Origin of the sequence: Mycolicibacterium lutetiense (assembly GCF_017876775.1) — a bacterium.
GTDB classification, from domain to species: Bacteria; Actinomycetota; Actinomycetes; order Mycobacteriales; family Mycobacteriaceae; genus Mycobacterium; species Mycobacterium lutetiense.
The window spans coordinates 1,305,469-1,766,841 of the sequence record NZ_JAGIOP010000002.1; the positions used below are offsets into that span (position 1 = coordinate 1,305,469).

General features: G+C 66.1%; 426 protein-coding genes, 2 tRNA genes, 1 other RNA gene and 2 pseudogenes (2 of these 431 cut by a window edge). 205 read left to right on the forward strand and 226 right to left on the reverse strand.

Going from position 1 to position 461,373, the window contains the following annotated elements:
• Positions 1-464: the beginning of a YeiH family protein gene (locus JOF57_RS15590; RefSeq protein WP_307870029.1), read on the reverse strand. Its footprint begins 577 nt before the window's first position; the window shows 464 of its 1,041 coding nt (coding positions 1-464); its start codon is at positions 462-464; its stop codon lies beyond the left edge, outside the window.
• Between the two features lie 103 nt (positions 465-567).
• Here JOF57_RS15590 and JOF57_RS15595 point away from each other — a divergent pair, with 103 nt between their 5' ends.
• A complete protein-coding gene (locus JOF57_RS15595) occupies positions 568-1,482 on the forward strand; it encodes a LysR family transcriptional regulator (RefSeq protein ID WP_209917898.1) in 915 nt (304 codons plus the stop codon).
• Positions 1,483-1,504: 22 nt separating this feature from the next.
• Here JOF57_RS15595 and JOF57_RS15600 read toward each other — a convergent pair whose 3' ends face one another.
• Together JOF57_RS15600 and serA are read right to left on the reverse strand one after the other, a co-directional pair.
• Positions 1,505-2,515, reverse strand: a complete 1,011-nt coding sequence (locus JOF57_RS15600; RefSeq protein WP_209917900.1) for a 3-isopropylmalate dehydrogenase — start codon at positions 2,513-2,515, stop codon at positions 1,505-1,507.
• Complete coding sequence (gene serA, locus JOF57_RS15605; protein ID WP_209917902.1) at positions 2,512-4,098, reverse strand: phosphoglycerate dehydrogenase; 1,587 nt, start codon at positions 4,096-4,098, stop codon at positions 2,512-2,514. The genes JOF57_RS15600 and serA overlap by 4 nt, the downstream gene beginning before the upstream one ends.
• 60 nt (positions 4,099-4,158) lie before the next feature.
• Between serA and JOF57_RS15610 the strand changes: the two genes are divergently transcribed.
• The 4 genes from JOF57_RS15610 to JOF57_RS15625 all read left to right on the forward strand — a co-directional run bounded on the left by JOF57_RS15610 (position 4,159) and on the right by JOF57_RS15625 (position 6,965).
• On the forward strand, positions 4,159-5,589 hold the full coding sequence (locus JOF57_RS15610) for a phytoene desaturase family protein (RefSeq protein WP_209923393.1): 1,431 nt from the start codon (positions 4,159-4,161) through the stop codon (positions 5,587-5,589).
• Entirely contained in the window at positions 5,586-6,191 is a 606-nt protein-coding gene (wrbA, locus tag JOF57_RS15615) for an NAD(P)H:quinone oxidoreductase (protein ID WP_209917904.1), read from the forward strand. The genes JOF57_RS15610 and wrbA overlap by 4 nt, the downstream gene beginning before the upstream one ends.
• 108 nt (positions 6,192-6,299) lie before the next feature.
• Positions 6,300-6,569, forward strand: coding sequence for a hypothetical protein (locus JOF57_RS15620; RefSeq protein ID WP_209917906.1), 270 nt, complete (start codon positions 6,300-6,302; stop codon positions 6,567-6,569).
• 57 nt (positions 6,570-6,626) lie between these two features.
• Positions 6,627-6,965 (forward strand): hypothetical protein, encoded by a 339-nt coding sequence (locus JOF57_RS15625; RefSeq protein WP_209917908.1) that lies wholly within the window; start codon positions 6,627-6,629, stop codon positions 6,963-6,965.
• Between the two features lie 72 nt (positions 6,966-7,037).
• On the opposite strand, the gene ilvC is transcribed toward JOF57_RS15625, so the two are convergent.
• From ilvC to JOF57_RS15640, 3 genes are read right to left on the reverse strand one after another with little or no spacing between them, the layout of a single operon-like run.
• Positions 7,038-8,051: a ketol-acid reductoisomerase gene (ilvC, locus tag JOF57_RS15630; protein WP_044517447.1), complete on the reverse strand. Its 1,014-nt coding sequence runs from the start codon at positions 8,049-8,051 to the stop codon at positions 7,038-7,040.
• 56 nt (positions 8,052-8,107) lie between these two features.
• Positions 8,108-8,620, reverse strand: a complete 513-nt coding sequence (gene ilvN, locus JOF57_RS15635; RefSeq protein WP_209917910.1) for an acetolactate synthase small subunit — start codon at positions 8,618-8,620, stop codon at positions 8,108-8,110.
• On the reverse strand, positions 8,620-10,482 hold the full coding sequence (locus JOF57_RS15640) for an acetolactate synthase large subunit (protein ID WP_209917912.1): 1,863 nt from the start codon (positions 10,480-10,482) through the stop codon (positions 8,620-8,622). The genes ilvN and JOF57_RS15640 overlap by 1 nt, the downstream gene beginning before the upstream one ends.
• Before the next feature lie 276 nt (positions 10,483-10,758).
• Here JOF57_RS15640 and JOF57_RS15645 point away from each other — a divergent pair, with 276 nt between their 5' ends.
• Positions 10,759-11,190 carry a PH domain-containing protein gene (locus tag JOF57_RS15645; RefSeq protein WP_209917915.1) on the forward strand — a complete coding sequence of 144 codons (432 nt, stop codon included), beginning with the start codon at positions 10,759-10,761 and terminating at the stop codon, positions 11,188-11,190.
• 14 nt (positions 11,191-11,204) lie between these two features.
• On the opposite strand, the gene JOF57_RS15650 is transcribed toward JOF57_RS15645, so the two are convergent.
• Positions 11,205-12,047, reverse strand: a complete 843-nt coding sequence (locus tag JOF57_RS15650) for a DoxX family protein (RefSeq protein ID WP_209917917.1) — start codon at positions 12,045-12,047, stop codon at positions 11,205-11,207.
• 134 nt (positions 12,048-12,181) lie between these two features.
• Here JOF57_RS15650 and JOF57_RS15655 point away from each other — a divergent pair, with 134 nt between their 5' ends.
• Entirely contained in the window at positions 12,182-13,303 is a 1,122-nt protein-coding gene (locus tag JOF57_RS15655; protein ID WP_209917919.1) for a PQQ-dependent sugar dehydrogenase, read from the forward strand.
• 108 nt (positions 13,304-13,411) lie between these two features.
• A complete protein-coding gene (locus tag JOF57_RS15660) occupies positions 13,412-14,035 on the forward strand; it encodes a TetR/AcrR family transcriptional regulator (RefSeq protein ID WP_209917921.1) in 624 nt (207 codons plus the stop codon).
• 14 nt (positions 14,036-14,049) lie between these two features.
• On the opposite strand, the gene gatB is transcribed toward JOF57_RS15660, so the two are convergent.
• From gatB to gatC, 4 genes are read right to left on the reverse strand one after another with little or no spacing between them, the layout of a single operon-like run.
• On the reverse strand, positions 14,050-15,561 hold the full coding sequence (gene gatB / locus JOF57_RS15665) for an Asp-tRNA(Asn)/Glu-tRNA(Gln) amidotransferase subunit GatB (protein ID WP_209917923.1): 1,512 nt from the start codon (positions 15,559-15,561) through the stop codon (positions 14,050-14,052).
• 55 nt (positions 15,562-15,616) lie between these two features.
• Positions 15,617-16,648 carry an ATP-dependent 6-phosphofructokinase gene (locus tag JOF57_RS15670; protein ID WP_209917925.1) on the reverse strand — a complete coding sequence of 344 codons (1,032 nt, stop codon included), beginning with the start codon at positions 16,646-16,648 and terminating at the stop codon, positions 15,617-15,619.
• A gap of 54 nt (positions 16,649-16,702) precedes the next feature.
• Positions 16,703-18,184, reverse strand: coding sequence for an Asp-tRNA(Asn)/Glu-tRNA(Gln) amidotransferase subunit GatA (gatA, locus tag JOF57_RS15675; protein ID WP_209917928.1), 1,482 nt, complete (start codon positions 18,182-18,184; stop codon positions 16,703-16,705).
• Positions 18,185-18,189: 5 nt separating this feature from the next.
• A complete protein-coding gene (gene gatC, locus JOF57_RS15680) occupies positions 18,190-18,489 on the reverse strand; it encodes an Asp-tRNA(Asn)/Glu-tRNA(Gln) amidotransferase subunit GatC (protein ID WP_209917930.1) in 300 nt (99 codons plus the stop codon).
• A gap of 133 nt (positions 18,490-18,622) precedes the next feature.
• On the opposite strand from gatC, the gene JOF57_RS15685 reads away from it, so the two are divergent.
• Positions 18,623-19,288, forward strand: a complete 666-nt coding sequence (locus JOF57_RS15685; protein ID WP_209917931.1) for an ACT domain-containing protein — start codon at positions 18,623-18,625, stop codon at positions 19,286-19,288.
• Between the two features lie 16 nt (positions 19,289-19,304).
• Here the strand turns inward: JOF57_RS15685 and ligA are convergent, their stop codons facing one another.
• A complete protein-coding gene (ligA, locus tag JOF57_RS15690) occupies positions 19,305-21,398 on the reverse strand; it encodes an NAD-dependent DNA ligase LigA (RefSeq protein ID WP_209917934.1) in 2,094 nt (697 codons plus the stop codon).
• A 51-nt stretch (positions 21,399-21,449) separates the two neighbouring features.
• Here ligA and JOF57_RS15695 point away from each other — a divergent pair, with 51 nt between their 5' ends.
• Both JOF57_RS15695 and JOF57_RS15700 read left to right on the forward strand, forming a co-directional pair.
• On the forward strand, positions 21,450-21,851 hold the full coding sequence (locus JOF57_RS15695) for an MmcQ/YjbR family DNA-binding protein (RefSeq protein WP_209917936.1): 402 nt from the start codon (positions 21,450-21,452) through the stop codon (positions 21,849-21,851).
• Between the two features lie 12 nt (positions 21,852-21,863).
• Entirely contained in the window at positions 21,864-23,438 is a 1,575-nt protein-coding gene (locus JOF57_RS15700; protein WP_209917938.1) for a 4-coumarate--CoA ligase family protein, read from the forward strand.
• Between the two features lie 72 nt (positions 23,439-23,510).
• Here the strand turns inward: JOF57_RS15700 and JOF57_RS15705 are convergent, their stop codons facing one another.
• The 8 genes from JOF57_RS15705 to JOF57_RS15740 all read right to left on the reverse strand — a co-directional run bounded on the left by JOF57_RS15705 (position 23,511) and on the right by JOF57_RS15740 (position 30,478).
• A complete protein-coding gene (locus JOF57_RS15705; RefSeq protein ID WP_209917940.1) occupies positions 23,511-24,521 on the reverse strand; it encodes a uroporphyrinogen decarboxylase/cobalamine-independent methonine synthase family protein in 1,011 nt (336 codons plus the stop codon).
• 10 nt (positions 24,522-24,531) lie between these two features.
• Positions 24,532-25,602 carry a tRNA 2-thiouridine(34) synthase MnmA gene (mnmA, locus tag JOF57_RS15710; protein WP_209917942.1) on the reverse strand — a complete coding sequence of 357 codons (1,071 nt, stop codon included), beginning with the start codon at positions 25,600-25,602 and terminating at the stop codon, positions 24,532-24,534.
• The gene (locus tag JOF57_RS15715) at positions 25,599-26,813 is read right to left on the reverse strand and encodes a cysteine desulfurase family protein (protein ID WP_209917944.1); all 1,215 of its coding nucleotides are present in this window, start codon (positions 26,811-26,813) and stop codon (positions 25,599-25,601) included. The genes mnmA and JOF57_RS15715 overlap by 4 nt, the downstream gene beginning before the upstream one ends.
• Positions 26,814-26,860: 47 nt before the next feature.
• Positions 26,861-27,703, reverse strand: coding sequence for a lysophospholipid acyltransferase family protein (locus JOF57_RS15720; RefSeq protein WP_209917946.1), 843 nt, complete (start codon positions 27,701-27,703; stop codon positions 26,861-26,863).
• Positions 27,700-28,575 carry a GNAT family N-acetyltransferase gene (locus tag JOF57_RS15725; protein ID WP_209917948.1) on the reverse strand — a complete coding sequence of 292 codons (876 nt, stop codon included), beginning with the start codon at positions 28,573-28,575 and terminating at the stop codon, positions 27,700-27,702. The genes JOF57_RS15720 and JOF57_RS15725 overlap by 4 nt, the downstream gene beginning before the upstream one ends.
• Before the next feature lie 88 nt (positions 28,576-28,663).
• Entirely contained in the window at positions 28,664-29,323 is a 660-nt protein-coding gene (locus JOF57_RS15730; protein WP_209917950.1) for a nitroreductase, read from the reverse strand.
• Entirely contained in the window at positions 29,323-29,733 is a 411-nt protein-coding gene (locus JOF57_RS15735) for a cupin domain-containing protein (protein WP_209917952.1), read from the reverse strand. Before JOF57_RS15735 ends, JOF57_RS15730 begins: the two co-directional genes overlap by 1 nt.
• A gap of 1 nt (position 29,734) precedes the next feature.
• Positions 29,735-30,478, reverse strand: coding sequence for an SDR family oxidoreductase (locus tag JOF57_RS15740; RefSeq protein WP_209917954.1), 744 nt, complete (start codon positions 30,476-30,478; stop codon positions 29,735-29,737).
• Between the two features lie 252 nt (positions 30,479-30,730).
• Here JOF57_RS15740 and JOF57_RS15745 point away from each other — a divergent pair, with 252 nt between their 5' ends.
• Positions 30,731-31,873 carry an NDMA-dependent alcohol dehydrogenase gene (locus JOF57_RS15745; protein ID WP_209917956.1) on the forward strand — a complete coding sequence of 381 codons (1,143 nt, stop codon included), beginning with the start codon at positions 30,731-30,733 and terminating at the stop codon, positions 31,871-31,873.
• On the opposite strand, the gene JOF57_RS15750 is transcribed toward JOF57_RS15745, so the two are convergent.
• From JOF57_RS15750 to JOF57_RS15770, 5 genes are all read right to left on the reverse strand, one after another.
• Complete coding sequence (locus JOF57_RS15750) at positions 31,874-32,836, reverse strand: alpha/beta hydrolase (protein ID WP_307870030.1); 963 nt, start codon at positions 32,834-32,836, stop codon at positions 31,874-31,876. It lies immediately after the preceding gene.
• A complete protein-coding gene (locus JOF57_RS15755; RefSeq protein WP_209923399.1) occupies positions 32,833-34,287 on the reverse strand; it encodes an aldehyde dehydrogenase in 1,455 nt (484 codons plus the stop codon). The genes JOF57_RS15750 and JOF57_RS15755 overlap by 4 nt, the downstream gene beginning before the upstream one ends.
• Entirely contained in the window at positions 34,284-36,095 is a 1,812-nt protein-coding gene (locus JOF57_RS15760; protein WP_209917958.1) for a flavin-containing monooxygenase, read from the reverse strand. The genes JOF57_RS15755 and JOF57_RS15760 overlap by 4 nt, the downstream gene beginning before the upstream one ends.
• A gap of 150 nt (positions 36,096-36,245) precedes the next feature.
• Complete coding sequence (locus JOF57_RS15765) at positions 36,246-37,202, reverse strand: electron transfer flavoprotein subunit alpha/FixB family protein (protein ID WP_209917960.1); 957 nt, start codon at positions 37,200-37,202, stop codon at positions 36,246-36,248.
• Between the two features lie 37 nt (positions 37,203-37,239).
• Entirely contained in the window at positions 37,240-38,031 is a 792-nt protein-coding gene (locus JOF57_RS15770; protein ID WP_209917962.1) for an electron transfer flavoprotein subunit beta/FixA family protein, read from the reverse strand.
• 216 nt (positions 38,032-38,247) lie between these two features.
• Here JOF57_RS15770 and JOF57_RS15775 point away from each other — a divergent pair, with 216 nt between their 5' ends.
• The 4 genes from JOF57_RS15775 to JOF57_RS15790 all read left to right on the forward strand — a co-directional run bounded on the left by JOF57_RS15775 (position 38,248) and on the right by JOF57_RS15790 (position 42,579).
• Positions 38,248-39,033 carry a class I SAM-dependent methyltransferase gene (locus tag JOF57_RS15775; RefSeq protein WP_209917964.1) on the forward strand — a complete coding sequence of 262 codons (786 nt, stop codon included), beginning with the start codon at positions 38,248-38,250 and terminating at the stop codon, positions 39,031-39,033.
• Entirely contained in the window at positions 39,030-40,577 is a 1,548-nt protein-coding gene (locus tag JOF57_RS15780; RefSeq protein ID WP_209917966.1) for a 1,4-alpha-glucan branching protein domain-containing protein, read from the forward strand. The genes JOF57_RS15775 and JOF57_RS15780 overlap by 4 nt, the downstream gene beginning before the upstream one ends.
• A 91-nt stretch (positions 40,578-40,668) precedes the next feature.
• Entirely contained in the window at positions 40,669-41,910 is a 1,242-nt protein-coding gene (locus JOF57_RS15785; RefSeq protein ID WP_209917968.1) for a glycosyltransferase family 4 protein, read from the forward strand.
• Between the two features lie 63 nt (positions 41,911-41,973).
• On the forward strand, positions 41,974-42,579 hold the full coding sequence (locus JOF57_RS15790) for a hypothetical protein (RefSeq protein WP_209917970.1): 606 nt from the start codon (positions 41,974-41,976) through the stop codon (positions 42,577-42,579).
• Positions 42,580-42,588: 9 nt separating this feature from the next.
• Here JOF57_RS15790 and JOF57_RS15795 read toward each other — a convergent pair whose 3' ends face one another.
• Positions 42,589-43,332 carry an acyltransferase gene (locus tag JOF57_RS15795; protein ID WP_209917972.1) on the reverse strand — a complete coding sequence of 248 codons (744 nt, stop codon included), beginning with the start codon at positions 43,330-43,332 and terminating at the stop codon, positions 42,589-42,591.
• Positions 43,333-43,441: 109 nt separating this feature from the next.
• Between JOF57_RS15795 and JOF57_RS15800 the strand changes: the two genes are divergently transcribed.
• The gene (locus tag JOF57_RS15800) at positions 43,442-44,725 is read left to right on the forward strand and encodes a BamB-related PQQ repeat family beta-propellar protein (protein ID WP_209917974.1); all 1,284 of its coding nucleotides are present in this window, start codon (positions 43,442-43,444) and stop codon (positions 44,723-44,725) included.
• Between the two features lie 7 nt (positions 44,726-44,732).
• Here JOF57_RS15800 and JOF57_RS15805 read toward each other — a convergent pair whose 3' ends face one another.
• The 8 genes from JOF57_RS15805 to JOF57_RS15840 form a co-directional block, all read right to left on the reverse strand.
• The gene (locus JOF57_RS15805; protein ID WP_209917976.1) at positions 44,733-45,422 is read right to left on the reverse strand and encodes an esterase; all 690 of its coding nucleotides are present in this window, start codon (positions 45,420-45,422) and stop codon (positions 44,733-44,735) included.
• Positions 45,423-45,497: 75 nt separating this feature from the next.
• Positions 45,498-46,700: a THUMP-like domain-containing protein gene (locus tag JOF57_RS15810; RefSeq protein WP_407666634.1), complete on the reverse strand. Its 1,203-nt coding sequence runs from the start codon at positions 46,698-46,700 to the stop codon at positions 45,498-45,500.
• Positions 46,658-47,659, reverse strand: a complete 1,002-nt coding sequence (locus JOF57_RS15815; RefSeq protein ID WP_209917978.1) for a class I SAM-dependent methyltransferase — start codon at positions 47,657-47,659, stop codon at positions 46,658-46,660. Before JOF57_RS15815 ends, JOF57_RS15810 begins: the two co-directional genes overlap by 43 nt.
• Positions 47,660-47,693: 34 nt before the next feature.
• Positions 47,694-48,374 (reverse strand): enoyl-CoA hydratase, encoded by a 681-nt coding sequence (locus JOF57_RS15820; RefSeq protein ID WP_307870132.1) that lies wholly within the window; start codon positions 48,372-48,374, stop codon positions 47,694-47,696.
• Positions 48,362-49,198 carry an NUDIX hydrolase gene (locus JOF57_RS15825; protein ID WP_209917982.1) on the reverse strand — a complete coding sequence of 279 codons (837 nt, stop codon included), beginning with the start codon at positions 49,196-49,198 and terminating at the stop codon, positions 48,362-48,364. The genes JOF57_RS15820 and JOF57_RS15825 overlap by 13 nt, the downstream gene beginning before the upstream one ends.
• Entirely contained in the window at positions 49,195-50,064 is an 870-nt protein-coding gene (locus JOF57_RS15830; RefSeq protein WP_209917983.1) for an ABC transporter ATP-binding protein, read from the reverse strand. Before JOF57_RS15830 ends, JOF57_RS15825 begins: the two co-directional genes overlap by 4 nt.
• Complete coding sequence (gene yczE / locus JOF57_RS15835; RefSeq protein ID WP_209917984.1) at positions 49,995-50,711, reverse strand: membrane protein YczE; 717 nt, start codon at positions 50,709-50,711, stop codon at positions 49,995-49,997. The genes JOF57_RS15830 and yczE overlap by 70 nt, the downstream gene beginning before the upstream one ends.
• Complete coding sequence (locus JOF57_RS15840) at positions 50,708-50,851, reverse strand: hypothetical protein (protein WP_209917985.1); 144 nt, start codon at positions 50,849-50,851, stop codon at positions 50,708-50,710. Before JOF57_RS15840 ends, yczE begins: the two co-directional genes overlap by 4 nt.
• A 64-nt stretch (positions 50,852-50,915) precedes the next feature.
• On the opposite strand from JOF57_RS15840, the gene yczR reads away from it, so the two are divergent.
• Positions 50,916-52,355 (forward strand): MocR-like transcription factor YczR, encoded by a 1,440-nt coding sequence (gene yczR, locus JOF57_RS15845; RefSeq protein ID WP_209917986.1) that lies wholly within the window; start codon positions 50,916-50,918, stop codon positions 52,353-52,355.
• A 10-nt stretch (positions 52,356-52,365) separates the two neighbouring features.
• Here the strand turns inward: yczR and JOF57_RS15850 are convergent, their stop codons facing one another.
• Genes JOF57_RS15850 through ctaD form a run of 3 tightly spaced genes read right to left on the reverse strand, consistent with a single transcriptional unit; the run spans position 52,366 to position 55,731 of the window.
• Positions 52,366-52,674 (reverse strand): hypothetical protein, encoded by a 309-nt coding sequence (locus JOF57_RS15850; protein WP_209917987.1) that lies wholly within the window; start codon positions 52,672-52,674, stop codon positions 52,366-52,368.
• Positions 52,675-52,710: 36 nt separating this feature from the next.
• Positions 52,711-53,961, reverse strand: a complete 1,251-nt coding sequence (serB, locus tag JOF57_RS15855; protein WP_209917988.1) for a phosphoserine phosphatase SerB — start codon at positions 53,959-53,961, stop codon at positions 52,711-52,713.
• Positions 53,962-54,003: 42 nt separating this feature from the next.
• Positions 54,004-55,731: an aa3-type cytochrome oxidase subunit I gene (gene ctaD / locus JOF57_RS15860; RefSeq protein WP_209917990.1), complete on the reverse strand. Its 1,728-nt coding sequence runs from the start codon at positions 55,729-55,731 to the stop codon at positions 54,004-54,006.
• 176 nt (positions 55,732-55,907) lie between these two features.
• Between ctaD and JOF57_RS15865 the strand changes: the two genes are divergently transcribed.
• From JOF57_RS15865 to JOF57_RS15875, 3 genes are all read left to right on the forward strand, one after another.
• A complete protein-coding gene (locus tag JOF57_RS15865; RefSeq protein ID WP_407666575.1) occupies positions 55,908-56,981 on the forward strand; it encodes an iron-siderophore ABC transporter substrate-binding protein in 1,074 nt (357 codons plus the stop codon).
• A gap of 10 nt (positions 56,982-56,991) precedes the next feature.
• Entirely contained in the window at positions 56,992-57,267 is a 276-nt protein-coding gene (locus JOF57_RS15870; RefSeq protein WP_209917993.1) for a YciI family protein, read from the forward strand.
• Positions 57,268-57,427: 160 nt separating this feature from the next.
• Positions 57,428-58,477: an NAD(P)-dependent alcohol dehydrogenase gene (locus tag JOF57_RS15875; protein WP_209917995.1), complete on the forward strand. Its 1,050-nt coding sequence runs from the start codon at positions 57,428-57,430 to the stop codon at positions 58,475-58,477.
• A 62-nt stretch (positions 58,478-58,539) separates the two neighbouring features.
• Here the strand turns inward: JOF57_RS15875 and JOF57_RS15880 are convergent, their stop codons facing one another.
• Both JOF57_RS15880 and JOF57_RS15885 read right to left on the reverse strand, forming a co-directional pair.
• Positions 58,540-58,887: a DUF3349 domain-containing protein gene (locus JOF57_RS15880; RefSeq protein ID WP_209917997.1), complete on the reverse strand. Its 348-nt coding sequence runs from the start codon at positions 58,885-58,887 to the stop codon at positions 58,540-58,542.
• A 32-nt stretch (positions 58,888-58,919) separates the two neighbouring features.
• Positions 58,920-60,290: an alpha/beta hydrolase gene (locus JOF57_RS15885; RefSeq protein WP_209917999.1), complete on the reverse strand. Its 1,371-nt coding sequence runs from the start codon at positions 60,288-60,290 to the stop codon at positions 58,920-58,922.
• Positions 60,291-60,402: 112 nt separating this feature from the next.
• Between JOF57_RS15885 and JOF57_RS15890 the strand changes: the two genes are divergently transcribed.
• A complete protein-coding gene (locus JOF57_RS15890) occupies positions 60,403-60,939 on the forward strand; it encodes a hypothetical protein (RefSeq protein WP_234938146.1) in 537 nt (178 codons plus the stop codon).
• A gap of 65 nt (positions 60,940-61,004) precedes the next feature.
• On the opposite strand, the gene JOF57_RS15895 is transcribed toward JOF57_RS15890, so the two are convergent.
• The 4 genes from JOF57_RS15895 to JOF57_RS15910 are packed head-to-tail and all read right to left on the reverse strand — an operon-like array spanning position 61,005 to position 68,479.
• Positions 61,005-63,074 carry an FAD-dependent oxidoreductase gene (locus tag JOF57_RS15895; RefSeq protein ID WP_209918001.1) on the reverse strand — a complete coding sequence of 690 codons (2,070 nt, stop codon included), beginning with the start codon at positions 63,072-63,074 and terminating at the stop codon, positions 61,005-61,007.
• Complete coding sequence (locus tag JOF57_RS15900; RefSeq protein ID WP_209918003.1) at positions 63,071-66,283, reverse strand: ATP-binding protein; 3,213 nt, start codon at positions 66,281-66,283, stop codon at positions 63,071-63,073. The genes JOF57_RS15895 and JOF57_RS15900 overlap by 4 nt, the downstream gene beginning before the upstream one ends.
• Positions 66,280-67,002, reverse strand: a complete 723-nt coding sequence (locus JOF57_RS15905) for a hypothetical protein (protein WP_209918005.1) — start codon at positions 67,000-67,002, stop codon at positions 66,280-66,282. Before JOF57_RS15905 ends, JOF57_RS15900 begins: the two co-directional genes overlap by 4 nt.
• A complete protein-coding gene (locus JOF57_RS15910; RefSeq protein ID WP_209918006.1) occupies positions 66,995-68,479 on the reverse strand; it encodes a hypothetical protein in 1,485 nt (494 codons plus the stop codon). The genes JOF57_RS15905 and JOF57_RS15910 overlap by 8 nt, the downstream gene beginning before the upstream one ends.
• 111 nt (positions 68,480-68,590) lie before the next feature.
• On the opposite strand from JOF57_RS15910, the gene JOF57_RS15915 reads away from it, so the two are divergent.
• Complete coding sequence (locus JOF57_RS15915; RefSeq protein ID WP_209918007.1) at positions 68,591-69,277, forward strand: hypothetical protein; 687 nt, start codon at positions 68,591-68,593, stop codon at positions 69,275-69,277.
• Positions 69,274-70,326, forward strand: coding sequence for a polyprenyl synthetase family protein (locus JOF57_RS15920; RefSeq protein ID WP_209918008.1), 1,053 nt, complete (start codon positions 69,274-69,276; stop codon positions 70,324-70,326). The genes JOF57_RS15915 and JOF57_RS15920 overlap by 4 nt, the downstream gene beginning before the upstream one ends.
• 1 nt (position 70,327) lies before the next feature.
• Here the strand turns inward: JOF57_RS15920 and nrdF are convergent, their stop codons facing one another.
• The 3 genes from nrdF to JOF57_RS15935 form a co-directional block, all read right to left on the reverse strand.
• Entirely contained in the window at positions 70,328-71,290 is a 963-nt protein-coding gene (nrdF, locus tag JOF57_RS15925; protein ID WP_234938550.1) for a class 1b ribonucleoside-diphosphate reductase subunit beta, read from the reverse strand.
• Positions 71,291-71,365: 75 nt separating this feature from the next.
• Positions 71,366-72,907 (reverse strand): flavin-containing monooxygenase, encoded by a 1,542-nt coding sequence (locus tag JOF57_RS15930; RefSeq protein WP_209918010.1) that lies wholly within the window; start codon positions 72,905-72,907, stop codon positions 71,366-71,368.
• 80 nt (positions 72,908-72,987) lie between these two features.
• The gene (locus tag JOF57_RS15935; protein WP_209918012.1) at positions 72,988-73,728 is read right to left on the reverse strand and encodes a TetR/AcrR family transcriptional regulator; all 741 of its coding nucleotides are present in this window, start codon (positions 73,726-73,728) and stop codon (positions 72,988-72,990) included.
• Between the two features lie 150 nt (positions 73,729-73,878).
• Between JOF57_RS15935 and JOF57_RS15940 the strand changes: the two genes are divergently transcribed.
• Positions 73,879-75,057, forward strand: coding sequence for a geranylgeranyl reductase family protein (locus JOF57_RS15940; protein ID WP_209918014.1), 1,179 nt, complete (start codon positions 73,879-73,881; stop codon positions 75,055-75,057).
• Between the two features lie 87 nt (positions 75,058-75,144).
• Here JOF57_RS15940 and JOF57_RS15945 read toward each other — a convergent pair whose 3' ends face one another.
• The gene (locus tag JOF57_RS15945; protein ID WP_209918019.1) at positions 75,145-75,858 is read right to left on the reverse strand and encodes a LysR family transcriptional regulator substrate-binding protein; all 714 of its coding nucleotides are present in this window, start codon (positions 75,856-75,858) and stop codon (positions 75,145-75,147) included.
• A gap of 28 nt (positions 75,859-75,886) precedes the next feature.
• On the opposite strand from JOF57_RS15945, the gene JOF57_RS15950 reads away from it, so the two are divergent.
• Positions 75,887-76,273 (forward strand): DUF5997 family protein, encoded by a 387-nt coding sequence (locus tag JOF57_RS15950; RefSeq protein WP_209918021.1) that lies wholly within the window; start codon positions 75,887-75,889, stop codon positions 76,271-76,273.
• 30 nt (positions 76,274-76,303) lie between these two features.
• Here the strand turns inward: JOF57_RS15950 and JOF57_RS15955 are convergent, their stop codons facing one another.
• Positions 76,304-76,744, reverse strand: a complete 441-nt coding sequence (locus JOF57_RS15955; RefSeq protein WP_209918023.1) for a hypothetical protein — start codon at positions 76,742-76,744, stop codon at positions 76,304-76,306.
• Between the two features lie 103 nt (positions 76,745-76,847).
• Here JOF57_RS15955 and JOF57_RS15960 point away from each other — a divergent pair, with 103 nt between their 5' ends.
• Genes JOF57_RS15960 through JOF57_RS15975 form a run of 4 tightly spaced genes read left to right on the forward strand, consistent with a single transcriptional unit; the run spans position 76,848 to position 81,738 of the window.
• Entirely contained in the window at positions 76,848-77,729 is an 882-nt protein-coding gene (locus tag JOF57_RS15960; RefSeq protein WP_307870031.1) for an SDR family NAD(P)-dependent oxidoreductase, read from the forward strand.
• Positions 77,730-77,738: 9 nt separating this feature from the next.
• Positions 77,739-78,812 (forward strand): NAD(P)H-dependent amine dehydrogenase family protein, encoded by a 1,074-nt coding sequence (locus tag JOF57_RS15965; RefSeq protein ID WP_209918025.1) that lies wholly within the window; start codon positions 77,739-77,741, stop codon positions 78,810-78,812.
• Positions 78,813-78,820: 8 nt separating this feature from the next.
• Positions 78,821-79,468, forward strand: a complete 648-nt coding sequence (locus JOF57_RS15970; RefSeq protein WP_209918027.1) for a TetR/AcrR family transcriptional regulator — start codon at positions 78,821-78,823, stop codon at positions 79,466-79,468.
• Positions 79,469-79,491: 23 nt separating this feature from the next.
• The gene (locus JOF57_RS15975) at positions 79,492-81,738 is read left to right on the forward strand and encodes a molybdopterin-dependent oxidoreductase (RefSeq protein WP_209918029.1); all 2,247 of its coding nucleotides are present in this window, start codon (positions 79,492-79,494) and stop codon (positions 81,736-81,738) included.
• Positions 81,739-81,848: 110 nt separating this feature from the next.
• Here the strand turns inward: JOF57_RS15975 and JOF57_RS15980 are convergent, their stop codons facing one another.
• Both JOF57_RS15980 and JOF57_RS15985 read right to left on the reverse strand, forming a co-directional pair.
• Positions 81,849-82,166: a hypothetical protein gene (locus tag JOF57_RS15980; RefSeq protein ID WP_209918031.1), complete on the reverse strand. Its 318-nt coding sequence runs from the start codon at positions 82,164-82,166 to the stop codon at positions 81,849-81,851.
• A complete protein-coding gene (locus tag JOF57_RS15985; RefSeq protein ID WP_209923408.1) occupies positions 82,166-83,233 on the reverse strand; it encodes an AraC family transcriptional regulator in 1,068 nt (355 codons plus the stop codon). Before JOF57_RS15985 ends, JOF57_RS15980 begins: the two co-directional genes overlap by 1 nt.
• A gap of 96 nt (positions 83,234-83,329) precedes the next feature.
• On the opposite strand from JOF57_RS15985, the gene JOF57_RS15990 reads away from it, so the two are divergent.
• Together JOF57_RS15990 and JOF57_RS15995 are read left to right on the forward strand one after the other, a co-directional pair.
• Positions 83,330-84,781 carry a DUF1254 domain-containing protein gene (locus JOF57_RS15990; protein ID WP_209918033.1) on the forward strand — a complete coding sequence of 484 codons (1,452 nt, stop codon included), beginning with the start codon at positions 83,330-83,332 and terminating at the stop codon, positions 84,779-84,781.
• Positions 84,782-84,804: 23 nt separating this feature from the next.
• Positions 84,805-86,244: a DUF1254 domain-containing protein gene (locus tag JOF57_RS15995; RefSeq protein ID WP_209918035.1), complete on the forward strand. Its 1,440-nt coding sequence runs from the start codon at positions 84,805-84,807 to the stop codon at positions 86,242-86,244.
• Between the two features lie 96 nt (positions 86,245-86,340).
• On the opposite strand, the gene nrdE is transcribed toward JOF57_RS15995, so the two are convergent.
• The 4 genes from nrdE to JOF57_RS16015 form a co-directional block, all read right to left on the reverse strand.
• Complete coding sequence (nrdE, locus tag JOF57_RS16000) at positions 86,341-88,422, reverse strand: class 1b ribonucleoside-diphosphate reductase subunit alpha (protein ID WP_234938552.1); 2,082 nt, start codon at positions 88,420-88,422, stop codon at positions 86,341-86,343.
• Between the two features lie 53 nt (positions 88,423-88,475).
• Complete coding sequence (nrdI, locus tag JOF57_RS16005; RefSeq protein WP_209918038.1) at positions 88,476-88,928, reverse strand: class Ib ribonucleoside-diphosphate reductase assembly flavoprotein NrdI; 453 nt, start codon at positions 88,926-88,928, stop codon at positions 88,476-88,478.
• Positions 88,929-88,966: 38 nt separating this feature from the next.
• Positions 88,967-89,206 (reverse strand): redoxin NrdH, encoded by a 240-nt coding sequence (locus tag JOF57_RS16010; protein ID WP_209918039.1) that lies wholly within the window; start codon positions 89,204-89,206, stop codon positions 88,967-88,969.
• 503 nt (positions 89,207-89,709) lie between these two features.
• Positions 89,710-90,252, reverse strand: coding sequence for an NADPH-dependent FMN reductase (locus JOF57_RS16015; protein ID WP_209918040.1), 543 nt, complete (start codon positions 90,250-90,252; stop codon positions 89,710-89,712).
• Positions 90,253-90,341: 89 nt separating this feature from the next.
• Between JOF57_RS16015 and JOF57_RS16020 the strand changes: the two genes are divergently transcribed.
• Genes JOF57_RS16020 through JOF57_RS16030 form a run of 3 tightly spaced genes read left to right on the forward strand, consistent with a single transcriptional unit; the run spans position 90,342 to position 93,229 of the window.
• Positions 90,342-90,959: a TetR/AcrR family transcriptional regulator gene (locus tag JOF57_RS16020; protein ID WP_209918041.1), complete on the forward strand. Its 618-nt coding sequence runs from the start codon at positions 90,342-90,344 to the stop codon at positions 90,957-90,959.
• 4 nt (positions 90,960-90,963) lie between these two features.
• Complete coding sequence (locus tag JOF57_RS16025) at positions 90,964-92,040, forward strand: DNA polymerase IV (RefSeq protein WP_209918042.1); 1,077 nt, start codon at positions 90,964-90,966, stop codon at positions 92,038-92,040.
• Positions 92,041-92,050: 10 nt separating this feature from the next.
• A complete protein-coding gene (locus tag JOF57_RS16030) occupies positions 92,051-93,229 on the forward strand; it encodes an AAA family ATPase (RefSeq protein ID WP_209918043.1) in 1,179 nt (392 codons plus the stop codon).
• Here the strand turns inward: JOF57_RS16030 and JOF57_RS16035 are convergent.
• Complete coding sequence (locus JOF57_RS16035; protein WP_209918044.1) at positions 93,226-94,089, reverse strand: SDR family oxidoreductase; 864 nt, start codon at positions 94,087-94,089, stop codon at positions 93,226-93,228. The two genes, JOF57_RS16030 and JOF57_RS16035, sit on opposite strands and share 4 nt — an antisense overlap.
• Positions 94,090-94,098: 9 nt before the next feature.
• Positions 94,099-94,758 (reverse strand): TetR/AcrR family transcriptional regulator, encoded by a 660-nt coding sequence (locus JOF57_RS16040; protein ID WP_209918045.1) that lies wholly within the window; start codon positions 94,756-94,758, stop codon positions 94,099-94,101.
• A 127-nt stretch (positions 94,759-94,885) separates the two neighbouring features.
• On the opposite strand from JOF57_RS16040, the gene JOF57_RS16045 reads away from it, so the two are divergent.
• Positions 94,886-96,367, forward strand: coding sequence for a cytochrome P450 (locus JOF57_RS16045; RefSeq protein WP_209918046.1), 1,482 nt, complete (start codon positions 94,886-94,888; stop codon positions 96,365-96,367).
• 87 nt (positions 96,368-96,454) lie between these two features.
• Here the strand turns inward: JOF57_RS16045 and JOF57_RS16050 are convergent, their stop codons facing one another.
• Entirely contained in the window at positions 96,455-96,949 is a 495-nt protein-coding gene (locus tag JOF57_RS16050; protein ID WP_209918049.1) for a 2-isopropylmalate synthase, read from the reverse strand.
• A gap of 190 nt (positions 96,950-97,139) precedes the next feature.
• On the opposite strand from JOF57_RS16050, the gene JOF57_RS16055 reads away from it, so the two are divergent.
• Positions 97,140-97,901, forward strand: a complete 762-nt coding sequence (locus JOF57_RS16055) for a sulfite exporter TauE/SafE family protein (protein WP_209918051.1) — start codon at positions 97,140-97,142, stop codon at positions 97,899-97,901.
• Positions 97,902-97,921: 20 nt separating this feature from the next.
• Here the strand turns inward: JOF57_RS16055 and JOF57_RS16060 are convergent, their stop codons facing one another.
• Both JOF57_RS16060 and JOF57_RS16065 read right to left on the reverse strand, forming a co-directional pair.
• Positions 97,922-98,986 (reverse strand): phosphotransferase family protein, encoded by a 1,065-nt coding sequence (locus tag JOF57_RS16060; protein ID WP_209918053.1) that lies wholly within the window; start codon positions 98,984-98,986, stop codon positions 97,922-97,924.
• A gap of 30 nt (positions 98,987-99,016) precedes the next feature.
• Positions 99,017-99,832, reverse strand: a complete 816-nt coding sequence (locus JOF57_RS16065) for a class I SAM-dependent methyltransferase (RefSeq protein ID WP_209918056.1) — start codon at positions 99,830-99,832, stop codon at positions 99,017-99,019.
• 161 nt (positions 99,833-99,993) lie between these two features.
• Between JOF57_RS16065 and JOF57_RS16070 the strand changes: the two genes are divergently transcribed.
• Complete coding sequence (locus JOF57_RS16070) at positions 99,994-100,668, forward strand: winged helix-turn-helix transcriptional regulator (protein WP_209918058.1); 675 nt, start codon at positions 99,994-99,996, stop codon at positions 100,666-100,668.
• A 4-nt stretch (positions 100,669-100,672) separates the two neighbouring features.
• On the opposite strand, the gene poxB is transcribed toward JOF57_RS16070, so the two are convergent.
• On the reverse strand, positions 100,673-102,409 hold the full coding sequence (gene poxB, locus JOF57_RS16075; protein ID WP_209918060.1) for a ubiquinone-dependent pyruvate dehydrogenase: 1,737 nt from the start codon (positions 102,407-102,409) through the stop codon (positions 100,673-100,675).
• A gap of 69 nt (positions 102,410-102,478) precedes the next feature.
• Positions 102,479-103,246 carry an SDR family NAD(P)-dependent oxidoreductase gene (locus JOF57_RS16080; protein ID WP_209918062.1) on the reverse strand — a complete coding sequence of 256 codons (768 nt, stop codon included), beginning with the start codon at positions 103,244-103,246 and terminating at the stop codon, positions 102,479-102,481.
• Positions 103,247-103,412: 166 nt separating this feature from the next.
• Here JOF57_RS16080 and JOF57_RS16085 point away from each other — a divergent pair, with 166 nt between their 5' ends.
• The 4 genes from JOF57_RS16085 (at position 103,413) to JOF57_RS16100 (ending at position 107,895) form a co-directional block, all read left to right on the forward strand.
• A complete protein-coding gene (locus JOF57_RS16085) occupies positions 103,413-103,793 on the forward strand; it encodes a GatB/YqeY domain-containing protein (protein WP_209918064.1) in 381 nt (126 codons plus the stop codon).
• 21 nt (positions 103,794-103,814) lie between these two features.
• Positions 103,815-105,338: an ATP-dependent DNA ligase gene (locus tag JOF57_RS16090; protein WP_209918066.1), complete on the forward strand. Its 1,524-nt coding sequence runs from the start codon at positions 103,815-103,817 to the stop codon at positions 105,336-105,338.
• Between the two features lie 113 nt (positions 105,339-105,451).
• Positions 105,452-107,758 carry a carbon starvation CstA family protein gene (locus tag JOF57_RS16095; protein ID WP_209918067.1) on the forward strand — a complete coding sequence of 769 codons (2,307 nt, stop codon included), beginning with the start codon at positions 105,452-105,454 and terminating at the stop codon, positions 107,756-107,758.
• Complete coding sequence (locus JOF57_RS16100; RefSeq protein WP_216615863.1) at positions 107,758-107,895, forward strand: CstA-like transporter-associated (seleno)protein; 138 nt, start codon at positions 107,758-107,760, stop codon at positions 107,893-107,895. The genes JOF57_RS16095 and JOF57_RS16100 overlap by 1 nt, the downstream gene beginning before the upstream one ends.
• Positions 107,896-107,927: 32 nt before the next feature.
• On the opposite strand, the gene JOF57_RS16105 is transcribed toward JOF57_RS16100, so the two are convergent.
• The gene (locus tag JOF57_RS16105) at positions 107,928-108,902 is read right to left on the reverse strand and encodes an alpha/beta fold hydrolase (RefSeq protein ID WP_209918070.1); all 975 of its coding nucleotides are present in this window, start codon (positions 108,900-108,902) and stop codon (positions 107,928-107,930) included.
• A 192-nt stretch (positions 108,903-109,094) separates the two neighbouring features.
• Between JOF57_RS16105 and JOF57_RS16110 the strand changes: the two genes are divergently transcribed.
• The 4 genes and pseudogenes from JOF57_RS16110 to JOF57_RS16125 form a co-directional block, all read left to right on the forward strand.
• A complete protein-coding gene (locus JOF57_RS16110) occupies positions 109,095-110,378 on the forward strand; it encodes an amidohydrolase family protein (protein ID WP_209918071.1) in 1,284 nt (427 codons plus the stop codon).
• Positions 110,379-110,788: 410 nt separating this feature from the next.
• Positions 110,789-112,330, forward strand: coding sequence for an IS21 family transposase (gene istA, locus JOF57_RS16115; RefSeq protein WP_209915645.1), 1,542 nt, complete (start codon positions 110,789-110,791; stop codon positions 112,328-112,330).
• A 61-nt stretch (positions 112,331-112,391) separates the two neighbouring features.
• Entirely contained in the window at positions 112,392-113,174 is a 783-nt protein-coding gene (gene istB / locus JOF57_RS16120; protein WP_209912624.1) for an IS21-like element helper ATPase IstB, read from the forward strand.
• A 155-nt stretch (positions 113,175-113,329) separates the two neighbouring features.
• Positions 113,330-114,391: pseudogene (locus JOF57_RS16125) on the forward strand (IS110 family RNA-guided transposase); the annotation flags it as partial.
• A gap of 30 nt (positions 114,392-114,421) precedes the next feature.
• On the opposite strand, the gene JOF57_RS16130 reads toward JOF57_RS16125, so the two are convergent.
• Both JOF57_RS16130 and JOF57_RS16135 read right to left on the reverse strand, forming a co-directional pair.
• Positions 114,422-115,657, reverse strand: coding sequence for a cytochrome P450 (locus JOF57_RS16130; protein WP_209918073.1), 1,236 nt, complete (start codon positions 115,655-115,657; stop codon positions 114,422-114,424).
• Complete coding sequence (locus tag JOF57_RS16135) at positions 115,654-116,709, reverse strand: LLM class F420-dependent oxidoreductase (RefSeq protein ID WP_209918076.1); 1,056 nt, start codon at positions 116,707-116,709, stop codon at positions 115,654-115,656. Before JOF57_RS16135 ends, JOF57_RS16130 begins: the two co-directional genes overlap by 4 nt.
• 158 nt (positions 116,710-116,867) lie before the next feature.
• Here JOF57_RS16135 and JOF57_RS16140 point away from each other — a divergent pair, with 158 nt between their 5' ends.
• Entirely contained in the window at positions 116,868-118,364 is a 1,497-nt protein-coding gene (locus JOF57_RS16140; protein ID WP_209918078.1) for an acyl-CoA carboxylase subunit beta, read from the forward strand.
• Between the two features lie 72 nt (positions 118,365-118,436).
• Here the strand turns inward: JOF57_RS16140 and JOF57_RS16145 are convergent, their stop codons facing one another.
• Genes JOF57_RS16145 through JOF57_RS16155 form a run of 3 tightly spaced genes read right to left on the reverse strand, consistent with a single transcriptional unit; the run spans position 118,437 to position 120,894 of the window.
• Complete coding sequence (locus JOF57_RS16145) at positions 118,437-119,483, reverse strand: TIGR03857 family LLM class F420-dependent oxidoreductase (RefSeq protein ID WP_209918080.1); 1,047 nt, start codon at positions 119,481-119,483, stop codon at positions 118,437-118,439.
• Entirely contained in the window at positions 119,480-119,851 is a 372-nt protein-coding gene (locus JOF57_RS16150) for a nuclear transport factor 2 family protein (protein WP_209918082.1), read from the reverse strand. The genes JOF57_RS16145 and JOF57_RS16150 overlap by 4 nt, the downstream gene beginning before the upstream one ends.
• Positions 119,848-120,894, reverse strand: coding sequence for a phosphotransferase (locus JOF57_RS16155; RefSeq protein WP_209918084.1), 1,047 nt, complete (start codon positions 120,892-120,894; stop codon positions 119,848-119,850). The genes JOF57_RS16150 and JOF57_RS16155 overlap by 4 nt, the downstream gene beginning before the upstream one ends.
• A 68-nt stretch (positions 120,895-120,962) precedes the next feature.
• Between JOF57_RS16155 and JOF57_RS16160 the strand changes: the two genes are divergently transcribed.
• Positions 120,963-121,571 (forward strand): TetR/AcrR family transcriptional regulator, encoded by a 609-nt coding sequence (locus JOF57_RS16160; RefSeq protein ID WP_209918086.1) that lies wholly within the window; start codon positions 120,963-120,965, stop codon positions 121,569-121,571.
• Here JOF57_RS16160 and JOF57_RS16165 read toward each other — a convergent pair.
• From JOF57_RS16165 to JOF57_RS16175, 3 genes are read right to left on the reverse strand one after another with little or no spacing between them, the layout of a single operon-like run.
• Positions 121,554-122,678: an alpha/beta hydrolase gene (locus JOF57_RS16165; protein ID WP_407666577.1), complete on the reverse strand. Its 1,125-nt coding sequence runs from the start codon at positions 122,676-122,678 to the stop codon at positions 121,554-121,556. The two genes, JOF57_RS16160 and JOF57_RS16165, sit on opposite strands and share 18 nt — an antisense overlap.
• On the reverse strand, positions 122,632-124,248 hold the full coding sequence (locus JOF57_RS16170; protein ID WP_209918088.1) for a flavin-containing monooxygenase: 1,617 nt from the start codon (positions 124,246-124,248) through the stop codon (positions 122,632-122,634). Before JOF57_RS16170 ends, JOF57_RS16165 begins: the two co-directional genes overlap by 47 nt.
• A complete protein-coding gene (locus JOF57_RS16175; protein ID WP_209918090.1) occupies positions 124,245-125,264 on the reverse strand; it encodes an NAD-dependent epimerase/dehydratase family protein in 1,020 nt (339 codons plus the stop codon). Before JOF57_RS16175 ends, JOF57_RS16170 begins: the two co-directional genes overlap by 4 nt.
• A 90-nt stretch (positions 125,265-125,354) precedes the next feature.
• On the opposite strand from JOF57_RS16175, the gene JOF57_RS16180 reads away from it, so the two are divergent.
• Complete coding sequence (locus tag JOF57_RS16180; RefSeq protein WP_209918092.1) at positions 125,355-126,266, forward strand: LLM class F420-dependent oxidoreductase; 912 nt, start codon at positions 125,355-125,357, stop codon at positions 126,264-126,266.
• A 65-nt stretch (positions 126,267-126,331) separates the two neighbouring features.
• Here JOF57_RS16180 and JOF57_RS16185 read toward each other — a convergent pair whose 3' ends face one another.
• Positions 126,332-126,766: a nuclear transport factor 2 family protein gene (locus tag JOF57_RS16185; RefSeq protein ID WP_209918094.1), complete on the reverse strand. Its 435-nt coding sequence runs from the start codon at positions 126,764-126,766 to the stop codon at positions 126,332-126,334.
• A 155-nt stretch (positions 126,767-126,921) separates the two neighbouring features.
• Between JOF57_RS16185 and JOF57_RS16190 the strand changes: the two genes are divergently transcribed.
• From JOF57_RS16190 to JOF57_RS16200, 3 genes are read left to right on the forward strand one after another with little or no spacing between them, the layout of a single operon-like run.
• Positions 126,922-127,944, forward strand: coding sequence for a Rieske 2Fe-2S domain-containing protein (locus JOF57_RS16190; RefSeq protein ID WP_209923412.1), 1,023 nt, complete (start codon positions 126,922-126,924; stop codon positions 127,942-127,944).
• Positions 127,941-128,558 carry a cysteine hydrolase family protein gene (locus JOF57_RS16195; RefSeq protein ID WP_209918096.1) on the forward strand — a complete coding sequence of 206 codons (618 nt, stop codon included), beginning with the start codon at positions 127,941-127,943 and terminating at the stop codon, positions 128,556-128,558. Before JOF57_RS16190 ends, JOF57_RS16195 begins: the two co-directional genes overlap by 4 nt.
• A gap of 36 nt (positions 128,559-128,594) precedes the next feature.
• Positions 128,595-130,250, forward strand: a complete 1,656-nt coding sequence (locus JOF57_RS16200; protein ID WP_209918099.1) for a medium-chain acyl-CoA ligase Mig — start codon at positions 128,595-128,597, stop codon at positions 130,248-130,250.
• On the opposite strand, the gene JOF57_RS16205 is transcribed toward JOF57_RS16200, so the two are convergent.
• Positions 130,234-131,721, reverse strand: a complete 1,488-nt coding sequence (locus JOF57_RS16205; protein ID WP_209923413.1) for an aldehyde dehydrogenase family protein — start codon at positions 131,719-131,721, stop codon at positions 130,234-130,236. The two genes, JOF57_RS16200 and JOF57_RS16205, sit on opposite strands and share 17 nt — an antisense overlap.
• Positions 131,722-131,880: 159 nt before the next feature.
• Here JOF57_RS16205 and JOF57_RS16210 point away from each other — a divergent pair, with 159 nt between their 5' ends.
• The 3 genes from JOF57_RS16210 (at position 131,881) to JOF57_RS16220 (ending at position 134,689) form a co-directional block, all read left to right on the forward strand.
• Positions 131,881-132,666 (forward strand): SDR family oxidoreductase, encoded by a 786-nt coding sequence (locus JOF57_RS16210; protein ID WP_209918100.1) that lies wholly within the window; start codon positions 131,881-131,883, stop codon positions 132,664-132,666.
• A gap of 89 nt (positions 132,667-132,755) precedes the next feature.
• Positions 132,756-133,976: a cytochrome P450 gene (locus tag JOF57_RS16215; protein WP_209918103.1), complete on the forward strand. Its 1,221-nt coding sequence runs from the start codon at positions 132,756-132,758 to the stop codon at positions 133,974-133,976.
• A 14-nt stretch (positions 133,977-133,990) separates the two neighbouring features.
• On the forward strand, positions 133,991-134,689 hold the full coding sequence (locus tag JOF57_RS16220) for a TetR/AcrR family transcriptional regulator (RefSeq protein ID WP_209918104.1): 699 nt from the start codon (positions 133,991-133,993) through the stop codon (positions 134,687-134,689).
• Here JOF57_RS16220 and JOF57_RS16225 read toward each other — a convergent pair.
• Both JOF57_RS16225 and JOF57_RS16230 read right to left on the reverse strand, forming a co-directional pair.
• On the reverse strand, positions 134,686-136,221 hold the full coding sequence (locus tag JOF57_RS16225; RefSeq protein ID WP_209918106.1) for an aldehyde dehydrogenase family protein: 1,536 nt from the start codon (positions 136,219-136,221) through the stop codon (positions 134,686-134,688). The two genes, JOF57_RS16220 and JOF57_RS16225, sit on opposite strands and share 4 nt — an antisense overlap.
• 31 nt (positions 136,222-136,252) lie before the next feature.
• Positions 136,253-138,430 (reverse strand): molybdopterin-dependent oxidoreductase, encoded by a 2,178-nt coding sequence (locus JOF57_RS16230; RefSeq protein ID WP_209918108.1) that lies wholly within the window; start codon positions 138,428-138,430, stop codon positions 136,253-136,255.
• A gap of 95 nt (positions 138,431-138,525) precedes the next feature.
• Here JOF57_RS16230 and JOF57_RS16235 point away from each other — a divergent pair, with 95 nt between their 5' ends.
• The 4 genes from JOF57_RS16235 to JOF57_RS16250 are packed head-to-tail and all read left to right on the forward strand — an operon-like array spanning position 138,526 to position 141,820.
• Positions 138,526-138,963 (forward strand): Zn-ribbon domain-containing OB-fold protein, encoded by a 438-nt coding sequence (locus tag JOF57_RS16235; protein ID WP_209918110.1) that lies wholly within the window; start codon positions 138,526-138,528, stop codon positions 138,961-138,963.
• Between the two features lie 12 nt (positions 138,964-138,975).
• Entirely contained in the window at positions 138,976-140,124 is a 1,149-nt protein-coding gene (locus tag JOF57_RS16240) for a thiolase family protein (protein WP_209918112.1), read from the forward strand.
• A gap of 9 nt (positions 140,125-140,133) precedes the next feature.
• Entirely contained in the window at positions 140,134-141,366 is a 1,233-nt protein-coding gene (locus tag JOF57_RS16245) for an amidohydrolase family protein (RefSeq protein ID WP_209918114.1), read from the forward strand.
• 28 nt (positions 141,367-141,394) lie between these two features.
• Complete coding sequence (locus JOF57_RS16250; RefSeq protein WP_209918116.1) at positions 141,395-141,820, forward strand: limonene-1,2-epoxide hydrolase family protein; 426 nt, start codon at positions 141,395-141,397, stop codon at positions 141,818-141,820.
• A 109-nt stretch (positions 141,821-141,929) separates the two neighbouring features.
• Here JOF57_RS16250 and JOF57_RS16255 read toward each other — a convergent pair whose 3' ends face one another.
• The 9 genes from JOF57_RS16255 to JOF57_RS16295 form a co-directional block, all read right to left on the reverse strand.
• A complete protein-coding gene (locus JOF57_RS16255) occupies positions 141,930-143,111 on the reverse strand; it encodes an acyl-CoA dehydrogenase family protein (RefSeq protein ID WP_209918118.1) in 1,182 nt (393 codons plus the stop codon).
• A gap of 10 nt (positions 143,112-143,121) precedes the next feature.
• Positions 143,122-144,177, reverse strand: coding sequence for an acyl-CoA dehydrogenase family protein (locus tag JOF57_RS16260; protein WP_209918120.1), 1,056 nt, complete (start codon positions 144,175-144,177; stop codon positions 143,122-143,124).
• Positions 144,177-145,022, reverse strand: coding sequence for an amidohydrolase family protein (locus tag JOF57_RS16265; protein ID WP_209918122.1), 846 nt, complete (start codon positions 145,020-145,022; stop codon positions 144,177-144,179). The genes JOF57_RS16260 and JOF57_RS16265 overlap by 1 nt, the downstream gene beginning before the upstream one ends.
• Positions 145,019-146,641 carry an acyl-CoA synthetase gene (locus JOF57_RS16270; RefSeq protein ID WP_209918123.1) on the reverse strand — a complete coding sequence of 541 codons (1,623 nt, stop codon included), beginning with the start codon at positions 146,639-146,641 and terminating at the stop codon, positions 145,019-145,021. The genes JOF57_RS16265 and JOF57_RS16270 overlap by 4 nt, the downstream gene beginning before the upstream one ends.
• Positions 146,642-146,648: 7 nt before the next feature.
• A complete protein-coding gene (locus JOF57_RS16275; RefSeq protein ID WP_209918125.1) occupies positions 146,649-147,896 on the reverse strand; it encodes an amidohydrolase family protein in 1,248 nt (415 codons plus the stop codon).
• A 4-nt stretch (positions 147,897-147,900) separates the two neighbouring features.
• The gene (locus JOF57_RS16280) at positions 147,901-148,722 is read right to left on the reverse strand and encodes an enoyl-CoA hydratase (RefSeq protein WP_209918128.1); all 822 of its coding nucleotides are present in this window, start codon (positions 148,720-148,722) and stop codon (positions 147,901-147,903) included.
• 112 nt (positions 148,723-148,834) lie between these two features.
• Entirely contained in the window at positions 148,835-149,842 is a 1,008-nt protein-coding gene (locus tag JOF57_RS16285) for a dihydrodipicolinate synthase family protein (protein WP_209918130.1), read from the reverse strand.
• A 9-nt stretch (positions 149,843-149,851) separates the two neighbouring features.
• The gene (locus JOF57_RS16290; RefSeq protein ID WP_209918132.1) at positions 149,852-150,646 is read right to left on the reverse strand and encodes an SDR family NAD(P)-dependent oxidoreductase; all 795 of its coding nucleotides are present in this window, start codon (positions 150,644-150,646) and stop codon (positions 149,852-149,854) included.
• Between the two features lie 7 nt (positions 150,647-150,653).
• Positions 150,654-151,415: a crotonase/enoyl-CoA hydratase family protein gene (locus JOF57_RS16295; RefSeq protein ID WP_209918134.1), complete on the reverse strand. Its 762-nt coding sequence runs from the start codon at positions 151,413-151,415 to the stop codon at positions 150,654-150,656.
• Positions 151,416-151,679: 264 nt separating this feature from the next.
• Here JOF57_RS16295 and JOF57_RS16300 point away from each other — a divergent pair, with 264 nt between their 5' ends.
• The 6 genes from JOF57_RS16300 (at position 151,680) to JOF57_RS16325 (ending at position 157,815) form a co-directional block, all read left to right on the forward strand.
• Positions 151,680-152,420, forward strand: coding sequence for a TetR/AcrR family transcriptional regulator (locus JOF57_RS16300; RefSeq protein WP_209918136.1), 741 nt, complete (start codon positions 151,680-151,682; stop codon positions 152,418-152,420).
• A 159-nt stretch (positions 152,421-152,579) separates the two neighbouring features.
• Positions 152,580-153,572 carry an alpha/beta hydrolase gene (locus JOF57_RS16305; protein WP_307870032.1) on the forward strand — a complete coding sequence of 331 codons (993 nt, stop codon included), beginning with the start codon at positions 152,580-152,582 and terminating at the stop codon, positions 153,570-153,572.
• The gene (locus JOF57_RS16310; protein ID WP_209918138.1) at positions 153,572-154,429 is read left to right on the forward strand and encodes an SDR family NAD(P)-dependent oxidoreductase; all 858 of its coding nucleotides are present in this window, start codon (positions 153,572-153,574) and stop codon (positions 154,427-154,429) included. The genes JOF57_RS16305 and JOF57_RS16310 overlap by 1 nt, the downstream gene beginning before the upstream one ends.
• Positions 154,430-154,466: 37 nt before the next feature.
• Positions 154,467-155,387: a ferritin-like domain-containing protein gene (locus JOF57_RS16315; protein ID WP_209918140.1), complete on the forward strand. Its 921-nt coding sequence runs from the start codon at positions 154,467-154,469 to the stop codon at positions 155,385-155,387.
• 13 nt (positions 155,388-155,400) lie between these two features.
• A complete protein-coding gene (locus JOF57_RS16320; protein WP_234938148.1) occupies positions 155,401-156,966 on the forward strand; it encodes a flavin-containing monooxygenase in 1,566 nt (521 codons plus the stop codon).
• A gap of 9 nt (positions 156,967-156,975) precedes the next feature.
• Positions 156,976-157,815, forward strand: coding sequence for a MerR family transcriptional regulator (locus tag JOF57_RS16325; protein ID WP_209918142.1), 840 nt, complete (start codon positions 156,976-156,978; stop codon positions 157,813-157,815).
• On the opposite strand, the gene JOF57_RS16330 is transcribed toward JOF57_RS16325, so the two are convergent.
• Genes JOF57_RS16330 through JOF57_RS16340 form a run of 3 tightly spaced genes read right to left on the reverse strand, consistent with a single transcriptional unit; the run spans position 157,802 to position 160,659 of the window.
• Positions 157,802-158,983, reverse strand: coding sequence for a thiolase family protein (locus JOF57_RS16330; RefSeq protein ID WP_209918144.1), 1,182 nt, complete (start codon positions 158,981-158,983; stop codon positions 157,802-157,804). The genes JOF57_RS16325 and JOF57_RS16330 overlap by 14 nt on opposite strands.
• Positions 158,984-159,035: 52 nt before the next feature.
• Entirely contained in the window at positions 159,036-159,902 is an 867-nt protein-coding gene (locus JOF57_RS16335) for an enoyl-CoA hydratase/isomerase family protein (RefSeq protein ID WP_209918145.1), read from the reverse strand.
• Positions 159,892-160,659: a FadR/GntR family transcriptional regulator gene (locus JOF57_RS16340; protein WP_209918146.1), complete on the reverse strand. Its 768-nt coding sequence runs from the start codon at positions 160,657-160,659 to the stop codon at positions 159,892-159,894. Before JOF57_RS16340 ends, JOF57_RS16335 begins: the two co-directional genes overlap by 11 nt.
• Positions 160,660-160,767: 108 nt before the next feature.
• On the opposite strand from JOF57_RS16340, the gene JOF57_RS16345 reads away from it, so the two are divergent.
• Genes JOF57_RS16345 through JOF57_RS16370 form a run of 6 tightly spaced genes read left to right on the forward strand, consistent with a single transcriptional unit; the run spans position 160,768 to position 167,505 of the window.
• Positions 160,768-161,562, forward strand: a complete 795-nt coding sequence (locus JOF57_RS16345) for an enoyl-CoA hydratase/isomerase family protein (protein WP_209918149.1) — start codon at positions 160,768-160,770, stop codon at positions 161,560-161,562.
• A 9-nt stretch (positions 161,563-161,571) separates the two neighbouring features.
• Positions 161,572-162,378, forward strand: a complete 807-nt coding sequence (locus tag JOF57_RS16350) for an enoyl-CoA hydratase/isomerase family protein (RefSeq protein WP_209918150.1) — start codon at positions 161,572-161,574, stop codon at positions 162,376-162,378.
• A complete protein-coding gene (locus tag JOF57_RS16355) occupies positions 162,378-163,151 on the forward strand; it encodes an enoyl-CoA hydratase/isomerase family protein (RefSeq protein ID WP_209918153.1) in 774 nt (257 codons plus the stop codon). The genes JOF57_RS16350 and JOF57_RS16355 overlap by 1 nt, the downstream gene beginning before the upstream one ends.
• Positions 163,151-164,596 (forward strand): class I adenylate-forming enzyme family protein, encoded by a 1,446-nt coding sequence (locus tag JOF57_RS16360; protein ID WP_209918155.1) that lies wholly within the window; start codon positions 163,151-163,153, stop codon positions 164,594-164,596. Before JOF57_RS16355 ends, JOF57_RS16360 begins: the two co-directional genes overlap by 1 nt.
• Positions 164,574-166,034, forward strand: a complete 1,461-nt coding sequence (locus JOF57_RS16365; protein WP_307870033.1) for a class I adenylate-forming enzyme family protein — start codon at positions 164,574-164,576, stop codon at positions 166,032-166,034. The genes JOF57_RS16360 and JOF57_RS16365 overlap by 23 nt, the downstream gene beginning before the upstream one ends.
• A gap of 58 nt (positions 166,035-166,092) precedes the next feature.
• On the forward strand, positions 166,093-167,505 hold the full coding sequence (locus tag JOF57_RS16370) for a class I adenylate-forming enzyme family protein (RefSeq protein WP_209923417.1): 1,413 nt from the start codon (positions 166,093-166,095) through the stop codon (positions 167,503-167,505).
• Here JOF57_RS16370 and JOF57_RS16375 read toward each other — a convergent pair.
• A complete protein-coding gene (locus JOF57_RS16375; protein ID WP_209918159.1) occupies positions 167,502-168,098 on the reverse strand; it encodes a TetR/AcrR family transcriptional regulator in 597 nt (198 codons plus the stop codon). The genes JOF57_RS16370 and JOF57_RS16375 overlap by 4 nt on opposite strands.
• Before the next feature lie 69 nt (positions 168,099-168,167).
• On the opposite strand from JOF57_RS16375, the gene JOF57_RS16380 reads away from it, so the two are divergent.
• From JOF57_RS16380 to JOF57_RS16390, 3 genes are read left to right on the forward strand one after another with little or no spacing between them, the layout of a single operon-like run.
• Positions 168,168-169,010 (forward strand): SDR family NAD(P)-dependent oxidoreductase, encoded by an 843-nt coding sequence (locus tag JOF57_RS16380; protein ID WP_307870035.1) that lies wholly within the window; start codon positions 168,168-168,170, stop codon positions 169,008-169,010.
• Entirely contained in the window at positions 169,007-169,834 is an 828-nt protein-coding gene (locus tag JOF57_RS16385; protein ID WP_209918161.1) for a TIGR03619 family F420-dependent LLM class oxidoreductase, read from the forward strand. Before JOF57_RS16380 ends, JOF57_RS16385 begins: the two co-directional genes overlap by 4 nt.
• Entirely contained in the window at positions 169,831-170,313 is a 483-nt protein-coding gene (locus JOF57_RS16390) for a nuclear transport factor 2 family protein (RefSeq protein ID WP_307870036.1), read from the forward strand. Before JOF57_RS16385 ends, JOF57_RS16390 begins: the two co-directional genes overlap by 4 nt.
• Here the strand turns inward: JOF57_RS16390 and JOF57_RS16395 are convergent.
• Genes JOF57_RS16395 through fabG form a run of 5 tightly spaced genes read right to left on the reverse strand, consistent with a single transcriptional unit; the run spans position 170,310 to position 175,399 of the window.
• Complete coding sequence (locus tag JOF57_RS16395) at positions 170,310-171,497, reverse strand: CaiB/BaiF CoA transferase family protein (protein ID WP_209918163.1); 1,188 nt, start codon at positions 171,495-171,497, stop codon at positions 170,310-170,312. The genes JOF57_RS16390 and JOF57_RS16395 overlap by 4 nt on opposite strands.
• Before the next feature lie 34 nt (positions 171,498-171,531).
• Entirely contained in the window at positions 171,532-172,200 is a 669-nt protein-coding gene (locus JOF57_RS16400) for a GntR family transcriptional regulator (protein ID WP_209918166.1), read from the reverse strand.
• 3 nt (positions 172,201-172,203) lie between these two features.
• On the reverse strand, positions 172,204-173,397 hold the full coding sequence (locus JOF57_RS16405; protein WP_209918169.1) for an acyl-CoA dehydrogenase family protein: 1,194 nt from the start codon (positions 173,395-173,397) through the stop codon (positions 172,204-172,206).
• Positions 173,394-174,614: an acetyl-CoA C-acetyltransferase gene (locus JOF57_RS16410; RefSeq protein ID WP_209918170.1), complete on the reverse strand. Its 1,221-nt coding sequence runs from the start codon at positions 174,612-174,614 to the stop codon at positions 173,394-173,396. The genes JOF57_RS16405 and JOF57_RS16410 overlap by 4 nt, the downstream gene beginning before the upstream one ends.
• Positions 174,611-175,399, reverse strand: a complete 789-nt coding sequence (gene fabG, locus JOF57_RS16415; protein WP_209918173.1) for a 3-oxoacyl-ACP reductase FabG — start codon at positions 175,397-175,399, stop codon at positions 174,611-174,613. Before fabG ends, JOF57_RS16410 begins: the two co-directional genes overlap by 4 nt.
• Before the next feature lie 67 nt (positions 175,400-175,466).
• Here fabG and JOF57_RS16420 point away from each other — a divergent pair, with 67 nt between their 5' ends.
• From JOF57_RS16420 to JOF57_RS16430, 3 genes are read left to right on the forward strand one after another with little or no spacing between them, the layout of a single operon-like run.
• Positions 175,467-176,648 carry an acyl-CoA dehydrogenase family protein gene (locus JOF57_RS16420; RefSeq protein WP_209918176.1) on the forward strand — a complete coding sequence of 394 codons (1,182 nt, stop codon included), beginning with the start codon at positions 175,467-175,469 and terminating at the stop codon, positions 176,646-176,648.
• 25 nt (positions 176,649-176,673) lie between these two features.
• Positions 176,674-177,495 (forward strand): mycofactocin-coupled SDR family oxidoreductase, encoded by an 822-nt coding sequence (locus JOF57_RS16425; protein ID WP_209918178.1) that lies wholly within the window; start codon positions 176,674-176,676, stop codon positions 177,493-177,495.
• A 2-nt stretch (positions 177,496-177,497) separates the two neighbouring features.
• A complete protein-coding gene (locus tag JOF57_RS16430) occupies positions 177,498-179,015 on the forward strand; it encodes a class I adenylate-forming enzyme family protein (RefSeq protein ID WP_209918180.1) in 1,518 nt (505 codons plus the stop codon).
• Here the strand turns inward: JOF57_RS16430 and JOF57_RS16435 are convergent.
• The 4 genes from JOF57_RS16435 to purU all read right to left on the reverse strand — a co-directional run bounded on the left by JOF57_RS16435 (position 179,007) and on the right by purU (position 182,741).
• A complete protein-coding gene (locus JOF57_RS16435) occupies positions 179,007-179,915 on the reverse strand; it encodes an alpha/beta hydrolase (RefSeq protein ID WP_209918182.1) in 909 nt (302 codons plus the stop codon). The genes JOF57_RS16430 and JOF57_RS16435 overlap by 9 nt on opposite strands.
• On the reverse strand, positions 179,912-181,264 hold the full coding sequence (locus JOF57_RS16440) for a flavin-containing monooxygenase (RefSeq protein ID WP_209918183.1): 1,353 nt from the start codon (positions 181,262-181,264) through the stop codon (positions 179,912-179,914). The genes JOF57_RS16435 and JOF57_RS16440 overlap by 4 nt, the downstream gene beginning before the upstream one ends.
• Before the next feature lie 111 nt (positions 181,265-181,375).
• The gene (locus JOF57_RS16445; protein WP_209918185.1) at positions 181,376-181,828 is read right to left on the reverse strand and encodes a MaoC family dehydratase; all 453 of its coding nucleotides are present in this window, start codon (positions 181,826-181,828) and stop codon (positions 181,376-181,378) included.
• A 22-nt stretch (positions 181,829-181,850) separates the two neighbouring features.
• Positions 181,851-182,741: a formyltetrahydrofolate deformylase gene (gene purU, locus JOF57_RS16450; RefSeq protein WP_209918187.1), complete on the reverse strand. Its 891-nt coding sequence runs from the start codon at positions 182,739-182,741 to the stop codon at positions 181,851-181,853.
• A 414-nt stretch (positions 182,742-183,155) separates the two neighbouring features.
• Between purU and JOF57_RS16455 the strand changes: the two genes are divergently transcribed.
• From JOF57_RS16455 to JOF57_RS16465, 3 genes are all read left to right on the forward strand, one after another.
• Positions 183,156-183,911, forward strand: a complete 756-nt coding sequence (locus JOF57_RS16455) for a hypothetical protein (protein WP_209918189.1) — start codon at positions 183,156-183,158, stop codon at positions 183,909-183,911.
• Positions 183,908-186,058, forward strand: a complete 2,151-nt coding sequence (locus tag JOF57_RS16460; RefSeq protein WP_209918192.1) for an Rv1355c family protein — start codon at positions 183,908-183,910, stop codon at positions 186,056-186,058. The genes JOF57_RS16455 and JOF57_RS16460 overlap by 4 nt, the downstream gene beginning before the upstream one ends.
• An 80-nt stretch (positions 186,059-186,138) precedes the next feature.
• The gene (locus tag JOF57_RS16465; protein WP_234938572.1) at positions 186,139-187,938 is read left to right on the forward strand and encodes a putative bifunctional diguanylate cyclase/phosphodiesterase; all 1,800 of its coding nucleotides are present in this window, start codon (positions 186,139-186,141) and stop codon (positions 187,936-187,938) included.
• Here JOF57_RS16465 and JOF57_RS16470 read toward each other — a convergent pair.
• Positions 187,918-188,781, reverse strand: a complete 864-nt coding sequence (locus JOF57_RS16470) for an FAD-binding protein (protein WP_209918195.1) — start codon at positions 188,779-188,781, stop codon at positions 187,918-187,920. The genes JOF57_RS16465 and JOF57_RS16470 overlap by 21 nt on opposite strands.
• A 373-nt stretch (positions 188,782-189,154) precedes the next feature.
• Between JOF57_RS16470 and JOF57_RS16475 the strand changes: the two genes are divergently transcribed.
• Both JOF57_RS16475 and JOF57_RS16480 read left to right on the forward strand, forming a co-directional pair.
• Positions 189,155-189,832: a TetR family transcriptional regulator gene (locus tag JOF57_RS16475; RefSeq protein WP_307870037.1), complete on the forward strand. Its 678-nt coding sequence runs from the start codon at positions 189,155-189,157 to the stop codon at positions 189,830-189,832.
• Between the two features lie 13 nt (positions 189,833-189,845).
• Positions 189,846-190,499, forward strand: a complete 654-nt coding sequence (locus JOF57_RS16480; protein WP_209918199.1) for a ScbR family autoregulator-binding transcription factor — start codon at positions 189,846-189,848, stop codon at positions 190,497-190,499.
• A gap of 2 nt (positions 190,500-190,501) precedes the next feature.
• Here JOF57_RS16480 and JOF57_RS16485 read toward each other — a convergent pair whose 3' ends face one another.
• Complete coding sequence (locus JOF57_RS16485) at positions 190,502-190,864, reverse strand: PAS domain S-box protein (protein ID WP_209923423.1); 363 nt, start codon at positions 190,862-190,864, stop codon at positions 190,502-190,504.
• A gap of 202 nt (positions 190,865-191,066) precedes the next feature.
• On the opposite strand from JOF57_RS16485, the gene JOF57_RS16490 reads away from it, so the two are divergent.
• Both JOF57_RS16490 and JOF57_RS16495 read left to right on the forward strand, forming a co-directional pair.
• Positions 191,067-192,299 (forward strand): acyl-CoA dehydrogenase family protein, encoded by a 1,233-nt coding sequence (locus tag JOF57_RS16490; protein WP_209918201.1) that lies wholly within the window; start codon positions 191,067-191,069, stop codon positions 192,297-192,299.
• A complete protein-coding gene (locus tag JOF57_RS16495) occupies positions 192,300-193,442 on the forward strand; it encodes an acyl-CoA dehydrogenase family protein (protein WP_209918203.1) in 1,143 nt (380 codons plus the stop codon). It begins immediately after the preceding gene.
• 4 nt (positions 193,443-193,446) lie between these two features.
• Here JOF57_RS16495 and JOF57_RS16500 read toward each other — a convergent pair whose 3' ends face one another.
• Positions 193,447-194,478: an amidohydrolase family protein gene (locus JOF57_RS16500; protein ID WP_209918205.1), complete on the reverse strand. Its 1,032-nt coding sequence runs from the start codon at positions 194,476-194,478 to the stop codon at positions 193,447-193,449.
• A 96-nt stretch (positions 194,479-194,574) separates the two neighbouring features.
• On the opposite strand from JOF57_RS16500, the gene JOF57_RS16505 reads away from it, so the two are divergent.
• Positions 194,575-195,078 (forward strand): hypothetical protein, encoded by a 504-nt coding sequence (locus JOF57_RS16505; RefSeq protein WP_209918207.1) that lies wholly within the window; start codon positions 194,575-194,577, stop codon positions 195,076-195,078.
• On the opposite strand, the gene JOF57_RS16510 is transcribed toward JOF57_RS16505, so the two are convergent.
• Positions 195,056-196,657 (reverse strand): FAD-dependent oxidoreductase, encoded by a 1,602-nt coding sequence (locus JOF57_RS16510; RefSeq protein WP_209918210.1) that lies wholly within the window; start codon positions 196,655-196,657, stop codon positions 195,056-195,058. The genes JOF57_RS16505 and JOF57_RS16510 overlap by 23 nt on opposite strands.
• A 183-nt stretch (positions 196,658-196,840) precedes the next feature.
• Between JOF57_RS16510 and JOF57_RS16515 the strand changes: the two genes are divergently transcribed.
• Positions 196,841-197,419, forward strand: coding sequence for a TetR family transcriptional regulator (locus JOF57_RS16515; protein WP_234938150.1), 579 nt, complete (start codon positions 196,841-196,843; stop codon positions 197,417-197,419).
• A 6-nt stretch (positions 197,420-197,425) separates the two neighbouring features.
• Here the strand turns inward: JOF57_RS16515 and atzF are convergent, their stop codons facing one another.
• Genes atzF through JOF57_RS16540 form a run of 5 tightly spaced genes read right to left on the reverse strand, consistent with a single transcriptional unit; the run spans position 197,426 to position 204,060 of the window.
• A complete protein-coding gene (gene atzF / locus JOF57_RS16520; RefSeq protein WP_209918212.1) occupies positions 197,426-199,087 on the reverse strand; it encodes an allophanate hydrolase in 1,662 nt (553 codons plus the stop codon).
• Positions 199,084-201,078 (reverse strand): 5-oxoprolinase/urea amidolyase family protein, encoded by a 1,995-nt coding sequence (locus tag JOF57_RS16525; RefSeq protein ID WP_209918215.1) that lies wholly within the window; start codon positions 201,076-201,078, stop codon positions 199,084-199,086. Before JOF57_RS16525 ends, atzF begins: the two co-directional genes overlap by 4 nt.
• The gene (locus JOF57_RS16530) at positions 201,075-201,695 is read right to left on the reverse strand and encodes an urea amidolyase associated protein UAAP2 (protein ID WP_209918218.1); all 621 of its coding nucleotides are present in this window, start codon (positions 201,693-201,695) and stop codon (positions 201,075-201,077) included. Before JOF57_RS16530 ends, JOF57_RS16525 begins: the two co-directional genes overlap by 4 nt.
• Positions 201,692-202,519, reverse strand: coding sequence for an urea amidolyase associated protein UAAP1 (locus JOF57_RS16535; protein WP_209918220.1), 828 nt, complete (start codon positions 202,517-202,519; stop codon positions 201,692-201,694). Before JOF57_RS16535 ends, JOF57_RS16530 begins: the two co-directional genes overlap by 4 nt.
• Positions 202,519-204,060, reverse strand: a complete 1,542-nt coding sequence (locus JOF57_RS16540) for an amino acid permease (protein ID WP_209918223.1) — start codon at positions 204,058-204,060, stop codon at positions 202,519-202,521. Before JOF57_RS16540 ends, JOF57_RS16535 begins: the two co-directional genes overlap by 1 nt.
• 171 nt (positions 204,061-204,231) lie before the next feature.
• On the opposite strand from JOF57_RS16540, the gene JOF57_RS16545 reads away from it, so the two are divergent.
• Together JOF57_RS16545 and JOF57_RS16550 are read left to right on the forward strand one after the other, a co-directional pair.
• Positions 204,232-205,248, forward strand: coding sequence for a putative nucleotidyltransferase substrate binding domain-containing protein (locus JOF57_RS16545; protein WP_209918225.1), 1,017 nt, complete (start codon positions 204,232-204,234; stop codon positions 205,246-205,248).
• Positions 205,242-206,117 (forward strand): Fic/DOC family protein, encoded by an 876-nt coding sequence (locus tag JOF57_RS16550; protein WP_209918226.1) that lies wholly within the window; start codon positions 205,242-205,244, stop codon positions 206,115-206,117. Before JOF57_RS16545 ends, JOF57_RS16550 begins: the two co-directional genes overlap by 7 nt.
• On the opposite strand, the gene JOF57_RS16555 is transcribed toward JOF57_RS16550, so the two are convergent.
• Entirely contained in the window at positions 206,023-206,622 is a 600-nt protein-coding gene (locus JOF57_RS16555; RefSeq protein WP_209918227.1) for a TetR/AcrR family transcriptional regulator, read from the reverse strand. The genes JOF57_RS16550 and JOF57_RS16555 overlap by 95 nt on opposite strands.
• An 89-nt stretch (positions 206,623-206,711) precedes the next feature.
• Between JOF57_RS16555 and JOF57_RS16560 the strand changes: the two genes are divergently transcribed.
• A complete protein-coding gene (locus JOF57_RS16560) occupies positions 206,712-207,263 on the forward strand; it encodes a methyltransferase family protein (protein ID WP_209918228.1) in 552 nt (183 codons plus the stop codon).
• The gene (locus tag JOF57_RS16565; RefSeq protein ID WP_209918229.1) at positions 207,260-208,738 is read left to right on the forward strand and encodes an FAD-dependent monooxygenase; all 1,479 of its coding nucleotides are present in this window, start codon (positions 207,260-207,262) and stop codon (positions 208,736-208,738) included. The genes JOF57_RS16560 and JOF57_RS16565 overlap by 4 nt, the downstream gene beginning before the upstream one ends.
• A gap of 3 nt (positions 208,739-208,741) precedes the next feature.
• On the opposite strand, the gene JOF57_RS16570 is transcribed toward JOF57_RS16565, so the two are convergent.
• Both JOF57_RS16570 and JOF57_RS16575 read right to left on the reverse strand, forming a co-directional pair.
• Positions 208,742-209,032 carry a hypothetical protein gene (locus tag JOF57_RS16570; protein WP_209918230.1) on the reverse strand — a complete coding sequence of 97 codons (291 nt, stop codon included), beginning with the start codon at positions 209,030-209,032 and terminating at the stop codon, positions 208,742-208,744.
• Positions 209,033-209,076: 44 nt separating this feature from the next.
• Positions 209,077-209,769 (reverse strand): potassium channel family protein, encoded by a 693-nt coding sequence (locus JOF57_RS16575; protein WP_209923427.1) that lies wholly within the window; start codon positions 209,767-209,769, stop codon positions 209,077-209,079.
• Between the two features lie 79 nt (positions 209,770-209,848).
• On the opposite strand from JOF57_RS16575, the gene JOF57_RS16580 reads away from it, so the two are divergent.
• The 4 genes from JOF57_RS16580 to JOF57_RS16595 all read left to right on the forward strand — a co-directional run bounded on the left by JOF57_RS16580 (position 209,849) and on the right by JOF57_RS16595 (position 214,040).
• A complete protein-coding gene (locus JOF57_RS16580; RefSeq protein ID WP_209918231.1) occupies positions 209,849-211,345 on the forward strand; it encodes a potassium/proton antiporter in 1,497 nt (498 codons plus the stop codon).
• Positions 211,346-211,586: 241 nt separating this feature from the next.
• Positions 211,587-213,089 carry a SulP family inorganic anion transporter gene (locus JOF57_RS16585; protein ID WP_209918234.1) on the forward strand — a complete coding sequence of 501 codons (1,503 nt, stop codon included), beginning with the start codon at positions 211,587-211,589 and terminating at the stop codon, positions 213,087-213,089.
• 17 nt (positions 213,090-213,106) lie between these two features.
• Positions 213,107-213,493 (forward strand): MerR family transcriptional regulator, encoded by a 387-nt coding sequence (locus JOF57_RS16590; RefSeq protein WP_209918236.1) that lies wholly within the window; start codon positions 213,107-213,109, stop codon positions 213,491-213,493.
• A 124-nt stretch (positions 213,494-213,617) separates the two neighbouring features.
• Positions 213,618-214,040 carry a DUF6319 family protein gene (locus JOF57_RS16595; protein WP_209923429.1) on the forward strand — a complete coding sequence of 141 codons (423 nt, stop codon included), beginning with the start codon at positions 213,618-213,620 and terminating at the stop codon, positions 214,038-214,040.
• Positions 214,041-214,387: 347 nt separating this feature from the next.
• On the opposite strand, the gene JOF57_RS16600 is transcribed toward JOF57_RS16595, so the two are convergent.
• From JOF57_RS16600 to pgm, 4 genes are all read right to left on the reverse strand, one after another.
• Entirely contained in the window at positions 214,388-215,545 is a 1,158-nt protein-coding gene (locus JOF57_RS16600) for a Fic family protein (protein WP_234938151.1), read from the reverse strand.
• 520 nt (positions 215,546-216,065) lie between these two features.
• A tRNA-Ala gene (locus JOF57_RS16605) sits at positions 216,066-216,138 on the reverse strand.
• A 55-nt stretch (positions 216,139-216,193) separates the two neighbouring features.
• The gene (locus JOF57_RS16610) at positions 216,194-217,453 is read right to left on the reverse strand and encodes an MFS transporter (RefSeq protein ID WP_209918240.1); all 1,260 of its coding nucleotides are present in this window, start codon (positions 217,451-217,453) and stop codon (positions 216,194-216,196) included.
• On the reverse strand, positions 217,450-219,096 hold the full coding sequence (pgm, locus tag JOF57_RS16615) for a phosphoglucomutase (alpha-D-glucose-1,6-bisphosphate-dependent) (RefSeq protein ID WP_209918241.1): 1,647 nt from the start codon (positions 219,094-219,096) through the stop codon (positions 217,450-217,452). The genes JOF57_RS16610 and pgm overlap by 4 nt, the downstream gene beginning before the upstream one ends.
• Before the next feature lie 92 nt (positions 219,097-219,188).
• Between pgm and JOF57_RS16620 the strand changes: the two genes are divergently transcribed.
• Positions 219,189-219,887, forward strand: a complete 699-nt coding sequence (locus JOF57_RS16620) for a hemerythrin domain-containing protein (protein WP_307870039.1) — start codon at positions 219,189-219,191, stop codon at positions 219,885-219,887.
• Here JOF57_RS16620 and JOF57_RS16625 read toward each other — a convergent pair.
• Positions 219,835-223,203 carry an ATP-binding protein gene (locus JOF57_RS16625; protein ID WP_209918243.1) on the reverse strand — a complete coding sequence of 1,123 codons (3,369 nt, stop codon included), beginning with the start codon at positions 223,201-223,203 and terminating at the stop codon, positions 219,835-219,837. The genes JOF57_RS16620 and JOF57_RS16625 overlap by 53 nt on opposite strands.
• 48 nt (positions 223,204-223,251) lie before the next feature.
• Between JOF57_RS16625 and crcB (JOF57_RS16630) the strand changes: the two genes are divergently transcribed.
• The 4 genes from crcB (JOF57_RS16630) to mbtN all read left to right on the forward strand — a co-directional run bounded on the left by crcB (JOF57_RS16630) (position 223,252) and on the right by mbtN (position 226,362).
• Entirely contained in the window at positions 223,252-223,650 is a 399-nt protein-coding gene (crcB, locus tag JOF57_RS16630; RefSeq protein ID WP_209918245.1) for a fluoride efflux transporter CrcB, read from the forward strand.
• An 8-nt stretch (positions 223,651-223,658) separates the two neighbouring features.
• Entirely contained in the window at positions 223,659-224,024 is a 366-nt protein-coding gene (gene crcB, locus JOF57_RS16635; protein WP_209923433.1) for a fluoride efflux transporter CrcB, read from the forward strand.
• On the forward strand, positions 224,021-225,091 hold the full coding sequence (locus JOF57_RS16640; protein ID WP_307870040.1) for a putative PII-like signaling protein: 1,071 nt from the start codon (positions 224,021-224,023) through the stop codon (positions 225,089-225,091). Before crcB (JOF57_RS16635) ends, JOF57_RS16640 begins: the two co-directional genes overlap by 4 nt.
• Positions 225,092-225,186: 95 nt before the next feature.
• Positions 225,187-226,362: a mycobactin biosynthesis acyl-ACP dehydrogenase MbtN gene (gene mbtN / locus JOF57_RS16645; protein ID WP_209918249.1), complete on the forward strand. Its 1,176-nt coding sequence runs from the start codon at positions 225,187-225,189 to the stop codon at positions 226,360-226,362.
• 12 nt (positions 226,363-226,374) lie between these two features.
• Here mbtN and JOF57_RS16650 read toward each other — a convergent pair whose 3' ends face one another.
• Positions 226,375-227,022, reverse strand: a complete 648-nt coding sequence (locus tag JOF57_RS16650; RefSeq protein WP_209918252.1) for a GNAT family N-acetyltransferase — start codon at positions 227,020-227,022, stop codon at positions 226,375-226,377.
• Positions 227,023-227,095: 73 nt separating this feature from the next.
• Positions 227,096-227,455, reverse strand: coding sequence for a DUF488 domain-containing protein (locus JOF57_RS16655; protein ID WP_209918254.1), 360 nt, complete (start codon positions 227,453-227,455; stop codon positions 227,096-227,098).
• A 20-nt stretch (positions 227,456-227,475) separates the two neighbouring features.
• Between JOF57_RS16655 and JOF57_RS16660 the strand changes: the two genes are divergently transcribed.
• Positions 227,476-227,676, forward strand: a complete 201-nt coding sequence (locus JOF57_RS16660; RefSeq protein WP_209918255.1) for a hypothetical protein — start codon at positions 227,476-227,478, stop codon at positions 227,674-227,676.
• An 11-nt stretch (positions 227,677-227,687) separates the two neighbouring features.
• Here JOF57_RS16660 and JOF57_RS16665 read toward each other — a convergent pair whose 3' ends face one another.
• From JOF57_RS16665 to JOF57_RS16680, 4 genes are all read right to left on the reverse strand, one after another.
• Positions 227,688-230,387, reverse strand: coding sequence for a helix-turn-helix transcriptional regulator (locus tag JOF57_RS16665; protein ID WP_234938152.1), 2,700 nt, complete (start codon positions 230,385-230,387; stop codon positions 227,688-227,690).
• Between the two features lie 66 nt (positions 230,388-230,453).
• Entirely contained in the window at positions 230,454-231,599 is a 1,146-nt protein-coding gene (nagA, locus tag JOF57_RS16670) for an N-acetylglucosamine-6-phosphate deacetylase (RefSeq protein WP_209918257.1), read from the reverse strand.
• Complete coding sequence (gene nagB / locus JOF57_RS16675; RefSeq protein WP_209918259.1) at positions 231,600-232,385, reverse strand: glucosamine-6-phosphate deaminase; 786 nt, start codon at positions 232,383-232,385, stop codon at positions 231,600-231,602.
• Positions 232,386-232,862 (reverse strand): PTS sugar transporter subunit IIA, encoded by a 477-nt coding sequence (locus JOF57_RS16680; protein ID WP_209918261.1) that lies wholly within the window; start codon positions 232,860-232,862, stop codon positions 232,386-232,388.
• A 159-nt stretch (positions 232,863-233,021) separates the two neighbouring features.
• On the opposite strand from JOF57_RS16680, the gene JOF57_RS16685 reads away from it, so the two are divergent.
• On the forward strand, positions 233,022-234,593 hold the full coding sequence (locus JOF57_RS16685; protein ID WP_209918263.1) for a PTS transporter subunit EIIC: 1,572 nt from the start codon (positions 233,022-233,024) through the stop codon (positions 234,591-234,593).
• A gap of 9 nt (positions 234,594-234,602) precedes the next feature.
• Here the strand turns inward: JOF57_RS16685 and JOF57_RS16690 are convergent, their stop codons facing one another.
• The 6 genes from JOF57_RS16690 to JOF57_RS16715 all read right to left on the reverse strand — a co-directional run bounded on the left by JOF57_RS16690 (position 234,603) and on the right by JOF57_RS16715 (position 239,434).
• Positions 234,603-234,959, reverse strand: coding sequence for a hypothetical protein (locus tag JOF57_RS16690; RefSeq protein WP_209918265.1), 357 nt, complete (start codon positions 234,957-234,959; stop codon positions 234,603-234,605).
• Entirely contained in the window at positions 234,956-235,621 is a 666-nt protein-coding gene (locus JOF57_RS16695; RefSeq protein ID WP_209918267.1) for a hypothetical protein, read from the reverse strand. Before JOF57_RS16695 ends, JOF57_RS16690 begins: the two co-directional genes overlap by 4 nt.
• Before the next feature lie 73 nt (positions 235,622-235,694).
• The gene (locus JOF57_RS16700; RefSeq protein ID WP_209918269.1) at positions 235,695-236,252 is read right to left on the reverse strand and encodes a chorismate mutase; all 558 of its coding nucleotides are present in this window, start codon (positions 236,250-236,252) and stop codon (positions 235,695-235,697) included.
• Complete coding sequence (locus JOF57_RS16705; protein WP_209918271.1) at positions 236,252-237,262, reverse strand: LmeA family phospholipid-binding protein; 1,011 nt, start codon at positions 237,260-237,262, stop codon at positions 236,252-236,254. Before JOF57_RS16705 ends, JOF57_RS16700 begins: the two co-directional genes overlap by 1 nt.
• A 62-nt stretch (positions 237,263-237,324) precedes the next feature.
• Positions 237,325-238,491 (reverse strand): hypothetical protein, encoded by a 1,167-nt coding sequence (locus tag JOF57_RS16710; RefSeq protein ID WP_209918273.1) that lies wholly within the window; start codon positions 238,489-238,491, stop codon positions 237,325-237,327.
• On the reverse strand, positions 238,484-239,434 hold the full coding sequence (locus JOF57_RS16715; RefSeq protein ID WP_209918275.1) for a metal-dependent hydrolase: 951 nt from the start codon (positions 239,432-239,434) through the stop codon (positions 238,484-238,486). The genes JOF57_RS16710 and JOF57_RS16715 overlap by 8 nt, the downstream gene beginning before the upstream one ends.
• A 132-nt stretch (positions 239,435-239,566) precedes the next feature.
• On the opposite strand from JOF57_RS16715, the gene JOF57_RS16720 reads away from it, so the two are divergent.
• Positions 239,567-240,178: a TetR/AcrR family transcriptional regulator gene (locus tag JOF57_RS16720; protein WP_209918277.1), complete on the forward strand. Its 612-nt coding sequence runs from the start codon at positions 239,567-239,569 to the stop codon at positions 240,176-240,178.
• On the opposite strand, the gene JOF57_RS16725 is transcribed toward JOF57_RS16720, so the two are convergent.
• Positions 240,129-241,139 (reverse strand): alpha/beta fold hydrolase, encoded by a 1,011-nt coding sequence (locus JOF57_RS16725; RefSeq protein WP_209918278.1) that lies wholly within the window; start codon positions 241,137-241,139, stop codon positions 240,129-240,131. The two genes, JOF57_RS16720 and JOF57_RS16725, sit on opposite strands and share 50 nt — an antisense overlap.
• Before the next feature lie 3 nt (positions 241,140-241,142).
• Positions 241,143-242,903, reverse strand: coding sequence for an N-acyl-D-amino-acid deacylase family protein (locus JOF57_RS16730; protein WP_209918280.1), 1,761 nt, complete (start codon positions 242,901-242,903; stop codon positions 241,143-241,145).
• A gap of 99 nt (positions 242,904-243,002) precedes the next feature.
• Between JOF57_RS16730 and JOF57_RS16735 the strand changes: the two genes are divergently transcribed.
• Genes JOF57_RS16735 through JOF57_RS16745 form a run of 3 tightly spaced genes read left to right on the forward strand, consistent with a single transcriptional unit; the run spans position 243,003 to position 246,832 of the window.
• Positions 243,003-244,337, forward strand: a complete 1,335-nt coding sequence (locus tag JOF57_RS16735) for an aromatic ring-hydroxylating oxygenase subunit alpha (RefSeq protein WP_209918282.1) — start codon at positions 243,003-243,005, stop codon at positions 244,335-244,337.
• Positions 244,334-244,951, forward strand: a complete 618-nt coding sequence (locus JOF57_RS16740; protein ID WP_209918284.1) for a TetR/AcrR family transcriptional regulator — start codon at positions 244,334-244,336, stop codon at positions 244,949-244,951. Before JOF57_RS16735 ends, JOF57_RS16740 begins: the two co-directional genes overlap by 4 nt.
• A 48-nt stretch (positions 244,952-244,999) precedes the next feature.
• Entirely contained in the window at positions 245,000-246,832 is a 1,833-nt protein-coding gene (locus JOF57_RS16745) for a sulfatase-like hydrolase/transferase (protein ID WP_209918286.1), read from the forward strand.
• Here the strand turns inward: JOF57_RS16745 and JOF57_RS16750 are convergent.
• From JOF57_RS16750 to JOF57_RS16775, 6 genes are all read right to left on the reverse strand, one after another.
• Positions 246,804-248,243, reverse strand: coding sequence for a glycoside hydrolase family 183 protein (locus tag JOF57_RS16750; RefSeq protein ID WP_209918288.1), 1,440 nt, complete (start codon positions 248,241-248,243; stop codon positions 246,804-246,806). The two genes, JOF57_RS16745 and JOF57_RS16750, sit on opposite strands and share 29 nt — an antisense overlap.
• Before the next feature lie 371 nt (positions 248,244-248,614).
• The gene (locus JOF57_RS16755; protein WP_209918290.1) at positions 248,615-251,503 is read right to left on the reverse strand and encodes an MMPL/RND family transporter; all 2,889 of its coding nucleotides are present in this window, start codon (positions 251,501-251,503) and stop codon (positions 248,615-248,617) included.
• A gap of 110 nt (positions 251,504-251,613) precedes the next feature.
• The gene (locus tag JOF57_RS16760; protein WP_209923436.1) at positions 251,614-252,348 is read right to left on the reverse strand and encodes a YwaF family protein; all 735 of its coding nucleotides are present in this window, start codon (positions 252,346-252,348) and stop codon (positions 251,614-251,616) included.
• A 42-nt stretch (positions 252,349-252,390) separates the two neighbouring features.
• The gene (locus JOF57_RS16765; RefSeq protein WP_209918292.1) at positions 252,391-253,368 is read right to left on the reverse strand and encodes a cutinase family protein; all 978 of its coding nucleotides are present in this window, start codon (positions 253,366-253,368) and stop codon (positions 252,391-252,393) included.
• A gap of 175 nt (positions 253,369-253,543) precedes the next feature.
• Positions 253,544-254,992 (reverse strand): DUF1254 domain-containing protein, encoded by a 1,449-nt coding sequence (locus tag JOF57_RS16770; RefSeq protein WP_209918295.1) that lies wholly within the window; start codon positions 254,990-254,992, stop codon positions 253,544-253,546.
• A 4-nt stretch (positions 254,993-254,996) separates the two neighbouring features.
• Positions 254,997-256,448 carry a DUF1254 domain-containing protein gene (locus JOF57_RS16775; RefSeq protein WP_209918297.1) on the reverse strand — a complete coding sequence of 484 codons (1,452 nt, stop codon included), beginning with the start codon at positions 256,446-256,448 and terminating at the stop codon, positions 254,997-254,999.
• Positions 256,449-256,547: 99 nt separating this feature from the next.
• Here JOF57_RS16775 and JOF57_RS16780 point away from each other — a divergent pair, with 99 nt between their 5' ends.
• A complete protein-coding gene (locus JOF57_RS16780; RefSeq protein ID WP_209923438.1) occupies positions 256,548-257,540 on the forward strand; it encodes an AraC family transcriptional regulator in 993 nt (330 codons plus the stop codon).
• Positions 257,541-257,880: 340 nt separating this feature from the next.
• On the opposite strand, the gene JOF57_RS16785 is transcribed toward JOF57_RS16780, so the two are convergent.
• Genes JOF57_RS16785 through JOF57_RS16795 form a run of 3 tightly spaced genes read right to left on the reverse strand, consistent with a single transcriptional unit; the run spans position 257,881 to position 260,559 of the window.
• Positions 257,881-258,936: a hypothetical protein gene (locus JOF57_RS16785; protein WP_209918300.1), complete on the reverse strand. Its 1,056-nt coding sequence runs from the start codon at positions 258,934-258,936 to the stop codon at positions 257,881-257,883.
• Positions 258,937-258,994: 58 nt separating this feature from the next.
• Positions 258,995-260,284: a hypothetical protein gene (locus JOF57_RS16790; protein WP_209918302.1), complete on the reverse strand. Its 1,290-nt coding sequence runs from the start codon at positions 260,282-260,284 to the stop codon at positions 258,995-258,997.
• Positions 260,281-260,559 carry a hypothetical protein gene (locus tag JOF57_RS16795; RefSeq protein WP_209918305.1) on the reverse strand — a complete coding sequence of 93 codons (279 nt, stop codon included), beginning with the start codon at positions 260,557-260,559 and terminating at the stop codon, positions 260,281-260,283. Before JOF57_RS16795 ends, JOF57_RS16790 begins: the two co-directional genes overlap by 4 nt.
• A gap of 116 nt (positions 260,560-260,675) precedes the next feature.
• On the opposite strand from JOF57_RS16795, the gene JOF57_RS16800 reads away from it, so the two are divergent.
• Positions 260,676-260,903 carry a hypothetical protein gene (locus JOF57_RS16800; RefSeq protein WP_209918307.1) on the forward strand — a complete coding sequence of 76 codons (228 nt, stop codon included), beginning with the start codon at positions 260,676-260,678 and terminating at the stop codon, positions 260,901-260,903.
• Positions 260,904-261,189: 286 nt separating this feature from the next.
• Here the strand turns inward: JOF57_RS16800 and JOF57_RS16805 are convergent, their stop codons facing one another.
• On the reverse strand, positions 261,190-262,140 hold the full coding sequence (locus JOF57_RS16805) for a hypothetical protein (protein WP_209918309.1): 951 nt from the start codon (positions 262,138-262,140) through the stop codon (positions 261,190-261,192).
• 793 nt (positions 262,141-262,933) lie between these two features.
• Here JOF57_RS16805 and JOF57_RS16810 point away from each other — a divergent pair.
• The 3 genes and pseudogenes from JOF57_RS16810 to JOF57_RS16820 form a co-directional block, all read left to right on the forward strand.
• Positions 262,934-263,068, forward strand: a pseudogene (locus JOF57_RS16810) (AAA family ATPase); the annotation flags it as partial.
• A gap of 427 nt (positions 263,069-263,495) precedes the next feature.
• Complete coding sequence (locus tag JOF57_RS16815) at positions 263,496-264,110, forward strand: hypothetical protein (RefSeq protein ID WP_209918311.1); 615 nt, start codon at positions 263,496-263,498, stop codon at positions 264,108-264,110.
• Positions 264,103-265,242: an XRE family transcriptional regulator gene (locus JOF57_RS16820; protein ID WP_209918313.1), complete on the forward strand. Its 1,140-nt coding sequence runs from the start codon at positions 264,103-264,105 to the stop codon at positions 265,240-265,242. The genes JOF57_RS16815 and JOF57_RS16820 overlap by 8 nt, the downstream gene beginning before the upstream one ends.
• A 5-nt stretch (positions 265,243-265,247) precedes the next feature.
• Here JOF57_RS16820 and JOF57_RS16825 read toward each other — a convergent pair whose 3' ends face one another.
• The 11 genes from JOF57_RS16825 to prfB form a co-directional block, all read right to left on the reverse strand.
• Positions 265,248-265,673 (reverse strand): hypothetical protein, encoded by a 426-nt coding sequence (locus tag JOF57_RS16825; RefSeq protein ID WP_209918315.1) that lies wholly within the window; start codon positions 265,671-265,673, stop codon positions 265,248-265,250.
• Complete coding sequence (locus tag JOF57_RS16830; RefSeq protein ID WP_307870041.1) at positions 265,666-267,435, reverse strand: hypothetical protein; 1,770 nt, start codon at positions 267,433-267,435, stop codon at positions 265,666-265,668. The genes JOF57_RS16825 and JOF57_RS16830 overlap by 8 nt, the downstream gene beginning before the upstream one ends.
• A gap of 317 nt (positions 267,436-267,752) precedes the next feature.
• Positions 267,753-269,447: a hypothetical protein gene (locus tag JOF57_RS30970; protein WP_234938154.1), complete on the reverse strand. Its 1,695-nt coding sequence runs from the start codon at positions 269,445-269,447 to the stop codon at positions 267,753-267,755.
• Entirely contained in the window at positions 269,444-270,919 is a 1,476-nt protein-coding gene (locus JOF57_RS16845) for a tyrosine-type recombinase/integrase (protein WP_234938155.1), read from the reverse strand. The genes JOF57_RS30970 and JOF57_RS16845 overlap by 4 nt, the downstream gene beginning before the upstream one ends.
• A gap of 103 nt (positions 270,920-271,022) precedes the next feature.
• Positions 271,023-271,394, reverse strand: a transfer-messenger RNA (tmRNA) gene (gene ssrA / locus JOF57_RS16850).
• Positions 271,395-271,498: 104 nt separating this feature from the next.
• Entirely contained in the window at positions 271,499-271,990 is a 492-nt protein-coding gene (gene smpB / locus JOF57_RS16855; protein WP_209918319.1) for an SsrA-binding protein SmpB, read from the reverse strand.
• 10 nt (positions 271,991-272,000) lie between these two features.
• Positions 272,001-272,897, reverse strand: a complete 897-nt coding sequence (gene ftsX / locus JOF57_RS16860) for a permease-like cell division protein FtsX (protein ID WP_209918321.1) — start codon at positions 272,895-272,897, stop codon at positions 272,001-272,003.
• A complete protein-coding gene (gene ftsE / locus JOF57_RS16865) occupies positions 272,898-273,587 on the reverse strand; it encodes a cell division ATP-binding protein FtsE (protein ID WP_209923443.1) in 690 nt (229 codons plus the stop codon).
• A gap of 40 nt (positions 273,588-273,627) precedes the next feature.
• The gene (locus tag JOF57_RS16870; RefSeq protein WP_209918323.1) at positions 273,628-274,170 is read right to left on the reverse strand and encodes an Rv3103c family proline-rich protein; all 543 of its coding nucleotides are present in this window, start codon (positions 274,168-274,170) and stop codon (positions 273,628-273,630) included.
• Positions 274,167-275,114, reverse strand: a complete 948-nt coding sequence (locus JOF57_RS16875) for a mechanosensitive ion channel family protein (RefSeq protein ID WP_407666578.1) — start codon at positions 275,112-275,114, stop codon at positions 274,167-274,169. The genes JOF57_RS16870 and JOF57_RS16875 overlap by 4 nt, the downstream gene beginning before the upstream one ends.
• A 13-nt stretch (positions 275,115-275,127) precedes the next feature.
• Positions 275,128-276,237: a peptide chain release factor 2 gene (gene prfB, locus JOF57_RS16880; protein WP_209918327.1), complete on the reverse strand. Its 1,110-nt coding sequence runs from the start codon at positions 276,235-276,237 to the stop codon at positions 275,128-275,130.
• 150 nt (positions 276,238-276,387) lie between these two features.
• On the opposite strand from prfB, the gene JOF57_RS16885 reads away from it, so the two are divergent.
• Positions 276,388-277,758: an FAD-dependent oxidoreductase gene (locus JOF57_RS16885; RefSeq protein WP_209918329.1), complete on the forward strand. Its 1,371-nt coding sequence runs from the start codon at positions 276,388-276,390 to the stop codon at positions 277,756-277,758.
• Here the strand turns inward: JOF57_RS16885 and JOF57_RS16890 are convergent, their stop codons facing one another.
• Positions 277,759-278,091: a hypothetical protein gene (locus JOF57_RS16890; protein ID WP_209918331.1), complete on the reverse strand. Its 333-nt coding sequence runs from the start codon at positions 278,089-278,091 to the stop codon at positions 277,759-277,761.
• A gap of 23 nt (positions 278,092-278,114) precedes the next feature.
• Here JOF57_RS16890 and hisN point away from each other — a divergent pair, with 23 nt between their 5' ends.
• The 3 genes from hisN to JOF57_RS16905 all read left to right on the forward strand — a co-directional run bounded on the left by hisN (position 278,115) and on the right by JOF57_RS16905 (position 281,653).
• A complete protein-coding gene (hisN, locus tag JOF57_RS16895) occupies positions 278,115-278,897 on the forward strand; it encodes a histidinol-phosphatase (RefSeq protein WP_209918333.1) in 783 nt (260 codons plus the stop codon).
• A gap of 99 nt (positions 278,898-278,996) precedes the next feature.
• Positions 278,997-280,394 (forward strand): acyl-CoA dehydrogenase family protein, encoded by a 1,398-nt coding sequence (locus tag JOF57_RS16900; protein WP_209918335.1) that lies wholly within the window; start codon positions 278,997-278,999, stop codon positions 280,392-280,394.
• A gap of 38 nt (positions 280,395-280,432) precedes the next feature.
• Positions 280,433-281,653, forward strand: coding sequence for an acyl-CoA dehydrogenase family protein (locus JOF57_RS16905; protein WP_209918337.1), 1,221 nt, complete (start codon positions 280,433-280,435; stop codon positions 281,651-281,653).
• A gap of 97 nt (positions 281,654-281,750) precedes the next feature.
• Here the strand turns inward: JOF57_RS16905 and JOF57_RS16910 are convergent, their stop codons facing one another.
• Positions 281,751-282,728, reverse strand: a complete 978-nt coding sequence (locus JOF57_RS16910) for an esterase family protein (protein WP_209918339.1) — start codon at positions 282,726-282,728, stop codon at positions 281,751-281,753.
• Positions 282,729-283,203: 475 nt separating this feature from the next.
• Here JOF57_RS16910 and JOF57_RS16915 point away from each other — a divergent pair, with 475 nt between their 5' ends.
• Both JOF57_RS16915 and JOF57_RS16920 read left to right on the forward strand, forming a co-directional pair.
• Complete coding sequence (locus JOF57_RS16915; protein ID WP_209918342.1) at positions 283,204-284,370, forward strand: acyl-CoA dehydrogenase family protein; 1,167 nt, start codon at positions 283,204-283,206, stop codon at positions 284,368-284,370.
• Between the two features lie 27 nt (positions 284,371-284,397).
• Entirely contained in the window at positions 284,398-285,021 is a 624-nt protein-coding gene (locus JOF57_RS16920) for an NAD(P)H-dependent oxidoreductase (protein ID WP_209918344.1), read from the forward strand.
• 7 nt (positions 285,022-285,028) lie between these two features.
• On the opposite strand, the gene JOF57_RS16925 is transcribed toward JOF57_RS16920, so the two are convergent.
• Positions 285,029-285,586 carry a type 1 glutamine amidotransferase domain-containing protein gene (locus tag JOF57_RS16925; RefSeq protein ID WP_209918346.1) on the reverse strand — a complete coding sequence of 186 codons (558 nt, stop codon included), beginning with the start codon at positions 285,584-285,586 and terminating at the stop codon, positions 285,029-285,031.
• Between the two features lie 175 nt (positions 285,587-285,761).
• Here JOF57_RS16925 and JOF57_RS16930 point away from each other — a divergent pair, with 175 nt between their 5' ends.
• The 27 genes from JOF57_RS16930 (at position 285,762) to JOF57_RS17060 (ending at position 312,777) form a co-directional block, all read left to right on the forward strand.
• Entirely contained in the window at positions 285,762-286,853 is a 1,092-nt protein-coding gene (locus JOF57_RS16930; RefSeq protein ID WP_209918348.1) for a homogentisate 1,2-dioxygenase, read from the forward strand.
• Positions 286,854-288,080: an alpha/beta hydrolase family protein gene (locus JOF57_RS16935; RefSeq protein ID WP_209918351.1), complete on the forward strand. Its 1,227-nt coding sequence runs from the start codon at positions 286,854-286,856 to the stop codon at positions 288,078-288,080.
• On the forward strand, positions 288,077-289,279 hold the full coding sequence (locus JOF57_RS16940; RefSeq protein ID WP_209918353.1) for a CaiB/BaiF CoA transferase family protein: 1,203 nt from the start codon (positions 288,077-288,079) through the stop codon (positions 289,277-289,279). Before JOF57_RS16935 ends, JOF57_RS16940 begins: the two co-directional genes overlap by 4 nt.
• Before the next feature lies 1 nt (position 289,280).
• Complete coding sequence (locus JOF57_RS16945) at positions 289,281-290,183, forward strand: hydroxymethylglutaryl-CoA lyase (RefSeq protein WP_209918355.1); 903 nt, start codon at positions 289,281-289,283, stop codon at positions 290,181-290,183.
• Positions 290,184-290,190: 7 nt separating this feature from the next.
• Positions 290,191-290,802: a TetR/AcrR family transcriptional regulator gene (locus tag JOF57_RS16950; RefSeq protein WP_209918357.1), complete on the forward strand. Its 612-nt coding sequence runs from the start codon at positions 290,191-290,193 to the stop codon at positions 290,800-290,802.
• Positions 290,803-290,822: 20 nt separating this feature from the next.
• Entirely contained in the window at positions 290,823-292,067 is a 1,245-nt protein-coding gene (locus JOF57_RS16955) for an acyl-CoA dehydrogenase family protein (RefSeq protein WP_209918359.1), read from the forward strand.
• A complete protein-coding gene (locus JOF57_RS16960; protein ID WP_209918361.1) occupies positions 292,064-293,044 on the forward strand; it encodes a phosphotransferase family protein in 981 nt (326 codons plus the stop codon). Before JOF57_RS16955 ends, JOF57_RS16960 begins: the two co-directional genes overlap by 4 nt.
• Positions 293,005-293,403: a DUF6285 domain-containing protein gene (locus tag JOF57_RS16965; RefSeq protein ID WP_234938157.1), complete on the forward strand. Its 399-nt coding sequence runs from the start codon at positions 293,005-293,007 to the stop codon at positions 293,401-293,403. Before JOF57_RS16960 ends, JOF57_RS16965 begins: the two co-directional genes overlap by 40 nt.
• Positions 293,403-293,792 (forward strand): nuclear transport factor 2 family protein, encoded by a 390-nt coding sequence (locus JOF57_RS16970; RefSeq protein WP_209918364.1) that lies wholly within the window; start codon positions 293,403-293,405, stop codon positions 293,790-293,792. Before JOF57_RS16965 ends, JOF57_RS16970 begins: the two co-directional genes overlap by 1 nt.
• A gap of 27 nt (positions 293,793-293,819) precedes the next feature.
• Complete coding sequence (locus tag JOF57_RS16975; RefSeq protein ID WP_209918365.1) at positions 293,820-294,335, forward strand: YceI family protein; 516 nt, start codon at positions 293,820-293,822, stop codon at positions 294,333-294,335.
• A gap of 64 nt (positions 294,336-294,399) precedes the next feature.
• Entirely contained in the window at positions 294,400-294,798 is a 399-nt protein-coding gene (locus tag JOF57_RS16980) for an Rv3143 family two-component system response regulator (RefSeq protein ID WP_209918366.1), read from the forward strand.
• A 172-nt stretch (positions 294,799-294,970) separates the two neighbouring features.
• Positions 294,971-295,339, forward strand: coding sequence for an NADH-quinone oxidoreductase subunit A (locus JOF57_RS16985; protein ID WP_044516957.1), 369 nt, complete (start codon positions 294,971-294,973; stop codon positions 295,337-295,339).
• On the forward strand, positions 295,330-295,884 hold the full coding sequence (locus JOF57_RS16990; RefSeq protein ID WP_209918367.1) for a NuoB/complex I 20 kDa subunit family protein: 555 nt from the start codon (positions 295,330-295,332) through the stop codon (positions 295,882-295,884). The genes JOF57_RS16985 and JOF57_RS16990 overlap by 10 nt, the downstream gene beginning before the upstream one ends.
• Before the next feature lie 2 nt (positions 295,885-295,886).
• The gene (locus JOF57_RS16995) at positions 295,887-296,570 is read left to right on the forward strand and encodes an NADH-quinone oxidoreductase subunit C (RefSeq protein ID WP_209923444.1); all 684 of its coding nucleotides are present in this window, start codon (positions 295,887-295,889) and stop codon (positions 296,568-296,570) included.
• Positions 296,570-297,874, forward strand: a complete 1,305-nt coding sequence (nuoD, locus tag JOF57_RS17000; protein WP_209918368.1) for an NADH dehydrogenase (quinone) subunit D — start codon at positions 296,570-296,572, stop codon at positions 297,872-297,874. Before JOF57_RS16995 ends, nuoD begins: the two co-directional genes overlap by 1 nt.
• Positions 297,875-297,902: 28 nt before the next feature.
• Entirely contained in the window at positions 297,903-298,634 is a 732-nt protein-coding gene (gene nuoE / locus JOF57_RS17005) for an NADH-quinone oxidoreductase subunit NuoE (protein ID WP_209918369.1), read from the forward strand.
• Complete coding sequence (gene nuoF / locus JOF57_RS17010) at positions 298,631-299,947, forward strand: NADH-quinone oxidoreductase subunit NuoF (RefSeq protein ID WP_209918370.1); 1,317 nt, start codon at positions 298,631-298,633, stop codon at positions 299,945-299,947. Before nuoE ends, nuoF begins: the two co-directional genes overlap by 4 nt.
• A 32-nt stretch (positions 299,948-299,979) precedes the next feature.
• The gene (locus JOF57_RS17015) at positions 299,980-302,367 is read left to right on the forward strand and encodes an NADH-quinone oxidoreductase subunit G (RefSeq protein WP_209918372.1); all 2,388 of its coding nucleotides are present in this window, start codon (positions 299,980-299,982) and stop codon (positions 302,365-302,367) included.
• Positions 302,364-303,587, forward strand: a complete 1,224-nt coding sequence (gene nuoH, locus JOF57_RS17020; RefSeq protein ID WP_209918374.1) for an NADH-quinone oxidoreductase subunit NuoH — start codon at positions 302,364-302,366, stop codon at positions 303,585-303,587. Before JOF57_RS17015 ends, nuoH begins: the two co-directional genes overlap by 4 nt.
• The gene (nuoI, locus tag JOF57_RS17025; protein ID WP_209918376.1) at positions 303,580-304,113 is read left to right on the forward strand and encodes an NADH-quinone oxidoreductase subunit NuoI; all 534 of its coding nucleotides are present in this window, start codon (positions 303,580-303,582) and stop codon (positions 304,111-304,113) included. The genes nuoH and nuoI overlap by 8 nt, the downstream gene beginning before the upstream one ends.
• Positions 304,114-304,130: 17 nt before the next feature.
• Positions 304,131-304,892: an NADH-quinone oxidoreductase subunit J gene (locus JOF57_RS17030; protein WP_209923446.1), complete on the forward strand. Its 762-nt coding sequence runs from the start codon at positions 304,131-304,133 to the stop codon at positions 304,890-304,892.
• Between the two features lie 4 nt (positions 304,893-304,896).
• Positions 304,897-305,196 carry an NADH-quinone oxidoreductase subunit NuoK gene (gene nuoK / locus JOF57_RS17035; RefSeq protein ID WP_209918378.1) on the forward strand — a complete coding sequence of 100 codons (300 nt, stop codon included), beginning with the start codon at positions 304,897-304,899 and terminating at the stop codon, positions 305,194-305,196.
• 7 nt (positions 305,197-305,203) lie between these two features.
• Positions 305,204-307,084 (forward strand): NADH-quinone oxidoreductase subunit L, encoded by a 1,881-nt coding sequence (nuoL, locus tag JOF57_RS17040; RefSeq protein WP_209918381.1) that lies wholly within the window; start codon positions 305,204-305,206, stop codon positions 307,082-307,084.
• Positions 307,078-308,667: an NADH-quinone oxidoreductase subunit M gene (locus tag JOF57_RS17045; protein WP_209918383.1), complete on the forward strand. Its 1,590-nt coding sequence runs from the start codon at positions 307,078-307,080 to the stop codon at positions 308,665-308,667. The genes nuoL and JOF57_RS17045 overlap by 7 nt, the downstream gene beginning before the upstream one ends.
• A 1-nt stretch (position 308,668) precedes the next feature.
• On the forward strand, positions 308,669-310,234 hold the full coding sequence (gene nuoN, locus JOF57_RS17050) for an NADH-quinone oxidoreductase subunit NuoN (RefSeq protein WP_209918386.1): 1,566 nt from the start codon (positions 308,669-308,671) through the stop codon (positions 310,232-310,234).
• 97 nt (positions 310,235-310,331) lie between these two features.
• Positions 310,332-311,099 carry an enoyl-CoA hydratase gene (locus JOF57_RS17055; protein WP_209918387.1) on the forward strand — a complete coding sequence of 256 codons (768 nt, stop codon included), beginning with the start codon at positions 310,332-310,334 and terminating at the stop codon, positions 311,097-311,099.
• A 94-nt stretch (positions 311,100-311,193) separates the two neighbouring features.
• Positions 311,194-312,777 carry a PKD domain-containing protein gene (locus JOF57_RS17060; RefSeq protein ID WP_209918389.1) on the forward strand — a complete coding sequence of 528 codons (1,584 nt, stop codon included), beginning with the start codon at positions 311,194-311,196 and terminating at the stop codon, positions 312,775-312,777.
• A gap of 70 nt (positions 312,778-312,847) precedes the next feature.
• Here JOF57_RS17060 and JOF57_RS17065 read toward each other — a convergent pair whose 3' ends face one another.
• Together JOF57_RS17065 and JOF57_RS17070 are read right to left on the reverse strand one after the other, a co-directional pair.
• Positions 312,848-313,531 carry a PIG-L deacetylase family protein gene (locus tag JOF57_RS17065; RefSeq protein ID WP_209918392.1) on the reverse strand — a complete coding sequence of 228 codons (684 nt, stop codon included), beginning with the start codon at positions 313,529-313,531 and terminating at the stop codon, positions 312,848-312,850.
• A gap of 33 nt (positions 313,532-313,564) precedes the next feature.
• Positions 313,565-314,170 (reverse strand): TetR/AcrR family transcriptional regulator, encoded by a 606-nt coding sequence (locus tag JOF57_RS17070; RefSeq protein ID WP_209918394.1) that lies wholly within the window; start codon positions 314,168-314,170, stop codon positions 313,565-313,567.
• 45 nt (positions 314,171-314,215) lie between these two features.
• On the opposite strand from JOF57_RS17070, the gene JOF57_RS17075 reads away from it, so the two are divergent.
• On the forward strand, positions 314,216-315,361 hold the full coding sequence (locus JOF57_RS17075; protein WP_209918398.1) for a phosphotransferase family protein: 1,146 nt from the start codon (positions 314,216-314,218) through the stop codon (positions 315,359-315,361).
• Positions 315,361-316,476: an Rv3169 family protein gene (locus JOF57_RS17080; protein WP_209918400.1), complete on the forward strand. Its 1,116-nt coding sequence runs from the start codon at positions 315,361-315,363 to the stop codon at positions 316,474-316,476. Before JOF57_RS17075 ends, JOF57_RS17080 begins: the two co-directional genes overlap by 1 nt.
• Positions 316,477-316,554: 78 nt before the next feature.
• Here the strand turns inward: JOF57_RS17080 and JOF57_RS17085 are convergent, their stop codons facing one another.
• Positions 316,555-316,920 (reverse strand): DUF4345 domain-containing protein, encoded by a 366-nt coding sequence (locus tag JOF57_RS17085; RefSeq protein ID WP_209918402.1) that lies wholly within the window; start codon positions 316,918-316,920, stop codon positions 316,555-316,557.
• A 45-nt stretch (positions 316,921-316,965) separates the two neighbouring features.
• Between JOF57_RS17085 and JOF57_RS17090 the strand changes: the two genes are divergently transcribed.
• On the forward strand, positions 316,966-317,706 hold the full coding sequence (locus tag JOF57_RS17090) for a helix-turn-helix domain-containing protein (RefSeq protein WP_234938159.1): 741 nt from the start codon (positions 316,966-316,968) through the stop codon (positions 317,704-317,706).
• A gap of 46 nt (positions 317,707-317,752) precedes the next feature.
• On the opposite strand, the gene JOF57_RS17095 is transcribed toward JOF57_RS17090, so the two are convergent.
• Positions 317,753-319,255: a flavin-containing monooxygenase gene (locus JOF57_RS17095; RefSeq protein WP_209918406.1), complete on the reverse strand. Its 1,503-nt coding sequence runs from the start codon at positions 319,253-319,255 to the stop codon at positions 317,753-317,755.
• Positions 319,256-319,299: 44 nt separating this feature from the next.
• Entirely contained in the window at positions 319,300-320,271 is a 972-nt protein-coding gene (locus tag JOF57_RS17100) for a TIGR03617 family F420-dependent LLM class oxidoreductase (RefSeq protein WP_209923448.1), read from the reverse strand.
• Between the two features lie 27 nt (positions 320,272-320,298).
• On the opposite strand from JOF57_RS17100, the gene JOF57_RS17105 reads away from it, so the two are divergent.
• Positions 320,299-321,654 carry a flavin monoamine oxidase family protein gene (locus JOF57_RS17105; protein ID WP_209918408.1) on the forward strand — a complete coding sequence of 452 codons (1,356 nt, stop codon included), beginning with the start codon at positions 320,299-320,301 and terminating at the stop codon, positions 321,652-321,654.
• Positions 321,655-321,659: 5 nt separating this feature from the next.
• On the opposite strand, the gene JOF57_RS17110 is transcribed toward JOF57_RS17105, so the two are convergent.
• Complete coding sequence (locus JOF57_RS17110; RefSeq protein ID WP_209918411.1) at positions 321,660-322,586, reverse strand: alpha/beta fold hydrolase; 927 nt, start codon at positions 322,584-322,586, stop codon at positions 321,660-321,662.
• Positions 322,587-322,630: 44 nt separating this feature from the next.
• On the reverse strand, positions 322,631-323,725 hold the full coding sequence (locus JOF57_RS17115; protein ID WP_209918412.1) for an NAD(P)-dependent alcohol dehydrogenase: 1,095 nt from the start codon (positions 323,723-323,725) through the stop codon (positions 322,631-322,633).
• Between the two features lie 68 nt (positions 323,726-323,793).
• Here JOF57_RS17115 and JOF57_RS17120 point away from each other — a divergent pair, with 68 nt between their 5' ends.
• The gene (locus tag JOF57_RS17120) at positions 323,794-324,765 is read left to right on the forward strand and encodes an NADPH:quinone oxidoreductase family protein (RefSeq protein ID WP_209918413.1); all 972 of its coding nucleotides are present in this window, start codon (positions 323,794-323,796) and stop codon (positions 324,763-324,765) included.
• Positions 324,766-324,814: 49 nt separating this feature from the next.
• The gene (locus JOF57_RS17125; protein ID WP_209918414.1) at positions 324,815-325,237 is read left to right on the forward strand and encodes a nitroreductase family deazaflavin-dependent oxidoreductase; all 423 of its coding nucleotides are present in this window, start codon (positions 324,815-324,817) and stop codon (positions 325,235-325,237) included.
• 3 nt (positions 325,238-325,240) lie between these two features.
• Here JOF57_RS17125 and JOF57_RS17130 read toward each other — a convergent pair whose 3' ends face one another.
• The gene (locus JOF57_RS17130; protein WP_307870042.1) at positions 325,241-327,304 is read right to left on the reverse strand and encodes an acyltransferase family protein; all 2,064 of its coding nucleotides are present in this window, start codon (positions 327,302-327,304) and stop codon (positions 325,241-325,243) included.
• Positions 327,305-327,511: 207 nt separating this feature from the next.
• Between JOF57_RS17130 and JOF57_RS17135 the strand changes: the two genes are divergently transcribed.
• From JOF57_RS17135 to JOF57_RS17145, 3 genes are read left to right on the forward strand one after another with little or no spacing between them, the layout of a single operon-like run.
• Positions 327,512-328,729 (forward strand): acyl-CoA dehydrogenase family protein, encoded by a 1,218-nt coding sequence (locus tag JOF57_RS17135; RefSeq protein WP_209918416.1) that lies wholly within the window; start codon positions 327,512-327,514, stop codon positions 328,727-328,729.
• A complete protein-coding gene (locus tag JOF57_RS17140) occupies positions 328,729-330,189 on the forward strand; it encodes an aldehyde dehydrogenase family protein (RefSeq protein WP_407666579.1) in 1,461 nt (486 codons plus the stop codon). Before JOF57_RS17135 ends, JOF57_RS17140 begins: the two co-directional genes overlap by 1 nt.
• The gene (locus JOF57_RS17145; RefSeq protein ID WP_209918417.1) at positions 330,186-331,349 is read left to right on the forward strand and encodes a CaiB/BaiF CoA transferase family protein; all 1,164 of its coding nucleotides are present in this window, start codon (positions 330,186-330,188) and stop codon (positions 331,347-331,349) included. Before JOF57_RS17140 ends, JOF57_RS17145 begins: the two co-directional genes overlap by 4 nt.
• On the opposite strand, the gene JOF57_RS17150 is transcribed toward JOF57_RS17145, so the two are convergent.
• Positions 331,312-332,802: a PucR family transcriptional regulator gene (locus JOF57_RS17150; RefSeq protein WP_209918418.1), complete on the reverse strand. Its 1,491-nt coding sequence runs from the start codon at positions 332,800-332,802 to the stop codon at positions 331,312-331,314. The genes JOF57_RS17145 and JOF57_RS17150 overlap by 38 nt on opposite strands.
• A 337-nt stretch (positions 332,803-333,139) precedes the next feature.
• On the opposite strand from JOF57_RS17150, the gene JOF57_RS17155 reads away from it, so the two are divergent.
• Genes JOF57_RS17155 through JOF57_RS17170 form a run of 4 tightly spaced genes read left to right on the forward strand, consistent with a single transcriptional unit; the run spans position 333,140 to position 336,283 of the window.
• Positions 333,140-333,454 carry a WXG100 family type VII secretion target gene (locus JOF57_RS17155; RefSeq protein ID WP_209918419.1) on the forward strand — a complete coding sequence of 105 codons (315 nt, stop codon included), beginning with the start codon at positions 333,140-333,142 and terminating at the stop codon, positions 333,452-333,454.
• Between the two features lie 5 nt (positions 333,455-333,459).
• Positions 333,460-333,654: a hypothetical protein gene (locus JOF57_RS17160; protein ID WP_209918421.1), complete on the forward strand. Its 195-nt coding sequence runs from the start codon at positions 333,460-333,462 to the stop codon at positions 333,652-333,654.
• Positions 333,654-335,393 carry a TPR repeat domain-containing protein gene (locus tag JOF57_RS17165; RefSeq protein ID WP_209918423.1) on the forward strand — a complete coding sequence of 580 codons (1,740 nt, stop codon included), beginning with the start codon at positions 333,654-333,656 and terminating at the stop codon, positions 335,391-335,393. Before JOF57_RS17160 ends, JOF57_RS17165 begins: the two co-directional genes overlap by 1 nt.
• Positions 335,394-335,404: 11 nt before the next feature.
• A complete protein-coding gene (locus tag JOF57_RS17170; protein ID WP_209918425.1) occupies positions 335,405-336,283 on the forward strand; it encodes a hypothetical protein in 879 nt (292 codons plus the stop codon).
• Positions 336,284-336,589: 306 nt separating this feature from the next.
• Here JOF57_RS17170 and JOF57_RS17175 read toward each other — a convergent pair whose 3' ends face one another.
• Complete coding sequence (locus JOF57_RS17175) at positions 336,590-338,029, reverse strand: DHA2 family efflux MFS transporter permease subunit (RefSeq protein ID WP_209918426.1); 1,440 nt, start codon at positions 338,027-338,029, stop codon at positions 336,590-336,592.
• Positions 338,030-338,220: 191 nt separating this feature from the next.
• Here JOF57_RS17175 and JOF57_RS17180 point away from each other — a divergent pair, with 191 nt between their 5' ends.
• The 4 genes from JOF57_RS17180 (at position 338,221) to JOF57_RS17195 (ending at position 342,970) form a co-directional block, all read left to right on the forward strand.
• Positions 338,221-340,044, forward strand: coding sequence for a flavin-containing monooxygenase (locus JOF57_RS17180; RefSeq protein WP_163663306.1), 1,824 nt, complete (start codon positions 338,221-338,223; stop codon positions 340,042-340,044).
• Positions 340,041-340,652 (forward strand): TetR/AcrR family transcriptional regulator, encoded by a 612-nt coding sequence (locus JOF57_RS17185; protein ID WP_163663308.1) that lies wholly within the window; start codon positions 340,041-340,043, stop codon positions 340,650-340,652. Before JOF57_RS17180 ends, JOF57_RS17185 begins: the two co-directional genes overlap by 4 nt.
• Positions 340,653-340,799: 147 nt before the next feature.
• Entirely contained in the window at positions 340,800-342,170 is a 1,371-nt protein-coding gene (locus JOF57_RS17190) for a TIGR00366 family protein (RefSeq protein ID WP_372508190.1), read from the forward strand.
• A gap of 35 nt (positions 342,171-342,205) precedes the next feature.
• The gene (locus JOF57_RS17195; protein ID WP_163663310.1) at positions 342,206-342,970 is read left to right on the forward strand and encodes a hypothetical protein; all 765 of its coding nucleotides are present in this window, start codon (positions 342,206-342,208) and stop codon (positions 342,968-342,970) included.
• A 14-nt stretch (positions 342,971-342,984) separates the two neighbouring features.
• Here JOF57_RS17195 and JOF57_RS17200 read toward each other — a convergent pair whose 3' ends face one another.
• The 3 genes from JOF57_RS17200 to JOF57_RS17210 are packed head-to-tail and all read right to left on the reverse strand — an operon-like array spanning position 342,985 to position 347,335.
• Positions 342,985-345,552, reverse strand: a complete 2,568-nt coding sequence (locus tag JOF57_RS17200) for a multicopper oxidase domain-containing protein (protein ID WP_163663312.1) — start codon at positions 345,550-345,552, stop codon at positions 342,985-342,987.
• Positions 345,549-346,634 carry a DUF8744 domain-containing protein gene (locus JOF57_RS17205; protein ID WP_163663314.1) on the reverse strand — a complete coding sequence of 362 codons (1,086 nt, stop codon included), beginning with the start codon at positions 346,632-346,634 and terminating at the stop codon, positions 345,549-345,551. Before JOF57_RS17205 ends, JOF57_RS17200 begins: the two co-directional genes overlap by 4 nt.
• Positions 346,631-347,335, reverse strand: coding sequence for a helix-turn-helix transcriptional regulator (locus JOF57_RS17210; protein WP_163663316.1), 705 nt, complete (start codon positions 347,333-347,335; stop codon positions 346,631-346,633). The genes JOF57_RS17205 and JOF57_RS17210 overlap by 4 nt, the downstream gene beginning before the upstream one ends.
• Positions 347,336-347,416: 81 nt before the next feature.
• Here JOF57_RS17210 and JOF57_RS17215 point away from each other — a divergent pair, with 81 nt between their 5' ends.
• On the forward strand, positions 347,417-348,178 hold the full coding sequence (locus JOF57_RS17215; protein ID WP_163663318.1) for a DUF2249 domain-containing protein: 762 nt from the start codon (positions 347,417-347,419) through the stop codon (positions 348,176-348,178).
• Between the two features lie 68 nt (positions 348,179-348,246).
• On the opposite strand, the gene JOF57_RS17220 is transcribed toward JOF57_RS17215, so the two are convergent.
• The 6 genes from JOF57_RS17220 to JOF57_RS17245 form a co-directional block, all read right to left on the reverse strand.
• Positions 348,247-348,876, reverse strand: a complete 630-nt coding sequence (locus tag JOF57_RS17220) for a heme-binding beta-barrel domain-containing protein (RefSeq protein ID WP_163663320.1) — start codon at positions 348,874-348,876, stop codon at positions 348,247-348,249.
• 26 nt (positions 348,877-348,902) lie between these two features.
• Entirely contained in the window at positions 348,903-349,322 is a 420-nt protein-coding gene (locus JOF57_RS17225; RefSeq protein WP_163663322.1) for a Fur family transcriptional regulator, read from the reverse strand.
• Between the two features lie 184 nt (positions 349,323-349,506).
• A tRNA-Met gene (locus JOF57_RS17230) sits at positions 349,507-349,580 on the reverse strand.
• Positions 349,581-349,665: 85 nt separating this feature from the next.
• On the reverse strand, positions 349,666-351,060 hold the full coding sequence (locus JOF57_RS17235; RefSeq protein WP_163663324.1) for an FAD-binding oxidoreductase: 1,395 nt from the start codon (positions 351,058-351,060) through the stop codon (positions 349,666-349,668).
• Positions 351,061-351,220: 160 nt separating this feature from the next.
• Positions 351,221-354,229: a UPF0182 family protein gene (locus tag JOF57_RS17240; protein ID WP_209918429.1), complete on the reverse strand. Its 3,009-nt coding sequence runs from the start codon at positions 354,227-354,229 to the stop codon at positions 351,221-351,223.
• A 95-nt stretch (positions 354,230-354,324) separates the two neighbouring features.
• Complete coding sequence (locus tag JOF57_RS17245) at positions 354,325-355,365, reverse strand: YlbL family protein (protein WP_209918431.1); 1,041 nt, start codon at positions 355,363-355,365, stop codon at positions 354,325-354,327.
• 91 nt (positions 355,366-355,456) lie between these two features.
• Between JOF57_RS17245 and JOF57_RS17250 the strand changes: the two genes are divergently transcribed.
• The 3 genes from JOF57_RS17250 (at position 355,457) to JOF57_RS17260 (ending at position 359,156) form a co-directional block, all read left to right on the forward strand.
• The gene (locus JOF57_RS17250; RefSeq protein ID WP_209918433.1) at positions 355,457-356,872 is read left to right on the forward strand and encodes a zinc-dependent metalloprotease; all 1,416 of its coding nucleotides are present in this window, start codon (positions 355,457-355,459) and stop codon (positions 356,870-356,872) included.
• A 64-nt stretch (positions 356,873-356,936) separates the two neighbouring features.
• Positions 356,937-357,779 carry a bacteriocin biosynthesis cyclodehydratase domain-containing protein gene (locus tag JOF57_RS17255; RefSeq protein ID WP_209918435.1) on the forward strand — a complete coding sequence of 281 codons (843 nt, stop codon included), beginning with the start codon at positions 356,937-356,939 and terminating at the stop codon, positions 357,777-357,779.
• A gap of 42 nt (positions 357,780-357,821) precedes the next feature.
• Positions 357,822-359,156 (forward strand): macrolide-binding ATPase MABP-1, encoded by a 1,335-nt coding sequence (locus JOF57_RS17260; protein ID WP_209918437.1) that lies wholly within the window; start codon positions 357,822-357,824, stop codon positions 359,154-359,156.
• Between the two features lie 92 nt (positions 359,157-359,248).
• On the opposite strand, the gene JOF57_RS17265 is transcribed toward JOF57_RS17260, so the two are convergent.
• The 4 genes from JOF57_RS17265 to JOF57_RS17280 form a co-directional block, all read right to left on the reverse strand.
• Positions 359,249-359,560: a WhiB family transcriptional regulator gene (locus JOF57_RS17265; protein ID WP_209918439.1), complete on the reverse strand. Its 312-nt coding sequence runs from the start codon at positions 359,558-359,560 to the stop codon at positions 359,249-359,251.
• Between the two features lie 158 nt (positions 359,561-359,718).
• Positions 359,719-359,895: a hypothetical protein gene (locus tag JOF57_RS17270; RefSeq protein ID WP_209918441.1), complete on the reverse strand. Its 177-nt coding sequence runs from the start codon at positions 359,893-359,895 to the stop codon at positions 359,719-359,721.
• 105 nt (positions 359,896-360,000) lie between these two features.
• Positions 360,001-362,136, reverse strand: coding sequence for an ATP-dependent DNA helicase UvrD2 (locus tag JOF57_RS17275; RefSeq protein ID WP_273544695.1), 2,136 nt, complete (start codon positions 362,134-362,136; stop codon positions 360,001-360,003).
• Between the two features lie 45 nt (positions 362,137-362,181).
• Entirely contained in the window at positions 362,182-362,925 is a 744-nt protein-coding gene (locus tag JOF57_RS17280; RefSeq protein WP_209918445.1) for an SDR family oxidoreductase, read from the reverse strand.
• A gap of 72 nt (positions 362,926-362,997) precedes the next feature.
• Between JOF57_RS17280 and JOF57_RS17285 the strand changes: the two genes are divergently transcribed.
• On the forward strand, positions 362,998-363,471 hold the full coding sequence (locus tag JOF57_RS17285; RefSeq protein WP_209918448.1) for an RrF2 family transcriptional regulator: 474 nt from the start codon (positions 362,998-363,000) through the stop codon (positions 363,469-363,471).
• Positions 363,472-363,528: 57 nt separating this feature from the next.
• Here JOF57_RS17285 and JOF57_RS17290 read toward each other — a convergent pair whose 3' ends face one another.
• The 5 genes from JOF57_RS17290 to JOF57_RS17310 form a co-directional block, all read right to left on the reverse strand.
• Entirely contained in the window at positions 363,529-363,948 is a 420-nt protein-coding gene (locus JOF57_RS17290) for a hypothetical protein (RefSeq protein ID WP_209923451.1), read from the reverse strand.
• A gap of 36 nt (positions 363,949-363,984) precedes the next feature.
• On the reverse strand, positions 363,985-364,401 hold the full coding sequence (locus tag JOF57_RS17295) for a RidA family protein (protein WP_209918450.1): 417 nt from the start codon (positions 364,399-364,401) through the stop codon (positions 363,985-363,987).
• 25 nt (positions 364,402-364,426) lie between these two features.
• Positions 364,427-365,344 carry an MOSC N-terminal beta barrel domain-containing protein gene (locus JOF57_RS17300; protein WP_209918451.1) on the reverse strand — a complete coding sequence of 306 codons (918 nt, stop codon included), beginning with the start codon at positions 365,342-365,344 and terminating at the stop codon, positions 364,427-364,429.
• Positions 365,345-365,545: 201 nt separating this feature from the next.
• The gene (locus JOF57_RS17305) at positions 365,546-366,430 is read right to left on the reverse strand and encodes a dihydrodipicolinate synthase family protein (protein ID WP_209918453.1); all 885 of its coding nucleotides are present in this window, start codon (positions 366,428-366,430) and stop codon (positions 365,546-365,548) included.
• A 48-nt stretch (positions 366,431-366,478) separates the two neighbouring features.
• Positions 366,479-367,264, reverse strand: coding sequence for an aldolase (locus JOF57_RS17310; protein WP_209918455.1), 786 nt, complete (start codon positions 367,262-367,264; stop codon positions 366,479-366,481).
• 189 nt (positions 367,265-367,453) lie between these two features.
• Here JOF57_RS17310 and JOF57_RS17315 point away from each other — a divergent pair, with 189 nt between their 5' ends.
• Together JOF57_RS17315 and JOF57_RS17320 are read left to right on the forward strand one after the other, a co-directional pair.
• Positions 367,454-368,380 carry a carbon-nitrogen hydrolase family protein gene (locus JOF57_RS17315; RefSeq protein WP_209923453.1) on the forward strand — a complete coding sequence of 309 codons (927 nt, stop codon included), beginning with the start codon at positions 367,454-367,456 and terminating at the stop codon, positions 368,378-368,380.
• A 151-nt stretch (positions 368,381-368,531) separates the two neighbouring features.
• Positions 368,532-368,831 (forward strand): hypothetical protein, encoded by a 300-nt coding sequence (locus JOF57_RS17320; protein ID WP_209918457.1) that lies wholly within the window; start codon positions 368,532-368,534, stop codon positions 368,829-368,831.
• 24 nt (positions 368,832-368,855) lie between these two features.
• Here JOF57_RS17320 and JOF57_RS17325 read toward each other — a convergent pair whose 3' ends face one another.
• From JOF57_RS17325 to JOF57_RS17335, 3 genes are all read right to left on the reverse strand, one after another.
• Positions 368,856-369,383, reverse strand: a complete 528-nt coding sequence (locus JOF57_RS17325) for a helix-turn-helix domain-containing protein (protein WP_209918459.1) — start codon at positions 369,381-369,383, stop codon at positions 368,856-368,858.
• A 118-nt stretch (positions 369,384-369,501) separates the two neighbouring features.
• Positions 369,502-370,527, reverse strand: coding sequence for an acyl-CoA dehydrogenase family protein (locus JOF57_RS17330; RefSeq protein ID WP_407666580.1), 1,026 nt, complete (start codon positions 370,525-370,527; stop codon positions 369,502-369,504).
• 31 nt (positions 370,528-370,558) lie between these two features.
• Positions 370,559-371,701: an acyl-CoA dehydrogenase family protein gene (locus tag JOF57_RS17335; protein WP_209923454.1), complete on the reverse strand. Its 1,143-nt coding sequence runs from the start codon at positions 371,699-371,701 to the stop codon at positions 370,559-370,561.
• A gap of 95 nt (positions 371,702-371,796) precedes the next feature.
• On the opposite strand from JOF57_RS17335, the gene JOF57_RS17340 reads away from it, so the two are divergent.
• On the forward strand, positions 371,797-372,042 hold the full coding sequence (locus tag JOF57_RS17340; protein WP_209918462.1) for a mycoredoxin: 246 nt from the start codon (positions 371,797-371,799) through the stop codon (positions 372,040-372,042).
• 6 nt (positions 372,043-372,048) lie between these two features.
• Here the strand turns inward: JOF57_RS17340 and nudC are convergent, their stop codons facing one another.
• Both nudC and JOF57_RS17350 read right to left on the reverse strand, forming a co-directional pair.
• Positions 372,049-372,996: an NAD(+) diphosphatase gene (gene nudC / locus JOF57_RS17345; protein WP_209918464.1), complete on the reverse strand. Its 948-nt coding sequence runs from the start codon at positions 372,994-372,996 to the stop codon at positions 372,049-372,051.
• Positions 372,993-374,087, reverse strand: coding sequence for a potassium channel family protein (locus tag JOF57_RS17350; RefSeq protein WP_209918466.1), 1,095 nt, complete (start codon positions 374,085-374,087; stop codon positions 372,993-372,995). Before JOF57_RS17350 ends, nudC begins: the two co-directional genes overlap by 4 nt.
• A gap of 39 nt (positions 374,088-374,126) precedes the next feature.
• Here JOF57_RS17350 and JOF57_RS17355 point away from each other — a divergent pair, with 39 nt between their 5' ends.
• Positions 374,127-374,516, forward strand: a complete 390-nt coding sequence (locus JOF57_RS17355) for a DoxX family protein (protein WP_209918468.1) — start codon at positions 374,127-374,129, stop codon at positions 374,514-374,516.
• 129 nt (positions 374,517-374,645) lie between these two features.
• Positions 374,646-375,359, forward strand: coding sequence for a VIT1/CCC1 transporter family protein (locus tag JOF57_RS17360; RefSeq protein WP_209918470.1), 714 nt, complete (start codon positions 374,646-374,648; stop codon positions 375,357-375,359).
• A gap of 17 nt (positions 375,360-375,376) precedes the next feature.
• Here the strand turns inward: JOF57_RS17360 and JOF57_RS17365 are convergent, their stop codons facing one another.
• Positions 375,377-378,724, reverse strand: coding sequence for an ATP-dependent helicase (locus JOF57_RS17365; RefSeq protein ID WP_209918472.1), 3,348 nt, complete (start codon positions 378,722-378,724; stop codon positions 375,377-375,379).
• Complete coding sequence (locus JOF57_RS17370; RefSeq protein WP_209918474.1) at positions 378,664-381,804, reverse strand: ATP-dependent helicase; 3,141 nt, start codon at positions 381,802-381,804, stop codon at positions 378,664-378,666. Before JOF57_RS17370 ends, JOF57_RS17365 begins: the two co-directional genes overlap by 61 nt.
• A 212-nt stretch (positions 381,805-382,016) precedes the next feature.
• Between JOF57_RS17370 and JOF57_RS17375 the strand changes: the two genes are divergently transcribed.
• From JOF57_RS17375 to JOF57_RS17390, 4 genes are all read left to right on the forward strand, one after another.
• Complete coding sequence (locus JOF57_RS17375; protein ID WP_209918476.1) at positions 382,017-382,196, forward strand: hypothetical protein; 180 nt, start codon at positions 382,017-382,019, stop codon at positions 382,194-382,196.
• A gap of 8 nt (positions 382,197-382,204) precedes the next feature.
• Entirely contained in the window at positions 382,205-383,098 is an 894-nt protein-coding gene (locus tag JOF57_RS17380; protein WP_209918478.1) for a hypothetical protein, read from the forward strand.
• A 152-nt stretch (positions 383,099-383,250) separates the two neighbouring features.
• The gene (locus JOF57_RS17385) at positions 383,251-384,024 is read left to right on the forward strand and encodes an alpha/beta hydrolase (protein ID WP_209918480.1); all 774 of its coding nucleotides are present in this window, start codon (positions 383,251-383,253) and stop codon (positions 384,022-384,024) included.
• Between the two features lie 2 nt (positions 384,025-384,026).
• The gene (locus JOF57_RS17390; protein WP_209918482.1) at positions 384,027-384,323 is read left to right on the forward strand and encodes an MGMT family protein; all 297 of its coding nucleotides are present in this window, start codon (positions 384,027-384,029) and stop codon (positions 384,321-384,323) included.
• 8 nt (positions 384,324-384,331) lie between these two features.
• Here JOF57_RS17390 and JOF57_RS17395 read toward each other — a convergent pair whose 3' ends face one another.
• The 3 genes from JOF57_RS17395 to JOF57_RS17405 all read right to left on the reverse strand — a co-directional run bounded on the left by JOF57_RS17395 (position 384,332) and on the right by JOF57_RS17405 (position 387,596).
• Entirely contained in the window at positions 384,332-385,186 is an 855-nt protein-coding gene (locus tag JOF57_RS17395) for a TIGR02569 family protein (RefSeq protein ID WP_209918484.1), read from the reverse strand.
• Between the two features lie 36 nt (positions 385,187-385,222).
• Positions 385,223-386,401 (reverse strand): adenylyltransferase/sulfurtransferase MoeZ, encoded by a 1,179-nt coding sequence (gene moeZ / locus JOF57_RS17400; RefSeq protein ID WP_209923456.1) that lies wholly within the window; start codon positions 386,399-386,401, stop codon positions 385,223-385,225.
• 145 nt (positions 386,402-386,546) lie between these two features.
• A complete protein-coding gene (locus tag JOF57_RS17405; RefSeq protein ID WP_209918486.1) occupies positions 386,547-387,596 on the reverse strand; it encodes a DUF3152 domain-containing protein in 1,050 nt (349 codons plus the stop codon).
• A gap of 200 nt (positions 387,597-387,796) precedes the next feature.
• Here JOF57_RS17405 and JOF57_RS17410 point away from each other — a divergent pair, with 200 nt between their 5' ends.
• On the forward strand, positions 387,797-388,453 hold the full coding sequence (locus JOF57_RS17410; protein ID WP_209918488.1) for an HTH-type transcriptional activator FasR: 657 nt from the start codon (positions 387,797-387,799) through the stop codon (positions 388,451-388,453).
• Here the strand turns inward: JOF57_RS17410 and JOF57_RS17415 are convergent.
• Complete coding sequence (locus JOF57_RS17415; protein WP_209918489.1) at positions 388,450-388,710, reverse strand: DUF3107 domain-containing protein; 261 nt, start codon at positions 388,708-388,710, stop codon at positions 388,450-388,452. The genes JOF57_RS17410 and JOF57_RS17415 overlap by 4 nt on opposite strands.
• A 230-nt stretch (positions 388,711-388,940) precedes the next feature.
• Here JOF57_RS17415 and JOF57_RS17420 point away from each other — a divergent pair, with 230 nt between their 5' ends.
• A complete protein-coding gene (locus JOF57_RS17420) occupies positions 388,941-389,693 on the forward strand; it encodes an MmpS family transport accessory protein (protein ID WP_209918491.1) in 753 nt (250 codons plus the stop codon).
• A gap of 36 nt (positions 389,694-389,729) precedes the next feature.
• Here JOF57_RS17420 and JOF57_RS17425 read toward each other — a convergent pair whose 3' ends face one another.
• The gene (locus tag JOF57_RS17425) at positions 389,730-390,428 is read right to left on the reverse strand and encodes a ferritin-like fold-containing protein (RefSeq protein WP_209918493.1); all 699 of its coding nucleotides are present in this window, start codon (positions 390,426-390,428) and stop codon (positions 389,730-389,732) included.
• Positions 390,429-390,724: 296 nt separating this feature from the next.
• On the opposite strand from JOF57_RS17425, the gene JOF57_RS17430 reads away from it, so the two are divergent.
• Positions 390,725-392,245, forward strand: coding sequence for a DEAD/DEAH box helicase (locus JOF57_RS17430; RefSeq protein ID WP_209918495.1), 1,521 nt, complete (start codon positions 390,725-390,727; stop codon positions 392,243-392,245).
• A 27-nt stretch (positions 392,246-392,272) separates the two neighbouring features.
• Complete coding sequence (locus tag JOF57_RS17435) at positions 392,273-393,499, forward strand: Rv3212 family protein (protein ID WP_209918497.1); 1,227 nt, start codon at positions 392,273-392,275, stop codon at positions 393,497-393,499.
• A gap of 16 nt (positions 393,500-393,515) precedes the next feature.
• On the opposite strand, the gene JOF57_RS17440 is transcribed toward JOF57_RS17435, so the two are convergent.
• Together JOF57_RS17440 and JOF57_RS17445 are read right to left on the reverse strand one after the other, a co-directional pair.
• The gene (locus tag JOF57_RS17440; RefSeq protein WP_209918499.1) at positions 393,516-394,220 is read right to left on the reverse strand and encodes a PP2C family protein-serine/threonine phosphatase; all 705 of its coding nucleotides are present in this window, start codon (positions 394,218-394,220) and stop codon (positions 393,516-393,518) included.
• A gap of 6 nt (positions 394,221-394,226) precedes the next feature.
• A complete protein-coding gene (locus JOF57_RS17445; RefSeq protein WP_209918501.1) occupies positions 394,227-395,054 on the reverse strand; it encodes a ParA family protein in 828 nt (275 codons plus the stop codon).
• Positions 395,055-395,082: 28 nt separating this feature from the next.
• Here JOF57_RS17445 and JOF57_RS17450 point away from each other — a divergent pair, with 28 nt between their 5' ends.
• Genes JOF57_RS17450 through JOF57_RS17460 form a run of 3 tightly spaced genes read left to right on the forward strand, consistent with a single transcriptional unit; the run spans position 395,083 to position 397,261 of the window.
• A complete protein-coding gene (locus JOF57_RS17450) occupies positions 395,083-395,694 on the forward strand; it encodes an acid phosphatase (protein WP_209918503.1) in 612 nt (203 codons plus the stop codon).
• Complete coding sequence (locus tag JOF57_RS17455) at positions 395,679-396,776, forward strand: isochorismate synthase (protein WP_209918505.1); 1,098 nt, start codon at positions 395,679-395,681, stop codon at positions 396,774-396,776. Before JOF57_RS17450 ends, JOF57_RS17455 begins: the two co-directional genes overlap by 16 nt.
• Positions 396,773-397,261, forward strand: a complete 489-nt coding sequence (locus JOF57_RS17460) for a GNAT family N-acetyltransferase (RefSeq protein ID WP_209918507.1) — start codon at positions 396,773-396,775, stop codon at positions 397,259-397,261. Before JOF57_RS17455 ends, JOF57_RS17460 begins: the two co-directional genes overlap by 4 nt.
• Here the strand turns inward: JOF57_RS17460 and JOF57_RS17465 are convergent.
• Together JOF57_RS17465 and aroQ are read right to left on the reverse strand one after the other, a co-directional pair.
• Complete coding sequence (locus JOF57_RS17465; protein ID WP_209918509.1) at positions 397,258-397,635, reverse strand: hypothetical protein; 378 nt, start codon at positions 397,633-397,635, stop codon at positions 397,258-397,260. The genes JOF57_RS17460 and JOF57_RS17465 overlap by 4 nt on opposite strands.
• Entirely contained in the window at positions 397,632-398,072 is a 441-nt protein-coding gene (gene aroQ, locus JOF57_RS17470) for a type II 3-dehydroquinate dehydratase (RefSeq protein WP_209918510.1), read from the reverse strand. The genes JOF57_RS17465 and aroQ overlap by 4 nt, the downstream gene beginning before the upstream one ends.
• 162 nt (positions 398,073-398,234) lie before the next feature.
• Between aroQ and JOF57_RS17475 the strand changes: the two genes are divergently transcribed.
• From JOF57_RS17475 to whiB1, 7 genes are all read left to right on the forward strand, one after another.
• Positions 398,235-398,624 (forward strand): YchJ family protein, encoded by a 390-nt coding sequence (locus JOF57_RS17475; protein WP_209918511.1) that lies wholly within the window; start codon positions 398,235-398,237, stop codon positions 398,622-398,624.
• 278 nt (positions 398,625-398,902) lie between these two features.
• Positions 398,903-400,117, forward strand: coding sequence for a type I-G CRISPR-associated RAMP protein Csb1/Cas7g (gene cas7g / locus JOF57_RS17480; protein ID WP_209918512.1), 1,215 nt, complete (start codon positions 398,903-398,905; stop codon positions 400,115-400,117).
• A gap of 2 nt (positions 400,118-400,119) precedes the next feature.
• On the forward strand, positions 400,120-401,673 hold the full coding sequence (gene csb2, locus JOF57_RS17485) for a type I-G CRISPR-associated protein Csb2 (RefSeq protein ID WP_209918513.1): 1,554 nt from the start codon (positions 400,120-400,122) through the stop codon (positions 401,671-401,673).
• The gene (gene cas3g, locus JOF57_RS17490) at positions 401,670-404,345 is read left to right on the forward strand and encodes a type I-G CRISPR-associated helicase/endonuclease Cas3g (RefSeq protein WP_209918514.1); all 2,676 of its coding nucleotides are present in this window, start codon (positions 401,670-401,672) and stop codon (positions 404,343-404,345) included. Before csb2 ends, cas3g begins: the two co-directional genes overlap by 4 nt.
• Entirely contained in the window at positions 404,342-405,358 is a 1,017-nt protein-coding gene (locus JOF57_RS17495) for a hypothetical protein (protein WP_209918515.1), read from the forward strand. The genes cas3g and JOF57_RS17495 overlap by 4 nt, the downstream gene beginning before the upstream one ends.
• A 1,633-nt stretch (positions 405,359-406,991) precedes the next feature.
• On the forward strand, positions 406,992-407,954 hold the full coding sequence (locus JOF57_RS17500) for a diacylglycerol/lipid kinase family protein (protein ID WP_209918517.1): 963 nt from the start codon (positions 406,992-406,994) through the stop codon (positions 407,952-407,954).
• A gap of 258 nt (positions 407,955-408,212) precedes the next feature.
• The gene (whiB1, locus tag JOF57_RS17505) at positions 408,213-408,467 is read left to right on the forward strand and encodes a transcriptional regulator WhiB1 (RefSeq protein ID WP_163797573.1); all 255 of its coding nucleotides are present in this window, start codon (positions 408,213-408,215) and stop codon (positions 408,465-408,467) included.
• A gap of 182 nt (positions 408,468-408,649) precedes the next feature.
• Here the strand turns inward: whiB1 and JOF57_RS17510 are convergent, their stop codons facing one another.
• Positions 408,650-410,149 (reverse strand): two-component system sensor histidine kinase PdtaS, encoded by a 1,500-nt coding sequence (locus tag JOF57_RS17510; protein ID WP_209918519.1) that lies wholly within the window; start codon positions 410,147-410,149, stop codon positions 408,650-408,652.
• A gap of 37 nt (positions 410,150-410,186) precedes the next feature.
• Positions 410,187-410,402 (reverse strand): biotin/lipoyl-binding carrier protein, encoded by a 216-nt coding sequence (locus JOF57_RS17515; RefSeq protein ID WP_209918521.1) that lies wholly within the window; start codon positions 410,400-410,402, stop codon positions 410,187-410,189.
• Between the two features lie 135 nt (positions 410,403-410,537).
• Here JOF57_RS17515 and JOF57_RS31435 point away from each other — a divergent pair, with 135 nt between their 5' ends.
• The gene (locus tag JOF57_RS31435) at positions 410,538-410,630 is read left to right on the forward strand and encodes a 50S ribosomal protein bL37 (RefSeq protein WP_003882799.1); all 93 of its coding nucleotides are present in this window, start codon (positions 410,538-410,540) and stop codon (positions 410,628-410,630) included.
• Positions 410,631-410,712: 82 nt separating this feature from the next.
• On the opposite strand, the gene rsrA is transcribed toward JOF57_RS31435, so the two are convergent.
• The gene (gene rsrA / locus JOF57_RS17520; RefSeq protein WP_209918523.1) at positions 410,713-411,018 is read right to left on the reverse strand and encodes a mycothiol system anti-sigma-R factor; all 306 of its coding nucleotides are present in this window, start codon (positions 411,016-411,018) and stop codon (positions 410,713-410,715) included.
• Complete coding sequence (locus JOF57_RS17525; RefSeq protein WP_209918525.1) at positions 411,015-411,659, reverse strand: sigma-70 family RNA polymerase sigma factor; 645 nt, start codon at positions 411,657-411,659, stop codon at positions 411,015-411,017. The genes rsrA and JOF57_RS17525 overlap by 4 nt, the downstream gene beginning before the upstream one ends.
• Positions 411,660-411,872: 213 nt before the next feature.
• Here JOF57_RS17525 and JOF57_RS17530 point away from each other — a divergent pair, with 213 nt between their 5' ends.
• The 6 genes from JOF57_RS17530 to JOF57_RS17555 all read left to right on the forward strand — a co-directional run bounded on the left by JOF57_RS17530 (position 411,873) and on the right by JOF57_RS17555 (position 418,792).
• Positions 411,873-412,364 (forward strand): aminoacyl-tRNA deacylase, encoded by a 492-nt coding sequence (locus JOF57_RS17530; protein WP_209918527.1) that lies wholly within the window; start codon positions 411,873-411,875, stop codon positions 412,362-412,364.
• 121 nt (positions 412,365-412,485) lie between these two features.
• On the forward strand, positions 412,486-413,601 hold the full coding sequence (locus JOF57_RS17535) for an acyl-CoA dehydrogenase family protein (RefSeq protein ID WP_209918528.1): 1,116 nt from the start codon (positions 412,486-412,488) through the stop codon (positions 413,599-413,601).
• 2 nt (positions 413,602-413,603) lie between these two features.
• Positions 413,604-414,800 (forward strand): acyl-CoA dehydrogenase family protein, encoded by a 1,197-nt coding sequence (locus JOF57_RS17540; protein WP_209918531.1) that lies wholly within the window; start codon positions 413,604-413,606, stop codon positions 414,798-414,800.
• Positions 414,801-414,803: 3 nt separating this feature from the next.
• Complete coding sequence (locus JOF57_RS17545; protein WP_209918533.1) at positions 414,804-417,248, forward strand: CaiB/BaiF CoA-transferase family protein; 2,445 nt, start codon at positions 414,804-414,806, stop codon at positions 417,246-417,248.
• Positions 417,249-417,306: 58 nt separating this feature from the next.
• A complete protein-coding gene (locus JOF57_RS17550; protein ID WP_209918535.1) occupies positions 417,307-418,227 on the forward strand; it encodes a LysR family transcriptional regulator in 921 nt (306 codons plus the stop codon).
• A gap of 19 nt (positions 418,228-418,246) precedes the next feature.
• The gene (locus tag JOF57_RS17555) at positions 418,247-418,792 is read left to right on the forward strand and encodes a M15 family metallopeptidase (RefSeq protein WP_209923459.1); all 546 of its coding nucleotides are present in this window, start codon (positions 418,247-418,249) and stop codon (positions 418,790-418,792) included.
• Position 418,793: 1 nt separating this feature from the next.
• On the opposite strand, the gene mymT is transcribed toward JOF57_RS17555, so the two are convergent.
• Positions 418,794-418,943: a copper-binding metallothionein MymT gene (gene mymT / locus JOF57_RS30975; protein ID WP_234938165.1), complete on the reverse strand. Its 150-nt coding sequence runs from the start codon at positions 418,941-418,943 to the stop codon at positions 418,794-418,796.
• 109 nt (positions 418,944-419,052) lie between these two features.
• On the opposite strand from mymT, the gene JOF57_RS17560 reads away from it, so the two are divergent.
• Together JOF57_RS17560 and JOF57_RS17565 are read left to right on the forward strand one after the other, a co-directional pair.
• Positions 419,053-419,901 (forward strand): SDR family oxidoreductase, encoded by an 849-nt coding sequence (locus JOF57_RS17560; protein ID WP_209918537.1) that lies wholly within the window; start codon positions 419,053-419,055, stop codon positions 419,899-419,901.
• 80 nt (positions 419,902-419,981) lie between these two features.
• Positions 419,982-421,610, forward strand: a complete 1,629-nt coding sequence (locus tag JOF57_RS17565) for an HNH endonuclease signature motif containing protein (protein ID WP_209918539.1) — start codon at positions 419,982-419,984, stop codon at positions 421,608-421,610.
• Here the strand turns inward: JOF57_RS17565 and JOF57_RS17570 are convergent.
• Positions 421,607-422,770 (reverse strand): NDMA-dependent alcohol dehydrogenase, encoded by a 1,164-nt coding sequence (locus JOF57_RS17570; RefSeq protein ID WP_209923461.1) that lies wholly within the window; start codon positions 422,768-422,770, stop codon positions 421,607-421,609. The genes JOF57_RS17565 and JOF57_RS17570 overlap by 4 nt on opposite strands.
• A gap of 106 nt (positions 422,771-422,876) precedes the next feature.
• Here JOF57_RS17570 and JOF57_RS17575 point away from each other — a divergent pair, with 106 nt between their 5' ends.
• Positions 422,877-423,680, forward strand: coding sequence for a class I SAM-dependent methyltransferase (locus JOF57_RS17575; RefSeq protein WP_209918541.1), 804 nt, complete (start codon positions 422,877-422,879; stop codon positions 423,678-423,680).
• 1 nt (position 423,681) lies between these two features.
• On the opposite strand, the gene JOF57_RS17580 is transcribed toward JOF57_RS17575, so the two are convergent.
• On the reverse strand, positions 423,682-425,175 hold the full coding sequence (locus JOF57_RS17580) for a DUF7782 domain-containing protein (protein ID WP_209918542.1): 1,494 nt from the start codon (positions 425,173-425,175) through the stop codon (positions 423,682-423,684).
• Positions 425,172-425,963 (reverse strand): SOS response-associated peptidase, encoded by a 792-nt coding sequence (locus JOF57_RS17585; protein WP_209918543.1) that lies wholly within the window; start codon positions 425,961-425,963, stop codon positions 425,172-425,174. The genes JOF57_RS17580 and JOF57_RS17585 overlap by 4 nt, the downstream gene beginning before the upstream one ends.
• Positions 425,964-426,029: 66 nt before the next feature.
• On the opposite strand from JOF57_RS17585, the gene aroA reads away from it, so the two are divergent.
• The 3 genes from aroA to JOF57_RS17600 are packed head-to-tail and all read left to right on the forward strand — an operon-like array spanning position 426,030 to position 429,145.
• A complete protein-coding gene (gene aroA / locus JOF57_RS17590; RefSeq protein WP_209923463.1) occupies positions 426,030-427,316 on the forward strand; it encodes a 3-phosphoshikimate 1-carboxyvinyltransferase in 1,287 nt (428 codons plus the stop codon).
• Between the two features lie 5 nt (positions 427,317-427,321).
• Positions 427,322-428,302: a ribosome small subunit-dependent GTPase A gene (gene rsgA / locus JOF57_RS17595; protein WP_209918544.1), complete on the forward strand. Its 981-nt coding sequence runs from the start codon at positions 427,322-427,324 to the stop codon at positions 428,300-428,302.
• Between the two features lie 36 nt (positions 428,303-428,338).
• Positions 428,339-429,145, forward strand: a complete 807-nt coding sequence (locus tag JOF57_RS17600) for an SDR family oxidoreductase (RefSeq protein WP_209918545.1) — start codon at positions 428,339-428,341, stop codon at positions 429,143-429,145.
• Positions 429,146-429,166: 21 nt separating this feature from the next.
• On the opposite strand, the gene JOF57_RS17605 is transcribed toward JOF57_RS17600, so the two are convergent.
• From JOF57_RS17605 to JOF57_RS17640, 8 genes are all read right to left on the reverse strand, one after another.
• A complete protein-coding gene (locus JOF57_RS17605; RefSeq protein WP_307870043.1) occupies positions 429,167-429,580 on the reverse strand; it encodes a hypothetical protein in 414 nt (137 codons plus the stop codon).
• 84 nt (positions 429,581-429,664) lie between these two features.
• Positions 429,665-430,903, reverse strand: coding sequence for a fatty acid desaturase family protein (locus JOF57_RS17610; protein WP_209918546.1), 1,239 nt, complete (start codon positions 430,901-430,903; stop codon positions 429,665-429,667).
• A gap of 69 nt (positions 430,904-430,972) precedes the next feature.
• Entirely contained in the window at positions 430,973-432,121 is a 1,149-nt protein-coding gene (locus tag JOF57_RS17615; protein WP_209918547.1) for a ferredoxin reductase, read from the reverse strand.
• A 58-nt stretch (positions 432,122-432,179) separates the two neighbouring features.
• Positions 432,180-433,598, reverse strand: a complete 1,419-nt coding sequence (locus JOF57_RS17620) for a metal-dependent hydrolase family protein (RefSeq protein WP_209918549.1) — start codon at positions 433,596-433,598, stop codon at positions 432,180-432,182.
• Between the two features lie 22 nt (positions 433,599-433,620).
• Positions 433,621-434,130 carry a DUF6912 family protein gene (locus JOF57_RS17625; protein WP_209918551.1) on the reverse strand — a complete coding sequence of 170 codons (510 nt, stop codon included), beginning with the start codon at positions 434,128-434,130 and terminating at the stop codon, positions 433,621-433,623.
• Positions 434,131-434,139: 9 nt separating this feature from the next.
• Complete coding sequence (locus tag JOF57_RS17630) at positions 434,140-435,915, reverse strand: BCCT family transporter (RefSeq protein ID WP_209918553.1); 1,776 nt, start codon at positions 435,913-435,915, stop codon at positions 434,140-434,142.
• 61 nt (positions 435,916-435,976) lie between these two features.
• The gene (locus JOF57_RS17635) at positions 435,977-437,386 is read right to left on the reverse strand and encodes a WS/DGAT/MGAT family O-acyltransferase (RefSeq protein ID WP_209918555.1); all 1,410 of its coding nucleotides are present in this window, start codon (positions 437,384-437,386) and stop codon (positions 435,977-435,979) included.
• 88 nt (positions 437,387-437,474) lie between these two features.
• Positions 437,475-439,334 (reverse strand): ABC transporter ATP-binding protein/permease, encoded by a 1,860-nt coding sequence (locus tag JOF57_RS17640; RefSeq protein WP_209918557.1) that lies wholly within the window; start codon positions 439,332-439,334, stop codon positions 437,475-437,477.
• Positions 439,335-439,533: 199 nt separating this feature from the next.
• Between JOF57_RS17640 and JOF57_RS17645 the strand changes: the two genes are divergently transcribed.
• Complete coding sequence (locus tag JOF57_RS17645; RefSeq protein WP_209918559.1) at positions 439,534-440,028, forward strand: Rv3235 family protein; 495 nt, start codon at positions 439,534-439,536, stop codon at positions 440,026-440,028.
• On the opposite strand, the gene secA is transcribed toward JOF57_RS17645, so the two are convergent.
• From secA to JOF57_RS17680, 7 genes are all read right to left on the reverse strand, one after another.
• Positions 440,025-442,871 carry a preprotein translocase subunit SecA gene (gene secA, locus JOF57_RS17650; protein ID WP_209918562.1) on the reverse strand — a complete coding sequence of 949 codons (2,847 nt, stop codon included), beginning with the start codon at positions 442,869-442,871 and terminating at the stop codon, positions 440,025-440,027. The genes JOF57_RS17645 and secA overlap by 4 nt on opposite strands.
• Positions 442,872-443,032: 161 nt before the next feature.
• Positions 443,033-443,716, reverse strand: coding sequence for a ribosome hibernation-promoting factor, HPF/YfiA family (gene hpf / locus JOF57_RS17655; RefSeq protein WP_209918564.1), 684 nt, complete (start codon positions 443,714-443,716; stop codon positions 443,033-443,035).
• 296 nt (positions 443,717-444,012) lie between these two features.
• Positions 444,013-444,642, reverse strand: a complete 630-nt coding sequence (locus JOF57_RS17660) for a ComF family protein (RefSeq protein ID WP_209918566.1) — start codon at positions 444,640-444,642, stop codon at positions 444,013-444,015.
• A gap of 28 nt (positions 444,643-444,670) precedes the next feature.
• Positions 444,671-446,431 carry an MtrAB system accessory lipoprotein LpqB gene (lpqB, locus tag JOF57_RS17665; protein WP_209918568.1) on the reverse strand — a complete coding sequence of 587 codons (1,761 nt, stop codon included), beginning with the start codon at positions 446,429-446,431 and terminating at the stop codon, positions 444,671-444,673.
• The gene (gene mtrB, locus JOF57_RS17670) at positions 446,428-448,101 is read right to left on the reverse strand and encodes an MtrAB system histidine kinase MtrB (RefSeq protein ID WP_209918570.1); all 1,674 of its coding nucleotides are present in this window, start codon (positions 448,099-448,101) and stop codon (positions 446,428-446,430) included. Before mtrB ends, lpqB begins: the two co-directional genes overlap by 4 nt.
• Entirely contained in the window at positions 448,098-448,784 is a 687-nt protein-coding gene (mtrA, locus tag JOF57_RS17675; protein WP_163663441.1) for a two-component system response regulator MtrA, read from the reverse strand. The genes mtrB and mtrA overlap by 4 nt, the downstream gene beginning before the upstream one ends.
• 52 nt (positions 448,785-448,836) lie before the next feature.
• Positions 448,837-449,469, reverse strand: a complete 633-nt coding sequence (locus JOF57_RS17680) for a dTMP kinase (protein WP_209918572.1) — start codon at positions 449,467-449,469, stop codon at positions 448,837-448,839.
• A 510-nt stretch (positions 449,470-449,979) separates the two neighbouring features.
• Here JOF57_RS17680 and JOF57_RS17685 point away from each other — a divergent pair.
• On the forward strand, positions 449,980-450,846 hold the full coding sequence (locus JOF57_RS17685; protein ID WP_209918574.1) for a hypothetical protein: 867 nt from the start codon (positions 449,980-449,982) through the stop codon (positions 450,844-450,846).
• Positions 450,847-450,996: 150 nt separating this feature from the next.
• Here JOF57_RS17685 and ahcY read toward each other — a convergent pair whose 3' ends face one another.
• The 6 genes from ahcY to JOF57_RS17715 all read right to left on the reverse strand — a co-directional run bounded on the left by ahcY (position 450,997) and on the right by JOF57_RS17715 (position 456,478).
• Positions 450,997-452,457 (reverse strand): adenosylhomocysteinase, encoded by a 1,461-nt coding sequence (gene ahcY, locus JOF57_RS17690; protein ID WP_209918576.1) that lies wholly within the window; start codon positions 452,455-452,457, stop codon positions 450,997-450,999.
• 138 nt (positions 452,458-452,595) lie between these two features.
• Complete coding sequence (gene alkX / locus JOF57_RS17695; protein ID WP_209918578.1) at positions 452,596-453,219, reverse strand: TetR family transcriptional regulator AlkX; 624 nt, start codon at positions 453,217-453,219, stop codon at positions 452,596-452,598.
• A gap of 53 nt (positions 453,220-453,272) precedes the next feature.
• A complete protein-coding gene (locus tag JOF57_RS17700) occupies positions 453,273-453,461 on the reverse strand; it encodes a rubredoxin (protein ID WP_209918580.1) in 189 nt (62 codons plus the stop codon).
• Complete coding sequence (locus tag JOF57_RS17705) at positions 453,458-453,631, reverse strand: rubredoxin (protein ID WP_209918582.1); 174 nt, start codon at positions 453,629-453,631, stop codon at positions 453,458-453,460. Before JOF57_RS17705 ends, JOF57_RS17700 begins: the two co-directional genes overlap by 4 nt.
• A complete protein-coding gene (locus tag JOF57_RS17710) occupies positions 453,628-454,779 on the reverse strand; it encodes an alkane 1-monooxygenase (RefSeq protein ID WP_234938618.1) in 1,152 nt (383 codons plus the stop codon). The genes JOF57_RS17705 and JOF57_RS17710 overlap by 4 nt, the downstream gene beginning before the upstream one ends.
• A 217-nt stretch (positions 454,780-454,996) precedes the next feature.
• Positions 454,997-456,478, reverse strand: coding sequence for an amino acid permease (locus JOF57_RS17715; protein ID WP_209918586.1), 1,482 nt, complete (start codon positions 456,476-456,478; stop codon positions 454,997-454,999).
• A gap of 157 nt (positions 456,479-456,635) precedes the next feature.
• On the opposite strand from JOF57_RS17715, the gene JOF57_RS17720 reads away from it, so the two are divergent.
• Positions 456,636-457,469, forward strand: a complete 834-nt coding sequence (locus JOF57_RS17720; RefSeq protein WP_209918589.1) for a class I SAM-dependent methyltransferase — start codon at positions 456,636-456,638, stop codon at positions 457,467-457,469.
• Positions 457,470-457,608: 139 nt separating this feature from the next.
• Here JOF57_RS17720 and JOF57_RS17725 read toward each other — a convergent pair whose 3' ends face one another.
• Positions 457,609-458,922 (reverse strand): AurF N-oxygenase family protein, encoded by a 1,314-nt coding sequence (locus tag JOF57_RS17725; protein ID WP_209918591.1) that lies wholly within the window; start codon positions 458,920-458,922, stop codon positions 457,609-457,611.
• A gap of 661 nt (positions 458,923-459,583) precedes the next feature.
• On the opposite strand from JOF57_RS17725, the gene JOF57_RS17730 reads away from it, so the two are divergent.
• The gene (locus JOF57_RS17730; RefSeq protein WP_209918593.1) at positions 459,584-461,014 is read left to right on the forward strand and encodes an RNA-guided endonuclease InsQ/TnpB family protein; all 1,431 of its coding nucleotides are present in this window, start codon (positions 459,584-459,586) and stop codon (positions 461,012-461,014) included.
• Between the two features lie 57 nt (positions 461,015-461,071).
• Here the strand turns inward: JOF57_RS17730 and manA are convergent, their stop codons facing one another.
• A protein-coding gene (gene manA, locus JOF57_RS17735) for a mannose-6-phosphate isomerase, class I (RefSeq protein WP_209918596.1) crosses the window boundary here: on the reverse strand, positions 461,072-461,373 show its 3' end. 925 nt of this gene lie beyond the right edge of the window; only the last 302 of its 1,227 coding nucleotides appear in the window; its start codon lies beyond the right edge, outside the window; it ends in the stop codon at positions 461,072-461,074.

Sequence of the window (461,373 nt, forward strand, 5' to 3'; positions counted from 1 at the left end):
TCGACGGCCGCGGCCGCGGCGGCCCCGCAGATGGAAAAACCGCACGCGATCAGTAGCCGCTGAGTCCAGCTGAGACCGAGGAATCTGCCCATCAGCATCGTGCCGCCGATACCCAGCGCCACGATGGCGACGACCATGACGATCACTCCCCAGCCGAGTTTGAAAATGTCACCGATCATCAACTGCAGACCGAGCAGCGCCACGCCGACCCGCAACAGTCGCTTGGAAGAGAACTGCAGCCCGGGGGCCAGCTGCTGCGGCACGTTCACGATGTTCGCCAGGATGACGCCCAGAACGATGCCCACAAGGAGCGGACTGACCGCCGGTACGAGCTTGCTCACTGCCAGGGCGACCGCGGTACCGATCGCGCACACCGTGAGGCCAGGGGCAAGTCCCGCCACTGCGGCGGCCGGTGGGGCCGACAGCACATTCGGGCTCGGGTGACTTTCTTGTGCGCTCTTCACACGTCCAGCGTCCAGCACATGTGAACCCGCCGGTAGCACCCCATTTTACATAGCGGCCATATCAATCTGATCTATCTGTTCGGACATGGCATATCATCGACATATGTCCCGGCTCCCGGATCTGGATGTACTCGAGTTGCTGGTCTGTGTGGATGATTACGGCAGCCTCAGCGAGGCCAGTCGTAAAGTCGGTATGGCCCAACCTAATTCGAGCCGCGCCATCAAACGATTGGAGCGGAGATTCGGTGTACCGCTGCTACAGCGCAGCACCACCGGATCGACGCTGACCGCGGAGGGCACTGTGGTGGCGCACTGGGCGCGAGAAATCGTGCGTACCGCCCATCGGCTGCTCGACGTCGCAGAGGGTTTACGGGTGGAACGGTCTGCCGAACTGACTGTCGCGGCCAGCATGACGGTGGCCGAGCACCTGATGCCCCGATGGCTCGGGCAGTTCCGCGAAGAGAACCCGACCGTGAACATCCATCTGCAGGTCCACAATTCGACCGAGGTGCTCGCCCGGATCGCTGCCGGAACCTGTCATGTCGGGTTCATCGAATCTCCGCAGGTGCCGCGCGGCGTCCATTCACTCACCGTCGCGCGGGACCGCCTCGTACTCGTGGTCAACGCGGACCACCCGTGGGCACGCCGGCGACGCCCCCTGACGATTGCCGAACTCGCCGCGACGCCACTGCTGGTACGCGAACCCGGTTCAGGTACCCGTACCACGCTCGAGATCGCGCTGGAAGGTTACGAGCTCGCCCCGCCCCTGCTCGAACTGGGAAGTGGCGCGGCGATCCGTACCAGCGTCCTCAACGGCGTCGGGCCCGCCGTCCTGAGTTCACTCACCGTGGCAGACCAGGTCAAAGCAGGGGATTTGCGCCTGGTTGACGTGGCCGGGCTCGACCTCACCCGCTCGCTGCGCGCGGTGTGGCGACCTCCGCGCCAACTCGACGGCCCTGCCGGGCAACTCGTCCGGCTGGCCCGTCGGGACGGACACGACACCAGAGACGAGGACTGAGGCAGAGCCGCCGGTTCAGCGTTTACAGCAGGGACAGGATCCGCTCGCCGACCGCGGCGGTCGACAACGCAGCGTCGCCGCGGGTGGCCAGGTGCTCACTGACAGCCTTGTCGACCCGCCCCGCTGCATCGGTCTCGCCGAGGTGGGTCAGCAGCAGCGCCACGCTCATCACCGCGGCGGTCGGATCGGCGATCCCCTGCCCGGCGATGTCGGGCGCGCTGCCGTGCACCGGCTCGAACATCGACGGGTTGGTGCCCGTCGCATCGATGTTGCCCGAGGCGGCCAGGCCGATACCGCCGGAGACCGCGGCCGCCAGGTCGGTGATGATGTCGCCGAACAGGTTGTCGGTGACGATCACGTCGAAGCGGCCGGGATCGGTGACCATGTGGATGGTTGCGGCATCGATGTGCTGGTATGCGGTCTCGATGTCCGGGTATTCCGCACCGATCTCATCGACGGTGCGCTTCCACAGCGAGCCGGCGAACGCCAGCACATTGTTCTTGTGCACCAGCGTGAGGTGTTTGCGTCGCGCGCGGGCTTTCTCGAACGCAAAACGCACCACTCGCTCCACACCGAACCGGGTGTTGGTGGACACCTCGGTGGCAACCTCGTGCGGGGTGCCCACCCGGATCGCGCCGCCGGTTCCGGTGTAGGGACCTTCGGTGCCCTCGCGCACCACCACGAAGTCGATCTCCGGGTTGCCGGCCAGCGGGCTGGAAACCCCGGGGAACAACTTCGACGGCCGCAGGTTCACGTGATGGTCCAACGCAAATCGCATGTTGAGCAGCAAGCCGCGTTCGAGCACGCCACTCGGTACGGAGGGATCCCCAATGGCGCCCAACAGGATTGCGTCGTAACCCTTGAGCTCGTCGACGAACCCTTCGGGCAGGGTCTCCCCGGTCGCGTGATAGCGGCGCGCGCCCAGGTCGTACTCGGTCCGGTCCACACCGGGCAGAACGGCGTCGAGCACCTTCAGTGCCTCGGCGATGACCTCGGGACCGATGCCGTCGCCGGCGATTACAGCGAGTTTCATGACAGGTCGACCACTTCCAGCGTCGTGGCGGCGACCGCGGCGGTGATCGCGGCGCGCACATCCTCGGGCACATCGGTATCCAGGCGCAGCATCACGATGGCGTTGTCGCCGTCGACGTCCTGGCTCAGCTGCGCGGCCAGAATGTTGACGTCCGCCCCGCCCAGCAGGGTGCCGATCTTGCCGAGTGCGCCGGGCTGATCGCTGTAGTGGACGATGAGGTTGAATCCCTCGGCACGCAGATCGAAGCTGCGCCCGTTGATCTGGACGATCTTCTCGACCAGCTGCGGCCCGCTCAACGTGCCCGCCACGGTCTGCGCGCTGCCGTCGGCGTGCACGGCACGTACTTCGACCACGCTGCGGTGGTTGGGGCTCTCGGTGGCAGTGCTGATCTCGGCGGTCACCCCGCGGGTGGCGGCCAGGGTCGGGGCGTTGACGAACGTCACCTGCTCATCGACCACCGCGGAGAACAGCCCACGCAGCGCCGACAGCTTCAGGATCTCGACGTCCTCGGACGCCAGCTCGCCGCGCACCTGCACCGACAGCGACACCGGAGCCGCATCGGACAGGGCGCCGACCAGCAGGCCGAGCTTGCGCACCAGATCCAGCCACGGCGCCACCTCTTCGCCGACGGCCCCGCCGCCCACGTTGACGGCATCGGGCACGAACTCGCCGGCCAGCGCCAGCTTCACGCTCGCGGCCACATCGGTGCCGGCCCGGTCCTGCGCCTCGGCGGTCGAGGCACCCAGGTGGGGGGTCACGACAACCTGGGGCAGCTCGAACAGCGGGCTGTCGGTGCACGGTTCGGTGGAGAAGACGTCCAGGCCGGCGGCACGGACGTGGCCGCTGTTGATCGCATCGGCCAGGGCCTGCTCATCGATCAGGCCGCCGCGGGCGGCGTTGACGATGACGACGCCCGGCTTGGTCTTGGCCAGGTTCTCCTTGCCGAGCAGGCCGGCAGTCTCCTTGGTCTTGGGCAGGTGCACCGAGATGAAGTCGGCGCGGCCGAGCAGCTCGTCGAGCGGCAGCAACTCGATGCCGAGCTGGGCTGCACGGGCCTGCGAGACATAGGGGTCATACGCGACGATGTGGGCGCCGAAGGCGGCCAGGCGCTGGGCGACCAGCTGCCCGATGCGGCCCAGGCCGACGACACCGACCGTCTTGTCGAAGATCTCGACACCGGAGAACGACGAGCGCTTCCAGGTGTGATCGCGCAGCGTCGCATCGGCGGCAGGGATCTGCCGGGCCGCGGACAGCAGCAGGGCGAGGGCATGCTCGGCGGCGCTGTGGATGTTGGAGGTCGGCGCGTTGACCACGAGCACCCCGCGGGCGGTCGCGGCGTCGACGTCGACGTTGTCCAGGCCGACGCCCGCGCGGGCAACGATCTTGAGTTTGGGGGCCGCGGCGATGACCTCGGCGTCCACCGTGGTGGCGGAGCGCACCAGAAGCGCGTCGGCCTCGGGCACGGCAGCGAGCAGCTTCTCGCGGTCCGGACCGTCAACCCACCTGACCTCTACCTGGTCACCGAGGGCGGCAACGGTCGATTCAGCGAGCTTGTCGGCAATCAAAACAACGGGGAGACTCACGCGGACAGCCTAATGTGTGCGCCCTACCACAGCGGAACCGCGTGCGGTGTACTGATGGGCGTGGACGTCACCATCGTCGGCAGCGGACCCAACGGTCTGTCCGCGGCCGTCATCTGTGCCAGGGCCGGATTGTCGGTACGCGTCATCGAAGCGCAGCCCACCGCGGGCGGTGGCGCGCGCACCCTGGGAGACCCGGAATTCCCCGGGGTCAGCCACGACATCTGTTCCGCGGTCCACCCGCTGGCGCTGGCGTCGCCGTTCTTCGCCGCCTACGACCTGCAGGCCCGCGGGGTGAAACTCGCGGTCCCCGAGATCTCGTACGCCAGCCCGCTGACCGACCGGCCCGCCGCGATTGGTTACCGCGACATCGAGCGCACCTGTGCCGAACTGGACTCGGGAGATTCCTGGCGACGACTGCTCGGCCCGCTGGCGGCCGATTGCGATGGCGTGGTGGGCCTCATCCTGGGCGACAAGCGGTCGATCCCCCCGTCGCTGGGTGCGGCGGTGCGCGTCGCACCCCGACTCCTGGCCCAGGGCACCCCGTTGTGGCGGTCACTGGCGGGCGAGGACGCCCGCGCACTATTCAGTGGCGTTGCCGCACATACGATTTCCACTATGCCTTCGCTGGTTTCGGGAGGCGCCGGGTTGATGTTGGCGACACTGGGGCACGCGGTGGGATGGCCGATCCCGATCGGCGGATCCCAAGCCATCCCCGATGCGCTGATCACCGATCTCACCGCACACGGCGGTGAACTGGTTCTCGGACACGAGGTCACCGAACCACCGTCGGGCGTGGTGATCTACGACACCGCACCGACCGCACTGCTGTCGATCTACGGCAAGACCCTGCCGCCTCGCTACGCCCGGGCGTTGACCCGCTACTCCTACGGACCCGGGGTCGCGAAGGTCGATTTCGTGCTGAGCGGCGAGATTCCTTGGCGTGACCCGCGTCTGGCCCAGGCGCCGACGCTGCATCTGGGCGGTAGCCGAGCGCAGATGGCACTGGCCGAGTCCGAGATCGCCGCGGGCCGTCACGCCGAGTGGCCCATGGTGCTGGCCGCGCTCCCCCACATCGCCGACGTGTCCCGCGTCGACGACGCCGGTCGTCGCCCGATGTGGACCTACGTGCATGTACCCAACAATTCGACGCTCGACATGGCCGCGACCGTGACCGACATCATCGAACGGTTCGCCCCGGGCTTCAGAGATCTGGTGGTCGCGGTGCGCAGCGTGCCGGCTTCCCGGATGGATGAACACAACGCCAATCTTGTCGGCGGGGATATCGGTGTCGGCGGCAACAACATGGCCAGCGCCTTGCTGGGCCCCACCCCACGGCTCGACCCATGGACCACACCGATCCCCAAGGCCTACCTGTGCTCGTCGGCCGCGCCGCCCGGCGGTGGTGTGCACGGGATGGCCGGCTTCTACGCGGCCCGCACGGTGCTGAAACGCGAGTTCGGGATCGTGGACCTGCCTAAGCTGAAACCATGACTCAGCCCAAGGTCGCCGTCATCTACTACTCCGCTACCGGGCACGGCACCACCATGGCCAAGCGCGTCACCGCCGCCGCCGAGTCCGCGGGTGCCGAGGTGCGGTTGCGCCCCGTCGCCGAAACCCGGGATCCGGAGTCCTTCGCCCACAATCCGGCCTGGGCCGCCAATTACCAAGCCACCAAGGATCTACCCGCGGCCACCGGTGACGACATCGTGTGGGCGGATGCGGTGATCTTCGGCTCCCCCACCCGATTCGGTTCGGTCGCTTCGCAGTTGCGCAGTTTCCTCGACTCGCTGGGCGGGCTGTGGTCGGAGGGCAAGCTGGCCGACAAGGTCTACGCCGGATTCACCTCGACCAATACTGCCCACGGCGGTCAGGAGACCACGCTGCTGACGCTCTACGTCACGCTCATGCACTGGGGCGGGATCATCGTGCCGCCCGGGTACACCGACCCGCTCAAGTTCGTCGACGGCAACCCGTACGGCGCGAGCCTGATCGCCAATCACGACAACATCGGCGAATTCGACGACGCCACCTACGATGCGCTCGATCACCTGGCCCGTCGGGTCGTCAGCGTGGCGGCACGGCTGGGTTCGTAGCGACTCTCTGACGTGGTGGCCCAATGCGTGTAATCGGGCCAGGGCCGGGTGCCGGCGTCCTACAGTCGACTTGGACAAGCGGTGGATTCAAGCCGGGGAGGTGACGAGGTGACGACTCGATACCTGCAGCAAGTGGCGACCGTCTGCGGAGCGGTCGTCGTGTCGGCGGTGGTCGCGTCATGCGGCTCGGGGATACCTGTGCCGAATATTGAAGAAGACGTCACGATCCCGCAGATGACGATCGGCGAGACGATAACGGGTGAGCCGGAACGCCCCGCCGGTGACACTGAAACCCCGACGACGCCGCCGACGACGCCCGAGATCCCGAAGGCCACCCCGCCGTTCACCACCCCGCCGCAGGTCGCCGTCCCGCACTGACTGCGGACAGACGATTTGGTGCGCCGGCACCCAGTGGCCGGCCCTTAGATTTGAGCGGTGAACACTGGCATCGCGAGGTTGGTGGGATCCGTCCCGCACACGGACCGGATCATGAAGTTGTTCGCGGTGGGCGACATGGAGCTCTATCACGTGAGCCCACCGTTGCACGGCTACAACGTCGTCGCCGCGTCACGACAGTCGTGGGCCATGGGTGCGCAATACATCTACCCGGACGGCCGGATCGAGCCGCCCGAGCCCGACGATCCAGTGTCCACCGAGCTGTACGGCGTCGTCGGTGAAGGGCTGCAGATCGACAGCACCGAGAAACTCCCGGGCAGCGCGGACGGCAGAAGTGTGGCCCGCACGCTCGCCGCGCTCGGTTACACGATCATCTAGAACGCGAAAGGCCAGTTACTGCACGCTTTTTTGTGAATCGCGTGCAATAACTGGCCGGTCGGCGATAGAAAGTTAGGCCGTTTCGGTGATCGGCCGGTCGACCCAGCTCATCAGGTCGCGCAGCTGCTTGCCGGTGACCTCGATCGGGTGCTCGGCGTTGGCCTTGCGCAGCGCCTCGAGCTCCTTGTTGCCGCCCTCGACGTTGGCGACCAGGCGCTTGACGAAGGTGCCGTCCTGGATGTCGGTCAGGATGTCCCGCATCCGCTGCTTGGTGTCGGCATCGATGACACGCGGGCCCGACAGGTAGCCACCGAACTCCGCGGTGTCGGACACCGAGTAGTTCATCCGGGCAATACCGCCCTCGTACATCAGGTCGACGATGAGCTTGAGCTCGTGCAGCACCTCGAAGTAGGCCATCTCCGGGGCGTAGCCCGCCTCGACCATGACCTCGAAGCCGGCCTTGACCAGCTCTTCGGTGCCACCGCAGAGCACGGCCTGCTCACCGAACAGGTCGGTCTCGGTCTCTTCCTTGAAGGTGGTCTTGATGACGCCGGCGCGGGCACCACCGATGGCGGCGGCATACGACAGCGCCAGGGCCTGGCCCTCACCCTTCGGGTCCTGATCGACGGCGATCAGGCAGGGCACACCCTTGCCGTCGACGAACTGGCGACGGACCAGGTGGCCGGGGCCCTTGGGGGCAACCATGCCGACGGTGACGTTGGCCGGCGCCTTGATCAGGCCGAAGTGGATGTTGAGGCCGTGGCCGAAGAACAGCGCGTTGCCATCCTCCAGGTTGGGCTCGATGTCGTTCTTGAAGATCTCGGCCTGCGCGGTGTCGGGCGCCAGGACCATGATCACGTCGGCCCACTTGGCCACCTCGGCCGGGGTGTCGACCTCAAGGCCCTGCTCCTCGACCTTGACGCGGGACTTCGAGCCCTCTTTCAGACCGACCTTGACCTGCACGCCCGAGTCGCGCAGCGACAGCGAATGCGCGTGCCCCTGGCTGCCGTAGCCGATGACGGCGACCTTACGACCCTGGATGATCGACAGGTCCGCGTCGGCGTCGTAAAACATCTCAACTGCCATGCGAAATTTTTCCTTCTCTTTCTAGCTCTACAACCGACTAACGCTACTTGACGTGCTTACTTCACTGCGCTGATACCACGCGGTCCGCGCGAGACCGAGACCATGCCCGATTGTGCGATCTCACGGATACCGTAGGGCTCCAGGACCCGCAGCAGGGCCTCCAGCTTCTCCGCGGTGCCCGTCGCCTCCACCGTCAGGGACTCGGTCGAAACGTCAACGACCTTGGCGCGGAACAGGTTCACCGCTTCGATGACCTGGCCGCGGTTGGTCGCATCGGCCCGCACCTTGATCAGGGCGAGTTCACGGGAGACCGAGCTGTCGTCCTCCTGCTCGACGATCTTGATCACGTTGACCAGCTTGTTGAGCTGCTTGGTGATCTGCTCCAGCGGCGATTCCTCGACGCTGACGACGATCGTCATCCGCGACATGTGCTTCTGTTCGGTGGCACCCACCGCCAGGGACTGGATGTTGTAGCCACGACGGGAGAACAGCGTGGCCACCCGGGCGAGCACGCCGGGCTTGTCCTCGACCAGCACCGACAGGGTGTGGGTGGGGGTGGTGTTGCTCATCAGGCATGCCCCTCGTCGTCGTTCTCGTCGAACAGCGGCCGGATATCCCGGGCTGCCATGATCTCGTCGTTGCTGGTCCCGGCGGCGACCATCGGCCACACCTGCGCGTCAGCACCGACGATGAAGTCGATGACCACCGGGCGGTCGTTGATGGCGCGGGCCTGGTTGATGACGTCCTCGACGTCCTCGGCCCGCTCACAGCGGAGCCCGACGCAACCCAGCGCCTCGGCCAGCTTGACGAAGTCCGGAATCCGGCGTGAGTGCGTGGCCAGGTCGGTCTGGCTGTAACGCTGGCCGTAGAACAGCGTCTGCCACTGCCGCACCATGCCGAGGTTGCCGTTGTTGATCAACGCCACCTTGATCGGCGCACCCTCGATGGCGCACGTGGCCAGCTCCTGGTTGGTCATCTGGAAGCAGCCGTCGCCGTCGATGGCCCACACCTCGGCGTCGGGGCGAGCAAACTTGGCGCCCATGGCCGCCGGGACGGAGAAGCCCATGGTGCCGAGGCCACCGGAGTTCAGCCAGGTCTTCGGGTTCTCGTACTTGACGAACTGCGCGGCCCACATCTGGTGCTGGCCCACACCGGCGACGTAGATCGCCTCGGGTCCGGCGATCTGGCCCAACTTCTCGATGACGTACTCGGGGCTCAGGCTGCCATCGCTCTGCGGACCGTAGCTCAGCGGGTAGGTCGTCTTGAGGCCGGACAGGTACTCCCACCAGCCGTCCAGTTTCAGTGCGGCACTGGTGGTTCCGTCGCGGCGCAGCACCTCGATCAGGTCGGTGATGACGGCCTTCACGTCACCCACGATCGGCACGTCGGCGTGCCGGTTCTTGCCGATCTCGGCGGGGTCGATGTCGGCGTGGATCACCTTGGCGTCCGGCGCGAAGGAGTCGAGCTGGCCGGTCACGCGGTCATCGAAGCGCGTGCCCAGGGCGATCAGCAGATCGCTCTTCTGCAATGCACCCACGGCGGCCACGGTGCCGTGCATGCCCGGCATCCCCATGTGCTGGGGATGACTGTCGGGGAACGCACCACGGGCCATCAGCGTGGTGACGACCGGGATACCGGTCAGCTCGGCCAGCTCGAGCAGTTCGGCACTGGCCTCGCCACGGATGACACCACCACCGACGTAGAGGACCGGCTTGTGTGCCGCGGCGATCAGCTTGGCCGCCTCGCGCACCTGACGGCTGTGCGGTTTGGTGTTCGGCTTGTAGCCGGGCAGGTCCATCTGCGGCGGCCAGGAGAAGGTGCACTGGCCCTGCAGGATGTCCTTGGGGACGTCGACGAGCACCGCGCCCGGGCGCCCCGAGCTGGCGATGTAGAACGCCTCGGCCATCACCTGGGCGATGTCGTCACCGTTGCGCACCAGGAAGTTGTGCTTGGTGATCGGCATGGTCATGCCGGTGATATCGGCTTCCTGGAAGGCGTCGGTGCCGATCAGGGCGCGACCCACCTGCCCGGTGATGGCCACCACGGGGATGGAGTCCATCTGGGCGTCGGCCAGCGGGGTGATCAGGTTGGTCGCGCCGGGGCCCGACGTCGCCATCATCACGCCGACCTTCCCGGTGGCATGCGCATAGCCGCTGGCGGCGTGACCGGCGCCCTGCTCATGGCGGACCAGCACGTGCCGCACCTTCTGCGAGTCGAACAGCGGATCGTAGACCGGCAGCACGGCGCCACCGGGGATGCCGAAGACGACGTCGACGCCGAGCTCTTCCAGCGACCGGACGACCGCCTGGGCGCCGGTGAGCTGCTGCGGTGCAACCCGATTGGGCTGTCCCGAATCTGATGTCGCGTTGGCTGCGCCGTTGGCAGCCACGGTTCCCGACCGGCCTGGCGGTCGCGTTGTCGGTGCGCTCACGATGTCCTCTTCACGGTCTGCGTCACATTCCTCTTCAGGAACTTCAATTTTTCATTGATTCCGGCGCGCTTGTGGGCAAATAAAAAACCCCCGTCAGCCGGTAGCTGTACGAGGGTGGCGCGTCGATGCGGTGTGCTAAGCCCGGCAGGGGGCCAGCGCGACATCAACGCGCCAACCAATTACTACGAGCGATCCGGGGGTGTGCATAGCACCTGACGGTAGCTGCCGTACAGGTTAAAGGTCAAATTGGTTCGGGCTGGGGTGGGACGCCAGGTGATGCCGGCGAGGCGGCCGCGTGGGTGGTGCAAGGATGAACACGTGAGCGCTCGATCGGCAACCGCCCCTGTCGTCATCCGGATATCGCCCATGTCGCACCTGGCAGTCGGATTCCTGACGCTCGGCCTGCTGACGTTGGTCCTGAGCAATCCGATCTGGTTCTCGGTACTGCTGGTGATCCCGATTGCGTTGTCGACGGTCGTCATCCGGTACCGCACCACCGCCGATGCCGACAGCGTCACCGCGCGGTCACTGACCAGCAGCCGCACGGTGTCGTGGGCCGATATCAAGGGACTGCGATTCGGCCGGTCGTCGTGGGCGATTGCGGATGTGAACGACGGGACCGAACTGCGTCTGCCCGCCGTGACGTTTGCAACGCTGCCGTTGCTCACCGAGGTGAGTGGCGGCCGCGTACCGAATCCGTACGCCTGACGCGTTTCGCGCGATCAGCCGAGTGGGTTGCCGCCGTTGAGCAGCACCCAGATGGCGATGCCGCCGGCCACGCCGAGCACCAGGGCCACGAAGGATCCGACGAAGGGGCGCCGGGCCCAGCCGCGGCCGGCGTCGAATCCGTAGCGACCCGGCCCGGTCAGGATGATCGCGGCCGCGGCGGCGACGACGATCAACCGGTATTCGGTGCCGTCGGTGATCACTTCTGACAGGCGAGCCTGTTCGTGCGCCGCCATCGCCGTGGCCAGCACCCCGTTGATCAGGTAGGCCAGCGCACCGGCCGCCGCAATGGGGGTGAACAACCCCAGGACCAGCAGCACGCCGGCGGCAATCTGCCCCCCGGTGGCCGCGTAGGTCAGGATGTCGGCGTTCTTGAAGCCCATGTCGCTCAGCGATGAGTTGAATCCGTCGAGCCCTGGGCCGCCCCACCAGCCGAAGGCCTTCTGCAGGCCGTGGATGATCATCAGTCCGCCGAGCGCCACGCGCAGGATCAGCAGCCCGAGGTCCTGGGTGCCGCGTCGACCGGCCGCCCGGACGCGGTCATCACTGAACTCGTCGCGTTCGATCTCGGCCGGTTCGGCCGAGAAGGGGCCCATCGGCGGGGGCCCGCCGGCTTGCACGTACGGCAGTGGCTCCGGGTCGGAGACCAGGCTGAACGCCGACTGGTCGCCCGATTTCGCGTCGTAGCGAGGGATCGCGGTGGTCTCGAAGTCGCCGCCATAGGTTTCCGACGGCAGGTCGTCTTCCGGATCGACCAGGCTGGCCCCGGCCGGCCTAACGGAATCGTCCGAGTAACCCGGTCGTTGCCAGGCTTGGGGGTCCTGTGAGTGGCTGGTCACAGCTGCCAGGGTAAGTGCAAGTCCGGTCCGATCCGGGTATTTACCCCGGCGCTTCCCCCTGGTACCGGCCTGCTACGGGCCGACGCGCGGTCCCGACGTGGCGCGTACTGCCGGGCGATCCGTAATCTGGCGGCATGAAATCGCGCCGGCGGATGACGGGGGTGGCCGCCGTTCTGTGTGCCGCGATGCTTGTCGGGTCGGGCTGTGCCCGATTCGACGCGGCCCAGTCCGAACCTTTCACCACAGAGCCCAAGATGGCACCGGGGCCGACCACGACGCCGCCACCACCGCCACCGCTGCCGGCCAAACCGTTCCCCAAGGAATGCAAGGCAACGGGTGTGATGCAGGGCTGCCTGGACAGCACCAGCGGATTGATCATGCTGCCCGACAGCCAGTCCGCCCTGGTCGCCGAACGGCTCACGGGCGCGGTCAAGCAGGTGTCTGTGAAGGCCGAACCGAAGGTCAAAGTGATGATCCCGGTGGATCCGTCCGGCGACGGCGGCCTGATGGACATCGTGTTGTCGCCGACCTACGGTCAGGACCGGCTGATGTACGCCTACGTCAGCACACCGACCGACAACCGGGTGATCCGCATCGCCGACGGCGACGTACCGAAGCCGATCCTGACCGGCATTCCCAAGGGCGCTACCGGCAATACCGGGTCGCTGACGTTCACCAGCAAGACCACTTTGTTGGTACAGACGGGCGATGCGGGTGATCCGGCGCTGGCCGCCGATCCCGGCTCGCTGGCCGGCAAGGTACTGCGCATCGAGCAGCCGACCACGATCAACCAGGCCCCGGTCACCACGGCACTGAGTGGTCTGGGTGCCGGCGGAGGCATGTGCATCGATTCATCGGACGGCTCGCTCTACGTCACCGACCGCACTCCGAGCGCCGACCGGATGCAGCGGATCACCAAGGACTCGAAGGTCTCCACGGTGTGGACGTGGCCGGACCGGCCCGGCGTCGCCGGCTGCGCCGCACTGGAGGGCACGGTGTTGGTCAACCTGGTCAATTCCAAGAAGACCGTCGCAGTGCGACTGGCGCCCGATACGGGCGCGGTCACCGGAGACCCGGAGGTGGTCCGCGAGAACGTGCGCGGGCATGCGTGGGCGTTGCAGCTCTCCCCCGACGGCAACGTGTGGGGGGCGACGGTGAACCGGACGACCGGAGACGCCGAAATTTTCGACGACGTCGTCTTCCCGCTCTTCCCGCAGGGTGGCGGCTTCCCGCGTACCAACGCCGACAACACCTGAGGCACAACGTATTTCAATATGAATCTGTTCGCGCAGATCCTTTGGACTTGAATGCATCGCCTCTCGCGTGCCCTCAGGTCACCGCCGCGATGACGTAGCATCACCCGAGTGCCTGACCGCCAGCGCCGCAGATACGCACCGCGGCTACCGCGTCAAGAACGCCGCGAGCAACTGCTTGATGCAGCATTGACAGTGCTCCGCGACTGCCCCCTGCACGAGCTGACGGTGGAGGCCGTCGCCGAGGCCGCCGGAGTCGGCAAACCTGTCCTCTACACCGCGTTCCGGACCCGCACCGAACTGGTGACCGCGTTGCTCATCCGCGAGCATCAGAATGGAATGCACCAGGTCCTGACCGCACTGCCCAAGAATCACTCGGTAACCGGACCCGCAGACGCCTACACCGCAACCGTCACCGGTTTCCTGCGCTGCGTGCTGGAAAACCCGGCGCGCTGGCAACTCATCCTCACGGTGCCCGACGGTGCTCCGCGGGACATCCACGCGGCGGCCCACAACGCCCGCAGCGAGATCCTCACGCAGGTCGAGCACATGGCGAAAACAAGCATGGCGGCGGATCCCCGGCTTTCCGCACTGGATGCCGAGCTTCTCGGCCACACCTTGCTGTCGTTCGCCGAGATGCTCGGCCGCCTGGCCGTGCACGACCCGGCCAGCTACCCGCGCGACCGGCTCGAGCAATACGCCACTGCGGCGATGACGATATTCGCCGGGCCGTGAGCTGACCGGCGCGGTTACCCGCTCTGGCCGCAGGCGGCCAGCACCAACTCGCGAACCCGTGCCGCGTCAGCCGAGCCTTTGGTCGCCTTCATCACCGCACCGACGATCGCTCCGGCGGCCTGGATCTTGCCGCCGCGGATCTTGTCCGCGACATCGGGGTTGGCGGCCAGCGCCTCGTCCACAGCAGCCTGGATCACCGAGTCGTCGCGCACGAGCGCGAGACCGCGGTCGGTCATCACCTGCTCGGGCTCGCCCTCGCCGGCCAGCACTCCCTCGATGACCTGGCGAGCCAGCTTGTTGGACAGCTTGCCCTCGTCGACGAGCTTGACCACAGCGGCCACCTGGGCCGGGGTGATCGCCAATGCCTCGAGCTCGACCTCGGACTCATTCGCCTTCTGTACCAGGAAGTTGCCCCACCACGCGCGGGCAGCCTCGCTGGGGGCGCCGTGGGAGACGGTGGCGGCCACCAACTCCACTGCGCCGGCGTTGACCAGATCACGCATCACCTCGTCGGAGATGCCCCAATCCTGCTGAATCCGCTTGCGCGCCAACCATGGCAGCTCAGGGATCGTCTCGCGCAGCCGTTCGACCAACTCAGCACTGGGTGCAACCGGCTCAAGGTCGGGCTCGGGAAAGTACCGGTAGTCCTCCGCGGTCTCCTTGCTGCGGCCGGGTGACGTATAGCCGTCCTCGTGGAAATGCCGCGTCTCCTGGGTGACCGTGCCACCGGAATTGAGAACTGCTGCCTGACGGCGCATTTCGTATCGGACCGCCACCTCGACACTCTTGAGTGAGTTCACGTTCTTGGTCTCGGTGCGGGTGCCGAATTCGGTGGCCCCAACCGGCATGAGGGACAGGTTCGAGTCACACCGCATCGATCCCTGGTCCATCCGCACATCCGATACACCCAAGCCGCGCAGCAGGTCTCGCAGTGCGGTCACATACGCGCGGGCGATCTCCGGTGCGCGTGCCCCGGTCCCCTCGATGGGCCTGGTGACGATCTCGACGAGCGGAACGCCGGCACGGTTGAAATCAGCGAGCGAGGTCGTGGCACCCGCGATGCGACCGGTATCGCTGCCCAGGTGGGTCAGCTTGCCGGTGTCCTCCTCCATGTGCGCGCGCTCGATCTCCACGCGGAAGGTGGTGCCATCGTCGAGCGGCACGTCCAGGTAACCGTCGACCGCGATCGGCTCGTCGTACTGCGAGATCTGGTAGTTCTTCGGCTGATCGGGGTAGAAGTAGTTCTTCCGGGCGAACCGGCCCCACGGCGCGATGTCGCAGTTGAGCGCCAGGCCGATGCGGATCGCCGACTCGACCGCCGACTCATTGAGCACCGGCAGTGAACCGGGCAGCCCCAGACACACCGGACAGACGAGCGTGTTGGGCTCGGCTCCGAACTGGTTGGCGCAGCCGCAGAACATCTTGGTGGCCGTAGACAGCTCGACGTGCACCTCCATACCCATCACGGGCTCATAGGCGGCGATGACGTCGTCATAGTCAACGAGTTCAGCGGTAGCGACAGACATGCCGTCGATCCTAGTTGGGCCCCGGCTGCACCTTCCCGGCGAGCGGGGAAAGGGACTAGCCGAAGAACTCGGCGGCGTCGTCGTAGCGGGACTGCGGCACCAGTTTGAGCTGGCGCGTCGCATCGGCCAGCGACACCCGGCCGATGTCCTGCCCCTGCAACGACACCATCATCCCGAACTCCCCGGCATGCGCGGCATCGGCCGCATTCACCCCGAACCGGGTGGCCAGTACCCGGTCATACGCCGTCGGGGTACCGCCGCGCTGGACGTGGCCGAGGACCGTGACGCGCACATCCTTTTTGATCCGCTTCTCCACCTCGAGCGCCAACTGCTGTGCCACACCGGTGAATTTCTCGTGCCCGAACTCGTCCATGCCTCCCTGGCGCAGTTGCATGGTGCCCTCGGCCGGCTTCGCCCCCTCGGCCACCACGCAGATGAAGTGTGACGATCCGTGCTGGAACCGCTTCTTGACCAGCCGGCACACTTCCTCGACGTCAAAGGGCTGCTCGGGAATCAGCGTCATGTGCGCTCCCGAGGCCAGCCCGGCGTTCAGCGCGATCCAGCCGGCATGGCGGCCCATCACCTCGACCAGCATGACGCGTTGGTGCGATTCGGCGGTGCTGTGCAGCCGGTCGATGGCCTCGGTCGCCACCTGCAGCGCCGTGTCGTGGCCGAAAGTCACGTCCGTGCAGTCAATGTCGTTGTCGATGGTCTTGGGCACCCCGACCACCGGCACGTTCTCCTCGGACAACCAGTGCGCGGCGGTCAATGTCCCTTCACCGCCGATCGGGATCAACACGTCGATCCCGTTGTCTTCGAGGGTCTGCTTGATCTGGTCCAGCCCGGCCCGCAGCTTGTCGGGGTTGACCCGCGCGGTGCCCAACATGGTTCCGCCCTTGGCCAGCAGGCGGTCATTGCGATCGTCGTTGGCCAGTTGGATACGGCGATCCTCCAACAGGCCGCGCCAGCCGTCGAGAAATCCGACCACCGACGAGTCGTAACGCTGGTCGCAGGTACGCACCACCGCCCGGATCACCGCGTTCAGGCCAGGACAGTCACCGCCGCCGGTGAGAACTCCGATGCGCATGCGCACCATCTTGCCCCGCCCGACACAACCGCGCCGGGCATCAGGGCCTGCCGCCTACAACGCGCTGGGCAGCGGACCGCGGGCAGCCTCGTAGGCGGCGCCGACGCGATACAGCCGGTCGTCGGCCAGGGCCGGCGCCATGATCTGCAGACCGACCGGCAGGCCGTCATCGGGCGAGAGACCCGACGGCACCGACATACCGCAGTGTCCGGCCAGGTTCAACGGCAGCGTGCACAGATCGAACAGATACATGGCCAGCGGATCGTCGACCTTCTCCCCCAGGCGGAACGCCGTCGTCGGGGTCGCCGGGGACACCAGCACGTCCACGTTCTGGTAGGCCTGGTCCAGGTCGCGGGCGATCAGCGTCCGGACCTTCTGCGCCTGGTTGTAGTAGGCGTCGTAGTAGCCCGCCGACAACGCGTAGGTGCCGATCATGATCCGGCGCTTGACCTCCGGACCGAATCCGGCGGCCCGGGTCAACGCCATGACCTCCTCGGCGCTGTGCGTGCCGTCATCGCCGACCCGCAGCCCGAAGCGCATCGCATCGAATCGCGCCAGGTTGCTCGACACCTCCGACGGCAGGATCAGGTAGTAGGCGTCCATCGCGTGGTCGAAGTGCGGGCAGTCGACCTCGGTGACCTCAGCGCCGAGCGCGGTCAGCTGGGCGACTGCGGCATTGAACGACTCCAGCACTCCGGGCTGGTAACCCTCGCCGCGTAGCTGCTTGACGACGCCGACGCGCACGCCCTTGAGATCGCCTGTCGCACCGGTCCGGGCAGCACCGACCACATCGGGTACCGGGGCATCGACGGAGGTGGAGTCGCGCGGATCGTGGCCGGCGATCACCTGGTGCAGCAGCGCGGTGTCCAGCACGGTGCGGGCACACGGGCCGCCCTGGTCCAGCGAGGACGCACAGGCGATCAGGCCGTAGCGCGAGACGGTGCCGTAGGTCGGCTTGACGCCGACGGTCGCGGTGAGCGCGGCAGGCTGGCGGATCGACCCGCCGGTGTCGGTGCCGATGGCCAGCGGGGCCTGGTAGGCGGCAAGGGCCGCAGCGCTACCGCCGCCCGATCCGCCGGGCACCCGCTCGGTGTTCCACGGGTTGCGGGTCGGGCCGTATGCCGAATTCTCGGTCGACGATCCCATTGCGAATTCGTCCATGTTGGTCTTGCCGAGGATCGGGATTCCCGCGGCGCGCAGCCGCGCGGTCACCGCCGCGTCGTACGGCGCGCGCCACCCTTCCAGGATCTTGGATCCCGCGGTGGTCGGCATGTCGGTGGCGGTGAAGACGTCCTTGAGCGCCAGCGGCACCCCGGCCAGCGGCGACGGCAGCGTCTCTCCGGCAGCCACGGCGGCGTCGATCCGGGCCGCGGTCTCCAGCGCGGAATCCGCCGCCACGTGCAGGAACGCGTTGAAGCGCTCGTCGGTCCCGGCGATCTGGTCCAGGTGCGCCTGGGTCACCTCGGTCGAGGAGACCTCCTTCGCCGCAATCTGGGCACCCAGGGTCGCCGCATCGCGACGGATCAGCTCACTCATGCTCGTCATTCACCCTCTCCGAGAATCCGCGGCACGGCGAAGCGCCCGTCTTCGGCGCGCGGCGCGGCGGCCAGCGCTTCCGCCTGCGTCAGCGACGTCTTGACCACGTCAGGCCGGCTGACGTTGACGTCCTTGAGGGGGTTGTCCGTCGCCTCCACACCGGTGACGTCGACGGACTGGATCTGGCTGACGTGGCCGAGGATGGCATCCAGCTGGCCGGCGAAACTGTCCAGTTCGTCATCGGTCAGGGCCAGACGCGCCAGGCGCGCCAGATGGGCAACCTCGTCTCGGGAGATCTTCGACACGACAAAGCAGCCTAGTCAAGCGACCAAATCGGGTTTCGGCGGGCAGGAGCGCAGCGACTCGGGGATCGATCCAGCCGCGGCGGTGCCCGGGCCGGTTACCGACATGCTCCACTGCGCGCCCTGTGCAAAGGTTATGTACGTGCCTTCGTATCTGCTGCGGGTCCAGCTAGAGGACCGACCAGGCAGCCTCGGCTCGCTCGCCGTGGCTCTGGGCTCGGTCGGCGCCGACATCCTGTCGCTCGACGTCGTCGAGCGCGGAGCCGGCTATGCGATCGACGATCTGGTCGTCGACCTGCCGCTGGGCTCTATGCCGGACACCTTGATCACGGCCGCCGAGAACCTCTCGGGCGTCTACGTCGACAGCATCCGTCCCCACATCGGGTTGCTCGAGGCGCATCGCGAACTCGAATTGATCGACCATGTCGCGGCCGCCGGCTCCAGGGCCCGACGGTTGCAGGTGCTCGCCGAAGAAGCCCCACGGGTTCTGCGGGTCGGCTGGTGCGTCGTGGTGCGGTCGACCGCAACCGGCGTGGAACGCATCGCCGGGAGTCACGGCGCGCCCGAGACCCAGGCACAGTCGGCGCCGTGGTTGCCGTTGCAGCAGGCCACCGAGCTCGACGGGACCCAGGATTGGGTGCCGCAGGTGTGGCGCGACATGGACACCACGCTGGCCGCCGCGCCCTTGCGCGACCAGGACACCGCAGTCGTGCTGGGCCGTCCCGGCGGTCCCGGATTCCGGCCCTCGGAGGTGGCCCGGTTGGGTTACCTGGCCGGGATCGTCGCCACGATCCTGCGCTGAGGTACGGGCCCCGCGACTAGCCCTCGTCGGTTGTCGCCTCGTCGGGCGCCGATTGCGGGCCGTCAGCGAGCAACGTCCGGAACCCGTCCTCGTCAAGGATCGGCACCCCCAGTTCGACGGCTTTGTCGTACTTGGATCCGGGTGCGTCCCCGGCCACCACGTAGGCGGTCTTCTTCGACACCGAACTGGCGGCCTTGCCGCCGCGGCTGATGATGGCCTCCTTGGCCTGGTCGCGGGAGAACCCGGGCAGTGACCCGGTGACCACGATCGACAGCCCTTCCAGCGTGCGCTCGATGCTCGCGTCGCGCTCGTCGGCCATCCGGACCCCGGCGGCGCGCCACTTGTCCACGATGTCGCGGTGCCAATCGACGGTGAACCAGTCGATGACCGCAGCGGCGATCGTCGGGCCTACCCCCTCGACCGCGGCGAGCTGTTCCTCGGAGGCAGCGACGATGGCGTCCAGGCTCGCGAACTCGGTGGCCAGCGCCCGTGCCGCGGTGGGACCGACATGACGGATCGACAAGGCCACCAGCACCCGCCACAGCGGCTGGGCCTTGGCCTTGTCCAGGTTGGCCAGCAGAAGCTGCCCGTTCTTCGAGAGCTCACCCTTCTTGGTGGTGAAGAGGTCGGTGCGCAGCAACTGGTCGGCGGTCAAAGTGAATAGATCACCCTCGTCGGCGATCACCCCGGCCTGTAGCAGCGCGGTGGCCGCCTCATAGCCGAGCCCCTCGATGTCGAAGGCGCCGCGGCCGGCGACGTGAAACACCCTCTCCCGCAACTGCGCCGGGCAGCTGCGGGTATTCGGGCAGCGGATGTCGGCGTCGCCCTCTTTGGCCGGCGCCAACTTGGTGCCGCATTCAGGGCAGTTGGTTGGCATGACGAATGCACGCTCGGACCCGTCGCGCAGGTCGGCCACCGGGCCGAGCACCTCGGGGATCACGTCTCCGGCCTTGCGGATCACCACGGTGTCGCCGATCAGCACCCCCTTGCGCACTACTTCGGCGGCGTTGTGCAGGGTCGCCAGGCTGACGGTCGAGCCCGCCACCTTCACCGGCTCCATGTAGGCGAACGGGGTGACCCGACCGGTCCGCCCCACACTCACCCGGATATCGAGCAGCTTGGTGGTGGCCTCTTCCGGCGGGTATTTGTAGGCCACCGCCCAGCGCGGGGCGCGTGAGGTCGCGCCGAGCCGACGCTGCAACGCCACTTCGTCGACCTTGACCACCAGACCGTCGATCTCATGTTCGACGTCATGGCGGTGCTCGCCCCAGTACGCGATGCGTTCGGCGACTGCGGCCACGCCGGAAACCTTTGCGGTGTGCGCGGATACCGGCAGGCCCCACGCACCCAGCGCCCGGTAGGCGTCATGCAATGAGGCCGGGGTGAAGCCCTCCGAATAGCCGAGCCCATGGCAGATCATCCGCAACCGGCGGCGGGCAGTGACCGCCGGATTCTTCTGCCGCAGTGAGCCCGCCGCGCTGTTGCGCGGGTTGGCAAACGGCGGCTTGCCCTCGGCCACCAACCCGGCGTTGAGGTCCTCGAAATCGGCGAGCCGGAAGAACACCTCGCCGCGCACCTCCAGTACCGCGGGCACCGGAAACTCCTCCGACTCGGTGAGTCGGTCGGGGATGTCGGTGATGGTGCGGGCGTTGAGGGTGACATCTTCACCGCTGCGTCCGTCGCCGCGGGTGGCGCCGCGGACCAGCCGTCCGTTGCGGTACACGAGCGACAGCGCGACACCGTCGATCTTGAGCTCGCACAGATAGTGCGCGGCATCGCCGGTCTCCACGCTGATCCGGGCCGCCCAGGCGGACAGCTCCTCGGAATCGAACACGTTGTCCAGGGACAGCATCCGTTCCAGGTGCTCGGCGGGAGCGAATTCGGTGGCGAACCCGGCGCCGCCGACGAGTTGTGTCGGGGAATCGGGGGTCCGCAGCTCGGGATGCTCGTCCTCCAGCCCCTGCAACTGCCGCAGCAGCACGTCGAAATCGGCATCGGAGATGACCGGCGCGTCCTTGACGTAGTACCGGAACTGATGCCCCCGCACCTCTTCCGCGAGTTCCTGCCAACGTCGTCGCAGGTCAGCGTCTTCAGTGTCGTTCGAGGTCACCCTCGCAGGCTAGTCGAGGCCAGGGACACACCACCCCACTAACCTAGGGGCATGCCGCACCCGATCATGTTCAGCGATGACGATTTGGGCCTGGCCGAGCTCCGCACCGTTGCGTTGGGATTTCCCGAGGCCTTCGAGAAGGTCTCGTGGGGCCGGCCGGTGTTCTGCTCGCCGAAGATGTTCGCCATGTACGGCGGCAACGTCAAACCCGAGAGCCGCGGGGAGATGGTGCCGTATCCGCATTCTCTGCTGATCAAGGTCGACGAGAGCGACCGCCGGGCACTCGAACAGGACAGTCGCTTCTTCTTCCCGGCGTACATGGGCCCCTTCGGCTGGCTCGGTCTGGATTTCACTGCGGCGAAGGTGGATTGGGTCGAGGTCCGCGAACTTGTCGACGCCTCGTTCCGCCTGGTCGCAGCGCGCCGGCTCATCAAACAACTCGACGAAAACTGATCGGAAGCAGCCATGAGTTTTGCCAGCCCCTTTCCCGACGTCGACCTGCCGACCGTCAGCGTCTACGACTACCTGTTCGCCGACCTGTCGGCGGCCGATGCCGGCCGGATCGCCCTGGTGGACGCCAAGTCCGGTACCGAGACCACCTACGGCGACCTGGTGAGCCGGATCGACGCATTCGCCGGCGGGCTGGCGGCCCGCGGGATCGGTGTCGGTGACGTCGTGGCACTGCTGTCCCCCAACAGTTCGGGTTTCGCGATCGCGTTCCACGGGATCCTGCGCGCGGGCGCCACCGCCACCACGGTCAACGCACTGTTCACCGCACAAGACATCACCAAGCAGCTCAAGGATTCGAAAGCGCGCCTACTGGTCACGGTCAGCGCGCTGCTACCGCAGGCCCTGGAGGGAGCGGCAGCGGCCGGGCTCACCGAGGGCCAGGTGGTGGTGCTCGACGGTGCCGGTCTCGGCGCCGACGGCCCGGCACCCGAGGTGAGCTTCGATCCGATCACGCATCTGGCCGCGCTCCCGTACAGCTCGGGCACCACGGCCAACCCCAAGGGCGTCATGCTCACCCACGCCAACCTGACCGCCAACGTGGCTCAGATCCGCCCGCTGCAGGGCCTGACCTCCGATGACCGGCTATTGGCCGTGCTGCCGTTCTTCCACATCTACGGCATGACGGTGCTGCTCAACGCCGCCCTGCACGCCCGGGCCCGACTGGTCATCATGCCGTCGTTCGATCTCGGCGACTTCCTGGGCAACATCGCAAACCACCGGTGCACCTTCGTCTACATCGCGCCGCCGGTCGCTGTCGCCCTGGCCAAGCATCCACTGGTCGATTCCTACGACCTGTCCTCACTGCGCGCGGTGTTGTCCGGCGCGGCCTCGCTCGATGCCGACCTCGGTCGCGCTGTGGCAGATCGATTGAACTGCACGGTGTCTCAGGGCTACGGCATGAGCGAGCTGAGTCCCGTCAGCCACATCACCCCGCACGACGGCGGACTGGAATCCGTCGGCACAGTCGCACCGTTGGCCTCGTGCGGCTGGACCGTCCCCAACGGCGTGAGCAAGCTCGTCGACCCCGATACCGGCAATGAAATCGGGATCCCGGCAGAGGGTTTGAGCGAAACCGGGGAACTGTGGTTCAAGGGACCCAACGTGATGGCCGGCTACCTCAACAATGACGCGGCCACCCGGGAGACCATCGACGCCGACGGCTACCTGCACACCGGAGATCTGGCCCAGGTCGATTCCAACGGCTGCGTCTACGTCGTCGACCGGCTGAAGGAACTCATCAAATACAAGGGCTACCAGGTGCCGCCGGCCGAACTGGAGGCCGCGCTGCTGGGCCACCCCGCCATCGCCGATGCCGCGGTGATCGGGGTACAGGACAGCGAATCCGGCGAGGAAGTGCCGAAAGCCTTTGTGGTCAAACAGCCTTCAGCCGAGTTGAGCGCCGAGGAAGTGATGGCGTTCGTGGCCGGCCTGGTCGCTCCCTACAAGAAGGTGCGCCAGGTCGAATTCGTCGACGCGATCCCCAAGTCGTCGGCCGGCAAGATCCTGCGCCGAGAACTGCGCAATCCCTAGCCACTTCGTCACGCTGGAGTGACACCCGGCCCCGACCGCCACTCCAGCGTGACAATGGGCGGGCGAGACGGCCTAGATGGCGTCGGGATCTTCGACGAAGGCGTCGGCGGCCTTCTGCGTGAGTTCCACCGCGGTACGCGCCCACTGCGCGGTGGCTCCGGCCAGCCCACATGCCGGCGTGATGCCGATGCGGTCGCTCAGGACAGCCCGGGCGAACCCGAGACGGTCCGTCAGCGCCACCGCTGCCTTGGCGACCTCTTCTACCGACGGCTTGCCCTCTGGCGCCGTCGCGGGCACCACACCGAGCAATACGGTCCGTCCCGAATCGACGAACTCCCCGATTCCGTCCAGATCCGCAGGCGTCAAGGTCGAAACGTCAACCGAAATCGCATGGACAGCGCTGCGCAACAACGCCTTCCACGGCAGGTCGGACGCACAGCTGTGCAGCGCAACCTCGGAGCCTGCCGCCGCCACGCACGCGTCGAGCAGATTCATCGCCAACGGCTCGTCCACCGCATGCACCGGGGTGAAACTGGTGATTCCGGACAGTCGCCCCGCCAACGCAGCGGACAGCGACGGCTCGTCGAGTTGCACCACTACCGGGGTTTCCAGCCGGCGGGCCACCTCGGCCCGATGGATCGCCAAGCCCTCGGCAAGCGAGGCCGAAAGGTCGCGCAGCGCACCGTGATCGGTGATGGCGCGATGCCCGTTGGACAGTTCCAGATGGGCGGCCAGCGTGATCGGGCCGGGCGCCTGCACCTTGACGGCACGTCCGCTGCCCCGCAGCCCGGCGCGCTCCCAGGCTTCCTCCAGCGCGTCGATGTCCTCGCCGAGCAGGCTCACCGCCCGCCGCAGCGCAGCGCTGCGACCCGGGGCCATGCGGTACCCGCGCGGCACCGTGTCGATCCCGATGTCGACCAGTAGCGCCCCGGCCCGGCCGATGAGGTCGGCGCCGATCCCGCGGGCCGGCAGCTCCACGAGGTGCGACAGGGTGTGGAGTTCACCGACGACGACTTCCGCGGCCGCCCGCGGCTCGGTCCCCGGCCACGATCCGATCCCCGTGGCCGCCGCGAAAACACTCATCCGAAAACGCTCACGCGCGGGCGATGGTCGCGCTGGCGATGACCTCGTCGCCCTCGGCGTCGGGACGGTACAGCACCATGGTCTGGCCGGGTGCGACGCCGCGCAGCGGTGCCCGCAGGGACACCACCAGCCTGCCGTCGCGCAGCTCGGCCACCACGTCGGTGATGCCGCCGTGTGCGCGCACCTGGATCTGGCATTCCACCGGCCCGTCAAGCGCAACCCCGCTGGTGAACACCGGCTTTTCGCCTATCAGCGCAGACACCTCGAGGTCCTCGGCAGATCCGACCCGTACCGTGCCCGTATCGGCGTCGATCCCGGTGACATAGCGTGGCCGGCCATCGGCACCCGGTCCGGGAATGCCCAGACCCTTGCGCTGCCCGATCGTGAAACCGTGCACGCCTTCGTGTTCGGCGAGCACTGCGCCGTCGTTGTCGAGCACAGCTCCGGGCCGGATACCGATGCGGGCGCCCAGGAATGCCTGGGTGTCCCCCGACGGGATGAAGCAGATGTCATGGCTGTCAGGCTTTTTCGCGACGGCCAGGCCCCGCTCGGCGGCCTCGGCCCGAATCTGCGGCTTGGGCGTGTCACCGATCGGGAAGATCGCATGCGAGAGCTGTTCGGCAGTGAGCACCGCGAGCACGTACGACTGATCCTTGTCGGCATCGACCGCGCGACGCAGCCGACCGTCTTCCAGCCGCGCGTAGTGGCCGGTGGCCACCGCATCGAAACCGAGTGCGAGCGCCCGGGCGGCCAGCGCGGAGAACTTGATCCGCTCGTTGCACCGAACGCACGGGTTCGGGGTCTCGCCGCGGGCGTAGGACTCGACGAAGTCGTCGATCACATCTTCCTTGAAGCGGTCGGCGAAATCCCATACGTAGAACGGGATGTCGAGGATGTCGGCCACCCGGCGGGCATCGCCCGCGTCCTCCTTGGAGCAGCACCCCCGCGAACCGGTGCGCAACGTCCCCGGCGCCGATGACAGCGCCATGTGCACGCCGACGACGTCGTGACCGGCGTCGACCATCCGGGCGGCAGCCACCGAGGAATCCACGCCGCCGCTCATCGCGACCAGGACCCTCATGAGAATGTCCTACCCGCGCTGGCCAGCGCCGCCTGCCGGGCCCGCTCGACCGCGGCGGGCAGCACCTCCAGCACGGCATCGACGTCAGCGTCGGCGCTGGTGTGCCCCAACGAGAATCGCAGTGACCCCCGCGCGGTGACCGGGTCGGCCCCCATCGCGATCAGGACATGCGACGGCTGCGCCACACCGGCCGTACACGCCGAGCCGGTGGAGCATTCGACACCCTTGGCATCGAGCAGCATCAGAAGCGAATCACCTTCGCAGCCACGGAAAGTGAAGTGCGTGTTGGCCGGTAGCCGGCCGGTTCCCCGGGGCCCGTTGAGGGAGGTGTCTTCGATGGTCGACATCACACGGTCGATCAGCCTGTCCCGCAAAGCCTGTACTCGGCTGCTGTGCTCGGCGAGCCCCCCGATGGCCACGTCGGCCGCCGCGGCCATCGCCACGACGCCCGCCACATCCGGGGTTCCCGAACGCACATCGCGCTCCTGACCACCACCGTGCAGCAGAGGCACACAGGCGGTGTCACGACGCAGCACCAGCGCGCCGACGCCCATCGGACCGCCGAACTTGTGCGCGGCGACGCTCATCGCCGACAGCCCGGTCGCGGCGAAATCGACAGGGACCTGACCGACGGCCTGGATGGCGTCGCTGTGCATCGGAATGTCGAACTCGGCCGCGATCGAAGCCAGCTCGGCGATCGGCATGATCGAGCCGACCTCGTTGTTGGCCCACATGATGGTGATCAGCGCCACGTCGGCGGATCCGCCCTCATCCTCCAGCACCGAACGCAGGGACTCGGGTGCGACGACACCTTCTGCGTCGACCGGCAGCCAGGTCACCTCGGCGCCCTCGTGGTCGACCAACCACTGCACGGCGTCGAGAACCGCGTGATGCTCGACGGCAGTGGTGATGATCCGGCGTCTCTTCGGCTCGACATCCCGGCGGGCCCAGTAGATGCCCTTGACGGCGAGGTTGTCGCTCTCGGTGCCACCGGCGGTGAAGATCACTTCCGAGGGACGGCAGCCCAGCAGGCGGGCCAGGGTCTCGCGGGCCTCCTCCATCCGGCGACGGGCGAGGCGCCCCGAACCGTGCAGCGAGGAGGCATTGCCCACGTTGGCCAGCGCAGCCGTCATCGCCTCAATGGCGGCGGGGTGCATCGGGGTGGTGGCGGCGTGATCGAGATAGACCGGCCTGCCCGCGGAGGAGCTCATAACGTCTCCAGGATAGCCGCTGGCAGGCGACCCTCCTTCCAGCCGCCTCAGGCCGCCAGAATGTGCGCGGAAGCTTCAGGAAGCTCCTGGTGGCCCCGCACCACTGCTTCGCAGCGTCCGGCCAGTGCCCGGCGGTCGTCTCCGGGCAGCTGCAGCGACCCGACGTGGACATGGCACACGGTGCGACGTGCTGTGATGACCCGACGCACGGACCGCAACAGGGTGTCGTCCCCCACGAAGGCCGGAATCGTCGACGGTCGACCGTCGCGGTGGCGGTAGACCAGCCGCAGCGGCTGCACCGGCCGGCCCGCGTCGATCGCGGCCTGGAACATCGCCGGCCGGAACGGGCCGTAGGCCAGTCCGCACCAGGTGGTGCCCTCCGGGAATGCCACCACGGTGTGCCCGGCGCGCAGCCGTGCGGCCACGGTGTGCACCACGGCGGGCAACCGGCGCAGGCTGCCCCGGTCGATCGGGATCACCTTCATCACGCGGGCCAGTCGACCCAACGCGGGCCATTCCACCAGATCGGCACGGGCCACGAAGGAGCCTGGCAACACTGCCCCGATCGTGAAGATGTCCAGCCACGACACGTGACCGCTGACCACGAGTACGCCCTTCAGATTGCGGATGGGTCCACCCGACAAGGCGATTCGAACCCCGAAGCAGCGCAACATCAACCGGCAGTAGAACCGCTGCACGTGCGTGCGGCCCGGTATCGGCACCGCCAGCAGCGGCACTCCGGGCGCCAACAGCACAGCGATCACCACCCGAACCGTGGTGCGGATCCAGACCACGAAGCGGCGACCGGCGTCGGCGCTGCCGGCGTGAACGCAACTGCCGTCGCACGATGCCCTGGGCAGCCAGGAATGCTCCCGCGTGGCGGTGGTCATGACGCGTCTCCGGCTATCCCGTCGACCATGTCGGCGGCAGCCGAGACCGAACGCAGGCGCTTGAGGTAGCGGACGTCCGCGTTGCGTTTGTCCAGCAGGGCCGGGAAATCTCCCACCCCGAAGCCGGGGTCGTGGGCAGGTTCTCCGCACACCTGCGCACCGAGGCGCAGATAGCCGCGCATCAGTGGCGGCACCGTGGTCCGCGACGGTGGGTCGATGTCGTCGAGCGTTCGGCCATCCAGCACCACCGGCCGGTACGGGAACACCGTGTGCTCCGCGGGTGCCGCGTGGCGGCGCCGCACGAAGTCACGGACCCCGCGGATCTGGGTTCCCGGTGGGCCGTCCGCATTGCCTGCGACCGGCACCGATACGCAGCCCGTCACGTAGTCGTACCCGGCGCGCTCGAGGTAGGCCAGGATTCCCGCCCACATGAGGAGTACGACGGCGCCGTTGCGGTGATCGTTTCGCACCACCGCACGGCCCATCTCGACCAGCGAGGGCCTCAGCGCATCCAGACCGCGCACGTCGAACTCGGTGGCGGTGTACAGCCCGCCCGCAGCAATGGCGCCGGGCGGCGGCAGCATCCGGTAGCAACCCACCAGCTCACCGGTGCGGTCCTCCCGTACCAGCAGGTGGTCACAGTGCTCGTCGAACCTGTCGGCGTCACGTCCGTCGATCGCCTCGGGCAGGGTGAATCCGGGTTCCGAGGTGAACACGTCGTGCCGGAGCCGCTGGGCGGCTTCGATGAGTTCGTGGTCGGCGGCCCGCGCACGTGAGGCGCGAAACGGATGAAGCAGGAGGGTGTAGCGGGGCGCATCGGGCGCCGCGCTGTCGGTGTGATCAGCGGCGATGAGTACAGATGTAGTGCTCATGGTCAGAACGGTCGCCCAGTCGGGTCTCCAATCGGCATCGCCCGCATGACGTGTCCGTGAGCGCCAGGTGACGTTTTGTGCTGCCGGCTCACGCGCCGAGGAACACCACGTTCTCACTGATCGGATTGCGTGGTGTGTCCAGGTTGTTGGCGGGGAAATCCGGGTCGGCATAGCCGATGGACATCCCGCACAGGACCGTCAGATCGTCGGGGATGCCGAGTTGTTCACGCAAGACGTCCGGATAGAACGAGATCGACACCTGCACGCAACTGCCGATACCCCGTTCGTTCAACGCCAGCAGCAGGGTCTGCAGAAACATCCCGACCCCCATCGCATCGACGTTGGTGAAATCGCGATGCATGCAGACCACCCCGGCGACGGGCGCGTGGAAGAATTCCCAGTTGCGGAGCTGGGCCGCCCATCGTCCCTCGGCGTCGTCGCGGGCGATCCCCATGGCTCCGTAGACCAGGGCCCCGCTTTCCTTGCGCAGGTGGGCGAACTGCGGCGGCAGTCCCGCCGAGCCTATCGCCGGCGGTGCGGCCTCGACCGCGGCGAGCAGCGCGTCGACCAATCGGACGCGCCGCTCACCGGTGGCGAAGAACACGTGCCAGGGCTGGGTGTTGGAGTTCGACGGCGCCCGGATCGCCAGTGCGAGTGCCTCTTCGAGCAGTTCTTGCGGAACAGTTTTGTCCGGCAAGAACTTCCGCGACGACCGCCGCGACCGGACGACGTCTCCGAACTCGGCCATCAGCGCACTCGCCGGTCCTTACGGGCCTCCAGTTCGTCATCCTCGACGATGACAAGCATCGGTTGACCGGGCACGCACAGCATGTTGACGAGGAAACGCAGCGCAACATCGTCGCGGTTGTTGGCGTCCGAGTAGTGGATGATGTCGCCACCCGGCTCCCAGAAGGCCTCTCCGGCCTTGACCACCCGCGGAGCCTCGCCCTCCAACTCGAAGAGCATCTCGCCCTCGAGCACGTAGCCGAAGGCGGGTCCGGCGGGATGCCGGTGCGGAGGTGCCCCTGGTGAGCCGGCCGGCCACTCGATGATCGTCGTCATCACCTCGGCGTTCGGCGGGATGAACGGCGGCGTCACGCAATCGATCACGGTCATCGCATCATGAAGCGCCTGCTCGCGCTCAGCCGAAACAGGCATGTCAGCGAACCGCAATCCAGTCGGCCCAACGGGTTTCACCGAGGATCCCGTCATCGCCGGTCACCAGGCTGTCCTCGTCGACGGCAGTGCCGAAATAGGTTGCCTGTGGATCGACCACGACCGGCTTGTCGTCACCCTGCTTGGCGAGCACCGCGCGGGCCATGTCGGCGAACGAGAACTTGTCGGGCCCACCGATGTTGACGATCCCATTGAGCGGCGCGGCCTGCGCCACCTTGGCCACCTCGGCGGCGACGTCGTCGACCGAGATCAGCTGGATCCGCGCGTCGGGGACCCGGATCTCGTCGCCGACCACCAGTGACCCGGTGATGGCCTCGGCGAATTCCTGGAACTGCGTGGCCCGCACGATTGTGTACGGCAGCCCGGAATCGGTGATGTTCTTCTCCTGGGCCACCTTGGCCCGCATGTAGCCGCTGTCCGGCAGGCCGTCGGTGCCCACGATCGACAGGGCGACGTAGTGCCCGACACCGGTCTCCTTCGCAGCGGCCGCCAGATTCCGTGAGGACGTGGCGAAGAAGTCCATCACGGGACCGTCCTCGAACGAGGGCGAGTTGACCACGTCGACGAGCGCGTCGGCGCCGGTGAGCGCCTCAACCAGCCCCTCACCGGTGAGAACGTTGGCGCCTGATGACAGGGAGGCAGCTACCACGTCGTGACCGGCCTCGGTGAGCAACCTCACCACCCGCGAGCCGATCTGCCCGCTGGCACCTATGACTGTGATCTTCATTGTGCGAATCCCTTCCTCTGGCGTGCTGACAGGACCAACACTGGCACCGCGTGCCGAGATCCAAACCCTGGAAAGTCCGTAGTCGGACCGCCGCTTTCTCACGCGAGAGTGGCTCTCGGGGTCGAGCGTCCCTCCAGCGTGGCACTCGGCGAGCGTCGTGTGAACCCGTTCGCCCCACACAGTTGCCCCGCACCGCACAGAACCCCGTTCATGACCGGTTACGGAACGTTAGATTCGTCGGATGATGCCGCGATGAGGAGCCGGGCCGCGATCATCCGTGACGCCGGCGGGGACTGGTCGGTGGAAGAATTCGAGCTCGACCCACCGCGCGCCGGCGAGGTGCTGCTGCAGATGGCGGCCGCCGGCCTCTGCCACTCCGACGACCACATCCGCACCGGCTTTCTCTCTGCGCCGAAAGGGGCTGCGCTGCCGGTCATGCCGCCGACGATCGGCGGCCACGAAGGTTCGGCGGTGGTGCTCGACGTAGGGCCGGGTGTCACCCGGTTTACTCCCGGAGACCACGTGGTTACGTCCTTCCTGGCGGTCTGCGGGCAATGCCGATGGTGCACAAGCGGTACCGAGTACCTGTGCGACGTCGGCGCGGGCACCCTGATACCGGGGATGCCCACCGACGGGACCTTCCGCCATCACAGCCTGTCCGGTGAGCAATTGCGGCACACTTCGAAGATCGGCGCGTTCGCCGAACACACTGTGGTGGCAGCTGATTCGCTGGTGAAGATCGACCCGGACCTACCGCTGACATCCAGCGCCCTGTTGTCCTGCGCGGTGCCCACCGGCTACGGCTCAATGGTGCACCGGGCCGGTGTGCGGGCCGGGGACACCGTGGTGGTCGTCGGCGCCGGGGGTATCGGCACTCCGGCCATCCAGGGTGCACATCTATGCGGTGCGACCCGGGTGGTCGCCGTCGATCCGGTGGCGTTCAAGCGGGATTCCGCGGTCACTTTCGGCGCCACCCATACCGCTCCGAGCGTGTCCGACGCGCTCGAGCTGGTCCGGGACCTGACCCGCGGCGTGATGGCCGACGCGGTGGTGGTGGCACCGTCGACGATCGGTGACGGCGATGTCGCCGGTGCCCTGGCCCTGACCCGCAAGGGCGGCATCTGTGTGCTTACGGGCATGGCCGCGCCGTCGACCGGGGCCGTACCACTCGACCTGCAGGACCTCATCCTGATGAACAAAACCCTGTGCGGCACCCTGTTCGGGTCGTGCAATCCGCGCACCGAAATCGCCGCCCTGGCACAGCTCTATCGTGACGGCAAGCTCAAGCTCGATGAGATGATCACCAGGCGCTACCGGCTCGACGACATCAACGACGCCTTCGACGACCTGCTGGGCGGCCGGGTGATCCGGGCCGTCATCGACTTCTCGCTCTGACTACACCGACCGGAGTCGGCGGACCCGCTCGGCGACAATCCGTTTCGACACCGGGACGTCGGGCGCCAGTATTTCGAAGGCATGTGGGCATCCCGGCGTGACATGCAGCTCGGTCGGTACCCCGGCGGCGGTGAGTGCGGCGGCGTAGCGGTTGGTTTCGTCGTGGAACAGATCGAGGTCGCCGACGTCGAGATACGTCGGCGGTAAACCGGACAGGTCACCGGCGCGGGCCGGGGCGCCGTAGGCCACCAGCCCGTCGGTTCCGGCCGTCCCGCTGAGCAGGGCCTGCCAGCCGGTGATGTTGTCGTCGTAACTCCAGGTCAGCAGCGACGCCAGGGCCGAATCGGGCGCCGGGGTGCGGTCATCCAGCATCGGGTAGATCAGTAGTTGTCGTGCGATCGACGGACCGCCGCGGTCGCGGGCCAGCAGACACACCCCGGCTGCCAGTCCCCCGCCCGCGCTGTCCCCCATCACCGCGAGCCGCCCCGGGTCGACGCCGAGTTCGTCGGCGTGGTCGGCCAGCCAGACCAGCCCGGCGTAGCAGTCCTGCACGGGCGATGGGTGCGGATGCTCCGGGGCCACCCGGTAATCCGGCACCAGCATCGGTACCCCCGAGGCCGCGACATATCCGCGGACCACCGAATCGTAAAGGGCACCAACCTCATCCAGGCCATAGATCATGCCGCCGCCGTGCAGGTACAAGGCCGCACTGCCGGGTCCGCTGGTGTCGGCGAGCCGATACCAGTGCAACGTCATCTCGGTGCCGTCCTCGGCGACCGTCACGTATTCGGTCACCTCGACCTGCGGTACCGCCGCCCGCGCGGACGCCAGGTGCTCGAACATGGCCCGGGCATACCTCCGCCGAGTCAGGACATCGCCGACTTCGGGCTTGTCCATCTGCGCGCTCGCGGCCATGATCGGACCCAGTTCAGCCTGCAGACCGGGATCGAGTTCCGTAGTCACTGCACTCCTTTGGCGATCAGTTTGGTTTCCAGATATTCTTCGAAGCCCGCCAGGCCCATCTCCCGGCCGATCCCGGACTGCTTATAGCCGCCGAACGGCGCGTCCGGCGAATACCACACGCCGCCATTGACGTTGATCGTTCCGGTGCGCAGCCGCGACGCCACCCAGTCGACCCGGTCCTGGTCGGTGCCGACCACCGCGCCGGACAGGCCGTACGGCGAATCATTGGCGATGCGCACCGCGTCGGCGTCGCCGTCGTGGGCGATGACCGTGAGCACCGGTCCGAAAATCTCTTCGCGGGCCACCCGCGCATCGTTGCCGAGTCCGGCGATCACCGTCGGTTCGATGTAGAAGCCGGAACTTGGCTCCACCGGTCGTCCACCGCCGCAGCCGAACCGGCCACCCTCGGCGAGCGCGATCTTAAGGTAGCCCTCGACGCGGTCCCGCTGTCGCGCCGAGATCAACGGACCGCACAGGGTTGCCGGGTCGGTGGGATCGCCGAAACCGATGCCGGACATGGCCGTCGATGCCGCCTCAACCGCCTCGTCGTAGCGGGCCCGGGGCACCAGCAGCCTGGTGGTGAAGGCACAGCCCTGCCCGGCGTGCATCGCAACACCGGCGGCCGCGGACGCACAGGCCGCGGGCAGGTCGGCGTCGTCCAACACCACGTAGGCGGACTTGCCGCCGAGTTCCAGGAACACCCTCTTGATGGTGTGCGACGCCGCCACCATGACCGCCCGGCCCGTTGCCGTCGACCCGGTGAATGACACCAGATCCACCCGCGGATCCTCGGTCAGCTGAGCCCCGACCCGGTGATCCCCCGAGGTGACGATATTGATCACACCGGGCGGAAAGTCGGTGTGATCATGGATGATCCGGCCGACTTCGGCAGCGCACCACGGGGTGTCCGGAGCCGGTTTGAGCACCACGGCGTTGCCGGCGGCCAACGCCGGGCCGAGCTTCGCGAAGTTGATCTGATGCGGAAAGTTCCACGGCGTGACCGCCCCGACCACCCCGCACGGTTCCCGCACCACTGTGCGCCCGGTCGGCTTGCCGAACGGTGCCGCCGGGCCGAGATCGGTTGTCCATGCATAGGCCTCGGCGAGATCGGCGACATACCCCAGACCATCGACCGGCATCTGTAGTTGGCCGCCGTAGGTCAACGACACCGGTGCGCCGACCTCGGCCACCGTGATGCTGCGCAACTGCTCGATCTCGTCGTTGAGCGCATCCCGTAGCTGCCGCAGGCAATGCACCCGCAATGCGGTGTCCCGAGACCAATCGGTGTCGTCGAACGCAGCGCGGGCCGCACCGATGGCACGGTCCATATCGTCGGCGTCGGCGTCGGCGGCCCGCCCCAACACCGTCTCGGTGGCCGGGTTGATGGTGGCGAACGTGTTGCCGCCGGACGCCGGTACCAACGCGCCCTCGATCAGCAGCGCACTGTTCATCGGCACGTGATGTCCATTCCCTCAAGGGCTTCGGCGCCACCCGCTCCTTCACCGGATGCGGCGTCCCGCCAGGCGCAGAGGATGTCGGCGTATTCGGTGGGACTGCCGAAGAAGAAGCTGTCCTGGTTCAACCGGGCGCTGGCCTGCCCCTCACGGTTGTAATAACCGGGGGTACAGGATCCACGCCGGCCGGAGATGACACCCGACCGTGCCACCACGGTATCCACCCAGGCCGCCTCGGCATCCGCGGTCGCCTCGACCGCGGTGACGCCGTGTTTGAGGGCCCAGGCGATCACCCATGCGGTGTGTCGCGACTGGGTGTCGATCAGGTACGGGAAGTTCACCGTGAAGCCGGACTGCGCGATGCTGGCGATGAAACAGTTCGGAAACCCGTTGACGTGTAATCCATGCAGCGTGCGTACCCCGGAGGACCACTTGTCGGTCAATGTTCTTCCGTCGCGGCCGGTCACCTCGAACCCCGTGCGCCGGGTGTAGTCGGTGCCCACCTCGAATCCGGTGGCGAAAATCAGGCAGTCCAACGGGTATTCGACACCGTCGACGACAACCCCGGATGCATTGATCCGCTCGACTCCGCGGCCCTGGGTGTCGACCAGGCTGACGTTGCCCCGATTGAATGACTGCAGATACTCGTCGTGGAAGCAGGGCCGCTTGCAGTAGTAGCCGTACCACGGTTTGAGGGCCTCAGCGGTGACCGGGTCGGCCACCAGCGCATCGACCCGCGCCCGGATCTGTTCCATCTTGGCGAAGTCAGCCAGTTCCGCCGTCGAAGCCTGCGGATCGGTACCTTCCTTGGCGATCGGCATGGCTTTCGCCAGGCTGGTCCAGGCATCGGCGACCAGGTCCTCGTCGGCCTGGCCGCCGGCGGTCAGGATCTGGAAGTTCTCCATCCGCTGGTGCTGCCACCCGGGCACCAGCGAAGCGGCCCAGCCCGGATCGGTCGGTGCGTTGGCCCGTACGTCGACCGTGGACGGGGTGCGCTGGAACACGAACAGCTCCCCGACCGCAGGTGCCAGTCGCGGCACGCACTGGATCGCGGTCGCACCGGTACCGACGATGCCGACCCGCTTGTCGGCCAGGTTCTCCAAACTGGCGCCGGTGTACGTGTAATCCCATCGGCTGGTGTGGAAGGCGTGCCCGGCGAACTCGGCGATGCCGTCGATGCCCGGCAGTTTCGGCTTCTGCAGATAGCCGTTGGCCATCGAGACGAACCGCGCCCGGATGGCGTCGCCGTGGTTGGTGGAGATCAGCCAGCGAGAATCGGTGGAATCCCAACGGATGTGCTGCACCTCGGTCTGCAGGCAGGCATTGCGGTACAGGTCGAAGTGCTCGGCGATGGCCCGGCAGTGCGCGAAGATCTCGGCGCCCTTGGCGTATTTCTCGGTCGGCACATAGCCCAGCTCTTCCAGCAGCGGCATGTACACGTAGGACTCGACGTCGCAGGCGATCCCCGGGTACCGGTTCCAGTACCAGGTCCCGCCGACATCGGCGGCTTTGTCGATCAGCCGCAGATCCGTGACGCCCAGCTGCCGCAACCGGGCGCCGGTGAGGAGCCCGCCGAAACCGGCCCCGATGATCGCGACGTCGACCTCATCGGTCACCGGTTCGCGGGTGAAACCCGGCTGGGCCCAAGGATCTTCACCGAAGCCGGCAAACCGACCGGCAACCTCCAGATACTGCCCGATACCGTCGGCACGTAACCGCCGCTCACGTTCCCGGGCGTACCGGCTGCGCAACGCATCCGGGTCGAACGTGGTGCCGCCGTCGTCCGGGCTCCCGTCGTGGGCCATCAGTGCATATTGGAACACGTTTCAGTCTCTGGCAAGGATTCCCCGCAACCCGGACTGCCGAGCCGTCCCCCGCAAGCGGGAGGTGCCCCCAGCAAAAGTGCCCCAAAACCGAGGTTTTGGGGCACTTTTGTGTCTGCTCGTGCGGGAAAACTATCCCTTGCGGGCCTTGATCGCCTCGGTCAGCTGCGGGCTGACCTTGAACAGGTCACCGACGATGCCGAGGTCGGCGATCTCGAAGATCGGAGCTTCCTCGTCCTTGTTCACCGCGATGATCGTCTTCGACGTCTGCATGCCGGCGCGGTGCTGGATCGCTCCGGAGATGCCCAGCGCGATGTACAGCTGCGGCGACACGGTCTTACCCGTCTGGCCGACCTGGAACTGGCCCGGGTAGTAACCCGAGTCGACCGCGGCGCGGGAGGCGCCGACGGCGGCGCCCAGCGAATCGGCCAGCTCCTCGACGACCGAGAAGCTCTCGGCGCTGCCCACACCACGACCACCGGCGACCACAACGCTGGCCTCGGTGAGTTCGGGGCGGTCACCGGCGACGACGGGCTCGCGCTTGGTGATCTTGGTCGCGTTCTCGGCCTGGGCCGGGACCTCGACGTTGACGACCTCGCCGGCACCGTCGGCCGGGGCGGCCTCGATGGCACCCGGACGCACGGTGATCACCGGGGTGTCACTGGTGACCTGAGCCTCGACCGTGAAGGCGCCACCGAAGATGCTGTGGATGCCCACCGCACCTTCGCGGACCTCGACGACGTCGACCAGCAGGCCCGAGCCGATGCGCGCGGCCAGGCGAGCGGCGATTTCCTTGCCGTCTGCGGTGGCGGCAATGATCACGCCGGCGGGCGCGGCCGACTCGGCCAGCCCGGCCAGCACGTCGACGACGGGGGTGACCAGGTAGCTCTCTGCGTCGTCGGACTCGGCGACGTAGATCTTGGCCGCACCGGCGGCCTTCAGGCCGTCGATCAGCGGAGCAGCGGTGCCCGGCTTGCCCACCACGACGGCGGCGGGCTCACCCAGCACGCGGGCGGCGGTGATGAGCTCGGCGCTGACCTTTTTCAATGCACCTTCGGAGTGCTCAGCGAGCACAAGTACTTCAGCCATGAGTTTCGTTTGTCTTTCGTTCGAATCGAGTCAGCTGCTAGATCAATTTCTGAGCGACCAGGTACTCGGCGATCTTCGTGCCGCCGTCACCTTCGTCGGCCACCTTCTCACCGGCGGTCTTCGGCGGCTTCGGGGTCGAAGCGAGCACCTTGGAACCGGCATTGGCAACGCCGACCTCATCGGCTTCCACGCCGATCTCGGCGAGCGTGAGCACGGTGACTTCCTTCTTCTTCGCGGCCATGATGCCCTTGAAGGAGGGGAAGCGGGGCTCGTTGATCTTCTCGTTGACGCTGATCACGGCCGGCAGCGAGGCTTCGAGGCTGAACACGCCCTCGTCGGTCTCACGCTCGGCGGTGACCTTGCCGCCCTCGACGGTCAGCTTGCGCACGTGGGTGAGCTGCGGCAGGCCCAGGTATTCGGCGATCACGGCCGGGACCGCACCGCCGACGCCGTCGGTGGCCTCGTTACCGGCGATGACCAGCTCGGTGCCCTCGATGGTGCCCAGCGCGCGGGCCAGGGCCCACCCGGTCTGGATCACGTCGGAGCCGTGCAGGCCGTCGTCCTTGAGGTGTACAGCCTTGTCGGCACCCATGGACAGCGCCTTACGGATCGCCTCGGTGGCGCGCTCCGGGCCCGCGGTCAGCACGGTGACAGTGCTGTCTCCGCCCTCGCGCTCCTTGATCAACAGCGCCTCTTCCACGGCGCGCTCGTTGATCTCGTCGAGCACGGCGTCGGCAGCCTCGCGGTCGAGGGTGAAATCGCCGTCGGACAGCTTGCGCTCCGACCAAGTGTCTGGGACCTGTTTGATCAGGACCACGATGTTCGTCATGACTCTGGTTCGTCCTCCTCGATGAGACCGGTGGTCCGGCTCATATCACGTTCTAGGCAACTAGCACCATGTTACCGGTCGGTAACTTATAGTGGTTCGCAGGAACACCATAGCTGGTCGAACTTTGTATTCCGGCCTCCCCTACCACACGCCTGACGTCAGGGAACGGTTCGCGGATAGGCCACCACCGCTTCACCTGGGTTAGCCTGCCTTCCAATGAGCACTATCGTGGACGATCCGGACGGCACCGAACTTCGGGCCCTACCTCTGACCGGCGAACGGACCATCCCCGGCCTGGCCGAGGAGAACTACTGGTTCCGCCGTCATGAGGTGGTGTATCAGCGACTGGCCGACCGGTGCGTCGATCGCGAGGTCCTGGAGGCCGGCTGTGGTGAGGGCTACGGCGCCGATCTGATCGCGGACGTCGCGCGCAAGGTGATTGCACTGGACTACGACGAGGCCACGGTGGCACACGTGCGGGCCCGCTACCCCCGGGTGGACATCCAGCACGGTAACCTCGCCGAGCTGCCCCTGGCCGACCAATCGGTCGACGTCGTGGTCAACTTCCAGGTCATCGAACACCTTTGGGATCAGGGCCAATTCGTCTCCGAGTGCTTCCGGGTGCTGCGGCCGGGCGGCGTGTTCCTGGTCTCCACCCCCAACCGGATCACCTTCTCCCCCGGCCTGGACACTCCGCTCAACCCGTTCCACACCCGCGAGCTCAACGCCGCGGAGCTGACCGAACTGCTGCACGACGCCGGATTCACGGTCGAGTCGATGCTCGGGGTCTTTCACGGCGCCGGGCTTGCGGAGCTCGACGCCCGGCACGGCGGCTCGATCATCGAGGCGCAGGTGCAGCGCGCCGTGGCCGACGCACCGTGGCCCGAGCAGCTGCTCGCCGACGTCGCCGCGGTAGGCATCGCCGATTTCGACCTCACTTCCGCCGACGAGCGCAACATTGACGACAGCCTCGATCTGGTGGCGATCGCGGTGCGGCCGTGACCTCGCACCCCGAGCCCGAACCCGTTCCCGGGCTCTTCACGCTCGTCCTGCACACCCACCTCCCCTGGCTGGCCCATCACGGCCGCTGGCCGGTCGGCGAGGAATGGCTCTACCAGTCCTGGGCGGCCGCCTACCTGCCGTTGATGCGGGTGCTGCGCGGCCTCGCCGCCGAGGATCGCCGCCACCTGATCACCCTGGGCATGACGCCGGTGGTCACCGCCCAGCTCGATGACCCCTACTGCCTGACGGGGATGCACCACTGGCTGGCCAACTGGCAGCTGCGCGCTCAGGAGGCGACGACACTACGCGAACCAGAAGGATTGCGGCAGTTCGGAATTCGCGAGTATGCCGAAGCCAGTGCGGCCATCGAGGAGTTCGCCACCCACTGGCGCCACGGCGCCAGCGGGCTGCTGCGCGGGCTGATCGACGCCGAGACCATCGAACTGCTCGGCGGCCCGCTCGCGCACCCGTTCCAGCCGCTGCTCAATCCGCGCCTACGCGAGTTCGCGCTGCGCGAAGGCCTGGCCGACGCGCAGCAGCGGTTCGGGCACACCCCCGTCGGTATCTGGGCGCCCGAGTGTGCGTACGCGCCCGGCATGGAAACCGGTTACGCCGCGGCCGGTGTCGGCCATTTCATGGTGGACGGCCCGTCCTTGCACGGTGACACCGCGCTGGGCCGGCCCGTCGGCGGGTCCGATGTGGTGGCGTTCGGCCGCGACCTTCAGGTCAGCTACCGCGTGTGGTCGCCGAAGTCGGGTTATCCCGGTCACGCCGCCTACCGCGATTTCCACACCTACGACCACACAACCGGCCTCAAACCCTCCCGCGTGACCGGTCGCAACGTCCCGTCCGAGGAGAAGGCGCCCTACGATCCGCAGCGCGCCGACCGCGCAATCGACGAGCACGTCGCCGACTTCGTCGCGGTGGTCCGCCGCCGCCTGATCAGCGAGAGCGAACGACTCGGCCGGCCGGCACACGTGGTGGCCGCGTTCGACACCGAACTGTTCGGGCACTGGTGGTATGAGGGTCCGGAGTGGCTGGGCCGGGTGCTGCGGGCACTACCCGAGGCCGGCGTGCGGGTCGGCACCCTCTCGGACGCCAAGGCCCAGGGTTTCGTCGGCGCACCCGTCGAATTGCCGCCCAGCTCATGGGGTTCGGGCAAGAACTGGCAGGTCTGGAACGGTGAGAAGGTGACCGATCTGGTGCAGCTCAACAGCGAGGTCGTCGACGGGGCCCTGAGCACCGTGGACAAGGCGCTCGCCCAGCATGCCGCGGTCGGTGCGCCGACCCCGCGCGACCGGGTGGCCGATCAGATTCTGCGGGAGACCCTGTTGACGGTGTCCAGCGACTGGCCGTTCATGGTGAGCAAGGATTCGGCCGCCGAATACGCGCGCTACCGCGCTCACCTGCACGCTCACGCGACCCGCGAGATCTCCGACGCACTGGCGTCGGGCCACCGGGACCATGCCGAGCGCCTCGCCGACAGCTGGAACAAGGCCAACGGCCTGTTCGGCGCCCTCGACGCCCGGCGTCTGCCAAAATGACCACCAGCGCGAGCGTGCGTGTCTGCCGCTCGACACCCCGCCAATCCTCAGCATTGTGCGCACGCTCGCACCGGCACGAAAGCACGTAGGCATGAAGATCCTGATGGTGTCATGGGAATACCCGCCCGTCGTCGTGGGCGGTTTGGGCCGGCACGTGCACCACCTGGCCACCGCGCTGGCCGAGGCCGGGCACGAGGTCGTGGTGCTCAGCCGCAGGCCCACCGACACCGACCCGAGCACCCACCCGTCGACCGACGAGGTCAGCGAGGGCGTCCGGGTCGTGGCCGCCGCGCAGGACCCGCACGAGTTCGAGTTCGGCACGGACATGATGGCCTGGACGCTGGCCATGGGGCACGCGATGGTGCGTACCGGACTTGCCGTCAAAGACTATTCGGGTGACCGCTGGGTGCCCGACATCGTGCACGCCCACGACTGGCTGGTCGCCCACCCCGCCATCGCCCTGGCCGAATATTTCGATGTACCACTGGTTTCCACCATCCATGCCACCGAGGCCGGGCGGCATTCCGGCTGGGTCTCCGGGCCGATCAGCCGCCAGGTACACGCCGTGGAGTCCTGGCTGGTGCGCGAATCCGATTCACTGATCACCTGTTCGGCGTCGATGAACGATGAGATCACCGAGCTGTTCGGCCCCGAACTGTCGGAGATCCGGGTGATCCGCAACGGGATCGACGCCGACCTCTGGCCGTTTGCGCCCCGACGTCCCCGCCAGGGGCCGCCCGAGTTGCTCTACCTCGGTCGCCTGGAATACGAGAAGGGCGTGCACGACGCGATTGCGGCCCTGCCCCGGATCCGCCGCGCACATCCGGGCACCACACTGACCATCGCCGGTGACGGTACCCAACAGCAGTGGCTCGTCGAGCAGGCCCGAAAGCACAAGGTGCTCAAGGCGACCCGATTCGTCGGGCGGCTCGGTCACGAGGAATTGCTGCAGGCCCTGCAGGCCGCCGACGCCGCCGTACTGCCCAGCCACTACGAGCCGTTCGGCATCGTCGCGTTGGAGGCTGCGGCCACCGGTACCCCGCTGGTGACATCCAATGTCGGCGGCCTGGGTGAAGCGGTGATCAACGGACAGACCGGAATGTCCTTCGCACCACGGGATGTGGTGGGGCTGGCCGCGGCGGTCCGCGCCGTGCTCGATGACCCCGAGGCGGCCCAGCGCCGGGCGATCGCCGCGCGCGAGCGGCTCAGCGCCGACTTCGACTGGCACACCGTGGCCGCCGAGACCAGCCAGGTCTATCTGGCCGCCAAACGTGCCGAACGCGAACCACATCCGCGCCGCCCGATCGTCGAGCACGCGCTGCCCGAGCGTTGACGCACGCGTTCGAGAATCGCCGAATCGCTGTCGACCGCGGTGCCCAGCAAGCACAATCGAGCCGTGACCCGGACCCGCAGCAACTTAGGTAAGGCTTGCGCCGTGCTCGTCGGCGCGACAATCTCACTCGGCCTCGCCGCCCCGGCGACCGCCGAGCCCAACGGCACCGCGCCCACCATGCCCGAGTTCGTGCCCCACCCCTCGGACTGGGCGCCGAACTACACGGTGTTCCCCTACAACCTGTGGCAGGTACGCGTCACCCCCGAGCAACTAGACGCCCAGCGAGAGTCCTGCCAGTGGTTCAACGCCCAGTACGGCACCCTGATGAGTCAGATCGTGGGCTTCCAGAAATTCCTCGGCGATCAGCACGACTACTGGACCGCACCGGGCGTGCAGGCTGCCGGTGACACCGTGCGGGCCAACGTCGACCAGTCGGCCGCATTCCTGGATCCCCGCGCCCACACCCTGTACATCACCAACTACCCCGACCAGAGCCAGTATTCACCGCTGTACAACGGCGACTCGATCTATCACCTCTGGTATCAGCTGACCCAGATCAGCGACAAGATCGCCAAACAGCAGCCGGCCGGTGTCATCAACGCCAATGTCGCCACGGCCAATGTCTACGGCAACGTGATCCGCGACTCCGGGGTGTGCAACGGGGCTTGATCCGCCCGGTCAGTTGCTGTTGGTGGCCTTCTTGCGCTCGATGTCGGCCAGTGCCTCGGCAAGCTCGGCACGCTCGGCGGCCGACGTCTCCCAATCCAGCTTGCGGTTCTTGACCACCTTGGCCGGCGCCCCGACGGCGATCGAGTAATCGGGGATCTCGCCCTTGACCACGGCGTGGGCGCCCAGCACGCAACCTCGGCCGACCGAAGTGTTGCGCAGGATCGTGACCTTCGCGGCGACCCAGGTGTCCGGGCCGATGCGCACCGGGCCCTTGATGATGCCCTGGTCCTTGATGGGCATGTCGATGTTGTCCATCTTGTGGTCGAAGTCGCACACGTAGCACCAGTCGGCCATCAGCGCCGAGTCACCGAGCTCGATGTCGAGGTAGGTGTTGATCACGTTGTCGCGGCCCAGCACCACCTTGTCGCCGATGCGCAACGAGCCTTCGTGGCAGCGGATGGTGTTCTTGTCGCCGATGTGCACCCAGCGGCCGATCTCCATCTGGGCCAGTTCCGGGGTGCACTGGATCTCCACACCCTTGCCGAGGAAGACCATGCCGCGGGTGATGATGTGCGGGTTGGCCAGCTTGAACTTCAGCAGCCGGAAATACCGCACGAGGTACCAGGGGCTGTAGGCACGGTTGTCGATGACCCACTTCAGCGACGCCTTCGTCAGGAAGTCGGCCTGGCGCGGATCACGTAGCCGGGAGCCCCGCCAGCGTTTGTGAATTGGGGCGCCCCACATGGTCGTCATGGCCGGAAAGCCTACGCGAGGCCACCAACGGCCACCTCCACGAGTAACGGCTACCCTCACGTGAGTCACAAATACGAGCGCGCTGCGTTTTCGGCGACGAAAGGACACCGTGTTCCGGCGATACCTTGCACTGGCGGTCACGGTGCTGTTCACGGGCCTTCTTGCCGGTTGCGAGAACACCGACTCCTGGGTCGCCCCACAGGCCGCACCGGGCTGGTCAGCGCAATACGGCGATGCCGCCAACAGCAGCTACACCCGGTCCCACGGTCCCGAGGCGCTGCGCCTGGAGTGGAGCCGGTCGGTCAAGGGTGCGCTGGAGGCCCAGGTGGCGCTGAGCGGGGACAACCGCCTGGCGGCCAACGCGCAGACCGCCGGAGGCTGTTCGTTGATGGTGTGGGAAGCCGACAACAATGCCCGCCAACGCTGGTGTACGCGACTGATATTGGGTGGCGGCTGGTCCAGCCCCCTGTTCGACGGGTTCGACAACGTCTACGTGGGCCAGCCCGGCACCATCCTGTCCTTCCCGCCGACGCAGTGGATCCGTTGGCGCCAGCCGGTGATCGGCATGCCGACCACGCCACGGCTGCTCGATGACGGTCAGCTGCTGGTGGTCACCCATCTGGGTCAGGTGCTGGTGTTCAACGGGCATCGCGGCACGGTCGAGGGCACGCCGCTGGATCTGGTCTCCGGCGTGGACCCGACCGATTCACAGCGCGGTCTCGGCGACTGCCTGCCGGCCCGCTCCCGCTGCCCGGTGGCGGCCGCACCGGCGTTCTCGCATCAGGCCGGCCTTGTGGTGCTGAGCGTGTGGCAGCCCGGCGCCGAGGCGCCCGTGCTGATCGGACTGCGCTACCACCCCGGCCAGGCGACATTGCTGACGCAGGAATGGACGAGCACCGCCGTGGGCCGCGGGCCGCTCGCCAGCCCGGTGCTGTCGGCCGACGGGTCGACGGTCTACGTCAACGGCCGCGATCAGAAATTGTGGGCACTGAACTCCGCCGACGGCTCACCGAAATGGTCGGTGCCGCTGAACTATCTGGCCCAGACCCCGCCGTCGGTGTCACCGGACGGGCTGATCGTGGCCGGTGGTGGGCCGGACGCCACACTGACCGCGGTGCGCGACGCCGGCGACCACGGCGAGGTCGTCTGGACCCGTGAAGACGTCGTACCGCTGACCACGTCGAGCCGCGCTGACAGTGTGGGTTACACGGTCGCCCGGGAGGGCGGACACGGCCAGACGCTGTTGGTCTTCGACACCGGTGACGGGCACACCCTCAACAGTTATCCCGTACCCGAGGCCACCGGCTGGCCGGTCGGGGTGTCGATCGGGCACGACCGCCGGATCGTCACCGCCACCAGTGACGGTCAGGTGTACGGATTCGCGCCTGCGTGATCGGAGCTCAGGCCAGCAGGGCCGCCACGGCGGACCGCGGGACGTTGGCTTGGCTGGCTCCGGCGGCCTCGGGCAACAGTTCACCCTGGCCGAAGAAGAAGATCACCGAGTCGTCGGTGATCGCAAAGTTCTGATAGTGCGCGTGGTCCAGGCCGATGGCCGGTGCGATGGCCAGTTCGACGCCGGACTGCTTCTGCAGTTCACGCTGCACGATCGGGAAGATGACGTCGAGCGGTTTGGATCCCGGCTTGAACAGGGTGTCGAAGGTGATCGGTGCCCGGGTGGCCTCGTTGTAGTTGAACGTCTTGTACCAGGTCTGCGGGTGGGCGCCGCCGACGTTCTGATACACCTCGAACACCAGGCTCTGGGTGCGTTGCGGGGTCCCGGAACTGTAGGCCGTGCCCTTGGCGTCCAGAACGTACGGCTGGTCACGTGATCCGGGCATATCGGAGACGTTGACGAAGCCGTCGCGGGTCTGGATCAGGTATCCGGCCACCGCCTGCTGGTCGGGATAACCGACCGGGAACGTGTAATCCAGCGTGTAGGTGGCGTTGGCGGTGTGCACCTGGCAGATCTGGTCGCCGTCGACGCTGCCGCCGAGGTCGGCACAGGCCGACTGCGCAGCCACCACGGGCATGCCGAGCCAGCCGACCAGCGCACCGGCTGCCAGCAGGGCTGTCACAAGGGGAATTCGCATCGTCAGTCGTCCTCGCAGGCGATCAACTCACACCGATGGATCCACCGGCGTGTTTGGGTCCAGATTACTTGGCGGTTATCGGGACGGGCGACAAATGAATGCGCTTGCCCGGCTCGCCGCCCCGGAACCGAGGCGGACGATCACCACCGCCAGGCGTTCGGAGCCGCGCAGCCGCATCCGCGTCCGCAACACATCGGGGTCGACGTCCACGCCACGGATCAGGATTTCCAGTGCCCCTACCGACCGCGCGGCCAGCGCGGCTCGGAGTCGGCGTTCCTGAAACTGCAGCTGCTCCAGGACCTCGAAACCTCGCACTCCGGCCGGTAACTCGTCGCCGGACAGGTAGGCGATGTCAGGGTCGAGTTGCCACAGTCCGTGCCGGGCCGCGTAGTGGCGCACCAGTCCGGCGCGCACCACCGCACCGTCGGGGTCGACGATCCAGCGGCCCGCCTCGGCGACGGGGCAGTCGTCGGGCTCGGCGTCGGTGATCTGTTCGGCGGTTTCGAGCATGCTGGCCCGCCGTCGCACACCGGGTTCGGTCAGACCCGGTGACCACAGGCAGGCCTCCCGTACGCTGCCGCCCACCGAGGTCACCTCGATCTCCCCGGTGAAGCCCATCTTGGTGAGCTCGTCGAAATCGATTCCCGGCGCGCACTTCACCACCAGATCCCGGCCACCGTAGACGTCCAGGACCGCGTCGAGCGCCGGGGTGTAGGCCCGCGGGTCGAAGCGGCGCCGTCCGCCGGACCGGCGGGCCGGGTCGATGATCACCACCGTGTCCCGGGTTACCGGCACCAGGGCGTCGGCCCGGCACAGGTCCACCCCGTCGGCGTTGTTGGCTGCCATCGCCAACCGCACCGGATCGAGGTCGCTGCCGACCAGTTGAGCCGCGCAATCACGCAGCGCCACAAGCTCACCGCCGATCGAACAGGTGGCGTCGTGAACCCGGGCCCCGGCCAGCCTGCGCGCACGATGCGCCGCCACCGGTGCGGCCGTGGCCTGTTGCAGTGCCTCGTCGGTGAACAGCCAGCGGTCCGGGTCGTCGAACTTGGCCGCGGCCCGACGCCTCAGCTGTACGGTCTCCACCAGAACTCCGGCGCGGTCACCGAATTGTTTTCGAACAGCAGCGATGTCGCTGACCAATGCCGATCCGGTCAGCGACCTTCCGGCGACCTGAGTCAGTGCCTGCCGTCCCGCATCGGAGCGCAGATACGAGACGTGGGCCAGACCGAAATCTAGGACGGCTTGACCCCGGTGATCATCACGTTGTAGAACCAGCCCTTCGGCACGACGCGACGCCAGACGTTGGAGTCGACCCAGCTCAACGTGGTCCAGCTGTTGAACGCGAACTTGGCCCAGCCCCAGCCCAGGCGTCCCGGCGGCACCGCGGCTTCGAAGGTACGCACCGGCCAGCCGAGCATCGCCGCGGTGAATTCCTCGCTGGCGGTGCGCACTTCTACCGCACCGGCGTTAGCAGCCATCCGCTCCAGATCGGCCGGGTCGAAGGTGTGCAGGTCGACGACGGCTTCCAGGGCCGCGGCGCGGGACGACTCGTCGAGTTCGGCCTGGGGCCGGCGCCATTCGCTCAGCCAGGGCAGCTTGGTCAGGTTGGTGGTGGCGTGCCAGGTCAGGGTGGATAGCTCACGGGCATATTTGTTGCCCACCGTGGTCGGCTCGCCGGCGAAGACGAAACGACCGCCGGGCTTGAGCACCCGGACCACCTCGCGCAGCGAGAGCTCGACGTCGGGGATGTGGTGCAGCACGGCGTGCCCGACCACCAGGTCGAAGGTGTTGTCCTCGTACGGGATGCCCTCGGCGTCGGCGACCTTGCCGTCGATGTCGAGGCCGAGTGACTGACCGTTGCGGGTCGCGACCTTGACCATGCCCGGGGACAGGTCGGTGACCGAACCACGCCGCGCCACCCCGGACTGGACGAGGTTGAGCAGGAAGAATCCGGTACCGCACCCGAGCTCGAGGGCCCGGTCGTACGGCAGCTCACGCTGCTCGGCCTCGGGCACGATGGCGTCGAACCGGCCGCGGGCATAGTCGATGCACCGCTGGTCGTAGGAGATCGACCACTTCTCGTCGTAGGTTTCGGCTTCCCAGTCGTGGTAGAGCACCTGCGCAAGCTTGCTGTCGTGCATCGCGGCTTCGACCTGCTCGGCCGTGGCGTGCGGGTTAGGAGTCGGCATACCGGCAAAATCAGCGTCGGTGCCGGAATCCTTGATGTCAGTCATGCAGGGCAGCCTAACGGCCCGGGTGGGGTCGGCGTCAGGGCCGGTCCACCACTCCGTCGACGGCGGCCTTCGCCGCGGCCAACACGCCCACCGGATGGTCAACGAATCGCCGTGCCCAGGCCAGCGCCTCGTCGTAGACGTGGTCGGGTGCCACCATCTGGTCGATCAGACCGAGCTCAAGAGCTTCCTCTGCACCGACGAACCGTCCGCTGAACACCAGTTCCTTGGCCTTGCTGGCGCCGATGGTCTGGGCCAGCCGGGCCCCGCCGCCAGCTCGGGGCGCCAGGCCGGCCAGGATCTCGGTCGCTCCGAACTTGACGTTGTCACCGCTGACCCGCCAATCGGCGGCCATTGCCAAAGTCATCCCGCTGCCCAGTGCGTAGCCGGTGATCGCGGCAACGGTGGGTTTGGGGATGGCGGCCACGGCTTCGAGGCACTGGTGTAGCGCCGTGTCCGCGGCAGCGGCCTCGGCGGTGTTCAGCGTGCGCAGCTCGGGTACGTCGTCGCCGGCGCAGAAGATCTCGTGCCCACCGAACAGGATCACCACGGAGATGTCGGTGCGTTCACCGAGCTCATGGGCGGCCGCGATGATCTCGCGGTACATCTGCCGGGTCAGGGCATTGGTCGGTGGACGCGACAACCTCAGGGTGCCGACGCCGTCCTGTTCCGGCGTCACCCCGGTGACCACGCTGATGAACTCGCTCACTGAACCGATTCCCCCGACGCTCCCCTACCCAGCGGCGCCCGCTGGTTCCTGGCTGCGTTGTACCGGCCGCTGTCGAAGAACTCGATACCCCAGGCTCCTTCGCTGACCGAGAGGTTGGGTTCGATGGCCACGATCTTGCGCTCGGTCGCCAAAACGTCGGCCACCGAGCGACCGTTGAGGGAGTTGAGCTGGGTCCAGGTCGGCGGCAGCAGGAACGAATTTCCCTGTTCGAAGTCATCGAGGCCGGCCTGCGGGGTGCTCCAGAACGCACGGTCGGTTTCGGTGTTCTCGCCGTCGGCCCGCTGCCCCTCCGGTAGCGCACCCACAAAGAAGAAGGTGTCGTAGCGGCGGGTCCGTTCCTCTTTGGGGGTGATCCAGTTGTCCCACGGCCGCAGTAGGTCGGCGCGCAGCACGAGCTTCTCGTCGCGCAGGAAGTCCGCGAACGACAACGAGTGGTTGGCCAGGGCAGCGCGTTCTTCGCCGTAGACGGACGCGTCGGACACGATCCCGTCGGGATTATCGGCCGGCCCGGCGAACAGGACCCCGGATTCCTCGAAGGTCTCCCGCGCCGCAGCGCAGACGAGCGCTTCGGCCAGCCCGGTGTCCACCCCGAGGCGCTGTGCCCACCAGCCCGGTTCGGGTCCGAACCAGGCGATGTCGGCGTTGCGGTCGCGGTCGTCGACTCCGCCACCGGGGAACACCATCACCCCGGCGACGAACTCCATCGCCGCGTGTCTGCGCATCATGAAGACTTCGATCGCTTCGGCGGCGTCCCTGACCAGCATCACTGTGGCCGCAGGACGGGGCACCAGCGGATCGTCTGTACTTGTCATTCACGCCTCCTATGAGCCGCACGGCTCCTGGTTCGCCGGGCGAAGTAACGCCCGTCGATCACATCCAGGGCGATCGACTGACCGAACGCCTTGGACAGGTTCTCCGCAGTCAACACCTCGGTCAGCAGACCCGAGGCAACCGCATGGCCTTCCGACAGGATCAGCGCGTGGCTGAAACCCACCGGAATCTCTTCGACATGATGGGTGACCAGCACCATGGCCGGGGAGTCGGGGTCGGCAGCCAGATCGGTCAACCTCGCCACCAGATCTTCACGGCCGCCCAGGTCGAGCCCGGCCGCGGGTTCGTCGAGCAGCAGCAGTTCGGGGTCGGTCATCAGCGAGCGGGCGATCAGGACCCGCTTGCGTTCACCTTCGGACAGGGTCCCGTAGGTCCGTTCGGCGAGGTGTTCGGCGCCGACGCTTTCCAGCATGTCGATGGCCTGGGCGTAGTCGACATCCTCGTAATCCTCACGCCAGCGGCCCAGCACGGCGTAGCCGGCCGACACCACCAGGTCGCGCACCACCTCGTCGTCGGGGATCCGCTGTGACAGCGCCGAGCTGCTGAGCCCGACCCGGGCCCGCAGTTCGGACATGTCGGTGCGGCCCAGGCGTTCACCGAGCACGTAGGCGGTGCCGGACGAAGGATGTTCGGTGGCGGCCGCGATCCGCAGCAGCGAGGTCTTGCCTGCCCCGTTGGGACCGATGACCACCCAGCGTTCGTCGAGCTCGACGGTCCAGGTGATGGGCCCGACGAGGGTGTTGCCGCCTCGCCGCAGACTCACCCGTGCGAAGTCGATCAACAGATCGGGGTCTGTTCCGTTTCCGTCATCGCCGGTTGTCGAGTCGGTGAATTCCCCTGCGGCCACTCGCTCATCGTAGTGACCGGTTCCCGTACGGCCCGGGCACGTCCGTCGCTGAAATCGTGGAACAACACCGACCGTGGCGTGAGTCGCAGAAACAGCTGCACAAGCGGCCCGATCCCGAAGGCGTAGACGAGGGTGCCGATCCCGACAGTGCCGCCCATCAACCAGCCCACGGCCAGCACGGTCGCCTCAATTCCGGTACGCACCAGCCGCACCGACAATCCGGTGCGGGCCACCAACCCGGTCATCAGGCCGTCCCGCGGACCGGGGCCCAGGCCGGCGCCGATGTAGAGCACCGTGCTGATGGCGTTGAGCACCACGGCACCGATCAACATGGAAATGCGCACGGGCAGCGCCGACGGCGCAGGCAGGACCGCCAGCGTGGCATCCACGGTGACGGCGATGACGATGACGTTGGCGACGGTCCCGATTCCAGGCCGGTTCCGCAGCGGGATCCAGGCCAGCAGGACGACGAGGCCGACCACGGCCGAGGCCATCCCGAGGGTCAGCGGGGTGTGCCGGGTGATGCCCTGATGGAAAACGTCCCACGGATCGAGTCCGAGTCCGGCGCGCACCATCATCGCCATCGATACGCCGTAGCCGCACAGGCCGATCAGTAGCAGCGCGCCGCGGTGGGATGCGGTCCTCATGAATGGTCGGGGAATCGGACGCGGATCGCGTCGAGCTCGCTGCGCACCCGTCGGGCGTCCACGTCACGGTCGCCGAAGCTGTTGGTGTCATACGCGCGGCGGAGATTCTCCGCCAATCGGGAAATCCAGTTCCGGGCCATGCATCCATGATCACGACCATCTGGATTGCATATCAATATCCAGTTGACCCATACTGGCCTTATTATGTCGACGGATATGGCCACCAGAGCCCTCGATGTGGACCTATTGGCGCGCGAATTGGGCAACTGGCGTACCTCTAGCCAAAGTGGCCCCGCCTACCTCAGCCTGGCCGACGCCATCCGGCTGCTGATCGTGGACGGCCGCGTTCCGGTCGGGTCACGCATTCCCAGCGAACGCGCGCTGGCCGACTCGCTGCGGGTGTCACGCACCACGGTCACCGCGGCCTTCACCCAACTGCGCGACGACGGCTATCTACACGCCCGTCGCGGAGCGCGCAGCATCACCGCCCTACCCGCCGCCGGCCACCTCCAGCCCGACACCACCACACCGACGGTCAGCCTCGCCGCCGCGGCGCTGCCCGCGCCCGGCACTGCGGTGCTGGAAGCCTTTGCCGAGGCAGCACGCGATATCGCGCCCTATCTGCGCGAGCCGGGTCACGAACTGATGGGTGTCGGGCCCCTGCGTGCGGCTATCGCCGAAAGGTATTGCAGCAGAGGACTCCCCACCGATCCGAGCCAGATCATGGTGACCAGCGGTGCCCAGCACGCCATCGGACTCATCCTGGCCAGCCACACCCAGCCCGGCGACCGGGTACTGGTCGAGCAACCCACGTATCACGGTGCGCTGGCGGCGATCTCGACTGCCGGGGTGCGGCCCGTTCCGGTCTCGCTCACCGAGGACGGCTGGGAACTCGACGCGGTACAGGCCGCGCTGCGACAGCTCGCGCCGAGCCTGGCCTACCTGGTTCCCGACAGCCACAACCCGACCGGTTTCACCATGCCGACGGCAGAGCGAAAGCGGTTGGGGCAGATCATTTCCGACACCCGGACCCGCACCATCGTCGATGAATCGATCGCCGACATGTGGATCGACGAGGCGCCGCCCGAACCACTGGCCGCCGCGGTCCCCCGCAACGATCTCGTGCTGACCATCGGCTCGATGTCGAAATCGTTCTGGGGCGGTCTGCGGGTCGGCTGGATCCGCGCCGAGCGCGGCACGCTGGCCACCATCGCGGCGATCCGGCCTTCGGTGGACCTCGGTACCCCGATCCTCGAACAACTTGCCGCGGCGAAACTCCTCGCGATGCGTGCGGACGTGCTGCCGGACCGGCGTGAGATCCTGCGTGCCCGTCGGGAGTTCCTGGTGGCGTTGTTGGCCCGAGAGCTTCCGGACTGGCAGCCCGGGCACGGCCGCGGCGGAATGTCGTTGTGGGTGAAGTTGCCCGCGCCGATGAGCACCGCGTTGTCGGCCGCCGCGATGCGGCTGGGTCTGGATGTGCCCGCCGGGCCGCGGTTCGGGGTGGACGGCACGCTCGAGCGGTTCATCCGGCTGCCTTATGCGCTGCCGGAGCCGGAGCTCGAAGAGGCGGTGCAGCTGTTGGTGCGGGCCTGGCACAGCATCACCGGCACGCTCAGTGCGGCACCTCAGACGCTGGTGGTCTGAGCCGCAGGCCCTACGGCTGCTGTGACATCGCGTAGCAGGTGGAGTAATGCTCGATGGTGCACGGGATTCCGTTCACCGTCGGCAGCTGGCCCGGCCGGCTCTGGATGTTCGCGTCACCGGTGCCGGGCGCCATCACCGGCGGCGCCACCGCGCCCATCCCGCCGCCGGACGAACCGGCCACGCACACACCGTCGAACTTGGTCGACTTGGTGCCAGACGGGCACCGCTTGGCCTCGGCGGGCGTGGCGATCGCCAGCTGTCCCAGCACTGCGGCAACGGCGAACACACCGACCACGACCGTGTTCTTCAGGCTCGCCATGCCCCTACCCTACGTCAGGGGTGACCCGGCGCGGAGTCAGTCCTCGGGGATCTCGACGCGGCGCAACACGCCGTCCTGGGCATCGGCGGCCTCGATCTCCCCGCGGGTGACGCCGAGGATGAACAGCACGGTGTCCAGGTAGGGATGGCTCAACGACGCGTCGGCGACCTCGCGCAACGCGGGTTTGGCATTGAAGGCGACGCCGAGGCCGGCGGCCGCCAGCATGTCGATGTCGTTGGCCCCGTCTCCGACGGCCACGGTCTGTTCCATGGGGACGCCGACCTGCTGGGCGAAATCCCTCAGCGCCTTGGCTTTTCCTGGGCGGTCGACGACCGGGCCGATGACCCGCCCGGTCAGCTTGCCGTCGACGACCTCCAGTTCGTTGGCGGCCACGTAGTCCAGCATGAGTTCGTGGGCAAGCGGTTCGATGACCTGACGGAAACCGCCTGACACCACGCCGCAGTGGAAACCGAGTCGCCGCAACGTCCGGATGGTGGTCCGGGCGCCCGGTGTCAGCTCGACCTGCTCGGCGACATCGTCGAGAACCGAGGCAGGTAGGCCGGCCAGCGTCGCCACCCGTCGGTGCAGGGATTCGGCGAAATCAAGTTCGCCGCGCATCGCGGCTTCGGTGACGGCGGCCACCTGTGCTTCCATGCCGGCCCGGGCGGCCAGCATCTCGATGACCTCACCCTGGATCAGGGTGGAATCGACGTCGAAGACGATGAGACGCTTGGCCCGACGGGAAAGGCTGTAATCCTCGAGCGCGATGTCGACACCTTCGTCGACCGCCACCTGTGCCAACTCGGATTGGAGCTGGCTGTAGACCGTGCTGTTGGGGCCCGTCGGCACCGACACCCGCAACTCCAGGCCGGTCACCGGGTAGTCCGACACCCCGCGGATCGTGTCGATGTTGACACCCAAACCCGCGACTGCGCGGGCCACCACGCTGAAGGCCTCGGCGGTGATCGGACGGCCCAGCACCACGATCGTGTGGGTCGACGGCTCGCGCATGACGGGCATGTCGTCGCTGCGCTCGATCGTCACGTCCAGGCCGAGGCGGTGAATCGCCGTCTCGACGTCACTGCGCAGCGCGTCGGCAACCGTTTCGACCGGTGCCGCGACCAGCACACCGAGGGTGAGCCGGCCGCGGACCACGACCTGTTCGACGTTGCGCAGCTCCACCTGATGGCGGGCGAGCACCTCGAACAATGCCGAGGTGACGCCGGGCCGGTCGACTCCGGTGACGGTGATCAGTACCGACGAGCGCTCGCGTGGAGCACCGGTCATCGAATCACCGTCGACGTGCTCATCCCCGGATGCTGCCACCCGTCAGCTGGAGCTGTCCGCAGGCTCGAGCTCTGGGTGATGCGTGCGGCCCACGTGGGCCTCGGCACGCATCCGCTCGACCATGTGCGGGTAGTGCAGCTCGAACGCCGGGCGCTCCGAACGGATCCGGGGCAGCTCGGTGAAGTTGTGCCGCGGCGGCGGGCAAGAGGTCGCCCACTCCAGCGAGTTGCCGTAACCCCAGGGGTCATCGACCGTCACCGGCTCGCCGTAGCGCCAGCTCTTGAACACGTTCCACACGAACGGCAGCGTCGAGATGCCCAGGATGAAGGCACCGATCGTGGAGATCACGTTGAGCGTGGTGAAGCCGTCGGACGGCAGGTAGTCGGCGTAGCGACGCGGCATGCCCTCGTCACCGACCCAGTGCTGCACCAGGAAGGTGGTGTGGAAGCCGATGAAGGTCAGCCAGAAGTGCAGCTTGCCCAGGCGTTCGTCGAGCAGACGTCCGGTCATCTTCGGGAACCAGAAGTAGATGCCCGCGTAGGTGGCGAACACGATGGTGCCGAAGAGCACGTAGTGGAAGTGCGCGATGACGAAGTAGCTGTCGGTGACGTGGAAGTCGATCGGCGGGCTGGCCAGCAGCACACCGGACAGGCCACCGAGCAGGAAGGTGATCAGGAAGCCGACCGAGAACAGCATCGGCGTCTCGAATGTCAGCTGGCCCTTCCACATCGTGCCGATCCAGTTGAAGAACTTGATGCCGGTCGGGACCGCGATCAGGAACGTCATGAAGGAGAAGAACGGCAGCAGGACGGCGCCGGTGGCGTACATGTGGTGCGCCCACACCGCGATCGACAGGGCCGCGATGCTGATCGTCGCGTAGATCAGGGTGGTGTAACCGAAGATCGGCTTGCGGCTGAACACCGGGAAGATCTCGGACACGATGCCGAAGAACGGCAGCGCGATGATGTACACCTCGGGATGCCCGAAGAACCAGAACAGGTGCTGCCACAACAGGACACCGCCGTTGGCCGGGTCGTAGATGTGAGCACCCAGGTGGCGGTCGGCCGCCAGGCCGAACAGTGCGGCGGTCAGGATCGGGAATGCGATCAGCACCAGGATCGAGGTCACCAGGATGTTCCAGGTGAAGATCGGCATCCGGAACATCGTCATGCCCGGCGCACGCATGCACACGATCGTGGTGATCATGTTGACGCCACCGAGGATGGTGCCGAGACCACCGACGGCCAGACCCAGGATCCACAGGTCACCACCGGCACCCGGCGAGTGGATGGCGTCGGTCAGCGGCGAGTAGGCCGTCCAACCGAAGTCCGCGGCACCGCCGGGGGTGATGAAACCACCCATGGCGATCAGCGCACCGAACAGGAACAGCCAGAACGACAGCGCGTTCAACCGCGGGAACGCCACGTCGGGCGCGCCGATCTGCAGCGGGAGCACCAGGTTGGCGAACCCGAACACGATCGGGGTGGCATAGAACAGCAGCATCACTGTGCCGTGCATGGTGAACAGCTGGTTGAACTGCTCATTGCTCAGGAATTGCAACCCGGGCATCGCCAGTTCCGTACGCATGAACAGTGCCATCAGACCGCCGATGAAGAAGAAGGCGAAGCAGACGACGCAGTACATGATGCCGATCAGCTTGTGATCGGTCGTCGTGATGAGCTTGTAGATCAGGTTGCCCTTGGGGCCCATCCGTTCCGGAAAAGGACGACGTGCCTCGAGTTCTCCGATTGGGGGCGCTTCGGCTACCAAGAGATCCTCCAAAGATTCGTCGGGAAATCCCGCATATCGACATGAATCCTAACGCTCCCGAAGCCTCGTGTGCCCCTGGGTCCTACAAACTGTCGTACTAAGTCGCTGCGCGGAGTCAGAACTTTTGACGGCGAGGCCCTGACCAGCGGCGAAGCCGTGAATGTTACGGTCGCCCGGTGCTGATGAACCGACCCCGTGCCGCAGTCGTGGTGATCGCCGCGGCCGCGACACTCGCCAGTGGATGCGGTTCGACGGAGCAGACTCCGCAGTCGCAGACGTCGATCTCGACCAGCGTCACCAAGATCGCCGATTCCGGGGTGTTGGGCAATGAGCGCAAGCCCGACGAATCCTGCGCGGCGGAGCCGGCGGCCACCGATCAGTCGGCGCGCGAGGTCCGCAACGCACGCGCCGACGGTGCCGATATTCCGGAGTCCACCGAGGTGCGCGGCGACCCCCAGCGGATCGTCGCACTGTCCGGTGACCAACTGGACGCACTGTGCGCACTGGGCCTGCAGTCCCGGATCGTGGCGGCCGCACTTGCCGACGGCGCGTCCGAGCAACCCTCCTATCTGGGCGCCGTCGTGCACGGGGTCGCTCCGGCAGGCAGTCGGGGCGCGCCGGACCTGGAGGCCGTCAAGGCCGCCGACCCGGAGTTGATCCTGGGTTCGGCAGCGCTCACTCCGGCGTCCTTCGGAGCACTGTCGGCGATCGCCCCGACTGTGTTCACCGGTGCTCCCGGCGCCGCCTGGCGTGACACGTTGCGCGCGGTGGGTGCGGCGACCGGTCGCGCCGACGCCGCGGCCGACCTGATCGCGAAGTTCGACGACGATGCCCGCGACACCGGCGCGAAGAACGACGCCCCGCACTTCCAGGCTTCGGTGGTACAGCTGACCGAGGACAGCGTCCGGGTGTACGGGGCTGACACCTTCCCCGGCAATGTGCTCGCTGCGGTGGGATTGGATCGCCCTGCCGCACAACGGTTTACCGACAAGCCCTACGAGGAGCTCGGCACCACCGACGCCGACTACCGCAGTGCGGACGCCGACATCGTCTACGTCTCGTTCACGTCTGCCGCAGCCCGGGACAACGCACCCAAGATCCTCCAGAGCCCAGCGTGGCGGGCCCTGTCGGCAGCCAAGGACAACCGGGTTTTCGTGGTGAACAACGAGGTCTGGCAGACCGGGCAGAACATCGTGGCCGCCCGCGGCATTCTCGATGACCTGCGCTGGGTGAACGCCCCGATCAACTAACCTCACGATCGTGTTCCACGTCCTCACCACCACCTATCTGCAACCGATCGACGTCGTCGACCAGACCCGCCCCGCCCATGTGGCGTGGCTCAAGGAGGAAGTGGCCGCGGGCCGCATCCTGTTGGCCGGGCGTCTGGAAACGGCGACCGGTGCGGTGCTCATCACCGGAGACCTCAGCGAAGAAGAGGTCGAGGACGTGATCGCCCGCGATCCCTACACCGTGGCGGGCCTCGTCCGCTGCGAGCGGGTGTCCTTCAACGCGTCCTTGCGCGCACCCGGGTTGTGACCCCGTGCCGGCCTTGATCCGGGAGATATGTCACAGGCGGTAGCGGGATTACCACTGCCGCCTGCGTCGTTGCACGCTGAGGACTGCCGTCACAGGCGGTGATCAGTTAACCGGACTAACCTTTCCGGGATATGTAAGACGACGAGCAAAGAGGGCTTTGATGAGCACTGTTTACGCCTATGCCGCCAACTCGGCGACCGAGCCGCTGGCCAAGACCACCATCACCCGCCGCGAGGTAGGGCCGCACGACGTGGCCTTCGACATCCACTTCGCCGGCATCTGCCACTCCGACATCCACACCGTGAAGGCCGAGTGGGGTACCCCGAACTACCCCGTGGTGGCCGGCCATGAGATCGCCGGCGTCGTCACCGCGGTCGGTTCCGAGGTCACCAAATATCAGGTCGGTGACCATGTCGGCGTCGGCTGTTTCGTCGACTCCTGCCGCGAATGCGACAACTGCAAGGCCGGGCTGCAGCAGTACTGCACCGGCGGCGGCATGGTCGGCACCTACAACGCGACCGAGCGCGACGGCACCCCGACCTACGGCGGCTACAGCGGCGCGATCGTCGTCGACGAGAACTATGTCCTGCGCATCCCGGATTCGATCCCACTGGACAAGGCCGCTCCCCTGCTGTGCGCCGGCGTCACGCTGTTCTCGCCGTTGCGCCACTGGAACGCCGGACCGGGCAAGAAGGTGGCCGTCATCGGCCTCGGCGGTCTCGGCCACATGGGCGTCAAGCTGGCCCACGCGATGGGCGCGCACGTCACCGTGCTGTCGCAGTCGCTGAAGAAGATGGAAGACGGCCTGCGCCTGGGCGCCGACGAGTACTACGCGACCAGCGACCCGGAGACGTTCAGCACGTTGCGGGGCAGCTTCGACCTGATCCTCAACACCGTGTCCGCCAACCTCGACCTGGGCGCCTACCTCGGCCTCCTCAAGCTCGATGGCACGCTGGTGGAGCTGGGCGCGCCGGAAAAGCCGCTGGTCGTGCCGTTCTTCCCGCTGGGCGCCTATCGCCGCAGCCTGTCCGGTTCGATGATCGGCGGCATCCCGGAGACCCAGGAGATGCTCGATTTCTGCGCCGAGCACAACGTGACCCCCGAGATCGAGGTCATCCAGCCCGATTACATCAACGAGGCCTACGAGCGCGTGCTGGCCAGTGACGTGCGGTACCGCTTCGTGATCGACACCGCGTCACTGCGCGGCTGACACACCCCGTCAACACCGAGGATTGCTGCTCAATAGTGGCTTGAATCCTCGGTGTTGACGCGTTATTGGCCTTCTGATTCGGGGGCGTCGGCTTCCACGTCGACGCCGGCCAACGGCCAGCCCCCGGCAGCCAGTCTTGCGGCCACCCGCTGAACGTTCTCCGGGCCGGCGTCGTGTTCGGTGACTTCGGCGATGAATTCCGCGATGTCGTCGCGCTCGATCGGATCGTCAACGTCGGCAGGTGCTGAAGCCTCGGCGATATTGCGCACCACCTCGGCCACCTGCTCCTCGGTGAGTGGGGTGGACCGCAACAGAGCGAGCAGCGGCACCCGATCGGTGCCCGGAACCCCTTCCGGGTAGCCGGCCCGCAGCCAGTTCAGGACCGAGATCAGCAGCGACTTGGTTGACACCCCGTAAGTTTCCCGCCGAGCACCCGGAATCGCTAGCTCGGGGCGGCCTGGACATTCGTCGGCGGCTCCGGCGTCGGGACCGGCAACGCGGTCTTGTCCACGCCGGGGGTGTCGAGCTGACCGGCCAACCATGGCAGGGCGACGCCAAAGGCGTTGGCGGCGAATGCCCAGTCATGGCGGCCCGGCGCGGTCTGCACCGAGCACGTGATCGCTTCGGCGCGGGCTGCGTCGCACAGCGTGGTCGCGGCGACGTCCTGGGCCTCGGGGTTGGCCATCGGGTCGTGTGTGACACCGCCGTGGTGCGGCACCTCGAACCACGCCGTGACGTCGGAGTACGGTCCGTGCCGTCGCATGATGGTGACCGGATCGTATGCCGCCCAGGCATCGGCATCTCCACCGAACAGACGGCTGATCGTCTGCGTCTTGTCTCCCGCGTTCGGGCGCAGGTCACCGGCGATGTCGATGAACGACCGGAACATATCGGGATGCATCATCGTGAGGTCCACCGCGCAGGTGCCGCCCATCGACCAGCCCGCAATCCCCCAACCGTCGCGATCCGAACGCACTCCGAAGTTCGAGATCAGGTATGGGACAACGTCCTTGGTCAGGTGGTCGGCGGCGTTGCCCCGGATTCCGTTGACGCACTCGGTGTCGTTGGTGAATGAGCCGGTGGCATCGACGAATACGAACACCGGGGCATTGCCGCCATGCGCAGCCGCGAACCCGTCAAGGATGCCCAGCACGTTGCCTGCGCGCAGCCAGTCGGCCGGGGTATTCAGTTGCGAGCCGATCATCATGACCGCCGGAAGCCGCGGCGGTGGGGTGCTGGCGAACCACGCCGGCGGTAGGTAGACGAGTTCACCGCGGTGGCTGAACCCGGACGCCTGCGAATCGATGGTCACCGGGACCAGCACGCCACTCGGCGGCCTGAAGTGCGCCAGTTGCATCTTCGTGACGGTCAACCGGTCTGTCTGCCCCGGCAGTGGACTCGAGGTGAGCTGCTTCCACATGGCGTCCATGGTCGGGAAGTACCCGACCCACATGTTGAGCGTCAGTCCGCAGGCCAACGCGCAGACCCCGATCGCGGCGACCGACGTGGTGCGGCGCCACCATCGCGCACTCACCCACCCCACAATGGCGACGCCGCCCGCCAGGGCGGTCAACGCGATCCAGATCCACAACTCCGGCGGTCCGGCGTTTCCGGCCACCCCGATCGAGTCGATGTACCAGTACGTCACACCCGCCAACGCGGCCGCCGCGATCACCAGTTCCGGCAACAACCGGCTGCGCCAGCGCGGCGAACGCCAACCCACGGCGGCCCCGAGCAGCAGTGCCGCGATCAGCTGAACGACTACCGGAAACCAGCCGTGGATCAGCGAGATCTGCGAAATGAGCTGGCACATCGCTTCTTTTAATATCAGCGTCAGCTGTCAGCTCACTGAATGGTTACTGGGCGGGCCCCAGTGAACAAATGCCGCGGTCCAGGACGTGACGTCTTAAGCTGGGGTGATGCGGATGGGAATCCTGGTAGCCCTGGTGAGCGCCGTGGTCAGCGCGAGCGCCGGCGTCCCGGGTACGGCCGCGGGCGACCCGCCGCCACCTCCTCCCCCACCCCCGCTCGATCTCAACGCGCTGACGGCCGTGAAGCCCTCGGACTTCGCCATGCAGAACGGCGAGTTCTACGCATTCGCGGTGCCGGGCGATATTGCGTGCGCCATCAGCCGCGGGTCGGGCAAGTACGGCTGCAGCGGCCCGCTGCCCGCGGCACCGGACGGGGCCACCATGGTCATCGGCGCGCAGCAGGGGCTACCGACGTTTGCCAGCGACAGCCGGCCGTTGTTCGCCTATGACGGGTTGCCCAACCGATTGCTGCCCGGATCGCGTATCAGCTTCCGCAATGTGACCTGTGGGACCGACGGCACAGTGACGTTGTGCAGCAACTCCTTTGACGGGGCGGGCTTCGTCCTCAGCCCGGGTGGCAGTCATGTCGTCGATGTGAACAACCCGCTACTGCTCAATACCGGTGAGGGGCACAACCCGTACTTCAATTAAGAGGCCGAGATCCACACCATCAAGATCGCCACGCCGACGGGCCGTGTAGTGGATCCTGCACAAGGTCACGGCATGTAGAACCCGCGAATGCGGTGATAGCGTCCGTGACCGAGCAAGGCATTGGCTGCCTCGAGACCGGACATCACCGCAGCCTCGATACAGCCGGCGTTGATGCCACAGTCCGTCCAATCGCCGGCCAGGATCAGGTTGTCGTAGCCGCTCTCATCGGGCCGTAGCCGGTACTTGTCGCTACCCGGCACCGATTGCACGTAGCGGTCGGACGGGTCGATGTTCACGCTGACATGCTGGGTCGCCATGGCCGCGACGCCGCGCTGGCCATTGTTGCCGCACAACAGTTCCCACTTGAAACCCGTCTCGGATACGGCGTTCGGGAAGTAGAGCCCGAGATATCGGTCGACGTAATCGGCGGCGGCACGATGCACGAGGTCGCGGTACCGGTGGACGTAGCCGGGGTGATCCATGTCCACGGGCCACGGCGTGTCGAGGCTGCCGCAGAAGTAAGCAACGGAGCCAGGACGATCGGGGCCGAGCCAGTTCTCGGCCCACAGCGTCTGCGGCATCGACGCCCACGTTTCGAACGGCCGAGCATACGCGGTGATCGTCGCACCGGGGTTCGACGAACCCAGCGCGTGTTCGTCCGGGCGAAGCCACAACTGGAAGGCCTGCGTTGCAACGGTCTTCACCTTCGCTACCATCTCTCGCCATTCTGGACGGTCCGCGATGAGTTCTGCCGCGACGACCGGAATCATGCCTAGTGAGACGGCCAGCACGACGTGATCAAAGTCCTTGCCCCGCTGCAGAACTGTGGTCTCGATGTCGTCCCGGACGGCGAAATGCGATTCCAGGTCTTGCAGTCCTGGCCGCGCTTGGATCTGGTCACTGAGCGGCGCGCTGGGAAATACGGCGAGACCACCGACATCGACCAAGGGATCGTAGTGGTCGACCCCGTCGGCAAGTAGCACTTGGCGACCCAGGGTGATCGCTTCCACCGTCACGCCTCGGTCATCGACATGCAGTGAATCCACGCGGTGGAAGAACTCGAATTTCACGCCCCGTTTCCGCAGCGCCTGGTAGAGCGGCACCATGACGACTTCGCCCATTCCGGCCGTCATCTTCCAGAAGATCGCCCCTTTGTATTCGAACAGGACGAATCCGATCAGGAAGACCATCACACCGGCAGCCACCGCGGGCTGCTGCGGATCGCCGCGCTCATACCCGAACACCAGGTCGTAAAGACCCCGTACGAAGGCTGAATCGAGCACATCGGGGTGGCCGCCATGGCGCAGCACCCAGTCACCGAACTCCTCATCGTTGATGGCCCTGAATCCGTTCGGATGCGTGATGAGATTGTCGGCGATCACACCGCGGACCGCTGCGACGACAAGCGAGATCAGCAGCCAGCTGCGCCGGTGGTCGGGGCGATCCTCGTAGTCGATCGCCGTGCGGACCGCATCCACCGCATGTTCGAGGAGCTTGCCCGGCGGGCCCGTGCGTGCCTGCGGCTCTGCGACGGCCAGCAGGGCCGCAAGGATCCCACGCTGCACGGCGCTGACCGCCGGAGGCGCCGACGATGGTGGCTGTTCCGCCGAGGAAGTCAGTTCTAGACCCGCTGGAGCCGCACCGCGCAGCGAGTCGGTGAACGCAACGACCAACTGCACGGCCCGCTGCACGAACTCGACCGCCGTGATCTCTTGGCCTGCGCCCCCGGGTTCGCCCGGCAGGAGCTCGTTGCGAGGGTGCGTGCCCAGCCAGGTCAGCCAATCGGAGCCCCACTGCTCGGCCAAGCCAGGATTGTCCGCGGGAACAATAGCCTCATTCCAGGTCCGGATCGGGCACGAGGGATCCGTTGCGGCTCTGTCCAGTTCGGCGTAACACTCACGCAGCAAGGTGAAGGCGTTCTCGTACGATCCGAGCCAGACATGCAGTCCGTGTTCCTCGATCCGGTCGTTCTCGCCGCGGCTCGACGCCCCCTTGCCACCCAGCCGCCAGCCCCGCTGGTAGACGGTGATGGAATCGAACCGGTCGCGCCAACCCGGCTCGCTCAGCCGCCAGGCCGCACTCAGACCAGCCATGCCGCCGCCAAGGATGGCGACCTTCCCGCCGGGACGCCTCACCCGAGCATGGTCCTGGCGTGGACCACGTCGGGCCAGGCGCAGCCGACGGGGAACCGGTGCAGCACTTCGGTGAGCGTCTCCCGTGCCGGCTCACCGAGCAAGCTGAAATGGTCAGTGGCAGCCCGAAGTTCGAAGACCCGCGCATCCTGGCTACGGCCCAGCTCCATGGCCGCTATGAATGCGGCGTGACGAGAGTCCGGGTCCTCGGTGGTGAACGCACGGAGCCTGGTCAGCTCGGCATCGTAAAAGTGCATTCCCGTCTGGCGGGCCAGCTCCAGACCAGTCTGCAGTCTGGCCCGCGCCTCCTCGAATTGTCCTGCCGCGATCAGCAATCGGGCCAGCAGTGCGTCGTAGAACGTGATGAGGGCAATCACGCCGACCGCACGCCAGGTGTCGACGAATCCGGTCAGTAACGCGATGTGCGGGGCGAGTTCGGCAGCGTCCGCGGAGTTGTCGGACAGGGCGATGAGTGCAGCCACCGTCGCGTGCTGCGCTGCGCCGGCAAGCTCCCACGAGTCGAAGCCATGTTGCTCGCCGATCGCGCCGAGTTCGGCTGCCGCGTGGGCGGCCCGATCAAGGTCGCCGGCCTCGATACGTATCAGGACCTCGGCCTGGCGGGTATACGCCAAGCTGAACGCACCTTTAGGGAATGGCATTTCGGCACAGCGGCGTTCGGCATTCCGCAGCTGGGCATCGACACCCGCCATGTCGCCGTCCAGACAGCGGCTCAACGCGAGGTGGGTGTACAAGCCAGCGGTCGGATCGTTCGGCATGAACAGCATTGCATCGAGCGCCCGTGCGCCTTCCTCGGTCAGCGTCAGTGCAGCGTTATCCATCTTGACCCGTGCATAGCCGAACTCACCGCGAAACCAGGCCAGCATCCCGAAGGCGAAGTCGTTGACCGGCAGGAATATCTCTCGCGGTCCGGTGAGGCTGCCCCGGATGGATTCGACCAGTCGCAGTGCACGTTGGAGATCTGCCCGCATGGTGTAGTACGGATAGAGCGACATCACTGTCGACAGCAGTTCGTCGTCCTGAAGGTCGCTGCTGCACAGGTGAAGACAGCGCTCGAAGTCGGCTGCGGCGTTGGGGCTGAACACTCCCTCGGCTGCCTGGGCAAGGAAGGCGCGTCCCAGTCGCAGATGGACCTCGAGGCGGTCGCGGTCGGGTCCGGCCGGCGATTTCTCGACGTGCGTGACGGCATAGCTCAGGTAGGTCAAGGACTCCCGGAGTGCCCCGCGCTGACGGGCGTTGGCAGACGCCTGCGCATAGCTTGCCGCCGCCTCGGCGTAGCGCTCGGCCCGCTCATAGTGGCGCGCGATCAGTGGCCAGTCCGGATTGCCGACCTCTGCTGCGGCTGCCAACGTGTCCGCGGTACGGCTGTGAAGCTCGCGCCGAAGGCTCGGTGGCGACAGTTCTGCCGCCACCTCACGCAACAGTTCGTGGTGAAATCGCCAGCTGTCGTTGTCGAGCGGCTCAAGCACGCGGCCCTGCACCAGCTCTCGGACAACCTGTGCCACTTCCTGCTCGTCGAGATCCACCACCGCCGACAGCAGGCTGCGTTCCACGCGACTACCGATGATCGCCGCAGCCTCGACCACCCTGATCGCATTGTCGCTCGACCGGAGTCGCGCATACAACGCCTCGTAGAGGGTGTCCGGCACTCCGCCGTTGACAGTGGACGTGTCCGATGGTTGGGCTCTGAGCTTGGTCACCAGCTCTTCGATGTACAGCGGCACCCCGTCGCACCGCCGCCGCACGACGTTCCGTTGATCCCGCGTCGCATCGGGGTGTAGTGCGACGATCAGTTCGTCGGTTTCGCTGTCGCTCAGCGGCTTCAGGTCGAATACGTCCACGTGCGGGCCGGCCGGCACCGCTTGCTCCCGGCTTGTCATGACCACCAGCACATGGCCGTCGAGCTCGGTGCCGAGGAGAGACCGGACAACCTCGACGGTGTCTTCGTCGAACCAGTGCATGTCCTCGACAAGCACGAGTGCGGGGGTCTCGCGCACGCACGCCAGCAGGTAATCGCGCACGGTGCCACAGATCTGGCCGTAGAGCTTGCGGCCTTCGGCAGAAACGGGTTGATATCCGACCTGCGGGTCGATCCCGAGCAGAGGTGCCAACAGCGGCAGCACGGTGGTCGGGTCGAGTGAACGCTGCTCGATCTCGGACCGCAGAAGCTGCAGGCGTTCTGCCGGATCGGATGTCCGGTCGATGCCGCAACGGCGCTCGAGCAGGCGGCGGATCGGCCGCAACCCGACATCCGTGTGGAACGGCGATCCGCTCAACTGCAGGATAATTCCGTGCGACTGCGCGGCCAGGTCGACGGCTGACCAGGCCAACCGGCTCTTGCCGATGCCGGCCTCACCCTGAATCGCCACACCCGGAGTCCGCAGTGTCCCGGCTGCAGCTTCGGTCCAGCATCGTTCGAGATGCGCGTACTCGCGTTCCCGTCCGACCAACGGGCCTGGGTCCCGGTCCGCGCGGGTCATATCGCGTTCGACGATCACCCGGTAGTGGCGGACGGGATCGTCGACACCTTTGACGTGTCTCGGCAGCTGCGCATGCAGTTCGAATGACCCACGGACGAGCGGTTCTACGGACTCCGATATCGCCACGGAGCCGGGGTCGGCGAGGCTGCACATCCGGGCGGCGAGGTTCGCCGCGAATCCGTAGACATCGTCTTGTGCGGTATCGAGGTACACGATTCCTCGATGTATCCCGACTCTGACATTGATCTCGACGCCGAAGCGACGCCGGACGCGGGTGCTCAGCTCAGCAATGACTCGTGTGATGTCGAGCGCAGCCTGCACCGCCCGGTGGACGTCGTCCTCGTGGGCGCGGGGGTGGCCGAAGGAGGCCAATAGTCCGTCACCCTTGGTCGAACCGACATGGCCCTCGTACCGATCGACGATTCGCAGTACGTCGTCGCGGTAACGCCCGACGACAGTTCGGTAGGTCTCCGGATCGATCCTGGCGGACAAAGCGGTGGAGTCGACCAGATCGGCATAAAGGATTGTCAACCGGCGGATCTCACCGTATTCGGCCGGCGCCGCCAGGAGGTCCTCGGCGTCGATGTTGTTACGGTCGACGGCCAATACCTGGCCGGCGAGCAGACTGGCGGTCGCTCGGTCTCCCTCCGCAGCGGCGCGCAGCGCTTGATCAAGCAGTTCATCGACGCCGGTCGGCCCGTCAGGTTGGCTCACAGCGCGAACGAGACTTCTACCGTGTCGTCGAGCGTATTGGTGTCGAGCGTGTGGGCAGTGACCTGGCCGGTGTAGACGCCGCTGCACAGGCCCGCCGAGTTCGCGATCATTCTGAATGAATCCGCGTTTGCGGGCAGAACGCCGTTGGACAGGTCGAAGCTGATGTTTTTCCGGATGTCCTCGTTGGGCACGGCTTTCCGGGCCATGGCGGCGACCGCCAAGATTCGGTCGTATGCCTTGGGTGCGATCGCGATGTCGTCGGAGTACAGAACCGGGTCGCCGTAGGCCCCTGGGCCGGCAGCGATCGTCTGCGCGATCTCCGCGCTGCGAAGCATGCCGATCCGCACCACCTTCACCGCAGACTTGACCAGTTCCTCCCGTACGGACGGCGTCGGATTCTTGTCGACCAGATTCGCTGCCTCCGCGGCGACCTGCGTCGCTTCCAGGACGCCGCGCCGGAACACGGTGGTGACGTGATCGGCCAGTAGCAGGACCCGGGCATCCGGTGGTGACTGGAGTGGGATCCGCGCGATGTCAGCAGCGCCCTTGATCGCGATCCGAGTCATATCGAAGATGGACTTGATCGCGTCTTCGGTTCCGAAGGTCGAGGGTTGGGCGTTGATCTTCGCGTAGGCGTCGTTCGCCACCTGGGCCGCACCGTCAATGCTGGCGTTGACCTCTTTGGCGTACTTGGCGGCAATCACTTTGGGGTCATCCATTGCTGGGTTCCTCCTTCGGCGGCTTGACGTTTCGCTCAGCGGTGTCATACACATCGAGCGCCCACGTCCGGAGATCGCTGCCGACCTCTCGGGTGATGTCTTCCACGTCGCTCCTGGTCAGCCCGTCCAGCCACAAGCTGACGGCACTTCCGATGTTGCCGGTCACTTTGTCGACCAGGCTCTTGGCGAGATTCCTGGTGTCGTCGACGGTGTCGTCAAAGTTGATCGGCAACGTCGCCGGGACGTCCGGCGGAACCACGGGCGGTCCCTGGTCCACTGCACCGGCCATGGCCGCCTTGTTCGGCCAGCCTTTCAGTGTTCTGCCGGGAGGCAGCGGCAACGTGCCGTTCATCGCTTTGCTCGCAGCCCCGGCAAGCATCTCCTTGCCGTTGTCGGACCAGCCGAGAAGGCAGCCGAGCGCCGCGGTCGCCGTCGGGCTGAGTCCGTTGACCCGTTCTTCCTTACTGGTTCGGATCCGCACGCCTTTCCCGTCCGGCCCCTTGCGGGTCGGAGTCACCCACAGGTAGCCGTTGTCGATCTCCACGATGCCTGCGGACAAGCCCTCGCCGGTGCGGTTGGTGTCCAACTTGTAGTTGATGATGATGCCCTTGCCGTTTCCCTCGTCGTCTTCTCGTTCATCGAACGAGAAGACGAGAGCGGTCTGCAGCAGGTACTCCTCGGGCTCGGCGGAGATCGACTCGACGATGCGCAACCATCCGTCGGCTGTCAGTCGTCCTGGACTTTGCTCGGTCATCCCGTGAAAGAAGGTGGGGCAACAGAGGTCCCAGTTGAGCGGGTGGATGATCTTCTTGATGTCATCCACCGTCAAATCGGGGTCTTCGGAATCGGTGTAGAGCGTGCTGCAGTACTCCCCGCCGGAATCTTCCAGCGTGCCGAAGCACGGTTTGGAACGTTCGGCGAACTCTGGACCGATCACCTCGCTTCCGACCCGCATGAATGATTCTCGATCGACCATCTCGTCAAACCGCGCCGCGAATGCGTCGACTTTGTCGTCCGGCGTGAGGATTCGTCCTTCTTTTTCCACCGGCCAGGGGTCGAGGATTCCCGGCAGGATTTGTATCAACTGGTTGTCCCGCGGAATTGGTTGCGTAGAGAAAGAATTCTTGACTGCGCGAATCTTTTCGATGACAAGAACTGCATACGCGGCCCGCGCCAACGCCGGATGCCGGTCATCATCGAGGGGTTCGAAGGAGAGTGAAGATCGGGCCTCCATTGGTCGAATTCCACCCAGCGCCACGATCGCCTCGTCGTAGCGCGGGAAACGAAACGGCTGGCTGCGAGGGTCCTGCTGGACCCGGGAACTACCGAGAAAGCTTTCCAGCTCGAGAAACCAGCCGCGCTGGCCCAGCCCTGTGCTGTTCGGGAGAAAATTCTCAATCGTCGTAAGCACGGCGTCATTCATCGGGCCAGGATTCTTATCCGCGTCTATGGCTTCCTGGTCGATCTGACCGAACAAGGCCAAAGAATACCCACGTATATTCGGCATGATCAGCCGCCTTCCGCGATGCGCGGCCTTAGCATACCTTCGTGCAGGTCAATTACTTGAACAAATTGACGGGTGCCGCAGGTGACTGAGCGGATGCTGGGGGACGACAGCACGGTCAATGATCTCCCGTGGGCGGCGGTGTTCGATCCCGCCGCCAATATCCGTGCGCTCGGCGCGGTGCAGTCACAGGGGTTGCGCGCCGCCACCGAACTCGTCAACCGGTTTGTCACGATGGCCGGCGACAGCACGGATGGTCGTGACGATGACGGTGATCAGACACAGCCGGCGAATCGCCCCAACGATGCTCATCCGGCCGCGGCAGATACCGACCGCGTGGTGGCGACGTGGGAGTCGTTGATGCGGCGGCTGGCCGCCACGATGTCGACTGCGGGCCCGGTGTCCGATGGCGCCGGCACATGGGATCTCAACGGCTCGGGTGCGACTGCCGCTGTCCATATCGAAGCCCAGGGCACGGGTCCGGCCTGCGCAGAGGTCTGGCTGCACAACGGCGGACCGACCGGTCACGGTGATATCAGTCTCCGGTGCAGCGATCTGTTGTCCCACAACGGCGATGTGATCGCGGCCGGCGCCATCGAGTTCGACCCGGACCCGGTGTCAATGCCTGCGCGGTGCAGCCGCGGCATCCTCGCGACAGTGCAGCTCGGCGACGGTGTCAGGCCCGGAATCTATCGCGGCACCCTCCTCATCGACGGCCACCCGCACCTGTGGCTTCCACTGGTGCTCTCCTGGCAGCCCCTCGACCGATGACCGAACTCGCCGACCGCGCCGCCCTCGTCACCAATGTCGAAGACCGGTTGCGCGAGGTGGGGCGCGCGGTACGTCGCACGATGCTCGACGCGATGCCCGATGGTGAACCGGTGCAGTGGTTGTACGGGCCGATGCGCGAGTATCCGTCTCGTCCGGGAAAGGCGCTTCGTCCCGCCCTGTGCCTGTCGGCGGGGCGGGCGTTCGGGGCCAGTTCGGAAGAACTCCTCGGAATCGCAGTGGCAATTGAGCTGCTGCACAACGCTTTTCTCGTACACGATGACGTGGCAGACGGAAGTGAGATGCGCCGCGGCAGACCGACGCTCTCGGCAGCCTACGGGCTGGCGGCGGCACTGAACGCGGGCGACGGACTGGCTATCGTTGCCGGACAGGTACTGCGGAGGGCCACCCGACGCCTCGACCGGGATCTCGCGGACCTGGTGTGGAGCGAGTTCGACACGATGGCGATGCGCACCCTCGAGGGTCAAGCGACCGAAGTGGGGTGGCAGCTCGACAATGTCGAAGGCTTGGGCCCGGAGGACTACCTGCACCTGATCATGCATAAAACATGTTGGTACACAACGATTCACCCTCTGCGCGTGGGTGCAATCATCGGTTCTGGAGGAACCCTCGACCTCGGCCCACTGGTGCGTTTCGGATTTCATTTCGGCGCGGCATTTCAGATTCGAGACGATCTGCTGAATCTTGTCGGGGATGAACACACCTACGGGAAAGAGATCCTCGGCGACATCTACGAAGGCAAGCGGACCCTTCCGCTGATGCACCTCTTGAGCGTCGCGGACGACGCGGACAAGGCACTCGTTCACCGTTACCTGCGACTGACCCGGCCCGAACGGACGTCCGACCTGGTGCAGGCTGTGCGCAGGATGATGGATGACTACGGCAGCATCAATTTCACGATTGAGTACGCCGAGGGCATCCTGCTGGTTGCCGAGGACCATTTCGAGCAGGCGTTCGCCGCCGCACAGCCAGGTCCGGATCTGGACTTCCTACGGTCGCTGGTGCCCTACGTGTGGGCCAGGTGGCGATGACCTAGAAGTCCCAGTCCTCGTCTTCGGTGACGACGGCCTTGCCGATGACGTACGACGAGCCGGACCCCGAGAAGAAGTCATGATTCTCGTCGGCATTCGGTGAGAGCGCGGACAGGATCGCCGGGTTCACGTCAGTCTCGTCCTTGGGGAACAGCGCCTCGTAGCCGAGGTTCATCAGTGCCTTGTTGGCGTTGTAGCGCAGGAACTTCTTGACGTCCTCGGTGAGACCGACCTCGTCATACAGATCCTGGGTGTACTCGACCTCGTTGTCGTAGAGCTCGAACAGCAGCTCGTAGGTGTAATCCTTGAGCTCCGCACGCCGTTCCTCGTCGAGGAGCGCCAACCCGCGCTGGTACTTGTAGCCGATGTAGTAGCCGTGCACGGCCTCGTCGCGGATGATCAGCCGGATCATGTCGGCGGTGTTGGTCAGCTTGGCCCGGCTGGACCAGTACATCGGCAGGTAGAAGCCCGAGTAGAACAGGAAGCTCTCCAGCAGGGTGGAGGCCACCTTGCGCTTGAGCGGTTCGTCACCCTTGTAGTACCGCATGACGATCTCGGCCTTGCGCTGCAGGTTGGGGTTTTCCTCCGACCAGCGGAACGCGTCGTCGATCTCGGCCGTCGAGCACAGCGTGGAGAAGATATTGCTGTAGCTGCGCGCGTGCACCGACTCCATGAAGGCGATGTTGGTGTAGACGGCTTCCTCGTGCGGCGTGAGCGCATCGGGGATCAGGCTGACCGCACCGACCGTGCCCTGGATGGTGTCCAGCAGCGTCAGCCCGGTGAACACCCGCATGGTGAGCTGCTTCTCGTGCGCGGTGAGCGTGCCCCACGACGGGATGTCGTTGGACACCGGCACCTTCTCCGGCAACCAGAAATTACCGGTGAGTCGATCCCAGACCTCGGCGTCTTTCTCATCCTGGAGACGGTTCCAGTTGATCGCTGAGACACGGTCGATCAGCTTCATGCCATCGCTCACCAGAACCCCATTTCACCAGGTTGTTTTGTTTGCCGAACAGTCACCACGACACTACCCCTGGGGTTAGGCACCCGCGGGGACCCCAGCATCTTGTGCCTTCGTGTCGCGGTCAGCACGGATGAAATCGAACTCCGCGGGGTCCAGCTTGCGCGTTGCGAGCCAGTACTGCCAGGTCATGCCGCTCCACAGGGTCCGGTTGACTCCGTGTTCGTCCATGTACCAGCTCTGGCAACCTCCGGTGCTGAAGACCGTGTCGGCCAGATCGCGTTGCAACTCAGCGTTGTACTCCGCCTGGGCTTGCGGGCTGGGCGCCAGTGCAGCGGCCCCGGCGTGGTCGACGGCGGCGATCGCCTGACCGACGTAGCGGATCTGGGATTCGATCATGAACACCACCGAGTTGTGGCCCAGCGCGGTGTTCGGCCCCAGCAGGAAGAACAGGTTGGGCATGCCGGACACGGCGACGCCGCGGTGGGCTGTCATGCCCTCGCGGTTCCAGCGGTCCACCAGGTCCTCGCCGTCGGCACCCTTGATGTCGACGTAGGTGTAGGAGTCGGTGACGTGGAATCCGGTGGCCCATACGACGACGTCGACCGGATGCTCGACGCCGTCGGAGGTGACGATGCCGGTCGGCGTCATCCGGGTGATCGACTCGGTGATCACCTGAGTCTTGGGGTTGGCGATTCCGCGGTAATACTTGTCGGAGTTGAGGATTCGCTTGCACCCGGCGCGGTAGCTGGGCGTGAGTTTGCGGCGCAGCTCGGGATCCTTGATGCTGCGGTTGATGTTGTAGCGGCCCATCGCCTCGCCGATCTTGAGCAGCCGTGGCTGCTGTGTCATCGCGAAGCCGACTCCCTCATGGATCCAGTAGATGGCGGCGCGCATCGCCGCGCGGGTGCCGGGCACGTAACTGAACATGCGCCGAATCGATTGCGGGAACTTGGTGTTCACCCGTGGCATCACCCACGCCGGGGTGCGCTGGTACAGATGCAGCTCGGCGACATCGTCGACGATTGCGGGCACGATCTGGATGGCGCTGGCCCCGGTGCCGATCACCGCGACCCGCTTGCCGGTGAGGTCGACGCTGTGGTCCCACTGCGCGGAATGGAAAGCCGCACCGGTGAACTCGTCGGCCCCTTCGATCGCCGGGATCTGCGGGATGTGCAGGCCGCCGGCGCCGGACACCAGGAACTGGGAGATGAACTCCTGGCCGGTGTCACTGAACACGTGCCAGCGCAGTTCCTGTTCGTCCCAGTGAGCGCGGTCCACGTGGGTGTTGAACCGGGTATAGCGGCGCAGCCCGTACTTGGTCGCCACGCCGAGCAGGTAATCCTGGATCTCGGGCTGGAAGGACCACATGTGGCTCCAGTCCGATTTCGGCTCGAACGAGAACGAGTACATGTGCGACGGGATGTCGCAGGCGCAACCCGGATAGGTGTTGTCGCGCCACGTCCCACCGAACTCGTCGGCCTTCTCCAGGATGAGGAAATCAACGCCGCGGCGTTGCAGTTCGATCGCCATCCCCAGCCCCGAGAACCCGCTGCCGATGATCAAGGCGCGGGTGTGGATGGGTTGCTGACCCTGTGGTGAGGGTTGGGCAGCCGTCATAGGTCAAGTCCTTTTCTGGGAACGGCGGTACCGGATATTTCCCAGTCTCCGGACGCGGGAGTCAGCTGTCAACGAGACGGTCAGCTGGCGTGCTGGCGACGCTGGACACCTTCGTGCAGCGGCAGGTCCGGGTCGATCCAGACGCCGAGCAGTTCACAGGTGCCGTTGATGGAACCGACCATGATGGTGGTCAGGTGGTTGACGAACTCCTCGGCCGGCATCCGGCGCGGGCTGTCCTCCTCGGCGCCCAGCCACCAGTCCGTGGCCGACGCGCAGGCACCGAAGGTGGCGAATGCCGCCAATTCGATCGCGGCCCCGTCCAGTTCCATCTCACGTAGTTCGTTGGAGAACATGTCGGCCATGGCCAAGGTGATGCCGCGGCCCTCGTTGAGTGCGCGCATCGTCGATTCGCTCTGTTCGGCGAACCGGCCCTGGATCAGGAACCGCAACACGTTCGGGTGTTCGTCCACGAGCCGGACGTACTGCTCGACGCTGCGCCGGATGACTTCCCGGGCCGGGTCGGCACCGAGGTTGATCGCCGGGAAGATCGCCGACCACAGCATGTCGCGCAGTCGCTCACCGATGGCCTGGAACAGATCCGACTTGTCGGCGAAATGCCGATAGATCTTGGGCTTGGCGGTACCGGCCTCTTCGGCGATCTCGCGCAGGCTCACCTCAGGCCCCAGACGGTCGATCGCCCGGAACGAGGCGTCGACGATTTCCGAGCGCACCTTCTTGCGGTGCTCACGCCAACGCTCGCTACGGGCATCGACCTTGACGCCCGGGCTATCGCTGGAATGTGATCTCGACGTTCGCCGCACGCGATCACTGTACTCGCCCTGATGGCGCTGACCTGCTCAGACCGTCACGCAACACGCGGTTTTGCCGTTGACCCGCCCGTTCGACCACCAGTCTGCTGACATGTTGCTTCGGTAGGATTGCTGAGACGGCCAACCGATGAGACGAGGCTCATGACACAGCGATACGACCTGGTCATAGCTGGTGGCGGCCCTTCGGGGTCGGCCGCGGCGTGGCAGGCGGCGCAGACCGGCGCCAACGTGCTGGTCCTCGACAAGGCGGAGTTCCCGCGCGACAAGCCATGTGGTGACGGTCTCACTGCCCGCGCGGTGAGTTACCTGCAGAAGATGGGCCTGGCCGATGAGGTTGCCAAGTTCCATCGGGTCAACAAGGTGACCGTGTTCAGCCCCAGCGAGTGGGAGCTGTCCTTCCCGCGTCGCCCCGGTATGCCCGACCATGGCCATACCGTCAGCCGCACCGAACTCGACACGTTGCTGCTCAAGCATGCGGGGTCGGCAGGCGCCGAGGTTCGTCAGGGCGCCGAGGTCTCCGGACCCGAATTCGACGCCAAGGGCCGCGTGGTCGGCGTGGTGCTCAAGGGCGGTGAAAAGGTCTACGGAGACGCGGTGATCGCGGCCGACGGTGCCTACTCCCCCATCAAGCGGGCCCTGAAGATCAACTCTGAGTACAACGGCTACTCGGCCATCGCGATCCGGTCCGAGATGCAGGTGAACCGTCCCGACTCCGATACGTTCGAGATCTACCTGAAGCTGTTGTTCCAGGGCGATCAACTGCCCGGGTACGGGTGGGTGTTCCCGATGGGCGGCGGCCGATTCAACATCGGCTTGGGCTATGTGAACAGCTACAAGAACTGGCAGTCGATCAACGCCACCCAGTTCCTCGGCGATTTCCTGCGGACCCTGCCCGCCGAATGGGAGCTGCCGCCGATCGAGGAGCTCAAGAAGAACAAGAGCGTGCGGGCGTGGCGATTGCCGATGGGCTTCACGGCGTGGCCGCCGTGGCGTCCGGGGGTGCTGTTCGTCGGGGACTCGCTGGGCGCCGGCAAGCCGGTGTCCGGGGCCGGTATTTCCAAGGCGCTCGAATCCGGTTTGACCGCAGGCGAATGCGCAATTGCCGCGCTCACCAATGGTGGGCCCGACGACTTCACGAACTACGAGCAGCGGATACGCGCGACCTGGGGCCGAGAATACCGACGCGGTCGGTTCTTCAACAAGCTCGCCGGGATACCCGCCGTGGCGGGTGCGGGCCTGAAGGCACTGGACAACCACACGTTCCGCGACCTGCTGCTCAAGTCGTTGTACAAGAAGGCGCAGAGCCCGCAGCACACCTAACGCGTGCATTTTGTCGAGTGGCCAGTTATCGCACGCCATCTCGTGTTTCGTGTGCAATAGCTGGCCACTCGACACCCCGCAAGTCGGTCAGCGTCGACCGCGATCGGCCGGTCCCGGCTTGCGCGCGACCTTGCCCGCAGCCGCGCGGGCAGCTTGCTTGGCAAGGGTCTTCTCCCGCGCGGTGCGTTTCGGCACCGGCTGAGTTTGCCCCCGCGACGAACCGGCTTTGCGGCCCCGCACGATCCCGATGAACTCCTCAACCATCGCCGGCTGCGGGCCTTCCTGGAAAGCGAGTACCACCGGGCAGGTGGGTGCGTCGGTGATCGGGCGGTAAATGAGGTCCTTGCGGTGATGCAGTCGCGCCAGCGACTGCGGAACGATGAGCGCGCCCATCCCTGTGGCAACGAGTTCTATTGCATCCTGGGTGGTCTCGGGTCGGTGATCGACGGGGACACCTGGAGCGCCCGCCCAGGCGAGGACGTCGTCGAGTGGGATCAGCACAGGCTCGCCGTCGAGGTCGGCGGCGGTGATCTCGTCGACCGCACTGAGAAGGTGATCGGTGGGCACGACGGCCACCGTCGTCTCCTCGTAGAGAGGGATGACGGCCAGCCCAGACGTGTCGGCCGGCAGCCGGAGCAACGCCACCTCGACGGTGCCGTCCCGCACGCCGTCAGCCGCGTCCGCCGCGGCGACAGCGCACAACTGCAGCGGCACCTTGGGGTGGCGCTGCGCCCAGATCCGAGCCCATTTGGCGGGCGTCCCGCCGGGCACGTACCCGAGGGTGAGGGACTGTGGGGTCACCGCCTCAGGCTACCGATACGCTGAATCCATGAGCAGGCCAAACGCGCAGTCCATGAAACCCGCCACGGCGGCGAAGAAGCTGGATGTGTACTTGCCCGCGACGCCTGCGGAGTTCCAGGAGAATCCGATCACCCGAACCGAGCTCGCCGCCCTGCAGGCGGACCCGCCGCAGTGGCTCAAGGACCTCCGCAAGAACGGGCCGCACCCGAAGAACCTGGTGGCCGCCAAGCTGGGCGTCTCGATCGCCGGTCTCGCGCGTGGTGCCGTCGGGGATGCGCTCACCACCGAGCAGATCGATCAGCTGCTCGAGGAGAAGCCGGAGTGGCTGGTCGCCGAACGCGAGAGCTATCAGAGTGTGCTGCGCGAGGAACGGCGCCTGAAGTCGCTGCGTGCGGAACAGGCCCGCGAGAGCTGATTCTGAAACCGCTGGCGATCGTTCGATGGATCAGCGGGGTTCCGGCACGTCTGCCGGGAGCAGGTGTGCGTACGGATCTTCGTCCGGCCCAACATGTTCGGGCATCGGATAGTAGGTCTTGATCAGCAGATTGCCGGCCTGGTCCCAGGCAAAAGTCTCGATGCTGTAGGCCGACTGGACGTCGGGCTCAGTACCGAACGAGTTCTCGCAGACCCAGGCCATTTCGTCCCCATTCACCTGCACGGTGATCATCCTGATCTTCAGGATCGACTGGAACATGTCGAACGCGTCGGAAGTGGCGGCAGCGAATCCGTGCTTCTCCTCGGTACCGACCGGGTCGAACATCCGGACCTCGCCCGGGCAGATGGTGCGCCACGACGCTACCCACTCGTCCTTCTTACCCGCGTTCCACAGCTCAGCGTGCTGTGCCGCGTGCGCCAATCGCGCGCGCCGACTCGGAACGTTGCTCATCGTCGACTCCTCTCCAATGTGCGTCCGGCCGCGATGCCTGAGTTGCGGCCCCGATGTCGGGAATTTCGCGACGCAATAAAAATAACACCTGTAATCTTTTGGCGTGGCCATCTCCGATGCATCTCCCGAATTGGACGGAAAAGTCGCGATCGTCACGGGCACCAGCCGTGGCGTCGGAGTGGGTATCGCGCACGAACTCCTTCGCGCGGGCGCGACGGTGATCGGCTGCTCTCGCGCATCGTTGGACGCACTTCCCGGCACCGAGACCAACCCGGACTGGGCTGACCGTTCCGCTCAAATGGTGTGCGACCAAGCGGATTACCGAGCCATCGACGCCTTCGTCACACGGGTGGCGGACACCTATGGACGCGTCGACATCCTGGTCAACAACGCCGGCGGCACCGTCCCCTCTCCATCGGTGGATGCCGTCCCCAGCTTGGTCTCGCGCATCCAAGGGGCACCCGCCAGTGACGACGAGTACGAACGCAGCGTGCTGTTCCATGCCTTCGCCGTACAGATGAACCTGATCAGTCCACTGTGGTTCGCCATCCGCGCATTCCGGCAGATGAAAACGCAGGACGGCACCGGTTGCATCATCAACATCTCCAGCGGGGCGAGTCACCCCGCAGGCTCCCCCACGCTGGTGTCCTACGGCGCGGCCAAAGCCGGCCTCAATCACATGACGCGGTCGCTGGCCCAGGAATGGGGCCCGACGGTGCGGGTGAACTGTGTTGCGCTCGGTCCCACCGTGACCCAGAATTTCCAGTCCTTCGTCCTGCCCAAGGATGACCCGGACGGGGAGAAGTACTTCGCGCCGATTCCCCTCAAACGAGGCGGCGAACCCGCCGAAGTGGGGCGCACCTGTGTCTTCCTCGCCTCCGGTGCGGCCGACTACATCAACGGCACCACCATCGAGATCGACGGCGGCATGCTCCCCGGAGTCCTCTACGACGCCGGACTCAAGACCATCACCGACCTACTGTGAGGAAACACGTTGACCCGCCGAGTCATTCAATTCTCCACCGGCAACGTCGGTGTCCACGCGCTGCGGACCATCATCGGGCGCCCAGATCTCGAACTCGTCGGTGTCCACGCCGCATCGCCGGACAAAGTGGGGCGTGACGCCGCAGACCTGTGCGGTTTGTCCACTCCGACCGGAGTGATGACCACGTCGGACATCGAGGAACTCGTTGCGCTGCACGCGGATTGCGTCGTCTACACCTCCCAGGCCGAGACACGTCCGCATGAGGCGATGGCGGACCTGATCCGCTTTTTGAGTGCGGGGACGAATGTCGTCGGCACATCCTTTGTCTGGTTGGTCGCGCCCGAATTCACCGATGCATGGCTGCGGGAACCACTGCAGCAGGCCTGCCGAGACGGCAACTCGACGCTCTACGTCAACGGCATCGACCCCGGCTTCTCCGGCGACACGCTCGTCTATTCAGCGCTCAGCCTCGCCGGTCGGGCCACCGCGATCACCGTCCAGGAGATCTGCGAATACGGCAGTTACGATGACGCCGAGTTCACCGGTAGCAGTTTCGGTTTCGGCACCGATCCCGACCACCAGCCCATCCTCTTCGCGCCGGGTGTGCTCGCGTCGATGTGGGGAATACAGGTGCGCAGCCTGGCCCGCGACCTCGGCGTCACACTCGACGAAGTACGCGAGCGACACGAGAAATGGGTGACGCCGGAACCGATCTCCACCACCATGATGGACGTCGCGCCCGGCCAGGTGGCCGCAGTCCGGTTCGCGGTGGAAGGCGTCCGCGACGGCGAGGTCATCATCACCATGGAGCACATCAACAGACTGACTCCGGCTGACGCACCAGACTGGCCTCGTCCCCCAGACGGCAGGCCCGGCGTACACCGCGTCACCGTCGAAGGCGATCCCGGCATCCGAATCGACACCCACGTCGGTGGATCCGGGGTCGATCACAACATCGGCGGTGTCGTCGCCACCGCGGCGCGGGCGGTCAACGCCATCGACGCGGTATGCCGGGCCCCCGCCGGTATTCGCGCCGCTCACGACCTCCGGCCTCTGGACCACCTGGCCGGCACGATGTGGTGACATCAGGCATGGCAGGGTCCTCAGCACCCCGGCGGCCGCCCAGCGGCAACCAGGAACGCGCCGAACGCACACGTCGAACCGTGATCGACGAAACGGTGCGCTACATCCTCGACGAAGGCTTCGCAGCACCCAGCGTGCGGCGCATCACCGAGCGCGCCGGCCTGACCTGGGGCGTGGTGCAGTATCACTTCGGAGACCTCGGCGGACTGCTGATGGCAGTGGTCGACCAGGGAATCGCCGAACTCACCGAGGCACTCGAGAGACTTCGCCACGAGACCGCAAGCCTGCCCACCGATCGCCGCACCGAGGTGGTCGTGGACGCACTGTGGCAGGCGTTCTCAAGCCCCACCTCGATGGCCGCGCTGGAGATCCTCATCTCCACCCGCGCCGCGCGTGACAGCGAGGTCAACGCCCAATTGTCCGACACGATGCGGGAATTCACCGAACTAGGCAGACACCTCGGCGAAGATCTGGACGCACCACAGGCCACCGAGATCGGCAACCTCATCTGGGCGACGTTACGGGGAATCGTTCTCGCCCAGATGGTTTCGCCGCAGCCCCTGGACACCAGCAGAGATCGCAGGACCCTGGTCGGTGTGCTCAACACTTACATCCGGGCACAGCACACACGCTGCCAACCGCCGCGCCGCCCCTAACGCCCAATCGGTCAGGAGACGAGATGCCTTCTCACAAGGTGACGTGCCCGCTGTGCGAAGCGATGTGCGGTGTGCACGTCACGGTGAGTGACGGCCACGTCCAAGGCATTCGCGCCAACCCCGACGATGTGTGGTCCCGCGGACACATCTGTCCGAAAGGGGTGTCGCTAGGGCACCTTCACGAGGATCCCGACAGGCTGCGGCAGCCGATGGTGCGTCGCCCCGACGGCACTCACGTGGCGGTGTCCTGGGATGACGCGCTCGCCGAGACCGAACGCGTTCTGCGGCCCGTCCTTGATACCGACGGTGCCGGCGCGCTGAGTGTGTACGTCGGGAACCCCGTCGCGCACAACAGCCACCTGGCCACCTATATCGGGGCGCTGATCGGCTTCGCCGAGGCGGCCGGCATGAAGGGGTACTACTCGCCGGGCACCGTCGACCAGTGGCCACTGAACGTGGTGAGCACTCTGCTGTTCGGCGGCATGTGGAACGGGCCCATCCCCGACCTCTACCGCACGGACCATCTGGTGATCCTCGGCGCCAATCCGGCTGCCTCGCAGGGGTCGATGCTATCGGCGCCCGACATCATGGGCCTATTGACCGGTGTGGCACAGCGCGGCCGCGTGGTGGTTGTCGACCCGCGCCGAACTCCGACCGCGCAGCGCGCGAGTGAGTGGGTGCCGATCCAACCCGGCACCGACGCGCTTCTGCTGTTCGCCATTCTGCGCACGCTGGCCGAGAACGGCTGGGTGCGGCACCCCGAGCATCTGCGCGGAAAAGTCGCTGGGCTCGATGAGATCATCGCGATGGCCGAGCCTTTCGTGCCCGAAAAAGTCGCTGTCACAACGGGTATCGACGCACGCACGATCCGCCGGCTGGCCGCTGACCTCGCACAGGCCGAGAACCCGGTGCTCTACAGCAGAATCGGCACCTGCACACAGGAATTCGGCACCCTGGCTACCTGGCTGGTATTCGTGATCAATACCGCCCTCGGTGTGCTGGACCGCCCAGGTGGTTCGGTGTTCCCGAAACCGGCGGTCTGGGCGCCGATGTTCGCCAAGCCGCCTGACCAGGACGGGTCGGGATGGCAGTTCGGTCGGTATCGCAGCCGCGTCCGGCGAGCGCCCGAGGTGCTCAACAGCTTTCCGGTCGGCTGCCTGGCTGAGGAGATCGACACACCTGGCGAAGGTCGGCTTCGCGCGCTGATCACCGTTGCCGGTAACCCCGCTGTCTCGGCGCCGGGAGCCGGGCGGTTGTCGGCGGCCTTGGGTCGCCTCGACGCGTTGATCGCGGTGGACAACTGGCTCAACGAGACCACCCGGCATGCCCATGTGATCCTGCCCGGATCGTCCCCTCTGGAACTGCCCCACTTCGATGACCTCTACTGGATGTACTCCGTCGCCTCCTGCATCAAGTATTCGGAACCGGTCTTCGAACCCGAGCCCCAACGTCCGCCTGAGTGGGAGTTGCTACTGCGACTCGGTGGCGCGATGTTCGGCACACCGGTGCCCGAGGTGGACACCGCCGCACTCGACGACCTCTACGTCGGTGGGATGGTCGCGACCATGTCTGCAATTCCAGGCAACCCGCTGACGGGCCGCGACGCCGGGCAGGTCATGCCCGCGCTGGCCGGCAAGGGGCCAGAACGCCTGATGGATCTGGGCATTCGGGTGGGGCCGTGGGGTGATCAACTGGGCGACCGGCCCGGCGGGCTCACCCTGAGCGAGGTGCGTCAGCATCCCGATGGACTGCGGCTGGCCGAACTCGAAGGGGGACGGCTCGAGACGAGTGTGACGACGCCCTCGGGAAAGGTCGAACTGCTGCACGACCATCTGATCAGCGATATCCCCCGACTACTGTCGCGCATGGAGCGTGGGACTCCCGAGCTCGTGCTGATCAGCCGAAGGCATCTGCGGTCCAACAACTCCTGGCTGCACAACGTCCCTGCCCTCATGAAGGGACGCGACCGTTGCACCCTGCTCATCCACCCCGTCGACGCGGCGCGTGTCGGCCTCGAAAGCGGCGCGATGGCGAACGTCGCCACCTCCGAGGGCGCCGTTACGGTGGCTGCCGAAGTCACCGACGAGGTAAAGCCCGGCGTGGTGTCACTCCCCCACGGCTGGGGTCACGGCCTCGACGGAACGCAGTTGACCACCGCGAACCGTCATCCGGGAATCAACAACAACCTGCTCAACCCCACGGACGTCATCGATGTGCCGAGCAACACCCATGCGATCAACGGCATTCCTTGCCACGTGAGCCCGGCCTGACGCCACCGCGGCATGCCTGTCGTAGGTTGGGCGGACGCTCTCAGAACAGCCCTCGAACATGCAGTTGACGCAGCTCCACATTCGGTTACCAGACCTGCAGATCCTGTCGGTCAGATCACGCCGGCTACGTGGAGGGTCGCAACAAGGTCGAGGATGTGCAGGAGCCCGAGGATGAGCAGCACTGCACCGCCGGTGATGAACCAGGTTCCGCCGGAGCGCGGGGTCGGTGAGTGATGGTCGTCGGATGGCGCCGGTCCGTCCGGATGGAGCAGACGTTGGTCATCGTCACGAACCCAGCGAGCGCGGCCGATACGGCGGCGAACGCCGACGACGACCAGCACCGCACCCACGGCCGTGAACAGCGCTGCGCGGATCGCCGGGCCGATCCACGGCGTGCCACCGCCTTGGGCGAGCATGTACTCAACCATCAACTGTTCCCCCTGATCGGCCCGACCGTCGAGTGCATGCAAGCCTCGTCTGCGAGTAGAGACTGCCAACTTCTTCCGACGCTGCGATAGTCGCTGGGTGTCATGCCGAACCAGCGTTTGCATGCTCGCGTCAGCACGCTCTGCTCGGCGTAGCCGAGTTGGCGACACAGCTGCACGAGGGGCAGATCGGTGTCGAGCAGCAATCTGTTGGCGAGTTCGCGGCGGGTTTGATCAATCAACTTGCCGAAGGCGACTCCTTCGGCGACGAGGCGTCGTTGCAATGTCTTTGGGTGGATGCCGAACTGGCGGGCGACGAACTCGGCGGTCAGCTCTCCGGTGGGCAGGAGTCGTCGGATGATGCTGCGCACGGTGTCGGTGAAGCCGCTCGCATGCTCGGCACCGGTGCTCGACAGGTAGTGCAACGCGAGCTGATGGGCCAGCGGGTCATGGTTGAGCGGACGTTGCAAATCGGCGGCACGCAGGGTGAAGCCGGAGATCGGTTCGTTGAAGTGCGGTGGACAGCCGAAGTAGCGGCGGTAGTCGGCTCTGGTGGCCAATGCGGGGTGGGGCACGTGCACGGACACGGGCCGGTAGACGGTGCCCAGGAACAGGTGCAGCACCCGGAGGGTGACGCCGAGGGCCAGTTCGATGGCCTGGGCCTGTGGCGGCGTCGGGTGCAGCAGGAAGTCGAATTCGAACCGGCACAGCGTCTCGTCGGCGTGCGAATTGATGCGGACGCTGATGCCGGGACTGTAGGCGTTCATGTACGTGCCGAGGATCGTGAACGCCTCGGCCGCGGTGGCTGCGGTGCGGGCCGCGACACCCACCGGGCCGAGGATATCGATGCTCTGCCGCGTCGCCAGTTGGCGGCCGAAGTCCTCCACACCCAGCACCGCGGCTGCGCTTTCGACCGCGGCGATGGCGTTGCGCAACGAAATGTACCGGTCACGTTGACCGGCATCGGCGGGATCGATGCCGGCGAATTCCAGCAGCGCGGCCGGGTCGCCCCCATGGGCAGCGGCGAGCCCGCTGAACCCCACCAGAGACGATCCCTGGACCAACTGCATGTCCATGACAATCAAGAAGATGTCCAGCAAAGTCAAGACAAGACCTGTGGGCTCAGGCAACGATGATCGGGGCTCGGGTGACAGAGGGGGAAGATGATGGACAGCAACAGGTTTTGGCGCCGACGGTGGTTGAGCGTGGTGGCCGTCGCGGCGATCGGACTGACCGCGGTCGCCTGCGGCGGTGACAAGGGTTCGGACAAGACGTCGAGCGCGCCCACCGGTGAGGTGAGCGCGGAGCAGATCCGGGAGATCGCCAAGCAGGCCTACATTTACGGCTTCCCGATGGTGGACAACTATCGGATTCAGTACGCCTACTTCCAGAACAAGCAGGACCCGCAGTACAAGGCCCCGTGGAACACGCTGAAATCGAGTGCGCAGGTGTACACGCCGGCGGACACCGCGATCCAAACTCCCAATTCGGACACGCCATATTCATTCATCGGGGCCGACCTGCGGACCGAACCTCTGGTGCTGACGGTCCCCAAGATCGACGAGAAGCGCTACTACTCGCTCCAGTTCATGGACCAGTACATGTACAACTTCGACTACGTGGGTAGCCGGACCACCGGGAACAACGGTGGGAAGTACCTGCTGGCCGGACCGAACTGGAAGGGCGAGAAGCCCGCGGGCATCGACAAGGTGCTGCGCTCAGAGACCCAGTTCACGTTCGTGGCGTACCGGACCCAGCTGTTCGGTCCGGAAGACCTCGACAACGTGACGAAGATCCAGTCGGAGTACAAGGCGGAGCCGCTCTCGAAGTTCGAGGGCAAGCCGGCGCCGACCGCCGCGCCCGCGATCGACTTCGTGGTTCCGCAGAACCCGGAGGAGGAGCGGAAGTCTCCGAAGTTCTTCGAGACCATGAACTTCCTGCTGCAGTTCATGCCGGTGCTGGACACCGAGAAGGAACTGCGCGCGAAGTTCACCTCGATCGGTATCGGGTCGGACGAGAAGCTCGACATCAGCGCGCTGTCGGCAGACAAGCAGAAGGCGTTCCAGGACGGACTCGCCGATGCCTGGACGGAATACGATCCGATCCAGGCGAAGGTGGAGAGCGGGCAGATTCCAGTCGGTGACCTGTTCGGTAGCCGCCAGACGCTCGGCACCAACTACCCCTACCGGATGGCCGGTGCCATCAACGGCATCTTCGGCAACGACAAGGCCGAGGCGATGTACCCGAGCTTCTCCAACGACTCGACCGGCGCTCCGCTCGATGGCGCGAACAAGTACACCTACCGGTACGCCCCCGGGCAGCTGCCGCCGGTGAACGCCTTCTGGTCCGTGACGATGTACCGGATGCCGCAGAGCCTGCTGGTCGCGAACCCGATCAACCGCTATCTGATCAACTCGCCGATGCTGCCCACGCTCAAGCAGGATCCGGACGGTGGCTACACCCTGTACATACAGCGCGAATCTCCGGGCGCTGAGAAGGAATCGAACTGGCTGCCGGCGCCCGAGGGGCCGTTCCGGCTGACGCAACGGCTGTACTGGCCCAAGGAGGCCGCGCTCAACGGGACCTGGCAAGCGCCGGTACCCCAGAAGGTCGGATGAATCTGATGATCCGGAGGAAACCCATGCTGCGACGAAGTAAATCTTGGCGCGTCGGGACGGCCGTCATCGCCGCGGCGATGCTCGCGGTGACGCTGTCCGGTTGCGGTGGCGATGACAAGGAGTCGAGCGATCAGACTGAGGTGACCGCCGCACAGATTCGCGAGATCGCCAAGCAGGCCTACGTCTACGGGTATCCGATGGTCGACAACTATCGGATCCAGTACGCGTATTTCCAGGACAAGCAGAGCTCGCAGTTCCGAGCGCCGTGGAACACCCTGCACTCGGATGCCCACGTGGCCACTCCCGCCGACACCGCGGTGCAGACCCCGAATTCGGACACCCCGTACACCACCTTGGGTGCGGATCTACGCGCGGAGCCGTTGGTGCTGACAGTGCCCGAGGTGGAGAGCAACCGGTACTACTCGGTTCAGTTGATCGACGCCTACACCTACAACATGGGCTACCTCGGCAGCCGCACCACCGGAAACAACGCCGGGAAATACCTGCTCGCAGGTCCGAACTGGAAGGGCGAGAAGCCCGCCGGCGTCGATGAAATACTGCACGCCGAAACCGATTTCGTCCTCGCGTTGTACCGAACCCAGCTGTTCGGCCCGAACGACATCGACAACGTGAAAGCGATCCAGGCCGGCTACAAGGTAGAACCGCTGTCGACCTTCCTCGGCACCGCCGCGCCCGCGACGCCACCCGCGATCGACTTCCTGGTTCCCCAGACCCCCGACGAGCAACGCAAGTCGACGAAGTTTTTCGAGACGCTGAACTTCGTGCTGCAATATGTGCCGGTGCTCGACTCCGAGAAGGAAATCCGCGCGAAGTTCGATTCGATCGGCCTCGGAATCGGCAAGAAGTTCGACATCAGTGCGCTCCCCGCGGACCAGCAGCAGGCCTTCCAGGACGGAATCACTGACGCCTGGACCGAGTACAACCAGCTGCAGGCGAAGATCGACAAGGGTGAGGTGACGACCGCGCAGATGTTCGGTGACCGCCAGAGGATGGGTACCAATTACCTGTACCGCATGGCCGGCGCGATCAACGGCATCTACGGCAACGACACCGCCGAGGCGATGTATCCGATCTTCCGCCTGGATTCGGCGGGTGCCACGCTGGACGGCGCGAACAAGTACACCTACCGATTCGCTCCCGGGCAACTGCCGCCGGTCAAGGGCTTCTGGTCGATCACCATGTACCGGATGCCGCAGAGCCTGCTGGTGGCCAATCCGATCAACCGGTACCTGATCAACTCACCGATGCTGCCCGACCTGAAGAAGGACGCCGACGGCGGCTACACCTTCTACGTGCAGAACGAATCCCCGGGCGCGGACAAGGAGTCGAACTGGTTGCCGGCCCCCGACGGTCCGTTCGTGTTGATCGAGCGGCTGTACTGGCCCGACCAGACGGCGATCGACGGAACCTGGAAGGCACCCCTGCCACAGAAAGTCGCATAGCTTCGTTCGGCATTAGCCGTCCGAACGGTGAATGGCCAGTTATGGCACGCCTTTTCGCAATTGGCGTGCCATAACTGGCCATTCAGCGTTGCGCCGCTACAACATGCAGCTGACGCAGTTTTCCACTTCGGTGCCCTCCAAAGCCATCTGACGCAGTCGGATGTAGTACAGCGTCTTGATTCCCTTGCGCCAGGCGTAGATCTGCGCCTTGTTGACCTCACGGGTGTCGGCGGTGTCCTTGAAGAACAGCGTCAGGCTCAGCCCCTGGTCCACATGCTGGGTGGCCGCGGCGTAGGTGTCGATGATCTTCTCGTAGCCGATCTCATACGCATCCTGGTAGTACTCCAGGTTGTCGTTGGTCAGATACGGCGCCGGGTAGTAAGCGCGGCCGATCTTGCCTTCCTTGCGGATCTCGATCCTGCTTGCCACCGGGTGGATCGAGGACGTCGAGTGGTTGATGTAGGAGATCGACCCGGTCGGCGGGACGGCCTGCAGGTTCTGGTTGTAGATGCCGTGCTTCTGCACCGAATCCTTCAACTGCTTCCAGTCGTCCTGCGTCGGGATGTGGATCTCCGCGTCGGCGAAGATCTGCCGAACCTTGTCGGTGGCCGGCTCCCACACCTGCTCGGTGTACTTGTCGAAGAACTCACCCGAGGCGTACTTGGAGTCCTCGAATCCGCCGAAGCGCGTACCACGTTCGATCGCAATGAGATTCGACGCCCGCAGGGCGTGGAACAGCACGGTGTAGAAGTAGATGTTGGTGAAGTCGATGCCCTCTTCGGAGCCGTAATGGATCCGCTCGCGGGCCAGATACCCGTGCAGGTTCATCTGCCCCAGGCCGATCGCATGCGAGCTGTTGTTGCCCTGTTCGATGGACGGCACCGACCAGATGTGGGTCTGATCGCTCACCGCGGTCAGCGCCCGGATCGACGTCTCGATGGTCTGCGCGAAATCCGGCGAGTCCATCGCCTTGGCGATGTTCAGCGAACCGAGGTTGCACGAGATGTCCTTGCCCACTTTGGCGTAGGACAGGTCCTCGTTGAACAGCGACGGCGTGGAGACCTGCAGGATCTCCGAGCACAGGTTGGAGTGGGTGATCTTGCCGGCAATAGGATTGGCCCGGTTCACCGTGTCCTCGTACATGATGTACGGGTAGCCCGACTCGAACTGCAGCTCGGCCAGTGTCTGGAAGAACTCGCGCGCCTTGATCTTGGTCTTGCGGATCCGGCCGTCGTTGACCATCTCGTGGTACTTCTCGGTCACCGAGATGTCGGCGAACGGGACGCCGTAGACCTTCTCGACGTCGTACGGCGAGAAGAGGTACATGTCCTCGTTCTTCTTGGCCAGCTCGAAGGTGATGTCCGGGATCACCACGCCGAGGCTGAGCGTCTTGATCCGGATCTTCTCGTCGGCGTTCTCACGCTTGGTGTCGAGGAACCGGTAGATGTCGGGGTGGTGCGCGTGCAGGTATACCGCGCCGGCACCCTGGCGCGCGCCGAGCTGGTTGGCGTAGGAGAACGAGTCCTCCAGCAGCTTCATGATCGGGATGACGCCCGAGCTCTGGTTCTCGATGTTCTTGATCGGCGCGCCGTGCTCACGAATATTGGTCAGCAGCAAGGCAACTCCGCCACCGCGTTTGGACAGCTGCAGGGCCGAGTTGATCGAGCGGCCGATCGACTCCATGTTGTCCTCGATGCGCAGCAGGAAGCAGGACACCGGCTCGCCGCGCTGCTTCTTGCCCGAGTTGAGGAACGTGGGAGTGGCCGGCTGGAAGCGGCCGTCGATGATCTCGTCGACGAGCTTCTCGGCCAGCACGGTGTCGCCGGCGGCCAGGGTCAGCGCCACCATCACGACACGGTCCTCGAAACGCTCCAGGTAGCGCTTCCCGTCAAAAGTCTTGAGGGTGTAGGAGGTGTAGTACTTGAACGCGCCCAGGAAGGTCGGGAACCGGAACTTCTTGGCGAAGGCCCGATCCAGCAGGGTCTTGACGAAGTTACGGCTGTACTGGTCGAGCACCTCGCGCTCGTAGTACTCCTTCTCGATCAGGTAATCGAGCTTCTCGTCCTGACTGTGGAAGAACACCGTGTTCTGGTTGACGTGCTGCAGGAAGTACTCACGCGCGGCGAGCACATCCTTGTCGAACTGAATCTTGCCGTCGGCGTCGTACAGATTCAGCATCGCGTTGAGCGCGTGATAATCCGTTTCGCCCGGAAGTGCGTGGCCGGCAGTGGTTACAGGCTCTGCAGCTGTGACGGTTGGTGGCACGTCTGGTCCTTCCAAAAGTCTTTCAACCCCGCGCGGACGGCTTCGACATCGTCCGGGGTTCCCATGAGTTCGAAGCGATAGAGGTACGGCACAGCGCATTTGCGGGAGATCACGTTGCCCGCGTAGGCGAATTCCGTACCGAAGTTGTTGTTGCCCGCGGCGATGACGCCGCGGATCAACGACCGGTTGTGTTCATTGTTCAGAAAAGCGATGACCTGTTTGGGGACGTAGCCACCGTTGTTGATGTCGGGGGTGGCACGACCGCCGCCGTAGGTGGGAAGGATCAGAACGTAGGGTTCGTCCACCTCGATACGGCCGTGCAGCGGAATCCGGGTGACGCGGCCTTCTGGCCACTCCAGCTTCTGGACGAAGCGGTGGGTGTTCTCCGAGACACTGGAGAAGTAGACGAGGTGGCTCATCGTGTCCGGCTCCTCTCCCGTGGTGGTGATGCCTTCCGTTACGCCGTCGCCGCAACCGTGCTGAGTGCCTTGATCCGGTCGGGGCGGAAACCCGACCAGTGCTCGTTGCCTGCCACCACAACCGGGGCCTGCAGGTAGCCGAGCGCCATGACGTAGTCACGGGCCTCGCTGTCGAGGGTGATGTCGACCTTCTCGAATGCGATGCCTTGCTTTTCCAACGCCTTGTAGGTGGCGTTGCACTGCACGCATGCGGGCTTGGTGTACACGGTGACGGTCATCTTCGGTACGGCTCCTCTTGCGGAAAGTGAAAAAACTAGACAGGTGACTGGCAACTAATCCGGGTCTTACGTTTCGCTTAAGTTCAGCGACCGTCGGGCCGTCAAAATTCCTGCCGGTCGAAGCCGCTCCCCGGCTGGCCGTGAAACCGACTCGGCCGGGTTCGCTACGCTCCGACTGACTCCCAAACTGTGGTGGCCTGTCGGTCTCACAGACACTACACCTAGTGGCCGACAGTTCGAAGTCATACAACATGTTCTGAATAACATTTCTGGAATTCCCAGGTCGTAAGCTTGCCAGCAACCACGCTCGCGGCGTGTCGCGCCCGACTTGACAGACCGTGTCGCGCCGCACGCCTAGATGTACCACCAGCCACCGACAAGTCCGGCCGCCGCTTCGCGCGAGACCCCCCAATAGCAAAGCCGCCGGCCGGGTCGGAACGACCCAGCCGGCGGCAAGATTTTGCCGGAAAGCGGCGCAAACGGCAAAACGCGAAGACGACCCCTCAGCCGGCCTCGACTGTGAGCTTGCCCACAATGTCACGCAGCGCCTCGGCCACCTCGGCGTTCTCCCTCGGGTGCTTGCCGTCGAGCGTCGTGGACGGCACCGACAGCTTCAGGTCTTCGACCACGCGTGGCCCCGCGATGCCGAAGGACTTCCGTGTCTCGTCGTGCGCCCACACTCCGCCGTACTGTCCGAGCGCCGCCCCGACGACCGCCAGCGGCTTGTCCTTGAGCGCGCCGTTGCCGAACGGCCGCGACAGCCAATCGATGGCGTTCTTCAACACACCGGGGATGCTGCCGTTGTATTCGGGGGTGACGACGAGCGCGGCGTCGGCCTCGCCGGCCGCCGCCCGCAGGGCGACCACGGACTCGGCCACCTCGGCGGTGTCGATGTCCTCGTTATAGAAGGGCAGTTCCCCCAGCCGATCGAAGATGCGCAGTTCCACTCCGTCGGGCGCCTGCTCCACTGCCAGTTCGGCGATCTGTCGGTTGATCGACGCCGCCCGCAAGCTCCCTACCAACACCAGCACCTTGGTATCGGCCATGTTCACACTCCTTTGTTCGACTCGCCCGATTCTCGCAACAGTCAACCGGACTATGGTCCGAATAATTCCACCTGAGTTAAAGTGCAGTTGTGGCAGCCTCCGACCGCCCGCCCCGGCTCGCGGGCATCGACGCGGCGCCACAAGAACGCGGCCCAGGCCGTGTTGATGCCGCCCGGAACCGCGCCCTGATCCTCGACGCTGCACGTCGGCTCGTCGCCGAACGCGGCCCCGACGCGGTCAGCACCGACGACATCGCGGTTGCGGCCGGCGTCGGCAAGGGAACCTTGTTCCGACGATTCGGTAGCCGTGCCGGACTGATGATGGTGCTGCTCGACGAGGACGAGACCGCCGAGCAGAACGCCTTCATGTTCGGTCCGCCCCCGCTGGGGCCCGGGGCGCCTCCGCTGGAACGGCTGCTGGCCTACGGCGCCGACCGACTCCGGTTCGTGCACTGCCATCAGGCGCTGCTGTCCGATGCCATCCGGGATCCCGCGCTGCGCTACACCGGCCCGTTCACCCTGCACCGCACCCACGTCCGGATGCTGCTCGAAACCGCCCGCACCACCGGCGATCTCGACGCGCAGGCCGATGCCCTGATCGCGCTACTCGACCCCGACTACGTCGCGCACCAACTATCCCTCGGCCGACGCCTCGACGACCTGGCCACCGCATGGCAGGACACCGCACGCAAGTTGTGCGGCCACTGACACCATGACCGCCTGGGTGCTGCATGTCGATCTGGACCAGTTCCTGGCCTCGGTCGAGTTGCGGCGCCACCCTGAACTGCAGGGCCTGCCGGTCATCGTCGGCGGCAGCGGTGACCCAGGCGAACCCCGCAAGGTGGTCACCTGCGCGTCGTACGAGGCGCGCGGGTTCGGGGTGCACGCCGGGATGCCGCTGCGCACGGCCGCACGCAAATGCCCCGACGCCACGTTCCTGCCGTCGGACCCGGACGCCTACGACGAGGCTTCCGAACAGGTGATGAGCCTGCTGCGCGATCTCGGCCACCCATTGGAGGTCTGGGGCTGGGACGAGGCCTATCTGGGCGCTGACGTTGAAGACCCCGTCGAACTGGCCGAACGCATCCGCACCGTCATCACCGCCGAGACCGGGTTGTCCTGCTCGGTGGGCATCAGCGACAACAAGCAGCGCGCCAAGGTCGCGACCGGGCTGGCCAAACCCGCCGGCGTCTACCTGCTCACCGAGGCAAACTGGATGTCGGTGATGGGTGACCGTCCAACCGATGCGCTGTGGGGCGTCGGACCCAAGACCACCAAAAAGCTTGCCACGCTGGGGATCACCACGGTTGCCGATCTCGCCGCGACCGACGCCACGGCGCTCACCTCGGCCTTCGGGCCGACGACCGGGCTGTGGATCCTGTTGCTGGCCAAGGGCGGCGGCGACAGCGAGGTCAGTTCTGAACCCTGGATTCCACGGTCACGCAGTCACGTCGTCACCTTCGCCCGGGATCTCACCGACCGCAGCGAGATGGACGACGCGATCCGCGAACTGACCGGACGGACCCTCGACGAGGTGGTCGAACAGGGGCGCATCGTCACCCGGGTGGCGGTCACGGTGCGCACCGCCACGTTCTACACCCGCACCAAGATCCGCAAGCTGAGTTCGCCGAGCACCGACGCGGATGTCATTACCGAGACGGCGCTGGCCGTGTTCGCTCAGTTCGAGCTGGAGCGGCCCATCCGACTGCTGGGTGTTCGGCTCGAACTGTCGATGGACGGGAACACATCCGACCGTGCGGGTGCCCCAATTGTCACCGCCGACCAATAACCTCGACCTCATGCTGCAGACCATTGCGATCCGGGGTTACCGCTCGCTACGGGAGGTGATCCTGCCACTGGCCGAACTCACGGTGGTCACCGGCGCCAACGGCTCCGGCAAGTCGTCGATCTACCGGGCCCTGCGACTGCTGGCGGACTGCGGGCGCGGCCGGGTGATCGGCTCGCTGGCCCGTGAGGGCGGTCTGCAGTCCGCCCTGTGGGCCGGCCCCGAACAGCCCGCCGAGCACACCCAGGGCACCATCCGGACCCGCCCGGTGTCCCTCGAACTCGGCTTCGCCGCAGATGATTTCGGCTACCTGGTCGATCTGGGCCTGCCGCAGATGGCCGGGTCCGGAGGTGAACCGTCGGCATTCACCCATGACCCCGAGATCAAACGGGAGGTGGTGTTCGCCGGACCGGTGTTGCGCCCGGCGTCGACGCTGGTGCGTCGCACCCGCGAATACGCCGAGGTCGCCGCACAATCCGGCCGGGGTTTCGACGAGGTGACCCGTTCGCTGCCCTCCTACCGCAGCGTGCTCGCCGAGTACGCCCACCCGGACGCGCTTCCGGAACTCTCCGCGGTCTCCGACCGGCTACGCGACTGGCGGTTCTACGACGGGTTCCGGGTCGACGCCGGTGCACCGGCCCGCCAACCCCATGTCGGAACCCGTACCCCGGTGCTCTCCGATGACGGCTCCGATCTGGCTGCGGCAGTGCAGACGGTCATCGAAACGACCTTCGACGATCTCGCCCGCGCCGTGGCCGACGCTTTCGACGGGGCCACGATCTCGGTGGCGGTCAACGACGGACTGTTCGATCTGCAACTACATCAGCGCGGCATGCTACGGCCGTTACGCGCCACCGAATTATCTGATGGCACACTGCGTTTCCTACTCTGGGCGACGGCGCTGGCCAGTCCGCGTCCGCCGTCGCTCATGGTGCTCAACGAGCCGGAGACCTCGTTGCACCCCGATCTGGTCCGACCGCTGGCCACCCTGATCCGCACGGCCGCCAAGCGGTCCCAGGTGCTGGTGGTGACGCATTCGCGCGCGCTACTGGACCTCCTGGAGACCAGCCCGGCGGCCGACGAGCAGCGGGACACCGCGATCGAGGTGGAGCTCTACAAGCAATGGGGCGAGACGAAGGTGGAGGGCTTCGGCATGCTCAACACTCCCTCGTGGGACTGGGGAAAGCGTTAGCGCTGCACGGTTTTCGGCCGCAACGCCCGGCTGAACAGCACGTTGACCTGGCGCATCGCGACGCTGTAGGGCCACCATGCGACCCGCTTGAATGCATACAGGGCGCGGATGTCGACCGACGTGTAGATCAGGAACCGGTTGCGCCTCATCCCGGCCAGGATCTTGTCGGCGGCCTTCTCCGGCGAGATGGCGTGACCGGCGAATCGGTCCACCCACTTCTGCACGTTGGGATCATCGCGGTCGACGCCGGCGATCTGAACGGTCTGCACCAGACCGGTTTTCACCGCGCCGGGCACGACTACCGATACCCCGATGCGGTGCCGCGCCAGGTCGAAGCGCAGCACTTCGCTCAGTCCGCGCAGTCCGTACTTGCTGGCGCTGTAGGCACTGTGCCAGGGCAGTGCCACGATGCCTGCGGCCGAGGACACGTTCACCAGATGTCCGCCGCGGCGGGCCTGCACCATCGGCGGCATGAAGGTCTCGATCACGTGGATCGGACCCATCAGGTTGACGTCGATCATCGAGCGCCAGTGCTGATGGGTCAATTGGTCGACGGTCCCCCAGGCCGATACGCCGGCGATGTTCATCACCACATCCATCGACGTATGTGCGGCGTGGATGTCGGCGCCGAAGGCGGCCACCTGGTCGTAGTCGGAGATGTCCAGTGCCCGGTGCGCGGGCACCTCGGCGCCGAGCGCCTTGGCATCGGCGACGGTCTGAATCAGCCCCGCTTCGTCACGGTCGGTCAGGTACAGCTCAGCTCCCTGCGCTGCCAGCGCGAGGGCGGTGGCCCGGCCGATGCCACTGGCCGCACCCGTGACGAAACAGCGTTTCCCCCGAAAATCGCTCCGCTGCGGCATGGCGGTACCTTACCGTACCGTGGGTGATCCACCCCACAGGGCGTTGAGCCACAGTCGCTCCACCACGTCGAGGGCACGTGCCGGATCGGGGCCGCGACCGACGAAAGCCGAATCGTGCGACAGCGTCATCGCCGTCGTCGCCACGAGGGTGCGCACCAGCGCGGGAAGGTCGTCGGAGATCGGCTGCGCGCCCCCGTCCTGCTCGACGAGGCCGACGATCTGGCCGATCACGGCGTCCTCGTAATCGTTCATCAGCTCCCGGATCTGTCCATCGGTGTTCTGCGCGACGGTGCAGGCCGACATGATCGGGTCGTTGGTGGCGAAGACGGTTGCCGCACTGCCGACCATCCGCTTGGAGAAGGCCGCGGGGGTCTCACCGACGTCTCGGGGCGCATAGTTGTGCGTCAGGGTGGCGAGTTGTTCCATCGCCTCGGCCACGATCACCGCCAGCACCGCGTACTTCGAGTCGAAGTAGAAGTAGAAGCCCGACCGCGCCACCCCGGCACGTTCGCTGATGGTGCTCACCGACAAATCGGCGAACGACTGCTCCTCGAGGAGTTCCCGCACAGCCGTCACGATGGCCTCCCGTTGCCGGTCACCCCGGCTGCGACGGGCCTGCGGACGCCCAGTGGAGCCGTTGCCGCCACCCGGTATCGATTCGGCTGTCATGGCATAAGACCTTTGCACTCGCGACGCGCCAGACAAAACTTGACATGCGTCAAGTCTGGCAGTCAGGATGGCCCCAAGTGGTGACACCGACCACACTTCGTCAGTTTTCGTACGGTCAGGAGCGGCCATGGCAACCATCAGCACCCCGCACTATCTGCTCGACCAGGCCAAGCGCCGGTTCACCCCGACGCCCAACACACTGCCCGGCATGGGCGCGTTGGAGAAGCGCCTCAAGGCCAAGGACTGGGACCAGTTCGTGTTCGCCGAACCCCCCGCCGGCAGCACGCTCAAGCCGGTCCTCGGCGACTCCGGTTTGCCGATCATCGGCCACATGATCGAGATCTTCCGCGGCGGCCCGAACTTCGTCCTGGAGCAGTACCGCAAGTACGGCCCCGTCTACTACGCCCAGTCACCTGCGCTGTCGTCGGTGATGGCACTGGGCCCCGACGCCACCCAGGCGGTCTTCTCCAACCGCAACAAGGATTTCTCGCAGCGCGCCTGGGATCCGATCATCGGGCCCTTCTTCGAAGGCGGCCTGATGTTGCTCGATTTCGATGAGCACATGTTTCACCGCCGGATCATGCAGGAGGCGTTCACCCGCACGAGGCTGAGCGGCTACATCTCCCACATCGACTCGGTGGCCTCGAACGTGCTGGCCAATGACTGGGTGGCAAACGATCGCCGGTTCCTGTTCCACCCTGCGATCAAGGAGCTCACGCTCGATATCGCCTCCGAGGTGTTCATGGGTGTTCCGGCCGGTACCGACCGGGCCCTGGTCACCACGATCAACAACGCGTTCACCACCACCACACGCGCCGGCAATGCGATCGTGCGGACGTCGGTGCCGCCGCTGAAGTGGTGGCGCGGCATCCAGGCCCGCAAGACCCTTGAGGACTACTTCGCCAGCCGGATCGGTGAGAAGCGGCGGTCGGAGAGCACCGACATGTTCAGTGTGCTGTGCCATTCTGCCGACGAGGACGGCCAGACGTTCACCGACGAGCAGATCATCAGCCACATGATCTTCGTGATGATGGCCGCCCACGACACGTCGACCTCGACGTTGACGACGATGGCCTATCACCTGGCTGCCAACCCGGAATGGCAGGAACGACTGCGCGACGACTCGGCCCGGATCGGCGACGGGCCGCTGGACTTCGAGTCGCTGGACAAGCTGGAAACCTACGACCTGGTGATCAACGAGTCGCTGCGGATGATGACGCCGCTGCCGTTCAATTTCCGCGAGGCCGTGCGCGACACCGAGTTGCTGGGCTACTTCATCCCGGCCGGCACAAGCGTGGTGACGTGGCCGTCGATCAACCACCGGCTGCCCGAGCTGTGGACCGACCCGGACAAGTTCGACCCGGAGCGTTTCGCCGAGCCGCGCAGCGAGCACAAGAGGCACCGCTATGCGTTCGCCCCGTTCGGCGGGGGCGCACACAAGTGCATCGGCATGGTGTTCGGACAGTTGGAGATCAAGACCGTGATGCACCGGCTGCTACGGCGCTACAAGCTGGAGCTCGCCAGCCCGGATTACCAGCCGCGCTATGACTACGGCGGCATGCCGGTCCCGATCGACGGCATGCCGATCGTGCTGCGCCCGCTGCACTGACGCATCTGATGGCCCAGTGGCCAGTTGTTGCACGTGTTCCTTGTAATTGCGTGCCACAACTGGCCATTCGGCGCAGTCAGGCTCCGGTCAGGCGGCCATCAGCCGGTTGGCACACGCGATCACGGCATACAGCGCCGATTGCTCCGGATCATCATCGAGCCCCATCGCCCACTCGCTGTGTAAGCCGTCGCAGCCTTCGATGAACGTCGCGGTCCGGCCGCCGGTGGGCAGCTGATGAAACGACATGGTCTCGACGGTGATCCCCTGCGCGTAGAGCATCTCGGTGAGTGCGGCGACGGGCCCACTCGCGGCTGCGGTCGATGTGCTGATGGCGTCGCCCAGAGCCAATGTGGCCTGGTAGTGGCGGGCTTGCGGCCCCAACCTGCCGGCTGAACGCGCCGTATCGGTGCAGGTCCACTGCCCCAGTTTCAACCCACCGGGGCCGGTCGCGTATTCGTCGAGGAACTGCTCCCAGGAGGCCGACGCCCCGGCTTCGCGCAGGCCACGCGGTAGCGGGTTGGAAAAATAGGCAGCGAACGACGACGGGGTGCTCGATTGCGGAGCCGATGTGCTGAGTTGCATGTGCCGGTCTTCTCTGACTAGAGGAAGTGACCGACGGAGTAGCGAACGACCCACAGCGGGGGGTCGGTCTGATCAGACCCCGCTGCGGGTTGCTACTACGAGTCGCCTTGGCACGTTGGCGATGCTAGACGCTGTCGAGCCGGTCACGCAAACACTTTTGACTCCGTAGTCTCGGCAACGTGGATGGCTCATGAGCGCCGGTGAGGTCGTCCTGCTCGTCCTGGCCGGTATCGGCGGCGGACTGACCGGCAGTATCGCCGGCCTGGCCTCGGTGGTCACCTACCCCGCACTGCTGCTCATCGGCTTGCCTCCGGTCACCGCGAATGTGACCAACACCGTGGCGCTGGTGTTCAACGGCGTCGGTTCCGTGTGGGGATCGCGGCCCGAGCTCGCCGGGCAGGGCGCCTGGATCAGACGGATCATCCCGATCGCGGTCGCCGGCGGGGCGGTCGGCGCGGCACTGCTGCTGTGCACGCCGGCCGAGGGTTTCGAGAAGGTGGTTCCGGTGCTCCTGGCGTTCGCGTCGGTGGCGATCCTGCTGCCGCGCGGCCGCCCGCAGGAGACGCGGGTGGCCGACCATCGTGAGCATCGACTCAAGGTCGCCATGGAGGCCGGGGCGATCTTCCTCATCACCATCTATGGCGGCTACTTCGGTGCCGCCGCCGGGGTGCTGTTGCTGGCGCTGCTGCTGCGAACCGGCGGCGCGACGCTCGCGCATGCCAACGCCGCCAAGAATGTGATCCTCGGTGTCGCCAATTCGGTTGCCGCGGTGGCGTTCATCGTGGTGGCGCCGGTGTACTGGCCGGCGGTGATCCCGTTGGGCGCCGGGTGTCTGGTCGGATCACGCCTGGGCCCGGTCATCGTGCGGCACGCACCCGCCGGCCCGCTGCGGTTCCTGATCGGCGCGGCCGGCGTGGCTCTCGCCGTCAAGCTCGCGCTCGATACGTACTGACTTCGCCCGGCGAGCAGCTATCACGTAAAGGGGTTGTCGCCCTTGGTGACCCGGGTCCCCAGCGCGAGGAGATTCTCCGCCGAGGCGTGCAGTTGCTCGCCGGCGTCGCGGCTGGCCCGCCCGGCCAGGTAGCGCGACCAGGTGCCCTCGATGACGATGCCGAGTTTGAAGCAGGCCAGCGCCACATACCAATCCAGCCGGTCGGTCTGGCGGCCTCCGGCGGCGCGATAGGCCTCGATGAGTTCGCTGCGGTGGGCCAGTCCCCCGAGTGCGACCAGCGCAGACCCCGCGTTGATCGGGTTGGGTTCGTCGGGCCAGCACACCAGCATCCAACCGAGGTCGAGCAGTGGATCGCCGATCGTGCACATCTCCCAGTCGATGAACGCGGCCAGTTCGGCGGTGTCGCGGCGCAGCAGGACGTTGTTGAGGTGGGCGTCACCGTGCATGATGCCGGGTTCGGCGTCGGGCGGGCGGTTGTCCTCCAACCATTGCGCCAACTCCCCGACGCCCGTCAACGACTCGGGCGAGTACCGGTCGTGGCGGTAGCTGTCGAGCAGGCCCAGGAACTGCGGAACCTGGCGGGCCAGAAACGATCCCGGCCGGCGGATCGCCGCGAGTTCACTGTTCTCCCAGGCCACGTTGCCCAGCGCGGCCAGGCTCCTGGCGTAGGACAACCCGACGCGGTAGCGCAGTCCGGCATCGGCCTCATACGCCGGACTCACCTCGGTACCGGGATTGAACCCGTCGACCTCCTCCATCAGGTAGAACACCACGCCGATCACGTCGAGGTCGGTGCAGCCGGCGATGAAACCCGGATGCGGCACGGCCGAACCCGCCAGGGTGCGCAGCACCGCGATCTCGCGCAGCATGGTCTTGTCACTGGTCGGCCGGGGGTGTAAAGGCGGACGCCGCAAGACCATTCGACGTCCGTCGACGCTCATGCCCACCACGATGTTCTGGGTTCCGCCGGTCAGCGGCGCCACGTCGGTCAGCGCCGTTCCGATCCGCTGCTCGCGCAGCCAGCGCTCAATGGCGTCCTGATCGGCGGCGCTGAGCGTGGGCAATTCCTGGACGTCGTCGGGCATGCCAGCCATGGTGCCAGCTGCCCGCTTCGATCAGTGTGTGTTCACGACGGTCAGCAGGTATTCCCACGGCATCGAGGAACCGGTGCGGAACCGGTCGCCCAAAGCGGCGATCTCCGCGTCCAGTTCGGCGACCCGATCGGCATCGGCGGCGATGGCCCGGTAGGCCGAGATCGTGGGGCCGTAGTTGGCCTTGAAATAGTCGCGGAACGCTGCGCCGTCGGGGTAGGCCGTGACGTCCAGTTCCCTGCGTTCACAGGACAACTCGCCGACCCGCTCGCCCAGCAGGGTGCGCAGGTACTGCTCATCGCCCCACCGCGGCGGCGGGGACACCCCGGGAGGTGGCGCCGGCACGTACGGCTTCATGGTGGCGAACAACTGGCCGATGAATCCCTCAGGCGTCCAGGAAATCAGACCGATCCGGCCGCCCGGGCGGGTGACCCGCACGAGTTCATCAGCAGCCTGCTGGTGGTGCGGGGCGAACATCACCCCGATGCAGGAGAGCACCGCATCGAAGGAATTGTCGGCGTACGGCAACGCCTCGGCGTTGGCCTCGGCCCAGTCGATCGTCACTTCGGCCTCCGCGCCGAGTCGGCGCCCCTGTTCGACGAGTTCTGGGCACAGGTCGCTGGCGGTCACCTGCGCACCCGTCGCGGCAGCGGGAATGGCCACGTTGCCGGTCCCGGCCGCTACGTCGAGTACGCGGTCACCTGGCCCGATGCCGCTGGCCTCGACCAGTACGGGACCCAGTGGGCGCACGATGTTCGCGGCGATCGTCGCGTAGTCGCCAAGCGCCCACAGCGCCCGGTGTTTGGCCTCAAGCTCGATATCGGTGGTCGTGACGTTCATGACGAACTCCTCTCGCGGATTGGCTTCATCGTCATCCCCCGCGACCGGCGATTCCAGTACCAGATCTGTAGCGGCCCTGGTTCTGGATCTGTACTGGCTTCCGGGCCCTGACAGCGGTGTACTTATGACACTGCGCACTCTCGCCGGGAGGAAGACCGCCGATGTCGACATATGGCCAGTTCTGTCCCGTGGCCAAGGCCATGGAATTGCTCGACGAACGCTGGACCTTGCTGGTGGTCCGGGAACTGCTGCGGGGCAGCGCGCACTTCAACGACCTGCGCCGCGGGGTGCCGAAGATGTCGCCGGCCCTGTTGTCCAAGCGGCTGAGGTCGTTGGCTCGTGCCGGGGTGATCGAGCGTTCCGAGGTCGACGGGCGGACAAGTTATTCGTTGACCCCGTGCGGTCAGGAACTTGCCGGTGTGGTCGACGCGCTCGGCTCGTGGGGGGTGCGGTGGATCGGTGAGCTGGGCGAGCAGGATCTCGACCCACACCTGCTGATGTGGGACATGCGCCGCACCATTGCGATCGCGGACTGGCCGCGGTCGCGCACCACGGTCGCGTTCGTCCTCGACGGTGTTGCACCCAAGGCGTCGAGGTGGTGGCTCACCGTGAGCGACGGGCAGGTCGATGTGTGCGATTTCGATCCCGGCTACGAACCTGCGGGGACCGTGCAGACCGACCTGCGCACGCTGGTCGAGATCTGGCGCGGCGATGTCGGCTGGGCCCGGGCGATCCTCGACGGCAGCGTCGCACTGTCAGGATCTGCCGACGTCCGCCATGCCATCCCGAAATGGCTGGGCCAGAGCACGGCGGCCGCGATTCCTCGGCCGGCCTGAGCGGTCAGTCCAGGATGCGGCGGGCGACGTTGGTGGTGACAAGATCCAGGAGTTCGTCGGCGCGTCCGGCCAGGATGGTGCGGATCGCGTAGAGCGAGAAGCCTTTGGCCTGTTCGACAGTGATCGCCGGTGGGATCGATAGTTCCTGGCGTGCGGTGTGCACGTCGATGAGGGCGGGGCCGTCGTGGGCGAAGGCGTCGGCGACGGCGCGTTCGAGGTCAGCCGGTTCGGTGACCCGCCGGCCGAAGATGCCCATCGCCGCAGCCACCGCGGCGAAGTCCGGGTTCACCAGGTCGGTGCCGAACGTGACGATGCCCGCGGCCTTCATCTCGAGCTCCACGAAGTTCAGCGACGAGTTGTTGAACACGATCAGCTTCACCGGGAGCTTGTTCTGGATCAGCGTCACCAATTCCCCGAACAGCATGGTCAGGCCGCCGTCACCGGCCAGGGCGACCACCTGCCGGTCAGGGAAGGCGGTCTGCGCGCCGATCGCGTGCGGAAGCGCATTGGCCATCGTGCCGTGGTTGAACGACCCGATCAGCCTGCGGCGGCCGTTCATGGTCAGGTACCGGGCCGCCCACACCACCGGGGAGCCGACATCGCAGGTGAACACCGCGTTGTCGGTCGCGAGCCGGTTTGCCACCGCGGCAACGTATTCCGGCCGGATCGGGGTCTTGTCGCGATCGTTGACGGCCAGTGAATCGAGCTGCGCTCGAGTCTTGCGGTAGTGCCGCAGTGAGCGGTCGAGATGCTCTCGGTCGGTCTTGGCGCGTAGCAGCGGCTGCAGTGTCGCCAGGGTGTCGGCGACACTGCCGCGCAGGCCGAGGTCGATCGGGGTTCGCCGGCCGAGGTTGCGGCCGCGGATGTCGACTTGAATGACGGTGGCGCTCTCGGGATAGAACTGTTGATACGGGAAGTCGGTGCCCAGCATCAGCAGTGTGTCGGCTTCTTTGATGGCCTTGTAGCCCGAGGCGAAACCGAGGAGTCCGGTCATGCCGACGTCGAACGGGTTGTCGTACTCGATGAATTCCTTGCCGCGCAACGCATGCACGATCGGGGCCTGCAGCGTCGAGGCGAGTTCGATCAGGGCGTCGTGTGCACCCGCCGCGCCCGCGCCACCGAGGATGGTGACCCGCTCGGCGGCGTTGAGGATGTCAGCGGCCCGACGGACCGACTCGTCGTCGGGACGCACGACAGATCGGGAGGGCCGCACCGGGCAGGTGGTCCAGCCGGCCTCCCCCGCGCGTTGCAGGAAGATCTCGCCGGGGATGACGACGACGGCGACGCCGTTCTCCTCGACTGCCGCCCGCATTGCCATCTCGAGGATGCGGGGCGCCATCTCGGGGGTGCTGACGAGTTCGCAGTAGACGCTGCACTCGCGGAAGAGGTCCTGCGGGTGGGTCTCCTGGAAGTACTCCGACCCGATCTCGGTGCGCGGAATGTGCGCGGCGATCGCCAGCACGGGAACGCGGCTGCGCTGCGCGTCGAACAGCCCGTTGATGAGGTGCAGGTTGCCCGGGCCGCAACTGCCTGCACACACGGCCAGTTGGCCGGTCAGTGCGGCATCGGCCGCCGCGGCGAAGGCGGCGGTCTCCTCATGCCGGACGTGCTGCCAGGTGATCTCGCCGCTACGCCGGAGGGCGTCGGTAAATCCGTTGAGGCTGTCACCGGGGAGGCCGTAGACCCGCCGTACCCCGCTCAGGGTCAGTGCGGAGATGACTTGGTCTGCGATGGTCGCCATCACGCCTCCCGGTGTGCGATTTCGGGGTGATCAGCGGCGCTGAGCGCCGCTGATCACCCCGAAATCACTCTACTTGGGGGCGAAGCGCTGGCCGGCGTCCAGACGCAGGCACTGGCCGTTGAGCATCGGGTTCTCGGCGATCGCGACGGCGAGCTTGGCGTACTCCTCGGGCTTGCCCAGACGCTTGGGGAACGCGGCGTCCTTGGTCAGCACTGAGGCGAACTCGTCGGGAATGCCCTCGGTCAGGCCGGTGGCGAACAGGCTCGGGGCAATGGCCAGGACCCGGATGCCCAGGCTGCCCAGGTCGCGCGCCATGGTCAGGCACATCCCGGCGATGGCAGCCTTGGACGCGGTGTAGGCGACCTGGCCGATCTGTCCCTCGAACGCCGCGATGGAAGCGGTGTTGATGATGACGCCGCGCTCTTCGGCCTCTTCGTCGACGGGCTCGTTCTTGCTCATGTGCCAGGCCGCGAGCCGGCTGATGTTGAACGTGCCGATCAGGTTGAGGTCGATGGTGGAGCGGAACGAGTCCAGGCTGTGCGGGCCGTCCTTCTTGATGGTGCGCTCACCGATGCCGCCACCGGCGGTGGTCACGATGATGTGCAGACCACCCAGGTCCGCGACGGCCTGCTCCAGCACCTTCTCGGTGCCGTCGAAGTCGGTGACGTCGACTGCGGCGAACGTACCGCCGATCGCGTCGGCCACTTCCTGGCCCTTGGACTGCGGCCGGTCCAGCACGACCACAGTGGCGCCGCGCTTGGCCAGCGCCTCAGCGGTAGCGCGGCCGAAGCCCGACGCACCGCCGACGACGATAGCCTTCTTGCCTTCGATCTCCATCTAGCTTCCTTTCCAAAAATGACCGGAATCGTAAAGCAACTTATCCCATCGACCCTTCCGGTAAGCCTTTCGGGTTCGTCATTCCTGCTACGTTGCACCTCCCCCGCGCCGTGAGCGTGCGTAAATCTCTCGACGCCACTGGGCAGCCCGGCTAGGTTCGCCTGCCATGACACCTGCACAGCATTGGCGCGACCGGTTGCGCGAGTCCCTGCTGTCGGCACGCAAGTCCCGCGACACCGTCAGCGTCGCCGCGATCCGATCAGCATTGAGTGCCATCGACAACGCCGAGACGCCGCAAGCCGATCAGACCGATACCCGCATCGGTGGACCGATCGCGGGCGCGGTGTCCGGTGTGGGCGCGACCGAGGCCGCCCGCCGGATACTCAGTGATGCCGAAATTCGTGGCCTCATTCACGCCGAGGTCGATGAACGTCTCACCGCGGCAGATCAATACGTCGCGAACGGGCATCACGAGCGGGCAGCGGATCTGCAATCGCAGGCCGCCGTCCTGACCCGGGTACTGGGCCAAACGCCGGAGGATGTCTGAGCCCAGTGGCACGCTGAGGGCGTGTTGCTCGCTGACCTCGCCGCCGCATCTGCCGACATCGCGGGATCCTCGGCGCGGCTGGCGAAGATCGACCGTATCTCGACCCTGCTGGCCGTCGCCGCCGCCGAGGGAGATGCCCGCACGGTGGCGGTCACGGTGTCGTGGCTGTCCGGCGAACTCCCCCAGCGCCAGATCGGTGTCGGCTGGGCCGCGTTGCGCGCACTGCCGGCACCGGCGGAGATCCCCGCGTTGACCGTCACCGGGGTCGACGCCGCATTCACCGAGATCAAAGGAATCGCAGGCAAGGGCTCTCAGACACTGCGCGCCGGTGCGGTGCGCGACCTTTTCGGGGCCGCCACGGACACCGAGCAGACGTTCCTGCGGCGACTCCTGGGCGGCGACCTGCGTCAGGGCGCCCTGACCGGGGTGATGGCCGACGCGGTGGCCCGCGCATCGGGAATCCCAGCAGCCGAGGTCCGGCGCGCGGCCATGCTCGCCGGTGATCTGCCCGCGGTGGCTGCCGCGGCGTTGACCGGCGGCGGCGACGCGCTTGCCGAATTCCGGTTGCAGGTCGGACGCCCGGTCGGGCCGATGCTCGCGCAGACCGCGACCGGCGTCGCCGACGCACTCGAACGGCTCGGCGGTACAGCGATTCTGGAGGCCAAACTGGACGGCGCCCGCGTGCAGATCCACCGCAAGGGCTCGGAGGTGTCGGTCTTCACGCGCAGCCTCGACGAAGTCACCCACCGACTGCCCGAGGTGGTCGAGGCGACGCTGGTACTGCCGGCGACCGATCTGATTGCCGACGCCGAGGCCATCGCCCTGCGGCCCGACGGACGACCGCAGCCGTTTCAGGTCACCGCAGCCCGGTTCGGCCGCAAGACCGCCAACGATCTCGAACCGTTGTCGGTCTTCATCTTCGATCTGCTGCACGTCGACGGCCGGGATCTGCTCGATCTGCCCACCGAAGAACGGCTGGCCGCGCTCGACGCGTTGGTACCCCGAGACCGGCGCGTCGACCGCATCGTCACCGCCGATGCCGCGGTCGCGCGGCAGTTCCTGGATCGCACCCTCGAAGCCGGTCACGAGGGCGTGATGGTGAAGTCGCCGACGGCACCGTATGAGGCCGGCCGCCGCGGATCGGGCTGGCTCAAGGTCAAGCCCGTACACACCCTGGACCTGGTGGTGCTGGCGGTTGAGCGGGGGTCGGGCCGGCGCACCGGCAAGCTGTCCAACATCCACCTGGGCGCCCGGGATCCGGACACCGGCGGATTCGTGATGCTGGGCAAGACATTCAAGGGCATGACCGACGCGATGCTGGCATGGCAGACCGAGCACTTCCACGAACTACAGATCGAGGACGACGGCTGGGTGGTCACCGTGCGGCCCGAGCAGGTCGTCGAGATCGCCTTCGACGGGGTCCAGCGGTCGAGCCGGTATCCGGGCGGCGTCGCGCTGCGCTTCGCCAGGGTGCTGCGCTACCGGGACGACAAGACCCCGGATCAGGCGGACACGATCGACACCGTGCGGGCATTCCTGACCTGACGCGATCCGTCGGCCCGATTAAGGTGCGGAAACCGGGATTCGATGCCGCGCGGTTTGGCGCGGTGAAAAGATCACACCCGACGCGTACGACACTGGGCGAACGAGGAGAGACTGTGGCAACACCGGAGGCCCCACCGGCGGATCGCATCGAGGAGCACGACGGCGACGTCACCTATATCCGCACCGACAAAGACCTTCCGCCGGTGGCGATCATCGACCGCTCTCCCATCACCGCCAAGCACAAGGCGATCTTCGCGACCGTTGCGGTGCTGGGTGCGGTCGCCTGGGCAGTGATCGCCTTCTTCCGTGGTGAGACCGTCAACGCGGTCTGGTTCGTGATCGCCGCGATCTGCACCTACGTCATCGGGTTCCGGTTCTACGCCCGGCTGATCGAGATGAAGATCGTCCGACCTCGCGACGACAATGCCACTCCGGCAGAGCTTTTCGACAACGGCACGGACTACATGCCGACCGACCGGCGCGTGTTGTTCGGTCATCACTTCGCCGCGATCGCCGGGGCCGGCCCGCTGGTCGGCCCTGTACTGGCCATGCAGATGGGCTATCTGCCCGGCACGATCTGGATCATCATCGGCGCCGTCGTGGCCGGCTGTGTACAGGACTACCTGGTGCTGTCGATCTCGGTGCGCCGGCGCGGGCGTTCGCTCGGTCAGATGGCGCGCGACGAGCTCGGTCTGGTCGGTGGCGTCGCGGCGATCGTCGGCGTGCTGGTCATCATGGTGATCCTGCTGGCGGTCCTGGCGCTGGTGGTGGTCAACGCCCTGGCGGAAAGCCCCTGGGGGGTGTTCTCGATCGCGATGACCATCCCGATCGCCATCTTCATGGGCCTGTATCTGCGCTTCTTCCGCCCCGGCCGAGTCTCGGAAGTGTCCCTCATCGGTGTTGCGCTGCTGCTGCTCGCGGTCATCTCCGGCGGCTGGGTGGCCGAAACCTCTTGGGGTGCTGACTGGTTCACGCTGTCGAAGGTCACCCTGTCGTGGTGCATCATCGTCTACGGCCTGGCTGCCTCGGTGCTGCCGGTGTGGTTCCTGTTGGCCCCCCGCGACTACCTGTCGACGTTCATGAAGGTCGGCACCATCGCACTGCTGGCCGTGGGAATCCTGATCGCCCAGCCGGTGATGCAGGCGCCCGCGATCTCGCAGTTCGCCACCAGCGGCACCGGTCCGGTCTTCGCCGGATCCTTGTTCCCGTTCCTGTTCATCACCATCGCCTGCGGTGCACTGTCGGGCTTTCACGCGCTGATCTCCTCGGGCACCACGCCCAAGTTGCTGGAGAAGGAAAGCCAGATGCGGCTGATCGGCTACGGCGGCATGCTCACCGAATCGTTCGTCGCGATCATGGCCTTGATCACCGCGGCAATCCTCAATCAGCATCTGTACTTCGCGATCAACGCACCGACGGCGGCCACCGGCACCACCGCGCAGACCGCGGCCGATTACGTCAACGGGCTCGGCCTGTCCGGTCAGCCGATCACGCCCGAGGAGATCACCGCGGCCGCCGACGGTGTCGGTGAACACTCGATCGTGTCCCGCACCGGCGGTGCCCCCACCCTGGCCTTCGGCATGTCCGAGGTGCTGCATCAAGTGTTCGGCGGGGAAAGCCTCAAGGCGTTCTGGTACCACTTCGCGATCATGTTCGAGGCCTTGTTCATCCTCACCACCGTCGACGCAGGCACCCGGGTGGCCCGGTTCATGTTGTCCGACGGGCTCAGTAATCTCGGTGGTCCGCTGAAGAAACTGCGCAATCCCAGCTGGCGGCTCGGCGCGTGGGTCTGCAGCCTCATCGTCGTCGCCGCCTGGGGGTCGATTCTGCTGATGGGTGTGACGGACCCGCTGGGCGGCATCAACACCTTGTTCCCACTGTTCGGCATCGCCAACCAACTGCTGGCCGCGATCGCGCTGACGGTGGTGACCGTGGTGGTGATCAAGCGCGGTTTGGTGAAGTGGGCCTGGATTCCCGGTCTCCCGTTGCTGTGGGATCTCACCGTGACGATGACGGCGTCATGGCAGAAGATCTTCTCCGCCGATCCGAAAGTCGGTTACTGGAAGCAGCATTCGCAGTACGTCGCGGCTCAGGAGGCCGGGAAGTCGACATTCGGCGCGGCGAAGAACCCCGATCAGATCGACGCGGTCATCCGCAACACCTTCATCCAGGGCACCCTGTCGGTGGTCTTCGCGGTGCTGGTGCTGATCGTGTTCATCGCCGGCGTCGTCGTGGCACTGCGGGCGCTTCGTGGCGCCGGTCCAGCGCTGGCGCTGGACGAGGAGGTGCCGTCGCGGACCTTCGCGCCGTCAGGCTTGATCGCCACTCCGGTCGAGAAGGAGGTGCAGAAGCAGTGGGACGCCTTGGACAGAGCACACGTCAGGCCGCACGCCACATCGGGTGGTACTGGTCAACATTGATGGGCGACAACCATTATCGGCGCTACGTCGCGCATCGAGAGCGCACCCATCCGGGTGAGCCGGTGCTGTCCGAGCGGGACTACTGGAAGATGCGGCACCGCAACACGGAGGCCAACCCGGGAGCGCGCTGCTGCTGACCGGAGGCGCTCACCGCGACCAGGGGTATCGGTCAGTACACCAGCACGGCGCCGTCGGGTTTTCCGTCAAGGGTGCCGATGTCGAGGTCGGTGCCGTTGGCGGTGAGCCGGACGATCTGCGCCAACTGCTGCGGATTGTCGTTCTGGGGGTAGTGGTCCGCCGTCGGCAATAGCCAGAAATGGTTACGCCCGGGCTTGTCACGCAGGTGTTCGGCCCATATGTGGTTGGCCACGCGGACCGGGGCGATGTTGTCGTGAAGTCCCCACACCAGTGTCGTGTTCACCGAGCTGGCCGCGAGCGCCTCAAGCCACTCGCTCTCCCCTTTCGCGCGCTCATTCAGATACTGAATGGTGTCCGGGAGGACGCGGATCTGATCGTTGTAGGCGAAAGTCTGTGCCAGTGCGACGATTTCCGGGTCGTCGGCGGGGCGGCGAGGCATGAACGTCCCCATTCCGAGTCCCGCTGCCAGCATTTCGGGGGTGACCGCCTCCGCGGTGGCGCGCCCGTTCTGCGGGTCCAGGATCGCTTTCTGGAAGTCCGTCAGATTCGCCAGCGGCAGGTACACGTTGCCGTTGGTGATGATCAGATTGTCCGGTACCGCACCGCCTGCATCGGTGAGCATGCCCAGCGCGATGAGGCCGACACTGTCCCCGCGATCGTGGGTGAGCATGGTGTAACTGCTGAGCTGCCAGATTTCGGTGATCGCGTGCTCGAGCAGCCGGGCATCGTCGAACAGTGAGTAGACATATGGTGCGGGCGGCTTCTCCGACAACCCGTAGCCCGGGAAGTCCAGTACGAAAATGTCGAATTCGGCTCTGAGTTCTTGTGTCACGGCGTAGAAATCGATGCTGGATGTGGGGAATCCGTGCACACAGACCAGCGCGGGCGCACCCACTGTGCCCAGGCGGTGCACAGCGATGCGGACCTCTCGGTCCTCATTGGCCGGGGTCGCCGAGGACCAGAGCATCTCGGTTACGTCGCGGCGCCATTCGTCGAAAATATCCATTCGCGGTTCCCCTTCGCACAATGTTGCGGTGGCCCGGCCGCTAACCCCACGTTCCGACTCCACGAACGCCAGCGTAGCCAGATCTCGATGGTGAAACGGCCCGGATACATCGATCCAACCCCGGGTCAACTGGCCGCTGCCGGGGATATACTGTGGGCCATACCGTAAGGCAGTCGTGAATGGAGCGCGTTCGTGAATAAAGACGACATGATCCTGATCAGCGTGGACGATCACATCGTCGAACCACCTGACATGTTCAAGAACCACCTGCCCAAGAAATATGCCGACGAGGCACCGCGGCTGGTCCACAATCCGGACGGCAGCGACACCTGGCAGTTCCGCGACATCGTCATCCCCAACGTCGCGCTCAACGCCGTTGCCGGCCGACCCAAGGAGGAGTACGGCCTGGAACCCCAGGGCCTCGACGAGATCCGCAAGGGCTGTTACAACGTCGATGAGCGCGTCAAGGACATGAACGCCGGCGGCATTCTCGGCTCGATCTGCTTCCCGTCTTTCCCCGGTTTCGCCGGTCGCCTGTTCGCGACCGAGGATCCCGAGTTCTCGCTGGCACTGGTGCAGGCTTACAACGACTGGCACATCGATGAGTGGTGCGGCGCCTACCCGGCCCGCTTCATCCCGATGGCGATTCCGGTGATCTGGGACGCCGAGGCGTGCGCAGCCGAGGTGCGCCGGGTGTCGAAGAAGGGCGTGCACGCCCTGACCTTCACCGAGAATCCGGCCGCGATGGGCTACCCGAGCTTCCACGACGACTACTGGACCCCGCTGTGGAAGGCGTTGTGCGACACCAACACCGTGCTCAATGTGCACATCGGGTCGTCGGGCAAGCTGGCCATCACCGCCCCCGACGCGCCGCTGGACGTGATGATCACCCTGCAGCCGATGAACATCGTGCAGGCGGCCGCGGACCTGTTGTGGTCCAAGCCGATCAAGGACTATCCGGATCTGAAGATCGGGCTTTCCGAGGGCGGCACCGGCTGGATTCCCTACTTCCTGGAACGCGCGGACCGCACCTACGAGATGCATTCCACCTGGACCAAGCAGGACTTCGGCGGCAAGGTCCCCAGCGAGGTGTTCCGCGAACACTTCCTGACCTGCTTCATCTCCGACCCGGTCGGGGTGACCCTGCGCAACAAGATCGGCATCGACAACATCTGCTGGGAAGCCGACTACCCGCACAGCGACTCGATGTGGCCCGGCGCCCCCGAGGAACTGTGGGACGTGCTGACCGAGAACAACGTTCCTGATCACGAGATCAACAAGATGACGTACGAGAACGCCATGCGCTGGTACTCGTTCGACCCGTTCACCCACATCGCGCGCGAGCAGGCGACCGTCGGAGCGCTACGCAAAGCCGCTGAGGGCCATGATGTTTCGATCCAGGCACTGAGCCATCACGAGCAGGGCACCCGCGGTGATGCACTACACGCCGCAGCGAAGGCGAACTCGGGCGAGTAGTCACCTTCTCCCGCGAGCAGACATAGAACTGCCCCTTTTCGAGCGAAAAGGGGCAGTTTTATGTCTCAGTGTCAGTCTGGCAATTGCCGCGTTGCGGTGGTTGGGTCTGGATCATCTGGTGTCTGGCTCATTTTGTGTCTGCCGCCCCTTTGGTGGGTTGGCGTTGAGCAGTAGTGCCGGCATCAGATGTGAAGGACCGGACGGCGTGACTTGATAGGAGCGTGGCTGTCAGCGGTCACGTAATTCCCCCAGCTTGAGGGTCGTCCGTCACGGAATTCCCCCACCCCGTCTGTCACGTAATTCCGCCACCCGGGCGGTGTGGCAGCCGCTCGTGGGCCTCGTAGGCAGGTTCGCTCGACTCACGGTTCGACTCGTGAGGAAGGGCGCCGATGGCGAGGAGAAGTTTCGACGTGTTCGACCTGATCGAGTTGTTGACCCATTGGCATGCGGGTCGGTCCCAGCGCCAGCTCGCGGAGAGTTTGGGCATCGACCGCAAGACCATCGCAAAGTATCTGGCGCCGGCGATCGCGGAGTCACTGACCCCCGGCGGAGTGCCGATCACCGAGACGGCGTGGGCGGCCCATGTCGGCCGGTGGTTCCCCGAGATCGCCGACCCCGGCCTGCGGGCCACGACCTGGCCCGGGATCGAGGTGCACCGCGACCGGATCCGTGACTGGCTCAAAGCCGAGGTCAGTGCGGCGACGGTGGCGCAGCGGCTGCGCGACGAGCATGGCGTTGCCGCCTCGGAATCCTCAGTGCGCAGGTGGATCTCGGGGAACCTTTCCGAGGAGGCGGCCCGCAACAAGGTGACCGTGCCGCGCGGGCCGGTGCCGGCGGGCAGCGAAGCCCAGATCGACTACGGCAAGCTCGGGATGTGGTTCGACCCGGTCAGCGGTCGACGCGTCACGGTGTGGGCGTTCGTGATGGTGCTGGCTCACTCACGGCACCTGTTCGTCCAACCGGTCCTGAAGATGCATCAATCCTCCTGGTGCGCTTCGCATGTGGCGGCGTTCGAGTTCTTCGGGGGTGTCCCGGCCCGGCTGGTCCCGGACAACCTGAAGACCGGTGTCACTCGACCGGATCTCTATGACCCGAAGATCAACAAGGCCTACGCCGAGCTGGGTGCGCACTACGGCTGCCTGGTCGATCCGGCGCGGGCGAACAAGCCGAAGGACAAACCACGCGTCGAGCGGCCGATGCAATACGTTCGGGACTCGTTCTGGCGGGGTCGGGAGTTCACCTCGCTGGAGCAGATGCAGGCCGCCGCGGTGGCGTGGTGCCGTGAGGTCGCCGGGGTGCGACAGTCGCGGGCGCTGGACGGTGAGCAACCCGGGTTCGTCTTCGCCACCGTCGAACGACGTGCATTATTACCGTTGCCTCAGAACGCATTTCAGCTCGCGGTGTGGTCGACGGGCAAGGTCGCCACCGACTGCCACGTCAAGGTCGGCAAGGCGCTGTACTCGGTTCCGTGGCGGCTGATGGGCCAGCAGGTCCATGCTCGCACCTGCGGTGACATCGTGCAGATCGTGCACGGCGGTGACGTGGTGGCCACCCACGTCACCCATCACCGCGGGCGGGCCACCGACTTTGAGCACTACCCGCCGGAGAAGATCGCCTTCACGATGCGCAACCCGACCTGGTGCCGCCGGGTGGCCGCCGAGGTCGGACCGGCCTGCACCCAGGTCATCGCCGAGTTCATGGAAGTCAACGCCATCCACCGGTTGCGCAGCGCCCAAGGCGTCCTCGCACTGCGCAAGACCGTCGGCGACGTCCGCCTGGAGGCCGCCTGCGCCCGTTCGATAGCTGTGGGCGATCCGAGCTACCGCACCGTCAAGGGGATCCTGGTCGCCGGCACCGAACTCGACGGCATTCCCGAATCCGCCGCCCCGCAGGCCGCGGCCCATCTGCGCGGACCGCAAGCATTCGACACCACCACCGGCGAGACCGCGTAACCACCGCATCGTATCTGACTGTCAATCAACATCATTCGATCAGAACCAAGGACATCAACCTATGAGCAGCATTCTCGACCCCGCCCTGCGCAATGCGCTACGCACCCTCAAACTCACCGGCATGCTCGACACCCTCGACACCCGGCTGGCCCAAACCCGCGACGGCACCCTCGGACACCTCGACTTCCTCCAAGTTCTCTGCGAAGACGAGATCGCCCGCCGCGAATCCGCCGCCCTCACCCGGCGCATCCGCCGAGCCCGCTTCGAGGAACAATCGACCTTCGAATCCTTCGACTTCACCGCCAACACCAAACTGCCCGCCGCGATGCTGCGAGACCTGGCCGCACTGCGGTGGCTCGACGCCGCCGAATCAGTCATCCTCTACGGACCCGTCGGCGTCGGGAAAACCCATATGGCACAAGCACTTGGCCACGCCGTAGCCCGCCGCGGCGGCGACGTCCGCTTCGCCAAGACCTCCCGGGTGCTCTCCGACCTCGCCGGCGGTCACGCCGATCGCACCTGGGGTCAACGCATCCGCGAATACACCAAACCGCTCGTGCTCATCCTCGACGACTTCGCCATGCGCGAGCACACCGCGATGCACGCCGACGACCTCTACGAGTTGATCTCCGACCGCGCCGTCAACGGCAAACCGCTCATCCTGACCTCCAACCGATCACCAAAGGACTGGTACAACCTGTTCCCCAACCCCGTCGTCGCCGAGTCACTGCTCGACCGGTTGATCAATACCAGCCACCAAATCCTGATGGACGGCCCTAGCTACAGACCCCGAAAAAGACCCGGCGCTAGCGCGCCGGTAGACAACACCAAGCCATCCCGGTAGACCTACACCGAGGCCCACCGGTGGCGGAATTACGTGACGGACACCCCGGGGGAATTACGCGACGGTCGACACGTGGCATCGCCCCCGACTGAGAAGTGTCCGCCGACCGGCCCAACCTCAACACACCCTCTTCATGACTGAAGGAGGCAACCATCATGGTTGTTGTTGGAGCCGATGTACACAAGTCCACCCACACCTTTGTCGCGGTCGATGAGGTCGGGTGCAAGCTCGGCGAGAAGACCGTCAAGGCCACCACTGATGGGCATCGCAAGGCCATCATGTGGGCCCGCGAGCAGTTCGGTGTCGAGTTGATCTGGGGCATCGAGGACTGCCGCAACATGTCGGCACGGCTGGAGCGTGACCTGCTCGGTGCGGGGCAGAAGGTGGTGCGGGTACCCACCAAACTGATGGCCGCCACCCGCAAGTCCGCGCGCGCTCGAGGCAAGTCCGATCCGATCGATGCGCTTGCGGTGTCGCGGGCAGTGCTGCGCGAACCTGATCTGCCGGTCGCTTCGCACGACGAAGTGTCGCGGGAGTTCAAGTTGTTGACTGATCGTCGTGATGTTCTTGTGGGACAACGGACCTCGGCGATCAACCGGGTGTTGTGGCATGTTCATGACCTCGATCCCGAGTGGGCCGCCGCGTTGGGCTCACTGACTGCTCTCAAGCATCAGAAGGCCCTGATGGTGTGGCTGGCCGAGCGGCCCGGTGTGGTCGCTGAAATCGCCCGCGCTGAGGTGGGCGACATCATCCGGCTCACCAGTGAGATCAACACCTTGACCAACCGCTTGGCGGCCAGCATCGGCCAGGTCGCACCGACGCTGCTGGCGATTCCTGGCTGCGCGGAGCTCTCGGCGGCCAAGATCGTCGGCGAGGTCGCCGGCATCGGCCGGTTCACAAGTGAGGCAGCGTTTGCCTGCCATACCGGGGTTGCGCCCATCCCGGCGTGGTCTGGGGCCAGTGCCGGGCAGATGCGGTTAAGCCGGGCCGGCAACCGTCAACTCAACGCCGCCATCCACCGCATCGCCCTGACCCAGATTCGGATGACCGGCAGCCTCGGGCAGATCTACTTCCAAAAACTGATCGAGACCGGGAAAACCAAACGCGCGGCGCTGCGCTGCGTCAAACGCCGAATCGCTCGCCGCGTCTACCAAGCCCTACGCCGCGACGCCCACGACCACCAAAACCCAGTCAAGCCGCCACAATCAGTGGCGGCTTGACATAGGAGCTATTGCTCGGCGCTCCTCTTAACGCAGCGAATACCGCACCGGCAGGTGCTTGAGACCTCCGACGAACGTGGTGGCCATGTGCTGCGGTACGCCGGTGAGCTCCGCGGACCGCAACCGCGGTAGAAGCTCGGAGAAGAAGCTGTTGATCTCCATCCGGGCCAGTGCGGCACCGAGGCAGAAATGCACACCGTAGCCGAACGCGATGTGTTTGTTGGGATCTCGCCCGACGTCGAAGCGGAACGGATCGCCGAAGACGTCCTCGTCGCGGTTACCCGAGACATAGGACAGCAGCACCGACTCGCCCTTCGAAATGCGTACACCGCGAATCTCGTAGTCCCGTTGCGCGGTGCGCATGAACTCCTTGACCGGTGTCGTCCAGCGGACCATCTCCTCGACTGCCAGCGGCATCAGACTCATGTCGTTCTGCAGCCGGGCCAGTTGGTCGGGATTCTGCAGCAGCGCGTGCATACCACCAGAAATGCTGGCACTGCTGGTGTCGTGGCCGGCAGCGGCGATGATCGCGTAATAGGAAACCGTGTCGATATCGGACAGCGGCTCCCCGTCCAGGGTGGCGTTGGCGATCGTCGAAGCCAAGTCGTCGGTCGGATTCGCCCGACGCGAGGCGGTCAGTTCGGTGAAGTACTGGAACATCTCGAGCAGCGCCATGCCCTGCTCCTCCATGCTGGTGCCGCGCTTGAACTCGTCGTCGTCGCTGCCGAACAGCTCCTGGGTGAGCTTGAGCATGAACGCAAAGTCGGACTCGGGCACACCGAGCAGTGTCATGATCATGTACAGCGGATAGTTCACGGCGACCTGCTGCACGAAATCGCATTCCGGCCCCTCATCGACCATTCTGTCGACGAACCGCTTGGCCAGTTCGTCGGCGCGATCCTTCAACGCGCGCATGGCCTTTGGCCGAAACCAGTTGGCTCCGATGGCCCGCAGGTCGCGGTGCAGTGGGTCGTCGGTGTGGATCAACGTCCGGATTCCGATCGCGGCCTGCTGCTCGTCACCCTCGCGGGTGACCAGGACCGGGCGCGGCGAGTTGGTGAAGATGTCGTTGGCACGCTCGATCTCCATGATGTCTGCGTGCTTGGTGATCGCCCAGAAGGGGGCATAGTCGGGCACCTCGACCCAGGACACCGGGGCGTTGGCCCGCAGGTGGGTCAGGTCCGCGTGAAGTGTCACCTCGTCGGCGTACGCCGAGGGGGTGGCGAACATCTTGGCGACGTCGTCGATGGTCCGGACGGTCATACGTTGCTCCTCACTGGCGGGCACTCACGAAATTCCTGCAGCACCGCGTTGACGGTTTCCGGGGAAACCGCGGCGGGAAAGCCGGGCAGCACGCGGTCGATGACGCCGTCGCAACGGCGCCGCAGCGCAGCGGCCAACTCGGGGATGGGGGCCACCACGGCGAATGCGTCCAGCACGTCGTCGTCGATGAGCTCGCCCATTGCGTCCCACCGGCCGGCCAACGACAGTCGGTGCAGTTCGGTGTGCAGATCACCCCAGCCGTGCAGTTCCAGAACTTTGCGGTATGCGGGTGTCGAGCCGTAGAACGCAAGCTGTTTGCGGGTCGCGACCGATGCCGCGGCCATCTCCTGCTCGTCAGCGCCGGTCACGATGAACACCGGACAGGACAGCTCGAAGTCACGACGGTCACGCCCACTTCGGTCCATCCCGCGCTGTAGCGCGGCCGTGGTCACCTCGTCCAGATAGCGCCGCGTGGTGAACGCGTGGGCCAGTAGCCCATCGGCTACCTCACCGGACACCTCGGTCATCAATTCGCCCACCGCCGCCAGGAACACCTTGGGGAACGGAAGCGTCGACGGCTCCGGGGTGAACATCGGCGTCATGATCTTGTGGGTGTAGAACTCACCCTCGAACCGCAGCTTCGAACCGTCGCGCCAACAACTCCAAATCGCCTGCAGCGCTTCGACGTACTCGCGCATCCGGCGGGCTGGATGGCTCCACGGCATACTGAACCGTTTCTCGATGTGCGGCTGGATCTGGGTACCGAGTCCGAGGATGAAACGTCCGCCCGAGTAGGTCTGCAGGTCCCAGCCCAGCTGGGCCATCGTCATCGGATTGCGCGCAAAGGCTACGGCGATGCTGGTGCCGATCTGCATCCGCTCGGTGTGCTCGGCCGCGATCGCCAAGGGTAGGAACGGGTCGTGGTTGATCTCGCCGGTCCAGCATCCGTCGTAGCCGTGAGCTTCCAGCTCGCGGGCGATGTCCGGAACCTCGGCCAGCCGGCTGGGAACGCCGCGATCGATCTTGATGCCTCGTGGAACCTCGTCACTCATCGCTGGTGTGCGCCTTTGCCACGTTGTCCCGCCATGTGCATACCGACCACCCGATCGACGCTACAGTAAGCAATTCAGTATGGTCAACGGCGGTAGGCTTGGACACCCGATGACGAACGCTCGACACGTGAGGACAGTGGCATGACAAGGACGTCGGCATGACGAACGACCCGGAGTGGAAGGAAACGCTCGAGGATCTCGCTCGCCGGCGTGAGCACACGTTCGGCATGGGTGGTCCCGAACGGGTGGCCAAGCATCACGGCAAGGGCAAGCTCGATGCCCGGGCGCGGGTCGCACGACTGCTGGATCCCGGCACCTTTCAAGAATTCGGGACACTGGTCGGCGGCGACATCGCCGCCGACGGCCTCATCGCGGGAGCGGGTCGCATCGACGGCACACCGGTAATGGTGGGCGCCGAAGATTTCACCACGCTGGCCGGCAGCATCGGACCGGGGGGCAACGCCAAACGGTATCGGCTCGCAGAGTTGGCCCTACGCAACAAGATCCCGCTGGTGATGTTGTTGGAGGGCGCGGGTTTTCGCCCCAGCGGTGAGCACTACGGACGGACACCGACCGACCTGATCGCGCAGGCGAGATGTTCGGGAAAGGTGCCGACGATATCGGCAATCCTCGGCCCGTCGGCCGGCCATGGCGCCTTGGTGGCCCCAGTGTGCGACTTCAGCATCATGAGCCATCAGGGAGCGATCTTCACCGCCGGGCCACCGGTGGTGAAAGAGTCCACCGGAGAGGACATTTCGAAGGAGGATCTCGGCGGTCCGACCGTGGCACTGGCCAGCGGCGTGATTCACAACTACGCCGAGGACGACGAGACGGTCATCGACGACATCCGCCGTTACCTGTCCTACTTCCCGTCCAGCGCATGGTCGTATCCACCGACCCGGCTTGCCGACGACACCGCAGACCCGAGACCCACGCCGGAGATTCTCGATATCGTGTCCCGCGACAACCGCCAGATCTACGACATGCGCGCGGTGATCGACGAGATCTTCGACCGGCCCGACTGGTTCGAGGTGCAGCCGAAATTCGGTCGGGCGATCATCTGCGCGCTGGCCCACCTGGGTGGCTATCCGGTCGCGGTGGTGGCCAATCAGCCCCAGGTGACGGCCGGTTCGATCGACGCCGACGCCGCCGACAAGGCAGCCCATTTCATCACCGTGGCTGACTCGTTCCACCTACCGATCGTGTTCCTCGCCGACAACCCCGGCATGCTGCCGGGCAGCCAGTCCGAGCGCAGCGGCGTATTGCGCAGCGGGGCACGCATGTTTGCCGCCCAGACCGCCGCGACAACACTCAAACTGCACGTGACGCTGCGCAAGGCCTTCGGATTCGGCTCGATGGTCATGTCGCTGCTGGGTTTTGACGATCAGGTCGCGACGTTCGCCTACCCCGGGGCCACGATGGGCGCCATGGGTGCGGCTGCACTCAGCGCCGCCACCCACGCCGGCGAGGACTACGCCGAGGTGCTCAAGAAGATGGAACTGGAGGCGTCCTTCCGGTCGGCGGGCCATCTCGGTTTCGATGAGCTCATCTCCCCCGAAGAAACCCGCAACGCCCTGTTGGTCACCCTGCAGCACGGCATCTTCAGCCGTCAGGCGGTCGCCGAACCCGTGTATCGCACCTTGATCACTCCCTAACCATCTCCCGCGAGCAGACGCGAAAGTACCCAAATTTGATCGCTTACGGGTACTTTCGCGTCTTCTCGCGGGTCATGCCTGGGTGGCCCGGTACTCGGTGACGATCGGCTCAAGTTCGTCGGGAGTGGCCCCGTGCATGATCACCGCATCGGCACCGTAGTCGAATTCCTTGCGGATGCGGTCCACACACTGGCTCGCCGATCCGGTGGCCGACGGTTCCAGCCATTCGTCGGGAATGAGGGTGGCGATGTGTTCGATCTGTTCGGCGCTGGCCTTGTGGTCGATGCCACCCGGGATTGAGGTGACGACGGAATCCTCCCGGAATCGTTGCAGCACAGCTGGATCCCAGTTATTGGTCTTCACCAACAGGTCGCCGTAGCCCTGCAGGTAGGTGGCCAGGCGCGCCACGGTCTTCTTGAGCCGCAGTTCCTCGGGGAGGTGATCGCCGACAGTGGCAAAGCATGACCACACCCGCACACTGTCCGGGTCGCGGCCGGCCTGCTCGGCGGCGTCTTTGACGGTCTTTACGGCCCGCGTCAAGGTCTCCGGGGTGAAGTAGGTGTGCAGGATGACGTCGTCGAACTCCCGGCCACCCAACGCAAGGGTTTGTGGACCGAAGGCCACGATCGCCAGCCGAATGTCTTCGTTGAAGTCAGGGTCGAGGAACAGCACCTGGTACTTGCCGATCGGTCCGTCGTGGTTGAAGACCACCTCTCCGTGCCACAGCTTGCGCATGACCTGCGCGAAATCCTCCATCTGCGCGGTGGTCACCGCGGGCACGCCGAACGCGTTGTACATGGCGGCGACGCCGCGGCCGATGCCGAGCGTGAAGCGGCCCCGGGACAGCCGGTGCATCGTGGTGGCCCATGATCCGGTGATGAGCGGGTGGCGGGTGTTGTGATTGGTTGCCGCCGTGGCGATCTGCATACGTTCGGTCACGGCACACGCAGCGCCGACGAGCGAGGAGGCCTCCTTGACGTTCCACCGTTCGGAGATGAATGCGGTGCCGAAGCCGAGTTCCTCGCCGCGGCGCGCCTCGTCCATCAGCGTGGCCGGGCCTTCACCGCCCGCACCCGCCAGCAGGTAGTAACCAAGTTCGTCGAGTACCGGTTCGGTCATGCCCAAACTCCTTGTTTGTAGCCACAATTCCACACTTCGGTGATGCGCCCGTCGATGACGCGAAAGATCTCCATACTGCTGACCGTCGTCGAGTTGCCGTCGGTGAACGTCATCGGCGACTCGTACACGATCGTGACGTGTTCCCCGTCATCGCCGGCAACCACCAGCCGGAGATCGAACCGCACGGTCTCGAACATCGCCCAGTGGTCGACCACCCGGGCCACGGCTTCCTCGTGAGTCAGCACCGCCGCCTCCCCCACATCGTGGCGGGTGACGGTGTCCCCCAGCAGCTCTTCGGCGAGCGCGAAATCCTTCTGGTTCCACACCACCAGGTTGTAGAGCTCCACCACTTCACGCGCGGTTCTCATGAAAATTCCTCCAGGGCGTCGATGTCCTCGATGGCCGCGACGGCCCGGTCGATGAGCGTGAGACACAGTTGCCGAGACCGCTCCGGTGCGACATCCCAGGTGAGCAGGGCGACCACCGGCATGTACAGCAGCAGCGCCGTCGCGAGACGGTAATGGCGCCAGGCCTCGTCGAACGGGTACCCGTCGACCTGGCCGACATATTCGCGCAGCAGGTCCGCGTCGTGGCCGCGGCGCACCTCGGTCGGCAGACCCTGACTGACCAGATACGCGATATCGGCCGCACCCGCACCGCGAACCGTCAACTGGAAGTCCACCACCTTCAGCGCCTCATGACGGAAGAACATGTTGTCGGCCCGAATATCTCCGTGCAGCAACATATTCCGGTCTGAAAGCGCGGAAAGGGCGATGGGTGCGAGATCGGCGAACCGCTCGGCGAACGCGGCGACCGCCGGGGGTACCGGCTGGCGGGTGTGGTCTCGGTAGAGCTGCCATCCGGGAACGAAAGCGGGCAAGAACAGGTCCCGGGTCAACGAGCTGTCGATGCTCGGGAATTCCTGCAGTACCGCATCATCGACGCCTGCCGACCAGGTGTGCAGGCCGGCCAACTGTTCGATACAGAGCCGGGCGCGCGGAAGCGACAGGCCGGCTAGATGATCGGCATTCTCCCAGTCCCGCAGATCTTCGAGCACGAGCACGAAGTCGGACCCGGAGCTCCGCGCGACATGGCAGCGCGGCGTGGCAATAGGCGCATCCGGCGCGATGTGCCGGTAGAAGTACAGCTCGCGTTGGTAGCCCCCGAGCATCTCCATCCCGCCCCGAGCCAGCGAGTCGGCGGGCAGTTTGACGATCAAAGTCTCTGGAACATCATCGGATCCGCTCAGCTCGATCCGATACAGCGCCGCGGAGAATCCGGTGTCCAGCGCGATCCGCTCGGCTCGTACCGCCGTCACCGGCGCTCCCAGCGCCTCCGTCAACCAGGGCGCGGTGACCTCGTCGATGCCCGTGGGTACCGGTCCAGAAAATGGCGCTGCGACTGTTGTCATCCTCGACCTCCGCACAGAAATTTGACGCAGAACAACTAAGTTAGTTGTCGGCGATCTAATATGCAAGGGTGCCTTCCCCAGCCCAGGGCCTCACCCAGCCGGAGCGCGTCGAGCAGTCCTCGCGCCGGCTGCTGCAGGCTGCCGCTGAGTTGATCGTCGAAAAGGGCTGGGAAGCAACGACCGCCGCTGAGATCGGCCGGCGAGCCGGGTACAGCCGGGCCATGGTGCACGCCCGCTACGGCAGCAAGGACGCCATCCTCGACGCCTTCCAGGACATGTACGTGGCGCGACTGAACCCCGACCCCGAACCGGGCGCCACCGGACTGCAGCAGGTACTGGCACATTTCGACCGCGTGCAGGAGATTCACGCCGAGGACGCCGCGGTGACCAGAGCCATGTTCGTGTCCGCATTCGAGGCGGTGAAGACCACCTCGCCACTGCGCGACGGGGTGCGCGCCCAATTGGCCGGGGCGGCCTTCAAGGTCGAAGCCGGGCTACATGCCGGTATCGCCGACGGTTCACTGCTCCCCGATATCGATGTCGACATGGCGGTGCGAGACATCACCGGATCCATCTTCGGTATCGCTTTCCAGTGGGTGGTCCTCCCCGAGGACCACGATCTCGACCACGAGATCGACTGTGTACGGGCCCGGATCACGTCAATCTACGGTCGTTAAGAACCGCTCGGTCACATCCTGCACCGCACCGGAGAACAGATGCCCGACATGGCTGCCGTCGTGCCAGTAGAGCTCCCCGCCCCATTGCTCGTGCATGGCCGAGGCCGAACTGCGCATCGCCATCTGGTCGTGCCAGGCACCGACGATGAGCCGCCGGTCGGCATGCGGCCGGGTATGCAGCGGGTCGATCACCGAGGTCATCGCCGCCACGGTGGCCGACTGTAGATCTCGCGCGGATTGCTGACCCGCCGATCCCCAGCGTCCCAGGTGCATGCCGATCATCGTGTTGAGGCCGAGGATTGGGGTGTACAGCGCGACCGCGTCGACCCGCGCGTCCAGATGCGACACCAGCGCCGCCACCGCGCTGCCCAGCGACAGACCGGCGACCGCGATCGAGGAGGCCTGTGGTTCCAGCCAGCCGATCAATGCCCGCACTTCCGACACCGCCCGCATCATGCCGGCCACGTTGGCCAGCGGATCGCGGGCGGGATACTCGGGCCAGGAACTGCGCCGCGGCCCGTGTCCGGGCTGCACCGGTAGTGCCACGTTGAACCCGAGGTCCCGCAACTGCCGCACCCGGGCCACCAGAAGATCCATCGAATCGCCCTGGCCGGCGCCGTGCACCCAGATCAGCCACGGCCGTGTGTCGTCTCCGCAGCGATACAGCCGCACCCGGGCGGTGGCCCCACCAGCGTGACCGTCGGCCACGACCGAGGCCGGCAGCGTGGGCTCGTGGTCGAACGTCAATTCTTCGAAGGTCAGCGCACCGAACCGGCGCGGCCGGATGTGCTTGATCTGCAGGGGATCCGGGCTGTGGTGCGCACCGTCGATACCGAGTCCGCCAAGTTCGCCGGCGGCCCGCTCATAGTCGCTCAGCGGTCGCGGCAACTGCGGCGGTGGTCCGGTCAGCGTCATCCCGGTGACGACCAGTTCATCGAGGGCCACCTCGCCCAGCTGGCGCAGACCATCGATCGACAAGGGGTTCCAGTCCCCCGACCCGGTCAGCGCGCCGACCGAACGGGGCAGGACGCCGCCGAGCTCCCAGACGATCTGGACCGCTCTATGCAACGGTGAATCCGGTGTAGCCGTCGGTAGCGATCTCGTCACAACGGCGACGGTACTCGGGGATCCCTGCGGTGTACCCCAGGTACATCCGCTTCTTGCCGGGCACATTGCCGCCGTTGTACCAGGAGTTGCAGCTCGGGTGCACCAGCACGGTGGGCGCCACCAGGGCAGTCGTGTGCTCGACCCATTCGGTCTGTGCCTGCGACGTCGCCTCGATACTGCAATACCCGCCGCCCCTCAGGTATGCGATGCAGTCCGCGATCCAGTCCACGTGCTGCTCCAGGGCGGCCACGAAATTGGATGCCGCCGAGGGACTTCCCGGGCCTTGGATGGTGAACAGGTTCGGGAAGCCGGCCACCGCCAGCCCCAGGTAGGACAGTGCGCCCTCCTTGGCCCAGTACTCTCCCAGCATCAGGCCGTCCCGGCCACGCACGTCGATCCGACTCAACGCGCCGGTCATGGCATCGAAGCCGGTGGCATACACGATCACGTCGAGATCGAAATCGCCTTGTTCCGTGGAAATCCCGGTCTCCGTCACCGCACGGATCGCACCCTTGCGCAGATCGACGAGGGCGACGTTGTCGCGGTTGTACGTCTCGTAATAGCCCTGATCGATGATCGGCCGCTTGCACGCGAACGGGTGGCTGGGGGTCAAAGAGGCCGCCGTCACCGGGTCGCTGACGATGCGGGCCACGGCCTGTCCGTACAACTCGGTGGCCATCCGGTTGGCGTCGATGTCGAAGAAGATGTCACCCCAGTTGAGCGCACCCATCACGCCGTGTTCCTCCACCGCGCGCCGCTTGTCTTCGGGCGTAGCCGATTTCACCGGCGGCCGCACCAACATCTCCAGCAGCACCGAGAACGCACTGAGCCGGGCCGCCCCGACCGGATGTTCGCGCTGTGCGGCGCGGATCTGCGCGTAGTCGGCCTTGAGCGTGTCCAGTTCACCCGGTTCGAAGGCACGAACCTGCCAGGGCAGCGTGAACGCCGGAGAACGTTGGAAGACCGTCAGCTGTTCGGCCTCGGCGGCCACCACCGGGATCAGTTGCACGCCGGTGGAACCGGTGCCGATCACGCCGACGCGCTTGCCCGTGAGATCGACACCCTCGCGCGGCCACCGACTGGTGAACAGCGACGTGCCGGTGAAGCAGCTCATCCCGGCGATATCGGGTTCCAATGGCACCGAAAGGATTCCGGTGGCCGCCACCACGAAGGGTGTACGCAGCGTCTGTCCGTCGGCGGTGTCGATCGCCCACTCCGCGGTGTCCTCGTCGAAGGTCATCGCTACGACCTCGGTTCCGAACTCGATGTCGCGACGCAGATCGAGCCGGTCGGCGACGAAGTTCAGATACGCCTCGATCTCCGGCTGAGCCGGCATCGTCTCCGTCCAGACCCACTCCTGCTGAATCTCATCGCTGAAGCTGTAGGAGTATTCGATGCTCTCGATGTCACAGCGCGCACCCGGATACCGGTTGACCAGCCAGGTACCGCCGACGGCATCGGCCTTCTCCAGAACCCGCACCCGCAGGCCCTGCTCCCGGAGTCGATGCAGTGCGTACAGGCCGGAGAATCCGGCGCCGACGACGATCACGTCAAAGTCTGCGGCACTCACAGGTCGATGACCTTCTCGTCGCGGCTTCTGCGCTCGACGTAGAACTGCGCGGCCCGGCCGATCGATTCGGCGGTCGGCGCTGGTTTCCACCCCAGGTCACGGGTCGCCTTACTGTGGTCGGCCGGCGACGTCAGCCACATCAGCCGCGCCGTGGTGAGGTTCATCGGAAAGTCGGTGCCGAACAACCGATTCGACATGCCGGCGAACCACCCGAAGGCGTACAGGGGGGCCATGGGGATACCAAATCTCGGCGGTCGCTCCCCCACTGCCTCCGCAGCCGTGGTGAACATCTCCCGCTGAGACATGTAGCGTTCCGACACGATGTAGCGCTCGCCGATCCGGCCATGCTCGGCAGCCCGAATCAGCGCATCGGCGGCGTCGTCGATCCCCACCACCTCCGAACCGACACCACGCACATAGACGGGTACCTTGCCGAACGCAGCCATCGCCACGAGGGCACCCTGTCTCGGTTGCCAGTCGGGCGGGCCGTACGGGTTGGACACACACATCGCCACGGCAGGCAGGCCACGCTCCCTGGCGTAAGACAGCACCAGGCCTTCGGCCTGACGCCGGGATTCGATGTACGGCCCGCCTTTTCCAGCCCAGTTGAACGGGGTGTCCTCGTCGACGGTTGCGCCATCGTCGCCGACCGCGATCGTTCCGATGGTGGACAGGAAGACAAAGCGCTGCAGGTCGGCGTTCACGGCCACGTCGAGCACATTGCGCAGGCCCTCGACATTGGTGGAGAACAGCGGTGCCGGATCGGCCAGGTGGGCGCGGGTGTCGACGACGCAGTAGAACACCACGTCCCGGTCGACCATCGCGGCCGTCACCGCCTCGGTATCGAAGACGTCGCCGTAGCAGCGTTCGACCTCGAGACCATCGATGCCCTTGGTCGTACTGCTGCGACGCAGCAGTACCCGCACCTCGTCGCCCCGCTCGACGAGTTGGCGGGTGACACAGGCGCCCACGTTTCCACTGGCGCCCATCACGAGTACTTTTCGTCGGCGATCCATCCCTGCTCCATCCCGTCTGACGACCAACGATGGATGTTACGGTAATGCTTTCAGTAGCACTCTGGAAACGGGTCAGAAACCGGGAGATCGATGAAGTACACTCTGGAATATCCCAGCGAACTGCCCACCGCACCTGAGGATTTCCTGCAGCCCGAGGCCATCCGCGCGGTCGCGACCCAGGCCGAGGCCGCAGACTTCTCGGCGATCGCATTGAGCGAGCACCCGGCCCCGTCGGCCAAGTGGCGCCACAACGGCGGCCACAACACCCTGGACCCGATCTCCGCGCTGAGCTTCATGGCGGCAGCCACCACGCACATCCGGTTGATGACCAATCTGTACGTGCTCCCGTTCCGCAATCCGTACCTGTCGGCCAAGGCGCTGGGCAGTCTGGATCTGGTTTCCGGTGGCCGACTGATCGCCGGCGTCGGGGCGGGCTATCTGCGATCGGAGTTCGCGGCGGTGGGCGTCGACATCGACCGTCGGGCGGAACTGCTCGACGAGGCGTTGGCCGCGCTTCGCTCCATCTGGGCGGATCCGGAAAGACCGTTTGTCGGTATGGATTTCGGAGCGATTGGTGAGCTCTGGCTGCAACGCCCGGCGCAGCAACCCCATCCGCCGATCTGGATCGGCGGGAACGGCGCCGCCGCGATCCGGCGCGTGGTCGAGCACGGCAACGGGTGGATGCCGATCATCGCTGCGGTGGGCATGGCCTCGACGATGCGCACCGCGGCCATCGAAGATGCCGACCAGTTCGGCGCCGCCGTCCAGCGCCTGCGCGACCGCCTCGCCGATGCCGGCCGTGACCCGCACTCGGTCGATGTCCAAGTGGTGTGCCCGCCTACCGACCTGGATGACGAAGCGTCCCTCCGGCACGCACGTGACGTGTTGGCCGAACTCGCCGGCCATGGTGCCACCTGGGCAGTTGTGCATGCGGACGGCAGCAGCCCAGCGGCCGCACTCGACTACATCAAGGCCTTCGGCGAGATGGTGATCATGCACTGACTCTGCGTTCGGGGCGCGATCGCGCGAGAAGGCTGAACCCTCAGCGCAGAGTCAATGGCAGGCCGCTAGGCGGTCTTGAATTTGAGCAGGGTTCGGGTCAGGTGCAGACTGGTGATCTGCCATGTGCCGTCACGCTTTTCGTAGGTCTCGTGGTAGTGACCCGCGCCGTGCAGCTCACCGCCGTCGGGGAAGAACAACATGTCCTCCATGGCCCAGATGCCGGTCGCGGTCGTGTCGGAGGTCAGCGCGATCTCGGGCGTGTGGCAGTGGTGCACCGTCGCTGCGTGCTCGACACCGCCCCAGACCACCGGGAAGAACTCATCGAAGCTCTTCAGCGGCGGAGCGGTCTGCGGGTCGGCACCGCCGGTCGAGACGGCCATGTCGAGTGTCACCACCACATCTTCGACGAAGAGCGCTCGCCAGGCATCGATGTCCTTGGTGTCCAGGAACCGGCAGTAACGGGCCTTGAGCTGCTTGATCGCCTCGACGTCGTCGGACAACGGGTCACCTCCTGATCGACTGCGGCGAACTATACGGTAAGCACCTCAGTTGGGACCCCAACCGCCGCGCACCGCAACCTTCCTATGCAGTAAACGCTACTGTAATGTCTTCCGTAACTATTGCGCGCGCAGCGAAACAGGAGGGCAGCGGGACCATGAAAGTGCCGTTCACCTGGAAGGTCACCGGCTGGTTCATGATCGGCTGGTCGGCAGAATACGAGGTCGGCGACGTGAAGGCGCTGAAGTACTTCGGTGAAGACCTCGCCGCCTACCGCGACGAGTCCGGCGAGATGCATGTGCTGGAAGCACATTGCAAGCACCTGGGTGCCCACATCGGACACGGCGGCACGGTTGTCGGGGACTGTGTCGAGTGCCCGTTCCACGGCTGGCGCTGGGGCCCCGAAGGGAACAACACCTATATCCCTTACCAGCCCGACAAGCCGAACCGCGGCCTGCGGCTACGGTCCTACCCGGTCAAGGAGCAGTACGGCTGCATCTTCATGTGGTACCAGCCCGACGGGAAGGAACCGCAGTGGGAACTGCCCGACATCTTCCACAAGTTCCCACAGTTCGAGACCGATCCGGACGCGTACTACCGGCCCTATCCCGAGTTCTCCAGCCGGGCCGATGCCATCCCGGTCCATCCGCAGATCGTGGCCGAGAACGCCCCCGACAGTTCCCATTTCCGCTACGTGCACGGCGCGACGGTGACACCGGTCTGTCTGTATTGGGAGGGCGTCGACCAAGAGTGGCGGTTCCTCACCGGTTGGCCCGATACCCGCAGCGACGATCCGGACAAGATGGCCCTGCGTATCCACAGCCACTACTCCGGGCTCGGATTCGCCATGAGCGTCTTCGAAGGTTCCTCGAATCACCGACTGATCTTCGCCTGCACCCCAGTCGACGATGAGGTGTCGGACATGTTCTATTCGATCTGGTGGCCTAAAGAATCAGGCACAGCTGCCGGGTCCGACATCCCGCCCCAGCACGTACGCGAGAAGGTGGAGAAGCAGTTCCTCAAAACGGTATGGGAGGACTGCGACATCTGGCGCTATCAGAAGTACGTCGAGCATCCACCGCTGGCAAAGGTCGACGCCAAACATTATATGGCCCTGCGTAAGTGGGCCACCCGATTCTACGAAGTGCCCGCCGAAACCGACACCGTCGCGCACGCATGAGGCCCGACCTGAAAGACCTTGTCGCGCCCGGCCACACCGCGATCATCACCCAGGAGTGTCAGGGCGCGGTGGTCGGTCCCGACGCCGGGCTGGCCGCACTGGCCGACGAGGCCCGCCGCGAGGCCCTACCCAACATCGCCCGACTGCTACCGGCGGCCCGAGCCGTCTCGGCCCGGGTCGTGCACTGTCTCGTGCAGCGGCGCCCGGATGGCCTGGGCTCCAACCACAATGCCAAGATCTTCGCGATCGGACGCAGCGACGTCGGCATCCTGCCCGGAAGTCCCGGCGCCACCCTGCTTCCCGAATTCGGCCCGGAGCCCGACGATCTCGTACTGTCCCGCTGGCACGGACTGGGGCCGATGGGCGGCACCGACCTGGACCCGATCCTGCGCAACCTCGGCGTGAGCACGATCGTGGCCGTGGGCGTCTCGGTGAACATCGCGATCACCAACCTGGTGATGGACGCGGTCAACGCCGGGTACCGGGTGGTCCTGCCGCGGGATGCGGTGGCAGGGATCCCGACGGCCTATGCCGACGCGGTCATCGACAATACGTTGTCTCTGCTGGCCACCGTCACCACGACCAACGACCTGCTGCACGCCTGGCAGCACTGACCCGCCCCCCTGCCCTCAACCAAAGAGGAGAAGCCCGTGCAGTTCACCGTTCCCGTCGTAGCCGAAGCAGTCGCAGCCGCCATCGGCGACCGCCCGCTGATCGTCCAGGGCGACCGTCGGTTCACCTACCGCCAGATCATGGACCGGTCGAATCAGCTGGCGGCGTATCTGCATTCGCGCGGGCTGGGAGCCCAGACCGAACGTGGCGACCTGGCCGGCCACGAGGTAGGTCAGGACCTGCTGGGCATCTACGCCTACAACGGGCCGGAATTCGTCGAGTCCCTGCTCGGCTCTTTCCGGGCCCGGGTCGCACCGTTCAACGTCAACTATCGCTACGTCAAGAACGAACTGCAGTACCTGCTCGCCGACTCCGGCGCGTCCGCGCTGGTCTATCACGCGGCCTTCGCACCGCGGGTGGCCGAGGTCCTCCCCGACCTGCCCGCCCTCCGGGTGCTGATCCAGATCGCCGACGACTCCGGCAACGAACTGCTCGACGGCGCAGTGGATTACGAGACGATCGTCGGTGATGCCACGGCAGCAGCGCCTCCTGTCCAACCCAACCCCGACGACCTGTACGTGCTCTACACCGGCGGCACGACCGGCATGCCCAAGGGCGTGCTGTGGCGCCAGCACGACATATTCATGACCGCGTTCGGTGGGCGCAACATGGTGACCGGCGAGAAAGCGCGGTCCGTCGAGGAGATCGTCGGGCGTGCGGTCGACAATCCGGGTACCAAGCTGATGATCCTGCCGCCGCTGATCCACGGCGCGGCACAGTGGGCCGCGATGACGGCGATCAGCACCGGCCAAACCCTGGTATTTCCCTCCGTAGTCGACCGTTTCGATGCCGATGACGTGGTCCGCACCATCGAACGCGAACAGGTGCTGGTGGCCACGGTGGTGGGTGACGCCATGGCACGCCCGCTCCTGGATGCGATCAAGGCAGGAACTGCGGACGTCTCCTCGCTGTCGGTCGTCGCCAACGGGGGCGCGCAGCTGACCCCCTACGTCAAACAGCAACTCATCGATGCGAAGGCCAATCTGATCGTCGTCGACGGGGTGGGGTCATCGGAGACCGGCGCCCAGATGAGCCACATGTCGGCCCCCGGCGCGGTGTCGACCGGAACCTTCAACGCTGGCCCCGATACCTGTGTGGTCACCGAGGATTTCACCGCTGTCCTGCCTGCCGGCCACGAGGGGCTGGGTTGGCTGGCGCAGCGGGGGTTCGTGCCGCTGGGCTACAAGGGTGATGCCGCCAAGACCGCGGCGACGTTCCCGGTGATCGACGGTGTGCGCTACGCGACGCCGGGTGACCGGGCCTGCCACCTGGACAGCGGAGCCGTCGAACTCCTCGGCCGGGATTCGGTCACCATCAACTCCGGCGGCGAGAAGATCTTCGCCGAGGAGGTCGAATCCGCGATCGCGTCGCATCCGGCGGTGCGGGACGTGGTGGTCACCGGCCGCCCCAGTGAACGCTGGGGACAGGAGGTGGTGGCTGTCGTCTGTTTGGCCGAGGAGGCGTTGGCGGACGGCCCCGTAGAGGCCGACGACCTCATCCGGCACGCCGAAACATCGATCGCCCGCTACAAGCTGCCCAAGGCCGTGGTGTTCCGCCCCGCCATCGAGCGCAGCCCGGCAGGCAAGGCCGATTACCGGTGGGCCCGCGAGCAGGCGGTCAGCGAAACTTCCTGAGCCTCGCTGCGGTTCGGCTGCGGGCCCGTCGCAGACTGAGGTCGGCGCTGACCCGCATGGACGCACTGAACGGTCGGGCGGCCTGGCCCGTGACACTGAATGGCAGGTCGCTGCCGACCACGGTGCGGTAGTGGCTGAACGCATCGAAACCCGCCTTGCCGTGGTAGGCGCCGGTCCCGCTGCGGCCGACGCCGCCGAACGGGGCATCAGACGGAATCATGTGCGCGGCAAAATCATTGCGGGCCACCCCACCGCTGCGGGTATGGCTGACGAAGTGCCGGAAGTCGGCGTTGTCGGGGCCGAACCAGTACGCCACCAACGGTGACGGGTTGGCGTTGATGTGGTCGACCGCCTCGGTGAGCCTGGAGTAGCCGCGAACCATCAGCACCGGCCCGAACACTTCCTCGCTCGCGATCCGCATCCGGTCGTCCACGTCACGCACGATGGTCGGAGCGATCTTGCGGGAGACCGGATCGGGCAGGATCTCCCCCGCCGGCACCACGGAGTCGATTCGGGCTCCGTGCGCGCGGGCGTCGGCGATCAAGCCGACCACCCGGTCGAAATTGGCCTGGTTCACCGAGGAGCAGTAGTCGGCGTTGTCGATGATGCTGGGAAACATGGCGCTCAGGGCCTTTCGCGCCACCGCGACGAACCGGTCGACCTCAGCATCGGGAACAAAGACGTAGTCCGGGCATACACACACCTGACCGCCATTGACCATGCGCGCCTGGGCGATTCGGTTCGCTGCCCGTTCGATGTCGGCGCCGGGTGCCACCACCACGGGGTTTTTGCCACCCAACTCCAACGTCACCGGCACCAGGTTGTCCGATGCCGCCCGTGCCACCAGAGCCCCGATCGATGGTGAGCCGGTGAAGAAGATGTGGTCGAACGGTAGGCCCGCGAACTCGGCGGCCACCTCCGGCCCCCCGGTCACCACCTGCAGTTCGGCCGGGTCGAAATACTTCGGCGCGGTCGCCGCCATCAGTTCGGCGGTGCGGGGGGTGACCTCCGACATCTTGATCATCACCCGGTTGCCCGCGGCGAATGCCGCTGCGGCCGGCAGCACTGTCAACTGGATCGGGAAATTCCACGGACCGATCACCCCCACCACACCGAGCGGGCTCGGGACCACTTCGGCGCGCAATCCCGCGAAGCGAGCCGCCCGCATCAGCTTCGTCGCGCGCATCCATTGCGGCACATGCGCCCTGGTGTGCTCGATGACCGAGAGCATGCCCAGGATCTCGGCGAAGAAGGCCGCCGACCGCGACCGCGATCCGTAGTCGGCCGCGGTGGCGGCGACGAAATCCTCGGAGTTGTCCAACACCATCGCCAGTAGTCGGTCGATGCGGTTGCGGCGCAAAGCGATATCGGCCGGACCGTCGGCGATGAACGACCGGCGCTGGACGGCCAGCAGCTCGTCCAGGCCCCCGCGCTGCGGTTGCACCGTTGCCCGCTCCTCGATCGCGCTCATCGATTCCGTCCCCTCGTCAGGCACGCGCCAGATACTTCCGAAGGTCCCTCCGGTAAGGCTCACGGTAGCACCATCACGGAGACGTGAAGTTGATTGTCCGACCGGCCGGAATTGTTTACAGTCATCCTTACTGTCGTTCATTCAGTGAGAGGTTGGGGCATGTCGGAAGCCGCACGCAGAATCGTCGTCGTCGGAGCCGGATCCGGAATCGGGGCGGCCACCGCGGCGCACTTCTTCGAGCGGGGCGACCACGTACTCGCGGTCGACCTGCGCCCAGGCGACACCCCGGCATCGGAGCACGCCACCTGCGACCTTCGGGATGCCACCGACATCGCCCGACTGCTCAGTGAGATCGGTGACGGCTGGGACCTTCTCGCGCATGTCGCAGGCGTTCCGGGGACTGCGCCAGCCGCCGACGTCCTCAACGTCAACTATCTCGGCATGCGATTGATGGCCGAAGGCATGCTGCCCCTGCTGCGCCACGGCGGGTCGATCGTCACGGTGGCCTCGACCGCGGCCCTGGGCTGGCAGCAGCGCATCGACACCCTCGACGGCCTCCTCGAACTGACTGACGGTGACGCGGTGGCGCAGTGGCAGACCGGGCAGGATCCGAATTTCCCGGTCTACACCACGTCCAAGCAGGCCGCGATCCTGTTCGTCAAACGCGTGGCGGGCCCGGCCTGGGCGAAGTACGGGGTGCGGGTCAACACCGTCAGCCCGGGCCCGGTGGAGACGCCGATCCTGACTGATTTCGAACAGACCATGGGCAAGGACGTGCTGGACCTGGTGCGCGCCACAGTCGGCCGGCACGCCACCGTCGACGACGTGGTTCCGCTGATCGCCTTCCTGGCCTCACCCGAGGCGCGTTGGATCAATGGTCAGGACATCCACGTCGACGCCGGTTTCATCGCGTCGATGAGCAACGGGGCGCCCATCCCGCTCTGACCGTTCGGTCCTGCATAGATTCCGTTACTGTAATATTTACAGTAATATGCATCAGTGTGATCGGTCCGTTCCGAGTGGTGGGGTGAGCTGTGGATAGTCAAGTGCAGGATGTCGCTTCTGACGAGTCCGTCGTCGACACCGCCACCCTGCTACGCGATCCGTACCCGACGTTCGCCCGGCACCGCGCCCAGCACGGGGTGTTCCGCGGCTCGGTGATGGACTGGTCCAAAACACCGAAATCGATGCTGCCCGAACATCAATTCGCGGCGGTGTCCTTCGATGCGGTCAACACCGTGTTCCGGGACAGCAAGTCGTTCAACTCGAAGATCTACGACAGCACCATCGGCCTGTTCATCGGCCCCACCATGCTGGCCATGGAGGGCAAGACCCACCGCGACCATCGCAACCTGGTGTCCGCTGCCTTCAAGTCACGTTCGCTGCAGCGCTGGGAGCCCGAGGTCGTCCGCCCGATCTGCGAGGCACTCGTCGACGAGTTCATCGAGGCCGGCAGCGCTGATCTGGTGCGCGACTTCACCTTCGAGTTTCCCACCCGGGTGATCTCCAAGCTGCTCGGCCTGCCCGAAGAAGACCTGCCATGGTTCCGTCAACGCGCCGTGGAACTGATCAGCTACACAGTGAAGTACAAGCGTGCCTTCGAAGCCTCAGCGGCATTGAAAGACTATTTCCTCGGCCAGATCGAGTTACGCCGGTCCAAACCCACCGAGGACATCATCGGTGACCTGGTCACCGCCGAGATCGACGGCGAGAAGCTGACCGACGAAGCCATCTACTCGTTCCTGCGGTTGCTCCTGCCGGCCGGACTGGAGACCACCTACCGGTCCTCGGGCAATCTGATCTATCTGCTGCTCACCCATCCTGAACAGTTCGCCGCGGTGCAGGCCGACCATGAGCTGATCGGCCAGGCCATCGAGGAGGGGTTGCGCTACGAAACCCCGCTGACCACCGTGCAACGGTCCACCACGCAGGACACCGAACTGGACGGGGTGGCGCTGCCCGCTGGAGCGGTGATCGACGTCTGCATGGGATCGGCCAACCGCGACGAGAACCGCTGGGAGCGCCCGGAGGAGTTCGACATCTTCCGGAAGCGATTGCCACACATCACGTTTGCTGCCGGTGAGCACACCTGCATGGGGTTGCACCTGGCCCGGATGGAGACCCGGGTGGCGATGGAGAGCCTGCTGTCCCGGGTGCAGAACCTCGAGCTGGTCACCGACGACGACCCACACATCTTCGGTCAGCCATTCCGCTCCCCCACCGCGATACCCGTCACATTCGAGCCGATCAGCTAGAGGGACACGCCGACATGGTCAGACCCGCAAGCACCCGTGGTCGTCAACGCCGCGAGCGCGGATCGATCAGTGTCGACGAGATCCTGCGCGGCGCTTTCGAAATCGCCGCTGAGGTGTCGATCGACAACCTCAGCATGCCGCAGCTGGCCCGCCACCTCGATGTCGGCGTGACCAGCATCTACTGGTATTTCCGCCGCAAGGACGAGTTGCTCGACGCGATGACCGAGCGCGTGCTCCGCGATCACGACCTCAGCGTGCTGTCCATCGAGGCCGGCACCTGGCGAGAATCCCTGCACGCCCACGCCCACCGGATGCGGGATATGTTCACGGGCAATCCGATTGCGTGCGATCTCATCCTGATCCGCGGCACCCGAGGCCTTCCGGCGGCGCGCACCGCGCTGGAGAAGATCGAACAGCCCGTGGCCGCCCTGGTGGCTGCCGGCCTCACCGCCAAGCAGGCATTCGACACCTACACGGCCATCTCGGTACTGGTGCGCAGTTCGTCGGTGCTGCAGCGGCTGCAGAACCGCACCGCCGCGGCACAGTTCCCGCGGGAGTATTGGGAGCAGGTGATCGACGCCGAGGCAATGCCGTTGATCGCCTCGATTCCCGGGCGTGGCTATCGCATCGGCATGGCCGATGACGGGAACTTCGACCACATCCTCGACAGCATTCTCGACCGCGCCGCGTCCCTCTGCCGAGCAGACACTTAGCGCCGGGGCAGGCGCCAGCCAATCGTCTTGGTCTCGGTGTACTGCGCGAACCCCTCTATGCCGCACTGTCTTCCGACGCCGCTGTTCTTGTATCCGCCGAACGGGGCGTCCGCGCCGTAGTACATGCCGCCATTAACGCCAATTGCGCCGGTCCTTATCCGCCGGGCGATCCCCATCGCCCGCTCGGATGACGCCGACATCACCGCCCCGGCCAGGCCGAATGCGCTGTCGTTGGCGATGCGCACCGCCTCTTCGTCGTCGTCGAACGGGATCATCACCAGTACCGGACCGAACACCTCGTCCTGGGCGATGGCCGATCCTGGGTCCGCCCCGACGATGACGGTGGGTGCGACGAAGTGTCCGCCGACCAGATACTCAGGCAGCCCGGCGGGCGCCCCACCGCCGACCACGATGTCGGCGCCGTCGCGACGGGCACCGTCGATGGCGTCGAGCACCCGCTGCTTCTGCGCCGCACTGATCAGCGGCCCGACCAGCGTGGTCGGCAATGCCGGGTCGCCGACGGGGACCGCTCCGAACGCCATCGTCACATTCGCGACAGCCTCGTCGAACAGGCTGCGGTGCACCAACATCCGGGTATTGGCCGCGCAGGCCTGCCCTGCGTGCACGCATGCCCCGATCGCGCCGGGGATGATGTGGCCGGGCTTGGAGTCGTCGAGGACGATCATTGCCGACTTGCCACCGAGTTCGAGGAAGGTGCGTTTCATGGTGTCAGCCCCGACCCGCATCAGATGCCTGCCGACAGCCGTCGATCCAGTGAACGACACCATGTCGACCCGCGGATCGGTGCCCAACTGTCCGGCCACCTCGTTGGACGGCGTCGGCACCACGTTGACGACGCCGGGCGGCATGTCGGTGCGCTCGGCGATCAACCGGCCCAGCCGGGTGGCGTTCCACGGCGTGTTCGGATCGGGTTTGAGCACCACGGAGTTGCCTGCGGCCAGCGCCGGGCCGAGCTTGTTGAGGATGACCTCGATCGGGAAGTTCGACGGGGTGATCGCGGCGACCACCCCGACCGCCTCCTTGACCACGGTGCGGGCGTTGCGCTCACCGAACAGCCCGCCGCCGTCGAGCGTGCGCTCCCAGTCGAATTCGTCGATCAGTCGGGTCGGGTACCGCAGCGCATCGGCCAGCGGCCAGTCCAGCTGGGCATTCTCCGTCGTCATCGACGGGCAGCCCACCTCGGCGATCAATTCCTCACGCAGGTGGTCCTTTTCGGACTCGATGGCGTCTTGCAGCTGGGCCAGTACACGCTTGCGCAAGCCACGATTGGTGCTCCAGTCGGATTCGTCGAACGCCCGCCGGGCCGCTCCGATCGCAGCGTCCATGTCCTCCGGACCGGCGGCCGCGGCCGTCCCCAGCGCCAGACCCGTGGCCGGGCTGAGGTTGTCGAATTCGGCACCGGACGCCGCGGCTACCAAATCGCCATCGATCAGCATGCGCTTCTCGGCGCGGCCGGCGGCACGCCGACCGATGTCCACACTGCTGACGGCCTCGTCCACGACTTCGCTCACGCAGGCAACTGTAACATTTACAGTAATACCATCAGCCGGCTGGCTCGACCTCGACCGGTATCCCGGTCAACCAGGCCATTCCCGCCAGAGCCTCCACGTCTGCCGGGTCGCTGGACATCAACTGATTGACGTTGACGCCCCCGGCCCGGTTGGCGATCCGCCAGCCGCCGGTGCCCCGATGCCCCCAACCGTGCGGCACCGCAATGGTTCCCGGCATGATGTCGTGCGTCAGCGACACCGGGATGGCAACCTTTCCGTACGGTGAGCGCACGACCACCTGCGTGCCAGCTTCGATCGCACGGACTGCGGCGTCGTCGACGTGCATGACCGCGGACTGAATCCGGTCCCCGCGCATCAGCAGTGGCGCATTGTGCATCCAGGAATTCTCCGAGCGTGGCTCACGCATTCCGATCATCCGCATCGGGAATCCCTCGGCACCACCCCGTCGCGCCAGCGTACCGATCTCGTCGACGATGTCCTTGTGGGCCAATTGAACCCGCGCACCCCGATAGGTCACCACCTCGTCGAGCACACCGGTCCTGATGTTCGGCGCAACCACCGTTCCATGTGGATGCTCGCGGCTGAGCCGCCGGAAGTTCAACCCGCCGCGGCGCAACCCGAACCGGTCGCCGCCGTCGGCCATCCGGATCATCATGTCGACCATAGGGCGCGCGGACAACCGTCGCCCCAGGCCCTTTCGCAACCGCCTCAGCACCAGGAACACCGGCGTACGCACCTTCATGCGCTCGATCAGGTCGGTGATGATGTCCCATTCGGTGCGGGCCTGACCGACCGGATCCACCACTGCCTCGGTGACTTGCCGGAACGGGGTCGCCTGAAACTGCTGGAACGTGATCGCGAAATCGTCGCGCTCATACATGCTCGTTACCGGGAGCACATAATCACAGTGCGCGTTGGTCTCGTTGACATACAGGTCCAGGCCCACCATGAGTTCCAACGATTCGGCCGCATCTTCCAGTTCAGCACCGTTGGGTACCGACAGCACCGGGTTACCAGCCCCGACGAACAACGCCTTGATCTGCCGATTCCCAGAGGTGGCAATCTCCTTGGCCATCAGCGCCGCCGGCTCGGCACCGATCACCAACGGCAGGCCACCCACCCGGGTCCGCTTCTTCCGGTAGCTGCGCCGCAGCGACGCCCCCATCAGCCGCGAGCCCCACTTCTGGCCGGGGATACCCAACGTGCTGAACACGCTGCCGCCGGGCACGTCGAGGTTGCCCGCGACGAGGTTGACCGCATCGATCAGATAGGCCACCAGGGTGCCGTTGCGGCCAACGCAGGTGCCGAGTCTGCCGTAGACCGCGGCGCGCGGAGTGTCCGCGAGGTCACGGGCCAACGCGCGCACGGCTTCCGGCGCAATCCCGGTGTGCGGCTGTGTCACTTCAGGCGGGAACTGGGCGCACTGCCGACGCAACCACTCCAAACCGTCGGCCTGAGACTGGGCCCGTCGGTCGATGAGCCCCTCCGAGAACAGCACCTGGAGTACCGAGAGCAGAAGGTACGCGTCGGCGTCCGGAGCGATACCCAGCCATTCGAACTGGGCGGCGGTCTCGCTGCGACGGGGGTCTAGCACCACGACCCGCCCGCCGCGCTTGACGATGTCGTGCATCCGGTCCTTGATCCGCGGCGCCGTCAGGAAACTGCCGTGGGAGACCACCGGGTTCGCACCCATCATCACCAGCAGGTCGGTGCGGATCAGGTCGGGAATCGGGACCGCCATCGGTGAGCCGTAGAGGAATTGGCTGGCCAACAGCCGACTGCTGGTGTCCTGACTCGAGGAGCTGAAGAAGTGACTGTCACCGCCGATCCCCTTGGCGAACGACATCGCCGCGAACAGGTGTGAATAGCTGAAGGCGGCCGGGTTGCCCATGTACCAGCCGAACGCGCCCGAGCCGTGGCGACGATGGATCTCGGTGGCGCGGGTGGCGATATCGTCGAGCGCCTCATCCCAACTCACCGCTTCGAACCCGTTGTCGGTGCGCTTCAGCGGAGTGGTCACCCGATCGGGGTCGTTGACCACCTCGGCGAACGCGATGCCCTTCTGGCAGGCGAAGCCTGCTGACAGCGGATGATCCTTGTCCGGCCGCAGTGCGGTGAGGCGGCCATCCTCAACGGTCGCGATCATCCCGCAGAGCGGTTCGCAGATGCGGCAGAAGGTCGGTTTCTGCTCGACGGCGTGCGGTGACATCGATACCTCCGAACAGGGGCTGGAACGCTGCCCGATATACGCTACTGTAAGAATTACAGTTGGTGTGCGTAGTTCGGCGATAAGAGGAGCTCACAATGCAGAAAGCGCTGGCCCCCGAGATTTCCACGTGGCCCGACGCCGAACCCCAGCTGATCGGCAGCCGCTGCACCGACTGCACGGCCACCACCTTCCCCGCCCAGCCCCGCTGCCCGCGGTGCAGCAGTGGCAACACCGAACAGGTGAACCTGCCCCGGCGCGGCACCGTCATCGCCTGGACCACCCAGGGCTTCCCACCCGGCGCCCCCTACAAGGGACCCACCGGAAAAGCCTTCGTCCCCTTCGGCGTCGCCCTGGTCGAACTGGCCGACGACACCGGACCTGTCCTGCGCGTCGAAGGCCGCCTCACCGAAAACGACCCCGCCAAACTGCAATTCGGCATGGACGTCGAACTCACCATGATCCCGTTTGCGAAGGACGAAGAGGACCCAGACAACCCGGTGGAGATTGTCACCTTCGCTTTCCAGCCGGCCTAGAGAGGCAACAACGTGACCAATGACGTAGCCATCATCGGCGTCGGCATCCACCCGTTCGGCCGCTTCGAGGGCAAGTCCGCGATGGCGATGGGTGTGGACGCCATCTTCGCCGCCGTCGCCGACGCCGGAGTCGAATGGAAGGACATCGGCGCGGCCACCGGTGGCAGCTGGACGGTCGCCAACCCGGACGCGATCGTCGGAATGGTGGGGCTGTCCGGCATCCCGTTCACCAACGTGTTCAACGCATGCGCCACCGCGGCCAGTGCCACCAAGGTCTGCGCCGACGGGATCCGGCTCGGCGACTACGACATCGGCATCGCCGTCGGTCTGGACAAGCACCCCCGCGGCGCGTTCACCGAGGACCCGTCTTTGGTCGGGATGCCCAGCTGGTACGCCGAAAACGGCCAGTACCTCACCACACAGTTCTTCGGCATGAAGGCCAACCGCTACCTGCACGAGCACAACATCTCGGCGCGCACGTTGGCCAAGGTCGCCAACAAGAACCTGCGCAACGGCGCACTGAACCCGAATGCCTTCCGGCGCAAGCCGATCACCGAGGACGACATCCTCAACTCGACGATGCTCAACTACCCGTTGACCCAGTACATGTTCTGCGCGCCCGACGAAGGCGCGGCCGCAGTGGTGATGTGCCGTGCTGACATCGCGCACCGCTACACCGACAAACCGGTGTATCTCAAAGCCGTCGAAGTCCGGACCCGTAAGTACGGGGCCTACGAGGTCAACACCACCTGCGCCCCGGTCGAAGAAGACGTCGCCCCGACGGTGTACGCCGCGCGCGCCGCATTCGAAAAGGCCGGGGTGGCTCCCGAAGATGTCGACGTCGTGCAACTGCAGGACACCGACGCCGGTGCCGAGATCATCCACATGGCGGAGTGCGGGTTCTGCGCCGACGGCGATCAGGAGAAGCTGCTGGCCGACGGCGCCACCGAGATCGGTGGATCACTGCCGGTCAACACCGACGGCGGCCTGATCGCCAACGGTGAGCCGATCGGCGCGTCGGGCCTGCGCCAGATCCACGAACTGGTGCGCCAGCTGCGCGGCGAGGCGGGCGACCGGCAGGTGCCCGGCAACCCCCGCGTCGGCTTCGCCCAGCTGTACGGAGCGCCCGGCACCGCCGGCGCCACCATCCTGACGCGCTGAGGAAAGATCATGACTGAACAATTCAGGGACGCACCGATTTTCGATGCCGACCAACACATGTACGAGACCGGCGATGCGCTGACGAAGTTCCTGCCCGAGAAGTACAGCCGTGCCGTGCAGTACGCCCAGTTCGGCCGGCAGACCCGGGTGGTGATCAACAACCGGGTCACCGACTTCATCCCCAACCCGACCTTCGAACGCGTCGCTGCCCCCGGCGCCCACGAGAAGTTCTTCGCCGGCGAAAACACCGACGGCCTGACCCTGCGCGAAATGCAGGGCAAGGCTATCGACGCACCTGCGGCCACCCGCAACCCCGAGGACCGGGTCGCCGAGCTCGACCGGCAAGGCGTGGTCGAGGCCCTCAACTATCCCACCCTCGGCAGCCTGGTCGAGCATTCCAGCGCCGACGATCCGGCACTCACCGTGGCAATCGTCCACGCCCTCAACGAGTGGATCCACGAACACTGGGGCTTCAACTACGCCGACCGGGTGTTCTCCACACCCATCATCAATCTCTCCGAAGTCGATGCGGCACAACGCGAGCTGGAGTGGATTCTCGATCACGGCGCCAAGGTCGCGTTGATCAAACCCGGCCCGGTCAACGGTCTGCACGGTTGGCGCTCCCCTGCGCTGCCGGAGTTCGACCCGTTCTGGCGCGACGTCGAGGCCGCCGGCCTGCCCATCGTGTTGCACGCCAGCTACCCACCACTCGACGAGTACGTCAACAAGTGGGAGCCACCGTACACCCAGAATTTCATGGCACAGAGTGCATTCCGCTGGATGGTGCTCGGGCACCGCGAGATCGCCGACATGCTGACCGCCCTGATCTGCCACGGCACCCTGACCCGGTTCCCCAAGCTGCGCATCGCCAGTGTCGAGAACGGCAGCAGCTGGATCTTCCCGCTGTTCCACGATTTCGCCGACCTGTGCAAGAAGATGCCGCAGAACTTCCCCGAGCATCCGCACGACGTGTTCCGCCGCAACATCTGGGTAAGTCCGTTCTGGGAGGGTTGTGTCTCCGACGTGGTGGACACCGTCGGTTGGGACAAGGTCCTGTTCGGATCCGACTATCCGCATCCCGAAGGCCTGGCCGAACCCAACGGGTTCTGGAAATACGCCGAAGGCATGGACATCCGGCGCACCTATGACTTCATGGGCGACAACGCCCGACGGTTCATGGGCCTGCCCCTTGCCAATCCGGATCCGGAGGCGGTCAAGCCGCCGGTACTGGCCGGCGCCTAGCGCCACGTCTTCGACGAGAGTGCCGACCATGACGAGCAGCGACGCCCGCCATACCGTGGAGGCCTTCCTGACGGCGTGCCGGCACGAGGACTTCGCCGCTATCCCGACTTTCCTGGCCGAGGATGTCGTCTACCACAACGTGGGCATGCCGCTCATCCACGGCCGCAAGGCTGCCGTGCGATTTCTCCGCATGCTCTTCGGTAGACCCGGCACCCACTTCGACGTGTTCGTGCACCGCATCGCGGTCGACGGAGACACGGTGCTCACCGAGCGCACCGATGCCAGCATCGTCGGGCCGTTCCGGTTCCAGTTCTGGGTATGTGGCGTTTTCGAGGTCACCGAGGGTGAAATCACCTTGTGGCGCGACTATTTCGACGTGTACGACATCGTGAAGGCATCCGCCCGGGCCGTGATCGGGGCACTGATCCCCCGATTCCGGCCGACGCTACCCTGACCTACTCCGTGCGGTCGACAGCCTGATCCTCGACGAGCAGACGTGAAAGTACCCCGGAACGCGCTTTCCCGGGTACCTCCGCGTCTGCTCGCGCAATGAAGGTGAGCAGCTACGAGGCTTTCGCGGCTGCCTTGGGGGCTGAATAGTTCGGCTTGCCCAGGCCCAGTACGTGCTGGGCGATCATGTTGCGGAACACCTCGAGAGTGCCGCCGTAGATACCGACCAGCGGCGCGAAGCGGTACACGTACTCACTGCGGTCGTCGGCTCCCCCGTCGGCCCCGACCGGCAGTGCGGCCACAGATCCCGCGATGTCCATCAGATCCGGGGCGATGTCACGCATGGTCTGCGCCAGCGCGACCCGGCCGAAAATGCTCGGCGCGGACAGTGACGCCTCCATGCGTGCCACGCTCCGGCCCAAGCGATATGCCACTGATCCATCGTCGATGGCGCCGGAGGTGCCCACCAGTGCGGCCACGTTGTCGGCGGCCTCGGCCATGAATCCGGCCTGATGCATCATGATCGCGACATCGGCCAGACCGTCGTCGGCGGCCGCGACCGCCCCGTGCTCGGCATCGAGCGGCTCACGCACCACCGTCCAGCCGCCGTTGACATCCCCGAGCCGGTACTTGTCGTCGACCCGCACGTCGGAGTAGTACACGATGTTGGTGCGGTCACCGTCGACGGTCCGGATGCCCTGGATCTCGATTCCGGGCAGATCCAGCGGCACCAGGAACATGGTGAGGCTCTTGTGTTTCGGCGCCTCCGGATCGGTGTTGGTGATCAGGAAGACGTACTGGCAGTTGTGGGCGCCGGTGGTGAACATCTTGGAGCCATTAATCACCCACTGATCGCCGTCGCGTACCGCACGGGTCTTGCAGGTCGCGACGTCGGAGCCGCCCTCGGGTTCGGTGTAGCCCAGGCACATCCGCACCGTGCCGTCGAACACCCCGCGCAGCACGTCGTCACGGATCTCCGGGGCCGCGAACTTCACTACGGAACGAGCAATCATGATCGTCGTTCCCCAGGTCACCCACGGCACCTCAGCCCGGCGCTTCTCCAGCTGCCAGATCCGCGACTGCACCCGGGTGAACCCACCATCGGCCTCGGACTTGAACTCCTTCTCCAGGTACCCGGCCGCACCGAGCGCCAGATGAACGCCCTCGTCGAAGTTGTCGCCGGTCTCGCGGTCGCGGCGGATGACGTCCTCGGTCACGACACTCGTAAGGAACTCGCGTACCTCGGTGCGGAATGCCTGGTCCTCAGCGGACAGTTCAACTGTTGAGAAATCCACGCCTGTTCTCCTAAACCTTTGTGACTTCCCGGCTCTCCCGAGCCGCGACGATCTGTCCGATACGAACCGCAGCGGCACCCGGATCACCGCCGGCCAGCGCCCAACCCCGGGCCCGTACCAGGTACGCGGTGGCGGCCGCCTCCGCGGACACTCCGAGCCCACCCTGAACGTGTACCGCCATGGTGGCGGCCTTGGCGGCCTCCTCGGCCATGAACACGAACGCCGACGGTGCGAGTTCCGGCCGCTCGTCAGGTTCGTTGTCGAGGAACCACGCCGCCCGACGCGCCAGGCCACGCCCGCTCTGGACGGTGATCGCGATATTGGCCAGCGGATGTGAAATACCCTGCAGCGTCCCGATCGGCACACCGAGCGTGTACCGGGACTTGGCGAACTCCGCGGCGATCGTCATGGTCTCCTCGACCAGGCCGACCAGTGCCGATGCGGTCAGCAGACGCCACTCGTCCAATGCCCGTTGATATTCCGCCAAGGCTTCGGCACCGCTGGCCAGCACCACTCGAGTGTCCGCGGCAGCTGGGTCCACCCACGCCATAGGCAGCTTGCCGATGTTGTCGACCCGGGCCGGGCGCGTGGAGAATTCCAGCTTCACGACGTCTCGTCCGTCGCGGACGACGATGTGGTCCGCGATCGACCCGGTCGGGATGAGCCGGGCGCCGGTCGGCGCGACCTGCTGCGGATCGAGCCCGACGATCTGGGTGCCCTGGACGATCTCAGGAGAATCCAACGCCCCCAATCGCGCCAGCAGCCGCGCCGCCACCACATGGTCGATCCACGGCACCGAGGCCAGTGAGCGGCCGATCTCCTCGGCGACCAGGGTGAGATCCACCAACGTTGCCCCATCACCGCCCGCGGATTCCGGCAGGGCCATCGTGGTGGCTCCCATGGCGCACAACCGTTCCCACAGGCTCTTGTCGAATCCCGAAGGTTCGGCCGCACGCACGGCCTCGATGTCCGAGTGCGTCTTGAAGAACTGCCGGTACGCGGTCTGCAGGTCGACGTGGTCCTCGGTGAGGCTGTAGTCCAGCCTGCGAAGTTCGTGGCGGTCCATCATTTCCCCTTTTCGTCCAGGTTCTCGGCGAAGAAGAACTCCGCGGCATTGTTGTAGAGGTAGTTGTCCAGCACATCGGCCGGCAGGTCCAGCGCGAGCGCCTCGGGCACCACGCGTTGCATACGCAACACGGGGAAATCCGAGGCGAAGATGACCTTGCCCTTCCCCCGGGTGCGCATGAAGTGCAGCAGCGATTCCGGTAGCCGCTTGGGCGACCAGGCCGACGTCATGATCCGCAGGTTCTGATACTTGATCAGCATGCGGATCGCGATGTCCCACCACGGATCTGCCCCGTGGATCATGCAGAGCTTCAACTCCGGGAACCGGACACACACCCGATCGAGGTGGATGGGGTTCTGCACCTCACCCGGAATCGGCGGGCCGGGGAGACCGGTGTTGACGCACAACGGCAATTCCAGCTCAGCGCATTTGGTGTAGAGCGGGTAGTACACCGCGTCGCTCGGTGGGTACTGCCCGTCTCCCCAGAAGCTTGGTCCGACAACGGTATAGGCGACCGGAAGGTCGGCCACGACGGCTGCGAGTTCACGCAACGACGGGATGGGACGCAACAGGTTGACCCCGCCCATCGCCAGCGCGAAGCGCTCGGGATGCGCCTCGACGAACTTTCGCGCCGTCACCGACGGCTTGACCAGGGAATCCATCAGGATGGCCTTCTGCACCCCATGGGTGTCCATCTCGTCGAGCATCTCCGACAGGTCGATGGGGTCGTACATCGACGTCGGGCCCTTGAAGTAATCGTCGCGCACCTTCTTCATGAAGGTGGGCTGGTTCTCGGTCTCGCCGAAGTGCACATTGGCCAGACAATCAATCACCTTGTGGGTCATGCCTTGATCTCCGCTTGTTCCGAGGCCAGGCCCTTGGCCCAGCGGTAGTCAGCTTTGCCGTTGCCGAGCCGACGAATCTCCTCGACGAACAGCACATCCTTGGGGAGTTTGAACCGGGCCAGCCGGGTGGCGCAATGCTCCCGAAGTGCAGCCGCGTCGACCGCGTCCCGCACAGCCACCAGCGCCACGAGCTCTTCGCCCCACCGCTCACTCGGGCGACCCACCGCCAGCGCATCCACCACATGAGGATGCGCACGCAGCACTTCTTCGATCTCCTCGACGAACACCTTCTCGCCACCGGTATTGACCACCAACGAATCCCGGCCGAACAAGCGCAAGGTGCCGTCGGCCTCCAGCGAGGCGCGGTCACCCGAGACCACCACCCGCTCGCCGGCTACCTCGGGGAAGGTCTTCACCGTGGCCGCCTCGTCGTTGAAATAGCCGAGTGGGATGCGGCCGTTGCGTGCAGCCCAGCCGACCTCGGTGTCGCCGGCGTCCAGGAACCGTGAGTAGTCGTCAGCCAGGACCAGGCCGCCGGCCCGCAGCTGGAAGGTCTCGGCAGTCGGGGTTTCCCGCTGGGTGTGGCCGAACCCCATGTTGCCGGTTTCCGACGAACCGAATCCGTTGATGACGGTGATCTGCGGGATGTGTTCCAGCAGTGCGCGTTGGTGTTTCGGGTTGGTGGCGGCACCACCGGTACCGATGGCGAACATCGAGGACAGGTCGTACGACCGTCGGCCCAACTCCTCGACGATCGGCGCGGCGTAGGCATCGCCCACCATCGTCATCAGGCCGATCTTCTCCCGCTGCGCGGTTTCGAGCACCGTACGCGGGTCGAACCGCGGCTTGGTGTCGTGCAGCACCACGGTCTGCCCGGACAGCAGTCCGGAGAACGCCGTCCACATCCCGGCGGCGTGCATCAACGGCGACACCGCGAACCACGGCGGGCCGGCGTGAGCCACCTTGTCGTGAATCTCGCTCACCTGGTCATGGTCGGCACCGTTCATCGACGACACGTAGATGTCGCCCTGGCGCCACATCACCCCTTTGGGTCGGCCGGTCGTGCCGCCCGTGCAGACCATCAGTAGATCATCGGGTGACGGGGTGACGCCTTGGTCGGTATCCCCTTGAGCCAGAGCCTCTTCCAATGTCACCGAGCCCGGTAGCTCGGTACCGTCGCCGTCGTCGATGGAGATCAACACCTCGGCCTGCAGCGCTTCATCCCCCAATACAGAAGCGAACTTCGCCCCCAGGGAACGGTGGTAGATCACCGCACGGGGCTTCAGGTAGGCCAGCAGGTCGGCCACCTCACCCGGTGCGTAGTAGTAGTTCACGTTCACCGGAACCGTGCGCGCCTTGAGGCAGCCGATCACCATCTCGGGGTACAGATCGTTGTGCATGACGAGCGCGACGACGTCCTGACCGCATTCCCAACGGTTGAGTTCGCGACGTTCCCGATGCACGCCCAATCCGCGCGAGGCCAGGAAGTTCGCCAACCGGCGGGTCAGGTCGGATCCTTGCGCGAAGGTGGTGCGACGGTCGCCGCACACCGTCATCTCCCGGTCGGGTACCGCTTCGGCGATCGCGTCGATGACGGCGCCGATGGTCCATTCGCCCATGGGGCGACTACGCCGATACCAGATGCGTGACGCCGGGCGCAGTCCGAGTGGCATCGCCGAGCAACTCGAGAGCGTTGTCCCGCATGACTTTCCGGGTGTCTTCGAGACTGAACTCGGGGAACTGCGGAATATCCGCAGTGAACGTGGTCGGGTCGGCCAGACCCTCACCGTGCGGCCAATCCGAGCCGAACAGGATCTTGTCGACGCCGATGGTGTCGGCGAGCAGCTTCACGTCGTCCTCGTAGTACGGCGCGATCCAGACGTTGCTGCGCAGCTGCTCCACCGGATCCTCCTTGAAGTGGTACGGCGCATTGTTGGCCGCCTTCTTCAGCCGCTTGATCAACCGGTAGACGAAGTACGAGCCGTTCTCGATGCTGACGACCTTGAGCTTGGGGTGCCGGGTGAACACCTGGTGCACGATCATCGAGGCCATGGTGTCGTGGATCGCCCGGTCATCCATGATCACCATGTCGAGCGGATCGCGCTTGCCGAATCCCTTGAATACGCCGCTGCCACCCCACAGCGCCGGGACCGCCATGTACCCGGAGTCCGACAGGTGGAACACCACGGCGACACCGGCTTCGGCCAGCCGGGCCCACACCGGATCGTGAAGCGGATCTCCGAGCGAGCGCGGCCTGACCGCACCCGGTACCGGCGCCGGACGCACACACACCAGCTTGGCGCCGCGGCCGATCACGAACTCGACTTCCTCGACCGCCTTTTCGGGATCGGCCAGCGAGATGATCGGTGCGGACACGAAGCGGCCGTCGGGCCGGTCGAAGCCCCAGTCCTCGTCGAGCCACAGGTTGAAGGCGTGCACCGAGGCCATGGTGGCGTCGATATCGTGCTTGAGCCCCTCCTCCACGCCGCACGCGAAAGTCGGGAGCATGAAAACGGTTTCGAGTCGTTGGCGGTCGAGCACCGTGAGCCGCGCGTCGCGGTCCTGATACTCGGGGTGCTCGGCCAGGCGGTCGACCTTCATCAGGGAAGCCGGATCCACCCCTTCGGGGATCTCACCACGGAACAACAGATCCAGGCAGCCCGGTTCGATGATCGGATCGAAGGTGGGGTTGGGGATGAAATGATTGACGGTACCGCCCATCATCGCCAGGGTCCGTTTACCGTCCTGCACCATCTGGACACCGCGGCTCTTGAATTCCTTGGGCAGGTGCCGGGTGAACGCGTCCACCGGTTCGTAGTAATGGTTGTCGACATCGACGGCCAGGTACGGAAGCCGTTCGGGAGCTTCGGTCATGTCATCAACCTTCTTTCAGGTGCGGGAAGTTCGGGGGCCGTTTTTCGAAGAATGCGGTGATGCCCTCGACGAGGTCGGGCCGCACCATCGACTCGTGCATCAGGGTCTCGGCGCGGGCGCTGACGTCACGCACATCGTCGTGAGCATCGCCGTACAGCTGGCGCTTGATCACCGCCATTGAGGCGGGTGAGCAGTTACGGGCCAGATCTTCGGCGTACTCCAGCGCCCGGGGAAGCAGATCCTCCGGTGCGACAACCTCTTTCACCAATCCGAGCTGAAGAGCTTCCTCGGCGAAGAAGGTCCGGCCGGACAGCAGCAGGTCCGCCGACGCGCCCCAGCCGGCCAGTCGCGGCAGGATCCAGGTGATTCCGTATTCGCCGATCAACCCTCGACGAGGAAAGGCGGTGGCGAATTTCGCTCCGGCCGCAGCGAACCGGACGTCGCACATCAATGCGTGGGTCAGGCCGATGCCGACACACGCCCCGTTGATGGCGGCGATGACCGGCTTACGCAGTTCGGTCAAGAAGTGCGGGTGACGCTCGCCGACGATCTTGCTGACATCGGTGTCCTCGTTGATGCTCGCGCCCAGATCCTGCATCGCGCCCATGTAGGCGCCGGCGCAGAATCCCCGTCCGCTACCGGTCAGCACGATCACCCGGACCGCCGGATCGGCTTCAGCGCGATCGAAACCCGCGTAGACGCCGGCGGAGATGTCCGCACCCCAGGAGTTCAGGCGATCGGGACGGTTGAGGGTGATCACCGCAACCCCGCCGTCGGTCACCTCGTAGAGGACCGCCTCAGTTCCCACACTGTCAGCGACCGTCACGCGCAGATACCTCCCGATGCCACAACCAGACGTTCAGACATACATACTGTATACCTATCGGTAGTGCATTCCGCAACCCCGGCGTTGGCCCCACGACCTGCGCAAAGAAGGGTCAAGCGTCGATCAAACCGAGCTTTCGATAGGCCGTCTCTATCTGGGTCTTCGCCGCCGCAGGCAGCATTGCCTGGGGCGGACGGGAATGCGGGTAGTCACCGACGGGCAATCCCAGCACCGAGGCCGCGTATTTGAACGCATCGGCCCAGTGGGTGAAATAGTCGGCGCGGCCTGGGTAGCAGGTGAACCAGGACCCCATGTCCAGGCTGAACTGGTCCAAACCGGAGTCCCGCGCGAAGTCCATCGCCTCGATGAGCCGGTCGGCGTACACCAGGTCCCAGTACTCGGTGAAAATGCGGCGTTGCGGGGTTTCATAGAGGTATCCGGCGGTACCCAGTTGGGCCGCGCAGACGATGCCGTCACGCAGCCAGCCGGCCCGGTACACCGTGGTGTCGCATTCCCATACCGCCAAATACGGCGCCAGGTCATGCAGCCGACGGCTCGCCGCAGGCCGGAACGCGCCTTCCTTGGTGGCGCACACCGCCGGGATCGCCTCGGCGATCCGGGCGCTTTCGTCGGGAGTCAGCACGTAGCCCGAGGACGGGGAATTGAACATTCCCAGGGCGATATCCGTGCGATCGGCGATATAGCGATAGAACCGCAATACCCCTTCGCCCCCGTGCGCCTCCATCATCGGTGTCTGGATGTAGACGATGTCGGCGCCGGCCTGCTGCGCATGCAGCGTGAGTTCCAGGCAGTCTTTCGCTGACGTCGCCGCGGTGCAGGCCTGGACCACGACGTCGGGGTTCGCCCGGCGCCCCTCCTCGATCGCCACTTCGAGAAGTTGCTTGCGTTCGGCGAGGGTCAGTGCCCAGAACTCAGCCAAACCGCTGGTACACCACAGCATCTGGTGGCCGAGATCACCGACGCAGTAGCGCACGAGGTAACGGTAGGCATCCCAGTCGATGTCGTCACCGTCGGTTCCACAGAACGGGGTGTAGAGCGAGTCGCCGATTCCGCGCAGCGCTCCTCGCGCCCAGTCCCGCGCCTCGGATGCCGTTGCCATATCGCCCCTTTAGATGAAGTCCGATCCGCCGTCCACGTTGACGTTGGCCCCGGTCATGTAGGAGTTGCGCTTCGATGCGAGAAAAGCTGCAACAGGCCCGATTTCGCTGGGGAGTCCGGCGCGCGGCACGTGTGCGGGATGCCCGAAATGCTCGTCGATGGCCGCCATCAAGGCGTACGGATCGTTGCCGTCGACACCCACCGTGTCGGCCCAGCCTCGTAGCGCCTCCGACGAGATGCTGCCCGGGGAAACCACATTGACCATGATCTCGTCCTTGGCCAACAACAGCGACAGGTTCTTGGACACACTGTTCACGGCGGCCTTGGCAGCCGTGTAGGCCGGCAGCCGGGTGCTCTGCCGCTGGGTGGAGTGGGCCGAGAAGTTGACAATGCGCGCCCATTCGGCCTTTCGCAGCAACGGCAGCGCCGTACGCACACACCGCACCATGCCCATCAGGCCCGTGTCGAACGCTTCCTGCCACTGGTCGTCGGCCAGTTCTTCGAAGTTGCCCGCAGCCCCGGGGCCGACCGTGTTGATCAATACGTTGAGCTCGCCCCAACGCTCGCCCACCTCGGCGAAGGCCCGCTCGACCTGAGAGCCGTCCGAGGTATCGGCCACGATCGCCACCGCCTCCGGCGATCCCAGGCGGGCCAACTCCGTCGCGGCAGCGTCCAGTACGTCGCGGGACCGCCCGACGATCGCGATTCGTGCGCCGTCCTCAGCCAGGCACTGGGCCGTCGCGAATCCCATTCCGCGGCCACCGCCCACGACGACGGTGGCCGCACCGGCGAACCCGAGATCCATGGGACCGTCAGGAACCCGTCCAATTGGGAGCACGCTTCTCGGCGAACGCCGTGGCCCCCTCGATGGCGTCCTTGGACGTGAAGACCGGAGTGATCAACTCGCTCTGGTTCTTCCACATGTCCGCTTCGGACCACTCGGCGGACTTGACGATGATTTCCTTGGTCACCGCGACCGCCAGCGGACCGTTGGCGGTGATCCGCTCGGCCAACTCGATGGCGCCGTCCAGAGCCTCACCGGGTTCGGTCAGCTTGTTGACGAAGCCCCATGCGGAGGCTTCCTCGGCGGTGAAATTGTCACCGGTGAGCGCCAACTCGAGAGCCTTCTGATACGGAATGCGCTTGGGTAGCCGCAGCAGACCGCCACCGGCGGCCACCAGTCCACGCTTGACCTCGGGGATACCGAACTTCGCGGCCCGTGAGGCCACGATCAGATCGGTGGCCAGGACGATCTCAGTGCCACCGGCCAGTGCGTAGCCTTCGACTGCCGCGATGAGCGGCTTCCGGGGCGGCTGTTCGGTGAAACCGATCCCCCGCCCGGGAACGTGGGGCAGCTCGCCGGTCGCGAATGCCTTGAGATCCATGCCGGCACAGAAGTTGCCCCCGGCGCCGGTGATGATGCCCACCGACAATTCGGGAGTGCCGTCCAACTCGTCCACGGCGTCGGCGAGCCCTTGGGCCACCGCAAGGTTGAACGCATTGCGCGCTTCCGGACGATTGATCGTGATGATGAGCGTGCGACCCCGACGCTCCCGCAGAACTACTTCCGACACCAACTGCCCCTTCGCTCACGAAGCCCAATAACCCGGAAAAGCCTACTATAGGGTTTACAGTACAAAGCTGAAACCCCGTCCACCGCCCCCGAGCGACGCCTCGCCGCCGATGGCGGACAGCAGCAACGGAGAGGCTACCCGTAAGGTTGACGGCGACAAGACCCCGCGACACGCGCACATAGGCGCAGTTCAGATGGCGGCCGGCGGTAAATTCACCTGCGATTGACCCGCGGCGCAGGGACGGCTTGAGCAGAATCGATTTCGATGGAGGTGCCCGCAGTGGCAAAGCAACCGACCGCTGAGAAACGTCAACGGCGCGAACGCGGGTCCATCAACCCCGACGACATCATCAAGGGCGCATTCGAACTCGCCGAGCAGGTGTCGATCGACAATCTCAGCATGCCACTCCTGGGCAAACACCTCGGCGTCGGCGTCACGAGCATCTACTGGTACTTCCGCAAGAAGGACGACCTGCTCAACGCGATGACCGACCGCGCACTCCGCGAGTTCGTGGTCGCGACCCCTTACGTCGAAGCCAAGGATTGGCGCGAGTCGTTGGCCAACCATGCCAGGACCATGCGAAAAGCCTTCATGGGTAATCCGATTCTGTGTGATCTCATTCTCATTCGCTCGGCCCTGAGCGCGCGCGCCGCGCGCCTGGGCGTGCAGGAGATGGAGACCGCCATCTCCGGTCTGGTGGAGGCCGGACTACCGGTCGACGACGCCTTCGATACATATTCGGCCGTGTCGGTGCACGTCCGCGGATCGGTGGTGTTGCACCGCCTCTACGAGAAGAACCGGGCCAATGACAACGCGCCCGGCGATTACGAAGAGACCATGGTCATCGATCCGGAAGTCACGCCGCTGCTGGCTCAGGTCACCAACGAGGGGCATCGCATCGGCGCAGCCGACGAGAAGAACTTCGAGTACGGCCTGGAGTGCATCCTCGACCACGCGGCCGCACGGATCGCACAACCGCCGGCGACCAAGACAAAGCGCAAATAAGCGCACGCCTGCGACGGCGCACCAACCCGGATTCCCGTTCGCGGCCGGGCGATTTCGCGTACCCCACACCGGCTGAGCGTCGTTCAGCCGGCGTGATCCATTGCGCCATCCTCGATTGTTACATTGACAAATGTAACAGTCTGTGGTGACGTACAACCCGTGACCGCAGTTGCCTCGCCCGACCTGCCGGCTGTGCCCACCGAGCGCTCTCTGAGGGCCGTCGTCGCGGCCGCCACCACCCGGTGGACGTTGGGCTGCCTCACCGGCGCCGTCCCGATGAATCGACCCGGAGTGTGGCTTTCCCGCAGGCTGATAGCCACGATCATGGAGACGTTGGGCTCGATGCCCGACGGCACCAGGGTCGTCCCGGTCCGCCGACCCGGAGTCCGCGGCGAATGGGTGCTCGGACCGGGCGTGGAGTTCGGTGCGCGCGCCGGGTATTACATCCACGGCAGCGCCTACGTGATCTGCTCGGCGCGGACGCACCGCAAGCTGGTGGCGCGCCTGTCCGAAGCCACCGGCATACCGTTCTTCTCGGTCGACTACCGCTTGGCGCCCGAACACAAATTCCCGACAGCGGCCGAAGACGTGGAGGCCGGCTACCGTTGGCTACGTTCCGAGGGCTACGAGCCGTCGCGCACCGTGATCGCCGCGGATTCCGCAGGTGGTCATTTGACCTGTGACATGTTGCTCGCCAACATCGACGAACCGAATTTCCAGCCGGCTGCGGTGGTGCTCTTCTCGCCGCTCATCGATCTCACGCTGGGTCTTGCCGAACAGCAAGAGGCGGTCCGCCGCGATCCGGCGATATCGGCAACTGCCGCGCGGCACCTGGTCGGGCTGTACACCACGGCCCAAGACCCTGACCAGCCGCGCCTACGCCTCGATTTCGAGAAGGCGGATCGTCTGCCGCCCATGCTGGTTCAGGTGGGTGAGTTCGAGATGCTCAGCGCGGATGCCCGCTATCTGGACGCAGAGGTCAACCGGGCCGGAGGGGCGAGCACGCTCGAGGTCTGGCCCGCCATGGTGCACGTCTTCCAGGCCCTGCCCCGGCTGGCGCCCGAAGCGGCAATCGCATTGCGGCGGGCAGCGGGGTTCATTTCCTCCGCGCTGGCCGCCGGCGCGTCCGACTCTCACGTGGAGGTGTGCTGATGTTCGGAATCGACTCGCTGCTCAATGCTTTTCGCGGTAACCGGCGCTGTACCGACGCGAAGGCGGTGGTGACCGGTGCCGGAAGCGGCATCGGGCGGTCGTTCGCCCTTGAGCTCGCCCGCAGAGGTGGCGAGGTCATGTGTGCCGATATCGATGCGGCCCGGGCCGACGAGACGGTGGAACTGATCGACGCACTCCCCACCGGGAGGGGCCACGCCGTGGTCTGCGACGTGTCCGATCGCAGCGCGGTCGAGCAGTTGGCCAAGCAGGCCAACGACATCTTCGGCGGCCCACCGACTCTGGTGATCAACAACGCCGGTGTAGGCGTCGGCGGCAAACCCGTCGGCGCCATCGGATTCGACGACTGGGACTGGGCCCTCGGGATCAACCTGTGGGGTGTCGTGTACGGGTGTGAGGTCTTCACACCGATCCTGCGCGAGGCCGGCCGAGGCGGGATCATCAACGTGGCCTCCGCCGCGGGATTCGCTGCCGCACCGTCGATGGCCCCGTACAACGTCTCCAAGGCGGGCGTGATGTCGCTGTCGGAGACGCTCGCCGCTGAGCTCGCCGGCGCAGGCGTCGCGGTGACCGTGCTGTGTCCCACCTTCGTGAAAACCAACGTCTTCCAGGACGGGCGCATCACCCCCGGCTCGATGAACCTCAGCCAGCAGCTGGCCCGATGGACCGGGCTGTCTCCGGACAACGTCGCGGCGCGCACCTTGGACGCGCACGACGGCGGCCGGCTGTACGTGGTGCCCCAGATCGACGCCACCGTCATCTGGCACCTCAAGCGACACTTCCCCGGTCTCTATGTCCGGGGCGCCGGACTGCTCGGCCGAGTTCTCCCCAAAGACTGAAGCCTTCCCGACAACTGCTCTCCCGAAAGGACGCATCATGGCGATGGATCTCGACAACATGCTGCAGATGATCAAAGACCGGCAGTGGGCCCTGATCGACATCGACTGGGACGCACCGGGAGCCGAGCTGATCGACCCCGAACTCCACGCCAAGCTCAAACCGTTCATGACCGACCTGATGTGGATCGAGAACGTCGGAGCCCGGGGTTTTGCCGCGCTGGCGAAGAAGGCACCGAATCCGACCCTCAAGAGCATCTACGAGCATTTCCACGCCGAAGAACAGAAGCACGCCAATGCCGAGCTCGCACTGATGCGCCGATGGGGCATGCTCGAAGACGACGAGATCCCGCCGCCGACCGTCAACGTCCAGCTGGTCATCAACTGGCTCGACAAGCATTCCGACGGGATGGGTCTCACCTTCCTGGGCACCGTGATCCCCATGCTCGAAGTGGCGCTGGACGGGGCGCTGATCAAGTTCATCACCGATGAGGTCAAAGACCCGGTGGCACAAGAGGTTTTCAAGAGAATCAACTCCGACGAGTCCCGCCACCTGGCCGTCGACTTCGAGGTGATGGACCTCCTGGGGCACGCCGACATGCGCAAACTGCTGATCGAGCTGGTGGGAGGCTGGATCAAGCCCAGTTTCCTGGTGGGTGTGCTGAGCTACTTCCCGCTGCTGAACAAGATGCGCGACAACATCGTCGAGATGGGTGTCAGCGAAGACCGGCTCTACCAGGCGATGCGTAGGTTCCAAACCGTGGGTGAGCGAAGCGAATTCGCCCGCCGGTTGCCGATGTACCGGCTCATCTCGTGGCAGAGCCGCAAGGTGATCGACCGGACCTCCAAATACCACTGGCTGGCCGATTCGCTGGTCAAGATCACCGCTGTGATTCCGATGTCATTGGTCGAGAACACCCCGACCTGGTCGCAGGAACTGACCTACGAACCCGTCGCCTGAAGGAACCCCTGACATGACTTCTTCTTCCACGTCAGTTGCCATCATCGGTGCCGGATTCGCCGGCATCGGCGCAGCCATCCGACTCAAGGCCGAGGGCGTCACCGACTTCGTGATATTCGAGCGCGATTCACGGGTCGGCGGCACCTGGCGTGACAATACGTATCCCGGTGCGGCCTGCGATATTCCGTCCCGGCTGTACTCCTACAGTTTTGCGGCCAACCCGGACTGGTCCCACACCTATTCGGGCAGCGCCGAGATCCTCGGGTACATCGACGGCATGGTCGAGTCGTCCGGTATCGCCCCGGCAATCCGGTTCGGTCACAACGTCGTCGGCGTCTCCTACGACGCGGAGGCCGGCGAGTGGACCGTGGCCCTCGAAGGCCGCGAACCGGTACGGGCCCGGACGGTGATCGTCGCCGCAGGTCCGCTGTCCAACGCCAGCTTCCCCGACATCCCCGGGATCGACACCTATGAGGGCCACAAGATCCACAGCGCCCGATGGGACCACGACTACGATTTCGCCGACAAACGGGTCGCGGTCATCGGGACCGGAGCCAGTGGGGTGCAGATCGTGCCGGAACTGGTGAAGACGGCGAAGTCGGTCAAGGTCTTCCAGCGCACCCCAGGGTGGGTGCTTCCGCGGATCAACACCCCGACCAGTGGCTGGCTCAAGCGCCTGTACCGCAACCTCCCGCTGTCCCAGAGCATCATGAGAAATGCGTGGTTCTGGGGACACGAGTCGGTCGCCCTCGGGGTGGTCTGGGATACCCCGTTCACCCGGCTCGTCGAGGCGGTCAGCAGCGCCAATCTCCGTCTACAGGTGAAGGATCCGTGGTTGCGGCGCCAGCTGACGCCGGATTTCTCCGCCGGATGTAAGCGGCTCCTGATGACCAGCGAGTACTACCCCGCCCTTCAGGCGGACAACTGCAAGCTGGTGACCTGGCCCATCGCACGGCTGTCTCCCAACGGGATTCGCACCGTCGAAGGTATCGAGCACCAATTCGACTGCATCGTGTTCGCCACCGGGTTCGATGTCTGCAAGACCGGCACCCCGTTCCCCGTCACCGGCATCGAAGACCGGGAACTGGCCGCCGAATGGAGTCGCGGCGCCTACGCGTACCGCAGTGTGGCGGTATCGGGTTATCCCAACCTGTACTTCACCTTCGGCCCGAACTCCGGGCCCGGGCACAGTTCGGCCTTGGTCTACATGGAGGCGCAGATCGACTACATCGTCGAGGCGATCTCCACGCTCCTGCAGTACGACTGGAAGTCGCTGGACGTCCGCCCCGAGGCCCAGAACCGGTACAACGAGGACATCCAACGGCGCCTGGGCTCCACCACCTGGAACTCCGGCTGCCAGAGCTGGTACCTGACCGAGGACGGTTTCAACGCGACCATGTATCCGGGATTCGCCACCCAGTACGTCAATCAGCTCAAGACCCTCGACCTGCAGGACTACAAGATCACCGCGGCGGGCCGCGACAACATCACCGCGGCGGGCCGCGACAACGAGACCGCGGGTCGCGACCATGAGATCGGCCTGGCGCAGGTCAGCGGCGGTCCCCTGGCCACCGGATAGGATTCCGTGGTGACCGAGTACCGGATCGACGACCTGGCCAGGGAGGCGGGGACAACAACCCGGAACGTACGCGTCTACCAGGACAGCGGGCTCCTGCCGCGGCCCCAGCGTCGGGGCCGGGTGGCGATCTACACCGATCGGCACCTGCGCCAACTGCGCGCCATCACCCGGTTGCTCGGTGAGGGCTTCACGCTCAAGCACATCATGAAATTCCTGACCGGGTTACAGCCCGGGCAGAACCTCGTCGATGTGCTGGATCTGTCCGACCTCGAGGAACTGGTCACCGCACCGTGGTCCCGCCCGGAGCCACGCACCATGTCGCTCACGGAACTTCAAGGACGGCTCGGCGACCTGGACATATCGATGCTGCGCCGGCTGACCACCCATGGCCTGATCGAGCCAACTGCCGACGAGAAGGTCTACTCGGTCGGCGATGTACGACTCATCGATGACTTCGCCTCGCTCGTCGCCCGCGGAATGCCGCTCGAGACACTCCTGAAGACGAGTACCGCGGTCGACGAGTTGCTCGACGCCGCCGCGCGTGAGCTGACCCGCGGCGGGCATGCCGAAGTGGTCCGTCAGCGGGGGCCGGGATGGCTGCCCACCAATGACGCCGAACTCGCTTGGGCCGCCGACCTCGTGGACACCATGCGCCGGGCGGCGCGACGGCGCGCGCACGCCAGCCTGGACCGCGCATTCGACGAAGCTGTGCGTGCCGAGTTGCACGAGTATCAGGCAGCGGGCAAGGCCGAGGCCGACCCGGAGGCCACCGTCGAACGTGAGCCCGAGGGGAAGACCATCACCGATGGTCCCCGTCGGGCTCACGTCAAACGCGCTAGACCTCGATGATGACCGCGCCGCCCTGGCCGCCGCCGGCGCACATCGCGGCGACGCCGATGCCGCCACCACGGCGCTGCAGTTCGTAGACCAGCGTGGTGACCATGCGGGCACCGGACGCGGCGATCGGATGTCCGAGGCTGCAACCGCTGCCGGAGAAGTTCACCAACTCCTCGTCGAGGCCGTATTTGCGGACCGCAGCGATGGGCACCGAGGCGAACGCCTCGTTGATCTCCCAGAGCGCCACATCGGACGGCTTCAGGCCGGCCCGGCCGAGAACCTTGCCGATCACCTCGACACCACCAAGGCCGGTGTCCTTGGCGGGGACGCCGATCGCGCCCCAGGCCCTGACTTTGGCCAGCACATTGAGGTTCTCCGCGGCCGCATAGTCGTCGCCGACCAGCGCGACAGCAGCGGCAGCGTCGTTGGTACCGCTGCTGTTGCCCGCGGTGATGGAGAATCCTTCGATCTCCGGGTGCAGGACCTTGAGTTCGGCGAGCTTCTCGGCTGTGGTGCCGCGGCGCGGATGCTCGTCGACGCTGAACTCGATGACCGAGCCGTCTGGCTGGGACACCTTCAACGGCACGATCTCGTCGAGGAACTTGCCCGCGTCGATGGCGGCGATGGCGCGCTGGTGCGACCGTGCCGCCCAGGCATCCATGTCCTCACGGGAGATCCCGGCGGCCTGCGCGGTGTTCCAACCGACCGTGATCGACATGTCGCGCATCGGCGCTTCCGGCGTCTCGACATGCGTCGGGGTCATCCACGGCTCGATGAACTCGATCTCCGGCCCGAACCCGGGCACCCGCCACTTCATCAGCGGCGAGGAGGACAGCGACTGCACACCGCCGGCCACCAGGACCCGTTCCATACCGGAACCGATCTGCGCGGACGCGTTACCGATCGCGGTCAGCGACCCGGCACAGTGCCGGTTGACGGCCTGCCCGGGCACCGACTCCCAGCCCAGCGCGTCGGCGGCGTAGCGCGCGATATCGCCGCCACCGTAATTGGATTCGGCGAAGATCAGATCGTCGATCGCCTCCGGGGCGATCCCGGCGCGGCGCACGACCTCGGGCAGGACGGTGGTGATCAGGGTCTCGGGGGTGGTGTTGACCAGCGTCCCCTTGAAGGAGCGGCCGATCGCTGTGCGGGCAGCGCCCACGATTACGGGTTGTGGCATGGTTTCACCTTTACGCTATATCGTTTTTCTGTAACGGTATCAGGACGGGTTTCTACTGCGGTTCCGGGACGTGGAAATGCTCGTCGCGCAGCCGGAACGCCTCCTTGGTGCCATGTTGGGCCCGGGTCTTGACGAAGTTGAACTCCCCCGGCGAGAACTGCAGGTTGGTGCCGTAGGCGTGGAACAGATAGCTGGCGACCTCTTCACCCTGATAGGCCTGGCTCTGCTCGACGAGCCGGAACGCCTCCTTGGCGATCACCACCCCGTCGGCCGGCATCTTCGCGGCCTTGGCCGCCCAGTACTGCGCCCGCGCCGTCACCTGGTCGGCCTCACAGGTGTCGGTGAAGATGCCGAGGTGCTCGACGGAGCCAGCCTCGATGATGTCCCCGGTGAGCAGCATCCGCCGGGCCAGCACCGGGCCGAGCCGGTGGAAGAACATGTGCAGGCTGCCCAACGCCGGGCCGAGGAACCTGGCGGCCGGCATCCCGATCTTGGCATCGCGGGCGATCACCGAGATATCGGTCATCAACGCCATCTCGAACCCACCCCCGAGCGCGTAGCCGCTGATCTCACCCACGGTGACCTTCGGGAACCCCATGAAATTGTGGTAGAAGCCAAACGACTTGCGGTCCACCGTGAGTCGACGACGCTGACTGGGACGTGATTTCGTCGGTTGCTTTTCCTTGTCGCCATACCAGCCGTAGGCATTGTTCATATCCGCGCCGGTGCTGAACACCCCCTCGGCCCCGCGCAGCAGCACCACGGTCAGATCATCGTCGTCGGCCACGACATCGAGGTAGCGCGCGACCTCGTCGCGCATCGCCGCGTCATAGGAGTTGCGCTGCTTGGGATTGTTCAGCGTGATGGTGGCGATGCGGTGGTCGCCATCGACCTCGAAAAGCACCCGGTCATCTGTCATGCGAAATCAACCTCGCTTCAATCGTTTTGTCGTTACCGGCGGCCAGCGTCGTGCTCCGCGCGGCGGTGAGATGGTCGGCCGCGAGCTTGGTCGCCCTGGCCGAGTTGCCGTCGGCGATCGCCTCCAGCAGTCGCTGGTGATCGCGTAGCGCCGCCCGCATGGTCTTCGCCGACATTCCGGCACCGTCTTCCCCGGTCCATACCGACGACTCGTGCGTCGACCAGATCAGCTCCAGCGAGCCGATCAGCAGGATCATCGGCTCGTTGCCGCACCGAGAGACCAGCGCCTCGTGGAATCTTCGGGCGTTCGGCACATACTGCGGCGTGTCCTCGAACTGTGCTGCCTGAAGGTCGATCTCGGCCTGCAGGTAGGGCACCACCTCGGTGGCGCGGTCGGTGCGGTCCGCGCACATGCCCGCGCAGATCGGTTCCAGGCGCAGCAGGGCCTCGCTCACATCGGCCGGCGTGGCAGCGCGGGTCTGCAACACCATGCCGATCATGTGGGCGGTGCGGTCTGCCGAGGGCATCTGCACCACGGCACCGCCGACGTTTCCGCGACGCACCGAGATCAACCCGTCGGTCTCCAGCAGATGGATGGCCTCACGCAACGCGGGCGGGCTGACCCCGTACTCCTGAAACAGGCTTTCCTGCGTGGGCAGGATGTCGCCCTCACGCAGGCGCCCGGACAGGATGTCGTCACGCAGCTTGGACGCCACGATCTCGGCCACCCGGGGTTGGCGTATGCGATGAGCCGGCACCTGTCCCTCCACTGTTCCGCCGACGGTCTTTCCTTGCTAACTTGTACAGGATAGTAATCGCATCGTCTACTGTATGGGCAACTGTATGGCCGGGAAGGCGGGTACAACGTGAGCGACGAGGCCGTATCGACCGCGCGCGACGGCGCGGTCCTGCGCATTACGTTGGACCGACCGTCACGGCGTAACTCATTGAGCCACAGCATGATCGATAGCTTGGTCGCCAGCCTCTCGGAAGCGGCCTACGACGATTCGCTGCGCGCCGTCGCCATCACCGGCGGCGGGGAGGACTTCTGCGCCGGAGCCGACTGGGTCGCCACCAACAGCACCGGACAGCGCCCCCGTACCGGTGACCTGGTCCGGCGGATCCCGCACACCGCGCACCGCATCATCGAGCTGGTGGCCACCATCCAGCTGCCGGTGGTGTGCGCGGTGCGCGGCTGGGCGGTGGGGTTGGGCTGCAACCTGGCACTGGCCGCCGACTTCACCATCGCCGATACCGGTGCGACGTTCTGGGAACCGTTCATGAACCGCGGATTCACCCCCGATTCCGGCGCGACCTGGCTGCTGCCGCGACTGGCCGGGGTGGCCCGGGCCAAACGGATGCTGCTGCTCGGCGAGAAGGTCAGCGGGTCGCAGGCGGCCGACTGGGGACTGATCCACAGTGCAGTCCCCGCAGACGAATTGGCCTCCGCTGCGGACGAACTACTGGCACGTTTGGCCGCCGGACCGACCGTCGCGATCGGCCTGGCCAAACAGGCCATCGCCTACGGCCAGCACGCGACCCTGACCCAGTCGATGAATCAAGAATTGTCCAACCTGGAACTCTCGTGCCGCACAGGTGATTTCAAAGAAGGCCTGGCCGCGTTCCGGGAACACCGCGATCCGGACTTCACCGGGCGATAAGAGGAATCGATGACCGATTACGAGACCATCAAATACGAGGTGGACGGCCACAAGGCCACCATCACCCTGAATCGACCCGACGCGCTCAATGCGCTGTCCCCCCACATGATCACCGAACTGCGGGCCGCCTACGACCAAGCCGAGAACGACGACAACGTCTGGCTGATGATCGTCACCGCCGCCGGCCGGGCCTTCTGCACCGGCGCCGACGTCAAGGAGATCCCCGGCGACGGCAAGGTCATCAACGAGCGGCCCTACCTGTCCACCTACGAGCAGTGGGAGGCACCGCAGGAGGGCACCCCGCCGTTTCGCACCATGGCCAAGCCGGTCGTGGTGGCGATCAACGGAATCTGTTGCGGCGCCGGGCTGGACTGGGTCACCACCGGCGACATCGTGATCGCCTCGGACAAAGCGACATTCTTCGACCCTCATGTGAGCATCGGTCTGGTTGCTGCCCGAGAAATGGTGCGCCTGGCCCGCGCACTCCCCCGATCGGTGGCGTTGCGGATGGCGCTGATGGGCAAGCACGAGCGCATGACCGTCGAGCGCGCGTACGAACTCGGGTTGATCACCGAGATAGTCGAACACGACAAGCTACTCGAGCGCGCACACGAGATCGCCGACACCGTGTGTCTCAATGCCCCGCTGGCGGTTCGCGGTACCCGGTTGGCCATTCACAAGACGCTGGATCTGCCGCTGCACGAGGGTGAGATCCTGGCCGAGACGTTCCGCGAGCGCGTGGTGCGCACCGAGGATGCCCTGGAAGGACCGCGGGCGTTCGTCGAGAAGCGCAAGCCCAACTGGCAGGCTCGCTGATGGACACGTTGCTCCTCGACTTCGACTACGAGTCCAGGGTCGCCACGGTCACGCTGAACCGCCCCGACGCGCTGAACTCGTTCAACCGCGCCATGTGTCACGAGATGCGCGATGCCTGGCACACCATCAAGGCCGACGAGGGCATCAACGCGGTGGTGCTGCGGGCCGCAGGCGACCGTGCGTTCAGCGCCGGACTCGACGTGAAATCCAACTATGGACAACCCGAGATCGTTTGGAACCACGAGGATCCCGGCGAACTACTGAGCCCCAAGTGGCAGAAGATGTGGAAGCCGGTGGTCTGTGCGGTGCAGGGTATGTGCACCGCCGGGGCGCTGTATTTCGTCAACGAAGCCGACGTGGTGATCTGCTCGCCGGAGGCCACGTTCTTCGATTCCCACGTCAGCGCCGGGCTGGTCTCGGCGCTCGAGCCGATCGGCCTGATGCGCCGGGTCGGGCTCGGTGACACACTGCGGATGGCATTGATGGGCAACGACGAACGTGTAGGCGCCGAAACTGCGTTGCGCATCGGGCTGGTCACCGAAGTGGTGGCCAGGGATCAGCTGTGGGACCGCGCGCACGAGATCGCCGCCACGATCGCCGCGAAGCCGCCGACCGCCACGCAGGGCACGGTGAAGGCCATCTGGGAGTCCCTGGACAAGCCCTACCGTGCCGCGATGGACCAGGGCCTGATCTATACGCGACTGGGCAACCCGATCGCCAAGGCCGAGCTGGCCGAGCGTCCCCTGCCCAAGACAACACCTCGGATCCGCTGATGGCGCATCCGCTTTCACGGCGCATCGACGAGGTTCTCGATCTGGACCCGGCCGCACCGGCCATCCAGTATGACGGCCAGTGGTTCACCTGGGGCCGGGTCGCGACGCTCGCGCGGCGCATCGGTGCGTTGTCGGCCGGCACGCGGGTCGGAATCATGCTGCGGAACCAGCCCGCCCACGTGGCGGCCCTCCTCGGTGTGCTGGGTGCCGGCGGCACCGTCGTGGTGATCAACCCGTCCCGCGGCGACGAGCGCACCCGCGCCGACATCGAGGCGTTGGGCCTACCGGTGTTGATCGGCCTGCCCGAGGACATCGCCACGCTGGCGACGCCCTCCCCCACGACCACGACGGTGACCATCCGCGATCTCGACACCGCGCCCGAGGTCTCGCCGGCCGAGAGCCCGACCGTGGACGCAGGGCGCCCGGGCGTCGCGGTGTGGATGTTGACCAGCGGCACCACCGGCCCACCGAAACGGGTGGACCTCACCTACGACATGCTGGCCCGCAGCGTCATGGGCGGCGATCCGGAGAACGCCCCGGCACCAACCGAACTGCGACGCGGGGTGGCCATCGTCAACTCCCCGCTGGTTCACGTCGGCGGAGTCTTCCGGGTGCTGTTGTGCATCGCCGAGGCCCGGGCGTTCGTGCTGCTGCCCAAGTTCGAGCTCCACCGCTGGGCCGAGGCCGTGCGTGAGCATCAGCCGCGGGCGGTGTCGCTGGTACCGGCGGCTCTGCGCATGGTGCTGCACTCCGAACTCACCCGCGACGACCTCGCCGGCATCCGCGCGGTCACCTCCGGCACCGCGCCGCTGTCGGCCGATGACGCCGACGCCTTCACCGAAAAGTTCGGCATCCCGGTGCTGACCTCCTATGCCGCTACGGAGTTCGGTGGCGGAGTGGCCGGCTGGACCCTGACCGACCACCAGAAATACTGGAAAGACAAGCGCGGCAGTGTGGGCCGGGCCAATCCCGGTGCGCGACTGCGCGTCGTCGACGAGGACGGCCAACCGCTCCCACCGGATCAGAAGGGCCTGCTGGAGGTCAAACCCGCACAGTTCGATGCCGACGCGGACTGGTTGCGTACCACCGATCTGGCCCGCATCGATACCGACGGATTCGTCTGGATACTCGGACGTGCCGATCAGGCCATCATCCGCGGCGGATTCAAGGTGATGCCCGATGATGTCCGCACCGCGCTGGAGAGCCATCCCGCGGTGCGCGGCGCGGCGGTGATCGGCGTACCGGACGAGCGATTGGGTGAGACACCAGTGGCGATGGTCGAGTTGCGCGCGCCTGCCCCTTCGGCCGAGCTCACGGACTATCTGCAGGGCCGGCTGGCCCGGTATGAGATCCCCACCAGGATCGAGATCGTCGACACCATCCCGCGTACGCCGTCGGGCAAGGCTGACCTGGGTGCCGTCCGTGAGCACTTCGCCGCCGGCTGACACGCTGGCCGCTCTGCTCACCGGCCTGCGCGACCGGGGCGACCATTCCCTGCTGATCTGCGACGACGAGCGGATCAGCTACGCCGAGGCCGACATTCGCTCCGCCTCCGTCGCGCGTGGCCTGATCCGGCTGGGCGCAGGCAAGGGCACACATGTCGGGGTGCTCTATCCCAACGGCGTCGACTTCGTGGTGGCCATGCTGGCCGCGGCAAGAATCGGTGCGGTCGTGGTGCCTTACTCGACCTTCCTCACCGCAGCCGAGCTCGAGACCCAGCTGCGTGACAGCGATACCGCGATCCTGCTGTCGGCACGCTCCTACCGCAATCACGACTACGCCCAACATCTTTCCGGGATCGACACCCCGTGCCTGCGGCACGTGTTGTTCGATCTGCCCCACGCCGACGTCCCGACGCTGGACGAATTCGAAGACGATGTCGACGGCTGTGACCCACTGGCCATCGTCTACACCTCAGGCTCAACCGGCCCGGCGAAAGGGGCGGTGCACACCCACGCATCGCTGATCGGCCATCAACGCAACCTCAACACGATCCGCGGGCTGACAAGCCCTGATCGGCTCTTCTGCAATTCGCCGTTCTTCTGGATCGGCGGTTTCGCGTTCGGTCTGCTGGCCACCGTAGCCGCCGGTGCCACACTGATCTGCTCGAACGCGACCGACCCGGCCGTCACCCTCGACCTCATCGAAGCCGAGAAGCCGACTATCACCAATGGTTTCGTCGCCGGGATCGCACATCTCACGCGGCACCCGAACTACCCCGGCCGGCAGTTCACGGCCCGCCGCGGCAACCTGTACCCGATCATGGCGCCTGACGTTCGGCCCAACGATCCCGAGCTTCGCCACAACATGCTCGGAATGACCGAAGCCGGCAGCGTGGTGTTGATCGACAGCGACGAGACCGATCAACCCGAGCGCCGGCGCGGCTCCTACGGCCGACCGGCGACCGGGTTCGAGACCAAGCAGCTCGACACCGGCGAACTGTGTATCCGCGGCCCTCATGTGATGCAGGGCTACCACGGACGCAGCAGGGAGGACTGCTTCGACGCCGACGGGTGGTTCCACACCGGGGACCTGGTGCGCGTGGACGAGGAGGGGTACTTCTACTTTCTGGGGCGCGCAGGCTCGATGATCAAAACCTCGGGTGCCAACGTGACACCTGGAGAGGTGGAAAAAGCCCTCGCGACACTGGGGTTCACCGCGCATGTGCTCGGTCTGCCCGACGCGGTGCGCGGCCAGCTCGTCGCCGCCGTCATCGTCACCGATGATCCGGTCGACTTCGATGCGATACGTCAGGCGCTGCGAGCCAAGTTGTCGGCGTACAAGATTCCGCGGATATTCGCGGTGTGCCCGCCCGCCAAGGTGCCGACGCTGTCCAGCGGCAAGGTCGACATGCCGGCATTGGTGGGGCTGTTCAGTGCCTGATTCCACGCCTGACACCATCGACGCACTGCTGCGTCACCATGCGGCGTCCACCAAACCGATGGTGATCGATCCCGATACCCGCATCAGTTACGCCGAACTCGACGCCGACACCCGCGGCCTGGCCGCCGGACTCATTCGAGCCGGTATCGCCAAGGGGTCTCGGGTCGGCCTGATCATGCCCAACTCCGCAGACTGGGTACGGATTGCCCTGGCAATCACCAGAATAGGGGCGATCCTTGTCCCGCTGAGCACGCTGTTGACCGGCCGGGAACTCACCGCACAGCTGCGGACCGCCTCCGTGCAGTATCTGATCGCCGTCGAACAATTCCGCGGCCGCCGCTACCCGCACGGTCCGGTGCCCTCGCTGCGAGGGACCTGGACCCCCGCTGACGTCCTCGGATTCACCGGCCGTGCACCCCTGCCGCCGGTGCGGCCCAGCGACCCACTGGTCATCATGTTCACCTCGGGCAGCAGTGGCGCGCCGAAAGGCGTCGTCCACTCCCACGGAAACGCCTTGGGTGCGGTGCGTTCCGGTCTCCATGCCCGGTGCATCACCGCCGAGACCCGGCTGTACCTGCCGATGCCGTTCTTCTGGATCGGCGGTTTCGGGGCAGGCATCCTGTCGGCCCTGGTGGCCGGGGCCACCCTGGTGACCGAGCCTGTTCCGCACCCCGAATCCACCCTGGAACTCCTTCAGCGTGAGCAGGTTACGTTGTTCCGTGGATGGCCCGAGCAGGCCGAAGCGCTCGCCCGCCATCCCGCGAGCGTCGACCTGTCCATGCTGCAACCGGGAAGCCTGGAGGCCCTGCTCCCGGCGCACCTCCGTTCGGAGCCCAGCGCGCGGGCATCGCTGTTCGGCATGACCGAATCGTTCGGGCCCTACTGCGGCTATCCGGCGGATGTCGACATGCCCCGTTCCGCGTGGGGAAGCTGCGGCAAACCTTTCCCGGGAATGGACGTTCGCATCGTCGACTCCGCAACCGGTATGCCACTGCACGAGGGGGCGGTCGGCGAGATCCAGATCCGCGGTCGGCATGTCATGCGCGGGATCTGCCGTCGCAGTCGCGAAGACGTCTTCACTCCGGACGGCTACTACGCGACCGGAGATCTGGGCTACCTCGATGCCGACGGGTTCATGTTCCACCGCGGAAGATCCGACGACATGTTCAAAGTCCGCGGCGCGACCGTGTACCCGAGTGAGGTGCAGCGGGCGCTTCGGTCCCTACCCGGTGTCCGGGTAGCTCACGTCGTGAACGTCCCTGACGGTCAGGCCAATCGGGTGGGCGCCGCGCTCGTCGGCGACGGACTCTCGGAAGCGGCGCTGCGGACCGCCACACAGGCCGTCATCAGCTCGTTCAAAGTGCCCACGCTCTGGCTGTTGCTCGACCGGGAAGAGGCCGTTCCGCGCGGCGCCACCGGGAAGGTCGACACCACCGCGCTGCGCGCCATGCTGAGGGAAGGTGTGCTCTAGCGCTTCCCTGAATTCCAGGGCGCCAGTAGCAGTTCACAGGCATACCGCACATCCGCGACCGCGCTCTGCGCATCGAGTTGACCCGCCGTGGCCCAGGTCAGGATCCCGTACATACATTGCTCGACCATCCGGGCCAGCCGATGATCCTCATCGGTGGGTTCGAGGACCCCTGCAACCGCCAGGATCCGCTCCCGCGTCGACAGGTCCGCCGGCGCGTCGGCCGACGACCGAATCGCGTTGATCGAAACCAACATCGCCCGGGCCAGTAGCGGCTGCGCCAGCAGCCAATTGGCGGCTTCGCCCAGGAAATCGCGCACAGCCGCGACGGGATCGTCCGGGATACCTGCCGGTTCGGGCATCGCTCGGACCGACGCGACGAGCGCCGCGGCGAACAGATGATGCTTGGACGGGTAGTAGCGGTAGAGCGTGCCGAGCGCAACGCCTGCCTCAGCGGCGACGTCTGACATCTGGACCCGCTCCAGCCCGTGCAACGCCCCCAGCCGGACCGCCGTGCGCAAGATCGCGGCATTGCGTTCCAGTTGGCGGGGCGTCGAGGCGTGCCCCGGTTCCCGTGGTGTTCCGATGCGCGGCATCGAGACGAACTCCTCACAAAACTAGAATTGATTCTAGAAATTTGGACAAGGCGATGCTACAACAGACTGGTGACCGAAGAAGGTGCCCAGCACGGCGTGACGGCGTTCGACGCCCGCAAGTACGGCCCGTGGGCCGTGATCACCGGCGGTTCGGAAGGCGTCGGCAGATCCTTCGCACTCCAGCTCGCCGCGGCCGGCATCCATCTGCTTCTGCTTGCCCGCAGGTCAGGCCCGCTGGAAGAGACGGCCGATCGCTGTCGCGCACTCGGGGTCGAGGTCCGCACCCTGAGTGTCGACCTCTCGGAGCCGTCCTCGGTCGATGCCGTCGCCGAGGCGGTCGCGGACGTCGAGGTGGGCCTGCTGGTGCACAACGCCGGCGCCAACACCCACAGCGCGGAGTTCCTCGACGGCGACCTCGCCGCGTTTCAACGGGTCATCGACCTGAACATCACCACTCCGCTGGCGTTGGTTCATCACTTCGGGGCCGCGATGCGCAGCCGCCGCCGTGGCGGCATCCTGCTGGTCGGATCGATGGCCGGGTACCTCGGGTCGAACCGGCACACGGTGTACGGCGGCGTCAAGGCATTCGGCAGGATCTTCGCCGAAAGCCTGTGGCTGGAATTACGGGACGACAACGTCGACGTGCTCGAACTCGTCCTCGGGGTAACCCGCACCCCGGCGATGCAACGGGTTGGACTGAACTTCGATATCCCCGGAATGCTGGTGTCCGAACCTGACGATGTCGCCGCCGAAGGTCTCGCCGCGCTCGGCGACGGCCCCGTGCACGTCATCTCGCAGCATGCGAAAGTCGCTCTTGCCCATAATAATCCGGACCGGGCCGCAACGATCCTGCGCTCCGACAAGATGATGCGTCGGCTGATCGGTGCCGAAGATCCGGACGACGCGCGGTGAAACTCGGTCTGGCCACCCCCGTCGTGATCCAGCAGCCCGGTGTCGCTTCACCTTGGGAAGCAACTGCCGGACCCGACGAACTAGCGCTGATCGCCGAAGCCGCCGACGGCCTGGGCTACGACCATCTCACGTGTTCGGAGCACATCGGAGTGCCGGCGCCGGCCGCCACGGTGCGGGGTGCGACGTACTGGGATCCACTGGCCACCTTGTCATTCCTGGCCGCACGAACCCGACGCATCCGGTTGGCCACCTCCGTACTGGTCCTCGGCTACCACCATCCACTTCATCTGGCCAAGAGCTACGGAACGCTGGACCGCCTCAGTCAGGGTCGGGTGGTTCTCGGGGTCGGCGTCGGTTCCCTGAAGGAGGAATTCGACCTGCTCGGCGCCGAGTGGACCGATCGCGGTGCCGCGGCCGACCAGGCCATCGAGCAGCTCCGGGCCGCGTGGGGTCAACGCGAGGTGGACGGATTGATCATCGAACCGCACGCGCTCGCCACCGATCCCCCCATCTGGGTGGGTGGCCGGACACAACGCTCGTTGCGCCGGGCCGTCCAGCTCGGAACCGGGTGGGTACCGTTCGGCCTTCGCCCAGAGGCGATCTCGGAGCTTCTCACCAAGTTCACGCTGCCCGACGATTTCGAGGTCGTGCTGTCGCCGGGCCCGGTGTTGGACCCGATCGGAGCGGCCGCCTCGGCGGCGCGCGAACTCGAACGGCTCCGCGACGTCGGCGCCACCATCGTCACCTGCCGCCTGCAGGCGACCGACGCCGGCCACTACTGCGACCAACTGGCGGCCCTGCAATCGATAGCGACACCACTGTGACATCACATCAAGGAGATCCCATCGAATCCCGGCTTCGTGACCTCGAACAGCGTCTCCAGGCACTCAGCGACCAGGTCGAGGTGACGCAGCTGATCGCCTCCTACGGCCCGCTCGTCGACGCCGGTGCCGCCGGTGAAGTCGCGGCGTTGTGGAGCGAGGACGGCAGTTACGACGTCGAAGGCTGGCAGATGCGCAGCCGCGCCGATGTCGAGGCCATGGTGAACTCGGATGCGCATCAGACCCTCATTGCCCGGGGCGCCTGCCATTTTCTCGGGCCCGCCCGGGTCACGGTCGACGGCGATACCGCGGCGGCAGTGTGTGAATCACTGCTGGTGGTGCACCGCGACGGGAAGTGGATCGTGGCACGCGCCGGCGCCAACCATTTCACCCTGAACCGCATCGACGGCCGCTGGCAGATCGTCCTCCGCACCACCCGGGCACTGACCGGGAGTCTTGAGGCGCGGGCGCTACTCCGTTAGACGATCGCGTTTGCCCGTAGATCCGTGATCTGCGTTGTGTCGTACCCGATCTCACCCAGTACCTCGTCGGTGTGCTCGCCCAGCAGCGGAGCCCGTCGCCGGATCGTCCCGGGCGTCGCCGACATCCGGAACGGCGTTTCGATGATCGGCACATCCCGCGACGCCCCGGGAAACGGCACCCGCTGGAGGTAGCCCATGGCCTGCACATGCGGGTCATCGAGGACTTCTTGCGTGGAATACAGCGGCGCGGCAGGCATCTTCGCCTTTTCCAGGAGTTCGAGCACGTGCGCCTTGGTCTTGTCGGCACACCAGTCGGCCATGATGTCGTTGAGGATGTCGCCGTTGGCCCAACGGATGTCATCGTTCGCGAAACGGGGATCGTCGAACAGTTCTTCCCGGCCCATCAGGCGGCACCACCGCTTGAACATGGGCTGTCCGGCCACCTGCAGCAGGACCCATTGATCGTCGGCGGTGCGGTAGAGATCGCACGGCGCGACCGATGCACCCTTGTTGCCCATCCGGGGCTTGTCGACCTGCAGCAGTTCCCGCTCGATCAGAAAGGCGTTCGACAGCATCAACGCCGTCGGCAGCAGGGCACCCTCGACGTGCTGGCCCTCCCCCGTCTTGTCCCGGTGATAGAGCGCCATCATCACCCCGATCGACAATGTGAGCGCCGTCCCGAAATCCGCATAGGGCACCACCGTTCGGATCGGCTGATCCGGCAGGCCCTGCCGGTAGACCGCTCCGGACATCACCTGGCCGGCCCCGTCGAAGCCGATCTTTTCGCTGTAGGGACCGCCCTCGCCGTAGGCGGTGGCACTGGCCAGGATGATGTCGGGTTTGACCGCCTTGAGTGTCTGGTAATCCAGTCCGCTGGCGCGCATCCCGGCCGCGGGCATGTTGGCGATCACGATGTCGGCCTGCGCCACCAGTCGTCGGGTGATCTCGGCGCCCTCTGCCGTGGTGGAATCCAGCGTCAACGAACGCTTGTTGCGGTTGCACTGAAGGAAAGTGCCCCCTTCGCCACTCTCGGTGACGGCCTGCACCCAGCGATCCTCACCGCCTTCACGCTTCTCCACGCGCAGGACGTCGGCACCCATATCGGCCAGGATCGCGCTGCACCAGGGTGCGGCGATGAACCGCCCGTAGTCGAGTACCCGTATTCCGTCGAGAACCCCTGGCATTGCCGCCCCACCTTTTCTCTCGGATCCAAATTTGCTACTCCAGCACGCCGAGGCGCTCGAGGTGATCGGTGAGCGGCTTGGAGGCCGCGCACAGGTGCTCGGCCATGGCGTCGCGGGCCGACTCCGCGTCCCGCTGCCTGAGGGCGTCGAGTATCCGGCGGTGGTCATGGGTGGCCTGCTGGGGCCAGCCTTCGACCATCGGATACACCGATTCCAGTGCGTACCGGGTGATCTGGGACATCAGCTGAGCCAGTTTCGGCGACTCGGCCGATCGGTTGACCAATCGATGGAACGCATGGTTGAACCTGACCGCTCCGTCGTGGTCGCCCTGCGCGTATGCGTCCTCCAGTTGCTCCTGAATGTGCTCGAGCTCAGTGAGTTGATCGTCGGCGATCTGGCAGGCCGCGCGGGCCGCCAGCTGTCCGCCGATGTGCGCCTGCACACCGGCCACGTCGTCGATGTCCCGCCGGGTGACCGGCAGCACCAGGAACCCGCGCCGCGGCTGCTGGGTCAGCAGTCCCTCGGTGCGCAGGCCGAACAACGCCTCCCGCACCGGCGTCACGCTGATCCCCAGCTCGGCCGCAAGCTGTTCGAGCCTGATGTACTTCCCCGCCGGATACGTGCCGTCGAAGATCCGCCGTCGGATCAGCCGGGCGACATCCTCGGCCAGCTGTGGCCGCGCAGCGAAATCGGGTATGGACACGGTTCAGACCCGGTAGTCGGACAGCAGCCGCTTGCTGATGATGTTCTTCTGGATTTCGCTGGTGCCCTCACCGATCAGCAGGAACGGTGCGTCGCGCATCAGCCGCTCGATCTCGTACTCCTTGGAGTAGCCGTACCCGCCGTGGATCCGGAAACTCTGCTGGGTGACCTCCGAGCAGAACTCGCTGGCCAGGTATTTGGCCATGCCGGCGGCCACATCGTTGCGTTCGCCGGAATCCTTGAGCCGGGCGGCATTGACCATCATCAGATGGGCCGCCTCGACTTTCGTTGCCATCTCGGCCAATTGGAATGCCACCGCCTGATGCTCGGCAATCGGCTTGCCGAACGTCTCCCGCTGCTGCGCGTAACGCACAGCGAGTTCAAAGGCACGGATCCCGACGCCGCAGGCCCGGGCCGAGACGTTGACGCGGCCGACCTCGACCCCGTCCATCATCTGGAAGAAGCCCTGCCCGGTCGCGCCACCGAGAACGTCGTCGGCACTGGCGCGGTAGCCGTCGAAGATCAGCTCGGTGGTGTCGATGCCCTTGTAGCCGAGCTTGTCGAGCTTGCCCGGAATCGTCAGCCCCGGGACGACTTCACCGAAGCCGGTGGGCTTTTCGACCAGGAAGGCCGTCAAGTTGCGATGCGGCTTTTCGGCGCCTTCGTCGGTGCGCACCAGCGCGGCGACCAGGGTCGAACTGCCGCCGTTGGTCAGCCACATCTTCTGGCCGTTGATGAGGTAATCACCGTCAGCCTGTCTGGCCGCCCGGGTGCGGATGGCCGCCACATCCGATCCGAGCTCGGGTTCGGACATCGAGAATGCCCCGCGGGTCTCACCAATAGCCATGCGCGGCAGGAACTTCTGCTTCTGGGCGTCAGTGCCGTGCTGGCGGATCATGTAGGCCACGATGAAGTGGGTGTTGATCACCCCGGACACGCTCATCCAACCGCGGGCCAGTTCCTCCACACACAGCGCGTAGGTGAGCAGAGACTCTCCGAGCCCGCCGTATTCTTCGGGGATCATGAGGCCGAACAGGCCCATGTCCTTCATCTGGTCGACGATGGCCTGCGGATAGGTGTCGGAGTGCTCCAGCTCCTGGGCGGCCGGAATAACTTCCTTGTCGACGAATTGCCTTACCGTCGACACGATCTCGGTCTGGAACTCGCTGAGTCCCAGGGTCTGGGCGAGTTTGGTCACGATGCCACCCTTTCGAACACAGCGGCCAGGCCCTGCCCGCCACCGATACACATGGTCTCCAGCCCGTAGCGGGCCTGACGCCGATCCAATTCCCGGGCCAGCGTGGCGAGCATCCGCCCACCGGTCGCCCCGACCGGATGTCCCAGCGAGATCCCGGATCCCCGCACGTTGGTGCGCTCAAAGTCGGCCTCGCCGAACTTCCACTCCTTCATCACGGCCAGCGCCTGGGCGGCGAACGCCTCATTGAGCTCAATCAGATCGATATCGCTCAGCTGCAGATCGGCCTTGGCCAGCGCGACCTCGGTGGCCGGTACGGGCCCGATACCCATGATGCCGGGGGCGACGCCCGCCGAGCCCCACGACACCATCCGCACCAGCGGCCGCAGTCCCAGCGCGGCAGCCTTCTCCGGAGTGGTGACGATGCACATGGATGCGGCGTCGTTCTGGCCGCTGGAGTTGCCGGCGGTCACGGTGGACTCCGGATCCTGCTTGAGCAGAACGGGTTTGAGCTTGGCCAGGGTTTCGATGGTGGTGTCGGCGCGCGGGTGCTCGTCGGTGTCGATGACCGCGTCGCCTTTGCGAGAGCGGACCGTCACCGGAATGATCTCCTCGGCCAACACCCCGGACTGCTGGGCAGCCACGGCGCTGCGATGCGAGCGCACCGCGAGCTCGTCCTGCTCGGCGCGGGTGATGCCGTATTCGCGGCGCAGATTCTCGGCGGTCTCCATCATTCCGCCGGGTACCGGATAGAACTGCCCACCGGCGGTGGTGCGTCCCCGCGCCAGCCCGTCGTGCATCCGCACGCCACTTCGCGCCCCGCCCCACCGCATGTCGGTCGAGTAGAACGCGACGTTGCTCATGCTCTCGGCGCCGCCGGCAACCACAAGGTCGTTGTCACCGCTGCGAACCTGCAGACAAGCCTGGATCACGGCCTGCAGCCCGGAACCGCAGCGCCGGTCGACCTGCATGCCGGGGACCGTCACCGGCAGCCCGGCATCGAGCGCCACCACCCGGCCGATGGCCGGGGCCTCACTGTTGGGATAGCAGTGGCCGAGAATCACGTCCTGCACCTGCTCGGGTGCCACCCCGGTGCGCTCCAACAGACCCTTCAGCGCGGCGACCCCGAGTTCGACGGCCGACAGGGACGCGAACATGCCGCCGTAGCGGCCGATCGGGGTGCGGACCGGTTCACAGATGACCGCCTCGCGGGTACTCATACGTGCCGGCCACCGGTTACCTCGAGCACGGTGCCGGTCATGTACGACGACAGGTCGCTGGCCAGGAACAGCGCGACCTTGGCCACCTCGTCGGGCTCACCGGCCCGGGCCATCGGGATCTCGGCCAGCTTCTGATCCCAAATCCGTTGCGGCATAGCCTCTGTCATCGCCGACCGGATCAGGCCCGGCTGGATGGCGTTGACCCGCACCCCGAGGTGGGCGAGTTCCTTGGCCGATGCCTTGGTCATGCCGACGATGCCGGCCTTGGCCGCCGAATAGTTGGTCTGGCCGACCAAACCGACCTTGCCCGAGATCGAGGACATGTTCACGATCGCGCCGCGCTTGTTCTCCCGCATGATCGCCGCGGCCGATTTGGTGCCGTTCCAGGTGCCCTTCAGGTGCACCGCGATGACCTGATCGAACTGATCCTCGGTCATCTTCCGCAGCGTCGCATCGCGGGTGATGCCGGCGTTGTTGACCATGATGTCCAGCCCGCCGAACCGCTCGACGGCGGCCTGCACGAGTGCCTCTACCTCAGCCGACGACGTCACGTCGCACCGCACCGCGGTCGCGACCTCGGGCCCACCCAATTCCAGGGCGGCCGCCTCGGTGGCCTCCAGGTTGACGTCACCGAGTACCACCCGGGCGCCTTCGTCGATGAAACGCTTCGCGATGGCCAGGCCCAGACCCTGGGCACCGCCTGTCACCACTGCAGTCTGACCGGTCAGCAACGACACCTGATCACCTAACTTTCGGTCGTGGGGGCTCCGTCTGAGCCAGATCATATTTCATATACGATATTGGAGATTCATCAGCCCCGCGAATCGCGGCGCGACGAAATGGAGCTTCCCTGTGACCACCACCGCGGCCCCCGCCGAAGTCAGCGACGAGGATTTTCGGGAGATCCTGGCGCAGACCCGCAGCTTCATCCGCACCGCCGTGGTACCCCGCGAGAACGAGATCCTGGCCACCGACCAGGTGCCCGACGATCTCCGCGACCAGGCCAAGAACATGGGATTGTTCGGCTACGCAATTCCGCAGGAGTGGGGCGGCCTCGGGCTCAACCTGGCCCAAGATGTCGAGCTGGCAATGGAATTCGGCTATACCTCGCTGGCACTGCGGTCGATGTTCGGTACCAACAACGGCATCGCCGGGCAGGTGCTGGTGGGGTTCGGCACCGACGAGCAGAAGACCCGGTGGCTGGAGGGCATTGCCTCCGGCGCCGTCGTCGCGTCGTTCGCACTGACCGAGCCCGGCGCCGGATCCAACCCAGCGGGCCTACGCACCAAGGCCGTTCGCGACGGCGACGACTGGGTGATCAACGGCCAGAAGCGGTTCATCACGAATGCCCCCACCGCGAATCTGTTCGTCGTATTCGCCCGCACCCGGCCCGCCGACGACGCCGGCCCGGGGATCGCCGTCTTTCTCGTGCCGGCCGAGGAAGCCGGTGTCGAAGTGGGCGCCAAGGACGCCAAGATGGGCCAGGAAGGTGCCTGGACCGCCGACGTCAATTTCACCGACGTACGGGTGCCGAACAGCGCACTCGTCGGCGGCAGTGAGGATGTCGGCTACCGGGCCGCGATGACCTCCCTGGCCCGCGGCCGGGTCCACATCGCCGCGTTGGCAGTGGGATCGGCCCAGCGCGCGCTCGACGAGTCGGTGACCTACGCCGCCGCGGCCACCCAGGGTGGCCAACCGATCGGCAGCTTCCAACTGGTGCAGGCGATGATCGCCGACCAGCAGACCGGGGTGATGGCCGGACGTGCGTTGGTCCGCGACGCCGCGGCCAAGTGGGTGTCCGGCGAGGACCGCCGCATCGCGCCCTCGGCGGCCAAGCTGTTCTGCACCGAAATGGCAGGCAATGTCGCCGATCTCGCGGTGCAGATCCACGGCGGTAGCGGTTACATGCGTGAGGTCCCGGTCGAGCGGATCTACCGGGAAGTCCGGCTACTGCGTCTCTACGAGGGCACCAGTGAGATCCAGCGACTCATCATCGGCGGCGGGTTGGTCAAGGCCGCCCAGCGCCAACTCTGAAATACCTATCCACTAAGGAGAATCCATGACCGAGCGGCTCGCCGGAAAAGTTGCTTTCATCACCGGAGCTGCCCGCGGCCAGGGACGCGCGCATGCGGTCCGGATGGCCAAAGAGGGCGCCGACATCATCGCGGTCGATATCGCCGCGCCACTGCCTCCGAGCGTGCCCTACGACTCGGCTACTCCCGAGGATCTGGCCGAGACCGTGCGCCTGGTCGAGGCCACCGGCAAGCGGATCCTGGCGGTCGCCGCCGACACCCGTGATCTCGACGCCCTGCGGGCGGTGGTGGACAAGGGTGTCGCCGAGTTCGGCCGACTCGACATCATCATCGCCAACGCCGGCATCACCGTGCCCGAGGCCTGGAACGAGACAACCTCCGAGTCGTTCCGCGATGTCATCGACATCAACCTCACCGGGACCTGGAACACCGTGATGGCCGGCACCCAACACATCATCGACGGCGGCCGCGGTGGCTCGATCATCCTGATCAGCTCGGCCGCCGGCATCAAGATGCAGCCGTTCATGGTGCACTACACGGCCAGCAAGCACGGCGTCACCGGCATGGCCCGCGCCTTCGCTGCCGAGTTGGGCAAGCACCGGATCCGGGTCAACAGCCTGCATCCCGGCGCGGTCAACACCCCGATGGGTACCGGCGACATGATGACCGCGCTCAACCGGGCCAACGAGACCAACCCCGGCCTGATGCAGATGGTGACCCCGTTCCTGCCGGATTGGATCGCCGAACCCGAGGACATCGCCGACGCCGCATGCTGGCTGGCCAGTGACGAATCTCGGTTCGTCACCGCCAGCAAGGTAGCCGTGGACCTGGGCTCGACCCAGTTCTAGGCATGCCCAGCCCCTTGAGCACGGACTTCGCGGATGCCCTGGCGGCCGGGCTCGAGGCGTACGGCGACCGGCCGTTCATCGAGGTCGCCCGAAAATGGTATTCGGGCAACGAGATAACGCAGTTCATCGGGCGGATCTCGGCCACGTTGGACCATGCCGGGGTGCTGTCGGGTGAACCGGTCGGCGTCGTGGTGCGTAACCGGGTGGCCCACGCCGCGACGATCCTCGGGTTCATCGCCGCGCGACGCCCGGTGGTGATGATCTACTCGTACCAGTCCGCCACCGCGATCGCCCGAGATGTCGAGAAACTGTCGCTGCCGGCGATTGTCGCCGATGTCGACGACTGGACACCGGAGCTGCATGGAGCGGTGACCGCGGCCGGGTCGGCCGGTCTCTCACTGTCGGGCGATCCGCTCCGGGTCGGCACGACCGCGACGCGGCAACCGGGCAGGCGGCACGACCCGGCGCTGGAACAGTCCGGCCTGCACATCCTCACCAGCGGCACCACGGGACCGCCCAAGCGAATCCCGGTCGCCACCAACGTGCTTGAGCACACCGTGCTGAGCATGACGATCGGTGCGGGCACCGAGGTCGTCGGCCCCGACACCCCGCCCGCGCTGGTGTACTGGCCGTTCGGCAGCATCGGTGTCTGCCAACTACTGGCCGCGCCGTGCGCAGGCAAGCGCATGGTGTTGCTCGAGAAGTTCAGCGTCACCGAATGGGTTCGGGCGATCAAGACCTACCGGATCACCCGCGCCGGGGTGCAGCCCGCGATCCTCCGGATGCTGCTGCAGGCCGACGTGCCGCCCGAGGATCTGTCCTCGCTGGAGGGGTTGTCCGGGGGCTCGGGTCCGTTGGAGCCGGAACTGCGGGCGGAATTCGAGGGTCGCTACGGGATCCCGCTGTTGTGGGCCTACGGTGCAACGGAATTCGCCGGATCGGTATGCAGCTGGACCCCCGAGCTGTACCAACGGTACGGCGCGGACAAACCTGACAGCGTCGGACGACCCCTGCCCGGCGTGCGGGTCCGCATCGTCGACCCCGACACCGCCGCTGAAGTGCCCGCCGGCACCATCGGAGTACTCGAGGCCGCCGTCACCGTCATCGGGCCGGACTGGGTGCGCACCACCGACCTCGCTTCCATCGATGACGACGGCTTCGTCACCCTGCACGGGCGCGGAGACGGCGCGATCAACCGTGGCGGCTTCAAGGTCCTCCCGGAAGCGGTACGGCGGGTGCTGATCTCACATCCCAGCGTGCTCGATGCCTGCGTCGTGGGGGTCCCGGATTCCCGCCTGGGCGCGGTTCCGTTCGCCGCGGTCGAGCTACGACGGGACGCCGTAGCACCCACCGACGCCGAACTGAAGAACCTGGTGCGCGAGGCGCTGCCGAGCCATCACGTGCCGGTGGCCGTGGCGGTCGTCGACGCACTCCCCGCAATGCCGCGCTCAAGGTACGGCCGGGAGACGTTGCGGCGCTGTACCGCAGCTAGCCATTCCCCGCGGACTAGGTCAGGCTGAACCCAATGTCCGGGCGAGGAACTTCACCTGGTCGTCGGCAGCCGTGTCGAACCAGTCGTGGCCCGGCCACACATCGAAGTGGTCGCACGGGTAGTGATGGACCTGAGCCCTGGCCTGCACGGCCGTTTTCATCACCGAGTTGGCCGGCACGAACCGGTCGAAGTCGGCAACCTGGATCAGCACAGGACATTTCAGGGCCTTGGCCGCGGCACCGGTGCGAATCTGCACCAGCTCCATGCCGATGGCCGAATCGACTTCGTTGCGCCACGTCGGCCCGGCGATCGCGCTGTAGCTGTCAAAGGCCCCGTCGAGGGCCAGCGCGCCGGCCTCCCCCGGCTTGGCCGCCAACGGCATCAGCGTCGGCGCCCGGCCCGCCGCCACCGCCACGCGGCTCTTCACACCCGCCAGTGTCCAGCGCAGCGCCGATGCGACATCGCGGTGTGCCACCGCAGCGCGACTCGCGGCCAGCCCGCTCGTCAACGGAGTCATGCCGATCACGGCGGCCACATCGGCGCACTGCGCGGCCACCCGAAGGACATGGCTACCGGAGAACGACGATCCCCACAGCACCACCCGGCGGCGATCCACACCCGGCAGTCGTTGCGCTGCCGCGATGGCCGCACCGTAATCCGCCATCTGGCGCTCGACCGAAACACTCTGCCGCGGTGTTCCGTCCGAGGCCCCGAAGCCCCGATAGTCGAAGGCCACCACGTCGAGACCGGCCGCGCTGAAGCGCTCGGCGAAGGGTTGCAGACCGGAGTCCTTGGTGCCGCCGAAACCGTGAGCCATCACCACCACCGGCCGTCCCGCCGGGCCGGTGAAGTCGTCGCCTGTGGCGGGGAAATGCCATGCGCTGCACCGGTCACCGGCCGAATGGAACGTGAGCTCGCTGTACGTCACGCCGTCACTCCCACAATCAGGCCGGCACCGTCGGCGGCACGCTTGGCTCCCGCGGGTAGCTCGCGCACGCGGAGGTCGTGTTCGTAGATGAAGTAGTCGACCTGTTGGGTGTGCCGCGGCCGGTCGGTGCAGTGTCCGGCGTGTAGCTGTTGATCGGCATCGATCACCTGCTCCATCTCCGCCACCGGCGGCAGGCCGTACCGCCCCACCGCATAGGCGGCCAGCAATCGCGACTGACATTCCACGAACGGGAACAGCGTCGGGATCGCCTGGGCGAAACCCATGAGCACCAGATCGTTCATCCCCGGCTTGAACATCCGCTTGTAGAGCCGGATGTGGTTGTCGGGGGCGCTGACGACATCTCGGTCGAAGAACGGAAAGGTGATGTTGTAGCCCGTCGCGTACACGATCACGTCGAACACGCCGCTGGTGCCGTCCTCGAAATGCACCGTGTCACCGTCCAACCGGGACACATTCGGCTTGGGGACGACATCACCGGACCCGAGCCGCAACGGTAGTTCCACCGACTGTGTCGGGTGCGCTTCGAAGAGCTTGTGATTCGGGGCCGGCAGCCCGTACATCGTCGGATCGGTGCCGAGCACGGGCGCAAGCATCTGCGCGAACTTGCGCTGCCACGACAACGGCAGATGGGGATTGGTCCGGAAGTATTTGTCACCTGGTTGTCCCGCAATGTATTTCGGCACGATCCAGGCGCTCGATCGGGTGGACAGCGTCACCTGGTTCTGCAGCGACTTGGATGACAACTCGACGGTGATGTCGGCGGCGCTGTTCCCGATACCCACCACCAGGATCCGCTTGCCGGTCAGCTCCAGCGGTTCCTGCGGGTCGATGTAGTGGTGCGAGTGGATCTGTTCACCGGTGAACGTCCCGGGGAAGTCCGGCAGTCGCGGATCCCAGTGGTGGCCGTTCGCGACGACGAGCAGATCGAACTCGCGGCGGGCGCCGGCCTGGTCCTCGATCTCCCAACCGCCCCCGTCGACGCGGGCCGCACGCACCACCCCGTTGTTGAACTCGATGTTCTCCAACAGCCCGAAGGCATTCGCGTAGGCATCCAGGTACGCCTTGATATCGGAGTGGTGCGGGAACGACGGGAAGTGCTCGGGGATCGGAAAATCCTTGAACGACAACCGATGCTTGCTGGTGTCGATGTGCAGTGAGCGGTACGCGCTGCTGTGCCCGTTCGGATTGCCGAAGGCCCAGTTTCCGCCGATACGGTCCGATGCCTCGAACGTCGTGTACGGAACCCGGTAGTCCTTGAGCATCTTTCCGGCGGTGAGCCCGCTGATGCCCGCGCCGATGATCGCGGTCCGCGGCAGTGAACGCTGCAAAACAGTGCTCCTTCTACATTGTGATGCAGAACACTAGCAGCGGTCATTGACGGGCGTCAATGAATTCTGACAACTGTCAGAAAAGGGCCGAGGAGACCTGGCGGCAGAGACTCAGCCGATGAAGCGGACGATCGACTCGGCGACCGCAGCGGGCTTGTCCGAGCCCTCGATCTCGACCGTCACCGTCATGGTGGCCTGCACCGCGCCGTCGAGTTGCGCTACGTCGGCGATCGCCGCACGCGCCCGCACGTTGGCCCCGACCCGCACCGGCGTGATGAACCGAACCTTGTTGTAGCCGTAGTTGACCGCCAACTTGACGTTGTCGACGCGATACATCTGGTGGGTGAAATGCGGCAACAGCGACAGGGTCAGCAGACCGTGCGCGATCGTCCCACCGAAGGGTCCACCGGCCGCCTTCTCGGGATCGACGTGAATCCACTGATGGTCATCGGTGGCGTCGGCGAACAGGTTCACCCGATCCTGGGTGATCTCCATCCACTCGGTCGGGCCCAACTCGCTGCCCTTTGCCGCCACGAACTCGTCAAGACCATTGAAGACTTTCACGCTCAACTCCTCCCGACCGTGGTCAGAAGACTACGGTCTGATTCCCGAACCGGATTACGCGGTCCTCACAGTGCCACAGCACCGCCCGCGACAACACCAGCCGTTCGACATCGGCACCCAGACGCCGTAGATCGCCGACTGAGTGCCGGTGGTCCACCCGGACCACGTCCTGCTCGATGATCGGGCCCTCATCGAGATCGCCGGTCACGTAATGCGCTGTTGCACCGACCAACTTGACGCCGCGTTCCTTGGCCCTGCGGTACGGCGCCGCGCCGATGAACGCCGGCAGGAACGAATGGTGGATGTTGATCAGCGGGCAGCCCACGCCATCGAGGAACTCCGGGGTCAGAATCTGCATGTAGCGGGCCAGCACGACCAGATCGACGTTGCCGCGCAACAACTCCAGTAGTCGCTGCTCGGCTTCGGCCCGGTTGTCCGGCGTCGCGGGAACGTAGAGGAACGGCACACCGAACGCGCGCACCTGATCGGCGAGGTCGGGATGGTTCGAGACGACCATGACGACGGACATGTCGAGTTCGCCGCGCCGGTTGCGCCACAACAGGTCGAGCAGACAGTGGTCCTCGCGGGAGGCCATCAGCGCCACGCGCTTGGGTTTGGAGGCCTCGGTAAGGCGGAAGTCCATCTCGAACGGCTCGGCCACCTGCCGCCTGAAATCGCGCTCGAGTTCGTCGCGCACCGCAGCCAGGCCCGGCAGATGGAAGATCGTGCGCTGAATGAAGGTGCCGCCGGACTGCTCGGTGGAGTGCTGATCCAACGACACGATGTTGGCACCGGCGCCGGTGAGGAAGCCGCTGATGGCCGCAACCAGACCGGGGCGGTCTCCACAACGCAACAACAGCCTGCCGACATCCCGGGCCGGCAGGGCAGATGTTTTCGGATATTCCTCGGTCATCGACACCAGAATCTCATCCCTCCCCCGTCGGCGGGCACACGACCCGCCATTGCGTAGCGGATCCGCAAACCCATGAGGGGCTGGCTGAGAACCGTCACAGCAAAATCCTGCGGCGCCGTCGGACGACCGCCCATTCGACATCAACATGAATTCATAATTTTTGCCATGCGCTCGCTCCGCACGCCTATTCGGCATCAATGGTGATTACCGAATTTGCCAGAATTGCACGGGTCGGTGCGTAAATCGGTGATCCCCCCGCAGAATTCATCCCGCGACCAGACAAGATTTCTCAGCTCGCTGGAATTCCACTGTGCGGCGGCGCAATACTCGTCACACGTATTCGCAACACCGTGCCACTCACCGAAATCAACCGTCCCTTCGGAAGGTACGGCTGACCGACGAAATGGATTCCAGATGACCGCTCCCCAACTCAATGCCGTCGACCGCCACAGCGTGACGTTGGACGAAAGCCCAACCTGGTGGGACCCCGACAGTGAGTGCACGATCGTCGTGGCCCGCCCGCCCGCCGAGCGCGAACTGTGGAACGAATATGTCCGCGGAGCCGAGTCGAACTACCGCAAACACGGCGTGGAAAAGGCATTGGACCCGAAAGCGCTACGGACAGGCGCAGATACGGCGCTGTTCTGCGTCGGAATCAACAACTCCGGCCGGGTTGTCGGCGGCCTGCGCGCCAAGGGGCCCCACCGAAGCGTCGAAGAAAGCCACGCGATCGTCGAATGGAGCGGACAGCCCGCGCTCGACTCGGTGCGAAAAATGATCGCCGACCGCCTGCCCTTCGGAGTGGTCGAGATGAAGACCGCCTGGGTGGGTGATGACCCCGAACAGGGTCGCGCACTCACCGATTTGCTGGCCCGTATTCCGTTACATGCCATGACGCTGCTGGACATTCAGTTCGCGATGGCCACCGCGGCGGCCTACGTCCTGAAACGTTGGTTGTCTTCGGGCGGCGTACTGGCGGCGAAGATCCCGGCGACTCCCTATCCGGACGATCGATACCAGACCAAGATGATGTGGTGGGACAGCACAACTTTCGCCAACCACGCCGATCCGGGCCAGCTGTCGCGCTACTTCGCCGAAGCCCAGCGAATCGGCGTGCATCTCCCCGCCGCCGGTGTTGACACCCTCACCTCCAGCGGAGCGCGACGATGATCCCCGACTTGAGCGATCACAATGACCCCGACCAATATCGAGCGATATTCGTCGGCCACGAAGGTCATTCGGGTAGCAACCTCGACCAACTGCGCCGGGATGCACGTATCACCGTCATCGATGAATGCCGCCAACAGCAGGCTGCACTGCGCACGCTGGTGCCTGCGGTCGATACCGAAATGCTCGATGAGCCGACCCGGTGGGCGTACTACCCGTGGCGCCGCTGCCTGGTACATATTCTGGGGCCGGCCGCGTTCACTCGGCTACGCCTGGATCGCAACCGCAATCTGATCAGTGCCGACGAGCAGCGCCGCCTCTCGAGCCTGAAGATCGGGGTCATCGGCCTCAGCGTCGGCCATGCCATCGCCTACAACCTCGCCACCGAGGGACTGTGCGGCGAGATCCGGCTCACCGACTTCGACGAACTGGAGTTGGCGAACCTCAACCGGGTCCCGGGCACCGTGTTCGACCTGGGCTTGAACAAGGCTGTGGTGGCCGCACGCCGGATCGCCGAGATCGATCCGTATATCAAGGTTCGTATCGATCGCGACGGCGCAGTGGCCGGGTCCATCGATCAGTTCCTGCGTGGCCTCGACGTCGTCGTCGAGGAATGCGACTCGCTGGACGCGAAAGTCCTTGTCCGCGAGGTCGCCCGAGCCCGGCGGCTGCCGGTGCTGATGACCACAGGGGACCGTGGGCTGCTCGACGTCGAGCGGTTCGACCTGGAACCCGCACGGCCGATCCTGCACGGCCTGCTCGGCGACATCGCCGCACGCGACCTGACCGGACTCAGCAGCAAGGACAAGGTGCCTCACGTCCTGCGGATCCTCGACGCGTCCGAGCTCTCCCCCCGCATGGCGGCATCACTGGTGGAGGTCGGCAAGACACTGACCACCTGGCCCCAACTCGCCGCGGAGGTCGTACTCGGGGCCACCGTCGTCGCCAATGCGGTGCGGCGCATCGGCCTCGGTGAGCCGATGCCGTCCGGGCGCGTGCGCGTCGACGTCGAGGACGCGCTCGACGGCATCGACGATCCGCTGCGCAACGGATCCGTGCCCCCGCCCGCGGAAGTCCCCGCGGAAGTCCACACCGAACCGATGGGGCTGGCAGACATCCTCACCGACGCGGCGACCCGCGCACCCTCGGGCGGCAACGTCCAACCGTGGCACATCGAGGCGAGTGAGGACCGGATCAATCTCCGGTTGGCGACGAAATGCACCTCGGCCATGGACGTCGGGTACCGCGGCAGCGCGGTGGCGCTGGGAGCGGCCGCGTTCAATGCCCGGGTGGCCGCCGCCGCACACGGCCTGACCGGGCACATGCAATGGTCCCGTGGCGACGAGGGCACGCCGCTGTACGGAATCGTGGATTTCACGCCCGGCAGCGCGCCGCAGTTGGCCGAACTCTACGAACCGATGCTGACCCGGGAGACCAATCGACTCCGGGGTACCTCGGTGCCGATCGCCGCCGACGTGCTCGACGGCCTGCGGACCGCCGCCCGCGACGAGGGCGCCGAACTGAGGATCCTCGACGATCGGGCCGAGATCGAAACCGCCGCACGCCTACTCGCCGAGGCGGACCGAATCCGCTATCTCACCCCGACCCTGCATCGCGAGATGATGTCGGAGCTGCGGTGGCCCGGCGATCCAGACGGCGATACCGGTATCGACGTGACGACGCTCGGGCTGGATCCGGCCGACATGGTGGTGCTCGACATCCTGCGTCGGCCCGAGGTGATGGCGAAGCTGTCGGACTGGAACGCCGGCGCAGCCCTCGGCGACGACACCTACGAACGGGTCACCTCGAGCTCGGCGCTGGCTGTCGTCTCGGTCGAGGGCCGCCGGCTGACCGACTACGCACTGGCCGGATCGGCGGTCGAGGCCGTTTGGGTCGGCGCCCAACGCCACGGGCTGGCGGTTCAACCGGTATCGCCGGTGTTCCTCTACGCCCATGACGACCACGACCGACACAGACTCTCGCCCGACCATGCCGACGCACTGGGCAACCTGCAGTACGCTTTTCGCAGGTTGACGGGCACCGAGCGTGACGAATCACAGGCGCTGGTGCTCAGGTTGTCCTACGCGCCGCGTCCGACCGTACGCAGCAGACGTCGAGCCCGGACGGGTTCGACGCCGCAGCACGGCTGAGTCACGTGCCGAGGTATAGGCGGAGGTATCTGGTGCCAGGCAGCCTCGAACTGCTCGTCACATCGGTGGCTACTCAACTGATGGCGGTCGATGCCGCGACCTCGGTCCCGGTGAGCCAACAGGTGCTGGCCGAACTGGTCTCGTTTTTCGACGTGGACGTAAGCTTTCTGCGCCACAACGATCACGAGGCGCACGCGACGCGGCTGGTGGCCGAGTGGCCGCCGCGCCCGCCCGACGTGCAGACCGACCCGATCGCGGTCATCCACTTCGCCGACGCCGATCCGGTGTTCGCGATGGCCGAGCACCTCAAGGAACCGACGGTATTCCGTCCGGAGCCGGCCACCGACGACTACCAGCGCACGATCGAGGCCGGACGCCACATCCCAATCACGTCGATGGCCTGTGTGCCGTTGTTGTCCGCTGACATGACCACCGGTGTCCTGGGGTTCGTCAAGTTCGGCGACCGCGAGTGGCTGCCCGCCGAACTCAACGCCCTCAAGGCAATCGCCTCATTGTTCGCCCAGGTGCAGGCCCGCATCCAGGCCGAGGACCGGTTGCGTTACCTCGCCGATCACGACCACCTCACCGGTCTGCACAACCGACGAGCACTCATGGCCCACCTGGAGTCGCGACTGGCACCGGGCCAACCCGGCCCGGTCGTGGTGATGTTCTTCGACCTGGACCGGCTGAAGGCGATCAACGATTACCTCGGCCATACCGCCGGAGATGCCTTCATCAGCATCCTGGCCGAACGGTTGCAGCACGGAGACGACCAACCGAAGCTCATCGCGCGACTCGGCGGTGACGAGTTCGTCGTCGTTCCCGCGGCGTCGATGACTATGGAGGCTGCCACCGCACTGGCCTACCGACTCCAGTCGGTGCTGCGCGAACGGGTGACCATCGACGGCGAGATGCTCACCCGCACCGTCAGCATCGGCCTGGCCGAGGGCATGCCGGGCCGCGACTCCACCTCCGATCTGCTCAACCGGGCCGACCACGCAGTGCTGACCGCCAAGAACTCCGGCGGCAATCAGGTCGCGGTGTTCTCCGATGCGATGTCGATGGAGATCGACTTCCGCAACGACATCGAGTTGCACCTGCAGAGCGTGATCGAGAGCGGTGCGCTCGTGTTGCACTACCTGCCCGAGATCGACATGCGTACCGGCGAGGTGCTGGCCGCCGAGGCCCTGGTCCGCTGGCAGCACCCGACCCGCGGCCTGCTGTCCCCCGACTCTTTCATCGGTGTGGCCGAATCGATAAACCTGGCAGGCGAATTGGGCCGCTGGGTGCTCCGGAACGCATGCGCCGAGTTCGCCCGGTGGCGGTCCAACGGTGTCGGCCGCAACATCGTGCTGCGGATCAACGTGTCGCCGGTGCAGCTGGTGACCGACGGCTTCGTCGAGTCGGTAGCCGGGGTCATGAAGGAGTTCCGCCTGCCCCGCGGCTCGGTCTGTCTGGAGATCACCGAGAGCATCGTGGTGCAGGACATCGAAACCACCCGCTCGACACTGACCGGACTGCACAAGGTGGGCGTGCAGGTGGCCATCGATGACTTCGGCACCGGCTACAGCGCACTGTCGCTGTTGAAGTCCCTGCCGGTGGACACCCTCAAGATCGACCGCAGCTTTGTCGCCGGACTCGGTTCGGACCCGGGCGATCTACCGATCGTGCGTGCGGTGATCGCCCTGGCCGGAGCTTTCGGCCTCCAACTGGTGGCAGAAGGCGTGGAGACCGAACGGGCCGCGCTGACGTTGTTGCGGCACGGCTGCTACCGCGCACAGGGCTTCCTGTTGTCCAGGCCGATCCTCGGCCACGAGATGGCTGCGCTACTGGCCAAAGGGCGGGTAGCGGTGCATTTCTCAGCCGCGCCGCGCACGTGAGCGATACGACTCACGCTTCGTGTCGTGCACCCCACCGGAGCTGCAGTAACCCGGTGCCGCTCCGTCCCGCGTGAGCTCCAGCAGCTCCACCCGGCCGAATCTGCTCGCGCCGTAGCCGACCAGACCGACCTGCAAGGGTTTTCCGGGCTCGCCGGCCTTACCCGTCGCCGGGCCCGCACCACGGGGTTCGGTCGACAGGGCCACGCCGTGGCGGGCCCGCAGCGCCACTGGACCGTCGGCGGTGTCGATCACCGCGCCCAGTACCTCGCCCTCCTCGAACACAAGGCGCTGCAAGGTGGCGTTGTCCAGGGTCGGTATCTGCCGTTCGAGTACCTGCGCCGACAACCAGTCATCGAGCACCGCCGCGGTACCCGCGGCCGGCTCGGACTCCAGTGCGCCCAACATCTTGACCTGGATCTCCTCACCGGTGCCGGACGCCATCGAGGTGGTACCCCGGTCCGCCAACCGCGTGTAGAGCACGCCGTAGGGAGAAGTCAGACATTGTTGCGCCCAGTCCTGCAGCCGGGCGCCGTAGAACGGCGCGATCCGGCCGCGTCCGGAAACCGGGGCCCATACGCTGACCGTCCGCACCGTCGGAGCGGTGTCGTACTCGGCGTCGTCGACCGGCGTCAGATCCGCCGACAACGCGTCGAGGTAGTCGCGGGTCTCGGCATCCTCGATGCCCGCGCCCAGCCACGGAGTCTCCGGTCCGAGCGGTACCGATCGCGATGCTCCCGGACGCACGATATGCACGTCCAGCCCGGCATCTGCGGCCGCGACTGCCGCCGCCAACGCCCCGGGGCCCGAGCCACAGCAAACGACGTCGAATTCGTCATCCCACATCGGCTAGCGACACTCCGGTTGAGCTACAGGGCGCCTCATCAGGGTTGAATAACCTTGGTAGGTACCAGAATTTGGGGTCGCCATGGCCCGCACCGGGATTCGAGGGGGATTGCCGGTGCAGGCCATGGCAACGTCTTCAGGATAGCCCTTGGCTACGGCCGACCGCCACATGGTGGTGCTCGCCACAGCGTCCGCGGCCGTGGCAGATGCCACCGCCGGACGGACAACCCGCGACGAACCAAGAGTTATCACCCTAAGCACGATACATACCTTTAGAATGTTATGCACGTATGGCGAAGACTTTGAGTCTGCAGGTGGCGACGACGAAATCAGGACACGTCCGCCCGCCGATCAGAGTCAGGAAGGCCCCGTGGTGACTGAGCAGCTCGACCGGCGAGCAGAGCTGACGCGCCTGCAGATCCTGGAGGCCGCGGCGCGACAGTTCGCCCGCACTCCCTACAGCCTGGTCAGCCTCGACGACATTCTGGCCGATGCCAGCGTCACGAAGGGTGCGCTGTACTTCCACTTCAGGTCCAAGCACGCATTGGCGGCCTCGATCGTCGAGCACCGGACCGAGCGCGCCCACAAGGCGGTCGAGGACGTCCTGGCCCGCAACCTGTCGGGAGCGGAGACGTTGATCGACCTCTCGTGCCTGGTTGCCGCTGAAGACATCGGCGATCCCGTCGCCCGGGCCTGCCTGAACCTCGTCGAATCCATCGGCCGGGCCGACGACCTGGGGCCGCGGGTGCTGAACGAATGGGTGCAGGGCTTCGCCGGGATCGCCAAACGGGCCATCGGCGAAGGCGATTTCACCGCCCACACCGACCCCGAGACGGTCGCCCGGTTGCTGGTGTCGATCTACCTGGGCGTGCGTCAGACCAGTGACCTCGACGATCCACCGCGGTTTCTCACCGACCTCGAGCACGGCTGGCGGTTGGCGATGCCCGGGTTCGTCGAGCCGGACCGGCTCGGCTACCTCAACCAGTTCATCCGGCGTCGCACCGCAGTGGGCATCAAGAAGGTGGTGCCGCTGCGCCACCACACAAAGTGATAGGAACGCCACAATGGCACGCCAGGCTCGATCCGAGCTGACCCGGCAGAAGATCATCACCGCCGCCGTCGACCTGTTCAGCGTTCACGGCTACCCGGCAACCGGACTCGGCGACATCATCGCGCGGGCCGAGATGACCAAGGGTGCGCTGTACTACCACTTCGATTCCAAGGAGTCCCTCGCCGAGGCAATCATCGGCGACGGCGGCACCGCGATGCTGACCACGTTCCGCACCATCGCCGAATCCTCTTCGCCGGCTTTGGAAAACACCATCCACGGATTGTTCGTCGTGGCCGACTTCACCCGATCGGACCAGGTCGCCCAGATCGGCATGCAACTGCTGCGAACGTTCAGCGGCATCAATGCCGCCGCCACCCGGGTGTACACGAGCTGGCTCGACGAGCTCACCGAACAGTTGACCCAGGCCGCCGAGGAAGGCGACCTGCAGGAAAACCTGGATGTCGTGAGCGCCGCCGAGGTGATCCTGGGCTCCATGCTGGGCGCCGAGGCGCTTTCTCGCGCCACCAGGACCGGCACCGACCTACGCGAACGCGTGGCCCGCACGTGGGATCTGCTGCTGCCCGCGATCGTCAGCCCGGAGTCGCTGGACTACTTCCGCGAGTTCCTGGCACGCGAATCGCTGCGGCGGGCGAAGGCCGCGGGATAGCCCTACAGTTCGTCGGCCCATAACTGCTCGGTGAGGTCCTCGAACGTCGCCAGGGCCACCGGATCATCGCCGCGCAACAGCGCCGATTTACTCATCCGCGCGCGCACGATCGACCCGTCGTGATGGACGAGATCGACGAGCAGGCCGGCATTGGCCCGCATCGCCGAGACCGCCGACCCATCAGCGGGCAACGCGTGAAAGACCTCAGCAAACGGCATGTTCTTGACGGCGTCGGTGGCGCGACCCACCATCTCGCCGAAGGCGCTGTTCGCGAAGAGGATGGTGCCGTCCTCGGCGATCGCCAATACCGGCACCGGGAATCTCTCCAGCACCACCAGGGCAGGCAGGTTCTGCAGCAGTGCCATCGGAGACTGGGGGTCCTGACCGCTTTGGCGACGATCCACGCCCTCGATTATCGCCTGTGACCTCGGCCGGGCACCACCGTCTCCCAGCAACCCCGGACCGCGTCGCACTCGCATCGGGGCGGCCGCACGTCGCGGGGTGGCCTGCGCCACTTGACTAACTAGGTTTACTCTGTTGAGCGACACCGGCAGACAGGGGGCAGGCATGGACCTGAAGTGGTCGACGAGCGACCAGGAATTCCGCGACGAAGTTCGCGACTTTCTCGCCACGAATCTGACTCCCGAGCTCCGGCGCGCGGGCCGGTTGATGACCAGCGTGTATGCCGATCACGACGCCAGCATGGCCTGGCAGAAGATCCTCCACGAGCGGGGATGGGCAGCCCCGGCATGGCCGGCCGAACACGGCGGCTGCAACTGGAGCTTGACCCAGCACTACATCTTCAGCCGCGAATCGACCCTGGCCGGCGCCCCGTCCCTCTCGCCGATGGGCATCCGCATGGTGGCCCACGCCATCATCAAGTTCGGCACGCAGGCACAGAAGGAGTTCTTCCTTCCCGGCATCTTGACCGGCGAGGTGTTCTTCTGCCAGGGCTACTCCGAGCCCGAGGCCGGCTCGGACCTGGCCGCACTGTCGATGGCAGCGGTCGCCGATGGGGACGACCTGGTGTGCACCGGCAGCAAGATCTGGACCACCCACGCCCAGGAAGCCAACTGGATGTTCGCGCTGGTGCGGACCACCCGTGGCGCCAAGAAACAGCAGGGCATCACGTTCGTGCTGATCGACATGGCCTCCCCCGGCATCGAGATCCGCCCGCTGGTCATGACTTCCGGCGAAGAGGTACAGAACCAGGTCTTCTTCGACGAGGTCCGGGTACCGAAGTCCAACGTGATCGGCACGATCGATGACGGCTGGACCGTCGCCAAATACCTGCTGGAATTCGAGCGCGGCGGCGGCGCCAACGCGCCGGCGCTGCAGGTGCTGGGCGACGAGATCGCAGCAGTTGCCGCCGAGCAGCCCGGCCCCAACGGTGGTCGGCTGATCGATGACCCGGCCTTCAGCCGCCGGCTCGCCGACGCCCGTCTTCGCACCGATGTGCTGGAAATCCTGGAATACCAGGTGCTGGCGGCAGTCGCCGAGGGCGGCCATCCGGGCACGGCGTCGTCGATGCTCAAGATCCTGAGCACCGAACTGAGCCAGACCCTGACCGAACTGTCGATGGAAGCCGCCGGCCCACTCGCCCGCGCCTACCAGCCGCACGCCACCTTCCCGGGCGGACCGGTGGCGGAATACGAACCACCTACCGACGGCTATCACAGCGGAGCACCGTGGCAGGCGGTCGCCCCACTGCGGTACTTCAACGACCGGGCCGGCTCGATCTACGCCGGTAGCAACGAAATTCAGCGAAACATCCTCGCCAAGGCAGAACTGGGGCTCTAGATGGACTTCAACCTGACCAACGAACAGGAACTGCTGCGCGATGGGTTGACCAAGTTTTTGGCCAGCCGCTACGACCTGGCATCCAGTCGGGCCGCGGCCAAGACCGGCCCCGGCTGGCAGCCCGAAATCTGGCGCGGCTTCGCCGACGAACTGGGAATCCTGGGCGCCACCCTGCCCGAGGAGGCCGGTGGCATCGGTGGCGGCCCGGTCGAAACCATGGTCATCGCACAAGCTTTGGGCCACGCCCTGGTGATCGAACCGTTCGTCGACACCGTAGTGGTCGCCGGCGGCCTGCTGCACCGCTCCGGAGACGCGGCGGCCGCGGCCCTCCTCGAGGACATCGTCGCCGGAACTGCCGTCGTCGCCCTGGCAGCCACCGAACCGACCTCCGGGGACAACTGGCGCGACGTATCCACCACCGCACGACGCGACGGTGACGAATGGGTACTCAACGGCGCCAAGGTCATGGCGGTCAGCGCGCCCCTGTCCACCCGCCTGCTGGTGACCGCACGTACCTCGGGGGAACGTGCCGACACCGACGGGATCTCGCTTTTCTTGGTCGACATCGCCTCGTTGGCAACGGGATTCACCGCACACCCGTACCGCACCGTGGACGACCGGCGGGCATCGGACCTGACCTTCTCCGACGTCCGGTTGCCGGCCTCGGCATTGCTGGGGACCGAGGGCCACGCCTGGCCGTCACTGGACCTGGCCCGCGACGAGGGGGCCGCTGCGGTGTGCGCGGAGGCCGTGGGCGGGATGCGCAAAGTGCTGGCCGATACGGTCGAGTACTGCAAACAACGCCAGCAGTTCGGCCTGCCCATCGGCAGCTTCCAGGCGCTGCAGCACCGGATGGTCGACATGCACATGGAAGTCGAACAGGCTTCTGCGGCGGTCTATCTCGCCGTGCTGAACCTCGACGCCGACCCCGCGCAGCGGGCCAAGGCGGTGTCGGCGGCCAAGGCCACCATCGGCCGGGCCGCGCGCTTCGTCGGGCAGAATGCCGTGCAACTCCACGGCGGTATGGGCATGACCGAGGAACTGGCGATCGGCCACTACTTCAAGCGGCTCACCGCGGTCCAGTACGAGTTCGGGTCAACCGATTACCACGTCGGCCGCTACGCGGAGCTGACGCGGGCGTAGCGGCTCACCGGGTATTGATGAGGCGCGCGACTCCGCGCATCACCGCCCGGGTGGCCTGATGCCGTACCTGATCCAGCGGTGACGGCGCCGGGGCCGCCGGGGCGGTACCCAGCCGCGGGAACAGTGCCAGCGCGTTGTTGCGGTTGATCGCCTGGCGAGCACTGGTGTCGAGCCCGTCGTAGGTGTCCAAGCCTGCGGCGAACAGCCGGCCCGCGGGCAACGGGGCGAATGGCCAATCGGAACCGAACGTGATGTGACCGGGTTTGGCGAACGCGAGCAGAGTGGGCAACGCAGCGGCGCTCGACGACAACGCGGTGTCGAAGTAGAAGCTCGCGAAGTCATCGAGGATGTCCGCCGGGCTGCGGCCGGTCTCTCCCATGATGGCCACCGCCATGCGGTGCGAGGCGTACGGCACGAAGCCGCCGGCGTGGCTCAGGATGAACTTGATGTTCGGGTACCTGCGCCGGATCCCGTTGCGTACCAACAGGTAGGCAGCACGCGTGGTGTCGAGAAGAAAGTCCGTCGCGAACGGTGGGACACCGGGCACCGTCGGCGCGGGAAGGTCGGCCGGATGGATGAAGACCACGGCGGACCGGATGTCGAGCGCGGCCCACAATTCGTCCTGTCCATCCTGTCCGAGGTAGGTTCCGGCGTTGTTGGCCAGGAGCACCACCCCATCTGCCCCCAGTGTGTCAAGGGCGCGGATGGCCTCCGTTGTCGCTGCTTCGACGTGCGGCATCGGCAGCGTGGCGAAGAAGCCGAACCGATCCGACTGCGCGGCGAACACCTCGACCCCGAAGTCGTTGAGATCGATGGCCAGCGCCGTGGCGTCAGACGCGTTCGGCAGGAAGGTGGTGCCCGGCGTCGACACCGACAGGATCGCGGTGGCTACATCAAGCTCAGCCATGGTCTGCAACGATCCCTCCGGGCTCCACTCCGGCAACGCACGTCCGCCGGCATCGTCGATCCCCGCCTTCTGCAAGGCTTTCCGATAGTCCGGCGGAATCATGTGATGGTGGGTATCGATTCGGTTCACGGTGACATTCCCCTTTGGCTCTATCCTCTGCAGTATGGTCCAGTCACTGACGCACCGATAGCCACGCACCACCCGCAGTTTTCGTAATGTGGACCCGTGAGTGCGCGTGGGTGGCTGCTACTGGGCGCCATGAGCATTGTCTGGGGTATCCCGTACCTGCTGATCAAGATTGCCGTCGAGGGCGTCTCCGTACCTGTGCTGGTCCTGGCCCGCACCGCCGCCGGCGTTGCGGTGCTCGCCGGACCCGGCCTGGCCGGTGGACACAGCTGGCCGATCGCCGAAGTACTGCTGGTGGCAACCTGTTACGCGATCGCGCCGCTGATCGCCGCGCGCTACCTGGCTGACGTGCCCACCCTCCCGTTGACCGCAGCCTGCCTGTCGGTAGCTGCGCTCATCTACACCGCACCGGCGCTGATGACGTGGCCGGACCAGATGCCGTCGCACCGCGTGCTCGTGGCGCTGGGCGAGCCACTGACCGTGTACAACATCGCAGGGCTGGCGCTGATCCTCGCCGGATCGATCCTGGCGACCCGCACGCCACCCGATCCCGATCCCGGCCCGCAGCCCGAAACCGAAGTCAGCCGCGCAGGCCCGCGCTGAGCATCTCCTCGATCGACACGAACTTCACCCGCGGCCGTGCGGTTTGGACACCGCGGTCCCGTTCAGCGGCATCGATCGCGCGCCAACCCGGCCAGCCGACCGGCTCGGCTCCTCGAGCGGCCAAGAGCGCATCGAGCGACTCGCGGCCCTCGACGTCGCGGGTCAACAGGCCGGCATCGAAATCCGCCCACAGTTGGGCCACGGTCTGTTTTGCACACAGCCGGTTCGTGCCGATCACCCCGCGGGGCCCACGTTTGATCCAACCGGTCACGTAGGTGCCGGGCACCGGTGCGCCGTCGACGACACGACCGGATTCGTTGGGCACCGTCCCGGAGTCCTCGTCGTAGGGCAGGCCGGCGACGGGCAACCCGCGATAGCCGATCGACCGCAGGATCAGCGACGTCTCGATCACCTCGGTGCCATGCACTTCACTGCTGACCTCGAGCCCTTCGGCGCGGTCGGCGCCGAGGATGGAGACCGGGGCGGTACCGAAGCGGAACACCACGCGCTTGTTTCCGGAAGTCGGGCTGCGCTGGGCGTATTCGCGAGCGATGGCGAGCTTGAATGAGGTTTCGACGTCGTCGTGCTCGTCATCGGCGGGAAGGTCCTGCGGGTCCACGATGACGTCGACACCGTCCAGGTGCCCCAGTGCCAGGAACTCCCCCGCCGAGAACGCGGCGTGCCCCATATCACGTCGGGCCAGGATCACGACCTCACGAATTGTGCTGTCGGCCAATGCATCCAGGGTGTGTTGGGCGATATCGGTGGCAGCGAGCGCGGCCTGGTCCATCAACAGCACCCGGGCGACATCGAGGGCGACGTTGCCGTTGCCGACGATGACCGCCCGCTCCCCCGACAGGTCGAATTCGTGCGCGGCGTGATCGGGGTGGCCGTTGTACCAACCGACGAACTCGGCTGCCGCATGGTGGCCCGTCAGATCCTCGCCGTGGATGCCCAGTCGCCGGCTGGTGGCCGCCCCCACCGCGTAGATCACCGCGTGGTGATGGGCCAGCAGCTCATCGTGGTTGATGGTGCGACCGACCTCGACGTTGAAATGGCTGGCGAACCGCGGGTTGGTGAACACCCGCTCGAAGATGTCGACCACCGACTTGGTGTGTTGGTGGTCGGGTGCCACTCCCGCCCGGATCAGGCCGAACGGGGTGGGCAGGCGTTCGAACAAGTCGATCTCCACGCCGTCGACATCGATGAGCTCTGCGGCGGTGTAGCAAGCGGCCGGCCCGGAACCGACGATGGCGACCCGTAGCGATCCCGAGTCGACCCGCCCCCCGGATACGGGAGCGGGTGCGCTTACCGGCTCAAGCGGATGGCGCTCGAAGTAGGCGGCATTGAGATCCTTGAACCGCTGCAGTTCGCCGGGCAGGTCCTCGTCGTAGTGGATCGCGCCGACCGGGCACTCGTCGAAGCACGCTCCGCAGTCGATGCACGATTCCGGATCGATATAGAGCATCTCGGCTGACGCGGAGTCCAGGCCGCCCTCGGCAGGACGGATGCAGTCCACCGGGCACACCGGAACACAGCTGGCGTCCTTGCAGCAGTTTTGAGTGATCACGTAAGCCATCGGACCTCCCCTTTCAGATCTGGGCCGATCCTACTGGACACCTGTCCGAATTTTCGACCCGAAAGCCTTGGCGTCGCCCTCGCCGAGGGTCGAACCGCACGAATGACACAACTGAAAATCGGTTGCTACAGGCAGTTTCACCGAGTGATTGCCAATCGAGGCGCAGGTCTATATCTTGGACACATGTCCAGGCCCGTGGTGGCTGCGGTCACTCACCTACGCGACGCACAGGATCAGCGCATCCGCACGCAGCGTCGTGTCTTCGGTGCGGCGACACAACTTCTCGATGCAGACAACGACGTCTCGGTGCCGGCGCTGGCAGCTCGCGCCAAGATGGCGCCCGCGGCGCTCTACGCACATTTCCCATCCATCGAGGTGGTGTTCGCCGAGCTCTACCTGGATCGGGTGATTCAGCTGCCGCTCGACATCGATCCCGGGACCAGCACCACCGACCGGGTCACCAAGCAGCTCACCGCACTCACACTCTTGATGGCCGATGAGCCTCGGCTGGCCCGCGCCTGCACCCGGGCAGTGATGAGCACCGACGACGAGATGGTCGACGATGTACGTGGGCGGATCGCGGTTGAGATCACGCGTCGAATCTCGACCGCCTTGGGCGGCGGGGCGTGGCCCGAGGTACTCGCCACGTTGGAAGCAGTGTTCTGGGGCGCACTGCTGCAGGCACAGTCGGGCGCGATGAGCTACCGGCAGATGGCCCGACAGCTCGAAACCATGGTCTCGCTGATCGTGCCAGGAGGCTGATGCCGATCACGCCATCGCGGCCAACCACCCCCGGTACTCGGTGATATCACGGCCCTGTCCGGGAGCGATGTGGTCACAGCCGAACCCGGTGATCCAGCTGCCGTCATCGAGCTCCACCTTCCCCAACGACATGGGTGCAGGTAACTCGGCCAGGAACTCCCCCAGCGCCGCTGGGGACAACCGCCACCGCTCTCCGACGATCGGCGCCCCGCCGTCATCGACACGGGTCAGTCCCGGCTTGGGTGGCACCGTGTCGAGCGCATAGAGGCGATAGTGGGGCGCGGTGGTGATCGGCCCCGCCCAGCGCGCACCCCGCGCGGTGAGCTGATGCTCCAGCGGTTGTCCACGCAGATGCGCTCCGAACACCGCGAGCTCGGTCAGCGGCGCGCCACCCGACTCGGGCCAGGTCTCGGCCGACGGAACATCGAGAAAGCGGGCCGCCAGGTCGGCAATGACGCCGTCGTGAAAACCCGTCGCCAGCAGGGTGATTCCGAACTGTGCGCCATCGGAGACCGTGCCCGCGGGAACCGCGATGGCACACATGTCGAAAAGGTTGCAGAAGTTGGTGTACTGACCCATCCGCGAGTTCACCGCGACCGGGTCGGCCGCGACCTCCTCGATGCGCGGATGCTCGGGAGCCGTCGGCACCATGAGTGCGTGACAACCGGCAAGCTGCGCCAGGGCCTTGTCGCGTAGCTCGTCTACCTGCCGGCGGTCACGCAGCAGGTCGGCGGCCGAATATGCGCCTGCCGCAGTGACGATCGCGGCCACCGTCGGATCCACACCGGTACCGGGAACCGCCGTACTGACGAACTCCCCTACCGCATCCCACCGTTCGGCGACCAGGGCACCGTTGTAGAGAAGGCCCGCCGCGGCGAAGAAGTCGTCCATCGGGATCGGGACCGTGTCGAATCCGGCGTCATTCGCCAGGTGCACGGCAGCGTCGAAGGCGGCCCGCCATTCGTCGTCGAGCCCAACCAAAGTGTCCGGTATCGCGATCCTCGGAGTCACCGGCGCGGCAAACGGGACGTCGGCCGGCCAATGACGTTGCGGTGCAGCGGCACTCATCACGGCCATCGCCGACTGCGCAGTGTCCAGATCGGCGGCGAAGATCGTCACGCAGTCATAGCTCGCACACGCCGGCACGACGCCCTCGGTGGAGACGAGGCCAACGGTCGGTTTGATTCCGACAATGCCTTGCAGTCCGGCGGGAACCCGACCCGACCCTGCGGTGTCGGTACCGATCGCGAGATCGGCGAACCCGAGCGCAACGGCCACCGCAGAACCTGAACTCGACCCACCGGAGATATGGTCCGGCCGGCGGGAATCCCGCACGGCACCATACGGACTGCGGGTCCCCACCAATCCAGTGGCGAACTGGTCGAGATTGGTCTTCCCGATGACGACAACACCGGCGGCCTTGAGAGCGGTCACCGCCGGTGCGTCGGCATCGGGAATATAACTGAAATCTGGGCATGCCGCAGTGGTCGGTATCCCGGCGACGTCGACGTTGTCCTTGACAGCAAGCACCAACCCCGCCAGCGGTCCGTCACCGGCCAGCGCCGCGCGGTGGTCAGACTCCACCTCGTCCTGCGGCCGCAAGTGAATGAAGACCTCGTCGCGCCCGCTAGCGGCGATCGCGTGGTAGATCTCGGCAATCCGGCTCATGCAGATTCCTTTCGCGCGAATTCTCCTGCTGCCGCCCACCGCTCACGTTCCTCGGCCCGCGCCACTTCCATCGCCGTGCGCTTCACGGCAATGTCTGCGGCGTTGGCGGCCAGGAACTGTTCGTGCTCAGCCAGCGAGAACGTGCCGTCGGTGATCTCGACGTGGCCGCGTCCGGCAGCCATGTCGGCGCGCAGGTCCAGCAGTTCCTCGGCGGATACCGGATACCACTGGATTCGGTCGAAAAACCTCAGCAGCCAAGGGTGTTCCGGATCGAATCCCTGGGCCACCAGTGGGTGACGGTGGTTCCAGATTTGGGTCGTGCGCCCGACGAACTGGTAGCCGCCCGGCCCCTCCATCCCGTAGATGCACAGATATGCCCCGCCGATACCCACCGCGTTCTCCGGGGTCCAGGTCCGGGCCGGGTTGTATTTGGTGGTCACCAGACGGTGCCGCGGATCCAGCGGCGTGGCGACCGGCGCACCCAGGTACACATCGCCGAGCCCGAGCACCAGATACTCAGCGTCATAGACGATTCGGTGCACGTCGTCGACGGAGTCCAGGCCGTTCATCCGCCGGATGAACTCGATGTTCCACGGGCACCAAGGCGCGTCGGCCCGCACACCGTGCATGTAGCGTTCGATCGCCTCCCGCGTCGACGGGTCGTCCCAGCTCAGCGGCAACCGCACGGTGCGACTCGGCACCACGAGATCCTGCGCGGCAGGCAACGAGGCTTCGAGCTCGGCCAGCAGCGGTACCAACGCCGACTGCGGGAGCCGGGCCGGGTCCACCTTGACCTGTAGCGAACGAATTCCGGGCGTCAGGTCGATCAGTCCGTCGGGCCGGTGTTGTTCCAGCGCGTGGTGCAGTGCGTGGGCGCGGGCCCGCAGCGCCAGGTCCAATCGCATTTCGCCGTATTCGACCAGGACGTTGTCGTCCCCGATCCGGCGATAGGTGACGGCGGTGGTGCCGTCCGATGAAGTTGTGCCGGCGATGATTCCGTTGTCCTCGTCGCCGCCGGCGGAGAACACCGCGGGGATGGAGGCGCGCCGCGCGGGACCGACGGTGGCCGGCGCGGGAGCCGCCGTAGCCTTCACCGGGATGAACCGGATGGTGGCGCCGGGAGCGAGTTGCCCCAGTTTCCAGCGATCGGCGGCGGTGACCGTCACCGGGCAGACGAAGCCGCCGAGGCTCGGACCGTCCGGACCGAGCAGGATCGGGGTGTCCCCGGTGAAGTCGAGCGAACCGACGGAATAGGCGTTGTCGTGGATGTTCGACGGATGCAGGCCCGCTTCCCCACCGTCGGGGCGGGCCCATTCAGGTTTCGGCCCGATCAACCGGACGCCGGTGCGGTCGGAGTTGAAGTGCACCTCGTAGTCGTGGTTGAGCAGCGTGTCGATGTCGTTGCGCGTGAAGAACTCCGGCGCGGAGTGTGGGCCGACAGTCACCGCGATGTACCAGTGGTTGCTGATGGCGGGCTGTTCCTCGAACAGGATCCGGCGCCGCGTGCCCACAGGCGCGTCGGCCGTTTCCAGCTTGTCCCCCACCGCCAGCGCGCGACCCTCGTGGCCCCCGAACCGGCCGAGGGTGAATGTCGATGCACTGCCGAGGTATTCGTCGGCCTGCAGTCCGCCCGCCAGCGCGAGGTACATCCGCAGGCCCGGGCAGTCGACCATGCCGATGTCCAGGACCTGACCGGCCTCGACCAGGAACGGCACCCACTGCGCGACCCGTGCCCTGTCGACGGTCACCGGCGCGGGGGCCCCGGTGACACACACCCAGGTGTCGGTGTCGAACCGCAGCGCCGGTCCACCCATCGTGGCCTCGAGACCGGGTGCGCCCTCGGGATTGCCCACCGCGATGTTGGCCAGCCGGAAGGACACATCGTCCATCGGCCCCGATGGCGGCACCCCGACCTGCCAGTACCCGGTCCGCCCCGGCCAATCCTGGACCGTGGTGGCCATGCCGGGCCGGATCACCTCTAGCGCGGTCATGGGCGGGTCACGATCATCCGCACCGCGGTCGGGTCGAATCCGTTGCACGGGTTGTTGATCTGCGGGCAGTTCGATACCAGCACCAGCGTGTCGATCTCGGCGCGCAGCGATACCGTCTTTCCCGGGGCGGACAACCCGTCGACGATGCCCAACGAGCCGTCGGCATCCACCGGGACATTCATGAAGAAGTTGATGTTGCTGACGATGTCGGCCTTGGTGAGCCCCCACCGGGCACCCTCACCGACGAAGTTCTCCACGCACGCGTGCTGGTGTTTGGTGTGGTGTCCATAGCGCAGGGTGTTCGATTCCTGCGAGCACGCCCCGCCGAGGGTGTCGTGGTTGCCGACCTCGTCGTCGACGATGGTCAGCATCGGTGCACCATCGCTGTCGCGCAGCACCGAACCGGTGGTCAGAAAGATGTTGCCCTGAGCCGTGATCGTGGCCGGGGCGCTGTAGCGCACGGTGTGGTCGTCGGCCCCGTAGAACAGGGTGTCCACGGCCTGGTTTCCGTGCAGATCGACGATGGTGAGCACGTCGCCGGCGTGCACGATCTTCGACCAGGGGGCGCGGGGCGCGACGATTTCATCGACAACGGTGTGGGTGGCGGTGACGGTCATCGGGCGCTCCAGACATCTTCGGAATTCAGGTAGGCGCGTTGGTATTCGGGGTCGCGGCCACTGACTGCTGCGCCGACCTCGGCCAGGTCACCCGGCGCCGACCAGGCCAGCACCTCGAGCGCGCCGACGGTGAACTGCGGCGCCGGGTCCAGCGGATGGGCGGTGTTGGCGATCGCCACGATCAGCGGCAGATGGGTGATCAGTTCGACGGCGGTGCCGGCACCGGCCGAACCGGTGGACACCAACGTGCCGTCGAGCTCGACCCGCACCCCGTGGAAGAACGACACGCTCGGTGCCACATCCCGACGGGTCAGCCCGTTCTTGAGGGCGGCCAGCGCGAGCAATTCACGCCCGGCAGGGCTGGGCGACTCCACCTCGCCTGCGCCGTATTTGGCGGTATTGCCGGTCAGGGTGCTGGTTCCGCACAGGGCGTCGTGGTGGCCCGAGGTGTCCGACGCCAGGGTGGCCAGCACCCGGCCCTGATCGCTGAGCAGCGGGTGACCTGCCGAAAGATAGGCCTGCCAAGGCACTTTCACAGTGTCGGCGACGTTGAGCCGCTCCCAGGGTGCGTCGGCCCGCCACAGCAGCAGGTGGGCGCACGCGGTGCCGGCCAGATCGCGCAGGCGCAGCCGGGTGCCGCGGGCCAGCACCTTGCTGGTGTAGCGACCACCGGGAACTGTTTCAGCCCACGTCAATTGCTCGGGTGCCACGTTCTGCGGCGGTGTGGGCCACGCCGAGGCCGGCACGACCGGCATCGAGTCGGTGAGGATTCCGGCCTGAGACCGGGCATGGTCGCGGGCGCCGGCGGTCGTCGCGGTGGTCATCAGCAGGCTCCGATCGTGACGGGATTGGGGTGGGTCTTGCCGCGAGGGAAACAGAGTGCGCCGAGCGCGACCGCGGCCGCGATGCTCAGTGGTCCGGCCCACTGCAGGATCGGCATATCCCCTCCTGGGTTGAAGATCTCGGCACGCGGCCAGCCCAGGTTGACGATCATCACCGTGCCGTAGAGCACCGCCAGGACGTTGACGGCGATGCCGAACCTGCCGAGTGAGAACAGCGGCAGGCCTTCGGCGTCGACCTGGTTGCGTTGATCGGGCCAGCCTCTGATTCGGCGGTACAGCAGCGGCGCCGTGACCAGCAGGTAGGCCAGGTAGATCAGGATGATGCAGACACTCGCCAGGGTCGCGAAGATCGCCGAGTTGCCGACGTTGACCAGCAGCACCCCGATGCACAGCAGGCCGATGAGCACCGACGGCCAGATCGGGGTGCCGGTGCGGCTGTTGACCTTCGACAGGATCGCCGAGGCCGGGAGGCGGCCGTCGCGGGCCATCGAGAACATCAGCCGGGACGCGGCGGTCTGAATTGCCAAGGTGCAGATGGTGATCGCGATGCAGACGTCGATCAGCAGGACCGTGCCCCAGGGTGAGGACAGCACGGTGTCGAGCACGTAGGGCAGTCCCTCGGCGGCCAGTCGGCCATCGGTCAGGCTGGGAGCGGCCATCAGTGCACCCAGGATCATGAGCCCGCCACCGAGCGCTGAGACCGACAGGGCCAGGCGGATGGTGCGGGGTGCGACCCGGCGGGGATTGCGGGTCTCCTCGGCCAGCTCGCCCGCCGAGCCGAAGCCCACCATGACGTAGGCGGCCATCAGCCCGCTCATGATCCAGGCCCAGACGTATCCGGGTTGGCCGCCGGCGTGGCCGGTGTCGAACACCACTTGCGGTCCGCGCTGTGCATGGGTGAAGAACACTCCGATGACGGCGATGACACCGACGATCTCGCAGATCACCCCGGCGCTGTTGACGCGTGACATCCATTTGACGCCAAGACAATTGATCGTGGTGGTGAGGACCAGCAGGACGGTGCCGAGGAGGACCGCGTTGGCCGCCCCGCTCGGTGAGGTCAGGGCCGGGTCCTCGCCGATGATCTGGAAGCCGGACCAGATCGTGGGCAGCACCACCTGTAGCGCGATCGCCGCGGCCGAGGCGGTGACGATCTGGGCCAGGATCATGAACCAGCCACCGAACCAGCCGATCACCTCGCCACCCATCCGGCGGGACCATTGGTAGATGGCCCCCGAGATCGGATAGCGCGCGGCCAACTCGGCGAAGCACAGCGCCACCAGGAACTGTCCGAGGAACACCGCGGGCCAGGTCCAGAAGAAGGCGGGACCGCCGAAGCCGAATCCGAGGCCGAACAACTGGAAAATCGTCGTCAGGATGGACACGAACGAGAAGCCCGCGGCGAAGGATTCGAACTTGCCGAGCCGACGGTGCAACTGCTGGTCGTAACCGAACTCGGCCAAGTCGTCGTGGTCGCCAAAACGCTCGGACACATCACGTCCCGCGGTAGCACTGCTGGTCATAGGCGTTTCTCTCAGGCTCGGGGGCGGTGCCGCCAGCTCCTTAACTGTCACTCGATAGATAAGCTGCTCGGCGTGTCCGAGCTGTCACCCACGTGTTTCGTTCATGTAGCGAGCAGTAAGCATTGCGTTGCCGAAACCTCACCGGGCCGGTGTCCTGTCACAATCACCGACATGGCTGTGGCTGCGTTGGACGAAGCCCGCGGGCGTATTGCGTCGGCGGCCAGCGAGAGCGAGCTGGTGGCGGCCACCGCCTCCGCCCACGAAGCAGTGCGGAAGGTGTTCGACGCCCGGGCCGGAGCCGCCTCGGTTGCCGCGGCGTGGTCAGCCGTCGCTCGCGCCGCACTGACCACCGCGGCGCGACTGGTGGACCACCGCGGCGGCTGGTACGCCTCGGGCAGCGTCGGCCGCGGCGACGCACTACCCGGATCCGATCTGGAGACCCTGGTGGTCCGCAGCCCCGACGTCACCTCCGACGCCGCTTTGGCTCAGGCGGTACATGTGCATGAACTGCTGGGCTGTTGCGGCTTCCGTGCCGACGACAACGGCGCGGTCGCCTCCCGGGTGCGCTTCAACCGCACCGCCCAGGAGTGGGCGATCGGCATCGGCAGGTGGGCCGCCGATGCCTCCGCCGACCGGGGCGTGGTGATGATCGGTCTGCTGGCCGACGCCGTCCCCCTCGAGCTATCGCCCGATCTGCGCGATCAAGCCGGTATCGCGGCGCGCGCCCAACCGTCGTCGCTGGCCGCGATGCTGCAGGACGCCACCTTCACCCGCGGCCACATCCCGTCCCGGCTGCGGGTACTGACCTCCGGCGACAGCGGCGTCGACGTCAAACTTGCCGCCGTCGACCCGGTGGTCCGGATCGCGCGCTGGGCCGCGCTCAGTTGCGGATCGGACGCGCTGCCCACCGCCGACCGGATTGCCGCGGCCGCCGGCACCCGTTATCTCGATCCCGATGACGCCAGAGTGCTGGCGAAATGTCACGCGATCGGATCCAGCATCCGCTGGCGGGTGCGGGCCGCACGCTGGAACCCCACCGGCTCCGATGACCGCGTCGACGAGCGTGTCGAAATGTCGGATCTCTCACCGCAGGACCGCACGGCGCTGCGCAGCATCGGCCGTGAACTCACCGGAGTTCGGCGAAAACTCGACTACCTGGCGTCGACCTCGACGTTCTCCACGTGGTAGCCACGACGACCGAGGCCGGGCGCCACGCCCTGACCCAAACCATCGCCGCCGAGCGACTGGAAGGCTGGCAGCCTACGACGGAACAGATCGCCTCCCTGACCGCTCTGCTCACCGGCGCGGTGAGTTTCGGCGAGTACCTCGGGCCGCAACTTCCGACCACTGTCCCACCGCCGCGCCGGCGGGTGTTCGCCCGGCGCAGGCCGTACTTCACCCCGGGAACAACGGTGCTGCGCAACAACTTCGGCACGCAGGATGCCCCACTGCTTGCCCAGCTCGAATACGTGGCGACCGCGGGCCGGATCCTGCAGGTCCACCTGCAGACCCACGACACCGATCTGGACATCCGGTCGCTGCACCGGCACGTGTTCGGGGACGTGTACGCCTGGGCAGGCGAGCCACGCATCGTCGAACTGCGCAAGGGCGACAGCACGTTCGGCTCGTGCGCACGGATTCCCCGCGCCCTGGAGGCCCTGCACGTCGAGATCAGCCGGCTCGCCGACGACGGCACCGAGATCGATGACGGCACGCTGTCCTATCGACTGGCCCGAATCTATGCCGACTACAACCAGATCCATCCATTCCGGGAAGGCAACGGACGCACCGGAACCCTGCTGCTGCATCGGCTCGCCGGCCGGGCCGGACGCCGCTTGTTTCTCGACGACCTGACCCGCGCGGAGTGGATCAGCGCGTCCCGCGACTCCATGCCGTTCCGGCGCGACGGGCGCGCCGACCCGCGGCCATTCGTCGCGGTGCTGCGCGGACGGCTGTGGGCCCCTACGGATTCGGCTCGGTCAGATACCGCTGCACCGTCGGCCCGATCCAGGCAACCAGGTCATCAATGCCGGCCGAAGCCATCGGTTCAATCTTGAGCTGATACCGCGCGAACGCCAGACCTACCAGGTGGACGGTCACCAACTCTGCCCGCAACTCGGCATTGTCGACACCGAACTGAGCCGCAATCTGCTCTGCGACGGGTCCCGCCAGAGTGTCGTGTAGGAGCTTGCGCGCCAACGGTTGGATCGCCGCCGAGCGCCACACGGTCAGCATCGGGTCGAACGATGCTCCCTCATCCCAACGTTGAATAACGTCCCGGACCAACCGCTCCCCGATGTGGCCGGGATCCTCGGCGAGCAGCAACGCCAACTGATGCAGCGGATGCTGTGGAGTATCGAGCACCGAGGCGTTGAACAGCCCCTCCTTGTTGCCGAAGTGGTAGTAGACCATCGCGACATCCACACTGGCATCGGCGGCGATCCTGCGCACGGTCGCGCGTTCGTAGCCGTCGCGCATGAAGTGCTCGCGCGCCGCGTCGATGATCCGCTGCTTGTTCTGTTGGCCCGTACGCCACCGGCCGCTACGCCCGGTCTCCGACATGCCACGAAGTTTAGTTCAACAACCGTTGACCTATGCGGAAGCCGAAGCGTACCGTTTTCTTCAACATCGGTTGAAGAAAGGATTTCGACATGACGCAACGGCGACTCTGGTGGCGGCACACCCTCTCGGTGCTGATCGCCCCCGCCACGATGACGATCTTCATTCCAGGCCTGATCCTCTGGCTGACCGGCGCGAAAGCCCCTGACCTGACCACCACTTCGGGTCTCCTGCTCGCCCTCGCAGGCGCAGTGTTGATCGCCTTCGGGCTCTGGTTCCTGGTGTGGACGGTCATGCTGTTCGACCGCATCGGCAAGGGTGCGCTGGCTATCGGATCACCGGTCAACCTGGTGGTGGAAGGGCCGTACCGGCACGTTCGCAATCCGATGATGACCGCGGTGTTCTGCATCCAGCTCGGTACCGCAGTAGCCACGGCCTCACCCTGGCTCTTCGGTTGGTTCGCATTGTTCTGCACCCTGACCGTGATCGCGATTGCAGTCTTCGAGGAACCCCACCTCCGCAGGCGGTTCGGCACCCGGTACGACGAGTTCCGACGCAACGTGCCGCGGTGGATTCCGCGCCCAACCGCATGGGTTCCCCAGTACTCCAACGCTGATTCCGCACCATCGCCCGGCACGCCATGACCGCACAGGTCCTCGTCGTCGGTGCCGGACCGACCGGACTCACCATGGCGCTCGAGCTGGCCAGGAGGAGCGTCACCGTCCGCATCGTCGACGCTGCAACCGCGCCGACGACCGAAACCCGCGCGCTCGGTGTCCAACCCAGGACACTCGAGCTGTTCGAGAAGCTGCAACTTGCCGACGCCTCCGTGGCCAGAGGCGTTCCGGTCACTGAATTCAACGTCTTCAGTGAGGGAAAACGATTCCTGCATCTGGACATCCACGCCTTGGATACCCCGCATCCCTACCTGCTGATGGTGCCGCAACCCCAGGTGGAGGCACTCCTGTCCGGCCGGTTGGCCGAGCACGGCGTCACCGTCGAACACGGCGTCGAACTGAGCACACTCACCCACACCCCCGACGACGTGCGGGTCGGTCTGCGGCATCGCACCGGACTGATGGAACAGACCCGTGCGCCGTGGGTCATCGGCTGCGACGGTGCACACAGCATCGTGCGACGTCAGCTCGGAGTGCCGTTCGTCGGCGCCGCATTTGAGGAGAACTTCGCCGTCGCCGACGTCCAGATGGACTGGTCGTTGCCCTATGACGTGTTCTATTCGTTCCTCAACCGGGGCCGCTTCGTCGCATTCTTTCCGATGCCCGGCGGCCTGCACCGCCTCACCATCGCGTACCGACCCCGCCAATCCCCTGTGGGTGAAGTGACTTTCGAGGAACTGCAGAGCGCCGTGGAGCGGTGCGCGCCGGCCGGGGCCCGCATCTCCGAGATCACCCATGCCGGCCGATTTCGCATCAACCAACGCAAGGTGGCCCGGCATTCTGTCGGGCGGGTATACCTCGCCGGCGACGCAGCACATGTGCACTCGGTCGTGGGCGGGCAGGGAATGAACACCGGTATCCAGGACGCGTTCAACCTGGGCTGGAAACTCGCGGCTGTGGTTCACGGTCAAGCCGCGCCCGAGATTCTCGACAGTTATGCGGTCGAACGCTCCCCGGTGGCACACCGACTGGTGAAGGGAACCCGGAGGGCTACCCGGATGACCCTGTTGCGCAACCCTATTGCCGCCGCCGCTCGTCGCCATCTGGCGCCGCATATCACCGCTCGGCCAGCCGTTCAGCGCATCGTGGAGCGTGCCCTGACCCAGCTCGACGTGTCGTACCGCGGTCGCACCGGAGGCACCAATGACACACGCCTGGCAGTCGGGGACCGGTTCCCGCACATCAGTGTGCTCGACTCATCCAGGTTCACGCTGCTGCATTCCGGCCCGGAGCCACTCGGACTCCATGCCGCAATCGGGCCCCATGCGGAGCTGATCGACGTCAGGCATGACACCGCTCAGGCGGGATGTGCGGGGCTCACGCTCGTGCGTCCTGACGGCTACCTCGCACTGCTCGATTGCAGTGTCCGCGAACTCCGCGACTATCTCGGCCGAACGTTCACTCCCCCCGCGGCCGGCGAACACACAGCGGCAACAGGTTAGCCGCTACTCCGGCCCGTCGGACTCTGCCTGGTCCTTGTATTCCCAGCTCGCCCCCGCGGTCAACGTGCCGGGCTCCAGCTCGGTGCGCCCAGCGTCACGCACATGCACCGTCTGCGCCAGGATCTCGTCGGGCTTGCCGCCGATCACGATGACCGGATGCTCGTACTCGATGCCGTAGAGCTTGAGCGCGGCATGCACGGCGTGCGCCGCGGCCTTGCCGCGCGACATCTTGGCGTTCGAGTTGACCCTGATGACCAGCCGGCGTTCCGGTGCTTCGGCGTCTTCGGCGTCCATGCGCACGAGCTTAAGGCTTCCTCCGACCGCCGCTTCACCGCGCGTCACGGCTCCTCGGAAACCACTTCCCGCAGGAACTCCCCGCCGTGGATTGCGGCGAGCAGCGAATTCTCCGAGGTGCGGTTGGCAGTGAACAACAGCTCGTCGCCCACCTCGAACACATCGTCGGGCGCGGGCAACCTGACCTTGTTTCCGCGGACGATGGTGACCAGCGCGGTGTCCACCGGCAAGTCCAGGCGGTCCACCCGCTGACCGACCACCGGGTTGTCTTCCGGCAGCGTGAGTTTGGTCAACTCGACCCGACCCCCACGCAATGACATCAGCCGTACGAGGTGCCCGACGTCGATGGCACCCTCGATGCCGGCAACCAACGAGCCCGGCGTCGACACCGCGACATCGATGCCCCAATCCTGGCCGAACAACCACTGGTTGCGGATGTCGTTGATCCGGGCCACCACTCGCGGCACCCCGAACTCGGACTTGGCCAACAATCCGACCACCAGATTCGACTTGTCGTCACCAGTTGCGGCGATCAGCACGTCGGCGGTTTCGATCCCGGCGCCCTCCATCGCGGAGAGCTCGCAGGCGTCGGCCAGCAACCAATCGGCATCGGGCACCGTGTGCGGCTCGTACCGCCGGTGCAGCTGCTCGATCAACAAGACTTTGTGGCCGTTCTCGAGCAACTCACTCGCCACGGAGCGGCCCACATTGCCGGCACCGGCGATCACGACTCGCATCTTCCGTCCGCTCACTCCCCTATTTTCGCCTATCGGCATGGTCCACCCGCGGTCCATTGTCCTGATTAACTAATTCCCGATGAGTCTGAACCAGCTCTACCTCACCTTGCTCACCGGCGGCGTCGTGCTGCTGGCCAGCATCATCGGCACCCGGGTGGCAACCCGCATCGGGTTCCCCAGCCTGCTGTTCTTCCTGGCGGTCGGCATGATTCTGGGGGTCGACGGGATCGGGCTGGATTTCAACAACGTCGAACTGGCCCGCAACGTGTGCACCACGGCCTTGGCGATCGTGCTCGTCGAAGGTGGGTTGACCACGCGATTCTCCGACATCCGCGGAGTACTGGCACCCGCCGGGGTGCTGGCCACCGTCGGCGTCCTGGTCAGCACCGCCATCACCGCTGTCGGCGCACACCTGCTGCTGAACATGGACTGGCAACTCGCGCTGCTGCTCGGGGCCATCGTCTCCTCCACCGATGCGGCGGCGGTGTTCTCGGTGCTGCGAATCCTGCCGCTGCCCCGGCGGCTGGCAGGCATGCTGGAAGCCGAATCCGGCTTCAACGACGCCCCCGCGGTCATCCTGGTGCTGACGTTCAGCGTGGTGCCGTTCGTGTTCCACCCCGAGGGCGCCGTCACCGACCTCGTCTACGAACTGGTCACCGGTTCCCTGCTGGGCCTGGCCATCGGGTTCGCCGGTGCATTTGCCCTGCGTCGCATCGCATTGCCGGCCTCGGGGCTCTATCCGATCGCCACCTTCGGTTTGGGTTTCATCGCATTCGCGGCCGCGGGCAGCGCCCACGCGAGCGGTTTCATCGCCGCGTATCTGTCCGCGGTGGTGCTGGCGAACTCGGGTCTGCCGCACAAGTCCGCCACCCGTTCCTTCGCCGAAGGGGTGGGCTGGCTGGCCCAGATCGGGCTGTTCGTCCTGCTCGGATTGCTGGTGAACCCGCACGACCTGGCCGGCGACATCATCCCGGCGATCGTTGTCGGCCTGGTGCTCCTGCTGCTCGCCCGTCCCGCGTCGGTGATGTTGTCGCTGGCCGGTTTCCGCATCCCGCTGCGTGAACAACTCTTTCTGTCCTGGGCCGGACTGCGCGGTGCGGTGCCGATCGTGCTGGCCACGTTTCCGATCGTCGCCGGGGTTCCCGACAGCTACCGGTTGTTGAACGTGGTGTTCATCCTCGTCGTGATCTTCACCCTGGTGCAGGCCCCCAGCATCCGTTTCGTGGCAAACGCGTTGGGTCTGATCACCCGCGACGTCACTCGCGAGATTCAGGTCGAAGCTGCCCCGCTGGACGTGCTCGATGCCGAACTGCTGACCATGACCGTGCAGCCCCATTCGCGACTGCACAACGTGACCATCCTCGAACTGCGACTGCCCGACCCGGCCGTCATCACGCTGATCATCCGCAACGGCCGCACCTTCGTCCCACTGCCGGACACCCGCATCGCCGTCGGCGACGAACTGCTGATCGTCACCACCAGCAAAATGCGTACCGCCGCCGAGGCCCGGCTGCGCGCAGTGAGCCGTCGCGGCAAACTCGCCTACTGGTTCGACGAATACGGGCTGGCCGACTGACGTGGCCCGTGCTGACGTCGGTGTGGCGTCGAGCACATCCGCGCTTGCTGATTTGAAACACAACCCTCCCCCAGGGGTAGAGTTTGCGTCGAGTAGAACGTGGCCATCGCCGTCTTGACGGACGCACCTTGTTGGCACTTCCAATTACACGTTCTGACAAGACTTTTCACGCGATGAAGCGTGTAACACTCGTCCCCACTTGCCGCGCCGGATCGCAGCGTGGCGCTGAAACGGAGCTGCGTTGAACCGATCATCCGAGACGCTGACACCGCACGAGCAGCAGTCGGTTCTGGCCACGCTCCGGTCGCCCCGCCGGTTGCGCACCGAGGTGCTCGCCGGCCTGGTGGTCGCATTGGCCCTGATCCCCGAAGCGATCTCGTTCTCGATCATCGCCGGCGTGGACCCGCGGATCGGCCTGTTCGCCTCGTTCACGATGGCAGTGACCATCGCGGTCGTCGGTGGACGGCCGGCGATGATCTCGGCTGCGACCGGGGCCGTTGCCCTGGTGGTGGCCCCGCTGGTGCGCAGTCACGGCCTGGATTACCTGATCGCCACTGTGATCCTGGCCGGAGTGCTGCAACTGATCCTCGGCGGCCTCGGGGTCGCCAAGCTGATGCGGTTCGTGCCGCGCAGCGTGATGGTCGGCTTCGTGAACGCGTTGGCAATCCTGATCTTCCTGGCCCAAGTGCCCCATCTGCTCGGGGTGCCGTGGCTGGTCTACCCGATGGTCGCAGTCGCCATCGCCGTCATCGTGGCGCTGCCCAAACTCAGCACCGCGATCCCCGCCCCCCTGGTGGCCATCGTGGTGCTCACCGCCGCGACCGTCGGATTCGGCTGGTCGATTCCCAACGTCGGTGACGAGGGGCAGCTGCCGTCGAGCCTGCCGTCCCTGCTGATTCCCAACGTTCCGTTCACCGTGCATACGCTCGGGGTCATCGCGCCTTATGCACTCGCCATGGCGGTCGTTGGCCTGTTGGAATCGCTGATGACGGCCAAGCTCGTCGACGACGTTACCGACACCCACTCCGACAAGTCCCGTGAGGCGCTGGGTCAGGGCGTGGCGAACATCGTCACCGGATTCTTCGGCGGCATGGGCGGCTGCGCCATGATCGGGCAGACCATGATCAACGTGAAGGCCTGCGGCGCCCGGACTCGGATCTCGACGTTCCTGGCCGGCGCGTTCCTGCTCGGTCTCGTCGTCGGCCTCGGCGATATCGTGGCCCAAATCCCCATGGCCGCACTGGTCGCCGTGATGATCATGGTGTCCGTCGGGACCCTGGACTGGCACAGCATCAACCCGAAAACGTTGCGGCGCATGCCCAAGAGCGAAACGACAGTCATGCTGGCGACAGTGGCGGTCACCGTCGCGACCAGCAACCTGGCCTACGGCGTCGCCGTCGGCACCCTGACGGCCATGGTGCTGTTCGCCCGCCGGATCGCCCATTTCACCGAGGTGGTCGACATCGACCATCCCGACGACGACACCCGGGTGTATGCGGTCCGCGGCGAGCTGTTCTTCGCCTCCAGCAATGACCTGGTCTACCAGTTCGATTACACCGGCGATCCCGACAACGTGATCATCGACATGAGCGAGGCTCACATCTGGGATGCATCCACCGTGTCCACCCTGGACGCCATCACCACCAAATACGCAGCCAAGGGCAAGACGGCCACCATTGTCGGCATGAACGAGAACAGCGCCGCGCGGCATGCCCGGCTCAGCGGCCAACTGGCCTCGCAGTGAACCGCCAGTGGGAATCGTTGAGCAGCCGGGATCACCTGCAGATCGGCGAGGTCGCCGCGCGAACCGAATTGTCCATCAAGACGATCCGGCATTACGACGAGGTCGGCCTGGTCGTGCCCTCGGCGCGATCCGCCGGCGGCTTCCGCCTCTACACCGCCGACGACGTCAACCGACTGCTGGCGATCCGTCGCATGAAGCCGTTGGGCTTCAGCCTCGACGAAATGCGAGAACTGCTCGACGCCCTCGATGCTCTGAACTCCCCTACCGCGACCAACGCGCAGCGTGCCGAAGCCACAACCTATGTGGCCGAATGCCATACCCGCGCACAAGAAGCCTGCGTCAAACTCACCCGGCAACTGGCATATGCGCGGGAACTGACCGAGCAACTGGCGGGCTACAACTGAGCCGTTTGACCTGCGGGCCAAGTGAGCGCGGCGATTTGACCGCGAAGGTCGAACATGTGTTCTAATGTTCTCGCCGCCATCCCGCTCAGTGCGGGCGATGTTCGAAAAGGAGTTCGCCGTGACGATGACTGTAGACGCTCAGGTAGCAGAAACCTCACCCACCGATTTCGACACTCCCGACGACTTGACCACTCCGCCCGAGAGCACCGCACCCGCCGCGGAAACGCCCGCGGAGGAGAAGGCGCGGAAGACCCCGGCCAAAAAGGCGCCGGCCAAGAAAGCCAAGACGATCGAGCTGACCCTCACCGTCACCGGTACCGCCGATGGCGAATGGCACGCCGAGCTCAAGCAGGGCACCACCTACCTGGCGCGCAACGTCGCGGTCGCGGCCGCCGCCGTCTCGCGCGCCGCCAAGGAGCTGCACGAGGATCTCTCCACCCCCATCGACGAAGTCATCGAAGAGGCACGCTCCCAGCAGGCCGCCAAGGTCGCCGCGCTCGAAGCCGAACTCGAAGCTGCGCGAAAAGTCTTGTCCGACTTGGAGTGAGACGTTCGAGCCAAGTCGGTCCGGTCCACGCACCCGATCCCAGCCGGCTTCGAGCAGTTCACCGCCCGCACAGCGCGCGCACTGAGCCGCGGGGCTACCGCCGCGCAGCCTTGGCATTCATGGGCTGGCAGTTCCGCCGTGGGCTGGACGAGGATTCGGTTGCACGATGTGCGGCACACGTCGGTGTCGCTGATGGTGGCCCGCGGTGTGCTGGTGCTCGACGTCGCGAAGTGGCACGGTCACGACCCGGCGATGATGCCGTCGGCTCTACGGTCACGCGTTGGCACGGGCGTCGCTGTTCGGGACGCGGGCGCCGAGCGAGTGACACGGTGCGTCGTCCCGGAGAATCACTCCCCAACCAGCTCGAGGAGCGATACGCCCCGCGGGGTGAGCCGGAAGCGCAGCGGTTTCTTCGTAACCTTTTCAAGGATCCCGGCATCGTCCAGGCGCTGGAGTCGCGGGCGGACGAACTGACTGGACCGACCTACCGCGTCGGCCAGGGTGTTCGACTTGACGGCGCGGTTCGCATCGAAGTGGTAGGCCTGGCCCAGGGTAAATAGGATTGCACCGATGTCGCGGGGATCTACAGGCGGCGCCGACTCGCGATCGAGTCCGACGTTCAGCGGGAATTGCTCGTCCTCCATCAGAACGCGGAGACGTGCCCCGACCGTGTCGATCTTCTGCCGACGGTCGGAGAGGTCGAGCAGCAGGCGATGTTGCGCCTCAGCGATGATCTCCAGCATGTCGATCAGGTAGGGCGTGAGATCTCCGCGGTTCAATGAATTCTCCGCGTCAGTGAACGCTCGGTAGTAGCGATCCTTGTTGTCGGCGACGGTCGCCGACAGTGCCAGGCTCGCGTACGGAGCCAGCACCCGTCGGAGGTCCAGTGCGAGAAGGTAGCGCCCGGTCCGGCCGTTGCCGTCGTAGAACGGGTGTGTGTACTCGAAGATGAAGTGTGCGACCACGGCCCTGATCAGTTGGGCAATCGAATCGTCGCGACCCTGGCTCAGCATGAGAGTGAGCGCGTCTTCGATCGCCGACTCGGGCACCACACCTGTGTGCACGATCTTGGTTCCTGATTCGATCGACACCGGTCCTTGCCGGAACCGCAGCCCGTCGGGGGCGTCTTCGTCAAGAATCTCGCCTGCGGTTACCGCGTCGTAGACAGCCCGGACGTCGTCGAGTGTCTGCGGGCTTTCGGCCTCGTCATTGCCGAGGTCGAGGTAGAGCCGCACCATCTCCGTGAATCGCTTGTTGTCGATGGGGCGTTCTGCCCGGACCGCCTTGATCGCTGCGCTAATCTCCTTCCGAGTCGAGCGGACCTGTTCGATCTCGTTGGTCGCCTGGATCTCATCGATCACCATCTGATCTAGATAGTGGGTGCGCGCTCTGCCTGGCAGCCCTTGCCACTCGGCCCGAATCTTCGGCTCAAAGCTCATGATCCGTTCGATCAGCGCTGCGACTTCGGGCGTCATCAGCGCGAACATCGAGTATTCGCCGACCATCAGGTCCCAGTGGATGGCGGCAGGAGACTCTCGCCGAGCTCGTTCCTCGGCATCGGCACCAACACGATCTCGTTGGTGAAAGATCGACTTCAGCGTTCTATATGGCAACTGATCGATCCCCGTAGCTGTATCCAATATCCGCGGAATTCACCACGTCTATTTTATACAGAGCCCACTCTAGATCAAATAGAACTGTGTCACCGGACTGTTTTCATGACCATCACTGGCTGTGATGCGGAGGCAGCCGCAGCTCCCCGAACCGGGTCGAGGGCGTCGGTGTGCCGCGGTGGGTCGTGATGTTCCTCGTTCCGACCGGCGAAGTGGTAGCCGCCGAACGCGCTGCGTATCGAGGCGATCGCGGTGGTCACGCTGGACGGCAACGGTGGGTCCAGTCGGTCACGGGCTCTCGCCTGATTAGTGGTCGGTCCTCACCGCGTGTTGGCACAATGTCGGCACACTGCGGGGATTCACTATGACGAAAGGCAGGCCAGAAATAGCGTCTGACCTGCCTTTTACGGAGTGGAGCTAAGGGGATTCGAACCCCTGACCCCCACACTGCCAGTGTGGTGCGCTACCAACTGCGCCATAGCCCCGTTTGTCGTGCTCCACGAAGTTACACCACGGCTGCCCCTGGTTCAAAATCGCTGGTCAGGGGACCTCGCCGCCGGCCTCGGGACCGAGCGCACGGGCCGGTGTGTGCTCGGCGGAGGGCCGTCCGCGGGTCTCGGGAGCGAAGATCCAGCCCACCGCGGCGATCAACAGGATCACCCCGCTGATCACGAAGGCCCAGGAGAACGACAGGTACTGCGCGATCAGGCCGACCAACAGCGAACCGCCGACCGATCCGACGTCGGCCATCATCTGGAAGGCAGCCACCGCGGTACCGCCGCGAGCCTTGTTACCGATGATGTCGGCCACCGCAGCCTGCTGTGGCGCGGTGAAGATGCCGGTCGAGAAACCCGCGATATAGGCGGCCACCAGGAACAGCGTCAGCCCGTCGGTGAACCCCACCGTCGCGGTGGAGATGCCGGCCGCGGTGAGCCCGACGATCAACAGGATCCGCCGGCCCACCCGGTCGGACAGGTAGCCGCTGGGGATCACCGCCGACACATTGCCGACGGCGAAGGTGGCCAGCGCGAGCCCTGCCATCCCGGGACCGCGGTGCAGCACGTCGACAATGAACAACGGCACCAAAGCAATTCGGAGCCCAAAGGCCGACCAGCCGGTGGCGAAGTTCGACAACAGCGCCGCCCGGTAGGCGCGATTGCGCAGCGCCGCGCGCACGGTCACCGTGGGGCCGTCTTCCGGCGCGGGCGCGGCCAGGGACGAATGCCGCAGGCTGATGAACACCACCGCGGCCGCCACCAACAGTGCGGCACCGTAGATGAGGAACGGCGCGTTCAGGCCCAGGCCTGCGGTGAGGCTGCCGAGCACCGGGCCGCCGACCGAGCCGACCAGGAACGCCGAGGAGAACATGCCGGCCACCCGGCCGCGGGCGTCTTCGGGGCTGATCCGGATCATCAGCCCGAGTGCCGAGACGAAGAACATCGTCGACCCGACACCGCCGAGCGACCGGAACAGCAGCAGCTGCCAGTAGCTCTCGGCGAAGGCACACGCGCCGGTGGTGACGGCGACGATGAGCAGGCCCCACACGTAGACCCGCCGCTCCCCCAGCCGCTGGATCAGCATGCCGCTGGCGGGGGCGAAACACAGCCTCATCAGCGCGAACGCGGTGATGACGAACGTTGCGGCGCTGATACTGACGCCGAAGTGGCGGGCATAGGCCGGCAGCACCGGCGCCACCACGCCATAGCCCAGCGCGATGACCGCGTTGGCGATGATCAGGACCCAGACCTCGCCAGGCAGCTTCGCCTTGGTCTGGCAGTCACCTTCCGCGACAGAACTCACCCGATGACTGTATTGACCACCTGCTTCGCGGCCTCCTGCACCTCCGCCAGATGCTCGGCGCCGAGGAACGACTCGGCGTAGATCTTGTACACGTCCTCGGTTCCTGACGGCCGGGCGGCGAACCAGGCGTTCTCCGTCGTGACCTTCAGCCCGCCCAACGCCGCCCCGTTGCCGGGAGCCGCGGTCAGCTTCGCGGTGATCGGCTCTCCGGCCAGTTCGGTGGCGCTGACCTGCTCGGGTGACAGCTTGGCCAGCCGGGCCTTCTGTTCGCGGTCGGCCGGCGCGTCGATGCGGGCGTAAGTGGGCGAGCCGTAGCGTTCGGCCAGCTCGGCGTAGCGCTGCGACGGCGTCGACCCGGTGATCGCCAGGATCTCGGAGGCCAGCAGCGCCAGGATGATGCCGTCCTTGTCGGTGGTCCAGGTCGACCCGTCGGTGCGCAGGAACGAGGCCCCCGCGCTCTCCTCGCCGCCGAAACCGATGCCGCCGCCGATCAGTCCGTCGACGAACCATTTGAACCCGACTGGTACCTCGACCAGCTTGCGATCCAGCCCGGCCACCACCCGGTCAATGATCGACGAGCTGACCACCGTCTTGCCCACGGCCGTCGAGCCCGGCCACTGCGGCCGGTGGGTGTAGAGGTAGTCGATCGCCACGGCCAGATAGTGGTTGGGGTTGAGCAGCCCGCCGTCCGGGGTGACGATGCCGTGCCTGTCCGAGTCGGCGTCGTTGCCGGTGGCGATCTGGTAGGTACCGGGGTTGGCGCTCATCGCCCGAAGCAGCCCGGCCATGGCATTCGGTGAGCTGCAATCCATTCGGATCTTGCCGTCGGTGTCCAGCGTCATGAACCGCCACGTCGCGTCCACCAGCGGGTTCACCACGGTCAGGTCGAGGTTGTACCGCTCGGCGATGGCGCCCCAGTAGTCCACGCTGGCACCACCGAGCGGGTCGGCTCCGATGCGGATGCCCGCGGCCCGGATCGCGTGCAGATCCACCACATTCGCCAGATCCGCGACGTAGGCATCGAGATAGTCGTGGCGCTGGGCCATCTGCAACGCACGCGCCAACGGCATGCGTTTCACCGACTTGAATCCGTCGCGCAAGATCTCGTTCGCCCGCTTGGCAATCCATCCGGTCGCGTCGGTGTCGGCGGGTCCGCCGTTGGGCGGGTTGTATTTGAAGCCGCCGTCGCGCGGCGGGTTGTGCGACGGGGTGACGACGATTCCGTCGGCAAGATCGGAATCGCGGCCCCGGTTGAAGGTCAAGATCGCGTGGCTGATCGCCGGCGTGGGAGTGTAGCGGTCGGCCGAATCAATCATCGCTACAACATCGTTGGCGGCCAGCACCTCCAGGGCCGACGCCCACGCGGGCTCCGACAGCGCATGGGTGTCGCGACCGAGGAACAGCGGACCGGTGGTGCCCTGCGCGGCCCGATATTCGACGATGGCCTGGGTGGTGGCCAGGATATGGCCCTCGTTGAACGCGGTGTCCAGACTGGAACCGCGATGCCCCGAGGTGCCGAACACGACCTGCTGCGCAATGTCGTCAGGGTCGGGCCGCCTGGTGTAGTACGCGGTCACCACCTCGGCGATGTCGATCAGATCCTCGGGTTGAGCCGGTTGCCCGGCACGCGGATTGGCAGCCATGGTTCCCGATTTCCCTCCGACAACTAGCGTTCGACGGTCAGGGCAAGCCTTACACAAGTCGATTACAAGTGGGGCCCGGCAACGTGGCAGTCGTGAATACTCCCAGCCAACCCACCCGACTCGTCACCATCACCGCGCGGCGCCCCGGCGATCCCGAACCCGACCTGCTCGGCATCAGCCTCGCGCACCGCGCCATGGTCACCGATGTCGGCCGCATCGCGACATTGACCTCGGCATTCGCGGACGGACGGACAACGTGCACGCCCCGACGCGCTCGTGCTGTCGCCCGGTACGTGGACCTGCTGTGCGACTCCATCCACCACCATCACATGACAGAGGACCAGATCCTGTGGCCGGTGATCGCAGCCTCCGCGGGTGGGTCCGTCGATCTGACCGAACTGACCGCGGACCACGCCGCGCTTGATCCGCGGTTGGACCGGTTGCGCGCGCTGGCGGCTGGGTTCCGGCTGAATGTCGGCGATCGCGATTCGGCGGAACCGCTGGCCGCCGGCCTCACCGACCTGCACGCACTGCTGCATGAACACATCGCCGATGAGGAACGGGAGATCTTCCCGGTGATCCGGCAGTACGTGTCGGTCGACCACTGGGCCGCCGTCGAAAAAGCCGCCCAACGGGGCGGACGGATGTCGTTCGACGGACCACGCACCGTGGCGGTGATGACCGAGCGCGAGCGCGTCGCACTGTCCGAAACCGTGAGTCCGGTACTGCTCGGGCTGATCAGGGTGTTGTCGGTGCGCCACCGGCGATTCGACCGTCGGGTGTTCGGCTGAGCACCCGGGCGGCGTCCGCCCCGAGACGCTGACGGAGCGCAGCAGCATCGGCGCGGTAGCGGCGGGCCAGTTCGGCGTCTCCGGTCAGTTCGGCGACCGCGGCCAGCGCCTCGTCCACCGGCCCGGTGAGCAGGGTGCCGTTGTCGAGCCCGGCCATCCGCCCCGAATAGGGCAGCAGCTCCTCGGCCGTCGCTTTGGCGGCCGCCTCATCGCCGAGCGCCGCCGCCGCGTGCGCGCGCAGCGTCGTCACGGCCAGCCAGTAGTAGGACCGCTCCACCGGCGTGCGCTGGGCCCAGACCTGTTGTGCTTCATCGGTTCTTCCGGCGGCCAGCAGCGCCAGGACCACGGCGTCGGAGACCGACTTCGACACCAGGTTGTGCACGGCGAGCAGTTCGTCGGCCAACGGAGCGAGATTGTTGCGGAACAGCGCCCCCGTCAACCGTCCGACGAGCGCCATCAACGCGCCGTTGGGGGCGCCGTGATCGGACAACTGGGCGGCCGCCGCCGCATAGCGGCGCTCACCTTCGTCGGGCCGGCCCGCCAGCACCGTCAACTGCGCCTCGAACACATCGAGCACGCCCAGGAGGTAGCCCAGCTGACCGGTCCCGGCGCGCGCCACGGCGAGATCGACGTGGCCCAGGGCTGCGGCCAGATCCGAGCGGCCCGCCGCGGACAGGAACAACAGCCACTGCGCGACGGCCTCGTAGTCGACCGCGCCGCACTCCTGCGCCACGACGAGCAGTTCGCCGGCCATGGCTTCCCGTTCGGCGGCGAGATCGGGGCCCAGCGCGGCGAAGGCACGGGCATTGAGCGCCGCGCACATCAGCCGGCCGTTGACGTCGGGATCCTCGGCGTGCGCGACGCGCGCCAACGCGAGGGCCTCGGCACTGGCCGCCAATGCAGCCGGCGTATCCGCCCCCTCCAACTCGGCGAACAACGTCGACAACAGTCGCGCCCGCACGGGCACCGAATGGTCCCGGTCCAGCACACCACGAAGTGGCACCACGATGTCCTGGTCGGCGGCGTCGGTCACCCGCAGCCGCCACACCAGCGGGGCATCCCACTGGGTGAGCACGCCGACCGTCAACGCGTCGTGGCCTGCTGCCAGCGCCAACGTCCGCTTCTGTTCGTCGCGTGCCGCAACCACATCGCCGGATCGGGCCAGCGCCGCAACAAGTCCAGACCGCGCGAGAACTGTCCGCGCCGGCATGTTCGATTGTGCGGCCGCCGGCCGGGCATCGGCGAGTTCCAGCATCCGAACGGTCGAGCGCCACTGCCGCACCGATTCCGCCGGAGCGCCGACAGTGTCGGCGTCGCGAGCGGCGGCCATCGCGAAATCAGCTGCCTCGCTTGCAGTGTCCGGTGTGGCTGCGGCTACGGCGTGATAGGCCACAGAGGAGGAGTCCGCCGAACTTCCCGGCCGACGGAGCAGACCGAGAGCCGCAGCGTGCAGCCGGGTCCGGCGCAGGATCGACATGTCGTCGTAGATGGTGTCGCGGATCAACGCGTGGGCAAACCTGGCCCGGCCGGGCGCCGGCTCGTCGAGAAGCCCGGCCAGCACAGCCGGTTCGAGCGCGTCGAGCAGCTCTTCGGAGTTGCCCCACGCAAGGCCGCCTAGAAGGTCGAGATCCACGTCCCGACCGAGCACCGCGGCCTGACGCAGCGCCGTGGCGGTGGGTGCGGGCAGCCGGGCCAGTCTGCGCCGCAAGACATCACGTACCCCGGCCGGAACACTGCCCTTGCCGGCCTCTACACCCTCGGCAACCATCAGCCGGGCCAGTTCCCGAATGAACAGCGGGTTGCCACCGGTCCGTTCACGCAGGAGTCGCAAGGTATCGCCGGCCAACGCCGAAAGACCGTACTCGGCAGCCAGTTCCGCAGTGGCCGTCTCATCGAGACCGGCCAGTTCCAGGTGCGCGGCGGCATGATTGGCCAATGCTGCGCGGGCGGCCTCCAGCTCCGCCCCGGATTCGGACGGCCGGTACGTGCCGATGATCAGCACGCGATGGCCACCGAGCCGATCGGTCACGAACCGCAGCAGCTCCAGGGTCAGGCCGTCGGTTCGGTGCAGATCGTCCAGCACGACGACCAGCGGTCGGCGGGCAGACGCCTGCCCGAGGAGGCCGGCGAGCGCCTGGGCCAACCAGAACGTTCCGCCGCTGTCGGCACCCGCCGTCCCGGCCTCGTGCAACAGCGGGCCCAACGCCGTGAGCTGACCGGGTTCGCACAAGGCCACGAATTCTCGGATGACCTCCGTCCACGCCCACCCCGGCGGGGCACCGTCCACCTCGGGGCAGCGTCCCGAGGCCACCGCCCAGCCGGTCGCGCGTAGCCGCTCGGCGGCGGTATCGACCAGAGTGGTCTTGCCCAGGCCCACCTCGCCACTGACCCACAGCACGCGACCGCCTTCGCGCTCAACCGTTTCCGCGGTCTGTGCGATCGCTGCCAGCTCGGCGGTCCTGCCGCACGACCGTGCCGGCGTCGGCCCGACCCGCGGGATCGCCATCGACCGCTCGGCAACGGGAATCGGCTCAAGATGATCGGCCTGCTGCAGAATGTCGCGTTCCAGGTCTCGAAGCGCCCGCGCCGGTTCGAGCCCGAGGCCATCGATCAGGTGATCGCGAGTGCGTCGGAGAACGTCCAGCGCCGCGGTTTGACGGCCGGTCCGGTACAGCGCGGTCGCGAGTAGCCCGGCGGCGACCTCCCGACCCGGGTGGTCGCGGGCGTGGCGCTCCAGAACCCGTACGGCCGTTGCGTCGCGCCCCAGCACCGACTGCGTCTGCGCAAACGATTCGGTGGTGGCCAACCGCAATTCGGCCAGCCGGGCCACCTCCGGGGCCGCCCACAGCGCGTCGGCCACCTCCGCATAGGGGTCACCCGACCAACCCTCGAGCGCATCTTCGAGCAGTCGCGCCCGCTCGGCGGGATCGGATTCCTGCTCTGCTGCAACGACTTTCGACTCAAAGCTCCACACGTCGACGGCCTCGGCCGGCAGTCGCAGACAGTATCCCGGGGCAACGCTGACGATGACGCCGGCGACGGTGCGCGGCTCGCGCCCCGGCTCGAGCACGCGACGCAGATGCGAGATGTAGGCCTGCAGCGAGGACAGCACCTTCGGCGGTGGCTCGCCCTCCCACAGGTCGTCGATGAGCCTGTCGACCGACACCACTTCGCCGTGCGCGGATACCAACCGAGCCAACACCGATCGCTGCCTGCGACCGCCGAGTTCCACCGGCTCGCCGGCCACCCACGCCCGGATCGGCCCCAGTGCAGCCACTCGCACCGTGGACAGTGAAGAATTCCCGGGGGCCGTCATGGTGAGCCGACCTTAACGGTCGGGCCGCCGACCGACATACTTTGCATCATGTCCCGTCACGACCCCCGTGAACTCGCCGCGGTGTTCGTCGGCGGCGCGCTGGGCACGCTGGCCCGCGCCGTCCTGGCAGTGATTGCGCCGCCCGATCCCGGCCACTGGCCCTGGCCCACCTTCATCGTGAACATCGTCGGCGCATTCCTGCTGGGCTACTTCACCACACGTCTGCTGGAACGACTGCCGGTGTCGAGCTACCGCCGTCCACTCCTGGGCACCGGCTTGTGCGGCGGGCTGACCACGTTCTCCACGATGCAGGTCGAGACGATCACCATGCTCGAACACGGCTACTGGGCGCTGGCGGCCGGCTACACCGCGGCCAGCATCACCGCCGGCCTGCTTGCGGTCGCTGTCGCGACCGCAATCGTGCGCCGTGCCATGGTGCGCGGATGAGTGCGTCGATGACCCCGGTCGTCTGGGCCGGCGTGCTGCTTCTCGGGGGCGTCGGAGCGGTCTGCCGATTCCTGCTCGACCGCGCGGTGTCCGCGCGGCACACCCGTGGCTTCCCGTTCGGCACCTTGGCGGTCAACCTCAGTGGCGCCTTTCTGCTCGGCCTCCTCGGCGGCCTGGCCCTCAACCCACACGCCGCGCTGCTGGCCGGCACCGCATTCGTCGGCTCCTACACGACGTTTTCCACCTGGATGCTGGAAACCCAGCGCCTCGGCGAGGAGCGCCGGGTATGGCCCGCGGTGGGCAATATCGTCGTCAGCGTCGCCCTCGGCCTGACCGCGGCGTGGCTGGGCATGACGCTGGGGAGCCAACTGTGACCACCACCGACTACCTCAAGCTGACCGCATACTTCGCCGAACGACTGCGCCACGAACACCACTTCGTGGCCGACGCACTGCTGGATCTGTACGGCGGCAGCGACATCGCCATCAGCGTGATGTTGCGCGGGATCGCCAGCTTCGGTCCCGAGCACCACCTGCGCACCGACGAGACATTGACCGGCTCGGAGGATCCACCTATCGCCATCGCGGCCGTGGACTCAGCCGACAAGATCTCCGCGCTCGCCGACCGGACCGTCTCGATCATCCCGCGTGGCCTGATCACCCTGGAACGCGCACAGCTGATCCGCCGCTCATCACCGGCACCGACAGTCACCGACATGTGCAAGCTGACCGTGTACGTCGGCCGCCATCACCGGGTCGCCGGGGTGCCGGCCTACCGGGCGGTGTGCGATCTGCTGCACCAGCGCGGCTTCGCCGGAGCCACAGTGTTTCTCGGGGTAGACGGCACGGCACACGGCCAGCGTCGGCGCGCCGCGTTCTTCAGCCGCAACACCGAGGTGCCGCTGATGATCATCGGGCTCGGGACCGGGGCGCAGGTGAACGCCGTGCTCGGCGAGCTCACCGGGCTGCTGGAGAACCCACTGCTCACGGTCGAGCGGGCGCAACTGTGCAAACGTGCCGGAGACCTGCTGGCCCGGCCGGCCGAGCTGCCGGAGACCGACGCCGAGGGCCACCCACTGTGGCAGAAGTTGATGGTGCACACCTCCGAGACCGCGCACCACGACGGGGTGCCCATCCACCGGGCCATCGTCCGCAAGCTGATGCAGACCGGCGCCGCCGGCGGCGCCACCGTGCTGCGCGCGGTGTGGGGATTCAGTGGCGCGGACAAGCCACACGGAGACCGACTGTTTCAGTTCGGACGGCAGGTGCCGGTGACAACGATCGTGGTGGACACCCCGCAACGAATCGCCGGGGCCTTCGAGGTCATCGACGAACTCACCCGCGAGCACGGCGTGATCAGCGCCGAGATGGTGCCGTCGGCGACCATTGTCGATGCCGGCCAACGCCTCGGCGGCACCGATCTTGCGCAGTTCAATTACTAACCCCGCCGCGATGCAGTAAGGCTAGCCTTGCCTTCATTCTGTGTGTACCGTGCGACCCCATGCAGTCGACAACACCAGATGGAGACAGCGAACTCATGACCGTGCTCACGCCCACACCGGCGCCGGCTACCACAACCCTCGACGAGTACCGGGACCTACTGGATCGGGTATTCGACGACCAGGTCAAGAGATGGACCGCCGAAGCCGAAGCGACCGAACGCTTTCCGCGTGTGCTCATCGAACACCTCGGCCGCAGTGGAGTGTTCGCCGAGAAATGGGGCGACGGTCAGCAGCCCGATGTGGCCAAGCTGATCGAATTGGCCTTCGCGCTGGGCCGGACCGGCTCCTCCGGCATCGGCGTGGGTGTCAGCCTGCATGATTCGGCCATCGCCCTCCTGCGCCGGTTCGGCAAATCCGATCACCTCCGCACAGTCTGCGAACAAGCCGTTCGCGGCGAGGCCGTGCTGTGCATCGCCGCCTCGGAAGAGTCCGGCGGTTCGGATCTGCAGATCGTGGAGACTGAGGTCCGAACGGCCCGAGACGGTTTCGAGATCAAGGGCATCAAGAAGTTCGTCTCACTGTCACCGGTCGCCGATCACATCATGGTGGTGGCCCGCAACGTCGACCACGACCCGAAAAGCCGGCACGGCAACGTCGTCGTCATCGCCGTCCCCACCTCTCAGGTCGAGGTCCAGACTCCCTACCGCAAGGTCGGCAACGGCCCCCTCGATACCGCCGCAGTGCACATCGACACCTGGGTCCCCGCCGACCATCTGGTGGCTCGGGCCGGGACCGGGCTCGCCGCGATCTCCTGGGGCCTGGCCCACGAACGTATGTCGATTTCCGGGCAGGTGGCATCGGGATCACAACGCATCCTCGGAATCACGTTGGCGCGCATGATGAAGCGTCGCCAATTCGGCAACACCCTCTATGAGCACCAGGCGCTGCGGATGCGCATCGCCGATCTGCAGGCCCGCGTCGATCTGCTGCGGTACGCCCTGGCTGGGGTGGCCACGCAGGGCAAGCTCGATCTCCGGGCCGCCGCCGCCTTCAAGGTGACCGCCGCACGCCTGGGCGAGGAGGTCGCTTCGGAATGCATGCACATCTTCGGCGGCGCCGGCTACCTCGTCGACGAGACCCCACTGGGCAAGTGGTGGCGCGATATGAAGCTGGCCCGGGTCGGCGGCGGCACCGACGAGGTGCTGTGGGAGCTGGTGGCCGCGGCCATGAAGCCCGACTACGACGGCTACGCCGAGTTCACCGGAGCCTGAACGGATCCGGACTTACCCGGCGGCACCGAAGGAGTCGTCGGGGGTACGCGGCAGCGCGTAGAGGGCCATCCGCCGATTCGACATCTGGTGCTCACCCAGGAATTCGCATCCGGCGAACTCACACACCCGACGGGCAGCGGTGTTCCGGTGGTCCGGGTCGAACATGATCCGCCGACAGTTCGGGTCGAGTTCGAACACGTCGGCCACGACGCGGGGCAACAGGAATGGGGCGATGCCGCGGTTCACGAGCGTCAGATCGGCAATCGCGGCGTGGATACCGACGTCGTGAGGGTCGGCGTCGTAACAGGGCGCGATGGAATCCTTGGCCGCCCGATACAACTCGATGTACCCGGAGGCCTTGCCCTGGAAGCTCGCGATCAGCGGCCGCGAGTACTGGCCGTCGAGTTGAGCCTGCAGGTAACGCCGCCAGCGGTCGGGCGCCCAGTCGTACTCCCAGGCTTCCGCCAGGTGCGGAAGGTTCATCCACTCCGAGATCAACTCGGCATCGGCGGCGTCAGCCAGCCGGATGCCGTACGGCTCGGCCAGGACCGGGATGGGGGCTGCGTCGACCGCGCGCACCTCGTCGGAGATGTCCGTCAGCTCGCGTTTGAGGACGGGGCCGCCTGACAAGTCGGCCACGTCGGTATCGGTTTCGGTCATTTGAGCGACGAGCCTACCGTAGCGAATGAGGGTAGGTTTACCTACCTTCATTGCGGCCCACCGGCCATCAGGCTCAGGCGAGGAGCTTGGCCAACACCGTCAGGTGACTCAGTTCGACTTCACGAGTGGCGGTCACCAAAGTGACCGGGCCCTCGCCGACCAACGTCCGCAACTCATCGAAGGCCGCGGCCTCCTCACCGGACTGCAACTCGTGCGTGTAGCGCGCGACGAACTCGTCGTAGAGCTCCGGCTTGTGGTCATACCAGTGCCGCAGGTCGGTGGACGGGGCCACCTTGGGCAGCCAATGCCCCACCCGTGGATCGGTCTTTTTCATGCCTCTGGGCCACAGCCGGTCGACCAGGATCCGATTTCCCTCATCGGGTTCAGGCTCGGCATACACGCGGGCCAACCGCACTCGGTTCTTCGCCGCCATGCCATGCCATGGTAGTAGCCATGAGCGTCGATCGGGTCGCAGATTTGCAGCGCTGGCAGGATTCCGGCGCCCATTGGCGGGTCCTCACCCGCACCGCGGACAGCCTCACGATCTCCTTGCTGCGCTGCGACGGCGGCGAGGAAGTGGACCGGTTCAGGTCCTCCGATCCCCGACTCCTCGACTTCGTGGGCGCCCGCACCGCGAGCGACGACGACACCTGAGACCGGCCGCGTCACACCGCCGGACGGAAGCGGGCCAGCCGGGCCAGGTGATCACGGTCCTCGACACCGAGTTTGGCGAACATGCGGTACAGATGTCCGTCGACCGTGCGCACCGAGAGGCACAGCTGCCGGGCAATCTCCCGATTGCTCAGCCCCACACCGACGAGGTCGGCGATCTCCCATTCCCGATCGGTGAGGGGCGGCGGGTCCCCGGCGCGGCACAGCGCCGGCGTGGCCGCACCCGTCCGGCCGGACAGCCACAGCGCCCTGGCCGCGGATTCCCATCCGCTACCGCGGCGACCGGCCTCGGCGAATATCCGGGCCGCGTCGGCGGCAGCGTCCGCCGCCAGCACCAGCGCACCGAGCGCCTCGAACCGATCCGTCGCCGCGACGAGCAACGCGGGTTCGTGCCGGCTCAGACCGAGGCTGTGCGCACCGATCGCCTCGGCCACCCGAGTACCGCGTCGCCGCACCAACTGCTGGATCCGCCGGTGACCTGACAGGTCCCCGAACCTCAGCGCGGTGTGCAGCGCCGTGAGCTCGATCGCGTCCATACCGCCGGCCCTGGCGCCGTCCGCCGCCCGCGCCGCGTGCTCGACCGCGAGGCCCGTATCGCCTGTCGCGGCCGCCGCCCAGGCCCGGGCCAACTCCAACTCCGGCCGGAACACGTCGCGCGGCCCGGCTGCGGCAGCCTCGGCCCGCACCACTGCTCGGGCCGCCGCAGCACCGTCACCGCGCATTCCCTCGGCCTGACCCAGCCACGCGGCGACGACCATGCGCCACCCCGGCGGGAGGCCCTGCGGCGTAGTCCATACCGCTGCCTGCAGCGCGTCACAGGCTGACGACAGGCGGCCCCGTGCCAGCTCCACCCGCCCGTACAGCGCGGTGACGATGGCCTCGGCCTGCGGTGAACCGGCTGCCCGCTCGGCATAGGCATCGCAGATGCTGTGGGCCTTCTCCAGCTCCACATCGCCCAGGGCCGCCGACATCCGCGCAAAGACGAACCAGTACCGCGGCGAGCCCGACTCGCAGTCGTCGGCAGCCCGTTCACCCGCGTGCGCCACTGCGACGGCCTCGTCCGACCGCCCGGACAAGGCCAACGCACTCGAGGTGGCAAGTGCAGCCCATACTTTGGCCGTCGGTGACACCTCCTGGTCCAGTACTGCGGTGCCCAACGCGATTGCCTCGGCCAGCTCACCGGTGTGGAAGGCGAAAACCGCCTCCATCGCCACCACCAGGCTCACCGTCTGCGGGCTGTGCAGCCGCTCGCGGAGCATGGCAAGCAACTCGTATGCCGCATCCGGTCGGGCACATCCGAAGAACAGATTCGATGCCCGCAGGCAGCCCCAGCCGGCCAGCATCAGTTCGTTGTCGGCCCCCGGCACCGACCGGGCCAACAATTCCTCGGCTTGCTCGCCACGGCCCTGCCAGCTCATCGCATCGGCCAGCACCATCACGGCGGATATCCCGGCGCCGTGATCCACCGCGTACTGCGCAAGCTCCTCTCCCAGAGCCAGATTGGACATGGTGACCGCGCTGGCGGCGGCATCGGCAATGACACCCGGATCTGCCGGAACGTCGCCTTCCACCATGAATCGCGCCAGTTGGATGCGTCCGCGCACGTCCGGCACCGATCCGTTGGCGGGCGCCTGGAGATGGGCGGCCAGCAGCGTCGCCAACTGCGAGTTGATCTGCCGGGTTCGGGCTTTCGAGCATCGGCTGCGCGCAACCTCACCGATGATCGGATGGCCGGGCTGTACCAGGGTGCAGGCCGCGTCGTTGAGCACCTGAACCGCCCCCCGCCGTTCCATCCGACCGATCGCGTCGACATCGCAGACTGCCTCCAGCACATCCCAGTAGAGAACCTCTGCCGTGGAGACCACCTCGACCACGTCCCGCTCATCCGGCGTCAGCGTGTCGAACCGTGAACTGATGAGGGCGTACAGATCTGCGCTCGCGCGCAGCGGCCCACCCAGCCGCCACCGACCGTGATCGCACGCGAGCACCCCGTCGCCGAGTGCCGCGTTGAGCACCCCCCGAAGAAACAGCGGGCTCCCCGAAGAGAACCGGTGCAGCTCGCCGACCGCGCGCGGGTCGACATCCCCATGCAGCACCGCCGCCATCAACTCACCGGTCTGCTGCTGGGTGAAGGGCTCCAGATCCAACCGCAGCAGCAGCTGTTCCTTCCACAATGCGGTCACGGCATCGGATGTGGCTACCCGGTTTTGGATCGTGACGATCAGTTTCGCCGGACCGTGCACCGCCAGTTGCTGGACCAGGAGCGCCGACAGCGGGTCGAGGTGCTGTGCGTCGTCGACCACGATGACCAGATCGGGTTCGGCAGCCAGTGCCTCATGCGCGGCGGCCAGCATCACGGTGGGGTCATGCGCGTCGGCGAAGGTGCGCGCGTGCAGAAATGCCCCGAACGGCACCGCCTGTCCGGATTCGGTCCCCAGGACATACCGCACCGGGTGCCCGTCGGTTTCCATGTCCTCGGCCAACACCCGGGCCAAGGCCGACTTGCCCACGCCGGCCCCGCCGGCCAGCACCACACCCCTGGAGCCATCGCGTAACGCCTGCGCAGCCTCGCGCAGCTCGGCATCCCGTGCGACAAACGGCCAGTCCGACAACAGCGACCCCCAGATGCGTCCCTTGAGCCGGGTACTACCCGGCCCCGACGTTACGCCGGTGTCGATATCCGGAACGGACATTTCACTACGGCTGGAACGCCAATCTTTGCTTCAGAAAAGACTTCTCGTAGTGGGGGCCGGAAACGGCTACGGCTCGGGCTCCAACTCCCACGCGCCCCGGCGCATCACCCCGGCCACCGTCAGATCCGCACCCAGTACCACGAAATCGGCTGCGGCACCCGGGTTCAGGACACCCGCCGGCAGGCGCAGCGCACGGGCCGGGTTGAGCGAGGATTGCCGAACGACGAGCATCAACGCCTCATCCCGGGTCAAACCGCAATGGGCCACGGCGAATCGGACCACCCGGTCCATCGTCGCGGTACTTCCGGCGACCGTGTCCGTGCCGCCGACCAGTGCCACCCCGTCGGTCACGTCGACCGGTACCGGCCCCAACTGGTAGCGGCCGTCGGGCATCCCGGTCGCGGCCATCGCGTCGGTGATCAGGGAAACCCGATCCTGCCCGACGCTCCGCGTGACGTGCCGATAGATGGCGGCGTCGAGGTGAACCCCGTCGGTGATGAGTTCGACGGTGACTGCGGGGTTCTCGATCAGGGCGATCACCGGGCCCGGCTCGCGCCGGTCGATCGGGCGCATCGCGTTGAACAGATGCGTGCCCACCGTGGCGCCGGCGGCAATCGCCGCCCGGGTCTGTTCGTAGGTCGCCTCGGTGTGACCGACGGCCACCACCACTCCGGCATCGACGAACCGCCGGATCGCGGGCAACGCTCCGGGTCGTTCCGGGGCGATGGTCACCATCGAGATCGTCCCGGCCGCGGCGGCGAGCAACCCGTCGATCTCGTCGAGATCCGGATCCCGCATGAGGGCGGGTTGATGGGCCCCGCACCGCGCCGTCGCCAGCCACGGGCCTTCGAGGTGAATCCCATCGATCAGCCCGGCGCGCACCTGCCCGGCCAACTCCGAGACTTGGCGCAGCAATTCCTCCGGGCCGCTGGTGACGAGGGAGGCGATCATGGTGGTGGTGCCGTGCCTGCGATGCAACGCCACCGCGGCCGATGTATCGGCCACCGATGCGACCGAGAAACTGCCACCACCACCGCCGTGCGTGTGGGTGTCGACGAATCCCGGCACCACCGTCACGGGGCCGAGATCGCGATCCGCGGGCCGGGGCGGTGCACCCTCCCCCACCGCCGTGACCCGTTCGCCCGACACGTCAATCCAGCCTGGCCGCAACAGTTCTGCGCCAGTGATCAACGTGCCGGTGCTCAACAACACTCAGATGCCCTGCCAATCCGGTTTCGAGCGGTAGGTCTCGCGATAGAAGTCGATGAGCTCAAGCCGCTGCGCGGCAGCGTCGTCGAGCAGAACGGTGACGTGCGGGTGATGCTGCAGGATGGTCGCCGGCCACCTGGCACTGACGGCCCCCTCCACCAGGTGGTGCACCGCCTCGGCCTTGCTACGACCGAGGGCCACCAGGATCACGTGCCGGGCCGCCATGATGGTGGCCAGCCCCTGGGTGAGGCAGTGTCGTGGCACCGCATCGAGATCGCCCCCGAAGAACCGGGCGTTGTCGAGGCGGGTCTGATGCGTCAGCGTCTTGATGCGGGTCCGCGACCCCAGCGAGGAGCCCGGCTCATTGAACGCGATGTGCCCGTCGGTGCCGATCCCGACGATCTGCAGATCGACCCCGCCGGCATCGCGAATGGCCGCCTCGTATGCCGCGCACGCCGCCAGGAGGTCAGCCGCCAGGCCGTCGGGGCCGAGCACCGCGTCCGGGGCGAAGTCGACGTGTGAGACGAACACGCTGTCGATCACATTGCGGTAGCGCTCCGGATGGTCAGCGCGGAGGCCGACGTACTCGTCGAGGATGAACCCGCGGGCCTGCCGGAACGAGATCTGCCCGGCGGCACACCGTGCGGCGAGCTCGTCGTAGATCACCAGCGGCGACGAACCGGTAGCCAGGCCGAGGACCGCGCCCGGCGTGCGGCCGAGCAGCGCGCCGATCGCATCTGCGGCCAGGCTGCCGATCTCGGCGGCATCGGAGAGGACGACGACCTCCATCTACGTGCTCTTGCCCGCCGCAAAAAGGGCGGCACCCGCACCGATGTCGGCCCCGGTGGACACCGCGTCGGCCACGGTCACATTGCCGGGTTCACGCTCGTCCATGACCACAACGGGGACAATCGGATTGAGACCCTTCGCCTCGACGGCGGACACGTCGTAGGTGATCACCACCTGACCGGCGGAGACCTCATCCCCTTGACTGACATGCGTGGTGAAACCCTCGCCGTTCAAGCCGACGGTGTCCAAACCGAGGTGGACCAGCACACCGAGGTTGTCGGCCGTCATGATGACGTAGGCATGCGGCATCAGTTTCAACAACCTGCCGCTGACCGGGGCGATCGCGTCGACGACGCCGCGGCGCGGATCCACCGCGGCACCGTACCCCACCATGCCCGCCGAGAACACGGGGTCCGGAACGTCCTGGAGTGCAACGGCGCGCCCGGCAACCGGGGCGAGTACTTGCGTCCTGCTCACTGTGGTGGCTCCTTTGTGCCGCGTGGTGCTCGTGCCCCAAACAATACGAGCGTGACGGAACGACGGTCACCAGTTCGCCTCTTCCACCCCCGTACTCGTCTAAGCTTCCGCTCAACTTCGCGGCGGGTCGCGCCGGGCGGCCAGGAGGGCGATGATGCGATGAGCACTACGACGAAACCTGAAGGTACACAGGGGAAACCCGGGTTGAACATCCCGGCTTTCGCGCAGCTGCAACGTCTCGGCAAGAGCCTGATGCTGCCGATCGCCGTCTTGCCCGCGGCGGGCATCCTGCTGCGACTGGGCCAACCCGACCTGCTGGGCCGGATCGACTCCCCGGTGATCGGTCCGTTCTTCAAGGCGATGAGCGCCGCGGGCGATGCCCTGTTCACCAACCTGCCCCTGCTGTTCGCCGTCGGCGTGGCGATCGGCTTCGCCCGCAAGGCCGACGGGTCGACCGCGCTGGCCGCCGTGGTCGGCTATCTGGTGGTGGAAGCGGTTTTCAAGACCATGTCGCCCATCGTGTTGGCCGGTGAGGTGGATAAGGCCGGCGATCAGGCCCAGATCAATTACAGCGTATTCGCGGGCATCGTCGTCGGTCTGCTCACCGCATGGTTGTTCGACCGCTATCACACCATCCAATTGCCCTCCTATCTCGGGTTTTTCGGCGGCCGGCGGTTCGTCCCGATCGCGGTGTCCCTCGTCAGCCTGTTCATCGCCTTCCTGATGAGCTACTTCTATCCGATCTTCGATGCCGGACTGACGGCGCTGGGCCGGTTCATCGGCGGGAGCGGGGCGCTGGGGGCCTTTGTCTACGGATTCGCCAACCGCATGCTGATTCCCCTAGGCCTGCACCACATTCCGAACTCATACGTGTGGTTCATCTACGGCGACTATCAGACCCCCGGCGGCACCGTCGTCACCGGCGAACTCACCCGATTCGCGGCGGGCGACCCGACCGCGGGCCTTCTCACCTCGGGCTTCTACCCGGTCCTGATGTTCGGCCTGCCGGCCGCGGCGCTGGCGATGATCATCGCCGCGAACAAGAAGCAACGCAAGGTGGCGGTCGGCATCCTGTCGGCGGCGGCCCTGACCGCATTCCTCACCGGCGTGACCGAGCCGCTGGAGTTCGCGTTCATGTTCGTAGCGTTCCCGCTCTACGTCATCCACGCGGTGCTGACCGGACTGTCCCTGGCGATCGCCTATCTGCTCGACATCCACCTGGGCTTCTCGTTCTCGGCCGGGCTGATCGACCTGCTGCTGTACGGCGGTGCGCCCGCGGCGAAGAACATCTGGCTACTCGTCGGGATGGGGGCGGTGTTCTTCGTCGTCTACTTCGTGTTGTTCTACGTCGCGATCACGAAGTGGAACATGCGCACGCCGGGCCGTGAACCCGAGATTGAATTCCAGGCGGACGAACAGGCGAACCTCGGCGAGGGTGCCGAGTCGGTGACCACGGTTGCCTCCGGCGGCACCGGCACGCTGACCGCACCTGCGCGTGCCGACACTCGGGCCGAGCAGGTCATCGCGGCGTTCGGCGGACGGGAAAACCTCGTCAACGTCGACGCCTGCATCACCCGACTCCGCATGGAGGTCGCCGACAAGGCCAAGGTCGACCAGGACCGGTTGAAGGCACTCGGCGCCGCAGGCGTCATCGAGGTCGGCAACAGCGTTCAAGCGGTATTCGGTACCGGCTCCGAGGCGCTGAAGAACGAGATCATCGACAGCTGGTAGCCGACGCCCTCAGACCGTCAACAGCCGCTGAAAGAAGTCGCGATAGCGCGTGAGTGCCACGCGAAGATCCTCCGTCGACGCCGCTTGCCCACGAGACCACTGCTCCTCAAGCCGAGACCGCGTGTCGGCAAAACTCGCGGTGAGCTCTTCGACGACCTCGGCCACGAGGTTGTCCGCCTTCTGCACACACGCCCTCGGATCATCGACGAAGGCCGCCTGAACATCGTTCCAACGCGAGTGCAGTCCCGACCGATGCTCGTCGGCGAACAACAGCGTGTCGTCGCCGGACTCCTGCGTACCCTGGGTCTCCTGCGCATCGGTGAACTCCGGTCGAGCGGTCGACGTCTGCTCATCGTGGGTGGTCATGCTCGCGCCTCCTTCGGTGAATCCGTAACGACTTCGTTCGTGCCGGCCACATGCTTCCCGGTATCGCGTTCAGCCCGGGCGTCATGCTCAGGCGGGGGCGCGGATTCGGCGTGGGTTTCCGCTCCGCCACCGAGCAATTCCTCGAAGAGCGAGCGGTAGTGGACGATCGCCTCGCGCTGCGCCTCGGTGCCGATGTCACCCTGGTCCTGCGCGAGATGAAGGACGTGCGCAGCCCGGTAATGTTCGACCACCTTGGGGTGATCCACCGAGACGTCAGCGGCACGCTGCTCGAAATCGTCGATCGGATAACCCCGTTCGCGCATCACCTCGGTGACCAGACGATCCGCGTCCGCGACCGATTTCGATGGGTCATCGACGAACGACGCCTGAGTGACGCTCCACGCCTCGACGTATCGCGTCCGCGATTCCGGCGTCAACTCAGCGATGTCCAGCTTCTTGTGCTTGCGTTCGCGCGCAAGTAGATCCCGCTCGGCCGCCCGCTGGCCACCGGCTTGTTCGACCGCGCGCTCATATTCCGGTCCGAACTGACCTTTGAGACGTTCACTGCGCTTCTGACGCATCATCGATGCGCCCACGACCACCGCCAACAGCACGATGACCAAGGCCACTACGGCGATGACAATCCAACTCCATGTAGGCATTTCCAGACCTCCTGACGCCAGGAGTACCCGCCCAGTGCCTTCGGAAACGTCAATTCCCGAATGCGCCGACTGGTCAGCGGCAGTAGGACCGGGTGGCGTGGTCCAGAGCGCGCCGATACAGCGGATCCAGATTCCGTGCCGAGACCACCGCGTCGACGGCACGGTCCAGGTCGGCTCGGCAGGCCGGCGAGTGCAGTGTCGGCCAGTGGTCGGCGATCTCGTTGACCATCGTGTGGTTGAGCGTGTCGATCGTGGCCCTCGACGCGGCCAGGTCGGGTGCGTTCGGCGGGGCGGTCGACGGGTCCAGCTTCCATTGCGAGAACAGGCCGTACTCCACCGCGACAGTCGCGTCGATCTGATCCCGGAACACGTCACCCACGTAATCCGGGTCGATGTGGCGGCTGCCCGCCTCGGCGGTAGCGGCATCGATGACCTGCCGTTCGCGTTGCGGATCCTCGATCGGTCCGCCAGTGCGGAACTTGTTGGCGGCCACCGGATCCGCGGTCTGCAGACGCTGCGCGGCGGCATCGACGAGCGGCTGCAACAGGCTGGGCTCCTGCGCCCGGACCTGCGGCGCACCGGCGAGTACCGCGAACGCGAGTACCCCGGCGGTCGCCAGCCGAGCCATCATCAGAGCTTCGCGAAGCAGGCGTCGTCGGAACCGTCGTTGGGGATGGACGCGTTCTGGCTGGAGAACTTGCCCACCACTCCGGTGTCGGTCACCGAGACGCTGTCGGCGTGGATCCCGAGCGGGTAGGCATCGTTGAGCTTCGTCATCAGGGCGTCGAGGGCCGTCTGCACGGTGTCCTTCTCGAACGGACCGCTGACATCGATGATCTGCAGGTCCAGGTTTCCGTCGTTCACCACCGGTTTTGCCGTCACCTCGGTGTCCCCGACGGCCTGCATCGTGATGGTTCCCGCGGCCGGGTCGGTGCTCACGTCGGTCACCAAAGCGCCTACGCCGGGCAGGTTCTCGGCCACCGTGTCCTTGATCCCGGCCGACGTCCAGGTCAGCGTGGCGTTCAACGATCCGATGGTGCCCTTGGAGTCCTCGGTGCCCTGCAACCGGATATCGGACAGGGCCACGTCCGCGGTCATTCCCTTGGCGGCCTGCACCTGCTTGCCTCCGGTCTCCACCGAGATGTTGGTGTAGTGGCCGGTGATGTGCTGCCAAAGGAACGGCGGATTGACCCCGAACGACACCGAGGCGTTGTCCTCCACCACACATTCGGCGACCGAGACCAGCAGGGAGCCGGCCTTGTGGCGGGCGAACAGTTCCCCGCCGGTCAGGCCGATGACCACAAGTGCGACGGCGATGACCGCAATCAGGACGATCGCCTGCGGACTGCGCCATTGCGACGGTGTCGCCGGCTCGGGCTGCGGCTTGGCCGGTGGCTTGTCCGGTGCGGCAGCCGGTGGACGGGGCTTCGTGATCTTCTCGGTCGCGGCCTCAGGTGGCTGATACCGCGCCCGGATCTGTTCGGTCGCGGCCTCAGGCGGCCGAGAGCGGGCCCGGAACTGCTCGGTCGGCGCCTCGGGCTGGCCGGGGCGGGGCAACCGCCGAGTGGCCGGATCGGGCGGCGGCACGGGTCCCCGGCCTCGCCGGTCGGGGTCGCCGGGGCGTTGCGGCGGTGTCGGCATCACCGTAATTCTGCCTCATCACCGCTGCGGTCAGCCGGGTGGCGCGCCTGTGGGTTCGCTCCTCATTCCCGGCCGGCTGCTATCCCCGGCGCCGGAGCTTCGGGCTGTTGCTGCAGTTCAGCGGGATTCACGGTGGCGGCTGCCGCGATCGACAGGCCCGCGATCGCCAGGCAGATCACCGTGTAGATCAGGCTGCCGATGGGATCGCCGTCCGCGGTGAAGCCGTCGGTCGCACCGAAGTAGGCCGGCAGGGCCGTCAGCCACAGGACGGTCATGACCGCCAGGTAGACCGCGGCGTAGCGCAGGATGAGCGGGTTCGTGTAGCGCACGGCCGCGGGGTCACCGCCCTTGCGCAGGCTCGACCATTGACCGAACAGCACCGGAATCGCCACCAGGGCGATCAGGACGAGTTCGGCGGCGTAGATGAACCCGCCGACGGTGGTGCTCCCCGAGATGGACGTGCCCACGGTGGCGGGCAGGGGCAGCACCGCGGTCCCGATGGACGCCAGGACGCCGACGACGATGGTGCGGCCCAGGATCTGGAGGCCGGTGAAGGTCCTGCCGTCCTCGACGTGGCGGCCGACGAACAGCTGCACGCAGAACGCCAGCGACATCGGCCACAGGGCCGCGAACACCACCACGCTGGGCAGCGGCACCGAGTCGAAGAACGGCTGGTTCATCGGATGGTCCAGCGTCCACTCCCACCACCGCAGCTGCGGGCCGAGGTGGTCGAAGATCTCGTAGAACGCGTGGTGGACGAACCCGACGCAGATCGCGCCGACCAACACACCGCGCCGGCGGAAAACCCCGAGGATCCGGACGATCTCGTACGCCACCGTCGCCATCATCGGGTAGATCGCCACGATGTAGAGCGGCAGCCGGCCCCACAGGAAGTCCACCGTGAACACGTTGTGGGCGAACATGGTGTCGACGTGCTCGCTGATCCCGAACGCGCCGGGGAAATACAGCGGCGGTTCGATGATCAGCAGATAGGCGATGGCGCCGAACCACAGCACCAGGTTGGTCGGATCGTTGTGCCGGCGGAGTCGGACGATCGCGTAGACCAGCGCCAATACGGCGCCGACGATCACGGTGATCTCCAGCACCGGCAGCGTCCAGTTCTCCAGCCCGAACGGATTGCGGAACTCGACCAGGCCGCCGGCGGTGTCACACGAAAAGCCCAGGCGTTGAGCCAAACCCGAGAATGTCGGGGCACATAGATCAGACATCGGCGGTGGTTACTTTCTCTTCGATGGCGTCACCTGCGGTGTACCACTGCGTGACGTCGTAGCCGTCCTCGTACCGCGAGAACCACTGGTCGGCCAGCACCGGCAGCTTCTCGTGGGCTGGATTGTGGCCCGGAATCTGGCTGCGCACAACACCGACGAGGGCGGTCAGCATCTCGCGGACCGGCAAGTGGGCGAACGCATTCGCCACCGGTCCGTCATACGGAGTCTTGGTGAACGGAAGCTTTCGCAGCAGAGTCTTTTTCCGGGCCTGCATACCGAACATCGACACCGCGTCGATCTGGCGTTCCGCCAGCGGAACGTGCTTGTTGAAGCCTTCCGTGGCGATCTTGAGCACGGCCCACACGTGCTTGAAGACCGACGGGGCGACCCGCATCCGGTACCACGGATCGTCGGCGACGGCGTCGTAGATGATCAGCGCCGAGCTGCGGTGCTCGACCTCTTCGACGAAATGCCACAGGAACAGTGACGCGACCCGGTCGTCCCCCGGAGCGAACAACGTGTCGTCATGGTCGAGCATCAGCTTGAAGACCGGCGTGAACGTCGCCTCCAGATCGGCGGTGTAGGCCAACCGGTACTTCAGCGGCGTCTGGGCGGTCAGGTCGTCGAACGCCTTGTTCACCTCGTCGAGGGTTTCCTTCAGCGCCGGATAGGTCTTGAGCAGCCCCTTGGCGTGCTGGCGGTGGGCCATCGAGTGCTGGCCTTCCTGCCGCACGAAAGCCTGGGCCTCTGCGGCGATCTCCGGGTCGGAGATGAACGGCATGGCCTCAGTGATCATCTGGCCGATCATCTTCTCGAAGGCGATTGCCAGGAACGACACCGCGTTGGCCATCGACGAGAACGCCGGGTTGTCCTCGTTCCACAGGAACGGGACGCGGTGGTCCGCGAACGCGAACCTCATCTTCCGCACGATCAGATCCGTCATCGGTGCCACCTCAGCTCGCCAGAGTAATCATACAAACAATGCTTGCTTTGTATGATTACTACACGCGGATGCAGCCCGTCAACGGCAGGGGGCGATATTCTGCAGGGATGCTGCTGGCCAGAACTCCGGACCATGGCGCGTAGGCGCGGGTGGGACGGGCGACCGCCCGGCAGCGACGAGGAAGCCTCCGAACGCATCGTGACCGCCGCCGTGGCGCTGATCGCCGAGACGGGCACCGGGATCAGCATCGCCGACGTCGCGGCCTCGCTCGGCGTCATCCGCCAGACCGTGTACCGCTACTTCCCAACCGCCGAGGCCCTGATGCACGCGGCCGCGATCGCCTCGGTGGAAGGCTTTCTCGACCGACTCGCCGAGAGCGTGCGAGGGATCACCGATCCCGCCGAGGCGATGACCGAAGGCGTCATGTTCACCTTGGAGGAGGTCGCCCGCATACCGCACATCCGCATCATGCTGTCCGGGCCACAGGCCGCCACCAGTTCGGTCAATGTCGCCTCCGGCGAAGGTCAGGCCTTCGGCATGCGAATGATCACCCGCTTCGACGTCGACTGGGCGAAATACGGATACGACGAGTCAGCACTGCGTGAACTCGTGGAATTCACCCTGCGCACGATGCTGTCGTTCTTCGTCGCCCCCAACGAACCCGGCCGCAGCCGAGAAGAGTTGCGACGCTTCCTCAGACGCTGGCTGGGCGGGTCGATTCTGGCGCAGCCGGCCGATGGTTGACGATGACATCGCCGAACACCGCGGGGACCAGCCGGTTGAAGATATCGGCGCGCTCCCACTGCAGGAAGTGACCGGCACCCGGAATCACCAACGGCCCAATGCGATTGAGAAACGCGCGTTCGGTACGCGGAACGAAATCCTCACCGACCACATGATCGTCGGGACCGTAGAGCACCAGGGTGGGCACCTCGACCGCAGCCATCAGCGGGATCTCGGCCATGGCACGACCGTAGGCAAGTTGGTAGGACGCCCAGCCGGCCCGTAGCCGCGCCTCCTCGCCGAACGGTTCGGTCATGAAGTCCACGTCGGACTGAGTGAACGCATAGGCCGCACCCCACAACCGATTGGTGTACATCGCCGCGACCCACTGCCTGCGCGCTTCCGGCGTAGGCAGCATCGCGGCAAGCTCATCGGGGAAGGCGCCTTGCATCCACCGATAATCACCGGTGGGGTCGGCCGCGCCGCCCACCGAGCCGGGATGTTGCGTGCCGATGCCCGAGTAGTCGACGGCCATCGGCGGCACGGTGTTGAAAGCACAGAAACGACTGACGAATCCGGGATACCGGTGGATCAGGTCGATGCTGACCACGGCGCCGACATCGCTCGCTGCGATCAGGCAGGACTCGTGTCCGAGCTGGTCATGGACCAACGCGTACAGGTCGCGGGAGTACGTGACGATGTCGTGCTGATCGTCGGGTGGGATCGAGCTGTCGCCCATACCGCGCAGGTCCGGGACGATCACCTCGAAGCCAGCCGCGGCCAGCGCCTCGATGTTGCGCCACCAGATCCGCTTGGTCTCGGGATACCCGTGCACCAGCAGAAGCGGCACACCGCCGATGCCCTCACGGACGTACGCCAGCGAAACCCCTTCGGCGACACCGGAAGTGTGGATGGTGAACGCGTCAGCGGCAGGCGCCGGAGGTTGCGCCGGACGCTGACGCGGGTCGTAACGGAAGCCCACTGATCAGCGGGTCCCACGCACCAGACGGCCCGGGCGGGCCCCGGTGTCGACACCGTGACGGCGGGTCACCGCGCCGCTGACGATGGTCGCGTCGTAACCACTTGCGCCCTGCACCAACCGCTTTCCACCGGCGGGAAGGTCATACGCCATCCTCGGCGCGTGCAGGGTCAGGGCGTCCAGATCGATGACGTTGACGTCGGCCTTCTTGCCCACACTGATCACGCCGCGGTCCGACATCCCGTAGAGCTGCGCGGTGTCGTGCGACTGCTTGCGGATCACGTACTCCAGCGACAGTTTCTCGCCACGATGACGGTCACGGGCCCAGTGCGTCAACAGGAACGTCGGGTACGAGGCATCGCAGATCATGCTGCAGTGCGCGCCACCGTCGGACAGGCCCAGCACGCCCGCCGGGTGAGTCAGCATCTCGCGGATCGCATCGTGGTTGCCGTCGGAGTAGTTGAACATGGGGTACATCAGCATGGCGCCGGCATTGGCCTCGAGCATCAGGTCGTACATCGCGGCCAGCGGGTCCAGACCGCGCTGTTTGGCGATCGCCGCAACGGTGCGCTCGTCGGTCGGTTCGTAATCCGGCACCTCGCCGAGGTGGTACAGCCGGTTGGCCACGTTCTGGGCCAGCATGAACATGCCGTCGAACAGCTTGTTCGGGTCGATCGGCAGGTCTTCCTCGGCCAGGATCGCGGCACGCACCTTCGGGTCCGCGAGCCGCTCCGCCAGTTCCTCGCGCGTGCATTCGGCCTGCAGCCGCCGGTAGGTCGGACGGTGGGTGAAGGCGTGATGGCCCGGGAAGCCCAGCAGCATGCCGAACGGGCGCGCCGCCACCTGCGGGAACAACCGGCTACCGGCCTGATGTGCGGCCGCCGACAGGTCGAGCTGCTCGCGCCACAGATTGGGGTCGGCATCGACCTGGATCAGCGCGAAGCTCATCGCGCAGTCGATTTCCTCGCCGAGCCGGCGCATCCAGTCGAGTTCCTTCTTGGGTGCGACGATGTCCTCGCCCGCCGCGCCCTGCGGGGCGAGCTCGAACACCGCGGCCTTACCGGCAGCGGCGGCCCGGCCCAGGGCAAACAGCTCGTCTTCGGCGGCAAAGGTGCCGGGCACCGGCTCGCCGTCCATGGCGGTGTGCGCGATGGTGCGCGAAGATGAAAAGCCCAGCGCCCCAGCCTCGATCGCCTCTTGCACCAGGGCAGCCATGGCCTTGATGTCGTCGGGCGTGGCCGGTTCGTTGCGGGCGCCGCGGTCCCCCATCGCGTACGCCCGGATCGCGCCGTGGGCGATCTGGGTGCCCATATCGACGGCGAGCTCGCGCTTGCCGATCACGTCCAGATACTCACCGAAGGTCTCCCAGCCCCAGGTCATTCCCTCGGTCAGGGCCGTGCCGGGAATGTCCTCGACGCCCTCCATCAGGGAGATCAGCCACTCCTCCTGGCCGGGCCGGACCGGTGCGAATCCGACACCGCAGTTGCCCGCGACCACGGTCGTGACACCGTGGTTGCTGGACGGTTCGAGTACGGCGTCCCAGGAGACCTGGCCGTCGTAATGGGTGTGGATGTCGACGAAACCGGGGGCGACGATCTTGCCTGTGGCATCGATGGTTTCGGCTGCGTCGCCGGCCAGGGCCGGGTCGTGGGCGCTTCGCCGGTGCACTTCGACGATCTTTCCGTCCTTGATCGCGACATCGGCGGTGAACCGGTCGGAACCGGTTCCGTCGACGACCGTGCCACCGGTGATTTTGAGATCGAACACGTTTTTGCTCCCTTGAGGCGTGGAGGCCGCTACGGTCGCAATGTAACACCGTTACATTGCGACCGTAGCGAGTTTGTCCTTCTCAGTGGGAGGTCTTCCATGACCCTGGGCTCCACGCACACCGACAACCCCCGAATGGATGCGATCGGGGATCCACCGGCGCGTCCCACCATGGTGCCGGCCGAGCGCTACTACTCCCCCGCGTTCGCCCGACTCGAGGTGGAGCGCATGTGGCCCCGGGTGTGGCAGGTCGCATGCACGGTCGATCATGTCGCCGACGCCGGCGACTACTTCGAATACCGTTGCGGCCCCTATTCGGTGCTGATCATCCGTGGGGACGACGGCGAGTTGCGCGCCTTTCAGAATGCCTGCCGCCACCGCGGCAACGCATTGTGCACCGGCGCCGGCTCCTCGCTGCGGGAGTTGAAATGCGGCTACCACGGCTGGACGTGGGATCTGGCCGGCGCGCTCAAACGCATCCCGAACCGCAAAGGGTTCGGCGCGGTGCACATGTCCGAGTTTCCGCTGGCACCGGTGCAGGTCGACACCTGGGAGCGACTGGTCTTCGTCAACCTCGACCCTGGGGCGATGCCGCTGGCCGAATACCTGGAGGCGGTCCCCGGCGATATCGCCTGGTGCGGTCTCGGCGACTTCCGTTGCTACGCCACGATGACCATCGACGTCGACGCCAACTGGAAGACCATCGCCGACGGCTACAGCGAGACCTATCACGTCCAGACCCTGCATCCCGAGCTGCACCGGTGCATGGACGATGTGTATGCACCGCAAACCATCTGGGGCCACACGGGCAAATCCGAATCGCTCTACGGAGTGCCGAGCCCCAAGCTCGCGGGGTCGCTGAGCGACGAAGAGGTGTGGGATGCCTACGTGTACACGCAGGGACCGCTGATGGGCGTCGGCGAAGGAACCCCGTTTCCTCACGAACGGCAGGCCCCCGACCAGTCCGTGGCCGACGTGATCGCGTCGCAGATCAAGGAATTCGCCGCCGGACGCGGTGTCGACATCGGCTGGGCCAGTACCGACCAGGTGATGCGGCTGCACCAGTACAACATCTTCCCCAACCTGACCTTTCTGACCAGCGCCGACCATCTGACGGTGATGACGTCGCTGCCCGGGCCCGATCCCGACCGGGGGCAACTGGTGATCACGCTGATGACCCGCATGCCGGCGCAGGCACCGCGGATCAGGCCGACCGATGTCCGGATGAGCGCCGAGGAGGCCCACCCCGGGGTGGTGATGAGCCAGGACATCGCCGTGCTCACCGGCCTGCAGCGGGGTGTGCACCAGCCGGGCTTCACGCATCTGGTGCTCTCGGCCGAGGAACGGCGAATCATCAATATGCACCGCAACCTGGAGCGCTACCTCGATCTTCCCGAGTCCGACCGCATCACCGAAGCAGAGGACGGCGGATGAGTCCGAAGGCCAGGCCCATCGATGCCGAGGTGATCCTCGACGCGGCTGCCTGCCTCATCGAATCCGATGGGGTGGATGCCTTCTCGATGCGCGGGCTGGCCGAGCGCATCGGCGTGGCCGTCACCTCGATCTACTGGCACGTGGGCGGCCGCGATGCGCTCTTCGACAGTCTGGTCGACCGCCTGGTCGTCGAGATGACCGGATTGCCCATGGAGGGCGACACACCCGTGAATCGGATTGCCGCACTTGCCCGCAACCAGCGCAGCCTGCTGATCCGCCACCAACATCTGCTGGCGATCGCCCACGAGCGGGATCGCACGCCGACGTTGTTCCTGCCGGTCCAGCAGAAGCTGGCGGCCGAACTGGCCGAGTCGGGTCTCACCGGGGCCCGCGCGGCACTGGTGCTGCGCGCGGTGGAGGTACACGTGGTCTCCTCGTCGGTGATGCTGTTCTCGGCCGTGCGTGGCCCCCGGCATCAGGAGGAAGACCCGTCCCTGTGGACCGCCGACTGGCCCGACCAGGCGCTCGTCGCCGCCCTGCAGTCCCCCACCGACTACGACGCGGTGTTCGAGTACGGCCTCGAAGCGCTCTTGGCGCCGCTGGTTCCGGTCTGATCACCGACGACGAACTCGCCGCGCTTGCCCACGGATTGGAGAACTCCTATGACCACCAGGCCGGACATCATCATCCTGATGACCGACGAGGAACGCGCGATTCCACCCTACGAATCCGATGATGTACTCACGTGGCGTCGGCGCACCCTGAGCGGCCGGCGCTGGTTCGATGAGCACGGGGTCAGCTTCACCAGGCACTACACGGGCTCACTGGCGTGCGTACCCAGCCGACCGACCCTGTTCACCGGCCAGTACCCGGACCTGCACGGCGTCACCCAGACCGACGGGATCGGCAAGCGCTACGACGATTCCCGGCTGCGATGGCTCCGCACCGGCGAGGTACCGACCCTGGGTAACTGGTTCCGCGCGGCCGGATACGACACGCATTACGAAGGAAAGTGGCACATTTCGCATGCCGATCTCACCGACCCGGCGACCGGGCAATCGCTGGCCACCAATGACGACGACGGTGTCGTCGATCCAGGAGCGGTGCAGGCATACCTGGATGCCGATCCACTGGGACCCTACGGCTTCTCCGGATGGGTCGGTCCTGAACCGCACGGAGCGGCCCTGTCCAACAGTGGCTTTCGGCGTGACCCGTTGTTCGCCGACCGAATCGTGGCCTGGCTGAGCGACCGATACGGGCGTCGCCGGGCCGGTGACGTCGAGGCGATGCGGCCCTTCCTGCTGGTGGCCAGCTTCGTCAATCCTCATGACATCGTGCTTTTCCCGGCCTGGGCACGGCGCAACCCGCTGTCCCCGTCGGCCGCGCTGGATCCCCCTCAGGTACCGGCGGCACCGACCGCCGGTGAGGACCTGCGCACCAAACCGGCCGCGCAGGCCGCCTTCCGCGAGGCCTATTACTCCGGCTACGGTCCGGCGCCGGCAATCGGACGGACCTACCGGCGCAAGGCGCAGCAGTACCGCGACCTCTACTACCGGCTGCACGCCGAGGTGGACGCGCCGCTCGACCGGGTACGCCGGGCAGTCACCGAGGGCGGCTCCGAAAACGCCGTGCTGGTGCGCACTTCCGACCACGGAGATCTGCTCGGGGCACACGGCGGTTTACACCAGAAGTGGTTCAACCTCTACGACGAAGCCACCCGGGTGCCGTTCGTCATCGCGCGGATCGGCGACGGCGCAACAACGGCGCGCACCATCTCGGCGCCCACCTCGCACGTCGATCTGGTGCCCACGCTGCTCGGCGCGGCCGCGGTTGACGTCGGTGCCACGGCCGCCGCGTTGGCCAGTTCGTTCACCGAGGTACATCCGCTGCCCGGACGCGACCTGATGCCCGTGGTGGACGGCGCCGGCGCCGATGCCGACAGGCCGATCTATCTGATGACCCGCGACAACGTCCTCGAAGGTGACAGCGGGGCGTCCGGGCTGGCGCGGCAGTTGGGTCTCCCGGTCAACCCGCCTGCGCCCCTGCGCATCAGGGTGCCCGCGCACGTCGCGGCCAACTTCGAGGGACTGGTGGTGCGGGTCGACGCAGCATCCGGCGGAGCTGGACATCTCTGGAAGCTGGTTCGGACCTTCGACGATCCGGGAACCTGGACCGAGCCGGGTGTGCGGCAGCTGACCAACACCGGTATCGGCGGTGAGACCTACCGCAGCGAACTGCTCGACGACCAGTGGGAGCTATACGATCTGACCGCCGACCCGATCGAGGCGGACAATCGTTGGCCCGACCCCGATTTGGACCAGCTACGTCACCATCTGCGCGGCCGGCTCAAGGAGATCCGGACCTCCTCGGTCCCCGAACGAAGGCAGCCGTGGCCGTACGCCAACCGCCGGCCTCCCGCCGGTCGGCGGCACACCATGCTGCGGCGTGTGCTGGAACGTTTCCGGGCTACGGCAACACAGTCTTCATCAGCATGACGTTGTAGGCCGACCACAGCGACAGGTTGTAGTACAGCTCCTTGCCCGTCGACCACGGATGCAGATACGGCGCGTAGATGCCGCCAGGGATCTGCGACGAGGGCGCGATCAACTGCTCGGGCCCCCACGGACCCTGCGGCGCCGGCGCGGTCCGCATCACGACATCGTTGGCCCCGTTGCCGTACAACACCAGGTACTGCTTGAGATACGTGTTGTACTGGGCCGACATTTCGCTCACGGGGCCCGGAATCACCGGTGTCGCCGCCGCCGGGTTACCCGGCACCCAGGCATTGTTGTCGGCGTTCCAGTATTCGTATTTGGTGAGATCCGGAATCAGCGCGGGAGCCACCCGTGCGATGTAGGCCGATCCGCCTCGCCCGTTCGGGGTCCCGAAGGTGTACATGTAGGGATCGCCGGGACCGGGCTTGAGGAACGCACCCATCTGGAAGTTTTCGTTGCCTCCGCCGGGAGTACGGATGGTCCCGGGGTAGACGCCCCAGTTCTCCCCGTTGTCCGGCGACATCGCGATCGCCGAGAAGTTGGTCGACCACGCTCCCGGGCTGTCCCAGTTCCGGATCGACATGAAGTTCACGTACTGGTTGCGCCCCACCGCGACACCCGCCGTCGGGATGATGCCCGTCTCCTCCGGTGCCCGCCCGATGCTGTTGATGATCTGCTTCGAAATGCCCTGCCGCCACACCGGCGAACCCGAGTACTTGTTGGCGACCACGCCGTCGGGCACGGCGACGGTGTTCGACAGCGCGCCGTCCTGGCTGCGGAACAAGGCGTTGTACCGCCACTGCTTGCCCGGAATACCGCAGTAGCCGTTGGTGTCACCGAAAGCCATCAGCACCTGTCGGTTCGCCGGATCCCCGTTGTCCCACATGATTCCGAGGTCAGTCCCGGTGATGGCGAAGCGCTTGATCGTCTGGTTGGGGCTGTCGGGGCCGGTCACCCACCCGACGATCGACGTGCCGGGAGGCGCACCCGGGGCCGGTTGCGCCGCGGGAGCCGGCGCAGGCTGAGGTGCGGCCGGGACCGGAGCCTGCTGGGCTACATTCGGGACCGGCTGGGCACCACCAGGATTGGGCGCTGGGACGACTGCCGCTTTCTGCCTGACCTGCCCGGAGTTGGGCATCAGCGCTTTGAGGAGCGCCAAGGGCAACTGGCCGAGTTTGGGCAGCGGGGCCTGGTCATTGGCCCCCACCGGCTTGTGTCCGATCGGGCGATTGAGCGGGGCGAGCTTTGACGGCTTGGGAATCTGGAAGGCCTGGTTCGGCAGGGGTTGCGCGGCCGCAGCAGCGCCTTCGCAGGGTTCAGCCGACGCTGTCGGTGCCATGCCGACGGCGGCGACAAGTCCGATTGCGGCCGCCACTGCCATCGTCGAAGCACCCCGAGGACGTCGCGACATGTCACACCTTCCCAAACAGGGACGCCGACATGACGTCACAGTTGCTGATGTGACGTTAGTGATCAATGGTGTCGATGTGACCAGTGATGCACCGAAAGGTATCGGCCCGTGACCGTGTCGCAACCGACGGGCCGTGTTATGGGCGCGCCCACCGGTTCGTCGCTACGGTGGGCAGTGGTGCAACTATCGAAACGAGCGAGAGGGAACACCATGGCAGGAGCAGGAACATTCGATCCGAAAAAGGGCGGCAAGTTCGAGCCGACCACCAAGGCCAAGCCGCCGCCACCGCCGCGGCCTGGGGGCAATAAGAAATAGTCAGACGGCGCTGCCCACGTACGAGTGTTTTCCGCTCACACGTGGGCAGTTTCGTTTTATTGCGCGGTAGTTGCGGCGCCTGCCCGCTGGTTGTTCAACCCGGCCAGCCGCCGTTTCGATGCGGCTGACTGGACGACCTGCGGCCACCAGAACCAGCGGCCCAGCAGAGCCGCGATCGCCGGGGTCATGAACGACCGCACGATCAGGGTGTCGAACAGCAGGCCGAGCGCGATCGTCGTACCGACCTGTGCCATGACCTTGAGATCACTGAACGCGAACGATGCCATGGTGAAGGCGAACACCAGACCTGCCGAGGTCACCACCGAACCGGTGCCCGCCATCGCCCGGATGATGCCGGTTTTCAGGCCACCGGGCAGCTCTTCCTTGAAGCGGGACACCAGCAGAAGGTTGTAGTCGGACCCGACCGCAAGCAGCAGGATGACCGACATCGCCAACACCATCCAGTGCAGTTCCAGGCCGAGGAGATGCTGCCAAACCAGCACCGACAGGCCGAATGACGCGCCGAGGGACAGCAACACCGTGCCGACGATCACCGCGGCCGCCACCACGCTGCGCGTGATCAGCAGCATGATGATGAAAATCAGTGACACCGCGGCGATTCCGGCGATCATCAGATCGTAGAACGAACCGTCCTTCATGTCCTTGTAGGTTGCCGCGGTACCCGCCAGATAGATCTTCGAGCCTTCCAGCGGCGTGCCCTTGAGCGCCTCCTTGGCCGCCAGCTTGATCGGCTCCACATGGTTGACGCCCTCCGGCGTCGCCGGATCGCCCTCGTGACTGATGATGAACCGCACCGACTTTCCGTCGGGTGAGATGAAGCTCTTCATCCCGCGCTTGAAGTCCTTGTTGTCGAAGGCTTCCGGCGGAAGATAGAACGTATCGTCGTTGCGGGCCTCATCGAAGGCCTTGCCCATCGCCGTCGAGTTCTCCTGCATGGCGGCCATCTGATCCTGCTGACCGGCCTGCGTGGCCCGCTGCGTCAGCATCATCGTCTTCATGGTCTTCATGGACTCGATCTGCTCCGGCATCAACGCGGCCAGCTGCGGCATCAACGTATCCAGGTGCTCGAGGTCGGGCAGCAAGTCCTGAACGTCATCGGTCAGGGGGTCGATCCCGTCGAGGGTGTCGAACATCGACCGCACCGCCCAGCAGAGCGGGACGCTGGAACAGTGCGGTTCCCAATAGAGGTAGTTACGCAACGGACGCAGGAAATCGTCGAAATTGCCCAGATTGTCCCGCAATTCGGCGATGTCGACGGTCATCGCCTTGGTCTTGGTAACCATCGAATGCGTGATATCTGCCATCTGCTGGGTCAGCTGCGACATCCGCTCCATCGTGTCGATGGTCTTCTGCATCTCGTCGGCCTGAACCAGCATGTCCGCCATCCGGTCCTGGTTGTACTTCCGGTTCATCGTGTTGAGCGTGCCCTGCCGGCTGAGCAGGAACGGGATGGACGTGTGCTCGATCGGGCGGCCGTTGGGCCGGGTGATGGCCTGCACCCGGGAGATTCCGGGGACCCGGACGATCCCCTTGGCGATCTTGTCGATCACGAGGAAGTCTGCGGGGTTTCGCAGGTCGTGGTCGGCTTCGATCATCAGCAGTTCCGGATTCATCCGCGCGGCGCTGAAATGCCTTTCTGCGGCGGCATATCCGACATTGGCCGACAGGTCGGAGGGCAGGTATTTACGGGCGTCGTAGTTGGTCTTGTACCCCGGCAGGGTGAGCAGACCGATGAGTGCCAGGCCCAAGGTCGCGGCCAGGATCGGACCGGGCCACCGGACCACCGCGATGCCGACCCGACGCCAGCCCCGCGACCGGATACTGCGCTTGGGCTCGAAACGCCCGAACCGGCTGCCGATCACGATGACCGCCGGGCCCATCGTCAGCGCGGCGACGACTGCGACGAACGTCCCCACCGCACATGGCACCCCCATGGTCTGGAAGTACGGCAGGCGGGTGAGGCTCAGGCACAACATCGCGCCGGCGATCGTCATGCCGGACCCGAGGATCACGTGAGAGGTACTGCGGAACATCGTGTAATACGCGGTTTCCCGGTCTTCGCCGGCACCGCGGGCCTCTTGATAGCGGCCGATCGCGAATATCGCATAGTCGGTTCCCGCGGCAATGACCATCAACGTCAGGAGGTTGACCGCGAAGGTCGACAGCCCGATAACCCCCGTGTGGGCCAGGAACGCCACGATGCCGCGGGCCGCGCCGAGTTCCATGAACACCATGACCAGCACCAGCAGCATGGTGGCGATCGAGCGGAAGACGATGAGCAACATCACCGCGATCACCAAGAGCGTGATGGCGGTGACCCGCGCGACGCTCTTGTCGCCGGCGTGGTGCTGATCAGAAACCAGCGGCGCCCCGCCGGTCACGTACACCTTGATCCCGGCCGGCGGCGTCGACTGGTTGACGATGTCACGGACCGCGGCCACCGAATCGTTGGCCAGCGTTTCGCCCTGGTTGCCGTGGAGATAGACCTGGACGTAGGCGGCTTTACCGTCGTTGCTCTGCGCGCCCGAGGCCGTCAGCGGGTCACCCCAGAAGTCGGCGACGTGCTGCACGTGTGCAGTGTCGGCTTCGAGCTTGTCGACAATGCCGTCGTAGTAATGGTGCGCTTCGTCGCCCAGGGGCTGCTCACCTTCCAGCACCACCATGGCGTTGCTGTCGGAATCGAACTCCTGGAAGTTGCTGCCGATCTTGCGCATGGCGATCATCGCCGGCGCGTCTTTGGCGCTCAGCCCGACGGTGTTCTCCTCGCCGACCTTCTCCAGCGGCGGGACGAGAGTATTCGTCAGGATGGTCAGAGCCACCCAGCCGAGCACGATGGGCACGGCCAGCACACGGATGCCCCGGGCGATGCCCGACCGGTTAGGGCCCTTGCCGTGGCTACTCGTCGCGTGCCCTTGGTCTGCCACAACCCGCCCCTTCGATCAGGCCACCGTCGCCCATTGGGACAGGTCGCAAGCGATACACATTCGCAATCGCGCGTAATATACCTAGCCTGTCAAAGTGTCAGTGTCAACAATCACATTGCGGGGCCGCTGACAGCACTTTCACAGCTTCGGCGGATCCGCTCCCAGGGCCAGGTCATCAAGGCCCAGACGATGAGGACGATCGTGACCTCGGCCAGCAGATACACCGGCCACGGGCCGAGTACGTCAAGCAGTGATGCGGTGGGCGGCTTCCGGTTGAGGTAGCCGTAGTTGGCGCCGGTGATCGCGTTGAGGGCGAGAGTGACGGCAGCCCACGCCAAAGTCGCGATAACGGCGAAGCGGTAGTCGCGCCACCGCGGTCGCATCCCACGCCCCCAGGTGAGATAGATGGCCGCCCACACGACGAGCACGTGAAGCGTGAAGAACGTGACGAAGAGATGGTGGGGAAAGTCCGGAGCGCCGTCCTTGGCCGTACCGATATCCGGTGTGATCAACGCCTGCGAGCTCAGGACCAGGCCCCAGTAATAGGTGAGGACGAAGGCCCAATGCCGTTGCGACCACAACGCGTACGCCGCCGCGAGTTCCGCAAGGTCACACAACTGCAGTGGTATCGAGGTGTCGACCGTGGGCTCGACGAGCTTGTATACCAGCGCCACTCCGAACGCGACGATGAGCAGCACCGCCAGAACCCGGCTCAGGATTCGGGCCTGCGATTCGGTCTGCCGCCTGCCGACCGCAACCAGGAGCACCGCGCCCATCGCGAACACCGCCAGCACGACCAAGTGCGAGGGGCCGTACGCTGCGAATTCGCGCTGCGCCGAGAACAATTGGCTCAACTCCCCATCGCTCGCCCACCCCGCGCAATCTCGTCAGCGGACCGCCGAGACCAAGCCGTATTCGGGAGACGGCGAGGACGGTGGGACTATCACCAGACCGGGCCCCGGTGGCTGCAGGCCGGACCCCGGCGACTCCGGGCTGTAATTCGGGGCCGGACTGTGCAGCGAAGTGTCCGGGCCCGGTGCCGGGCCGTACCCCGGGAGCTGGCCGTAGCCCGGCGGGGGCCCATACCCGGGTACCGATGTCTGCGGGCCGTACCCGGGACCCGACATCTCCGGGCCATACCCGGGCAACGTCTGACCCGAGCCGGCTAGGAGCTTGGATGCAGCGAAAGCCGCCGCCTGAGTGGTGTACACGGGGACGTAGCCCTCGGTATGCCCGCTCCATTCGTTGCCCTGGCCCTCGTGACAGATCGGATCCATGGGGTTACACAGGTCGATCGCCTTGGATCCGTACAGTGCGCTCTGGGCCGCTATCGATTGCTTGGTGCGGGTGCCGACGTCGCCGAAGGTGGTGATCGCGACAACGTTGTCCGCGTATTCAGGCGGGAGCGAATCGCCCCACTTGATGTTGCCCAGCGGGTTGCCGGCCACGATGTTGATCACACTCGCGCCCTGGGAGTACCCGCCCAGCACGATCTTGGTGTCGGGGCAGGAGGACAGCGTCGACTTGATGTGGGAAATCGCGTCTTTGGCACCGTCACCGCCGTGCAGCTGCAGCTTGCTGGCCTTGTAGTTGACCCCGTAGCTGTTGATCTTCAAGCCTGGGGTCTGCTTGCGCAGCGCATCGACGAGGGCATCGCCGACCCGGCCCATACCGGCCGGCTCATCGGTGCCGCGCGCGAAGACGACCTCGGCGTCAGCGCAGTCGTCGGCCACCGCTATCGGCGGCGCGGTCAGGCCGACGAGTGGGATACCAGAGATGAGAAGTGCAGCAGCGCCAAGCCCGACCCAGCGACCACCTGACCGCGCGCTGCCCTTCCGAGGGCTAGGTTTGCGGCAAGAAAACATGCCTCAACCTAACCCGTATCCAGGCAGGATGAACATTCTTGTCTGACGGACGGTAGAGATTCCGCCGCGACGACATGGTGCCGGCAAAAGAAAACAGGCCAAGGATTAGATCCCTGACCTGCATCTTCTGTCGTGGAGCTAACCGTCATGTTCGCGGTGTCCGGCTACGGCGGTGTCACGGGGTGCGCTGCGGCAACGGCGCCTTCCAGGTTCCGTCGATCGCCGCCTTCTCAGGCCAGTACAGCCGCTCGATCAACACGAACGGACCGTCCGGCGCCGGCAACCAGTTCGACTCCTTGTCCGCGCCCGGGGATTCCCGCTGCACGTAGAAGGTGTAGCCGCCGTCGGCATCCTTCTGCAGTGAGGGCAGCATCGGCGAGTTGATCAGGTACCGATTGATCGGATTGGCCACCAGCAGACTCTCCGGCATCCGGTACATGGTGATCGACCAGAATCCCTTGACCGGCGGAAGCTGGCCGGGGGCGAATCGATAGGTGTATTTGTTCGCACCGGTCAGCGTGGCACCCGCCGAATCCAGGCGGAAGATCGGATACATCGCCTCAGCGGCATCGTTGCCGTAGATGCCGTTGATCGCGCCGGCCATCCGGTACAGGTAATTGGTTCCCACCATCTGCCGGGTACCGAACATCTGCGCGGTCGTGACCTCACCCTTGTCGACCTTCGCCTGCACCTGGTTGTATTCGGTCCAGGCGTCGGTGAGCCCGTCCTGGAAGGCCTGCTGCTGATCCGCGGGCAGCGCACCGATGTCGAGTTTCTTGTCGGTGCCGATTCCGATCGACGCGAATTTCGCCCGGAGCTCCTTCTCCGAGTCCAGCACCGGCACGTACTTCAGCACGAAGTTGAGCGTCTCAAAGAACTTCGGCGACTTTCGCTGCTCATCTGGGGTCTGTGGAACCAAGAAGTCGATCGCGGGAGGCGCCGCGGGCGCCGCTGTACCGAGGAATTTCGACAGCGGTTCAGCTTTGTAGCCGGCCTGGATCGCCTTCACCTTGTCGATGTCGTTGGGGCCGAACAGCTGGGTTCGGTACAACGCGAGCACGAAGTCGGTCTCGGCGCGTAGCACCTCGTCGATGCCAGCGGGCTTTTCGCCCTTCCAGTTCGGGCCGGCGAGCAGGTACTTCCCCGCCTTGTTGCCGGTGGTGCGGCTGCCCAGGTAGCCCATGTTGTAGGTGTAGGCATCGATGAACTGCACCGAGTAGTACCGGTTGCTCTCCACCTCGGGCACGGTCAGCACCAAGGGCTCGGCGCGCAGATCCGCACCCAACGTCGAGTACGGGGTGTCCGAGTTCGGAGTCTGCACGGCGGTGTCCGCCGGGGTGGCGACGGTCGCAACAGAATGCAGGACATTCCAGGGGGCTCGGAACTGCGAACTCTGCTTGTCCTGGAAGTACGCGTACTGGATTCGGTAGTTGTCCACCATCGGATACCCGTAGATGTACGCCTGCTTCGCGATCTCCCGGATCTGAGCGGGGGTCACCGCGGCCTGCTCCTTCGAGTCCTTGCCCGCATCCTCGCCGCTACCGCAGCCGGTCAACGTGACCGCCAGCGTCGCCGCGGCGATAACGGCCGACCAACGGCGCCACGTGCCATTTCGTCTGGTCATGCGCTTACCCGACCTTCTGCGGGACCGGTGCGTGCCACGTGCCGTCAAGAGCGGCCTCCTTGGGCCAGTACAGCCGCTGCGTCAACCGGAACGGTCCTTCGGGCGCCGGCAGCCAGTTCGACTCCCACTCCGGACCCGGGGTTTCCCGCTGCACATAGATGGTGTATCCGCCATCGGGATCCTGCTTCAGCGTGGGCAGCATCGGCGAGTTGATCAGGTAACGGTTGATCGGATTCGCGACCAGCAGGCTCTGCGGCATCCGGTACATCGTGAGCGACCAGAACGCGTTTACCGGAGGCAGTTGTCCGGGCGCATAGCGGTAGATGTAGTTGTTCGCGCCATCGAGGGGAGCTCCCGTCGAGTCGATTGAGGCACTCGGATACATCGCTTCGGCCTTGTCGTTGCCGTAGATGCCGTTGATGGCCCCGGCCATCCGATACAGGTAGTTGGTGCCGAGCGTCTGGCGGTTGCCGAACAGCTCACTGGGTGAGAGCTGCCCGCTCTCCACCTTCGCCTGGGTCGGATCGTATTCCTTCCAGGCGTCGGTGATCGCCGCCTGGAAGGCGTCCTGCTTGTCCTTGCTCAGCGATGTGATGTCCAGCTTCTGGTCCGTACCGATGCCGATCGAAGCGAACTTCGCGCGCAGGTCCCTTTCGGTCTCCAGGACCGGCGCGAACTGCAGAACAAAGTTGAGGGTCTCGAAGAACTGCGGAGACTTGCGCTCTTCCTCCGCGGACTGCGGAACCACGAAATCCACTGCGGGCGCGGCGGCCGGCGCCGGCTTGCCCTCAAACTTCGACAGTGGTTCCGCCCCGTACTGGGCCTGAATCGCCTTGACGTTGTCGAGGTCGGAGGCCCCGAAGAGCTGGGTCCGATATGCGACAAAAGCGAATTCGGTGTCCGAGCGAATCACCTTGTCGATGCCGGCGGGCTTCTCACCCTTCCAACTCGGTCCCGCGAGTAAGTATTTGCCGGCATTGTTGCCGGTTGTCCGACTGCCCACGTAGTCGAAGTTGTACATGTACTGGTCCATGAACTGAAGCGAGTAATACCGCTTCGCGTCGATGGTCGGAACGCTCAAAACGTAAGGCTCCGTACGTAAATCGGCTCCGAAGAAGCTGTACGGCGTGTCCGAGTTGGGGGTCTGAATGGCGGTGTCGGCCGGCGTGTAAACCTGGGCGTTCGATTGAAGAGTGTTCCAGGGGGCCTTGTACTGCGGATTCTGCTTGTCCTGGAAGTAGGCGTACTGGATCCGGTAGTTGTCCACCATCGGGAAGCCATAGATGTAGGCCTGCTTGGCGATCTGCCGGATCTGGTCCGCGGTGACCTCTGCGGTGGGCGTGCTCGAAGCCGTGTTCGAAGCCTTGTCACCGCCGCAGGCGACCGCGGTCAGCGCGATCGCCGCGACGCCCACCACACTCAACCACCGTCGCGGCCAGAGCGCCTTGTTGTCCATCGCTGTTCCCCTCTTCTGTCACCCGACCCCCGACCATCCTTGCCTGAACCAACCGTGTCTGTCTTGACTTTCCTGGACATCTTCTTGACCGTTATGGACATGCAGTTGATCCAAGGATCATCGCTGGTGGGGTTCAAGGGGCTCGCCGCCGCCCATGGGGGCGACCCGGCCGCGTTGCTGGAATTTGCTGGCATCAACCCCGCCGATGCCGGTCAACGTGACCGCTATATTCCGTTGCGCAACGCCATCGCCGCGGTCGAGAGCGCAGCCGCGGCACTGGGTGTGGATGACTTCGGGCGTCAGCTCGCGCTGCGGCAGAGCATCGATATCCTCGGCCCGGTCGGTGTCGCGGCGCGCACCGCCACCACCGTGGCTGAAGCGTTCACCATCATCGACACCTACATGGGCGCCTACAGTCCCGGCATCACCGCCCGCATCAACTCGCACACCGACGAGACGCTGCGCCGGTTCGAATTCGAATTCCTCCTGTACCCGACGCCACCACAGGCCCAGGCCATCGAACTCGCCCTCGGCGTCACCATCCGCGTGCTGCACCTGTTCCTTGGCACCACCTACCGGGCTGTTTCCGTGCACCTGCCCCACCCCGCGCTCGGCACCAGAACCGACTACCGCCGCTACTTCGGCTGCCCAGCGCACTTCAACGAACCATTCGCCGGATTTACCCTGCGCGCCAACGACTTACAGAGCCCACTCAACCACGATCCGCTGGCACATCGGCTCGCCTTGCGCTACCTGTCCAGCACCCGCGCCGAGCACGCGACCGGCTTCACCGACACCGTGCGCGGCATCATCCGCCAACTCCTGCCCACCGGAGACCTGACCGCCGAACTCGTCGCCCGCCAGTTCGGCATCCACCCCAAGACGCTGCAACGCCGCCTCGCCGCCGAAGGAAGCACCTTCGGCAAGATGATCGATCAAACCCGCCGCGAACTTGCCGAGCGCTTGTTGCTCGACACCGATCTGCCCCTCGCGCAGCTGTGTCGCCAACTCGGCTACGCCGAGCAGAGCGTGCTGACGCGAGCATGCAGACGCTGGTTCGGCATGACCCCCACCGACTACCGCAACCGGTGACCACCCTGTGCCCGTCACGGCGTGCGCCGTCGCGAGTACGCAGCTCGTCGCCCGGATGAGCAATTCTCTGCACCACGACTATCCGCATGAAGAAACCTCCTTGCCGACTGTGCATCCAGTGGCAACCCACGGGAATGACACATTTTGCTGTCGGCAAGGAGGTCTCAAATATGAAGTTATCTGGGTACTACTGGTGGAGCTAACTGTCATGTCCACGATGTCTTCCGTGTCATGTGTATGCCGTTCCATGCGGGTTCCAAGACAACGAGTGTCTTCCTTAGATCAGATCGACTCTCCGAATTCCGCAGAAGCGGAACTTCTTGTTCGCCACCCCCACCTGCTAACGACGGTCGGTGCCCGCGCGTGGAAACAGCACCGCCGGGTCCACCGTGCGGACCAACGCCCGCTGAACGGACCGCAGCAGCACGAGGGCTTCGACGTCGGTGAACGGGTTAACCAGCTCGAACTCCACCCCCGCGCCGATCATGTCGCTGACCCAGCTGATCTCGGCCAGGAACTGGATACGGGTCCAGTCCAACGTCGACAGGTTCGGCCTGTTGCGGCTGAGCTGGTCGCGGAGCCGGGCAACGTCGGAGTCGAAGTCGGCCCTATCCGTGTAGCCGAGCGCTTCGATAGGCACCGGCCGCCCGGCGGCGATCCCACCCCACACCGACAGCGCGGTGTCCAAGAACCGCTTCTGCTCCCCGGACAGCTTGGGGCCGCCCTTGGCTGCACGTTTCAGTTGCTCGGCGTGGTCGGCGGCTGCTGCCGCAACATCGGCCGACGTGGCACCGATGTGTTGGATGAATGCGTCGCTCGTGGCTGCGGCGAGTGCGCCGATCCCGGAACCGAGCCGCATCCGGGGCCCTGCGGCGGCCGCGAAGATCTGCTCGACCACCAGACCCTGCCGCGGTTCCGTCGAACCCCGCAGATGCGTGCAGTACTCGACCCACAGCGACTCGTTGCTCGCCGTGATGTAGCCGCTCGCGCGCACTCCCCACACCCCGGGCAGCTTCGGCAGCACCATCTCGCTGGTCCGGACTCCTTCGGCATTCCAGTCCCGAAGGCCCCTGTCCACATAGGTGATCAACTCATCGGGATCCGGCACGCCGGTGAACCGGAAGGCGCTGAGCGCCTGCACTCCCGCCCACCCCGGCCACCCCACGACCGTGGCTCCCACGACGCGCAGCGGCGTCGCGGCGTCGCCTGCGACCGACAGCGTCTGCCATCCATCCGGTATCGGGGTGTCGGTCAGCCACACCGCCTCCGCCGGCGGCAACGGAGCCCACCCATTCACCTGGGCCGAGATGAAGTCCAGCAGCGAGGACTCGGCCAGGACACGATCCCACGGGGACTCATCCCCGTGGCGGTGCCCGAACGCCTCGGTCTCACTCATCGCGCATCACCCCGATTCCAGGTTCCAGCATCCGCATCTCCTTCACGACGAGTCACACTTAGCCCGGCGCCAACAGCAGGAACGCCAGTATCCCGGCAAGCCCCACTGCCCCCACTGTCGCCGCGGGCGCACTGATCTGCCCCGGGTTTAGATCCACACCCGGGCCGGGCATCAACGGGGTGTTCGGGAGGATCAACGGCCCCACCGGCGACACCGGGGTCGCCGGAAGCGACGGGTTCGCCAGCCACGGAGGCAGCCCGCTTGGATCGGCGGGCAGCGGCGACGGCAGCGGGCCCGGCACGTGTGGGGCGGGCTGCGGCAGGGGAGCCTCCACGGGGTGAGGCAGCGTCGGCGGGAGGTTCGGAGGGGCGCCGATGATGGGCGCAGCACCCCCGACACCTCCGATCAGCCGCAGGAACTCGTCGAACCCTCCGGTCGGCCGGTAGACCGTGCCCCCGTCCCCGGTCAACGGGTCGTGGATCACGACGATGCCGTCCTTGTACATGGCCGTTGACGATCGCCCAGGAATCTGACCCACGTGCAGCGACGGATCGGATTGTGGGTTGCCCGTGAGCATGTCGTGCACCAGCTTGGCCAACTGGTCTTGCGTCATCCCCTTGAAGTCGCTGAAGTGCTTCTGCCAGGCGTGGCCGTAGGCGATGCGCTGCGCGTCCTCCATCACGGGGTCGTCGCTCCACCCGCCCGGTGGTTGTGGCAGACCTGGATCAGAAGGCGGTGGGTCCAGCTTGAACGTGTGGTCGACGAGATCGATGTGGGCGCTGTTCCCGCCCTGCTGCGCGTCCTCGCCGTCGAACTGGATCGCCTCCAGCTCCGCGGCTTTCGTCTGCAAACGCTCCCCGACAAAGGAATCGGCCTGAATGAGACGCTCGGCGTACCAGCGGATGTCCTCGGCGTGCTCCTTGGCCGCCTTGTTCCGCTCGACGATCGTGTTGATGTCATAGCGGCGGGAGTCGGTGACCGTTAAGTCCTCGGCAACCGTGAACCCGTCGTTCTCGGCCTCGGTGATCGCCCTGACTGCTTCCTGCTTGGCCGCCCGGACATCATGACCACCGTTCTCGGCGATGTCGGCGGCCTCGTTCTGAACGGTGGTCTGCTGGCGCACGACCGCGGTGTCTGCGGTCACCCTGTCGAGAGCGGCGTCCTTCGCGTTGCCCTCCCACGTGGTTCCGCCGGGTGAGCCGACGTTGCGGCGGTGCTCGTCGAACAGTGCGACAGACTGGACACCCATGCTCCGCAGTTGTGTGGCCGCGTCGTCGAGGTGCTGGGTCGGCCACTCTTCGATCTCAGACCGGCTGAGGGCACCCGAGCGTGAAGGGACTGCGCTCACACGGACACCGTGGTGATCGCGGCGGCGCCGTCGTCGTCCGTGGTGTCGTAGCGCGCGCCGCTCACCGAGAGGTCATCGGCCTGGCCGGAGACGCGGTGCGACTGGCGGGTGCGGACGGACTGAGCGGCGGCCAGGATCGCGGCCGCCCCTGCCTGACTCGGAGCCGTACCCCGTCCGCCCCCTGCCGTCCCTGCGGCCAACTCCGCAGCTGTCGCATCGCTGCGGGCGGCCGAGGCTCGCAGGCCAGCAGCGTTCACGTTCAGTTCGTTTGCCACGGCACCCCCCACCGAACCAACACTGGCCGTGAGCCTAACTCAGGACTTGAACTGTCATATTCGCAGTGTCTTCCGTGTCATCCGGCGGACCAAGGTCTTTCTCAACCCTATCCATTGTGTCTTCCGGCACCGCGCGCTGCGCGTTCAGGCTGGAGACCGGAAAGGTAGTCCTCGATCTCTCCGGCACTCTGGGTGAGGCTGTCGATCCGCCCGCGGAGGATGTCGAGTTGGTTGCGGAGCTCGGGCTCGACCATTGGGGCGGGCTCGCAGCACTGTCCCGTCGGTGCCGCGCAGGGCACAACGGTGCGTATGACAGCGACGCGACACCGAGGGTCTCGGGTTAGCGATGGCCCGCCGGACGCTCTCGCTCGCGACGATGCGCACCGCCGGCACAGACACTTTCGTCGTCGCACCCGTGTTACGAAGAAGTACGGGCAGAGTTCGGCGTGGACACCCAGACCTCGGGGAGCGAAGGACGCCCTGACCACCATTGACCACGCACTACTTCGGCCAATGGACTCACCATGCCCGGCCAGTTCGAACTAGCGTTTCCACCCAACGCATTCGAAGACTTTGGCGCGTTGGCGCGCCTTGATCACGCGCTGAGTACGCCGCGGTCCGGCAAGTCGCCTACCTCGCGGCCTTTTTATCGGCACGGAAGCCGGTCTTGGTTAACGACCCGGTGAATAGATCCTCATTCAAAAGGTAGAGAATCTGCGGGACATCATCTGCCGCTACTACGAGATTTCCCGCTGCGTCCAGGAATCGCGACGGATCCATCTCGTTGCCTTCCATCGCGGTACGCAAAGTTTCGGTCGAAACCGATGAGAGATGATCACGGCGAACAATTGCCTCCAGTCTGGCCTTCAGTCGCGAGTCCTTCACAACCCTCTGAGAAAACGACTCCTTACTCTCCTCGGCAAGCGAAACGTGTGTCGCAAGTTGGTCTATCCACTCCGGAATTTTCTGTGCGAGAGTTTCCTGATCTCGGAAAAACGCCGCAAAAACAGTCTGACTCAAGATGTAGACGTTGCTTCGTATCACCGCCAGATCAACCCATTCATCGAACGCAAATATTGGATCGTCAACGGTCTGTAGAGTGTCAGATAGCGTTGAATAAATTCGACCTCGCTTCAACCCTCTGCGAGGGTTACTGCGCCTAATAAAAACAGAGCGATCACCGGGCGCACCTACGACAATTGCGTAAAAGCTAACGTCGCCCGTAGGAAGATGCCTTGGATTAATAGCTTCTAGACGCTCCGCTTGAGCCAAAACCTCCAAGAACCTCTTACCGTCATGATCACTGGTCAGTCGTGGCGCATCACCAACCTCACTGGCATCGATCACAAGAAAGGTCTCCGGAGACAAATCCGCCTCGGGGGTCCAGTCTGCCGACTCACGATCACCCAGATCCTGAATTGTCCGTTGCACTACCGACCTAAACTCGTCGGCTACGCTCGACCCGAGAAGAACCTGCCGGACCTTGGTATTCCGACCAACCGTCCAGCCGACTGCCAAAGTTATAGGTGATGGCTTTGCGAAATTAACCGCCGAAATTGCTTGCTGATGAAGGTCAGTCACTACACTCTCGCTTTAAGTTGACTTTTTACACGGCAATGAACGTTTGCGACGAAACCGGCGCGGCCACAATAGCAGCACCCGCCCGAGGCTTCGATTTAGATATGATAATTATTCCTTCACCGGTAAGCGTGTTTGCGTTATACATATTGTAACCAAAGAGGAGTAGACAAGGATTGACCAGAGCCACTTCGCTACGGGCAAGAATTAGACCGACGAACACCATGAACAATACATACGCAGCAAGGGTCCAGTAATCCTTTACGCTGATGAACAGGAACGGAAACACGAATGTAAGTAGATATGTTGGAACCTGCAGAGTTTCATCCTTTATGGTTCCGATCTCGATCGGAACGGGCTCTAGCGATCGACGTCGCGCTACAGTGATCAAACCAGAAGGGAACAACAATGCCGCGACCGCCACAATACATATTCCGACTACCGGCTTTTCCCCGATGTAACGAATCCCGACGACCAATACACCCGGAGAAAGTGATGATAGAAACAACCAAACGCGAGTCATATAATGTCAGGCGGATCGACTCTGGGAATCAATCGCTCGCTGAGCTCGGCAAAATGCATGGCGCCGAGACAGCCCAGTGAACGTCTGCAGAACCTCGCCGCCCTCGCACACATGAGCATGCGCCACCAGCAGAGGGCCTCGTCCCGTGTGAATCCTCGGCAGTTGCAAGTGGCCCAGCGGCCGGTGACGAGTCATGGCCCAATAGTGACAGCAAGGTCCGACAGGCAGGGCACAAATCGGCCGTCTTCCGAACGGCTAGCCAACCCGGGAACCTCAGCGCCGATCGACCGGATCGTCCATCACGCCGATGTCATCGCGCTCAAAGGTGCGAGCTACCGCGTCAAACACACCGCGATCGAGTCACTGCCCTCCGTAGAAGTCGATCGTCAGGCAGACTCAACCCCGTAAACCTGCTCACTTTTCGACCGGAGCAGGCTGCTCAGAATTCAACCGGAGCTGACAGCAGATTCGACTTGTCCGAGCATCATCTGCCAGAGAAGACCGTGTGAAGTCGCTTCACAAGGTCGATCAGGACGTCCTCGCCATCCGCTGCGATCCCGTCGGCGAGCACGATCTGCGGCCTGCGACGATCCGCTCGGCTCCGACCCCTGGGTCGAACCGGAGTTCCGGCGAGAGCGACACGTCCTTCGAGAACGCCACCTCGCACGTGCCGCAACTGGATCCGGGTGGAGGCGATCCTCTGCATAGACCGCAAGATTCGGGGGCCTTGCATGCGCCTGGTCGGACGACAGCCACTCCCGACGATGAGGCATCGGCGAATCGCCATGTTTCATTCGTTCTAAAAAATTAGCATGAGGCGCTGTATGATCAGGCGATGAGCAACATCCCCGAGGTCCTCGCTCAGCGCATCGGACCGCTGGTCGATCCATTTCACGAGGCATTTGAGCGTTCCCGACATCGTGTGGATACGGACTACCGAGGCCTGGTGGGCGAAGATCAGGAATGGCTTCGGTCCCATGCCATTCGCGGACTCCTTTACCAGGAGTTGACGGCCAGCGTGAAGCTGCCGGAAGGATGGGGGCTGGCGGGTAACCACCGGCAGAACGGGATGGTTAACCTGACGTTCGGCTCAGGTGAGGTGACTCTTCGCGTCGTTCACCGACTCGGCGACGTCGTCCCTCCAGCTGGCGGTAACACGGGTCGCCGGGCGTTCTACTCAAATCGCGCGATCGCCGACATGTCGGACCCAATGATGATCGAGACGCACCGCATGCTGCTCTGCTGGGCGGACCCCGATCATGAAGCAGCCTTCGAACTCGACGTAGTCCGCCCCCTCAACGCTGGAAGCATCCGCACGGAGGTACGCGCCGACATCGCGATCCCCCTCCCGCGCGCGCGCACTGACTTCGAGAACCTGAGCTTCGACACGTTCGACGACTCGGAGGAGCTGAGTTTCGAGATCGATGTCGCCGACTCCGACGATGAGTAGCGCGGACCGCGGTCTGCGCGTGGCGCAGCTCCGACGGCTGCTCGCGATCACGCAGAAAGATCTCGCCGAGGCCACGGGCACGGCATCGGCGAACCTATCCAACATCGAGAATGGCCGCGCGCCTTTGACGACCGAAATGGCCAACCGGATCGCCGCGGCGACGGCGACGCCCGTCGAGTTCTTCGACCAGCCGGCGACAGGAATACTCACCGCTGATGAGATGAACTTCCGAAAAAACACGAAGGTCTCTGCTCGCGGGACTGCGTTCGTCGAGCAGTCCTTCAGCGAGATCGTCAGGATTGCTGATCGGCTACGCGACGCCCCGCTCCGTGTTTCGACATTCGCTCTACCCATTTTGTCCGCTGACGAACCCGTGCCTCTAGGCCGTATTGAACAGGCCGCGGAGGACTTCCGTCGTGCCGCAGGGCTCTCCCCGGGTGATCCTGTGCGCAACGTCATCAGAACGGCGGAGCGCGCCGGCATAGCGGTCGCACCTATCTCAGCCCCTGTCGACGAAACGGAGAAGCTCCTCGCAGGTCACAACGGGGTGTCCTCAACCAGGGGTGACCGCGCCGTCTTGAGCTACATTTCCGGCAGCACCGGGGACCGCCAACGGTTCACAGTGGCGCACGAGATTGGCCACATCGTGCTGCACAAGAATCGCGCCGTCGCAATCAAACTGCGCGAGCAAGAAGCTCACCATTTTGCCGGGGCAATGTTCCTCCCCCGTGATGTGGCGAGTAGGGAGATCTCCGAGACGTTGTCGCTGCATGGCTTCATGCGGTTGAAGGCACAGTATGGACTGTCGATCCAAGCCGCCATCGCTCGGGGGAGAACGCTGGGACTGATCTCGCAAGAACGTCAGCGCTCGCTGATGATTCAGATTTCTAGCAGAGGATGGCGTAAGTCCGAACCCGTCGACGTTCGCCCCGAGAACCCGATGCTGCTGTGGTCGCAGCTGGTGGCGACGTTCGGACCGACCCCCTATCTACCGGCAGCGAAGGCGCTGGGCGTTGCCCCAGGGTTCCTCCACGACTGGATCCCCGAACGCAACTCTAAGTCACGACCGTCCTCGTCTGGCGAGACGCAGTCCAGTGACAACGTGGTCACACTCACAAGCCGCAAACGCTGACCCGCTTACTCGCCCCGTTGCCCCCGCCGGATTCGCGTGACAAGTTCGACTTCAGGTCGCTCGATCTGGGTGTCAAGGTGCCGCGCGAACAGTGCGATGGCGAAGCGGTCGAGCTGGTTGTGTAAGTCGCGGTTCTTCTGGCGCAGTTCGGCGATGGTCTGCCGATCGTTGCGGAGCGCAGCGTCGTTGAGGCTGTCACCTCTGGTCAGGTTCGCGGTGACCCGTTCGAAGCGACTGTTGAGCTGATATGAGCTGTTCTCGGTTCGGTCCTGCACGAAGGCGCGAGCAACGGCATCGTGGCTTCTGCCTGTGAGCGCTTCGATCTGCCGTTTGGTGCGCGGCATGTCGGCGCTGTTCTCGATGGTGGTGATGGCGTCGGCGATGGCCTGCATCACGGCATCGCTGACACGCTTGCGCGTGGGGCTAGGCATGTTCGTCCTCCTGGTCGGGGTGGTCGTCGTACAGGTCGTCAGAGTCGTCGGCAGTTCCGGTGAGATCGCGGCGGATGCGGGCAAGGTTTGCGCGGTCTCGGCGCATCTGTTCGCCAAGGACCGGATGGCCGCGCTGTTGATCGAGGTAGGTGTCGATGCGGTCGATGGCGCTCGTGATCACGCCGACGTGCGCTGGCCGCAGGAGTGCGTTGGTGCAGTCGACGCCTACGCACACGTGGTCGCCGAGTTTCGGGCGGTCTCCGCCGCAGCTGCTGGTTGCCGGGCTCCACATGCAGTCGTTGGTGAGCCCCAGGTGAAGTCGCTCCGCGAGCGTCGCGGTGAGTCGCTCGGCGCGATCGGGACTGGCGATGATCTGTGCGCGGAAGCCGGTGACGTGGTGTGCCGCTGGCCCGGCTACGGGGCTGTCGTCCTGCAGCAGCGTGGCGGCGTCGCTGTGCAGTACCCGTTTGCGTTCGTCGTCCATGAGTCGCACGGCGCGCTGTTGCCCATCGCTCATGTAGCCGGTGGTCATCCGCCAGGCGCTGTGTCCCAGTTGGATTCCCAGTCCGAGCTCAGCTCCGGGGCGGATGGTGGCGAAGACACTGAAAGCGCGGCGTAGAGATGTTGCGTTGATCGCCTGGCCTTTCGGGGTTGCAATGTGTTCCAGGCCGAGCCCTCGTCCGCGCCCGGGTCGGCCGGCGGGGTCGTCGTTGACGAAGGCGATCAGTCTGGCGATGTCTCGGTTCGGAGCGTAAGAGCCAGCGTTGCCACTGCAGCGGGCGAACAGGTGCGTGTCGTGTCTGGACAGGTTGCCCAGAACTTCTATTGTCCGGATCACGGGTCGGGGCGCCCACCACGTTCCGCGCTCGCCGTCAGGATTGTCGTTGCCCTTGTGCTGGATGCTACGTAGGGCGGCGAGACCGTCCTTGGTGGTGTGGCTATCGCGTGTCAGTTCCTGGATCTCACTGTCGCGCATGCCGGTAAGACTGGCGATCAGGACGTAGCAAGCAGCGCGGAGGACGCTTTCGAGATACTCGGTTTCGCCGAGGCCCAATTCGTCTACCCAGGTGCTATTTGTTCCATCGGAGTGGGAAACGACGGCCGTCGGGATGTGAAGTCCTCCGAAAGTCGCCCGCTGCGGGTCTGCCGCCGCCTTCGTGACGAGTGCCACGGCGTCCGGCATGTATTGGTGGCTCGCCCGGCTGAGGACGTTGGCGTTGATGCCCAGAAGCCGTTCCAGAAGTGTGGTATTCGCCTCTCCTCGTTGGTGATTGGTCCGGCCGAACCCGGTGTGAAGAGGAAGTAGACCACGCTGTTCGGTCCAGTCGAGCAGCGCGTTGTACGCGTTTGCTCCAGCTGGACCGCGTGGCTCCTTCGGCAGCCCGGCCCGAGTCTCGGCCGCAGCGATGATGTCAGCGCTGAATCGGTCGACGACTGCCCACGATGCGGTGATGAGCGGCGCCCAGGTTTCCCACGGGAGGGGCGGCGTGGTGTTCTCGGTGTGCGTGACTTCACCGCTGACGCCGGAAGCGCTGCGACCGGCCCAGGGGAAGAAGGAAAGCGCATCGGGCAGAACTGCCTGGCACTCCCGGAGCAGCCGCAACGTGGTGACGTAACCACGGATAGTCGTCGCGCCGAGTCCGACGCCGCCCACGCGGTGCTGGCCAGTGCGGAGGTCATCCAAAAACCGATCAGCATCGGCTTGGGTCCAGTCGGCGAAGCGGGTGATGCCGCGGTCCTCGGACCACTTGGCGATGACCACGAGCTTGAGAAAGTGGTTGTACACCCCTGCTGCTGGTGTTCCGTCGCCGCGGAAGACGACTCCCGCCTCTACGACGGTTTCGCGGTCGGGGGCTGCGACCGTCATGAGAACGTTCTTGATGGCGGTGCGGTGCCTATCCGGAGCGCCGGCGAAGTGGATGTAGCGCTCTCCCATGTTGACTCGGTTGGCCACCAGGGCGAGATCCCACGGTTCGTCACCATAACGTGGACTGCCGGAAACGTGGGGCCAGACGCGAGTCGCCGCGGCAAAGGGGTTCCTCCACGATGCTGCGGAGCTTCGCGGGGATGCTCCGGCTGTCACGATGCCGGGTCTTCCGGGACGCCGCGCATGTCGTTGAGAACGCCTGCGTCGATCGGTGTCAGGTTCGCGCGCTGGCGGGCGTGCTGGACCTGCTCGGGGCTAAAGGCGGGCAGGACTACCTCGGTAATGGTGTCGTAGATGGGTTTCCAGTGCGTCTGCCAGGTTCCCGGGTCGGCGGCGCGGTCGGGATGTGCCATGTCCTGAATCGCAAGAGCGGCTGGCAGGTGGTGCAGGGTGATGAGGGCGTTGGGGCATGCGAAGCAGGTGCCGGTGATGGACTTGCTGCAGACGGCTCCCTTCTTCTCGTAGGGGCTGTCGAGAGGGTCGCGGCATCCGGTGTGCGGTCCGTCGAGCTGGCCGGCCACCAGAGCGCTGGCGGTGTCCGGGTCGATCCCGGGTGCGTCGACTCCGGCTCGCATGGCCTGTTCCGCTTCTGGGGTCACGATGGTGGGACCGCTGATGGCGCTGTCGAACATGTCGTTGACGCTGTCGATGAGAATGCGGCCGGCTTCGCCGCGGAGAACCGTGCTGTTGGTGTAGTGGCCGAAGAAGGTCTTCGCGGAGTGGCGGCGCCCGTTCGCCAGGTAGGACTTGGGGTCGGCGAGCACTTCGCGGGTCGTGGCCACCTTGCGCAGCCGTGCCCAATGGTTGGAACCCGATAACGGGAGATTGTTCCGCTCGGCGATCTCAGACAGCCGGTAGGTCGCACGCTGCCACGGTGGTTGCCTCACTGTTCCGCGAGCGTCCTTCATGAGGATCAGCGACGGATGACCAGATTCCGAGCGAGCTGCGGCGTTGAGCATCAACGCCCATCGAAGCGCGGTGAACGGTGCTGTGTCGCGGCGGGCGTACACCTCGTCGTAGGTCTCATGTGCGCGGTTCTTGGTGTATCGGACGCGAAGCAGTTCGATGAGGTCGTTCTCTGCGAGGTAGCCGAGTCTGTCGATCGGCGGCAACGCGGTCACGGAGTTCTCAACTGCGGGGTCGGCAGTGGCTTCGATGTCGTGAATGGACAGGGCGCGGAGCACTTCGGGAGGTTCGCCTGTTGCAAGGCTGAGTAGTACGTGCGTGGCGGTCTGGACGTCGATGTCGCTGATGCCCCGGTCCGGCTGAGACAGGGCGCTTTTCACCTTCTGATAAGCCCACCGGCGCCATGAGCGGGTCTCCTGCTCGTTCAACGGTGGCAGTCCGTCGTTGCGGTGGTGCCATAGACGCGGCTGCCGCGCCAACCGGTCGGCGACCTCCTTGTGCAGCGCACCTGGGTGATCATCTTCGTGCCGACGAAGGAGCGCGAAGACATGTACGACCTTCCGATAGGCGGTGTCTGACTTCGCTTCTCGGTGGCGCGCCAGCATATTGAGTTCCCACAAGTCCAGATGTGCGCGGCGCAAATCACGTACCGCAAATGTGGTCTTACCCTCGTCAGTCAGCGGTAGAGCCCCAATCGACCGCAGCATGTCCACGAGCCCGGCCGTGAGCGCCGACTCATCTCTGCCGAACTCCGTGATCACTTGGAACCAAGTCGCGGCGAGTTCCGCCGCGATGACCGGCGTCTCGAAAGTTGCCGGGTCGATGGTCACCGCCCGCCGATCGTCATAGTCGATCCACTCGTAGGTGAACGTGCCGTCGTTGAGTGCTGGCGGCCTTGCAGAATTCGCGGGCACTTCGGGGGTGGAGTAGGACCCTTTCACTGAACGGCTCCGGTGGCGGGGCTGGCGTCCGGCTCCCAGTCGTCATCGATGGTCTCGGCGTCGGGGCCTGGATCAGATTCGGTGTGTCCGACAAGGTCAGCTGCGGTTGCCGCGAGCGCGGCCGGGACGTTCTCAGTCCATGTTTCTGCGGCGTGGAGGTAATGCATGGTGGTCTGGACGCTGGCGTGGCCAAGAAGTTCCTTGACGGTCAGCACGGGGTTCGCGAGCAGCAGGTAGGGGTCTCCGGCGCGTTGTCGGCCTTCTTTCATGAGCGCGGCCAGCATTCGCACCGCGTAGGAATGTCGCATCGTGTGCGGTGTCACGTGTACGTGGCGGGGCGGCTGGTCTCGGTGATCGGAGTGGCGGACTCGCTCTCGAGCGTCGGCGAATAGTTGGTTCCAGCGTTCGAGACCGGGTGGGAGCCCGGTGCGGGACACGAATAGCGCGAGTGGGTCGATGGTGCCGTCATCGAGGACGCGGACAGCTTGGCCTCGGTTCTGATTGGTGAACCGGACCAGCGGAATGCGCTGGGATCCCTTGGCAACGTAGAGTTTTCCCCGCCGCTCGATCAGAGCGTCGATCACCAGCAGTGAGCCTTCGCGGACCTTGGCGCGGAGGCTTCGTTGTGCCGCCTGCGCGATGCGGTGTCGTTCAGTCTGGCGGTAGAGGTCGGCGGCGTGGGCTACGTGCGCGGTGATGTAGATGGATCGGACCACCTGCTTCTTGCCGAGCCGGTCGAAGATGTGGACGGACTCGGATCCCATCGTGTTCGGGACCGGCACCTCGGTGTCGAGGAGAAACGCGCACTCCTCACGTCGTAGGCCTGTGGTTGCGAGTAGCAGGCCGTACACGTAGTCCCGTTCGGGGTAGCCGGGCGCACCCTCCAGGTCGTAGCCGTCACCGCGGAGGCCGACTTCGAGGAAGTGTTTGGTCTGGGCCGCCTTAAGGAAGCGCGCTTGCCGCTCGCGCCGTGTCCGGGAGATGAGGGTGTTGCGGTTGTTGCGGCCCCAGCGAGGGATCGGGTCCTTCTCCATCCAGCCGACCTGGGTCGAAAAGTAGAAGAAGGAAGAGAAACAGCCGAATTCGGTGGCCAGCGTGGTGTCCTGGACTTCCTGCTGGCGGGCATCGCGGTAAGCGGTCAGATCCTCGGTCGTGGTGGCGGTGAGGTCGACCAGTTCCCCGCCGCGGCGCGCTCGGACGAACCGGAGCAGCCGGGCGAGGTGGTAGGCGTGGAAGGTCCGCAGGCTGTCGAGGTCGTAGGCGCGTTGACGCCACGCGGTCAGTAGGTAGGTGTTGAGCCGGTCGCAGCTGGTCAGCGAGCCGTCGTCATCGACGATGAACGGAAGGCCGTCCGGGATGTCGTGGCGGTCGAGCGTCTGCACCACCGACGACCACGGGAGCGACGCCGCGCCGCCGGGAGCGCGGAGCACTTCGTGCGCATCAGTGCTTCTCTGAACCGCGACTATCCGCATACAGAAACCTCCTTGCCGACTGTGCATCCAGTGGTACTCCACGGGTATGACACTTTTGCTCGTCGGCAAGGAGGTCTCAGATATGAAGTTGTCTGTACTCCATTCGTGGAGCTGCCGGGAATTGAACCCGGGTCCTACGGCATGTCCTCGAGGCTTCTCCGTGCGCAGTTCGCTATGTCTCTACTTGGATCTCCTGCTCACGCGAACAAGTCAGGATGACGATCCCAGTCACTGTTTGATGTCCCCGTACATCCCGTGACCGGACGTATGGGTTTGTCCCTCTAGCTGATGCCAGGGTCCGGGCCGAGGGCGCTCCCGGTCTGACAGACACGCAGTCGCTACTTAGGCAGCGAGGGCGTAGTCGCGCTGATTGGAATCGGCGCTTAATTGGTTGCAACGACGCTTACGGTGGTCTCTTGCCTGCACCGGCACGCTTCCCTTGATTTGATGCGCGAAGTCGAATCCGATCAGCCCCTCGCATCCCTGCCGACTTTCGGCAGGACGATCAATGGTACGTCACAGCCAACGGCGAACGCCAAGTGATTATTCCGAGCCGTTCTTCGTGTCGCTCGCGGCGCTTCAGGACATGCCCTTGGAGCGGCGGCCGAGCTCGCGAGTGATCTCCCGGTCGGCATCGCGCTTGGCCAGGTCGTGGCGCTTGTCGTGGGCCTGCTTGCCGCGGGCCAGCGCCAGCTCGACCTTGACCCTGCCGTCGGAGAAGTACATCGACAGCGGCACCAGGGTCAGGTTGCCATCGCGGATCTTGCCGATCAGGTTGTCGATCTCCCTACGATGCATCAGCAGCTTGCGGTTGCGCCGCGGCGCGTGGTTGGTCCAAGTGCCGTGGTGATACTCCGCGATGTGCACGTTGCGCAGCCAGATCTCGCCGTCGTCGACGGTGGCGAACGCGTCGGCCAACGAGGCCTGCCCTTCACGCAGGCTCTTGACCTCGGTACCCATCAGCGCGATCCCCGCCTCATAGGTATCGAGGATCGTGTAGTTGTGCCGCGCCTTGCGATTGCTGGCCACAATCTGCTTGTTGCCGGCAGGGCTGGATTTCTTCGTCGCCACTAGGCCACAACTACCTTCGTATGTAGAGCCGCAGCGTCACGTAGGCGGTAACGCCGGACATCGCCAGACCGAGGAACAGCATCCACGGTGCGCTGAAGTAGAGCACGTCAGCGTAGTCGACTCTGGCAATCAAATTCGACTGATAAAACTGGTCGAGCGCCTTCTCCAGGAACACCGCTCGCACCACGATCAGCCCGACGATCGCGATCACCACGCCGATCAGGGCCGCGATCATCGCTTCCACGAGGAACGGCAGCTGGGTATACCAGCGGGTCGCACCGACCAGACGCATGATGCCGATCTCGGTGCGCCGCGTGTACGCGGCCACCTGGACCATGTTGGCGATCAGGAGCACCGCGCCGATCGCCTGCACCAGCGCCACCGCGAACGCGACGCTACTGAGGCCGTCGAGCACGGCGAACAACCGGTCGATCAGATCCTTCTGGTTGAGCACATTGAGCACCCCGGGCTGGCCCTGCATCGCCTTGTCGAACGCCTCGTGCTGCTCGGGGTCGTTGAGCTTGACGATGAACGACGCCGGGAACGCGTCCTTGCCCGCGACATCCTTGTACTGGGGGAACTTCTTGATCGCGTCCTCGTAGGCCTGGTCGCGGTTGAGGAAGCTCAGCGAACGCACGTCGTCGCGGTCGTCGATCAGGCGGTACAGCGCCTTGCACGCATCGCCGTCGCAGTTGGGGTCGTTGGCCGAGATGTCGTCGGTCAGGAACACCTGGCTCTCGACCCGGTCCAGGTAGATGTCGCGGGACTGGTCGGCCAGCCGGATCACCAGCAGGCCACCACCGAACAGCCCGATGGAGATGGCGGTGGTCAGGATCATCGCCACCGTCATCGTGACGTTGCGACGAAGCCCGGTCAGAACTTCATTGACAAGAAATCCGAAGCGCACTTAGCGATCCATTCCGTAGACGCCGCGCTGCTCATCACGGATCAGCCGGCCGAGTTCGAGTTCGACGACCCGCTGGCGCATGGAGTCGACGATGTGATGGTCGTGGGTGGCCATCAGCACCGTGGTTCCGGTGCGGTTGATCCGTTCCAGCAGATCCATGATGTCCTTGCTGGTCTCGGGATCCAGGTTTCCGGTGGGCTCGTCGGCGATCAGGACCAATGGGCGGTTGACGAAGGCCCGCGCGATGGCGACGCGCTGCTGCTCACCACCGGACAGTTCGCTCGGCAACCGGTTGGCCTTGCCGGACAGGCCGACCATCTCCAACACGTCCGGGACCACCCGGTTGATCACCTCGCCGCGCTTGCCGATCACCTCGAGCGCGAACGCCACGTTCTCGAACACGGTCTTCTGCTGCAACAGCCGGAAGTCCTGGAACACGCAGCCGATGACCTGCCGCAGGCTCGGGACATGACGGCCGGCGAGTTTGTTGACGTGAAACTTGGACACCTGGATGTCACCGGTGGTGGGCGTCTCGGCTGCCAGCAGCAGCCGCATGAACGTCGACTTGCCCGAACCCGACGGGCCGATCAGGAAGACGAACTCACCCTTGTCGATTTTCAACGAGACGTCGTCGAGCGCTGGACGCGCCGAAGACTTGTAGTGCTTCGTCACGTGGTCGAGGGTGATCATCACGGCACGCCAGTGTAGCGGGGCCAAAGCATCCGGCTGGTCAGGCTATCGCGGCAATGTCCGGGGCTGCCGGCTCTTGGCCCGGTTGGCGCTCCTCGACCGGCGGGTTCGGGGCTGCGCCTGGGAGCACCGGCAACGTGATCGGCGGGATCAACCCGGGACCGTCCGGATCGATCACTGTCGTCCGCGGAGCGCCCGGCGGCGGCGTGGTGGGACTCGTCGGCGCACCGGGGGTGGCGGTCTCGGTGGTCTCCGGCGTCTCGGTGGGCGTCTCGGTCGGCGTGGTGGTCGTCGGGATCGTGGTCTCGGTCGTCTCCGGCGTCACGGTCGGTGTCGTGGTGCGGGGCGCCTGCACCTTGGTGCGCGGCACCCAGGTGTAGTCGGGATCGGGCACGAACCCGGGCGGCACCACCTGGGTGTCAGGCGACTGCGGCACGGCCTGCGTAGGCCGGTACTCCTGTTGCACCCACGACAGCGCGATGAACACCACGATCAGGACCACTGTCGACGTGCGAAGCCGACCCACCCGGCTGTGCCAGAGCTTGGTCGCACCCTCGGTCAGCCGGGTGAAGTCGATCCTCACTTCTTCGGCTCCTGCCCCGTGACCGCCTGCGCCTCCGCGACAGTGGTCGGATGGTTGACATCTCCCGCCGCGGCGATCGACGCGTCAGACGACGTCACCACCCCGGCCCGGCGCAGGGCACGCACCACCCGCACACGTAACCGTCTGCCCACGTCGAACTGTTTGCCGGGCAGGGTGCGTGCCACCATCCGCAGATTGACGGTGTCGAGCCCGATGCTCTCGACGCCCATCAGTTGCGGCTTGTCGAGCAGCAGCTTGGACAGCTCGCCGTCTTCGGCCGCCTGCTCGGCGACGTCGTTGAGCACGTCGTTGACCACGTTGAGGTCCACGCCGACGGGCACCGGAATGTCGATGACAGCTCGCGCCCAGTCCTTCGACAGGTTCAGTGCCTTGACGATCTGCCCGTTGGGCACGGTGTACATCTCACCTTCGGATGACCGCAGCTTGGTGACCCGCAGCGTGACGTCCTCCACCGTGCCCTCGGCTTCGTTGGCCGCTGCGATGGTCAGCCGCACGAGGTCGCCGAAGCCGTACTGCTTCTCGGTGATGATGAAGAAGCCGGCGAGCAGGTCCTGCACGATGCGCTGCGCACCGAAACCCAGCGCAGCGCCGAGCACTGCGGCCGGGGCAACCAGGGAGGCGACCGGCACCTGGAGGGCGTCGGTGACCTCGACGAGCACGATGATGAACAGCACAGCCACCGACACCCACGAGATCACGGAGGCGACCGCCTGCCGGTGCTTGGCGCTCTCCGAGCGCACCAGCTGATCGCTTTCCTGGTACTCGGCGTCGATCCGGCGCACCACCCGTTGCGCGGCCCAGTTGATGAATCGCGCCGCCAGCAGGCCGCCGATGATCAGCAGGGCGATCCGCAGCCCGGTGGTCAGAATCCACACACCGATCTCGCCGGCCCAGAAATCGTGCCAGCGGGCGGCGAGGGACATGGTCAGCAGCGTATTAGTCGTCGTCATCTTTTCGGTTGCGCCATCTGATTCCTGCCTCCAGGAATCCGTCGATGTCCCCGTCCAGGACCGTGGTCGGGTTTCCTACTTCGTACTCGGTGCGCAGATCCTTCACCATCTGATACGGGTGCAGCACATAGGAGCGCATCTGGTTGCCCCACGAGCTTCCGCCGTCGCCCTTGAGCGCGTCCATCTCGGCCCGCTCTTCCAAACGCTTGCGTTCCAGGAGACGTGCCTGCAGAACCCGCATCGCCGCGACCTTGTTCTGCAGCTGCGACTTCTCGTTCTGACAGGTCACCACGATGCCGGAGGGGATGTGGGTGAGCCGGACCGCGGAGTCGGTGGTGTTCACCGACTGTCCACCAGGGCCGCTGGACCGGTACACGTCGACGCGAAGGTCGCCTTCGGGGATCTCGATGTGGTCCGTGGTCTCCACGACCGGGAGCACCTCGACGTCGGCGAAGGAGGTCTGGCGCCGGCTCTGGTTGTCGAACGGGCTGATTCGCACCAGTCGGTGGGTGCCCTGCTCGACCGAGAGGGTCCCGTAGGCGAACGGGGCGTGCACGGCGAAGGTCGCGCTCTTGATCCCCGCCTCCTCGGCGTAGGACGTGTCGAACACCTCGACCGGATAGCCGTGCTTCTCGGCCCATCGGATGTACATCCGCATCAGCATCTCGGCCCAGTCCGCGGCGTCGACGCCACCCGCGCCGGAGCGGATCGTGACGACGGCCTCCCGCTCGTCGTACTCCCCCGACAGCAGGGTGCGGACCTCGAGGGTCTCGATCTCTTCGCGAAGCTTGGCGAGCTCGGCATCGGCCTCGGCGAGCTCGTCTTCGCCACCCTCTTCGGCTGCCAGCTCGAACAGCACCGGCACATCCTCGACTCGCTGGCGCAGTTCCTGCACACGGCGCAGTTCACTCTGCGCATGCGAGAGGTCACTGGTGACCTTCTGGGCCCGCGACTGGTCATCCCAGAGCTTCGGATCGGAGGCCTGCTGCTCGAGCATGTCGATCCGCTGGCGCAGGCCATCGATGTCGAGCACCCGCTCCACGGTCGTCAGGGTGGTGTCGAGTGCGGCTATGGCGGCTTGGCGGTCTGGATCCACGAATGTTCAGGGTACCCGGCGGCATTTCGGCGGCAGTTCTCTCCGACTCGCGGCAGCGCAGACGATCTGTGTTTAAAGTCGGGTGGTACTCGGCCCAGCACGTCACCGGCCGGGTCTGTGATGGTTTTCCGCTCGTTAAGAAGGCAGGGTATGCGCCCATATCACGTAGCGATCGTCGGCTCCGGCCCCTCGGGATTCTTTGCTGCCGCATCGTTGCTGAAGTTCGCCGATCTCCCCGACTCCGATCGCGACGTGCGCGTCGACATGCTCGAGATGCTGCCTACCCCGTGGGGGCTGGTGCGCTCGGGGGTGGCGCCCGACCATCCGAAGATCAAGTCGATCAGCGCGCAGTTCGACAAGACCGCGGCCGACCCCCGGTTCCGGTTCTTCGGCAACATCAAGGTCGGCGAGCACATCACGCCGGCCGAGCTGGCGCAACGCTACGACGCGGTGGTCTATGCCATCGGTGCACAGTCCGACCGGGCGCTGCACATCCCCGGGGAAGAGTTGCCCGGCAGTGTGGCCGCGGTGGATTTCGTCGGCTGGTACAACGCCCATCCGCATTTCGACGGGATGGCACCCAATCTGGCGGGCGGACGGGCAGTGGTGGTCGGTAACGGCAACGTCGCCCTGGACGTGGCCCGCATCCTGGTCAGCGACCCACAAGCCCTGGCCAACACCGACATCGCCGAACACGCGCTGGCCTCACTGGACACCCGCGGAGTGGAAGAGGTGGTCGTGATCGGACGCCGCGGCCCGTTGCAGGCGACGTTCACGACGCTGGAACTGCGCGAACTGGGCGACATGGAGGGACTGGGAGACGTCGACGTCATCCTCGACCCGGCCGATTTCGCGGGTATCACCGACGAAGACCTCGAAGCCGCCGGCAAGACCGTCAAACAGAACATCAGAGTGCTGCGCAAGTACGTCGACGAGCCACCTCAAGAAGCCAAGCGGCGCATCGTGTTCCGCTTCTGCACCTCCCCCATCGAATTGCGCGGTGAGGATCGGGTCGAGTCGATTGTGCTGGGCCGCAACGAGCTTGTCCGCGATCAGGACGGACGCATGGTGGCCAAGGACACCGGGGAGCGCGAGGAGCTGCCCGTCCAGCTGGTGGTGCGGGCGGTCGGCTACCGCGGCGTACCCACCCCGGGTCTGCCGTTCGACGAACGCTCCGGCACGATCCCGCACACCGACGGGCGTATCGACGGCAGCCGCAACGAATACGTGGTGGGCTGGATCAAGCGGGGACCGTCCGGTGTGATCGGCAGCAACAAGAAAGACTCGCAGGACACCGTCGATACCCTGCTCGGCGATCTTCGGGCCGACGAAATCGACGAGCGAGGCCCCGAGTACGGCCACGAACTGGCCGAGTGGCTGTTGAATCAGCAGCCCGCCCTCGTCACCGATGCACACTGGCAGCTGATCGACGCGCACGAGCGGGCCGCCGGCGAGTCAGTCGGCCGGCCCCGCGTCAAGCTGGCGAGCGTGGCCGAACTGCTCCGGATCGCCCACGCCTGATCAGGCCGGCGGTGGCTCCGCGGGCGCGAAGGCCCACTTGTCCGGATTGCCCGGTGAGTAGACAACGGGGAACAACGCGCCCATGGCCGGCCACTCGTTCACGTCGACGGCCATCCGCTGGTATACGACGTGCTCGCTGACCGTCGGCCCGGTGATGACGCCGGTGATCGTGACGTACTGCTCCCCGGGGACGTCCGGGCGCGGGCTCACCCCGGTCACCAGCAACGTGCCGTGCGCCAACTCACCGCGAATTCCGCGGCGCCGCATGATTCGTGGCGCCAATAACAGCACCAGCGCACCCACAAGCAACAGAAGTATGCCGATTTCCCACACCAGGCCATGGTAGGACTGCACGCATGGGTAGCACCGCAGAAGACATGGCATTGGCCCTCGAATTGGCCGATCAGGCCGACGCACTGACCATGGATCGCTTCGGCGCGCTCGATCTGCACATCGAGACCAAACCCGACCTGACGCCGGTCACCGATGCCGACCGCGGAGCCGAGGCAGCGTTGCGCACCGCGCTGGCCGCAGCCCGCCCGGACGACACGGTGTTCGGTGAAGAATTCGGTGGGACAACGACATTGGCCGGCCGCCAATGGGTGATCGATCCGATCGACGGGACCAAGAACTTCGTCCGTGGCGTCCCGGTGTGGTGCACCTTGATCGCGTTGCTCGAAGACGGCGTCCCGACCGTCGGCGTGGTGAGTGCACCGGCACTGGCCCGCCGGTGGTGGGCCGGGCTGGGTCAGGGCGCATTCGGCTCCTTCGCCGGGGCGACCCGCAAGCTGTCGGTGTCCGGGGTCACCGACCTCGCGTCGGCAAGCCTGTCGTACTCGGACCTGACCACCGGGTGGGAACACCGCCGGGACAGCTTCGTGGCGTTGACCGATGCGGTGTGGCGGGTGCGCGCCTACGGTGACTTCTGGTCGTACTGCATGGTCGCCGAGGGTGCGGTGGACATCGCCTGCGAACCCGAGGTGAAGCTGTGGGACATCGCTCCGCTCGACATCCTCATCCGCGAGGCCGGCGGCACGTTCAGCAGCATCGACGGCGCCCCGGGACCACACGGGGGTAGCGCCCTGGCCACCAACGGATCACTGCACAAGGCGGTGCTGGACAGGCTTTCGGCGGGCTGATCTCGCCGGCGGTGCTGTGAAGTTGGTAACAGCCGCCGTACCTTACTCCGGAGTAAGATACGGTCAGATGCGTCGCCACGACCAGCAGAGGCAGCCGACATGACCAACACCCTGCCGTCCAAGCACGGCACCCCCTCCCGTCCCTCCAGCTCCGGCCAGCAAAGCGCGGTCGGACTGCACAAACACAAGCGGACCGCGACCGACATCGGGTTGGCGCTGATCACGCCCCTCGTCGGCCAGGAATTCCTGGACCGCTACGGCCTGCGCGATCCGCTCAACCGCGGTCTGAAATACGGTGTCCAGCACGCATTTTCGACCCTCGGCGCGGCCACCCGGCAATTCCAGAAGGTCCAGGGCCTGGGCAAGGCTCCGACCCGACTGAAGGCCAGCGGGGCCGACTATTTCGACCTGACCCCCGACGAAGACCAGCAGATGATCGTCGAGACGGTCCGGGAGTTCTCCGCCGAGATCCTGCGACCGGCCGCGCATGACGCCGACGAAGCCGCGGCCTACCCCGCGGATCTGATCGCCAAGGCCGCCGAACTGGGCATCACCGCCGTCAACGTGCCCGAAGACTTCGACGGCATCGCCGAGCACCGCAGCACCGTCACCAATGCGCTCGTCGCCGAGGCGTTGGCCTACGGCGACATGGGCCTGGCACTGCCGATCCTGGCACCCGGCGGCGTCGCCTCGGCACTGACCCACTGGGGCAGCGCCGACCAGCAGGCGACCTACCTCAAGGACTTCGCCGGCGACAACGTGCCGCAGGCCTGCGTGGCGATCGCCGAACCGCATGCCTTGTTCGACCCCACCGCGCTCAAGACCACCGCGGTACGCACCCCGAGCGGCTACCGCCTGTCCGGGGTCAAGTCGCTGGTGCCGGCCGCCGCCGATGCCGAATTGTTCATCGTGGCAGCACAATTGAACGGTAAGCCGGCGTTGTTCATCGTCGAGGCCTCATCGCCCGGGCTCACGGTCAAGGCCGATCCGAGCATGGGTATCCGTGCGGCCTCCCTCGGTCAGGTCGAACTCGACAACGTGGCGGTGCCGCTGGGCAATCGTCTCGGTGAAGACGGCGCGTCCGATCAGGATTACTCGGAAGCCATCGCCCTGTCCCGGCTGGGCTGGGCCGCGCTGGCCGTCGGCACCTCACATGCGGTGCTCGACTACGTCATCCCCTACATCAAGGAACGTACGGCCTTCGGCGAGCCGATCGCCCACCGTCAGTCGGTGGCGTTCATGACCGCCAACATCGCCATCGAACTCGACGGCCTGCGACTGATCACCTGGCGCGGCGCCGCCCGCGCCGAGCAGGGCCTGCCGTTCGCCCGTGAGGCCGCACTCGCGCGCAAACTCGGCACCGACAAGGGCATGCAGATCGGCCTGGACGGCGTCCAACTGCTCGGCGGTCACGGTTACACCAAGGAACACCCGGTCGAGCGCTGGTACCGCGACCTGCGGGCCATCGGCGTCGCCGAAGGTGTTGTCGTTATCTAGCCCGGCGCCATTCCTCTTCCTGAGCTGAAAGACTAATCATGGCAATCAATCTGGAAATGCCCCGCAAGCTCCAGGCGGTCATCGAAAAGGGCCACCAGGGCGCCGCCGAGATGCTTCGCCCGATCTCGCGCAAGTACGACCTCGCCGAGCACGCCTACCCCGTCGAGCTGGACACGCTGGCCACGCTCTTCGAAGGCATGTCGGCAGCCAAGACGATCTCGTTCGCGGGTGCCGATGCGTTCCGCGACGACGCCAACGCCAAGGGCGACAAGACCACCGTCAACGGTGCCAACATGTCCGCGCTGCTCAACGCACTGGAGGTCAGCTGGGGCGATGTCGCCCTGCTGCTGTCGGTGCCGCGCCAGGGCCTGGGCAACGCCGCCATCTCCTCGGTGGCCACCCCTGAACAACTCGACCGTCTGGGCAAGGACGTGTGGGCCTCGATGGCCATCACCGAGCCGTCTTTCGGGTCGGATTCGGCGGCTGTGACCACGACCGCGGTGCTCGACGGCGACGAGTACGTGATCAACGGCGAGAAGATCTTCGTCACCGCGGGTTCCCGCGCATCCCACATCGTGGTGTGGGCAACCCTGGACAAGTCGTTGGGCCGGGCGGCCATCAAGTCGTTCATCGTGCCGCGCGAGCATCCCGGGGTCACCGTCGAGCGCCTGGAACACAAGCTGGGCATCAAGGCGTCCGACACCGCGGTGATCCGCTTCGAGAACGCCCGCATCCCCAAGGACAACCTCCTGGGCGACCCGGAGATCCACGTGGAGAAGGGTTTTGCCGGGGTCATGGAGACCTTCGACAACACCCGGCCGATCGTGGCGGCCATGGCGGTTGGTATCGCCCGCGCCGCACTGGAGGATTTGCGCGTGATCCTCACCGACGCCGGTATCGAGATCTCCTACGACAAGCCCGCCTATGCCCAGAGCGCCGCGGCCGCGGAGTTCCTGCGGATGGAGGCCGACTGGGAGGCCGGCTACCTGTTGACGGTGCGCTCGGCATGGCAGGCTGACAACAACATCCCCAACTCCAAGGAAGCCTCGATGGGCAAGGCCAAGGCCGCCCGGGTGGCCAGCGACATCACCCTCAAGGCCGTCGAAATGGCAGGCACCACCGGCTATTCCGAGCAGACCCTGCTGGAGAAGTGGGCCCGCGACTCGAAGATCCTCGACATCTTCGAAGGCACGCAGCAGATCCAGCAGCTGGTGGTCGCCCGCCGCCTGCTGGGGCTGTCCTCGGCCGAGCTGAAGTAGCCGCGGCTTCCTGCCGCACGTGGACTGACCCACACATAGCGAAATCGCCCAGAACACCAAGTGTTCTGGGCGATTTCGTTATCGCGTGTTGTTCGGCTTAGCCGAGCACCCGCTGCAGGTCGGGAACCATGGCCTGCAACTCCGCGCCCCAGTAGGCCCAGTTGTGGGTACCGGATGCCGGGAAGTTGAACACACCGTTGGTGCCGCCCGCGGCGATGTAGTTGTCCTGGAACTGCTTGTTGGTCTTGATGGTCAGGCCTTCGAGGAAGGTGGCAGGCAGGTCGCCGCCGCCCAGCTCGTTGGGCTGGCCGTTACCGCAGTAGATCCAGAGCCGGGTGTTGTTGGCAACCAGCGTGGGGATCTGCACCATCGGGTCGTTGCGCTTCCAGCCGCTGTTCGGGTCCTCGGTCGGGCCCCACATGTCGTTGGCTTTGTAGCCACCGGCGTCACCCATGGAGATGTTGATCAGGAACGGCCACCAGCCCTCGGAGGGGTTCAGGAAGCCCGACATCGAACCGGCGTAGATGAACCGGTCAGGGTGGTAGGTCGCGAGGATGAGCGCTGCGGAGCCGGCCATCGACAGGCCGATCGCAGCATTGCCGTTCGCCGCGACGTCGCGGTTCGCGGCCAGCCACTGGGGCAGCTCGCTGGTCAGGAAGGTCTCCCACTTGTACGTGGTGCAACCGGCCTTTCCGCAGGCCTGGTTGTACCAGTCGGCGTAGAAGCTGGACTGACCACCGACGGGCATGACCACCGACAGACCGCTGTTGAGGAACATCTCGAACGCGTTGGTGTTGATGTCCCAGCCGTTGAAGTCGTCCTGCGCCCGCAGGCCGTCGAGCAGGTACACCGCGTGCGAACCGGGCCCACCGCTCTGGAACTGAATCTTGATGTCGCGGCCCATCGACGGCGACGGGACCATCAGGTACTCCACCGGCAGACCAGGCCGGGAGAAGGCTCCCGCGGTTGCCGACCCGCCGGTCACGCCGATCAAGCCAGGCAGCATCAGGGCTGCCACAGCCGCCACCGTCATGCGGCGTGCCCAATGGCCACGAATCTTGTCAATGAAGGTCATACTGCGAATCCATCCGTCTTCCGGGTCAATTGCGCCCTTTTGCGCTACCAGCGATCAACATCGCCATGCGACACCACAACGATCGACTCGCTGTGTCGTCACGCCCGCTCCCAACGCCCGGACGTCTCAGAAGACGCAGCAGAGCGGACCAAAAGAATTCAGTTGTTGCGACATGAGTAAAGCACGCGTCCACGACAGGGGAAAACCCGCGGCACGCCGCCGAACTGCACATCTGCCGATGTCAAAAAGTGATTTCGACTTTATCTATTGCCCGGCGGTAGGCGATCTACCTGGGGAAACAGCGCGATAATCCCGACCGTGCGGGTGACGTTCGATGAACACCGATGCGCATCTGTTCACAACTGGTGTCCGGAGGGTTATCTGATCGTCGCCAACTGGTTTTCAAATTGCCGGGCCGAGCCTTTCGGAGTGACCCCGAGAGGGCCATACAAAAAAGTATGGTAACTTTTCGGCCATGACCTCGACCTCTACCGCGGACTGCGTCATCACCGACGAATTCGTCACCCGACTGGCCGAGCGAGCCGGTGAAGCCGAGGAGCAGCGCCGGCTGCCCGATGCGACGGTGACCGAGCTCGTCGACTCCGGTTTCACCGAGCTCCTGGTACCCGCCCGATACGGCGGTCAGCAGGCTGATTTCCCGGCGATCCTGGATCCGGTACGCCGGATGGCCCACGGCTGCACGTCGAGCGCCTGGACCATCGGCTTCCTGGCCCTGCACAACTGGATGCTCTCGTTGTTCGGCGAGCAGGCGCAGGAGGAGGCGTTCGCAAACCGCCCGTTCCTGGCCCCGGCCCCACTCGCACCGACCGGGCGCGGCCTGCCCACCGACGGCGGTGTGCGCCTGAGCGGCCGGTGGTCCTGGGCCACCGGCATCATGCACGGGAACTGGATCATCGTCGCCGCGCTGTGTGGACCCGACGAAGCGCTGTATCCGGCACTGGCGCTGCTGCCGATCAGCGATGTGACCGTGGCCGACGTGTGGCACACCGACGGCATGCGGGCCACCGGCTCCAACGACGCCATCGCCACCGATGTCTTCGTCCCGGAGCACCGACTGGTGAAAGTGCTCGACATCTATTCCGGTACCGCCCCGGGCGCCGGATTGCACGACAGCAGCACCTACCGCTGGCCGATGGTGCCCGCGCTGGCCCTGCTGGCGGCGATGCCTGCCCTCGGCAGCGCCGAGCGGGTCACCGAGATCTACGCACAGCGCCTCGGCGAGCGCGTGCTGCCCTATGAAGGCGTCATGCAGAAGGACAAGCCGATCGCACAGGCCCATCTGGCCGGGGCTCAGGTGCGGGTGCGCGCGCTACGCGCCCTGCTGGCCGACACCGTCGGTGAGATCGAGGCCATCGTTGCGTCCGGCGATTCGGTGGACAAACCGGTGCGCGCCCAGGCCCGGCTGTCGGCCGCGCACATCGTCAGCGAGTCCAAGGCGGTGATCGCCGACCTGCTGGGCGCGGGCGGTGCGAGCATCCATTTCCTGTCCAGCCCGTTGCAGCGGTTCAAGCGCGATGTCGACGTGCTGTCCGGACACGTGGTGTTCGACTACGACACCAGCCGCGAATTGGCCGGTGCGTTGGCGCTGGGGATGAAGATCCCCCGTACGTCCATGATCTGACTGAGCTGATCTGACCGAAAGGATCTGATGCGGACCCTGTGGATCGAGGCCAGCCCGAAAGGGGACGACGCGTTGTCCTCACAATTGGCGCAGGCCTATCTGGCTGCCGCCGACGAGGTCGGCGAGGTGGAGCGGTTCTCGGTGTGGGACGACGACGTGCTGCGGTTCGGTCGCGATGCGGCGATCGCGAAGTTCGCGCAGCTGTTCGGCGAGCCGATCACCGAGGACCAGCACTCCGTCTGGCAGCAGGTACTCGCCGAGATCGAGCGGGTGCGTGGATTCGACCGCCTGGTGGTGTCCTCCCCCATGTGGAACTGGCATGTTCCGCATGCGCTCAAGGCGTGGATCGACATCATCGTGCAACCGGTCGCCAGCTTCACCCTCAACGAGCGCGGTGAACATGTGGGCACCCTCGGTGCGGGAAAACCCTTGCAGCTGCTGCTGACCCGCAGCAGCGCGTACGACGGGCGTCATCCCGAACTGCAGGATTTCCAGAAGCCGTATCTGGAGTACGTGTTCGGGATGCTGGGCTACCGCGTCGAGACCCTGGTGGTGGAGCCCACGACCAGGTGGACTCCTGCCGAGCGGGAACAGATGCGCAGTGAGGCCGTTGACCGAGCGCGCGCGGCAGCCCATGCCTCCGGGGCCTGAGCGGCGCTCAGGTCTGCGCCGGAGTACATGCCAGTGCCTCGGTGATCGCCTCGCAGAACGCGGGCAGATCGCCGGGGGCGCGGCTGGTGATCAGGTTGCCGTCGACGCAGACCTGCCGATCCACCACGGTGGCACCGGCGTTGCCGAGATCCGTGCGGATACTCGGATAGCCGGTCACCGTGCGGCCGCGCACCACGTCGGCCTCCACCAGGGTCCACGGACCGTGGCAGATCGCCGCGACCGGCTTGCCCGACCGGACAAAATCGCGGACGAAGGCCACCGCAGTCTTGTCGAGCCTCAATTTGTCCGGGTTCACCGTGCCCCCCGGCAGGATCAGCGCATCGAACTGATCGACCTTCGCCTCGGCGACCGTGCGGTCCACTGGAAAGGTGCCTGCGGGCTCGAGGTCGTGATCGCGAGCCTGGATCTCCCCGGCCTTCAGCGACAGCAGCTCGACGTGCCCACCCTCCTTCTCGACGGCGGTGCGCGGTTGTTCGAGTTCAATGCGCTCCACACCATCGGCGGCGAGGATCCCGACCCTGCGGCCTTCCAATTCCTTTCTCATGAGAGTCCTTTCGTTGACACCGACGGGCAGCAATGAGCTTGGGCGCCCACTGCAGGACTACCCGCGGAGGTCGGCGGCAAAACGCTGAAGATCACCGTCCCGCCACTCTTGTCAGTAGCCGTAACAAAAAGTAAAGTCACTTTCAGTTTTCGCCCCGCGTCTTCAGGAGTCGAACATGGAATCATTCGTCCACCTGCGTAAAGGCAAGACCCCCAAACGGGTACATGCCGATCTCGATGGCCTCAAGGACGACGAGCTGGGCCGCGGGGGCTTTGTCGGGCGCACCGCGAACATGTACCGGCGCAATGACCCCACGGCCTACCGCACCGTCGGCCCCCTGCGCCCCACCGACGTCTTGTCCAGTGAGCTCAAGCCCAGCGACGCCACCGACCCACAGGGCGGCCCGCTGCTGATGTTCTCCAACGCCGACTGCCAGGTGCTGCTGAGCCGACGGTCCGAGGCGATGCCGTTCTTCGTCCGTTACGTCGACGGCGACCTGCTGGTGTTCGTCCACAAGGGATCGGGCCTACTGGAGACCGAGTTCGGCCCACTGCGCTACCGCGAGGGCGACTGGGTCTACCTGCCCAAGGCGTGCACGTTCCGCCAGGTGCCCGATGCCGAGAGCACTTTCCTCATTATCCAGGCCACCGACGATTTCCGGGTTCCACCGGCCGGGACCCTGGGCCGCCACTTCCCGTTCGACCCGGCCCAGGTCACCATCCCCGAGCCACAGCCGATCGACGATGACGGGCGGGACGAGTACGAGGTTCGCCTCATTCATGACGGTGGTCCGACTTCGCTTTTCTACCAACACAATCCCCTCGACGTGGAAGGCTGGCGGGGCGACAACTTCCCCTTCACCTTCAATATCGAGGACTACACCGTCATCACCTCCGAGAGCGTGCACCTGCCACCGACCGTGCACCTCTTCATGCAGGCCACCGGCGTATACGTGATGAACTTCCTACCCAAGCCCGCCGAGAGCGTGCCCGGCACCGAACGCACCCCGTGGTACCACCGCAACGTCGACTACGACGAGATCGCCTTCTTCCACGGCGGGACGCTGTACGGCATCCCGATGCCGCCCGGCCTGGTTTCCCATGCACCGCAAGGGGTTCACCACGGCGCGCCGGAGAAGGCCCGGGAACGGGCCCGCCGCAAGTTCGACGACTACGACCGGGTCGACTGGTCGGTGATCGCCATCGACACCCGTCGCCGTCTCATCCCGTCCGCCGAAATCCTCGCCAACGATTTGGGGCAGCACTAGATGACAACCACCGAAGCACCTGTCAAGCACGAATACAACCGCATCCCGTATCTGGTTGCCTACCAAAACAACTCATCGGTTCGCGATGTATACGGCGGCGTGGCCGAGCTGGTGGTTCTTGAGAGCTATCTGCTCAAGCCGAAGGACAAGCCATCCGATACGGTCCTGGTGTTCATGCATCCCATCGGCGGCGGCGCGTACCTGCCGATGATCAATGCACTGGCCCGCGCCGGACACCATGTCATCTACTGCAACAGTCGGTTCCGCGGCACCGACTCGGCACTGCTGATGGAGAAGGTGGTCGAGGATCTGGGCGAGTGCATCAAGGACGCCAAGAACCGACTGGGCTATGACAAGGTGGTGCTGGCCGGATGGAGCGGCGGCGGTTCGCTGTCGGTGTTCTACCAGCAGCAGGCGCAGAACCCGACGGTGACGGCGAGCCCCTCCGGGGACGGGCCCGATCTGACCAAGCTCGGACTGATCCCCGCCGACGGCATCATGCTGCTGGCTGCGCACATCAGCCGCCACGGCACCATGACCGAATGGATGGACGCCTCCATCCTCGACGAGAACGATCCGTCCAATCGGGATCCGGAACTCGACCTCTACAACCCGGATAATCCCAACCAGCCGCCGTACACGCCGGAGTTCCTCGAGCGTTACCACCAGGCCCAGATCGCCCGCAATCGGCGAATCACTTTGTGGGTCAAAGAGAAGTTGGCCGAGCTGAGAGCGGCCGGACGGCCCGATGACGAGTTCGGGTTCGTGGTGCACGGCACCATGGCCGACCCCCGCTGGCTGGATCCCACGGTCGATCCGAATGATCGCGCCCCCGGCACCTGCTATCTGGGCGATCCTGAGGTGGTGAACAACTCCCCCGTCGGCCTGGCGCGGTTCTGCACGCTGCGCAGTTGGCTGTCGCAATGGAGCTACGACGACGCCAATGGCGATGCGGTCAAGGCCGGCCCCGACATCGCCGTACCCGCCCTGGTGATCGGCAACCTCGCCGACGACGCCTGCACGCCCAGTCACACCCGCAGGCTGTTTGAGGCGATCGGCCATCCCGACAAGGAGATGCACGAGATCCCCGGCGCCAACCACTACTACTCGGGCCCGGATCAGCGCGGCACATTGCGGCAAGCTGTCGGGGTGTGCACCGATTGGCTGCACCGGCACGGATTCGGCGGGCAGGAGCGAAGCGACCGGGGATTGGACGAGTCACTGTGACGACTGGGCCATTGGACGGCATCCGGGTGATCGAACTCGGCACCCTGATCTCGGGCCCGTTCGCCGGCCGCCTACTGGGCGACATGGGCGCCGAGGTCATCAAGATCGAACTGCCGGCCACGCCGGATCCATTACGCACCTGGGGACAGGCCGAACTCGACGGGCACCACTTCTTCTGGACCGTGCACGCCCGCAACAAGAAGGCCGTCACCCTGGACCTTCGCACCGCCAAGGGCCGGGATCTTTTCCTCGAGCTGGTCGAGCAGTCCGACATCATCGTCGAGAACTTCCGACCCGGCACCCTGGAGAAGTGGAACCTGGGCTACGAGGTTCTGCGCGAACGTAATAAGGGCATCATCCTGGTGCGGGTGTCCGGGTACGGGCAGACCGGGCCGGACGCCGGCAAGGCCGGCTATGCCTCGGTGGCCGAGGCGTCCAGCGGGCTGCGACACATGAACGGATTCCCGGGCGGTCCCCCACCTCGCCTGGCCCTGTCGCTGGGCGACAGCCTGGCCGGCATGTTCGCCGCCCAGGGCGCCCTGGCCGCCCTGTACCGGCGCACCGTCACCGGCGAGGGCCAGATCGTCGACACCGCGCTGACCGAAAGTTGCCTGGCGATACAGGAATCCACCATCCCCGACTACGACATCGGCGGCGTGGTGCGGGGGCCGTCGGGCACGCGGCTGGAAGGCATTGCGCCGTCGAACATCTACCAGAGCGCCAACGGCAGCTGGGTGGTGATCGCGGCCAACCAGGACACCGTGTTCCGCCGGTTGTGCGCCGCGATGGACAGCCCGGAGCTGGCGACCGACGATCGATTCGCCGATCACGTCGCCCGCGGCCGCAATCAGGACGAGCTGGACAAGATCATCGGCGATTGGGCGGCCAAGCGGCAGCCGGAGGACATCATCGAAACCCTGTCGCAGGCCGGTGTGATCAGCGGGCCGATCAACACCGTGGCCGAGGTCATGCAGGATCCGCAACTGCAGGCCCGCGGCATGCTCGCCGACCACTGGGACGAGCGGGTGCAGCGCAACGTCAAGGGCCCCGGCGTCGTCCCCGTGCTCTCCGAGTCACCCGGCACGATCCGCAACGCCGGCTCGGCTCGGCCGGGCCAGCACAACGACGAGGTGTACGGCGGCCTGCTCGGACGCAGTGCACACGACCTGGAAACCCTGCGCGCCGAGGGGGTGCTGTGAGATGAACCTGCCCACAAAGGTCGACATCCGCGAGGTGTGTCTGCGGGACGGCCTCCAGATCGAGACGCCGATCCCGTTGTCCGCCAAGGTCGCGATCCTCGAAGCCATCGTCGCCACCGGAGTGCGGGAGGTGGAGGCGACGGCTTTCGTCTCCCCCTCGAAAGTGCCTGCCCTGGCCGACGCGGCCGAACTCGCCGAAGAGCTGCGCCGATTTCCGGACGTGGAGTTCTCCGCGCTGGTCGCCAGCCCCAACGGCGCCAAACGCGCCATCGCCGCGGGCCTACGTTCCATCGAATACGTGGTGTCCGCGTCGGATGCCCACTCCCACGCCAATGTCGGACGTACCTCGGCGGAGGCCACCGCACAGATCGCCGACATCGTGGCCATCGCGGCCGACAGCGGTACCTCGGTCGAGGTGATCATCGCCACCGCGTGGGATTGCCCGTTCGACGGTCCGACCGATCCGCAGAGGGTGCTCGACATCGCCTCGGCCGCGGTCGGTTCCGGCGTCAACCGGATCGCCATCGCCGACACCATCGGCACCACCACCCCACGCCGGGTGAGCTCGTTGATCGCGCAGGTCCGGCCGCTGACCGGTGACCTGCCACTGGGCGCGCACTTTCACAACACCCGCGGCGCCGGCCTGGCCAGCGCTTACGCGGCCGTACAGTCCGGGGTCACCCGCCTCGACGCGTCGGTCGGCGGATTGGGCGGCTGCCCGTTCGCCCCCGGCGCGAGCGGCAACATCGCCACCGAAGATCTGGTCTACATGTTGCGCGACAGCGATATCGCCGTCGACATCGACCTGCCCGCCGCGATCCTCGCCGCACGCGTCGCACAGGAGGCCGTGGGCCACGAGCTTCCCAGCGCGCTGCTGCGCGCCGGCGACCGGATCTTGAACTGAGACGTCGATGACCGCTGCCGAGCTGGGTACGAAAGGCCGCCAGACGCGCGCAGCGATCGAGCTCGCCGCGCGGAAACTTTTTGCCGAGAGGGGTTTTCACGGCACCACCCTGTCGGACATCACCTCGGCCGCGGGCAAGAGTCCGGCGGTGTTCTACCGGTATTTCACCGACAAGGAGGATCTGCTGGCGGCCTTGGCCGAATCCTTCCTGTACGAGGTTGTCGAGCCGTCCGGGCTGAACCTGCACCTGCCGGATTCCCCGGAGGACACCGAGTTCTTCACCACCGTGGTCACCGGCTACTGGAACATCTTCAAACAGAACATCGGCATCATGATCGCGGTCGCCCAACTGGCCGCCACCCAACAGCGATTCACCGATATGCAGAACAAGTTCCGCCGGTTCGGCATCGACATCGTCATCGCTTCGGTGCACCACGCGCAGGACCAGGGTCACGCCCAGGGACTACAACCAGAACACGTGGCGGCGGCCATCGCCCTGCTGTTCGAGAACTTCACCACGGTATTCGTCGGCCAATCGGGGCTCGGCATCGAGATCAACGATGCCGAAGCCATCACCACCCTGTCCACAATCTGGAAGAAGACCCTGTACGGCTTCTGATCCGAGAAAGAGAGATCGCAGTGGATTTCGCTTTGCCCGAACATCTTTCAACTGTGCTTGCCGAGATGGACGAGTTCATCGAGGCCGAGATCAAGCCGCTTGAGCGCGAGCACATGCAGTACTTCGACCAGCGCCGCGAATACGCCCGCACCGACTGGGAGAACGGCGGGGTGCCCGCCCGGGCCTGGGAGGATCTGCTCGACGAGATGCGCCGGCGTGCCGATGCCGCGGGCTGGCTCCGGTATGGGTTACCTGCCCGGTTCGGCGGGCGTGACGGCAGCAACCTGGACATGGCGGTGATCCGGGAACACCTGGCGCACAAGGGCCTCGGACTACACAACGATCTGCAGGACGAATCCTCGATCGTGGGCAACTTCCCGCAGGTGATCATGATGGACCGGTTCGGCACCGAGGCGCAGAAGGCCGAATGGGTGGAGGCGATGCTCACCGGTAGGCGCTCGATGGCATTCGGATTGACCGAGCCCGACCACGGTTCAGATGCCACCTGGCTGGAGACCACGGCGGTACCCGATGGGGACGGCTGGGTCATCAACGGCACCAAACGCTGGAACACCGGAGTACATCGGGCCACACACGATCTGATCTTCGCCCGCACCTCCGGCGAGCCCGGACAAGGTCGTGGCATCACCGCCTTCCTGGTGCCCACCGACTCGCCGGGATTCACCGTCCCGTTCTACTGGTGGACGTTCAACATGCCCACCGATCACGGCGAGGTGGAACTGAAGGACGTGCGCGTGCCGGCCGATGCGGTGCTCGGCGAGATCGACCTCGGTCTGGAGGTCGGGCAGACCTTCCTGCACGAAAACCGGATTCGTCAGGCCGCCAGCAGTCTGGGCGCCGCCCAGTTCTGCATCGACCGCGCCGTGGACTACGCCAACCGGCGCATGGTGTTCGGTAAGCCGCTGGCGGTGAACCAGGCCGTCCAGTGGCCGTTGGTGGAGCTGCAGACCGAGGCGCAGATGGTCCGGTTGCTGGTCCGTTATGCCGCGACGCAGCTGGACCAGAACCACCACATGGAGGTGTCCGACAAGGTCTCGATGGCCAACTACCGCGCCAACCGCCTGGTGTGCGAAGCCGCCGACCGTGCCATGCAGGTGCACGGCGGCATCGGCTACAGCCGTCACGAACCGTTCGAGCACATCTACCGGCACCACCGGCGTTACCGCATCACCGAAGGTGCCGAGGAGATCCAGATGCGCCGGGTGGCGCAGCGGCTGTTCGGTTTCGGCAAGGCCAAGCGGTGACGGAGGCCGGCCTGCTCACCTCCCGGCTGGTCGATGTCCTCACCCCGACGCTGGGCGACGGGATCGCCGTGGAGAACCTGCGCGAGCTGACCGGCGGAGCCAGCCGCACCACCTGGTCGTTCGACGCCGTCACGGACTCGGCTCGGCGCCCGCTGATCCTGCGGACCGGCGCCCCCGATGAGGTCCATGCCGGTATGGAACTGGAGGCCGGTGCCCAACGGGCGGCGGCACTGGCCGGAGCCCCGGTCCCCCACGTGCTGGTCGCCGACGATTCCGTTGCCTCGCTGGGCGATCCCTTCCTGATCTGTGACTTCATCGGTGGCGAGACCATCGTGCGGCGCATCCAGCGCACGCTCGACGATGACGGCCGGGCCCGGCTGCTGACCCAGTGCGCACAGGCGCTGGCCGCCATCCACCGGTCCTCACCGCCCGCTCTGCCCGGCCTCGTCGAGCTGGACCAGGTAGCCCAATGGCGTGAGCAACTCGATGAGATGGGCGATACCACAGCCACTTTCGAGTGGGTCTTTCGCTGGCTGGATGCCAACCGGCCGCCCGTGTCGCCGCTGCGGCTGGTGCATGGCGACTTCCGGATGGGCAACCTCATCGTCGACGACTCGGGCCTGGCCGCGGTACTGGACTGGGAGTTGGTGCACCTCGGCGAGGTGTATGAAGATCTGGCCTGGTTCTGCATCCGGGCCTGGCGGTTCGGGGCCCCGGCCGCCCTCGGGGCGGGCGGACTGGGCAGCATCGAGAGCTTTCTGGACGCCTACCAGGAAGCCGCCGGGCAGGAGCTGGACCGGTCGGCGATCCGCTGGTGGCTCGTACTCGCCACCCTGCGCTGGGGCGTCATCTGTCGCTACCAGGCCGAGCGGCATCTGAGCGGGCAGACCCGGTCGGTGGAGCTGGCAACCATCGGCCGTCGGGTGTGCGAAACCGAATGGGACCTGTTGTGTCTGCTGGACGGGAGCAGCTGGTGAGCAACCTGTACGGACGGCCGAGCGCAGCTGAACTCGTGGCCGCGGTCGCGGAGTTCCTCGACACCGAGGTACGTGAACACACCGCCGGAGCCGTGAGTTTTCACGCCCGCGTGGCGGCCAACGCCCTCCGCATCGTCGAACGCGAACTGCTGGCTGCCGACACCCCTGCTGCGGCTGCCGCCTCGTCTGAGGCCTTGACCGGCATCGGATTCACCGACGAGGCCGCGCTGGCGGCGGCAATCCGGGCCGGCGAACTCGACGACCGAGCCGATGACGTCACCGCCTGCCTGCAGGTCCTGGTACGTCAACGGCTTGCCGCCGCGCATCCGGGCTACGACGAACCCCGAGGAGGCCGATGATGTCCCCCACCCACACCCAGGTCATCGAGGACGTCGCGCACCGGCTGTTCGACGCGATCGAACGCGGAGACACCGCCGGCGTGGCCCGGCTGTGGGCCGATGACGTCGCGGTATGGCACAGCGGTGACTCCCGGGACAACAACCGCGCCCGTGCATTGAAGGTCATCGACTGGTTCATCGAGGCCACCGGCCAGCGCCGCTATGAAGTGCTGGACCGGCAGTTCTTCGACGGCGGATTTGTCCAGCAGCACGTCCTGCACGCCGGCGCACGGGACGGAGCATTGATCGCGTTACGGGTGTGCATCGTGATCAAAGTGGGTACGGACGGTCTGATCCACCGCATCGACGAATACTTCGATCCGAAGGACATCGCACCCTTGTTCACCTGACCTCGACCCGACGTATTTGGAGGTGCCATGGCCACACTCAGCGACATCCTGACCACACACGCGGGAAATTGGAACCTAGCCCCGGACCGGTCCCGGGTGACGTTCCGGAACAAGACGCTGTGGGGCCTCGCCACCGTCACCGGCCGGTTCACCGAGTTCACCGGTACGGGCCGGGCCGATGACGGGGTGACCGGCCGTGTGGTCATCGCGGCAGCGTCGGTGCGCACCGGAATCGGCAAGCGTGACGCCCATCTACGGTCGGCCGATTTTTTCGATGCCGAGGTTCATCCCGATATCACCGTGCAGGTGACAGGTTTGGATTCCTCGGACGGGAGCGCGCGATTGACGACGGTTCTGACCGTACGCGGCGTATCCCGAACCATCGAGTTGCCGGTCGATGTCGAGATTCTCGACGACGGTGCACTGCAGCTGTCCGGCCGGTGCGAGGTCCAACGAGACGACTTCGGCGTGTCGGGAGACCTGCTCGGGATGGTGGGTCCGACGACGGTCCTGTCGGGTGAACTCGTGTTCACGCGAGTCTGATGCCCCACAACAGAATTCGCTGAGTTGTCCGGCCAACGGCGTCGTGAGCAGTAGCATCGGCACCATGGCCGGCCCAGCGCCGCTGCGCATCCTGGTGTACAGCGACAACCCGCGCACCCGCGAGCAGGTACGACTCGCGCTGGGCAAACGCGTGCACCCCGAACTGCCGGACCTGGCATACGTGGAGATCGCGACCGCGCCGATGGTGATCTCACAGATGGACGCCGGGGGCATCGACCTGGCGATTCTCGACGGAGAGGCCACGCCGGCCGGGGGCATGGGGGTGGCCAAGCAGCTCAAGGACGAGATCACCGACTGCCCGCCGATCCTGGTGCTCACCGGGCGTCCCGATGATGCCTGGCTGGCTAGCTGGTCACAGGCGGAGGCCGCCGTGCCCCACCCGATCGATCCGATCCGGTTGAGTGACGCGGTGGTGTCGTTGCTGCGCGCTCCGGTCCAATAATTCTTCCCCGAATTACCCTGTTGCCGTTGACTTTCGCGGCATGGCTGTGGCCGCAGCGACACACTGCCCCGATATGAAACGATACTAACCAAAATATGTGGCGCAGGCCGCAAACCTCGCTAGGCTGTGGGTTAGCTCACATCGACAGCCCACCGAGGGAGCGATACGCGGCATGAATTTGTACACGCCCATCCTGGTTCTCGGAGCGATCGCGGCCGCGTTCGCCGTGGGTTCCGTGGGAATCGCGCTCGTCATCGGCCCACGCCGCTACAACCGGTCCAAACTTGAGGCCTACGAATGCGGTATCGAACCGATGCAGCCCGGGGCCGCCGGCGTGACGGGCCAGCGCATGCCGATCCGGTACTACCTGACGGCGATGTTGTTCATCGTGTTCGACATCGAAATCGTCTTCCTCTACCCGTGGGCGGTGGCATTCGACAGTCTCGGGCTGTTTGCGCTGGTGGAGATGTTGCTGTTCATGCTCACGGTGTTCGTGGCGTATGCCTATGTCTGGCGGCGAGGGGGCCTGAATTGGGATTAGAGGAGCGCCTGCCGGGTGGAATCCTGCTGTCGACGGTGGAGGCTGTCGCGGGCTACGCACGTAAGGGCTCGTTGTGGCCGGCGACCTTCGGCCTGGCCTGCTGCGCAATCGAGATGATGTCGACCGCCGGGCCGCGTTTCGACATCGCTCGGTTCGGCATGGAGCGGTTCTCCGCGACGCCGCGGCAGGCCGACCTGATGATCGTTGCGGGCCGGGTCAGCCAGAAGATGGCGCCGGTGCTGCGACAGATCTACGACCAGATGGCTGAACCGAAATGGGTGCTGGCCATGGGGGTTTGCGCTTCCTCCGGCGGCATGTTCAACAACTACGCGGTGGTCCAGGGTGTCGACCACGTGGTGCCGGTCGACATCTATCTGCCCGGCTGCCCACCGCGCCCGGAGATGCTCCTGCACGCAATCCTCAAGTTGCACGACAAAATTCAGCAGATGCCGCTCGGGGTCAACCGCGAGGAGGCGATCCGGGAGGCCGAGCAGGCAGCGCTGGCCGTCACACCGACCATCGAACTCAAAGGACTGCTGCGGTGAGCATGGCCGACGGGCCGGGCGGCGGCGACAGCCCCGAGGTGATCGGGACGCGCCGCGGCATGTTCGGCGCCTCGGGCACGGGCGACACCTCGGGATACGGCCGACTGGTGCGATCGGTGGAATTGCCCGGCAGCTCCCCCCGCCCCTACGGCCAGTACTTCGACGAGGTGGTGGACCGGCTCGCCGAAATCCTCGGCGAGGAACGCTATGCAGTGTCGATCGAGCGCGTGGTGGTGCATTGTGACGAGCTGACCCTGGAGGTCAGCCGGGTCCAACTGCCCGCGGTGGCCAGTGTCCTTCGCGATGATCCGCAATTGCGGTTCGAGCTGTGCCTGGGTGTGAGCGGGGTGCACTATCCCGACGACACCGACCGCGAACTGCACGCCGTCTACCCGCTGATGTCGATCACCCACAACCGCCGGATCCGGCTGGAAGTCGCAGCGCCCGATGCGGATCCGCACATGCCGTCGCTGTTCACGGTCTATCCGACCACCGACTGGCACGAACGTGAGACCTACGACTTCTTCGGAATCGTGTTCGACGGACACCCGGCGTTGACCCGGATCGAGATGCCCGACGACTGGGTCGGCCATCCCCAGCGCAAGGACTATCCGCTGGGCGGCATTCCGGTCGAATACCACGGCGCGCAGATCCCGCCACCCGATCAGCGGAGGTCCTACAACTGATGAGTACCGAATCTCCCGTCGTGGTGGTCGGCGGACAGGACTGGGACGACGTGGTGGCCGCGGCCCGCGAGCATGCCGGTGAACGCATCGTGGTGAACATGGGCCCCCAGCATCCGTCGACCCACGGGGTGCTGCGGCTGATCCTGGAGATCGAGGGCGAAATCATCACCGAAGCCCGTTGCGGCATCGGCTATCTGCACACCGGCATCGAGAAGAACCTGGAATACCGCAACTGGACGCAGGGCGTCACGTTCGTCACCCGGATGGACTACCTCTCACCGTTCTTCAATGAGACCGCCTACTGCCTGGGCGTGGAGAAGCTGCTCGGTGTCACCGACGATATTCCCCAGCGCGCCAGCATCATCCGGGTGATGCTCATGGAGCTCAACCGGATTTCCTCGCACCTGGTGGCGCTGGCCACCGGCGGCATGGAGTTAGGTGCGATGTCGGCCATGTTTTATGGGTTCCGGGAGCGCGAAGAGATTCTGCGGGTCTTCGAGTCGATCACCGGCCTGCGGATGAACCATGCCTACATCCGGCCGGGTGGGCTGGCCGCCGACCTGCCTGACGGCGCGCTGAGCGAGGTTCGGGCGCTGCTCGATCAGCTGCCGAAAGGCCTGCAGGACTTGGAGGATCTGCTCAATGAGAACTACATCTGGAAGGCCCGCACCGTCGGTGTCGGGTATCTCGACCTGACCGGATGCATGGCGCTGGGGATCACCGGACCGGTGTTGCGCTCCACCGGGCTTCCCCACGACCTGCGTCGCGCACAACCGTACTGCGGCTATGAGGACTACGAATTCGATGTCATCACCGATGATCGCTGCGACTCCTACGGCCGGTACATCATCCGGGTAAAGGAGATGCGGGAGTCGATCAAGATCGTCGAACAGTGCGTCGAGCGACTTGAGAAGTTCGGCCCCGGCCCCGTGATGATCGCCGACAAGAAGCTGGCCTGGCCGGCCGATCTCAAGGTGGGCCCAGACGGGTTGGGCAACTCCCCCGAACACATCGCCAAGATCATGGGCCAGTCGATGGAGGGGCTGATCCATCACTTCAAGCTCGTCACCGAGGGCATCCGGGTTCCGGCCGGGCAGGTGTACGTCGCGGTGGAATCCCCGCGCGGTGAGCTCGGAGTGCACATGGTGTCCGATGGCGGCACCCGGCCCTACCGGGTGCACTACCGCGACCCCTCGTTCACGAATCTTCAAGCGGTGGCGGCGATGTGCGAGGGCGGCATGGTCGCCGATGCCATTGCCGCGGTGGCGTCGATCGATCCGGTCATGGGCGGTGTTGACCGATGAGCGCTTGCGCGAAGAGGAGACAGCACGGATGAGTGACGTATTCATTCAGCTGGGGCAACGCCCCGATGAAGCGGGCCCGCCGATCAACGGGCCCGCGGCATATCCGGATGAGGTGACGGCGCGGCTCACCGCCGAGGCCGGGCAGATCACCGCCCGCTACCCCGATGCCCGTTCCGCCCTATTGCCGTTGCTACACCTGGTGCAGGCCGAGGACAGTTGCCTCACGCCGGCCGGGATCGGTTTCTGCGCAACCTTGTTGGGCCTCACCGACGCCGAGGTCACCGCGGTGGCCACGTTCTACTCGATGTACCGGCGCACCCCGACCGGCGACTACCTCGTCGGGGTGTGCACCAACACGTTGTGCGCGATCATGGGCGGCGACGCGATCCTGGACGCGCTGCAGGAGCACCTGGGCATCCACGCCGGGGACACCACAGCCGATCGCCGGGTCACGCTCGAACACATCGAGTGCAATGCGGCGTGCGACTACGCGCCGGTGGTGATGGTCAACTGGGAGTTCTACGACAACCAGACCCTTTCGTCGGCACGGGATCTCGTCGACGGCCTGCGCGGCGGAACGCCACCGGCCCCGACCCGCGGGGCACCACTGTGCACCTTCCGTGAAACCGCCCGCACCCTGGCCGGTCTGACCAATCCGCATACCCCGGGAGGCGCCCCCGGCACGGCCACGCTGGCCGGCCTGCGGGAAGCCCGGAAACGCGGGATGTCCACTCCCGAAGTGGGAGGTCCGATCTCGTGACGGCGCTGACCCCGGTACTGAGCCGATTCTGGGACGAACCGGAACCATGGACGCTGGACACCTACCTCCGCCATGACGGTTACCGGGGGCTGCAGCGCGCGCTGGCGATGGGGCCGGACGACGTGATTGCGTTGGTGAAGGATTCCGGGCTGCGCGGACGCGGCGGCGCGGGATTCCCGACCGGAACCAAGTGGTCGTTCATCCCGCAAGGCGATGACGGCGCCGGGGCCAAGCCGCACTACCTCGTAGTCAACGCCGACGAATCGGAACCCGGGACGTGCAAGGACATTCCCCTCCTGCTGACCACGCCGCACTTCCTGATCGAAGGCATCATCATCGCGGCCTATGCGATCCGGGCGCGCCACGCGTTCATCTACGTCCGCGGCGAGGTGGCGCCGGTGTTGCGCCGCCTGCACGCCGCGGTCGCCGAGGCATATGCGGCCGGATACCTGGGCACCGACATCCTCGGCTCCGGATTCGACCTGGAACTGACCGTGCACGCCGGAGCGGGCGCCTACATCTGCGGCGAGGAAACCGCGCTGCTGGACTCCCTGGAGGGCCGCCGCGGCCAACCGCGGCTACGCCCACCGTTTCCCGCGGTCGCAGGTCTGTACGCATGCCCGACCGTGGTCAACAATGTCGAGTCCATCGCCAGTGTCCCGCCGATCCTGGTCAACGGGGTGGACTGGTTCCGGTCGATGGGATCGGAGAAATCCCCTGGCTTCACGCTGTATTCGCTGTCGGGCCACGTCAACCGGCCCGGCCAGTACGAGGCGCCACTGGGCATCACCCTGCGGGAGCTGCTCGACTACGCCGGCGGCGTCCGCGACGGGCACACCCTGAAATTCTGGACGCCGGGCGGTTCGTCGACACCACTGCTCACAGCTGAACACATCGACGTACCACTGGATTACGAGGGCATGGCCTCCGTCGGCTCCATGCTCGGCACCAAGGCGCTGCAGATCTTCGACGAGACCACCTGCGTGGTGCGGGCCGTCCGGCGCTGGACTCAGTTCTACGCCCACGAATCGTGTGGCAAGTGCACACCGTGCCGGGAAGGCACCTACTGGCTGGCCCAGATCTATGCCCGACTGGAGACCGGAGCAGGTGGGCAGGACGATATCGACAAGCTGCTGGATATCGCCGATACCGTATTCGGAAAGTCGTTCTGCGCGTTGGGTGATGGTGCCGCCACACCCGTGATGTCGTCGATCAGGCTGTTCCGCGACGAGTACGTGGCGCACCTGGACGGCGGGTGCCCGTTCGACCCGCACGCCTCGACATTGATGGCGACCGAAGGGGCGGGTGCGTAGATGTTTCTCACCGCGAGGAGAGAGGGGCGCGCATGACGCTGGCCGAGCCGACCAAGGACACCCCGCCGGTGGAGATGGTGTCGCTCACCATCGACGGCGAACAGATCAGCGTCCCCAAGGGCACGTTGGTGATCCGCGCCGCCGAACTGATGGGTATCCAGATCCCCCGGTTCTGCGATCACCCGCTGCTCGATCCGGTCGGGGCCTGCCGGCAGTGCCTCGTCGATGTCGAGGGCCAGCGCAAACCGATGGCCTCGTGTACCACCACGGTCAGCCCGGACATGGCGGTCCACACCCAGTACAGTTCCGAAGCCGCCGACAAAGCCCAGCGCGGCGTGATGGAACTACTGCTGATCAACCACCCGCTGGACTGCCCGATCTGCGACAAGGGCGGCGAATGTCCGCTGCAGAACCAGGCAATGTCCAACGGGCGCCCGGAGACCCGGTTCGAGGACGTCAAGCGGACCTTCCCGAAGCCGATCAACATCTCCGCTCAGGTCCTCCTGGATCGCGAGCGGTGCGTGCTGTGCGCCCGCTGCACCCGGTTCTCCGCACAGATCGCAGGCGACCCGTTCATCGAACTGTTGGAACGTGGTGCGCTGCAACAGGTGGGCATCGCCTCAGAGGAGCCGCTCCAGTCCTACTTCTCCGGCAACACCGTGCAGATCTGCCCGGTGGGGGCACTGACCGGGACGGCCTACCGCTTCCGAGCCCGGCCCTTCGATCTGGTGTCCAGCCCCAGCGCGTGTGAACACTGCGCATCCGGATGTGCCCAGCGCACCGACCACCGCCGCGGAAAAGTATTGCGGCGCTTGGCCGGTGACGACCCCGAGATCAACGAGGAGTGGAACTGCGACAAGGGCCGGTGGGCCTTCACCTACGCCACGGTCGGCGACCGGATCACCACACCGCTGATTCGCGAGGACGGCACGCTGCGACCGGCATCGTGGTCGGAGGCCCTGACCGTCGCCGGGGCAGGCCTGCTGGCCGCCGGATCGAACACCGGGGTGCTGGTGGGCGGGCGCTGCACCGTGCAGGACGCCTACGCCTACTCGAAATTCGCCCGGATGGTGCTGGGTACCAACGACATCGACTTCCGCGCCCGGCCGCACTCCGGTGAGGAGGCCGAATTCCTGGCCGCCCACGTCGCCGGGCGACCGATGACATTGCGCTACGCCGAACTGGAAAAGGCGCCGACCGTTCTGCTGGTCGGGTTCGAGCCAGAAGAGGAATCCCCGATCGTCTTCCTGCGGCTACGCAAGGCCGCCCGCAAGAACGGCCAGCAGGTGCTCGCCGTCGCACCGTTCGCGAGCCGCGGGCTGACCAAGATGGCCGGCACGCTCATCGCGACAGTCCCCGGGGGCGAGGCGGACACCTTGGCCGCACTGGAGACCGATGAACGGCTGCGGCGCCCGGGGGCCGTGATCCTGGTCGGTGAACGACTGGCCAGCGCACCCGGTGCACTGTCGGCCGCACTCCGTCTTGCCACCGCGACCGGGGCCCGGTTGGCCTGGATCCCGCGCCGGGCCGGTGAGCGCGGCGCCGTGGAGGTCGGCGCCCTGCCGAACCTTCTGCCCGGCGGGCGTCCCGTGACCGACGCCGACGCGCGGGCCCAGACCGCCGCGGTCTGGAACACCGCCGAACTGCCCGGCAACACCGGCCGCGATACCAACGCCATCCTGGCCGCCGCCGCCGACGGAGAACTCTCCGCGCTGCTGGTCGGCGGCGTCGAGATCACCGATCTCCCCGACCCCGCCACGGCGCTGGCCGCGCTGCGGGCCACCCCGTTCGTGGTGAGTCTCGAACTGCGCGAGAGCGAGGTCACCGAACTGGCCGATGTGGTGTTCCCCGTGGCACCCGTGGTGGAGAAGGGTGGCGCATATATCAACTGGGAAGGCCGGATTCGCCCGTTCACCCCGGCGTTGCAGACCAACGCGATCCCCGACCTGCGGGTGCTGCATTATCTGGCCGACGAGATCGGCGTCGACCTCGGCCTGACCGGACCCGACGCCGCCGACGGCGAACTGGCGCGGCTCGGCTCCTGGACCGGGCCTCGCGCCGCGGAGCCGTCGGAGACACCCGAACCACCGCCCGCCCCCGGACCCGGACAGGCGGTGCTGGCCAGCTGGCGTCTGCTGCTGGACGCCGGACGCCTGCAGGACGGCGAACCCCATCTGGCCGGCACCGCGGTCAGCCCGGTGGTTCGGCTCTCCCCCGGCACCGCGGCCGAACTCGGGGTGGCAGCAGGAGATCCGGTGACCGTGAGCACCGACCACGGATCGGTCACGCTGCCGCTTTCGGTCACCGAGATGCCCGACCGGGTGGTGTGGCTGCCCACCAATTCCCCCGGATCGGCGATCCACCGTCAACTCAGGGTGACCGCGGGTGCCCTGGTTGCGATCGGGCAGGCCACCTCATGACCTACCCCGACCCCACCCTGTTCGGCCACGACCCGTGGTGGCTGATCCTGGCCAAGGCCCTCGGGGTGTTCGTCTTCCTGCTGCTGACCGTGCTCGCGGCGATCCTGATCGAACGGAAGGTACTGGGCCGCATGCAGATGCGGCCCGGACCCAACCGCGTCGGCCCCTGGGGCCTGCTGCAGTCATTGGCCGACGGTGTGAAACTCGCCCTCAAGGAAGGCCTCACCCCCGCGGGCGTGGACAAGCCGCTGTACCTCCTGGCCCCGGTGATCGCGGTGATCCCCGCATTCATGGCGTTCGCGGTAATCCCGATGGGCGGCGAGGTGTCGGTGTTCGGTCACCGCACCGCACTGCAACTGACCGATCTCCCCGTGGCGGTGCTCTACATCCTGGCCGTCACCTCGATCGGGGTGTACGGCATCGTGTTGGCCGGCTGGTCGTCGGGATCCGTCTACCCGCTGCTGGGCGGCCTGCGGTCCAGCGCCCAGGTGATCTCCTACGAGGTCGCGATGGCCCTGTCGTTCGCCACGGTCTTCCTCTATGCGGGCACCATGTCCACCTCGGGCATCGTCGCAGCACAGGACCGCACCTGGTACGTCTTCCTGCTGCTGCCGTCGTTCGTGGTGTACGTGACCTCCATGGTCGGCGAAACCAACCGTGCGCCTTTCGATCTGCCCGAGGCCGAGGGCGAGCTCGTCGGCGGGTTCCACACCGAATACTCGTCGCTGAAGTTCGCCATGTTCATGCTTGCCGAATACGTCAACATGACCACCGTCTCCGCGCTTGCCACCACGATGTTTCTCGGCGGTTGGCATGCGCCGTTCCCGTTCAACCTGATCGAGGGCGCCAACAGCGGCTGGTGGCCCCTGCTGTGGTTCACCGCCAAGGTGTGGACGTTCATGTTCCTCTATTTCTGGCTTCGGGCCACACTGCCCCGGATGCGCTACGACCAGTTCATGGCATTGGGCTGGAAGGTGCTCATCCCCGTGTCACTGGTCTGGATCATGATCGTCGCGGTCACCCACAGCCTGCGCGAGCACGGTTACCACAACTGGGCCACGAGTCTGGTGACCACGGCAGTCGTGTTGGTGGCCGTGCTGGCCATCGCATTGTGGAAGACACTGCGGGGCAAAACCGTACAGCCGATACCGCAGCAGAGCGCTGGGGCCTACCCGGTGCCGCCGCTGCCGAAAGCGGGAAAGGAGGCGGTCGATGTCTAAGAGGCCCAAGTTCCTCGATGCCCTCGCCGGATTCGCGGTCACGTTCGGCTCGATGTTCAAAAAGCCGATCACCGAGGAGTATCCGGAGAAGCCGGGACCGGTGGCGCCGCGCTATCACGGCCGGCATCAACTCAACCGTTACCCCGACGGCCTGGAGAAGTGCATCGGCTGCGAATTGTGTGCGTGGGCCTGCCCAGCCGATGCCATCTTCGTCGAAGGCGCCGACAACACTGCCGATGAACGCTTCTCGCCTGGCGAACGCTACGGGCGCGTGTACCAGATCAACTACCTCCGCTGCATCGGATGCGGATTGTGCATCGAGGCCTGCCCGACGCGTGCCCTGACCATGACCAACCAATACGAGATGGCCGACGACAATCGGGCAGATCTGATCTGGGGCAAGGACAAACTGCTTGCTCCGCTGGAACCCGGCATGCAGCCGCCGCCGCATGACATGGCACCCGGCAGCACCGACGACGACTACTACCTCGGCCGGATCAACCCGCACCCGCAGGATGCCCAGTGAGTCCGGACGTCGTCGTGCTGGCCGAGCACATTTCGTGGCTCGCCGCCGAAACCGGGGCCCGCACGTCGACATCGGAGGCGGTCCTGTTCTGGATCCTCGGTACCGTCGCGGTGCTCGGCGCGATCGGGGTGGTGGCCGCCCCGAAAGCGGTGTACTCCGCGGTGTTCTTGGCCTCCACCATGATCGCGCTTGCGGTGCTCTACATCGCCCAGGACGCCCTGTTCCTCGGCGTCGTTCAGGTGGTGGTCTACACCGGCGCGGTGATGATGCTGTTCCTGTTCGTGCTGATGCTCATCGGCGTCGACCTGTCCGAATCGCTCGCCGAAACGATACGCGGCCAACGTCTTGCGACACTCGCGGTCGGTACCGGGTTCGGCATCCTGTTGATCGCCGGGATCGGCAGCGTGTCTGTCAGCGGATTCACCGGGCTGGCCCAAGCCAACAGCGGCGGCAACGTGGAAGGTCTGGCCGCCCTGATCTTCGTCCGGTACCTGTGGGCATTCGAATTGACCAGCACACTCCTCATCACCGCGGCACTGGGCGCAATGGTGCTCGCACACCGGGAACGCTTCGAGCACCGCAAGACCCAGCGCGAGCGGGCCGAGGAACGGTTCCAGGCCGGAGGCCATCCGACCCCGTTGCCCAATCCCGGGGTCTACGCACGGCACAACGCGGTCGATGTCCCGGCACGGCTACCCGACGGCTCCGATGCGGCGTTGTCGGTCAGCGCGATACTTCCGCGACGCACGGTCAATGACCCGGCGGACTCGAAGGGGTGATGCGGTGAATCCCGATAACTACCTGTACCTGTCGGTGCTGTTGTTCACGATCGGCGCCTCCGGAGTGCTGTTGCGGCGCAACGCCATGGTCATGTTCATGTGCGTCGAGCTCATGCTGAATGCGGCCAACCTGGCGTTCGTGGCGTTCTCCCGCATGCACGGTCAGCTCGACGGCCAGGTGGTGGCGTTCTTCACCATGGTGGTCGCCGCGTGCGAGGTGGTCGTGGGCCTGGCCATCATCATGACCATCTTCCGTACCCGCCATTCGGCCTCGGTCGACGCCGCCAGCCTGCTGAAGCACTAAGGGCAACATGACGATTCCTGTGTGGCTGCTGATCGCCCTCCCTTCGGCCGGGGCGGCGATGCTGTTGTTGAGCGGCCGACGCTCCGACCGGTGGGGACACCTGCTGGGTTGCGCGACCGCACTCGGCGCGTTCGCCGTCGGGGCCGTGCTGTTCGCCCAGATGCTGGGCCGTCACGACGAGCACCGTGCGGTTCAGGAATCTCTGTTCTCCTGGGTTCCGGCGGCCGGCCTCCAGGTCGATTTCGGGCTGCAGCTCGACCAGCTGTCGGTGTGCTTCGTACTGTTGATCACCGGTGTGGGATCGCTGATCCACATCTACTCGATCGGCTATATGGCTCACGACCCCGACCGGCGGCGGTTCTTCGCCTACCTCAATCTGTTCCTGGCCGCCATGCTGCTGCTGGTTCTCGCGGACAACTACCTCGGCTTGTACGCCGGGTGGGAAGGCGTCGGCCTGGCCTCGTACCTGTTGATCGGGTTCTGGTCGCACAAACCCTCGGCCGCCGCGGCGGCCAAGAAGGCTTTCGTCGTCAACCGGGTCGGCGACATGGGCCTGGTCATCGCACTGATGATCATGTTCGCCGCCGTCGGGTCGATCTCGTTCGCCGGAGTCTTCAGCGCCGCACCGGCATTGGGGGAGAACACCCTCACTGCGATGGGTCTGATGCTGTTGTTGGCCGCGTGCGGCAAATCGGCCCAGGTGCCGCTGCAGTCCTGGCTGGGGGATGCGATGGAGGGCCCGACCCCGGTGTCCGCGCTGATCCACGCCGCCACCATGGTCACCGCCGGCGTCTATCTGATCGTGCGGTCCGGCCCGATTTTCGACCTGGCCCCCGGCGCCCAGACCGGCGTTGTCATCGTCGGCGCGGTCACGCTGCTGTTCGGGGCGATCATCGGTTGCGCCAAGGACGACATCAAGAAGGCACTGGCCGCATCCACGATGAGCCAGATCGGCTATATGGTGCTGGCCGCCGGGCTGGGGCCGGCCGGGTACGCATTCGCGATCATGCACCTACTCACCCACGGATTCTTCAAGGCCGGGTTGTTCCTCGGTGCCGGGTCGGTGATGCATGCCATGAACGACGAGGTCGACATGCGCCGCTATGGCGGGCTGCGCAAGGCACTGCCGATCACGTTCGCCACCTTCGGCCTCGGCTACCTGGCCATCATCGGGGTACCGCCGCTGGCCGGCTTCTTCTCCAAAGACAGCATCATCGAGGCAGCGCTGGGCGCCGGAGGTGTGCGGGGCGTGATCCTCGGCGGGGCCGCCATTCTCGGGGCCGGGATCACCGCGTTCTACATGACCCGGGTGATGCTGATGACGTTCTTCGGCGAACCGCGCTGGGAAGAAGAAGCGCATCCACACGAGGCTCCGGCCGTGATGACGTGGCCGATGATTCTGCTCGCGGTCGGCTCGGTGGTCTCCGGCGGTGCGCTGGCGATCGGCGGCACGCTGTCACATTGGTTGGAGCCGGTGGTCGGCACGCACGAGGCACACCACGCAATCCCGGCGTGGGTGGTCACCGCGGTGGTGCTGGCGGTCGTCGCGGTCGGTATCGCGGTGGCCTACCGGATGTATGCGCAGCAGCCGGTTCCGGCCGATGTGCCCGACGGTTCGGCGCTGACGGTGGCGGCCCGACGCGATCTGTACGGCGACGCATTCAACGAGGCGGTGTTCATGCGAGGCGGCCAGACGTTGACCGCGGCCCTGGTGACCGTCGATGACAAGGTGGTCGACGGGACGGCCGGGGGGCTGGCCGCTCTGCTCAGTCGATTATCGGATGGGTTGCGCCAGTTGCAGACCGGCTTCGCCCGCTCCTACGCGCTCTCGATGCTGGCCGGGGCGGCCCTGCTGGTGGCGACGATCCTGGCGGTGCGACTGTGGTGAGCACGTTTCCGTGGCTGACGGCGTTGTGGGCCACCCCGACTGTGGGGGCCGCCGTGGTGATGCTGCTGCCCGCCGCACAGCGGACGCTGGCGAAATGGCTGGCATTGGTGATCTCGTTGGCGGCACTGGGCCTGGCCGCCGTGATTGCCGTCGGCTTCGATCCCGCCGGCGAGCAGTACCAGTTCGTCGAATCCCGCCGCTGGATACCGTCGTTCGGCACCGGCTACATCCTCGGCGTGGACGGAATCGCCCTGGCTCTGGTGGTGCTCACCGCGGTGCTGCTGCCCCTGCTCATCGTCGCAGGCTGGAATGACGCCGATCGCCAGACCGGGCTCGGTGGCCGCGGAGTGCACGCCTACCTGGCATTGACGCTGGCCGTGCAGGGCATGGTGTTCATGTCCCTGGTGGCCCTGGACATCCTGCTGTTCTACGTGTTCTTCGAGGCCATGCTGATCCCGATGTACTTCTTGATCGGCGGCTTCGGTGGTGAGAACCGGTCGCGCGCGGCGGTGAAGTTCCTGCTGTACAACCTGTTCGGCGGACTCGTCATGCTGGGCGCTGTGATCGGCCTGTACGTGGTGACCGCGGGCAGCGACGCATTCGGCTCGGGCACCTTCGATTTCCGCGCGATCGTCGCCGCGGTATCGTCGGGCCAGCTGGTGATCAACCCCGCGGTGGCGAACTTCCTGTTCCTGGGTTTCATGTTCGCGTTCGCCGTCAAGGCTCCGCTGTGGCCGTTTCACCGGTGGTTGCCGGATGCCGCCGTGCAGGCCACCCCGGCCAGCGCGGTGCTGATGATGGCAATCATGGACAAGGTGGGCACCTTCGGCATGCTGCGCTACTGCCTGCCGTTGTTCCCCGATGCCTCAACGTATTTCCGTCCGCTGGTCATCACCCTCGCGGTGATCGGCATCATCTACGGCGCGGTCCTGGCGATCGGGCAGACCGATGTGATGCGCTTGATCGCCTACACATCGATCTCGCACTTCGGTTTCATCATCCTGGGCATCTTCGTGATGACCAGTCAGGGCCAGGCCGGGTCGACGCTGTACATGATCAACCACGGGATCTCCACGGCCGCACTGTTCCTGATCGCCGGATTCCTGGTGTCACGGCGCGGTTCCCGGTTGATCGACGCCTATGGCGGCGTGCAGAAGGTGGCCCCGGTACTCGCCGGAACGTTCCTGGTGGCCGGGCTCGCGACCTTGTCACTCCCGGGCCTGGCCCCGTTCATCAGTGAATTCCTGGTTCTCATCGGCACATTCACGCGCTATCCGGTGGTCGCGGTGTTCGCCGCCACCGCACTGGTGCTGTCGGCGGTGTACATCCTGTGGATGTACCAACGGATGATGACCGGCCCGGTCCGCGATGGGATCGCCGACGGCGAGCGCCGGGTCAGCGACCTGGTACCTCGCGAACTCGTCGTGGTGGCCCCCTTGATTGCACTGCTGCTGGTGCTGGGCATCTACCCCAAACCCGCGCTGGACGTGATCAATCCGGCCGTCCAGCACACGTTGACCACCATCGGACAGAGCGATCCGCCACCGCAGGTGTTACCCGAGATGGCAGAGGGGGTCCGCTGACATGGTGACACCGAGCATCGAATACGGCCTGCTCTCCCCCATGCTGATCGTGTTCGGGGTGGGCGTGGCAGGTGTACTCGTCGAGGCCTTCCTGCCCCGGCACGGGCGTTACGGGACGCAAGTGGCCCTCGCGCTCGGCGGGTTGGTGGCCGCCGTGGTGGCGGTGGTGCTGCTGGCCCGAGACTTGCACGGCACCACCGGCAGGCCCGCGGTGATGGGCGCGGTGGTCCTGGACGCGCCTGCGTTGTTCCTGCAGGGCACCATCGCCCTGGTCGGCATACTGGGCATCCTGCTGATCGCCGAACGGCAGCCCGTAACCGAATCCACCAGCAGCAGGCGCGGTCTGGACGGTTTCACGCCACAGGCGTCGGCGGTACCTGGGAGTGTGGCCGAGAAGTTGGCCGCCAAGGCCGGGGCGATGCAGACCGAGATCTTTCCGCTGACCATGTTCGCCATCGGCGGCATGCTGCTGTTTCCGGCGGCCGATGACCTGTTGACGATGTTCATCGCACTGGAAGTCCTGTCACTGCCGCTGTACCTACTGTGCGGGCTGGCCCGTCGCCGGCGCCTGCTGTCGCAGGAGGCGGCACTGAAGTACTTTCTGCTGGGCGCATTCTCGTCGGCCTTCTTCCTGTACGGCGCGGCCATGCTGTACGGCTACGCCGGCACCCTGGACCTGAACGGGATCGCCAATGCGGTGATCACCCGAGCACCCAACACGCCGCTGGCGCTGATCGGCATCGCCCTGCTGCTGGTAGGCGTGTTGTTCAAAGTCGGTGCCGTTCCGTTTCATTCGTGGATCCCCGACGTGTATCAGGGCGCACCCACCGCGATCACCGCGTTCATGGCCGCGGCGACCAAGATCGCCGCGTTCGGTGCCTTGCTGCGCATCTTCTACGTCGCGTTACCTCAGTTGCGTGATGACTGGCGCCCGGTCCTGTGGGCGATCGCGATCCTGACCATGGTGGTCGGCACCCTCACCGCCGTCACCCAGACCGACGTCAAGCGGTTGCTGGCCTACTCCGCGGTGGCACACTCGGGGTTCATCCTCACCGGTGTCATCGCTGCCAACCAAGCCGGGGTGTCCTCGACGTTGTTCTACTTGTTCGCCTACGGATTCAGCACATTGGGTGCGTTCGCGGTCGTCGGCTTGGTGCGCAACCCCGCCGGCGAGGAAGCTACCTCGATGGCCCAATGGGCCGGGCTGGGCCGGCGCTATCCGATTGTCGGCGCGGTGTTTTCGCTGTTCCTACTGGCGTTCGCCGGGATTCCGCTGACCAGCGGATTCGTCAGCAAGTTCGCGGTGTTCAAAGCCGCCGGTGAAGGCGGGGCGATCCCGCTGGTCATCGTCGGCGTCCTCGCCAGCGCCGTGGCAGCCTATTTCTACGTGCGGGTGATCGTGCTCATGTTCTTTACCGACCCTCCCGAGGACGCACCCGAAGTCGTCATCCCGAGCGGGCTCACCACCGCCGTCATCACGGTTACCGCGGCCATCACGTTCGCGCTCGGTGCACTGCCTCAGCCGCTGCTCGATCTGGCGAACAATGCCGAGACCTTCCTACGCTGATTCCTCACGTTTCCTCCCGCGAGCAGACGCAAATGTACCCAAAACCTCGGCGTGTCGGGTACATACGTGTCTGCTCGCGGAACGTTAGGTTCGAACGATGACGACCGTCCTCACGGCTGACCACGGCGCCGTCCGGGTCCTCACCATCCACCGCCCCGAGTCGCGCAATGCCCTGGGTCGTGAGTTGATCGAGGAACTCTACGGGGCCCTCGACGACGCCGATACCGATCAGGGCGTGCGGGCCATCGTGCTCACCGGAACCGACCCGGCGTTCTGCGCCGGCGTGGATCTCAAAGAGGCCCAGACGCTCGGCATGGAGTACTTCGAGAAGTTCCGGTCGCACAACTGCATCACCAAGACCGGCAAGCTGCGTACCCCGATCCTCGGGGCGATCAATGGAGCCACGTTCACCGGCGGACTGGAGTTGGCCCTGGGCTGCGACTTCCTGATCGCTTCCGACCGAGCGGTGTTCGCCGACACGCACGCCCGCGTCGGGATCCTGCCCGGCGGCGGAATGACGGCACGGCTCCCCCACATGGTCGGCGCTGCGATGGCACGCCGGCTGTCGATGACCGGCGAGGTCGTCGATGCCGCCCGCGCCGAACGGCTGGGCCTGGTCACCGAGGTGGTACCGCACGCGCGATTGCTGGACCGGGCGCTGGAGCTGGCCGGTCAGATCGCTGAGGTTCCGGGCCCGATCATGACCGGCCTCAAGAAGATCTACACCCTCGGCAGCGATCCCGTCATCGCCCCGGCGCTCGCCGCCGAACAGGAGATCGCCGGCGCGCAGGCGCGTGATTTCCACGGCCTGGGTGACCGTTATCGCGCAGTGGCCCAGCGAAACCGCGGCCAGATCGACCGTTAGCGGCCCAACCGCTCACCAAGCTCCAGGCGAACCCGACAAATCAGGTAGTCGACTACTCACACCGACATCCCGCTTGGATCGTAGCGTCGATGACATGGCTGATTGGTCTCCCGCGCAACCACTTCCCGCACACTGGTTCGGCCCCAGTGTCGGCTTCGACAATTCCGGCCGCGTGCGGGTCGCCTACGCCCAATTGCTGTCGCTCAGCCCGATATCGACCCGGGTGGCAATCGCCGAGCGTAAGAACGGTGCGTGGGTGGACGTCTTCGAGAAGAAGTCCGTCGCAGGGGACATTCCGATCGAGATCACGCTGGCGGCCGGCGCTGACGGCAGTGCCGCGGCGTGCTACACCACGATCACCAGCACCGACCCGGCGACCTACCAGTGGCGCCACTACGTCAGCTATGCCCCGGCGGCCACCCGGAAGTGGGAGACCCCAACGGAGATCGTGCCGGCGAGTGCCCCCAGCGAATTCACTCGCCAACGGCGAGTTCAGGTGGCCGACAACGGGATCGCCGTGGTGGTCGCAGATCGGTTCGACGGCGCGGCCGGATCGGCGGTCGGATCGGTTGTCGTCACATTTCATATTTCCAACACGTCGTCGTGGACCACGCCCCAGAAGCTCACACCGACCGGCGGCCTCAACGGCGGGATAGCCCTCGACGTCGACGGGTTGGGGAACCCCACCGTCGCCTGGATACACCGCTATCAGGCGTCACCGCCACGTTCGTCGATCCGCGTATGCACACCCAGCGCCACCGGACCGACGCCGCAGTCAGTCGCCCTCACACCCGAGAACGGCGCCGACGCCGGCGGGGTGCGCCTCGCGGTGAACTACCTCGGCGCTGCCGTCCTCGGGGCATACATCGGTGGGCATGCGAATGTCACCACACGGGAAAATGCCGCTGCGCCTTGGCAGTCGTTCACGGCACTGTTCAATTCGTCCACAGCAGCCTCGAGTTCATGCCTCGACGTGGGAATCACCTTCAGCGGCATGAATTACGCCTTGGTTCGGCGGCAGGGTCCGACCACCTCGAGCAACGACGGCATCTGCGCGACACGAAGTGGCTATCCGGGCATCTGGCCGACCCCGAAAGTGATATCGCCGGCCGGCACGGAATCTCGCGACGGTCAGATCGCTATCCGCAAGGGCCCGTTCGGGAGCGAGGAGGCGGTGTTGGTGTACACCGGTGCCGTCGGTTTCGGCGGAGGCGACCCGGGTCTGGGGCTCTTCCGTGCCAGCCACTGGCCCGTGTACCTGAACGATCCCAGGACCCCGGTGGACCTGGCCGAGCAGGGGCCGACCCACCACATCGACCAGGTGATTGCCGACCGGGCAGGCAGCGTGGCGGTCATCGAGACGGTGTACGACGAATTGACCAATCGCGCTTACGCCACCGCGTTCGACGCGAGCGCACCCGACATTCTCGAGGCAGTGGTGCCTGCGGCGGTGACGACGAATCAGGTTGTGCAACTGCGCAGCCGGGTGGCCGACACCTGGTCCCCGATGGGACCGATCACATGGGATTTCGGCGACGGGACGCCCGCGGGTACCGGACCCACGGTGACGCACGGCTGGGCGGCTCCGGGGCCCTATACCGTCACCTTGTCCGGCGCGGACATCCAAGGCAACACCGTGACCAAGAGCTTCGCCGTCACCGTCACTGGCCCAGCCTGATCCGCCGGAAGCCACGAGCAGCAGACCGGCACCCCAGCGAGCCGACCGAGGCGAACGAGACCCGGCCGGTTCAGCGTTGCCGCTTCAGGATGAAGCCGACGGTTCGGGCGCCGAATCCCGGCAGCGCCGGCGTCGACATCTCCACCTGCCGCCGGGCCTGTTCGACGACGGGCGTCTCCGGGTCGAGCACTGAAAGGTAGACCTCATGGACGGCAAGGGAATTCACCGCTACCTCGGTGTAGCCCTCGACCACCTCGCAATGCGTCGGATCCGGTCCGTTCTCGAAGAGCCAGGCGGGCGGGTCCGCCAGGCTGTCATAAGCCGCGGCGACCGCATGCGCGAACTCGATGTGATCGCGTTGATTCGGTGTGCCGGATGCCCAGGTGTGCCCGCTGTAGAGGGTAACGACGAGATCCGGACGCAGCGCCACGATGGTCTCAGCGATCTTCGCCCGCAGCCCGGGGGTATCGCGGATGTTGCTGTCCGGGAAGTCCCAGAACGCCACGTCATCGACCCCGACGATGGCGGCCGAGCTGCGCTGCTCTCCTTCCCGCAGCGGCCCGGCCTGCTCTGGCGGCATCCCGGCGATACCGACCTCACCCCGCGAGGCCAGCGCGTAATGCACGGACTTACCCGCAGCAGTCCACTTCGCGACGGCCGCGCCAACCCCGTACTCGGGATCATCCGGGTGGGCCACCAAAACCAGAGCGGTCTGCCAGGTCGAGGGAAAGGGTTCGACGTCTTTCGGATTCACCGCACCAGTGTCGAACCTCGACGGCGGTTCATGTCAACTGACGGTGGCCCCATGCACCAAGATCGCCGCCGTCTGCGCCACCCATGCATCGTCGAGTTCACGCTCGGGCCACAGCAGCATCCGCAGCAGGGTCGATCCGCCGATGAGCTCCACCAGACGGTCCGGGTCGACGTCGGCCTGCACCTCACCGCGCGCGATGCCGTCGACGATCCTGGCTCGCACCGTGACAAAGGTCCCGGCGAACCGTTGCATCACCCGGGCGTTCAGATCGGTGTCGGCGACGACGTCGGCGACCAATCCGGGCAGCGCGGCTCGCATCACCGGGCTGGTGAACACGTCACGGGCAGCACCGATCATCGCCCGGATGTCGGCGGCGATGTCACCGGCCGGCGCGGTCAGGCCCGTCGCGGCAGCGGGGAACACCGCCTCGTGCACCAGCTCGGCCTTACTCGACCACCGGCGGTACAGCGCGGTTTTCGTGGTCTGCGCACGCTCGGCGACCGCGGCCATCGTCAGGCTCGCATAACCGATTTCGACAAGCAGGTCCACGGTGGCCTGCAATATGGCAGCGTCAATGCGCGGGTCACGGGGACGTCCCGCTCCAGAGGTCTTGCCAACCGGTGATGGCTCTGCTTTCATAACGCTACTGACAGTATCGTAATTGTGGCCGTAAGGAACAGTTGAATGGCAAACGAGGCCGTGGACGCTCCCGTGGAGAACGTCGAACACCTGCAACGCTCCAGTCGCGACATCACCACACTCCCCTCGGTGTTGTCGAAATGGCTGTCTACCGTGATGCCAGGCGGGATCACCCCCGAGATCACCGTGGAAAGCGGCGTCGACTCCAACGGTATGTCCTCGGAAACGATCATGCTGACCGGACGCTGGGAAGAGGACGGCGAGCCGAAGGAGCAAAAGTGGGTGGCCCGCGTCGCCCCGACGCAAGACGATGTCCCGGTGTTCTCGTCGTACCGGCTTGATCACCAGTTCGAGGTGATGCGTCAGGTCGGCGAACTCACCGACGTGCCTGTCCCCAACGTGCGCTGGATGGACACCACCGGCGAGGTGCTGGGCACGCCGTTCTTCCTGATGGACCGGATCGACGGCCAGGTGCCGCCCGATGTCATGCCCTACACCTTCGGCGGCAACTGGTTCGCCGATGCGCCGGTCGAACGCCAGCGCGAGCTGCAGGACAGCACGGTGGAGGTACTCGCAAAGCTTCACGCAATCCCCGACGCGGCCGAGCGGTTCGCGTACCTGTCCGAGATCGACCCGCCGGGCGACACCCCACTGCGCCGGCACTTCGGCTGGCTCAAGGGTTGGTACGAGTACGCGGTACCCGATATCGGCCGGTCCCCCCTGGTGGAGCGGGCACTGCAATGGCTGGAGGACAACTTCCCCGAGGACGTGGCAGCCTCGGAAACCGTTTTGACGTGGGGTGATTCGCGTATCGGCAACGTGCTGTACGACGACTTCCGCCCTGCCGCGGTCCTCGACTGGGAGATGGCCACCCTCGGCCCCCGCGAGCTCGATGTTTCGTGGATCATCTTTGCGCACATGGTGTTTCAGGAGCTGTCCGGCATGGCCGGGCTGCCGGGACTGCCCGATGTGATGCGCGAGGAGGATGTCCGCGCAACCTATCGCGAGCTGACCGGGGCCGAATTGAGCGACCTGCGTTGGTTCTACATCTACTCGGGTGTCATCTGGTGCTGCGTGTTCATGCGCACCGGCGCCCGGCGGGTGCACTTCGGCGAGACCGAGAAGCCCGACGATATCGAAACGATGTTCTACCACGCGCCGCTGCTGCGGCGTCTTATCGAGGAGTCTTAATGCTCGGCCCGATGGACGAATTCCCGGTACATCAAGTTCCCCAGCCGATCGCCTGGCCGGGATCTTCGGACCGGAACTTCTACGACCGTTCGTACTTCAACGCCCATGACCGCACCGGCGACATCTTCGTCATCACCGGTCTCGGCTACTACCCCAATCTCGGGGTGAAGGACGCCTACTTCCTGGTGAGGCGCGGAGACGAGCAGACCGCGGTGCACCTGTCCGACGGGATCGATCAGGACCGGCTCAACCAGCACGTCGGCGCTTACCGGGTCGAGGTCACCGAACCGCTGCGCAAGATCCGCATCGTGCTCGAGGAGACCGAGGGTGTGGCCGCCGACCTGACCTGGGACGGCCTGTTCGACGCGGTCCAGGAGCAACCGCACGTGATGCGTCAGGGGAACCGGGTCACGCTCAACGCCCAGCGCTTTGCCCAAATGGGTTCCTGGAGTGGCTTTCTGGAGATCGACGGCCAACGTATCGACGTCGACCCGGAAACCTGGATCGGCTCCCGCGACCGGTCCTGGGGCATCCGCCCGATCGGTGAGGCCGAGCCCGCCGGACGTCCGGCGGACCCGCCCTTCGAAGGCATGTGGTGGCTGTACGTACCGATGGCGTTCGATGACTTCTCGATCGTCTTCATCATCCAGGAGGATCCCAGCGGGTTCCGCTCGCTCAATGACTGCAGCCGCGTGTTCAAGGACGGTCGCGTCGAGCAGCTCGGCTGGCCGCGGGTGAAGATCCACTACCGTTCCGGCACCCGCATCCCGACCGGGGCCACCATCGAGGCCACCGCTCCCGACGGCACCCCCGTCCGGTTCGACGTGGAATCCAAACTGCCCGTGCCGATTCATGTAGGTGGCGGTTACGGCGGCGACGTCGACTGGATCCACGGTGTGTGGAAGGGCGACAAGTTCACCGAACGGCGCACCTACGACATGACCGATCCGGCAGTCGTCGGCCGGACGGCGTTCGGCGTGATCGACCACGTCGGGCGGGCCGTCTGCACAGAGGGCAATGGCGCTCCGGTGGAAGGCTGGGGTCTGTTCGAACACGGTGCGCTCGGCAGGCACGACCCGTCCGGTTTCGCCGACTGGCTCACCGTCGCCCCGTAGTTTTCTCCCCGCGAGCAGACGCGTAGGTACCCCGCTTCGAGAATTTTCGGGTACGGGCGCGTCTGCTCGCCGGAGAAACTAGGCCGCCCAGAACAGCGCGGCCGCGCCGATCGCCTCTACCAGGCAGTAGAACCAGTTGGGGTAGAAGGCCGTCCGTTCATCGAACACGGCCGAAAGGGCGCGGCCGACTGCCATGCCGGCCAGCGCGGCGCCGACGGTGATCAGGATCCCGGTGCGCACCTCCCCCGGCGCCACGGCCGCGTATGCCAGCACCGCGGCGATGGCGATACCGAAGCCGCCGTACACGCCACGCACTTCCGCGCGGGCCGCGGCGGTTCTGAGGTCGTAGTCGAAGGGCCGCAGAATCGCCTGCGGCGCCGCCAGCGCATACACACCCATGCCGGCGAAGAACACGCCGACCACGACGATGACAGCAACAGTCACGGTAGCCTCCTGATCAGTTGTCCGCCCAGCATGCACAATGAACTGATGCCGGCGCTTCCACAAACCTGCTGTCCTACGGTGTGGTTGTGGCCCGGGCAGGCGCTGTACTCCGGGCCCGGACTGGATTTGCAACCGCACTCCGGATCGGTGTGGTGCCTGGCCTTCGGCGTCGACGGGCCTCTGACGGTGACGATTCAGGGCAACGCGATCGTGGCGCGCAGTGTGTTGATTCCGCCACGGCTCACCCATCACCTTGCGATGCAGGGCGGGTTGGTGTCGTGCTATCTCGATCCCGGTTCGCCGCGGACCGTATCGTGCCGTCAGCAGTTCACCGAATTCCGGCACGGCATCGGTGTCGGTCATGCCGCCGAGACCCGCCTGGCGGCAGCACCGATGGACGACGAGGCCGCCCGGCGCTGGCTGGATCTGGCTGCCCCGGACACACCTCACCAAATCGATCCCCGGATCGAGTTGGTGGCCAAGCAGATTCGTGACAATCCGGCGGAATCGGTATCGGCAGGTGAGTTCGCGACGGCTGCCGGGTTGTCCGAATCACGGTTCCTGCATCTGTTCCGTCGCGAGGCCGGGACCAGCCTTCGGCGCTACCGGATGTGGAGCAGGCTCATCGCAGCCGGTACCGCCGTGGCGGCCGGTGAGAACCTGACCGCCGCAGCCGCCGATTCCGGATTCGCCAGCCCGTCACACCTGGCGGACAGCTTCAAGACCACGTTCGGGCTGTCGGCCACACAACTGCTGGCGACGGGGATTCGCATCCGCACACCGTGACGAGCGTGCGCACACCGCTGACGGAATTACGCCTGGGAAACGAAACCTAGGAGGCGACGGTCTCGGATGGGTTCTGCGCGGGCGCGCGACCGAAGACCATCGACTCGTCGATGCGGTCGAAGCGGTGGTCGATGGCATCCAGCAGGTAGTTGTGCCGCACGTGCCACGGCCGTTTGGTACCTGACCGCGGCAGCGCGTGCTCGGAACGCTGGATGTAGCCGGCCTCGAGATCCCAGGTCCGTTTCTCCGGCATCGGCGCCGCGCCCTTGTGCGGATAGGCATGGGTGTAACCGTGAGCCCCCAGGTACGCCAACAGGTTCGCGAAGGCCCGGGCGGTCATGTCGGCACGCAGCGTCCACGACGCGTTGGTATAGCCGATGCACCAGGCCAGGTTCGGAACGTCCTCGAGCAGAAACTCCTTGTAGACGAACCGTTCGGTCGGCTTGACCTCCTGGCCGTCGACCGCGAGGCGAACGCCGCCGAGCGCCTGCAGTTGCAGGCCGGTCGCGGTGACGATCACGTCGGCATCCACCCGCTCACCGGATTTCAGCACGATGCCCGTGGCGTCGATGTGATCGACGTGATCGGTGACGACGTCGACCCGACCGTCGCTGATGTGCCCGAACAGATCCCCGTCGAGCACCAGACACAACCGCTGATCCCACGGTTTGTACCGCGGCTTGAAATGCACGTCGACCGGATACCCCTCGGGCAACGCGGCCGTGAGCTTCTTGCGCAGGTAGCTGCGACCGAGATCGGGGGCCGAGCGGAAGAAGAAATAGCTCAGCACGTGGATCATCGCGTTGCGGAACCGCACAACCTGGTGAGATAACTTGCGCGGCAAAATTTTACGGATGGTCTGCACCGACGGAACGATGCGGTCCGCCGCCACCATGTACGTCGGCGAGCGCTGAAGCATCGTCACGTGAGAAGCCTGCTGCGCCAGCGCGGGCACCAGACTGACCGCGGTGGCACCACTGCCGATCACCACGACGCGCTTGCCCGAGTAATCCAGCGACTCGGGCCAGAACTGCGGGTGCACCAGGTCGCCGTCGAAGGTCTCGATACCGGGGAACTCCGGGGTGTAGGGCTCGTCGTAGTTGTAGTAGCCGGTGCCGAAGAACAGGTACCGGCACCGGTAGGTCCCGGCCTGGCCGTCCTGCTCGGTCTCGACGGTCCAGGTGTCGGTGCTCGAATCCCAATCCGCCGACAACACACGGGTGTTGAACCGGATATGACGGTCGATACCGTGCTCCCGGGCGGTCTCGGTCAGGTAGTCGCGAATATCGGCGCCGTCGGCGACGTTCTCGGGCTTGGTCCAGGGCTGATACGGGAAGCTCAGCGTGAAGATGTCGCTGTCCGAGCGGATCCCCGGATACCGGAACAGGTCCCAGGTGCCGCCGATCCGCGCTCGGCGTTCCAGCACGGTGTACGTCAGTCCGGGACTCTTCTCATGCACCCGGTAGGCCGCGCCCAATCCCGAGATTCCGGCCCCGACGATGAGCACATCCGAATAGTCCGGATCCGCAGCACGGCAAGCACCGCCCATGGCGAACCTCCTTTGGTCCCGACGAGTACCACCACCCTAGGCGCTCAGTCGCGCAGTGCGTCGACGATCTGGGCAAGCGAATCCAGCGCGATCGGACCCGGCTGATACAGGCAGATCCGATCGGAAACCCCGGCCACGCGGTCCCGGATGTGGGCGGCGATATCGGCGGGGCTACCGCACGCCGCGATGGTGTGTAGTACCTCGTCGTCGATCAGCGAACCCATCTCCTGCCAACGGCCCTGTTTGGACAGCGCGTTGAGCTCTGGCTGCAGATCACCCCAGCCGTGCGCGTCGAGTACGGGCCGATAGGCCGGGGTCGAGCCGTAGAAGGCCAGCAGGCGTCGCGCCGCGTCGTGGTTGTCCCCGGCCGACACGATGATCTCCGGGACGATCGCCAGGTCCGCCGCGTCACGCCCGGCGGCGGCGAGCCCGTCCCGCACCGCGGGCAGCGTCGCCTCGTGCAGGAACCGCTTGGACCCGAACGGCATGACCAGCAGGCCGTCGGCGAACTGTGCGGTGGCCCGGGTGAGCCGGGGGCCCAGCGCACCGACATAGATCGGCGGCGGACCGTACGGGTTGTCCCGGGGGGTGAACGTGGGCGTCATCAGTGTGTGCCGGTAGTACTCGCCCCTGAAGGCCAGCCGTTCACCGGTGTCCCAGGCCGCGAAGATCGCCCGCAGTGCCCCGACGAACTCCGACATCCGGGCCACCGGCCGGTCGAAGTCCGCGCCGAACCGCTTCTCGATCTGCGTACGGATCTGGGTGCCGAGGCCCAGGGTGAAGCGGCCGCCGGACAGGATCTGGTGGTCGACGGCCTGGTGCGCCAGGTGAATCGGGTTACGGGGAAACGCAATTGCCACATTGGTCATCAGGTCCAGATCCCCGACGGTGCTGGCCAGCGTCAAGGGGGTAAATACATCATGCGGGCCTTCAAAGGTGAATACCCCGCTGGCACCGGCCTCACGTAGGGCCGCGGCCCGGTCGATTGCGTCTCGCGGACCGAACAATGCTGTCATGACCTTCACGCGTGAGAGCCTAGACAGGTGAGCATCCCAACCAGCACCGACGTCGTCGTGGTGGGTGCCGGCTTCGCCGGCCTGACCGCCGCCCGCGCCCTGCTCCGGCTCGGACACCAGGTGGTGGTGCTCGAGGGGCGGGACCGGGTGGGTGGTCGCTCATCGACCACCACGATCGCCGGAGTGCCGGTCGACCTGGGCGGCACGTTCGTCGGCCCCACCCAGGACGCGGTGCTGGCGCTGGCCGGCGAGCTCGGCTGCCGCTCCGTGCCCACCTATGACCGCGGCAAGAACCTGATCCGGTGGCACGGGCGGGTCCGGTCCTATCGGAGCACGATCCCGCGGCTGTCGATGATGGAATTGTTCGACGTGTCCCGCATCCAGTGGCGCTTCGAACGTCTGAGCCGCCTGATCCGGGTGAAAGAGCCGTGGAACAGCGCGAACGCCCAGAAGCTCGATGAGCTGACCCTGGAACAGTGGCTGCGCTCGGCGGGCGCCAACGCCTCGACCCGCAACCTGATGGCGATCATGTCCCGGGTCACGTGGGGCGCCGAGCCCGATGAGGTGTCGATGCTGCACGCCGCCCGCTACGTCAAGGCCGCGGGCGGGCTCGACCGCATGCTCGACGTTCGGGGCGGCGCCCAGCAGGAGCGCTTTCCCGAAGGCACCCAGCAGATCGCGTGGAAGATGGCCGAGGAACTCGGCGATCGGGTGGTGCTCAGCGCCCCGGTGAGCCGCATCGAGCGCCACGACGACGGCACAGTGGCGGTGAGTTGTCCGTCCGGAGTAGTTCAGGCACGTGCGGTGATCGTGGCGATCCCGCCGCAGCACCGGACCGGGATCGAGTTCAGCCCGGCACTGCCCGAGCCGTACACCGAACTGGCCGAGAACTGGCCGCAGGGCAACCTCAGCAAGGCCTACGCCGCCTATGAAAAGCCGTTCTGGCGCACCAACGGCTGCTCGGGCGAGGCCTTGTCCGATGAAGGGCCGGTGTTCATCACCTTCGACGTGAGCCCGGGCGGCGAAAACGGCCCGGGCATCCTGTTGGGGTTCACCGACGCCCGGACCTTCGACCGGCTGTCACCGGCGGAGCGCCGCGAGCAGGCCCTGTCCGGGTTCGCCACCCTGTTCGGCGATGCCGCCCTGAAACCGATCGACTACCTCGACCACTGTTGGAGCGCAGAACAATTCGCACCGGGCGGCCCGACGGCGGCGGTGCCGCCGGGATCGTGGACCCAGTACGGTAGGTGGCTGCGGGAACCGGTGGACGCGATCCACTGGGCCGGCACCGAAACCGCGGACGAGTGGACCGGCTTCCTCGACGGGGCGGTCCGGTCCGGTCAGCGTGCGGCCGCCGAGGTGGCCGGCCGCCTCACCGGCTGAGCGCGTTACCGATCGACCGCCTCAGGCGACGCCACCGACGCTGCCAGCGCCCGTAATTGGGCGTTCACCTGTGACGGGCATTCCAGAATGGCGCAGTGTCCACCGGGCATCTCGACGAAAGCACTCAGGTTCGGAGCGTCGGCGGCGATCCGGCGGGCGGCGTTGATGGGCAGCAAGCGGTCCTTGGTGCTGCCGATCACCAGCGTGGGCACCGACAGGTTCCGCAGCGAGATGTGTTGCGCACCCATCCCGTTGACCAGAGTGCGGGCCCAGCCGCCACGTCCGGCGGACGGGGTCTCGGCGAACAGTTGATAGACGAACTCGGCGACCCACGGGTCGGCGTCACGGCCCACCGCCAGACGCGCGACGAAACGTTTGTTGGGCCGCTCGACGATCCGCGGCATCCGGGTACCGCCGAAGGTCCGAATTGCCGTACCCGCGGCCCGGACGCGCGTCGACGCCAGCGGCGCAGGCACTCTCAGCAATTTCACGTCGCGCACCAGGTCCCCGGTGGTGGTGTTGATCAGTGCGACGGCGTCGGCCCGGGCCGCCACCTGGGCCGGATAGCGCTGCGACCACGAGGTGATCGCGATGCCGCCCATCGAATGTCCGGCGATGACGGCCCGTTCCCCGGGCTTCAGCGTGGCATCGAGCACTGAGTCCAGGTCGGCGGCCAGATGGTTGAGGCTGTAGCGGTGACGCCCACGCGGCGTCTCGCTGCGGCCGTGCCCGCGATGGTCGTAGGCGATGACCCGGTGATCCGTGGCCAGATCGGCGATCTGGTGGGCCCAGACCTCGATGGCACAGGTGATGCCGTGGGCCAGCACGATCGGGTAGCCGTCCTCGGGCCCGAACACCTCGGCATGCAACCGCACGCCGTCGACGGCGCGAACCTGGACGGTGCGTCCCGGCGGCAGCTGGGGAAGGGTCATGGTGCTCCGATCGTTTGGCGTCGTTGCCGGGTGAAACTGGGGATTCATGAGGCTGCCGTGCCGGTGATCAGCACGGGTTTGACGACGTCAGCCGCCTTGGCCGCGGCCCAGGCCCGGTCGAAGTCATCGAACGGGTAGCGGCTCACGAGTTTGTCGAGCGGGAGTTCGCCGCGGCGGTGCAGATCGGCCAGGTGCGGGATGAAGGTGTGCGGTTCGCTGTCCCCCTCCACCACACCGCGCAGGGTCAGACCCTTACCCATGACCGCCGCGACGGGCACGTCGGCCGTCAACGCGCCGAGGCCCAGCAGCGCCAGCGTGCCGCGCTCGCGCAACACCCCGACCGCCGCGGCGAGAACATCGGGCCGTGCGGTGGTGTCGACCGCGGCGGCCACTCCCCCGGTCAGCTCGAGCACTGCCGCGGCCACCTCCGTGGTGGTCGGGTCGATCGTCGCGGTGGCGCCCAATTCGGTTGCCAGCATTCTTCGTTCGGCGATCGGGTCGACGGCGATGACAGTCCGGCAGCCTGCGATGCGGGCGCCCATGACCGCCGAAAGGCCCACGGCGCCGGCACCGAACACCACGAGCGCATCCGCAGGTTGCGGCGCAAGCACATTGAGCACGGTTCCCGCCCCGGTCTGGACACTGCAACCCAGCGGGGCTGCCAGCGCCGGGTCGATCGGCTCTGGCAGCACAACGGCATTGCGACTGCCGGCGATCGCGTGGGTACAGAAGCTGGACTGGCCGAAGAATCCGCCGCCGATGGGGGCACCGTCGGCGTGCAGCGCACTGGATTCGTCACGGTTGCCGCGCATGTTGAGGTCGGTGGAACGCTCGCAATAGGCGGGGGCGTCGGCCCGGCAGGTCGAACAGGTGCCGCAACTGGCGAAGGTGAGAACGACCTGGTCGCCGACCCGGGGTGCGGCGTGGGGCCCGACCGCGACCACCGTGCCCGCGCCCTCGTGACCGAACACCATCGGCAGCCTGCGGAACCGCGCGGCAATACTCACATCGGTGTGGCAGATGCCGACGGCGTCGATGCGAACCAGTACTTCGTCGCCGTGCGGTTCCCGAATCTGCACGTCGATGAGCTGCGGATCGGCTCCGGCGTCGAGCACCGCCGCGGCGCGGGCGTTGAGCATCCGGTGATGCTAAGCCACCGACTTGACACCTGTCACAATTGGCTGGCGACCCACCGAAGGAGACACCGATGCGTGCAGCACAGATCACCCGACTCGACGGTCCCGACGCAGTGCGGGTGGCCGAGGTCGAAGAACCCGCCGGTACCGATGCGGTGGTGATCGACGTCCACGCCGCCGGGGTCGCATTCCCGGACGCCCTGCTCACCCGCGGGCTCTATCAGTACAAGCCGGAGCTTCCGTTCACCCCGGGCGCCGAGGTCGCCGGTGTGGTGCGCAGCGCCCCCGCCGGAGCTCACGTCCGCGCCGGTGACCGGGTGCTGGCCCTGACCATGCTGTCGGGCGGGATGGCCGAAGTCGTCGCACTGCCCGCCGAGCGGGTGTTCGCACTGCCCGACGCGGTGTCCTTCGAGGCCGGCGCCGGGATCCTGTTCAACGACCTGACCGTCCAATTCGCGTTGCGCACCCGCGGCCGGTTGGCTGCAGGCGAAACCGTGCTGGTGCACGGCGCGGCGGGCGGCATCGGCACCTCGGCGCTGCGACTGGCACCGGCACTGGGGGCCGCACGCACCATCGCGGTGGTATCCACCGAGGAGAAGGCCGAGATCGCCAGGGCCGCAGGTGCATCCGATGTGGTGCTGGTCGACGGATTCCGGGACGCGGTGAAGGAACTCACCGACGGCCGCGGTGTGGATGTCGTCGTGGACCCGGTCGGCGGTGACCGCTTCACCGACTCATTGCGTTCGCTGGCTGTCGGCGGGCGCCTGCTGGTCGTCGGGTTCACCGGCGGCGAGATCCCCACGGTCAAGGTCAATCGCCTGCTGCTCAACAACGTCGACGTGATCGGCGCGGGTTGGGGCGCCTGGACGTTTTCGCACCCCGGCTATCTGCAGGAGCAGTGGGCCGAGCTGCAACCGCTGCTGGCTTCCGGCGCGGTGCCCGCACCGCAGCCCGATGTGTATCCACTCGAGCAGGCAGCTGCGGCCATCGCGTCGCTGGAGAACCGCAGCGCCAAGGGCAAGGTGGTGCTCACGCTTCGCTGATCGACCCGAATGCGGGAATAACAGCGCCGCCGCCGGTGTTGCGGGGTGCGTGACTGACCATGCCGAATTGAGCCCGACCGACTGGGTACGCGAGCAGACCCAACGCATCCTGGAACAAGGCACCACCGACGGAGTCGAGATTCTCGACCGCCCCATCGTGCTGTTCACGACGACGGGCGCCAAGTCCGGCAAGAAGCGGTACGTACCGCTGATGCGCGTGGAAGAGAACGGCCGCTACGCGATGGTGGCCTCCAAGGGCGGCGCCCCCGAACACCCGTCGTGGTACTTCAACGTCAAGGCCAACCCCGCCGTGACAGTGCAGGACGGTGACAAGACCGCGTCGCTGACCGCCCGCGAAATCTCCGGTGACGAACGCGAGCACTGGTGGAAGCTGGCCGTCGAGGCCTACCCGCCCTACGCCGAATACCAGACCAAGACCGACCGACAGATTCCGGTCTTTATCGTCGAATGACGGCTACCACCAACCGAGGGCGTCAGACATCTGGCGGGCCAATTCGGTGGTGAGCGTCCGCACGTAGGCCGCCGACAGGTGGTGGGCATCGTGGTAGACCAGCACGTTGCCCTCGACGGCGCGGCACATGGTCGGACGGCATACCGCGTCACTGAGGTCGAGCGGCTTCATCAGCGGATAGTCGGCCAGGTGATCGAGGGTCGGATTGCGTTGGGCCAGCGCTTCGTTGCGCGGCACCCCGCAGGACTCGGCGTCACCTCCGGACGACAGGCAGTCCACCGGCGAGAAGAACCAGCCGTCACGGATCATCCACGGGGTATCACGCACGCCGAGCATCGGGATTCCGTTGGCGGACAGGTCATCCCAGATCCCGAGGTAATAGTCGGGCACATAGTCGCCGGGGCCGTTGAGGATCGGACGTGTCGAGGTGAAGAACACATAGTCCGGTCGGTCGGCGATGATCTGGGCCAAGGCGTTATCCGACCACGTCCGGCAGGACGGGTACTTGTCAAAGGATCCCGCGATGATCGGCACGGGTTTGGTGGTCAGCGGGCATCCGAACTTCAGGTAGGTGGTCACCTTGACGCCGTGCTGACGCCCGATCTGGTGCAGCGCGGTCAGCCAGTGCTCGGAGTGCGACCCGCCGGCCAACGCAATCGTGTGGGTGCCCTTGGGATCTCCGTACACGCAGGTGACGACCTCTCCGCCGGTGAACCCCGTAACGCAATGGTCGACCGACGACGGAGGGATGTTGTCGTCGGCCTCCAGCACGCTCGGGCGCATCGGCAGCTTCGCCACCCTGCGGTTCTCGATGAGCGCCTGCGCACCCGGATAGTCACGTATCGGAAGCATGCCCAGTTCCGCACCACTGGCCCGGGCCAGTGCCACATGGCCCTGCCACATGAGCGATGCCGCCACGAGCGTGACCGCGACCAACACCACGACCGCGCCCGACACCATCCTCATGCCGGCCCCGCGACGCCACGGAAGGTGGGCCCACCTCGCAGTGAGGACCGCCAGCACAACTGCGACCAGCATGACCGCCATGCCGTCGACCGGCCCGACAACATCGTCGTTGGTGGTCGCCAACCAGAAGATCAACAGGGGCCAGTGCCACAGATACAGCGGATAAGCCAGCATTCCGACGGTGACCAACGGGGTGCTGCGCAAGAATTCGTCCGTCTTCGACGACGTCTCCGCGACGCCGCTGACGATGATCAGCAGCGTCGCCGCCACCGGAATCAACGTCCAGATGCCCGGGGACTGCACGGTCCGATCGGTGAGCACACCGCACACCAGGATTGCCGCCAACCCGGCTGCCGCCGCACCGGCCCGTAACCAGCCGCTCCACCGGATGCGGCCCAGCCGGCCGGACACGAAGGCCGCAGCCATCACCCCGGCCAACGGCTCCCAGGCCCGAGCGGCGGTGCTGTAGTAGCCGAGCATCGGGCTGTCTGACTGCGTGGTGACCGCGTAGTACAACGACACCGCCATCGCGGTACCGGACACGGCAACCAGAATGCTGCGTCGCGCGCCACCACCTCGACGCACCGTCACCGCGATGACCGCAGCGGCCAGCACGACGAACGCGACTGCGAACTGGCCCAGCACCGAGACCGCCCACAGGTGGTGCAGCGGGGTCACCGCCTCACCGGCCTGTACATAGTCGTCCGCCGAACCGAGCAACTGCCAATTCTGATAGAAGCCCAGGCCGGCCAGGGTCTGCTCGGCGAATGACTCCCACCGGGTCTGCGGCTGGATGAGCACGGTCAGGACCGCAGACACCACCAGCACGAGAACCAACGGCGGCACCACCCCACGGGCCGCCCGGCCCAACTCCGCGGCCAGGGCGGACGGGCCGGCGTTTCCGATACTCCGCAGGACGCGACCGCCGACGACGTAGCCGGCCAAGACCAGCAGGACATCGATGCCGCCGGATGCCCGCCCGAACCAGAAATGGCAGACGACGACCATCACGATGGCCACACCGCTCAATCCGATCAGGTCGTCACGACCCCGCCGCGTGGCAGCAGGAACGCGAACCTGATCGTCGACAATCACGTGCACGCTGAAACTTTCCCTGGGCTGTCGTCGCCGGTCACTGACGACGAGAACACCCTGGGGCACGCCGTTCGCCGCACCGAGCATAGGCCACGGCGCCGGGTGGTCACGGTGGGCGGCCGAACGGCCCTAGGGCCGAACCGGATAGATGACGCTCGCCAATTGTACGAAACGGCCATAGGCATATTTGCCGGGCAAATCTAGCCTTGAGGCATGACCGCCACCGCCACCCCGGCCGCCAAGAAGTCGATCTACCGGCCCTTGGAGCTGTTCGCCACCGACCGACTGCTCGATCACGACGAGCGTGAGATCGCGGCGACGGTGCGCAAGTTTGTCGATACCCGGTTGAAGCCCAACGTCGCGGAATGGTTCGAATCGGCCACCCTGCCCAGGGAGCTGGCCAAGGAGTTCGGCAATCTCGGGGTGCTCGGCATGCACCTGCAGGGGTACGGCTGCGCGGGCACCAATGCCGTCAGCTACGGCCTGGCCTGCATGGAGCTCGAGGCCGGTGACAGCGGGTTCCGCAGCTTCGTATCCGTCCAGGGCTCGCTGTCGATGTTCTCGATCTACCGCTACGGCTCGGAAGAACAGAAGAACGAATGGCTGCCCCGACTGGCTGCCGGCGACGCGATCGGTTGCTTCGGCCTGACCGAGCCCGACTTCGGTTCCAACCCCGCAGGCATGCGCACCCGCGCCCGCCGAGACGGCGCCGGAGAAAACGCAGACTGGGTGCTCAACGGCACCAAGATGTGGATCACCAACGGCAACCTCGCCGACGTGGCCACCGTGTGGGCGAGAACGGGGAACGGCGACGGGGATATTAGAGGCTTCCTGGTGCCCACCGACACACCGGGATTCACCGCCAACGAGATTCACCGCAAGCTCTCGCTGCGGGCCTCGGTGACCTCCGAGCTCGTGCTGGACAACGTGCGACTGCCGGCCTCGGCGCAACTGCCGCTGGCCGAGGGACTGTCCGCCCCGCTGTCCTGCCTCAATGAGGCCCGGTTCGGCATCGTGTTCGGGGCACTCGGCGCGGCCCGCGACAGCCTGGAGACCGCGCTCGACTACGCAGGCTCGCGCGAGGTGTTCGACAAGCCGCTGACCAGCTACCAACTCACCCAGGAAAAGCTGGCCAACATGACCGTCGAGCTCGGCAAGGGCATGCTGCTGGCGATCCACCTGGGCCGCATGAAGGATGCCGAGGGGGTCCGGCCCGAGCAGATCAGCCTGGGCAAGCTCAACAACGTCCGCGAAGCGCTGGCTATCGCCCGTGAATGCCGAACCCTGTTGGGCGGCAGTGGAATCACCCTCGAATACGCACCGCTGCGGCACGCCAACAACCTGGAATCCGTCCTCACCTATGAGGGCACCTCCGAGATGCACCTTCTCGCCATCGGCAAGGCACTGACCGGGCAGGCGGCCTTCCGCTGATGACCGCTGTCATCGAGCACCTGATCGGCGGACAATGGGTGCCGGGCACCGGTGATGAGCTGCTCAGTGTGAACCCGGCCCGGCCGAGTCTGATTGTCGCTCAGGGAAGTGACGCACGGTCCTCCGATGTCGACGACGCAGTGCGTGCCGCCACGGCAGCGACGGCGCCCTGGGCCGCCACCCCGATGCACCAGCGCGGAGCAGTCCTGCTGGGCGCTGCGGACATTGTCGACCGCAATGCGGAGGCGTGGGGGCTGGATCTGGCCCGCGAAGAGGGCAAGACGAAAGCCGAAGGCATCGGCGAGGTTCGGCGGGCCGCGCAGATCCTGCGCTATTACGGAAATGAGGGTGATCGGCAGGCGGGCGAGATCTTCACCTCCCCCCGGGCCGGTGAACAGATCCTCATCACCCGCAAGCCGTTGGGCGTTATCGGGGTGATCACACCGTTCAACTTCCCCATCGCCATCCCGGCCTGGAAGATCGCACCCGCGTTGGTCTACGGCAACACCGTGGTGTGGAAGCCCGCGAGTACCGTTCCGCTGCTGGCGATTCGACTCGCGCAGGCGCTGACCGAGTCCGGTCTGCCTGCCGGTGTGCTCAACCTGCTGATCGGCGGATCCGACGTCGGTAACGCTATCGTCGACCACCGCGGTATCGACGCCATCACGTTCACCGGTTCCACCGGAGTCGGGCGGCGCATCGCCGCGGCCGCAGCGGCACGTGGAGTACCCGCACAGGCCGAAATGGGCGGCAAGAACGCCGCCGTCGTTCTCGATGACGCCGATATCGATCTGGCCCTCGAGCAGGTGATGCTCGGTGCGTTCCGCTCGACCGGGCAGAAATGCACCGCCACGTCCCGACTGATCGTCACCGAAGGGATCGCCGAGAAGTTCCTGGCCACACTGGCCGAGCACGCGGCGGCACTGACCGTCGGAGATCCGACCGACGATGCGACACAGATGGGTCCGGTCATCAACGGCACTGCACACCAGTCGATTTCGGCGGGGGTTCAGGCCGCGGCCAGGCAAGGCGCCACGGTGTTGACGGGCGGACGCCCCTACGCCGACGGCCCGCTGGCCGAGGGCTACTTCATCGCGCCCACCATCATCGAACTCGACGATGCACCGGCCGACGTGTGGACCGACGAATTGTTCGGACCGGTCCTCGCGGTCAAACGGGCCGCCGATGCCGACGCCGCGTTCGCGCTCGCCAGCGACAGCGAGTTCGGCCTCTCGGCGGCGATTTTCACCCAGGACCTGACCCGGGCGCTGCAGGCGGTCGAGCAGATCGACGTCGGAGTGCTGCACGTGAACTCCGAGTCGGCCGGCGCCGATCCGCACGTACCGTTCGGTGGCGCCAAGAAGAGCGGGCTCGGCCCCAAAGAGCAAGGTGGCGCAGCGCGGGACTTCTTCACCCACACCACCACGGTGTACCTTCGCGGCGGGCGGCCGGGCGCATGAGCGCAAGCGCCCTCGACGGAATCGTCGTCGTCGATTTCAGCCGCGTGCTGGCCGGGCCCTACGCGACCATGATGCTCGGTGATTTCGGCGCGGAGGTCATCAAGATCGAACGCCCAGGTACCGGCGACGACACCCGGGCCTGGGGACCGCCCTACGATTCATCCGGAGTGGCAACATATTTCAACTCCGTCAACCGGAACAAGCGGTCACTGGTGCTGGACCTGACCGACCCGGACGACCGGGATCACGCCCGGTCCCTCGTGGCCGGTGCCGACATCGTGGTCGAGAACTTCCGGCCGGGCACCATGGAGAAACTGGGACTGGGCTACGAGGACCTGCGGGCAATCCGTCCCGATGTCATCTACTGCTCGATCACCGGGTTCGGCCACGACGGCGGCGCCGGATTGCCGGGCTATGACCTGTTGGTGCAGGCGGTCGGTGGGTTGATGAGCGTCACCGGCACCGAACCCGGCGATCCCACCAAGGCCGGCGTGGCCCTGGTCGACGTGCTGGCCGGACTGCACGCGCTGAGCGGAATCCTGGCGGCACTGGCGCATCGCGATCGCACCGGGGTGGGCCAGCGCGTCGACACCAACCTGTTCTCGGTGTTGTTGTCCTCCATGGTCAACCAGGCTTCCGGGTATCTGGGCGCCGGTGCAGTACCGCAGATGATGGGTAACCGCCATCCGAGTATCGCGCCGTATCAGACGTTCGACACCGCCGACCGGCCCATCGCGGTCGCGGTCGGCAACGACAAACAGTTCCGTGCCTTCGCCTCGGCCATCGGCGAACCTGAGCTGGCCGACAACCCCCGGTTCCGCACCAATCCGGAACGGGTCGCACATCGGGATGAGTTGTGCGCCATCATCGAAACCGCGTTGAAGAACCACGGTGCCGACCACTGGTACGCGGCACTGACCGCCGCGAGTGTGCCGGCCGGGCCGATCAACGACCTGTCGGAGGCCTTCGCGTTCGCCCGCGAACTCGGGTTGGAAGCGACCGTTGCGGTGCCCGGAACGTCCACACCCCAAGTGGCCAACCCGATCACGTTGTCGGCGACACCGGTCACCTACCGCAGCGGCCCGCCTCGGCTCGATGCCGATTCGCTGGACGAGGGCGACCTCACCCCGAGCGGGACGCCAGTAGCTGCCAGGCCCTGAGCGCCAGCCACAGCTGCGCCCGGGTGTCGGCCGATTCAAGGTCATCGCCCAACAGATGACAGATGCGGCGCATCCGGTTGCGCATGGTGTGGCGATGAACCGCCAGCTCGGCAGCCGCCGCCTCCATCTGGCCGTTGCGGCCGAGAAAGGCCGCCAGGGTGGGGATCAGCTCGTCACCCCCGCCCAGCGAGTCCAATGGTGCTGCCAATACCCGGAGTTCGGCGGTACTTCGCCCCTCGAGCAGCACCCCCATCGGGCTGAGTTCACCGAATTCGCCGAACCGCCCGCCCCCGGAATGCGCCGCGATGCGGGCCTGTTCCAAGGCCGTGTGCAGATCGGCCAGCCCGGCGGGCCGGCTCATCCCACCACCGACCACGATTCCCGTCTGCTGTTCGAGTTCCGCGACACAAGTACGGATGCGGCGTCGGCTCCCGACGGCCGGAACCACGAGCACGATCTCGTCACCCATCGGAGCCATCAGAAACGATGCCAACAGCCGGCCCAGTACATGCTCGGCAGCCAACACGGGGCCGGCACCGCTGAACGACGCCACCACGATGTCCCCGTCGGGCTCGAAACCGAAGTAGCGCAACACCGCACTGTCCACCGCGCCGGCGCCCGAGATCATCTCGCGGGTCACCGCGGTCCTCAGCAGTTGCTCGGCATCGACCACCCGGGCCGGCTTCTCGATCGCGATCGAGATCAGCGACACGGCGTGCGCGACCAGGAACCGGTCGGCGTTGGACATCGGGCCGGCCGTGCGCACCGCAAGCCGACCGCGAACGGGTTGGGCGGCCCGCAGGTTCTGAATGGTGACATAGGCGTCCCCGTCCGTGGTCACGTGGGCGCCCTGCCTGCGCGTCGGAGGAACCTGCTCGCCCAGCACGGAGAGCAACCGCTCTCGGGCACCACCCCCGGCAGCCAACACGATGTCGTCGGTGTCGACCACCACGACGGTCGCGGACAGACAATCGGCCAGCGCTTCGACCACTCCGGGGATGCCGCCCCGCAGCGTCGCCCGGGCCAGCACCTCCTGATCGTCGACGACACGCTGCACCGACCGCAGTTCGTCGGCCTTCAGTGCGTCGATCACCACGCGGGCGATCGCGATGAACGGAGTCGACGCGGGCACCTCAAGCACCGGGATCCCCAACTGATCGCCGGCGGCGCGCACCGCCTGCGGGATGTCGGCAATGGTGGTGCCCGTGTCGATGGCCAGCGCTGCGGTCCCGGCCGCGGCCAGACGCGCCACGTAGGCGGCCTGTGCATCGGCATCGGCTCCGATGTTGATGCCGGTCGTCATGACCAATTCACCACCGGCCAGATACGGGGTCGGGTCGGTCAACTCGATCGCATGTGCCCAGGAGATCTCACGGTCCGCGCCGCGCGCTCCGGCCACCAGGACGAGACCGAGGTGCTCGAGCTCGGTCAGGTCCCGCACGGTGAGTGCCACAGGAGAAGTCTTACTCCGTTTCCGGCGTACCTTCCCGAACCAGCGCGTCAACGCCGGCTCTTGATCAGACCTTCGACTTTCAGATCATCCTCGGGAAGGTGCGCCCTTTCCCCACGCCGCCTCACCGAGGCTCATCCACAGGTTCTGATCATTGCTCGGGACCACTTCCGATGGCCCCGATCTATTGCCGCCGCCGCACAGCGCCGACCCTGCACAGCATGAACTCGGCTCGATCGTGTGGTCCGCCAGGTGATTGGTGCAGCCGGTGCGCAGTGAGCGGTGGTAAATTTTGTCAGCAAACTGACAGGTGCCACGTATCCAAACTGGGGGGATCGCGATGGGTGACGAATTGCGGGTTGACCCGACACTGGTGTCGGTGGCTGCCGATCGCATCGATACGGCTGCTGAGGGATTGCGCGCGGCCCATGCCACTGCCAGTGACCGCATCACCGCTGCCTCGGCCGGTTGGGTCGGTACCAGCGCGGCCGCCCTCTCAGGGGCGGGCACTCGATGGCAGGAACAATCCGCGGCCCGCTATGGCGAGCTGGTCGGGCTTGCCGGCGATTACCGGTCCGCAGCGGCCGGCTATGTCAACACCGACGAGGGCGAAGCCGCCGACGTTCAAGCAGCCGCCACAGCGATGGGAATCTAGAACCCATGACGCTGTCGATGGCTGATGTTGAACAGTGGGACCCGGGCCAGATTGATGAAGTGGCCGATGCACTCGTCGAACGCTCCCGCCACAGCGGGACGACCGCCGACGAACTCGGTGAGGCACACACCGGCGCCGACTGGCACGGCGAGGCCGGTGACGCCGCCAAACAAGCCGGCGACAAGACAGCGGCCGGGTGATGACCGCCGCGGCTGGCGGTGAGGTCACGATCCCGGCCGAGCAGGGTTCCGGAGACGGGCAATCCATGCAGGACGGACAACTCACGCCCGAGGAGTCGGCGCGGTTGCAGGCCAACACCACGCTCACGCCGCAACAGCTGGACGCGTTGGCGCGCGGTGAGCTGGTGCTACCTGCCAGTCAGATGGAGTATCTGAACCAGGTGGCGCGCTCGCTGGATGGTAAGAGCACGCCCGAGATTCGGGCGCTGATGGATCGCCTTGGCGCCGATGGGGATCGGTTGCAGGACGCGTTGCAACTGGTGTCCAACGAAAACATCACCACGGTTGGCGCTGGTGGGCTGAAGGGCAGTTTCGAGTCTTTGCCGGAGGCGGTTCGCCGCGATCTGACCAAATACCCACTGAACACTCATGATTCGCCGGTGGGGGCCTACACCTCGGCGCGGCCTGAATTGCTTGACCTTGCGGGAATGGTGGAGCGGGGCAATCCGGCGTTGCAGCAAGGGTCGTCGTTCGATCAGGCGATGCTCAAGCAGGCCGAGATGATGCTGGATAACTCCAAGATCTCGGACAAGTTGCCCAGCGCCAACGTTCAGGATTTGGTGCCGTTCAACAAGGGCCAAGTCGATCCGACGTTGCAGGCGATGCTGTCGGCGGCCGGACGCGATCAGATGGCCCTGCACGGCGCGCTGACCGGTGAACACGGCGACAGAATGATCGAAAACGTGTTGACCCGGCAATGGGCTGATGACGGGGCTGCAGCGTCGAACATGTTGACCGGCCTGGCCCCGGTCGCCGAAGCGACCAATCTGGCCGACCCAACCCAGGTAGCCCAGGCCACCCGCGCCGGGGAGATCATGCACGCGGTCGATCAGTGGGCAGGTGAAAACGCGCCCAAACTATTGGACATTGCCGGTACCGACGGCCAGTCGCTCGGGCAGGTCAATCCCGAACTGGCCCGCGGCCTGGCGGAAGCCAACAGGCCCTACATTGACGACATGCTGGGCAACAAACTCGACAACACCCTCGGCTTCGAGCCGTTGGATGACCTGAAGAAGCCGGAGTTGCCGGTCACTCGCGACTTGTTCTCGGTGATCGACAGCGACAGACAAGCTGCCGAAACCCTAAATGCAAAGGCCTATTTGAACGGCATCCAGTACGAGGATAACTTCGAGAAATCCATCGTCGCCGGTGAAAGTCCGAACGTGGGCGACTTGCATTCCGCGGGCACGATGCGCGGGGTTATCGAAACCGCAGCCAACATCGCCGACAACGACGCTATTAAGTATGGCAATCTCGAAGATGTTCGGGCGTACGAAAGCCGCGGTGAATGGCTCGACGCCGCCAAGGAGTTGGGTGGACAAGTACCCGTACTCAAAGAGTTGCTCGATGGCATCGGCAAGATGCCTGGCGACCCCTTGAAGGAAATTTTCGTTGGTAATCTCCCCACACCCGATCCCACAACAGGGATCGCCACTACCACATCCGAATCCCTTCAGTATTCGGTGGCATCCGAATTGCTCAATAACAGCATCGGTGACAAAAGCGCCTTTTCCCGACTCGGTTTGCTCGATGAATTCGGTAACCTCAAGGCGCTTGACAACGCTTCGATTCCCAATTTCCGGACTGCGTTTCTGGACTACTTCGCCGGTATTGATCCGAAGGTGGCGTTGAGTATGTTGCAATATCAGGCGGCTTACAGCCAAGCACACCCCACGGCGCAAAGCCACACCGGCGAGTGAGGAACACCGCGATGCGTTTCGCCCGCGTGTGCGCAGCGGCGCTGCTCATGTTGTTGGTCGCCGCCTGTGGCGGCCGTGACGATACCGCCGCGCCGCCCCCTGTTCCTACGTTTGCCAACTGGCCTGCGACGTTGGACGGGTTTCGGTTCAGGTGGGCCGCGGAGCCGGGAATCGACTTGTTGTCCGGCCCAGCAGTGCCGCTGAGAGCGTATCTGGAGTCGCATCGGCTGGGGGATTTGACCTCCAACCCCGACGATGCGTATCCGGGATTCAAGCGTGCGGTGCCATCGGCGGGAAAGCCGATCGATCAGCCGTCGTCTACTCTGCCGTTCCAGCTGTGGAGTATCCAACCGGCTACCCTCCCGGCATTGGTATACCTGCAACCGACACGGTTCTACGGGAACGAATACTTCCACATCCTCGATCTGACACCTATTGACGGTGGAGGCTACCGGGCATACATCTGCGATGGGCTCTACAACGTTTTTCATGAGGCCGCCGACTCGCACAAGTTGCTTCCCGTCTACCGACCGGATGCGGACGTATTTGCGGTCGAAGTGTGGCGTGTGGAACTGACAGACACGCCGCCAGTCCCGCCGGGTGCACCCCCTGCTGCCGCAGCACCGCAGCAGGGTCGCAATCCCGCGCCGCTGGGCGATGTGTTCGGCCCGTGGCGCATCACCGGGGCCAGCCCCAACACATCGTGGGGAGCCACTGACGGATCGGATCCCGAGGCCGGCGCCGACCCCGCCACCTCTCAACTCAGAGAGCGATGCCGCAATCTGATGCCCCACGATGCGGCCCAGCGGCAGGCCATCTACGCCAGTCGACTCGACACCCCACCCGTCGCCGAACCCGCGGTGCCAGGCTGGCCCGACAACGCGGCATGAAACGCGGCATGCGGGCTACGGCTCTCGCGCGGCTGTGCGTTCTTGTTTCATTGGCGGTCGGGTTGACGGGATGTCATAGCGGCGGCTTCGCATTTGAGCCGACCAAGTGGCCGGAGTCGTTGGAGGACTTCCGCTTTCGGTGGAGCGCCGAACCTGGCATCGACCTGCCATCCGGCCCGGCCGTGCCATTACGGGCATACTTGGAATCGCACCGCATCGGCGATATGACGCGCAACACGGACCTTGTCTATCCGGGATGACACGCGCTGTTCCCTGACACAGAACACCGCGCCGTCGATCTCGGCGTCAGTGCGTCGGCGTGCCGCCCGCCGGATTCGGGTGCGCAGCGGTGAACAACGCCGTCACCACCGCAAGCACACTGATCACCGCCGCAGCCGTGAAGGCCGCATGCACCCCGGGAAGATCCGGGGCACCGCCCGAATGCGAGGCCTTGGTCATGACCGTCACGAACAGCGCCGTGCCGGCCGCGCCCCCGACCTGTTGCAGTGTCGTGAGGATGGCGCTGCCATGCGAGTAGAGCCGGTCGGGCAGAACGCTCAGCGCGTCGGTCATCAACGGGGTGAACATCATCGACAACGCCACCATCATGACCGTTTGGAGGACAACCAGTTCCCAGACCGCCGACGCCCCCGACAGCATGGTGAATCCCCACAGGGCCACGCACAACGCCACCGACCCTGGTACGACCAACCGTCGGGCGCCGTGACGGTCGTAGGCCCGACCGACCAGTGGACCTGCGATGCCCATCAGCAGCCCACCCGGCAGGCTCGTCAGACCGGCGACCAACGCACTCTTCCCCAGCACATCCTGCACATACAGCGGCACCATGATGATGGCACCGAACAGCGCCATGAAGCCGAGGACCACCAGGCCCAGCGACACCGAGAACCGCCGATAGGTGAACGGCCGAAGGTCCAGGAACGCGCGGTCACGTCGTTGCAGCTGTATCTGCCGGGCGCCGAAGATCAACATCGCCACCGCGCCGATCGACATCGGCACCCACGCGGGGACGGCCGTTTGACCGTGGGCGGATTCACCCATCAGCGACAGTCCGAACACCAAGCCCGCGAACGCCATCGCCGACAGCGGTACCGAGATGGGGTCGATGGGCGTCGGCTTCTGCCGTTCCTCGTCGACCCCAAGCCAGAGGAGACCGGCGCCGAGGGCCACCAGGGCGATCGGCAGCACGATCCAGAACATCCAGCGCCAGTCGAGCGAGCCGAGGATGAAACCCGACAACGTCGGTCCGATCGCCGGCGCGACCGCGATGACGATCGAGATGGTCCCCATCATCTGCCCGCGCCGGTCGGCGGGGATCAACGTCATGACCGTCGTCATCAGCAGCGGCATCATGACCGCAGTGCCACACGCCTGCACGATCCGTCCGGCCATGAGTACCGCGAACCCCGGCGCGAGCGCGGCCACCAACGTGCCGGTGCAGAACAAGGTCATCGATGTCAGGTAGATGCCGCGGACCGGGAACCGCTGCAGCAGCGACCCGGACATCGGGATGACGACCGCCATGGTCAACAGGAACCCGCTGGTCAGCCATTGCGCAGTGTTCGCGGAAACATCCAGATCGACGATCAGCGCCGGTAGCGCGACGCTCATGATCGTCTCGTTGAGGATCATCACGAACGCCGAGCTGACCAGCAGCGCGATGATGACGTGAGCGCTCGACTGGGTGCGCAGCGGCGTCGCGGTGTCCTCCGCCCCGATGCTCATGCACACTCCCCTTGTCGCCGCACTCCTCATGTGTGCGGCTACCCAGGGTAGGCGGGACACCTGTGGCCGTGAAACTCAATTTCCGCGCGCACACCCTGCCCAAGAGACGTACCGTCTGGCAAGATGCTCGACAGTCCACTGACAAGACGCTCTGTCTAGTGAGATTCTGACGACGCGAGGAGCACGACGAGATGCCACAGACGGCCGCCCCGGGACCGCAGCCGGCGGAGTACGACGAGGACTGGGTGCGCGCCAAGTACGCGCACGAGCGCGACAAGCGCCTGCGGGCCGACGCCGTCGACCAGTTCGTCGAGGTCACCGCGGACTTCTCGCACTACGCCGATGACCCGTGGGCGCAACCCCTGCACCGCGATCCGGTACGCGACCACGTGCAGGTCCTGATCATCGGGGCCGGGCTGGGCAGCCTGATCGCCGCGGCGCGACTGCAGGAGGCCGGCATCGACGACGTCCGGATCGTCGACACCGCCGGCGACTTCGGCGGCACCTGGTACTGGAACCGCTATCCAGGCGCCCAGTGCGACATCGAGTCCTACATCTACCTGCCGCTGCTCGAAGAGTTGGGCTACATGCCGACGGAGCGCTACGCGCACGGGCCGGAGATCCGCGAGCACCTGCAGGCCGTCGCCCGCCACTATGGGCTGTACCGAAATGCCTTGTTGCAGACCACTGTTACCGGCATGCACTGGAACGGCGCCGCCGCGCACTGGCAGGTGACGACGAATCGCGGTGACCTGCTGACCGCGAACCTGGTCGCCGTCTCACCCGGATCGCTCACCCGGCCGAAACTGCCCGGAATTGCGGGCATCAACGAGTTCGGCGGGCACACCTTCCACACCAGCCGCTGGGACTACGGCTACACCGGCGGTGACGAGACCGGCGGGCTGACCGGACTGCAGGACAAGCGGGTCGGCGTCATCGGCACCGGGGCGACCGGGCTGCAGTGCATCCCGCACCTCGGCCGGTGGGCGCAGAAACTGTATGTGTTCCAACGGACTCCGAGCACCGTCGCCGAACGGAACAACCGGCCGACCGACCCCACCTGGGCGGCCAGTCTGATGCCGGGTTGGCAGCGCGAACGGATGGAGAACTTCACCCGCGTCACCTGCGGGGTCGAGATGGACCTCGATCTCACCGACGACGGATGGACCCGCAACGCGCTCGCCCTGACCGAACCAGCGGTGATCCGCGAGACCGCGCGCCTGGGCCGGGAGATGACGGCCGAGGAAATCGGCGCCTTCCTGTATCGCGCCGACTTCGACGCGATGGAGCGCCTGCGGGCCCGGATCAGCCGGACCGTGCGTGACTCCGGGACCGCCGACGCGCTCAAGCCGTGGTTCAAGCTGAACTGCAAGCGCGCCGGCTACCACGACGACTACCTGGAGACCTTCAACCGGGACACCGTCGAACTCGTCGACACCGACGGCCGCGGAGTGGAGCGGTTCACCGACACCGCCGTCGTCGTCGACGGGGTCGAGTACGAGCTCGACGCGTTGGTGTTCGCAACCGGCTTCGAGGTCGGCACCGAGTTCACCCGTCGTCTCGGGTTCGAGATCGTCGGGCGGGACAACCAGCGCCTCAGCGACAAGTGGGCCAAGGGGATGCGCACCCTGCACGGTCTGCAGAGCCACGGCTTCCCCAACTGCTTCTTCCTCGGCTACACCCAGTCCGGGGTTTCGCCCAACTACACCCACACCGCCGAGGAACGGGCCCGCCATTTCACCTACCTGGTCAAGACCTGGGCCGAACGCGGCGCGGCGACCATCGAAGCCACCCAGGAGGCCGAGAACGAATGGCTGGCGGAGATGAACGAGTCCACCGTGAAGCCCAAGGCGTTCTACGCCGACTGCACCCCGAGCTACCTGAGCTCAGAGGGTGATCGGGACAACCCACACAGCATGCTGGCCAACAACTTCGGCGGCAAGCCCGTCGACTTCTTCGACATGCTGCACAAGTGGCGCTCCACCGGCCAACTGGAAGGGGTGAAGATCGGGTGACCGAAACCGCTGATGCCGCAGCCGCCGGTGCGGCACCGAAACTGACCATGCGGGACCGGCACCGGCTGATGACCCGCGAACACCTGATGACCGCGGCCTTGGAGGCCTTCGCCGAACGTGGCTATGTCGCGGTGACCATCGACGACATCGTGCGGCGCGCCGGGGTCGGGCGGGCGACGTTCTACCTGCATTTCGACAGCAAGGCCGCGGTGCTGCGGGAGCTCCGCGACACCCGGATGACGGTGTGGACCGAAGAACACGCCCCACGCGGCGGCGAGTCGGGGCGCCCCTCGATCCGTGCCTTCTTCGAGAAGGTGGTCGATTTCTACACGTCCGCCCCGGAGCTCTACACAGCCTTGCATCAGGCGCGCGCCGCCGACCCTGAGTTCGCCGCCGCACACCGCGCGACGATGGAAGCCGACGTGAACGACTGGGTCGCCGGCAACGTCATGCCCGGTGCCGCCGAGGGACGGCTCCGGCTGGCCATCGCAATGATGTACGCGATGGTCGATTCCTTCATGCATGTGTGGCTCGTCGAGGGGTGGCCGTTGGATCGCGAGGCCGCCATCGACGCGATGACCGACGCCCTGCACGCCACCATGCGCTGAATGAACTCCGGGGAACGGTTCTGCCGCTAAAGTGCGTGCCGATCAGGCACCGAAAAGGGTGGGGGTAGGGCAATGACGAGCGGAGACGCGGCGGCCACGGCGGGGATGCCACCGGGCGAAGACCACAAACCCAGACGTCGCGGCTTCATGCAGTCGCTGACCGCACTGTGTGTCCGCTACGTCGAGCGGCTGATGCCCGATCCGTATCTGTTCGCGGTCATCCTCACCCTTCTCGTCGCGGCGCTGGTCGGGCTTCTGGTGCACGACGCCTCACCCAGCGGCATGCTCCAGGCCTGGTACGGCGGCGTCTGGGGATCGCAGAACATCTTCACGTTCGCCTTCCAGATGGTCCTGATCCTCGTGACGGGCTACACCCTCGCCGAGGCGCCGGTCCTGAAGCGGGCCATCGTCTACATCGCCGGCAAGCCGAACAACCAGGTCCAGGGGGCGCTCCTGTGCTTCGGCGTGAGTGCTGTTCTCTCCCTGCTGAACTGGGGACTCGGGCTGGTAGCCGGTGCGTTGGTCGCCCGGCAGGTCGCCAAGCGCTTCACCGACGCGCACTTCGGCTACCTCATCGCGGCAGCATTCATGGGCTTCATCATCTGGACACAGGGACTTTCGTCGTCGATCGCGCTGGCCAACACCGACGACAGCAGCCCGATCAACGTGATCCACAAACTGACCGGCATCACCGTGCCGCTGCAGCTGACCATCTTCCAGCCCTACAGCTGGCTGTCGGTCATCGTGGTGTTGGCTCTACTCGCCCTGGCGATCTGGCGGATGGAGCCGGCGGAGAGCCTGGCACCCGATCCGGCGGTGTTCGAGGACGAGGAGCAACCGGAGGACAAAGCCTCGCCCGGCAAGCGAACGTTCGCCGAATGGCTCGAAGACCTGTGGATTCTCAACGTCCTTGTATTCGCCGCAGGCATGGCCTATTTCGTCCTCAGCGGATTCGCCCTGAACATCGCCTCGATGATCATGCTGTTCACGATCACCAGTGCACTGCTGCACCGCACCCCGATCCGGTTCATCCGGGCCTTCACCGGTGCCGCGAAGGTCTCCGGACCGCTGCTCCTGCAGTATCCGCTGTACGGCGGTCTGGTCGGCTTGCTGGGTTATCAAGCGGCCGAAGGGGTCAAGCCACTGCAGACCCTGCTCGCCGAGATGCTCGTGAACGGTGCGACGCAGTACACACTGCCGTTCCTCACCTTCATCGGATCGTTGATCATCAGCCTGTTCGTGCCGTCGGGTGGCGGTCACTGGGCGGTGCAGGGCCCGATCGCCGTCGACTCGGCACTGGCGCTCGGCCAGGACTCACCGGCGTATCTGGGGTTGATCTCCATGGCGGTCGCCGTCGGCGAGGGTGTTGCGAACATGATCCAGCCGTTCTGGTTACTCCCCCTGCTGGCCATCGCGAAACTCAATGTCCGCCAAGTCATGGGCTTTACCGTCGTCGCGTTCTTGATCGGGGTGGTGGTGTTGGGTGCCACCACCCTCATCGCACCGTTCGTCATTTGACCCCGAGCGCCACCTCACCCGGTTAGGGTCGGAAAATGATCGAGGCAACGATGTTTCGCAGCCTGGCGTCGGCCGTGGCCGTCGTCTCGATGCTCGGTGTGGGCACCGCGTGCAGCTCAGGCGGATCGGACAGCCACAGCAGCCCGGAGCCGACAACCACGAGCACCTCGGCGAACGCCGAGGCCACGCCGTTCACCGGCGTCATCGAACCCGTCAACGGCACCCGGGGCACGGTCACCTACCGTGCCGAGTTGCCACAGTTGCGCGGCGGAGACGCCGCGGTGCGGGACAAGTTCAACAGCGGGATCCGCGCAGCCCTCGACGACTATCTCAAGCCCACCGAAGACAATCGCCCGACCACCGTCGCACCCGGCGTCCTCGACGAGGACGACCGCAGCGAGGTCTCCCACATCGGCAACGGCGCGGTAGCCGGTGTGCTGCTGCTCAACATCTTCGTCGACCATGCGGCGCATCCGTTCAACGCGGTGGCGACGACGGTGATCGATGCCCACACCGCCGAACCGATCATGATCACCGACCTGTTCACCGACCAGACCGCCGGGCTGACCACCCTCGTCGACGGCATCAAGACCGAGATCGCCGACGACGAGAAGCTGGCCGGCCAGTCCGCACCCGAACCGGTCGCCGATCAGCTCGCCAACTGGCTGCCCGACGACGACGGCCTGGTGATCTACCTCCCCGTCGCCCATGTGCTCGGCGACTACTACCCGGTGACCGTGGAGTGGAACACCCTCACCGGCTTGCTCGCACCCGGGATGCGGGAGCGGTTGACGCAGTAGGGCAACCCACCCCGTCACGGCCGCACACTCACCACCCCGTGCGCGCCGCGTTCGGCGTCGATCATCGCGTGCGAGACGAACGGGTAGTTACCCGGCTCCGGGAAGGTCAACTCGACGAAACCGCCTTGGGCCGGGAACAGCCCGAGGACCTGGGATCCGCCGGCACCGGGCCGCAGCCGGTAGTCCCCCTCGGCCCAGACCGTGTCGAACTGGCCGCCGACCACGTGGAACGCCGTGCCGCGGTTGGGCCCGGCAGCGAGCACCCAGATCCGGACCCGTTCGCCGACCCGGGCTTTCAGCGGTGCACGGTCGTACTGCAGGGCATAACCGTTGAACGCCACCAGGTCGGGCTTGTCTGCGCTGACCTTGTCGGCGTCGACCTCGCCGCCCTGCGGACCGAGGTAGAACTCGGACTGCACCATCAGATATTCGTGGTCGACGGCCGGCAGGTCCGGCGGGTCGATGACGACGGCGCCGAACATCCCGTTGGCGATGTGGACCGACATCGGCATGGTCGCGCAGTGATACAGCCAGATTCCGGCCCGGGTGGCGGTGAACCGATAGACCAGGCGCTCACGGGGATTGATGGTGCGCATGGGCTGATCCGGCGCCAACGACCCCGCGTGGAAATCGATGGAGTGCCCGATCGTGCCGTCGTTGATCAGGGTGATCTCGAAGACGTCGCCGATCTTGCCGCGCAGGGTGGGCCCGGGGGCGCTGCCGCCGAAGGTCCACAGCCGCTGGGTGATCCCCGGCGACACTTCCCGCTCGACCTCGGTGACCGGCAACGTCACCCGATGCAGGGTCGGTCCGGCGTCGTTCAGGCGTGGATCCCGGGCCACGAAGTGCGGACCGGGAATGTTCCCCAGGCTTCGCGCGACCTCGGCGGTATCGACGGACGCTGCGGCCGGGCCGGCGTGGTGGTTTGCCGACATGCCCGGTGCCGTTCCGATTGCCTTGACCGTCAGGGTCATTCCCATCTGCCGGTGTCCGGCCACCGAGCACCAGCCGTCCAGATCGGAGCCGATCACCCCGGCGTCGAGCACGGCGCTGGTCCCGGGTGCGATCCGTTCGGTGCGGGCACCATTGGCCAGAACCAGGTCGTGGCGGTCGGTGCCGGTGTTGACCAGGGTGATCTGCAGTCGGTTACCGGCGGGCACCTCGATGGTGTTCGGCACGAAGCGCATCCCCTCGACATGCACTTGCACCTCGGTGGTCTGCCCGGTTGCGGCGACCGACGCCTGAGGCGCCGTGGCGATTCCGAGGCTCGACGGGTCGGCGGCGACACCTGCCGCGGCGGTCAGGACGACAACGGCGAACCCGGCTGCGGCCACGCCCAGGCGACGCGGAAGCGGGACCGGCTCGGGACGGCCCGGTGTGGACTGCACACCGGTGTTGCGTTGGGCCAGCCACACCGCCCGCACCAACAGGGGCAGGAAGGTGGCGTAGGCCACCAGCACCAGCACCGACGAGGCGACCCGGACCAGGCTCGGGACCGGTAGCACGCACACCAACAACGCGGCGTTGGCCATGCTGATCCGCCACGGGGCACCACGTTCCAACGTCGCGATGGCGGCCAGGGCCGAGGCACGACCACCGATCACCACCGGAACGAGGTAGGCCAACGACCCGAACAGCACCTGCACCAGGAAGCCGGCCAACAGCACCGGAGCCAGCGCAGCGGTGACGGCGGTGGCGGCTTCCCAACTGCGGGCGGCCAGCAGCCCGACGCCGGCGTACCCGAGCGCACCGATCAGCCACACCACCCCGCACAGCACCGACAGGGTGGCGAAATCGGCTGGGCGCTTTCGGCGTATCTCGTCGAGGTGTGGCCAGAGCACCCAACCCGCCGCGGCCAGATAGAGCACCGCGCCGATACCCAGAATCTGCGGTGACGCCGCCAGGGCGCCACTCACGGCCACCCCGAGAGCGGCCAGCAGACCCGGCAGACCCCGACGGGCCGCCCGCTCGACCCCGTCGGCCATCCTGGTGCGCAACATCGTCGGCCACAACGTGACCAGGGTGCCGAGCACCATCAGGCCGATCCAGCCGAATACGTTCAGCACCGCATGCGCGGTGCGGAAGCGCGCGGCCAAACCTCCCGGTAACGCCGAATTCGCCATCGCCACACCGAGTCCGACACCCACGGCGAGCAACACCGCGGCCGCCACGTAGTAGTGCACGGTGATCGCGAACCGGGCGGGCAATGCGGCCCGCAGAAACCGCACCAGATCCGTGGCATGCACCAGGGCCACCGCGGCCACCAGGAGGCCGCCGGCCAACACCACCGGCCACCAGAACCCGACCATGCCGACGATCACCGTGACCGCACCGATGTTGAACGCCGTCAATCGCAGCACCTGACCGGGATACGGCGGGTCCGGCGTGCGGCGCAGCAGCGCATCGGCGAAATGTCGGCTCCAGATCAGGATGGCGTTGCCGGCCGCACCCAACCCCAGCAGGTGCACCAACAGCCACCCGGACAGTGGGATGGACCGGTGCGCGAGCGCCACCACCACCAGCGCGACCAGCCAGGCGAAGATCACCGACCCCGCGCGAAGGTGCCAGTTCGAGCGTTTCATGCCGCCACCTTCTCGGCCTCACGGATCGTGCGGCGGCTCACCGAGACCACTGCGACGACGACGAACGCCAGCACCGCAACGATATTGAGCACACCGCCCCACTGCACGGCAGCCTGACTGTCCCCGGCGTCGCCGACCGCGATTCGCAGCAGCAGCGAAACATGCAGCAGCACAACAGGTCCGTACATCATCGGGGTGTAGGGCAGTGGCCGGCGCAGCACCGCCGGCAGGATGACCGGGGCGTGCGCCATGATCATCGACATCACGAAGCCCAGCATCACCGCGTGCACGACGGCGTCGTAGCCGCGGCCGTCGGGAACCTGCCCGATCAGCACCCACGCTCCGGCCGGGACCAGGAGCCAGGCGTAGCCGGTGAGCAGGCACACCGCCATGTAGCGCGGGAGCCCGGTGCCGCGCACCGTGCGGCGGGCCACGTCATGCCACGCCAGCCAACCGATCATGGCGAGCAGGGTGAGGCCGAGCAGCCGGTAGCCCAGGCCCGGCCACAGCAGCGCGGCCAGCGCGGCGGTCAGGTAGGCGCCGGCGATGCCGGCCAGCATCGCCTCGGTGCGGAAATCTGAGTTCACGATGCGGGTCAGCTCGAGGCGTTCCCCGGCGATGGTCAGGATCAGGAACCCGGACAGCCACGGCAGCAGGACCGGCACCGCCAGATGGGCCGACCACAGCAGCGCGGCCCCCACCGCCAGGACCGCGCCGCCTGCCTGGATGAGCACGGCGATGTCGGTATTGCGACGCCACAGCGGCACGTACAGCACCACCAGCGCGGCGGTCCCGATCAGCAAGGCAGTGTTGGCGATCTGCTGGCCGACCGGCAACACCAGCAGCACCGCGCCCGCCCCCAGCGCCGCGGGGGCCAGATAGCCGAGGGTCCGACCGGCGGCCACGGCCCGTTCCAGCGCCACCACGGTGCCGACGAACCCGAGGGTCAGCAGTATCCCGTGCACCTCGGCCACGCCGTCGGCGCGCACCGGGGCCGGCAGGCCGAGCAGCGGCAACGCCGCGTTCAACCCGGCCAGCAGGGCGAAGCCGCCGGGCAGCAGGAGCAGTCCCCGTGCGCTCATGACCTGTCCCCTTGCCGCACAACGGGATTGGGCAGGAACAGGCGGCAGGCTCCGGGTTCGGCGAAGGGCACCAGTTCGAGGTCGCCGTCGATCACCGCCCCGATCCGATCCAGGATCCCCTCGATGATCCCGAGGTGCACCTGACAGACGATGGTCGGGTAGCGACGCGCCGCATCGAGCAACGGACAGGCGCGCAGGGCGATGCCCTCGGCCGCGGCACCCTCGCCTTCCGGGGCGAACCCGAGCCGGGAAAGCACGTCCAGCACGGTCCCCCGCGGATCGTCACCAAGGGCGGCGTCGGCCACCAGTTCTCGGCCCCACTCGACTCCGGCGGTGCGGGCATCGCGTTCCGGTGTGGCGCTGGTGCGGGCGAGATGCCCGGCCAGCGCGGTGGCCAGGCCGGCGTAGTCACTGGAGACGACGGCCGGGTCCGCGGCCGTGGGCCGATAGAGCGCGGCGGGGCGGCCGCGGCCGGTCGGCGCCTCGGTGAGGCGTTCGACGAGTCGGTACTCCAGCAGCGCGTCCAGGTGCTCGCGCACGGTGTTGGGGTGCAGATCCAGTCCGGCGGCCAGCGCGGCGATCCGCACCGGCGCATGCGTGCGCACGTAGTCGAGCACGGCCAGCCGCTGCCGGGATAGCGGCGGGTACCCGGCAGTCGTCGGGGCCGGCCGCGGACCCAAAGGCACGCCCTCTTTATTCACGGAATTAACTGTAGTAAATTGGCGGTACAGAGGCCAGTGGCGGTGAACACAGAATCCGCCAGGCCGGAAACGGAGGTCGTCATGTCCATCGATGAACTGGTCGTCGCGTCCACAGCCGCCGACGCCCAGGCGGTCGAGACCATCAAGAGCCACCACGCTCAACTCGCGGGCAGCCTGGGCACCTTGACCGAATCGATGCTGACCGCCGTCGAGCGGGGCGGCGACGTCGACGCGGCGCGCGCGGCCCTGGTGGAATTCCTCGGCACCGAACTGATTCCGCATGCCCTCGCCGAGGAGGAGTCCCTGTACCCGGCCGCGGCCCGGACCGAGCGGGCCGGCCCCCTGGTCGAGTCGATGATCGCCGCCCATCGGGTGATCGCGGGGCTGGTCGACCAGATCCGGACCGCACCGTCGGCCGTCCGAGCGGGCGCCGCCGCCGAGGCCCTGCGGGTCGTCTTCGGGGCACACCTGATCGACGAGAACGACCGGATCCTTCCGATCGTGGCGGCCGATCCGGACATCTCGCTGGCCGACGTCACCCACGGCATGCATGAACTGCTGGGCGAACAGGACTGCGGGGACACCGGGCACACCTGCGCCTGCGGGGAGCACGACACCGACGATCCGGTGCTCGACGTCCGCGACGTGCCGCACTCCATCAGGCACGCAACGGTATTCGGAGCGTTCGATGCCGTCCCGGTCGGCGGTGCGCTGGTCCTGGTGGCTCCGCACGACCCGATCCCGCTGCTGCGCCAGATGGTCGATCGGACGGCCGGTCAGATCGACATCGAGTACCACGAGCGTGGACCGGACGCCTGGAGATTGCGGCTGACCAGGCTCTGAGAGTGGTTCCGCCCCAATGGAGTATGGCCCTCAGGGTTTCGCCTGAGGGCCATTCTCACCGGTAGCGATCAGGCGTGCTCGGTGCCCGGGTGGAACTGCTTGACGCGGCGCAGCGTGTTCTCGTCGGTGTGGTGCATCTCGGCACCGGTAGCCGCCAGCCGCAGCAGGAGATCCGAGGTGTAGCTGAGGGTGCCGTCGTCGTTGAACGTGAAGCTGCTGGTGAAGTCCTTGATCTCGGCACGCTGCATCAGGTAGCGGTTCTGCAGGATGCCGTAGCTGGGATCACCGGGCTTGGCGTTGAAGTGCAGCGTGCGGTCACCGGGCTGGGCATCGCTGCCGGCCAGGATCGCGATGCCACGACCGAACACGACGTTGCGGATCACCTGGCCGTTGGCCTTGTCCCACAGCAGGAAACCGATCTCGTCGTGGAACGGGTCCATCGCCTCTTCGCCGTGCCGCCATGCGGTCATCGAGTAGTTGAGGCCCCACAGCTTCTGCTGACCGTTCTCCTGGATCGGGATCGGCTTGAACACTGCCTTTTCGAAGTAGCTGGTGTGGCCGGTGATGTCGTCGTCGTTGTGGTAGCTCAGATCGACACCGACGTCACCTTCCCATTCACCGACGAAGGGCGTCAGAGGCCCCAGCTTCTGCGGGCCCTGGATCTGGCTGAGTTCGGGGGTGGTGAGAGTGGCGGTCATTGTCGGTACTCCATTCGGTTGTTGGTTCACTGGGAGAAATCTCGGCAGGCCGGGCAGCGACCCCAGAAGGTCACCTCGGCCTCATCGACGCAGAAGTCGTGGTCGTCACCGGCCTGCAGGCAGGGGGCTTGCCCGGTGGCACAGGGGATGTCGATGACCACACGACAGCCACGGCAGACCAGGTGATGGTGATTGTCACCGGTCTCGAGTTCGAAGAGCGCGCGCAATCCGGCTGGTTCCACGCGGCGCAACAAACCTGCCCCGGTGAGCGCGTGCACCACGTCATAGATCGCCTGCGTCGACACGGCACCCAAGCGATCTCGGGCGCCGGCAGCGATCGTCTCGACATCCGCGTGCGGCCGTTCCACGAGCTCGGCAAGTACCGCGAGACGCGGTCGGGTCACCCGGAGCCCGGCTGTGCGCAGTCGATCCTCGGCGCTGTGCATGGGCCCTCGATTCTGGAGTTAGTCCAGATCATTGTGGATCAATTGTCTTGCGCAATGCAAGTCCTGTGAACTGGCTGGGTACTTGGATCAGCTGCTTCGACGATGAGCGGCCCCGGCCCCGATGAGCCATCGACCCAAATAGAGAATGGCCCCCGGACTGACGTCCGAGGACCATTCTCACTAGTAGCGGGGACAGGATTCGAACCTGCGACCTCTGGGTTATGAGCCCAGCGAGCTACCGAGCTGCTCCACCCCGCGTTGCAAATACAAGGTTACCGGGGTCTTACGCAGAGCTCCAAATCGTGTGCTCAGGGCTTGTTTTTGGGTCAAACCAGCCGCAGATTCAGTCCACGAAACGCACCACCTGGCCGCACCTGAACACCCCGGCCGGGTCGTGCCGCTCGGCCAGCGCGGCCAACCAGTGCCTGGTCTCGGCGTCGTAGACCCGCCCGGCCCGCCCAGCATCCTCGGACGGCGCGAAATTTGCGATCTGGCCGCCGCTGGACCACTGCGACAGCGCGACAATCAGTGCGCCGGCCTGTGCCACCACAGCGGCAGCCGTCGGGGGCGCCAGGACCCCGATGGTGGCCACCGTGAAGGCGGCGTCACGATGGCAGAACGCGCTGCGGTGGCGTCCCTCACGAGCGAATGCCCCGCCCAGCATCCGCACTTCCACGATCGTCTGCACCGAACCGGAATCCGGCCCGGCCGCCCCCAGGAGCACGTCGACCGTCTCCGCGGTCAGTTCCCGCAGCAGCGTGTGGTGTTCGTAGCACGGCATCGGATCGACCGGATCGGCATGCACCGCTCCGATGGCGGCGTACGGCATCACCGCGACGGTGTCGAGTACCGGCGTGGCGACCGCGCGCATCGGCGCCAGTCGCCGCTCGGCCTCGTCGAAATCGCCGACGGCTGCGTACCGGACCGCGACGGTGAAGCGACCGGCCAGCGGCTCCGGAATTCCGGGCAGCGGCGGGAGCTGTTGCAGAGCAATGGACGTCGAGATGGACTCGGGCAGGTCAGCACACCAGGTGGCCCACTCGCGCAGCACCACACCGGCGTCCGCACCATCGAAGTAGACCGCGCCACCGTAGAACTCGGGAATCGGCAGCAGGTCGATCTCGACCGAGGTGACAATGCCCAGCGTCGACTTTCCACCGCGCAGACCCCAGAACAGCTCGGCGTTCTCCTCCGGTGTGGCACGCAGCAACTCCCCCGCACCGGTGACCAACTCGAAGGACCGCACATGGTCCGACGACAGCCCGACGGTACGTACCAACGGCCCGATCCCCCCGCCGGTGAGGTATCCCACGACACCGACGCCAGGAGCCGATCCGCACGCCCCCGCCAGACCGTGCGGAGCCGCCGCGTCGAGCACCTGCTGCCAGGTGGCGCCGGCCGCCACCCGTGCGGTGCGCGCCACCGGATCGATAGTGACACCGGTCATCTCAGAGGTCACCACCAGGATCGTGTCGGACGCCACCGCCATCGCGCCGTGGCCGGTGGCCTGGACGGCGACCCGGTATCCCCTGGCCGCCGCGAAGCCAACGGTGTTGGCGATGTCGTAGGCGGTTGTCGCCAGCACTACCGCGGCAGGCTCCACAGTGGCCGCCACATTCCACGGGGTGGCCCGTTCATAGCCGACTTCCCCCGGCAACGCCACCGGGGCGGCCACGTGGGCCCGAAGGCCCTTCAACGCGTCGTCCAGGCCGTCGCGGGCAATATCGGTCAGGGTCATCGGGGTCCTCTCGGCAAAAAGTCCGTGCAAATTATCGACGCACAGCATCACCGGAACCACTTGGCGTTGACTTGGCGGCCAGGTCAAGCAGCACGAAAAGACGCGTAGGTACCCGAAATCCCGTGATTTGGGGTACCTACGCGTCTTTTCGCGGGGACGACTACTTGGCGGTGTCGTACTTCTTCATCGCATCGTTCAACCGCTGCAGCGCCTGCCCGTACTTGCCGAAGTCACCGCTGCGCTGGGCCTCCTGGGCCTCCGACAACGCCGACTCGACATCCTTCAGCGCCGCGGACTTGCCCGGCGACAACTGCACCGGCTCACCGGGCGGGACCGCGGCGGCAGGCGGAGGAACCGCCTGCGGTGCCTGGCCGTCGGCATTGGCCGGCGGCTGGGCTGCCGGTAGCGCCTCCGCCGACGGCACCGCCTGCGGCTTGCCGTCAGTGGGAGCCACATTGGTGGCGGTGGCACCCGCCCCCGGACCGAAGATCTCGGTCAGCGCATCACTGACGGTCGGGGCATAGCCCACCTTGTCGCCGTAGAGCATCGCGACGCGAATCAGGCGCGGGTACGACGAGGCGGCGTCGCTGCTACCCGGCGAGGCGTACACCGGTGCCACATACAGCAGGCCACCGTCGGCGACCGGCAGGGTCAACAGGTTGCCCCACCGGATCCGGTTCTGGTTGTCGCGCCCGATCACACCGAGATCCTGCGAGACGGCGGTGTCGGTACTGATCGCGTTGAACGCCAGCTTGGGACCGTTCACCTGACCCGGGATGGTCAGGACGGTGATCTTGCCGTAGCTCGCCGGATCGGAACTGGCACTGATGTAGGCGGCCAGGAAGTCACGCCGGATCCAGTTCATCGCGCTGGTCAACTGGAACGACGACGCGTTGCTGTTGTTGGCCAGGTCGCGGGCCACGATGTAGTACGGCGGCTGGAAGCTGCTCGCGGTGGGGTTGGGATCCAGTGGGACATCCCAGAAGTCGGCGTTGGTGAAGAACTTCACCGGGTCGTCGACGTGGTACTTCGCCAACAGCGCGCGCTGCACCTTGAACAGATCCTCGGGGTAGCGCAGATGGCTCTGCAGTTCCGGCGAGATATCCGACTTCGGCTTGACCGTGCCCGGGAACACACTCATCCAGGCCTTGAGGACCGGATCCTGCTCGTCCTGCGCATAGAGGGAGACCGTGCCGTCGTAGGCGTCCACGGTGGCCTTGACCGAGTTACGGATGTAGGACACCTGCTTGTCCGGCGCCAACCGGTTCACCGCAACCTCGTTGGAGTCCGCGGTGGCACTCGACAGCGTGGTCAGTTCCGAATACGGATACTTCTCCAGCGTGGTGTAGCCGTCGACGATCCACACCATGCGCTTGTTGACGATCGCCGGGTAGACGCTGGTGTCGGTGGTCAGCCACGGCGCCACCGCCTCGACCCGCTTGGCCGGATCGCGGTTGAACAGGATCTTGCTGTCCTCGCCGATCACGTTGGACAGCAAGAAGTTCCGCTCGGCAAACTTGGCGGCGAACAGCGAGCGGGTGAGCAGGCTACCCACCTTCACCCCGCCGCTGCCGGAGTAGGTGTAGTTCTTGGTCTCGGTGTTGGTCTCGTAGTCGTACTCACGATCGGTGTCCCCGATCTTGCCGACGATGGCGTAATCGGCTGCGGTATCGGCGATCACCGGTCCGAAGTAGACGCGCGGCTGATCCAGCGGTGCCGGTCCGGGTGAGACCACCCCGCCGTTCGCCCCCACCACACTGGACAGGAACTCCGGGTAACCACCGTTCTGGTTGGGATCGTTGGCGATTCCGCGCACCGTGTTGGCCGGCGACGCGATGAACCCGTTGCCGTGGGTGTAGACGGTGTGCCGGTTGATCCAGTCCCGCTGGTTGTCGATCAACCGGTCCGGGTTGAGCTCACGCGCGGCTACCACGAAGTCGCGCAGATTGCCGTCGGGTCCGGCGTAGCGGTCGATGGCCAGTTGATCCGGGAAGTAGTAGAAGTTCTTGCCCTGCTGGAACTGGGTGAACGCCGGGCTGACGATCGTCGGATCGAGCAACCGGATGTTCGACGTGGTGGCCCGGTCCGCCGCCACCTGGGCCGCGGTGGTCGCGCCACTGCCCTCGTAGCTGCGGTAGGTCACCGTGTCGCCGGTGAGCCCGTAAGCCTGCCGGGTCGCGGAGATACTGCGGCTGATGTACTCGGCTTCCTTCTGTGCCGCGTTCGGCTTGACGCTGAACTGCTCGACAACCAGCGGCCACCCCGCACCCACCACCATCGAGCTCAGCAGCAACAACACCACGCCGATGGCCGGAATCCGCAAGTCGCGCAGCACGATCGCCGAGAACACCGCGACCGCGCAGATCAGTGCGATGGCCAACAGGATCAACTTTGCCGGCAGTACCGCATTGATGTCGGTGTAGCCGGCGCCGGTGAACGGCTTGGCGGCTCGGGTGTTGCTGAGCAATTCGTAGCGGTCCAGCCAGTACGCGAACGCCTTCAGCAGGATCAGGAACCCGACGAGGCTGATCAACTGGATGCGCGCGGCGCGACTCAACGCGCCAGTGCGCCCGGTCAGCCGGATCCCGCCGAACACGTAGTGCCCCAGCAGATTCGCGACGAACGCCAGGAACGTCGCGACGAACAGATACGTCAGCACCAACCGGTAGAACGGCAGATCGAATGCATAGAAGCCGAGATCCCGGCCGAACTGGGGATCGGTGATCCCGAAGTCGCCGCCGTGCAGAAACAGCTGCACCCGCACCCAGTAGCTCTGTGCGATCACACCGGCGAGCAGCCCGATGAAAACCGGAACCCCGATCCCGAACAACCGCAACCGGGCCATCACGGTGGTGCGGTACCGCGCCACCGGATCATTGGGGCCTGCCGTCGGGACGAACACCGGACGGGTCCGATAGGCCAGCGCCAGCCCGGCGAACACCACCACCCCGATGAGCAGCCCGACCACGAGGAACACGATGAGCCGGGTAGCCAGCACGGTGGTGAACACCGACCGGTACCCGAGCTCGCCGAACCACAACCAGTCGACATACCCGTCGACGACCCGAGGCCCGATCAGAAGCGCTAGCACTGCCACCAGCGCCAGGCCGATCAGCACCCGGCTACGTCGCGTCAGCTTCGGCATCCTCGCCGCCGGCCGCATCCCCACTGGTCAACTCCCGTTTCAGCCTCGGTGGAATCGTGGCATGCCCGACGGACCGCCCGATTTTCTACAACTCTAGCCACCCACAGGCAGCCTGCGGATCAGCAACGAGGCGGTTCGCCACCGGCAGAAATCGTGTGCAGCGCCTCGACGGCCTCGGTCAGCGTGTCCACCTTCACCAAATCCATGCCGTCCTGAGGCGCCGAGCGCGCCTCGGTGCAGTTGTCGGCGGGCACGAGGAACACCGTGGCACCCGCTTCCTTGGCGGCCAGCATCTTGTGGGTGATGCCGCCGATAGACCCCACCTTGCCCTCGCCGGTGATGGTTCCGGTGCCCGCGACGAACTTGCCGTCGTTGAGATCACCGGTGGTCAGCTTGTCGACGACAGCGAGGCTGAACATCAGTCCCGCCGACGGGCCGCCGATGTTGGCCAGGTTGAAGTCGATGCCGAACGGCGCCCACGGTGCGTCGAGCACACCCACGCCGAGGAATCCGTAGTCCCGGTCCGGGTTGTCACCGAGCGTGATGGTGGCGACGCCGGGCGGAGCGTTCTTGCGACGGAAGTCGATCACCAGCTGCTCACCCGGCTTGGTCTTCTTCAGAATGGCCTGGAATTCGTCGAGGTTGGCCACCGCTGTCCCATTCACCCCGTCGATCGCGTCACCGTCGCGCAGCTTGCCCGCCGACGGACCGGGATCGGTGACGCTCTGCACGGTCACCGCCACCGGATACTTCAGGAACGACAGTGCTGCGTACTCGGCGCTGTCCTCGGACTTCTTGAAATCCGAGTTGTTGGCCTCGTCGATCTCGTTCTTCGACTTGTTCGGCGGGTACACCAGGTCGCGCGGAACCAGTTGCTCACGGCCCGACATCCACAACGCGATCGCCTGGCCGAGGGTCAGGCCGTCACGCTGGGACACGGTGGTCATGTTCAGGTGCCCCGAGGTGGGGTGGACCACAGAGCCGCCGGTGTCGTCGGTGCTCTTGATGTCGACCACCTGTTTGCCCTCGACCTCGCCGAGCGTGTTGAACGTCGGACCGGGCCCCAACGACACGAAGGGCACCGTCACCACCGACAGCAGCACACCGAACGCCACGATCGGCACCAGCGCAACCAGTAGCGTCAAAATCCGCCTGTTCACGCCGCCCACAGTAAGGCCTGCACCATCGTGTTCACCCACAGCGTGACCCACAGGCGCACCCGGACACCCCGGCATGAGTACCGTTATAGATATGCCTGACCTGCCCTTCGGCTTCTCCACCGGGAATGACCCCGACCGAGACAAAGACAAGAAGGACCCCGATTCGGGGTCCGGGCCCGCCAACTCCGGACCAGGTCCGGGTTCGGATCCGTTCGGTTTGGGCATGGGCGGAGCCAACTTCGACATGGGCGACCTCGGCCAGATCTTCACCAAGCTCGGCGAGATGTTCAGCGGCGCAGGCGGCGCCATGGGCGGCAAGCAATCCGGGCCGGTGAACTACGACCTGGCCCGGCAGTTGGCGTCCAACTCGATCGGGTTCGTCGCCCCGGTGCCGGAGAAGACGAGCGGCGCGGTCGCCGACGCGGTACGGCTCGCCGAGACCTGGCTCGACGGGGTCACCCCTCTGCCCGCGGGCACCACCAGGTCGGTGGCCTGGACCCCCAGCGACTGGCTGGACAACACGCTGGACACCTGGAAGCGGCTGTGCGACCCGGTGGCCGAGCAGATCTCCGCGGTGTGGGCGTCGGCGCTGCCCGAAGAGGCCAAGAGCATGGCCGGTCCGCTGCTGGCGATGATGTCGCAGATGGGCGGCATGGCGTTCGGCTCCCAGCTGGGGCAGGCGCTGGGCAAGCTGTCCCGCGAAGTGCTCACCTCCACCGACGTCGGCTTGCCGCTGGGCCCCAAGGGCGTCGCAGCACTCATGCCGGAGGCGATCGAATCACTCGCCGAGGGCCTGGAGCGGCCACGCAGCGAGATCCTCACCTTTCTGGCCGCCCGTGAGGCCGCCCACCACCGCCTGTTCAGCCATGTGCCGTGGCTGTCCAGCCAACTGCTCGGCACCGTCGAGGCCTTCGCCAAGGGCATGAAGGTCGACATGTCGGGCATCGAGGACTTAGCCCGCGGATTCAACCCGGCCTCCCTCGGCGACCCGTCGGAGATGGAGCAACTGCTCAACCAGGGCATCTTCGAGCCCAAAGCCACCCCCGAGCAGGAAGCCGCCCTGGAACGGCTGGAAACTCTGCTCGCGCTCATCGAGGGCTGGGTGCAGACCGTCGTCACCGCGGCGCTGGGCGAGCGCATTCCCGGCACCTCGGCGCTGGCCGAGATGCTCCGTCGTCGGCGCGCCACCGGCGGACCCGCCGAGCAGACCTTCGCCACGCTCGTCGGCCTCGAACTGCGCCCCCGCAAGATGCGCGAAGCCGCGGTGCTGTGGGAACGGCTGACCGAGGCAGTCGGCACCGATACCCGCGACAGCGTGTGGGAGCACCCCGATCTGCTGCCGAGCGCAGCCGACCTCGACGATCCGGCCGGCTTCATCGACCGGATGATCGGCGGCGACACCAGCGGCATCGACAGCGCCTTCGAACAGGCCATCGCCGACCTGGAGAAAGAGCAGCGCGAGGGCGGCAAAGGCGACGCCGAGGGTGACCGCGGCAGCGAGTCCTGACCGCCCCACGGCGGCCTGTGGATAACTGAAACGGCGGTTCCCGCCGCCGTGGCAGAGTTTTCGCATGACGCGCTATGTGCTCGCCGCAGGCCGACCGATCCTGCTGCGTCCCGACGAGGCGGTTCAGTTGGGCTGGGATCCGCGGCGCGCGGTCCTGGTGCGTCCCCCGACCGGGATGAGCCAGGCGCAACTGACCGATCTGCTGCGGTCACTGCAGGCCGGCGCCACCCGTGACGAATTGATCACGGCGGCAGAATCATTCGACGATGACGACGCCATCGATGAGCTGATCGCCGCATTGACCGAGACCGGAATACTCACCGCCCTCACTCCCCCGCGGCCGACCCGGTCGGCATCCATCCGCGTGCACGGCCGCGGACCGCTGTCGGAACTGCTGGCCAACGGCCTGCGCTGCTCAGGCGCCCGGGTCAGGCACAGCACACACCCACACACCAGGAACGTGGCGGCCTCCACCGACCTGGTGGTGCTGGCCGACTACCAGATCACCGACCCGCGGCTGCTGCAGGAACTGCATCACGGCGGAATCGCCCACCTGCCGGTGCGGGTCCGCGACGGCGCCGGCCTGGTGGGGCCGCTGGTCATCCCCGGTCTGACCAGTTGCCTGCAATGCGCCGATCTCCACCGCACCGATCGCGACGCGGCGTGGCCTGCCGTGGCAACCCAACTCAGGGGCGCCGTCGGCAGCGCCGGCCGCGCGACCATCCTGGCCACCGCGGCGTTGGCGCTGCGGCAGGTCGACCTGGTGATCCGCGCCGTGGGACACGGCGACGACAACCAGCCTGCGCCCGCCGCGCCGCCGACGTTGAACACCACCCTCGAACTCGACGCCGACGGGTACTCGATCGTCGCGAGGCGCTGGTCCCGGCACCCCGACTGCCCATGTTGAAAACGAATGTTGCCAGTTGACTGCGGGCAGTTCAGGCGAGTCGTGGATGATGGTCGTGTGACCGAGATCAAACGGGGAAGCGTCGCACGTAATGCCAAGCTCGCCGGGCTGGCCGGAGGCATGGCCGGTCGCGCCGCACTGGGCTTCGGCAAGCGCCTGACCGGCAAGTCCAAGGACGAAGTCACTGCCGAATTGATGGACAAAGCCGCCCAACAACTGTTCGCCGTGCTCGGGGAGCTCAAGGGCGGCGCGATGAAGGTGGGCCAGGCGCTGTCGGTGCTCGAAGCGGCCATCCCCGAGCAGTACGGCAAGCCGTATCGGGAAGCGCTGACCAAGCTGCAGCGCGAAGCACCGCCACTCCCGGCCGCCAAGGTGCACCGGGTCCTCGATGCGCAGCTCGGCACCAAATGGCGGGAACGGTTCATCTCGTTCGACGACACCCCGGTGGCCTCGGCCAGCATCGGTCAGGTGCACAAGGCGGTCTGGTCCGACGGCCGCGAGGTCGCCGTCAAGATCCAATACCCCGGTGCCGACGAGGCACTGCGCGCGGACCTCAAGACGATCCAGCGCCTGGTCGGCGTGTTCAAGCAGCTGGCCCCCGGCATCGACATCCAGGGCATCGTCGACGAGTTGATCGAACGCACCGACATGGAGCTCGACTACCGCCTAGAGGCCGAAAATCAGCGTGCCTTCGCCAAGGCGTACCGCGACGATCCGCACTTCTGCATCCCCGCCATCGTCGCCAGCGCGCCGAAGGTCGTGATCGCCGAATGGATGGATGGCATCCCCATGTCGGTGATCATCCGCGAGGGCACCCCCGAACAGCGGGACCTGATGGGCACCCGGCTGTCCGAACTCACCTTCGACGCCCCCAAGCGCCTGCAGATGATGCATGGCGATGCCCATCCGGGGAACTTCATGCTGCTGCCCGACGGTCGGATGGGCGTCATCGACTTCGGCGCCGTTGCGCCCCTGCCCGACGGTTTCCCGACCGCCCTGGGCGAGTGCATCCGGCTGGCCCGGGACAAGAACTACGACGCATTGCTGCCGACCATGGAGGAAGCGGGCTTCATCCAGAAGGGCGAGCAGGTTTCGATCGAGGAAGTCGACGACATGCTGCGCCAGTACGTCCAACCGATCGAGGTCGACGTCTTCCACTACAACCGTCGGTGGATTCAGCGGATGGCGGCCGGCCAGATGGACAACTGGGTGGCCCAGATCAGGACCGCCCGCCAGCTCGATCTGCCGCCCAACCTGGCCATCCCGTTGCGCGTGATCGCCTCGACCATCGCGATGTCCTGCCAACTCGATGCGCATGTGCCGATGAAAGCGATTGCCACCGAACTGGTTCCGGGTTTCGCCGACGAGGCAGCCTAGGCCTCAGCTGCGCCCGAATGTCACGCTGGAGTGATGCCCGGCTTCGGGCGTCACTCCAGCGTGACAATGGCGGGTGCTTAGGCGGCGGGTGCTTAGGCGGCGGCCGGGTTCCCCGCGGCGTTCTTCCGTGGACGCCCACGCGGCCGCTTGCGGGCCACGACGGTTCCGCGATCGAGGATCTCACCGCCCCAGACGCCCCACGGCTCCTGCCGTTCCAGCGCGGCGGTGAGGCACGCGTTGCGGATCGGGCAATCCGCGCACAGTGCCTTGGCCTGCTCCAGATCGACTGGGCTCTCGGCGAACCACAGATCGGGATTCCCGATGTGGCATGGCACTGCCGGTAGCCGCTGCTCGCATGTCACCGGCGCGACGCTCACCTCCGGAGCGGTCATCGCAATGGACATGTGCTTATCCCCCTGCTTCCTGGTCGTTGTTGTCTGCGATCTGTCTTTCGATGGATCTGCGACCAGGTTTCTGGGGTGGAGAACAACTCCCAAAAAAATTGGCCACGGATCCGGTTAACTGCGGGTCCGTGGCCATTTGGCGGTGATGGGAGCTCTTCCTAGAAGGGGCTCCGATCCACGGACGCGCCTGTCGCGGCGGCGGGACGGCGCTTATGCTGCGGCGCAATTGCAGCGGCGGCCGGCCAGGCGGCGGCGGAGGGGGCAGCGGCGACGGCGAACACGGACGACGGCATGCCTGCAACCGCTACACCACCGAAATTGATGTTGATATCCATTGCGGGCACCCTCCTTCCGTCTCGTTACCAGAGCTGTGTTAAGAGGCTAAAGCCTAACAGCCATATCGCACAACCTATTTTCTACCTGCGGTTTTGGCGCGATCTTTACGAATCTTGGCGGCCCTTCACCCGTCCGACGACCAACGCAAGGACATCCGGGCCGTACTGCTCGAGCTTGCGGGCACCGATGCCGGGGAGGGCGACCAGTGCGGCGTCGTCGGTGGGCAGCGACTCGGCGATGGCAATCAGGGTGTTGTCGGTGAACACCACGTACGCCGGCACCTTCATCTCCTTGGAGACGCGCAGCCGCCAATCCTTGAGCTCGGCCAGCAGCCCCTCATCCACATCCGAGGGGCAGGTTTCACAGCGGCGCAACATGATCGCCGGTGGCGTCGTCAGCGCGGCGTTGCACACCCGGCAGCGCGGCGCCGGCCCACGTTGTCGACGCGAACGGTCCGGGCCCGAGCCGGCCCCATTCTGCAGCTGCGGGGCAATGCCGTTGAGGAACCGCGACGGCCGACGGCCCTGCCGCCCGCCAGGGGTGCGGGCCAGCGCCCAGCTCAGCCCGAGGTGCACCCGGGCCCGGGTAACCCCGACATAGAGCAGGCGACGCTCCTCCTCCACCGGCTCGCTGTCCGGCCCGTGCGCGAGCGCATGGGAGATCGGCAGGGTGTTGTCGGCCAGGCCGACCAGGAACACCGCATCCCACTCCAGGCCCTTGGCCGCATGCAGCGATGCCAATGTCACGCCCTGCACCACCGGTGGGTGCCGGGAGTCGGCCCGTTGGCGCAGCTCTGCGACCAGTGCCCGCAGGTCCAGTTCCGGACGCACCGAGACCTCTTCGTCGACCAGTTCGGCCAGCGCCGTCAACGCTTCCCAGCGTTCCCGTGCCTTGGTGCCGGCCGGCGGTTCGGCGGTCAACCCAAGCGGCTCGAGCAGCTCACGTACGAGGGCCGGCACGTTGTCCTCGGGTACGTCACGGTCGGCGAAGCGTTGCATCGCCACCAATGCCTGACGGATCTCCTGGCGGCTGAAGAAACCCTCACCACCGCGGACCTGGAAGGCGACGCCGGCCTCGGTGAGCGCCTCCTCGTAGACCTCGGACTGCGCGTTGATCCGGTACAGCACCGCGATTTCGGCCGGCTCTGTTCCGTTCTCGATGAGCTTCTTGATGGACCGCGCGACGGCCTTGGCCTCGGCCACCTCGTCGGGATATTCGGAGAACGTCGGCTCGGGACCAGGATCTCGTTGCCCCACCAGATGCAGCTTGCTGCCGGCCATCCGGCCGCGGGCCGCCGCGATGACCCGGTTGGCCAGTGACACCACCTGGGGCGTGGAGCGGTAGTCACGCTCCAACCGCACCACCGCGGCCTCAGGAAATCGCCGCGAGAAGTCCAGCAGGAACCGCGGAGTGGCCCCGGTGAACGAATAGATGGTCTGGTTGGCGTCACCGACCACGGTGAGGTCGTCGCGCTCGCCGAGCCAGGCGTCGAGCACCCGCTGCTGCAACGGCGTGACGTCCTGATATTCGTCGACGACGAAGCAGCGGTAGCGGTCACGGAATTCCTGGGCGACCGCGGCGTCGTTCTCGATGGCCGCGGCGGTGTGCAGCAGCAGGTCGTCGAAATCCAACAACGCCGAGCCGTCACGGCGCGCCTTGAGCGCCTCGTATCCCGAATAGACCGCCGCAACCTTGCCCGCATCGAACGGGATGTCACGTCCGACCTTCGCCACCGCGGTGCTGTAGGCCTCCGGAGTGATCAAAGATGCCTTGGCCCACTCGATTTCGCCGGCCAGGTCGCGAACGTCGTCGGTGCTGGTCTGCATGCCGGCCCGGTTCGCGGCCTGAGCGACCACCGCGAACTTGCTGTCGAGCAGCTCCCACCCGGTGTCGCCGACCAGGCGCGGCCAGAAGTACTGCAGCTGCCGGCGCGCCGCGGCGTGAAACGTCACCGCCTGCACCGCGGCGGTGTTCACCCCCGACTCCTGACCGAGCACCCGCAACCGGGTCCGCATCTCCCCCGCGGCGCGCGCGGTGAACGTCACCGCAAGCACCTGACTGGGTGCGACGTGGCCGCCGGCCACCAGGTGCGCGATCCGGCGGGTGATCGTGCGGGTCTTGCCGGTACCCGCACCGGCAAGCACGCACACCGGACCGCGGGCGGCCAGTACAGCCTCCCGCTGCTCATCATCCAGATCGCCCAGAGCGGGCGAGGGCGCCTCCAACGGCATGGGGTCCATGATGTCAGGGACCGGTGACAATCCCGGGCCCGGCGTGCATCGGGCCTATGACTGCCGGCTCAGCCACTGGTCGAAGGTGGTGGGCGCGATGCGGGCCTTCTCGCCGGGCAGCAGCGCATTGCCCGCCATCGTCACCCCGAAGATCGATGACCATGTCGGCACCAAGGTCACCTCGCGGCCGCGCACGGCCAAGGTGCGTCGGGCCATGTCGACCAGATCCTGCGTTTCCGGACCGGCCACGTCGACGTAGCGGCCCCGGGGGTCACCGACCACGACCTCGGCCAGGACCGCAGCCACATCGTCGGGATCGATGGGCTGCACCAGAAGCGGCGCGATCTGGGCCCGGCCGTCCTGTTCCGTCCAACTCACCACCATCTCGGCGAAATCGTGGAACTGGGTGGCCGGCACGATCGTCCACGGCACGGCCCCGGTCTCGACCAGGCTCTCCTGCTCACGTTTTCCGGCGTAGTGGGCATTGCCCTCGATGTCGTGGATTCCAACGATCGAGAGCAGCACATGGTGCCCGACGCCGGCGCGTTCCTCGGCGGCCAGCAGATTGCGGGTCGCGGTGCCCAGGTAATCCACCGTGGTGTCCCGATCGGTGGGCGGCGCGCTGATCGCGTCGACGACCGCCTGAACACCGGCCAGCGCCGCGTCGATCCCGTCCCCGCTGGACAGATCCACCCCATTCGAGCGGCTGATCGCCACCACCTCATGTCCCGCGCCCTGCAGGGACGCGAGCACGCGCGCCCCGATGTTTCCCGTCGATCCGGCAACTGCGATTCGCATGACGACTCCTGTCCTGGCCGATTGATATCTCGGACTATATCGGTCCGTAATATCTGTAATAAACTTCTGGCCGTGAAACTTCCCGTGGCCACGGAGTGGGCGCTGCACTGCGCGACGTCGCTGGCGCAGCTCGAGGCCGGGACCACCGCATCGGCCGCCGATCTCGCGGAGTACTTCGACCTGCCCGCGGCCTACCTCGCCAAGCAGCTGCAGGCGCTCACCCGTGCGGGTGTGCTGGCCGCGACGACCGGACCACGCGGCGGGTTCCGGCTCGGGCGGGCACCGAACGACATCACACTGTTGCAGATCGTCGAGGCGGTCGACGGCGTATCCGCCCCCTACGAGTGCCGCGAGATCCGGCGGCAGGGCCGCGGTGCCCTACCTGCCGCCTGGTGCCGTCACGAGTGCATCCTGGCGGTGAAAATGGCTGACGCTCACCAGGCCTGGCGGGCCAGCCTCGACGACGTCACGCTCGCCGACATCCTTGCCGACATCCCGGCCGCGGCGCCGGCACGCACTCGAAAATTGTTGGGCCGGAGGGCATGACGACTGCCGTTGCCAACCCGCCTCGCCCGCCGGCTCACTCGATCGGGCGGCGGGCGTCTAGAACCAGTAGTTGGCGACAAAACCAGCCAACAACACTGAGAATCCGCCCATCTCGCCGACGATCAGCAGGGCCATCGAAATATGCAGGCCGGTATTCGGATGTTCGAACTGGTTCGTGGTGTCCCGCAGTAGCCCGTGCACGATGTAGCTGATGATGGCAGCCATGAAGTAGAACACCAGGACCATCGCCGCAGTCAGATTGACCCACGCCGGCCATGCACTGAGCTCGACGAAGACCGCGGTGAGCAGCGTGGCGAACGCGTAGAGCAGCGATGCGCGGTGGGCGATATCGACATACGGGTGAGCGAAGTGATTGTCGTTGGTCACCATCTGTCGGTACTTCCAGATACCCAGCCCCAGTGCCAGCAGAAATATGAGCCCAGCGGCGAGCAGTGTGATGGCAGTGTCAATACCCAGAGGCAGAACAAGCCCGTCCAAAGTCATTTCTCCTTGTTACATCTGGTCGCCGGCAAGAGCGACACCTTGGATTTCCAAGAGGATCTGGGGCAGCGAGAGCCGCGCGACACCAATGGAGGTGACTGCCGGCCGGTGCACACCGATCCAGGGCTCGTAGACCTTGGCCAACGCCATCGACAGGTCATCGATGGCGGTGGTGAAGATGGTCATCGAGACGATGCGGGTGCGATCGGTACCCGCTGCGGTCAACGACAAGTCCAAAGTGTCGAGGATGACGGCCAACTGGCCCGCCACGTCGTCGGCCGGAAACTCGACACCGTCGGGGCCGCTTCGAGCGGCCACGATGCCTGACCAATGGACCATGTTGCCGGCGATCACCAATTGCGAAGTACCCACGGCTTCGAAGATCACCGGCTCCAGATATCCCAGATCCGGGTTGAGTCGTTTGATCATGCAGTTGCTCCTCCTCGTGTCGCGTTCAGCGGTCGGCCACCGGTTGGAACCGCACCTGATCCCCCACCCGCACATATCCCGGCCTGACTACCCCGGCATACACACCGGCGCAGGCCCAGCGGCCCATGCCCGGAATGACCTTCGTGTTGTGCCTGACGATGGTGCGAAGCGTGGCCCGGTCCAGCGGGACATCGGAGGCGTGGGCCAGCGTCGACATCACGCACCGCGATGTGTGCAGTTCGATCTTGGCTCTGAGCCCGTCGCCCACCGCGAGCGTTCCCCCCACCCAGACATCCTCGACCAGCCCGGCTTCCGGCGTGTCGACCAGCATCGTCGGGCGGTACCGAAGCGCATCGAAATTGGCTGACGCATGGCGCTTTTGAAAAAACTCAAGGGTGGACGTGGTGAGGAAGTGCAACGGTGTGAGGTCGAAGAATGTGTCGCCTTCATTAGGTGCATAGGTGAGCACGTCGTCACCGTCTGCGTTGACGGTGAGGTAGTCGCCGACCACGTCCTTGGGAATTGCTTCATCCCAGACCAGTTCGGTTTTGGCCCCTTCCGGCACGCTAGTCGTGAGCCGGACGCGGCGGCCCAGGTACCGCGACATGGCGTCATCCAATGCGGTACCGATGTTTCGATGGGCGCTGCCGTCGGGAAACACCACCTCCAACACCGGTAACGGCTCGCCCGGACGCGGCTCCTCGGTGTAGAGGGCCCGGCACGCGAGCATGGATCCATACTTTCGGGGATTCTTGGCGTTGCACAGATTGCCGCTCTCGAGGTCGACGAAGGCGTACCGACGATCACCCAACAGACCCGAGGTATCGACGTGCGCCTGTGGAATCATGCGCCCGCCAACAGACTTGATCGGAAATCGAAACAACGTCTTGACAGTGCCGACCGAGAGTTCAGACTCAGCATCGTGCCGGGACGGGACGTTCATCGGACTCCTACTGGCATTGCGTCGGAAGATGGCATCGCAAAGTGCGCGATGGGTGCGTCAAACTCCACCGAGATCCGTCGCCAGATCTCCCGCAACCGCCGAGGCGGTCCTTCCTCACGCTGGATGGCCAGTGCGAAGGTATGCGGGACACCATATCGAGGTGCGGATCGCCATCGCAAGTAACCGAAACGCGGCGCCGGGTCAGGACACTGCAAGGAGCCGACGCAACTCCTCGCGACCCGCGTCGTCGAGCGGAAGCAACGGCAGCCGCGGCACGCCGACCCCCTGGCCGAGCAGCTCTAGCCCGCCCTTGATCGTGGTGGGCAGACCCCCAGCGACGATGAACTCCAGCAGGGGACGCAACTCCTCGTACAACGATTCAGCCCGCGCCGAATCGCCCGCGCGGACCGCGTCGTAGAGATCCAGGCACGGCTGCGGTCGCAGGTTCGGAGCCGCCGTGCACCATCCCTTGGCGCCGGCATTGAAGGCCTTGAGCGCCAACGGGTTATTGCCGTTGTAGAAGGGCAGCTGCCCACCGCTCAGCTCCGCGATGCGGTGCATGCGCGACAGGTCACCGGTGGACTCCTTGACCATGGTGACGTTGTCGATGTCCTTGAACATCTGCACCAGCAGTTCCGGACGCATGTCGATGCCACTGGTCGCCGGGTTGTTGTAGACCATGATCGGGATGCCAATCGCGGCACCGATCGCCGCATAGTGCTGGGCGATCTCCCGTTCGGACAGTTTCCAATACGAGATCGGCAGCACCATGACCGCGTCGGCACCGGCCCGCTCGGCATACTGCGCCCGGCGAATGGTGTTGGCAGTCGTCAGATCTGAGGCACCGATGATGACGGGCACCCGCCGGTCGACGACCTCGATCGTGGTGTCGATGACGGCATCGAACTCGGCCTCGGTGAGGTACGCCGACTCACCCGTGCTGCCGAGCGGGACGATACCGTGCGCTCCGCTCGCCACCAGTCGTTCGACCAGGGCAGCGAGCTTGCCGGTGTCGATCTGTTGGTCGGCGGTGAACGGGGTCACCGGATAGGCGAGGATTCCGTGGATCTCAGTATTGGCGGTCATTTGGGTCGTCCTTTGTGGTTCGGATCCGGATTGGGCTGAAGCGAATGCTCAACTGGCCAGCGCGTCGGGATGATTGCGCAGCGCGCGCCGGGCGTAGTAGGCGAAATTGGCCTGGCTGCGTTTGGGCCGCAACGTCCAGTCGTGGGCCTCGCGCGCCAGGCGCGGCGGCAGGTCGGCGATCGTGCCGGCCGCCATGGCGGCCAGTTGCAGTTTGGCGCCGCGCTCGATCAGCATCGCCAATGAGCACGATTCCTCGATGCTGGCCCCGGCGATCACATGGCCGTGATGGGCCAACAGGATCGCCTTCTTGCCCCCCAGTGCGGCGCTGATGATCTCGCCCTCTTCGTTGCCGACCGGAACTCCGGGCCAGTCGGCCAGGAAGGCGCAATCGTCATACAGGGGCGCGATATCCATCTGCGATACCTGCAGCGGGACTTCCAGCATCGACAGCGCCGCGACGTGGAACGGGTGCGTGTGCACGATGCACTGCACATCGGGCCTGGCGCGGTAGATCCAGGTATGGAATCGATTGGCAGGGTTAGCCATTCCCTGGCCCTCGAGAACGTTGAGATCTTCGTCGACCAGCAGCAGATTGCCTTCGGAGATCTCGTCGAACCCCAGCCCCAACCGTTGGGTGTAGTAGGTACCGGGCTCATCGGCGCGCGCGGTGATCTGACCCGCCAGGCCGGAATCGTGGCCCGCATCGAAGAGGGCCCGGCACGTCAACGCCAGCTTCTGCCGCGTCGTCAGGGTGGACTCTTCGATATGGGTCGACAACCCATCAAGGGCCCGCTGCATCAGAACTTGTTTCGAATCACCAAGCGTAGTCGTCATCTCGGACTGCCTTTCTACGTGGACGAACCAGCGACACAAAAATGACCGTAGGACACTTTGTGTCCTGATGTCAACAGTGTCGCGCGATCCGGCAGTCCAGGCCGTTCCCGCACCCGCCAGAGGCTACGATCACGTGCAGATGACACCATGTGTCCACCCGTGCATCAACAACCCGAGGAGCGTTCGATCATGGTTCTGGCGGCGGCTATCCAACTCGAGGCGACACTGGCTGACGTTCCGGCCAACCTGGCCGCCTGCGAGCGGCTCGGCGATGAAGCCGGACGTGCAGGCGCACGCATTATCGCGCTACCGGAGTTCTTCTCCACGGGAATCGGTTTCGCCGACTCACTGGCCGACGCAGCGTTGCCGCCGGACGGCGCCGCGACACAGCTTCTCACCACGCTCGCCCATCGGCACGCAGCCCTGGTCGGCGGGTCTTTTTTGTGCCGCGACGCCGACGGACACGTCCGCAATGCGTACCTTCTCGCCGATCCGACCGGCATCATCGGGCGCCACGACAAGGACTTCCCCACCATGTGGGAGAACGCGTTCTACGTGGGTGGCAACGACGACGGGATCATCGACGCCGACGGGTTTCACGTCGGCGCGGCAGTGTGCTGGGAACTGATGCGCACCGGCACGGTCCGACGCCTGCAGGGCCGCGTCGACCTGCTCATGACCGGTTCGGGCTGGTGGTCGATCCCCCAATGGCGACCACGCACCGTGTTCGACCATATTGAGCGGAACAACCGTCTCACCGCCCGCGCCGCGGCAGCCTCGTTCGCCCGGTACGTCGGCGCACCCTGCGTGCACGCCGCCCACGCAGGCAACCTCGAATGCTCGATGCCGTGGCTGCCGGCGACCTACCGCGGCCACTTCGAGGGCTCGACCATGATCACCACGGCATCGGGCGAGATCGTCGCCGAGCGACGAGCCGAAGAAGGAGAGGGTGTGGTTCTCGGCGAGATCACGGTCGGGCGCCAAGACCCCAGCCTGCCCACCCCCACCGGCTATTGGCTGCACAAACGGGGCCTCCTGCCGAGCGCGGTCTGGCACTACCAGCGCTGGCACGGCCGGCCCTGGTACCAACGCAACGTGGCCGGCACTCCGTCGTGAGCTCCTGCCTGGGCGCCTTCACCTAGGCGAAACCCAGTCGAATCGAGGGCTTTTCATACTGACCTCCGTACAGACAATAAGTTTCCTTCATGACACAATGTGTCCTATGATGGGAGGCGTACTGCCGGCCATCAAAAGGGAATGAGAAGCCATGAAGCACACCGCAACCATCACGGCATTTTCTATCGGCGTGGCCGCAAGCAGCCTCACTGCCGGCGCCGCGGTAGCCGCAGCCGCCCCAACCGGACCGTCGGCGGCCGAAACCATCGCGCTACTGCAGTCCGAAGGCAAGCGGGTGATCATCAACCGGGTCGGCAGCGGTCCGCTCGATCAGTGCACGGTCACCGATGTCCGCTCGGTGGTCCTACGCCCGCAGGCAAGGACGGTCACGATTCACGGCCTGCCGGATCTGGAGCCCATTCCCACTGTGCACGTCAACCTCAAGTGCTGATCGACGAACGCACGGCGAAAGCTGTCAGCGGTTGCGGCTGTACTCGCTGTGGGTGATCACCAGAACCTCGCTGGGCGTGTTTCCCCGCTGCCGAAGCTGGTGGGGCAGGGAAGCGTCAAAATACGCGCAATCGCCGGGTTCCAGCGTGACCAGATCATCCTGGTATCGCAGCTCCACAACCCCGGCGTGGACGAACACCAACTCCTGTCCGGCGTGTTCGGGGTGCGGATGTTCGGCGAACTTGAGCGTGGGCCGCACTATGAACGGCGACATCGATTTGCCGAGCATCCCTGCGGCGACAGCGTGATAGCGGCTGCTTCCGCGCCCGTCAGCACGATCGACGGACAACGTCGTGACCGCAGGATCCTCGGAAAACAGCTGTGCCACATCGACCTCGAGCGCGCGTGCCAGCTTCATCGCGACGGCGATGGACGGGGTCGAGCGCTGCCGCTCGACCTTTGACAGGTAACTCTTGGTCAGCCCGGTCGCCTCGGCAAGTTCCTCAAGGGTCATGCCCCGCTGTTGACGCACAGCACGCAAAAGAGCGCTCATGACACCTCCCGCCTGGCAATACCGAACACTGTCGGCATTATTCTCCCATAGGACAATCAGTGTCATATCGACGACATCGAAGAATATCGAGGCCAATCGCCGGCAATCTGCGGCGAGATCAATCCCCGGTCGCGGTAATCAACGCCCACAGTCCATCCGAGCCCGCCACAGTGGCGTACTCCATGAGCTTGTCATCCCAATGCGCAACCGAGCCGTACTCCGAACGCCAGGACAGTGCGGGCATCGTGAACTCGTGCAGGCGGTGCTCACGCGTCGTGCCGATCGCGCCGTGCACCTGATGAGCATTGCGCACCACGACCGACGTGGCATGGCCGACGCAGGAGCGTGCCACTGCGACAAGGAAATCCAGGTGCTCCGAGGACCAGTCTGAACGAAGCGCCTCGGCCAGCGCACCGTCGGTAGCCGCACGGGCCAGCGCGGACTCAGCGGCGATGTCGGCCACCAGGGTCTGAACCGCCTGGAACTTGGCCAGCGGTCGGCCGAACTGAGTGCGCTCGGACGTATGCGCCACCGACAGGGCCAGGGTCCGGTCCAGCACCGCGCACACCTGCACTGCCCGCACCAGCGCGGCACGGCGGGTGAACTCCTCGATCACGTTGTCGGGCAACGGGGTTCCCGTCAAGGCGGTGACATCTACGCTGACGTCATCACGCGGCTCCCCCGCCCGGTTACGGCCTGGAGTCACCGACAGTGACGCGGTATCCACATCGGCCACGCAGTATCCGGTGCCGTCGCGCCAGAGCAGCGCCACCCGGTCGGCGCCCGCCGCCCACGGCACCCCGCCCGCCACACCGTCGTCGTCGAGCAGGCAGGCGGTGCGCCGGGAATCGTCGGCTTCCAGGCCCGCCGCCTCCAACAACCAGCAGGCCAGCAGATCATGTTCGGCCAGCGGGATTCTCACCCCGTGCCACGCTGCCGCGCGCAGCAGTTCGACTGCCTCGGCCCAGCCGGCGCCGCTGCCGCCGTACTCCTCGGATCCGGTCAGCCGGACCAGGCCGAGTTCGCCCAACTGGTCCCACAATTCGGTGATTCCCTCACCTGGCTCGTACCGTTCGCGGTGCGCAGCGAACACCGCTGACATCATCTCGACCAGTTCGGGGTCAACAGCGTTCATGACACCCATTAGTGCCCTCTCCTCTTCGCGCAAGCGCTCATCAGCGCATCCCCAGGCCCCGCGCAATGACCCCACGTAGGACCTCGTTGGTACCGCCGCGCAGGGTGAACCCGGGACGTTGCGCCACGGCATCGGCCAGCATCGAGCAGTAACCCGGGTCGTCGATCTCGCCGAGAACATCGGCGAAATCAGCGATGTCGCCCTCGGTGGACGTTCCGAGCACCTTGACCACGGCCGCCGCGGTGTCGGCCGGTTCGTGACGCTCCAGCGCACCGGCAACCGCCATCGACATCTGGTGCAGCCCGGTGATGCGGGCCAGGTACCGGCCCAGATCGGTGTGGCGCGGTAGCGCCCCGTCACGCATGTGTGAGGCCATGTCCGCCAGCAGTGGGAACGTCGACAGGAAACGTTCGGGTCCGCTGCGTTCGAAACTCAGCTCCGAGGTCACCTGTTGCCAGCCGTTGCCGATGGTGCCGAACACCATCTCGTCGGGCACGAACACCTCGTCGAGGATCACCTCGTTGAAATGGTGCTTGCCGTTCATCGAGATGATCGGCCGGATGTCGACACCGGGCGCGCGCAGATCCACGATGAACTGACTGAGACCGTCGTGGCGGTGGGCCGGATCCACCGCAGCGGTGCGGGCCAGACAGATGAACGCATGCGCCAGATGCGCACCCGATGTCCACACCTTGGTTCCGGTGATCGTCCAACCCCCGTCGGCCTGCACGGCCCTCGTACGCACACTGGCCAGATCCGACCCGGAATCCGGCTCGCTCATCCCGATTCCGAAGTAGCACTCACCTTTGGCGATGGCGGGCAAGAACTTTCGTCGCTGTTCTTCGGTGCCGTACTTCAGCAGTGAGGGGACGATCTGCCGGTCGGCGATCCAGTGTGCCCCCACCGGGGCTCCGGCCGCCAGCAGTTCCTCGGTGACCACGAAACGCTCCTGATGGCTGCGCCCGTGTCCGCCGTAGGAGACGGGCACCGTCATGCCCAGCCAACCCCGGGCGGCCAGCGCCCGGCTGAACTCCTCATCCCAACCGTTCAGCCAACTGTCGGCGTACCGGCCGACCTTGCCCGACTGCTGCTGCTCGGCGACGAACTGCCGCACCTGCAACCGCAACTCGTCGAGCGCATGCGGGTCGCCGGCCACCGGCGGCACCAATCGGGTCATATTCAGCTCCGTCCTGCTGCGAACTAGCAACGTACCGCCGCGCGACGGAGACCTGCGCCACTGCGGGTATCAGACGGCGGTTCAGCTACGTTAGAGGCACTATGACTGCTACACCGACTGTGACCATGTACACCACGACGTGGTGCGGCTACTGCTCGCGGCTCAAGATGGCGCTGAAGTCCGAGGGCATCGCGTGGACCGAGGTCGATATCGAGCAGGATCCGGCCGCCGCGGACTTCGTCGGTTCGGTCAACAACGGCAACCATGTGGTGCCGACCCTGAAGTTCCCGGACGGGTCGACGCTGACCAACCCGACCATCAAGCAGGTCAAGGCCAAACTCAGCTAGACAGTCTCAGTCCAGGGCCGCCCAGGACTCGATGATGTCCCGGGCGATCGAGATCGACCCGGGCAGCAGCAACCGTGACCGCGAATCGCCGTCGACCGCACTCCAGTCACCCTGATCCAGCGCCTCGCGGATCTCGGCCCTGGTGAACCAGTCGGCCTCGGCGATCTCGCCGTCGTTGAACGAGAACGGCTGTTCGGGATCGCCGATCGCATGAAAGCCCACCATCAGCGACCGCGGGAACGGCCACGGCTGGCTCCCGAGGTACTGCACGTCGGTCACCGTGAGCCCGACCTCCTCGGAGATCTCACGCACCACACATGTCTCGAAGGATTCGCCGGCCTCGACGAATCCGGCCAGGATCGAGAACAATCGCTCGGGCCACCCCGTCTGCCGGGCCAGCACCGCACGGTCGTGACCGTCGTGGACCAGGCAGATCACCGCCGGATCGATGCGCGGGAATTCCTCGTGGCCGCTGACCGGGTCGACCCGCGACCAGCCGCCTTTCGCCGATTTTGTCACCGCACCGTCCGCCGCACTGAATCGCGCCCGGTCATGCCAATTCAGCAATGCGGTAGCCGTCGCCACCAACTGTGCGCTGACGTCGTCGAAGACCTCACCTGCCCGGCGCAGATCGAGCACCTCGACCGGCGCATCCGGATCCTCGGGCCCCTCCAAGGCGCTGCGGACACCCCAGACATGCCGCCCATCACCCAGCCGTCCCAGGAACACCGCATGCTCCGGGGGCTTGTCGGTGCCGAGACTCGACGCCTTACCGAGAACCACCCGGCCACCCGAGATCAACACCTGGTTGCGGCGGTCGATGCGTAGCAGCAGCGCGTCGTTCCAACCCTCGGTCGCAGCATCGATGTCGGTACGCAACGCATCGGCACGATCGGCGCCGACCCGCGAGAGCAGCGGAACATTGCGCAGACCGAAGGTGAGGCGGGCAGTCATCGCTCGGTGTCCGCGCTGCGGATGTAGAGCAACCGGTCGCCGGCCTCCAGTGCGTCCACCTCGGGTGCATCGACCCGCACCAACCGGCCCCCACGCACCACACCCAGCACGATGTCGTGCAGATGGCGCGGCGAGCCGCCCTCCTCCTTCGGAGTGACCTCGCGTTCGGCGATGGCGAATCCCGCGTCAGGAGTCAGCAGATCCTCCATCATCTCCACCACGCTGGGGGTCTGCGTCGCAATCCCGAGCAGCCGGCCCGCGGTCTCCGAAGACACCACCGTGGAGTCCGCGCCGGACTGCTTGAGCAGATGCAGGTTGTCCGACTCCCGCACCGCCGCGATGATCTTGGCCTTCGGCGCCAGCTCCCGCGCGGTCAACGTGACCAGCACCGCACTGGCGTCGTTGTCGGCCGCGACAATGATCGACTTTGCGTGCTGCGCACCTGCCAGTCGCAGGACAGCGGAATTGGTGGCGTCACCGTGCACGGTCACGAGCCCAGCTCCCTTGGCGCGTTCCAGAGCGGCGGCGTTCTCGTCGACGACGACGATGTCTGCCGGGGCCACCTCGTCGCCGACCATCGCGGCGACCGCCGTGCGACCCTTGGTGCCGTATCCGACGACGACGGTGTGGTTGCGCACTTTGTTCCTCCATCGCTGAATCTTCAGCGCCTGCCGGGATTGGGTAGTCAGGGTTTCCACGGTGGTACCGATGAGCACGATCAGGAAGGCCACCCGCAGCGGCGTGATGACGATGACGTTGACCAGCCGCGCCGAATCCGAATACGGCGTGATGTCCCCATAGCCGGTGGTCGACAGCGACACCGTCGCGTAGTAGAGGCAATCCAGGAACGACAGCGGATCGTTCGCGTTCGGAAGGCTGTCGTTGTCCCGGTAGCCGTACCGATCCGCGTAGACGATGAGCACCGCCGCGAACAATGCCCCCAGCGCATACAGCACCCGCATGAAAATCTTGCGGGCCGGACTGACCCACGGCTCGGGGATCTGCAGCACATCGACGAGTGCGGAAACCGGACGCGTGGTCAGGTTCGAGTCGATCGCGGCGAGTCGGCGCCGCAGCCTGCCTTTAACCACGCGGGATCAATCTGACCAGACGCACGCCACAATGTAACCATGACTACACCCGAGCCTCAGCGGATCTCCTCCGCACCCACCGCCCAACGGATGGCGGCCCTGCTCCTGGGCATGGGCACATTGCACTTCGTCGCGCCCAAACCGTTCGACTCGATCATCCCGGCCGAACTCCCCGGGAGCGCGCGCTTCTACACCTACGCATCCGGCGTCGGTGAGCTGGCCACCGGCGCCCTGCTCGCCGTGCCCCGCACCCGACGCCTGGGTGCGCTGGCCGCCATGGCCCTGTTCATCGCGGTCTTTCCAGGGAACGTGAACATGGTCCGGCTGTGGTGGGACAAGCCCTGGCCGATGCGGATCGTCGCGATCGCCCGACTGCCGCTGCAGATCCCGATGATCACCACAGCGCTTCGGGTGTATCGCAACTCGTAACCTCCGGCCAGAATGCCTGGAAGCCAACGGATTTCGCCATCCGGTGCAGGTTCGGATCTCACCTGGACCAAGGTTTGGCAAGGCTATCGTTGCTGGTGACGGGCGAATTTGGTCGATATGGTCGGGATCGTGACGAACACCAGCCATCCTTCCGAGCCGCATGTGGGGTCACTGTCCTCGAAGCTGAACTGGCTTCGAGCCGGAGTTTTGGGCGCCAACGACGGAATCGTCTCCACGGCCGGCATCGTGGTGGGCGTGGCCGCCGCGACGGTAGAACACACGCCGATTTTCACCGCCGGTATCGCCGGCCTGGCCGCTGGAGCGGTCTCCATGGCGTTGGGTGAATACGTCTCGGTGAGTACGCAGCGTGACAGCGAACGCGCATTGCTGCGCAAGGAACGCCACGAACTGCGCGACGACCCGGTCGCCGAATTGGACGAGTTGAGCGCGCTCTACGAGGCCAAGGGACTGTCGACGGCGACCGCGCGCACAGTGGCCGAGGAGCTCACCGACCACGACGCCTTCGCCGCGCACGCCGAGGTCGAATTGGGTATCGATCCCGACGATCTGACCAATCCGTGGCAGGCGGCGGCATCCTCGGCCTTGTCGTTCACCATCGGTGCGCTGCTGCCGCTGATCGCGATCCTGATCCCGCCGACGACCTGGCGCATCCCGGTGACCGCCGTGGCGGTGCTGCTGGCGCTGATGCTCACCGGTGCGGTCTCGGCCGGACTGGGTGGGGCGCCGAAGGGACGCGCGGTGCTGCGCAACATGATCGGCGGCAGCCTGGCCTTGGTGATCACCTATCTGATCGGCCTGTTGGTGGGCAACACCCTCACCTGAGATCGCCCACCGCGAGCCTAGGCCGGCGAGGCGGTCGGCGGATCGGCCAGTAGGGCCACGAGCTCCTCCTCCCCTGGCAGCGATTCGGGGCTGACGGTGCGCCCTGAGCGCACGTAGTGGAACGCGGCCCGCACTGACTCCGGCGCGCACCCGCGCAGTGCCGCCCAGGCCAGGCGGTACACCGCGAGCTGAACTGCCGCCTGCGCCATTGCTTCCGGCGTGGTCGGTGGCTCTCCGGTTTTCCAGTCGACCACGGTGGTGGTCCCGTCGTCCTGCGCGAAAACTGCGTCGATCCGGCCGCGAACAATGGTGGTTCGGGCCGTTCCGATCACCATGTCGAACGGCACCTCCACCTCGATCGGGGTGCGCGCAGCCCACGACGACATGACGAAGGCGTCCTGTAGCTCGGACAGTTCGGCCGCACCGGCGCGTCCACTGTCACTGTCCACCGCGCCGGGTAGATCGTCGAGGTCGAACAGACGCTCGGAGTGGAAGTACCGCTGCACCCACTCATGGAACGCGGTGCCCAGCAGGGCATGCGGATCCGGACGTTGCGGCAATCGGCGACGCAGGCGCTGCAACGCGGCCTCCCGGTCACGGCTCAACTCCACCAAGGTGCTGACCGACAACTGGCCGGGCAGCTCGAGCCGGGCGACCTGTATCGGCCGATCCCGTTCGGCCAGAAGCGCATCGACGTCAGCGGCCCAGCCCTCCCCGTCGGCCTCGTCGGTATCGCCGGTCGCGTTCCCACGGTCGTCGGCCAGCGCCTGCATCACCAGCGCCGCACCATGGCCAACCTCGGTGTCTCTGGGCTGGGCCGCCGGCCAGATCGCTTCGACAGCCTTGTCCCGCAACGGGTTGACCTCACCGGCCGGCGGATCGGGAACCCACTGCTCGACCTCACCGCACGGACGGCCCTGCGCGGCAGCATCTTCCACAATTGCCTTGATCTCGCACAGGAAATCCGAGGGGCCACGCGGCTTGCTCTCGGTCGCACCCCAGTGATGCCCGGAGATCAGCAAGGTGTCCTCCGAGCGGGTGATCGCGACGTAGAGCAACCGGCGCTCCTCGTCGATGCGGCGCTGTTCGAGGCTACGTTTGTGATCAGAGATCTTGTCCGACAATATTTTCCGGTCGTTGATGTCGGAGGTGTCCAGCACCGGAACACCCAGCTCCGACTCGGTGGCACGATCGCCGCGCAACAGCGGAGGCAGATCGGACGAGTCGGTGAGCCAGGTCCGTGCCGATGCCGTCGACGGGAACACCCGGCCGCTCAGGTGGGGCACCGCCACCACCTGCCATTCCAACCCTTTGGCGGCGTGCACGGTCAGGATCTGCACGCGGTCGTGTGCGACCGTCAATTCGGCGGGCGCCAGGCCGTTTTCCACCTCGGTTGCCACATCCAGGTAGGCCAGCAGCGCGAGCACCGACCCACCCGACCGCCCGGCGAAGTCGGCCACCAGATCACCGAACGTGTCCAGGTTCTCGGTCCCGGTCCAGCCCGCCGCCACCGGGCGCGCCGCGCGAGCCTCGGCATCCAATCCCGCGACCCGCCGCACCTCGGCCACCAGTTCGGGCAGCGGGTGGCTCAGGTGTGCCCGCAGCATGGTCAGCTCGCGCCCAAGGGCCTCGATCCGCTGATAACCCGCCGGCGAATAGTGTTCGGCGGCACCGGGATCGCAGAGCGCGTCGGCCAGGCAGGCCGAATCGGCATCCGGGGCGGCCTGGGCCACGATCTCGGCGGCGCTGGCCTCCCCCACCGGCCGGTCGTCGAGTTCCCTGGCCCGGCGCCACAGCGCGGCGATATCCCGGGCACCGAACCGCCACCGCGGCCCGGTCAGCACCCGCATCACCGCCGATCCCGCGGCGGGATCGGCCACCAACCGCAGCATCGCCACCAGATCCGCCACCTCGGGTACGGCCAGCAGTCCGGCCACCCCGACCACCTCGACCGGCACCCCCCGCTCGCTGAGCGCCTCGGCCATCGGCGCGGCGTCGGCGTTGCGCCGCACCAGCACCGCTGCGGTCGGCGTGTCCACCCCCTGTGCCACCGCACCGTGGTAGATCCGGGCCAGATGGTCTGCGACCCAATCGCGTTCGGTCTCGACGTCATTCAGCAGGGCACACCGGATGGTCCCCGGCTCGGCGTCGGGCCGGGGCCGCAGCTCATGCACCGTCACCGACCGGCTGCGTGCCTCGGCCGACACCGCATTGGCCAGATGCAGGGCACTCGGCGGGTTGCGCCAACTGGTCCGCAGTTCCAGCGTCGGCGCGGGAGTCCCATCGGCCAGCGGAAAGTCCGTGGTGAACCGGGGCAGGTTGGTCGCCGACGCGCCCCGCCAGCCATAGATCGACTGGATCGGGTCACCCACCGCGGTCAGTGCCAGGCCTTCGTCGGCGCCGCCACCGAACAGCGAGGACAACGCGACCCGCTGCGCGTGCCCGGTGTCCTGGTACTCGTCGAGCAGCACCACCCGGAAACGTTGCCGCAGTTGCTCACCGACCTGGGGGAAACTCGCGGCCAGTCGCGCTGCCGCCGACATCTGCATCCCGAAATCCATCACCTTGTCGGCGCGCATCCGCTGGTGCAGTGCGTCGATCAGGGGCACCAGTTCGGTGCGTTCGGTCTGGGTGGCCAGCATCTTGAGCAGCCACTGACTGGGCCCGCGGTCACGCTGATACGGGCCGGAGGGCAAGGTGTGCACCAACCGTTCCAGTTCCACATGCGTGTCACGCAATTGATCGGTGTCCACGAGATGCTCGGCCAGCGCGCCGGCCAGGCGCAGCACCATTCCGGTGACAGCGGCCGGGGTCTTGTCGATCGCCAGCTCCCCCGGGTGCGCACACACCACGTCGAAGGCCAACTGCCACAGCTCGGTCTCGCTGAGCAGCCGGGTGTCCGGTTCGACCGGCAGCAGGAGGCCGTGCTCGCGCAACAGGGTGCCGGCGAACGCGTGGTAGGTACTGACCGTCGCGACCTCGTCGGGGCCGCCGGTCACCGGCGCGAGACCGGCGCCGGCGAGCCGGGCCAGCCGGGTTCGCACCCGACGCAGCAACTGTCCAGCCGCCTTGCGCGTGAAGGTGAGGCCCAGCACCTGTGCGGGCGTGGCATAACCGTTGGCGACCAACCAGACGACGCGGGCCGCCATGGTCTCGGTCTTACCCGCGCCCGCGCCCGCAATGACCACCAGCGGCCCCGGCGGCGCGGCGATCACCGCGGCCTGCTCCTCGGTCGGCGGAAACAACCCCAACGCGTCGGACAACTCGGCCGGGCTGTACCGCACGCCGGTCTGCGCGGCTTCCGTCACGACCGGTCCCCCGCAGCCTGCGCCGGGCACGACGACCGCACCGGGCAGTTGGCGCATCCGTCGTTGACGCGGGCGGTGAACTGCGGTCCGGCGGTGGCCGCCGCCGCACTGCTGACCGTGCCCAGCCAGTCGGCACGGGTATCTGGTGTCATCGGATCCTGTTCGCGTTCGGTGGCGCCCGCCGCCCCCGCCTTGCCCAGGTAAACCAACCGGCCCCCACCCGGCTCGTCGCCGTGCGGCAACAGCCCCGCGGCCACCGCAAGCTGATAGGTGGCCAGCTGGGCATGCTTCTGCGCGTCGTCCTTGGTGACCGGACTCTTGCCGGTCTTGAGGTCGACCACGACCAGCCGGTCCGCCTGGTCACGCTCGAGGCGGTCCAGCCGGCCCCGCACCTGAACACCCGGCCCGTCGGGCCCCGGCTCGACGAGCGCGCCCTCCACATCGATCTCGGTGGCGACCTCGGTCAGCCGGCCCCGGGTGTCCGCACGCCACCGGGTGAAGGTCTCCAGCATCTCGCGGTGGCGGGACAACTCGTTGTCCGAATACCACTTCGCATCGAAAGGCAGGTCTTCCCAGACTTTTTCCAGGTCGTTGACCAACTGGCTCTCGGTCTTGCCGGAATCCGCCACCAGCGCGTGCAGCAACGACCCGACCGTCGAACGCACGTCGCGTCCGTCACTACCGCCGTGGCGCTCAAGCAGCCAGCGCAGTGGACAGTCGGTGAGCATCTGCAGCGTCGACGGCGACAGGGTTACCACCTGGTCGGGATCCGACCACAGCGGTTCCTCGGTGGACAACGCCGTCATGGTGTGCCATTGCGAAGGATCAGCCCCTAGCACCCCCGCCGCGGCTAGCCTGGCCAATTGAGTTGCCGCACAGGACCGGGACTCGTCATCGACGGCACCTTCCGGCGCACATACGACGGCGCGCAGCCGACCGACCACCGCTGAGGGAAGCAGCACCCGGGGCGCCGCCAACGGCGGCAGCGGCACCGACTCCGTTGCCACCTCCGCCAGTTCGGCACAGAACGGTGACGGCAGCAGCGATTCGTCCCCACCGTCGCTGTCGACGGCGGTCACCAGCAGGCGGGTCCGGGCCCGGCCCATAGCCGCCATCAACAGCCGGCGTTCCTCGGCGAGCAGGGGCGCCCGGGTCGACACCACCCGGTCATCCGGGGCGGCCACCCCGTCGAGAACATCCACCAGATTCTGCGTACCCAGGATGCCGCCCCGCGGAACAGTGTTGGGCCACAGCCCTTCCTGCACGCCGGCGATAACCACGAAGTCCCACTCCCGGCCGAGTGCGGCGTGCGCGCTGAGTACCGAGACCGCGTCGGGCCTGGCGCTCGAATCCGAGGCCGACATCGACGATCCCAATGTCGCCACGTGGTCCACCAACCCGCGCAACGACGCACCCGCCGTGCGGCCCACATACTGGTCAGCCACATCGAACAGTGCGGTCACCGCGTCCAGGTCGCGGTCGGCCTGGGCTCCGATGGTGCCGCCCCGCTCACTGGCGGCCAGCCAGCGCGGCTGCAACCGGCAGGCATTCCAGGCCTGCCACAGGGTGTAGCGCGGATCGGCGCCGTCCCGCTCGCTGCGACGGGCTGCGGCCAGCACCGACCGCAGCCGACGCAGCGGCTTGGCGTGCTCGGCCGACAAACCGGCCGGCTCCGCATCGATGGCGGCGACGAGGAGGTCGGTGAAATCCTTTGGCGGCGTGGACCCATCGGCACGCCGCAGGGCGCGTCGCAACTGCCGCAGGGTCACCGGGTCGACACGTCCGATCGGGCCGGTGAGCAGGCTGACGGCGCTGTCACCGTCCAGGTGGTGTGTCGTCACCTCCAACACTGTCAGCATGGCTGCGACCGCAGGCTGCTGCGCCAGCCCCAGGTCAGTGCCCGTGGCCTGTACCGGCACCCCGGCCCCGCTCAAGGCCCGCGCCAATGCCGCACCCACCCGCGGAATCGAGCGCACCACCACCGCCATCTCGGACCAGGGCACCCCGTCGACCAGATGGGCACGGCGCACAGCGTCGGCGATGTAGGCGTTCTCGGCATGCGGAGTGGCCGCCAACCGCATGGTCACCTCACCCTGTCCGCGCTCCGGGTTGCCTTCCAGCGCCCGGCCTGCGTTGAGTCCGGGCAGTCGGCCGGCGATACCCGAGATCGCCGAAGCGACCGCAGGGGTACAGCGGTGCGACCGCGTGAGGGTGATCGCCGGCACGTCGTCGCCGTGGTCGCGCAACAACACGGGATCGGCGCCGCGGTAGGAGAACACCGTCTGGTCGGGGTCGCCGGCAATGACGGTCAACCCCGCCCCGGCAGCCAGCACCCGGATCAACAGAGCGGCCTGCGGGTCGAGGTGCTGGGCATCGTCGACCAACAGCAGGCTGATCCGCGCCCGCTCGGCGGCCAGCAGATCCGCGTCGGTCCCGAGTGCCTCCAGCGCCGCACCGACGAGTTCGGCCGCCCCCAGCGCCGGGACCGTGGCCTGCGGTGCGGCCATCCCGACCGCGGACCTCAACAGCATGATCTGCTCGTAGGCCTGCGCGAACCGGCCCGCCGCCAACCATTCCGGGCGTCCGGCCGACCGACCCAGTCGCTGCAGGGCGCGCGGATCCACCCCGCGCTCGGTGCAGCGGGCCATCAGATCACGCAACTCAGTGGCGAAACCCGCAGTGCTCAGCGCCGGCCACAGCTGCTCGGGCCAGCCCACGGGGGAATCCGCACCATCCTCGATATCTCCGGCCAGCAGTTCCCGGATGATGCCGTCTTGTTCGGCCGTGGTGATCAGCCGCGGCGGCGGATCACCGTTGCGCTGGGCCGCCAGGCGCAGGAGTGCGAACGCATACGAGTGCACCGTGCGCACCATCGGTTCCCGCACGACGCCGTGGGTACCCGCCCCGAGCAGCCGGGCGGTGATGGCGGCCCTGGCCTCGCCCCGCAACCGGGCCGATCCGGTCAGCAACAGCACCGACTCGGGGTCGGTGCCCGCCGCGATGTGGTCGACGGCGGTGCCGATCAACAGCGAGCTCTTCCCGGTGCCCGGCCCGCCCAGCACCCGCACCACCCCGCCGCGTCCCGGTACGAGCAGCTCGGTAGCCGCCGGTGCCGGTTCGACATGGTGTGTGGTCATGAGAAGCATGACACCAGAAGGGACCGACAAGTAGCGGAGCGGAGCCGCTTTAGCACTATTGGCCGCACCGGCGCGGGAAGCCCGATATTTTCTGCAGTTGACGTGTGCGACCGTGATACCTTTTTGGCCACAAACCAACACCTTCTGGGTGTACAGGTTTGGGGAAGTCGTGGCGGACGAGTTACGGGTGGAACCGGTGGCAGTAGCGGCCGATGCTGATCGAATTGATTCGGCTGCCAAGGGTTTACGGCGACCGCGACGTGATGCCCCATAGCGTCGAGCAGCGCGCACAAATCTTCATCAGCCTGCCCGACACCCCGCCCCAAGCCGGAGCCAGCAATACCCGCATGGCCCGAGGCCGCAGCATAAGCCGCATGAACGGATGCCCATGAAGATACGAATGGCCAGGAAAACACTCGCCATTGTTACGGCAGCAGCGTGTCTCATGACCGGGTGTTCCGGCCACCAGGAACCGTCTGCTGCCCCTGCGGTCGCAAAAAATATGTTCCCGAACTGGCCCAGTGATTTCAATGGTTTCCGGTTCCGATGGACAGCACAACCCGGGACAGACCTGCTTACCGGCCCCGCCATACCGGTGCGCGCCTACCTAGAATCCTATCGAATTGGATCGATGACAAAATCGTCACCGAATACCTACCCCGGGTTTCAGCGGGCCCTGCCCGATCTTCTCGACCCCCGAGTCGGCAGTACCGAGGAGTGGCTCAATCTGCCATTGGAGTTGAGATGGATAATTCCCTCAAGCAATAGGAATCTCAATTATGTTGAGGGACCGTTCTTCGGCAACCATTACTTCCACATCATGGAACTCTCCCCGCTCACAGACGGCTACCTGGCCTACGTATGCGAGGGCAAATACAACGTCTTTGCCCCGGCCATCAGACAGCCTGAAAAATATGCCTCAGTGCTGGGCTCCCCGAGTGGCAAACTGGACGTCGCTAAGCTCGAGTACTCGGTAACTCTGTGGCGGATTGAACTCAAGAACGGCGATGGTGCGACCGTTGGTATGCAACCTCAAACCGGCAGGAACCCCGCACCCGTTGGTGACGTGTTCGGACACTGGAAAATCACCGGCGCCTCACAAGGAGGCTACTGGGGCCAGGTCGGGAAACCCACCCACACGCCGCAAGATCCGGACTATGTCCACATGGAACAACAGTGCCGTGACGTCATGCCCCACAACACTGCGCAGCGAGCCCAGATCCTCATGAGTGTTCTCGACACCCCACCCCAAGCCGAGCCAGCAGTACCCGGATGGCCCGACAGCACAGTTTGACACCTGCGACCCGAACCGCCTGGGCCGCTTTATGCCACCGGCGCAACCAACGCCAAGAGCGCACGCGATCACCAAGTCAGCACAAGCTCGCCGAGCGCCCGACAAGTAGATCCCATAAACCCGCCAGACCAACCTCCTGGCAGCATGAACGGATGTCAGTCGCGAAGTTGCACGTCCACCGCTACGGCCCCGATGAACCCGCCCGACTGTTGCTGATCCACGGGTTGACCGGACACGGGGAACGCTGGAAGACACTGGCCGAGCAGCACCTGCCCGAGGTGGCGGTGCTCGCGCCAGATCTGCTCGGGCACGGCCGCTCATCGTGGGCTGCCCCGTGGACGCTCGACGCCAACGTCGAGGCCCTGGCCGCACTGCTGGATGGTCCGACCATGGTGGCCGGGCATTCGTTCGGAGGTGCGGTGGCACTGAATCTGGCTGCCGCGCATCCCGATCTGGTCAGCGGGCTGGTGCTGTTGGACCCCGCGGTGGAACTGGACGGCGAATGGATGCGCGAGATCGCCGACGCCATGTTGGCCTCTCCCGACTATCCTGACCGCGCCGAGGCGCGCGCGGAGAAGGCCAACGGTTCGTGGGGCGAGGTGGCACCGGATGAGTTGGACCGTGACCTCGACGAACACCTCGTCGAACTACCCGGCGGACGCTACGGGTGGCGGATCAGCATCCCGGCCATGATGTCGTATTGGAGCGAGTTGGCCCGCCCGGTTTCCCTGCCGCGCAAGGGCACTCCCACGGTTCTCGTCCGCGCGACCCACACCCGTCCACCGTATGCGCGGGACGGCCTCATCAGTGCACTCGATGGGCAACTCGGCCAGGATTTCACCCTGCTGGATTGGGACTGCGACCACATGGTGGCCCAGGCCAAACCCGCCGAGACCGCGAAGTTGATCCTCGAACAGCTGGGCTGACGATGCCGGCCGTCACCGAGGAGCAGGTGGAGCTGGTGCGGACCCTGGTGGCCGCGATCCCGTCGGGCCGCGTCTGCACATACGGCGACATTGCCGATGCCGCAGAGCTTTCCAGCCCACGGATCGTCGGTTGGATCATGCGCACCGACTCCTCGGACCTGCCCTGGCACCGGGTGATCCCCGCCTCGGGGCGCCCGGCCCCGCACCTGGCCACCCGGCAGCTGGAACGGCTGCGCGCCGAAGGGGTGCTGGCCGTAGACGGGCGGGTACGCCTGGCAGAGTACCGCCACCAGTTCTGACCGCGAGACTAGAGGGTCAGCCGGACCAATGAGGCAGTGCGGGCCAGGCCAGGGAAGGCCGCGGCGGTGGACCGCGGGTGCAGCGCATGCACGGCCAGGCGGAACATCAACGCCCGCAACAACATCTGCGGCCATTCGGGTAGCGACTGCCACCGTTCGACCAGCCCGTCGTCGGCATCACCCCAGGACAACGCGTCGATCACCACCACCCCCGCAGCCCACGGGGCGGGCCGCCAGTACGGGGTGATGTCGGTGATACCCGGCGCGGCCGTTCCGGCGAAAAGCACTGTGCCGTAAAGGTCACCGTGGACCAGTTGACTGGCGCTCTTGGTCGGCCTGCGCAGACTGGCCAACTGATTGATCAGCTCGACCGAGCGCTGGCCATCCGACGATCCGGGCGAGACCCTGGCGCCGGGCGGCAACGAATGCAGCGGCCGGTCCTCCCAGGCCGCCCGGTCTGCGGCGATGAACACGTCGATGTCGGCCCACGGCGCGACGGGCGGTTGGGTCAGGAAGCGCGGTCGTTCCAATGTCGAGGTGGCCTCGTGCAATCGCACTGCGGCCGACACCACTTCATCGTGACGGGGCTCGGGCGTGCCGGCGACGAAGGTATCCGCCCGCCACCCGGCGACCACGTAGCGGCCGTCCGTTGAACGGACCGGGCGGGCCAGCCGCACCCCGTCGATGAATAGCGATTCCCGAACCTTGGCCGACCACGCCGCACGGGCGTGCTCGGGCACCATCGACATCACCACTTCGCCGCAGCGCCAGCCACCCTCCCAGCCTGAGCCGAGCGGTTCCGGGGCCGACCCGGACAGGCCGAACGCCGCCAGCACATGTTCCGGCGGCCGTTCCACAGTCACAACCTCAGCCTAAGGTGTTGACCGGCAAACCAGCCGTCAGTACATCACCATGTCGGGCTCGAGTTGCTTGGCCCAGGCCACAATTCCGCCCTGCAGATGCACCGCATCGGAAAAACCGGCCTTCTTGACGATGGCGAGCACCTCAGCCGACCGTATTCCGGTCTTGCAGTACAGCACCGATGTTCGGTCCACCGGGAGCTTGGCCAATGCGTCACCCGATTCGAACGTCGGCTTCGGGATGAGCTCGGCCCCCTCGATGTGATTGATATCCCACTCGACGGGCTCGCGGACATCGATCAGCGCCAACGGTTTTCCGGAGTCGATGAGTTCCTTGAGCTCCAGCGGGGTGACCGTCGATCCGGCAGCGGCTTCCGCGGCGGCATCCGACACCACGCCGCAGAATGCCTCGTAATCGATCAACTCGGTGATCTTGGGAGTTGCCGGGTCCTTGCGGATCCGGATGGTCCGGTAAGTCATGTCCAGCGCGTCGTAGACCATCAGCCGACCGAGCAGAGGCTCGCCGATGCCGGTGATGAGCTTGATGGCCTCGGTCCCCATCACCGACGCGATCGAGGCACACAGGATGCCCAGCACCCCACCTTCGGCGCACGAGGGCACCATGCCCGGTGGCGGCGGCTCGGGATAGAGGTCGCGGTAGTTCAGCCCAAGGCCGTCGGGGGCGTCCTCCCAGAACACCGACACCTGGCCTTCGAACCGGTAGATCGAACCCCACACGTAGGGCTTGCTCGCGAGCACCGCGGCATCGTTGACCAGGTAGCGGGTGGCGAAGTTGTCGGTGCCGTCCAGGATCAGGTCGTACTGGCTGAACAGCTCCACCGCATTGTCGGGCTCCAACCGGAACTCATGCAGATTCACCGTCACCAGCGGGTTGATCTCCAGAACCGAATCCCTGGCGCTCTGCGCCTTGGGCCGGCCGATGTCGGACTGGCCGTGGATGATCTGCCGCTGCAGGTTCGACTCGTCGACCACGTCGAAGTCGATGATGCCGAGCGTGCCCACCCCGGCGGCCGCCAGGTACAACAGCGTGGGTGACCCGAGCCCACCGGCCCCGATCACCAGCACCTTGGCGTTCTTCAGCCGTTTCTGGCCGATCACCCCGACGTCCGGAATGATCAGGTGCCGGCTGTAGCGGGTCACCTCTTCACGCGTCAGCTCGGCGGCCGGCTCGACCAACGGCGGTAACGACACGTCCAAATTCGCGGACACCGTATGTCTCCTCAGTATTTATGGCAGTTCATCGTCCAGCTGCTCCTACCCACAACGGTAATCCGGTGCCGATACTTCCCGTGCCCCGGTCACCGCGATCTGCGCCCGACGGACTTCACCACAACGGTGGCGGTCAGGCGATCGGGTACGGCCAGGGATTGAATTTGCAGGTCAGACCGTCGGCCGTGACCGTTCCCGGGTCGAACTTGGCGGCATCATCGTTCGACGTGGAGAACGTCTGCTGCATCATGATCGGCGCCAACTGCCCGTTCGCCTCGCAGGCCTCATGCCGCTGATACCCGATGGCGTGACCAACCTCGTGATTGACCAGGTACTGACGGTAGGAGCCGATATCCCCCTGGAAGGGCACCGCGCCGCGGACCCATCGGGCCTCGTTGACGAAAACCCGGTGCTGGTTCCCGTCGTAGGACGGGTTGTAGCAGGACGCCTCCAACTGGATGTCGTAGCCGCAGCCGTCGCGCACCGTCATCGGCGAGGTCAGCGACACCCGGAAGTCGGGGTCGATACCGCTGCTCTCGTCCACCCGCGTGAAGGCGAACAGCCCGTTGTGTGTCCAACTCTTGGGATTGGCCAGGGTCTCGCTGACCATCCGGGCGAAGCCGTCGTCGCCACCGAACGAGGTGGTGTCCACACCGTCCTCGACCTCGACGGTGTAGGTGAAGGATTTCGTGGTGCCTGCACCGATCTTGGGCGTGGTGCCGGGCACGATCCGCCAGGCCCGGTTTCCGGCCTCGGTGAACTGCCCGCCCGAGGGCAGGATGCCGGTGGGCAGGTCCACGTCGAACTGGGTCAGGCCTTTGGGCGGCGCACCGATGATGGCGGTGCTGGCTACATCGATGGGGGTAGGTAGACCCTGCACCGGGCCTTCGACCGCCGAGGCATCGGTGGCGCTGTCGACGACCACCATGCCGGCGATGGCCTGATAGCCCGCCACGAGGGTCACCACGATGAGCACCGGCAGCGCATACGCCCGCCAGCCGTAGGTGGAGATGAAGTGGCCGATCCATGTCTGCTTACGCCACTGCTGGTGGTCGTCCCGATTGGATCTGGCTCGTCCTGAATCGGAGGCAATCGGATCTCGCTGAGCGCGGAGCGGCTCCCGCCACTCATTGCGCAGCGCCGGGACACGGCCACCCCCGCGACGTCCCGGGTCGTAGGTCACCGGACCAGAATGGCACAGAGTCCTGTGGATCGGTTCCGAGCGCAGCTATGCCGTGACCTCGCCGGTGTCAATTCGAAATCCGTGCCCGTTTCGCATCGACCGCACGACAGCAGTGGCGCGTCACGGTAGTAGTGTCGGTGCGATCAGCGGCTTGGATGAACATGTCCAAGTGCGCCAGAGCAATACAGATTGAGGACCTGATGAGCGATCTCGCCAACACCGCCGAGCGGAGAGGCGACAAGCCGCCGACCAGTGGTCGACGCGGCAACCGCCTACCTCGTGATGAGCGGCGCGGGCAGCTGTTGGCGGCCGCCAGCGAAGTATTCGTCGAACGCGGATACCACGCGGCGGGCATGGATGAGATCGCCGAACGCGCAGGCGTGAGCAAGCCCGTTCTGTACCAACACTTCTCGTCGAAGCTCGAGCTGTATCTGGCGGTGCTTCAACGCCACGTCGACAACCTGGTGTCCGGTGTGCGTCAGGCCCTGCGCACCACAACTGACAACCGGCAGCGGCTGCGCGCCGCGGTCGAGGCGTTCTTCGATTTCATCGAGCATGACAGCCAGGGGTATCGGCTGATCTTCGAGAATGACTACGTCAGCGAGCCGCAGGTGGCGGCTCAGGTCAAGGTGGCGACCGAGGCCTGCACCGATGCGGTGTTCGATCTGATCAGCCGCGATTCCGGGCTGGAGGCGCACCGCGCCAGGATGATCGCGGTCGGGTTGGTGGCCGTCAGCGTCGACTCGGCGCGGTACTGGCTGAACAATGAGCGACCGATCGATCGGAATACCGCCGTGGATGGCACGGTGCAGTTCGCCTGGGGCGGACTGTCACACGTGCCACTCACCCGGTCCTAGACCGCTGGAGCGGATGCTCCGGCAGATTCCACGCCAATCCCGAACCCAACCCGGCGCACGTCTGCGGCGCCGATCTCGACATAGGCGATCCGGCTGTTCTGCACCAGGAATCGCCGACCCTTCTCATCGGTCAGCGCCAGCACACCCGAGTCCTTGCTGAGCGCCTCGTTGACCTGCTGCTCCACCTCGGTGGGTGTCTGCGCGCTGTTGAAGGTCAGCTCGCGCGGGCTGTCCGTGACACCAATTTTGACCTCCACGCTGGACCCTTCTTTCTTTCTCACAACGTTTGTCGACTTCCCTGAGCAGGCTAGTGGACGGCCGGGACCATCCACCGCCAGCGGGGCTGCACCGCGGTACGCCGTGCGCGAAACACAGATACCGAACCGAGTCCGGACCGTGACCGACACGCACCGAGCTCAACCTCATCTGTCACTTCTGCCTCGATAACATCAGTTTCGACATTGGACGAGACGACTGGGACAGCCGCATGACCAGGCACTATTCGCCGTATGACACCACCCCGACCGAGCGCTTCGGGGATCGGCCGTATACCCCCGACGGCTATACCCCCGCGCCCGGGACGGACCACTCTGTCGATTACGACACCTACGACGCGAACTACGACGACGAGGTCACCTTCTACGAGGACCCCATCGACCGGCGCTGGATCTGGGTGGCCGCCGTGGCCGGCGCGATCCTGTTGGTCGCGGTGATCTGCACCGTCGTCATCCTCGGCGGCGGGGACAGCGGTTCGGTGTCGGCCACCTTGACCTCACCGTCGGCCCAGCCGACCCAGACCACCGCGCCGGCACAGGACGCCACCTCCAAGCCGGTCCCGCCGCGGGCAGCACCGACTGCGCCGCTCTCCCCCGAAACCGTGACCACGGTGACGCCGTCGCCCAGTGCCAGCGCAGCGCCCGCGCCCGGCGCCCCGCCGGCTGAAGCGGCCCCGCCCGCAGCCACCGTGAGTCCGAACACCATCACCTACCGGGTGACCGGCAACCGGCAACTCATCGACCTGGTGACCATCGTCTACACCGACGCACAGGGCGCATTGCAGACCGACATCAACGTCGCCCTGCCCTGGGCCAAGACCGTGGTGCTCAACCCCGGTGTCCAGCTGAAGTCGGTGACCGCGACCAGCGTCGCCGGTCAGCTCAACTGCTCGATCACCGACGCATCGGGCGCCGTGATCATCGCGCAGGCCAACAACTCGATGATCACCACCTGCACGCAGTAGACCGAACGAGCAGTGACGGACTGGGTCTGGCGGGTATTACGCCAGGCCCAGTTCCTGCATTCGGGACTGGTGGGTGTTCTGCAGCCGGCCGAAGAACTCGGCCAACTGGGTCAGACCCTCACCACTGGACATCACCAGATCGACCAGCTCGTCGTGATCGGCCAGCACGAACTGCGCCTGGGTGACGGCCTCACCGAGCAGCCGACGCGCCCACAGCGCCAGTCGGTGCCGCTGACGGTCGCTCGCGATCACCGCCGCGCGCACCTCGGCAACCACGAACTGCGAATGCCCCGTTTCGGACAGCACCGCGCGCACCACCGCGGCCACCTGCTCGGGCAACGCGTCGGCGATCTCCAGATAAAAATCCGCGGCCAGCGCATCACCGATATAGGTCTTGACCAACGCCTCCAGCCAGGTGCTGGGAGTGGTCATCCGGTGATAGTTCTCCAACACCGGAACGTACTTCGTCATCGCCGGAACGACGTCAACTCCCCTGTGTTCCAACGCATCTCGAAGCAACTCATAGTGGCCCATCTCCGCGGCCGCCATCGACGCCAGGTTGATCCGGCCACGCAGGTTCGGCGCCATGCGCGCCTCTTCGGTAAGCCGGTAGAACGCGGCAACCTCACCGTAGGCCAGCACGGCGAACAGTTCGTTGACCCCGGGATGATCAGCCGTCACGCCAGAATCGACCGGTTCTGCGATCCGTTCCGCGGCAGGCTGAGGCGAATTCATGAAGCCAACTCTAGACGTCACCGGGGCACCGTGATCTGCCGGCAAATCGGCCCAGATCCCGCGACCAGCTACAATGGCAAGCGGTAACGGCTTCGAGCCGACTGTTTGAGCTCCCGAACCGCTACCAGGAAATGTGCGTGCACGCAGTTGGCCCGCCCCTGTGGAGCTGGGCCCAGCAGATCGGCAGCGCCGACGGATACGAACCGTATCCGGGCGAACCCGACTGCTTCATCGTCAAACTCCGTGTGCGCTGGATGCCCATGAGGTTTGACAGTGAAAGGCCAACTCCTCCCACCATGACTCATCTGAATAAGACGTTTGCCGAACTCGGCGTGCGCGAAGAAATCGTCCGCGCGCTGGCCGAGAAGGGCATCGAACACCCCTTCGCCATCCAGGAACTGACCCTTCCGCTGGCACTGGCCGGCGACGACCTGATCGGTCAGGCCCGCACCGGTATGGGCAAGACCTACGCCTTCGGGGTCCCGCTGCTGCACCGCGTCTCCACCGACGAGACCCGCCCCCTCAACGGCACCCCCCGCGCCCTGATCGTCGTGCCCACCCGTGAACTGTGCATCCAGGTCTACAACGACCTTGCCGAAGCCGCTCAATATGTCACGACCAGCACTGACTCCGGCGCCAGCCGCAAATTCTCGGTGACCTCGATCTACGGCGGCCGTCCCTACGAGCCCCAGATCGAGGCGCTGCGCAAGGGCGTCGACGTCGTCGTCGGCACCCCCGGCCGGCTGCTCGACCTGGCCCAGCAGGGGCACCTGCAACTCGGCGGACTGTCCGTGCTGGTGCTCGACGAAGCCGACGAGATGCTGGATCTGGGCTTCCTGCCCGACATCGAACGCATCCTGCGGCTGACCCCCGATGACCGGCAGTCGATGCTGTTCTCGGCCACCATGCCCGATCCGATCATCACGCTGGCCCGCACCTTCATGAACCAGCCGACCCACATCCGGGCCGAAGCCCCGCACTCGGCGGCCACCCACGACACCACCGAACAGTTCGCCTACCGGGCCCACGCCCTGGACAAGTCAGAGCTGGTGAGCCGGATCCTGCAGGCGGACGGCCGCGGCGCCACGATGATCTTCACCCGCACCAAGCGCACCGCGCAGAAGGTGTCCGACGAACTCGCCGAGCGCGGGTTCAAGGTCGACGCCGTACACGGCGACCTGGGTCAGGGTGCCCGCGAGAAGGCCCTCAAGTCGTTCCGCACCGGCGCCGTCGACGTGCTGGTCGCGACGGATGTCGCGGCCCGGGGTATTGACATCGACGACGTCACGCACGTCATCAACTACCAGTGCCCCGAGGACGAGCAGGCCTACGTGCACCGCATCGGCCGCACCGGCCGCGCCGGCAAGACCGGTACCGCAATCACCCTGGTCGACTGGGACGAACTGCCCCGCTGGGAGACGATCGACAAGGCGCTCAACCTGAATTGCCCCGATCCCGCCGAAACCTATTCCAGCTCACCGCATATCTACGAGGAACTGGGCATCCCGACCGATGCCACCGGCCGGATCGGCGAAGCGGTCAAAGCCGCCAAACCCAAGCGCAGCCCCGACGAGAAGCGCATCTCCTCGGCGGACTCCGAGGGTCGGGCGGCCAAGACCAGGACCCGCAGCCGTCGACGTACTCGCGGCGGTGACAACGGCGACGGGCAACCCGAGTCGACTTCCGCTCCGGTGCAGGACAGCGCCGTTACCGCACCGGTGACCGAGTCGGAGGACACCGCGGGCGACGCATCGACCGCTGCTCGTCGCCGCCGCCGGCGCCGTCCCCGGAAGACCGAGACCGCGACCGCCGGCTGACCGGCTCACACCAGACAAGACTGGTCAGTGGTCAAACCCGAACGCCGCACCCGCGGCGATATTGCCGCCGCGGTGGCAATCGTTGCGATCGTCGCGCTGACAGCCGGCCTGATCTGGTGGACCAGTGACGCACGGGCCACCCTCAACCGGCCCGCTGCCGAACCGGTTCCGTACCTGACGCCGGCACGCGAGATACCGGCCGGGCTGCAGCAGCTGTGGGCGGCCTCCAGTCCGAAGACCACCCAGCCCGTGCTCGCCGGCGGCTCGGTGGTGACCGCCGACGGCTCCACTGTCAACGGCCGCGACCCCGTCAGCGGTGCCGTCCTGTGGAGCTATGCCCGCGACCTCGAACTGTGCGGTGTCACGTCGGTGTACCAAGACGCCGTCGCGGTGTATCCCGATATTCGCGGCTGCGGACAGGTCAGCACCATCGACGGTAAGACCGGCACGCGTGGACCTGCCCGCACCGCCTTTGCCGATCCCGAGGTTGCACTGTCGTCCGACGGCTCCACGGTGCTCTCCGCCGGGGACAGCCGGCTCGAGCTGTGGCGCTCGGACATGGTCCGGATGCTCTCCTACGGTGCGCTGGACGCCCGCATCAAGCCCGACGTGCCGGCCTCACCGGTATGCCGCCAGCTGTCGGCTGCCGCGAGTTCCTCGGCGGTATCGGTGCTGGAATCGTGCCCGAAGAGCAAGTTCGTCCGGTTGACGCTGCTGCGTCCGGCCGACGACGAAGACACTCCCGACGTGCGCTACGTCGAACTACAGGACATCACGGACGAATCCGGGGCCAAGGTGATCGCGGTGTCGGGCACCACGACCGCGGTGTACCTACCGACGCCGAGGCCGATGGTCAACGTCATCGACGAGGCCGGAAAGACGCTCGCCAGCCTGCCGCTGGCCAAGCCGGCAGCTCCGCAGTCCACCGCCACCCGCGCCGGGGACCTGATCACCTGGTGGACCGGCGACTCGGTGCTGGTCTTCAGCACCACCGGCGGCTCCGGCCTTCAGTACCGGTTCACCGTTGCCCCGTCCGGGCCACACCTACCTGTCGGACCCGCCACGGTGATGGCCGGTGAGCTGCTGGTTCCGGTCAGCGACGGCTACGACGTCTTCGATCAGGAGACCGGTACCGGCCGGCGCCACATCGCCCTGCCACGCACACCGAGCGTGTCGCCGGTGGTGCCGGCGGTCGCCGGGAACACCGTGCTCGAACAACGCGGCACGCAACTGGTGGCCCTCGGCCCCGCATAAGGCCCCGCGTGACCGCTTACTCGCCGAAATCGATGACGATCACGGTGGTGTTGTCACTGCCGCCTGCGTCGTTGGCGACCTGGACCAGCTGCTGCGCCGCGACCTCGGGTTCGACACCAGCGGCAGCAGTCACGATCTCGGCATCGTCTGCTCCGGCGAACAATCCGTCACTGCTGATCAACAGCCGGTCTCCGGGACGGCATTCCAGATCGAACAAATCGGGCCGGATGACGGGGCCGATACCCAACGCCCGGGTCAGCAGGTGGCGATGCGGGTGGAAGCGGGCTTCCTCGCGGGTGATCTCACCGGTTCGCACCAGCTCGCCGGAGACACTGTGGTCGTTGGTCAGCTGACTCATGGCACCGTCGCGAATCCGGTTCAGCGGCGAATCCCCGATGTTGATGACCAGCGGTCCACCCTGCTCGTCGCTGAAGACCGCGACCACGGTCAACGTGGCACCCGAACTGGTGCCTGATGCGCTGACATGGGCGAAGACCTGGTCGTTGGCCGATTGCACCGCGCCGATCAGCCCGTCGCGGTCGGGTGAGCCGGCGAATTCGGTGGCCAGCACCTCCACCGCGATCCGGCTGGCGTGGTCACCGTCGGGCCCGAAACCATCTGCCACCGCGTACAGAATGCCGTCGACGAGCAGGGAATCCTGGTTGCTCGCCCGCACCGGACCCTGATCGGTGGCCGTTGCGGACCGTGACACCAACGCCATCGCTGCCTACACCACCTCGGGTGCGAAGGTCGGCAGCTTCTTGCCGGACTTCCAATGTTTGAGCAGCGCCTCCGCCAGCTCCCGGTAAGCCAACCCGCCTTTGCTCTTACGGCCGGCCAGCACCGAGGATCCCGATGCGCTGGCCTCGGCGAACCGCACGGTGCGGGGAATCGGCGGGGACAACACCGGCAGTTCGTACCGGTCTGCGACATCCAGCAGCACGTCACGGCTGTGGGTGGTGCGCGAATCGTAGAGCGTCGGGAGCGCGCCCAGCAGCGCCAGCTCGGGATTGGTGATCTGCTGCACGTCGGCGATGGTGCGCAGGAACTGGCCCACACCGCGGTGCGCCAAGGTCTCGCACTGCAACGGCACGATGACCTCGTCCGCGGCCGTCAGGCCGTTGAGCGTCAACACGCCCAGTGACGGCGGGCAGTCGATGATCACCACGTCGAAATCGTCGGAAACCTTGGCCAGGGCCCGCTTGAGCGCATACTCCCGGCCGGCCCGCATCAGCAGCATGGCTTCGGATCCGGCGAGGTCGATGTTGGCGGGCAGCAGCGTCATACCCTCGGCCGTCTCGACCAGCGCCGCTCCCGGCTCGACGTCGCCGAGCAATACCTCGTGTACCGTCACCGGCAGTTTGTCTGGGTCGTGGCCCAATGAAAACGTCAGACAGCCTTGCGGATCCAGATCGACGAGCAGTACCCGCCGCCCCTGCTCGGACATCGCCGCACCCAGCGACGCCACCGTCGTCGTCTTGGCTACCCCACCCTTTTGATTGGCGACCGCTAATACTCGCGTCACACCTTCATCCAAGCACGCTCCCGGCGGCATTGCCGGAACGTGCGGCAGAATCGCCGGTGTGAGCGACCGCCTGCACCGCCTGATCCTGCTCCGCCATGGCGAGACCGAGTGGTCGGCTACCGGCAGGCACACCGGCCGCACCGAGCAGGACCTGACCGAAACCGGACGGGATCAGGCCGTCCTGGCCCGGCCGGCACTTGCCGAACTGCAGTTGACCGACCCACTGGTGATCAGCAGCCCCCGGCGCCGTGCGCTGGACACCGCCGAACTGGCCGGCCTGCACATCGACGAGGTCAACCCCCTGCTGTCCGAGTGGGATTACGGCGACTATGAGGGTCTGACCACGCCTCAGATCCGCCAGGACGTGCCCGATTGGCTGGTGTGGACGCATGGCTGCCCCGGCGGCGAGAGCGTGGCGGCGGTCAGTGCCCGTGCCGATCGGGCGGTGGCGTTGGCGCTGGGACATCTGCCCGCCCGGGACGTCGTGTTCGTCGGGCACGGGCAATTCTCCCGCGCGATGCTGACCCGTTGGGCGGAACTGCCGGTGTCCGAGGGCATCCGGCTGTCGATGGTGCCCGCTTCTCTGGCCGTGTGCGGATTCGAGCATGGCGTGCGCCAGCTCACCGCACTCGGGCTGACCGGTCACCCCAACCCGTGCCTGTCGCAGTGAACCCGTCGTTCGTGTTGGCCGGGCCGAACGGGGCAGTTCTGGCCGAAGGGATACGCGCCGGATTCTCCGACCTCGCCGACGCGCAGGCAGCGCTGCGGTCAGGCACACCAATTGTGTTGGGCGCATTGCCATTCGACCCGGCTGCGCCCGCTGCCCTGTACGAACCCGATACGGTCCGGTTCACCGACGCGCTGCCCGAATGGCCCGTGAATCCACCGCCGGCCGTGGTGGAGCGCGAAACCCTCCCACCGGGTGCGGTACATCGGGAGCGGGTGACCGAGGCGATCCGGCGGCTGCGGGATCCACACATCCCGATCGACAAGGTGGTACTGGCTCGCGCGCTGCGACTGACCGCCGATTCGCCGTGGGACGTGCGGACGGTGCTCCGCCGACTGGCCGACGCCGACCCGGCCGCCACGGTGTACCTGGCGGACCTGACCCCGGCGGGTGGTCCCCACACCGGCACCGCGCTCGTGGGCGCCAGCCCCGAGTTGCTGGTGGCACGCGAGGGCGAAAGGGTGATCTGTCAGCCGTTCGCCGGGTCAGCCCCACGATCGGCCGATCCCGCCGTCGATGCGGCCAACGCCACGGCACTGGCCGCCTCGGCGAAGAACCGTCACGAACATCAGCTCGTGGTCGACATGATGCGCCAGGCACTGGATCCGCTGTGCGTGGACCTGCAGATCGCCGACGAGCCACAGCTGCACGGCACCGACGCGTTGTGGCACCTGAGCACCCCGGTTCTCGGTCGGCTGCGCGAAAAGCACACCACGGCAATCGATCTCGCGCTGGCACTGCACCCGACCCCGGCGGTCGGCGGGGTACCCACCGACCGCGCCGCTACACTGATCGGCGAATTGGAGGGTGACCGCGGTTTCTACGCCGGCGCGGTCGGCTGGTGCGACAGCAGCGGCGACGGCCGCTGGGTGGTGTCGATCCGCTGCGCGGTGTTGTCGGCAGATCGATACACGGCCCTGGCCAGTGCCGGCGGCGGTATCGTCGCCGAGTCCGATCCCGATGACGAAGTTGACGAGACCACGACGAAATTCAGAACCATCCTGACAGGGTTAGGGGCGACATGAGCGAGCTGATCCGCCGGGCGCGGCCCGGTGACGAGGTCGAGATCACCGCGATGATCCGCGAATTGGCCGACTTCGAACGCGCCGCCGATGAGTGCACCGTCACCGAAAAGCAGATGCACACAGCTCTTTTCGGCGAGCGACCGGTGGCGTATGCGCACATGCTGGAGGTCGACGGGCAGGTTGCCGCGACGGCGGTGTGGTTCCTGAACTTCTCCACCTGGGACGGTGTCGCCGGGCTCTACCTGGAGGATCTCTACGTGCGTCCGGCCTTCCGGCGCCGCGGGCTGGCCCGAAAGCTGTTGTCCACCTTGGCCGCCGAATGCGTCGAACAGGGTTACACCCGGATGACCTGGGCAGTGCTGAACTGGAACGTCAACGCCATCGCACTGTACGACGCCGTGGGCGGCGAGCCGCAGACCGACTGGACCACCTACCGGGTATCAGGCCCCGCGCTTTCGGCGCTCGCCGCCGAGCGGGCCGGCTAACTGCGCCCGGTGATCCAGTCCACCGACGACGGGCTGAACAGCAGACCCAGCGTGACCAGGGCGAGCAGTCCGACGAGCGCGCCGTAAACGATGTGGTGTGAGGTGATCACGTACCAGGCCACCGGCAGCAGCAGCAGGTTGGTCAGCACCGCGATCCCCCGGCCCCAACGCCGCGCGGTGATCAACGCCCAGCCGCCGGCGAGCACCCCACCGCCGATCAACACGAACCAGATGGCCGTGCCGTACCCGCTGACGATGTGCTGATCCGCACCGCCCACCGCCCGTGCCAGGAGCACGACGGCCATGATCAGTGCGGCGATTCCCTCGGCGGCGGTCAGAAAACCGGCGTACCGGATGGACGGAGGCTGGATCACGACTGCCGCTCCGCCAGGTAGCGCACCGCGTACTCGTATCCGGCCGGACCCGCGCCGGCGATCACCACCTGCGCGACGGCCGACACATAGGAGTGGTGCCGGAACGCCTCACGGGTGTGGATGTTGCTCAGATGCACCTCGACCACGGGCAGTTCGGCGGCGCTCAGCGCATCGCGGATCGCCACCGAGGTGTGGCTGTAGGCCGCGGGATTGATGATGATGCCGACGCAGTCCTGCCGGGCCACCTGGATGGCGTCGACCAGCTCACCCTCATGGTTGCTCTGCACTGCGCGGACCTCGAAGCCGAACCCGGCGGCCAGCTCGGCCACCCGCTGCTCGATCTGAGCCAGCGTGGTGGACCCGTAGATCTCGGGCTGCCGGGTGCCCAGCAGGTTGAGATTCGGTCCGTTGACGAGCAGTAATCGACGTGCGGTCACGTCCAGTACGGTACCGGCGTGAGGGTTCCCGTAGGCAAGGCACACCGGCGTGCCGATTGCGCGGTTTCGCGATGTCGAGATCGACGCCAGGGTTGTGGTTGGGCAAATTCACCGCCCTCGTGTCGATCTCGGCGTAAAGGACAGGCAGGGATACTTGACCGCGTGTCGAGCGAGAACCTCTGCCCGTGCGGTACCGGTCGGTCCTACGCCGAATGCTGCGGGCCACTGCACGCCGGCTCAGGCCCGGCCTCTACGGCCGTCGCACTCATGCGGTCACGGTTCAGCGCCTTCGCCGTCGGTGCCGCCGGCTACCTGCTGACCTCGTGGCATCCCGACACCCGACCCGCTGAACTGACCCTCGACGACACCATCGCATGGCGGCGGTTGCAGATCGTGGACACCGATGCGGGCGGCGAGGACGACACAACCGGCGTCGTCGAATTCCGCGCCCAGTACATCCATGACGGCAGCCGGCACATCCTCCATGAACGCAGCCGTTTCGAGCGGGTCGGCGGCCAGTGGCACTACCTGGACGGGGAGATTTACGGGTAAAGCCCGACCATTTAGACGTTAGACGGCAACGCCGAGGCCCTGGGCGGACCGTATGACCCGCCCAGGGCAACGAAGCCGACGTAGCGCCGGATTCACCCGTACCCCATCGGGAACATGTCCAAGATCAAACCTCAACCAAGGGACTCGGGCACATTCACGGTACTTGATATTAGATGAGTTACCGGTAAAACCTCTTTGTCATAGCACCTCTGTAAGCTCCCGCCCATCGCTCGCGTTAATAGCTACTCCGCACCACCGACAAGGGGAGAAGAATCACCATGGGCACTCTCGACTTCGACCACCTTCTCGCTGCCTGCCGCCCAGGCGGCGCCGCGACACTGACCTCCGTCACCGACCTGATGGCGGCAGAAGGCACACATGGCGGCATCGCGCCGGCGCGATTCGTGGCGGCCCGCAGTAACGCAAGCACGTATTGCTACGAGCAAAGGTTCATCGACGGCGAGCCCGTGAGCTGCGTCTTGATTGACGGGAAGGCTTCCACCTTGAACCGTTGCGAAGACGAAATCGTGAAGGCGATCTCTGATGGTGCCGGCCCGCTGGCCCTGACACCGCGCATCGTTGTCCGGTATGCGGATGGCACTACAGCGAGCGACCTGCAACTACCTCATCGCCTGTACGACGGCCACATCCGCGCAGGCCACGTCGGCGGGAAAAGCGTTACGGAACACCCGGATTATCGCGGCGCTCGCGACGCGACACCAGCTGACGTCCGGCCCATACTCGAATTGGCCCCTGCCGCGCTTGTGCTCGGTGGCTGGGATTCGACCCGCAAGGCGCGTCAGGGCCGCTATCGCAGCGCGCTGACCGGAGAGATCATTGGTGCGCTCGCCGGCCAGAACGACGGCGATATCAATGCGATCCAAACACCAAAGCGCGGTGGCGCCCGGTCCGATGCCATCGCGCCGAGTGTCCGTCTCACCGGTAAGCAACTCGAGGCGCTACTGGTCGATCAGGAAGCTGAACTGTCGACCAAACTCGCTACCAAGATCCGAGATGAGGTCAAGAAGGCGAAGAACGGCAGGACCTCTGCATCAACGCTTGGGCTTGGGTCCATCCCACCGACCCTCGACAACCTCGGACTGGTGTCCTGCCGGCGCATCATCCGGTCTCACGTGCTGTCATTCGCCGCACTGCGGCAGTTGCGCTTCGGAGCGGGACCGGAAGGTGACGCCGCGTGCCGCGCGCTGCTGGCCGCATTTGCGCTGGCAGGGCTCGCCAGGGCCAACGCCGAACTCAACCTCCGCGCAAATTGCAACCTCCGCGAAGCGGCGGTACCAATCACCGAGTTGGATGCCCGGTACGGCCAGGTGACGTCGCTGGATCCCATCGACATTGCGACGGCTGACGCCCTACTCACCGAGGCGATCAATCACGCGCGCTCTACGGCCGGAATCCGCTGGGAAGGACAGGTCTTCGAAGTGACCGGCAATGAGATCGTCGTGGACAACACCGACGCGGACGCTGAGGAGTAACCGTGCCGATCACCGGAATCCGGGCACGCTTCCCCTTAGGTATCTATGTCGGGCATCGCACTGACGGCTCACCCGACCCACTTCCGTCAACTCTGCGCTTGCACTCCGCCCTGGTAGCAGCGGCCTCAACCGGTAGTTCGGCCACCGCTCAAGGGACCGCACTCGCCCGCACGGCTCCCGCCACGCGCGCTTTGGAGTGGATCGAAGACAACCCGCCGGACTTTGTCGAACTCCCAACGGCGCTCGAAAACCTGCCGGCCAACGAGTTCTCCTACCGCGATGAGGGCGTCGTCGAGAAAGTCGGGAAAGGACCCATCCGCCGAAAGACTCAGCGTGGGGTCGGTACCGGCACCGCCGTGTCCGCCCCCATCGGGTGGGGCTGGGAGACAATCCCCGCGGACGTAGCCAGCACATTGGCCGTGTTGTGCGAGGACGTTCCATGCCTCGGGGAAGCTGATTCCCCTGTGATACTCGAATTCGGCGGGATCACTCCGACTCACTGCCGGTCAAAGCAGACATCTCCATTCGCACGTGTTGGAATCCGGATCACGACCCCCGTCAGCGGTCGCCTCGGAGAACTGGATGGGCTGCACAAGGTGGCACAACCGCCCACGGCACCGTCGGCTTCAAAGGATCGCTGGGCCGCCACGGAACTCCCTACGCCACCACCGATCAGCCATGCCAATGCGCTCGAGGTCGGCTATGACCCGATCGGTGAGCCCTCGCCGCCGCCCACCCCCTGGCGTCACGTCATTCATGTCGGGATCGACGCACCCATCAGCAACGCCGAGCGTGTCAGATGGTCCGTAGCACTGCACCGCGCCATGGTGGCAGCACTCGACAGCGACGCATCGGACTGGATCACCGGACGGTACGACAGCAGTGCCGTCCCGCCGGCGAATCGCGTAGCGATCCAACCCGTTGATGCCGGGGTGATGAGTCTGTCCCAGCATCCTCATCTCGGTGCCGGCATTGCGGTGCTGGTGCCCGACGGCGCTCTGGACATCACTATCCGTGCACTCACCCGCGTGACACGGCTCTATCGACGCGGACATGAGCCAATTCAGCTTGGGCATCGGACCACCATCGAGGCAGCGAACTTCTGGAACACACCCGCACCAGGAATGGCCCGGATCTGGGAAAGTTTGCCAGCCGTGATGCCTGAGACCCGACGGCCGCGGCGAAACCATCGACGTTCGTGGACGCTCGCCGAATCAGCATTGTTGTCAGTGGGTTTCGTGTTCCGTGACGAGCTCCCGCCGGTGACAGCCGAAGTGGCCGAGGAGCGATATGCCGCCATCGTTGACTCAGTTGAAGCGCACGGGGTTATGGCCCTCACCGCATCACCGATACCCGATGCCGACGTACGAAAGTATGCGCACAAGATGCCCCCAGGAGTTGTGGCCCAGCCGTATCGACTGCAATTAGTCGGTGGAAATCTGGTGCCCGAGCGTGCATTAATTGCCGTCGGCCAAAGTCGCCATCTCGGCGGCGGTCTGCTGTGCCCGGTGGACCGCCCGGCCTCGCTCCTAGCATCCTGGAGTGTGGCCAAATGACCGGTCTGAAGATTGACGACTTCGCCGCGTACTTCACTGCGCTGCGCGGCCATCCACCGTTCGCCTGGCAATCGCGTCTGTGTCGAATGATCGCGGAGACCGGTGAATGGCCGGAATCCATCAATGCCCCGACCGGCACCGGCAAGTCAAACGTGGTAGATGTACATGCATTCGTCAATGCCCTCTGCGGCTGGGGCAACGGACCCCGGGTTCCGAGACGGCTCGCAGTCGTCGTCAATCGGCGTGCCCTGGTAGACGCACATGAACAACGCGCGCTAGAACTGTCGGAAAGTCTGAAGTCACCTCATTCGGCCATATTGAGGCAAGTCGCCGAGGGGCTTCGCCGGCTCCAGTACGAATCATCGCCGCCTAACGACGTTCTCGCGTTGGCGACGTTGCGAGGAGGCCTCCTCCCCGACCGCTCCTGGGTCGATGATCCCACTTCATGCACCATCCTCTGCGCCACACCGGACATGTGGGGCAGCCGAATACTGTTCGGCGGCTACGGCGCCTCACCGCAAGCCCATCCTCGAGAGGCTGGGCTGCTCGCATTTGATTCAGTCATGGTGCTTGACGAAGCACATCTGAACACCCAACTCCTGCAAACGGCACGGCGGGTTCGCGAACTGGTGCAGCGATTTCCAACCCCGGCTCCTGCTCTGCAAGTCGTCGCAACAACCGCAACGCCTTTGGACGGCAGGGAACGATCTGTGGGTGTATCCGCGGAGGATGTGGCGACAGACACCAATCTGGCCCGCCGCCTGACCCGTCCGAAACCGGTCACCTATCACGCAACCGAACTGTGGCCAGATAGACGACGAGCCTCGGAGAACTACGTTAGCGAAGTAGCGGACGCCGTTGTCGACATGTGGAATAAAGCCGCCGACGGCACTGTCGGTTGCATCGTCAACTCAGTGGACACCGCGGTCCGGGTGACGAGTGCACTGCGAGCTCGGCTAGCGAGCAAGCCCACTCGTAACCAGGTGCTCACGTGGGTCGGCCCGATGCGTCCACTGGATCTGCTGGCGCAGGTCGAGGCTCACCCGTTCGCCTTTCAGCCGAGCGGCGACGACCAGGTCGGCGTAATCGTCGCAACCCAAACCATAGAGGTGGGTGTGGATATCGACTTCTCCTCCCTCGTCACCGAATTGGCGTCCGGTGCGGCCCTAGCCCAGCGGGCAGGCCGAGTCAACCGCCTCGGATCCCGAGCGGTCGGCCCGATTACTGTCATCGGTCCAGTCGGCGATCCGGTAGCAAGCGGTCCATACGAGGCCGACGAACTAACGACCTCGCGGGAGTGGGTCGTTCGACGGGCTGCGGACACGGATGGATTTGCCTCCAGTGCACTCTCTGCAGATCCACCACCCGCAGCATCCGACCGACGAGACGTATTCGCTCGACTGGAAGCGGGTGACGTCGAGGCGCTCGCAACGACCAGCGAAGACCTCGCTGCCCCGCAGGAGCGGTCCCTGTGGCTCCGCGACGACCTCGAGCCCGAGCATCAGGAAATCGGCATCGCACTGCGTTCAGCACTGCCCGAGAATGACCTGGATTCGCTGGCACTGCTTCAGGCCACCCCACCTGCGGCACGAGAGATCTTTCCGGTGCGAGCGCACCGAGCTTGCGAAATCTGCCGCACGCTAGGGAACTTGGAGTCGCCGCGCGGTCGAGTCTTCGTTTGGCGCGATAACCGCATTGATCAATTGCAGCTCGGAAGCGGCGAGCAACCGAAACCGGGGGACTTGCTGATCCTTGATTCCACTCATCGATTCGTCCGCGAGCACACGATTGTCGACTATGACGACGGCGATGAGGTGCAATCCACCGTGTGGGGTGCGATCGACGCCGACGGGCGGGAAGTGGAGGTTATCTGGCGCTCCGACAATCCGGAGTTGTTCGACCAGATCGACGACATCCTCACCGACCCCGAGTATTCGGATGCCGTCCAACAATTGGTGACCGAGACATTCGGAGCCCCCAACCAGGTGACTGTCGGGCGACCGTATGAAGGCGACGAAGATGGTGAAGTGCCGTGGCTTGTCCTCAGGCCGCTCCGAGTCGTCAAGGACGACGAAGAGACCCGCCAAACGTGGGGCGGTGCACAACCCGTGACGCTCGACGATCATTCCCTTGCCGTCGCGCGGCGAGCCCGATCTCTGGCATTGCACCTCGCCCTATCCGACAACGAGGTCACAGCACTCGAGCTCGCCGGACTTCATCACGACGCGGGCAAGCGAGATCGCAGATTTCAACTCGTCCTCGGTACACAGCCGGGAAGCACTCCACGGGCGAAGAGTGGTGGCGCGTCGAGTCGAAGCGCACAACTCAAGAAGGCGCAGACCGGCCTGCCGTCCGGCTGGCGACATGAGCAGTTGTCCGTAGTTCTCGCACACGATTACCTCGTCGACCATGACCGAGTACAGCGCGACTTAGTCCTCCGACTGGTCGGTACGAGCCACGGACGCGGACGTTGCGGGTTTCCGCATAACGCAACGCAACTCGTCGACCCAGAGGATCCCGCACTGATGACCACCGCTAACGAGTACTTCGACCACGGCGCGTGGGAGGCACTTATAGAAGCGACACACCGAGACTTCGGACCGTGGGGATGCGCGCACTACGAGGCCCTGCTGCGGGCCGCAGACTGCATGGTGTCAAAGGAGGGGTCGTGACCGACTTCATTCTGGGTTCCGACCACACTCGCGCACTCGATCACTTCGCGGGCTACGGCCTCAGTGCCATCCTCGAACAAGCCGGAGAGCCCGATGTCCGGCTCCGCTGGTCGGACGATCCCCATCCCAAGCTGACACTCAGCGGGCTTCAATCAACGCCCGACAGGGTTGCCGCGTTGGTGCACACTCACGCAATCGAACACTGCACCGCAGAGTCCTGGGTACAACAGATCACGACCGTGAGACGTGGGTCCAAATCTTCTGAGGTTGGCCTCTTCAGTCCGCGGATCGCCGCACCTGCTGACGCATCCGCCTGGAAGGAGCTATACACCAGCAGACTCAACGCGCTTGATGCCGACACCAACCAAGGATGGCTGGATTCGCTGATGATCCAGGCGCTCGGGGAGCCCGCGCACTGGTTATTGCGCACCCAGCTGTCCGAACCCGATCGGGGTGCCTCCCGGTGGGAGATGAAAACGCGCAACAAAGGTGAGGATTTCACACGAAACCGGCTGGCCCTGCTCGCAAAAGCAGTGTCGTCCAGGACCACTGACGATGTTCTTGCTGGACTCGACGGCAGCTGTGTCATCGACGAGACCGGAAGGAACAAGGCCGACTCCCGATCCGGCACGGGCTTAGTATCCCCTCGGCCCGTTGACAACGCACTTGCCTGGTGCGCGCTCTGGGGTATTTCCGCATTCCGCATCACGCACCGTATAGGCCGCCAATCATTCACCCCTGGCGCCTATCCGCAGACTCGAGTACATCCCGAGCAAATGGTGCTGCCCGTCGTGACCTCACCCACTTCGCCAGCGAAACTCCGCAGAATTCTCCGCTCACACGCATTCGATGCCGCGGCCTTCGGCGTGCTCGAATCGGCCGACCGAGCCGTCGGCCGAGAAGCACTGCGCGCATCAGGCGTGACCGTGCTGGTGCGATTTGCCGTGCGTGTTGCGGGAAGCACCTCGGCCCCTGAAAGACAGGTGCTCGCTGGTGTCTTCGATCTTCTGTGAGCGCTGACGCCGTGGACCGCATTCAGATACCAATCCGCTTGGTACGCAACGTTCCTGGTCGATGCTGTATCGTTGGCAGGGTTCCCGCTGCGGCTTCGGTTGCAGCGCTTTCATTGAGGCGGTTTCGGGTCGACGATGAGGTCACGGTCAGAGAATGTGGCCCGCCGCGGCTTCGGCCGCGGTGCTTTCATTGAGGCTTGTCGTGAGTGACGATGGTGTCGTGACCCTTGGCCTGCCGCGGCTTCGGCTGCGGCGCTTTCATTGAGGATTGCCGATGTATGTCGGTCCGGACAGGACGGGCACCACCCGCCGCGGCTTCGGCTGCGGCGTTTTCATTGAGGCCGGCCATACACCTCGCCCAGTTAGGCTCGTGCTCGTGCCCGCTGCGGCTTCGGCTGCAGCGCTTTCATTGAGGCACCACAGCGTCGCATTCGCGGCAGCACCACGTGGTGTGCCCGCCGCAGCTTCGGCCGCGGCGCTTTCATTGAGGCACCGTGACCAGCGAGCCCAGGACGCCGACGTTCTTCCCGCTGCGGCTTCAGCTGTAGCACTTTCATTGAGGCCTCGGCCTGGCCATCCAACACGTCCGCGACTGGGCCGACCGCTACGGCTTCGACCGCGGCACTTTCATTGAGGCGAGTGGTTCATCCGCGCGGAAACCGAGCTTCCGTTCGTCCCGTCGCGGCTTCGGCCGCGGCGCTTTCATTGAGGCACGCGGGGGATGTTGACTCCGCCGAAGGTGCATGTCGCGCCCGCCGCGGCTTCGGCTGCGGCGCTTTCATTCAGGCAGAATGTCGAGGTGGTCAGGTTGCCGGGACTGTGCCCGCCGCGGCCTCGGCCGCGGCGCTTTCATTGAGGCAACATCCGCATGTGGCATGAGCGCATGGCGGCAATCGGCCCGCCGCGGTTTCGGCTGCGGCTTTCATTGAGGCGGCGACCCGGACGGCCAGGGCGATCTGAAGCGCAAGGTGCCCGCCGCGGCTCCGGTTGCGGCGCATTCATTGAGGCACCGTGAGGAAGTTCGCCATCTTGCCGACCTTGCGCCCGCCGCGGCTTCGGCTGCGGCGCTTTCATTGAGGCATCATCGACAAGGTGATTGTGCCGATCGGTAAGGCCCCGCCCGCCGCGGCTTCGGCTGCGGCGCTTTCATTGAGGCCAGGGCATCCTGCGCAACGTCCTGCCGGAGGACACCCCGCCGCGGCTTCAGCTGCGGCGCTTTCATTGAGGCTGGTCACCGTTGCGGAACACCACCTGCGCGGTCGTCCCGCCGCGGCTTCGGCTGCGGCACTTTCATTGAGGCATGTCGTCAGGGTGGACGAGGTCGCGCCAGTCCCACCCGCCGCGGCTTCGGCTGCGGCACTTTCATTGAGGATTGCCGATGTATGTCGGTCCGGACAGGACGGGCACCACCCGCCGCGGCTTCGGCTGCGGCGCTTTCATTGAGGCCGGCCGTACACCTCGCCCGGTTAGGCTCGTGCTCGTGCCGGCTGCGGCTTCGGCTGCAGCGCTTTCATTAACGTGAGGACCCATGGTGGCCGACACCACACAGTGGAAGTCATTAAGAACTGTGGGCTCGGCACTACGTCCGCCGCGCACGACTGCTGTACACCTTGCCCGGTTAGGCTCATGTCCCGTGCGTGCCGTGCTGATCGTCAATCCGAACGCGACCTCGACCACCCCGGCCGGGCGTGACCTGCTCGCCCACGCGCTGGAAAGCCGGGTGACGCTGACCGTCGAACACACCAATCACCGGGGTCACGCCATCGAGATCGCCCGCGATGCCGCCCGTGACGGTGTGGATGTGCTGATCGTGCACGGCGGCGACGGCACGGTCAACGAGGTCGTCAACGGCCTGCTGGGCGACTGTGGGACCCGTCCCGACCCCGCCCTGGTACCCGCGGTGGCCGTCGTGCCGGGAGGTTCGGCCAACGTCTTCGCCCGGGCCTTGGGTATCAGCCCCGATCCCATCGAGGCCACCAACCAACTCGTCGATCTTCTCGGCGGCTATCGGATGGGGCGCCCGTGGCGCCGCATCGGCTTGATGGACTGCGGTGAGCGCTGGGGAGTGTTCACCGCCGGGATGGGTGTGGACGGTGACGTGGTGGCGGCCGTCGAGGCCCAACGCTCGAAGGGACGCAAGATCACCGCGTCGCGTTACATCCGGGTGGCGGTGCGCGAGTTCCTGACCAGCGTGCGCCGGAAACCGACCCTCACACTGCAGTTGCCGGGCACTGCCCCGGTCGACGGGGTGCACTTTGCGTTCGTGTCGAACTCCAGTCCGTGGACGTATGCGAACAGCCGCCCGGTGTGGACGAACCCCGACACCACGTTCGACACAGGGTTGGGCGTGTTCGCCGTCACGAGCATGAATATCTGGGCGAATCTGCGAGTGGTCCGGCAGATGGTGTCCCGCAACCCGCGCTTGGCGGCCAAGCATCTGATCCGTGACGACAACGTCTCAACGGTCACCGTGACGAGCAACACGCCTGCCGCCTGCCAGATTGACGGAGATTACATCGGCCTGCGCGAAACGATGACGTTTACGTCGGTCCCCGCGGCTTTGAGCGTCGTCGCCCCGACGAAGAAAATTGATTGACCTGCGCAAACGCACCGCTTAGGGTGGAATTAGGGCGCAGCTAGATACAGAGTGTAGTACACAGGAGTGAGGGTTCCGGTCACCGCCCCACCCAGTGACTTTGCCCACGTGTTAACTCAATGCTATTGACATCTGTTCAGCCTGTGAAACCATCAATGCAACAGTGCAGAAACATTCGTGTGCACGCGTTAACAGCCGAAGAAAATCTGGTGCGCTTTGCCGCGCACAGATCACATGTCTAACGAGGAGTTTGATCTTATGGATTGGCGCCACAAGGCCATCTGTCGCGACGAGGATCCGGAGCTGTTCTTCCCCGTGGGAAACAGTGGCCCGGCGCTCGCCCAGATCGCCGACGCGAAGCTGGTGTGTAACCGCTGCCCGGTGACCACCGAGTGCCTCACCTGGGCCTTGGACTCCGGCCAGGACGCCGGCGTGTGGGGCGGGATGAGCGAGGATGAGCGTCGTGCGCTCAAGCGTCGCAATGCCCGCACCAAGGCCCGCACCGGAGTCTGACCTTCGGTCCAGATCCCGACTCAAGCCATGGCCCCGACGAATGTCGGGGCCATGGCTTGTTTTTGCGACAATTACCCGCAGCAAATTGCGTAATTGTCATCACATCTTCGTATTGACGCAACTGCGTAATTACTTCGGTGGTACTGACGTCCCACTGTGAACCTGCTGTGCCCGGCCGGCCTTCACTGAACGCCGCGACCCCGCCTACCGATCGGCACCCGCAGCACCACATCGGTTCCGCCCGACGCGACATCATGCATGCCCAGGGAACCGTCCAATTCCGCGGTGACCAGGGTTCGCACGATCTGCAGACCAAGCCGGTCGGACTTCTCCAGGCTGAACCCGTCGGGCAGCCCACGTCCGTCATCGTGCACCACGACGTCGAGCCAGCGGGCCGAACGCTCGGACCTGATCGTCACGCAGCCCTGTGGGGTTTCGGTGTCGAAGGCGTGCTCGATGGCGTTCTGCACCAGTTCGGTGATCACCATGATCAACGCGGTCGCCCGGTCGGCGTCGAGCACGCCGAGCGCCCCGTCTCGGTTGATCCGGATCGGGGTATCCACCGAGGCGACATCGTTCATGATCGGCAGGATCCGGTCGATCACCTCGTCGAGGTTGACCTCCTCGTCCACCGACATCGACAACGCATCGTGTACCAGCGCGATCGACGACACCCGTCGTACCGATTCGATCAGCGCCTCGCGGGCCTCCAGGTTGCTGGTTCGGCGCGCCTGTAGCCGCAGCAGAGCCGCCACGGTCTGCAGATTGTTCTTCACCCGGTGATGGATCTCCCGGATGGTCGCGTCCTTGCTCAACAGGGCGCGGTCACGCCGTTTGACCTCGGTGACGTCGCGGATCAGCACGGCGGCACCGACCGGGGCGCCATGCACCACCAGCGGCAGCGTCCGCATCAGGACGGCCGCGCCGCCGGCGTCGACCTCCATACGCATGCTGGAACCACCGGCCAGCGAGTCACGCACGTGGTTGGCCAACTCCTGGGCCTCGAACACGTCAGAGATCAACGGGCGGGTGATGGCGACCAGATTGTGCCCGTCGAGCTCGGAAGCCAGGCCCATGCGGTGATAGGCCGAGATCGCGTTGGGGCTGGCGAAGACGACGTCGCCGACCCGGTCGAGCCGGATGAAGCCGTCACCCACCCGCGGGCTGGAGCGGGACATGGCCAGATCGCCGACGTTCGGGAAGGTGCCCTCGGACAGCATGTGGAGCAGATCGCTCGCGCAGTCCAGGTAGGCGCCCTCCAGCGGGCTGGCCATCCGACGGGCGGCCAGCGCGGTCTGGTGGGTCAGCACCGCAACCACGTGATCGCGGTGGCGCACCGGGACCGCTTCGACGTTCAGCCCGGGAAGATCGGGCGAATGTCGTTTCGTACCACCGTTTCCCCGACCGATCGCACCCGATTCGAAGGCCGTGGCGACGATACCGAGATCCGCTGCCGCGGCCAGGGTGCCGACCGAGTCGGCCAGCAAGACGGTAGGGGCGGTGTTGGGCCGCACCTGCGCCACACACACCAGCACGTCGTCGTCGCGGCGCACCCACATCAGATAGTCGGCGAACGACAGATCTGCCAACAACTGCCACTCCCCGACCACCGCATGGAGGTGGTCCACCGCGCTGCCGGGCAACACGGTGTGCTCGGCGAGCAGGTCACCGAGAGTGGACATCAGCCAACGTCCCCGGAGAGCAGGGAAACGAACCGAGTCAGTCGATCACCGCGATGAGATGGCCGGCCTGGATCACGTCGCCCTCGGCGACGTTGACCTTGGTGATGGTGCCCGCGACCTCGGCGAGGACCGGAATCTCCATCTTCATGGACTCGAGCAGCACCAGGGTGTCCCCTGCACCGATCTGATCGCCCTCGTGAACGACGACCTCGAGCACACTGGCCACGATTTCGGCGCGAACGTCCTCGGCCATCTTCACCCCACTTCACTTCGGCGCTAATCCGACTACTTCTGCGGCCTATATCGAACCACAACCCCGGGTGGACAGCGCCGCCCCCGGGGCATGAGACACTAGGGAGCAAGCTCTTACACCATCTGGAGGATCATCATGGCCAAGCGTGGCCGCAAGAAGCGGGACCGCAAGCACTCGAAGGCGAACCACGGCAAGCGCCCCAACGCCGGTTCGAAGTCAGTGCGCTAGCCGCTTCGGCAGACTTTGACCGCCCGACTCCCTTCGGAGATCGGGCGGTTTGTCGTCGGGCCACCCGGGGCTATCTGCCCCGTCAGCCCCGGATGATCGTGGTCTGGCTGATCTGGATGCGCAGCCGTTCCCGCAGCGCCTCGGGGGCCCTTTCACCGCTGCACTTGGCGGCGATGAGGTTCTTGACACGCTCCTCGACCCCGTAATGACGCAGGCAAGCCGGGCATTCTTCGAGGTGGTGCTTGAGCTTGTCGCGGCTTTCGTCGGTGCATTCACCGTCGAGCAACGTCCATACCTCGGCGATCACCGCCGCGCACTCCGGGTGTTCAGGGTCGACGGGACCGACCGGCGGGTTCCAGCGCTCGTCCGCACCGTGCTTTTCACTCATGACGAGACCTCCTCCGGCTCACCAAGCTGCTGACCTCGGATGAAACCGCGATCCCTGGCCACATCCGCCAGCAGCTCACGTAGCTGCTTGCGGCCGCGGTGCAGTCGGGACATCACCGTCCCGATGGGAGTATCCATGATCTCGGCGATCTCCTTGTAGGGGAAACCCTCGACGTCGGCGTAGTACACCGCCATCCGGAATTCCTCGGGTAGCGCCTGCAGTGCCGCCTTGATCTCGGTATCGGGCAACGACTCCAGCGCCTCGACCTCCGCCGACCGCAGACCGGTCGACGAATGCTCGGCACTGGCCGCCAACTGCCAGTCGGTGATCTCGTCGGTCGGGTATTCAGCCGGTTGACGCTGCTTCTTGCGATAGCTGTTGATGTAGGTGTTGGTCAGGATGCGGTAGAGCCACGCCTTGAGATTCGTCCCCTCGCGGAACGACCGGAAGCCGGCGTACGCCTTGACCATGGTTTCCTGGAGCAGGTCCTCGGCATCGGCGGGGTTGCGGGTCATCCGCATTGCGCCGCCGTAGAGCTGGTCCAGCAGCGGGATGGCATCACGTTCGAACCGGGCGGTCAGCTCAGCATCGGTTTCAGGCGGCTGCGGCGCGTCAGGCTCGGCCTGCTCGACGTCAGTCATCGGGGGAAACACCTTCCCTTCTGTCGCGGCGCCACCAAGAGGTCCGGAATACCAGTAGGTATCCGGCGGCCGTTCCAGGCATACGGTTGGCACCAGAATCCTCCTTACAGATCCTAGAGCGTGCTACCGACAAGTAGCGCTGAGCAGGTGTCGAGAGCAATAACAGCATTCAGCGGCCGCAATGTTCCCGGGCGTGCCCGCTACCCTGTGCCGATGGCCCGCGCAGCAACCCCGGCGATCGCTGCGCTGGTCGCCGCAGGTATCGACCATCAGGTCGTCCAGTACCACCACGACCCCCGCAACGATTCGTTCGGTGCCGAGGCGGTCGCAGAGCTGGCCGCTGAGGGCTTCGCCGCCGCGCAGGTGTTCAAGACACTGGTCATCGCACTGCCCAGAGGGCTGGCGGTTGCGGTGTTGCCGGTGCCGACCAAGCTGTCGCTCAAGGCTGCCGCCGCGGCCCTCGGGGTGCCCAGAGCCGAGATGGCCGACCCGGCCGCGGCGCAGCGCTCCAGCGGATACGTAGTGGGCGGGATCTCCCCGCTCGGACAGCGCAAGCCACTACCCACCGTCGTCGACGCCTCGGCGTTGGCCTTCGAGAAGGTGCTGTGCAGCGCAGGAAAACGAGGGTGGGACATCGCCCTCGCCCCGGCCGACCTGATCCGGGCAACCGGCGCGGTGACCGCCGCAATCGCTGTCACCGCCTGACCCGGCCGGCCCGCCTTCGACTTCGGCATGTCGCAATCGGAAACGTACCGGTGTCCGAATCCGTGATTTACACCACGCCACATCCCCGATTGCATGGACGCGACGAGGAAGGCGGGTGCATATGACGATCAGCGTGACCGAGCGCGCGGAACTGGCCGCCGCGGTCTCCGAGCTGCTGCACGACGAGTGCACTGAGCAGGACGTGCGCCGGGTGATGGGCAGCGACGACGGATTCGACCGCGAGTTGTGGCACAAGCTCGCCGCCCAGGGAGTCACCGGCCTGCTGGTCGACAGCGAGTACGGCGGCGTCGGCCTGGGCGGCCTCGAACTTGAGGCCGTCGCCGAGGCGACCGGGGCCGCACTGCTCCCGGCACCCTTCCTGTCCAGCGTGGTGTTGGCGTCGGCGCTGATCGGGGCAGCAGGTACCGACGCCGACAAGCAACGTCTGCTTCCGAGTCTCGTTGCCGGAACCTCGGTGGGGACGGTCGCGCTGACCGGTGCCCGCGGGACGTGGGCGCCGGAGGGCGTCGCGGTACGTGCCGCGTCGGCCGACATCAAGGAGGGCGCTGACCACACCCTGACCGGCAACGCGCACTACGTCATCCACGGTCAGGTTGCCGACCTGATCCTGGTCGTGGCCCGCATCAACGGAGACTTCGGCATCTTCGAGGTCGCCCCCGACGCCGAGGGTTTCGTGCGCACGGCCGCAACGGTTTTCGACCCGACCGTGCCGCTGTCGACCTACACGTTCGACGCCACCCCGGCCCGTCGTCTCGGCACCTCGGGATGGGACGCGGTGCGCCACGCCCTCGACCTCGCGTTGATCGCACTGGCCGGCGAACAGGTCGGCGGGGCCCGGCGAATCTTCGACATCACCGTCGATTACCTCAAGACCCGGATCCAGTTCGGCCGCCCCATCGGCAGCTTCCAGGCGCTCAAACACATGGCCGCCGACCTGCTGGTGCAAGTGGAATCGGCTACCTCGGCCGCCCAGCACGCCGCGGCCGAACATGACGCGGGTAGCGAAAAGGCCAGTGGAGCAATTGGTCTGGCCGGGTTTACATGTGCCGAGGCCTACCACACCACCGCCATGTCGGCGATCCAGATGCACGGCGGTATCGCTTTCACCTGGGAACACCCCGCACACCTGTTCCTGCGCCGGGCCCGCACCGGCCTGCAACTGCTCGGCGGCTCGGGGTTGCACCGCGAGCGCTACCTCTCGGCGAAAGGCGCCTGACGATGACCGCCAAGGACCTGCCCAGCGCCGATGAACTGCGCGCCGAGGTACACGACTGGCTCGCCCAGAACTGGGTCGGACTACCGAAATCGACCGATCCGTGGGTCAGCTCGCCCGAGAAGGTGGCGTGGCTGCAGAAGGTTCTCGACGCGGGCTACGCAGTGCCGACATACCCCACCAATTGGTTCGGGCGGGAGTACCCGAATGCGCTGGCCGCGGTGATCGAGCAGGAATTCCGGGCGGTCAAGGCGCCCGGTGCGCGCCAGGACAAATACAGCATCCCGGCCAACACCGCGCTCAAGTTCGGCACCGATCAACTCAAGACCGACCTGGTGCGTGACTTCCTGACCGAGCGGATCCGCACCTGCCTGCTCTACAGCGAGCCCGGCGCCGGATCGGATCTGGCGGCCGTGCGCACCACCGCGGTGCGCGACGGCGACGAGTGGGTGGTCAACGGACAGAAGGTGTGGACGTCGGGAGCCACCACCGCCGAGTACGCGCTGCTGATCGCCCGCACCGACTGGGACGTGCCCAAGCACAAGGGCTTGAGCTTCTTCATGATTCCGATGCGCCAGCCCGGCATCGATGTGCGTCCACTGGTGCAGGTCACCGGAGAATCGCACTTCAACGAGGTGTTCATCACCGACGCGCGCGTGTCGGACGCCTACCTGCTCGGCGGTGAGGGCAACGGGTGGCGGGTGCTGCAGACCGCGCTGGCCTACGAACGGTCGATCATGGGCGACGGCGGACGCGGCTCGCGCAACCGGACCCGGGCCGACGACCTCATCGGCCTGGCCCGCGAGCACGGCCGCCTGGAGGATCCGGCGGTCCGCGAGAAGCTGGCCGACGTGCTGGCGTTGCGGGAACTCAACTCGCTCAACAACGCCCGGGCCAAAGCCGCTGCGGCGCAGGGCACGTCCAGCTCGATCATGTCGCTGGGCAAGCTGGCGATGTCGACCATCCTGCACGCCGAGGCGCGCCTCAAGACCGAGATCATCGGCGCTGAAGCACTTCTGGCCGGTCCCGACAATCCCGAGGCCGACGACATCAACTTCCTGACCCTCAACGCGTTCTTCACGTCGATCGGCGGCGGCACCGACCAGATCCAGCGCACCATCATCGGCGAGCGCGTCCTCGGTCTGGCCAAGGAACCCGAGGTCGATCGCGACATCCCCTTCCGCCAGGCCCGCCGGAGCTGAAAAGTGGCCAACCCGAACATCTATGACCCGCCGCTGGCCGGCGTTCGCATCCTCGACCTGTCCCGTGGTCCGATGACGGCGGTGGGGCGCTTGCTGGCCGATCTCGGCGCCTCGGTAACCCAGGTGCACCTGTCCGGTGTCACCGAGGAGCCCGACGATCGCCTCGCCGCGGGTGTCGGGGTCGACCCCGACTCGGTGAGCATCGCGATCAACCGACACGGCCTGAGTTCGGTCGTCATCGATCCGTCGATCCCCGACGACCGCCGACGCTGGATTCACCAGCTGGCCGGGGCCGACATCCTGATCGAGGACACCCGCCCCGGCTCGGCTGCAGAGAAAGCCTTGGCGGCGCGCGATATTCACGCTGAACACCCGGGCCTGGTGATCCTGTCGCTCAGCGATTTCGGCCGTGAGACCAGCTACCGCGGCTGGCACGCCACCACCCCCGTGCTCCACGCCCTCACCAGTGAGCTGTCCCGCTCGGGCATCCCGGGACGCGAACCCCTGGTACCACCGGCTGCGCAACTGCCCTATCACGTGGCGGCGGCACAGGCCGCGGTGATGACGATCAGTGTGTACCTGGACCGGTTGCGCACCGGCGAAGGCGATCTCATCGACTTCTCGATTCTCGACGGGGCCATGCAGACGCTCGATCCCCCACACGGAACGGTGGGCACGGCCTCGGCCGGGGTCGCATTGAGCGCTCAACGCCGCGACTGGAACGCCGAACGTCTGCGGTACCCGATCATCGCCTGCAAGGACGGGCATGTGCGGATCTGCCTGCTGGCAAAACGTCAGTGGCACGGCATGTTCGAGTGGATGGGCCGGCCCGAGCAGTTCGCCGACCCCTCGTTCGACCGGCTGCGGGTGCGGTTCGGCTCACCGGAGCTGCTGGCCGCCATCGGCCGGTTCTGCGCCGGGCAGACCCGGGCCGAGTTGGAGGTCGCCGGCCAGCGCCACGGCGTACCGACGGCGGCCGTGCTGACGCTGGCCGAAACCCTCGGCACCGAACAGGTCATGAGCCGCGGGTACTTCCACGAGGTGGAACTGGCCCCGGGGATGTCAGCACCCGTGCCGGCCGGTGTCGTCGAGATCGACGGGCACCGGGCCAACGCGCTGACCCGATCCGACCACGAGGCCGACCGACGCCCGCGCCACATCGACGTGGCACCGCTACTCGCCGGCCGCCCCCGCCGAAACGAAGGCCTTCCACTGGAGGGTTTACGCGTACTGGATCTCGGCGTGATCGTCGTCGGGTCCGACACCGGACGGCTGTTCGGCGACCTCGGCGCCGATGTCATCAAGATCGAGAATTCCGCGTTCCCGGACGGTCTGCGCGGCAGCCTGACCTCGGTGTCGCCGACCTACGCCGCCGGTCACCGCAACAAGCGTTCGATCGGCATCGATCTGCGGATCCCGCGGGGCCGGGCCTTGGCGCACCATTTGGTCGCGATGTCCGACGTCGTGCTGACCAACTTCAAACCGGGGGTGGCCGAGTCGCTGGGAATGGACTATCAGACCTTGCAGGAGCACAACCCTGGCATCGTGGTGGTGGACAGTTCGGCATTCGGGCCCACCGGGCCATGGGCGAAGCGGATGGGCTACGGCCCGCTGGTACGCGCGGCGGCAGGGTTCACCGACCTGTGGGTGTACCCGGATGAACCGGAGTCGTTCTGCGACACCGTCACCGTCTACCCCGACCACGTGGCCGCCCGGATCGGTGCCCTCGGCGCGCTGGCTCTGTTGCTGCGCCGCGAGCGCACCGGGACCGGTGGGTCTGCCAGCGTCGCGCAGTCGGAGGTGATGCTGAGCCATCTGGCCGGCGAGATCGCGGCCGACGTCCTGGCGCGTCGTGGGCACGAACCTTCGGCCCGAGCAGTCCACGATGCCCCGTGGGGCCTGTTCCCGGCTGCCGGCGAGGACACCTGGCTCGCGGTCACCGTGCGCGATGACGCGGATTGGGGCGCGCTGTGCCGGTCGATCGACCGCCCGGACCTGGGCGCCGACCCACAGCTGGGCACCCGTGCCGGCCGGGACGCTCACCGCGGCCGCATCGACGAGGCCGTACGGGCCTGGACGTCACAACGCCGGGCTACCGAAGCGATGAACCTACTGCAGTCGGCCGGCGTGCCGGCCGGAGCAGCGCTCCATGCCGACGACGTCGCCCGCTGGGACTACTACGTGCAGCGGCGCACGTTCCGCGAGGAACTGCACCCCCACGCCGACGAGCCGTTCACCATGGAGAACGTGCAGATCCATTCGGATCGCATCGCTGACCCGCCGCTGCGGCAGGCACCGTTGCTCGGCGAGCAGACCCGCGACATCGCCGCCGAACTGTTGGGCCTGGACGACACCGACATCGCTGAGCTGATCGCCACCGGCGTGCTTGAAGTCCCGCAGAGCGCCGACCGCGGGCGGTCCGAACAGCCAGAGCCCGCCGGACACTGATCGCGCGTCTCGTACGATTCGTGGGTCACCCCGCCCACGTCACGCCGGAAAAGACCGCATGGACTTCACCAGACTCTCCTACTTCGTGGCGGTCGCCGAGGAGCTGCATTTCAAGCGGGCCGCCGACCGGCTGATGATCACGCCGCCGCCGCTGAGCAAGCAGATCAAGCTGCTGGAGAAGGAGCTCGGCGGGCAACTCTTCGAGCGCAACTACCACGAGGTCCGGCTGACATCGCTGGGCGCCAAACTGCTCGGCCCGGCGCGCGAAATCCTGCGCCAGGTCGATGAAATGAAGGCCACCGCGACCCGGCTCACCGAGGGAGCCGCGACGGTCCGGGTGGGGGCGACCGCCTATGCGCCGTCGGATTTCGTGGCGCAGGTCCAGACCGCCGTCGCGAACCTGGCGGTGCCCACGGAATTCAGCGTTCCCGGGTCAGCTGCCGAGGTGACGGCCAAGCTGGTGTCCGGCCATCTCGACCTCGGGCTGATCCATCTGCCCACCGCCGACAAGCGGCTGCAGTACCGGGTGGTGGCGACCTTCCAGGGCGCGGTGGCGGTGCGTTTCGACGATCCGCTGGCCACCAAGGAGCTGGTGTCGATCGCGGAGCTGCGCGATCGCGACGTGGTGATCGACTTCGCCCGGCCCAATCCGGTCATGCTGGCCGGGCTGACCCGTGCCCTCCACGCGCGTGGGGTGACCCGCATCGTGCGCACCACCAACCAGTTCGGCGGCGAACTGGAGATGGCCGCCCAGGTGTTCAACCGCCACCTCGTCGCGGTGGTGCCGTACGCGCCCGAGTCACTGATCGGCAAGATCTTCTCGCCGCCGGAGTTCACGCTCGTACCCATCGACGAGACCACCTGGGCGCCGGCCCGGATCGCCCTGGCCTGGGTGCCGGAGCGTGTGAAGGATCCGGCCGGGATCGAAGCGCTGGTGGCTGAGCTCACGATCGCCCTGGCCCGGGGACGGGCGCAGTAGTGTGGTCCCGGTGATGCCGATGATGGTGGGTGCAACGGTGGCCTCGGGTGTCGCCGCACTGGTGACCCTGTTCGGCACGTCCGCCCCGTCCCCTCAGATCCGGCTGGTCGACGACACCGTCCCGATGACCCAAGGTGACGGCTCGCTGCCCGACGGGCAGGTCCTGACCCCGTTCGACGTGCAGAACCCGGCGATCGGCCGGTTGGACCCGCGCCTGCTGGCCGCTGTTCAGAACGCCGCCAACGCCGCGGCCGCCGACGGCGTCACCATGACGATCAATTCAGGGTGGCGGTCGGCCGACTTCCAGCAGTCACTTCTCGATCAGGCCGTGCAGACGTACGGCAGCCTCGCGGCTGCCCGCCAGTACGTGCAGACGTCGACGGCGTCCCGGCACGTGACCGGTGAAGCGGTCGACGTCGGGGGCCCCCAGGCCGATCACTGGCTGATCGCCAATGGCGCACGCTTCGGGCTGTGCCAGATCTACGCCAACGAGCTGTGGCACTTCGAGCTCGTCGCTGATCCAGCGGGCACCTGTCCCCCGCTGCAGCCCAACGCTGCGGGCTGACCTATTCGGTGACCGGCACCATGTCGGCGCCGCATGTGCATTTGTAATTGCTTTCGGGGCCTTTGCAATGGCATTCGGACTCGACGCGGATCCGGCACCCACAGCCCTCGTGAGCACAGGTCAGCACGGTCCCTGCCGGGACGACGCTCATGGTTCTTCTCCTTGTCTGGCGCAGTCGATGGCACTGTCCCCCCATCGTCCGCCTGTTACTGCCCTGCACCGTCGAAATCAGGACAACCGGGTCGGCCTATCGTGTCTCTATGACTCTGTCCGGGAAGACCATGTTCATCTCCGGCGCCAGCCGCGGTATCGGCCTGGCGATCGCCAAGAAGGCCGCCGCCGACGGCGCCAACATCGCGCTGGTCGCCAAGACCGCCGAACCGCATCCCAAGCTCGAGGGCACCGTTTACACCGCGGCCAAGGAGATCGAGGAGGCCGGTGGGCAGGCCCTGCCCATCGTCGGTGACGTGCGTGATGGTGACTCGGTTGCCGCTGCGGTTGCCAAGGCCGTCGAGCAGTTCGGCGGCATCGACATCTGCGTCAACAACGCCTCGGCGATCAACCTCGGCTCCATCGAGGACGTACCGCTCAAGCGCTTCGATTTGATGAACGGAATCCAGATCCGTGGCACCTACGCGGTGTCGCAGGCCTGCATCCCGCACATGAAGGGCCGGGAGAACCCGCACATCCTGACCCTGTCCCCGCCGATCCGGCTGGAGTCCGAGTGGCTCAAGCCGACCGCGTACATGATGGCCAAGTTCGGAATGACGCTGTGCGCGTTGGGTATCGCCGAAGAGATGCGTGAGGCCGGGATCGCGTCGAACACGCTGTGGCCGCGCACACTGGTGGCCACAGCCGCGGTCCAGAACCTGCTCGGCGGAGACGAGGCCATGAGCCGCGCCCGCAAGCCCGACGTCTACGCCGATGCCGCCTACGCGATCTTCAACAAGCCGGCGCGGGAGTACACCGGGCAGAGCCTGCTGTGCGAGGACGTGCTGCTGGCCAACGGTGTCACCGATCTGTCGGTGTACGACTGCACACCCGGCGGCGACCTCGGCGTGGACCTGTGGGTGGACACCCCCAATCCGCCCGGATACGTCCAGCCTTAGAACTGGCCCGTCAGGCGTTTGCCCGCCTGACAAAGCGAGAGTTCAGCGACAATCGAAAGTCGTTGCCGAGCTGCAAAAACATGAGTAATATCGAACATGTGTTCGAATTGCTGGATGTTCCGTCGCTCACCGACGCGGCACTAGTCGATGCACTGCAGAACACGACCCGCGCCGAGGCGGTCGCTGCCGCCGAACGCCTGGGGATCATCGCCGAAATCGTGACCCGGTATTGCGACGACGAGGACGACGTGTCCGCCCATCTGGCCATCGACGGGTGGGAAACTGCGGCCGCGGCGGTCAGTGCGGCCTGCAACCTGGGCCGCCACGCCGCCTCGGCACAGATGCGTATCGCCCAGGCCCTGCGCGAGCGACTGCCGAAAGTCGCCGAGGTGTTCCAGCGCGGCGAGATCTCGGCGAAAGTGATCGCCACCATCACGTGGAACACCCAGCTCGTCGTAGACCCAGACGCGCTGGCCTTGATCGACGCCGCCCTGGCAGGAACCGCCACCAGCTACGGAACCCTGTCTGTGCACAAGGCCGAGCAGGCAATCGATGTGTGGGTGGAGAAGTTCGACCCCGCCGCGGTCCGGCGTGGCCGCCGCGGCGCACGCGATCGCGACATCAACTTCGGTGACTCTGACGATCCCAACGGCACCGTGTCGATCTGGGGACGGTTGTTGGCCACCGACGGCGCCCTCCTCAAGAACGCGCTGACCGAGATCGCCCGCAGCGTGTGCGATGCCGACCCTCGCACCACGGCCCAGCGCCGCTCCGATGCGCTCGGGGCGTTGGCGGCCCGCGCCGAGCGGCTCACCTGCCTGTGCGGTAGCGCGGACTGCCCCGCCGCCGGCGCCGACCCCCGCTCCAGCAACGTGGTGATCTACCTGCTCACCGACACACTCCCGGCGCCCGCCGAGGAGCCCGGGCACAACGACGCACCACCGGAGCCGCCAGAGGCAGATGATGTAACAGTCGAAAATGATTGCGCTGCAACCGAACCTACCGACAACGCTGCCCAGGCTGCCGGGAAGACAGGCGCCAAGGACGTCGCTTCCCGCGATGCGCGGTTGCACGGCGAATCTGCAGACTTCGCCGCTGACTCCCAACCGGCCGTCACCGGCAGCCCCGCGGTCATCCTCGGCGGCGGCATCGTCCCGGCACCCTTGCTGGCCGAGTTGATCGCCACCGGCGCCACCGTGAAGCCCGTCTCCGACGCCGGCGCACGCGGCACCGAAAACCACTACCGTCCCTCCGCGAAACTGGCGGCGTTCATCCGATTGCGCGACATGCGGTGCATGTTCCCCGGCTGCGGCGTGGCCGCACAGCATTGCGATCTCGACCACGCCACCCCGTGGCCCCAAGGTGCCACCCATCCGGGCAACCTCGGCCCCAAATGCCGAACCCACCACCTACTGAAAACGTTCCCGGCAGCCGACGGCGGTTGGACCGACGTACAACATCCCGACGGCAGCCACACCTGGACCTCCCCGACCGGACAGATCTACCACACCACCCCGTTCAGCCAGATCCTGTTCCCGCAATGGAACATCCAAACACCACCACCACCGGCCGAGCCGGCACCGGCATCGCAGCCCAACCGCGACATCAAGATGCCAACTCGCACTCGCACCAGACAACAAACCCGCACCCAACGCATCAACGCTGAACGCCGACTCAACGAAGAGGGCGGCAAAGCCCCACCGTTCTAAGGGAACTCGATCACCCCACGGATATTGCGGCCTTCACGCATATCGGTGATCGCGTCGTTGATCTGATCGAGGCGGTACCGCCGAGTCACCAGCTCGTCGAGTTTGAGGTGGCCGTTGCGGTACATGTCCAACAACATGGGCATGCTGGCGCGGGGGTTCATACCGCCGTAGAGCAACCCCTTGAAGGTCTTGCAGTTCTGCAGCATGTCGACCAGCAGCATCGGCACCAGGCTGAACTCGATCTTCGGGACGCCGGTCATCAGGCAGGTGCCGCCCTTACTCGTCAACATCAACGCCGGGGCGATCATCTCGGGACGGACCACGCTCGGCGTGAGCACCACCCGGTCGGCCATCACCCCGCGCGTCAGTTCCTGCACCAGCGGGATCGCCGCCTCGATCGACGGACAGGTATCCGTAGCGCCGAAGAATTTCGCCGTATCCCGTTTGAAATCAACGGGATCCACTGCAATCACCAGATTGGCGCCCGCAGCGCGGGCACCCTGAACCGCATTGATTCCCACCCCGCCGGTGCCGACCACAACGACGGTGTCGCCGGGTTGCGTTCCGACGCCGACGGTCCCCGAACCCCAGCCGGTCGTCACGCCGCAGGACAGCAGTGACGCCGCCTCAAGTGACACCGAATCGTCGAGCTTGATCACCGATTGCTCGGCGAGAACGGCATATTCGGAGAACGTGCCCAGCTGACCGAAGGCCATCAGGTCCTCGTCGCCGACGTGATGCCGCACGGTGTTGTCGGTGACCATCTCTTTGGCCATCATCATCGCCCCGTTGTCGCAGAGGTACGTCCTCCCCGACACACACCAGCGGCATGTGCCGCACGCAGCGATGAACGACAGCCCCACGTGGTCACCCGGATGCACCGACCGAACCCCCGGACCGACCTCCTCCACGACACCGGAACCTTCATGTCCACCGAGCATCGGGAAGTAGTCCGGCACGGGCACACCCATCGCCTCGTACATCGCCACCAACTCCGGCGAAGGGACCATGTCACCGGTGGCGAAATGGTCGTCGGTGTGGCAGATCCCGGCCACCGCCATCTTGACCAGCACCTCGCCCTCACGAGGTGGATCGAGGGTGATCTCCTCGATCGCCCAGTCCATGCCGACGCCGCGCAGCACTGCACCCCGGCATTTCATCGCCGTGCTTCTCTCGGCTTCGCCGGTGATTCGGTCATTCATCGAGCATCTGCCCGCCTCACCGGGAGCGATAGCGTATCCGCATACCCCATCTAGGCTCGTCGGCATGCCTGATCCACAACGCCCCGACCCGCGGCCGACAAACTGGGCCGCCGGCCGCTACCAGGCCGTCGCCGAGCGCATCGCCGTCATCGCCGGTGAGGTCGTCGCCACGGCCGACGCGCTGCGGCCGATCCGGGAAACCACGCTGGTCGACCTGGCCTGCGGCACCGGAAGCGCCGCGCTGGCCGCCGCTGAGGCCGGCGCTCGGGTCACCGGTGTCGATCTGACCGCCGAGCTGATCGCCATCGCCTCCGGGCGCCCCGGGGCCGACGCGGTGCGGTGGGTGGTCGCCGACGCCGCGCGCACCAGCCTGCCCGACGGCGGGTTCGACACCGTGGTGTCGAACATGGGCATCATCTTCGTCGAGCCCACCAGCCTGATCGCCGAGGTCCGCCGACTGCTGACGCCCGGCGGGGTGTTCGCGTTCTCGACCTGGGTTCGCGACGGGGCAGGCAGCCCGCTCTTCACCCCGATCGTCGAGACCCTCGGCCAGCCGCCTGCCGGGGCGTACTCTCCCGATCAGTGGGGCGATCTCGACGTCGTGCACTCGCGCCTGGGCGCCGCGTTCGACAACGTTCAGTTCGAATCCGGTTCACATACGTGGCAATTCGCCTCGGTCGAGTCCGCGGTGCGCTTCATCTCCGACGAGTCACCGATGCATGTCCACCTGTTGAGCCAGCTGGACGAGACGACGCGGGGCCGTCTGCTCGACGCCTTCACCGGCGCACTGAGCACACACGCCGACAGCGCCGGGCAGGTTGCCTTCGAGGCGCCGTATGCGGTGGTGACGGCGCACCGCGCACACTGAATCATTCAGCCTGATAGAGGATTCCGCGCCCGATCGCCTCACGCACCTCGGGCAGGGCGGCCTGCGCCAGCGCGTCGGCATCCACTCCGTGATGAGTGGCCAACAGCTGGATCAAGGTGCCCAACGGCACCTCGCCACGGCAGCCGGCCAGCAACGCCCGCAGTACCTCGTCGACCCCGATGACCGCGGCCGGGCCACCCGGGCGGCGCACCGCGGCCCCGACCTCCTGCCAGCCCTCCGGTCCGGGTAGTGACTGTGCCTCCAGAAAGACCGGCGCCGTGGAGAGCCGGGCCGCCAGCAGCGCGTCATCGGACGTGTCGCGCAGGTAGGCCCGCCGGGCGAAGAAGGCGTCCACCTCGGCTCCGGTGACCGCCTCGTCAGCGCCGGTGATCTCCTCGAGGATCTGCTCGGGCGGCTCCCCGCTGCGCGGGACCCGCAGCGAGATCATGCCCATGCCGATGCCGGCGATGCCCTGCTCGGTGAACCAGTCGAGCCACTGCCCGCCGCGCTGCGCCTGCCGTTCGAGGTCCTCCCCGGCATCGGCCAGCCACAGCGACACATAGCTGACCGGGTCGGCCAGTTCACGCTGCACCACCCAGGCGTACAGACCGGTGCCGGCCAACCAGCCGCGGACCCGGTCCTGCCAGTCGTGTCCCTCGCGCACGATCCAATTCGCCATGATGTGCGCGGTACCGCCGGGCAGCAGATGATCACCTACCTGCTCGATCAGGCTCTGACACAACGCATCTCCGGCCAGGCCGGAGTCCCGGTAGATGTAGTCGCGGGCACCCGAGCCGACCACGAACGGTGGATTGGAGACAATCAGGTCGAAACGCTCCCCCGCCACCGGCTCGAACAGGCTGCCGTGGCGCAGGTCCCACGACATTCCGTTGAGCCGCGCGGTCATCGCCGCCAGTTCCAGCGCCCGCTCGTTGGTGTCGGTGGCGACGATCTCGTCGCAGTGTGCGTCCAGGTGCAGCGCCTGAATACCGCATCCGGTTCCGAGGTCGAGGGCGCGGCCGACGGGGTTACGCGTGACGGCGCGGGCCAGTGACACCGATGCCCCGCCGATCCCGAGCACGTGATCGTGCCGCAACGGACCCCGCCGCACCGCGGCGTCCTGATCGGACACCACCCAGAAGTCCCGCGTTCCGTCGCTGTGCGGCCGGATGTCGAGGACCGCCCGCACCGTGGAACCGTTGAGTTCCAGGACGCCATGGGCGGTCAGGGTCTGCAGGCTGACTGACGGGAACGCCGCCTCGACGTCCTCCCGCGACTCCTCGGTACCGAGCAGCAGCAGGCGCACCATCACGGCCAACCGCTGCCGCTCAGCCGAAGCCGCACGGGTGACCCGTAGGACCGGCCACCACGCGCCCCGGCCGAGCGCGGCGTGGGCGTCGGCGCCCAGCAGTTCGGCCACCCCGTCGGTGGTGAATCCGGCCGAACGCAGGTCGGCACCGATCGCGTCCACCACATCGGCATCGGGCGTGCTCAAAACAACCCCACCTCTTCTGGTTCGGCCGGCTCGATGAGCTCGGGGCCGTTGTTGCGGACGCTGTTGACCAGGCGAGACACCTCGCGAACGGCGATCCGGTCCAGGTCCCCGTGACCACGGAGCAGTCCGTCGTCGATGGGGGCGTCGGGATCCATCCAGCGGTCCCAGTCCGGCGCGCTGATGGTCAGCGGCATCCGGTCGTGGATCTCGGCGATCGGGCCGGCGGCGTCGGTGGTGATGATCGTGCAGCTGAGCAGGGGCGGCGCGTCTTTCGGTGCGCCTTGCGGGCGCCATGTCGTCCACAGCCCCGCCATGAACAGCAGCTCACCGTCGGCGCCGTACAGGTAGTACGGGGTCTTCTTAGAAGATCCAGCAGCTTTTCCGTCGCCGCCAGGGTTCAATTTCCACTCGTACCAACCGTCCATCGGGATCAGGCAGCGCTTGTTCTTGGCGGAGTTTCGGAATGCCGGAGAGGTGGTGACCTTGTCGGCGCGTGCGTTGATCAGCAGGGGCCCCTTGGTATCTGGACCGCCACCCTCGGCGGTCTTCACCCACGGCGGGATCAGTCCCCAGCGCATCGAGCGGACCCGGCGGGTCGATTCGTCTTCGGGTTCGGTGTGCCGCTTGACGACGCTGGAGATGGTCGTGGTCGGCGCCACGTTGTAATTGGCGGCGGAGTCGGCGCCCGCGACGTCCTTGTCGCCCGTGCTCGCTGCAGTCTCGTCAAGGGCCTGGATTTTCTGCGCCAGCAATGCCGGATCGGTGGTCACCGCGAAACGTCCACACATAGTGCCCATGGTTGCAGAGTCCGCGGACAAGGCAGGATGTAGTGCGTGAGCGCACGTGAGGAGCAGATGACACAGTGGCCGGCCCCGTCGGCCACGACCCCGGTCGACGCCACGGTGACGGTGCCCGGTTCGAAGTCGCTGACCAACCGCGCGCTCGTGCTGGCCGCCCTGGCCACCGCACAGGGCCCCTCGACGGTTCACGGCGCGTTGCGCAGTCGCGATACCGATCTGATGATCGACGCCATCCGCACCCTCGGCGTCAGCGTCACTCCGGCCGAACATGACGACACCGAGTTGACGGTCAGCGCCCGCATCGCGCCGGCCCCGGATGCGCGGGTCGACTGCGGACTGGCCGGCACCGTGCTGCGGTTCGTGCCCCCGGTCGCCGCATTGGGCACCGTGTCGGTCACGTTCGACGGCGACGAGCAAGCCCGGGCCCGACCGATCTCGCCGCTGCTCAACGGGCTGGTCGGCCTGGGAGTCGACGTCGACGGAGACGCACTGCCGTTCGCGGTGCGCGGCCGTGGCGCCGTGGCCGGCGGCACCGTCGAGATCGACGCGTCGGGGTCCTCGCAGTTCGTCTCCGGGCTGTTGTTGTCCGGTGCGACCTTCACCGACGGGCTCACCATCGTGCACACCGGAACCTCGGTGCCCTCAGCCCCGCACGTCGCGATGACGGTGGCGATGCTGCGCGACGCCGGCGTCCAGGTCGATGATTCGGTCCCCAACCGCTGGCGGGTCTTCCCCGGACCGGTGGCCGCGCGGGCCTGGCATATCGAGCCCGACCTGTCGAATTCCACCCCGTTTCTCGCCGCTGCGATCGTCACCGGCGGAACGGTGCGGATCGCCGGCTGGCCATCGGACAGCATCCAGCCCGCCGACACCATCCTCGGTCTGCTGACGAAGGTGAGTGCGACTGTTCACCAACGTGATTCATATCTGGAAGTCGGCGGCGCCGAAGGATACTGCGGGTTTGACGCCGACCTGCACGACGTCGGCGAGCTCGCTCCCACCGTGGCTGCGCTGGCCGCACTTGCCGCTGACGGCTCGACGTCACGGCTGCGGGGCATCGCGCACTTGCGCGGACATGAGACCGACCGGCTGGCAGCGCTGACCGCCGAGATCAACGGACTCGGCGGCGACTGCTCCGAGACCGAGGACGGTCTGCTCATCACGGCCCGCCCACTGCACGGGGGGATGTGGCGCTCCTACGCCGACCACCGGATGGCCACGGCCGGGGCGATCATCGGCCTGCGGGTTCCCGGTGTGGCGGTGGAGAACATCGAGACCACGGCCAAGACCCTGCCCGATTTCCCGCTGATGTGGCAGCAGATGCTGACGGGCGGGAAGTAAACCCCTTGGGAGCGCGGGAATACGACGAGTCCGACGTCCGGATCAGACCGGGGCGGCGTACCCGTCCGCGCACCAAGACCCGGCCGGACCATGCGGATGCGCAGTCCGCGATGGTGATCACCGTCGACCGCGGTCGCTGGGGATGTGCACTCGGCCGCGACCCGGACCTCCGGGTGACCGCGATGCGGGCCCGCGAACTCGGCCGCACCCCGATCGTGGTGGGCGACGACGTCGACATCGTCGGGGATCTCTCCGGCCGTCCGGACACCCTGGCCCGCATAGTGCGGCGCGGTGAGCGCCGAACGGTGTTGCGCCGCACCGCCGATGACACCGACCCCACCGAGCGGGTGGTGGTCGCCAACGCCGACCAGTTGCTCATCGTGGTCGCGCTGGCCGACCCGCCACCGCGCACCGGTTTCGTGGAACGCGCATTGATCGCCGCCTACGCCGGTGGCCTGAAACCCATTCTGTGCCTCACGAAGTCGGATCTGGCACCCGCAGAGCCCTTCGCTGCACAGTTCGCCGAACTGGACCTGACCATCGTCAACGCCGGCCGAGACGATCCCCTCGAGGCAGTCGCACCGATGCTGACCGGGCAGGTCACAGTGTTCCTCGGCCACTCCGGTGTCGGCAAGTCGACATTGGTGAATCGCCTTGTCCCGGATGCTGATCGGGCAACCGGCGAGGTGTCTGGAGTCGGCAAGGGCAAACATACTTCGACGCAGTCGGTGGCGCTGCCGATCGACGGCGCCGGTTGGGTGGTCGACACCCCGGGTATCCGATCGTTCGGGCTGGCCCACATCCAACCCGACGATGTGCTGCTGGCGTTCTCGGACCTGGCCGAGGCCATCGCCGATTGCCCACGCGGATGCGGTCACATGGGCGCGCCCGCCGATCCCGAATGCGCGCTGGACGCCCTGACCGGGCCGGCGGCGGGCCGGGTCGCGGCGGCCCGACACCTCTTGACCGCTCTCCGGGAAGCCTGACCTGCGCCGACGCCGCGAGGACTATGGTCGCTGAACATGGCTACTTACGTACTCACCGGCAGCGCCTCCGGGCTTGGGGCGGCAACCAAGAAGCGGCTGGAATCGGACGGACACCGAGTGATCGGTATCGACCTACGCGACGCCGACGTGAACGTGGACCTGAGCACCCCGGAAGGGCGCAAAGAGGCGATCACCAAGGTCAACGAGCTGGCCGGCGACGGTATCGACGGTTTCGTGCCGTTCGCCGGGCTGGCGGCCGCGACCGGACGTCCGGCCGGCCTGTTGATCGCCGTCAACTACTTCGGCGCCATCGAGCTGCTGGAAGGCCTGACGCCACTGCTGGCCGGCCGGGAGAACGCATCGGTGGTGCTGATCAGCTCGAATTCGACTACCAGTCAACCCAATTGGCCGGTCGAGCTGGCCGATGCCTGCCTGGCTGGCGATGAGGTAGGCGCCAACACCATCGCCTCCACCTACGGTGACTACGCGGCACTGCAGGCCTACCCGGCGACCAAGGCCGCCCTGGCGTACTACGCCCGCACCAAGTCCGCGGAGTACATCGCCGAGGGCATCCGGCTCAACGCGATCGCACCGGGGCTCATCGAGACGCCGATGACCCAGGAGGGCCGCAAAGACCCGCTGACCGGCCAGGGGATGGAGCAGTTCCTCAAGACGATCCCCGCCGGGCGCGGCGGGCGCCCCGAAGAGGTGGCCGCTCTGGTGGCGTTCCTGCTGAGCCCCGAGGCAAGTTACTTCGTCGGGTCGGTGATCTTCATCGACGGCGGCACCGACGCGGCATTCCGCGGCAAGGACTGGCCGAAGGTGTGGGAAATCAACATGTGACGGCGGCGCGGCCACGCCACGTCAGTGCGCCGGCTTGGCCTGCTGGGCCGCCGCCTGCTCGGCGGCCTTCTGCTTGGCGTCGGCAAGCGCGGCACGTCCCTCGGGGCTGGCCGCCGAGTTGCCCGGCGTCGTGGCCGAGGCCACCGAGGCATTGCAGTTGAGGTCGAGCAGTTCGGTGTCGGTGACCGGCGCGAAGTTGTTCCCCTTGTGCCAGTGCGCCTTCTCCGAGTGGGTCACCACGCAGTCGTCGTCGGACAACGAATCACCCGAGCGGGCCGCAACAACACCCTTCATGCCTGCGTCGGCCAGCGCCGACTGCACGTCGGAGTATTTCTGCCCTGCGTAGCCGTCGGCCGCGGCGGTCCCGGTGGCCAACACACCTACCGGGACGGCCGAGGCACCCACCACCATGGTGGCCACGAGCAACTTCTTCACGAGCGACAGATTATGAGCGACAGCTGCCAGACCCCTGAGAGTAGGCGGGGTGGTTGCTTGGAATCCAAGCCCGGCGTGATCGACTCAGCGCTGGCGCCAACCCCGAACCGCCGCGATGGCCGTCTTCAGGCCACGGCGACGTCCGGTAGTCGGATCGGTGACGCCGTACCCTTCGAGCTCGGTGAACATCCGCTCGCTGCGGGTTTCCGGGGCGTTGTCGGCCGTGTCCTTCAGGAACCGGTCCGGCAGCGACAGTTTGGCGATCGTGCGCCACGTCTTGCCGTACTGAACCAGGAACGGCCCCGTGGTGTAGGGCAGGTCGTACTTTTCGCACAGGGCCCGCACCCGGATCGCGACGTCGGCGTACCGATTGCTCGGCAGGTCCGGGAACAGGTGGTGCTCGATCTGATAGCTCAGGTTGCCGCTCATGAAGGCCAGCGCGGGACCCGAGTTGAAGTTGGCACTGCCCAGCATCTGACGCAGGTACCACTGACCGCGGCTCTCGCCCACCATGTCGGTCTTGGTGAATTTCTCTGCGCCATCAGGGAAATGGCCGCAGAAGATCACCGCATTGGCCCACACGTTGCGGATCACGTTGGCCACCGCGTTGGCCTTCAGGGTCGACTTGTACGTCGCACCGGGCGACAACGAGGTCAGAGCGGGCCAGGCGACGTAGTCCTTGAACAGCTGTCCGCCGGCCTTGACGCCGAACTCCTTGACGCGCACCAGCGTCGCGGCACGGTCGTCGCCACCCTTGGCGATCTTGCCGAGCTCCAGGTGCTGCAGCCCGACACCCCACTCGAAACCGATCGCGAGAAGGGTGTTGAACAGCAGATTGCCGTACAGGTTGAACGGTTTCCACCTGGCGTCGCGGGTGACCCGGATGACGCCGTAGCCGACATCGTCGTCCATGCCGAGGATGTTGGTGTACTTGTGATGCATGAAGTTGTGGGTGAAGCGCCAGTGCTTGGACGCCCCGCTCATGTCCCACTCCCACGTCGAGGAGTGAATCTCGGGATCGTTCATCCAGTCCCACTGGCCGTGCATGACGTTGTGGCCGATCTCCATGTTCTCGATGATCTTGGCCACGCCCAGGGTCACGGTGCCCGCCCACCACGCCGACCGCCGCGAGCTGGCCGCCAGGATGGCGCGGCCCGTCAGTTCGAGGGCACGCTGGGCGGCGATGGTGCGACGAATGTAGCGCGCGTCGCGCTCACCGCGGGAGTCTTCGATGTCCTGACGGATCGCATCGAGCTCTATGCCCAGATTCTCGATGTCGGCATCGGTGAGATGCGTGAATGCGGGAACGTCGGTTACTGCCATCGTCAGCCCTCCTCTCGATTACCTACGGTAGCGTAACCTACGACCCCGTAGGTTACTAGCCAGTAAAGTTTAGACGTCCAGGACGCAGTCGCCGGAAGCAGCCGAAACACACGTCTGGATCCGGGTGCCCGGCTCGTGCTCGACGCCGGTACGCAAATCGCGCACGTGCCCGTCGACCAGACCCACCACACACGACTGACAGATACCCATTCGGCAGCCGAACGGCATCTGGATGCCGACCTGCTCGCCCGCGTCCATCAACGGCGTCGCGCCGTCGACCGTGACCTCCTTGCCGCTGCGCTCGAACGTCACCGTGCCGCCGGCCCCGTGCGGGGCAGCCCGCGACACCGCGAAACGTTCCAGGTGCAGGCTGTCAGGGATGCCCGCGGCCGCCCAGACCTGTTCGGCGTCGTTGAGCATGCCCTCTGGCCCGCACGCCCACACCTGACGCTCCCGCCAGTCGGGAACCACGTCGCCGATCTGCCCGAGATCCAGCCGGCCCTCGGTCCGGGTGCTGCGCAACAGCAGCCGGTAGCCGGGGTGCTCCTCGTGCAGCGTCGCCAGCTCGGCAGCGAACAAGACGTCGGATTCCGTTGGCGCCGAATGCACATGCACGATGTCGGTGATCTGATCACGGCGCACCAGGGTGCGCAGCATCGACATCACCGGGGTGATGCCGGAGCCGGCCGTCACGAACAGCACCGACGCCGGCGCCGGCTCGGGCATGACGAAATTGCCCTGCGGTGCGGCCAGCCGCACCACAGTTCCGGGCTGCAAACCGTCGACCAGATGCGCCGACAGGAAACCCTCGGGCATCGCCTTGACCGTGATCGCAATGGTGCGCGCGCCTGCTGAAGGAGCCTTCTCCGGCGTCGAGGTGAGTGAATACGACCGCCAGCGCCAGCGCCCGTCCATGAGCACACCGATCCCGATGTACTGGCCGGGCTCATAGTCGAACGAGAATCCCCAACCCGGTTTGATCACCAATGTCGCGGAGTCGGCCGTCTCCCGCCGCACATCGACCACCCGACCGCGCAACTCCCGCGCTGACCACAACGGGTTGGCGAGCTTGAGATAATCGTCGGGCAGCAGCGGTGTGGTCACCTGGCCGACGATGCGGCGAAGCGCATGCCAGCCAGGACGCCGGTCGGCGCCGGCGACGCTTGGGCGGACCGTATCGGCCACATTGGCCGAGACCTTGATCGAGTTCTTGGCCATGAACCTACGGTACCGTAGGTTACTGCCCCGTAGCTAGTCGTACGGCCGCCACCACAGGTCAGGACACCAAAGTGTTCTTGTACGTTTTCCCGTCCTTCATGATCACTTTGAAGTTGCGTTCCGGATCGGCGATCAGGTCCAGGCGGGCCAGCGGGTCGCCGTCGACCAACAACAGATCCGCCAGTGCGCCCTCCGCGACCACGCCCAACTTTCCGGCGTACGGGCTGCGCTTGCCCGACAGCGCCAACAACTCGCCATTGGTGCCGGTGGCCATCGCCAACGTCTCGGCGGGCGAGAACCACTTGCCCAGCCCCGCCAGCAGCGCCCCCTGTCTGGCCGCCAGTTGCGGCGAGAACAGAATGTCGGTGCCGAAGGCCGTCTTGAGCTTGTACTTGCGTGCCAACTGGTAGACGTTGTTGACGCCCTCGACGATCTCCTTGGCTTTCGCGGCCTCGTCCGAACCAGGCGGGAACGCACCGATCATCTCGGCCGGGATGGGCTGCGTACTCAGCCAGATGTTCTTGTCCGCCATCTCCTTTGCGGTGGCCTCATCCATCAGGTGAGCGTGCTCGATACACGTGACCCCGGCGCGAATCGCCTGCTGGATAGTCTGCGGGGTGTAGGCATGCACCGCCACATAGGTGCCCCAGTTGCCTGCCGCCTCGGTGGCGGCCCGCAGTTCGGGTTCGGTGAAGGTGGTGACGTCGAGTGGGCTGTGCGGCGAGGACACCCCACCCCCGGCGGTCAGCTTGATCTGCGACGCGCCTTGGAACAGCTGCTCGCGCGCACGCATTCGCACCTCGTCGGGGCTGTCGGCGACCATGGCGGCGCCGAGTTCCTCCTGACGCGACGGCGGGCCACCCGGGTTGCGGGGAAGGTCCGCGGGTGTGCGGAAGTCACCATGACCACTGGTGACGGTGATGATCGCGCCCGACGGGAAGATGCGCGGACCGTTGACGACGCCTTCGTCGATGGCCTTCTTGAGACCGAAACTCGGACCGCCCAGATCGCGGACCGTGGTGAACCCGCGCATCAACGTGTCGTTGGCCTCGGCGCCGGCCAACAGGTTGAGGTACCCCGGGTCCAAGGTCGTCAGCTGTGTCACCGGCGGACGCACGAGCATCGTGTGCCAATGGTTGTCGATCAGGCCCGGCATCAACGTACGGCCGCCGCCGTCGATCACGGTGGCAGCCGGGTCAGCCGGCAGCGCATCGGTGGAGATCCGTTCGATCCGGTTTCCCTTGACCCGCACGTTCGATGGCGCCGACAGCCGATCACTGTGGCCGTCAAAGATTTTGACGTTGCTGAAGTCAATGGTGGCCACGTTGGCGGCAGGGGGTGCCGGAGCCGGCGGGCCGGTTTCGGCCGGGCGACCCGGCTCTGCAGATCCAGCCGGTGAGGTTTCGCCCCCACCGGTCGAACACGCCGCACTGGCCAAGACCACGGCCAGCACCGCCAACAGCCCGAATCCGCGCATGACAAATCCCCCGTGTCGTCGATCAGAGCAGTTCGAGCAGGAACGGCAATTCCTGCGGGGCGTACCACGCCAGGTCGTGATCCTGGGCGTCCCCCACCGTGAGTTCGGCGTCCTCGTCCCCCATGTCCGCGTCGTCGATGACATCGACGGCGGCCAGCACTGCAGGCTCGGCGTCGGCATTGTCGACGTACACCGCGACGACGGCGTCGATCGGCAAGGGTCCGGACAACCGCACGACGGCGTCGTCGAGGTCGGGACGGATCGTGACCTCCACATCCGCCCCCGAATCGGCCACCACCACCGCACGGCGCGGCGGCAGACCCGAATCGGACGGCCCGCCGGCCATCAACCGCATGGAGGCCAGCGCGGCTTCCCGCAAGGCCACCTCGGCGAGTTCGTCGTCGTCACCCTCGGCGTAGGCCTCCCGCAGTGTCGGGGTAACCGCGAAGGCGGTCCCGTTCACGACGAGCAGGTGGCGATCGGCGACGAGCTGCTGCAGGGCGACCAGAGTCGTCGGGATGTAGACACGCACACCGCGAGGTTAGCCGTCGTCGGCGTCCTTACGGTCCTCGGCTTGCGGGTCCTTCTCCACCGAAATCACGAAATCGTCGCCGTGCTGGGTGACACCGGCGACCACCGCATCGTTGACGGCTTCCAGCGCGTACTCGCGGCGCACCACCAAGGGATCCCGCCTCAGGTCGCGCACGAGTGCCACTGCCAGACCGACCATCACCACGACGAACGGCACCGCGACGATGATCGTGATCGATTGCAGACCGTTCAGCGCGTCGGCACCGCCGACCAGCAGCATGACCGCCGCCACCGCGCCGGTGGCGACGCCCCAGAAGATCACCGTGGGCCGGGTCGGTTTGATGGTGCCGCGCTCGGACAGCGATCCCATCACGATCGACGCCGCGTCCGCACCCGACACGAAAAAGATGGCGACCAGCACCATCACCACGACACTGGTGACCGTGGCGATCGGGTACTCGCCGAGCAGGCTGAACAACTGCCGCTCCTGGCTGCCCATTCCGGCCAGATCCACCCCGTTCTGCTGCTCGAAGATGGCCGCGCCACCGAACACGCAGAACCAGACCACCGATACCGCGCTGGGCACGAGTAGCACCCCGGTCACGAACTGCCGGATGGTGCGGCCGCGCGAGATCCTGGCGATGAACATGCCGACGAAGGGAGTCCAGGAGATCCACCACGCCCAATAGAAAATGGTCCAATCCTGCAGCCAGGTGCTGACCGCGGGGCCTTCGGCGCCCGTCCGGGCAGCCATCTGCGCCAGCTGGTCGACGTAGCTGCCGATGGAGGTCGGGATCATGTTCAGCATGAACATCGTGGGGCCAACGACGAAGATGAACAGTGTCATCACCAGCGCCAGCACCATGTTGATGTTGGACAGCCACTGGATCCCGCGTGCGACCCCCGACACCGCCGACAGGACGAACGCGACGGTCAGGATCGTGATGATGCCAATCAAGATGGCATTGCCGGTTTCACCGATCCCGGCGACGATGTGCAACCCGCTGCGGATCTGCAGCGCACCGAGGCCCAGCGAGGCCGCGGACCCGAACAGCGTGGCGAAGATCGCCAGCATGTCGATCACCTTGCCCCACGGCCCGTTGGCGTGTTTACCCAGCAGTGGCTCGAACGCCGCGCTGATGAGTTGCGCCCGGCCCTTGCGGTAGACCCCGTAGGCGATGGTCAGCCCGACGACGGCGTAGATCGCCCACGGGTGCAGCGTCCAGTGGAACATCGTGGTGGCCATCGCGGTCTCCGCGGCCTCGGGATTGCCCGGCCCGCCGGTGCCCGGTGGTGGGGAGGCGAAATGCGACAGCGGCTCGGAAACCCCGAAGAACATCAGGCCAATTCCCATGCCTGCGCTGAACATCATCGCGACCCATGACACCGTGTGAAACTCGGGCTCTTCGTCGTCACGCCCCAGCGGGATGTTTCCGTAGCGGCTCATCGCCAGCCAGATCACGAAGACCACGAACCCGGACGCGGTCAGGACGAACAGCCAACCGACATCGGCCATCACCCAACTGAGTGCGTTCGACGATGCCGCGGCAAGGGAGTCCGTGCTGACGAATCCCCAGACCAGGAATGCGAGAGCGATGACGGCGGTGACCCCGAACACCACCCAGTCGACACCCTGCCGCCGGGTGTAGGCCTGCTGCTCCACCGGAACATCGAGGACCGGGTGCGGCACCACATCGCCGGTCGGCGATTTCAGCGCCTTCGCTGTTGCTTTCTTCGCTTCTTGCGTGTGCTTGTCAGATCTACTTTTTCGTATCTCAGCCGGCATGATCAATTCATCAGACCGCGAATTCCAGCCCAGGTCAAACACCTCAAGCGTTTTGCCAGGATTACTTGGCGGCCTCGAGCAATTCTTCGAGGGATTCCCGGAAGAGGCTGGGCAACACGTCGACGTCACTCATCGCGTCACGGTCGGCGTTGATCCCGAAATACAACATGCCGTCGTACGACGTGACCCCGATGGCCAGCACCTGGTTCTGCAGCAACGGCGGCACCGCGTAGGTCTCCAGGAGCTTGGTGCCCGCGACATACATCTGCTTCTGGGCGCCGGGCACGTTGGTGATCAGCAGGTTGAACAGCCGCGCCGAGAAACCTGTCGCCACCCGAATGCCCATGGCGTGCAAGGTCGGCGGAGCGAATCCGGACAGGGTCACGATGGTGCGCGCGTCGACCAGACTGGCCGCGGTGGAATGCGATTCGGTGGCATGGGCGATCTGCGACAGGCGGACCACCGGGTTTCCCTCACCGACCGGGAGGTCGACCAGGAACGGCGATACCTCGCTGATGGCCTGACCCGGCCCGGTGGAGTCCAGTTCGGCATCCGGGTACACCGACATCGGCGCCATGGCCCGCACCGTGGTCGTGGGGGTCACCGGCTCCCCGCGCGACAGCAGCCAGTTGCGCAGGGCACCGCCCACCACAGCCAGCACGACATCGTTGATGTCGCAGTTGTAGCGGGCCCGCACCAGCCGGTAATCCTCCAACCGATGCTGGTCCACCGAGAACCTGCGGTTGCGCGACACCGTGGTGTTCAACGGGCTGCTCGGCGCGGTGCCACGCGCCACCGTGCGGGCCACATCGGCTACCCGTCGTCCCACCGCCGCCAATTCGGTGGCGCTGGTGGCCACTTCGGTCACCGTGTCGCGCACGGCGGCGAGCTGACTGGTCGGCCGGGTGATCCACTCCCCGATCGCGCCGAGAAACAACTGCCGGTCACTGGGTTCGCGGGCCGGAATCCAGATGTCCTCACCGAACTCCGGCGGCTTCTGCGCGCGATCGACGATCACGTGCCCGATCTCCAACGCTGTCATTCCGTTGACGAGGGCCTGGTGGGTCTTGGTGTAGATCGCGATGCGGTTCTGGGTCAGCCCTTCGACCAGATACATCTCCCACAGCGGACGGGTCCGGTCCAACGGGCGCGAGCCGAGCCGGGCGATCAGGTCGTGGAGTTGGGCGTCGCTGCCGGGAGACGGCAGCGCCGAGCGCCGGATGTGATAGGTGATGTCGAATTCCCGGTCGTCCACCCACACCGGCCTGGCCAGGCCCAGCGTCACCTCGCGCACCTTCTGCCGGTACCGCGGAATCTGCGGCAAGCGGCGCTCGACCGTCTCCAGCAGGGTCTCGTAGCTCAAGCCGGCACGCGGCTTGCGCAGGATCGACAGGGATCCGACGTACATCGGCGTAGCGGTGTTCTCCAGATGGAAGAACGCTGCGTCGGAGGCCGACAGTCTGCTCACCATGCGGCGCCTACCTCCCCAACTCGCTCCGCTTGAACTCCGTCACGGTAGCTGGCGATTCTGGTTGTTCGCATCACGGGTGGACCGCGCGTCAATTTCGTGTCGGAATTGCCGAGAGCTCCCAACTCCCGCCGCCCTCCAACTGCAACCGGGACCGGTGATGGCCATCGATCGTGGACCGGTGCCCCACACTGACCACCACACACTCGGGTAGCCGTTCGCGCACCAATCGATACATGGCGTCTTCGAGTCCCTCGTCCAACGCGGACGTCGACTCGTCGAAGAACACCACCCGCGGACGGACCAGCAGCACCCGCGCAAACGACACTCGCTGTTGTTCGCCCAAGGACAGCACCGACGCCCAGTCGGCTTCGTCGTCCAGGCGCTCTGTCAGATGTTCGAGGGCCACCGCGCGCAACGTGTCGCGCAATTCGCTGTCGCTCACATCCGCAATCGGAAGCGGGTAGATCACCGATGCCCGCAGATCACCGAGCGGCAGATACGGCAGTTGGGGCAGGAACAGCGTCGCCCATCCAGACGGATACTCCACGAGTCCCGCTGTCCGCGGCCACAGCTCGGCCAGGCTGCGCAGCAGGGTTGTCTTGCCGCACCCCGACGGCCCCTTCACCACCACACTGTCACCCGGGTTCAACACCATCGACAGATCCGTGATCAGCGGGCGCCCCTGCAGGTCACCGACCTCGACGCCGGTGAGCGCCAGCGAATCCCGCGTGGTGACGGCCGAGATCCGGGGTAACTCCCGTGCCCGGTGATCGTGATCGAGCATCTGGTCGATCCGCATCAGCGCGGCCCGGTAGACGGTGAACTCGTCGTAGCTGTCCCGGAAGAATGCCATTGCGCCACAAACGTTTCCGAAGGCCGCGACCGTCTGCAACAGACCACCGAGCGTGATCTGACCGGCGAAGAACCGGGGCGCCTGCACGATGTAGGGAATCATGCCGGTCGTCACGTCGCCGACGCCCCGGTTCCAGCCGTTGAGCCGCAACTGGGCGAACACGATGCGCCACATGTTGGCGATGATCTCGGCGAACCGGGAGTGCAGGAGTTGCCGTTCCCGCTCGGAGCCCCGGTAGAACGCCACTCGCTCGGCACTGTCCCGCAGCCGCACCAATGCATACCGGAAACTGGCGCTGAACCGTTCGTTGAGGAAGTTCAGCCGCACCAGCGGCCGACCGATCCAGAATGCGATGACCGTCACCGTGATCGAGAAGATGAACGCGACGAAGACCATGGCCCGCGGAATCACCCACCCGCCCAACTGCAACGGTCCCGATAGTTGCCACAACACCCCGGTGAACATGACGATCAACAAGGACTTGCTCACCGCCCCGATACTCAGGTCGACCGATTTGGTGGTGAAGGTCTCGACGTCGGTCTGGATGCGCTGGTCAGGGTTTTCCACCGGCGGGTCCAGGAAGCGGTTGCGGTAGAACGCATCGCCGGCCATCCAGTCGTCGACCAGTCGGGTGTTGAGCCAGACCCGCCAATGGATCGAGAAGACCCGGCGCAGGAACAGGTCGACCACCGTATAGATCACGGTGAGCGCCACCAGGATCCCGCTGATCGCGAAGGAGGTCATGAAGGCGCTGCGCGCGGCATCCAGCTTGGCCGGGTCGTGGGTGGCCAGCGCTTCCGAACCGGCCTGCACCGCATTCATCAGATCCGCGTACTGGTAGGTGAAGATCACCACCACCCGCGCCGCATACACGGTGTGCCACAGCATGAATGCCAGCAGCGCCCAGGTGCGCCAACTGCCCCGCCCGCTGAAGAACGGTGCGTTGACCCGCCAGAACTGTTGTCCCCATCTGGTGAACCTCGCGATGAGCACCGCCACGGCGAGGAACACCGCGAGCGTGATCACCCATGCCTGCAACGTCCACATCAGCGAGCGCAGCGGCTCCGCCGGCCAATCGATGCTGGGCTGAACCATCTGGCCCCCTGGTCAGTGCCCGAGGTGGAGCAGACCCGTCGTCTCCGACATCCGGGCTGCATGCGTCACCGCCACGCTATCGGGCGATACCGGGTGGCCGAAGATCCGTGCTTCCGGCACGCCGAACCCGTGCGATCATGGGGAGGTCTGCACCTCTCCAGCAGATGTCGTCCGTGATGCCGACCGCTGGAGGTTGTCTGTGCCCATCCCGAAACGTCTGCCGCTGACCGCCCCGGTGATCGACTGCGAGCCGCCGGCGCTGCCGCTGGGAAGCACACCGGTTGACGTGTCGGCACCGCCGGATCCCTGCCCGGCACCGACCGTGCTACACCGGCACAGCCCACGCCGGTTGCGGTTGGTCGGCCCCGAAACCGATCCACAATTGCAGCCCGGCGCCGCGCAGTTCGCCGATATGGCCCTGCGCCGAGTCCTTGAGGTCGTCGACCGGCGCAGGCCACCGGCCCAGCTGAAATCGTTGATGAGCCAACTCCTGCTCGACGCGGTCATCGCTTCCACCGCATTCCGGCACCCCACCACGGCCAGCCTGCGCCGGGTGGGACTACGCCCGGCAGTCTCACCCGAGGCTGCCGAGCTGTTCGCCACCTACACCCGCGGGCCGCGGGTGCTCGCCATCGCCGGACGCATCGAATCACGCAGTGGCCGTTGGCAACTCACTGCGCTACAACTCGGCTAGTCCTTGCGGTGCGACTTCGACGGCCGGCCCGTCTTGGCCTGCTTGCGGGCCGCTTCGCGACGCTCACGCCGCGTACCACCGGACTGCGCAGAATGCCGCCCGCTACCGCCGGAGCGCTGTACCTCCGCCGTGCCGTCCTCCGACGGTCCGGTGTAGGTCAGCGGCGGTGCGTCATTCTCGATGCCCTTGGCACGCAATGCAGGTGCCGGACGCTCCTTCGTGGCCACCGCACCCGACTCCGGATCGGCGGCTGCGGCCTCACCGGCCTTTGCTGCGGCAGCCGCGGCGAATTCGGCCAGCCCACTAGGTGCGGCCACGGGCGCGACGGCGGGCGCCGGCGCGGCCTCGACCTGCACGTTGAACAGGAACCCGACCGACTCCTCCTTGAGCGCGTCGAGCATGCCGACGAACATGTCGTAGCCCTCGCGCTGGTACTCGACCAGCGGATCGCGCTGCGCCATCGCCCGCAGGCCGATGCCCTCCTTGAGGTAGTCCATCTCGTAGAGGTGCTCACGCCACTTGCGGTCGATCACGCTGAGCAGGACGTTGCGCTCCAACTGGCGCATGGCGCCCTCGCCCGCCAGTTCCTCGAGCTGCTTCTCGCGCTCGGTGTAGGCGCGGTCGGCGTCGGCGATCAGCGCTTCGAGCAATTCGTCGCGCGTCAGCTCGCCCGGCTCCCCCACCGCGTCGGAGTCGACCAGGTCGTGGTGGTCGATGCCGACCGGGTACAGCGTCTTGAGCGCTTCCCACAGCTTGGCCAGATCCCAGTCCTCGGCGTAGCCCTCGGCGGTGGCACCGTCGACGTAGGCGGTGATCACGTCGACGAGCATGTCGTGCGCCTGTTCCTGGAGGTTCTCGCCCTCCAGGAGCATCCGCCGCTCCTTGTAGATGACCTTGCGCTGCTGGTTCATCACCTCGTCGTACTTGAGGACGTTCTTACGGACCTCGAAGTTCTGCTGCTCGACCTGGGTCTGCGCGCTCTTGATCGCGCGGGTCACCATCTTGGCTTCGATCGGCACATCGTCGGGCAGGTTCAGCCGGGTCAGCAGCGACTCCAGCGTTGCGCCGTTGAACCGTCGCATCAACTCGTCACCCAGCGACAGGTAGAAGCGGGACTCGCCCGGGTCGCCCTGGCGGCCCGAGCGGCCGCGGAGCTGATTGTCGATACGCCGGGACTCGTGGCGCTCGGTGCCGAGCACGTAGAGCCCACCGGCCTCGGTGACCTTCTCGGCCTCCTTGCCGGCTTCGTCCTTGATGGCCGTGAGGGTGTCGTCCCAGGCGGCCTCGTACTCCTCGGGGGTCTCCACCGGGTCCAGGCCCTTTTCGCGCAGCCGCTTGTCGGCCAGGAAGTCGGCGTTGCCGCCGAGCACGATGTCGGTACCGCGACCGGCCATGTTCGTGGCGACCGTGATGGCGCCGAGCCGGCCGGCCTCGGCGATGATGTTCGCCTCGGACTCGTGGTACTTCGCGTTGAGCACGTTGTGCGGAATCTTGCGCTTGGTGAACTGTCGCGACAGGTACTCGGAGCGCTCGACGCTGGTGGTACCGATCAGCACCGGCTGGCCCTTTTCAAAGCGCTCGGACACATCGTCGACGACCGCGATGTACTTGGCTTCCTCGGTCTTGTAGATCAGGTCGCCCTGATCGGCACGGACCATCGGCCGGTTGGTCGGGATGGGCACCACGCCCAGCTTGTAGATCTCGTGCAGCTCGGCGGCCTCGGTCTCGGCCGTACCGGTCATGCCCGACAGCTTGTCGTAGAGCCGGAAGTAGTTCTGCAGTGTGATCGTGGCCAGCGTCTGATTCTCGGCCTTGATCTCGACGTGTTCCTTGGCCTCGATCGCCTGGTGCATGCCCTCGTTGTAGCGGCGGCCCAGCAGCACGCGGCCGGTGAACTCGTCGACGATGACCACCTCGCCGTCACGGACGATGTAGTCCTTGTCCCGCTGGAACAGCTCCTTGGCCTTGATGGCGTTGTTCAGATAGCTGACCAGCGGCGAGTTGGCGGCCTCGTAGAGGTTCTCGATGCCCAACTGGTCCTCGACGAACTCCACGCCCAGCTCGTGCACACCGATGGTGCGCTTGCGGATGTCCACCTCGTAGTGGACGTCCTTCTCCATCAACGGCGCCAACCGGGCGAACTCGGGGTACCAGGTGGAGGCACCGTCGGCGGGGCCGGAGATGATCAGCGGGGTACGGGCCTCGTCGATCAGAATGGAGTCGACCTCGTCCACGACGGCGAAGTTATGGCCGCGCTGGACCATGTCCTCGGTGGAGTGCGCCATGTTGTCGCGCAGATAGTCGAAGCCGAACTCGTTGTTGGTGCCATACGTGATGTCGGCGTGGTACGCCGCACGACGCTCCTCCGGGGTCAGGCCCGAGAGGATGACCCCCACGTCCAGGCCCAGGAACCGGTGCACGCGACCCATCCACTCGCTGTCGCGTTTGGCCAGGTAGTCGTTGACCGTGACGACGTGCACACCCTTGCCGCTCAGTGCGTTGAGGTAGGCGGGCAGCACCGCGGTCAGGGTCTTGCCCTCACCGGTCTTCATCTCGGCGACGTTGCCGAAGTGCAGCGCCGCACCGCCCATGATCTGGACCTCGAAGTGCTTCTGGGACAGCACCCGCCATGCCGCTTCACGAGCCACGGCGAACGCCTCGGGCAGCAGGTCGTCCAGGTCCTCGCCGTCGGCGATCCGCTTCTTGAACTCGTCGGTCTTGGCTCGTAGCTCGGCGTCGGAGAGCTTCTCCATGTCGTCGGACAAGGTGTCGACATAGTCGGCGACCTTCTTGAGGCGCTTGACCATGCGGCCTTCGCCGAGACGGAGCAACTTCGACAGCACGCTATTTCCCCTGTGGGTTCGATGGATCCCGTGGACGGGATCGCACGGGCTTAGTTGGCCTCCATCGTAGGTGACCGGTCTAAGTCGCTGGTCCGGCTGGCGGCAAGACACAAAATCGCACCCCGGAATGCTCCGAGGTGCGATTCTGCGTCTGCCGGCGCTCAGGCCAGGCGGATCAGCCCGTAGTCGTAGGCATGGCGGCGGTACACCACCGACGGGCGGTCGCTCTCCTTATCGTGGAACAGGAAGAAATCGTGGCCGACCAGCTCCATCTCATAGAGGGCGTCGTCGACTGTCATCGGCTTCGCGGGGTGGTCCTTGGTCCGGACGATCCGGCCCGGCTCATGGTCGTCGAGACCATCCGCCAATCCGGCATCCGCTGTCGCCGTCGGCTGCTGCTCGAACAGCGCATCGTGCGCGGTTGCCTCGGACAGCGAGACCGGGGTCTTGTCGCCGTAGTGGATCTTGCGGCGGTCCTTGCCCTTTCGGAGTCTGCTCTCGAGTTTGCCGGCCGCTGACTCCAATGCGGCATAGAAGCTGTCGGCGCAGGCCTCGCCGCGCACCACCGGGCCGCGGCCGCGGGCCGTGATCTCGACGTGCTGGCAATTCTTGCGTTGACGGCGGTTGCGTTCGTGGTCGAGCTCGACGTCGAACAGGTAGATGGTGCGGTCGAACCGCTCCAGGCGCGACAACTTCTCCGAAACGTACATGCGGAAATGGTCTGGAACTTCGACGTTTCGACCCTTGACCACAACCTCTGCGTTCGGCTCCGGGGTGGTGTCACCGACCTGATCGTCGGGGTCGACCACCATGGTGGCGCTTGTTTCCGGGGAATGGGTTGACATACTCGGCAACTCGTTTCTCTCAGCTGTCACACGCATCGTGCGTGCCCTACTTCTCAACGAATCGTGATGGTGCCGATGGGCCGAATGGTTTGCTCCACCCATCGGCGCAAGGTGTCGATTACTCACCTCCTACCGTATGCGGTGAAGTGGCGCTGCGTTTCTCCGAGCGCCGCCGTGAGTCATTCACGGGTGGTTGCTGCCGACGGTAGTCCGTGTTCACCCACTCGTGCCACCAAATCCAGATACGTGTTCTCAGTTCTTCATGTGGGTTTGATCTCAACGAAATGACGCGCACGTCAAGCATGCGAAATCGCCAGCACAGCAGACACGTCGACCCCGGCGTTCGTGAGCATCCGTACCGATTCGGTCGCGGTGGCTCCGGTCGTGACAATGTCGTCGACCAACACCACCTCACCCCCGACCGGTCGGATCAGTCGCACCCGGCCGGCGATGTTGCGCTGGCGCGCGGCGCCGGACAGGCCCACCGAATCCCGCACCCACGGCCGCAGGCGCAGCGCGGGCACGACGCGCACACCGGGCAACCCGTCAACCGCTGCCGCCGCGATCCGGTGGACCGGATCGCCGCCGCGCCGACGTGCCGCGAGCCGACGGGTGGGTGCCGGGACCAGGGTCACCGGAGTACCGACGACGCCCCAGGTCAGCAGGTGCTGCAGGCCGACATTCAGGGCACCGGCCAGCGGGACGATCAGGTCGGTACGGCCATCTTCTTTGGCCGCCACAATGGCGCGCCGACGGATACCGGCGTGGCGGCCCAGTGCGAACACCGGCACTCCCGGATCGGTGCGCGGGGTAACCAGGTGGGGCTCGTCGTCACCGACCGCGAGCTGCCCGGCACACGCCGCGCACCACCGGGTCGTCGGCGCCCCACAGCCACCGCACTCCAGCGGCAGGATGAGGTCGAACATGCCGGCAGTCTGCGCGCCGGCACCGACATCAGCCGGGCAGCACCGGCAACGAACCGGGAACCATCAGCGGCCGGACCTCGACCCACCCGGGATTGTTCTCACTGACCGACGCGGACAACTGCATCACCCCGCGTTGATCGGCAACGTAGACCGTCGACGGATTGGCCGCCACCGTGCCCACCGGCATCGCCAGGTTCTGGCTGGGTCCGTCGGAGTTGACCCCGTCGAGATTGACGAAGGACACCGGGTGCGCCGGATCGGTCCGGCTGACCACGATGTCGTCGCCGGTACGCCAGGACAGCGACACCACCGTGTTGCCCAGGCCGAAGCCGAGGCGCCGCGGATAGGTCAGCAGGAACTGGCCCTCCGGGGTCCGCTCGATCCCGGCCAGGATCACCTGTCCCCCGATCACCATCGCCGCGCGGGTGCCGTCCCGGGAAAGCTGCAGCTCGGTGATCGGGCCCGGATATCGGGTGGTCACCGCCGCCGCGTCGACCGGAATGCGGGCCGGCACGCCGGAGGCGTCGCGGATCGCGCGCACCACGTTGACGTTGTCGACCACCACCCACACGGCCGCATCCAACGACCAACTCGGCCGGCTGAGGGTGCGGCCCTCGATGGCCATGGCGGTGGCCCCGCCCAGCTGCCCCATCCACAGTGCGGCCGCCGTGGCCTCCGGCGCGCCGGGCAGCACCACGACCGAGGCCGCGTCCTGACCGTTGCGCGACACCGAGGCCGACATCTGGAACGGTGCCGACCCGAAAGCTCCGGGCACCCGGCTGGTTTGTTGCCCGTCCAACGACACCAGGGAACCACCGACCAGCGCGTGCAGACCGGCGGCCGCGCCGGGGACGGCCCCCGGGTCGCTGGCCGCGACGTCGGAGGTCTCCCAGCCGTCCGCGAACCTGTCGTCCAGCGGGGCACCGTCGACGTTGATCACGTAAGGCCCACTGATCCCGGCTCGCGACAGAGTCCAGATGATCTGTGCGGCAAGCAGTTGCCGACTGTGCGGATCGGTCGTCGAGAGGTTCTCGAGGTCGATTCGGGCGCCACCGTAGCCGCGCCCCACCCCGGTCTTACCGCCGTCGGCGCGGGTGACCGGACCCCGCAGCCGCAACGGCGCGTCGAGCAGATTGCGTACCGCCCTGGCTATTTCCGGACGCGGCCCGGCCACCAGTTTGGAGATCAGTTCGGTGGCCAACTGGTCGGGATCGGACACCGCGACATAGCGGGGGTCCGGCACGACCGTGGCTCCGGTCGGGTCGACGAAATAGAGTGTGTTGCGCTTGTAGGTGGACTGAAACTGTTGCCAGTCAAGGAAAACCCCGTTGGGCAACCGGTCAATGCGCCAACCGCCCGGAGTCTGGACGAGCTCGATGGGGCCGGGGTCGGGCAGCGCCCCCTCCCCGGTCTCGAAGACCCCCATGTCGGACAGCGATCCCAGGATGTCTGCCCGCATACTCACCGAGACCCGGTCCGTACTGCGGGTTTCGACGAACACCACCCGATCGAGCAGCAGGGCACTGCCGGCATCGTCCCATGAGCTGGACGCCGACTCGGTGAGGAACTGCCGGGCCGCCAGGTGCCGGTTCGCCGGATCAGCCGTGGCCTTGAGGAATTCGCGCAGGAGCACGTCAGGGTCCATACCGGGTGCCGGTTTGGGCAGGTTCGGCGGCGCCGGCCTGTCGACCGTGCCGATCGCTTGCGGGGACGACGAATTCGGAATTCCCGCGCATCCGGCCACCAGGACCACCAACCCGACGACCACCACCGTCAGCAGGCGCTTCACACGCTCTCCTCCGCATGATCACGGTCTCGGTCGGGTCGCTGCCGCGACTTTTGCTGCGGCGAAACAGGTTTCAACGGCAGCGGGCTGGCGGTCACCTTGTGGCCGCGCACCAGCGGCAGCGTCAGGCGGAAGCAGGCCCCCTTGCCGGGTTCACCCCAGGCCTCCAACCGGCCCTGGTGCAGGCGCGCGTCCTCGATGCTGATGGCCAGGCCCAGTCCGGTGCCGCCGGAACGGCGTACCCGCGACGGGTCGGACCGCCAGAACCGGCTGAACACCAGTTTTTCCTCACCGGGGCGCAGTCCGACACCGTAATCGCGCACGGTGACGGCGACAGTGTCTTCGTCGGCAGCCATCCGGATGCGCACCGCTTTGCGTTCGGCGTGATCGATGGCGTTGGCGATGAGATTGCGCAGGATGCGTTCCACACGTCGCGGATCCACCTCGGCGATCACCTCGTCACCTGGCATGTTGACGTCGAGCTCGACCTCCGCATCGGCCGCCAGATGCCCGACATTGTTCAGCGCGCTCTGCACCGTGGTCCGCAGATCCACCGACTCCACCGACAACTCGGCGACGCCGGCGTCGTGGCGGGAGATCTCCAGCAGATCGGCCAGCAGGGTCTCGAACCGGTCCAGTTCGTTGACCATCAGCTCGGTGGACCGGCGCAGCGCGGGGTCGAGATTCTCCCCGGAGTCGTGGATGTGATCGTGGATCAGGTCGGCGGCCATGCGCACCGTGGTCAGCGGGGTACGTAGTTCATGGCTGACGTCAGAGGTGAAGCGGCGCTGCAGGTTTCCGAACTCCTCGAGCTGCTGGATCTGGCGCGACAAGCTCTCGGCCATGTCGTTGAACGACACCGCCAACCGGGCCATGTCGTCCTCGCCGCGCACCGGCATCCGCTCGGTCAGGTGGCCCTCGGCGAACCGCTCGGCGATCCGTGACGCCGACCGGACCGGCTGCACGATCTGGCGGGCCACCACCAGTGCGATGGCCGCCAGCAGACCCAACAGCACCACGCCGCCGGTCGCCATGGTGCCACGCACCAGCGAAATGGTGCTTTCCTCGTTGTTCAGCGGAAAGATCAGGTATAGCTCAAGATTGGGCACCGACGAGGACGCCGGGCTGCCGACGATCAAGGCCGGCCCGGAGAATCCTTGAGTCACGACCGTGGTGTATTGGTAACTCACCTGCCCGGCCTTGACGAAATCGCGTAAGGCCTTGGGCACCTGTTGCACCGGCCCGGCCGCAGCAGCTTCGCGTGGCCCGTCGCCGGGAACCATGATGACCGCGTCGAACGCACCGGCCATATCCGCACGGGCGTCGGCCTTGCGATCGATCAGGGTGTTCCGGGCCAACTGCAGACTGCTGTCGAGCGAACGGCTCTCTTCGCCTCCGACGATGCCGCCGACCGTGACGCGGGCCCGTTCCACCTCCTCGGTGGCGGCCTTGACCTTGACCTCAAGGATCCGGTCGGTGATCTGGCTGGTCAGCACGAAGCCGAGCACCAGGATGACGGCGAGCGAGAGCCCCAGAGTCAGTGTCACGACCCGCAGTTGCAGCGACCGACGCCACACCAGGCTGACCGCCCGGCCTAACGTCCCCAATCCGCGTAGAAGCGGGCCGGATCCTCCCCAGCGACCACGAATGCGCCGTCTGGAGCTGAAGATCACGGGGGTCCGGCCTTGTATCCCACTCCTCGAACTGTCAACACCACCTGCGGGTTCTCCGGGTCTTTCTCAACCTTGGCCCGCAACCGCTGGACATGCACGTTCACCAAACGGGTGTCAGCGGGGTGCCGATATCCCCACACCTGTTCGAGCAGCACATCACGAGTAAACACCTGGCGTGGTTTGCGTGCCAGCGCCACGAGCAGGTCGAACTCCAGCGGCGTCAGCGAAATCTGCTCGCCCTGACGGGTCACCTTGTGGGCCGGCACGTCGATCTCGACATCGTTGATCGACAGCAGCTCGGCCGGCTCGTCCTCGTTGCGGCGCAGCCGGGCGCGCACCCGGGCCACCAGCTCCTTGGGCTTGAACGGCTTCATCACATAGTCGTCGGCGCCGGATTCCAGGCCCAGCACCACGTCGACGGTGTCGGTCTTGGCCGTCAGCATGACGATCGGGACACCGGAGTCGGCACGGAGCACCCGGCACACGTCGATCCCGTTCATGCCGGGCAACATCAGGTCCAACAGCACCAGGTCGGGCCGCAATTCGCGGACCGCGGTCAGTGCTTGGGTGCCGTCGCCGATGACCGCGGTGTCGAATCCCTCACCACGCAAGACGATGGTGAGCATCTCGGCCAGTGACGGGTCGTCGTCGACGACAAGGATCCTTTGCCTCATGGTGTCCATGGTGTCACCCGATCGCGATAAAACCGGGCTACCACACGCGGGTTTCTCGGCTTTATCTGCTGCTTAGCCGACCCGCCAGGGCTGCCGGGTCCACATCCGGGCCCGCGACCGACCATCGACCGCACCAGTCGGTGGCCGCCAGCGCGGCATAGACCGCGCCGGTGCGCTGTTGCAGCCCGCCGTCGCGCTCGTAGGCATCCTTGGCGCGGTCGGCCTCGGTGTTGGCGCGATGCTCGGCCCGGGCAGCGGCAAGCTCGGTCGGTACATCGAGCAGTACCTGCCAATCCGGACCGGGGAGTTCGAGGCGGTCGAACTCGAGCTCACGCACCCAGGCCACCGCCTCGCCGTCGGCGCCCTGGTGCAGCCTCGCCGCACTGTAGGCCGCATTGGAGGCGACGTACCGGTCCAGGATGACTACGTCGTAGGCACCCTGCAGCTGTGCGATCTCCTCTCGCGCGCCGGCCCGGTCGAGCGCGAACAGGGTTGCCATCGCATAGACCGAGTCGGCCAGGTCACCGTGCGCGCCGTGCAGCGCCTCGGCGGCCAGATCGGCGGGCACCGACCGGTGATAGCGCGGAAATGCCAGGCTGCCGACAGACTTGTGATCGGCCTCGAACGCCGCCCGCAGACCGTTGGTCAATGTACGTTTGCCTGCGCCGTCGACACCCTCGATCGCTATGAGCACGCGGGCAGCCTAACGCCGCGGCCGGTCACCACCCGCCAATGTCACGCTGGAGTGACCGTCGGCCTCGAGTGTCACGCTGGCGTGGCGGGAAAGCGTCATCGGCAGTAGGAGGACGCAACCAACACCTTCGGTCCGCAAGCGCAACTCGCGGTCGCGGGGTCAATGCCGCCAACCGAGACCACGGCAAACGGAAATCAGGGCGCAACTCCGCAAAATGGGCCGCTGACTAAGGTGACAAACCCGCCCAGAGCGGACCAATGAACATGTTCTAGAAGGTCCCCATCGGTGGAGGCGATTTTAAAATCGTCCGATTGAAATGAGCGTTGCCTATCAACAAATTTATAAGTCCTGAACAGTCATTATCAGATATGAATCCGATTTCTAGGCATCGGCTCCGTGCCGCACATCTATCAACGATGGTCAATAGTTGATTGAACTCATGCAATTCTCAGGTACGTTCGGGACTCATCAAGGATGACAACATGGATTAGCAAAGGGAACGGCATACTCATGCAACTAGCTGTACGTTCGTATCTCACGGCCGGGGTCGCGATGGTCGGGGCCACCGCCGCTTTGCAGGGGCTGTCGCAAACGGTCGGCGTGCTGCTCGGCAGCGGCTGGGACGACTACGACGGCAAGGGCAACGCACCGGCTCCCAAGCCCCCGCTGGTCGGGCTGGACCCGCTGACATTCGGCGATCCACTGAGCGATATCGCGGAAAGCGCAGGCATCACCAAGCTTCGGGAAAACCTGAAGAGCCTCGCCGTCGACAAGATCGTCAAGCAGCTGCAAGGCCTGGACATCGGCACCGAGACTGCTGCCGACAATTCCACTGCCGTCGCCGTGTCGGTCGATACCGCCGCTGATGGCGCCGTCGATACCGCCGTCGATAGCGCCGCCGCAACCGGCGTCGCCGCAGCAAACGAGCTGACTCACGCGACCACGAACAAGACGGTCGCGGTGTCCGTGGAGAAGCCGGCCACGGCGACCTCGACCGCGGGCGCCACCACGACGTCGACCACCGAAGATGCCGACTCCGACGAGACAGCCGGGGCGACAACGGAATCAGCCGACGATGCCGAAGCCACCGGCACGAAGACGCCGAAGGCACAGACGCGCAAGAAGGCCACGGCAGGCCGGACCGACCCGTCGTCCAACAGCCCGCAGCGCAACCTGGTCAAGGGCGTCAAGGATGCGGTGAAGAACGTCCGCGACGGGCTCGGCGGGAACAAGAGTCGCACGTCGAACGAATCGGCTTCCAGCTCAAGCGATTCGAGCACCGGATCGTCGAGCACGAACAGCTCGACGAAGAAGGACAACGCCAAGAGCGACAGCAAGAAGGACAAGAAGGCGAAGAAGGACAGCGGCAAGGATTAACCAAGCCCGCATCACGACGGTGGGCCCCTCTACTTCGGAGGGGCCCATCGCGTTGGGCAATCCCTGCCGAGCAATCACCCGCAAGCGGGAGGTGCCAGCAAAAACCCCCAAATCCTTAGGGATTTGGGGGTTTTCGCAGCGGATGCTAACTCAGTAGCGGTAGTGCTCCGGCTTGTACGGACCATCGACGTCCACACCGATGTACTCGGCCTGCTCCTTGGTGAGCTTCGTCAGCGCGCCACCCAGCGCCTCGACGTGGATGCGGGCGACCTTCTCGTCGAGGTGCTTGGCCAGGCGGTAGACCTCGTTGTCGTACTCGTCGTTCTTGGTCCACAGCTCGATCTGAGCGATCACCTGGTTCGAGAAGCTGTTGCTCATCACGAATGACGGGTGACCCGTGGCGTTTCCGAGGTTGAGCAGTCGGCCCTCGCTCAGCACGATGATCGACTTGCCCGAGTCGCCGAAGGTCCACTGGTCGACCTGCGGCTTGATGTTCAGCCGCACCGCGCCCGAGCGCTCCAGGGCCGCCATGTCGATCTCGTTGTCGAAGTGGCCGATGTTGCCCAGGATCGCGTGATCCTTCATCGCCTTCATGTGCTCGAGCAGGATGATGTCGAAGTTGCCGGTGGCGGTCACCACGATGTCGGCGTTGCCGATCGCCTCCTCGACGGTCACCACGTCGTAACCGTCCATCAGCGCCTGCAGCGCGTTGATCGGGTCGATCTCGGTGACCTGCACGCGCGCACCCTGGCCGGCCAGCGACTCCGCGCAGCCCTTGCCCACGTCGCCGTAGCCGCAGATCAGCACCTTCTTGCCGCCGATCAGCGCGTCGGTGCCGCGGTTGATACCGTCGACCAGCGAGTGCCGGGTGCCGTACTTGTTGTCGAACTTGCTCTTGGTGACCGAGTCGTTGACGTTGATCGCCGGGAACGCCAGCTCACCCGCGGCGGCGAACTGGTAGAGCCGCAGCACGCCGGTGGTGGTCTCCTCGGTGACACCCTGGACCGACGCGGCGATCTTGCTCCACTTGTCCTTCTCGGTCTCAAAGCGCTTGCGCACCAGAGCCAGGAAGACCTTCCACTCGGCCGAGTCGTCTTCCTCGGCAGGCGGCACCACACCGGCCTTCTCGTACTCGGCGCCGCGCAGCACGAGCATGGTGGCGTCGCCACCGTCGTCGAGGATCATGTTCGCCGGCTCACCCTCCCAGGTGAGCATCTGCTCGGCGGCCCACCAGTACTCCTCCAGCGTCTCGCCCTTCCAGGCGAAGACCGGGGTGCCCTTGGGCTCCTCGGGGGTGCCGTGCGGGCCGACGACGACGGCCGCGGCGGCATGGTCCTGGGTGGAGAAGATGTTGCAGGAGGCCCAGCGGACCTCTGCGCCGAGTTCAACCAGCGTCTCGATCAGCACGGCGGTCTGCACGGTCATGTGCAGCGAGCCGGAGATGCGGGCGCCCTTGAGCGGCTGCACGTCGTGGTACTCGCGACGCAGCACCATCAGGCCGGGCATCTCGTGCTCGGCCAGGCGGATCTCCTTGCGGCCGAACTCGGCCAGCGACAGGTCGGCGACCTTGAAGTCGATGCCGTTACGGATGTCGGCCTTCAACTCAGTCATGTAGAGCCCTCTTTCAGTCGTGAATGCTTGCAAGCGCACGGGTGCGCCGCCAACAAGCGACGCCACATGCTGATACCTCTAGCCTGCGGGCTCGCGGGACAGGCGCTGCGGGTTTTGACAACGGCGGCGCTCTGACAGCTAAGTGGTATCTATGACACCGTAGCGCTCGGCGAACGGCGTCATGAGTCGGGCCAGGTCACCGGCCACATCGTGGTCCGCCTCGGGCGGCATCGAGACGTAGCTCATCGCCAGCCGCACGATCGCCCGGGCCAGTACGCCGGCGTCCTGATCGCTGGCCTTCATCCAACTGTTCTGAAAGGTTCCGGTCAGCCGCGCCGAACATCGGCTGATGATGGGCCCACTGCCCGTGGTGATGATCTGCAGCAGGTCAGGTTTGGAGGCACCGGTAAGCAGCGAGATCACCAGCGGATCAGCGGCCGACTCGAGGAAGAACGCCCGGAAGCCCTCCAGGAACGCCGCATGCACCTCGCCGACGTTGTTGTTGATCGCCTCGTCGACCGCGTCGACGAGGCGATCCGCCAGGCGCATGGCGTATCCCTCGGCCAGGCCCTGGCGCGAACCGAACTCGTTGTAGATCGTCTGGCGGCTGATCCCGGCGACCTGGGCCACGTGCGAGAGCGTGATGGCCGACCAGTCGCGGGTCAACAGCAGCTCCCGCATGCCGTCGAGAATCGAATCGCGCAGCAACACCCTGGAAGCCTCCGCATACGGGATGCGCTGCTTTTCTCGCGGCCGGCTCACACGGGCGACAATATCGCTTTCCGGGCGGGTTTCGAGCGCGTCGCTCGAAGCGGTCAAGGCCGTGCGACCTCGACCATCTCGAAATCGGTCTTCGCCGCGCCGCAATCAGGGCAGCTCCAGTCCTGCGGGATGTCGTCCCATCGGGTGCCCGGGGCGATGCCGTCCTCGGGCCAGCCTTTGGCCTCGTCGTACTCGAATCCGCACTGCACGCAGATGAAGAGCTTGTACGCCTCGTCGCTCATGTCGGAACTCCTATCGGCTCGAAATCGATCTTCTCCCGCACCGCGCAGTCAGGGCAGCACCAGTCCTCTGGTACCTGGTCCCACGACGTTCCCGCTGGGAAGCCTTCGCGCGGAGCACCTTTGACCTCATCGTAGATATAGCCGCACCCGGGGCATTCGTAGGCGCTCATGCTCGAGCCGTTCCGTACTTCGCCAACACCTTCGCCCGCAGCCGCGGCTGGATGTTCACCTTGGTGATGTCACCGTCGTAGTGCTCCAGCACCCGGTGGTCCATCACCTTGCGCCACAACGGCGGTAGGTAGGTGAGCCCGATCAGCGACGCGTATCCGCTGGGCAGGTTCGGCGAGCCGTCGATGCTGCGCAGGGTCTGGTATCGGCGGGTGGGGTTGGCGTGGTGATCGCTGTGCCGCTGCAGGTGATAGAGGAACAGGTTGGTCACGATGTGGTCGGAGTTCCAGCTGTGCACCGGCGCGCACCGCTCGTAGCGTCCGCTGGAGGTCTTCTGCCGCAGCAGTCCGTAGTGCTCGAGGTAGTTCACCGATTCCAGCAGGCTGAATCCGTAGATGGCCTGGATCACCATGAACGGAACGACGCCGACGCCGAAGATCGCGATCAGCGCACCCCAGAACACCACCGAGATGGCCCACGCGTTGAGTACGTCGTTGGACCAGTGCCAGGGCGACTTGTCCTGCCGGCGCAACCGCTGGGCCTCCAGCTCCCAGGATGAACGCAGACTTCCGAACACGCTGCGCGGCAGGAATTCCCAGAATGTTTCGCCGAAGCGGGCCGACGCGGGATCCTCCGGGGTGGCGACGCGGACGTGGTGGCCGCGGTTGTGCTCGATGTAGAAGTGGCCGTACCAGGTCTGGGCCAGAGTGATCTTGGACAGCCAGCGCTCCAGCGACTCACGCTTGTGCCCCATCTCGTGGGCGGTGTTGATACCCACTCCACCGAGCACACCGACCGACAGGGCGATACCGATCTTGGCCGGCCAGCCCAGCCCGCCGTCGAAGCCCAGCCAGCTCAGGTCCGACGCGGTGAACAGGTAGGCGCCCATGACCACACTGGCGTACTGGAACGGGATGTAGATGTAGGTGCAGTACCGGTAGTACTTGTCGTTCTCCAGCTGCTCCATCAACTCGTCGGGCGGGTTCTGGCCGTCGGGACCGAAATTCAGGTCCAGCAGCGGCAGCAAGACGTAGAGCAGGATCGGGCCGATCCAGAGCGGCACCTGCGCGGCCACGTGCCAACCGGCCTGATTGAGCCCCCACACCAGGGGCAGCATCACGAATATCGCCGTCGGGGGAATCAGCCCCATCAGCCACAGATGCCGCTTCTTGTCCCGCCATTGCGCGACGTCTGCGACGTCCGGTCCGTTCGAGAGTTCCGCCACCACGATGAGTCTCCTTATGTGAGAGCTGTCACTGCAATGACTTGACTATATGCGTCACCGTGTCGCCTGTCTAGACATTTGATAGCTATTTGTAAACCAGCAAGGGTGCGCAGAATCGCCATCGGTCAAAACCAGGTTTCCGCTACGAGAGCGGCTGCATCTCTCCCGCCGACCGGCTGCCCAGCACGGAATGCCTCCGGCCGTAGGCGGCGTACACCACCACGCCGATCGCCATCCAGAGCAGGAACCGGATCCAGGTCAGCCCCGTCAGATTCAGCATCAGCCACAGGCACGCCAGGATCGCGGCGATCGGCAACACCGGCACCCACGGCACGCGGAATCCCCGCGGCAGGTCAGGCCGGGTCCGCCGCAGCACGATCACCCCGGCCGACACCAGCACGAAGGCGAACAACGTGCCGATGTTGACCATCTCCTCCAGCCGGCCCATCGGGAACACCGAGGCCGCGATCGCCACCAGCACGCCGACGATCACGGTGATCCGGACCGGTGTGCCACGGCTGCCGGTGACGGCGAGCCGCCGCGGCAGCAGACCATCACGTGACATCGCGAACAGCACCCGGGTCTGCCCCAGCATCAACACGATCACCACCGTGGTGAGCCCCGCAAGCGCGCCGATGGAGATGATCTTCGCCGCCCAGTACACACCGTTCGCGGCGAAGGCTGTGGCCAGGTTGGCGTGGCCGTCGGGCGCATCGCGCAGCACGGTGTAGGACACCATGCCCGACAGCACCACCGACACCGCGACGTACAGCACGGTGACGATGCCGAGTGAGGCCAGGATGCCGCGGGGCATATCGCGCTGCGGATTGCGGGTCTCCTCGGCGGTGGTCGCGACGACGTCGAAGCCGATGAACGCAAAGAACACGATCGAGGCGCCGGCCAGCACGCCGTACCAGCCGTAGTGGCTGCCCGCAGCCCCGGTCAACAAGGAGAACACTGACTGATCGACACCGGTGGCACCCGCACCGGCCTCGTTCGGCGGGATGAACGGGGTGTAGTTCTCCGCCTTGATGTAGAACGCACCGACGATCACCACCAACAACACGACCGACACCTTGATGATCGTGATCGCCAGACTGAACTGTGCCGACAACTTGGTGCCGACCACCAGGAGCATCGTCACCAGCACGATGATCACCAGCGCGCCCCAGTCGACCGCGACACCGCCGACATCAGCAATCCCGCCGCCGAATCCGAACACCGTTCCGAGGTAGCTCGACCACCCCTTGGCCACCACCGCGGACGCGACGGCGAACTCCAGGATCAGATCCCATCCGATGATCCACGCCGCGAACTCACCGAACGTGGCATAGGAAAAGGTGTACGCGCTGCCCGCCACGGGCACCGTCGAGGCGAACTCGGCGTAACACAAGGCGGCCAAACCGCACGCCACGGCGGCGATGAGGAAGGCGATCGAGATCGCCGGTCCGGTCAGATTTCCCGCCGTGGAGGCCGTGATGGTGAAAATGCCCGCGCCGATCACGACCGACACACCGAAAACCGTCAGGTCCCACCACGTGAGGTTCTTGCGGAGCCGGGTCGACGGCTCATCGGTGTCGGCAATGGACTGCTCGACTGATTTGATTCGCCGAAGGGCGGACATAGTTCGGTTTGCCTCACATCCTGGCCGGGGTCACGCAATGTTCCCACCACGGTGGCTGCCAATTGAGTAGGACGCACAAAGTTGCGGTCAGAACGATCCCGTCGCGCCGACGTGGGGCTTGCATCACAGTCGTTGCCGATCGTGATACGGTCCGCGCATGGCAGACCTCCCGTACTTTGACCTGCTCATCAGCGAACGGCAGGGCGGCGGCGAATCCGGCCAACTGTGGGAAAACCAGGTGCACTGGGGCTACTGGGAGAACCCCAAGAACGCCAAGAACACCCGGGCTGACTATGTCGCCGCCATGGAGCAGATGAACCGCGAGCTACTCAAGGCCGGACGGGTCGGCGACGGGCAGAAGCTGCTGGATGCCGGCTGTGGATTTGGCGGCACCATTCAGCAGATCAACGCCGAGCACTCCGGCATGGACCTCACCGGCCTGAACATCGATGCCCGCCAGCTCGCCGCCGCGGGGACGCAGACCAAGCCCGTCAACGGGAACAAGATCGACTGGGTCGAGGCCGACGCCTGCCAGCTGCCGTTCGAGGACAATTCCTTCGACCGCGTCTTGGCCGTCGAATGCATCTTCCACTTCCCATCCCGTGAGAAGTTCCTCGCCGAAGCTGGACGGGTGCTCAAGCCGGGTGGCTATCTGGCGGTCTCCGACTTCGTTCCGACCCTGACGTTCCTCGGCAAGACCCCGTTCTGGATGGTGATTCGAACCCAGATCGCCAAGTCCTACGGAACGCTCGGGAGTGTGCCTCTGCGGGGCTACAAATCCATGGGCAAACGTGCGGGACTTCAGCTCGAAGCAAACCGCAATATCCGGAAGAACACGCTGCCGACATATCCGTTCATACTCAAGTTCTGCCGCGAACAGGGGTCAGCGGACGCGCAGCAGGTATTGATGGTGGGTACCCGGTGGATGAAGTGGCTGTCCAAGCTCGGCCTCATCCAGTACCGGGTGTACACGTTCCATAAGCCCGCCTGAGGGCACATGAGTTCGAGCTGACAGCCCCATTGCCTGAAGGCCATTGACTGACCGATACGGCACTGCCGTGCCGGTTTTTCTTTTGCCGCCCCGGCCAGGCAAGCGAGAAAAACCGCCGACGCAGCACAGGCTCAGTCCATCATAGAGTCGGCGTGAATTCAGCGAGCGCCAAGATCATCAACACCACCAAAGCGAGCCCGATCAGGCCGCCTACAGGAATCATGACCACGCACACCACGACCCAGACGAAAAGCCGCGGCCATTCGAACGACTGATTGCCGACCACACCGCCACGGCGCTCCCGTAGCAGGTGGTAGACCGCCCACACGCCCGCACCGGCAGCGGCGCACGCGATGATCCGCACTCCGTCCGGAGTCGCAAGCAGGGCAACGCTCGCCATCGCTGCTACAGCCACGACACGAGCCCACACTGTCGTACGGATCTCTGCAAGCTGGGAAACCGTCGAACTTTCGAATAAGCGATTCGGCTCACTGCGATAGCGCGGGATACGGCCATCGATGCCCAGCAATCGCCAGATCCAGCGCGACCACACCGTCCGAAGTCCGAGCCGATCCGCGACCCTCCGAGCGTCCGCGGCGGACTCCGCCATCATCTGACGCGAGTGTCCACTTCGCCAGTAGGCGGACTTGAAAGCTCGTCGTGGCACCCCAAATTCACGCGCGAACGTCCTCGGCGGAGTAAATATTTCGCCCATCAGCCAGCGCAGAAAAAGCGGGAACATTACCGCATAAACCGCCCGCTTCCACCGCCCCGAATATTGCACGCGCTCAACCAAATGGTCGTCGGCAAAAGTAATATGACGGGATTCCTCTGCCAAATGAATATATAGAATCCTATTAAGCAACGGAGGCACCCGATGTTGCCCCCGCAGCATAAGTGTCTGCTGAAAATGAACTGGCTGTTCACCGCCAAGCACACCAATAAAGAGCAGGACACTGAGGTATCCGCTGAGGAAACCTACGAGAGGACCCAAGATCCGCGACATGCGTCGCATGCCAGGCACATCTTGATCGTTTCGATTAATAAATTCCTGGAACATCTGGATGTGATTGCATTCGTCGGTGACTTCATGCATGAGATACCGAAATACTGGATCAGAATTAGAAAGTTTTCCAGCATAATGCACTACGCCGCGAATCAGAATCATCTCGAACTGAATCCCGACTTTGAACGTGTTGGCCGTGATCCATCGGCCTATGTCCACACGCTTTTGAAGTGGCTGCTCGGCATACCAGGCGGTCGCCGCAAGCGGACTGGTCTCAGCGCGCACCTGCCAACGGGAGTCATTTTTGTCCAGGACGTTCTCAGGCGCATCCCAGTCGATGTCGACGAATGGGTCGAACCGTAGTCGAGTCGTCGCGAAGGAGAGGGCCTCCACCCTGTCGATGTAGAGGTCCTCTGGAGTGTCACCCGCGTCGCCGACCGTTGTCATTTTCCTATCCGTTGATAAGTGAGGGGCCTTGCAGAGGGTATCAATCTGAGAGTCGAATCACGCCTTCAGCCACAGCTTTGTGCCATGAGTTGTTGCGCATTCGTTAAACCTACGGCGCCAGGCAAACTCGGGCATCCCGCGACCCGGTCGCTGAAGCCACTCCGCCCGCAGGTGAACGGCTGCGTACCCCCGGCGCCGCGAGCCGCTTGGCAACCCCTGCCGCCGGAGCCCCGCCGCTTTGGTCACACCGCCAGTGCGCGACGGACCCTGGCGAGGCCCTAAGAATTCTTCTCATTTCACGGATACCGTAATGGCAACGCGGCGCGCGCGGGACCAAAATGAGTGGCAGCGTAAGTTGGCCCGGCCGGCGGTCTGAGCTGTTGACACCCGCGGATCCAAGACCCTGCCGCCGGGACGCGGCGGGGCCCGTTAAACCCTCTCAAACAACTGGCCGCGGTCGAGTCGTCGGGGCAGTTGACGCCGCTGACTCTCTTCGCTCCGTCGAAGCCCCGCGGCCCGGCCACCGCCCAGGCTTTGACCGACGAGGAGTCGACGGCCGCGGTCGGTCGGCGGCCGCATGACCACACATCATCATCACGGGTACCGTCACGAATGCGCTGGCCAGCGTGTTTGTCGGTCTGACATGAGACGCTGATCGGTGATGGCGCGCCACACCACATTCCGGTTCTGTCTCGATCCGACGGTCGAGCAGCGCGAGGTGCTGGCCCGTCATGCCGGGGCATCGCGGTTCGCCTTCAACCAGTGCCTACGCATTGTGAAGACCGCGCTCACCCACCGCAAAACCGACCCGAGCGTTGATGTCCCGTGGACCGGGTTTGATCTGATCAACACGTTCAACGCGTGGAAAAAGACCGAAGACGCCGGCCGGGTCTTCACCGTCGATGTCGACGGCGGTGTTGACCTGGCGATAACAGGTCTGTCGTGGCGTCGTGAGGTGTGTCAGCAGGTGTTCGAGGAAGCGGCCGTCGATCTGGGCAAGGGCCTCAAGGCGTGGTCGGACTGGCGATCAGGTAAGCGTAAAGGCAAGCGCGTCGGGTTCCCCCGGTTCAAGAAGAAGGCCGCGGCTGTTGCGTCGTTTCGGCTGCGCAACAAACACCCCAAGGGCAAACCCGCTGCGATCCGGATCGGGGACAACAGGCGGCCTCGGTCGGTCACAATGCCCGGCATCGGGCAGGTCGCAGTTCATGACGACACTCGCCGGCTGCGGCAACTACTCGCAAAACGCCGGGCGAAGATCTGTTTCGTGACCATCAGCTACCACGGGGGCCGATGGTGGATTTCGCTGAACGTCGAGGCCGCAGACCTGCACCCCGCCCACCAGCACCCGACCGGTGACCCCGTTGACGAGGTCCGCTGGGTGGGTGTGGACCGCGGCCTGTCAGCGTTTGTGGTCGCCGCCGCCGCCGACGGCACAGAAGTTGCCCGAGTCAGCGATGCGCCCAAAGCATTGGCCGCCGGGCTCAAACAGCAACGACGATTATCGAAGTCGTTGTCACGCAAAAGGAAGGGATCACAACACCGAAAGGACGCTGCGGCCCGGTTGGGCCGCCATCACCATCGTGTCGCCAATGTACGGCGGCATTTCCTGCACCAGGTATCGGGTGAGCTGGTCAAGACCCACGACCGGATCGTCATCGAGAACCTCAACGTGGCAGGCATGGTGGCCAACCACCGGCTGGCACGGGCGATCTTGGATGCGGGATGGGCCGAGTTCGCTCGCTTGCTCAAATACAAGCAGGCGTGGCGCGGAGGCCACCTCGTCGAAGCCGACCGCTGGTTTCCCTCGACCCGTCTATGCCCGCACTGCGGGGCAGTTGACCATGCAATGACGCTGGCCGATCGGGTGTTCACCTGTAGCTGTGGATATTCCGCCGACAGGGACACCAACGCCGCGGTGAATCTGGCCCGCTGGGGCCAAGCCGATCACGACTCCCATCGATCCCCGGACCCCCAAGCAGGAGGCCGGGCCACCAATGTCCGCCGACGGGACGGCGCTGGCCAATACCCTCGTGTTGGTGAAACCAGCCCGGATGACGCGGGAACCGACGTTCACACCGCACCAGCGGGCTGAACCGACGACGCCCGAGAAGGGCGGTGCCAGACACTCAACCGAGTTGTTCGACACGCTTTAGATTCCGATGGTGACACGGAACAGTTTCGTCGGCTCCGCAGCAGTCAACCGGATCGGACCGTCCTCGGCCGCCACCCAGGCCGCCATTCCGCGCTCCAGGGTCAGCTTGTCGTCATCGGCATAGATCACCGCGGCGCCTTCATTGCACAGCAGCAGCTGCGGACCATCGTGGTGGGAGTGCACGTCGATCTCGTCGCCGATGCGCTCGCCGTCGACCGTCAGCACCGACACCGCGAATTCTTGCGCGGGCGTTTGATAGATGGTTTCCGGCCCGTCCGTGACGGTGTCCGGTCGCAACC

Excerpts from the sequence above, each read along its gene's own strand:
- JOF57_RS15595 (WP_209917898.1), top strand. The coding sequence starts at position 568 with ATGTCCCGGCTCCCGGATCTGGATGTACTCGAGTTGCTGGTCTGTGTG.
- JOF57_RS15600 (WP_209917900.1), bottom strand. The coding sequence starts at position 2,515 with ATGAAACTCGCTGTAATCGCCGGCGACGGCATCGGTCCCGAGGTCATC.
- wrbA (WP_209917904.1), top strand. The coding sequence starts at position 5,586 with ATGACTCAGCCCAAGGTCGCCGTCATCTACTACTCCGCTACCGGGCAC.
- ilvC (WP_044517447.1), bottom strand. The coding sequence starts at position 8,051 with ATGGCAGTTGAGATGTTTTACGACGCCGACGCGGACCTGTCGATCATC.
- ilvN (WP_209917910.1), bottom strand. The coding sequence starts at position 8,620 with ATGAGCAACACCACCCCCACCCACACCCTGTCGGTGCTGGTCGAGGAC.
- JOF57_RS15645 (WP_209917915.1), top strand. The coding sequence starts at position 10,759 with ATGCCGGCGAGGCGGCCGCGTGGGTGGTGCAAGGATGAACACGTGAGC.
- JOF57_RS15655 (WP_209917919.1), top strand. The coding sequence starts at position 12,182 with ATGAAATCGCGCCGGCGGATGACGGGGGTGGCCGCCGTTCTGTGTGCC.
- gatB (WP_209917923.1), bottom strand. The coding sequence starts at position 15,561 with ATGTCTGTCGCTACCGCTGAACTCGTTGACTATGACGACGTCATCGCC.
- JOF57_RS15670 (WP_209917925.1), bottom strand. The coding sequence starts at position 16,648 with ATGCGCATCGGAGTTCTCACCGGCGGCGGTGACTGTCCTGGCCTGAAC.
- gatA (WP_209917928.1), bottom strand. The coding sequence starts at position 18,184 with ATGAGTGAGCTGATCCGTCGCGATGCGGCGACCCTGGGTGCCCAGATT.
- JOF57_RS15685 (WP_209917931.1), top strand. The coding sequence starts at position 18,623 with ATGTACGTGCCTTCGTATCTGCTGCGGGTCCAGCTAGAGGACCGACCA.
- JOF57_RS15695 (WP_209917936.1), top strand. The coding sequence starts at position 21,450 with ATGCCGCACCCGATCATGTTCAGCGATGACGATTTGGGCCTGGCCGAG.
- JOF57_RS15700 (WP_209917938.1), top strand. The coding sequence starts at position 21,864 with ATGAGTTTTGCCAGCCCCTTTCCCGACGTCGACCTGCCGACCGTCAGC.
- JOF57_RS15705 (WP_209917940.1), bottom strand. The coding sequence starts at position 24,521 with ATGAGTGTTTTCGCGGCGGCCACGGGGATCGGATCGTGGCCGGGGACC.
- mnmA (WP_209917942.1), bottom strand. The coding sequence starts at position 25,602 with ATGAGGGTCCTGGTCGCGATGAGCGGCGGCGTGGATTCCTCGGTGGCT.
- JOF57_RS15715 (WP_209917944.1), bottom strand. The coding sequence starts at position 26,813 with ATGAGCTCCTCCGCGGGCAGGCCGGTCTATCTCGATCACGCCGCCACC.
- JOF57_RS15720 (WP_209917946.1), bottom strand. The coding sequence starts at position 27,703 with ATGACCACCGCCACGCGGGAGCATTCCTGGCTGCCCAGGGCATCGTGC.
- JOF57_RS15725 (WP_209917948.1), bottom strand. The coding sequence starts at position 28,575 with ATGAGCACTACATCTGTACTCATCGCCGCTGATCACACCGACAGCGCG.
- JOF57_RS15730 (WP_209917950.1), bottom strand. The coding sequence starts at position 29,323 with ATGGCCGAGTTCGGAGACGTCGTCCGGTCGCGGCGGTCGTCGCGGAAG.
- JOF57_RS15735 (WP_209917952.1), bottom strand. The coding sequence starts at position 29,733 with ATGCCTGTTTCGGCTGAGCGCGAGCAGGCGCTTCATGATGCGATGACC.
- JOF57_RS15740 (WP_209917954.1), bottom strand. The coding sequence starts at position 30,478 with ATGAAGATCACAGTCATAGGTGCCAGCGGGCAGATCGGCTCGCGGGTG.
- JOF57_RS15745 (WP_209917956.1), top strand. The coding sequence starts at position 30,731 with ATGAGGAGCCGGGCCGCGATCATCCGTGACGCCGGCGGGGACTGGTCG.
- JOF57_RS15755 (WP_209923399.1), bottom strand. The coding sequence starts at position 34,287 with ATGAACAGTGCGCTGCTGATCGAGGGCGCGTTGGTACCGGCGTCCGGC.
- JOF57_RS15760 (WP_209917958.1), bottom strand. The coding sequence starts at position 36,095 with ATGGCCCACGACGGGAGCCCGGACGACGGCGGCACCACGTTCGACCCG.
- JOF57_RS15765 (WP_209917960.1), bottom strand. The coding sequence starts at position 37,202 with ATGGCTGAAGTACTTGTGCTCGCTGAGCACTCCGAAGGTGCATTGAAA.
- JOF57_RS15770 (WP_209917962.1), bottom strand. The coding sequence starts at position 38,031 with ATGACGAACATCGTGGTCCTGATCAAACAGGTCCCAGACACTTGGTCG.
- JOF57_RS15775 (WP_209917964.1), top strand. The coding sequence starts at position 38,248 with ATGAGCACTATCGTGGACGATCCGGACGGCACCGAACTTCGGGCCCTA.
- JOF57_RS15785 (WP_209917968.1), top strand. The coding sequence starts at position 40,669 with ATGAAGATCCTGATGGTGTCATGGGAATACCCGCCCGTCGTCGTGGGC.
- JOF57_RS15795 (WP_209917972.1), bottom strand. The coding sequence starts at position 43,332 with ATGACGACCATGTGGGGCGCCCCAATTCACAAACGCTGGCGGGGCTCC.
- JOF57_RS15805 (WP_209917976.1), bottom strand. The coding sequence starts at position 45,422 with ATGCGAATTCCCCTTGTGACAGCCCTGCTGGCAGCCGGTGCGCTGGTC.
- JOF57_RS15815 (WP_209917978.1), bottom strand. The coding sequence starts at position 47,659 with ATGACTGACATCAAGGATTCCGGCACCGACGCTGATTTTGCCGGTATG.
- JOF57_RS15825 (WP_209917982.1), bottom strand. The coding sequence starts at position 49,198 with ATGACAAGTACAGACGATCCGCTGGTGCCCCGTCCTGCGGCCACAGTG.
- yczE (WP_209917984.1), bottom strand. The coding sequence starts at position 50,711 with ATGAGGACCGCATCCCACCGCGGCGCGCTGCTACTGATCGGCCTGTGC.
- JOF57_RS15840 (WP_209917985.1), bottom strand. The coding sequence starts at position 50,851 with ATGGCCCGGAACTGGATTTCCCGATTGGCGGAGAATCTCCGCCGCGCG.
- yczR (WP_209917986.1), top strand. The coding sequence starts at position 50,916 with ATGTCGACGGATATGGCCACCAGAGCCCTCGATGTGGACCTATTGGCG.
- JOF57_RS15850 (WP_209917987.1), bottom strand. The coding sequence starts at position 52,674 with ATGGCGAGCCTGAAGAACACGGTCGTGGTCGGTGTGTTCGCCGTTGCC.
- serB (WP_209917988.1), bottom strand. The coding sequence starts at position 53,961 with ATGACCGGTGCTCCACGCGAGCGCTCGTCGGTACTGATCACCGTCACC.
- JOF57_RS15875 (WP_209917995.1), top strand. The coding sequence starts at position 57,428 with ATGAGCACTGTTTACGCCTATGCCGCCAACTCGGCGACCGAGCCGCTG.
- JOF57_RS15885 (WP_209917999.1), bottom strand. The coding sequence starts at position 60,290 with ATGTGCCAGCTCATTTCGCAGATCTCGCTGATCCACGGCTGGTTTCCG.
- JOF57_RS15890 (WP_234938146.1), top strand. The coding sequence starts at position 60,403 with ATGGGAATCCTGGTAGCCCTGGTGAGCGCCGTGGTCAGCGCGAGCGCC.
- JOF57_RS15905 (WP_209918005.1), bottom strand. The coding sequence starts at position 67,002 with ATGGATGACCCCAAAGTGATTGCCGCCAAGTACGCCAAAGAGGTCAAC.
- JOF57_RS15920 (WP_209918008.1), top strand. The coding sequence starts at position 69,274 with ATGACCGAACTCGCCGACCGCGCCGCCCTCGTCACCAATGTCGAAGAC.
- nrdF (WP_234938550.1), bottom strand. The coding sequence starts at position 71,290 with ATGAAGCTGATCGACCGTGTCTCAGCGATCAACTGGAACCGTCTCCAG.
- JOF57_RS15930 (WP_209918010.1), bottom strand. The coding sequence starts at position 72,907 with ATGACGGCTGCCCAACCCTCACCACAGGGTCAGCAACCCATCCACACC.
- JOF57_RS15940 (WP_209918014.1), top strand. The coding sequence starts at position 73,879 with ATGACACAGCGATACGACCTGGTCATAGCTGGTGGCGGCCCTTCGGGG.
- JOF57_RS15950 (WP_209918021.1), top strand. The coding sequence starts at position 75,887 with ATGAGCAGGCCAAACGCGCAGTCCATGAAACCCGCCACGGCGGCGAAG.
- JOF57_RS15955 (WP_209918023.1), bottom strand. The coding sequence starts at position 76,744 with ATGAGCAACGTTCCGAGTCGGCGCGCGCGATTGGCGCACGCGGCACAG.
- JOF57_RS15970 (WP_209918027.1), top strand. The coding sequence starts at position 78,821 with ATGGCAGGGTCCTCAGCACCCCGGCGGCCGCCCAGCGGCAACCAGGAA.
- JOF57_RS15975 (WP_209918029.1), top strand. The coding sequence starts at position 79,492 with ATGCCTTCTCACAAGGTGACGTGCCCGCTGTGCGAAGCGATGTGCGGT.
- JOF57_RS15980 (WP_209918031.1), bottom strand. The coding sequence starts at position 82,166 with ATGGTTGAGTACATGCTCGCCCAAGGCGGTGGCACGCCGTGGATCGGC.
- JOF57_RS15985 (WP_209923408.1), bottom strand. The coding sequence starts at position 83,233 with ATGCAGTTGGTCCAGGGATCGTCTCTGGTGGGGTTCAGCGGGCTCGCC.
- JOF57_RS15990 (WP_209918033.1), top strand. The coding sequence starts at position 83,330 with ATGGACAGCAACAGGTTTTGGCGCCGACGGTGGTTGAGCGTGGTGGCC.
- JOF57_RS15995 (WP_209918035.1), top strand. The coding sequence starts at position 84,805 with ATGCTGCGACGAAGTAAATCTTGGCGCGTCGGGACGGCCGTCATCGCC.
- nrdE (WP_234938552.1), bottom strand. The coding sequence starts at position 88,422 with ATGCTGAATCTGTACGACGCCGACGGCAAGATTCAGTTCGACAAGGAT.
- nrdI (WP_209918038.1), bottom strand. The coding sequence starts at position 88,928 with ATGAGCCACCTCGTCTACTTCTCCAGTGTCTCGGAGAACACCCACCGC.
- JOF57_RS16010 (WP_209918039.1), bottom strand. The coding sequence starts at position 89,206 with ATGACCGTCACCGTGTACACCAAGCCCGCATGCGTGCAGTGCAACGCC.
- JOF57_RS16015 (WP_209918040.1), bottom strand. The coding sequence starts at position 90,252 with ATGGCCGATACCAAGGTGCTGGTGTTGGTAGGGAGCTTGCGGGCGGCG.
- JOF57_RS16025 (WP_209918042.1), top strand. The coding sequence starts at position 90,964 with ATGACCGCCTGGGTGCTGCATGTCGATCTGGACCAGTTCCTGGCCTCG.
- JOF57_RS16030 (WP_209918043.1), top strand. The coding sequence starts at position 92,051 with ATGCTGCAGACCATTGCGATCCGGGGTTACCGCTCGCTACGGGAGGTG.
- JOF57_RS16035 (WP_209918044.1), bottom strand. The coding sequence starts at position 94,089 with ATGCCGCAGCGGAGCGATTTTCGGGGGAAACGCTGTTTCGTCACGGGT.
- JOF57_RS16040 (WP_209918045.1), bottom strand. The coding sequence starts at position 94,758 with ATGACAGCCGAATCGATACCGGGTGGCGGCAACGGCTCCACTGGGCGT.
- JOF57_RS16045 (WP_209918046.1), top strand. The coding sequence starts at position 94,886 with ATGGCAACCATCAGCACCCCGCACTATCTGCTCGACCAGGCCAAGCGC.
- JOF57_RS16050 (WP_209918049.1), bottom strand. The coding sequence starts at position 96,949 with ATGCAACTCAGCACATCGGCTCCGCAATCGAGCACCCCGTCGTCGTTC.
- JOF57_RS16055 (WP_209918051.1), top strand. The coding sequence starts at position 97,140 with ATGAGCGCCGGTGAGGTCGTCCTGCTCGTCCTGGCCGGTATCGGCGGC.
- JOF57_RS16060 (WP_209918053.1), bottom strand. The coding sequence starts at position 98,986 with ATGCCCGACGACGTCCAGGAATTGCCCACGCTCAGCGCCGCCGATCAG.
- JOF57_RS16065 (WP_209918056.1), bottom strand. The coding sequence starts at position 99,832 with ATGAACGTCACGACCACCGATATCGAGCTTGAGGCCAAACACCGGGCG.
- JOF57_RS16070 (WP_209918058.1), top strand. The coding sequence starts at position 99,994 with ATGTCGACATATGGCCAGTTCTGTCCCGTGGCCAAGGCCATGGAATTG.
- poxB (WP_209918060.1), bottom strand. The coding sequence starts at position 102,409 with ATGGCGACCATCGCAGACCAAGTCATCTCCGCACTGACCCTGAGCGGG.
- JOF57_RS16080 (WP_209918062.1), bottom strand. The coding sequence starts at position 103,246 with ATGGAGATCGAAGGCAAGAAGGCTATCGTCGTCGGCGGTGCGTCGGGC.
- JOF57_RS16085 (WP_209918064.1), top strand. The coding sequence starts at position 103,413 with ATGACACCTGCACAGCATTGGCGCGACCGGTTGCGCGAGTCCCTGCTG.
- JOF57_RS16100 (WP_216615863.1), top strand. The coding sequence starts at position 107,758 with ATGGGCGACAACCATTATCGGCGCTACGTCGCGCATCGAGAGCGCACC.
- JOF57_RS16105 (WP_209918070.1), bottom strand. The coding sequence starts at position 108,902 with ATGGATATTTTCGACGAATGGCGCCGCGACGTAACCGAGATGCTCTGG.
- istB (WP_209912624.1), top strand. The coding sequence starts at position 112,392 with ATGAGCAGCATTCTCGACCCCGCCCTGCGCAATGCGCTACGCACCCTC.
- JOF57_RS16130 (WP_209918073.1), bottom strand. The coding sequence starts at position 115,657 with ATGACCGTCCGGACCATCGACGACGTCGCCAAGATGTTCGCCACCCCC.
- JOF57_RS16135 (WP_209918076.1), bottom strand. The coding sequence starts at position 116,709 with ATGAGTGACGAGGTTCCACGAGGCATCAAGATCGATCGCGGCGTTCCC.
- JOF57_RS16140 (WP_209918078.1), top strand. The coding sequence starts at position 116,868 with ATGACGAACGACCCGGAGTGGAAGGAAACGCTCGAGGATCTCGCTCGC.
- JOF57_RS16145 (WP_209918080.1), bottom strand. The coding sequence starts at position 119,483 with ATGACCGAACCGGTACTCGACGAACTTGGTTACTACCTGCTGGCGGGT.
- JOF57_RS16150 (WP_209918082.1), bottom strand. The coding sequence starts at position 119,851 with ATGAGAACCGCGCGTGAAGTGGTGGAGCTCTACAACCTGGTGGTGTGG.
- JOF57_RS16155 (WP_209918084.1), bottom strand. The coding sequence starts at position 120,894 with ATGACAACAGTCGCAGCGCCATTTTCTGGACCGGTACCCACGGGCATC.
- JOF57_RS16175 (WP_209918090.1), bottom strand. The coding sequence starts at position 125,264 with ATGGATCGCCGACGAAAAGTACTCGTGATGGGCGCCAGTGGAAACGTG.
- JOF57_RS16180 (WP_209918092.1), top strand. The coding sequence starts at position 125,355 with ATGAAGTACACTCTGGAATATCCCAGCGAACTGCCCACCGCACCTGAG.
- JOF57_RS16190 (WP_209923412.1), top strand. The coding sequence starts at position 126,922 with ATGAAAGTGCCGTTCACCTGGAAGGTCACCGGCTGGTTCATGATCGGC.
- JOF57_RS16195 (WP_209918096.1), top strand. The coding sequence starts at position 127,941 with ATGAGGCCCGACCTGAAAGACCTTGTCGCGCCCGGCCACACCGCGATC.
- JOF57_RS16205 (WP_209923413.1), bottom strand. The coding sequence starts at position 131,721 with ATGAGCGCGATCGAGGAGCGGGCAACGGTGCAACCGCAGCGCGGGGGC.
- JOF57_RS16210 (WP_209918100.1), top strand. The coding sequence starts at position 131,881 with ATGTCGGAAGCCGCACGCAGAATCGTCGTCGTCGGAGCCGGATCCGGA.
- JOF57_RS16220 (WP_209918104.1), top strand. The coding sequence starts at position 133,991 with ATGGTCAGACCCGCAAGCACCCGTGGTCGTCAACGCCGCGAGCGCGGA.
- JOF57_RS16230 (WP_209918108.1), bottom strand. The coding sequence starts at position 138,430 with ATGTCACCGCACGCCGTCGAGCAGAAACCGACCTTCTGCCGCATCTGC.
- JOF57_RS16235 (WP_209918110.1), top strand. The coding sequence starts at position 138,526 with ATGCAGAAAGCGCTGGCCCCCGAGATTTCCACGTGGCCCGACGCCGAA.
- JOF57_RS16245 (WP_209918114.1), top strand. The coding sequence starts at position 140,134 with ATGACTGAACAATTCAGGGACGCACCGATTTTCGATGCCGACCAACAC.
- JOF57_RS16250 (WP_209918116.1), top strand. The coding sequence starts at position 141,395 with ATGACGAGCAGCGACGCCCGCCATACCGTGGAGGCCTTCCTGACGGCG.
- JOF57_RS16260 (WP_209918120.1), bottom strand. The coding sequence starts at position 144,177 with ATGGACCGCCACGAACTTCGCAGGCTGGACTACAGCCTCACCGAGGAC.
- JOF57_RS16265 (WP_209918122.1), bottom strand. The coding sequence starts at position 145,022 with ATGACCCACAAGGTGATTGATTGTCTGGCCAATGTGCACTTCGGCGAG.
- JOF57_RS16270 (WP_209918123.1), bottom strand. The coding sequence starts at position 146,641 with ATGGGCGAATGGACCATCGGCGCCGTCATCGACGCGATCGCCGAAGCG.
- JOF57_RS16275 (WP_209918125.1), bottom strand. The coding sequence starts at position 147,896 with ATGACCGAAGCTCCCGAACGGCTTCCGTACCTGGCCGTCGATGTCGAC.
- JOF57_RS16285 (WP_209918130.1), bottom strand. The coding sequence starts at position 149,842 with ATGGCAACGGCATCCGAGGCGCGGGACTGGGCGCGAGGAGCGCTGCGC.
- JOF57_RS16290 (WP_209918132.1), bottom strand. The coding sequence starts at position 150,646 with ATGGATCTCGGGTTCGCCGGTGCGGCCACCGTCGTCGTGGGCGGTGGC.
- JOF57_RS16300 (WP_209918136.1), top strand. The coding sequence starts at position 151,680 with ATGGAGGTGCCCGCAGTGGCAAAGCAACCGACCGCTGAGAAACGTCAA.
- JOF57_RS16310 (WP_209918138.1), top strand. The coding sequence starts at position 153,572 with ATGTTCGGAATCGACTCGCTGCTCAATGCTTTTCGCGGTAACCGGCGC.
- JOF57_RS16315 (WP_209918140.1), top strand. The coding sequence starts at position 154,467 with ATGGCGATGGATCTCGACAACATGCTGCAGATGATCAAAGACCGGCAG.
- JOF57_RS16320 (WP_234938148.1), top strand. The coding sequence starts at position 155,401 with ATGACTTCTTCTTCCACGTCAGTTGCCATCATCGGTGCCGGATTCGCC.
- JOF57_RS16330 (WP_209918144.1), bottom strand. The coding sequence starts at position 158,983 with ATGCCACAACCCGTAATCGTGGGCGCTGCCCGCACAGCGATCGGCCGC.
- JOF57_RS16335 (WP_209918145.1), bottom strand. The coding sequence starts at position 159,902 with ATGACAGATGACCGGGTGCTTTTCGAGGTCGATGGCGACCACCGCATC.
- JOF57_RS16350 (WP_209918150.1), top strand. The coding sequence starts at position 161,572 with ATGACCGATTACGAGACCATCAAATACGAGGTGGACGGCCACAAGGCC.
- JOF57_RS16355 (WP_209918153.1), top strand. The coding sequence starts at position 162,378 with ATGGACACGTTGCTCCTCGACTTCGACTACGAGTCCAGGGTCGCCACG.
- JOF57_RS16360 (WP_209918155.1), top strand. The coding sequence starts at position 163,151 with ATGGCGCATCCGCTTTCACGGCGCATCGACGAGGTTCTCGATCTGGAC.
- JOF57_RS16370 (WP_209923417.1), top strand. The coding sequence starts at position 166,093 with ATGGTGATCGATCCCGATACCCGCATCAGTTACGCCGAACTCGACGCC.
- JOF57_RS16375 (WP_209918159.1), bottom strand. The coding sequence starts at position 168,098 with ATGCCGCGCATCGGAACACCACGGGAACCGGGGCACGCCTCGACGCCC.
- JOF57_RS16395 (WP_209918163.1), bottom strand. The coding sequence starts at position 171,497 with ATGCCAGGGGTTCTCGACGGAATACGGGTACTCGACTACGGGCGGTTC.
- JOF57_RS16410 (WP_209918170.1), bottom strand. The coding sequence starts at position 174,614 with ATGAGTACCCGCGAGGCGGTCATCTGTGAACCGGTCCGCACCCCGATC.
- fabG (WP_209918173.1), bottom strand. The coding sequence starts at position 175,399 with ATGATCTGGCTCAGACGGAGCCCCCACGACCGAAAGTTAGGTGATCAG.
- JOF57_RS16425 (WP_209918178.1), top strand. The coding sequence starts at position 176,674 with ATGACCGAGCGGCTCGCCGGAAAAGTTGCTTTCATCACCGGAGCTGCC.
- JOF57_RS16430 (WP_209918180.1), top strand. The coding sequence starts at position 177,498 with ATGCCCAGCCCCTTGAGCACGGACTTCGCGGATGCCCTGGCGGCCGGG.
- purU (WP_209918187.1), bottom strand. The coding sequence starts at position 182,741 with ATGACCGAGGAATATCCGAAAACATCTGCCCTGCCGGCCCGGGATGTC.
- JOF57_RS16455 (WP_209918189.1), top strand. The coding sequence starts at position 183,156 with ATGACCGCTCCCCAACTCAATGCCGTCGACCGCCACAGCGTGACGTTG.
- JOF57_RS16460 (WP_209918192.1), top strand. The coding sequence starts at position 183,908 with ATGATCCCCGACTTGAGCGATCACAATGACCCCGACCAATATCGAGCG.
- JOF57_RS16465 (WP_234938572.1), top strand. The coding sequence starts at position 186,139 with ATGGCGGTCGATGCCGCGACCTCGGTCCCGGTGAGCCAACAGGTGCTG.
- JOF57_RS16470 (WP_209918195.1), bottom strand. The coding sequence starts at position 188,781 with ATGTGGGATGACGAATTCGACGTCGTTTGCTGTGGCTCGGGCCCCGGG.
- JOF57_RS16480 (WP_209918199.1), top strand. The coding sequence starts at position 189,846 with ATGGCACGCCAGGCTCGATCCGAGCTGACCCGGCAGAAGATCATCACC.
- JOF57_RS16485 (WP_209923423.1), bottom strand. The coding sequence starts at position 190,864 with ATGGCACTGCTGCAGAACCTGCCTGCCCTGGTGGTGCTGGAGAGATTC.
- JOF57_RS16490 (WP_209918201.1), top strand. The coding sequence starts at position 191,067 with ATGGACCTGAAGTGGTCGACGAGCGACCAGGAATTCCGCGACGAAGTT.
- JOF57_RS16495 (WP_209918203.1), top strand. The coding sequence starts at position 192,300 with ATGGACTTCAACCTGACCAACGAACAGGAACTGCTGCGCGATGGGTTG.
- JOF57_RS16510 (WP_209918210.1), bottom strand. The coding sequence starts at position 196,657 with ATGGCTTACGTGATCACTCAAAACTGCTGCAAGGACGCCAGCTGTGTT.
- JOF57_RS16515 (WP_234938150.1), top strand. The coding sequence starts at position 196,841 with ATGTCCAGGCCCGTGGTGGCTGCGGTCACTCACCTACGCGACGCACAG.
- atzF (WP_209918212.1), bottom strand. The coding sequence starts at position 199,087 with ATGAGCCGGATTGCCGAGATCTACCACGCGATCGCCGCTAGCGGGCGC.
- JOF57_RS16525 (WP_209918215.1), bottom strand. The coding sequence starts at position 201,078 with ATGACCGCGCTAGAGGTGATCCGGCCCGGCATGGCCACCACGGTCCAG.
- JOF57_RS16530 (WP_209918218.1), bottom strand. The coding sequence starts at position 201,695 with ATGACCGTCACCGCCACCCACACCGTTGTCGATGAAATCGTCGCGCCC.
- JOF57_RS16535 (WP_209918220.1), bottom strand. The coding sequence starts at position 202,519 with ATGACCACCGCGACGACCGCCGGCGCCCGCGACCATGCCCGGTCTCAG.
- JOF57_RS16540 (WP_209918223.1), bottom strand. The coding sequence starts at position 204,060 with ATGACCAGCAGTGCTACCGCGGGACGTGATGTGTCCGAGCGTTTTGGC.
- JOF57_RS16545 (WP_209918225.1), top strand. The coding sequence starts at position 204,232 with ATGGCTGTGGCTGCGTTGGACGAAGCCCGCGGGCGTATTGCGTCGGCG.
- JOF57_RS16555 (WP_209918227.1), bottom strand. The coding sequence starts at position 206,622 with ATGTCGGAGACCGGGCGTAGCGGCCGGTGGCGTACGGGCCAACAGAAC.
- JOF57_RS16560 (WP_209918228.1), top strand. The coding sequence starts at position 206,712 with ATGACGCAACGGCGACTCTGGTGGCGGCACACCCTCTCGGTGCTGATC.
- JOF57_RS16565 (WP_209918229.1), top strand. The coding sequence starts at position 207,260 with ATGACCGCACAGGTCCTCGTCGTCGGTGCCGGACCGACCGGACTCACC.
- JOF57_RS16570 (WP_209918230.1), bottom strand. The coding sequence starts at position 209,032 with ATGGACGCCGAAGACGCCGAAGCACCGGAACGCCGGCTGGTCATCAGG.
- JOF57_RS16575 (WP_209923427.1), bottom strand. The coding sequence starts at position 209,769 with ATGCGAGTCGTGATCGCCGGTGCCGGCAATGTGGGCCGCTCCGTGGCG.
- JOF57_RS16580 (WP_209918231.1), top strand. The coding sequence starts at position 209,849 with ATGAGTCTGAACCAGCTCTACCTCACCTTGCTCACCGGCGGCGTCGTG.
- JOF57_RS16595 (WP_209923429.1), top strand. The coding sequence starts at position 213,618 with ATGACTGTAGACGCTCAGGTAGCAGAAACCTCACCCACCGATTTCGAC.
- JOF57_RS16600 (WP_234938151.1), bottom strand. The coding sequence starts at position 215,545 with ATGGTCGGCGAATACTCGATGTTCGCGCTGATGACGCCCGAAGTCGCA.
- pgm (WP_209918241.1), bottom strand. The coding sequence starts at position 219,096 with ATGGCTGCCAATCCGCGTGCCGGGCAACCGGCTCAACCCGAGGATCTG.
- JOF57_RS16625 (WP_209918243.1), bottom strand. The coding sequence starts at position 223,203 with ATGACGGCCCCCGGGAATTCTTCACTGTCCACGGTGCGAGTGGCTGCA.
- crcB (WP_209918245.1), top strand. The coding sequence starts at position 223,252 with ATGTCCCGTCACGACCCCCGTGAACTCGCCGCGGTGTTCGTCGGCGGC.
- crcB (WP_209923433.1), top strand. The coding sequence starts at position 223,659 with ATGACCCCGGTCGTCTGGGCCGGCGTGCTGCTTCTCGGGGGCGTCGGA.
- mbtN (WP_209918249.1), top strand. The coding sequence starts at position 225,187 with ATGACCGTGCTCACGCCCACACCGGCGCCGGCTACCACAACCCTCGAC.
- JOF57_RS16650 (WP_209918252.1), bottom strand. The coding sequence starts at position 227,022 with ATGACCGAAACCGATACCGACGTGGCCGACTTGTCAGGCGGCCCCGTC.
- JOF57_RS16655 (WP_209918254.1), bottom strand. The coding sequence starts at position 227,455 with ATGGCGGCGAAGAACCGAGTGCGGTTGGCCCGCGTGTATGCCGAGCCT.
- JOF57_RS16660 (WP_209918255.1), top strand. The coding sequence starts at position 227,476 with ATGAGCGTCGATCGGGTCGCAGATTTGCAGCGCTGGCAGGATTCCGGC.
- JOF57_RS16665 (WP_234938152.1), bottom strand. The coding sequence starts at position 230,387 with ATGTCCGTTCCGGATATCGACACCGGCGTAACGTCGGGGCCGGGTAGT.
- nagB (WP_209918259.1), bottom strand. The coding sequence starts at position 232,385 with ATGGAGGTCGTCGTCCTCTCCGATGCCGCCGAGATCGGCAGCCTGGCC.
- JOF57_RS16685 (WP_209918263.1), top strand. The coding sequence starts at position 233,022 with ATGAGCACTACGACGAAACCTGAAGGTACACAGGGGAAACCCGGGTTG.
- JOF57_RS16690 (WP_209918265.1), bottom strand. The coding sequence starts at position 234,959 with ATGACCACCCACGATGAGCAGACGTCGACCGCTCGACCGGAGTTCACC.
- JOF57_RS16695 (WP_209918267.1), bottom strand. The coding sequence starts at position 235,621 with ATGCCTACATGGAGTTGGATTGTCATCGCCGTAGTGGCCTTGGTCATC.
- JOF57_RS16700 (WP_209918269.1), bottom strand. The coding sequence starts at position 236,252 with ATGATGGCTCGGCTGGCGACCGCCGGGGTACTCGCGTTCGCGGTACTC.
- JOF57_RS16705 (WP_209918271.1), bottom strand. The coding sequence starts at position 237,262 with ATGCCGACACCGCCGCAACGCCCCGGCGACCCCGACCGGCGAGGCCGG.
- JOF57_RS16710 (WP_209918273.1), bottom strand. The coding sequence starts at position 238,491 with ATGTCTGATCTATGTGCCCCGACATTCTCGGGTTTGGCTCAACGCCTG.
- JOF57_RS16715 (WP_209918275.1), bottom strand. The coding sequence starts at position 239,434 with ATGACGGATCTGATCGTGCGGAAGATGAGGTTCGCGTTCGCGGACCAC.
- JOF57_RS16720 (WP_209918277.1), top strand. The coding sequence starts at position 239,567 with ATGGCGCGTAGGCGCGGGTGGGACGGGCGACCGCCCGGCAGCGACGAG.
- JOF57_RS16735 (WP_209918282.1), top strand. The coding sequence starts at position 243,003 with ATGACCCTGGGCTCCACGCACACCGACAACCCCCGAATGGATGCGATC.
- JOF57_RS16740 (WP_209918284.1), top strand. The coding sequence starts at position 244,334 with ATGAGTCCGAAGGCCAGGCCCATCGATGCCGAGGTGATCCTCGACGCG.
- JOF57_RS16745 (WP_209918286.1), top strand. The coding sequence starts at position 245,000 with ATGACCACCAGGCCGGACATCATCATCCTGATGACCGACGAGGAACGC.
- JOF57_RS16750 (WP_209918288.1), bottom strand. The coding sequence starts at position 248,243 with ATGTCGCGACGTCCTCGGGGTGCTTCGACGATGGCAGTGGCGGCCGCA.
- JOF57_RS16765 (WP_209918292.1), bottom strand. The coding sequence starts at position 253,368 with ATGTTTTCTTGCCGCAAACCTAGCCCTCGGAAGGGCAGCGCGCGGTCA.
- JOF57_RS16770 (WP_209918295.1), bottom strand. The coding sequence starts at position 254,992 with ATGACCAGACGAAATGGCACGTGGCGCCGTTGGTCGGCCGTTATCGCC.
- JOF57_RS16775 (WP_209918297.1), bottom strand. The coding sequence starts at position 256,448 with ATGGACAACAAGGCGCTCTGGCCGCGACGGTGGTTGAGTGTGGTGGGC.
- JOF57_RS16780 (WP_209923438.1), top strand. The coding sequence starts at position 256,548 with ATGCAGTTGATCCAAGGATCATCGCTGGTGGGGTTCAAGGGGCTCGCC.
- JOF57_RS16785 (WP_209918300.1), bottom strand. The coding sequence starts at position 258,936 with ATGAGTGAGACCGAGGCGTTCGGGCACCGCCACGGGGATGAGTCCCCG.
- JOF57_RS16815 (WP_209918311.1), top strand. The coding sequence starts at position 263,496 with ATGAGCAACATCCCCGAGGTCCTCGCTCAGCGCATCGGACCGCTGGTC.
- JOF57_RS16820 (WP_209918313.1), top strand. The coding sequence starts at position 264,103 with ATGAGTAGCGCGGACCGCGGTCTGCGCGTGGCGCAGCTCCGACGGCTG.
- JOF57_RS16825 (WP_209918315.1), bottom strand. The coding sequence starts at position 265,673 with ATGCCTAGCCCCACGCGCAAGCGTGTCAGCGATGCCGTGATGCAGGCC.
- JOF57_RS16845 (WP_234938155.1), bottom strand. The coding sequence starts at position 270,919 with ATGCGGATAGTCGCGGTTCAGAGAAGCACTGATGCGCACGAAGTGCTC.
- ftsE (WP_209923443.1), bottom strand. The coding sequence starts at position 273,587 with ATGATCACCCTCGACCACGTGACGAAGCACTACAAGTCTTCGGCGCGT.
- JOF57_RS16875 (WP_407666578.1), bottom strand. The coding sequence starts at position 275,114 with ATGTCCCTCGCCGCCCGCTGGCACGATTTCTGGGCCGGCGAGATCGGT.
- JOF57_RS16885 (WP_209918329.1), top strand. The coding sequence starts at position 276,388 with ATGCGCCCATATCACGTAGCGATCGTCGGCTCCGGCCCCTCGGGATTC.
- hisN (WP_209918333.1), top strand. The coding sequence starts at position 278,115 with ATGGGTAGCACCGCAGAAGACATGGCATTGGCCCTCGAATTGGCCGAT.
- JOF57_RS16900 (WP_209918335.1), top strand. The coding sequence starts at position 278,997 with ATGACCAACACCCTGCCGTCCAAGCACGGCACCCCCTCCCGTCCCTCC.
- JOF57_RS16905 (WP_209918337.1), top strand. The coding sequence starts at position 280,433 with ATGGCAATCAATCTGGAAATGCCCCGCAAGCTCCAGGCGGTCATCGAA.
- JOF57_RS16910 (WP_209918339.1), bottom strand. The coding sequence starts at position 282,728 with ATGACCTTCATTGACAAGATTCGTGGCCATTGGGCACGCCGCATGACG.
- JOF57_RS16915 (WP_209918342.1), top strand. The coding sequence starts at position 283,204 with ATGACCTCGACCTCTACCGCGGACTGCGTCATCACCGACGAATTCGTC.
- JOF57_RS16920 (WP_209918344.1), top strand. The coding sequence starts at position 284,398 with ATGCGGACCCTGTGGATCGAGGCCAGCCCGAAAGGGGACGACGCGTTG.
- JOF57_RS16925 (WP_209918346.1), bottom strand. The coding sequence starts at position 285,586 with ATGAGAAAGGAATTGGAAGGCCGCAGGGTCGGGATCCTCGCCGCCGAT.
- JOF57_RS16930 (WP_209918348.1), top strand. The coding sequence starts at position 285,762 with ATGGAATCATTCGTCCACCTGCGTAAAGGCAAGACCCCCAAACGGGTA.
- JOF57_RS16935 (WP_209918351.1), top strand. The coding sequence starts at position 286,854 with ATGACAACCACCGAAGCACCTGTCAAGCACGAATACAACCGCATCCCG.
- JOF57_RS16945 (WP_209918355.1), top strand. The coding sequence starts at position 289,281 with ATGAACCTGCCCACAAAGGTCGACATCCGCGAGGTGTGTCTGCGGGAC.
- JOF57_RS16950 (WP_209918357.1), top strand. The coding sequence starts at position 290,191 with ATGACCGCTGCCGAGCTGGGTACGAAAGGCCGCCAGACGCGCGCAGCG.
- JOF57_RS16965 (WP_234938157.1), top strand. The coding sequence starts at position 293,005 with ATGGGACCTGTTGTGTCTGCTGGACGGGAGCAGCTGGTGAGCAACCTG.
- JOF57_RS16970 (WP_209918364.1), top strand. The coding sequence starts at position 293,403 with ATGTCCCCCACCCACACCCAGGTCATCGAGGACGTCGCGCACCGGCTG.
- JOF57_RS16975 (WP_209918365.1), top strand. The coding sequence starts at position 293,820 with ATGGCCACACTCAGCGACATCCTGACCACACACGCGGGAAATTGGAAC.
- JOF57_RS16980 (WP_209918366.1), top strand. The coding sequence starts at position 294,400 with ATGGCCGGCCCAGCGCCGCTGCGCATCCTGGTGTACAGCGACAACCCG.
- JOF57_RS16985 (WP_044516957.1), top strand. The coding sequence starts at position 294,971 with ATGAATTTGTACACGCCCATCCTGGTTCTCGGAGCGATCGCGGCCGCG.
- JOF57_RS16995 (WP_209923444.1), top strand. The coding sequence starts at position 295,887 with ATGGCCGACGGGCCGGGCGGCGGCGACAGCCCCGAGGTGATCGGGACG.
- nuoD (WP_209918368.1), top strand. The coding sequence starts at position 296,570 with ATGAGTACCGAATCTCCCGTCGTGGTGGTCGGCGGACAGGACTGGGAC.
- nuoE (WP_209918369.1), top strand. The coding sequence starts at position 297,903 with ATGAGTGACGTATTCATTCAGCTGGGGCAACGCCCCGATGAAGCGGGC.
- JOF57_RS17015 (WP_209918372.1), top strand. The coding sequence starts at position 299,980 with ATGACGCTGGCCGAGCCGACCAAGGACACCCCGCCGGTGGAGATGGTG.
- nuoH (WP_209918374.1), top strand. The coding sequence starts at position 302,364 with ATGACCTACCCCGACCCCACCCTGTTCGGCCACGACCCGTGGTGGCTG.
- nuoI (WP_209918376.1), top strand. The coding sequence starts at position 303,580 with ATGTCTAAGAGGCCCAAGTTCCTCGATGCCCTCGCCGGATTCGCGGTC.
- nuoL (WP_209918381.1), top strand. The coding sequence starts at position 305,204 with ATGACGATTCCTGTGTGGCTGCTGATCGCCCTCCCTTCGGCCGGGGCG.
- nuoN (WP_209918386.1), top strand. The coding sequence starts at position 308,669 with ATGGTGACACCGAGCATCGAATACGGCCTGCTCTCCCCCATGCTGATC.
- JOF57_RS17055 (WP_209918387.1), top strand. The coding sequence starts at position 310,332 with ATGACGACCGTCCTCACGGCTGACCACGGCGCCGTCCGGGTCCTCACC.
- JOF57_RS17060 (WP_209918389.1), top strand. The coding sequence starts at position 311,194 with ATGGCTGATTGGTCTCCCGCGCAACCACTTCCCGCACACTGGTTCGGC.
- JOF57_RS17070 (WP_209918394.1), bottom strand. The coding sequence starts at position 314,170 with ATGAAAGCAGAGCCATCACCGGTTGGCAAGACCTCTGGAGCGGGACGT.
- JOF57_RS17075 (WP_209918398.1), top strand. The coding sequence starts at position 314,216 with ATGGCAAACGAGGCCGTGGACGCTCCCGTGGAGAACGTCGAACACCTG.
- JOF57_RS17080 (WP_209918400.1), top strand. The coding sequence starts at position 315,361 with ATGCTCGGCCCGATGGACGAATTCCCGGTACATCAAGTTCCCCAGCCG.
- JOF57_RS17090 (WP_234938159.1), top strand. The coding sequence starts at position 316,966 with ATGCCGGCGCTTCCACAAACCTGCTGTCCTACGGTGTGGTTGTGGCCC.
- JOF57_RS17095 (WP_209918406.1), bottom strand. The coding sequence starts at position 319,255 with ATGGGCGGTGCTTGCCGTGCTGCGGATCCGGACTATTCGGATGTGCTC.
- JOF57_RS17100 (WP_209923448.1), bottom strand. The coding sequence starts at position 320,271 with ATGACAGCATTGTTCGGTCCGCGAGACGCAATCGACCGGGCCGCGGCC.
- JOF57_RS17110 (WP_209918411.1), bottom strand. The coding sequence starts at position 322,586 with ATGACCCTTCCCCAGCTGCCGCCGGGACGCACCGTCCAGGTTCGCGCC.
- JOF57_RS17115 (WP_209918412.1), bottom strand. The coding sequence starts at position 323,725 with ATGCTCAACGCCCGCGCCGCGGCGGTGCTCGACGCCGGAGCCGATCCG.
- JOF57_RS17120 (WP_209918413.1), top strand. The coding sequence starts at position 323,794 with ATGCGTGCAGCACAGATCACCCGACTCGACGGTCCCGACGCAGTGCGG.
- JOF57_RS17135 (WP_209918416.1), top strand. The coding sequence starts at position 327,512 with ATGACCGCCACCGCCACCCCGGCCGCCAAGAAGTCGATCTACCGGCCC.
- JOF57_RS17140 (WP_407666579.1), top strand. The coding sequence starts at position 328,729 with ATGACCGCTGTCATCGAGCACCTGATCGGCGGACAATGGGTGCCGGGC.
- JOF57_RS17145 (WP_209918417.1), top strand. The coding sequence starts at position 330,186 with ATGAGCGCAAGCGCCCTCGACGGAATCGTCGTCGTCGATTTCAGCCGC.
- JOF57_RS17155 (WP_209918419.1), top strand. The coding sequence starts at position 333,140 with ATGGGTGACGAATTGCGGGTTGACCCGACACTGGTGTCGGTGGCTGCC.
- JOF57_RS17160 (WP_209918421.1), top strand. The coding sequence starts at position 333,460 with ATGACGCTGTCGATGGCTGATGTTGAACAGTGGGACCCGGGCCAGATT.
- JOF57_RS17165 (WP_209918423.1), top strand. The coding sequence starts at position 333,654 with ATGACCGCCGCGGCTGGCGGTGAGGTCACGATCCCGGCCGAGCAGGGT.
- JOF57_RS17170 (WP_209918425.1), top strand. The coding sequence starts at position 335,405 with ATGCGTTTCGCCCGCGTGTGCGCAGCGGCGCTGCTCATGTTGTTGGTC.
- JOF57_RS17175 (WP_209918426.1), bottom strand. The coding sequence starts at position 338,029 with ATGAGCATCGGGGCGGAGGACACCGCGACGCCGCTGCGCACCCAGTCG.
- JOF57_RS17180 (WP_163663306.1), top strand. The coding sequence starts at position 338,221 with ATGCCACAGACGGCCGCCCCGGGACCGCAGCCGGCGGAGTACGACGAG.
- JOF57_RS17190 (WP_372508190.1), top strand. The coding sequence starts at position 340,800 with ATGCAGTCGCTGACCGCACTGTGTGTCCGCTACGTCGAGCGGCTGATG.
- JOF57_RS17195 (WP_163663310.1), top strand. The coding sequence starts at position 342,206 with ATGATCGAGGCAACGATGTTTCGCAGCCTGGCGTCGGCCGTGGCCGTC.
- JOF57_RS17200 (WP_163663312.1), bottom strand. The coding sequence starts at position 345,552 with ATGAAACGCTCGAACTGGCACCTTCGCGCGGGGTCGGTGATCTTCGCC.
- JOF57_RS17205 (WP_163663314.1), bottom strand. The coding sequence starts at position 346,634 with ATGAGCGCACGGGGACTGCTCCTGCTGCCCGGCGGCTTCGCCCTGCTG.
- JOF57_RS17215 (WP_163663318.1), top strand. The coding sequence starts at position 347,417 with ATGTCCATCGATGAACTGGTCGTCGCGTCCACAGCCGCCGACGCCCAG.
- JOF57_RS17220 (WP_163663320.1), bottom strand. The coding sequence starts at position 348,876 with ATGACCGCCACTCTCACCACCCCCGAACTCAGCCAGATCCAGGGCCCG.
- JOF57_RS17225 (WP_163663322.1), bottom strand. The coding sequence starts at position 349,322 with ATGCACAGCGCCGAGGATCGACTGCGCACAGCCGGGCTCCGGGTGACC.
- JOF57_RS17235 (WP_163663324.1), bottom strand. The coding sequence starts at position 351,060 with ATGACCCTGACCGATATTGCCCGCGACGGCCTGGACGACGCGTTGAAG.
- JOF57_RS17250 (WP_209918433.1), top strand. The coding sequence starts at position 355,457 with ATGCCTGACCTGCCCTTCGGCTTCTCCACCGGGAATGACCCCGACCGA.
- JOF57_RS17255 (WP_209918435.1), top strand. The coding sequence starts at position 356,937 with ATGACGCGCTATGTGCTCGCCGCAGGCCGACCGATCCTGCTGCGTCCC.
- JOF57_RS17265 (WP_209918439.1), bottom strand. The coding sequence starts at position 359,560 with ATGTCCATTGCGATGACCGCTCCGGAGGTGAGCGTCGCGCCGGTGACA.
- JOF57_RS17270 (WP_209918441.1), bottom strand. The coding sequence starts at position 359,895 with ATGGATATCAACATCAATTTCGGTGGTGTAGCGGTTGCAGGCATGCCG.
- JOF57_RS17275 (WP_273544695.1), bottom strand. The coding sequence starts at position 362,136 with ATGGACCCCATGCCGTTGGAGGCGCCCTCGCCCGCTCTGGGCGATCTG.
- JOF57_RS17280 (WP_209918445.1), bottom strand. The coding sequence starts at position 362,925 with ATGCGAATCGCAGTTGCCGGATCGACGGGAAACATCGGGGCGCGCGTG.
- JOF57_RS17295 (WP_209918450.1), bottom strand. The coding sequence starts at position 364,401 with ATGATCAAACGACTCAACCCGGATCTGGGATATCTGGAGCCGGTGATC.
- JOF57_RS17300 (WP_209918451.1), bottom strand. The coding sequence starts at position 365,344 with ATGAACGTCCCGTCCCGGCACGATGCTGAGTCTGAACTCTCGGTCGGC.
- JOF57_RS17305 (WP_209918453.1), bottom strand. The coding sequence starts at position 366,430 with ATGACCGCCAATACTGAGATCCACGGAATCCTCGCCTATCCGGTGACC.
- JOF57_RS17310 (WP_209918455.1), bottom strand. The coding sequence starts at position 367,264 with ATGACGACTACGCTTGGTGATTCGAAACAAGTTCTGATGCAGCGGGCC.
- JOF57_RS17315 (WP_209923453.1), top strand. The coding sequence starts at position 367,454 with ATGGTTCTGGCGGCGGCTATCCAACTCGAGGCGACACTGGCTGACGTT.
- JOF57_RS17320 (WP_209918457.1), top strand. The coding sequence starts at position 368,532 with ATGAAGCACACCGCAACCATCACGGCATTTTCTATCGGCGTGGCCGCA.
- JOF57_RS17325 (WP_209918459.1), bottom strand. The coding sequence starts at position 369,383 with ATGAGCGCTCTTTTGCGTGCTGTGCGTCAACAGCGGGGCATGACCCTT.
- JOF57_RS17330 (WP_407666580.1), bottom strand. The coding sequence starts at position 370,527 with ATGGGTGTCATGAACGCTGTTGACCCCGAACTGGTCGAGATGATGTCA.
- JOF57_RS17340 (WP_209918462.1), top strand. The coding sequence starts at position 371,797 with ATGACTGCTACACCGACTGTGACCATGTACACCACGACGTGGTGCGGC.
- nudC (WP_209918464.1), bottom strand. The coding sequence starts at position 372,996 with ATGACTGCCCGCCTCACCTTCGGTCTGCGCAATGTTCCGCTGCTCTCG.
- JOF57_RS17355 (WP_209918468.1), top strand. The coding sequence starts at position 374,127 with ATGACTACACCCGAGCCTCAGCGGATCTCCTCCGCACCCACCGCCCAA.
- JOF57_RS17365 (WP_209918472.1), bottom strand. The coding sequence starts at position 378,724 with ATGCGCCAACTGCCCGGTGCGGTCGTCGTGCCCGGCGCAGGCTGCGGG.
- JOF57_RS17370 (WP_209918474.1), bottom strand. The coding sequence starts at position 381,804 with ATGACCACACACCATGTCGAACCGGCACCGGCGGCTACCGAGCTGCTC.
- JOF57_RS17375 (WP_209918476.1), top strand. The coding sequence starts at position 382,017 with ATGCTGATCGAATTGATTCGGCTGCCAAGGGTTTACGGCGACCGCGAC.
- JOF57_RS17380 (WP_209918478.1), top strand. The coding sequence starts at position 382,205 with ATGGCCAGGAAAACACTCGCCATTGTTACGGCAGCAGCGTGTCTCATG.
- JOF57_RS17385 (WP_209918480.1), top strand. The coding sequence starts at position 383,251 with ATGTCAGTCGCGAAGTTGCACGTCCACCGCTACGGCCCCGATGAACCC.
- JOF57_RS17390 (WP_209918482.1), top strand. The coding sequence starts at position 384,027 with ATGCCGGCCGTCACCGAGGAGCAGGTGGAGCTGGTGCGGACCCTGGTG.
- JOF57_RS17410 (WP_209918488.1), top strand. The coding sequence starts at position 387,797 with ATGAGCGATCTCGCCAACACCGCCGAGCGGAGAGGCGACAAGCCGCCG.
- JOF57_RS17420 (WP_209918491.1), top strand. The coding sequence starts at position 388,941 with ATGACCAGGCACTATTCGCCGTATGACACCACCCCGACCGAGCGCTTC.
- JOF57_RS17425 (WP_209918493.1), bottom strand. The coding sequence starts at position 390,428 with ATGAATTCGCCTCAGCCTGCCGCGGAACGGATCGCAGAACCGGTCGAT.
- JOF57_RS17430 (WP_209918495.1), top strand. The coding sequence starts at position 390,725 with ATGACTCATCTGAATAAGACGTTTGCCGAACTCGGCGTGCGCGAAGAA.
- JOF57_RS17440 (WP_209918499.1), bottom strand. The coding sequence starts at position 394,220 with ATGGCGTTGGTGTCACGGTCCGCAACGGCCACCGATCAGGGTCCGGTG.
- JOF57_RS17445 (WP_209918501.1), bottom strand. The coding sequence starts at position 395,054 with ATGCCGCCGGGAGCGTGCTTGGATGAAGGTGTGACGCGAGTATTAGCG.
- JOF57_RS17460 (WP_209918507.1), top strand. The coding sequence starts at position 396,773 with ATGAGCGAGCTGATCCGCCGGGCGCGGCCCGGTGACGAGGTCGAGATC.
- cas7g (WP_209918512.1), top strand. The coding sequence starts at position 398,903 with ATGGGCACTCTCGACTTCGACCACCTTCTCGCTGCCTGCCGCCCAGGC.
- cas3g (WP_209918514.1), top strand. The coding sequence starts at position 401,670 with ATGACCGGTCTGAAGATTGACGACTTCGCCGCGTACTTCACTGCGCTG.
- whiB1 (WP_163797573.1), top strand. The coding sequence starts at position 408,213 with ATGGATTGGCGCCACAAGGCCATCTGTCGCGACGAGGATCCGGAGCTG.
- JOF57_RS17510 (WP_209918519.1), bottom strand. The coding sequence starts at position 410,149 with ATGTCCACTCTCGGTGACCTGCTCGCCGAGCACACCGTGTTGCCCGGC.
- JOF57_RS17515 (WP_209918521.1), bottom strand. The coding sequence starts at position 410,402 with ATGGCCGAGGACGTTCGCGCCGAAATCGTGGCCAGTGTGCTCGAGGTC.
- JOF57_RS31435 (WP_003882799.1), top strand. The coding sequence starts at position 410,538 with ATGGCCAAGCGTGGCCGCAAGAAGCGGGACCGCAAGCACTCGAAGGCG.
- rsrA (WP_209918523.1), bottom strand. The coding sequence starts at position 411,018 with ATGAGTGAAAAGCACGGTGCGGACGAGCGCTGGAACCCGCCGGTCGGT.
- JOF57_RS17525 (WP_209918525.1), bottom strand. The coding sequence starts at position 411,659 with ATGACTGACGTCGAGCAGGCCGAGCCTGACGCGCCGCAGCCGCCTGAA.
- JOF57_RS17530 (WP_209918527.1), top strand. The coding sequence starts at position 411,873 with ATGGCCCGCGCAGCAACCCCGGCGATCGCTGCGCTGGTCGCCGCAGGT.
- JOF57_RS17535 (WP_209918528.1), top strand. The coding sequence starts at position 412,486 with ATGACGATCAGCGTGACCGAGCGCGCGGAACTGGCCGCCGCGGTCTCC.
- JOF57_RS17540 (WP_209918531.1), top strand. The coding sequence starts at position 413,604 with ATGACCGCCAAGGACCTGCCCAGCGCCGATGAACTGCGCGCCGAGGTA.
- JOF57_RS17550 (WP_209918535.1), top strand. The coding sequence starts at position 417,307 with ATGGACTTCACCAGACTCTCCTACTTCGTGGCGGTCGCCGAGGAGCTG.
- JOF57_RS17555 (WP_209923459.1), top strand. The coding sequence starts at position 418,247 with ATGATGGTGGGTGCAACGGTGGCCTCGGGTGTCGCCGCACTGGTGACC.
- mymT (WP_234938165.1), bottom strand. The coding sequence starts at position 418,943 with ATGAGCGTCGTCCCGGCAGGGACCGTGCTGACCTGTGCTCACGAGGGC.
- JOF57_RS17560 (WP_209918537.1), top strand. The coding sequence starts at position 419,053 with ATGACTCTGTCCGGGAAGACCATGTTCATCTCCGGCGCCAGCCGCGGT.
- JOF57_RS17565 (WP_209918539.1), top strand. The coding sequence starts at position 419,982 with ATGAGTAATATCGAACATGTGTTCGAATTGCTGGATGTTCCGTCGCTC.
- JOF57_RS17570 (WP_209923461.1), bottom strand. The coding sequence starts at position 422,770 with ATGAAATGCCGGGGTGCAGTGCTGCGCGGCGTCGGCATGGACTGGGCG.
- JOF57_RS17575 (WP_209918541.1), top strand. The coding sequence starts at position 422,877 with ATGCCTGATCCACAACGCCCCGACCCGCGGCCGACAAACTGGGCCGCC.
- JOF57_RS17585 (WP_209918543.1), bottom strand. The coding sequence starts at position 425,963 with ATGTGTGGACGTTTCGCGGTGACCACCGATCCGGCATTGCTGGCGCAG.
- aroA (WP_209923463.1), top strand. The coding sequence starts at position 426,030 with ATGACACAGTGGCCGGCCCCGTCGGCCACGACCCCGGTCGACGCCACG.
- JOF57_RS17600 (WP_209918545.1), top strand. The coding sequence starts at position 428,339 with ATGGCTACTTACGTACTCACCGGCAGCGCCTCCGGGCTTGGGGCGGCA.
- JOF57_RS17610 (WP_209918546.1), bottom strand. The coding sequence starts at position 430,903 with ATGGCAGTAACCGACGTTCCCGCATTCACGCATCTCACCGATGCCGAC.
- JOF57_RS17615 (WP_209918547.1), bottom strand. The coding sequence starts at position 432,121 with ATGGCCAAGAACTCGATCAAGGTCTCGGCCAATGTGGCCGATACGGTC.
- JOF57_RS17620 (WP_209918549.1), bottom strand. The coding sequence starts at position 433,598 with ATGCGCGGATTCGGGCTGTTGGCGGTGCTGGCCGTGGTCTTGGCCAGT.
- JOF57_RS17630 (WP_209918553.1), bottom strand. The coding sequence starts at position 435,915 with ATGCCGGCTGAGATACGAAAAAGTAGATCTGACAAGCACACGCAAGAA.
- JOF57_RS17635 (WP_209918555.1), bottom strand. The coding sequence starts at position 437,386 with ATGGTGAGCAGACTGTCGGCCTCCGACGCAGCGTTCTTCCATCTGGAG.
- JOF57_RS17640 (WP_209918557.1), bottom strand. The coding sequence starts at position 439,334 with ATGGTTCAGCCCAGCATCGATTGGCCGGCGGAGCCGCTGCGCTCGCTG.
- hpf (WP_209918564.1), bottom strand. The coding sequence starts at position 443,716 with ATGTCAACCCATTCCCCGGAAACAAGCGCCACCATGGTGGTCGACCCC.
- JOF57_RS17660 (WP_209918566.1), bottom strand. The coding sequence starts at position 444,642 with ATGTTCGACCTCATCCTGCCGCTGGAGTGCGGTGGCTGTGGGGCGCCG.
- mtrA (WP_163663441.1), bottom strand. The coding sequence starts at position 448,784 with ATGGACACCATGAGGCAAAGGATCCTTGTCGTCGACGACGACCCGTCA.
- JOF57_RS17685 (WP_209918574.1), top strand. The coding sequence starts at position 449,980 with ATGCAACTAGCTGTACGTTCGTATCTCACGGCCGGGGTCGCGATGGTC.
- ahcY (WP_209918576.1), bottom strand. The coding sequence starts at position 452,457 with ATGACTGAGTTGAAGGCCGACATCCGTAACGGCATCGACTTCAAGGTC.
- JOF57_RS17700 (WP_209918580.1), bottom strand. The coding sequence starts at position 453,461 with ATGAGCGACGAGGCGTACAAGCTCTTCATCTGCGTGCAGTGCGGATTC.
- JOF57_RS17705 (WP_209918582.1), bottom strand. The coding sequence starts at position 453,631 with ATGAGCGCCTACGAATGCCCCGGGTGCGGCTATATCTACGATGAGGTC.
- JOF57_RS17710 (WP_234938618.1), bottom strand. The coding sequence starts at position 454,779 with ATGGGGCTGATTCCCCCGACGGCGATATTCGTGATGCTGCCCCTGGTG.
- JOF57_RS17715 (WP_209918586.1), bottom strand. The coding sequence starts at position 456,478 with ATGTCCGCCCTTCGGCGAATCAAATCAGTCGAGCAGTCCATTGCCGAC.
- JOF57_RS17720 (WP_209918589.1), top strand. The coding sequence starts at position 456,636 with ATGGCAGACCTCCCGTACTTTGACCTGCTCATCAGCGAACGGCAGGGC.
- JOF57_RS17725 (WP_209918591.1), bottom strand. The coding sequence starts at position 458,922 with ATGACAACGGTCGGCGACGCGGGTGACACTCCAGAGGACCTCTACATC.
- JOF57_RS17730 (WP_209918593.1), top strand. The coding sequence starts at position 459,584 with ATGGCGCGCCACACCACATTCCGGTTCTGTCTCGATCCGACGGTCGAG.